The sequence below is a fragment of the Cyclobacterium xiamenense genome (assembly GCF_042140265.1).
Classification (GTDB): Bacteria; Bacteroidota; Bacteroidia; order Cytophagales; family Cyclobacteriaceae; genus Cyclobacterium; species Cyclobacterium xiamenense_A.
In genome coordinates this window covers 4,016,339-4,477,711 of sequence record NZ_CP159481.1, presented here as the reverse complement: position 1 = coordinate 4,477,711, position 461,373 = coordinate 4,016,339, and the positions used below count along the sequence as shown (strand labels likewise).

General features: G+C 48.3%; 380 protein-coding genes, 4 tRNA genes, 1 other RNA gene, 14 pseudogenes and 1 riboswitch (1 of these 400 running past the window's edge). Of the genes and pseudogenes, 261 read left to right on the top strand and 138 right to left on the bottom strand.

Annotated features, from left to right (window positions below; genetic code table 11):
* Positions 1–638 precede the first annotated feature (638 nt).
* The 7 genes from ABWH99_RS18285 (at position 639) to ABWH99_RS18255 (ending at position 9,897) form a co-directional block, all read left to right on the top strand.
* Positions 639–1,763, top strand: a complete 1,125-nt coding sequence (locus ABWH99_RS18285) for a Fic family protein (protein ID WP_375583256.1) — start codon at positions 639–641, stop codon at positions 1,761–1,763.
* A 134-nt stretch (positions 1,764–1,897) separates the two neighbouring features.
* Complete coding sequence (locus ABWH99_RS18280; protein ID WP_375583255.1) at positions 1,898–3,061, top strand: DUF262 domain-containing protein; 1,164 nt, start codon at positions 1,898–1,900, stop codon at positions 3,059–3,061.
* A 4-nt stretch (positions 3,062–3,065) separates the two neighbouring features.
* Entirely contained in the window at positions 3,066–3,587 is a 522-nt protein-coding gene (locus ABWH99_RS18275) for a HEPN domain-containing protein (protein ID WP_375583254.1), read from the top strand.
* A 206-nt stretch (positions 3,588–3,793) separates the two neighbouring features.
* The gene (locus ABWH99_RS18270; protein WP_375582538.1) at positions 3,794–4,090 is read left to right on the top strand and encodes a hypothetical protein; all 297 of its coding nucleotides are present in this window, start codon (positions 3,794–3,796) and stop codon (positions 4,088–4,090) included.
* A 2-nt stretch (positions 4,091–4,092) separates the two neighbouring features.
* Positions 4,093–4,440: an IS66 family insertion sequence element accessory protein TnpB gene (tnpB, locus tag ABWH99_RS18265; protein WP_375582539.1), complete on the top strand. Its 348-nt coding sequence runs from the start codon at positions 4,093–4,095 to the stop codon at positions 4,438–4,440.
* Between the two features lie 74 nt (positions 4,441–4,514).
* Positions 4,515–6,104 (top strand): IS66 family transposase, encoded by a 1,590-nt coding sequence (locus ABWH99_RS18260; protein ID WP_375582808.1) that lies wholly within the window; start codon positions 4,515–4,517, stop codon positions 6,102–6,104.
* Between the two features lie 52 nt (positions 6,105–6,156).
* Positions 6,157–9,897: a PVC-type heme-binding CxxCH protein gene (locus ABWH99_RS18255; protein ID WP_375583253.1), complete on the top strand. Its 3,741-nt coding sequence runs from the start codon at positions 6,157–6,159 to the stop codon at positions 9,895–9,897.
* 309 nt (positions 9,898–10,206) lie between these two features.
* On the opposite strand, the gene ABWH99_RS18250 is transcribed toward ABWH99_RS18255, so the two are convergent.
* The 6 genes from ABWH99_RS18250 to ABWH99_RS18225 form a co-directional block, all read right to left on the bottom strand.
* The gene (locus tag ABWH99_RS18250; protein WP_375583252.1) at positions 10,207–10,593 is read right to left on the bottom strand and encodes a hypothetical protein; all 387 of its coding nucleotides are present in this window, start codon (positions 10,591–10,593) and stop codon (positions 10,207–10,209) included.
* A complete protein-coding gene (locus ABWH99_RS18245) occupies positions 10,590–11,495 on the bottom strand; it encodes a hypothetical protein (RefSeq protein ID WP_375583251.1) in 906 nt (301 codons plus the stop codon). Before ABWH99_RS18245 ends, ABWH99_RS18250 begins: the two co-directional genes overlap by 4 nt.
* An 11-nt stretch (positions 11,496–11,506) precedes the next feature.
* Entirely contained in the window at positions 11,507–20,071 is an 8,565-nt protein-coding gene (locus ABWH99_RS18240) for a LamG-like jellyroll fold domain-containing protein (RefSeq protein ID WP_375583250.1), read from the bottom strand.
* A gap of 8 nt (positions 20,072–20,079) precedes the next feature.
* Positions 20,080–20,955, bottom strand: coding sequence for a phage tail protein (locus ABWH99_RS18235; protein ID WP_375583249.1), 876 nt, complete (start codon positions 20,953–20,955; stop codon positions 20,080–20,082).
* A gap of 114 nt (positions 20,956–21,069) precedes the next feature.
* A complete protein-coding gene (locus ABWH99_RS18230; protein WP_375583248.1) occupies positions 21,070–23,880 on the bottom strand; it encodes a helix-turn-helix domain-containing protein in 2,811 nt (936 codons plus the stop codon).
* Positions 23,881–24,868: 988 nt separating this feature from the next.
* Positions 24,869–25,195, bottom strand: coding sequence for a hypothetical protein (locus tag ABWH99_RS18225; RefSeq protein ID WP_375583247.1), 327 nt, complete (start codon positions 25,193–25,195; stop codon positions 24,869–24,871).
* Positions 25,196–25,305: 110 nt separating this feature from the next.
* On the opposite strand from ABWH99_RS18225, the gene ABWH99_RS18220 reads away from it, so the two are divergent.
* The 7 genes from ABWH99_RS18220 to ABWH99_RS18190 all read left to right on the top strand — a co-directional run bounded on the left by ABWH99_RS18220 (position 25,306) and on the right by ABWH99_RS18190 (position 31,820).
* Positions 25,306–25,857 (top strand): MarR family winged helix-turn-helix transcriptional regulator, encoded by a 552-nt coding sequence (locus ABWH99_RS18220; protein WP_375583246.1) that lies wholly within the window; start codon positions 25,306–25,308, stop codon positions 25,855–25,857.
* A 163-nt stretch (positions 25,858–26,020) separates the two neighbouring features.
* Positions 26,021–26,773 carry a class I SAM-dependent methyltransferase gene (locus tag ABWH99_RS18215; RefSeq protein WP_375583245.1) on the top strand — a complete coding sequence of 251 codons (753 nt, stop codon included), beginning with the start codon at positions 26,021–26,023 and terminating at the stop codon, positions 26,771–26,773.
* A 273-nt stretch (positions 26,774–27,046) separates the two neighbouring features.
* Positions 27,047–27,589 carry a DsrE family protein gene (locus ABWH99_RS18210; protein WP_375583244.1) on the top strand — a complete coding sequence of 181 codons (543 nt, stop codon included), beginning with the start codon at positions 27,047–27,049 and terminating at the stop codon, positions 27,587–27,589.
* A gap of 1,049 nt (positions 27,590–28,638) precedes the next feature.
* Complete coding sequence (locus ABWH99_RS18205; RefSeq protein WP_375583243.1) at positions 28,639–29,391, top strand: DJ-1/PfpI family protein; 753 nt, start codon at positions 28,639–28,641, stop codon at positions 29,389–29,391.
* A 139-nt stretch (positions 29,392–29,530) separates the two neighbouring features.
* Entirely contained in the window at positions 29,531–30,031 is a 501-nt protein-coding gene (locus ABWH99_RS18200; protein ID WP_375583242.1) for a hypothetical protein, read from the top strand.
* Positions 30,028–30,849: an SDR family oxidoreductase gene (locus ABWH99_RS18195; protein ID WP_375583241.1), complete on the top strand. Its 822-nt coding sequence runs from the start codon at positions 30,028–30,030 to the stop codon at positions 30,847–30,849. The genes ABWH99_RS18200 and ABWH99_RS18195 overlap by 4 nt, the downstream gene beginning before the upstream one ends.
* A gap of 59 nt (positions 30,850–30,908) precedes the next feature.
* The gene (locus ABWH99_RS18190) at positions 30,909–31,820 is read left to right on the top strand and encodes a helix-turn-helix domain-containing protein (RefSeq protein ID WP_375583240.1); all 912 of its coding nucleotides are present in this window, start codon (positions 30,909–30,911) and stop codon (positions 31,818–31,820) included.
* 218 nt (positions 31,821–32,038) lie between these two features.
* Here ABWH99_RS18190 and ABWH99_RS18185 read toward each other — a convergent pair whose 3' ends face one another.
* Positions 32,039–32,194 carry a hypothetical protein gene (locus tag ABWH99_RS18185; RefSeq protein WP_375583239.1) on the bottom strand — a complete coding sequence of 52 codons (156 nt, stop codon included), beginning with the start codon at positions 32,192–32,194 and terminating at the stop codon, positions 32,039–32,041.
* 738 nt (positions 32,195–32,932) lie between these two features.
* Between ABWH99_RS18185 and ABWH99_RS18180 the strand changes: the two genes are divergently transcribed.
* The 27 genes and pseudogenes from ABWH99_RS18180 to rsgA all read left to right on the top strand — a co-directional run bounded on the left by ABWH99_RS18180 (position 32,933) and on the right by rsgA (position 54,073).
* Positions 32,933–33,439, top strand: coding sequence for a hypothetical protein (locus tag ABWH99_RS18180; protein ID WP_375583238.1), 507 nt, complete (start codon positions 32,933–32,935; stop codon positions 33,437–33,439).
* Entirely contained in the window at positions 33,384–33,881 is a 498-nt protein-coding gene (locus ABWH99_RS18175; RefSeq protein WP_375583237.1) for a ClbS/DfsB family four-helix bundle protein, read from the top strand. Before ABWH99_RS18180 ends, ABWH99_RS18175 begins: the two co-directional genes overlap by 56 nt.
* 133 nt (positions 33,882–34,014) lie before the next feature.
* Positions 34,015–34,728, top strand: a complete 714-nt coding sequence (locus ABWH99_RS18170) for a hypothetical protein (protein ID WP_375583236.1) — start codon at positions 34,015–34,017, stop codon at positions 34,726–34,728.
* A 325-nt stretch (positions 34,729–35,053) separates the two neighbouring features.
* Positions 35,054–35,707 (top strand): dihydrofolate reductase family protein, encoded by a 654-nt coding sequence (locus tag ABWH99_RS18165; protein ID WP_375583235.1) that lies wholly within the window; start codon positions 35,054–35,056, stop codon positions 35,705–35,707.
* A gap of 163 nt (positions 35,708–35,870) precedes the next feature.
* Positions 35,871–35,966, top strand: a complete 96-nt coding sequence (locus ABWH99_RS18160; protein WP_375583234.1) for a glyoxalase superfamily protein — start codon at positions 35,871–35,873, stop codon at positions 35,964–35,966.
* Positions 35,963–36,238 carry a glyoxalase superfamily protein gene (locus ABWH99_RS18155; protein ID WP_375583233.1) on the top strand — a complete coding sequence of 92 codons (276 nt, stop codon included), beginning with the start codon at positions 35,963–35,965 and terminating at the stop codon, positions 36,236–36,238. The genes ABWH99_RS18160 and ABWH99_RS18155 overlap by 4 nt, the downstream gene beginning before the upstream one ends.
* 328 nt (positions 36,239–36,566) lie before the next feature.
* On the top strand, positions 36,567–36,947 hold the full coding sequence (locus tag ABWH99_RS18150) for a PH domain-containing protein (protein WP_375583232.1): 381 nt from the start codon (positions 36,567–36,569) through the stop codon (positions 36,945–36,947).
* Between the two features lie 44 nt (positions 36,948–36,991).
* Positions 36,992–37,144, top strand: coding sequence for a CorA family divalent cation transporter (locus ABWH99_RS18145; protein ID WP_375583231.1), 153 nt, complete (start codon positions 36,992–36,994; stop codon positions 37,142–37,144).
* A gap of 13 nt (positions 37,145–37,157) precedes the next feature.
* Positions 37,158–37,406, top strand: coding sequence for a hypothetical protein (locus ABWH99_RS18140; protein WP_375583230.1), 249 nt, complete (start codon positions 37,158–37,160; stop codon positions 37,404–37,406).
* 46 nt (positions 37,407–37,452) lie between these two features.
* Positions 37,453–37,905, top strand: coding sequence for a hypothetical protein (locus ABWH99_RS18135; protein WP_375583229.1), 453 nt, complete (start codon positions 37,453–37,455; stop codon positions 37,903–37,905).
* Positions 37,906–38,217: 312 nt separating this feature from the next.
* A pseudogene (locus ABWH99_RS18130) lies at positions 38,218–38,445 on the top strand (hypothetical protein); the annotation flags it as partial.
* Complete coding sequence (locus ABWH99_RS18125; protein WP_375583228.1) at positions 38,442–38,597, top strand: hypothetical protein; 156 nt, start codon at positions 38,442–38,444, stop codon at positions 38,595–38,597. The pseudogene ABWH99_RS18130 and the gene ABWH99_RS18125, both read left to right, overlap by 4 nt.
* A gap of 902 nt (positions 38,598–39,499) precedes the next feature.
* A complete protein-coding gene (locus ABWH99_RS18120) occupies positions 39,500–40,138 on the top strand; it encodes a Crp/Fnr family transcriptional regulator (RefSeq protein ID WP_375583227.1) in 639 nt (212 codons plus the stop codon).
* A gap of 194 nt (positions 40,139–40,332) precedes the next feature.
* A complete protein-coding gene (locus ABWH99_RS18115) occupies positions 40,333–40,839 on the top strand; it encodes a hypothetical protein (protein ID WP_375583226.1) in 507 nt (168 codons plus the stop codon).
* A gap of 49 nt (positions 40,840–40,888) precedes the next feature.
* Positions 40,889–41,281, top strand: coding sequence for a hypothetical protein (locus ABWH99_RS18110; protein ID WP_375583225.1), 393 nt, complete (start codon positions 40,889–40,891; stop codon positions 41,279–41,281).
* A complete protein-coding gene (locus ABWH99_RS18105; protein ID WP_375582538.1) occupies positions 41,278–41,574 on the top strand; it encodes a hypothetical protein in 297 nt (98 codons plus the stop codon). The genes ABWH99_RS18110 and ABWH99_RS18105 overlap by 4 nt, the downstream gene beginning before the upstream one ends.
* Before the next feature lie 2 nt (positions 41,575–41,576).
* Positions 41,577–41,924, top strand: coding sequence for an IS66 family insertion sequence element accessory protein TnpB (gene tnpB, locus ABWH99_RS18100; protein WP_375582539.1), 348 nt, complete (start codon positions 41,577–41,579; stop codon positions 41,922–41,924).
* Between the two features lie 74 nt (positions 41,925–41,998).
* Complete coding sequence (locus ABWH99_RS18095) at positions 41,999–43,588, top strand: IS66 family transposase (protein WP_375582808.1); 1,590 nt, start codon at positions 41,999–42,001, stop codon at positions 43,586–43,588.
* Positions 43,589–44,004: 416 nt separating this feature from the next.
* Positions 44,005–45,144: an FAD-dependent monooxygenase gene (locus tag ABWH99_RS18090; protein ID WP_375583224.1), complete on the top strand. Its 1,140-nt coding sequence runs from the start codon at positions 44,005–44,007 to the stop codon at positions 45,142–45,144.
* A gap of 166 nt (positions 45,145–45,310) precedes the next feature.
* A complete protein-coding gene (locus ABWH99_RS18085; RefSeq protein WP_375582774.1) occupies positions 45,311–46,399 on the top strand; it encodes a nickel-binding protein in 1,089 nt (362 codons plus the stop codon).
* A gap of 124 nt (positions 46,400–46,523) precedes the next feature.
* Positions 46,524–46,970: a group 1 truncated hemoglobin gene (locus tag ABWH99_RS18080; protein ID WP_375582775.1), complete on the top strand. Its 447-nt coding sequence runs from the start codon at positions 46,524–46,526 to the stop codon at positions 46,968–46,970.
* A gap of 19 nt (positions 46,971–46,989) precedes the next feature.
* Positions 46,990–47,376, top strand: a complete 387-nt coding sequence (locus tag ABWH99_RS18075) for a cupin domain-containing protein (protein WP_375583223.1) — start codon at positions 46,990–46,992, stop codon at positions 47,374–47,376.
* 394 nt (positions 47,377–47,770) lie between these two features.
* Positions 47,771–49,093 carry an acyl-CoA thioesterase/BAAT N-terminal domain-containing protein gene (locus ABWH99_RS18070; protein WP_375583222.1) on the top strand — a complete coding sequence of 441 codons (1,323 nt, stop codon included), beginning with the start codon at positions 47,771–47,773 and terminating at the stop codon, positions 49,091–49,093.
* 138 nt (positions 49,094–49,231) lie between these two features.
* On the top strand, positions 49,232–49,576 hold the full coding sequence (locus ABWH99_RS18065; protein WP_375583221.1) for a cupin domain-containing protein: 345 nt from the start codon (positions 49,232–49,234) through the stop codon (positions 49,574–49,576).
* A 935-nt stretch (positions 49,577–50,511) separates the two neighbouring features.
* Positions 50,512–51,723, top strand: a complete 1,212-nt coding sequence (locus tag ABWH99_RS18060) for a cation:proton antiporter (RefSeq protein ID WP_375583220.1) — start codon at positions 50,512–50,514, stop codon at positions 51,721–51,723.
* 193 nt (positions 51,724–51,916) lie between these two features.
* Positions 51,917–52,831, top strand: coding sequence for an amidohydrolase family protein (locus tag ABWH99_RS18055; RefSeq protein WP_375583219.1), 915 nt, complete (start codon positions 51,917–51,919; stop codon positions 52,829–52,831).
* Positions 52,832–52,981: 150 nt separating this feature from the next.
* Positions 52,982–54,073, top strand: coding sequence for a ribosome small subunit-dependent GTPase A (rsgA, locus tag ABWH99_RS18050; protein ID WP_375583218.1), 1,092 nt, complete (start codon positions 52,982–52,984; stop codon positions 54,071–54,073).
* Between the two features lie 325 nt (positions 54,074–54,398).
* Here rsgA and ABWH99_RS18045 read toward each other — a convergent pair whose 3' ends face one another.
* Complete coding sequence (locus ABWH99_RS18045; RefSeq protein ID WP_375583217.1) at positions 54,399–54,902, bottom strand: hypothetical protein; 504 nt, start codon at positions 54,900–54,902, stop codon at positions 54,399–54,401.
* Here ABWH99_RS18045 and ABWH99_RS18040 point away from each other — a divergent pair.
* From ABWH99_RS18040 to ABWH99_RS18030, 3 genes are all read left to right on the top strand, one after another.
* Positions 54,901–55,509, top strand: a complete 609-nt coding sequence (locus ABWH99_RS18040) for a hypothetical protein (protein ID WP_375583216.1) — start codon at positions 54,901–54,903, stop codon at positions 55,507–55,509. The two genes, ABWH99_RS18045 and ABWH99_RS18040, sit on opposite strands and share 2 nt — an antisense overlap.
* Positions 55,510–55,606: 97 nt before the next feature.
* Positions 55,607–55,843, top strand: coding sequence for a hypothetical protein (locus ABWH99_RS18035; RefSeq protein ID WP_375583215.1), 237 nt, complete (start codon positions 55,607–55,609; stop codon positions 55,841–55,843).
* 31 nt (positions 55,844–55,874) lie between these two features.
* Positions 55,875–57,260, top strand: a complete 1,386-nt coding sequence (locus tag ABWH99_RS18030) for a hypothetical protein (RefSeq protein ID WP_375583214.1) — start codon at positions 55,875–55,877, stop codon at positions 57,258–57,260.
* Positions 57,261–57,530: 270 nt separating this feature from the next.
* Here ABWH99_RS18030 and ABWH99_RS18025 read toward each other — a convergent pair whose 3' ends face one another.
* On the bottom strand, positions 57,531–58,154 hold the full coding sequence (locus ABWH99_RS18025) for a TetR family transcriptional regulator (protein WP_375583213.1): 624 nt from the start codon (positions 58,152–58,154) through the stop codon (positions 57,531–57,533).
* A gap of 82 nt (positions 58,155–58,236) precedes the next feature.
* On the opposite strand from ABWH99_RS18025, the gene ABWH99_RS18020 reads away from it, so the two are divergent.
* The 3 genes from ABWH99_RS18020 to ABWH99_RS18010 all read left to right on the top strand — a co-directional run bounded on the left by ABWH99_RS18020 (position 58,237) and on the right by ABWH99_RS18010 (position 60,835).
* Positions 58,237–58,794: a cupin domain-containing protein gene (locus tag ABWH99_RS18020; RefSeq protein ID WP_375583212.1), complete on the top strand. Its 558-nt coding sequence runs from the start codon at positions 58,237–58,239 to the stop codon at positions 58,792–58,794.
* Between the two features lie 1,107 nt (positions 58,795–59,901).
* Entirely contained in the window at positions 59,902–60,414 is a 513-nt protein-coding gene (locus tag ABWH99_RS18015; RefSeq protein WP_375583211.1) for a YceI family protein, read from the top strand.
* Positions 60,389–60,835: a hypothetical protein gene (locus tag ABWH99_RS18010; protein WP_375583210.1), complete on the top strand. Its 447-nt coding sequence runs from the start codon at positions 60,389–60,391 to the stop codon at positions 60,833–60,835. Before ABWH99_RS18015 ends, ABWH99_RS18010 begins: the two co-directional genes overlap by 26 nt.
* Positions 60,836–61,130: 295 nt before the next feature.
* Here the strand turns inward: ABWH99_RS18010 and ABWH99_RS18005 are convergent, their stop codons facing one another.
* Positions 61,131–61,334 carry a hypothetical protein gene (locus ABWH99_RS18005; RefSeq protein WP_375583209.1) on the bottom strand — a complete coding sequence of 68 codons (204 nt, stop codon included), beginning with the start codon at positions 61,332–61,334 and terminating at the stop codon, positions 61,131–61,133.
* A gap of 428 nt (positions 61,335–61,762) precedes the next feature.
* On the opposite strand from ABWH99_RS18005, the gene ABWH99_RS18000 reads away from it, so the two are divergent.
* From ABWH99_RS18000 to ABWH99_RS17920, 17 genes are all read left to right on the top strand, one after another.
* Entirely contained in the window at positions 61,763–62,569 is an 807-nt protein-coding gene (locus ABWH99_RS18000; RefSeq protein WP_375583208.1) for a hypothetical protein, read from the top strand.
* A gap of 174 nt (positions 62,570–62,743) precedes the next feature.
* Positions 62,744–63,619 (top strand): RNA polymerase sigma factor, encoded by an 876-nt coding sequence (locus tag ABWH99_RS17995; RefSeq protein ID WP_375583207.1) that lies wholly within the window; start codon positions 62,744–62,746, stop codon positions 63,617–63,619.
* A gap of 343 nt (positions 63,620–63,962) precedes the next feature.
* Positions 63,963–64,331 (top strand): DUF4345 family protein, encoded by a 369-nt coding sequence (locus tag ABWH99_RS17990; RefSeq protein ID WP_375583206.1) that lies wholly within the window; start codon positions 63,963–63,965, stop codon positions 64,329–64,331.
* A gap of 14 nt (positions 64,332–64,345) precedes the next feature.
* Entirely contained in the window at positions 64,346–65,137 is a 792-nt protein-coding gene (locus ABWH99_RS17985; protein WP_375583205.1) for an SDR family oxidoreductase, read from the top strand.
* Entirely contained in the window at positions 65,134–65,589 is a 456-nt protein-coding gene (locus ABWH99_RS17980; protein WP_375583204.1) for a hypothetical protein, read from the top strand. The genes ABWH99_RS17985 and ABWH99_RS17980 overlap by 4 nt, the downstream gene beginning before the upstream one ends.
* A gap of 482 nt (positions 65,590–66,071) precedes the next feature.
* A complete protein-coding gene (locus ABWH99_RS17975; RefSeq protein ID WP_375583203.1) occupies positions 66,072–66,560 on the top strand; it encodes a hypothetical protein in 489 nt (162 codons plus the stop codon).
* Positions 66,561–67,177: 617 nt separating this feature from the next.
* Positions 67,178–68,626: a sulfatase gene (locus ABWH99_RS17970; RefSeq protein WP_375583202.1), complete on the top strand. Its 1,449-nt coding sequence runs from the start codon at positions 67,178–67,180 to the stop codon at positions 68,624–68,626.
* Between the two features lie 388 nt (positions 68,627–69,014).
* Positions 69,015–69,245: a phage tail protein gene (locus ABWH99_RS17965; RefSeq protein WP_375583201.1), complete on the top strand. Its 231-nt coding sequence runs from the start codon at positions 69,015–69,017 to the stop codon at positions 69,243–69,245.
* The gene (locus ABWH99_RS17960) at positions 69,233–69,724 is read left to right on the top strand and encodes a DUF1801 domain-containing protein (RefSeq protein ID WP_375583200.1); all 492 of its coding nucleotides are present in this window, start codon (positions 69,233–69,235) and stop codon (positions 69,722–69,724) included. The genes ABWH99_RS17965 and ABWH99_RS17960 overlap by 13 nt, the downstream gene beginning before the upstream one ends.
* A gap of 119 nt (positions 69,725–69,843) precedes the next feature.
* Positions 69,844–70,233, top strand: a complete 390-nt coding sequence (locus ABWH99_RS17955; protein WP_375583199.1) for a GNAT family N-acetyltransferase — start codon at positions 69,844–69,846, stop codon at positions 70,231–70,233.
* Between the two features lie 156 nt (positions 70,234–70,389).
* On the top strand, positions 70,390–71,469 hold the full coding sequence (locus tag ABWH99_RS17950) for a serine hydrolase domain-containing protein (protein WP_375583198.1): 1,080 nt from the start codon (positions 70,390–70,392) through the stop codon (positions 71,467–71,469).
* 164 nt (positions 71,470–71,633) lie between these two features.
* Positions 71,634–72,131 (top strand): GNAT family N-acetyltransferase, encoded by a 498-nt coding sequence (locus ABWH99_RS17945; RefSeq protein WP_375583197.1) that lies wholly within the window; start codon positions 71,634–71,636, stop codon positions 72,129–72,131.
* A 521-nt stretch (positions 72,132–72,652) separates the two neighbouring features.
* The gene (locus ABWH99_RS17940; RefSeq protein ID WP_375583196.1) at positions 72,653–73,039 is read left to right on the top strand and encodes a DUF6122 family protein; all 387 of its coding nucleotides are present in this window, start codon (positions 72,653–72,655) and stop codon (positions 73,037–73,039) included.
* A 410-nt stretch (positions 73,040–73,449) separates the two neighbouring features.
* On the top strand, positions 73,450–73,908 hold the full coding sequence (locus ABWH99_RS17935) for a Crp/Fnr family transcriptional regulator (protein ID WP_375583195.1): 459 nt from the start codon (positions 73,450–73,452) through the stop codon (positions 73,906–73,908).
* Between the two features lie 178 nt (positions 73,909–74,086).
* Complete coding sequence (locus ABWH99_RS17930) at positions 74,087–74,269, top strand: hypothetical protein (protein ID WP_375583194.1); 183 nt, start codon at positions 74,087–74,089, stop codon at positions 74,267–74,269.
* Positions 74,270–74,493: 224 nt separating this feature from the next.
* Entirely contained in the window at positions 74,494–75,006 is a 513-nt protein-coding gene (locus ABWH99_RS17925; protein WP_375583193.1) for an OmpH family outer membrane protein, read from the top strand.
* A gap of 660 nt (positions 75,007–75,666) precedes the next feature.
* Complete coding sequence (locus ABWH99_RS17920) at positions 75,667–77,133, top strand: S41 family peptidase (RefSeq protein ID WP_375583192.1); 1,467 nt, start codon at positions 75,667–75,669, stop codon at positions 77,131–77,133.
* A gap of 41 nt (positions 77,134–77,174) precedes the next feature.
* On the opposite strand, the gene ABWH99_RS17915 is transcribed toward ABWH99_RS17920, so the two are convergent.
* Positions 77,175–78,398 (bottom strand): DUF418 domain-containing protein, encoded by a 1,224-nt coding sequence (locus ABWH99_RS17915; protein ID WP_375583191.1) that lies wholly within the window; start codon positions 78,396–78,398, stop codon positions 77,175–77,177.
* A 257-nt stretch (positions 78,399–78,655) separates the two neighbouring features.
* On the opposite strand from ABWH99_RS17915, the gene ABWH99_RS17910 reads away from it, so the two are divergent.
* Entirely contained in the window at positions 78,656–78,805 is a 150-nt protein-coding gene (locus tag ABWH99_RS17910) for a hypothetical protein (protein WP_375583190.1), read from the top strand.
* Between the two features lie 18 nt (positions 78,806–78,823).
* On the opposite strand, the gene ABWH99_RS17905 is transcribed toward ABWH99_RS17910, so the two are convergent.
* From ABWH99_RS17905 to proB, 3 genes are read right to left on the bottom strand one after another with little or no spacing between them, the layout of a single operon-like run.
* On the bottom strand, positions 78,824–79,291 hold the full coding sequence (locus ABWH99_RS17905) for a DUF1905 domain-containing protein (protein ID WP_375583189.1): 468 nt from the start codon (positions 79,289–79,291) through the stop codon (positions 78,824–78,826).
* 11 nt (positions 79,292–79,302) lie between these two features.
* Entirely contained in the window at positions 79,303–80,553 is a 1,251-nt protein-coding gene (locus ABWH99_RS17900) for a glutamate-5-semialdehyde dehydrogenase (RefSeq protein ID WP_375583188.1), read from the bottom strand.
* 24 nt (positions 80,554–80,577) lie between these two features.
* Positions 80,578–81,663: a glutamate 5-kinase gene (gene proB / locus ABWH99_RS17895; RefSeq protein WP_375583187.1), complete on the bottom strand. Its 1,086-nt coding sequence runs from the start codon at positions 81,661–81,663 to the stop codon at positions 80,578–80,580.
* A 160-nt stretch (positions 81,664–81,823) separates the two neighbouring features.
* On the opposite strand from proB, the gene ABWH99_RS17890 reads away from it, so the two are divergent.
* The 4 genes from ABWH99_RS17890 to ABWH99_RS17875 all read left to right on the top strand — a co-directional run bounded on the left by ABWH99_RS17890 (position 81,824) and on the right by ABWH99_RS17875 (position 87,102).
* The gene (locus tag ABWH99_RS17890) at positions 81,824–83,182 is read left to right on the top strand and encodes an alanine/glycine:cation symporter family protein (protein WP_375583186.1); all 1,359 of its coding nucleotides are present in this window, start codon (positions 81,824–81,826) and stop codon (positions 83,180–83,182) included.
* Positions 83,179–84,288 carry a glycerate kinase gene (locus tag ABWH99_RS17885; RefSeq protein WP_375583185.1) on the top strand — a complete coding sequence of 370 codons (1,110 nt, stop codon included), beginning with the start codon at positions 83,179–83,181 and terminating at the stop codon, positions 84,286–84,288. The genes ABWH99_RS17890 and ABWH99_RS17885 overlap by 4 nt, the downstream gene beginning before the upstream one ends.
* Positions 84,289–84,578: 290 nt before the next feature.
* The gene (locus ABWH99_RS17880) at positions 84,579–85,133 is read left to right on the top strand and encodes a hypothetical protein (RefSeq protein ID WP_375583184.1); all 555 of its coding nucleotides are present in this window, start codon (positions 84,579–84,581) and stop codon (positions 85,131–85,133) included.
* A 607-nt stretch (positions 85,134–85,740) separates the two neighbouring features.
* Positions 85,741–87,102: a sulfatase gene (locus tag ABWH99_RS17875; RefSeq protein WP_375583183.1), complete on the top strand. Its 1,362-nt coding sequence runs from the start codon at positions 85,741–85,743 to the stop codon at positions 87,100–87,102.
* 53 nt (positions 87,103–87,155) lie between these two features.
* Here the strand turns inward: ABWH99_RS17875 and ABWH99_RS17870 are convergent.
* The 3 genes from ABWH99_RS17870 to ABWH99_RS17860 all read right to left on the bottom strand — a co-directional run bounded on the left by ABWH99_RS17870 (position 87,156) and on the right by ABWH99_RS17860 (position 88,191).
* Positions 87,156–87,229 (bottom strand) — tRNA-Ala (locus ABWH99_RS17870).
* Positions 87,230–87,271: 42 nt separating this feature from the next.
* Positions 87,272–87,892: a recombination mediator RecR gene (gene recR, locus ABWH99_RS17865; protein ID WP_375583182.1), complete on the bottom strand. Its 621-nt coding sequence runs from the start codon at positions 87,890–87,892 to the stop codon at positions 87,272–87,274.
* An 11-nt stretch (positions 87,893–87,903) separates the two neighbouring features.
* The gene (locus tag ABWH99_RS17860) at positions 87,904–88,191 is read right to left on the bottom strand and encodes an ATP-dependent Clp protease adaptor ClpS (RefSeq protein WP_154858264.1); all 288 of its coding nucleotides are present in this window, start codon (positions 88,189–88,191) and stop codon (positions 87,904–87,906) included.
* A gap of 53 nt (positions 88,192–88,244) precedes the next feature.
* On the opposite strand from ABWH99_RS17860, the gene ABWH99_RS17855 reads away from it, so the two are divergent.
* On the top strand, positions 88,245–89,711 hold the full coding sequence (locus tag ABWH99_RS17855; RefSeq protein WP_375583181.1) for a sodium:solute symporter: 1,467 nt from the start codon (positions 88,245–88,247) through the stop codon (positions 89,709–89,711).
* Positions 89,712–89,724: 13 nt separating this feature from the next.
* Here ABWH99_RS17855 and ABWH99_RS17850 read toward each other — a convergent pair whose 3' ends face one another.
* The 3 genes from ABWH99_RS17850 to ABWH99_RS17840 form a co-directional block, all read right to left on the bottom strand.
* Positions 89,725–90,294 (bottom strand): sugar transferase, encoded by a 570-nt coding sequence (locus ABWH99_RS17850; RefSeq protein ID WP_375583180.1) that lies wholly within the window; start codon positions 90,292–90,294, stop codon positions 89,725–89,727.
* Between the two features lie 420 nt (positions 90,295–90,714).
* Positions 90,715–91,053, bottom strand: a complete 339-nt coding sequence (locus ABWH99_RS17845; protein WP_375583179.1) for an MGMT family protein — start codon at positions 91,051–91,053, stop codon at positions 90,715–90,717.
* On the bottom strand, positions 91,040–91,924 hold the full coding sequence (locus ABWH99_RS17840) for a mechanosensitive ion channel family protein (RefSeq protein ID WP_375583178.1): 885 nt from the start codon (positions 91,922–91,924) through the stop codon (positions 91,040–91,042). The genes ABWH99_RS17845 and ABWH99_RS17840 overlap by 14 nt, the downstream gene beginning before the upstream one ends.
* Before the next feature lie 82 nt (positions 91,925–92,006).
* Between ABWH99_RS17840 and ABWH99_RS17835 the strand changes: the two genes are divergently transcribed.
* The 12 genes from ABWH99_RS17835 to ABWH99_RS17780 all read left to right on the top strand — a co-directional run bounded on the left by ABWH99_RS17835 (position 92,007) and on the right by ABWH99_RS17780 (position 106,183).
* Positions 92,007–92,687 (top strand): SDR family NAD(P)-dependent oxidoreductase, encoded by a 681-nt coding sequence (locus ABWH99_RS17835; protein WP_375583177.1) that lies wholly within the window; start codon positions 92,007–92,009, stop codon positions 92,685–92,687.
* A gap of 11 nt (positions 92,688–92,698) precedes the next feature.
* Positions 92,699–93,388, top strand: coding sequence for a head GIN domain-containing protein (locus ABWH99_RS17830; RefSeq protein ID WP_375583176.1), 690 nt, complete (start codon positions 92,699–92,701; stop codon positions 93,386–93,388).
* Positions 93,389–93,899: 511 nt separating this feature from the next.
* Positions 93,900–96,347 (top strand): bifunctional aspartate kinase/homoserine dehydrogenase I, encoded by a 2,448-nt coding sequence (thrA, locus tag ABWH99_RS17825; RefSeq protein WP_375583175.1) that lies wholly within the window; start codon positions 93,900–93,902, stop codon positions 96,345–96,347.
* 1 nt (position 96,348) lies between these two features.
* A complete protein-coding gene (locus ABWH99_RS17820) occupies positions 96,349–97,293 on the top strand; it encodes a homoserine kinase (protein WP_375583174.1) in 945 nt (314 codons plus the stop codon).
* Positions 97,294–97,320: 27 nt separating this feature from the next.
* Entirely contained in the window at positions 97,321–98,616 is a 1,296-nt protein-coding gene (thrC, locus tag ABWH99_RS17815; RefSeq protein WP_375583173.1) for a threonine synthase, read from the top strand.
* Positions 98,617–98,825: 209 nt separating this feature from the next.
* Positions 98,826–99,800, top strand: a complete 975-nt coding sequence (locus ABWH99_RS17810) for a Kelch repeat-containing protein (protein ID WP_375583172.1) — start codon at positions 98,826–98,828, stop codon at positions 99,798–99,800.
* Positions 99,801–99,851: 51 nt separating this feature from the next.
* Positions 99,852–100,766, top strand: a complete 915-nt coding sequence (locus ABWH99_RS17805) for an aminotransferase class IV (RefSeq protein ID WP_375583171.1) — start codon at positions 99,852–99,854, stop codon at positions 100,764–100,766.
* Complete coding sequence (locus tag ABWH99_RS17800) at positions 100,763–101,494, top strand: sulfotransferase family protein (protein ID WP_375583170.1); 732 nt, start codon at positions 100,763–100,765, stop codon at positions 101,492–101,494. The genes ABWH99_RS17805 and ABWH99_RS17800 overlap by 4 nt, the downstream gene beginning before the upstream one ends.
* Positions 101,495–101,813: 319 nt before the next feature.
* Complete coding sequence (locus ABWH99_RS17795) at positions 101,814–102,860, top strand: hypothetical protein (protein ID WP_375583169.1); 1,047 nt, start codon at positions 101,814–101,816, stop codon at positions 102,858–102,860.
* Positions 102,861–102,897: 37 nt separating this feature from the next.
* Positions 102,898–103,983 carry a metallophosphoesterase gene (locus tag ABWH99_RS17790; RefSeq protein ID WP_375583168.1) on the top strand — a complete coding sequence of 362 codons (1,086 nt, stop codon included), beginning with the start codon at positions 102,898–102,900 and terminating at the stop codon, positions 103,981–103,983.
* 840 nt (positions 103,984–104,823) lie between these two features.
* Positions 104,824–105,573, top strand: a complete 750-nt coding sequence (locus tag ABWH99_RS17785) for a hypothetical protein (RefSeq protein ID WP_375583167.1) — start codon at positions 104,824–104,826, stop codon at positions 105,571–105,573.
* Between the two features lie 49 nt (positions 105,574–105,622).
* Positions 105,623–106,183, top strand: a complete 561-nt coding sequence (locus ABWH99_RS17780) for a DUF1349 domain-containing protein (protein WP_375583166.1) — start codon at positions 105,623–105,625, stop codon at positions 106,181–106,183.
* 1 nt (position 106,184) lies between these two features.
* Here the strand turns inward: ABWH99_RS17780 and ABWH99_RS17775 are convergent, their stop codons facing one another.
* The 5 genes and pseudogenes from ABWH99_RS17775 to ABWH99_RS17755 all read right to left on the bottom strand — a co-directional run bounded on the left by ABWH99_RS17775 (position 106,185) and on the right by ABWH99_RS17755 (position 113,778).
* Positions 106,185–107,549, bottom strand: coding sequence for a flavin monoamine oxidase family protein (locus ABWH99_RS17775; RefSeq protein WP_375583165.1), 1,365 nt, complete (start codon positions 107,547–107,549; stop codon positions 106,185–106,187).
* Between the two features lie 78 nt (positions 107,550–107,627).
* On the bottom strand, positions 107,628–109,007 hold the full coding sequence (locus ABWH99_RS17770) for a vanadium-dependent haloperoxidase (protein WP_375583164.1): 1,380 nt from the start codon (positions 109,005–109,007) through the stop codon (positions 107,628–107,630).
* A 116-nt stretch (positions 109,008–109,123) separates the two neighbouring features.
* On the bottom strand, positions 109,124–110,023 hold the full coding sequence (locus ABWH99_RS17765; protein ID WP_375583163.1) for an ROK family protein: 900 nt from the start codon (positions 110,021–110,023) through the stop codon (positions 109,124–109,126).
* A 162-nt stretch (positions 110,024–110,185) separates the two neighbouring features.
* The gene (locus ABWH99_RS17760; protein ID WP_375583162.1) at positions 110,186–112,513 is read right to left on the bottom strand and encodes a glucosamine-6-phosphate isomerase; all 2,328 of its coding nucleotides are present in this window, start codon (positions 112,511–112,513) and stop codon (positions 110,186–110,188) included.
* 21 nt (positions 112,514–112,534) lie between these two features.
* A pseudogene (locus ABWH99_RS17755) lies at positions 112,535–113,778 on the bottom strand (ROK family protein).
* Between the two features lie 248 nt (positions 113,779–114,026).
* Here ABWH99_RS17755 and ABWH99_RS17750 point away from each other — a divergent pair.
* The 3 genes from ABWH99_RS17750 to ABWH99_RS17740 are packed head-to-tail and all read left to right on the top strand — an operon-like array spanning position 114,027 to position 116,323.
* Positions 114,027–115,034 carry an isoaspartyl peptidase/L-asparaginase family protein gene (locus ABWH99_RS17750; RefSeq protein WP_375583161.1) on the top strand — a complete coding sequence of 336 codons (1,008 nt, stop codon included), beginning with the start codon at positions 114,027–114,029 and terminating at the stop codon, positions 115,032–115,034.
* A 6-nt stretch (positions 115,035–115,040) separates the two neighbouring features.
* The gene (locus tag ABWH99_RS17745) at positions 115,041–115,805 is read left to right on the top strand and encodes a copper homeostasis protein CutC (RefSeq protein WP_375583160.1); all 765 of its coding nucleotides are present in this window, start codon (positions 115,041–115,043) and stop codon (positions 115,803–115,805) included.
* A 59-nt stretch (positions 115,806–115,864) separates the two neighbouring features.
* Positions 115,865–116,323: a CBS domain-containing protein gene (locus ABWH99_RS17740; RefSeq protein ID WP_375583159.1), complete on the top strand. Its 459-nt coding sequence runs from the start codon at positions 115,865–115,867 to the stop codon at positions 116,321–116,323.
* Between the two features lie 26 nt (positions 116,324–116,349).
* On the opposite strand, the gene ABWH99_RS17735 is transcribed toward ABWH99_RS17740, so the two are convergent.
* Positions 116,350–117,126, bottom strand: a complete 777-nt coding sequence (locus ABWH99_RS17735; protein ID WP_375583158.1) for a YdcF family protein — start codon at positions 117,124–117,126, stop codon at positions 116,350–116,352.
* A 160-nt stretch (positions 117,127–117,286) separates the two neighbouring features.
* Between ABWH99_RS17735 and ABWH99_RS17730 the strand changes: the two genes are divergently transcribed.
* From ABWH99_RS17730 to acnA, 7 genes are all read left to right on the top strand, one after another.
* Entirely contained in the window at positions 117,287–120,493 is a 3,207-nt protein-coding gene (locus ABWH99_RS17730) for a UvrD-helicase domain-containing protein (RefSeq protein WP_375583157.1), read from the top strand.
* Positions 120,494–123,367 (top strand): PD-(D/E)XK nuclease family protein, encoded by a 2,874-nt coding sequence (locus tag ABWH99_RS17725; protein ID WP_375583156.1) that lies wholly within the window; start codon positions 120,494–120,496, stop codon positions 123,365–123,367.
* 56 nt (positions 123,368–123,423) lie between these two features.
* Positions 123,424–124,587 carry a response regulator gene (locus ABWH99_RS17720; RefSeq protein WP_375583155.1) on the top strand — a complete coding sequence of 388 codons (1,164 nt, stop codon included), beginning with the start codon at positions 123,424–123,426 and terminating at the stop codon, positions 124,585–124,587.
* 55 nt (positions 124,588–124,642) lie between these two features.
* Positions 124,643–125,440, top strand: a complete 798-nt coding sequence (locus ABWH99_RS17715) for an MlaE family ABC transporter permease (protein WP_375583154.1) — start codon at positions 124,643–124,645, stop codon at positions 125,438–125,440.
* Positions 125,441–125,442: 2 nt separating this feature from the next.
* Positions 125,443–126,195, top strand: a complete 753-nt coding sequence (locus ABWH99_RS17710; RefSeq protein WP_375583153.1) for an ABC transporter ATP-binding protein — start codon at positions 125,443–125,445, stop codon at positions 126,193–126,195.
* Entirely contained in the window at positions 126,192–127,166 is a 975-nt protein-coding gene (locus ABWH99_RS17705; RefSeq protein WP_375583152.1) for an MlaD family protein, read from the top strand. The genes ABWH99_RS17710 and ABWH99_RS17705 overlap by 4 nt, the downstream gene beginning before the upstream one ends.
* 137 nt (positions 127,167–127,303) lie before the next feature.
* Positions 127,304–130,084 carry an aconitate hydratase AcnA gene (gene acnA, locus ABWH99_RS17700; protein ID WP_375583151.1) on the top strand — a complete coding sequence of 927 codons (2,781 nt, stop codon included), beginning with the start codon at positions 127,304–127,306 and terminating at the stop codon, positions 130,082–130,084.
* Between the two features lie 548 nt (positions 130,085–130,632).
* Here acnA and ABWH99_RS17695 read toward each other — a convergent pair.
* Positions 130,633–130,705: transfer RNA gene (locus tag ABWH99_RS17695), tRNA-Lys, on the bottom strand.
* 60 nt (positions 130,706–130,765) lie between these two features.
* Positions 130,766–130,839 (bottom strand) — tRNA-Arg (locus ABWH99_RS17690).
* 504 nt (positions 130,840–131,343) lie between these two features.
* Here ABWH99_RS17690 and ABWH99_RS17685 point away from each other — a divergent pair.
* Both ABWH99_RS17685 and ABWH99_RS17680 read left to right on the top strand, forming a co-directional pair.
* Complete coding sequence (locus tag ABWH99_RS17685) at positions 131,344–132,798, top strand: DUF294 nucleotidyltransferase-like domain-containing protein (protein ID WP_375583150.1); 1,455 nt, start codon at positions 131,344–131,346, stop codon at positions 132,796–132,798.
* Positions 132,799–132,895: 97 nt separating this feature from the next.
* The gene (locus tag ABWH99_RS17680) at positions 132,896–134,227 is read left to right on the top strand and encodes an MATE family efflux transporter (RefSeq protein WP_375583149.1); all 1,332 of its coding nucleotides are present in this window, start codon (positions 132,896–132,898) and stop codon (positions 134,225–134,227) included.
* A gap of 167 nt (positions 134,228–134,394) precedes the next feature.
* Here the strand turns inward: ABWH99_RS17680 and ABWH99_RS17675 are convergent, their stop codons facing one another.
* The 4 genes from ABWH99_RS17675 to ABWH99_RS17660 all read right to left on the bottom strand — a co-directional run bounded on the left by ABWH99_RS17675 (position 134,395) and on the right by ABWH99_RS17660 (position 137,989).
* Entirely contained in the window at positions 134,395–134,844 is a 450-nt protein-coding gene (locus tag ABWH99_RS17675) for an Hsp20/alpha crystallin family protein (protein ID WP_375583148.1), read from the bottom strand.
* A gap of 121 nt (positions 134,845–134,965) precedes the next feature.
* Positions 134,966–135,649, bottom strand: a complete 684-nt coding sequence (locus ABWH99_RS17670; protein WP_375583147.1) for an ABC transporter ATP-binding protein — start codon at positions 135,647–135,649, stop codon at positions 134,966–134,968.
* A 1-nt stretch (position 135,650) separates the two neighbouring features.
* Complete coding sequence (locus ABWH99_RS17665; protein ID WP_375583146.1) at positions 135,651–136,910, bottom strand: ABC transporter permease; 1,260 nt, start codon at positions 136,908–136,910, stop codon at positions 135,651–135,653.
* Complete coding sequence (locus ABWH99_RS17660) at positions 136,907–137,989, bottom strand: efflux RND transporter periplasmic adaptor subunit (protein ID WP_375583145.1); 1,083 nt, start codon at positions 137,987–137,989, stop codon at positions 136,907–136,909. Before ABWH99_RS17660 ends, ABWH99_RS17665 begins: the two co-directional genes overlap by 4 nt.
* A 208-nt stretch (positions 137,990–138,197) precedes the next feature.
* Between ABWH99_RS17660 and ABWH99_RS17655 the strand changes: the two genes are divergently transcribed.
* From ABWH99_RS17655 to ABWH99_RS17640, 4 genes are all read left to right on the top strand, one after another.
* The gene (locus tag ABWH99_RS17655; RefSeq protein ID WP_375583144.1) at positions 138,198–139,154 is read left to right on the top strand and encodes an ATP-binding protein; all 957 of its coding nucleotides are present in this window, start codon (positions 138,198–138,200) and stop codon (positions 139,152–139,154) included.
* Between the two features lie 2 nt (positions 139,155–139,156).
* Entirely contained in the window at positions 139,157–141,145 is a 1,989-nt protein-coding gene (locus ABWH99_RS17650; RefSeq protein WP_375583143.1) for a PAS domain S-box protein, read from the top strand.
* Between the two features lie 173 nt (positions 141,146–141,318).
* Positions 141,319–141,744 (top strand): response regulator, encoded by a 426-nt coding sequence (locus ABWH99_RS17645; RefSeq protein WP_375583142.1) that lies wholly within the window; start codon positions 141,319–141,321, stop codon positions 141,742–141,744.
* 4 nt (positions 141,745–141,748) lie between these two features.
* Complete coding sequence (locus ABWH99_RS17640; protein WP_375583141.1) at positions 141,749–142,765, top strand: PAS domain S-box protein; 1,017 nt, start codon at positions 141,749–141,751, stop codon at positions 142,763–142,765.
* Here the strand turns inward: ABWH99_RS17640 and ABWH99_RS17635 are convergent.
* Positions 142,762–143,268 carry a GNAT family N-acetyltransferase gene (locus ABWH99_RS17635; protein ID WP_375583140.1) on the bottom strand — a complete coding sequence of 169 codons (507 nt, stop codon included), beginning with the start codon at positions 143,266–143,268 and terminating at the stop codon, positions 142,762–142,764. The genes ABWH99_RS17640 and ABWH99_RS17635 overlap by 4 nt on opposite strands.
* A 199-nt stretch (positions 143,269–143,467) precedes the next feature.
* Between ABWH99_RS17635 and ABWH99_RS17630 the strand changes: the two genes are divergently transcribed.
* Entirely contained in the window at positions 143,468–144,448 is a 981-nt protein-coding gene (locus tag ABWH99_RS17630) for an aldo/keto reductase (protein ID WP_375583139.1), read from the top strand.
* Positions 144,449–144,460: 12 nt separating this feature from the next.
* On the opposite strand, the gene ABWH99_RS17625 is transcribed toward ABWH99_RS17630, so the two are convergent.
* Positions 144,461–145,264: an exonuclease domain-containing protein gene (locus ABWH99_RS17625; protein WP_375583138.1), complete on the bottom strand. Its 804-nt coding sequence runs from the start codon at positions 145,262–145,264 to the stop codon at positions 144,461–144,463.
* A 309-nt stretch (positions 145,265–145,573) separates the two neighbouring features.
* Here ABWH99_RS17625 and dnaB point away from each other — a divergent pair.
* A pseudogene (gene dnaB / locus ABWH99_RS17620) lies at positions 145,574–147,155 on the top strand (replicative DNA helicase).
* A gap of 181 nt (positions 147,156–147,336) precedes the next feature.
* Positions 147,337–148,344 (top strand): zinc-binding dehydrogenase, encoded by a 1,008-nt coding sequence (locus ABWH99_RS17615; protein ID WP_375583137.1) that lies wholly within the window; start codon positions 147,337–147,339, stop codon positions 148,342–148,344.
* A 77-nt stretch (positions 148,345–148,421) separates the two neighbouring features.
* On the opposite strand, the gene ABWH99_RS17610 is transcribed toward ABWH99_RS17615, so the two are convergent.
* On the bottom strand, positions 148,422–148,748 hold the full coding sequence (locus ABWH99_RS17610; protein ID WP_375583136.1) for a tetratricopeptide repeat protein: 327 nt from the start codon (positions 148,746–148,748) through the stop codon (positions 148,422–148,424).
* 45 nt (positions 148,749–148,793) lie between these two features.
* On the opposite strand from ABWH99_RS17610, the gene ABWH99_RS17605 reads away from it, so the two are divergent.
* From ABWH99_RS17605 to ABWH99_RS17590, 4 genes and pseudogenes are all read left to right on the top strand, one after another.
* The gene (locus ABWH99_RS17605; RefSeq protein ID WP_375583135.1) at positions 148,794–149,525 is read left to right on the top strand and encodes an electron transfer flavoprotein subunit beta/FixA family protein; all 732 of its coding nucleotides are present in this window, start codon (positions 148,794–148,796) and stop codon (positions 149,523–149,525) included.
* Between the two features lie 13 nt (positions 149,526–149,538).
* Positions 149,539–150,507: an electron transfer flavoprotein subunit alpha/FixB family protein gene (locus ABWH99_RS17600; protein WP_375583134.1), complete on the top strand. Its 969-nt coding sequence runs from the start codon at positions 149,539–149,541 to the stop codon at positions 150,505–150,507.
* A gap of 6 nt (positions 150,508–150,513) precedes the next feature.
* Positions 150,514–151,131: a bifunctional nuclease domain-containing protein gene (locus tag ABWH99_RS17595; RefSeq protein ID WP_375583133.1), complete on the top strand. Its 618-nt coding sequence runs from the start codon at positions 150,514–150,516 to the stop codon at positions 151,129–151,131.
* A 115-nt stretch (positions 151,132–151,246) separates the two neighbouring features.
* A pseudogene (locus ABWH99_RS17590) lies at positions 151,247–152,531 on the top strand (NupC/NupG family nucleoside CNT transporter).
* 17 nt (positions 152,532–152,548) lie between these two features.
* Here ABWH99_RS17590 and ABWH99_RS17585 read toward each other — a convergent pair.
* Positions 152,549–152,983 (bottom strand): peptidylprolyl isomerase, encoded by a 435-nt coding sequence (locus tag ABWH99_RS17585; RefSeq protein ID WP_375583132.1) that lies wholly within the window; start codon positions 152,981–152,983, stop codon positions 152,549–152,551.
* Between the two features lie 114 nt (positions 152,984–153,097).
* On the opposite strand from ABWH99_RS17585, the pseudogene ABWH99_RS17580 reads away from it, so the two are divergent.
* Positions 153,098–154,692, top strand: a pseudogene (locus ABWH99_RS17580) (peptide MFS transporter).
* Positions 154,693–154,728: 36 nt separating this feature from the next.
* Here the strand turns inward: ABWH99_RS17580 and ABWH99_RS17575 are convergent.
* The 4 genes from ABWH99_RS17575 to ABWH99_RS17560 all read right to left on the bottom strand — a co-directional run bounded on the left by ABWH99_RS17575 (position 154,729) and on the right by ABWH99_RS17560 (position 156,222).
* Complete coding sequence (locus tag ABWH99_RS17575) at positions 154,729–154,875, bottom strand: hypothetical protein (protein WP_375583131.1); 147 nt, start codon at positions 154,873–154,875, stop codon at positions 154,729–154,731.
* Between the two features lie 148 nt (positions 154,876–155,023).
* Positions 155,024–155,230 carry a hypothetical protein gene (locus tag ABWH99_RS17570; protein ID WP_375583130.1) on the bottom strand — a complete coding sequence of 69 codons (207 nt, stop codon included), beginning with the start codon at positions 155,228–155,230 and terminating at the stop codon, positions 155,024–155,026.
* 55 nt (positions 155,231–155,285) lie between these two features.
* Entirely contained in the window at positions 155,286–155,771 is a 486-nt protein-coding gene (locus tag ABWH99_RS17565; protein ID WP_375583129.1) for a hypothetical protein, read from the bottom strand.
* Between the two features lie 73 nt (positions 155,772–155,844).
* Complete coding sequence (locus ABWH99_RS17560; RefSeq protein ID WP_375583128.1) at positions 155,845–156,222, bottom strand: response regulator; 378 nt, start codon at positions 156,220–156,222, stop codon at positions 155,845–155,847.
* A gap of 231 nt (positions 156,223–156,453) precedes the next feature.
* Here ABWH99_RS17560 and ABWH99_RS17555 point away from each other — a divergent pair, with 231 nt between their 5' ends.
* Complete coding sequence (locus ABWH99_RS17555; RefSeq protein ID WP_375583127.1) at positions 156,454–156,936, top strand: cytidine/deoxycytidylate deaminase family protein; 483 nt, start codon at positions 156,454–156,456, stop codon at positions 156,934–156,936.
* Positions 156,937–156,964: 28 nt separating this feature from the next.
* On the opposite strand, the gene murB is transcribed toward ABWH99_RS17555, so the two are convergent.
* The gene (murB, locus tag ABWH99_RS17550) at positions 156,965–158,002 is read right to left on the bottom strand and encodes a UDP-N-acetylmuramate dehydrogenase (protein ID WP_375583126.1); all 1,038 of its coding nucleotides are present in this window, start codon (positions 158,000–158,002) and stop codon (positions 156,965–156,967) included.
* A 118-nt stretch (positions 158,003–158,120) separates the two neighbouring features.
* Between murB and ABWH99_RS17545 the strand changes: the two genes are divergently transcribed.
* On the top strand, positions 158,121–159,086 hold the full coding sequence (locus tag ABWH99_RS17545; protein ID WP_375583125.1) for a succinylglutamate desuccinylase/aspartoacylase family protein: 966 nt from the start codon (positions 158,121–158,123) through the stop codon (positions 159,084–159,086).
* Between the two features lie 364 nt (positions 159,087–159,450).
* Here ABWH99_RS17545 and ABWH99_RS17540 read toward each other — a convergent pair whose 3' ends face one another.
* Positions 159,451–160,263: a hypothetical protein gene (locus ABWH99_RS17540; protein ID WP_375583124.1), complete on the bottom strand. Its 813-nt coding sequence runs from the start codon at positions 160,261–160,263 to the stop codon at positions 159,451–159,453.
* 129 nt (positions 160,264–160,392) lie between these two features.
* On the opposite strand from ABWH99_RS17540, the gene ABWH99_RS17535 reads away from it, so the two are divergent.
* The gene (locus tag ABWH99_RS17535; protein WP_375583123.1) at positions 160,393–161,265 is read left to right on the top strand and encodes an SDR family oxidoreductase; all 873 of its coding nucleotides are present in this window, start codon (positions 160,393–160,395) and stop codon (positions 161,263–161,265) included.
* A gap of 27 nt (positions 161,266–161,292) precedes the next feature.
* On the opposite strand, the gene ABWH99_RS17530 is transcribed toward ABWH99_RS17535, so the two are convergent.
* The 6 genes from ABWH99_RS17530 to ffs form a co-directional block, all read right to left on the bottom strand.
* On the bottom strand, positions 161,293–161,817 hold the full coding sequence (locus tag ABWH99_RS17530; RefSeq protein ID WP_375583122.1) for a hypothetical protein: 525 nt from the start codon (positions 161,815–161,817) through the stop codon (positions 161,293–161,295).
* Between the two features lie 70 nt (positions 161,818–161,887).
* Positions 161,888–162,073: a CPXCG motif-containing cysteine-rich protein gene (locus ABWH99_RS17525; RefSeq protein ID WP_375583121.1), complete on the bottom strand. Its 186-nt coding sequence runs from the start codon at positions 162,071–162,073 to the stop codon at positions 161,888–161,890.
* 179 nt (positions 162,074–162,252) lie between these two features.
* Complete coding sequence (locus tag ABWH99_RS17520; protein ID WP_375583120.1) at positions 162,253–162,972, bottom strand: cell division ATP-binding protein FtsE; 720 nt, start codon at positions 162,970–162,972, stop codon at positions 162,253–162,255.
* On the bottom strand, positions 162,969–163,172 hold the full coding sequence (locus ABWH99_RS17515; RefSeq protein WP_375583119.1) for a fructose-6-phosphate aldolase: 204 nt from the start codon (positions 163,170–163,172) through the stop codon (positions 162,969–162,971). Before ABWH99_RS17515 ends, ABWH99_RS17520 begins: the two co-directional genes overlap by 4 nt.
* 69 nt (positions 163,173–163,241) lie before the next feature.
* Positions 163,242–163,898 carry a fructose-6-phosphate aldolase gene (gene fsa / locus ABWH99_RS17510; protein WP_375583118.1) on the bottom strand — a complete coding sequence of 219 codons (657 nt, stop codon included), beginning with the start codon at positions 163,896–163,898 and terminating at the stop codon, positions 163,242–163,244.
* Positions 163,899–163,982: 84 nt separating this feature from the next.
* Positions 163,983–164,073, bottom strand: an RNA gene (gene ffs / locus ABWH99_RS17505) — signal recognition particle sRNA small type.
* A gap of 154 nt (positions 164,074–164,227) precedes the next feature.
* Here ffs and ABWH99_RS17500 point away from each other — a divergent pair.
* The 6 genes from ABWH99_RS17500 (at position 164,228) to ABWH99_RS17475 (ending at position 170,241) form a co-directional block, all read left to right on the top strand.
* Positions 164,228–164,557: a hypothetical protein gene (locus ABWH99_RS17500; protein ID WP_375583117.1), complete on the top strand. Its 330-nt coding sequence runs from the start codon at positions 164,228–164,230 to the stop codon at positions 164,555–164,557.
* A 348-nt stretch (positions 164,558–164,905) separates the two neighbouring features.
* Positions 164,906–166,255: a Gfo/Idh/MocA family protein gene (locus ABWH99_RS17495; protein ID WP_375583116.1), complete on the top strand. Its 1,350-nt coding sequence runs from the start codon at positions 164,906–164,908 to the stop codon at positions 166,253–166,255.
* A gap of 38 nt (positions 166,256–166,293) precedes the next feature.
* The gene (locus ABWH99_RS17490; protein WP_375583115.1) at positions 166,294–166,899 is read left to right on the top strand and encodes a DUF1080 domain-containing protein; all 606 of its coding nucleotides are present in this window, start codon (positions 166,294–166,296) and stop codon (positions 166,897–166,899) included.
* A 167-nt stretch (positions 166,900–167,066) separates the two neighbouring features.
* Positions 167,067–168,206, top strand: a complete 1,140-nt coding sequence (locus tag ABWH99_RS17485; RefSeq protein WP_375583114.1) for a 1-acyl-sn-glycerol-3-phosphate acyltransferase — start codon at positions 167,067–167,069, stop codon at positions 168,204–168,206.
* A 60-nt stretch (positions 168,207–168,266) separates the two neighbouring features.
* The gene (locus tag ABWH99_RS17480) at positions 168,267–169,142 is read left to right on the top strand and encodes a carbon-nitrogen hydrolase (protein WP_375583113.1); all 876 of its coding nucleotides are present in this window, start codon (positions 168,267–168,269) and stop codon (positions 169,140–169,142) included.
* The gene (locus ABWH99_RS17475; protein WP_375583112.1) at positions 169,132–170,241 is read left to right on the top strand and encodes an agmatine/peptidylarginine deiminase; all 1,110 of its coding nucleotides are present in this window, start codon (positions 169,132–169,134) and stop codon (positions 170,239–170,241) included. The genes ABWH99_RS17480 and ABWH99_RS17475 overlap by 11 nt, the downstream gene beginning before the upstream one ends.
* Before the next feature lie 144 nt (positions 170,242–170,385).
* Here the strand turns inward: ABWH99_RS17475 and ABWH99_RS17470 are convergent, their stop codons facing one another.
* The 9 genes from ABWH99_RS17470 to ABWH99_RS17430 form a co-directional block, all read right to left on the bottom strand.
* Complete coding sequence (locus ABWH99_RS17470) at positions 170,386–171,855, bottom strand: TolC family protein (RefSeq protein ID WP_375583111.1); 1,470 nt, start codon at positions 171,853–171,855, stop codon at positions 170,386–170,388.
* A 5-nt stretch (positions 171,856–171,860) separates the two neighbouring features.
* A complete protein-coding gene (locus ABWH99_RS17465) occupies positions 171,861–175,028 on the bottom strand; it encodes an efflux RND transporter permease subunit (RefSeq protein WP_375583110.1) in 3,168 nt (1,055 codons plus the stop codon).
* A 20-nt stretch (positions 175,029–175,048) separates the two neighbouring features.
* Entirely contained in the window at positions 175,049–176,281 is a 1,233-nt protein-coding gene (locus ABWH99_RS17460) for an efflux RND transporter periplasmic adaptor subunit (RefSeq protein WP_375583109.1), read from the bottom strand.
* Between the two features lie 178 nt (positions 176,282–176,459).
* Positions 176,460–176,828 (bottom strand): hypothetical protein, encoded by a 369-nt coding sequence (locus ABWH99_RS17455; RefSeq protein ID WP_375583108.1) that lies wholly within the window; start codon positions 176,826–176,828, stop codon positions 176,460–176,462.
* A gap of 248 nt (positions 176,829–177,076) precedes the next feature.
* Complete coding sequence (locus ABWH99_RS17450; RefSeq protein ID WP_375583107.1) at positions 177,077–178,651, bottom strand: solute:sodium symporter family transporter; 1,575 nt, start codon at positions 178,649–178,651, stop codon at positions 177,077–177,079.
* A gap of 68 nt (positions 178,652–178,719) precedes the next feature.
* Positions 178,720–179,601, bottom strand: a complete 882-nt coding sequence (locus tag ABWH99_RS17445) for an inositol oxygenase family protein (protein WP_375583106.1) — start codon at positions 179,599–179,601, stop codon at positions 178,720–178,722.
* 82 nt (positions 179,602–179,683) lie between these two features.
* On the bottom strand, positions 179,684–181,393 hold the full coding sequence (gene menD / locus ABWH99_RS17440; RefSeq protein ID WP_375583105.1) for a 2-succinyl-5-enolpyruvyl-6-hydroxy-3-cyclohexene-1-carboxylic-acid synthase: 1,710 nt from the start codon (positions 181,391–181,393) through the stop codon (positions 179,684–179,686).
* A complete protein-coding gene (locus ABWH99_RS17435; protein ID WP_375583104.1) occupies positions 181,390–182,595 on the bottom strand; it encodes a chorismate-binding protein in 1,206 nt (401 codons plus the stop codon). Before ABWH99_RS17435 ends, menD begins: the two co-directional genes overlap by 4 nt.
* Before the next feature lie 5 nt (positions 182,596–182,600).
* Complete coding sequence (locus ABWH99_RS17430; protein ID WP_375583103.1) at positions 182,601–183,020, bottom strand: hotdog fold thioesterase; 420 nt, start codon at positions 183,018–183,020, stop codon at positions 182,601–182,603.
* Positions 183,021–183,073: 53 nt separating this feature from the next.
* Between ABWH99_RS17430 and ABWH99_RS17425 the strand changes: the two genes are divergently transcribed.
* Positions 183,074–183,700: a histidine phosphatase family protein gene (locus ABWH99_RS17425; RefSeq protein WP_375583102.1), complete on the top strand. Its 627-nt coding sequence runs from the start codon at positions 183,074–183,076 to the stop codon at positions 183,698–183,700.
* Here ABWH99_RS17425 and ABWH99_RS17420 read toward each other — a convergent pair.
* The 3 genes from ABWH99_RS17420 to ABWH99_RS17410 all read right to left on the bottom strand — a co-directional run bounded on the left by ABWH99_RS17420 (position 183,695) and on the right by ABWH99_RS17410 (position 186,085).
* Positions 183,695–184,108, bottom strand: coding sequence for a hypothetical protein (locus tag ABWH99_RS17420; protein ID WP_375583101.1), 414 nt, complete (start codon positions 184,106–184,108; stop codon positions 183,695–183,697). The genes ABWH99_RS17425 and ABWH99_RS17420 overlap by 6 nt on opposite strands.
* Before the next feature lie 105 nt (positions 184,109–184,213).
* Positions 184,214–184,981: a zinc ribbon domain-containing protein gene (locus ABWH99_RS17415; protein WP_375583100.1), complete on the bottom strand. Its 768-nt coding sequence runs from the start codon at positions 184,979–184,981 to the stop codon at positions 184,214–184,216.
* A 3-nt stretch (positions 184,982–184,984) separates the two neighbouring features.
* Complete coding sequence (locus ABWH99_RS17410; RefSeq protein ID WP_375583099.1) at positions 184,985–186,085, bottom strand: Nif3-like dinuclear metal center hexameric protein; 1,101 nt, start codon at positions 186,083–186,085, stop codon at positions 184,985–184,987.
* A gap of 44 nt (positions 186,086–186,129) precedes the next feature.
* On the opposite strand from ABWH99_RS17410, the gene lpxK reads away from it, so the two are divergent.
* From lpxK to ABWH99_RS17355, 11 genes and pseudogenes are all read left to right on the top strand, one after another.
* Positions 186,130–187,197 (top strand): tetraacyldisaccharide 4'-kinase, encoded by a 1,068-nt coding sequence (lpxK, locus tag ABWH99_RS17405; protein WP_375583098.1) that lies wholly within the window; start codon positions 186,130–186,132, stop codon positions 187,195–187,197.
* The gene (locus tag ABWH99_RS17400; protein WP_375583097.1) at positions 187,187–189,109 is read left to right on the top strand and encodes a putative porin; all 1,923 of its coding nucleotides are present in this window, start codon (positions 187,187–187,189) and stop codon (positions 189,107–189,109) included. The genes lpxK and ABWH99_RS17400 overlap by 11 nt, the downstream gene beginning before the upstream one ends.
* 8 nt (positions 189,110–189,117) lie before the next feature.
* Positions 189,118–189,730 (top strand): annotated as a pseudogene (locus tag ABWH99_RS17395) (tRNA-(ms[2]io[6]A)-hydroxylase).
* A gap of 113 nt (positions 189,731–189,843) precedes the next feature.
* A complete protein-coding gene (locus ABWH99_RS17390; protein WP_375583096.1) occupies positions 189,844–191,088 on the top strand; it encodes an ABC transporter permease in 1,245 nt (414 codons plus the stop codon).
* Between the two features lie 12 nt (positions 191,089–191,100).
* Positions 191,101–192,792 (top strand): GMC oxidoreductase, encoded by a 1,692-nt coding sequence (locus ABWH99_RS17385; protein ID WP_375583095.1) that lies wholly within the window; start codon positions 191,101–191,103, stop codon positions 192,790–192,792.
* Between the two features lie 410 nt (positions 192,793–193,202).
* Positions 193,203–196,262, top strand: coding sequence for a SusC/RagA family TonB-linked outer membrane protein (locus ABWH99_RS17380; RefSeq protein WP_375583094.1), 3,060 nt, complete (start codon positions 193,203–193,205; stop codon positions 196,260–196,262).
* A 2-nt stretch (positions 196,263–196,264) separates the two neighbouring features.
* On the top strand, positions 196,265–197,866 hold the full coding sequence (locus ABWH99_RS17375; protein ID WP_375583093.1) for a SusD/RagB family nutrient-binding outer membrane lipoprotein: 1,602 nt from the start codon (positions 196,265–196,267) through the stop codon (positions 197,864–197,866).
* A gap of 938 nt (positions 197,867–198,804) precedes the next feature.
* Positions 198,805–199,368 (top strand): hypothetical protein, encoded by a 564-nt coding sequence (locus tag ABWH99_RS17370; protein WP_375583092.1) that lies wholly within the window; start codon positions 198,805–198,807, stop codon positions 199,366–199,368.
* Positions 199,369–199,819: 451 nt separating this feature from the next.
* Positions 199,820–200,404 carry a hypothetical protein gene (locus ABWH99_RS17365; RefSeq protein WP_375583091.1) on the top strand — a complete coding sequence of 195 codons (585 nt, stop codon included), beginning with the start codon at positions 199,820–199,822 and terminating at the stop codon, positions 200,402–200,404.
* A gap of 353 nt (positions 200,405–200,757) precedes the next feature.
* Positions 200,758–202,665: a histidine kinase dimerization/phosphoacceptor domain -containing protein gene (locus tag ABWH99_RS17360; protein WP_375583090.1), complete on the top strand. Its 1,908-nt coding sequence runs from the start codon at positions 200,758–200,760 to the stop codon at positions 202,663–202,665.
* A complete protein-coding gene (locus ABWH99_RS17355) occupies positions 202,662–203,462 on the top strand; it encodes a LytR/AlgR family response regulator transcription factor (protein ID WP_375583089.1) in 801 nt (266 codons plus the stop codon). The genes ABWH99_RS17360 and ABWH99_RS17355 overlap by 4 nt, the downstream gene beginning before the upstream one ends.
* Positions 203,463–204,037: 575 nt before the next feature.
* Here ABWH99_RS17355 and ABWH99_RS17350 read toward each other — a convergent pair.
* Positions 204,038–204,217 (bottom strand): hypothetical protein, encoded by a 180-nt coding sequence (locus ABWH99_RS17350; RefSeq protein ID WP_375583088.1) that lies wholly within the window; start codon positions 204,215–204,217, stop codon positions 204,038–204,040.
* Between the two features lie 453 nt (positions 204,218–204,670).
* Here ABWH99_RS17350 and ABWH99_RS17345 point away from each other — a divergent pair, with 453 nt between their 5' ends.
* Positions 204,671–205,693, top strand: coding sequence for a hypothetical protein (locus tag ABWH99_RS17345; RefSeq protein WP_375583087.1), 1,023 nt, complete (start codon positions 204,671–204,673; stop codon positions 205,691–205,693).
* Positions 205,694–205,709: 16 nt separating this feature from the next.
* Here the strand turns inward: ABWH99_RS17345 and ABWH99_RS17340 are convergent, their stop codons facing one another.
* The 3 genes from ABWH99_RS17340 to ABWH99_RS17330 all read right to left on the bottom strand — a co-directional run bounded on the left by ABWH99_RS17340 (position 205,710) and on the right by ABWH99_RS17330 (position 208,023).
* Positions 205,710–207,302, bottom strand: a complete 1,593-nt coding sequence (locus ABWH99_RS17340) for an IS66 family transposase (RefSeq protein WP_375583086.1) — start codon at positions 207,300–207,302, stop codon at positions 205,710–205,712.
* Positions 207,303–207,376: 74 nt separating this feature from the next.
* Entirely contained in the window at positions 207,377–207,724 is a 348-nt protein-coding gene (tnpB, locus tag ABWH99_RS17335) for an IS66 family insertion sequence element accessory protein TnpB (protein ID WP_375582539.1), read from the bottom strand.
* Between the two features lie 2 nt (positions 207,725–207,726).
* Positions 207,727–208,023, bottom strand: a complete 297-nt coding sequence (locus ABWH99_RS17330) for a hypothetical protein (protein WP_375582538.1) — start codon at positions 208,021–208,023, stop codon at positions 207,727–207,729.
* 155 nt (positions 208,024–208,178) lie between these two features.
* Here ABWH99_RS17330 and ABWH99_RS17325 point away from each other — a divergent pair, with 155 nt between their 5' ends.
* The gene (locus ABWH99_RS17325; RefSeq protein ID WP_375583085.1) at positions 208,179–208,619 is read left to right on the top strand and encodes a hypothetical protein; all 441 of its coding nucleotides are present in this window, start codon (positions 208,179–208,181) and stop codon (positions 208,617–208,619) included.
* A gap of 81 nt (positions 208,620–208,700) precedes the next feature.
* On the opposite strand, the gene ABWH99_RS17320 is transcribed toward ABWH99_RS17325, so the two are convergent.
* From ABWH99_RS17320 to ABWH99_RS17310, 3 genes are read right to left on the bottom strand one after another with little or no spacing between them, the layout of a single operon-like run.
* The gene (locus tag ABWH99_RS17320) at positions 208,701–209,459 is read right to left on the bottom strand and encodes a LytR/AlgR family response regulator transcription factor (RefSeq protein ID WP_375583084.1); all 759 of its coding nucleotides are present in this window, start codon (positions 209,457–209,459) and stop codon (positions 208,701–208,703) included.
* 6 nt (positions 209,460–209,465) lie between these two features.
* A complete protein-coding gene (locus tag ABWH99_RS17315; RefSeq protein WP_375583083.1) occupies positions 209,466–210,461 on the bottom strand; it encodes a sensor histidine kinase in 996 nt (331 codons plus the stop codon).
* 48 nt (positions 210,462–210,509) lie between these two features.
* A complete protein-coding gene (locus ABWH99_RS17310) occupies positions 210,510–212,891 on the bottom strand; it encodes a carboxypeptidase regulatory-like domain-containing protein (RefSeq protein ID WP_375583082.1) in 2,382 nt (793 codons plus the stop codon).
* A 178-nt stretch (positions 212,892–213,069) separates the two neighbouring features.
* Here ABWH99_RS17310 and ABWH99_RS17305 point away from each other — a divergent pair, with 178 nt between their 5' ends.
* From ABWH99_RS17305 to rbsK, 3 genes are all read left to right on the top strand, one after another.
* Positions 213,070–213,480, top strand: a complete 411-nt coding sequence (locus ABWH99_RS17305; RefSeq protein ID WP_375583081.1) for a DUF2784 domain-containing protein — start codon at positions 213,070–213,072, stop codon at positions 213,478–213,480.
* Between the two features lie 81 nt (positions 213,481–213,561).
* On the top strand, positions 213,562–214,299 hold the full coding sequence (gene ric / locus ABWH99_RS17300) for an iron-sulfur cluster repair di-iron protein (RefSeq protein WP_375583080.1): 738 nt from the start codon (positions 213,562–213,564) through the stop codon (positions 214,297–214,299).
* Between the two features lie 224 nt (positions 214,300–214,523).
* Positions 214,524–215,441, top strand: coding sequence for a ribokinase (gene rbsK / locus ABWH99_RS17295; RefSeq protein ID WP_375583079.1), 918 nt, complete (start codon positions 214,524–214,526; stop codon positions 215,439–215,441).
* 56 nt (positions 215,442–215,497) lie between these two features.
* Here the strand turns inward: rbsK and ABWH99_RS17290 are convergent, their stop codons facing one another.
* The 9 genes from ABWH99_RS17290 to ABWH99_RS17250 all read right to left on the bottom strand — a co-directional run bounded on the left by ABWH99_RS17290 (position 215,498) and on the right by ABWH99_RS17250 (position 225,629).
* The gene (locus ABWH99_RS17290; protein ID WP_375583078.1) at positions 215,498–216,349 is read right to left on the bottom strand and encodes a serine hydrolase; all 852 of its coding nucleotides are present in this window, start codon (positions 216,347–216,349) and stop codon (positions 215,498–215,500) included.
* Between the two features lie 15 nt (positions 216,350–216,364).
* Positions 216,365–217,912: an AbgT family transporter gene (locus ABWH99_RS17285; RefSeq protein ID WP_375583077.1), complete on the bottom strand. Its 1,548-nt coding sequence runs from the start codon at positions 217,910–217,912 to the stop codon at positions 216,365–216,367.
* A 662-nt stretch (positions 217,913–218,574) separates the two neighbouring features.
* Positions 218,575–218,958 carry a DUF3037 domain-containing protein gene (locus ABWH99_RS17280; RefSeq protein WP_375583076.1) on the bottom strand — a complete coding sequence of 128 codons (384 nt, stop codon included), beginning with the start codon at positions 218,956–218,958 and terminating at the stop codon, positions 218,575–218,577.
* Positions 218,936–219,727, bottom strand: a complete 792-nt coding sequence (locus ABWH99_RS17275; protein WP_375583075.1) for a HipA family kinase — start codon at positions 219,725–219,727, stop codon at positions 218,936–218,938. The genes ABWH99_RS17280 and ABWH99_RS17275 overlap by 23 nt, the downstream gene beginning before the upstream one ends.
* A complete protein-coding gene (locus tag ABWH99_RS17270; RefSeq protein WP_375583074.1) occupies positions 219,724–220,566 on the bottom strand; it encodes a sulfurtransferase in 843 nt (280 codons plus the stop codon). Before ABWH99_RS17270 ends, ABWH99_RS17275 begins: the two co-directional genes overlap by 4 nt.
* Before the next feature lie 556 nt (positions 220,567–221,122).
* A complete protein-coding gene (gene dinB / locus ABWH99_RS17265; RefSeq protein WP_375583073.1) occupies positions 221,123–222,190 on the bottom strand; it encodes a DNA polymerase IV in 1,068 nt (355 codons plus the stop codon).
* An 11-nt stretch (positions 222,191–222,201) separates the two neighbouring features.
* Positions 222,202–223,551, bottom strand: a complete 1,350-nt coding sequence (gene gdhA, locus ABWH99_RS17260) for an NADP-specific glutamate dehydrogenase (protein ID WP_375583072.1) — start codon at positions 223,549–223,551, stop codon at positions 222,202–222,204.
* Positions 223,514–224,830 carry an anthranilate synthase component I family protein gene (locus ABWH99_RS17255; RefSeq protein ID WP_375583071.1) on the bottom strand — a complete coding sequence of 439 codons (1,317 nt, stop codon included), beginning with the start codon at positions 224,828–224,830 and terminating at the stop codon, positions 223,514–223,516. The genes gdhA and ABWH99_RS17255 overlap by 38 nt, the downstream gene beginning before the upstream one ends.
* A 76-nt stretch (positions 224,831–224,906) precedes the next feature.
* Entirely contained in the window at positions 224,907–225,629 is a 723-nt protein-coding gene (locus tag ABWH99_RS17250) for a YceI family protein (protein WP_375583070.1), read from the bottom strand.
* 151 nt (positions 225,630–225,780) lie between these two features.
* On the opposite strand from ABWH99_RS17250, the pseudogene ABWH99_RS17245 reads away from it, so the two are divergent.
* A pseudogene (locus ABWH99_RS17245) lies at positions 225,781–226,300 on the top strand (gamma carbonic anhydrase family protein).
* Here the strand turns inward: ABWH99_RS17245 and aceK are convergent.
* Positions 226,297–228,024, bottom strand: a complete 1,728-nt coding sequence (gene aceK / locus ABWH99_RS17240; RefSeq protein ID WP_375583069.1) for a bifunctional isocitrate dehydrogenase kinase/phosphatase — start codon at positions 228,022–228,024, stop codon at positions 226,297–226,299. The pseudogene ABWH99_RS17245 and the gene aceK sit on opposite strands and share 4 nt — an antisense overlap.
* 229 nt (positions 228,025–228,253) lie before the next feature.
* On the opposite strand from aceK, the gene ABWH99_RS17235 reads away from it, so the two are divergent.
* The 20 genes from ABWH99_RS17235 to ABWH99_RS17140 all read left to right on the top strand — a co-directional run bounded on the left by ABWH99_RS17235 (position 228,254) and on the right by ABWH99_RS17140 (position 251,886).
* Entirely contained in the window at positions 228,254–228,895 is a 642-nt protein-coding gene (locus ABWH99_RS17235; protein ID WP_375583068.1) for an NUDIX hydrolase, read from the top strand.
* On the top strand, positions 228,888–230,138 hold the full coding sequence (locus tag ABWH99_RS17230) for a DUF819 domain-containing protein (RefSeq protein ID WP_375583067.1): 1,251 nt from the start codon (positions 228,888–228,890) through the stop codon (positions 230,136–230,138). Before ABWH99_RS17235 ends, ABWH99_RS17230 begins: the two co-directional genes overlap by 8 nt.
* Positions 230,139–230,151: 13 nt before the next feature.
* Entirely contained in the window at positions 230,152–230,394 is a 243-nt protein-coding gene (locus tag ABWH99_RS17225) for a (2Fe-2S) ferredoxin domain-containing protein (protein WP_375583066.1), read from the top strand.
* Positions 230,395–230,577: 183 nt separating this feature from the next.
* Entirely contained in the window at positions 230,578–234,507 is a 3,930-nt protein-coding gene (locus ABWH99_RS17220) for a PAS domain S-box protein (RefSeq protein WP_375583065.1), read from the top strand.
* Between the two features lie 77 nt (positions 234,508–234,584).
* Entirely contained in the window at positions 234,585–235,895 is a 1,311-nt protein-coding gene (locus ABWH99_RS17215; RefSeq protein WP_375583064.1) for a hypothetical protein, read from the top strand.
* A gap of 95 nt (positions 235,896–235,990) precedes the next feature.
* A riboswitch (SAM riboswitch) is annotated at positions 235,991–236,092 on the top strand.
* Between the two features lie 74 nt (positions 236,093–236,166).
* On the top strand, positions 236,167–237,210 hold the full coding sequence (locus ABWH99_RS17210; RefSeq protein ID WP_375583063.1) for a homocysteine S-methyltransferase family protein: 1,044 nt from the start codon (positions 236,167–236,169) through the stop codon (positions 237,208–237,210).
* Between the two features lie 4 nt (positions 237,211–237,214).
* Positions 237,215–239,926 carry a methionine synthase gene (metH, locus tag ABWH99_RS17205; protein ID WP_375583062.1) on the top strand — a complete coding sequence of 904 codons (2,712 nt, stop codon included), beginning with the start codon at positions 237,215–237,217 and terminating at the stop codon, positions 239,924–239,926.
* A gap of 30 nt (positions 239,927–239,956) precedes the next feature.
* Positions 239,957–240,910: a methylenetetrahydrofolate reductase [NAD(P)H] gene (metF, locus tag ABWH99_RS17200; RefSeq protein WP_375583061.1), complete on the top strand. Its 954-nt coding sequence runs from the start codon at positions 239,957–239,959 to the stop codon at positions 240,908–240,910.
* A 72-nt stretch (positions 240,911–240,982) separates the two neighbouring features.
* A complete protein-coding gene (locus ABWH99_RS17195) occupies positions 240,983–241,432 on the top strand; it encodes a hypothetical protein (RefSeq protein WP_375583060.1) in 450 nt (149 codons plus the stop codon).
* Positions 241,429–242,853, top strand: a complete 1,425-nt coding sequence (locus ABWH99_RS17190; protein WP_375583059.1) for a CCA tRNA nucleotidyltransferase — start codon at positions 241,429–241,431, stop codon at positions 242,851–242,853. The genes ABWH99_RS17195 and ABWH99_RS17190 overlap by 4 nt, the downstream gene beginning before the upstream one ends.
* Before the next feature lie 8 nt (positions 242,854–242,861).
* Positions 242,862–243,578, top strand: a complete 717-nt coding sequence (locus ABWH99_RS17185; protein WP_375583058.1) for a tetratricopeptide repeat protein — start codon at positions 242,862–242,864, stop codon at positions 243,576–243,578.
* Between the two features lie 248 nt (positions 243,579–243,826).
* Positions 243,827–244,402, top strand: a complete 576-nt coding sequence (locus tag ABWH99_RS17180) for a DUF4256 domain-containing protein (protein WP_375583057.1) — start codon at positions 243,827–243,829, stop codon at positions 244,400–244,402.
* A 314-nt stretch (positions 244,403–244,716) separates the two neighbouring features.
* Positions 244,717–245,517 carry an HpcH/HpaI aldolase/citrate lyase family protein gene (locus tag ABWH99_RS17175; protein ID WP_375583056.1) on the top strand — a complete coding sequence of 267 codons (801 nt, stop codon included), beginning with the start codon at positions 244,717–244,719 and terminating at the stop codon, positions 245,515–245,517.
* Positions 245,514–246,464 (top strand): aldo/keto reductase, encoded by a 951-nt coding sequence (locus tag ABWH99_RS17170; RefSeq protein ID WP_375583055.1) that lies wholly within the window; start codon positions 245,514–245,516, stop codon positions 246,462–246,464. The genes ABWH99_RS17175 and ABWH99_RS17170 overlap by 4 nt, the downstream gene beginning before the upstream one ends.
* A 6-nt stretch (positions 246,465–246,470) precedes the next feature.
* Positions 246,471–247,406 (top strand): Gfo/Idh/MocA family protein, encoded by a 936-nt coding sequence (locus ABWH99_RS17165; RefSeq protein ID WP_375583054.1) that lies wholly within the window; start codon positions 246,471–246,473, stop codon positions 247,404–247,406.
* Position 247,407: 1 nt separating this feature from the next.
* Positions 247,408–248,184 carry an SDR family oxidoreductase gene (locus ABWH99_RS17160; protein ID WP_375583053.1) on the top strand — a complete coding sequence of 259 codons (777 nt, stop codon included), beginning with the start codon at positions 247,408–247,410 and terminating at the stop codon, positions 248,182–248,184.
* 18 nt (positions 248,185–248,202) lie between these two features.
* A complete protein-coding gene (locus tag ABWH99_RS17155; RefSeq protein WP_375583052.1) occupies positions 248,203–248,979 on the top strand; it encodes an SDR family oxidoreductase in 777 nt (258 codons plus the stop codon).
* A 34-nt stretch (positions 248,980–249,013) separates the two neighbouring features.
* Positions 249,014–249,403, top strand: a complete 390-nt coding sequence (locus ABWH99_RS17150) for a RidA family protein (protein ID WP_375583051.1) — start codon at positions 249,014–249,016, stop codon at positions 249,401–249,403.
* On the top strand, positions 249,400–250,485 hold the full coding sequence (locus tag ABWH99_RS17145; RefSeq protein WP_375583050.1) for a dipeptidase: 1,086 nt from the start codon (positions 249,400–249,402) through the stop codon (positions 250,483–250,485). The genes ABWH99_RS17150 and ABWH99_RS17145 overlap by 4 nt, the downstream gene beginning before the upstream one ends.
* Before the next feature lie 36 nt (positions 250,486–250,521).
* Positions 250,522–251,886: a hypothetical protein gene (locus tag ABWH99_RS17140; protein WP_375583049.1), complete on the top strand. Its 1,365-nt coding sequence runs from the start codon at positions 250,522–250,524 to the stop codon at positions 251,884–251,886.
* A gap of 53 nt (positions 251,887–251,939) precedes the next feature.
* Here ABWH99_RS17140 and ABWH99_RS17135 read toward each other — a convergent pair whose 3' ends face one another.
* Complete coding sequence (locus ABWH99_RS17135) at positions 251,940–252,275, bottom strand: c-type cytochrome (protein ID WP_375583048.1); 336 nt, start codon at positions 252,273–252,275, stop codon at positions 251,940–251,942.
* 212 nt (positions 252,276–252,487) lie between these two features.
* Between ABWH99_RS17135 and ABWH99_RS17130 the strand changes: the two genes are divergently transcribed.
* Positions 252,488–253,786: an amidohydrolase gene (locus ABWH99_RS17130; RefSeq protein WP_375583047.1), complete on the top strand. Its 1,299-nt coding sequence runs from the start codon at positions 252,488–252,490 to the stop codon at positions 253,784–253,786.
* Positions 253,787–253,904: 118 nt separating this feature from the next.
* Here the strand turns inward: ABWH99_RS17130 and ABWH99_RS17125 are convergent, their stop codons facing one another.
* A complete protein-coding gene (locus tag ABWH99_RS17125) occupies positions 253,905–255,587 on the bottom strand; it encodes a LamG-like jellyroll fold domain-containing protein (protein ID WP_375583046.1) in 1,683 nt (560 codons plus the stop codon).
* A gap of 241 nt (positions 255,588–255,828) precedes the next feature.
* Here ABWH99_RS17125 and ABWH99_RS17120 point away from each other — a divergent pair, with 241 nt between their 5' ends.
* The 13 genes from ABWH99_RS17120 to ABWH99_RS17060 all read left to right on the top strand — a co-directional run bounded on the left by ABWH99_RS17120 (position 255,829) and on the right by ABWH99_RS17060 (position 275,872).
* Entirely contained in the window at positions 255,829–258,999 is a 3,171-nt protein-coding gene (locus ABWH99_RS17120) for a SusC/RagA family TonB-linked outer membrane protein (protein WP_375583045.1), read from the top strand.
* A gap of 13 nt (positions 259,000–259,012) precedes the next feature.
* Positions 259,013–259,375 (top strand): hypothetical protein, encoded by a 363-nt coding sequence (locus ABWH99_RS17115; RefSeq protein ID WP_375583044.1) that lies wholly within the window; start codon positions 259,013–259,015, stop codon positions 259,373–259,375.
* Positions 259,338–260,783, top strand: coding sequence for a RagB/SusD family nutrient uptake outer membrane protein (locus ABWH99_RS17110; RefSeq protein WP_375583043.1), 1,446 nt, complete (start codon positions 259,338–259,340; stop codon positions 260,781–260,783). The genes ABWH99_RS17115 and ABWH99_RS17110 overlap by 38 nt, the downstream gene beginning before the upstream one ends.
* Before the next feature lie 129 nt (positions 260,784–260,912).
* On the top strand, positions 260,913–262,376 hold the full coding sequence (locus ABWH99_RS17105; protein WP_375583042.1) for a hypothetical protein: 1,464 nt from the start codon (positions 260,913–260,915) through the stop codon (positions 262,374–262,376).
* Between the two features lie 52 nt (positions 262,377–262,428).
* Complete coding sequence (locus tag ABWH99_RS17100; protein WP_375583041.1) at positions 262,429–263,829, top strand: neutral/alkaline non-lysosomal ceramidase N-terminal domain-containing protein; 1,401 nt, start codon at positions 262,429–262,431, stop codon at positions 263,827–263,829.
* Positions 263,830–264,096: 267 nt separating this feature from the next.
* Positions 264,097–266,763 carry a hypothetical protein gene (locus ABWH99_RS17095; protein WP_375583040.1) on the top strand — a complete coding sequence of 889 codons (2,667 nt, stop codon included), beginning with the start codon at positions 264,097–264,099 and terminating at the stop codon, positions 266,761–266,763.
* A gap of 86 nt (positions 266,764–266,849) precedes the next feature.
* A complete protein-coding gene (locus ABWH99_RS17090; RefSeq protein ID WP_375583039.1) occupies positions 266,850–268,193 on the top strand; it encodes a DegT/DnrJ/EryC1/StrS family aminotransferase in 1,344 nt (447 codons plus the stop codon).
* A gap of 162 nt (positions 268,194–268,355) precedes the next feature.
* The gene (locus ABWH99_RS17085; RefSeq protein ID WP_375583038.1) at positions 268,356–269,276 is read left to right on the top strand and encodes an amidohydrolase family protein; all 921 of its coding nucleotides are present in this window, start codon (positions 268,356–268,358) and stop codon (positions 269,274–269,276) included.
* Between the two features lie 161 nt (positions 269,277–269,437).
* Positions 269,438–270,052, top strand: coding sequence for an amidohydrolase family protein (locus ABWH99_RS17080; RefSeq protein WP_375583037.1), 615 nt, complete (start codon positions 269,438–269,440; stop codon positions 270,050–270,052).
* Between the two features lie 72 nt (positions 270,053–270,124).
* Positions 270,125–271,528: a neutral/alkaline non-lysosomal ceramidase N-terminal domain-containing protein gene (locus ABWH99_RS17075; RefSeq protein WP_375583036.1), complete on the top strand. Its 1,404-nt coding sequence runs from the start codon at positions 270,125–270,127 to the stop codon at positions 271,526–271,528.
* An 83-nt stretch (positions 271,529–271,611) separates the two neighbouring features.
* Positions 271,612–272,871: a hypothetical protein gene (locus ABWH99_RS17070; RefSeq protein WP_375586594.1), complete on the top strand. Its 1,260-nt coding sequence runs from the start codon at positions 271,612–271,614 to the stop codon at positions 272,869–272,871.
* 934 nt (positions 272,872–273,805) lie between these two features.
* Complete coding sequence (locus ABWH99_RS17065; protein ID WP_375583035.1) at positions 273,806–274,831, top strand: nucleoside hydrolase; 1,026 nt, start codon at positions 273,806–273,808, stop codon at positions 274,829–274,831.
* A gap of 42 nt (positions 274,832–274,873) precedes the next feature.
* Complete coding sequence (locus ABWH99_RS17060) at positions 274,874–275,872, top strand: GRP family sugar transporter (protein WP_375583034.1); 999 nt, start codon at positions 274,874–274,876, stop codon at positions 275,870–275,872.
* A 288-nt stretch (positions 275,873–276,160) separates the two neighbouring features.
* On the opposite strand, the gene ABWH99_RS17055 is transcribed toward ABWH99_RS17060, so the two are convergent.
* Positions 276,161–277,219: a substrate-binding domain-containing protein gene (locus ABWH99_RS17055; protein WP_375583033.1), complete on the bottom strand. Its 1,059-nt coding sequence runs from the start codon at positions 277,217–277,219 to the stop codon at positions 276,161–276,163.
* A gap of 347 nt (positions 277,220–277,566) precedes the next feature.
* On the opposite strand from ABWH99_RS17055, the gene ABWH99_RS17050 reads away from it, so the two are divergent.
* The 3 genes from ABWH99_RS17050 (at position 277,567) to ABWH99_RS17040 (ending at position 279,860) form a co-directional block, all read left to right on the top strand.
* The gene (locus ABWH99_RS17050; RefSeq protein ID WP_375583032.1) at positions 277,567–278,187 is read left to right on the top strand and encodes an RNA polymerase sigma factor; all 621 of its coding nucleotides are present in this window, start codon (positions 277,567–277,569) and stop codon (positions 278,185–278,187) included.
* Positions 278,168–278,956 (top strand): anti-sigma factor family protein, encoded by a 789-nt coding sequence (locus tag ABWH99_RS17045; protein ID WP_375583031.1) that lies wholly within the window; start codon positions 278,168–278,170, stop codon positions 278,954–278,956. Before ABWH99_RS17050 ends, ABWH99_RS17045 begins: the two co-directional genes overlap by 20 nt.
* A 115-nt stretch (positions 278,957–279,071) precedes the next feature.
* The gene (locus ABWH99_RS17040) at positions 279,072–279,860 is read left to right on the top strand and encodes a hypothetical protein (protein WP_375583030.1); all 789 of its coding nucleotides are present in this window, start codon (positions 279,072–279,074) and stop codon (positions 279,858–279,860) included.
* Here the strand turns inward: ABWH99_RS17040 and ABWH99_RS17035 are convergent.
* Together ABWH99_RS17035 and ABWH99_RS17030 are read right to left on the bottom strand one after the other, a co-directional pair.
* Positions 279,800–282,688 carry a CHAT domain-containing protein gene (locus ABWH99_RS17035; RefSeq protein ID WP_375583029.1) on the bottom strand — a complete coding sequence of 963 codons (2,889 nt, stop codon included), beginning with the start codon at positions 282,686–282,688 and terminating at the stop codon, positions 279,800–279,802. The genes ABWH99_RS17040 and ABWH99_RS17035 overlap by 61 nt on opposite strands.
* Positions 282,689–282,707: 19 nt before the next feature.
* Positions 282,708–283,715 carry a hypothetical protein gene (locus ABWH99_RS17030; RefSeq protein WP_375583028.1) on the bottom strand — a complete coding sequence of 336 codons (1,008 nt, stop codon included), beginning with the start codon at positions 283,713–283,715 and terminating at the stop codon, positions 282,708–282,710.
* A 163-nt stretch (positions 283,716–283,878) separates the two neighbouring features.
* On the opposite strand from ABWH99_RS17030, the gene ABWH99_RS17025 reads away from it, so the two are divergent.
* The gene (locus ABWH99_RS17025; RefSeq protein ID WP_375583027.1) at positions 283,879–284,796 is read left to right on the top strand and encodes a mechanosensitive ion channel family protein; all 918 of its coding nucleotides are present in this window, start codon (positions 283,879–283,881) and stop codon (positions 284,794–284,796) included.
* 168 nt (positions 284,797–284,964) lie between these two features.
* On the opposite strand, the gene ABWH99_RS17020 is transcribed toward ABWH99_RS17025, so the two are convergent.
* Positions 284,965–285,162, bottom strand: a complete 198-nt coding sequence (locus ABWH99_RS17020; RefSeq protein ID WP_375583026.1) for a CsbD family protein — start codon at positions 285,160–285,162, stop codon at positions 284,965–284,967.
* Between the two features lie 79 nt (positions 285,163–285,241).
* Between ABWH99_RS17020 and ABWH99_RS17015 the strand changes: the two genes are divergently transcribed.
* Positions 285,242–286,312: an AI-2E family transporter gene (locus tag ABWH99_RS17015; protein ID WP_375583025.1), complete on the top strand. Its 1,071-nt coding sequence runs from the start codon at positions 285,242–285,244 to the stop codon at positions 286,310–286,312.
* A gap of 5 nt (positions 286,313–286,317) precedes the next feature.
* Complete coding sequence (locus ABWH99_RS17010) at positions 286,318–287,244, top strand: tetratricopeptide repeat protein (protein WP_375583024.1); 927 nt, start codon at positions 286,318–286,320, stop codon at positions 287,242–287,244.
* A 185-nt stretch (positions 287,245–287,429) separates the two neighbouring features.
* Here the strand turns inward: ABWH99_RS17010 and ABWH99_RS17005 are convergent, their stop codons facing one another.
* Both ABWH99_RS17005 and ABWH99_RS17000 read right to left on the bottom strand, forming a co-directional pair.
* A complete protein-coding gene (locus tag ABWH99_RS17005) occupies positions 287,430–289,694 on the bottom strand; it encodes an aconitate hydratase (RefSeq protein WP_375583023.1) in 2,265 nt (754 codons plus the stop codon).
* 159 nt (positions 289,695–289,853) lie between these two features.
* Positions 289,854–290,876 (bottom strand): acyl-CoA reductase, encoded by a 1,023-nt coding sequence (locus ABWH99_RS17000; RefSeq protein ID WP_375583022.1) that lies wholly within the window; start codon positions 290,874–290,876, stop codon positions 289,854–289,856.
* 202 nt (positions 290,877–291,078) lie between these two features.
* Here ABWH99_RS17000 and ABWH99_RS16995 point away from each other — a divergent pair, with 202 nt between their 5' ends.
* The 5 genes from ABWH99_RS16995 to cas6 all read left to right on the top strand — a co-directional run bounded on the left by ABWH99_RS16995 (position 291,079) and on the right by cas6 (position 295,281).
* Positions 291,079–291,426 (top strand): 4Fe-4S binding protein, encoded by a 348-nt coding sequence (locus tag ABWH99_RS16995; RefSeq protein ID WP_375583021.1) that lies wholly within the window; start codon positions 291,079–291,081, stop codon positions 291,424–291,426.
* A 174-nt stretch (positions 291,427–291,600) separates the two neighbouring features.
* Complete coding sequence (locus tag ABWH99_RS16990) at positions 291,601–291,951, top strand: DUF3276 family protein (RefSeq protein ID WP_375583020.1); 351 nt, start codon at positions 291,601–291,603, stop codon at positions 291,949–291,951.
* A 131-nt stretch (positions 291,952–292,082) separates the two neighbouring features.
* Complete coding sequence (locus ABWH99_RS16985) at positions 292,083–293,174, top strand: AI-2E family transporter (RefSeq protein ID WP_375583019.1); 1,092 nt, start codon at positions 292,083–292,085, stop codon at positions 293,172–293,174.
* Between the two features lie 5 nt (positions 293,175–293,179).
* Positions 293,180–294,277, top strand: a complete 1,098-nt coding sequence (gene ychF, locus ABWH99_RS16980; RefSeq protein WP_375583018.1) for a redox-regulated ATPase YchF — start codon at positions 293,180–293,182, stop codon at positions 294,275–294,277.
* Positions 294,278–294,387: 110 nt separating this feature from the next.
* On the top strand, positions 294,388–295,281 hold the full coding sequence (gene cas6, locus ABWH99_RS16975; protein WP_375583017.1) for a CRISPR-associated endoribonuclease Cas6: 894 nt from the start codon (positions 294,388–294,390) through the stop codon (positions 295,279–295,281).
* Between the two features lie 45 nt (positions 295,282–295,326).
* Here the strand turns inward: cas6 and ABWH99_RS16970 are convergent, their stop codons facing one another.
* From ABWH99_RS16970 to ABWH99_RS16955, 4 genes are all read right to left on the bottom strand, one after another.
* Positions 295,327–296,604 (bottom strand): DUF5103 domain-containing protein, encoded by a 1,278-nt coding sequence (locus ABWH99_RS16970; RefSeq protein ID WP_375583016.1) that lies wholly within the window; start codon positions 296,602–296,604, stop codon positions 295,327–295,329.
* A gap of 16 nt (positions 296,605–296,620) precedes the next feature.
* Positions 296,621–298,540, bottom strand: coding sequence for an ABC-F family ATP-binding cassette domain-containing protein (locus ABWH99_RS16965; protein WP_375583015.1), 1,920 nt, complete (start codon positions 298,538–298,540; stop codon positions 296,621–296,623).
* 71 nt (positions 298,541–298,611) lie between these two features.
* Complete coding sequence (locus ABWH99_RS16960; protein WP_375583014.1) at positions 298,612–299,535, bottom strand: aldose 1-epimerase family protein; 924 nt, start codon at positions 299,533–299,535, stop codon at positions 298,612–298,614.
* Positions 299,536–299,568: 33 nt separating this feature from the next.
* A tRNA-Leu gene (locus ABWH99_RS16955) sits at positions 299,569–299,650 on the bottom strand.
* 567 nt (positions 299,651–300,217) lie between these two features.
* Here ABWH99_RS16955 and ABWH99_RS16950 point away from each other — a divergent pair.
* The 3 genes from ABWH99_RS16950 (at position 300,218) to ABWH99_RS16940 (ending at position 303,573) form a co-directional block, all read left to right on the top strand.
* The gene (locus ABWH99_RS16950) at positions 300,218–300,613 is read left to right on the top strand and encodes a hypothetical protein (RefSeq protein WP_375583013.1); all 396 of its coding nucleotides are present in this window, start codon (positions 300,218–300,220) and stop codon (positions 300,611–300,613) included.
* A 117-nt stretch (positions 300,614–300,730) separates the two neighbouring features.
* Positions 300,731–303,097 (top strand): TonB-dependent receptor domain-containing protein, encoded by a 2,367-nt coding sequence (locus tag ABWH99_RS16945; RefSeq protein WP_375583012.1) that lies wholly within the window; start codon positions 300,731–300,733, stop codon positions 303,095–303,097.
* Positions 303,097–303,573, top strand: a complete 477-nt coding sequence (locus ABWH99_RS16940) for a thioredoxin family protein (protein WP_375583011.1) — start codon at positions 303,097–303,099, stop codon at positions 303,571–303,573. Before ABWH99_RS16945 ends, ABWH99_RS16940 begins: the two co-directional genes overlap by 1 nt.
* Before the next feature lie 309 nt (positions 303,574–303,882).
* On the opposite strand, the gene ABWH99_RS16935 is transcribed toward ABWH99_RS16940, so the two are convergent.
* The 8 genes from ABWH99_RS16935 to ABWH99_RS16900 all read right to left on the bottom strand — a co-directional run bounded on the left by ABWH99_RS16935 (position 303,883) and on the right by ABWH99_RS16900 (position 312,962).
* The gene (locus tag ABWH99_RS16935) at positions 303,883–304,227 is read right to left on the bottom strand and encodes a hypothetical protein (RefSeq protein WP_375583010.1); all 345 of its coding nucleotides are present in this window, start codon (positions 304,225–304,227) and stop codon (positions 303,883–303,885) included.
* Between the two features lies 1 nt (position 304,228).
* Positions 304,229–304,399, bottom strand: a complete 171-nt coding sequence (locus tag ABWH99_RS16930) for a hypothetical protein (RefSeq protein WP_375583009.1) — start codon at positions 304,397–304,399, stop codon at positions 304,229–304,231.
* A gap of 335 nt (positions 304,400–304,734) precedes the next feature.
* Positions 304,735–305,196, bottom strand: coding sequence for a GNAT family N-acetyltransferase (locus ABWH99_RS16925; RefSeq protein WP_375583008.1), 462 nt, complete (start codon positions 305,194–305,196; stop codon positions 304,735–304,737).
* Positions 305,197–305,249: 53 nt separating this feature from the next.
* Entirely contained in the window at positions 305,250–305,735 is a 486-nt protein-coding gene (locus ABWH99_RS16920) for a methylated-DNA--[protein]-cysteine S-methyltransferase (protein ID WP_375583007.1), read from the bottom strand.
* 963 nt (positions 305,736–306,698) lie between these two features.
* Positions 306,699–308,132 (bottom strand): NADP-dependent isocitrate dehydrogenase, encoded by a 1,434-nt coding sequence (locus ABWH99_RS16915; RefSeq protein WP_375583006.1) that lies wholly within the window; start codon positions 308,130–308,132, stop codon positions 306,699–306,701.
* Positions 308,133–308,291: 159 nt separating this feature from the next.
* The gene (locus tag ABWH99_RS16910; RefSeq protein WP_375583005.1) at positions 308,292–309,344 is read right to left on the bottom strand and encodes a 2-oxoacid:ferredoxin oxidoreductase subunit beta; all 1,053 of its coding nucleotides are present in this window, start codon (positions 309,342–309,344) and stop codon (positions 308,292–308,294) included.
* Entirely contained in the window at positions 309,319–311,184 is a 1,866-nt protein-coding gene (locus tag ABWH99_RS16905; protein WP_375583004.1) for a 2-oxoacid:acceptor oxidoreductase subunit alpha, read from the bottom strand. The genes ABWH99_RS16910 and ABWH99_RS16905 overlap by 26 nt, the downstream gene beginning before the upstream one ends.
* Complete coding sequence (locus tag ABWH99_RS16900) at positions 311,181–312,962, bottom strand: FAD-dependent oxidoreductase (protein ID WP_375583003.1); 1,782 nt, start codon at positions 312,960–312,962, stop codon at positions 311,181–311,183. Before ABWH99_RS16900 ends, ABWH99_RS16905 begins: the two co-directional genes overlap by 4 nt.
* A 346-nt stretch (positions 312,963–313,308) precedes the next feature.
* On the opposite strand from ABWH99_RS16900, the gene ABWH99_RS16895 reads away from it, so the two are divergent.
* Positions 313,309–313,977 (top strand): SprT-like domain-containing protein, encoded by a 669-nt coding sequence (locus ABWH99_RS16895; protein WP_375583002.1) that lies wholly within the window; start codon positions 313,309–313,311, stop codon positions 313,975–313,977.
* On the opposite strand, the gene ABWH99_RS16890 is transcribed toward ABWH99_RS16895, so the two are convergent.
* Genes ABWH99_RS16890 through ABWH99_RS16880 form a run of 3 tightly spaced genes read right to left on the bottom strand, consistent with a single transcriptional unit; the run spans position 313,974 to position 317,215 of the window.
* Positions 313,974–315,215, bottom strand: coding sequence for a DNA recombination protein RmuC (locus ABWH99_RS16890; RefSeq protein WP_375583001.1), 1,242 nt, complete (start codon positions 315,213–315,215; stop codon positions 313,974–313,976). The genes ABWH99_RS16895 and ABWH99_RS16890 overlap by 4 nt on opposite strands.
* Positions 315,216–315,227: 12 nt before the next feature.
* The gene (gene rlmB / locus ABWH99_RS16885) at positions 315,228–316,019 is read right to left on the bottom strand and encodes a 23S rRNA (guanosine(2251)-2'-O)-methyltransferase RlmB (RefSeq protein ID WP_375583000.1); all 792 of its coding nucleotides are present in this window, start codon (positions 316,017–316,019) and stop codon (positions 315,228–315,230) included.
* Positions 315,992–317,215 (bottom strand): GWxTD domain-containing protein, encoded by a 1,224-nt coding sequence (locus tag ABWH99_RS16880; protein WP_375582999.1) that lies wholly within the window; start codon positions 317,213–317,215, stop codon positions 315,992–315,994. The genes rlmB and ABWH99_RS16880 overlap by 28 nt, the downstream gene beginning before the upstream one ends.
* Before the next feature lie 74 nt (positions 317,216–317,289).
* Here ABWH99_RS16880 and ABWH99_RS16875 point away from each other — a divergent pair, with 74 nt between their 5' ends.
* Entirely contained in the window at positions 317,290–318,084 is a 795-nt protein-coding gene (locus tag ABWH99_RS16875) for a class I SAM-dependent methyltransferase (protein ID WP_375582998.1), read from the top strand.
* A gap of 165 nt (positions 318,085–318,249) precedes the next feature.
* On the opposite strand, the gene ABWH99_RS16870 is transcribed toward ABWH99_RS16875, so the two are convergent.
* Positions 318,250–321,222 (bottom strand): DUF2723 domain-containing protein, encoded by a 2,973-nt coding sequence (locus ABWH99_RS16870; RefSeq protein WP_375582997.1) that lies wholly within the window; start codon positions 321,220–321,222, stop codon positions 318,250–318,252.
* Positions 321,223–321,605: 383 nt separating this feature from the next.
* On the opposite strand from ABWH99_RS16870, the gene ABWH99_RS16865 reads away from it, so the two are divergent.
* The 6 genes from ABWH99_RS16865 (at position 321,606) to ABWH99_RS16840 (ending at position 327,750) form a co-directional block, all read left to right on the top strand.
* A complete protein-coding gene (locus ABWH99_RS16865; RefSeq protein ID WP_375582996.1) occupies positions 321,606–322,787 on the top strand; it encodes an NAD(P)-dependent oxidoreductase in 1,182 nt (393 codons plus the stop codon).
* A gap of 374 nt (positions 322,788–323,161) precedes the next feature.
* Positions 323,162–324,316 (top strand): tetratricopeptide repeat protein, encoded by a 1,155-nt coding sequence (locus ABWH99_RS16860; protein WP_375586593.1) that lies wholly within the window; start codon positions 323,162–323,164, stop codon positions 324,314–324,316.
* 210 nt (positions 324,317–324,526) lie between these two features.
* On the top strand, positions 324,527–325,009 hold the full coding sequence (locus ABWH99_RS16855; RefSeq protein WP_375582995.1) for an Lrp/AsnC family transcriptional regulator: 483 nt from the start codon (positions 324,527–324,529) through the stop codon (positions 325,007–325,009).
* A gap of 59 nt (positions 325,010–325,068) precedes the next feature.
* Complete coding sequence (locus ABWH99_RS16850; RefSeq protein ID WP_375582994.1) at positions 325,069–325,611, top strand: NUDIX domain-containing protein; 543 nt, start codon at positions 325,069–325,071, stop codon at positions 325,609–325,611.
* 9 nt (positions 325,612–325,620) lie between these two features.
* A complete protein-coding gene (locus tag ABWH99_RS16845; RefSeq protein WP_375582993.1) occupies positions 325,621–326,991 on the top strand; it encodes an MATE family efflux transporter in 1,371 nt (456 codons plus the stop codon).
* 27 nt (positions 326,992–327,018) lie between these two features.
* The gene (locus ABWH99_RS16840) at positions 327,019–327,750 is read left to right on the top strand and encodes an SDR family NAD(P)-dependent oxidoreductase (protein ID WP_375582992.1); all 732 of its coding nucleotides are present in this window, start codon (positions 327,019–327,021) and stop codon (positions 327,748–327,750) included.
* Here the strand turns inward: ABWH99_RS16840 and ABWH99_RS16835 are convergent.
* Entirely contained in the window at positions 327,737–328,240 is a 504-nt protein-coding gene (locus tag ABWH99_RS16835) for a histidine phosphatase family protein (RefSeq protein ID WP_375582991.1), read from the bottom strand. The two genes, ABWH99_RS16840 and ABWH99_RS16835, sit on opposite strands and share 14 nt — an antisense overlap.
* Before the next feature lie 90 nt (positions 328,241–328,330).
* Here ABWH99_RS16835 and ABWH99_RS16830 point away from each other — a divergent pair, with 90 nt between their 5' ends.
* Together ABWH99_RS16830 and ABWH99_RS16825 are read left to right on the top strand one after the other, a co-directional pair.
* Positions 328,331–329,452 carry a PQQ-binding-like beta-propeller repeat protein gene (locus ABWH99_RS16830; protein ID WP_375582990.1) on the top strand — a complete coding sequence of 374 codons (1,122 nt, stop codon included), beginning with the start codon at positions 328,331–328,333 and terminating at the stop codon, positions 329,450–329,452.
* Between the two features lie 78 nt (positions 329,453–329,530).
* A complete protein-coding gene (locus tag ABWH99_RS16825) occupies positions 329,531–330,466 on the top strand; it encodes a c-type cytochrome (protein WP_375582989.1) in 936 nt (311 codons plus the stop codon).
* Position 330,467: 1 nt separating this feature from the next.
* Here ABWH99_RS16825 and ABWH99_RS16820 read toward each other — a convergent pair whose 3' ends face one another.
* The 5 genes and pseudogenes from ABWH99_RS16820 to sucD form a co-directional block, all read right to left on the bottom strand.
* Positions 330,468–331,934 carry a PhoPQ-activated pathogenicity-related family protein gene (locus ABWH99_RS16820; protein WP_375582988.1) on the bottom strand — a complete coding sequence of 489 codons (1,467 nt, stop codon included), beginning with the start codon at positions 331,932–331,934 and terminating at the stop codon, positions 330,468–330,470.
* A 49-nt stretch (positions 331,935–331,983) separates the two neighbouring features.
* On the bottom strand, positions 331,984–333,483 hold the full coding sequence (locus ABWH99_RS16815; protein ID WP_375582987.1) for a c-type cytochrome domain-containing protein: 1,500 nt from the start codon (positions 333,481–333,483) through the stop codon (positions 331,984–331,986).
* Positions 333,484–333,554: 71 nt separating this feature from the next.
* Positions 333,555–334,943, bottom strand: a complete 1,389-nt coding sequence (locus ABWH99_RS16810) for a DUF1552 domain-containing protein (RefSeq protein ID WP_375582986.1) — start codon at positions 334,941–334,943, stop codon at positions 333,555–333,557.
* 43 nt (positions 334,944–334,986) lie between these two features.
* Positions 334,987–336,828 (bottom strand): annotated as a pseudogene (locus ABWH99_RS16805) (DUF1585 domain-containing protein).
* Between the two features lie 424 nt (positions 336,829–337,252).
* Positions 337,253–338,134, bottom strand: coding sequence for a succinate--CoA ligase subunit alpha (gene sucD / locus ABWH99_RS16800; protein WP_375582985.1), 882 nt, complete (start codon positions 338,132–338,134; stop codon positions 337,253–337,255).
* 130 nt (positions 338,135–338,264) lie between these two features.
* Between sucD and ABWH99_RS16795 the strand changes: the two genes are divergently transcribed.
* The 5 genes from ABWH99_RS16795 to ABWH99_RS16775 are packed head-to-tail and all read left to right on the top strand — an operon-like array spanning position 338,265 to position 345,224.
* Positions 338,265–341,696, top strand: a complete 3,432-nt coding sequence (locus ABWH99_RS16795; RefSeq protein WP_375582984.1) for an ATP-binding protein — start codon at positions 338,265–338,267, stop codon at positions 341,694–341,696.
* 41 nt (positions 341,697–341,737) lie between these two features.
* The gene (locus tag ABWH99_RS16790) at positions 341,738–342,916 is read left to right on the top strand and encodes an ATP-binding protein (RefSeq protein ID WP_375586592.1); all 1,179 of its coding nucleotides are present in this window, start codon (positions 341,738–341,740) and stop codon (positions 342,914–342,916) included.
* Positions 342,917–342,922: 6 nt separating this feature from the next.
* Complete coding sequence (locus ABWH99_RS16785) at positions 342,923–343,561, top strand: ABC transporter ATP-binding protein (RefSeq protein ID WP_375582983.1); 639 nt, start codon at positions 342,923–342,925, stop codon at positions 343,559–343,561.
* The gene (locus ABWH99_RS16780) at positions 343,558–344,784 is read left to right on the top strand and encodes an ABC transporter permease (RefSeq protein WP_375582982.1); all 1,227 of its coding nucleotides are present in this window, start codon (positions 343,558–343,560) and stop codon (positions 344,782–344,784) included. Before ABWH99_RS16785 ends, ABWH99_RS16780 begins: the two co-directional genes overlap by 4 nt.
* Positions 344,785–344,795: 11 nt before the next feature.
* The gene (locus tag ABWH99_RS16775; RefSeq protein WP_375582981.1) at positions 344,796–345,224 is read left to right on the top strand and encodes a hypothetical protein; all 429 of its coding nucleotides are present in this window, start codon (positions 344,796–344,798) and stop codon (positions 345,222–345,224) included.
* 9 nt (positions 345,225–345,233) lie between these two features.
* Here the strand turns inward: ABWH99_RS16775 and ABWH99_RS16770 are convergent, their stop codons facing one another.
* Positions 345,234–346,070, bottom strand: coding sequence for an aminotransferase class IV (locus ABWH99_RS16770; protein ID WP_375582980.1), 837 nt, complete (start codon positions 346,068–346,070; stop codon positions 345,234–345,236).
* A gap of 160 nt (positions 346,071–346,230) precedes the next feature.
* On the opposite strand from ABWH99_RS16770, the gene ABWH99_RS16765 reads away from it, so the two are divergent.
* Positions 346,231–346,662: a hypothetical protein gene (locus ABWH99_RS16765; protein ID WP_375582979.1), complete on the top strand. Its 432-nt coding sequence runs from the start codon at positions 346,231–346,233 to the stop codon at positions 346,660–346,662.
* On the opposite strand, the gene ABWH99_RS16760 is transcribed toward ABWH99_RS16765, so the two are convergent.
* The 3 genes from ABWH99_RS16760 to ABWH99_RS16750 are packed head-to-tail and all read right to left on the bottom strand — an operon-like array spanning position 346,646 to position 348,325.
* Positions 346,646–347,107 (bottom strand): c-type cytochrome, encoded by a 462-nt coding sequence (locus ABWH99_RS16760; protein ID WP_375582978.1) that lies wholly within the window; start codon positions 347,105–347,107, stop codon positions 346,646–346,648. The genes ABWH99_RS16765 and ABWH99_RS16760 overlap by 17 nt on opposite strands.
* On the bottom strand, positions 347,094–347,756 hold the full coding sequence (locus ABWH99_RS16755) for an SCO family protein (RefSeq protein WP_375582977.1): 663 nt from the start codon (positions 347,754–347,756) through the stop codon (positions 347,094–347,096). The genes ABWH99_RS16760 and ABWH99_RS16755 overlap by 14 nt, the downstream gene beginning before the upstream one ends.
* 32 nt (positions 347,757–347,788) lie before the next feature.
* Positions 347,789–348,325 carry a CopD family protein gene (locus ABWH99_RS16750; RefSeq protein WP_375582976.1) on the bottom strand — a complete coding sequence of 179 codons (537 nt, stop codon included), beginning with the start codon at positions 348,323–348,325 and terminating at the stop codon, positions 347,789–347,791.
* 49 nt (positions 348,326–348,374) lie between these two features.
* On the opposite strand from ABWH99_RS16750, the gene ABWH99_RS16745 reads away from it, so the two are divergent.
* A complete protein-coding gene (locus tag ABWH99_RS16745; protein ID WP_375582975.1) occupies positions 348,375–348,818 on the top strand; it encodes a hypothetical protein in 444 nt (147 codons plus the stop codon).
* A gap of 58 nt (positions 348,819–348,876) precedes the next feature.
* Here ABWH99_RS16745 and fabG read toward each other — a convergent pair whose 3' ends face one another.
* Positions 348,877–349,623, bottom strand: coding sequence for a 3-oxoacyl-[acyl-carrier-protein] reductase (gene fabG / locus ABWH99_RS16740; RefSeq protein WP_375582974.1), 747 nt, complete (start codon positions 349,621–349,623; stop codon positions 348,877–348,879).
* 42 nt (positions 349,624–349,665) lie between these two features.
* Positions 349,666–349,794: a hypothetical protein gene (locus ABWH99_RS16735; protein ID WP_375582973.1), complete on the bottom strand. Its 129-nt coding sequence runs from the start codon at positions 349,792–349,794 to the stop codon at positions 349,666–349,668.
* Positions 349,795–349,842: 48 nt separating this feature from the next.
* On the opposite strand from ABWH99_RS16735, the gene lpdA reads away from it, so the two are divergent.
* The 7 genes from lpdA (at position 349,843) to ABWH99_RS16700 (ending at position 356,921) form a co-directional block, all read left to right on the top strand.
* On the top strand, positions 349,843–351,240 hold the full coding sequence (gene lpdA, locus ABWH99_RS16730; protein ID WP_375582972.1) for a dihydrolipoyl dehydrogenase: 1,398 nt from the start codon (positions 349,843–349,845) through the stop codon (positions 351,238–351,240).
* A gap of 62 nt (positions 351,241–351,302) precedes the next feature.
* The gene (locus tag ABWH99_RS16725) at positions 351,303–351,836 is read left to right on the top strand and encodes an RNA polymerase sigma factor (RefSeq protein WP_375582971.1); all 534 of its coding nucleotides are present in this window, start codon (positions 351,303–351,305) and stop codon (positions 351,834–351,836) included.
* Positions 351,836–352,645, top strand: a complete 810-nt coding sequence (locus ABWH99_RS16720; RefSeq protein WP_375582970.1) for an anti-sigma factor domain-containing protein — start codon at positions 351,836–351,838, stop codon at positions 352,643–352,645. The genes ABWH99_RS16725 and ABWH99_RS16720 overlap by 1 nt, the downstream gene beginning before the upstream one ends.
* An 89-nt stretch (positions 352,646–352,734) precedes the next feature.
* Positions 352,735–353,193, top strand: a complete 459-nt coding sequence (locus tag ABWH99_RS16715; protein ID WP_375582969.1) for a DUF2721 domain-containing protein — start codon at positions 352,735–352,737, stop codon at positions 353,191–353,193.
* Positions 353,190–354,230, top strand: a complete 1,041-nt coding sequence (locus tag ABWH99_RS16710) for a threonine aldolase family protein (RefSeq protein WP_375582968.1) — start codon at positions 353,190–353,192, stop codon at positions 354,228–354,230. The genes ABWH99_RS16715 and ABWH99_RS16710 overlap by 4 nt, the downstream gene beginning before the upstream one ends.
* 93 nt (positions 354,231–354,323) lie before the next feature.
* Positions 354,324–355,586: a replication-associated recombination protein A gene (locus tag ABWH99_RS16705; RefSeq protein WP_375582967.1), complete on the top strand. Its 1,263-nt coding sequence runs from the start codon at positions 354,324–354,326 to the stop codon at positions 355,584–355,586.
* A 330-nt stretch (positions 355,587–355,916) separates the two neighbouring features.
* Positions 355,917–356,921 (top strand): N-acetylmuramoyl-L-alanine amidase, encoded by a 1,005-nt coding sequence (locus ABWH99_RS16700; protein WP_375582966.1) that lies wholly within the window; start codon positions 355,917–355,919, stop codon positions 356,919–356,921.
* Here ABWH99_RS16700 and ABWH99_RS16695 read toward each other — a convergent pair whose 3' ends face one another.
* Positions 356,922–357,287: an Hpt domain-containing protein gene (locus tag ABWH99_RS16695; protein ID WP_375582965.1), complete on the bottom strand. Its 366-nt coding sequence runs from the start codon at positions 357,285–357,287 to the stop codon at positions 356,922–356,924.
* Positions 357,288–357,435: 148 nt separating this feature from the next.
* Between ABWH99_RS16695 and ABWH99_RS16690 the strand changes: the two genes are divergently transcribed.
* From ABWH99_RS16690 to ABWH99_RS16670, 5 genes are all read left to right on the top strand, one after another.
* Positions 357,436–359,694 carry a Tex family protein gene (locus tag ABWH99_RS16690; RefSeq protein WP_375582964.1) on the top strand — a complete coding sequence of 753 codons (2,259 nt, stop codon included), beginning with the start codon at positions 357,436–357,438 and terminating at the stop codon, positions 359,692–359,694.
* Between the two features lie 887 nt (positions 359,695–360,581).
* The gene (locus ABWH99_RS16685; protein WP_375582963.1) at positions 360,582–363,746 is read left to right on the top strand and encodes a SusC/RagA family TonB-linked outer membrane protein; all 3,165 of its coding nucleotides are present in this window, start codon (positions 360,582–360,584) and stop codon (positions 363,744–363,746) included.
* 30 nt (positions 363,747–363,776) lie between these two features.
* Complete coding sequence (locus ABWH99_RS16680; protein WP_375582962.1) at positions 363,777–365,237, top strand: SusD/RagB family nutrient-binding outer membrane lipoprotein; 1,461 nt, start codon at positions 363,777–363,779, stop codon at positions 365,235–365,237.
* 61 nt (positions 365,238–365,298) lie between these two features.
* A complete protein-coding gene (locus ABWH99_RS16675) occupies positions 365,299–365,733 on the top strand; it encodes a hypothetical protein (protein ID WP_375582961.1) in 435 nt (144 codons plus the stop codon).
* A gap of 160 nt (positions 365,734–365,893) precedes the next feature.
* Positions 365,894–367,045, top strand: a complete 1,152-nt coding sequence (locus ABWH99_RS16670; RefSeq protein ID WP_375582960.1) for a pyridoxal phosphate-dependent aminotransferase — start codon at positions 365,894–365,896, stop codon at positions 367,043–367,045.
* Positions 367,046–367,438: 393 nt separating this feature from the next.
* Here ABWH99_RS16670 and ABWH99_RS16665 read toward each other — a convergent pair whose 3' ends face one another.
* Positions 367,439–368,557: an AEC family transporter gene (locus tag ABWH99_RS16665; protein WP_375582959.1), complete on the bottom strand. Its 1,119-nt coding sequence runs from the start codon at positions 368,555–368,557 to the stop codon at positions 367,439–367,441.
* Positions 368,558–368,628: 71 nt separating this feature from the next.
* Entirely contained in the window at positions 368,629–369,795 is a 1,167-nt protein-coding gene (locus ABWH99_RS16660; protein ID WP_375582958.1) for a pyridoxal phosphate-dependent aminotransferase, read from the bottom strand.
* A 346-nt stretch (positions 369,796–370,141) separates the two neighbouring features.
* On the opposite strand from ABWH99_RS16660, the gene ABWH99_RS16655 reads away from it, so the two are divergent.
* Positions 370,142–370,399 (top strand): hypothetical protein, encoded by a 258-nt coding sequence (locus ABWH99_RS16655; protein WP_375582957.1) that lies wholly within the window; start codon positions 370,142–370,144, stop codon positions 370,397–370,399.
* The gene (locus ABWH99_RS16650; RefSeq protein ID WP_375582956.1) at positions 370,396–371,166 is read left to right on the top strand and encodes a helix-turn-helix domain-containing protein; all 771 of its coding nucleotides are present in this window, start codon (positions 370,396–370,398) and stop codon (positions 371,164–371,166) included. The genes ABWH99_RS16655 and ABWH99_RS16650 overlap by 4 nt, the downstream gene beginning before the upstream one ends.
* On the opposite strand, the gene ABWH99_RS16645 is transcribed toward ABWH99_RS16650, so the two are convergent.
* Positions 371,163–371,948, bottom strand: coding sequence for a hypothetical protein (locus ABWH99_RS16645; protein WP_375582955.1), 786 nt, complete (start codon positions 371,946–371,948; stop codon positions 371,163–371,165). The two genes, ABWH99_RS16650 and ABWH99_RS16645, sit on opposite strands and share 4 nt — an antisense overlap.
* A 151-nt stretch (positions 371,949–372,099) precedes the next feature.
* Between ABWH99_RS16645 and ABWH99_RS16640 the strand changes: the two genes are divergently transcribed.
* Complete coding sequence (locus ABWH99_RS16640; protein ID WP_375582954.1) at positions 372,100–372,732, top strand: 2OG-Fe(II) oxygenase; 633 nt, start codon at positions 372,100–372,102, stop codon at positions 372,730–372,732.
* A 20-nt stretch (positions 372,733–372,752) separates the two neighbouring features.
* Here ABWH99_RS16640 and ABWH99_RS16635 read toward each other — a convergent pair whose 3' ends face one another.
* The 3 genes from ABWH99_RS16635 to ABWH99_RS16625 form a co-directional block, all read right to left on the bottom strand.
* On the bottom strand, positions 372,753–373,178 hold the full coding sequence (locus ABWH99_RS16635) for a DUF4174 domain-containing protein (protein WP_375582953.1): 426 nt from the start codon (positions 373,176–373,178) through the stop codon (positions 372,753–372,755).
* 109 nt (positions 373,179–373,287) lie between these two features.
* Positions 373,288–375,348, bottom strand: coding sequence for a methionine--tRNA ligase (metG, locus tag ABWH99_RS16630; RefSeq protein ID WP_375582952.1), 2,061 nt, complete (start codon positions 375,346–375,348; stop codon positions 373,288–373,290).
* 181 nt (positions 375,349–375,529) lie between these two features.
* Complete coding sequence (locus ABWH99_RS16625) at positions 375,530–376,348, bottom strand: hypothetical protein (protein ID WP_375582951.1); 819 nt, start codon at positions 376,346–376,348, stop codon at positions 375,530–375,532.
* Between the two features lie 220 nt (positions 376,349–376,568).
* Here ABWH99_RS16625 and ABWH99_RS16620 point away from each other — a divergent pair, with 220 nt between their 5' ends.
* Positions 376,569–378,149 (top strand): beta-N-acetylhexosaminidase, encoded by a 1,581-nt coding sequence (locus ABWH99_RS16620; protein ID WP_375582950.1) that lies wholly within the window; start codon positions 376,569–376,571, stop codon positions 378,147–378,149.
* A gap of 48 nt (positions 378,150–378,197) precedes the next feature.
* Here ABWH99_RS16620 and ABWH99_RS16615 read toward each other — a convergent pair.
* Positions 378,198–379,493 (bottom strand): annotated as a pseudogene (locus ABWH99_RS16615) (serine hydrolase domain-containing protein).
* A 391-nt stretch (positions 379,494–379,884) separates the two neighbouring features.
* On the opposite strand from ABWH99_RS16615, the gene ABWH99_RS16610 reads away from it, so the two are divergent.
* Entirely contained in the window at positions 379,885–380,949 is a 1,065-nt protein-coding gene (locus tag ABWH99_RS16610; protein WP_375586591.1) for a cation diffusion facilitator family transporter, read from the top strand.
* A 364-nt stretch (positions 380,950–381,313) separates the two neighbouring features.
* Here ABWH99_RS16610 and ABWH99_RS16605 read toward each other — a convergent pair whose 3' ends face one another.
* Complete coding sequence (locus tag ABWH99_RS16605; RefSeq protein ID WP_375582949.1) at positions 381,314–383,344, bottom strand: M3 family metallopeptidase; 2,031 nt, start codon at positions 383,342–383,344, stop codon at positions 381,314–381,316.
* 56 nt (positions 383,345–383,400) lie between these two features.
* On the opposite strand from ABWH99_RS16605, the gene ABWH99_RS16600 reads away from it, so the two are divergent.
* Both ABWH99_RS16600 and trxA read left to right on the top strand, forming a co-directional pair.
* On the top strand, positions 383,401–383,943 hold the full coding sequence (locus ABWH99_RS16600; protein ID WP_375582948.1) for a DinB family protein: 543 nt from the start codon (positions 383,401–383,403) through the stop codon (positions 383,941–383,943).
* A gap of 63 nt (positions 383,944–384,006) precedes the next feature.
* Entirely contained in the window at positions 384,007–384,324 is a 318-nt protein-coding gene (gene trxA / locus ABWH99_RS16595) for a thioredoxin (RefSeq protein WP_375582947.1), read from the top strand.
* Between the two features lie 7 nt (positions 384,325–384,331).
* Here the strand turns inward: trxA and ABWH99_RS16590 are convergent, their stop codons facing one another.
* Entirely contained in the window at positions 384,332–384,904 is a 573-nt protein-coding gene (locus ABWH99_RS16590) for a DUF4442 domain-containing protein (protein ID WP_375582946.1), read from the bottom strand.
* A 76-nt stretch (positions 384,905–384,980) separates the two neighbouring features.
* Complete coding sequence (locus ABWH99_RS16585) at positions 384,981–387,314, bottom strand: hypothetical protein (protein WP_375582945.1); 2,334 nt, start codon at positions 387,312–387,314, stop codon at positions 384,981–384,983.
* Between the two features lie 191 nt (positions 387,315–387,505).
* Between ABWH99_RS16585 and ABWH99_RS16580 the strand changes: the two genes are divergently transcribed.
* Complete coding sequence (locus tag ABWH99_RS16580; protein ID WP_375582944.1) at positions 387,506–388,309, top strand: M48 family metallopeptidase; 804 nt, start codon at positions 387,506–387,508, stop codon at positions 388,307–388,309.
* 15 nt (positions 388,310–388,324) lie between these two features.
* Here the strand turns inward: ABWH99_RS16580 and ABWH99_RS16575 are convergent, their stop codons facing one another.
* Together ABWH99_RS16575 and ABWH99_RS16570 are read right to left on the bottom strand one after the other, a co-directional pair.
* Positions 388,325–388,768: a DUF5110 domain-containing protein gene (locus tag ABWH99_RS16575; RefSeq protein ID WP_375586590.1), complete on the bottom strand. Its 444-nt coding sequence runs from the start codon at positions 388,766–388,768 to the stop codon at positions 388,325–388,327.
* 15 nt (positions 388,769–388,783) lie between these two features.
* A pseudogene (locus ABWH99_RS16570) lies at positions 388,784–390,745 on the bottom strand (TIM-barrel domain-containing protein); the annotation flags it as partial.
* 161 nt (positions 390,746–390,906) lie between these two features.
* On the opposite strand from ABWH99_RS16570, the gene ABWH99_RS16565 reads away from it, so the two are divergent.
* Positions 390,907–391,998 carry a DUF6920 family protein gene (locus tag ABWH99_RS16565; protein ID WP_375582943.1) on the top strand — a complete coding sequence of 364 codons (1,092 nt, stop codon included), beginning with the start codon at positions 390,907–390,909 and terminating at the stop codon, positions 391,996–391,998.
* Here the strand turns inward: ABWH99_RS16565 and ABWH99_RS16560 are convergent.
* Entirely contained in the window at positions 391,979–392,350 is a 372-nt protein-coding gene (locus tag ABWH99_RS16560) for a hypothetical protein (RefSeq protein ID WP_375582942.1), read from the bottom strand. The genes ABWH99_RS16565 and ABWH99_RS16560 overlap by 20 nt on opposite strands.
* Positions 392,351–392,594: 244 nt before the next feature.
* Here ABWH99_RS16560 and ABWH99_RS16555 point away from each other — a divergent pair, with 244 nt between their 5' ends.
* The gene (locus ABWH99_RS16555; RefSeq protein WP_375582941.1) at positions 392,595–393,923 is read left to right on the top strand and encodes a hypothetical protein; all 1,329 of its coding nucleotides are present in this window, start codon (positions 392,595–392,597) and stop codon (positions 393,921–393,923) included.
* A 57-nt stretch (positions 393,924–393,980) separates the two neighbouring features.
* Here ABWH99_RS16555 and ABWH99_RS16550 read toward each other — a convergent pair.
* Positions 393,981–395,829 (bottom strand): annotated as a pseudogene (locus ABWH99_RS16550) (M1 family metallopeptidase).
* A 294-nt stretch (positions 395,830–396,123) separates the two neighbouring features.
* Between ABWH99_RS16550 and ABWH99_RS16545 the strand changes: the two are divergent.
* Positions 396,124–398,415, top strand: coding sequence for an RND family transporter (locus ABWH99_RS16545; protein WP_375582940.1), 2,292 nt, complete (start codon positions 396,124–396,126; stop codon positions 398,413–398,415).
* Here ABWH99_RS16545 and ABWH99_RS16540 read toward each other — a convergent pair.
* Positions 398,384–399,421 (bottom strand): endonuclease/exonuclease/phosphatase family protein, encoded by a 1,038-nt coding sequence (locus tag ABWH99_RS16540; protein ID WP_375582939.1) that lies wholly within the window; start codon positions 399,419–399,421, stop codon positions 398,384–398,386. The genes ABWH99_RS16545 and ABWH99_RS16540 overlap by 32 nt on opposite strands.
* 263 nt (positions 399,422–399,684) lie before the next feature.
* Between ABWH99_RS16540 and ABWH99_RS16535 the strand changes: the two genes are divergently transcribed.
* From ABWH99_RS16535 to ABWH99_RS16520, 4 genes and pseudogenes are all read left to right on the top strand, one after another.
* Positions 399,685–400,260: a DUF2911 domain-containing protein gene (locus tag ABWH99_RS16535; RefSeq protein WP_375582938.1), complete on the top strand. Its 576-nt coding sequence runs from the start codon at positions 399,685–399,687 to the stop codon at positions 400,258–400,260.
* Complete coding sequence (locus tag ABWH99_RS16530) at positions 400,257–402,668, top strand: penicillin acylase family protein (RefSeq protein ID WP_375582937.1); 2,412 nt, start codon at positions 400,257–400,259, stop codon at positions 402,666–402,668. The genes ABWH99_RS16535 and ABWH99_RS16530 overlap by 4 nt, the downstream gene beginning before the upstream one ends.
* 1 nt (position 402,669) lies before the next feature.
* Positions 402,670–403,029: a hypothetical protein gene (locus ABWH99_RS16525; RefSeq protein ID WP_375582936.1), complete on the top strand. Its 360-nt coding sequence runs from the start codon at positions 402,670–402,672 to the stop codon at positions 403,027–403,029.
* 285 nt (positions 403,030–403,314) lie between these two features.
* Positions 403,315–405,422 (top strand): annotated as a pseudogene (locus ABWH99_RS16520) (bifunctional alpha,alpha-trehalose-phosphate synthase (UDP-forming)/trehalose-phosphatase); the annotation flags it as partial.
* 91 nt (positions 405,423–405,513) lie between these two features.
* On the opposite strand, the gene ABWH99_RS16515 reads toward ABWH99_RS16520, so the two are convergent.
* Positions 405,514–405,951 (bottom strand): DUF6526 family protein, encoded by a 438-nt coding sequence (locus tag ABWH99_RS16515; protein ID WP_375582935.1) that lies wholly within the window; start codon positions 405,949–405,951, stop codon positions 405,514–405,516.
* 240 nt (positions 405,952–406,191) lie between these two features.
* Between ABWH99_RS16515 and ABWH99_RS16510 the strand changes: the two genes are divergently transcribed.
* Positions 406,192–407,262, top strand: a complete 1,071-nt coding sequence (locus ABWH99_RS16510; RefSeq protein WP_375582227.1) for an IS110 family transposase — start codon at positions 406,192–406,194, stop codon at positions 407,260–407,262.
* A gap of 646 nt (positions 407,263–407,908) precedes the next feature.
* Here ABWH99_RS16510 and ABWH99_RS16505 read toward each other — a convergent pair.
* The 5 genes and pseudogenes from ABWH99_RS16505 to ABWH99_RS16485 all read right to left on the bottom strand — a co-directional run bounded on the left by ABWH99_RS16505 (position 407,909) and on the right by ABWH99_RS16485 (position 413,001).
* Complete coding sequence (locus tag ABWH99_RS16505; RefSeq protein ID WP_375582934.1) at positions 407,909–408,178, bottom strand: YdeI/OmpD-associated family protein; 270 nt, start codon at positions 408,176–408,178, stop codon at positions 407,909–407,911.
* 238 nt (positions 408,179–408,416) lie between these two features.
* A complete protein-coding gene (locus ABWH99_RS16500; RefSeq protein WP_375582933.1) occupies positions 408,417–409,895 on the bottom strand; it encodes an alpha/beta hydrolase in 1,479 nt (492 codons plus the stop codon).
* Positions 409,870–410,582 (bottom strand): annotated as a pseudogene (locus ABWH99_RS16495) (NUDIX domain-containing protein). Before ABWH99_RS16495 ends, ABWH99_RS16500 begins: the two are co-directional and overlap by 26 nt.
* A gap of 532 nt (positions 410,583–411,114) precedes the next feature.
* Positions 411,115–411,243, bottom strand: coding sequence for a hypothetical protein (locus tag ABWH99_RS16490; protein ID WP_375582932.1), 129 nt, complete (start codon positions 411,241–411,243; stop codon positions 411,115–411,117).
* Between the two features lie 1,302 nt (positions 411,244–412,545).
* Positions 412,546–413,001: a hypothetical protein gene (locus tag ABWH99_RS16485; RefSeq protein ID WP_375582931.1), complete on the bottom strand. Its 456-nt coding sequence runs from the start codon at positions 412,999–413,001 to the stop codon at positions 412,546–412,548.
* A 1,039-nt stretch (positions 413,002–414,040) separates the two neighbouring features.
* Here ABWH99_RS16485 and ABWH99_RS16480 point away from each other — a divergent pair.
* Both ABWH99_RS16480 and ABWH99_RS16475 read left to right on the top strand, forming a co-directional pair.
* Positions 414,041–417,304: a SusC/RagA family TonB-linked outer membrane protein gene (locus ABWH99_RS16480; protein ID WP_375582930.1), complete on the top strand. Its 3,264-nt coding sequence runs from the start codon at positions 414,041–414,043 to the stop codon at positions 417,302–417,304.
* Positions 417,305–417,324: 20 nt separating this feature from the next.
* Positions 417,325–419,103 carry a RagB/SusD family nutrient uptake outer membrane protein gene (locus ABWH99_RS16475; RefSeq protein WP_375582929.1) on the top strand — a complete coding sequence of 593 codons (1,779 nt, stop codon included), beginning with the start codon at positions 417,325–417,327 and terminating at the stop codon, positions 419,101–419,103.
* Between the two features lie 1,639 nt (positions 419,104–420,742).
* Here the strand turns inward: ABWH99_RS16475 and ABWH99_RS16470 are convergent.
* The gene (locus ABWH99_RS16470; RefSeq protein WP_375582928.1) at positions 420,743–421,174 is read right to left on the bottom strand and encodes a hypothetical protein; all 432 of its coding nucleotides are present in this window, start codon (positions 421,172–421,174) and stop codon (positions 420,743–420,745) included.
* Positions 421,175–422,672: 1,498 nt separating this feature from the next.
* On the opposite strand from ABWH99_RS16470, the gene ABWH99_RS16465 reads away from it, so the two are divergent.
* From ABWH99_RS16465 to ABWH99_RS16360, 22 genes and pseudogenes are all read left to right on the top strand, one after another.
* Entirely contained in the window at positions 422,673–424,820 is a 2,148-nt protein-coding gene (locus ABWH99_RS16465; protein ID WP_375582927.1) for a SusC/RagA family TonB-linked outer membrane protein, read from the top strand.
* Positions 424,793–425,917: a hypothetical protein gene (locus ABWH99_RS16460; RefSeq protein ID WP_375582926.1), complete on the top strand. Its 1,125-nt coding sequence runs from the start codon at positions 424,793–424,795 to the stop codon at positions 425,915–425,917. Before ABWH99_RS16465 ends, ABWH99_RS16460 begins: the two co-directional genes overlap by 28 nt.
* Before the next feature lie 20 nt (positions 425,918–425,937).
* Positions 425,938–426,912, top strand: a complete 975-nt coding sequence (locus tag ABWH99_RS16455; RefSeq protein ID WP_375582925.1) for a RagB/SusD family nutrient uptake outer membrane protein — start codon at positions 425,938–425,940, stop codon at positions 426,910–426,912.
* Positions 426,830–427,717 (top strand): RagB/SusD family nutrient uptake outer membrane protein, encoded by an 888-nt coding sequence (locus tag ABWH99_RS16450; protein ID WP_375582924.1) that lies wholly within the window; start codon positions 426,830–426,832, stop codon positions 427,715–427,717. The genes ABWH99_RS16455 and ABWH99_RS16450 overlap by 83 nt, the downstream gene beginning before the upstream one ends.
* A 392-nt stretch (positions 427,718–428,109) precedes the next feature.
* Entirely contained in the window at positions 428,110–429,999 is a 1,890-nt protein-coding gene (locus tag ABWH99_RS16445; RefSeq protein ID WP_375582923.1) for a heparinase II/III family protein, read from the top strand.
* 442 nt (positions 430,000–430,441) lie between these two features.
* Complete coding sequence (locus tag ABWH99_RS16440) at positions 430,442–431,176, top strand: polysaccharide biosynthesis/export family protein (RefSeq protein WP_375586589.1); 735 nt, start codon at positions 430,442–430,444, stop codon at positions 431,174–431,176.
* 762 nt (positions 431,177–431,938) lie between these two features.
* Complete coding sequence (locus ABWH99_RS16435; protein ID WP_375582922.1) at positions 431,939–433,249, top strand: nucleotide sugar dehydrogenase; 1,311 nt, start codon at positions 431,939–431,941, stop codon at positions 433,247–433,249.
* Between the two features lie 185 nt (positions 433,250–433,434).
* Positions 433,435–433,785, top strand: coding sequence for a four helix bundle protein (locus ABWH99_RS16430; protein WP_375582921.1), 351 nt, complete (start codon positions 433,435–433,437; stop codon positions 433,783–433,785).
* Positions 433,786–433,976: 191 nt separating this feature from the next.
* Entirely contained in the window at positions 433,977–436,391 is a 2,415-nt protein-coding gene (locus ABWH99_RS16425) for a GumC family protein (protein ID WP_375582920.1), read from the top strand.
* Positions 436,392–436,694: 303 nt separating this feature from the next.
* Entirely contained in the window at positions 436,695–437,699 is a 1,005-nt protein-coding gene (locus ABWH99_RS16420) for a Gfo/Idh/MocA family protein (RefSeq protein WP_375582919.1), read from the top strand.
* The gene (locus ABWH99_RS16415) at positions 437,696–438,148 is read left to right on the top strand and encodes an acyltransferase (protein ID WP_375582918.1); all 453 of its coding nucleotides are present in this window, start codon (positions 437,696–437,698) and stop codon (positions 438,146–438,148) included. Before ABWH99_RS16420 ends, ABWH99_RS16415 begins: the two co-directional genes overlap by 4 nt.
* Positions 438,145–439,247, top strand: a pseudogene (locus tag ABWH99_RS16410) (DegT/DnrJ/EryC1/StrS family aminotransferase). The gene ABWH99_RS16415 and the pseudogene ABWH99_RS16410 overlap by 4 nt, the downstream one beginning before the upstream one ends.
* Positions 439,228–440,385, top strand: a complete 1,158-nt coding sequence (locus tag ABWH99_RS16405; RefSeq protein WP_375582917.1) for a hypothetical protein — start codon at positions 439,228–439,230, stop codon at positions 440,383–440,385. Before ABWH99_RS16410 ends, ABWH99_RS16405 begins: the two are co-directional and overlap by 20 nt.
* Entirely contained in the window at positions 440,378–441,625 is a 1,248-nt protein-coding gene (locus tag ABWH99_RS16400) for a hypothetical protein (RefSeq protein WP_375582916.1), read from the top strand. The genes ABWH99_RS16405 and ABWH99_RS16400 overlap by 8 nt, the downstream gene beginning before the upstream one ends.
* Positions 441,622–442,653 (top strand): hypothetical protein, encoded by a 1,032-nt coding sequence (locus ABWH99_RS16395; protein WP_375582915.1) that lies wholly within the window; start codon positions 441,622–441,624, stop codon positions 442,651–442,653. The genes ABWH99_RS16400 and ABWH99_RS16395 overlap by 4 nt, the downstream gene beginning before the upstream one ends.
* A 421-nt stretch (positions 442,654–443,074) precedes the next feature.
* The gene (locus tag ABWH99_RS16390) at positions 443,075–443,968 is read left to right on the top strand and encodes a sulfotransferase domain-containing protein (protein WP_375582914.1); all 894 of its coding nucleotides are present in this window, start codon (positions 443,075–443,077) and stop codon (positions 443,966–443,968) included.
* A gap of 2 nt (positions 443,969–443,970) precedes the next feature.
* Positions 443,971–444,711, top strand: coding sequence for a glycosyltransferase family 2 protein (locus ABWH99_RS16385; protein WP_375582913.1), 741 nt, complete (start codon positions 443,971–443,973; stop codon positions 444,709–444,711).
* Positions 444,708–445,652 carry an NAD-dependent epimerase/dehydratase family protein gene (locus ABWH99_RS16380; protein WP_375582912.1) on the top strand — a complete coding sequence of 315 codons (945 nt, stop codon included), beginning with the start codon at positions 444,708–444,710 and terminating at the stop codon, positions 445,650–445,652. The genes ABWH99_RS16385 and ABWH99_RS16380 overlap by 4 nt, the downstream gene beginning before the upstream one ends.
* Positions 445,653–446,553: 901 nt before the next feature.
* Positions 446,554–446,799: a hypothetical protein gene (locus tag ABWH99_RS16375; RefSeq protein ID WP_375582911.1), complete on the top strand. Its 246-nt coding sequence runs from the start codon at positions 446,554–446,556 to the stop codon at positions 446,797–446,799.
* On the top strand, positions 446,796–447,197 hold the full coding sequence (locus tag ABWH99_RS16370; protein ID WP_375582910.1) for a putative toxin-antitoxin system toxin component, PIN family: 402 nt from the start codon (positions 446,796–446,798) through the stop codon (positions 447,195–447,197). The genes ABWH99_RS16375 and ABWH99_RS16370 overlap by 4 nt, the downstream gene beginning before the upstream one ends.
* Positions 447,198–448,075: 878 nt before the next feature.
* Positions 448,076–448,297, top strand: coding sequence for a DUF433 domain-containing protein (locus ABWH99_RS16365; protein ID WP_375582909.1), 222 nt, complete (start codon positions 448,076–448,078; stop codon positions 448,295–448,297).
* A complete protein-coding gene (locus ABWH99_RS16360) occupies positions 448,294–448,635 on the top strand; it encodes a DUF5615 family PIN-like protein (protein WP_375582908.1) in 342 nt (113 codons plus the stop codon). The genes ABWH99_RS16365 and ABWH99_RS16360 overlap by 4 nt, the downstream gene beginning before the upstream one ends.
* A gap of 420 nt (positions 448,636–449,055) precedes the next feature.
* Here ABWH99_RS16360 and ABWH99_RS16355 read toward each other — a convergent pair whose 3' ends face one another.
* Positions 449,056–449,250 (bottom strand): hypothetical protein, encoded by a 195-nt coding sequence (locus ABWH99_RS16355; protein WP_375582907.1) that lies wholly within the window; start codon positions 449,248–449,250, stop codon positions 449,056–449,058.
* Between the two features lie 35 nt (positions 449,251–449,285).
* On the opposite strand from ABWH99_RS16355, the gene ABWH99_RS16350 reads away from it, so the two are divergent.
* The 8 genes from ABWH99_RS16350 to ABWH99_RS16315 all read left to right on the top strand — a co-directional run bounded on the left by ABWH99_RS16350 (position 449,286) and on the right by ABWH99_RS16315 (position 456,878).
* Entirely contained in the window at positions 449,286–450,326 is a 1,041-nt protein-coding gene (locus ABWH99_RS16350) for a glycosyltransferase family 4 protein (protein ID WP_375582906.1), read from the top strand.
* Positions 450,327–450,877: 551 nt separating this feature from the next.
* Positions 450,878–452,044 carry a DegT/DnrJ/EryC1/StrS family aminotransferase gene (locus ABWH99_RS16345; protein ID WP_375582905.1) on the top strand — a complete coding sequence of 389 codons (1,167 nt, stop codon included), beginning with the start codon at positions 450,878–450,880 and terminating at the stop codon, positions 452,042–452,044.
* An 11-nt stretch (positions 452,045–452,055) separates the two neighbouring features.
* Positions 452,056–452,688 carry a sugar transferase gene (locus ABWH99_RS16340; protein WP_375582904.1) on the top strand — a complete coding sequence of 211 codons (633 nt, stop codon included), beginning with the start codon at positions 452,056–452,058 and terminating at the stop codon, positions 452,686–452,688.
* 127 nt (positions 452,689–452,815) lie between these two features.
* On the top strand, positions 452,816–454,438 hold the full coding sequence (locus ABWH99_RS16335) for a capsule assembly Wzi family protein (protein WP_375582903.1): 1,623 nt from the start codon (positions 452,816–452,818) through the stop codon (positions 454,436–454,438).
* Positions 454,439–454,946: 508 nt separating this feature from the next.
* Positions 454,947–455,693 (top strand): nucleoside-diphosphate sugar epimerase/dehydratase, encoded by a 747-nt coding sequence (locus tag ABWH99_RS16330; RefSeq protein ID WP_375582902.1) that lies wholly within the window; start codon positions 454,947–454,949, stop codon positions 455,691–455,693.
* The gene (locus ABWH99_RS16325; RefSeq protein ID WP_375582901.1) at positions 455,669–456,367 is read left to right on the top strand and encodes an SDR family NAD(P)-dependent oxidoreductase; all 699 of its coding nucleotides are present in this window, start codon (positions 455,669–455,671) and stop codon (positions 456,365–456,367) included. The genes ABWH99_RS16330 and ABWH99_RS16325 overlap by 25 nt, the downstream gene beginning before the upstream one ends.
* Positions 456,346–456,693, top strand: coding sequence for a polysaccharide biosynthesis protein (locus ABWH99_RS16320; RefSeq protein ID WP_375582900.1), 348 nt, complete (start codon positions 456,346–456,348; stop codon positions 456,691–456,693). The genes ABWH99_RS16325 and ABWH99_RS16320 overlap by 22 nt, the downstream gene beginning before the upstream one ends.
* On the top strand, positions 456,645–456,878 hold the full coding sequence (locus ABWH99_RS16315) for a hypothetical protein (RefSeq protein WP_375586620.1): 234 nt from the start codon (positions 456,645–456,647) through the stop codon (positions 456,876–456,878). The genes ABWH99_RS16320 and ABWH99_RS16315 overlap by 49 nt, the downstream gene beginning before the upstream one ends.
* Before the next feature lie 223 nt (positions 456,879–457,101).
* Here the strand turns inward: ABWH99_RS16315 and dnaA are convergent, their stop codons facing one another.
* On the bottom strand, positions 457,102–458,529 hold the full coding sequence (gene dnaA, locus ABWH99_RS16310) for a chromosomal replication initiator protein DnaA (protein WP_375582899.1): 1,428 nt from the start codon (positions 458,527–458,529) through the stop codon (positions 457,102–457,104).
* Positions 458,530–458,844: 315 nt separating this feature from the next.
* Here dnaA and ABWH99_RS16305 point away from each other — a divergent pair, with 315 nt between their 5' ends.
* The 3 genes from ABWH99_RS16305 to ABWH99_RS16295 all read left to right on the top strand — a co-directional run.
* Positions 458,845–460,719, top strand: coding sequence for a DUF389 domain-containing protein (locus ABWH99_RS16305; protein WP_375582898.1), 1,875 nt, complete (start codon positions 458,845–458,847; stop codon positions 460,717–460,719).
* A 130-nt stretch (positions 460,720–460,849) separates the two neighbouring features.
* Positions 460,850–461,287 (top strand): OsmC family protein, encoded by a 438-nt coding sequence (locus tag ABWH99_RS16300; protein WP_375582897.1) that lies wholly within the window; start codon positions 460,850–460,852, stop codon positions 461,285–461,287.
* 82 nt (positions 461,288–461,369) lie between these two features.
* A protein-coding gene (locus ABWH99_RS16295; RefSeq protein WP_375582896.1) for a CPBP family intramembrane glutamic endopeptidase crosses the window boundary here: on the top strand, positions 461,370–461,373 show its 5' end (the start). Its footprint extends 545 nt past the window's final position; only the first 4 of its 549 coding nucleotides appear in the window; it begins with the start codon at positions 461,370–461,372; the stop codon falls past the right edge of the window.

Here is a 461,373-nt window from a genome sequence, read left to right as displayed (position 1 = left end):
GCTGATCGGTTAGCAGTGGGATTATAGTCGAGCTACGACCGTAGCGGTTGCGGTTGATAGATAGTAGAAATAAGGTTGAAATAGTGGCCCACGGGTTCGGGTTTTATTGGGAACTTAGTATTTATTCGTAGTTACCAGATACTGATAGGTATTTTTGGTCTGTTGGTTACTTTTCGCAATCTTTTGAGCCTACCATTCTGGATATTTAGAGAACTGTTTGGGGCAAAGAATGGATCTTTTCGATAGATGACCTACTTTTTTGAGAGCAGTGGATTTGCAGGGCTGGGATTCAACAGTTTTTTTCCTGAATGCTTGTGCCATCCTGGATTCGATGACCGTTTATGTTTTCTTTACCGGAAAAAGCAGACGCTCTCCGAAAAGGAAGCCTTCGATTTACCGGAAGGTGGCAATCCACTTGATGCAGGATCGATGCATTGCAAGTGGAGATATTAGCGTAGCCTCTGGCAGCATCCCCCGCCCATAAGGGAAGTAGCCGCAAGGGCTGCGGTTGGCCAGTAGTTACCGCCAAGCAGAAAAACGACAATGCGGAGATTAATTGCTGTAATCTGAGCATATTTTGCGGAGAAAGTTTCATTTGCGGAGAATAAAGAGTATATTTGTCGCATAATTTGCGGAGAATGCAAGTCTATATACACGAAAAAGAAAACTGGACTGACTTCACTTGGGACAATAAGAAAGTGTTAATAAAACTTGGTGAGGCTAGAAATCAACAAGGCAGACTTATTGGGAAAATGGAATCGCTAGGCTTTGATTTGCAGAATGAAGCGGTTTTGAACACTCTTACTTTAGATGTTATCAAATCATCTGAAATCGAAGGCGAGTTTTTGGAAATTGAACAAGTACGTTCTTCAATTGCTCGTCGACTAGGAATTGATATAGCCGGAGCAGTGCTATCGGAACGCCATGTTGACGGAATAGTTGAAATGATGCTTGACGCTACACAAAGATATGATTTGCCTTTGACTAAAGACAGATTGTTTGGTTGGCATGCAGCGTTATTCCCGTCAGGTTGGAGTAATCTATATAAAATCACAGTTGCAGACTGGAGAAAAGACACGACTGGTCCAATGCAAGTTGTATCGGGACCTATGGGAAAAGAAAAAGTTCATTATCAAGCTCCAAGTTCAGACAGGATAGAACCAGAAATGAGAAGATTCTTTGACTGGTTTGAAAACGAGCCTGAAACAGATTTGGTTCTTAAAGCGGCTATTGCTCATTTATGGTTCGTGACAATTCATCCATTCGACGATGGAAACGGACGAATTTCGAGAGCAATTACCGATATGACATTGGCACGTTCTGACAAAAGTATCAGGCGGTTCTATAGTATGTCTGCACAAATTAGAGTTGAAAGAAAACAGTATTATGAAAAACTTGAAAAAACACAAAAAGGAAATTCAGATATTACAGAATGGGTTTTGTGGTTTTTGCAATGTTTAATAAATGCTATTGACTCCACAGATGAGACTTTATCGAAAATACTTCATAAAGCAGAATTTTGGAAAATACATTCCACCACAATTCTCAATGATAGACAGCAAAAAATAATAAACAGACTACTTGATGGATTTGAAGGAAAGTTAACAACCTCGAAATGGGGAAAAATTAACAAGTGCTCACAAGATACAGCTCTTCGAGATATTCAAGATTTGATTAGGAAGGATATCTTACAAAAAGAAGCGAGCGGTGGACGAAGCACAAATTATGAATTGAAAGAAATGGCAGGCGGTAACAATGTATAAAAATAATAGCCGAAATAGTAGTAAATTCAAGGCTTGTAGCCCGCATCAACTTTTGTGTAATTTGACAGGAAAGTACCACGCAGTCGGCTACTATTCTTATGCTAACCGTTCTCATCCATTTAAAAAGTAAAAAAATGATAGAAGAAAATTCAAACTGGTACTTAGATGAAACCGACGATGAAGAAATGGATTTTTCATTTACGGAGTACGATTTAACTTCTGCCCCTAATGATTTTAATATCAAGACCATATATGATTTTATCGAATCTGGAGTACTTAAAATTCCAGGATTTCAAAGGAATTATGTTTGGGATATAAAGAGGGCATCTAAACTAATAGAGTCTTTAATTATGGGGCTTCCTGTTCCACAAGTCTTCCTATTTGAAGAAGGAAGAAATGAATTTCTATTAATTGATGGTCAGCAGAGACTTATGACCATTTATTATTTTATAAAAAAGCGTTTTCCACGAAAAGAAAAAAGAACAGAACTTAGAAGAATTTTTTCGGAGAAAGGTCAAATCCCAGAAGAAGTTTTACATGATAAAGAATATTTCTCAGATTTTGCTCTGAAACTCCCTGAAAAACTACCTAATGCCCCAAACAAACTTAAAGATTTAAACTACGCAACTTTAGGTGAATTCAAATTTGCATTTGACTTAAGGACGATTAGGAATGTGATTATTAAACAAAACCTTCCTCCTAATGATAATTCTGCTGTTTATGAAATATTTCATCGCCTAAATTCTGGTGGAGTAGTTCTTAAACCTCAAGAAATCAGATCGAGTATATATCATTCTAAATTTTATGAAATGCTATTTAGGGTTAATCTAAATGATAATTGGCGGAATCTAATTAATAGACCAAATCCTGATTTACACTTAAAAGACGTCGAAATAATTCTGAGAGGTTTTGCAATGTTAATGGATAAGGACAATTACAGTCCTTCAATGACAAAATTTTTAAATAATTTTTCACATAAGGCTAAATCATTTACGGAAGATTCAATTGAATACTTTGAAAACCTATTCTATTCCTTTACAAATGAAGCTATGAATTTTGGGCATGGAGCATTTGTTTCTTCAAGAACGAATAGAATTAATGTATCTGCGTATGAAGCGATTTTTAATAGTTTAACTGAACAGGCCTTTAGTCAAAAGCAATTAAATGTTAAATCAGCTATTCCAGAAAATTTACATGTTCTTTTTGAAGATACTGATTTTTCTGAAGCTACAGAAAAAGACACAGCAGGAACATCCAACGTTAAAATAAGAATTGATAGAGCAAGACAAATCCTGTAATGATATGTCTGAAATAATAAAAAGGATATATGAAAATAATAATGCTTTAATCGAATATCTCGATACAATGCAGCAGCCCTCATTTAGGATTGAAGCAGAACTCAATTTTAAGAAAGGGTTACTGCTTAGTATTGCCAGTTTATTCGAAAAAGAAGTCACGGATATTTTAACTGAATTTGTATCAAAAAAATCAAATACAAACGAATTAGTGGTTTCTTTCTTCAACAATAAAGCGATAAAGCGACAATATCACACATTATTCAGTTGGGATTCTTCAAATGCAAATTCGTTTTTTGGACTGTTTGGTAATGATTTCAAAAACAAAATGAAAGAAAGAGTTCGAAGCGAAGAAAGGTTTGAAAGAGCAATAAAATCGTTTTTGGCATTAGGCAATCTTAGAAACCAACTCGTTCATAAGAACTTTGCCGAATTTCACATTGATAAAACCGCTAAAGAGTTACATGATGAATTCTATGAAGCTTTGTATTTTATAGCTGAATTGAAGAATGAATTAGAAAACGGATGAGAACAATGGCTATGATGTCCATGCCTCCTAAACATCGGCACGGTACATAGCCAAACCGTTCCACAAAGGAACCCGTTAATTGACCCTAGCATGCCAAAAACCAAAGCCTTTTTCGGCAGAAAATTCAACCCCAAACGTAGTCCCACTGTAAGCGAACGCCCACCCCCATCTATTTTTTCTGGCAGGGGTTCGAGACCTTTGCCTGCATGAAAGATTTACAAACTATTTCCCCCAGGGATTATTATCATTCCCTTTATGAAGAGTGGAAGGCCAGTGGTATTTCCGTCGGTCTGTTCTGCAAGCAATCCTCAGTCAAGTACGCCACTTTCCGGTACTGGTCCAAGAAGTTTGGGCAGGAAAAGAATGTGGACACAGGTTTTACCGAGTTGCGTGTTAGCGATCCCGAACCTGAGCCTGTTGCGGTATTGAACTTTCCCAACGGGACCAGGCTTTCCTTTCAGCGCCTTCCGGATACCGCCTGGCTCAGAGCGCTGATATCGTAAGCATGCTTTCCCTTTCCTCTTCGGTACGCTATTTTCTATACCACAAGCCTGCCGACATGCGCTGCGGAATTTACTCCCTTGCCGGCCTTGTCCAAAACAATCTGGGACTTGATCCCCTTTCGGGTGACGTGTTTATTTTTATAGGCAAACGCGGCAACCAAATGCGTTTGCTCCAGTGGGACGGAGACGGCTACGCCATGTACATCAAGCGTCTGGAGTCGGGTACGTTCGAGCGTCCTAAAAACAGCAAAACACTGGTTTCCGCCAGGGAGCTGACCCTGGTTTTGCAGGGCGTGAAGCTTGCTTCCGTACAACTCAGAAAGCGGTACGAAAGGAATATTTTCACTTAAAAAAAAGTGAAAAATATTGTAAAAAAGTGGCCTTTAAATGATTTAAAGTCACTTTTTATATTTATTTTTATACTATGAATACAGCCGTACCGGACTATAAAGCGCTCTACCTGGAAAGCCAAAAACAGTTGGCCGAAAGCAGGCGCATGCTACTGGAAACGGAACTCAAACTTAAGTTAGCCCTACTGGACGCAGCCGAACTGCGGCGCAGGCACTTCTCCTCCTCAAAATCCGACAACCGGGTGAGCGGTTCGGGCAACGGGCAGCTGGGCCTCTTCCCCTTGGGTGCCGGGGAAGCCGATGTTCAAGCCTCCGAGGAGCTTACTGCCGCCGAGGTGGAAAAGGCGAACCTGGAGCAGGACATACAGGCACGCAAGCGTAGGAAAGCCGCAGCCCGAGGTCCCCGCATGGTGTTTCCCGAAAGCCTGGAGCGGGAAATCGATATCATAGACCCCAACCAAAACCTGGAAGGATACAAAATCATCGGAGAAGAAACCAGCGAGGTGTTGGTGATGGTACCCGCCAGTTTTAAAGTGCGCAGGACCGTTCGCAGGAAATGGGCCCTCATTGACCCTTCGCAAACCGGCAAAAAGGGAGTGCTGATCGCCCCAATCCCTTCCAGGACCGTAAACAGGGGACTCTTCGATGAATCGGTTCTGGCCCACCTGCTTACCTCCAAATTCGTGGATCACCTTCCCCTGTACAGGCAGCAGCAGATGTTCAGGCGAATAGGGCTCGAAATCCCCGCCTCCACGCTCATCGACAACACCAATGCAGCCTGTAAAGCAATCACCCCAATCTACAACGCACTCAAGCGCGAAACCCTGGCCAATCTCTATCTACAGGCAGACGAAACCCGGATGCAGGTACTCGAAAACGGAGGCGTGAAGGGTTCCTCCCATAGGGGTTTCGTGTGGGCCTATCATGCCCCCGTGGACGGGTTGGTATTCTTTGACTACCGGACCGCCAGGAACAAATCCGGCCCAGAGGAGATATTGGCCAATTACAAGGGCGTGGTCCAGACAGATGCCTATGAGGTTTACCATAGTCTTTTTGCCCGCAACAAAGGCATAAAGCACTATTATTGTATGGCTCATATCCGCCGCAAGTTCGACGAGGCAGCAGTTTATGACAGAGATAGGGCTTCTTGGGCGGTGGGGACGATTGCCAAACTGTATGCAGTAGAAAAACAGATCAGGGAAGCCGAACCGCCCCTTCCCGAAAACCTCATCGTCAAAAAACGGGTGGAGGAATCCCAACCCATACTGCGGGAAATCCACGACTGGATGCTCGCCGAGTATCCCAAGGTACTCCCTTCCTCACCGATAGGAAGGGCAATCGCCTATGCACTTCCGCTCATGGACAGCATGAAGCTATACACCCTCCACGGACAACTTCAGATTGACAACAACCTTATTGAAAACGCCATCAGACCGATTGCCCTGGGACGGAAAAACTACCTGTTCGCTGGTACCCACGCCACTGCTCAGAACGCCGCAATGATCTACTCCCTGTTCGCGACTTGCAAAAAGCACGAGGTAAATCCCCATGACTGGCTGCTCGACGTGCTGCGAAAACTCAACAACCCCACCTATGACGGCAAGTTCTCCGACCTGCTGCCCCACAGATGGAAAAATCATCAAGGGAATCCCAGAAAATTTTAATAGGGGGTTGGCCGTTTGCTTACGTCCCACTGCCGAATGCGTCAAATTCCGGATGACCGGATCTAGCAGCCTGCACCGGGTAGCGGCCGTATTCGGTTTTCCTTCCTGTAGGCAGTTGACGGGTAAGTGCTTGCTGCTCGTTATTTTCGCATGCTTTATGTGTGCATGTGCTCCCTCCAAAATTCCTGTGGACCTATTTTTTGACGGGCAGTCATTCCGGGGATGGAATGTCCACACCGCATCGGTTTGGCGCATTGAGGATGGAGTCATTACGGGTGGCAGTTTACAGGGGAATCCGCAGAACGAATTCCTGGCGACGGACAAGGTCTACAAAAACTTTCACCTGCGGCTCGAATACCGGCTTGTGGGCTCGGAAGGATTCGTGAATGGGGGCGTGCAGTTTCGCAGCCAACGAACCAGCGATCCGGCAAATGAAATGATCGGATACCAGGCAGATATCGGTGCAGGCTATACGGGCTACCTCTACGACGAATCGCGGCGCAAACGTTTTCTGGCGGAGGCAGACCCTGATTTCATTGCTTCCATTGAGCGACCGGGTCAATGGAATCGATACGAAGTCATTGCTCGGGGCAAGCAGGTGACGATCCTTCTCAACGGTCAACGGACGATTACCTATCGGGAGCAAGAGCAAGGTATTCCGCAGGAAGGACACATCGCCCTGCAGATCCATGGCGACAGCAAAGCAGAAATCTCGTTCCGCAACCTGCATATTGAGGAATTGGAGGATACGGTCACCCCTCCCAATGAGGCTAGCCTGAGTCGTTTTGGAAGCGTACAGACCCGGACGCCGGTTCCCGCCTTCGAAGACGGCACCTTTCGGTTGCAGGAAGAAGATGTTGTCGTATTTGTAGGTCAGGAGAATTTTGTACGTGAGCAACGATCGGGCGAATTGGAGTCGCTGTTGGCGGCAGGTTTTGCCAGACAACGGCCTCGTTTTCGTTCGATGGCTTGGGAAGGGGATGTGGTCTATGAGCAATGGCGTGACCTGAATTTCGGCGATTGGGGCGATCAATTGGATGCGGTGGGCGCTACGGTGATCCTGGCTCAATTCGGCCAGATGGAAGCGCTGGATGGGCCCGACCGACTGGCGGATTTCGAAGCAGCCTACAAGCAGTTGCTGGATGAATTTTCCCGCCGTACCCACAAGTTGGTGCTGGTGTCTCCCATCCGTTTTGAAAAACCGCTTGCTTCCCATGCACCCGATCTTAGGGAAAGGAATGACGATCTACAGCTGTATGTGCAAACGATGAAAACGATCGCGGCCCAACGCAATGCGCTGTTTGTGGATTTGACCAGGATGCGTACCGGGAATCGGCTCACGGAGAATGGAATCCACCTGACACCGGGGGGACTGCGTCGGGTAAGCTCGGAAATTGCCCGGCAGTTGGAGGTGGAGATAGGGGAGCTACCTTCGGAGCAGGTCCGTCAGGCCATTGTTCAAAAAAATCGCCTGTGGTTTGATTTCTGGCGGCCGGCAAACTGGTCCTTTGTCTACGGAGACCGCGTGAATCAGCTGTATGGGCAGGGGGCCGGGGCAGAGCCCTCGCTGCAGGTCGCGTTTGAGCAGCAGCTGCCCCTGGTGGAAAACGCAGATGCGGTCATTTACGACCGGATCGCTGGAAAAGAAGCACCGGGAGTATCGGTCGATCCGGTGGTGTACAGCGAGATGGATGCGTTGACAGCAGAAGAACAACTAGCGGGGTTCACCACCGCCGAAGGGTATTCGGTCAATCTTTTCGCTTCAGAGCTGGAAGGAGTCGTGAATCCCGTACAATTCGCCTGGGACGAGGAGGGAAGACTCTATGTCGCATGTTCACCTTCCTACCCGCAGACCCTGGCCGGGATGCCTGCGCAGGATTACATTCAAGTCCTGGAGGATCGTGACCGTGACGGGGTCGCAGATAGCTCCTGGCGCTTTGCCGAAAGCCTGAAAATGGTACAAGGCGTAGAACCGGGTGGAGACGGAGTCTATGTCTGCGACTTTGATCGAATTCTCTATCTCCGTGACACCGACGGAGACAAAAAGGCCGATGATCGGCAGGTAGTATTCTCCGGTTTCGGTGTGGGCGATACCCACCAACTGGTAAACAGCATTACGCATGGACCGGATGGGACGCTGTGGTTTACCCAGGGTCTCCACGCTATTTCCCGCGTGGAGACTCCGCATGGCGTTGCCCGTCTGGACCGGGCCGGGGTTTGGCGGTATCACCCCCGCCGCTTACAATTGGAGAGTTTCTTCGGAGGAGGAATGGCGGGCGCCAATTGCTGGGGCTTGGCGTTTGACGACTACGGGCAGGTCTTTCACAAGACCGGAGACCGCCCGGAAGGCTATTGGACCGTGCCCGGATTGGTTCCTTTTCCGGAGCAGGACGGTTCCCGCTACCATGAAGATCCGAACAAGGCCTACCAAACGAACAATCCGGAGCAATACCACGACGTAGGCCCCCTATTTGAGACTTCGCCCAAAACGACGTCCCTGGAAATCATTGGAACATCCGCCATGCCCGAAGCGCTGCAGGGCGCGGCACTGATCGGCGGATATTTTGGATCGGTGGTGGAAGTGCACCAATTCGAGGATGCAGGTGCAGGGTTTGCTACCAGACAGCTTCCCCGATTGATCCGATCGGCCGATAATTCCTTTCGCCCGGTGGATGTTTCTGTGGGGCCTGATGGGGCGTTGTATGTGGCGGATTGGTTTAACCCGATCATCGGTCACTACCAGGCGAGCTATGCCGATCCCCGTCGCGACAAGTCACATGGCCGAATCTGGAGGATCACAGCAGATTCCAGGTCGTCCGTTACCTATCCCGATCTGTCTGCGATGAATGAGGGCCAACTGCTGGAACTTTTGGATTCTCGGGAGCGATGGTTGCGCTACCAGGCGAAGCGCCTGCTTTTTTACCAGCCAACGGAAACGGTTGTGGCTGCGGCAGATGCGTTGGATCTTCAAGATCGTAACGACCGGTTTCTCCTCGAATTGATTGGGGTCTATCAGGCCCATGAAACTGTTCGGCCGGCGTTGCTCGATCGCCTGTTGCAGTCGAAGGATTTCCGGATTCGGGCCTATGGTGCCCGTGTGTTGGGAGATTGGGCGTCCCGACTGGACAGTGGGGCGCTTGCTCGGCTACGGAAACTCGTAAACGATGTCCACCCCAGGGTCCGCCTGGAGGCAGTGATAGCCGCCAGCTACCTGCGGGAGACCCCTGCGATCGAAGTGGTAACCGCAGCGCTCGAACACGCGTTGGACCCTTTTCTACAGTACGCGGTGAGGCAAAGTGCGAGGTCCCTTCAACTTCTCTGGGAGACTCCTTTTCAGGAGGGGGAACTTCACCCCGCATCCACGGTTCAGGAAAGCTTTCTGCAGGAACTGCTGGATCAGGGACCTGCGGTCGTTACAGCTGGCGAAGCGTTGTATGAAAAGGCCTGCCTGACCTGTCATCAAGCAGGTGGTAAGGGTCTGCCAGGGGTGTATCCACCCCTGCTGGGTTCAAAGCGGGTCACCGGAGACGAAACGAAGCTTATCAAAATCCTGCTCAATGGACTTACCGGTCCCCTAGACGTAGCGGGAGAACAATACGGAGCCGGAACCCAGTCCATTCCCATGCCTCCCATGGGCGGAATGAGCGATCAGGAGATCGCGGATGTCCTTACCTACGTCCGCAAGGAATTTGGTAACGGATCAACCGCGGTGACTGCGGAAACGGTCGCGAAAACCCGGGAGGAGGTCTCCGGTCGAACCAAAGCCTGGACCATCAGGGAGCTGGACGAGTAAACAGCCTTCCAGGACAAGCACTACAGTCCGGCCTACGGTTCGGCCTACGGTTCGGAATGAGGGGCAGTTGGGGCCTAGTGGACTTTATTTAGGGCGTAGCAAGCGGATTCTGGGTCGCTAGTACCAAGCAAGGGGGTTAGCCGGTACACGGAAACACCATTTTATCAGGTGGGCATACCCTGTTGGAGAGGTATGTGAATCGCATGAGGTAAAAAAATGAGGGCAGGGTCCTGTACAGGATTCATACGGGTTTTAGCAGTGTTCGAGCAATGGGACCGCATCATTTGGGGTAGTAAACGAAAAAATCCATCACTCTACCCGTTCAAATGCTGGAGCAGCATTTTTGACAAGCCGTGCTTCCAGATTCGTTCCCGGAATCCTGGCAATGTTTTCACCCTGTTTCAGGTCCACAGGAATCAGCTTGGTGCCTTCTCCCCGAAAAGTCACGTTATACAGGATATCGTTTACCAAGATATCAAACTCCCTGGGCCTAAGCGTGCCGAAGTTACCCATGGTGGCGTGCACCAGCACTGCAAAATTTTGGTTGGGATCGACGCAATCGCCCTCAAGGATTACTTCGCCGTTTCGATAGCCAAAATCTACTCCCAAGGCCTCTATGATCACCTCCTCATCTCTACTACAGGCGGTGAATAAAAGGGCAAAAAGTATTGTCAGCAGAGTGTTCTTGTTTTTCATGGTTGTTCGATGATTACCAGTTTTTCAAATGCTGTGGTCTGCACCGTATACGTTCCCGGTACCAATCGATCGAAGAGCACTTCACCACCTGTCATGGACCGACTGCTGATTACCTGACCGCTCCGAATCAACGAAACGGATTGCCCGTCGCTACTTCCAGTAACCTTAATGGCGCCCGCTTCGAAACAGGTGGCATTTCGCCGGTATACCAAAAGTTCACTGGCAAACTCAATAGCGACCGTCCATGACCGGATCACCGAACGATCCTCCGAGCGAAGTTGTAAACTGACAGGTTGGGAAAAATCCAGGAGATTCTCTCCGGAAATGACCGGTTGATTATTCCAAAAGAGCCCGGCACCGGCAGTCAACGTAAATAGCAAGGTATGGGCCGATACGGGTGTGTCTTTTTCTACCAGGAAGACCACTTTCTGATCCGCTACCTTTACGTTCAATGGCTCCAATCCCGCAAGGCTGATCTCGGTAATGGAGGCGGCGGCACTTAGTGCAGGTTGTGCGATGCTGAAGGGCTGGAGCAGGTTTCCTTCGTGGGCATTTATTCGAAACACCAGTTGCTGCGCTACGTCGACGACCCGATCGGCAGTGGCATCATATATTTTAAAACTCACGACTTCATTGTTGGTGTTGCCAAACACCGTGAGGTAAGCCAGATGTTCCTGATGGCTGGATACTTCTGTCAAACCGGCTACGCCTCTGCATTCTCCGTTTACAAATGCAGCTACCCGATCCCCGGAGCCGGTAAGTGTTCTTCCGTCCACATTGACAAAGGCTACCAAAGACATGGTATGTTCGAAATTCTGCTCTGATACCTTCCAGTCCGGGCTCTGACCCCATACTGGCAGGAAAATAGAAGCAACCGAAACGAAACAGATGATTTTTTGCATGGATCGTGTCATTATCGTCGAATGATCTTTTTGTGGAGTACTCGGCCATCGACCTGGATACGCAGGATGTACATTCCGCTTGCAATGGCCGGCCGGAATTCTACTTGGTTTTTTCCGATTTTGGCGGCGACAAGCGATTCATCTACTTTTCTGCCGTCCACGGTATATACTTGTACCAAAACGTCTTGCACCTCTTTGGCACCAAATTGAAGCATGAATTTATGGTCGAAGGGATTGGGCATCACGTTGAGTTGGGTTTCAGCCACCTGCAGGACTACGGGTTGCCTGAGTGTGCCCAGGATTGTGTTTCCCGAGAACTCAAAGGTGGTGGAGGTCATTATTTCATCGCTTCCCCGTCCCAAATAGAAAGTCAGCTTCTCTTTTTGATCACCATAAATGGTGAGAAAGCCAAGGGTTTTGCCAGCAATTTCCATGGGGGCTACTTGTCCCTTTATTTCACCGTTCCGGTCATAGACCAGTACCTGTTCGTAGCTCTTTGGCAGTTGCACGATGGCATTCATGGTTTCCGGATACTGAAGCCAGGAAGGCTGCATCCGCCCTCCTTCATCCGGTGCCATTGCCTGGGTGCTTTCATTGGGCTGGGTTCGGAGGTTGGCATGGAAAATGGACGGATAGGCAAAGCGCTGACCCATTGCGGATTTAAGCATGTAGCCTCTTCCCGCCCGCAAAAAGGTCAGGTTACCGCTCCAGCCGTTACGTGCGTCATATATGGCAAATTGGGATTGGGATTTGATCAGGTCACCTTCTGTGGCCTGAAAGCCGGCCAAGGCGTCTCTCACAGGTATATTCTGCCCTATTGGGAAAGGGAGCCAATTCCAGTTGGGTTGCACATCGAAGGTCCACTCGGATAGATCCACGGGTCTACCTCGGAGTTGGAGCGATTGTTCTTCCTGTAAATAGACCTTATACATACGTTCCGCACTCAGCCCGCCACTAGTGCTGATGGTACCTGACCAAGTGCTGTTGCCAGGTTGTAGTTCGTCTCTGAAATAGGTCTCCAAAAGTGCGGGGGAGTGGCTCTGAATACGGTCATCGGTATGCAAATTCATGCCGGCGGTCAGTTGATTAAGGTCGGCAAATAGGGGATCATGTACCCGAGAACTAATCCAGGTCCAACCCTGATTCAGCGGGATCGCTTGTTCCTGTATTTCGGTATTTGCAACTATTCCAGGGTCCTGCAAACTACCTATGACCTTATTGAGTATAAAAGGGGTACTCAGTTGGTTGTTTAGTGTAGCCTCATAAATAGCACCGTTGCTCGCATTCCAGATTTTAAAGGAAAGCGGTTCATCGAAGAGCTCGTTACTGTAAATCGTTAGAAAGATAAAATATTCATCATAGGCAGGTTCGTAGCTGAGATTTCCGACCCCGCGCAGGGCTCCTTGATGGAAAGCTGCCACCTGATCCATCCCGTCCCGGCTAAAGACACCGTGGAGTCTGACTCTACCGATTAGGGTCATGCTGTAGTCAAAAGCAGCAGGGTCAATTTCCCATTCCGGGCTCTCGGGAAGCACCCTAAGATTGATCACCTGGCTTTGGGGGAATCCGAAATCGGTATCCAAGACCAAGTTTTCGGTATAGACCCCAGGCGTAATTTCCGGGGCAATATGTGCCTGAATGGTTACTTGGCTAAGCGGGGGGAGCGTTCCTGAGGTCCTGCTTAGGCTGATCCATCTCGGAACTCCGCTAAAGCTAAAGGACTGTGGTGTGCCGCCCTGGTTTTGAACAACCAGGTTCAGCGTCATATCTTGCTCGGATTCTTTTACCAGGTCCACAGGCGCTGTATGCCCTTCCACGAACCAGTTGACGGCGTTTTTCTGTACATAGGCAGTCCAAGTGACGGGGGATTGTTGTTGGTTATTTGCTCCGTCGAACATTCGGTGTACCGTGATGTCCAATACCTGACCTTCAATTTCAGCCCAACGATTGATAACCGGTTCCAAGATCATCTCATCTTCGTTGATGATTTGGTTTACCTGGAATCTTACCAGGTTTCGAACCGGTTTGATCGGCGGACCATCCGCGCTGTAATTCACCTCGCCTTGGCTAAGTAACGCCGGGGTTGAGATCAGGCTGTTATTGCTAAAGGCGTGGAAGTACCTGGGTCCGCTATTGGTCAGGCGGTCTGGGGCGTTCATCCTGGCATAGAGAAGTAGGCCTATGGAGGTTTCGTCGATTTCAAAGTACCTGTCACGACTGATTTGCTCCTGGTTCCTAAGCGTGTTCCAAAGCCTCAATTCGTCGATTTGCCCCTGAAAGGGACGGTCTACGTTTTCCGCGCCATCTAGCGACGTACTGCCTCTGGCACCGATCCATATCCGGTTTCCTGAAAATCCGCCGATACCCGTGGACGAGTGGGAGGACACCTCCTCGGCGTCCACCAGGGTTCTTAAATTCCCGGAACGATTGAGCAATAGGGTGATATGATGCCAGGTATCGTCTGCAATGGACGTGGTGGTCAAGGGAAGTTCCAAGCCCTCACTGGCAAAGGAAAGGTTACCTTCCGCGTTCAGATTGATGGCCCACTTATTGGCAAATCCGTTGCTTTGCAGGACGTCTGTGCCATCGCCCTTTCCATTGGAAAAGAGGGTTCCCTCGTGACCTTGTGGTGTTTTAACCCAGAATGAAAGGGTTGCATCCATGGTAGAGGTAAGTTGTACAAATCCAACATTGTCCAAGGTCATGTATTGTGTTTGATCAAAATGATAGGCCGTTCCTTTGGGTCTAATGTCCCAGTCCGTTTCTACGCGGGCATGTTTGAATCGGGCGAGGTCATGGGCAATATTCCCCCTGCCTTCGTCAAGTGGCCAATAGCCAATGAGACCTGGTTCATTTCCTTGTAGCTTGTTGTACATATTGGCAAAAGCATCTTGCAGGGAAATGGCTCTTCTCCACATCCTAACGGAGTGGATGTTGCCGATAAAGGTGTTTCCGCCCAGGACAATGGGGTTGTTTGAGGCGATACTCATGTTTGTGCCTCCATTGCCGGAGGCTACCACGGTACCCTCTTCGTATACTTTAACATCCCCATTTCGGTGATCGTATGTGAAGGTATAATGATGAAAGAGACCATCATCTGAGATCAGGCCTTTGATCCGGGTATTTCCTAAGGTGAAGGCCAATTCCCCGTTTTCAAGTGCAATTTCCAATCCTCCAGCCTGCTGTAATAACCTGGCGTTAGGTGCTTCCGTGGCATTGTTCATCCAGAATTCCAGGGTCAAATCCTCGTTCAGAATTTGGGGATTTTCCAGGATCATCACGTTTTCCTGCCCTTGGAATCGAAGAGAAACCGCATGGTTTACCGGGAGTTGGTTGGTTTGTCCTTTTATTTCCACCAACGATACTGCGGAATTAAAGAAAAGGGGCTCATTAAACCTTACTTTTAGATCTGATCCTATCGATAATATGCCGTCGGTAGGAGAGGGGGTTCCAAATCGCAAGGGTGCGTTCAGATCTACCCTTCCCTGTACAACTTCCGAAACGAATTCGGTACCATTGGTACAGGTGCTTCTGGCCCGGATTTCATACCGGCCATCGGCAAGGCCCCTTTCCACAATGTCAAACGGGAATGTCAGATTTGGGGTGGCGATAAGGCTTATCTGCTGCCTGTTGGAGGCTAGCGCATTTTGGTAGCTGGCTTCCAGGTTGTAATACGTGTGCAACCTGCTCCATGTGGGAAAGCCCAGGGGGCGGTATTCCAGATCAATGCGTTCGAAGCCACCGAAATTTCGATTGTAGCCACCCAGGTTTATCAGTAAGGGATTGCTGCTGCCATCCAGGTTAAATGCCGTCTCTCGGTTAAAGGTCCAGTTTTCGAGAGGAGCGCTCAGGGTAACTTGCGAACAGGATGGTACAAATTGGGCGGAAATCACCACCTCGTCAAAGGTGTTTATCGGGTCGCAGAGAGACTGCAAGATTACCTTGATATCCTTGTAATCATAGACATCGGAGATGGATTTTCCGAGTGTTAGCGCGTATTCTACCCTTTCCCCGTAAGGGATAAAGACCACCGTTCCGTTTTGGTTGATATTGAAAATGGCATTGTTTGGATTGCTCGTATTGTCCACGATCAATTGAAAGTACCCGTCTGCTTCCGCGGCGCTGTTATTTTCCAAGATCAGCCTGAACTCTGCGTTTTGGCTTTCCGGGACATTGGCCAGGTCTGCTGTTTCCACACTGATCTGCGGGACTTCTATGCGTTGGGTAGCATTACTTAAGGGGACACGATACTCCTCCGGCACTGGTAAAATAGGGAATGTACTTCCTTGAAATTGAGGGGAATAGAAATAGGAGAGTTCCTCCCCTTCGTACGGACAGGAGGTGCTCCCACCGATCGTACTGAAAACGGGCCCGTTTCCGTCGAACGTGTTCATCACATTGACACTAAAAAGGTTAAACGGGGTAGGGTCTTTCAAGGTATAGGAGATGGTTACGGTTGAGGCACTTTCCTCTGTAAAGGAGGCATTCATATCCTGCTTGGCAAATCCTCCACCTAAAATCAGTAATCCCGCTTTATTCAGGCGAAATCCTGTAGTAAATGCGAACGTTTCGTCAATGGTAAGGTTAAATTCTTTTGTATTTTCATTCACTATTGCCGTTTCTACGGTTCTCGTAATTTCGCCCGCTCCCGCATCAAAGGAAATATTGTTTACCTGGCTTTGATTGATCAATTCCAATAAAGATTCCGAACGGGTCAACCGGTTCCTTAACCTGCCTTCGTAGGAACCCGCCCCATCCCCCTGAAGCTCGGACTCATTGATTAGATTGATTAAATCAGTATTGTATTCCTCTAAAAACAGCCTGGACGCTCTCGAAAAGAAGAATTTGTCCCTTATGGCCAGGTTTTTAGCCCGTTCGTTGTCTTGGATGGTTTTTCGCCATTGATAAATTTGCTCGAGGTACTCGTCTCTGCTCAATACTCCCGGATCGTCTTCTTGGATAAGGCCGTTATCCAAGTTTTCTATGATCTTTTCGAGTTCTGGGATCAATTGATTGATAATGTGATCCTGTGTATAAACAAAGAAAGTTTCCGTAGGCCGTTCATTAAAGAATATGGCTTTCTGAGTACTGATAAAGGCGCTTTCACCATCTTTGTTTTGGAGTTCAAGGAACGGATTGCTCCCAATTCGAGCCTGGGAAGCCTGTACATTGTCAAATTGACCATAGGCAATGTTTTTTGATTGGCCGATATACAGGTCGCCTTTGGCACCCACAAACCTGGGATCGTTGCTGGTCGTCATTCGCTGGGTAAAGGTGTAGGTTTTGGTAAGCGACTCCCCATCCGTTGATCCCGTCACCAGGTTTATTCCGGTTTCGATATTGTTTATGGTTTCAGTTGTAATCAACGGACCAACGATACCACCGCCTGCGGCAACTTCCACGCCGAACATGACCTTTAAGTTCAAGGAAAGCCCACCGGAAAACACATTTCTTACCCTACTGGTAAAACTCACACGTTGTCCCTGGTCTATAGCAGCAAAGCTGTTCGAACCTGGAGGATCTCGCAAAATTATGTCCGGAATATCGGGAGCCTTTGTAATAAAGGTCTGACTGCCATCGGATTCCCCTCCCAGAATAATCCCTTCACTCAGGTAATTTTCCGCTGGGTAATCCACCCCGTTTACACGAAACCGAATGTCCAAACTTCGGGTAAAGGGGGGCGAAACGGCCGGGCTGCCGGCTTTGAAGGTATATCGGATGATGCTTTGGTCTACTTCGTCCCTAAAGAAATTCTCTGAATTATACAAGGCAAGGTTGTTATTGACGATCATTTCCCCATCCAAAATGGGTACCTGGTCTTCTTTTTCTTCACCGCCATCAAAGTTTACATACCTTTCAAAACTGCTCATAGCGATTTCATACTCCCTGAATTGCGTAAAGATGGGGTAGGGCATTCCTTCTGTGCTAATGATTGTAGAATCATTTAGTTGAAGCGTTGGGTCAACGGTTTGGGAATTGATCCTGAGCACTGGCATCGACCGATGAACAAAACTTAGCTCGTATTGAAAGGGATCTCCAACGACCTTACGCTGATCCGGAAGGATAAACTCCGGGCTTATTTCGGGCCTTATCTGCTCAAAATTCAATTCTTCTGTAGCTTCCAACAAAGAAAGCGTGGGGTTTGAAGGAATCCGAAGGCCATTTAATTGATTTATTTCATACTGAAGCGGCAAAACCTTGATCCTAAACTCGCCCGACGCTGGATGCGTATGAAACCTATGCCGGGTTTCCTCAGTCGGATTGTTTCCTCCGGGTAGGTGTTCCAACACCAGTTCTGCCAGTCCTATATTATTGATGGCACTAATTACCTGTTCTTTTTCAACCCCTTCTTCATCCAGGTACCTTTCTATCCGAATACCCTCTCCACCAAATCCAATCGGTTTCTCGGCCTCCACGCTTCCCCCTACCACTTTTCCTACCACTGTTACCCGGGTGGTGTCTATAAAATACACGGTCTCAGTGGCATCTTCAAAAAACTCCTTGAACTCCCCCTCCTCGGCAGGGAATCTGCCGTTGAATAGGAAGTGATGCCCGGTTTTTTCCACCGAAATTGCATGATCACCGATGGGAACCCTGATCTCAAACTCTCCTTGTTGATTGGGCTGCACCGGACGATTATCGGGTCCCATTACGATCTGTCCATCCACGCGAATGCTGATTTCCTGCGGGCTGATGCTCGCATATTGCTCCAGGTAATCGTCGTCGGGGTCTGCTGGTGTTCCGTTATCGTTGTACCAATACTGGCCCTTCGGATACTTCAGCCCCCCTTTTTCGTAATAATTATACCCCTCCTCGATAATCCCTGGGTTTGAAACATACTCTATGCCTTCGCTGAGATTTTCAAACTGCCCTCCATTGGTTTCTACAAACGAGGGGAAAACGCCTCTGGTGTCAAACAACACCCGGCCCCTGAAAATAAAGGAACTGATATCCGTAAAATCTATCCTATTAACCACCTCAGAGCCTCTTCCCAAAAACACCATCTGCTGGCCGGGATCAAATTTGTGCTGACCGAATATTGGGGTAATGTTGAACGATTCCCCGGTGCCGGAATAGGAAATGGCACTGATCTCATAGTTTCCATTGCTATTGGTAATTCCCATCACGCCCAGTTGGTCGCTGTTGGGAATGTTTCCGCCCCCACGCACCCACTTCGGTCTTTGGTCTTCCGGCGTAAGATCTGTGTATAAGCGGATATCGTTTTTATTGTATTCAAAACCCTTTCGTGAGAGATCATAGGCATACCGGCCGGTGCCTTCATTGGCTCTAAAATAGGCGATCAGCGATCGATCGTTGCCTCCGATATAGCGCTTGAAGTCCTGTCGTATGGCGGCAGAGTCCAAGCGGTTTTCGCGGTTGTCCCAAAGCCGGATTTCATCCAGGATCAGCCTTCCTTCTCCTCCCATGCGGAAGTCCTGCCACTTGCCTTGGTTTCCTCCACGGTCGAGTACCAGGGGGTCGCCCTGTGTGCTGATCTCCATTGGGCTTCGGGCATACGTAGGATCCAACAGCCGTTCTGTAGTATTGATCAGGTTCAAATAGTCTTTTCCAATTTTTCGGCCATTCAGGTATAGCTGCGGATGATCGTTATCCTTTAGAACGATGGTGAAATGCGTGAATTGATTGACAAAGTTTGCAATGGGAGAAAGGAGATCGTCGCCACGGGCGTCAATAGTTCCGTTAGGTAGGTAGTTTTTTATCTCGAAGGTAGATTCATCCACTGTGACACGCAAGGTTTGATTGGATGCCTCAAAAGCATAATGCGCATCCAGCGTTTCTTCAAAATATTGCATACGGAAGATCCTGCCCGTCGGATTGTTTTCCTCCTGATCGGGTTTTAGCCAAGCTTGGAACACCACCGATCCCTCGAGTGGGCGGTTGACCAGGTTCAGTGTCAGTTCACCCTCTCTCGGAATCTGGAGTGCACTTCCGGTGTTGATCGGAGTACCGGTTGGTTCCGCGTAAACCGTCACGTCGGCTACCGGATTTCCGCCTTCAAACGAGATATTGCCTGTTACCGTAGCCGTGGGAGAACGGAAGCCAATGCCTGTAATGAAATTCACGAATGGCATTTCTGTCTCTAAAATACCCTCGGCCAACACTTTATATTCATACAAGATGCCTCCCTCCGCAAACTCGTCTTCAAATTCTGTCGTAGTACCTGGTCGGTTGGCCAGCAATTGAAAGGGATCCGGTGAATTATCTCGGTATAGTCTTCTAAATATCTTTACGCTGGTAATGCGGTCTTGATTGTTTAGAAATTCCCAGTTTAGCCGGACCTTATCACCAAAGTATCCTTTCGATATTTCAAAAAACTCGGGAGCAAAGGTTTGGTACTGATAAAAAATGTCCCAAGGAAACCGTATGTCCAGAGGAGCAAACCTTCGTTCCGACACTGCCTTATTGGTGCCCAGTATAGGAACTCCGACCTGAAATGTAAACCCTTGATTACGAATAGCCTGGGAAGCAGTGACATCTTTTACATTGACTCGCTGTGCAAAGACAGCAGCAATGCAAAGGACCAATAGAGGCAATATAAGGACTAGCCGTTTCATTTGTCGGCTCAAAGCTTGATGATGTAATTTACACCCGTGTTGACAGGGCGTGTTTCATTTCCTCCGGTTTCGGCGGTACTTCCTTCTATCGGATGGGTGTGAGCCCCGTCACGCTGTGTAAAGAAATTGGTCATGTCACCGCCGTTGCTACGTATATAGCCTACAACTGAGCGATATAGTCCAGTTACTGCAGGTGTGCCATCTGATCGAATGGAATGCTGATGTTCTCCTCCCACTGCCTCCATATCAGCGCCCGCTTCATGACGATGTGCTCCCAGCATATCCGCTTGTGTCTGCAAAAGGTCCGGCCCTTCTTTTCCAAATTCCTGATTTTGACCGGTACCTCTTAAAAACATCCCCCTCAGATCGGGAACGGTCGCTTTGCCCAGCAGATTTCGCAGTCTTTCCGAACCTGCTATATTTGAGATATCCTGTCCGTGACATAGCACCCAGCCTTGGGGCGCGGTATCTCCAATATAAGGCATAATGGACCCGGTGGGCACTCCATTTCCTGCACTGACAGCGTAGGGAACCTGTTTTAGTTTCTCATCGGAGATACTCGTGGAGCCTTCTTCTATCTTTAGATAGGTTTCGTAATAGGCAATAAGCGGATAATGCTGCTGGCCTACCTCCAATACATAGGAAAAAACCCCAAAAGCATCCGTCTGAAGGTTTTCATTTACGTTTAGAATGGTTTCCTCTGTATTGTTTTCTGTCAGGTAATACAGGGTAAACCGCAAGGTAATATCTTCATTTGATCGGGCGTTGTTATTGGCATCTCTTGCAATGCCTTGTATTCCGATGCCTGCCTCATTGGCGATCATTTGAGAATACGCAACAAAAATCTGCCCCATTAAGCATAAAACGAATAGACCCTTTTTCATAATAAGTGGATTGAAATTCGTTGTAAATCTGGCCTTTTTGGAGGCAAAAAAATGTTGATTTTGGGTCAAAAAATGAAAGATTGGGGACATGAAACGCTGAATAACCCCTTGCGCTTAGGAGTTTTTTCGTTTCAGTAGCGCATTTCTATATTCCTTGGGAGTTTGCCCATAATGCTTTTTATAACAGTTGGTGAAGTAGCTGCTTGAATTAAACCCGACCTTAAAGGTGATTTCAGCAATGTTGAGATCGGAATAGGAAAGCAGCTGCTTGGCGTATGCTAGTCGTTTTTCCTTGATTAGTTCGTTGGGATTTTTTCCGATTAACTGATTGGTTTTACGATAGAGGCTCTTTCTACTCAAACATAAGGCCTCACTGAGTTGGCTAACGCCAAATTCCGGAGAGGACAGGTGCTGATTTACAACTCCCTCAATCTTTTCGGCAAATCCATCCAGCGATTCAGAAAGTGGTTCTACAGGTGGATCGAATGGGGAAGCGAGTCTATCCTGTTTTAGCCTGGAGTGGCGTTTCTCCTTACGGGATTTCTTTTGCCAAAAGAAGGCAAAAACCACTACGGCAAGCAGCGCGCTTCCAATCATGGTGGGCACCAGTAGTTCATGAATGGTATAGCGGTGTTGTATATGTAGGGGCAGATTTAGCATACCGACCACGCTACCCCGGCTATCTAGTGCCCTAATAATTAGTTCATCCTGTCGCTCCGGAAGGTCCACAAGGTGTAGCATGGGATCTTTCGACCTCTGCCAGCCCGCACTGTCAGATTTCCATCTGTATTCGAATGACGCGTATCCTCCCAAATTAAATAGCTTCAGGGAAAGTGTTGTGGGCTCGCCGGTGAGGATGATCGGTTTTTTTAAAAGTACCGCAGAAGTAATATCTTCCGAGAAGCTTCCATCCTGGGCTGTAATTACAGCGGCATTCCATTTAAGTGAATACGTACTATCTGCGTAATTTCTGTAAATGTTGGCCGGGTCGATTAAATTTATGCCTGCTACCCCTCCAAAATAAAGGATTCCTTCCTGATCTTGAAAGTGAGCTATGCGGTTAAACTCATCATCGGTCAGCCCATGTTCCTTTCCGTAGCGAACGGCTCTTTGTTCGGATGGATCAAACATAAAAAGCCCATCTTCGGACGGTATCCATAATCCTCCCTTATGGTCCTCGTAAACAGCGTGTAGTTCGCCACTGCTTATCCCATTGGATGCGTCAAAGCTGGTCAACTGCTTCTTTTCCGGATGCCATTGCAGCAACCCTTTTCCATGACTGGCGATCCAAAAAATGCCTTCCTTGTCTATGTGTAAGTGGTAAATGGGCGTGCCTTTGGTAAGAGTTACCAATGAATCATACACTCCCACTTGCCCACTAAACCCCTGCTTGAAATCAAAATGCTGTATACCTAAGGTGGTAGCCAATAAGAGGCCATCCTGTACAGGATGTATGTGGTTGACCCTTGCTATGGAGTCTGAAGGGATCAATGGGGGGGAAATAAAGCGTATCTGCCCTCCCAAGCTATCCAAAACAGCAAGGCCTACACTGGTCCCGAGCCAAACGGTGTTCTCAGGGTCTTCGTAGATGCTCCATATGTTCAAACTGGTGTAATCAAAGTGAGGTAGGAGAGGAAGTGTATAGATGGTAGGTTTCCCGTTCGCATCGTGAAACCGCATCAGGTAATGACCATCGGATAGCCAAAGGGAGGCTTCGTTTCCGGCATGGGCTGCCAGTGGATGCACGACAGGCGTGTCGTTGTAAAACGGTGATTCTCTTCCTTCATTGAATTGGTAATTAAATCTTCCCGAGTAACTGTTTGCGTACAATTTCCCCCTCCATTGGGCAATGCCCCGGAAGCTAAATGCATTGCCAAACCTATCCCTTCCCGTAAACAGTTTTTGCGCGATGGAAAATGTCGGCTTTATTGCAAAAACCCCGTCGTTTGTGCCCAGCCATAGCTGCCCAAAACGGTCCATAACGGCACATTTAATACCATGGGCTTTCGGGAAATCCTGTAGAAGAAAAGAGAAGTCTCTACTTTCTCTGGTCTTGCGATCCACGTGGGTGATGCGCCTTTTTTTTATATTCCATTGGGAAGAGCTTGTCGGGTCAAGAAAAATGTAGGATGTTTCAGGAAAGGAAGATACCGTAGGCGAGTATAGCAGGCTACGTAACATGGGGAAAAAGTAGGAAAGATCGTTTGATGCCACATTATGGATAGGGTAATAATCACCTTCCAAAGGTATCGTTTTCTCATAGGGAGGTAGTTCGGATTCTTTGATTGAAGTGAAAGTTCCCGTGCGACTTACCCTAAAGATGTCCTTTGACGTCCTAAAAAAGAAATTTTCAGTCGTAGAGAAGGCTGAGATGATAGGCGTTTGCGCGGGCGATTCGAACAATCGTGAGATCCGATCACCATCGGACAAAATGACCTCCTCTTCGGTTGTAATAAATAATAATTCTCCGTTTTTGGCCGGGATCAACGCCCGAATGGGATGGACAGAGACCCAGTCACCGTCTACCACCGTCAGCTCCTCCGTATCACAAAGCAATCGATAAAGATGGTAAGTATTCCACGGGTCAATACCGACTGCATAAACGGTACCTTTTTTATCTGAAGCAACAGAGGTGAAGTTAATAGAATTAGCTTCTTTTCCGATAGGAACAAAGCTTGTAAATTCCGTGCCGTCAAATCGTGTCAATGCACCTAACCCAGCGACCCAGAGATATCCATCCTGACTGATATATAGGTCATTGACCATGGAAGTAGACAGACCACTGTCGGTGGAAAAGTGACGAAAGCTCACGTCAATTAACTGACCAACTACCGACGACGTAGGGTACAACAAGCTGAATCCATACAAACACCATTTGAAAAAGAACCTTCTAATGAACTGAATATAGAAGTATAACCTTGTCATGGCATATACAATATTCTATTAAATACTGCTGGATAAATTTAAATAATTTGATCCTTGATTTCAAAAAGGATTGGCTTAAAATATTGTCACAACTAAAGATCTTCGGATCGAGTTGCTTTCAATCGGGCATAAACAGATTTCCATTTAATAGGCGGAAGGAAAGTGCCATGAAATCCCGTATTTGGATCCAGAAAGGTTTAAAGTGCTGCCGTCCCCGCCAAGGATTCGACACCCTTTTTATCTGGCGTTGGCAAAATACAGATAGGTTTCTGAGCTAATGGAATAAAGATCAGGGAAAAACTGCCAATCAATTGTATATCGGGCTTGGGAAACCGCAGGCTGAGTTACCGATCATTTACCAAGCTGTTGTAGCACACCAACGGTGTCGTAATCCGCCGCTGATTTGAACCTAGTTCGGACAGAAAGTACCACCGGCTGAAAGTCAAGTGGGGAGGATCTAGAAAAATGAGCAGAAGATGAACGGTAAAGGTTTTGATTGTCAACTGATGAGATTTTTTAAAGATTTTTCTTCGGACAATCCCCAAATCTACCCCTCCTGTTTTGGTTGGTATTTTGTACGTTCATAGCTATATGTTTTAGACAACAGAACCTACGTAACGCAGGCCGGTTTACCTAAGGGAAACCGGCTTATTTTGCTGTTAAGAGCACTTTTTTCTTAATTTAACAGGATTGGGTATAGCCCGGCGGTACCTTCCGGGCCAGGCTGTGGGAAAACCTGTGTGAACAGGTGCACGGAGAAGCGATTACTAGCGATTTCAACGCCTGGGGTTCCCTATGGGTGGAACGACTAAGACAAATCGTACTGATAAAGCTAGTTGGGATTCCTACAGATTTTTTTATACGGATGGAAGTTACATCCGCCTCCCAAAAGCCAAGTAGCCGCTTGGCTGCGGTTGGGCAGTCGTTGCGCCTCGTTAAGAAAAAAACAGCGTTCTACCGGGACGAAAGAACGCTGTTGAAATAGAAGTTACTTTTTGGGCAGAAGCCTTCCACTAACTGGTTCAAGGTCGTACATTACGAATGATTCGATAATGCTTTCCATGTCCTCATTTTCACCGTGGTCGTCCTTGCCTTGTTCGGTTTCAAGAAAATTGTAAAGGGTTTCCTTTTTGTCATAAGTTGCCCAGACAACTACGGAGTTTCTCTCGTTATCAACGCTGACTTGATAAGCGATAAGACCATCCGATTTTTTGTCCATTTTCTTCGTTGGAGCGGTAGCCATTCGGATTAAGTCTTCAAATTTCCCTGGTTTAGCAGTGGATACCGATACAAAAGTGTACGTTGGATTATTCATATTCATTGTAAATTTAATCTATAACTATGTTTCTGATGTAAATTTACAGAATTATTTCAATTCCACAATATATTTTGTAAATTTGTTCAGAATCGATGTAAAATATCAGGATGGAATACACATTACTTAAGGAATTAATAACGTATGTAGAGGAATATCAAGAGGGAAACCCTTCCATTAGCATCGAAGATTTCACAATTTGGCTTAACATCAAATTATTTACGAGCAAAGATAATGGGGGCCATTCCACACACGATGAATTGCTAATAGCTTTTAAATTGATGCATTTGAATAAAGCATTGAAAAGGCAAACGAAAAGCGTTTTGTCAGGTTCCCTTGTTTCTTCTATTGATGAGTACAGTTTTCTTTTACACTTAGATTATCAAGAAAGCTTCAGAAAAATGGAATTAGTGGAAATGCATAACCTTGAAGCACCAACAGGAATAGAAATTATTAAAAGACTGATAAAGAATAAGTTGGTAGAAGAGTTTCCAGACGAAGAAGATAAAAGAGCAAAAAGGATAAAGATAACAAAAAATGGAAGTAAAGAACTGAGCTTACTTAAACCAAAAATTGATTTGATTTTTACTAAATTCACAACGCCTTTGAACCTTAATGAAAAAATTAAGATTAGTGGAATTTTAGACAAATTGTCAAGATAAACAATTAACGAGGCATACACGGTGTATACGCAATAGCGGTTTAACGTAAACAACCGAACGAATTCGCTTACTATTTACTACCTGAATAACTAAAAAGTAAGTGAATTTAAATTCGTTACAGCTCCTACACAAAACCGTTGTGCGCAATCTAAATTAACGAAAAATGACAGAATTAGAACTGCTAATTGATTTGCATAAAAATTCGGAAAGACAAGGGCCAGGTAGCGAAAAAGACACCCTAAAAGCTCTTGATTTACTGAATTTGCCGACTGACCGAAAATTGAAAGTGGTGGATATTGGTTGTGGTTCAGGTGGACAGACGATTTTACTTGCTAAAAAAGTAAATGGACAAATAACCGCAGTTGACGTATTTCCGGAGTTTTTGAAGGAACTCAATGAGAAATCTCAAAATTTAGGGTTGACCGACAAAATCGTAACGCTTGAAAAATCAATGGACGATTTACCTTTTGCCGAAGGCGAATTTGACCTCATTTGGTCGGAAGGAGCGATTTATAACATTGGATTTGAACAGGGACTTAAAAAATGGAAGGATTATTTGAAAGTCGGTGGCTATTTGGCTGTAAGTGAAATCACTTGGATAACTCAAACCCGACCAGAAGAAATTGAAGAGTTTTGGAAAGCGGAATACCCAGAGGTCAACACTGCTTCCAACAAAATCAAACAATTGGAAAATAATGGCTATTCGCTTGTCGGATATTTTTATTTAGGTCAAGACAGTTGGATTGAGACCTATTACAAGCCAATGCAAGCAAGATTTGAGCACTTTCTGAAACGCAACAACTACTCAGAACTTGCAAGAAAAGTAGTTGAAGATAATCAAGCTGAAATCGACTTGTACCAAAAATTCAAGGACTACTATAGTTACGGATTTTACATAGCTCGGAAAAATGAATAAAAGGTGGCACACAAGATGGGGTGTGGGCTGTACGTAATGCGGGTTAAAGCGTCGATATAAACGTATTTGCCTGGATTAACTAACTGCTAAACGGAACGGGAAGTGCCCGAAATTGGTCAGCTTCGGGGAGCTACGAATCGCTACGTTGCAGGGCAATGAACCGCTAGTGGGCGTTTCCTGGAATTTTCCTATATTTAGGAGAGTTATGGTGACCGTCGCACGCGAAATAACCGCAAAGGTCCGCCTAGCCATTCGTATAGCCAGTTTCAAACCATGACGAAAACGGACTACAACGACAATTTGTTTTGCAAACAAGTCAATAAAAATAAAAAGGGAAAAAAAATGAAAAATGGACTTATTTTACTAGTAGCAGCAATTCTCATTTCTTCTTGCAACCAAGCGACAACGGACAATAACGGTATTGCACAGGAAGTTGGACCCTCACAAATCGTCGAAGAATCGAGAGACGGTGTCTTCATACATATTACGGAAAGTTACAATGACCCACACAAAGTACTGATGCCAATGAAAATGGCTGTAATGATGGCGGAAGACAAAGATGTTCTTGTTTATATGGATATTAACGCAGTAGAACTGTTAGTCAAGGACGCAAATGATTTGACGCATGAGGATTTTGAGACCTTTCAAACCTACTTAAAAATACTCTTAGAAAACGAAGTAGGAGTTTATGCTTGTCCGACCTGTTTGAAAGTGGCAGGATTCAATCCTGAAGACTTGCTTGAAGGCGTTCAGACCGCTCAAAAAGATAAATTCTTCAATTTCACCAAAGGACGCATCATCACACTGGATTATTAAAATCTAAAGAATTATCAGATGAACTAATACCAATCAACATAGAAAGCCATCACTACTTTTTTTGCAGTGGGATAGGCTTGGGAATTTGACAGGTTCTACCTGTCGGTTTTTGTTTTGACTTTTCCCATACCGATCCGAAATGGGAGTGGGCACTGGTTGAGATCAACCCACCGGGGATAGGAATGGCCGACCGAAACGGTTTTCAGCCTTGTCGAGTGCGCTCCCTTTTGTCTCTCTGCTTTGGGAGATTTTTTCCGAAGGAAAACCTTACGCCGCATTGCCAGGAGGGGGCAATCCGCCTGCTGCAGGATCAAATCAGTGCAAATGGGGATGTTAGCGTAGCCTTTGACCCCATCGCTTGTCTGGATAGCAAGGGGTGTCTGGATAGGTAAAACAGGCATCAATCCACTATAGCAGATAAAGGCAACGGTTCCTCGGGCTTCGCAGCTGCCAGGCATAGGCTGAGGTTCAAATTTACCCGCTCGGTATTTTTTCACCACACAGGAAGTATCGGCCGTTGGATTCGATTCCGCCCGTTTTGCCAGTTGCTTACGAAGTAGGTTACAGGTACGGGGGAGATAAATCCAGCTGGGCGTCAATTTGTACCGCAGCGGCCGTTTTTGGGGAATAAATTAAAACGCACAGGCGAGGGGAAGGCCTGTAGTTTCCCGATGCAAGGCGCCGCATGGCTCTTCGTTTTCGGGAGAGGGGGATATCCGGGCAGGATCACCGGAAAAGGGGGGCTGGTTCGCTGTATGCACCGAATCCAAACGCCGGTGTGCACGAGCCGTAGCCTTGGCTACGTTGCAGGGCACTGAGCCGCTAGTGGGTGTCCCCTGGATTTTTCCCTAGTCCGGGGAGGGATGAATACCGCCGAAATGGGAAGCAACCGCAAAGGATCCGGGTAGCCAGAAATTAGGCAAAACAGGGATCGACAATTTTTAAAAAAAGCCAACTTCCTGGATTTCATTTAGTCTTTCCGTGAAATCATTTAGTAACCTCAAGTGGTTCCGCTGATCTTTGTGGTACAAATAAAAAACGAGGTTCACATGCTTAGAAAGATATTCGGAATTGCGCCCACCAAAGAAAAGAGTGGCGCCGGTTTTATTCCTTCTCCTGTAGGAAGAACGTTTGGTGTTGATAAGGTGAGCGGCTACAAGGCGTCGGACTTTGGTGGCAAAAAATATACCGGGGAGAAGAAAGTATTGGTGCTTTGCACGGAGGAGCGTTATTTCAAAATGACCAACGGCAAGCAGTTTTCTACAGGAAACAACGTGCAAGAAACCATGGTACCCTTGATGCATTTAGTAAATGCCGGGTTTGATTTTGACGTGGTAACTCCAACGGGGAAAGCAGCTGTACTTGAAGAATGGTCGGTACCACAAAAAGATGAAGCGGTACTTGAATTCAGAAGCAAGCATGCGTCCAAATTCAATAAGCCACAGTCCTTAAAAAACCTGGTTGAAAGCAATGAATTAACGGAAGCATCTGATTACGTGGCCCTTTTTTTGCCGGGTGGGCATGGCTCTATGGTAGGTCTTCCTGACGATGAAAATGTAGGCAAACTACTTAGATGGATCAACGTGTCTGACCGATACCTGGTAGCTGTATGCCATGGGCCTGCAGCGATGATAGCTAAAGACAGGAAGAATGAACCCAATCCATACAAAGGCTACAAAATAGTGGCCTTTCCTGATAAATTTGATAAACAGTCGCCTTCGCTCGGCTACCTACCGGGGCAGCTTCCCTGGTTTCAGTGTGAAGCACTTGAAAAAGAAAGGCATTACGGTTATAAACGATAAGATAACCGGTGCTACGCATATAGACCGAAAGCTGATCTCTGGTGACAGTCCAAAAGCCTGTGATGAGCTAGGGAAGATCACGGTTGAAGCGCTTTTCAAAGAGCTACAGGTCAATTGATACCCTTTAAACGAATTCAAGATGGGAGTCCTGAAGCACTTTGAAAGTTACATAGCAGCGCAGAAAGCAACGGGAATGCAGTTCGTCATTTTTGGTGTATTGCTTCTCATCGCAGGTATACTGCTGCATTTTAGCCAGTTGACCCCCATTACCCAGGGTTTAAGAAATGGTTTTTTTGTAACAAGCATGCTCCTTCTAGCCAGCGGGGTAGGTTTTATTGCGAATCAGAACACACTTCTGCAAACAAAAACGGAGACCTATCAAACGAACCAACAGGAGTTCAGGCAGCAGGAAATTGAGCGGATGCAAGGCGTGAATAAACGTGTGCCTGCGATAGTCAAAGGCCTGGCTGTCGCGCTTATACTGGCCCTGCTTGCATTAATTTTGATTGGCATTCAGCCATTGTGGAAGGGAGTACTATTCAGTGTCCTTATCTATCTTCTGGGACTTTTAATTCTTGAGTCCATCTCCTACCTATCCGTCAAAACCTATTTGGAATCTCTCTTAAACGATGCAACATGAACAAAACACTATTGGTGACCGGAGCAAGCTCTGGAATCGGCAAAGCGACTGCTAAACTGTTTCAAGAAAAGGGCTGGAATGTGATCGCTACCATGCGGACTCCTGAAAAGGAAACGGAATTAACAAGCCTTTCGAACGTACGGGTAACCAAACTGGACGTACTGGAACCCGACACCATCGATCGTGCGCTGCGGGAAGGTGTTGAGCAATTTGGTAAAATAGATGTTGTGCTCAACAATGCAGGATATGGCTTGATGGGAACCTTCGAATCTGCCAAACGAGAGCGTATTATCCGTCAATTTGGTGTAAACGTGCAAGGACTTTTTGACGTTACTCAAAAGATTCTACCTCATTTTCGAAAAAATAAGGAGGGCATGTTCATCAATATATCGTCTATTGGTGGGAGAATGACGTTTCCTTTAATGCCGCTTTATCATGCTACCAAATGGGCTGTAGAAGGGTTTTCTGAATCGTTACGATGGGAAATGGCTGCTATTGGAGTAAAAGTAAAGTTGGTCGAACCCGGTGCCGTGGCTACTGATTTTGGCGGTCGTTCCATGGACATGCAACACAATCCTGCACTTACCGAGTACAATGACTTCGTAGAACACTTGATGAAAGCGATGCAGGCCTCCATGGATCCTGCAAACATGAGCAAGCCCGAACAAATTGCAGCGGTCATTTATACGGCTGCTACCGATGGCAAAGACACGTTACGGTACAGAGCAGGAGCAGATGCCTTGCAGGTATTGGATGCACGATCCAACCTGTCGGATGAGGAATTCTTTGCGATGCAGAAGCAACAGCTTGGCTTGTAAAATTTAATCAGCGTATAGGAGGTATAGTCATGCCATACCCCTTATTTTTGGGAAGTACCATGAAATCGTTTGAAATAAACACCATCAGTCAGGCGCATCAAGCTGTAGGGCTTCCTGCACCTAAGCACCCATTGGTTTCAGTAGTGAAGGCAGTAGATTTTAGGCCCACCATAGACTTCAGTGGTTTAAAGGTGATCAATAACCTGTATCAGATTACCCTAAAACAGCCAGGCTGTGGGAATCTGGTATACGGGAAAAACTCCTATGATTACGAGGAAGGTACGTTGGTATTCATTTCTCCCGGTCAGGTTACGACTTTTGAGGGGGAAATGCCAAGGGATGACGATGCGAACAAAGGCTGGACGTTGGCTTTTCATCCGGATTTGATTCGGAAATCGAGTTTGGCCGACAAAATGAGTCAATATTCATTTTTCAACTACGAGGTGAATGAAGCCCTGCATCTTTCGGAAGAAGAGCTCGTCACGATCGAAGATATTTTGGATAAAATCGTAAAGGAATACAGTCAAAACTTAGACAAGCACAGTCAGAACCTTATCGTTTCGAATATTGAATTGTTACTCGACTATTGCACAAGGTTCTACGACAGGCAGTTTTACACCCGGTCGAATATGAATCTGGATTATGTCTCAAAATTTGAGAAGCTTTTAAAAAGGTATTACGACGGGGAAGCGGTGGTTGAAATGGGTATGGCTACCGTTAAATATATTGCGAACGAGCTGAACTTCTCGTCAAGTTACTTAAGCGATTTGTTGAAGAAAGAAACAGGGAAAACTGCTCAAGAACACATACATCTTTTCGTTATTGAAAAAGCAAAAAATAGACTGCTAAATTCCGAAATTTCAATTAGTGAAATTGGCTACTCTCTGGGCTTTGAATACCCGCAACATTTTAGTAACCTGTTCAAGTCAAAAACAGGAATGAGTCCGAGTGAATATCGAAAATTGAATTGAAACACGCTAGCTGTTAACCAAGTTTTCTGATGGCTGGGACAGCCTGGTCTGCCTGCAGCTTTGAGCACGTCGATGAGCTCAGGTTGAACTTCACGATACAACTAACAGGGTGCGGGGTAGTCGTTACATGTATAATGGTTTGGGCCGCTGCTTCTTAAGTGCCGGGAAATATGGGAAGTAGCTGTTTTTTTAGTAAGTCTTTCGTTTGGGCCTCTTTTTTAGTAGAAAAGTACCTGCATGTCCAGGACTTTTGAAATGAATGGTTTGCCATAGATGACCCGCTTTTTGGAAAGCAGTAGTTTTGCCGGTTTCGTATCCAGCAGTTTTTTTTCCCTGAGTGCCGGTACCCTCCTGGCTCTAAAGACGGTGGACATTTTCTTTACCGGAAAAAGCAAACGCCCCCGGAAAGGGAAGCCCTCCATTTACCGGAAGAGACCCATCCACCTGCAGTGTAAGTGGGGTATTCGCTTAATTGCTGGCCCCTGGCTCGTCCCGATAGCAAGGCGTATCGAGGTAGGTAAAACAGGTATCAATCCACCGTAGCCGATAAGAGCAAGGGTTTGTCGCACTTCGTAGGGGCTTGGCATAGGGTGATGTTTAAATTCACCCGCTTGGTATTTTTTTATCACACGGGAAGCATGGACCATTTGATTCCGCCCGTGTTGCGAGTCGCTTGCAAACTGGGTTACATTCGGTACAGGGGAGATGCATCCAGCTGAGGCGGCCATTTTTCGGAACAGAAGTAAAAACGCCCAGCCGAGGGGGAGGCCTGTAGTTTCCCGATGCAGGGCGCCGCATGGCTCTTCGTTTTCGGGAGAGGGGCATATCCGGGCAGGTACCTGTCAGGGTAGGGTCCGTATACGCGGCTAGCAACGAATCCAAAGGTTAGTGGGTAGGAACGGCCCTGCATCTCCAAGATACTGAAGAATATAGTTGTTATTCCTTCGAATTTCTTTATATTTAGGGGACTGATCGTCCCCGCCAAAGCGGGAAATCACCGCAAGGGTTGCCGTTAGCCAGTGGGCACATGCAAGCTAAAAGACAGAAACGGTACCAATGATCCTATTTTTTTATTTACATATAGCCGAGACCGCCAATCTCCGTAAGCAGAAATGACAGACAAAAAGGAACCTTTAAAAGCAACTGTTGAAATTCTGAGGAACGAACTCGAACAGCTTTTTGCCTTTTTCGAGCGAGGGCTTGACTACCATAAAATGGTTTATGAATTATGGAATGCAAAGGACATTCTGGGGCATCTTACGTTTTGGCACGAGAGTTTTGCAAGGAATATTTCGGACGTAGGCAAGGGCATTCAACCAAAGCCGCTAAAAGGAAAACTGTCAGAAGTCAACAGACAAAGTGTTGAAACTACAAAAAACGAATCAATCGAAAACTTAATCAAACGTCTAAAAGATGCTCAGAATACGATTGAAGCATTCGTATTTGAAGACACAATCCACCAGATACCCTATAAAAAGGGCTCACGGGATTACACAAAGACCGAGCATTTGGAAGTCGTTTCAAATCACATTCACAAACATTTAAAAGACATTCAGAGGACGTATGGCAAGACCAACAAGCAAAACGGAATTGCTGGACTTAAGCCGAAGGAATTTTGAACTTCTTATGGATTTCATCGGCAGCTTGACGGAAAAGGAACAGCATTCAGATTTTCCAAAAGGGACCATGAATAGAAATATCCGAGACGTATTGATGCATCTTCATCATTGGCATCTCCTGATGATCGATTGGTATACCATCGGAATGAACGGTGAAAAACCAGACATCCCAGCGAAAGGATACACCTGGAAAACCCTCCCGGAACTAAACAGCTGGATTAGAGAACGATACAAGGACACCTCCCTTGAACAGGCCAGGAAGCAGTTCAAATCAAGCTACCAAGATCTTAGGAGTTTGATTGAGAAACTCAGTGAGGAAGAACTATTTGAAAAGAAACGATACAAATGGACGGGAACTACATCATTGGGAGCTTACTTGATTTCAGCTACTTCGAGCCATTATGACTGGGCTATTAAATTGATTAAAAAAGCAAAGAAGTGAAAAGGATCCCTGGCAGGGTATACGCGATATCGGTTGGTATCCGCTCTAGCAGGCGTTCAATGGCCCTTAGTACACCTTGTAAATTTTGCTTACCTTTGTACGGCTAAAATCAGGCCGTATAAACAATTGACGCATGTTACAGAGGAAATTTGACCAAATAGTAAAAAAGGAATTCCCGAATGCCAGGGATGCGAAGGACACCTCCGTTCATTTTTTGGGAAAAATGCAGATCGAGCATCAACTCGATATTTCAAAAGTGCTGATGGCTACCTCCGTTTGTTCGGACGATATCAACGTGCCGTCAACCACCTTCTTCAACGTCTTGTTTGGACCTTTTGTGATGGGTGGACTGGGCGGCATTCCCTTTGTCGGAAAAACAGGCATGACGGCCTATGCCCACCACATTCCGGATGAAGGAAGTGCGTTTATTTTTTATGGCCCCCATATCGGAATTACCCTGGATGGGGAATTGGGTAAGATGTACCGCCCGAGAATGGAAGCAAAAGGCAATTCCTGCGGGGCCTTGATGCTTGCCCTGGATCGTTTCCGGACGGACGGATACACACCCCTGTTGAACGAGGACGACTACCAGCAAATGAAGTTGGAAGAAAGTTTGCTTCCCTATCGAGCGGAGATACTTGCGAGCGAGAATCCCCCAAAAGCCATTACGGAAGCTACCTACCGTATCATCGACCAGAAGATTCGCCAATACCTGAAAACCTGCAAAGATGAATTTCATGTGAAGAGGGTAACTTTGTTGGGCGGTATCATTATAAACACGGACTATGGATTGGACGATTATTTTGATGCCAGGAATTTTGAGGTGATCGATCTGAAAAGCGTATAAGCCTAGGCTTCAGTCGCAACCAACCGGGGCCTGTTTCTTACCTGCCGGTTCGGATTTCCTGCTACGGGTTTGCAGGGATAAAGAAAGCTTTTGAAGCGTTTTACCATTCTACCCCGGCCCCGAAGGTTGGGGAAATCCTGGCCGAACCTGAGGTAGAACCAATACACCAGATTAACGAAAAAATACGTTTACAGTTGCGTCTCATCCGGAAGCTAAAAATTCAGCCATTGACCCAACTTCATTGCCCGCTTATCAGGCAGTCGCCGAATACCTAATGAAAAAATAATGCAATGGGGTATACCTGATGGGGCAGGTAATGATTACCTTGGCGGCAGGTGCCTATCGCAAACCAATCGATGGTTTGGCAGGAATGAGCAAAAAAATACCCTGCGTTTCCTACACCCCAAGGCTGCGCGTATCTGATATTCTTTTTACAAGAACAATGACTAAAATAAAACTATATATCGCAACGTCGCTTGATGGATTTATCGCAAGAGAAGACGGTTCACTGGACTGGTTAGATGCGTTACCAAATCCCAACCAAATTGATCACGGATATGCTGATTTTTTAAAAACCATCGATACCGTAATCATGGGAAAATCGACTTACGAAAAAATTTTGAGCTTTGGGGTTGACTGGCCCTATGCAACTTGTCACAGCTATATTTTGACCACCGACAAAGACTTCAGAGCCAAAACAGCGAAAACCCAGGTGATTAACCAAATAAATCCCTCCATGATTGAACAGGTGAAGGCTGCTTCCAAAAAGGATATCTGGATCGTTGGTGGGGGAATAACGATCACACATTTCATCAACCTTGGATTGATTGACGAAATGATCCTATGTCTACTACCAACCATCCTCGGCAAGGGTATCCGGCTATTTCCAAATAATCCCAAAGAGACCCTGTTAAGCCCCATCAAATCCGAACTATTTGAAACAGGAGCTGTGATGGTGACCTATGAACGAAAAAAATAACCAAACATCAAAAAATATACAGCATTCGGCACAGAGCAGATTCTGCAGGTGTAGGGCTCTATGCAAGATTTCTCACGGCAGGCAAGTTCGTAGCGCTGACATGCCCTGCCTTTTCTACCCGAGACCCTGTGACCAACGAACAAAACACCTGTAAAAACGGAAGATGAAATTTCAGCAACCCACGACCATTTTACGAATTTTCGACGGGGCAAAAGCAAAGAAGTTTTGTGTTGATGACCTCGGTTTCGATATTGATTGAGAACGTCGTTTGCTGGTACCCTGCCGATGTATGCCCACATTTCGAAGGGTGAATGCATCGTTCATTTGTCTGAACACCATGGAGACGGGATACCTGGGACCAGGATTCGTACCACCTGTGATCAGGTAAAAGCGTGTCACAAGGAGCTGAGGGTAAAAAATTACCGGCTGCTTTTGCATCCGGGAGTCAGCAACCAACCTTGGGAGGCGCAAGAGATCCCCCCACGCATCCATTTGGGAATACGCTTGTATTTTTTGTCAACTAAAAAATAATCCGGTCCCTAAGCACGACCACAGACATACCGGCTGTTTCTGTTTTCGAGGCGGGAAAGTAACCAAATGAAAGGCTGCCGCTTCGGGAATATATCGTCGATACGATTTCGCTTCTAGTCGGAGGATCCGGATGCCAGCCAGGCCGTTAGACACCGGTTCAAACGCCGAACGTGCAGCATCAGCCGGAAAAAGGAAATGCGTTAAATACGTGTACCTAATGGGTGATTACCTGGAATTAACGAGATCTTTACCTATCTTGAAGAGCTAGGTAAAAATGGGGCGTAAGCAAAAAGCCGTTCCGGTAGCAGCACAAGAAAAAAAACGTTTTATGGGACTATTTTCATCACTTATTGGCAATGCAGGTGTCGTTGACAAAGCAAAATTGGAGCAGGAGTATGCGCAACTTTTAACAGAAAATGAGGAAATTGAAATTGGTTTTAAACTGGTAAGGGATACCTTTATTTTTACGAGCAAACGACTCATGCTTGTTGACAAACAAGGTCTTACCGGAAGAAAAACGGAATACATGTCCGTTGCCTACAAGAGTATCTCCAGGTTTAGCATCGAAACTGCCGGGACGTTTGATCTGGATGCTGAGTTAAAGATTTATATATCGAGTGAAGAAAAGCCAAGTATTGCCAAGAAATTCAATAGCCGTGTGAACGTGTACGATGTGCAACGGGTATTGGCAAAATATGTACTAGGCTAACCGTTGGTTTCCCCTTGCCCTCGGCTGGTATAAATCTTGCCTTGGTGGATAGACATACCCTTTTTTCTACCTTCCTCCTGCCGTTGACGCTTATCGCGGGTTTTTACGGGATGAATGTTGAAAATATGCCCGAACTTCACTGGATTATGGATAGTGTCGGACATTTTTGTGGGGTGCAAACGGAAAAAATAATTTGAAACCAAGAAGTTTATGGCAACTGCAATGATCTCCCTGCACGCGATCTATTGCTTCAACGTCCCTAATGTCCGCTCGCTGTTCGCGAATTTTGATGATCTGTTTTTCATTACGTTTGCTCGTTTTCGCAATGGCTGCCTGAGAAATTTACGTTGGTATCGGTTTAAGAAAGCAGGCGAGTACCTGCACACTGCTGCCACGCTGAAACGCCAGGCGCCTTCGGGGGAATTGGTTCTCTTGGAAGCCTCTGGCAAGACTTTTTAATCGGTCCAATCCCAAGGTACAAAGGAGCGGTACAAATCCTCCCGGTTTGATCGGCTTCCAGGCAACTTTTCGTCCAATTAATAAGAAAACCCCGATTGAATTTTTGGCCGATATTCCTATATTTAATGGGACAAGCTTAGTTGGCCCTGAGGGAAATAACCGCGCCGATCGTGGTAACTGGGTAGTTGGCCTCAAGGTTAAGCAAAAACTCATAAAGCAGTGTATTATGGAAAAAAAAGACCTTTACAACTTGACTGACGAAGAACTAATAGTCGAGAAGAAGAAACTAAATAAATCCAAGATCATTTCTGCAGCATATATTGGCTTTCTTGGGGGCATACTCATTTTCGGTGTTGTCTCCTGGAGCCTATCTTCAGAGAAAAATTTTGTGTTTCTTATTCCAATGCTAATACTCCTTGTGGTTATTTACCGGATGGGTAAAGGTCCTGACAAAACTAAGGATTTGGAAGAGGTTTTAAAAGAACGAAACTTAAACTGACGGATTACTGAAAGCAGGTATTGAGGTAAAAAACCATACGAATGCGGGTATTTCTCGGAATTATGGCCGAGAACAGAAAGACGGCTTGTAAAAAGACATAGAGAAAAAACAGGTGCTGCAGCAAACCATAACACTCCCCATTCCTTGGACCAAAAGAGTCAGTTGTTACGTTAGTTAATTTGTTGATGACACTTTTAGTTATACTGCTTTCCCTATGTACATTGTTATCTTTCTTCCGGTTTTTGCATTGTAGTAGGATGGACCTTCCTGGTATAGTATGTCAGGTAGTTTCGCAGTTCCTTTGGCGGAAAAACAGGTATGACGGCCTTTGCCCACCACATACGGGATGAAGGAAGTGCGTTTATCTTTTATGGGCCCCATATCGGAATTACCCTGAATGGGAAATTGGGTGAGATGTACCGCCCGAGAATGGAAGCAAAAGGCAATTCCTGCGGGGCCTTGATGCTTGCCTTGGATCGTTTCCGGAGGGATGGGTACAGTACAGCTCCCAGTTGGACGAGGACGATTACCAGCAAATGAAGTTGGAAGAAAGTTCGCTTCCCTATCGAGCGGAGATACTTGCGAGCGAGAATCCCCCAAAAGCCATTACAGAAGCTACCTACCGTATCATCGACAAGAAAATTCGCCAATACCTGAAAACCTGCAAGGATGAGTTTCATGCGAAGGGGTAACTTGGTGGGAGGTATCATTATAAACACGGACGATGGATGGGACGATTATTTTGATGCCAGGAATTTTGAGGTGATCGATTTGAAAAGCATATATACCTGCGATTCGGTCACAACAAATGCCGGTTTGTTCGTTGTTTGTCGGTTTGATCTCTGGGAAGTGGCACGCAAGAGCCCACGAAAAAATGCGAAAATGCGTTGGAAAGCTCGGAGCAGACCGAAAAGGTTATCGGTTACGAAAACGGACCGATTTGGCTAATAGTTACGCACGGGAAGCACTTATTTATGATTGTATGTTTTGGAATTGGTCTATTCTGGAGGCTTTCGAAACAAGGTTACCAAATACTAGGGGAGAGATTTGTTTGGCGGAAGTTTGGAGATATGTCGTTGGGTGTAACAAATACATTCTTTGGTTACTCATCAGTATCTTTTTCGAATGGCTGCTTTTTTGGTGGGTAGGAAAATCCTGTATCGAAGGCTTTTTAAAACGGTTGAGGCAGTAAATCGGGGGACAACGTGGGAAAGAGATTTAGTCGTATATTGATTTGTTCAGGGTCGACAGGGGTAGGCAACTTATTGAAACGCAAGGCCAGCTTGGAGGTGGTGCGAATAATTGAGTCTCTTTTCCCTGCGCCGACTACGGCGATTCTTGAACGGAATTTATCGTAAAGTTCCAGGAATCCTCCTACATTGGTACAGGATATCTCGATAGGGTTTGCCGTCCTACCTGAGGGCACGTTTTCATGATTGTAAGTGATATTTGATTGAATATAATTCTTACCCAGTATTGAGAAGTTCTGGAAACTATCGTAGATTTAGTGGAATAAGGGATGGGACCAATGTCGAGGATTCGGTGATAAATAGGCGGTTGTTTTCGCTCGAATTGTTCTTTTCAGGGGACAAGAATGGCGACCCCGAACTCCCGCATCGGTTACAGCCCGAGCCGCAAGCTGCAATTACAGATTGCTATGAAAGATCAATTCGAAGCGTTTATCTATAAAAGAGTAAAAACTGCAAAGGACGATGAGGTAAGGGCTATTTTATCCATTTTCAACGAGCAGTATTGCGATAAGGGGACCCTTTTCAAAAAACAAAATACTGTCATCCAAGAATTAGGCTTCCTAATTACAGGTAGTACTCGATCTTACTTCATTAATGAAAAAGGCGAAGAAATAACCGATGAAATTCTCCTATCAAACAATTTTTTATCCGATATCATCAGCGTGAGAACCAACGAAAATTCTCCAATCATCATCGAAATTCTGGAATATTCCAATCTGCTTGTTGCCCCCATGAATAATGTCTGGGAATTGCTTAATTACAATGTAACCTTCAACATACTTTTACGCGAATACATGGGGGATCGAGCCATGCAGTTGGTTAAACATCACCTTTTGTTTTTAAATGGTTCGGCCAAACAACGGTACGAATACTTGGTGGCTACCAACCCATCCTTGCTTAAAAAATTTCCCCTTAAATTCATAGCGTCCATGATTGGCGTCACACCAACGCAGCTGAGCAGAATTAGAAACCAAAAAACTTGAATGCCTGCAGATACTTAACGTATCAAAAAACAAATGAAATTCATTATACAATTTTTCCTTCCAAATAGTGAGCTTTTAAGCCAGTGTTAAAAGACGAACCAGTATTAATGCAAAGATAATACTGGATACCGTTTTTTCAACATATGTAGAGTTCTCATGGATTTCCAGGTAGTACTTTTGAAAAAAAAACTACCATGAAAAATCAATCCAATCAAAAAAGCTCGAAAAAGTCGATAGTGTTTACGCTTACCTTTTTCACAATGATCAGCACGAGTGTAGTAGCGCAAACTGCACAGACCGAGGTAGAAATCATTCAGGAGGCGTTCGGTCTTGAAAAGAAGATCGCAGTGGCAAACTTTATGAATTTGGAAGAATCAGCGCTGAACTTCTGGACTATTTATGATGAATACGAAGGAAAGCGCAAGAAACTTGGTAAAGAGCGAATCCAAATTATTTCAGAGTATGCGGACAGTTATCCCAATATTTCTGACGAAATGATACAGGAGTTATTCAATCGAACCCAATCAATTAAAAAATCATTTGCCAAACTTCAGAAAACCTATTTTACTAAAATGAAAAAAGAGGTTGGAATAAATAAAGCCGCGCAATTTTGGCAATTAGAAGGCTACTTCAACTCCATCATTCAGGCAGATATTTACACGCAAATACCTTTCATTGGCGAGAACCTGAGTGGTCAATAGATATAAAATCTTCTGAATAGTTATAGGTCACACCAAAACCCGTGTAGTCATGAAACTAAGTAAAAATCTAGTTTACAGTCTTTCAACCGCCGCCGCTTTAGTGGTACTGTTCTTCATTTTCTTGAACCCAATTCTTCATTCCTTAGGTTTTCATCCAGACGACCCTGATGGAGAGCAATTTGATTTGAAAGGGAAGAAAGCGCTTATCGTCACCACCAGTCACGGAATTTTGAATAAACCCGGTGAGACTGACGGACGACCTAGTGGCGTATTTGCTTCGGAGATGACTATTCCATACTATGAATTTCTCGATGCGAATATGGAGGTAGATGTTGCGAGCATCAAAGGTGGAAAAATACCTGTCGACCCGCAGTCATACGTAAGCGAACGCCCACCCCCATCTATTTTTTCTGGCAGGGGTTCGAGACCTTTGCCTGCATGAAAGATTTACAAACTATTTCCCCCAGGGATTATTATCATTCCCTTTATGAAGAGTGGAAGGCCAGTGGTATTTCCGTCGGTCTGTTCTGCAAGCAATCCTCAGTCAAGTACGCCACTTTCCGGTACTGGTCCAAGAAGTTTGGGCAGGAAAAGAATGTGGACACAGGTTTTACCGAGTTGCGTGTTAGCGATCCCGAACCTGAGCCTGTTGCGGTATTGAACTTTCCCAACGGGACCAGGCTTTCCTTTCAGCGCCTTCCGGATACCGCCTGGCTCAGAGCGCTGATATCGTAAGCATGCTTTCCCTTTCCTCTTCGGTACGCTATTTTCTATACCACAAGCCTGCCGACATGCGCTGCGGAATTTACTCCCTTGCCGGCCTTGTCCAAAACAATCTGGGACTTGATCCCCTTTCGGGTGACGTGTTTATTTTTATAGGCAAACGCGGCAACCAAATGCGTTTGCTCCAGTGGGACGGAGACGGCTACGCCATGTACATCAAGCGTCTGGAGTCGGGTACGTTCGAGCGTCCTAAAAACAGCAAAACACTGGTTTCCGCCAGGGAGCTGACCCTGGTTTTGCAGGGCGTGAAGCTTGCTTCCGTACAACTCAGAAAGCGGTACGAAAGGAATATTTTCACTTAAAAAAAAGTGAAAAATATTGTAAAAAAGTGGCCTTTAAATGATTTAAAGTCACTTTTTATATTTATTTTTATACTATGAATACAGCCGTACCGGACTATAAAGCGCTCTACCTGGAAAGCCAAAAACAGTTGGCCGAAAGCAGGCGCATGCTACTGGAAACGGAACTCAAACTTAAGTTAGCCCTACTGGACGCAGCCGAACTGCGGCGCAGGCACTTCTCCTCCTCAAAATCCGACAACCGGGTGAGCGGTTCGGGCAACGGGCAGCTGGGCCTCTTCCCCTTGGGTGCCGGGGAAGCCGATGTTCAAGCCTCCGAGGAGCTTACTGCCGCCGAGGTGGAAAAGGCGAACCTGGAGCAGGACATACAGGCACGCAAGCGTAGGAAAGCCGCAGCCCGAGGTCCCCGCATGGTGTTTCCCGAAAGCCTGGAGCGGGAAATCGATATCATAGACCCCAACCAAAACCTGGAAGGATACAAAATCATCGGAGAAGAAACCAGCGAGGTGTTGGTGATGGTACCCGCCAGTTTTAAAGTGCGCAGGACCGTTCGCAGGAAATGGGCCCTCATTGACCCTTCGCAAACCGGCAAAAAGGGAGTGCTGATCGCCCCAATCCCTTCCAGGACCGTAAACAGGGGACTCTTCGATGAATCGGTTCTGGCCCACCTGCTTACCTCCAAATTCGTGGATCACCTTCCCCTGTACAGGCAGCAGCAGATGTTCAGGCGAATAGGGCTCGAAATCCCCGCCTCCACGCTCATCGACAACACCAATGCAGCCTGTAAAGCAATCACCCCAATCTACAACGCACTCAAGCGCGAAACCCTGGCCAATCTCTATCTACAGGCAGACGAAACCCGGATGCAGGTACTCGAAAACGGAGGCGTGAAGGGTTCCTCCCATAGGGGTTTCGTGTGGGCCTATCATGCCCCCGTGGACGGGTTGGTATTCTTTGACTACCGGACCGCCAGGAACAAATCCGGCCCAGAGGAGATATTGGCCAATTACAAGGGCGTGGTCCAGACAGATGCCTATGAGGTTTACCATAGTCTTTTTGCCCGCAACAAAGGCATAAAGCACTATTATTGTATGGCTCATATCCGCCGCAAGTTCGACGAGGCAGCAGTTTATGACAGAGATAGGGCTTCTTGGGCGGTGGGGACGATTGCCAAACTGTATGCAGTAGAAAAACAGATCAGGGAAGCCGAACCGCCCCTTCCCGAAAACCTCATCGTCAAAAAACGGGTGGAGGAATCCCAACCCATACTGCGGGAAATCCACGACTGGATGCTCGCCGAGTATCCCAAGGTACTCCCTTCCTCACCGATAGGAAGGGCAATCGCCTATGCACTTCCGCTCATGGACAGCATGAAGCTATACACCCTCCACGGACAACTTCAGATTGACAACAACCTTATTGAAAACGCCATCAGACCGATTGCCCTGGGACGGAAAAACTACCTGTTCGCTGGTACCCACGCCACTGCTCAGAATGCCGCAATGATCTACTCCCTGTTCGCGACTTGCAAAAAGCACGAGGTAAATCCCCATGACTGGCTGCTCGACGTGCTGCGAAAACTCAACAACCCCACCTATGACGGCAAGTTCTCCGACCTGCTGCCCCACAGATGGAAAAATCATCAAGGGAATCCCAGAAAATTTTAATAGGGGGTTGGCCGTTTGCTTACAAACATTTCGCAGATTGGACTTTAAATGACATGATTGAAGTAGCTCATGAAGTTGGTTGGATTCAACTTGATGTAAAGAAATTTAGTCATGCACTTAGGGACTTTAGAAATATTATACATCCATACCAGCAGCTTGCGTACAGAACTTTTCCGGACGTGGATACATGTAATATTTCATGGCTAGTAGTTCAAGCTGCATGTAATGACATAGCTGATTGGATTAAGAAAAATGAATAAAAACACGACCCGCCAACAATGGGTATAAAACATAGGGCGGACAGTGGTTTCCGCAAGTTTTCGACACTTAGCAAGCTTGGTTTCAGGCGGACAGTTAATTGCTCCGAATCGCCCTACGTTTCATACCCGAGACCGTTGGCATTAATTGTAGAACGTATGAAAATAGGAATTATCGGTGGAGGAATTACAGGGCTTACAGCTGCGTTGGCACTTCGTAAATCAGGAATCACATCAGTTGTTTACGAGCAAGCTGTTGAACTCAATGAAATTGGGGCTGGCATTTGGCTTCAACCGAATGCAATTAAGGTTTTGGATTGGCTTGGTTTAAAAGGGGAGATACAGAAACAGGGAATCGAGCTGAATAAAATGGAAATCACCAATAATCAGCTAATTCCTATTAAAAAAATCAAAAGTGAGGTAGTACAGGATGAGGATGGAAACAGGACAATTGCTATACATCGTGCCAGGTTGCAAAAAATTCTTTACAACGAAGTGCTGAAATCAAATGAGGTTCATCTCAATAAAAAATACATCCACCACAGCTTTAGTTCAGATTCAATAAATCTGCAATTTGAAGATGGCGAAGACTCAGTCGATATATTATTGGGAGCTGACGGAATTGACTCATCAGTTAGAAAAGCACTTTTCCCTAATTCACCATTACGTAATTCAGGGCAAGTTTGCTGGAGAGGTATATCTAAAATGAACCTACCAGATTCTTTAAAAAGCCTGGGACAAGAAGCATGGGGCAAACAAATCCGGTTTGGTTTTTCTCAAATCGCGAAAGAGGAAGTCTATTGGTTTGCAGTCGCAAATGTTGAGCATCTGAAAAAAGTAGATGGACTGGATCGAAAAAAATTTATCACAAAACTTTTTGAGAGCTTCTCTCCCATTATAAATGAACTTATCGCCAATACTGAATCAACGAATATTCATCAGGCAATACTTCATGACTTAAAGAGACTTCCTGATTGGTACCAGTCTAAAATGTGTCTTATAGGTGATGCCGCTCATGCTACTACTCCTAACATGGGACAAGGAGCTTGTCAGGGTATTGAGGATGCTTTTTACATCAGTAAATATTTGTCTAAATCACCACAAAACGTACAAGGAGCATTTGAAGAGTTCCAGCTAAAAAGGAGAGAAAAAGTAGATTACGTTGTCAATACCTCCTGGCAATTTGGAAAAATGGCGCATAGTACAATTGGACAACCAATTATGAAACTACTGATGAAAATGACTCCTGATAGTGTAATAAACTCGCAAATGAACAAACTGTATGCTATTGACAAATGAAAACTAATGCCAACAATCGCTATAAAAACATGCCCTTCGGGACACGTTTCATAGCGGGAACGTTATGGGCAAATCAAGCAACTTATTAAAGAAGTTGTTTATTATAGAGCACGAGATAGATTAAAGATCAATTTATTTATTAAAGAATAATGATATGCCAATATTCATGGATCGTCACGATGTTTCTGAAGCTGTTACTGCCGAAAGTGTTGCCCACCTCCATCAAGCTGATTTAAAAATTCAACACAAATATGGTTGCAGGGGTTTAACCTATTGGTTTGACGATACCCGCAAAACTGCCTTTTGTTTGGTGGAAGCACCCAATAAAAATGCAATTATTCGGATGCATGAGCATGCTCATGGCGATGTACCTCACCAGATTATTGAAGTTGATAAAACTATTGTAGAATCGTTTTTAGGTAGGATAGAAGACCCGGAAAAAGCACAGGATACAACCCTGAATATCATTAACGAGCCCGCATTTAGAACAATAATGATGCTTACAATAGAGAATCACTCCTTTAAAAATTCTGACCCTTTTTCTGTTTTTTCAAATGTGCAGCAAATTTACAAACAGATAAATCCAATTCTGAAATCGTTTAATGGAAATATTGTTCAGCAAAAAGAGGATGGTCTTTTAATTTCATTTCGGAAAGTTACAGAAGCCATTTTATGTGCTTTAAAAATCCATGAAACTTATAGGATTTTCAGAACACAATACCAGATTAATTTTACAGAGTTATCTATCGGAGTGGATGCCGGCATTCCAGTAACCGATAAAAAATCAATTTTTGAAGATACGATTAAAATGGTGCAACGGATGTGCTTTATTTCCAGTTCTGAAATAATTATAACATCTGCAGTAAAGCAGTTGTTTGAAAGCGAGAATTTTGGGGAAATGCTAAGCGGAAACCAAATACACATACTATCACCGGTGGAAGAAATATTCGTAAATAGTTTAATGGAATTCACTGAAAAAGAATGGCAAAATGCCGAAATAAAAGTTGAAGATTTCGAAAAAAATATAGGTGTTAGCAAATCAAAACTCTACCGAGAACTGATTCGGCTGACCGGGAAATCACCACAAGTTTTTTTACTTCATTTCAAGCTGCGGAAAGCATTGCAAATGTTACAAAAGCAAAAGGGCAACATATCAGAAGTAGCTTTCAAAGCAGGTTTTAACAGCCCTTCCTATTTTGCTAAATGCTTCCGCAATAAATACGGAATTATGCCCTCCGAATTAGTGCCTCAATAAAATTTTTGCTTCCTTATCTTTTTTTTTCGCCTTAATCCAAAATTACTTGCATAAGAACCAAATGTGCTATTGAATGCTATTTAGCTGCCGTAGTTTTGCAATCTAACATTTAATAATAAAAATTATGCAAAAGCAACTCACATTCTTAATCGCACTTTTTACCATAACCTTTATGGCTGGTGCACAAACCACATCCACCGAAAAAACACTTTTCGAAAGATTGGGTGGAACAAGTGGCATCACCGCCATTGTTGACGATGTAATTGAAGCGCACATGAACAATCCGGCAATTAGTGCACGTTTTAAACCTTACGAGGATCAACCGGAACGATTTGCAAAAATCAGGCAGCATACCATTGAATTTTTTAGTGCCGGAAGCGGTGGTCCGGTTGAATACAAAGGCAAAGATATGCCGGTCACGCATCAGGGAATGAATATTAGCGCTGCAGAGTATATGCATGTAATTGACGATATTATGGGAGTGTTGGAAAAACATAATATTGACGAAACATCTGAAAAAGATGTGCTTGCTATTCTGTGGTCGTTGAAAGGAATGATAATGTCTAAATAATTAAAAAGAGAAACAAAAAATGAAAATCGCAAAAGAAGACATTGAAGTAAAAATGGAAATTCCAGGAGCTGTTATACGCCAGAAAACAGAATTTGGTGATGCATCCGCGTTAGGTAAGATAAGCGGTGAGTATTTCAGCCTTTCAAAAGGAGTAGATACCACCCCGCTTTTTATAGGACTGGAAGGAAACTTGTGTCAGAGCCCTCACTGGGGTTATGTTCTGAAAGGTGAACTAACGACCACTGATGCGGATGGCTTGCAGGAAACGGTAAGGGCTAATGATATGTTTTACTGGCCGGCTGGACACAATGTAAAGGTCTATGCTGATGCAGAAATAATCATGTTCAGCCCTCAGCATGAACACAGCCATGTAATTAATCATATGATTGAAAAAACCAAGGGTTAGTTTATCACCGAAAAAGAGTGGAGACTATCATTAATTTTATGATAAACATGTTTGCAACATGAGATAGATTAGTTTAGAGCACAAATCCTGAGTTTATCTCAACAAGATTCCATCTTTATTTTACGGTAAAGATGGAATCCTCATTTAAAAAAACTGTTCCTATAGTAGCTTGAGCTATATCAAAATAAATAGAAATATTTATTGTAATCAGAAAAGACTCTGAGTGTAATCAGCCCATAACATTGTATAAAAGCAATAGCGGGTGAAGCGCTAAATTCAAGGTCTATGCATTTAATATACTTTAGTGGTGACGGACAGGTAATCGCCTTGAAATCCGCTACTGCTCTTATACTTGACCGTTGTAGCTCATAATCGCAGACGAAACATTAATTTCATGAAAATGCTTTTAATTTTCTCTTTCATATTCTTTCTGCAAAGTTCTTTTCTAGTTGGCCAGGAGTCGAAAATCTCGTTGTTTGTAAGTCCTGACACATCACTTTATCATAAGCCTCTTAAAATAGAAGTAACAGGGATTGAGCCTAGAGAGCAAATCACAATTCAGGTGAAAGCAATTGATGCAGAAGGCAATAAATGGACATCCCGTGCCGTATTTGTTGCGGATGGGTTTGGAATGGTCAATCCAAAACAATCAGCGTCCATAAGTGGATCGTACACTGGAGTTCACCCTATGGGGTTGTTTTGGTCAATGAAAAGCAAGGATGACCATCAGATCGCAACCGGTAAGGGGTACACTGCTACAATTAATGTTCTTGTCAATGATTCAATGGTTGCCCGTAAAACGGTATATAGAAGAAGTACGAGGGAGCTTGACGCACTTAAAATAACGAGAAAGGAAATAAGGGATAGCCTAATTGCTGATTATTACCTGCCAAAAAGTGAAAAGAAAGTTCCGGCAATCATTTTTCTCGGAGGATCGGGTGGTCAATTTCGACAAGAAAGATCCTCTTTATTTGCCAGTGAAGGGTTTGCTGTACTTAACCTTAAGTATTTCAGATACGATGGTTTACCGGAAGGAATAACAGAAATTCCTCTCGAATACGTAGCCAAAGCGTATGAATGGCTGAAAAATCAAGCGGAAATAGACACCGCCCGAATTGGGATCATGGGATGGTCGATGGCGGCGCAGTTGGCCTTGCTGTATGCAGCGCATTATGATGGTCTGCAGTATGTGGTGGTGGAAGCACCCTCCAATGTGGTCTGGTTTGGTTGGGAAGATGGCAAGTCTTCCTTTACGTATAAAGGAAAAGGATTTCCGTATGCTGAATATTCAGAGGAAGATTCCGAAAGAATAGAATTGGAGATGAAGGAAAAGGGAGTTCAGTATCACGATGGACCTAAATTTCAAAGTGCCTTCAAAAACGAAGAAATGATCAATCAATCGGCTATTGAAGTAGAAAAAATAAAAGCTCCTATCTTGTTCATTTCCGGAAAAGAAGATAACGTATGGCCTTCTTTCATGATGTCTGAGATGATGATGAAAAGGCTTGAGCAGCGGCACTTTCAGTATGAGTATGCACACTATTCCTATGATAAGGCTGGTCATAACTTTGCCGGTGGTGGACAAGGTTGTGGAATTCCTTATTTGCCACCGGAGGATTATTCCAATAGCGCTGCCAGAGGTGGTACGGATGAAGGAAATGCTTTGGCTGCAATAAAATCATTGGAAGAAATCCTTAGATTCATCTCTGAACACTAAAAACGAGCTACAACTAATAATACAATGAATATGCGAACCGAGCCATAGGATGCGACCACGCAAGCCCGAAACTTTGGTGCTTTTGGCAATTGTGTCGCCTGCTCGTTTTACCTGGACGTTGTACCCAATAAAAAAATCATGAAGACCAAACAGTATATAAAAAGCGGAGAAGGGGAGAATTATAATTATTCGCAAGACCATTGCTTCGTTAAGCTTTCATCAAGAGATACGAATGGTGAATTGTGCCTAATCGAGGACACATTGAAACCTGGATTTCATTTAAATCGACATCATCATAAATTGATGACAGAGATATTCTATATGTTGAAAGGCGAAATGAAACTTGTTTTTGACGATGAAACAATCATTCTAAAAGAAGGGGATACCATCACCGTACCCCCGAATGTGTGGCATGAAGCCATCTGTAAGAATGGTGGAAAAATGCTTACGCTATTTAAAAATGGACAATTTGATGTTTTTTAGAAGAACTATCACAAATGACGGAAGAGGATTTCGCCAACAAAGAACTGATGAAATCTGTCTCGAATAAATTTGATATCTACGAAGAATAAAAATTGTGTACAACAACCAAGTATTCGTGCGGTTCGAAAAGCCAAGCGTGAAAATCCCGTTAGGCGAAACCGGAGCAGTCACCAGGGTGATTCGATCAGAATTTTAGGGGCAGTAATCATGTCATTCAATTCAACAAGTTATCCCCTTGCAAACGGACTGCCCAATTCTTTAAAAAACGAATACTTCTAACCCACGTTTCAGGCTTGTTCTCTTGGCTCACAGAAAACGAATCTAAACCAAGATCTCCCTCGGTAAGGTGAACAGAACATCGCTACCTGTGGCAGGCAGGCTTGTGCCTTCCCTCATCACGGCCCCAAGCTCCCGCTTTGTCCTCTGCCGTACCCGTCTGCAGCAGGCAGGTCTGCCATTTCGGTGCTTCCGTCCTTTCGGAAGGTTGGGACTTCGGCCTAGCCTTGATGGTCGGAACAATTCCTGGCACCTTATCCAACCTCATGGCCTCAGGTATATGGTGGGTTCTGCGCTTCCTGCACACTCCCCTGTTCGGGCCTGTTCGTCCATACAGCCACCGCAGTCTGGCTTAAAGTATAACCCGATACGCCAGGGCTTCACTGCAGGCCTTCCGACCAACCACTCCCGCATCGGCGGGACAGGCAATGCGACTTGCTAATGCTTCGGGGCACAGCCTGTCCCGATTTTTATCGGGAATTCCCGTACATAAGGGATGCCGAGAAATCGGCACAGGCGTTTCACCCTCTGGAATAATTTGGTATCTTCGATACAGGATGTCCATGCCGGGCACACACAAGGTATAAAATGCATGCAAATACATTTTATACGAAAACTTGGTGTGCATTTTGTCTCGATCAAATAGTGGATGAAAGATTATGAATGTAATTTTAAGTATTGGAATCTTAATATTTTCAGGATATATAGTAGGAGAACTAGCCCAAAAAATAAAATTGCCAAAAATATCCGGTTATATTTTAGCGGGTATCCTATTAAATCCTGATGTCACAGGAATTATGTCCAGTGTTTTTGTGGATCATACGGATCCATTGCTAACGATATCGCTTTCATTTATAACATTTTCAATAGGAGGATCACTTTCTGCGAATAAATTAAGAAAAACAGGTAGAAAGATAGTATTGCTAACTGTATTTGAATCCCTTTTTGCTTTTGTTTTTGTTTTTTTATTAATGTTTTTATGTCTTTATTATTTTATTCCTATCCTGGATTCTGTATATACAATAACTGCTATTAGTCTTGTTCTTGCTTCACTGGCTGCTCCAACTGACCCCTCTGCAACTTTGGCTGTAATTCATGAATATAAAGCAAAAGGAGAAGTAAGTTCAACAATGCTTGAAATAGCCGCGTTTGATGATATCGTAGGAATAATCATTTATACATTGGTAACTGCATTTGCTGCTTTTTTTCTAGGAAAAACTGAAATACATTTTAGTCAAACGTTAGTGGAACTATTAAAAAGTGTAAGTGGCGCAATTATTATAGGCGGACTAATGGGGTTATTATTCAATTTCATCGTAAGAATAGTTGAAAAGCAAGAAGATGGTACATTGATCGTCTTAACCTTTGGGTTAATACTCGTAAGCTACGGAATTTCCGAATTTATGGGTTTTGAATCACTGCTTTCTACGATAACTCTTGGATCGGTGATTTCAAATTGGAATCCACTGTCCAACAAAATATTTAAACTCATTGAACGCTATACGGATGAATTGATTTTTGTGATATTTTTTACTTTATCCGGATTACATTTACAGCTATCCTCAATAACCGGTAGCTATGTGCTGATATTTATATATATAATAGCCAGAATGCTAGGTAAATTCTCCGGCATCTATTCAGGGGCAGTAATACTGAATACTAGTTCTAAATTAAAACGATACACCGGTGGAGGGCTTATTCCACAAGGTGGTATTGTAATCGGTTTAGCGCTTTTGCTTACAGAAAATGCGATGTATAAAGAATATACTTCCATGATTATGGGAGTGGTAATAGGAGCAGCTTTAATTCATGAGATTATTGGACCTATTTTATCTCGGTTTTCACTAAAACAAGCCGGGGAGATAAAATAATAAAATGACCTGAAGAAATATTTTTCCTAACAATTAAGAAAAGGCACCCTACCAAGCAATAAAAAAGCACTGAGCAGAAAGTGCTACATTTGAACGATCTTACACCTATTAAACGGACCGGTACCTTGAAAGGAAGGAGCTTCGAAATGCCTACCTTTCCTAGCCGAACCGTCACACGTAATATACCCGACCTATGCATAAAGTATACCTAATCGCATTATCGACCCTCTGCAGTACGCATCTGCTAGTCGCCCAATCCAAAATAATCGACATGCATATCCATTCGTATTCAGAGGCGGATATGCAGGAATTGACCAATGCTACTGACTATTACGGAACTCCGGGTGCTGCCTCTGCGGAGGAACTCAGACTTGCAACCTACAAGGAATTCGAAAAATGGAACATTAGTAAAGCTGTGGTGAGCGGAAATCCGGAAAGTGTTGAAGAATGGGCTTCCAAAGATAGTAGTCAACGAATTATCCGGGGGATCTTGATTTTTCACCCGGATGACTACGGGCTGGATTCTGTGGCGTTCGAACAACTAGTTCTGGATAAAAAAATTGAAGTATTCGGCGAAATCGGTGCCTACTACAGTGGTACGACCCTCAGCGACGACATTTGGCAGCCCTATCTCAGAATTTGTGAAAAGTACGACATTCCCGTGGCCGTACATACGGGCGGTGGCGATCCCGGGGGAACGTATTCCTGGTCTCCCAATGCAAGACTGCGGTTGGGAGACCCCTACCTGATGGAGGATGTTTTGGTAAAATACCCGAAATTGAGAATCTACCTGATGCACAATGGAGGAGAAGAATGGCACGAACATGCGTTGCGACTCATGGCCTATTACCCGCAACTTTACACGGACATAGCCGTTATGCTGTGGGTTGAGCCCAACGCCCAGAGAACGGTGACCGACTTTTTAAGAAATGCAAAGCATGCCGGATATTTAGATCGAGTGATGTTTGGATCCGATCAAATGACCTGGCCCTACGCCATCGGAAAGTCCATACATTTCTTGAATAGCCTTGACTTTTTGACGGCACAAGATAAGGAAGACATTTTCTACAACAATGCAGCTAAATTTTTGAAAGTAGTCGAACACTGAGTTTGGCAAACACGAAAATGAATGGCAGAACGGTGTTTTGGGAACGGACCATGCGAAAAAGGCGTTTGAATACACCTGGCAACGGGTGCGGATACTCCTGTTGCTTGCTTGTTGGACTCAATAGAAGACAGGCTGCAAAATGATAATGCCATGACTTTAGAAGATTTAGGGTATAACGACAGGTTCGAAAAACTAAGAAAAGAGCATCATCTGGAGGATTTCGAAATTGGACGGGTACTATCCGAACACAAGGAAAGATATCGTGTAAAGAACGAAAAGGGAGAATTTGACGCTGAAATTACGGGAAACCTTAGGTTCACTGCCACTTGTCGTGAAGACTTTCCGGCGGTTGGAGATTGGGTTGCCTTAGTAAATTGTGAGGGGGATTTTGCGATCATCCATCGTGTGATTCCCCGACTCTCGCTTCTTTCAAGACAAGCCGTAGGAAAGGTTGGTGAAACGCAACTGATTGCCGCAAATATTGACTGTGCACTTTTAGTTCAGGCAGTAGATAGGGATTTGAATACGAATCGCCTCGAACGATACTTGACCATTTGTTACGCTTCGAAAGTAAGACCCGTTATCGTTCTCACGAAAACCGACCTGGTTGAGGCTGAAAAGCTCAATGAACTGGTAGCGCATGTGAAACAGCGGGTAAAAAATACGCCTATTTTTGCGATCAGCAACGAATCAAAGGAGGGGTATGACTCCATCATGGGGTTATTGGAAAAAGGAAAGACCTATTGCTTGCTTGGCTCTTCCGGTGTGGGTAAATCAACATTGATGAACAACCTGGCAGGCAAGCGCCTGATGAAAACAACTACCCTGAGTAAAAGTACCAATAAAGGAAGGCATGCAACCAGCCACCGGGAATTAATTGTTTTAGAAAGTGGGGGAATACTTATTGACAATCCCGGCATGCGGGAAATCGGAATAATTGATTCCGCAGGTGGATTGGAAAATACATTTGATAGAATTATCAGTTTTTCAAAGAAATGTAAATTCACGGATTGTACCCATACCCATGAGACGGGTTGTGCCGTAAGGGAAGCGGTTGAGCAGGGGGAGATTGATAGCAAATCGTATGCGAATTTTTTGAAAATTGAACGGGAGAGGGACCATTTTGACCGTACGGTTGCAGAAAAAAGGAAAAAGGAAAAATCCTTCGGAAAAATGGTAAAGAACGTTAAAAATGATCTGCAGAAAATTAGCAGTAAGCACAACAAAGGATACAAAAAATAGGTGAAGTAGTAGTAAATTCAAAGAGAGTCGCCTATTCAAATTCCCTGAGCGGGTCTACGCGAAACTACCAATGGTTTTTAGTTGGACGCCTGCCACATCAATTGAACGAATCTTTAAAAAGCGGCTGCCATTAACCGATTTTTCCCGCTTTGGCGGGGAGTCTGTGGGGCCGGTAAGGGCGATGTGCCCCCTTGCCCGGCCTGTTCCGATCGTTTGGGGGGAACCGCCAATGTACGTATGGGGCTTAGGTCGGGTTTTTGTAGCGTCTACTTGGCGCTTTTCGGACAAAAGGGTAGGGGCAAGATGCGTCAGCTGTAGGAAAAAATTACTTTTCGTGCGCTTTCACAGCTGAAATCTTCGCATGATTGGTTGGTCCATGAGGACCCGGGTAGATCCCCGACATCAGCATATTGTCAGCAGGTGCATCGGGCATTTGGAAGGAGCTTGCAGTGTTTGTTGTGAATTTGGTTTTCGCATGCATTTTTCGGATAGAAGCAGTACCGGCGCTACTCGCCCTGGCTTGGGCACTACCCAACGCCTTACGGGGCCAGCGGTTGGCCTCGGGCGCTGTTTTGTTGGTGCTGCTCGTTCGGTGGCTGTCTGGAAATCCAATGCGGTTTTTGGCATACCGGTAGCGAATCACTGAAAAAAACAAGGCCTGCCTGTAACCCTGGCTAGCCGGCAGTGGACAAAAGCGGATAAAATAGTATATTTGGCAGGGTGAGTAACGTTTGGTAAAGCCCGGCGGTAAGTCCCCGAAAGCGCCTCCGAATACAGCTTGGCCGGATGGTACGCCTTTACGTAAGTCCAGCATTCCGTTTTCATGCATGAACAGATGGATTTTATATACGTTCCTACTGGGATTGGCAGCCTATTGGGCTTCAAATCTTCTTTTGTGGTTTCCGTGGAGTTACAGCCCTTACCTGGGAATGACATTGATGCTCACAATCGCTCCGATAATTTGGGCGTATGTGGCCTTTTTGGCATTGAGGACGTATCCGAAAGCAGAATTGCTGCGCGCGGCCTCAATGATTGCAGCGATGTTTTTAGTGTTGGCCGTGGTAATGGATTATATCTTCTTTGGAATTATTCGAAATGCAATGGAAGAACTGTACCATCCAACTACCTTCTATGGATATGGTTTTTTAGTGGTATGGCCATTTGTGCTGGTAGTTAGCCTAAAGAGGAAAATTGTCAGAAGGAAAAAAACCAGTACAACTACCGATCTCTTGAGAGCAGGAATAAGCGGATTGATTGGTTTTAGTCTGTTGACGTTGATAATCATGCTGGAAATTGAATTAGCAATAGCAGAGAAATGCCAGGATCGACTATGGCCCCTGGCCGCTAGCAGTTCGATGCATGTGTCCGAGCAACTTGACCACCAAGTATGCGCCGTGAAGGAGGCATCCGCCGATGAGCGGTTCAGGGGCTATTGACTCATGGCGGGCCACCGCCGATTGTTCGGGATGTTGCATGTAAAAGCATTATCTTTGAAGGGGCATGCACCATAGGTGCAGAAAAAGAGCTTCGGTGATGGAAGCTTGGGTGGGTAAAGACCAGCGAATCGAGTCAGGGCTGCGCGCCACGACCTCCTTAATTTTCAGAAAAGCACAAACACGCAGCGGAGACCACTCATTCGGCTCGTTGGTAGGTAATTTAAAAAGAAACGTTGCGAAGACCTTACAAAAGGATGATAAAAAAGAAATTACATCAACCAAGCCAAAACAATCCGATCGTACCTTTTCAGAAACAGGAAGGTACGAAGAATAGGAATTTCCTCTTTTTGTGTTACGGTTGCCTTGTGCTTTTTTCCATTTTTGGATGTTCCTCCAAAGGTAGCGGTAATGTATCTCAATCGGATACCGTCGGAGAAAATGCTACGGATTTTTATTTTGAGACGATCCAGGTAATTGACCACTGGAATTTACGCTACCACAAACGGTACGATATTTTCACTTTGCAAGAACAGGTTTTTCAAATCAAGGCAAACATGGATGTTGCCGCGGAATTGGGATTTACCAGTTATTTGTTGTTTCAGAAAGATGCCTTTCAGGAATTGTTGACCTGGGGAGGTAAACATGAGCCAGATAGGGAGCTAATAAATGCTGTGAAAGAAGTTATTGAGTATGGAAAACAAAAAGGTCTTGACCTGTACCTGCACAGCAACCAGTTTGCATGGCCCGGTGACGTAGGTGTTGATTTTAAAGATTCACAAGAATCGTGGCAGGTATACGAAAATGCCATGAAAGAGCTCATCGAAACCTTTCCCGATGTTGCAGGGTATCAGGTAACCGGAGATGAAACAGAAGGACAGCTTGACACAAGAGAAGGCCTTATGAAGTTTCATAATCTCACGGCAAAAGCCCTGAAATCGGATCAGAAGGAACGAATTGCATTGATGCGGACCTGGCAGCGTTGTGATTTTTTGGGAGTTCCGGACAAAGAATTGGGAGTTGGTGATGAAGAAAACCTAATCTATTCGATAAAACATACGCAAGGTGACTTTTGTATAACCAACGAGTTGGATACCGACTTTATAAGAAAAGGGGTCGATGGCACTCGACTTTTAGTTGAATTCGATGCATGGAGGGAATACGAAACGCACAATATTTTTCCCGTTTATTTGGGCGACTATTGGGCCCCACGGTTTAAAGCAGTAGCAAATGCCGGTATCAAGCATGTTGGTGTACGGTTTAACTGGAATTCAGGCCGTTTCCCTATTATTGATAAAAATCGTCCATGGGCCAACTGGATCAATATTTACACCTTTCACCGATTTGTCCAAGACCCGTATGTCAATCCGGATACGGTGTTGATGGATTTTTGTAAGGAGTATTTTCCGCAAGCACCGGATGCGGCCTTCGACATGTATAAAAATACCTTTGATTTTGTTAAGAGCATTTATTACAACGATGAAGAATTATTCCTCCACCATGGTGGACTGAAAAGGCCAAGAGGGGAACCTATAGAACTGGAAAAGGTAACTCAGGCATACGATAAAATGAAACGATTGATTGATCAATTGCCTGATTCCAATCCCTATAAAAAAGATCTTCAAAAATATTGCCTTATACTATCTTATTTGGGGAGAACAGCTGCAGGCGACAAAAGTGTTCTAGAGCATTGGGAGAGTCTTGACCATGAAAGCTTCGAGGAATTGGAGGCAACGAATGCGGACAAATGGTAGCGATACGCGGAAATAATAGGATTAGTATTGCCCCGACCAAACAACGAAATCTGACCCGGTAAAAAAGCTACCGATGGAATGCGGGCAGACCGGGTTTTCCGGCTATTTCGCCCGCTTCAATCACCGCGAGGCTGTCTGGGACGATTTAAGATTTTACATCAATCGTGCACACTCGTCTGCCTGGCTCGTTGACGGATTTTCGCAGGAAACCGTTTCAACACCCCCGCTCCACTTTCCGGTACCTCTCAAAGCCAATCCAATAGCAGCAGATCAGCTCATACCCCTGCTAAATTCCTCAATTGACTTTTTCCCCTGCTCTGTAGCAAACAAGGAAAGCTGCTTTGCGAGTAGGAACAGGTAATGCCGGATGGTTTTATTTTTATCAGGAAATTTAGTGAACAAAGTGGCTTCCGAAATCCAGAAACGCCCAAATAAGGTGATGTGAGCTACCAAAAAGGCAATGTCCTCCCCGTTGACCCTGAGCTGCCCGGCAGCGTCCAGCCCCTGGAAGATCTTTTGAAAAGTTGACGCTCTCTTTGTTGCGATCGATTGATAGTCAAAACGGTCCTGGCTTTGTAATTCTGTCCGTACGTATTGATTGCCAATATATACCCCCCGGTACTCATACTGGGAGTTAAATATCTTTTCCATTAGCTCCAAAAAATGCGCATTCGTGGGGGAAAGGGTCAAATAATGCTCGTAAAATGAACTGTTTCGGGCAGAAAATTGCTCCAGCAAAGCTATCAAGATATCTTCCTTCTTGCTGAAATGATAGGATAAGTTCCCCGGGCTGATCTCCAGCATGCGGGCCAGTTCCCTGACCCCCACCTCCGAGTAGCCCCGTTCATTAAATTGCTCCAGCGCTTTTTGCAGGATCCACTCTTTTTTGATCATTCAAGATTAATTTTAGCACAATGTACTAAAAAAAGCTTGCAAAAATAGTACATTGTACTATTTTTGCATGAAAACATCTGGTATGAACTATCCCTATACGTATCCGCACACGGTTGAAAACCTGTTTGGAGAAATTCTTATTTTCCAATCCATCGTGGAAGAAAACGGAGAAAAAAAGCTGATGCTTCTTAACAAACTGAGCCCGGGAGCGGGTCCCCCTTTCCATGTTCATTATAAACAAGATGAAGGCCTCACCGTAAACAGCGGGCTGTTGGGCTATCAGGTTGACGGGGAGGAGGAAAAGTTTCTGCATGAAGGCGAACGTGTGGTATTTAAAAGAGGTGAAATGCACCGCTTCTGGAATGCCGGTGAAGACATACTGGAATGTGAAGGGTGGGTCAAACCGGCCAATACCTTGGATTATTTCCTTACCGGCATTTATAATTCCATGAATAAAGCGGGTAAGGCCGAAGGCGATCCTTTTGATAGTGCGTTTCTAATGACCCGTTACAAATCGGAATATGACTTGAAGGATATACCAAATTTTGTCAAGAAGGTGGTATTTCCCATCACGGTCGTCGTTGGTAAATTGCTGGGCAAATACAAACACTTCAAGGATGCTCCAAAACCCATACAATAACCGATACCTCAAAAAGGAAACGGCTTACCCGCTGATTATCCGGCCCGGCTATTTGCAAGTGCTTTCGGCTGTTGTCCGTTTCGATGTTTCTGTCGGAGCTCTCTTGCGGGGTTATGGGGGAGCAGCTTTGCCGGCTTTCTACTCATTTTTTCCAGGGGGGTCTTTGCTGTTTTAGCGGCCCTCTTCGGAATGGCGCAGCGTTGTCGGACGATTCCACCTAGTCGGTCACCCGGGTTTGTCCCAGGGGCCTTCGTGCCTTGGGCGGGAAGCAATAATACGAAAATTCAGTACATCGATTCCTGGTAGGGAAAGCCCGGCGGAAGGCTACGTACGGTAGCGAGATGCACACGACAAACTACCGGGGGGAAAACAAAAGCAGGACCAAAGCCGCTTCCCGGTAGGTAGGTGATGGGAGAAAAAAGGCGATCGCATTGAAAGAAAGACGCTCCATTCGGTCCCATAAATTGGATTGAAAACGACCACCAACGAAGGCTATTTTTAAGCGTTGGCAAAAGCCAGCAAATCACTAGACACGAATCCCGTATGCCCTGAAACCAAGCTCAGCACCTTGAAAAAATGAACGAAAGCGAAGGATGAATTTTTCAACGAAAAGCTGAGGTGAACAATAAGGTGTATCCAGTTGAGGCGGGCTCGTTGCGGAGGTATGCCATCGGTGATAAAGGTTCAGAACCTATCTGTCCGTTTGCATCAGAAGGTTGGGTGGTTGCCGGTAATGTAGCATGCGAAGCTTGCTGCGCCTGGTTTATCGATGCTATTGAAGACCCCATTTTCTGGTAATGAAAAAACCATCACCAGGAACAGCGTGTACCAGAGTTGATACAGCCTGTACCGGTGTTCCAATAACGAGTCATCGTGCTCATGAGCACTTCGGCCTTACCTTGGTAGGAGCATTTCGAGGCAACTGATCCGAAAATCCGCTAGCGTGTGCCTCAAAAATCATAGCAGCCAATTTGGGCACCACATCGGAAGCGCCCTCCATGGTTCGCAGGAAACGAAGCACAAACAATTGAACTACTATTTCTTTCTTAATCTACATTAATGCGCAGGCTTTGCGCTTGCCCTAGTTTTGTGTCCTAAGAAAATAGCATGCGTACGACATCAAAATCATCGACTGTGGACCCCTCAAACTCCGAAGTAGTATTTGAGGTAAAAAAGCTGGGGATAGTAACTATCAACGGTAGCATCAGAGATTTTTCAGGGGAGGTATCGCTACCAAAAGAGCGATTGGCAGCAGCCAATTTTAACGTTTGCCTGCGTCCATCAACGGTAAATACAGGAAATGCGAAACGGGATGAACACCTAAGGAGCAAAGACTTTTTCTTCGTAACCAGGTACCCGAAAATCTGCTTCCAATCTACTTCTGTAGCAGCCGTGACCAATGGGTACGAGGTGATTGGAAACCTCAGCCTGCTCGAAACTACCCGGAAAGTTGCCATTCCTTTCTCATGTAAGAATGGCTTGTTTACAGGTCAGCTCTCACTTAACCGAATGGACTTCAAACTGGGCGAGAAATTCCCGGCGTTTATTGTGGGAAAAATCATTCAACTAACGATCAAATGTAAAGTCAACCAAGATGAAAAGACTACCGATTCTATTTAAAATCAGCGCACTACTTTGGGTTATCTGGGGCTTGGTACACCTACTAGCGGGGGGAATGACCATGAAAGGCGTGCTCACCAATGATATCAGTGCTTCTATTCGTGGTATTGCCGATGCAGTGAATCCCGAAAGTTTAACGATGGATTACCCAGAAGCGGCCGGTGCGGTCATCGGGCAGCACGGTTTCAACCTGCTCTGGATTGGTCTGCTTACCTTTATTTCCGCTTTTTTTATCTGGAAAGGTAACAAACAGGCTATTTTCCTGGCGGCCATTTGTGGGGGTTTTGCCGATTTGGGTTATTTCTTATTCCTTGACCTGGGCGGCTTTGTCAATTTCGTTCCGGGGACCATCATGACCTTGATTTCCAGTGCGGCCATTTTACTTAGTTTCTATGGGCATTTCAAACGCCAGACGAGCTAAGCCGTAACGAACAAGTTGATTCCTTTCTGGGCTACATGGTTTCATTCGGCTCGGGAGGACGAATGCCACCTGCCAAAAAGGCTATCCATCCTGTGGATTTTTACTTCGTTGGCGTTAATCCGAACGAATACGTGTAAATGATGTAGGCGGAGTGGCAATCCGTCAGCGTCCAGAGATAGGAAGTTTTGGAAATGTGGCTGGGCGGTGGACCAAGGCTACGGAAATTATCTGCCAGTTCGGTGATTTAGGGGGTAACTCCTTTGCAGCATTCCCGATTGAACCGGATTGGAGATTTTCAGAAAAAACCAAATTGCGAACCCTGGTTAGACTGAAGTTCGGTATTACCTCGGAGGATAGAGCGCAGGAAGAGGGAAAGGTGTACCGGTGAAATCTCTTTTTTGTAAATCCCGCCAGTCATGATCCAGTTGGGGATAAACGGGCCAGCCAATCCAAGCAGCGTGCATCCCAATGTGACGTTTGGTTGTAACAAAATGCCCATGTTTCATTAATCAGGCCCTCTTTTACAGAACCTCCTGCAATGGTGGTTCGTACATCCTTCGAAGGTTTCGATTCGGAGGGGCACACGAGATGTCAGACCGGAAAATTGGGGGTGCCTTCGGATTACAAATAGGTTGCGATCGTACCCGAAACAACTCGTTCGAACGTAACCCCGGTATTTTATTTCAGTAGATTTTACCTAAGCATCAGGCAACTCTGAAAATATTCTTTATATTGCTCGAACGCCAAATTTCCGATGTTGATAGATCCGGAAAAAAGGAATACCGAAAACGGCATACAACCCCATAAACGGATCGTGCGCGTCACCTGCTTGAATTACGGGCGGAAGAATAATCGCTTCAAAACCCGCGCAACGCTTATTCCTGGCGGTTCAGCAGGTAACGAAATAACCTTTATTCATAAACTAGCGTGAAAAGAAACAAGTACGATTCGGTTTCATTGTCAGTTTTCGTACGGATGCTTTTCGAGTTGGGTTGCAATCAATCCTGCCAGGAAAGCGAAATGGAAATGGGAGATAGAGACAGAACCAGTATACCATTACCCGAGCCGAAATTTGGTGGAAGAATTGGTAAAGCATACCAAGAGTCCCAATCTGAATGGTCTGCATTACCAACTCCACCAGCAGGTGTGCCCAATGTGGTGGGGATCTTATTGGATGATGTAGGTTTTGGGCAAACAAGTACTTGTGGCGGCCCGATTCCCACTCCTGTTTTAGCTGCATTGGCCTCTCAGGGGTTGCGGCATACACGTTTTCATACCACAGCTATTTGGGCCCTTCCAGGGCATCCCTTATTACAGGCCGAAATCAATTGCCCGGATACTGGCGCGGATGGCGTTCTTGTGGCTGAAGGCGGTTCTGCCGGTGGTTTCGTCTGGTATCGGAAAGACGGCAAACTCCTCGATGAATACAACTTCTTTGACGAAGAGAGGTGTATGGTAACATCGACGGATAACATCCCCGTGGGCAAATCCACCCTGCAAATGGACGGTATCTATGAGGGCAAAGAAGGGGATGTGGCAAAAGGAGGAACCAATGTTCTTTGCGCAAATGGGAATAAAATTGCCGAAGGAAAAATGGATAAACCCATTTCGGGACGTTTTGGCATCGATACTTTCGGTTTTGGCGAGGATAGCGGTTCGCCTCTGTCTAAAGACTATCGGCCTCCGTTTAAATTTGCTGGTGACATGGTAAACGTGGACATCGAATGGAAATAAACACCCGTAATACTACCAGAATAGGCAAGCTGGTAACAACCTGTAGAAATGGTAGTCGATTCAGTGATGAATGCAAGCGTCGAAAGCCCGCTTCAACTTCTGGTAATGTGAAAGCAAAAAGCCAGACAGTCGGCTACTATTTTTTTCAAGACCGATAACGAAAAAGAAAAGCAAATGAACCCATTCAAAAATAAGTACCGTTCTGACGAAACGGACCAGGAACTCATCCGACAAATTTTGGACGGGAAGAAATCTGCTATGACAATTCTTGTAGAAAGACACCAACCCATAATTTATAATTTTGCCTGGAAATTGACAGGAAATATTCCGGATGCAGAAGATTTGACGCAAGAAACGTTACTCAAGATCATTTCGAATCTAAGCACCTTCAAACAGGAAAGTTCATTTGCCACCTGGGCTTATCGAATTGCTAAAAATCATTTTTTGAATAATCAAAAAAAGGCATCCACTATTTTTGCTTCGAGTTTTGAAGACCTCGGGAATAGGTTGGATGCAGCACCAAGCCTGGCTATTACTTCCGAAGAACAAGAGCAAAAACGTGAAGAAATTCGTGAAGTAAGATTGCAGTGCCTTTCGGGAATGCTGCTTTGCTTGACCAAAGAGCAACGAATGGTCTATATTATTGGAGAGATATTCGGAGCAGACCATACCGTTGGTTCGGAAATTATGGAAATAAGCAAGGATAACTACCGAATGAAATTGAGTAAGGCCCGGAAAGACTTATACAGTTTTATGCAAAATAAATGCGGATTGGTCAATAAGGCCAACCCTTGCAGGTGCCATAAAAAAGTAACCTTCGCTACCGAAAATGGGATGGTGGATGCCAAAAATCTTTTGTTCAACCGAAAAGAATATTCCACATTCAAAGCGCAACTGCAGCCTGATGCTGATTTTTTGGTGGAGGATTCCGAATTGAAAATTGCAGCATTGCACCAGGACCATAGCTTCAAAACCGCTTTTGAGAAGAAAAACTTCCTTGTAAAAATTCTGGAAGACGCCAATTGGCAAAGCCGTTTGAACCTGAATTAAAAATAATTTCTTTAAAGTCTTTACACATTCCAACCTCTCTTGTCTAACAAAGAAAAGAGACAAAGAATGGCGCTAAAGTTATTGGACAAACGTCTGCCGCGACGGAGTAAAACGGGCATCTGGGCAAGCATCGTATCGGCTGTGATGTTGATTGGTAGTGGCATTTTTTGGGTAGCACACCCTGCTGCCACCGAAGGTTCATTTTCCGTAGTCCCCGACTCGTATACCGCCATACGATTTGCAAAAATCCTCGCCATTATCGAAGCCGTCGCTGATGTTCTTCCATCCATTTTCGTTTTGCGGCCCATTGCTTTCTCAAACCAACCGCTGAATAGTCATAGGTATGCTACTCTTCATTCGTAGTTTCCTGGTGTTATACGGCCTTATTGCTGCGGCTACGGGTTTTATGGGCACCACGGCCAGGTTCAATGCTGCGCAAACAGACGCAATGACCGACAATAATCATCGCTATCTGGCGGCCATTTGGATGGCTACCTCTTTGGCGTTCTTCTATGTAGCCTGGAATCCTTCTGAAACGGCTTTATTCCGATTTTTGATGATTGCCCTTATCATTGGTGGTATCGTCAGAGCGGTTGCATTGATAAATTACCCTGCCACACCCTTTCTTATTTTTCTCATGCTGATTGAGTTGATTCCACCCGCTTTGATGCTTTGGTTTCACACCAAGCTACTCCATGCAGGTTCACTTTAAAAACATTATTTCTAATGAAACCATCCAATAAAAAAGTATTGATCACAGGCGGGAGTTCAGGTATTGGACTTGCACTGGCAAAAAAGTTTTTAGAAAATAACAACACCGTTATTATTACCGGCAGAGATTTAGCCAAACTCGAAAAAGTAAAGGCAGAGCACCCAGAGATTCACATTTTCCAAAGTGATGTAACCGATGACACAGATGTCAGAATGTTGGCAGACGCCATTGACCGACAATTTGGTGGAATCGATGTGCTGATTAACAATGCAGGCATAATGCTTTTGCTAGACACCGGCAATGAAGCAAACGACTTAACGAAACAATTTGCTGAAATCGACATCAATTTCAATTCACCCATTCGTTTGGTGCATTATTTTTTACCTCAATTAAAGAAAAGCAAAGAAGCCGTTATCGTCAATGTTTCTTCGGGTTTGGCTTATGTTCCCTTTGCCCAGGCACCCGTATATTCTGCCACAAAATCCGCTTTGCATTTTTGGACAAGAAGCATACGACTTCAATTAACACCTCATCACATAAAAGTAGTGGAATTATTGCCACCGGTGGTAGATACACCATTGGCTCAGGGAGCAGACATTGCCGAAGACGACAATTTAAAACCCATGCCTCCGGAAAAATTAGCTCAGGAATTTTGGAAAGGTTACACAAAGGGCAAAGAAGAAATTACACCGGGCATTTCTACCCAGCTCAAAATAATGAGCCGGCTTGCACCAAAATTTATATTCAAGCAATTAAATAAACAGCCAATTCCGATAGCTATCGGGACTAAAACGAAAAAGCATTGAAAAAAGCATTTTCTTATCTCGCAATCATTGGCACTGCGGCCTTTATTGGTAACCTATTGGTGATTGGCCTTGGCTTCGGCATCTATTGGCAAACGCTGGAACCAATGGAGTTCATGAGGCAATTTGGTGTACAATTCCCGCTGCTAGTGGCGCCAACCATGGGCATTTTACTCCCGGCTTTGATCGCCACCATAGCAATGGTGGTAAATACGAAAGGTAAACCTGCAGTTCGGAAAGATTGGGCCATTGCCTTAGTTGGGCTGATGATTTCCTGTACCATTACGAGCCTGTATCACTTGCCAACCAACTTCGGCTTTATGGACATGAAATACTCAGCCGAGGTAGCTAGCAGTAAACTTCAATTGTGGCTCATCCTTCATTGGGTTCGAGCGATGTTTGTCCTTATTGCAGCAATTTTTTCTGTAAAGGCTTTTCAAAAACAACAAAGCTAACTTACGATGTTGTCACGTCATTTCGCACCTGCTATACTAGCTCAAGAAAAGCGGCTTCCAAAAGAAGCAGTGCTCTACTTTTTGATCGCCAGCCAATGGCAGGATTTACTTTGCTTGGGGTTTCATTATCCGGGGTTAGAAACCACTTTGCCTTCCGATTCCCCCAATAGCACATTGGAACGCATAGCCCTGGATATGCTGTATCGTCAGGATTTGTACCCGCAAATGGTATGGCTTTTCTTCAATAGGCAAACCAAAATGGGACGCAGCAGAAGCCACAGCGATACACGTCAATCATTGGGGTTTTTGCAGCCGGAGTCCTCTTCACGCTGTTTATCGCTTTCATTACAATTCGTGCCTGGTTTGGTATTCCGGAATTTGCCATTCCGGTCCATACCACCCTACCCCTAGGCCTGCCTACGTATGCGCGCACGATCTTTTATCTCAATCACTTACTATCAAAACACTCAAAAACGTAACACATGGACAATTTTACAATCATCAACTTACAAGCCCTAACTGGCACAATCGCGATTATTCTGGCCTTCAAATGGTGGATTCAACCACGTGTGTCAAAGCTTTCCATCCAAGCTGCTCTTTTACCTTTTGTATTCCTAAATACCTTTCGATATTTGGGTTTGTCCTTTATGGCCAAAGAGCAGTTTTATGATGGATTCCCATCCGAATTTTTAACCACCGTTGGAATTTTGGATTTTACAACGGCAGTTTTAGCCATCGTAACCGCAATTGCATTAAAAAACAATTGGCGTTTTGCTATTCCGCTAGTTTGGATTTTTAATCTTGTAGGGTTTGGCGATTTGGTTACTGCATTTCCACAGTTTTTTGGATTAAGGCTCTATGAGCAAAATCTGGGTTTCATTTGGCTCATGTTTATCACTTATGGTCTGACTACTTTTCTGAGCCATATCTACATTTTTTACAGACTTTTACGGCCTAACCCAAAGACCTGAACTACTTGCTTGGAAAGGGGAGGGAAGAAAAAATGTGGCGAATACTCCCGAGGCTAAATGCGGGTTGAATCGTATAAATCCCGCCTTGTACGTATCCCGACCCTTGCCTGTACCTGCTAAGTCAGGAAGGGCCTCTTGCCAAGGCATCAAGCCTGCGTAATTCCCCATCCTGGGTTGTTCCTGCCTGTTGCTCAGTGCTGCTGCTCCGGTCCAGCGAACTTCTGCGCATCGATGGCTGCAAATCGGTCCCGTTTTGGAAGAAAGGGCTTGGTTACAGGCAGGGCTTCGGGTAAGGCCTCCCCGGCGGAAGGGATTTTTATCCGTTGGAACGGTCAACTTTTTGCCCTATATTCACCAGGTAAAGCAAACAAATAATGGGAAAAAATTGCAGCCGGGTTGGGTTGTGTTCAACAAGATTTGACCGGCGGTAAGCGTGTAACGGTATGAACGGTGTTTTCCATCGAACGGGCTACTGTTCCAATGCAGACGGTTGGCTTGAATTTCCCAAGAAGGTTTCCAAGAAAGAAACAGGCGCCTACCTCACATAGCATAAGCTCCAGATCATCAGGGAAAAATGGAAGGAATGCGCCCTAAGAATAATTCATCAAGTACCTATTATGACGAATAGACCCTGTTTTGTATTTTTATCGATCCTGCTTGCTGGTTTGCTACTCTCCTGTCAATCGGTGCCATCATCCGAAGACCGACCAAATATTATCTTGGTTATGTCAGACGATCAGGGTTGGGGGCAAGTCGGATATTACGGTCATCCAATCTTAAAAACTCCAAATTTAGACGAGATGGCAAAAAATGGATTACGATTGGATAGATTTTATGCCGGGGCACCTGTTTGCTCTCCCACTAGGGCGTCGGTTTTAACCGGTAGAGCAAATGACAGAACAGCGGTATTCTCTCACGGCGAGCCAATGCGGATACAAGAAAAGACAATAGCTCAGGCGCTGAAAGGGATCGGATACACCACCGCTCACTTTGGTAAATGGCATTTGAATGGACTAAAAGGCCCTGGAGTACCGATTCTAGCCGATGATTTACGGAATCCCGGGTATTTCGGGTTTGATGAATGGATTTCGGTCACAAATTTTTTTGATATAGACCCCTTGATGAGCCATAAGGGAGAAATAGAGGAATACACCGGCAGTTCGTCCGATATTATTGTAAGGCAAGCGTTGGAATTTATCGCCAACAATAAAAACAACCCTTTTTTTGTGGTAATTTGGTACGGAAGTCCTCATGACCCATGGAGTGCGTTACCTGGTGATAAAATCGATTTACCGCATCAATTAGAAGAGAAGGATAAAAATTACGTGGGTGAAATTGTGGAGATGGACAGAAGTATCGGTGTTCTGAGGAATGAGTTGAAAAATTGGGGATTGGCCCACAATACGATACTCTGGTTCAATAGTGATAACGGAGGGTTACCTCAAGGCGGCAAAGCGGGTGTTGGGGGCTTAAGAGGTTTTAAAGGGTCTGTGTATGAAGGAGGAATACGTGTTCCCGGGATAATCGAATGGCCAGCACAGATAACTGGCGGACAAATAAGCAGCTATCCTGCTTCCACCATGGATATTTTTCCGACCATAAATTCCATTGTAGGATTGGCTACGAACCCTATGGTGCAACCGATCGATGGAGTTAGTATCAAGTCTATTTTTAATAGGACTACCACTATTCGCCAAAAACCGATTCCGTTTAAGTATAGGAACAAAGGGGCGCTTATTGACAACAATTACAAACTGGTGGTAGAGGATATTGAAAAAAAGCGCTATGCGCTGTATGACTTAAACGTTGATACCAATGAAAATGAAGACATTCTATCAACACAGGCCGAAAAAGGCAGGGAAATGATCGAATATTATGAAACCTGGTTGGAAACGGTAGAAAATAGCATCGCGGGAAATGATTATCAAGGCGGGCTAACTGTTCCGGATCCCGATTCCGAATTTTGGTGGGACACTCCGGAATACAAACCCTATATCGAAAAATGGAGAGACAGACCAGAATACCACGATCGATTAAAAATGGCAAATAAAATCGAAGGCCAATAAAAAATGGAAGCCCGGGTGGGTACCATTTCGTTAAATACCGAATTGTATTTTTTCCTGGTCTTTCCCAAAAGAGAAACCTCAATAGGGGTCAAGTCTCCCCGCTCAGGCCATACAACCGCTGTTGGGTTCTCTATTCAATTCTGGCCTCGCTGCCTTCTGGTAGTATAACGATACGCTTACAACGGGATTTAATCAGCCTTTTCGAAAGCCCAAAATCCTGTTTTAGCCACTGAATAATTCAATAGTTTTCCTAACTTACTAGCATGGACTCGACACTAGACCGTCGCGGTCGTTGTAAAACGACACCGAAGAAGCATTGAACAAGAAGAACCCGGGTAACTACTTAAAAAATGAGCGAAATATATAGCCTGTATCTATTTGCTTCCAATTGTCTTTTTCAGGGGTCCGTGAAAAGGAAGAAGCTTCTTTTATAGAGGTCTCCGGAATAACTATGGAAAAGGGAATAGAGGAGCTTCCAGAAGGTGGCGGTAACGAGAATAAAGATCCTGCGCCCGCCCCGATAAAATTCCCGAATTTGATGCTCGAAAGAGGTTTAGCGTTTAAGACTTCTGTAGGTAGCACCGAAAGATCCATTGTACGAAATCATTGGGAGCTATAAAAGTCAAACTGCCAAGAAAAGAAGTAACGATGAAAATAGAGACAGTTGAGCAATACATTTCGCAACTGAATGACGACAGAAAACTTGCGGTCCGGCGATTGCGTGAAGTCATTACAGAAAACCTGCCGAAAGGATTTTCCGAGACAATGAGTTATGGAATGATTGGTTTTGTGGTTCCCCATTCGATTTATCCCGAGGGGTATCATTGTGACCCGAAGGAGCCATTACCCTTTCTAAGTATTGCTTCAAGGAAAAACTTTATCGCTCTTTATCACATGGGACTTTACGCAGATAACAAGCTGCTCACCTGGTTTGCGGAAGAATATCCCAAGTACAGCAAAACCAAATTGGACATGGGAAAAAGTTGTATTCGTTTCAAAAAGCCTGACAAAATTCCATTTGAACTGATAGGTAAGCTTTGTTCAAAAATGTCAACACATCAATGGATTGAAATTTACGAGGCGAAGGTGAGACGCTAACAGGGGCTCGAAAATTTTTGGCGGGTAAAATAGGCGGAAGCTGTGCTACGTAGAAATAGTAGATGATATGGCAACGATTGGATTAAAAAAGGCAACAAGTATGGACAAGGCCACTGTGATTGCCTTTGATCGCCGGCTTGACAAGAACGAATCTATCAAGCGGAACCGAGAAGAAAAGATTTCAAAGGCTATTTCGAAATCAAGAATGTTTTATCATTTTAGCAGATAAAAAGGAAGTTGGGTTTATGATTTTTGATTACCGCTTTTTTGATCAGGGGTGGATCGAGCTTATGGTCATAGACGAAGAATACAGGGGAAAAGGGATAGCTAGAAGCGCATTTGATTTGATAGCTGAGCACTGTACGTCGGAGAAGCTTTTTACGTCTACAAATCGTTCGAATATTCACATGCAAAAGGCACTTGCTAAGGCTCAGTTCACCTTTGCAGGGGTACTAGAGGGACTAGATGATGGAGATCCAGAGCTTTTTTTTTACAGACGGATATCATAAAAGCTCAACTATCGAAATGAAAATGACGGTAAGAAAGCTAACTAGTGGGGAATCCTATTTCCAGCCAGATAGGTTCTTTGAAACAATTTCTGTTCTAATAGGAAAGGATTTTTCAAAGCCAAACCTTCGCCATTTAAAAAACTACCATCGAATAAGATGACACTATTCCTTTTTACATCAATCAGTCAGTTGCTTTTTTTTATTTTTTGTGAAAAAGAATATACTGAACCGCCTACGTTTTTAAAGAAAATAGAAAAGAAAGTTGTCAAAATTGCCAAAAACAGAAACATACCCTCGTTGGAACTCACCATTCGCACAGAAAATGGCATTGTCGATTTTTACTACAACCACAAAGCAGTAAAAAAGCAATCGACTTACGGAATCGGAAGTACGACCAAATTTCTTTCAGCAGTTGCGATTTTCAAACTCATCGAGGACAAGAAACTGAGAATCAATGACAAAGTTTCGGATTATCTAACACTCACTCGACCCATACCCGGATTTGAAAGCTTAACCATTAAAAATTTATTAAATCATACAAGCGGATTAGCTGACTATACAAAAAATCCAGGCTGGATGGAAAATCTGATGGACGATAACGTACCCAAAACGTTCGAAGAAAAGGTGTCTCTCATTGACGAAACGTTGGAAAATAGGGGCAGTTTTTCCTACAGTAATACCAACTATATATTTCTTCAAAAAATAGTAGAGATCCTAACGGGCCAACCCTACGACGCTTATTTTAACCGCTTTTATGCGAGTAACGGTCTTTCAGCTATAAAAATGGGAATTGACGAAACGGGATTACAGGCTTTTTTTGGACAAACTGATCGGGAGAGTCTGGACGTCTCCAATTGGAGAGAACACTATGGATTTGACGGCGGAGCTTTTACCGACTCAAAAGCGCTCGATCGTTTTTTGACCAAACTATACCGGGACAAGTCACTATTAGAACCAAAAACGATAGAGGAAATGAATGAATGGATAGAAATGGATCTGATGACGATTCCGATTGGCAATGGAATAATCTCGGCATACGGCAACGGAATCATGAGATTAAGTTACGGTGGAGAAGCGTTTATCGGTCATTTTGGTAGTACATTAAAGTATCAATCGATGGTTTTTTTTAATACGAAAAAGAATATCTCGATAAGCATGGTAACAAACTGTAGCGGGAGATATTACAATAATGTGTTTTTCCAAGAGTTGATACCTGCTATTCTCGATGATCTGTAGACAAATGGCTTGCAATGATGTAGATCGTCACTACGCAAAACTCTGGTATAATCAAGGGTTTGGATCCGGATCGACACATGCATTTTACCAAACGGTAGTTATTTGAAAATGCTTATTTCCCGATTGTTACCAAAAATCGTGGCGTATACCTAAAAACGACACAAATGATACACCTGCGAACCGCGACAATAGATGACCTGAAATGGGTAAGGCATTGGGACACGAAACAGCACGTTATTGATTGCGATCCGGACGATGAATGGGATTGGGAGGCTGAGCTCAACCGCAATCCCGAATGGCGGGAGCAGTTGATCGCTGAGTTGGACGGCCTACCGATTGGGTTCATCCAAATCATTGATCCGCACCGGGAGGAAACGCAATATTGGGGAAATGTCCCCCGGAACAAACGAGCCATTGATGTGTGGATTGGAGAAGAAGCACACCTAAATAAGGGATATGGGACCGCCATGATGGAACAGGCGATTCAACGGTGTTTTCAACATCCGGAAGTAGACGGGATACTTGTCGACCCACTGGCATCCAATACACGGGCCCATCGATTCTACGAACGGCTCGGCTTTGTGTTTGTCGAAGAGCGTCAATTTGATGGATCTACGTGTTTTGTGTACGAGTTAACACGGGAAAACGCCGGGAAATACTAACCGCGTACGACCAGGACTGAGCTGTTCGAGAGTTCCCGGGGAACACGGAAATGGAATAATAGGAGCTTTCCCCCGGTGTTTGGTCGGGTCCCGGCAAGCAGGCCCCTACAGTACTTAGCGAAACCTTGGATAGTATACGCGTTGTACGGTAGCTGCCTGCTCGTTGCCAATGAGGGAGGGAGTTTCCATTCGCCAGAAAATCCCGAAAACCCCGGACAGGCGAGCCTGTATCTCAAGGTTGCACCCGGTGTGGTAAACCAACTCGGTACTTTTCGCGGATCGCAAGTATTTTCACCATTGAATTTTTTTTCGTCCCTACAGTAGCGTTATTTGTGGCGGGAGTTCATTGCTCCGGTATAGGGCCCAGGTGAAACAGGAGTGAATAAAAGGCCGTGATCCGCCGGGTCCACTGCAGCCAGTGCGAATATCCTTCGGGTCGGCAATGCGTCGATTTTCCACGGGCATCGATTGAATAGCCACCAAACGATGGGTAACCGGCCCAAAATCAGGAATAAAAAACGATGCAGACAGCTATACATTACTTTTTACATGTTGGATTTCCCTTTTTTATTGCGTTCGGATGCTTTAGAAAAGACTGGAAAAGGGTATATTTCATCCTCATTGCCACCATGTTGGTTGATTTGGACCATTTGCTTGCGGATCCGATTTTCCAGTCGAATCGTTGCAGTATCAATTTCCATCCATTGCATACGTACCCGGCGATGGCGGTCTACGGGATATTGCTCTTTTTTCGTAAACCCATTCGCTTAATCGGTATTGGACTTTTGTTTCACATGCTGACGGATTTTATCGACTGCCTGATGATGTATGTTGCCTGCAAGGACTGTTTATCGGACTCCCCGGCATTGTACCTGTTACAAAAGGTTGCAACGGCTTTGGGTAGGTAGGTTCAGCGGAAGGAAACGAATACCGTTCAATACACAACGAAAAAGATTGAAAAAGGCGGTCGCCGCGGTTCCTGCGAAACACTGGCTGCCCTTCTGCCGCTCGTTTGCGTAGGGATCGGGTACTATTTGGCAGCGCTTGTTCCAGTGCTTTGGAATGCTCTGGAAAGAAGGGAGCGGGAAGTAAATCGAAGGAGCGAAGTTCCTCAGGGCCAATGGTCAGGTACTTCCTTAGGATGGAACCTAGCCTACCCGAGCGGAGGAAACCTTGCCGCGCACGGACCAAGAAAATCTGGGCCCATGAAAAAAATTCGTTAGGGTTGATTCCATCCGGTCAGGGAATTTGTTGTAGTCAAAAGGAAAAGAAGATGCGCAAATCAGACCGCATTTTGCGTAACCTAAAATCGTTCATCTTGAAAAAAATCTACGTACCCAAGGGACAAATCCTTCAAAGAAAAGGAGACTTGAACAGCAAACTTTACCAGGTTGAGTCTGGCTTATTGCGCAGTTATGCGATCAGTGATAAGGGTAAAGAACATATCTACATGTTCGCTCCCGAAGACTGGATCATTGCAGACAGCGTAGCGCCCGATGAACCCTGCGATCTATACATCGACGCCATCGAGCCCTCTGTGGTTTGGCAGGAAGAAAAAAAGCAACACCTGGAGCACGATGTACCAAAGTTGATAAAACGTATCAACGTGCTGCAGAACCGCGTCATTTTGCTGATGTGTGCTTCAGCACTTGAGCGATACGAGGATTTTCTGGCTACCTATCCGGAGATTGTGCAGCGGGTGCCTCAAAAAATGATTGCTTCGTATTTGGGGATCACACCCGAAGCGCTTTCAACCGTCCGGAGGAAACGATCGTAAACCAACTAATTTCCGTCTCCTTTTTGCGCTCCTGATTGTACAGGAAGGTACCGGCGGCAGGTGCACCTTACTTTTTTCGTAACGAAAGGGTATCCTTATGGCAGCCAACTCGTTTACCGCTGACGCGGCAGATTCCCTCCTGTGTCATGTTTTCGGTGCAAAAACTTGGGTTTATACCATGATTGGTAAGATCTACGGTGTTACAGGAGCCGGTTCTTTTTCAATAGAAGCCCTGGCCAATATCCTTTCCGAAATGTGCATTGGCCTATCAGCCATTCATAGAGGCGATCCAAAACGCGACGAACACCTCGGGAGCAGGGCATTTTTCTTTCTCGATAACCGCCCGAACATCGGTTGCTGATCCGCTGCGATACAGGACGGCTACCTGGCTATCGAAAATCAGGAATCTTAGCCCCGCTTTTATCGCTTCCCAGGGCGCTCAAAATAAAATCCGTATATTGTCCGGGTACATGGTTTGGATCAGCTGTGCTGGTACGGAGGTCCGTAGAAGTTTATCTCTATGTAGCCTAAGCCAGGCCTGGCTACGAATTATCCTTCCTGGGTGTAGTAAAAAAATCAAAAGAAATGAAAAACCTGTTGTTCTGCCTGGCCCTTGTTTTGATAGCCGGTTTGCACGAGTTACATGCACAAGGTGCTAAAATCGGAATTGTCAAAGCGGATGAAGTAATTCAACTGTCAAAAAAAGGAAAAAAATTCATGAATGAACGTCTCCTGGAACGGGATAGAGTGGCGGACGAAATCAAGAATTTGTACGAAAAATATCAGCAAATGGAAAAAGATTTTTCGGCGAAATCGCCCGGAATGGATGAACGAGAGCGTATGGAAGCGAGTAGGGAGATGGAGCGATTACAGGTTGAAATTAGAAGCAAAAGTCAAAAAGGAGAGACGGAGTTTAGGGAAACGTTAGACGATGGGTTAGCGCAAATTACAGAAGAGCTGCTCCCACTGATCCGGCAGATTGGGATTGAAAAAGGCTTCGACTTGATAATCAACGATGATGGCAATTCCAACGTGCTGTACTACAGAGATGCGATTGACATAACCAACGATGTAATTGCCCGATACGACGAGCTTTGATAACCGGTCTTGTCAGACAACACTGTACCGGAGGCATCGGGTGTCTTGAAAGCTTTTTTGGATCGATCAGATAGGAGGGCTTTGCAAACCATTCCTGGAATGTTCGTAGGCAATCACGATTGGTTCGCTCTTATTTTTGCCATGAAGAACTCCGGCATTGCAACGATTGCAGATCAAGCCCGGGACAGGTACATTCGGTTGATAACATAGCAGCCCCCTATCGTCCGGCACATCTCTTTGCAGCAGCGTGCCGCCAATTTGGGAATTACCCGCCATGCCTTACCCGGGATCTGGAAAGAAATCTCGCCAGGCACGCACTTTTTTTGCCCTGAAGCAACTTTTTTCACTCGAGTCTCCTGCATTTTTGTACCCCATCCACCAGTCAATCTGGTTTGGAAAAAAAACTATGGAATTCATGTTGCTGTTCAGAAGGTCCCTATTGCTTTTTGCCGAGCTACGTGGTGCCAATCGTTTTCGTGTCGCAGGTAGTACTCAGCGGCCGATCCGTTACCGATGAGTTCTAAAATTTGTTCCCTTGGATTCAAAAAATCCCGCTGAGGAAGGTTTGCAGGAGGCCTTGGAATCGTTATCTTGTTTCATCTAATGGATTCCCGGGCTTGGTTTTTTCGCCCTGCTGCAGGGAGGTACATTCAATCACCCTTGAGGCAGGTACTTGTGAAAAAGTGGACGATCGTTTTTTTTCTGGCAGCGCTACTGGGTGCGGGAAGCTACCTGGCCTTGGAAAGCGGGCGGATGCCCGATGATTCGGTACAACCGGTCAGGATAGACCGCTACCTGACCAAAAGGGAAATGTCCGCGGATGTGGACGCTGTGGTTCATGCATTTGATAAAATACACCCAAACCCCTACCGCTTCATCGAAAGACAGGTCCTCCTGGCAAGCGTAGATTCGATAAAAATGCGGCTTCCAGACAGTTTGACCACGATTAATTTTTGGCGGGTGCTGGATCAACTCATTATCCGTTACACGGACGCACACTCGACAATAGCAGACCGTCAGGTATTGAGGGACTATGTGAAAAAGGGGAGGCGATTTTTTCCGATAGCCGCGCGAGTTGCCAACGAAAAAATTTTGGTTGCTAGCCATGAAAATTCAGAGCAAATCCTACCGGAAGGGACGGAAATTGTGAAAATAAACGGGCAATCCGCCAACCAGGTAATTGAAGACATGCTACAACACGCGACGAAAGAGACCCGAGCGTTGAAACTGCGAGAGATTTCGGACGACTTTGGTTTTTATGTATGGAAGACCTACGCCTGGGATTCGGTTTTTCTTGTTCATTTTAAAAGTGGTGAATCAGCCAAAATAGATTCAATGTTTTTGAAAGGCATTGGCTGGGAAGATCGTGAACATTCAGAAAAGCAGGATGTCGGTCCCTATTCATTCACGCGTATCAAGGACAAGGTGGGACTCATGAAGATCACCGGTTTTACTGGCAGTGCGCGCAGCACGAAGGATTTTTATGCGCATTGCTTTCAATCGCTTGCAGCGAGCAATGCAACCCATTTGGTATTGGATTTTAGAGGACATCGTGGAGGAGTAGACAGCTACGGGGAACAGTTGGCGACTTATTTTGCCAAACAGCCCTTTCGAAAACTCTCGAAGGCCTATTGGAAGGTAACACCCGAGTTTAAAGAGGCATTCGATACACGATTTGTTCCCAAAATCATCCGATGGTTCAAACCTGTTTACTTGCTTGATGAATATGCACGCGTGTTTTATGGATCCCAAGCCAATGAATGCGTGACGGTCAATTACCCACTGAAAAATCCCCTGCCCGAAGAAGAACGATTTCAGGGAGCAGTTTACCTGATTACCGATCACAATACGTTTTCTGCGGGGTCAATCTTTGCCGAGATGTTTAAGTATTACCAGATGGGGACCATTGTTGGACAGCCTACGGGTAATCTGGCATCCTTTAATGGGTTTGCCTTGGCAGAATTTACCCTGCCCCACTCAAACTTATTGTTTAAGGTTTCCTCGGTATACAATATCGCCAACAATGAAGCACTGGGAATGGAACCTGTCGCGCCGGATATTTTCCTGGACCGGACAGAGGATCCCGTTGCTTATGTGATCGAAAATCTGGTACCTGCGGGCGACTAAAAAGCCGACCAATGGATTTTACAGGGGGAGCAGGTTCTCTGCTACGATTTCTTCATCGCCTGTAGTTTCCGATAGGTTAAGGATCGCCAGGTCCATTCCAGGGGGCCAAACCGAAAGGAGTTCAGCCAGGGCTTTGACCAGCTAAATTGAAGCGCCCAAATTCCCAGGGTAATCCCTAGCTGTGTCAGTCGATCCGCCTGCCCGAATAAACCCAAGCCAACACCGTAAAAGATAATCCCCCCAATGATCGATTGGGCAACATAATTGGTCAAAGCCATCTGCCCGACGGCAGCAAACCGGCTTTTTATTTCGGCGGAGGCAGTGGATTTCGACCACAACATGACTGCACAAAGGTAGCCATAGCTCAGCCCCAGGCTTCCCCAATAGTTATAGGCACTGCCTGTAAACATGGAATATTCCATCTGCCATCCAGCCTGGAAATTTTGAAACATCCCATAGACCGTAATCGGAAAACCAATGGAAAAGCCAAGAAGCATTCCTTTTTTATAAAATGAGGCACTGCGTGAAGCCGTGAGTATGCCCCATCCATACAAGGCCATGCCGATTAGCATCAACCCGGATACACGCCATAAAAAAAGAACAAAAAAAACAAACGTATGCATTTCCCATGCAGCGTGCGCGTTGTGCGCGAGTAGCCCGGCAAGCGAACCCCTTACCTCTGCGAGTTCCGCCAGGAGCATTTCCTCGGAAGGATGCCAGTCAAGACGCAATTCCTCCAATACATCTGGCGGCATGAATTGCAAGGAAGCCGAAAAAAACAAGTTGATGAGGGTAGGAATACAGAGAACGATCAGCCCAATGGCTAGTAAGGTACGGGGAGGCTTGTTCCGCAGCCATACCACAAGGAACGAACACAGCGCATAGATAACCAGAATATCACCGTACCAAATCAAATAGGCATGTACGAGTCCGATAATCAGGAGCCAGAAATTTCGGCTAAAATGAAATCCAAGCGGGGATTGTGATTTTCGTTTCGCCCGCTCGCTGACAAGCAAAATACCCGCGCCAAAAAGTATGGAAAAAAGTGTCATAAATTTCTGATCCGCGAAAAGGTGGCTCAGTACCCAAACCCAGTGGTTGACTCCCTCTAAATTCCCATAGGCGGTAGGGTTGAGATAGGCGGCGCCCGGCATGGAAAAGCTTTGAATGTTCATCAGCAAAATACCCAGAACGGCGATTCCACGGAGAAGATCCAACGATTGGATGCGGTCTTGGGCGGAGGTGGGGCTCAGTGGGACGGCCATATAGATTTGATTTTAAGTGGACGAGTACGCAAAAATACGTCCCTTATTTCGTTGAAAAAAATACGTTAGGGAAATTTGATCGGGTATACCTTTATCGGTCCTCCGCTGCTGAAGTACATCCGGGGGTTGAGCGGAGAGGTCTGCACGGAAGATTCACCCGCACTTGATCGGCTGGCAGCAATGCCAACCGATCAAGTGCGGGTCATGTAAGATCTCTTGCCCGCTGTTTTTTTTCAAATGAAGGCTACCCCTGCTGTGTGCGGAAAGAAAAAATCCAACGGGGCTGGCTGAGCGACTGCGACCGGGAGAAGGGATCGACCATGCATGGGAAGCGAGGAGTCATCCGTTACTGGCCCTGGGTGCAAGGCTTTTCTGCCGGAAACTACTTTTTTGAATCGGGCAGGTAGCTGTTGACCGATTTCGCTTCATTTTTCTAAGGAGCGCAGAAGCCTGAGAATGACTGCGGATTGTTTTTCCGGGCTTTTTGCATCCACAATGTCCTCCAAATAAAGGGTTTGCCTTTTCGAAGGAAGGGAGCGAAACCGTTCCAGGCTTCCCGGGCTGTCTCGGAAGCAAGCCAGCAATTCCTCGGGAATTTCGGTCGGTGTCGGGACCTTGTACAGTTTCACCCGGACTTCTTCTCCCGCTTCTTTACCCAGGACCTTGCGGATACGGGCATTGACTGGTAAAAAGAGTTCACACTTGCCTTTGGGCATCAAGCGTACGGTGCCCAGCTCGTACCCGTCCAGGCTGCCACATACGCGTAGCATCCCGAAGGGAAATCGATTTTCATACGGTATTTCTGGCAGGGAGACGTAGGTCCAGCCCCCTTTTCCGGGGAATTTTTCCAGGACTTTACGTTGGTCGACCAACGGCTTGGTATCGGGAGGCATGGGAAGGAATTTTAGGGGCGGATTTGTCCCGTGCCACGAATCAGCCATTTGTAGGAACACATCTCCTCCAGAGCCATGGGCCCCCGGGCGTGCAGTTTTTGGGTACTAATCCCAATCTCAGCCCCCATACCAAACTGGCTGCCATCCGTAAACGCGGTGGAGGCATTGGCATAAACCGCTGCGGCATCCACGGCCTGCAGAAAGTGCGCGATGGTATTTTCATCTTCGGCAATGATGGCCTCGCTGTGTTTGCTGCTGTACCGGGAAATATGTGCCAGAGCGGCTTCCAGTCCGTCTACGGTTTTGATGGACATCTTCAGGGATAGAAATTCTGTTCCAAAATGGGCTTCGGTGGCAACCTGCAGCAGATCCTCGGGATAGGAGCCAGACAAGGCCTCAAAAGCAGCTTTATCAGCAAACAGCGTTACGCCCTTCTCGGCAAGCGGCTGGACAAGGGCCGGAAGATCCGCCAGTCGGCTTTTGTCGAGCAACAGGCAATCCAGCGCATTGCAGACACTTACGCGACGGGTCTTGGCATTGAAGATCACGGCTTTTCCTTTTTCCAGATCTGCGGAGCCGTCAACGTAGGTGTGAACGATCCCTGCACCGGTTTCGATGACGGGTACCTTGGAGTTTTCCCGGACAAAGTGAATCAGTCCCTGACTGCCCCGGGGAATGATCATATCCACGTAGTCAACAGCCTGAAGCAGCGCTTTGGTGGCCTCCCGGTCGGGAGGAAGTAGCGTAACGATGTCGGTACTCAATTTATTTTTTTTCAGAACCGAATGGATGACTTCCAGGATGGCCGTATTGGAAGCATGAGCGTCCGATCCCCCTTTTAGCACCAGGGCGTTGCCGGTCTTTAGGCAAATACTAAATACGTCAAAGGTGACGTTGGGACGGGATTCGTAAATGATTCCGACCACACCGATAGGGACCCGTACTTTTTGGAGCTTCAGGCCATTTGCAAGCGTTTTCTCCGCCAGGATGACACCGAGGGGTGTGTCCAGTTTTGCTACATTGATGAGATCTTCGGCAATGTTTTCGATGCGTTCTTCGCTGAGTTTGAGGCGGTCGTATTTGGGGTCGGCAGGGTCCATCCGGTCCAGGTCTTCCTGATTCGCCTCAAGGATTTCCGGGGTATATTTGATGGCAGCCATGGCGAGGTCATCCAGGACCTTATTGATTTTCATTTCGGATACCAGGGACAGCTGCCGGCTGGCGGCCTGTACGTTTTGAAAGATTTTTTCCAGGTTTTTCATAAAATATGCTTGTCCGGCCAAGACTCAGTTTGATTCAGAAATATAAAGGTAATCATAATGTATGAGGGGTCTTTGTCCGCTCAGGCCAATTTTCTCCCGGGCGGTTTCGGCTCCATATTCGGCCTTCCCCAGTCCGATCCGTTTGCCGCTGCCGTCTAAAATGCGGACGATATCTCCTTTCAGAAATTCCCCATTGATGGATTGAATCCCAACGGGCAAGAGGCTGGTTATTTTATCGGAAAGCAGGGCCCTTTTCGCCCCATCATTAATACGGACTTCTCCTTTGGAGTAGGTATCGCTGTGGGCGATCCATTTTTTATGGTTGTGTTTGGATTTGCCCGGTTCAAAATAGGTACAGCGGAGTTCCTGGCGGTAAAAGTCGATCAAGACGCCATCTTTTTTTCCATTTGCGATCCATACTTCGATGCCCAGATCGGCCGATTTTTTAGCCATACTCATTTTGGTTAGCATCCCACCCCGGCCAAAAGCCGAGGTCTGGGTCGCAATGTACCGGCTAAGGTCAGGCATTTTTTGCCCAACATGGGTAATCAACTCGGCCTCGGGATCGGAGGGGTGTCCTTTGTAAATACCATCCACGTTGGTCAGCAAAATCAGGCTGTCTGCATCAATCATGGCAGCCACCAATCCGGCCAGCTCGTCGTTATCGGTAAACATAAGCTCCGTGACGGCTACCGCGTCGTTTTCATTGATCACCGGAACCACCTGGTTCTTGAGCAGCCCGTCCAGGCAATTTTTCATGTTCAGGTAGTGTGTCCGGTCTCGAAAATCTTCCTTGGTCACCATCAATTGGGCAATAGGATGGCCCTTTTGGGAAAACAACTCCTGGTAGGCGCGAATCAGGGCGATTTGTCCAATGGCCGCCCAGACTTGTTTTCTGGAGACGGCGTCGGTTTTGGTGGCAAGCGCCTGAGACCTTCGGCCAAAGGCAACGGCTCCGGAAGTAACCAGAACCACCCGGAGTCCTTTTTCCAGTAAAAAGGCCATTTGATCCACGAGATTTCGCATGCGTTCCAGGTCCGGACTGCCATCCTCCATGGTCAATACATTGGAGCCTATTTTGATGACAATGGTTTGCGGTTTACGGATCATTGGCGAAAGAGTAGCGGACATTCCCGCAAAAATAGAAAGCTTTCGGCAAATAGGCTACTGTGCGAGCCCTATTTATCCCATCGGGTCGGGTGTATTTTCGGATTTTATCCTTACTTTGGAGGAAAAATAAGCAAATTTTGGCCACTAAAAATAGCGTATCTTGGGAGATTTAATCATTGCCTTCAGTAATTGGATTTGGGGTACACCTTTGTTGATTTTGTTGATGGGAGGTGGTTTTTTTATGCTGCTGTATTCCCGCCTGATTCCCTTTAGGGGATTGCGGCACGCCATGAAAGTGGTCGGTGGCAAATACGACGATCCGAATGCATCCGGAGACATCACTTCCCTGCAGGCCTTGTCTTCGGCAATCGCGGCTACCGTGGGGTTGGGAAATATCAGCGGAGTGGCCCTGGCCATCGGTACGGGAGGTCCCGGTGCTATTTTCTGGATGTGGGTTTCGGCATTTGTGGGCATGGCCACCAAGTTTTTTACCTGTACGCTGGCGATCATGTACCGGGGAAAGGATTCATCCGGACACATTCAGGGAGGTCCCATGTACGTGATCGAAGAAGGAATGGGTAAAAAATGGCGTTTTCTCTCGGTGATTTTCTGTGTGGCAGGAATCATGGGCTTACTGGCCATCTTTCAGGCCAATCAGCTCACAGAGGTGTTGCGGGTGGTGCTCTTACGTCCCTTTGGCCTGGACTGGGGACAGACCTCCCGCTGGATCATTGGCGTCACCGTCATGTTATTGGTGGCCCTGGTCATTTTAGGGGGTATCCAACGCATTGCCAAAGTAGCTTCCCGACTGGTCCCGTTTATGGTGTCCATGTATTTCGTTTGTGTATTCATCATCCTCTTCAAAAACCTGGGAGAGATTCCGTCCATGCTCGTATACATTATTGAAGACGCATTTACCGGGAAGGCTGTTCTCGGTGGGGCCGTGGGGCAGGTGATCATCATCGGTGCCCGAAGGGCTGCGTTTTCTAACGAAGCCGGCATCGGCACCGCCCCCATGGTCCACGGAGCCTCCAAAACCAGCGAACCGGTGCGGGAAGGTCTGATCGCCATGTTGGGTCCCTTCATCGATACCATCGTGGTTTGTACCCTGACCGCCCTCGTTATTCTGGTTACCGGGGTTTGGAAGTCAGGAGAACGGGATGGAGTCTTGTTGACACTCTCGGCTTTCGAACAGGGCTTGCCGGGTGTCGGCAAATACCTGCTCATGGCAGCCGTCTTGATTTTTGCTCTTTCCACCATGTTTACCTATTCCTATTACGGTCACAAGTGCTTCAACTACCTGTTTGGGGCCGATAAGGCAGATTATTACAATTACTTTTACCTGATCACGATCGTCGGGGGAGCGGTCACCTCACTGAGTGTGGTCATGAGCTTTGTAGACGGGATGTATGCCGTGATGGCCTTTCCTACCATGATTTCCGCGCTTTACCTGTCCCCAAAGGTAATCGCGGCTACGAAAGACTATTTCGAACGGATGAAGATTCTTGACGAAAAATGAATTGGTTGATCGCACCAAATGCGTTTAAAGGTACGCTGGAGGCGGATCAGGCCGCAGCCATCCTTGCAGAGGTCCTGGCGGCCCGGCGCCCCGATGATCAGACCGATTGCTGTCCGATCGCGGATGGAGGGGATGGAACTTGTTTTCTACTGAGCCAACAGCTGGGCCTGGAAAAAGTGGAGGCCTGGGTCTGCGGTCCCCTGGGCCGGCCGCAGCCTGGTTTTTTTGGATTCGAACAGGCCACCCGAACGGCTTATTTGGATGTGTCCACCGTTTCTGGAATAAAGGGTCTCAAGGAATACGAAAAAGATCCCCGCACCAGTAGTACCTATGGGACCGGGGAATTGATTCGGTTGGCTCTGGCAAAGGGCGCGGAACATCTGGTACTGGGGCTGGGCGGAAGCGCTACCGTCGATATGGGTACCGGGATCCTTCAGGCATTGGGTCTGCAGTTTTTGGATAAAAATGGGCGGGAACTGATTCCTTTCGCACCCGGTTTTCTGGAAAAAATTGCCCACATACAGTTGCCGGTTCCCCTTCCCCACCTACATGTAACCTGCTTGTGTGACGTAAGCAATACTTTTTTTGGGCCGGAAGGAGCCATTCCGGTCTTTGGTCCCCAAAAGGGCTTGACCGAGAGCGGGCAAGTTTCGTTTTTAGAAGCTGCTCAAAAGGTTTTTGCCTTGATGCAAAAAAAATCCAAGTCACCGCTCAGGGATCGGGCATGCTTCGGTGCTGCCGGAGGGATAGCCTTGGGGTTATGGGCTTTTTTTTCGGTGGACCTGAAACAAGGAGCCCGGTATTTTTTCGAAAAAACGGACGTGGAAAATCGCGTTCGGGAAGCAGATGTGGTCTTGACGGGTGAGGGCCGGTTTGATGCGCAGTCGGCCCAGGGGAAAGGAAGTTATGAATTGCTGCAGTTGGCCAAAAAATACGGTAAAAAGTGCTGGTTGATTACCTCCGGTGAGGCAGGCGCGGAAGCGGGGTTTGACGAAATACTTCGCCTACCGGACCTGGATTTTTCCTCATCGGGGCTGAGCGTTCAGGCCGAATCGAATCTCCGGGAGACCTTACAGAATCAGTTATCCAAAAGTTTTGGCCAATAAACGGTGTAGGGTCCTTGCAAGGGCTGATTTTTTTTAATAAAGCTACTGCTTGCATCCAATAATTTACTTATTTTTATGGGTCTCAGCGAATCGGTAGGCTAGGTGCCGATGGAAGGGCGACTAACATTGGACGCATCAAGAAAGGCCGGTTCGTTCGTTTCGGCGAGGGCAAAGCAGCGTGAATAGCGGGCGAGATTGCCGTGGCGTGTTTTCCAACCGACAGGGTCCGGTGTCTTGATCGTGGGACTGACACAATTGATTTTCTTTTATCCATTATTTTATATAAAACCATGAAAACAGTTGTTTTGATTATCGTTGGATTTTTGGCAGTGCTTCCATTTGCTTTTTCTCAGGACAAAATTCCTCAATTCGATACCCGCCACAAAAATGTGTACGGAGAGTTATTGGGAAGCCATATCCTTGCAGGCGTAAATTTCGACATGCGATTAAAAAAGGGAGTCATGGACGGGATTGGTTTCCGTGCTGGCGTCGGGGGCATTTCCACGACCACCTCGGATCAAACTTCGGATGTATCCTTGGGGATCGTCACCTTTCCGCTGGAATTCAACCATTTGGTTGGGAAAAAGCGCAGTTCTTTTGTAACCGGTGCGGGCCTGCTTCCGGTTTACGCCAGTTTTAGTTCCGAAGGGGGCACGCTTGACGATTACGAGTACATCAGCGGAGAGGGATTTGCCGTGGTAGGTGGTTTTCTATCCATGGGCTACCGGTTTCAACCAAAAAAGTCGGGGGTCATGTTCCAGTTCCACTGGAATCCGTTGATTTTACGAGGATCGGGATTTACAGCGGGTTGGTTTGGTTTGGGTTTAGGTGTTGGATTCAAGTAAGGTTACAAAGTCCTGCTGTTGTGTCGCGGGCATTGGTAAAGCCCCTACGAAGTTTCCCATGGGGTTCCCGGCAAACCAACGGATAATGCTGGTGGTATCATCGGGCAAAGGGTACTGTATCGTTCACCGTTGGTTTAAACACAGTCTCTGCAGCAACCTGCTATCAACCTATCGTGACCTTGGCATCGCATGGCTCCGGTAGTAACTGTATCAGGCAGCTGGAAGCAAACGGGTACTCTGGAGTAGGGTATTTCTACCGATCACTGTACAGTTGGCTGGATGACTATTTCCAACCTTTGCAGGAACGGATTCCGGCCTTTTTGGTACGGCACAATCGTTCCGGACCAGCGAAAAAGTTAGTGGAAACCCATTGGCAGGAAACCGACCTTTATAACCGGTGTAGCGCTTATTACAGTTACGGATTTTATATGGCCAGAAAAGATACCCGTTTGACTTCCGGAGGCCCTGAGGCTTTCTGATGTTTTGCTTCGCGATCGCTCGCCAACGCACCGATTGCCGGCTGAAAAGCGCTGCTGCTTTCACCGGCTTGGTGGAGTCGGGATGCCATCCGGATCGGGCGACTTGTTTACTTTCCTACCCAATAACCATGAAGAAACCGATTCACTACCTATTCCTCCTCATTTGGATACTCGGCTGTCCGTCCGCTCTTGCACAAAGAGCGAATATTGTTTTTTTTCTTGCGGATGACTGCACCAACTGGGACCTGTCTTGCTACGGGAGCCCGGATGCGCAGACACCCTACATCGACCAACTCGCGAAGGAAGGGATGAAATTTAACCGGTGTTACCAGGCAGCACCGATGTGTTCCCCTACACGACACAATCTTTTTACCGGCCTGTACCCGGTAAAAACCGGCGCCTATCCGAACCATACCTTTGCCAGGGAAGGGACCAAAAGTCTGGTACATTACCTGGAACCCCTGGGATACCGGGTAGCGCAGGCGGGCAAACGCCACATTCAGCCAAAAGAAGTTTTTCCCTTCGAATACTTGGGAAACGACAAAAATCCGGATTTCGCTAAAGTAGAGCGGTTTTTTCAGGAGGTGTCCGCTTCAAAGGAACCCTTCGCCCTCTTTCTATGCTCCAACGAGCCGCACAGCCCCTGGGATAAGGGCAATCCGGCTCAGTACGATGCCCGATCGATCCAACTCCCACCGAATTTTGTAGACTCCCCGGAAACGCGGGAAGCGTTTTCGAAGTACCTGGCGGAAATCAGCTACATGGACGGGCAGGTGGGGCAGGCATTGGACCTGCTGGAAAAATACGATTTGGATGAAAATACGCTTTTTGTTTTCGCAAGCGAGCAGGGCAATAGTTTTCCCTTTTCGAAGTGGACACTTTACGAAGCCGGAGTGAAGTCGGCGCTGATCGCACGTCTGCCGGACCGCATACCGGCTGGTTCCGAGTCGGAGGCCATCGTGGACTACACCGATTTGGTACCGACCTTCATCGAGTTGGCCGGTGGCACGGTGCCCGGGCATCTGGATGGGCATAGCCTGCTACCGCTGCTTGAAGGCCGTCGTGAAAAGGGAAAGGAGTATTCGTTTAGTTTGCAGACCACCCGTGGAATCATACAGGGAAGCGAATACTATGGTATCCGTTCGGTTGTGAATGAGGAGTACCGGTACATTTGGAACCTGACGCCCGAGGTACCCTTCCGGAACATCGAGACGAATGGAGACCGGGTGAGTGATTGGTACAAGTCCTGGCTTGCGGCTGCAGAGACCGACGAGCGCGCAGAAAACCTGGTAAGTAACTACAGTCATCGACCAGCCGAAGAGCTGTACCACATCAAAAACGACCGCTGGTGTCTGGTCAACCTGGCGGGAGATCCTGCCTATGCCGGGGTCATTCAGGAATTGCGCGGGGAATTGATGGCCTGGATGGAAGCCTGCGGGGACGAGGGACAGGAAACGGAACTGAAAGCATTGGTTCACCAATACCGCTAGAAAGTAAAAAACCCTGTAACAGGATAGCTACAGGGTTTAGGCGGTGATGCTCGTGGAGGATAACGGATTCGAACCGATGACCTCTACACTGCCAGTGTAGCGCTCTAGCCAACTGAGCTAATCCCCCAAAACGGAGTGCAAATATAAATAGGGAAATTCAATCGCCAAATTATTCCGTGGAATATTTTACGCGGGTCAAAATGCTTCGTCCAAGGGTTACCTCGTCGGTGTATTCCAGTTCTCCGCCTACGGGTATTCCCCGCGCAATCGTGCTTATGTTGATGCCCTTATCTTGTAGCTTACGGGTTAGGTAGAAGGCCGTGGTGTCTCCCTCCATGGTACCTGGAAGGGCTAAAATAATCTCCGTGATGGGTTGTCCGCTTTCTGGATGATCCACCCGATTCATCAGGGAATCAATTTTCAATTCGTCGGGCCCTACGCCCTGAATGGGAGAAATGACCCCGCCCAGTACGTGATACAATCCCGAATACTGGTTCGTATTTTCGATGGCCAGCAGGTCTGGTAGATCTTCTACCACGCAAATGATGCTTTTGTCACGTTTATTGCCCTCGCAGATGCTACATATATCTCCATCGGAGACATTATGGCAACGGGTACAATACCGGATGTTCTTGCGTAGAGAAAGTAGGGATTCTGCCAGCGAGACCGTTACCGGCTCTTTCTGTTTAAGCAGGTGCAAGGTCAACCGAAGCGCCGTTTTCTTGCCGATGCCTGGGAGGCGGCTGATTTCGGCGACCGCATCTTCGATTAATTTGGAAGGGAAATTCACCAAAGGCGGAGTTAAACAATGGTGGCCTGAATGCCGGCATCGAGAATGGACTCACACATGGGTTTTAATTTTCCAATGCTGCCTTTTTTTACGGAACACTTTCCTTTGTAATGAATGATCATGGTACACTGTTCGGCTTGTTCCTGACTGTGCTTGCAAACCTTGATCAAAATTTTGGTGACGTGTTCGAACGTATTGAAATCATCGTTGAAGACGACAAGATCGTGTTCCTCCTTGTCTACCTGCTCATCGAGCAGCAATTCTTCCTCTGTTTCCGCTAAATGTTCTAAAGGTTTCATTTTGCAAAGTTAATAATTAATCACAACTTTATCGGCCTTTAGCCTGAAGCAATATGGATTCAAATTTAGTATTAATTGTCATAACGTCCTACTTTTTATTGTTGTTCCTTATTTCCTGGCTTACTTCGAGAAAACTAACTGCCGACACGTTTTTTACCGGGGACCGGCAGTCTCCCTGGTTTTTGGTGGCATTCGGAATGATCGGTGCTTCGCTTTCGGGGGTCACTTTTATCTCCGTTCCCGGAGAGGTGGGGAACAGCAACTTTTATTATTTCCAATTGGTATTGGGCTATACTGCGGGCTATGCGGTGATCGCCAAGGTGTTACTTCCCCTGTATTACCGGCTTCAACTGGTTTCCATCTACACCTATCTGGAAGAACGGTTTGGCTTCTGGTCGTATAAAACAGGGGCTTTTTTCTTCATTCTCTCGCGCACGCTCGGATCCTCCATCCGCGTATTTCTGGTAGCAGCGGTTTTGCAACTCATTTTATTCGACCGTTGGGGTATTCCCTTTTGGGGTGCTGTGTTGATCACCGTCACCCTCATCTGGCTGTACACGTTTCGAGGAGGTATCAAGACGGTAGTGTGGACGGATACCTTACAGACCTTGTTTATGTTGTTGGCGGTGGGGGTAAGTATGGTGTTGGTTTCGAGGGAGTTGGGTATCCGCGGTGTCGGGGAATTGGTTACCCGTGTAGCGGATCATCCTTATTCCCGAATTTTCGACTGGGACTGGCGTTCCGGGACCAATTTCTTCAAGCAGTTTTTCTCAGGTGCCTTTATTGTCATCGTCATGACGGGCCTGGACCAGGACATGATGCAAAAGAACCTGACCTGCCGAAACCTCAAAGATGCCCAGAAAAACATGTTCTGGTTTACCAACATTCTGGTGGTTGTAAACCTGATTTTTCTGGCCTTGGGGGTTTTGCTCTACCTCTACGCTACAGAAAATCAACTGAACCTTCCCGATCGCTCGGATGATCTGTATCCGCTGCTGGCCACTTCGTATTTTTCTACTTTTGCAGGCGTAGTCTTTGTGCTGGGAATCACCGCAGCCGCATACAGCAGTGCGGATTCCACGCTTACCGCCCTGACCACTTCGTTCTGTTACGATTTCCTGGAGATCAACAAACGTTACGAGGCTTCTGCCGCTGTCCGAATCCGAAAAAGAGTACACCTGGGATTTACGTTGCTGATGTTTTTCGTAATACTTGCCTTCCGATGGATAAATGACCAAAGTGTGATCAATGCAGTGTTTACCATAGCGGGGTATACGTACGGACCGTTGTTGGGTCTGTATTCGTTTGGTCTGTTTACGCGGTTTAAGGTTCGGGACAAGTGGGTGCCTTACCTGGCGCTTCTGGCACCTTTTCTTTCCTTTTTGATTTCGTATCAGTCGGAAGAATGGCTTGGTGGGTATCGCTTTGGTTTTGAGTTGCTTATCCTAAACGGAGCCTTGATGTTCCTGGGCCTACTCCTGCTTCGTCAGGATACGCCGAAGCCTGAGATCCAGGCATAGCGAGAAAGGGAGATCAATAGGCTTGATCTTTGTGAAGCAACAGCGAGAGGATGGTCCAGAAAATGATCTTCAGGTCGAGCAAGGGAGACCAGTTATTGACATAAAAGATATCCAGTTTGCATCGGGAGTAAATGTCGTAAAAGTCCCGGGTTTCCCCGCGAAATCCTTTCGCTTGTGCCAGACCTGTTATTCCAGGTTTGACGGTGTGGCGAAACATGAAGTTATCGATTTCGGCAGAAAATTTGTAATTCATGGGTACGGCATGTGGCCGGGGACCCACAATGGACATGTCTCCTTTGATGACATTAAAAAACTGTGGCAATTCGTCCAAACTGGTTTTTCGCAGAATTTTTCCGATCGGGGTGATCCGCGGGTCGTTTTTTGTGGCTTGCACGGTGTCTGCCTGATCGTTTACGTACATGGTTCGAAACTTGTAACAATAGAAGGGGATGTTGTCCTTTCCGTGGCGGAGTTGCTTGAAGATCAGTGGGCCCTTGGAAGTGAGTTTTATCAGCACTCCGATGATGGGAAAAAGCCAGGAAAAAACGAAAACCACAAGACCGAAACTGATCATCAAATCCATTGTCCGCTTGATGATTTGCTGGGATTCGTCAAAAAATACAACCGGGAAGGACCGAACTTTTCTACCTACTCGGTGGATTCTTCTTGATTTTGGTTTTGTCTCCGTAATAGTAGAGGCCATATGGTAGTAGTTTACTAATTTTTAATTTGAATCTCCCCAACCATTATCATGCCACAAACCCGGTCATGGAATTTTGTGATTCTAAAAATGCATTTCAAAACTAGAATAAAGTGGTTTAATTTCCTAATTTTTAACCAATATTTTTGCTAATGATAACAGGAATCCGTAAAAAATTAACAAAAAGTTAATTTTTAAGGTGATATTTTATACATTCAATAAAACAGTTGGTACCTGACTTACTGTCGAAAATTCTCCTTTTGTAGCAAAAAACTTGCGGGGTGTAAACTTGCCCGGCGGGATTCAGATTTTTAGGTGTTCTGCCGGATCCCAAAACAAACGGGCAAAGTCTTTTATCCGATCCGATTCGACCATAATGCCTTCTTTCTCCAACAGGCGCTGCATGGCTTCCGGGTCTGAAAAATGATTTTTTCCCGTGAGGAGCCCCTCCCGGTTGACCACCCGATGAGCGGGAATACCTGCCTGTTTGTGGGATGCATTCATGGCCCAGCCCACCATGCGCGCGCTTCCCTTTGTTCCAAGGTACGCAGCAATGGCACCGTAGGTACTCACTCGCCCGGGCGGAATCAGCCGGACCACCTGATAGACCAGCTCAAAGAAGTTGGTTTTATTGGTGTCCATGTTCCAGGTCGATGAGCGTTTGGTTGATTTTTCTTCTGATTTTCTTTTCTACTTCCCTGGAGGGCGTATTGAGCTGGATTTGAAGTTTCAGTTTGACCACTTCTTTTCGTATTTCGAGGGCGCGGAGGCTTAATCCGCCCTTTTTTACCTCCTGCGCAAACGGCCGGATGACTTCGGTTAGTTTTTCCTCCATCCGGTCAACATTTAGCCCGGGTCGATTGCCAAGCTCAAATTCGAAGGTCAGCCTCCGCACACTTTGTCGGCTGTGGTTGACGACCTGCGAAGAAAGTATCAGACTGTTTGGGATCAGCACAAGGTCTCCGTCGTCATTCATTAGCACCACATTTAGTAGGGTAATGTCCTGAATCTTGCCCTTTTGGTCGGCGACCTGAATGTAGTCCCCCAGGGTAATCTGATCGGAAAACATGATGATCAGTCCATTGAACATATTCGTGATGTAATCCTTGGATAGAATAGCGATGGCGGCCGCTACCAGCGCTATGCTACCCAGAAATTCGATCGGTTTGATCTGAAAAAAGATCATTACGGCAAATAGAAAAAATACCACATTGAGCAGGTTGGCGATGTGATTGATTCCCAGCACAAAATTGGAATGCAAGGATTCGGATTTTTTTTTCCGCAGGTAAAATCGGACCAGAAATAACCGGCCCAGAGAGATCAGTATGTTCCCTGCAAGTAGAAATACCAAGGCGTCCATCAGGGAAGACAACCGGAGCAACAGGGGTTCTTTTTCCCAATCCAGGCTTTCCCGTATAAAAAACAAACTAATGTATCCGAGGACCTTCACCACAAAGGCAATCCTTCTTCTGCGCTCGTTTGCCTCCAGCTTGCTTTTTCCCAATTCGACCATGTTTGTTAAAAATAAATCTTAATTTTATGTTTTGGCGTTCGCCATGCAAAAGTACCGGATTGTAACCAAACTAAATAATCGCATGAATAGAAATATTATCATTACGGGAAGTGCTGGGAATTTAGGTCGGGCAGTAGTGAGTAAATTCAAAAGAGAGGGGTTTCAAGTAATTGCACTCATTGAGCCCGATAGCGGACATGAAGTGGAGGAGGCCGACGACACCTATCAGGTAGATGTTACGGACGAGGCCGCGGTCGCGGCTTTTGCGAAAGAATATCAGTTGCAGTACGGCGAACTGGAGTGCATTGCCTTGCTCGTCGGCGGGTTTGGCATGGGTGGGATCGAATCCACCGGAACCAAAGACCTGGATAACATGATTCGACTCAATTTCTTCAGTGCCTTTAATATGGTAAAAAGCTTTCTCCCGCTGATGAAGAAAGCCAACAACGGCACCTTCCTGTTTGTTGGCGCCAAACCGGCCTTGCAACCCCAGGAGGGAAAAGACGTTTTAGCCTATGCCCTTAGCAAAGGGCTGGTGATCGACCTTGCGGAATTTATCGCCAACGAAACAGCGGATCTGAAGGTGCGTTCACACGTGTTTGTTCCAAGCATTATCGACACCCCTCCAAATCGGGAGTCCATGCCGGATGCGGATTTCGGACAATGGGTAAAACCCGCTGAAATTGCAGAAGCCATGCACTATGCCGCAACCAATGCAGCCCTCAGAAACATGACCTTTAAATTGTACGGTGGAGTCCATTAAAATCAATAATTATGAATCCCTTACGATTAACCAGTATCCTTGTTTGGCTTTTTGTAGCCAACGTACTTCAAGCCCAAACCGTCACAGAAACGCGCAGTTTGTCGGCATTTGACAAACTTATGGTAAGCAATTCCATTGAAGCGGAGCTTGTCCCCGGAGAGCAATACGAGCTTACCATTACCGCATCCGGTATGGATCCGGAAAACGTGGAAACAAAGGTGAACAAGCGGAAATTGGAAATTTCCATTTCGGGAAGCTATCCAAAATCGAGTTCCGTGAAAGTGGTCCTGACCTATGTTGAGCTGGACGATATTGAAGTTGATAGCGGAGCCAAAGTTATCCTGAAGAATGCCCTGGAGAGCAAAACCATCCGGCTTCAGGTGGCAAGTAATGGCTACCTTGAAGCCGAAGTAAATGCGGATGAGCTGTACCTCAGGGCGCAGACCAATTCCAAATTATACGTGAAAGGCAAGGCCAATAGCTTGGATTACAATGCGTTTACCAATGCAGAGATAGACGGCGAAGGCCTGCAGGTCAACCATGCAGAGGTACGCACCAATACGAACGCATCCGGTTCCTTTGAAGTAAAAGAGTCACTGAAAGGATCTGCTGCTACACGGGGTCGAGTAAGATACAAAGGAACCCCAAATGTCATTGATATCAAGGAAACCGTAGGGGGCACCATCGAAAAATTGGAATAAGTGGGGGTCCCCACAGGGGTTTGCTGCCGGAATACGTCCGCCGGCAGCGAGTCTTTCCGGTTCTGTTTTGCTCCTTCCGCCAATGAACGGGCTTCTGGCCGATGGATCCGGCGGGCAACCGCAGTGTCTCCTGGCGGCGTTTGCCGGTCTCTCAGCTAGCCACTGCCCGGGACCGGAACCTGCACCGCACGAAACGACAGGGTCCGGGAATCCCGTTTTGGAATTCCTCCCATTGTCCCTGCATCGGGGTTTTTCTACACCGAAAAACTTGTGATATATAAAATTTGTCCTTAGAATTGTCCCTTCAAACAAAGAAGCATGGTTTTCGCAGTAACAAGTAGTTTCCAACACATGGCTTCCCGGTCAATCCTGGCAGCTGATTGCCGTATTTTTTCTACCGGTACCACCACGACCATCACGGGGTAATCCCGAGAAACGATGCATCCTTTTCCAACCCCAAAAGGTCCCTCACAACCTTTTTTCGTATCATTTTAACCGATAAAAAGTAGCAATGAAAATAGTAAAATTCGGAGGTTCGTCAATCGCTGATTTGGAAAGCATAAAAAACGTGCTTTCCATCCTGCAAAGAGCATCGCAAGAGGAAGAACTGGCAGTGGTTTTTTCAGCCTTTGGGGGCGTGACGGAAAGCCTGCTGAAGTGTGCACATTTGGCCAGGCAGAACGATGCTACCTACCAATCGCTCTTATTGGGGATGGAGAAACGCCACTTGCAACTGGTGAAGCAACTTATTCCGGTCCAGAAGCAGTCCAGCGTACTTACTTATGTTAAAGTAAGGTTCAACGAATTGGAAGATTTGTTTCACGGGATTTTTCTGATTAAAGAATTTTCCCCCAGGACCTCCGATTACGTGGTGAGTTTTGGAGAACGGATCTCGGCATTTATTCTGGCAGAGGCGTTGAAGGTGGCCGGTCTGAATTCCCGGTTTGTGGATGCCCGAGAGCTAATCCGTACCAACGATCGGTTTGGAAATGCCAAGGTAATTTTTCCAACAACCAACCAGCTGATCTACGACTATTATTCCAAAAACAAGGGATTGTTGGTCATTACAGGATTTGTGGCTTCCACGGACAAAGGAGAGACCACCACCCTGGGAAGGAGTGGCTCCGATTATACGGCTGCGATTTTTGCTGCCGCGCTGAAGGCAGATAGCCTCGAAATATGGACCGATGTTTCCGGTGTGATGACAGCGGATCCAAAATTGGTGTATTCGGCCATCACCATTCCTCAGTTGAGCTACAGTGAGGCCATGGAGCTATCGCATTTTGGCGCGAAGGTAGTTTTTCCGGCCACCATGCAGCCGGCCATGCGGAGAAAGGTGCCGATTTATATAAAGAATACTTTTCAGCCCGAAGCCGAGGGCACGCTGATTTGCGAAACCTCCGAAAACACCAAGTTGATCAAAGGTATTTCCTCTTTGAGCCACATTTCCCTGCTGAACGTGCAGGGCTCCGGATTGGTAGAGGTGGTTGGCGTTAGCAGCCGTGTATTTGGAACCCTGGCCCAGGCTCAGGTAAACGTGGTGCTGATCAGCCAGGCTTCCTCCGAGCACAGCATTTGCATCGCCATAAAAAGTGAGGATGCAGAACTGGCTAGAGAAGTGCTGGAAAAGGAATTTCATTACGAGATCCTTGCCGGAGAAATGGATAAGGTGCAGATCATGCCCAACATGGCCGTGATTGCCGTGGTGGGGGAAAACATGAAGCACCATCCCGGGGCAAGTGGAAGGCTGTTTCAGGCGTTGGGCAGGAATAATATCAACGTTTCTGCCATTGCTCAGGGAAGTTCGGAGCTGAATATATCGGCTGTTATCCAGCAGTCCGACTTGCAAAAAGGACTCAATGCCCTGCATGAAGCCTTTTTCCTCTCGGACAACAAGGTTCTCCACGTGTTTTTGATCGGCGTGGGTCTGATCGGAAAGACGCTGATCAAAATGATTCAAAGTCAACTTGCAAAATTGCAGGAGGAATACATGTTGGATATCAAAATCCACGGCCTGGCCAATTCCCGTTTTATGGCCTTCGATGAAGATGGATTTGACTTGTCTACGCTTCCCGTGCCTGCCGAGAAGGATTTGCCGATGAACCTGCAGGTGTTTTTGAATACCATGAACAGCATGAATTTTTCCAACTCCGTGTTGGTGGATTGTACGGCTAGTCAGGAAGTGGCAGACACCTATCAGCGTGTGCTTGAGTCCAAAGTCGCCATTGTTACTCCAAATAAAAAAGCCAACTCGGGTCCGCTGGAAAAATACAAGGCTCTTAAAAAGCTTTCCGGCCAGCGAAACATTAAGTTTTTTTACGAAACGAATGTGGCGGCAGGATTGCCTGTCATCAACACCCTTCAGGACCTGATTTTAAGTGGGGATAAGGTGATTAAAATTGAAGGCGTGCTGAGTGGATCCATGAATTATATATTTAGCGAGCTCAGCAAAGGAGCGCCATTTAGCGAGGTGGTAGCTCAGGCCAAAGAAAAAGGGTATACCGAGCCCGACCCCAGAGACGATTTGAGTGGAATGGACGTGGCGCGGAAGATTCTAATTCTCGGTAGGGAAGCCGAACAAGAGCTGCATTTTGAAGACGTGTCGGTTCAGAGCATGGTCCCTGAGGATTGTGCCCACCTGGATTCGGTCGATGAGTTTCTGGAAAAGCTAAAAGACCACGACGGTCATTTTAAGCAAATGCTGGAGGAGGCCGACCAAAAAAATGAAAAACTTCGGTTTATGGCGGTGCTGGAAAACGGAAAAGCTACGGTAGGCCTGAAATCCGTGGATAGCAAACATCCCTTTTATTCCCTGGTAGGAAGCGATAACATGATCCTTTTTACCACGGAGCGCTACCACGAATTTCCGATGATTATCAGAGGTCCGGGAGCGGGAGCAGATGTCACCGCCGCGGGTGTATTTGCCGATATTATTCGGTTAGGAAATTATTCTAGGTAGTATGGAAAAGCAAAAAGTGACTGCATTTGCACCGGCTACTGTAGCCAACGTTTCCTGCGGTTTTGATATACTGGGCTTTGCCGTAGAAGACCTGGGAGACAGGGTAAGCGTTTCCCTTTCCGGGCAGCCGGGGATTCGGGTGACCCACATTGAGGGAGACCAGGGAAAACTGCCGTACGAGGTAACGAAAAATACCTGTTCGGTGGCGATTCGAGCCATGGCCGAGGCGCTTAATTTTGAAGGGGGCCTTGAGATCGAGCTCTATAAGGGGCTTCCCCTGGGTAGTGGGATGGGGTCCAGTGCAGCCAGCGCGGTTGCCGCACTCGTGGCGGCCAACACCCTTCTCGGAAATCCATTTGAAAAAAAGGATTTGCTGCCTTTTGCCATTGAATCGGAGCGGATTGCCTGTGGAGCAGGACATGCCGACAATGTGGCTCCGGCGCTGTTGGGAGGATTCGTTTTGATCCGTGAATACCATCCCCTGGACGTCATTCCCCTGCACGTTCCGAGGGGGCTGTACTGTACGCTGGTACATCCTCATTTGGTGCTGAATACTTCCGATTCCCGAAGCGTATTGCGCCGAAGTGTTTCTCTCCAGGACGCTACTACCCAGTCTGGCAACATTGCAGGGCTGGTAGCGGGTCTTTTTCAAGAGGACATGGCCCTGATCAGTCGCTCCCTGAACGACGTTATTGCCGAACCTTCCCGCTCGGTGCTGATCCCCGGTTACGACGAGGTCAAGGAGGGTATCCGGCCTGCAGGAGCATTGGGGTGCGGAATATCCGGTTCCGGCCCCACCATTTTCATACTCTCACCTTCCGAGGAGATAGCCTGGGAAGTTAGCCGACTCGCCCAAAACGTGTTCGATACCATGCAACTCCCCATAGATCTGTATGTTTCGGCCATCAATACCCGGGGCGCCTATATACTTGAAGAGGAGATTTAAACCACCGTTTGCACAGTAGACCTTGCAATGAACTATTTCAGTACCAACAATTTCGATCATAAAGTAGGCTTAAAAGAGGCAGTCATCAAAGGTTTGGCCTCGGATCAGGGACTGTATATGCCCGAAACGATCCCATCCCTTTCCGCTGAGTTTTTTGCTCGTTTGTCTACACTTTCTTTTCGGGAGATCGGCTACGAGATCATCGGTGCACTTTTTTCCGAGGATTTAACCCCCGGGCAAATCCGCGAATTGGTGGACCATACCCTGGAGTTTGATGCGCCCTTGGTTCCTATCCAAGAGGAGATATACAGCCTGGAATTATTTCACGGTCCCACACTGGCTTTCAAAGACTTTGGTGCCCGCTTTTGCTCCAAGCTCATGAGCATGCTTCAGGACAGGGGTGAATTAAAAGTATTGGTAGCTACCTCCGGGGATACCGGCAGTGCGGTTGCCAATGGCTTTTATGGGGTGGATGGCGTGGAAGTAATCATTCTTTATCCTTCTGGAAAAGTAAGTGACCTACAGGAAAGACAGTTTACCACATTGGGCGGCAATATCCGGGCTTTGGAAGTAGACGGGGTATTTGACGATTGCCAGCAGATGGTAAAAAAAGCTTTTTTGGATCCGGATCTGAACCGCAGCATGACGCTTACCTCGGCTAATTCGATCAATATTGCCCGGTGGATTCCGCAGTGCCTGTACTATTTTTATGCCTGGTCCCGCTTGCCCCGATCCGACAAAAAAGTTGTTTTTGCCGTACCTAGCGGAAATTTTGGAAATCTTGCTGCGGGCATTCTTGCCGAGAGAATGGGCCTGCCAATTTCCTGCTTTGTGGCCGCAACGAATATCAATAAGGTGGTGCCGGATTACCTTAATGGAGCACCTTTTGCCGCAAAACCTTCGTTACAAACCATCAGCAATAGTATGGATGTAGGGAACCCGAGTAATTTTTACCGACTGCTGGCCTTGTTTGGTAACGAGGAATCCTTGCTTAGAGACAAGGTAAGGGGTTATTTTTACACCAATGAACAGACCCGGCAGGCCATGCGCGCGGTGAAACGCGAAACCGACTACATCATGGACCCACACGGGGCGGTTGCCTACCTGGGTCTGAAAGATTTCATGCATAAGGCGCCGGGATTGTTTCAGGGGGTCTTTTTGGAGACCGCGCATCCGGGTAAATTCCGAAATGTGGTGGAGGAAACACTCGAACTGGAGTTGGCCCTGCCCGAACGCCTGCAGGCATTTTTGCAGCGGGAAAAAAAATCCGAGAAAATGGCCAACGATTACGAAGCCTTTAAAAACTACTTGCTAAAAAGCTAATGCGATCAGCAGGAGGGGATTCTTCCAAGACGTCGCTCCATTCATAGAGTCGTTTGCAACTGTTTCAGCGCGTAGCGGAAGGTAAAATACCGGGGCCAAAGGATGCCATTAGCGGAAGTACCTGGCTATTTTGATTGCTTCCTTCCCGAAAACCAGCTAATTTCGTAATTTCATCTTTGAATCGTACCCGTAACCGAACCCCAAACGCTATGAAATGGATACCCGCTATTGCTCTGACCGCCCTTCTTTGGCTACCCCTGCTACCCGCCAAGGCGCAGGAATGGCAGACGCTGAACCCGGAAAATACCTGCACGGAACGACACGAGTGTGCCGGAGCAGCGGTAGGAGGAAAGTTCTACCTGATGGGTGGAAGAGGACAAAAGCCCGTGGAAATGTACGATCCCAGCCGCGGAAGTTGGGAATTAAGGGGCGCTGCTCCCTTTGAAATGCATCATTTTCAGGCGGTAGCCTACCGCGATAAAATCTACGTGATGGGGGCTTTTACCGGCGGATATCCCCATGAAACACCCGTAGCTCATGTGTACATCTACGACCCTGCTACCGATACCTGGAGCAAGAGTCATGAAATCCCCGAAGCCCGCAGAAGAGGTGCCGCGGGGGTAGCCGTCTATCGGGACAAATTTTACCTCCTGGGAGGAGCCCAGGATGGGCATTGGGCCGATAACCGGGATTATCTGGACGAGTACGATCCGAAAACGGGAGAGTGGAAGTCGTTGCCTCCCATGCCCCGGGTTCGGGATCACTTCCAAGCCGTGGTCTTGGATGACCGGCTCTACGCAGTCGGTGGACGCAGGTCTTTTGCAAAAGAGGGCCACGGTTTTGAACTGACCTACGAGGAGGTTGATGTATACGATTTTGAATCCGGGGAGTGGACTACGCTGGATGCGCATCCCTTACCCACCGAGCGTGCAGGGAGTTCCACCATTGGCTATAAGGATGGCTTTTTGGTCATCGGTGGTGAAAGCGATTCTCAGGTGGCAGCGCACGATGAGGTAGAATTTTTTCACCCCGAAAAAGGATGGAGTTTACTGAACCGACTTGAGCGCGGCAGGCACGGGTTTCCAGTAGTAGCCATCGACGGTAACCTGTACCTGGCGGCGGGTTGCGGGAACCGGGGAGGAAACCCCGAATTGAATAGTCTGGAAGTGCTTCCGGCAGAATAGGTTGCAGTAGGGTTATCCACAGAATACATCGAACGAAACAGAACAAGGGCAATGGTCAAAGGCACTCACCAGGCGAAAGAAGATCCAAGAAACAAGGACGTTCAGATTTTTATAAACGGTACTTTTTATGCACGGGATGAGGCCCGGATTTCTGTATTCGACAGTGGCTACCTCGTCGGGGATGGGGTTTGGGAAGCCTTCCGGGTACACAAAGGGAAGCTGGTTTTCATTGACGATCACCTGGATCGACTCTGGCAGTCCGCAAAGGTCACCGGAATAATGCTTCCTTTCTCCAGAGAAACCCTGATAGCCCATGTTCAGGAAACCCTCTCCGTCAATGGGATGTGGGATCATATTCACGTTCGGGTCATGGTAACCCGGGGCATTAAAAAAACACCTTCTCAGGATCCCCGTCTTACCATTTCCGGGCCGAACCTGGTAATCATTGCCGAACACAAGCAGGCGGCGGTCGAAAGTAAAAAAGAAGGTATTCGCTTGTTTACAAGTACGTTTCGTCGGGGATCGCCAGATTACCTGGACCCGCGGTTAAATTGTCACAGCAAGCTCCACGAAGTACAAGCCCTGATACAAGCCATTGAAGCCGGGGCGGACGAGGCATTGATGTTGGATACGCATGGATTTGTAGCGACCTGCAACGCAACCAATTTCTTTATGGTAAAAGATGGCGAAGTATGGACTTCTACCGGCCAATATTGCATGAATGGGATAACGCGGGGAAAGGTACTGGCCGTTTGCGCAAAGCAAAACGTGCCTTGTTTCCAAAAGAATTTTTCACTTTTTGATGTGTACGGCGCAGACGAGGCGTTTGTCACCGGCACCTTTGGAGGGCTTACGCCGGTCGTGAAAATTGATGGGAAGCCGATCGGGACCTCCGGTGCCGGGCCCATTACCCGTCAGCTAAGCAATTGGTACGAACAATGGATCGAACGGGAAATACAGGCATGAAGGCTAATTCTGCCATCAAACGGCTTTTCCTATGGTCGGGACCTAGAAACATTTCTACGGCCCTCATGTACAGTTTTTCCCAGCGAGCGGATACCGCCGTGGAAGACGAGCCCCTTTATGCACATTACCTGAGTCGTTCCCTAGCCAGTCCCTACCATCCGGGTGCATCGACGATCCTGGAAAATATGGAAAGGGATGGGAGTAAAGTGGTACATCACATGCTTTCCAAAAGAGAAAAACCCGTCCTGTTTTTTAAGAACATGACCCACCACCTGATCGATTTGGATTGGTCTTTTATGGGAAAGGGTATGAACATCCTCCTCACCCGCGATCCCAAAGCCATGCTTTTGTCATTTTCCAAAATTATCGAAAAACCGGTCATGGAGGACATCGGTTATGCCATGCAATGGAAATTGATTCAATACCTCAAAGATAAGGATTTCCCTTTCGTGGTGCTGGAAGCAAAAAAGTTTCTGCTTGACCCGGAAGGCCAGCTTCGAAAATTGTGCAGCGCTTGCGGTATCGTGTTTGATACCCGTATGATGCGCTGGGAGGCAGGGCCCATTCCCGAGGACGGTGTTTGGGCGAAATATTGGTACGCAAGTGTGCATCGATCCACGGGATTTCAGCCTTACGTGGAGAAAAATGAGCCATTTCCTGCCCATTTGCTTCCTTTGCTAGCGGAATGCGAACCCATTTATCGTAAGTTACAGGAGTATTCACTCTGAGAGTAACGGGCGATTGCCAAGCGTTCTAATCAGCTGAAAAGTACTCAAGCGAGATAATGCCCTATTCCGGGCCGTAGAGGAGGGAAACCAAACGAGGCCTGTCCCTCAGGCAATGGAACGATCCGGGGAGTCTCTTGGGAATCTGAGAATAATTTAATAATGCTTCGGTTACCGGCTTGCTTTGTCATCTTTTAAAACATAATTTTGACCTTTAATCCTTCCGCCCGGAAACGCAGCAAAAGTTTACCTGATCATCCGGGCTTGCTCATCGGAAATGTACACATACTGAGTACATCCTCAAATTTGAAAATACGTACCAATGGAAAACGACCAGCCTGTTGAAGTGAATGTGATGCCCAAAGGATTGATTTACCTACCGGAACCCAAAAAGGGATCAAATCTGGTAACAGAGGGAGACCTCGATGCCTTGTACTACAACCCGGAAAAAAACCCCGATGAAAACCTGAACTATAAGTTTTTGCTTCCCGCTCTTGAAAAAGTCAAAGGATTGGATTACGATTTTGTCGTCGGTTTCGATCATTCCCTGGATCGAACCATCATAGGCTATCCGAACCCGGAAGGAAAGTTTCTGGTGTTCACCGCTCACCAACAGGCGGCTTTGTTCGCGCAAGCGTTTTTGTTCGAGGAAGAATACCCTGACTTTGACCAGGAAAAAACCAAATTGGTGATCAAAGGGATCGTCTTATCCCAGCAAATCGATAAAATCGTTACAAAAAACAACGGAGCGTACAAAGAATCGCACGCCGGGTACGCGGATTTACGCGAACGGGTTCTGGAAACGGCGGATGATTTCACCGATTTTCTGGCCTTTGACGAGCGTAACCACGTTTTGATGGACCTGGACAAGGAAAAGAACGTGGGGAAGCAACTGGCATTGCTTTATTCACTTGCTAAGAAAGCGAAGCAACGCGAAAAAACCCTGTTTGACGTTCATGTGGACTTACAGATTCGTTACAAGCTATACGGAGAAAAAACCTTCAACATCAGCTCCGAAGGAGAGAATAAAAAAATATTCGACCGCTTTCGAACAAAGCCACCGTCCGATGCCATGCACGAGGAACTGGTAAGCATCTCCGATTTCAAAAAGCAACTCTTTTTCAACAAACTTACTGGAAGAAAAAGTGAGCCGGAGCTTCGGCAGATGGACATTGTGCAATTGGAATACAGCAGCGGCCTGAAAATTAGCGTGGAACTGACGGAAGGAGGCGAAAAATTGTTTTTGCATCTGAGTGATTTTACGGACTGTTATAACAAGGAATCCTTTGCTGCCTCCCGGAAAAACATCCACGATCGCTTGTTAAAAATTGTTGTATCTTTAGGAAAAATGGTGATTAATGTAAATTAAGCTTCCACCAGCTTGCTACGTAACCCGTACTTGTACCATGACCATGCCTTTTTTCCGCTTCTTATTGCTGCTCTTTCTGGTCTTCGGCCCTGGGGTAGCCGGGGCGCAGACACCGGAAAAACCCTTTCAAGCCCCTTCCCTTGAAAACGAAAACGCCTGGACGCTCGTGCTTTTTCCCGACACGCAGTCTTACGTAAAATTTCAACGTAACCAACCGATTCTGGACCTGATGGTTCATTGGGTTGTGGATCAGATCGAGGCCTTACAGGTAGCACTGGTTTTGCACGTGGGAGATCTGGTGGAGCACAATGCCCTGCAGGTTCCCGACGGATCGATCGCCGACCAAACCGGAAAGGAACAATGGGAGGCCGTGTCGCGGTCGCTGGGTAAATTTGATCAGCTGGTTCCGTTTATTGCCACCACGGGAAACCATGACTTTGGCATAAAAAACGTTGAAAACCGAGTCAGTTACTACGATCGGTATTTTCCAGTCGAAAAAAACCGCTTTACCCGTGGGATGTTGCGGGACCACGGACTGGACGAACAGGGAATGCCCACCCTGATCAATGCGGGCTACGAGTTTTTGTCACCCGATGGGGAGAAATTTCTAATTCTGGTGATTGAATTTGCCCCCAGGGATGCCAGCCTGGAATGGGCCATCGAGTTGGTGAACCGAGAAGTCTACGCCGATCATCGGGTGATCGTATTGAATCACAGCTATCTGGACCGTGACAGCCAGTTTATCGAAACGGAAGGTTATCCGATTAGCGATAGAAATTATGGTAAAGCAGTCTGGGAGAAATTGATAAAACCTTCCAAAAATATCGAATTGGTATTTTCCGGCCATATCGGAGAACCCGATAACCCCGAGGGCCATGTGGGCTTCCGAACCGACACCAACGCAGCAGGCAGAAAAGTACATCAAATGACCTTCAATGCCCAGGCATTGGGTGGAGGATGGCATGGCAATGGCGGTGACGGATGGCTTCGCCTGCTCGAATTCAATGGGTTGGAAGTAACGGTCAAGACCTATTCTCCGCTCTTTGCCATTTCTCCGGCGACCCGGCATCTGGCCTGGGGTACCGGAGCTTACGAAACCTTTACCTTTCGTTTAGACCCCTGACCGAGAAACGCTTTTTTACTCCCTTTTTTCTCTGGTTACTCCTGATATTGCCCGGAGTATTCCTGTCTTTCTGAAAGGCAGGTACATCCAGCGTCCGTCGCGGCTATTTATCCCGTATCGTTTATCCGTTTTCTATTTTTAAAATTATGGGTAGGCAATCGCTTTTTTTTGCGATTTCCTCGCTTCAGGGCTCTCGATTCCCTGGGTCCTACCTTACGAAATTTGCCCGGGCTATCCGGGCGGCAAGGGAGTAGTTGGATTGATTTTTGCACACGGTGTATGTAGCGTTTCGGTCAATTGGGTTGCAAGAAACCGCAGGACCCTCTTCTCTTTCCTCGGGTCTTTGGCTCCTATAGGCGGATGCGGAATCCGGGACGTTTGAGACGAAAGCTTTATTCCGGTGGAATGAAGCTAGGGAAAAGCGTACGCTCCCTTTGGCCCGATGTTGCTCGCAAGTGTGGACCGATTTACCTGTTAGGGATTTCACGGAACACCCACTCTACCGGTCGTTTCCCTGGCCACTTCCGGATCGGAATTGCTGCCCCTGCCGAATGAAGTCGGGAGTGGAGGGTTTTTGAAAAGACCGTTCCATGTGCTGGAGTTCCTGAGTGATTCCCATTCGTCTGTCGCCTTGACGCTACCTTTGTCTGGGGAACGTGTACCGGCAAACCGAACCCATAACGCTGCTTTTTCGGAACCTTGAATGAAGGAAAAACGGATGTTGGGTAAATGCGTATTCGCTCGTCTTGTTGGAAAGTCTGTAGACAGCGACCCTTGGGGATCTCAAACGAGGACACTTGTGCGGAAATGAAATGGAAATGAGACGAAACCGATGTATCGATGAAAGCAGAAAGAGAACAACTTAATCCAAATTTGTTAACGATCCGATGGGGCGCTATTCTGACATTATTGGCCCTTTTCGGCTGCATGAAGGAAGACCCCGATCCGGGGCTGGAAGAGCGCGTGCTTTCTGATTCTTTCGAATCCGGCATGCAGGGATGGGAGGGAGGCTTTGCGGATTTGCCCGTGGACGGTCTGGATACCTACGAACTGGACGTTTCTCTCGATAATTTACCCCAAGAGACCGGTACCAGGGACCAAGCCCTTCGGATTCAGGGACAAAACCGTAGCGACGATTTATTTATGTTCTTGAAGAAGGAAATATCCGGGTTGGAGGCCGGGGCGCGCTATCGGGTGGTCTTTGAACTCAGCCTGGCATCCAGGTATCCGGAAAATTCGGTGGGAATCGGTGGAAGTCCCGGGGGATCGGTTTTTTTGAAGGCAGGGGCCGTGACGAGGGAACCCAAGCCGGCACTTGTGGAAGAAGCAGGTTCGACGTACTATCGCATGAATATCGATAAAGGGAATCAATCTCAAGAGGGGGCGGACATGCAGGGTTTGGGAACCATCGGTATCGCCGGAGAGGCATTCGTGTACAAAATAATCCGGCGCGATAACTTGAATCGACCCCTGGAGGTCCGGGCCGGTCCGAACGGTCAGTTGTGGCTAATTGTAGGAACGGATTCTGGATTTGAAGGATTGACCGTTTTGTACTATAAGGAAATCAAGGTAACTTTAACCAAGCTTTAAACCGATCCGGTTTGGACCGAACCTATTTCTGAATTCTAGTTACTGGCACATGGCTGAAAACAATTGGAAGGGATTTCAATGGATGAATGAACCCGGGAGTTTTGCTTTGGAGAAACACTCGCTTCGTCTGCAAACCGATAGCGAAACGGATTTCTGGCGTGTCACCGAACACGATTTTATACAAGATAACGGGCATTTTTTTTACCGGGAGATCAGGGGTTCTTTTGAGATGCTGCTGCGGTTTTCCGGAAGCTATCGCGACCTGTACGATCAGGCCGGCTTGATGGTACGCCTGGACGCTTCAAACTGGATCAAAGCGGGAATCGAATGGGTGGAGGGTTTGCCAAAGGCAAGCGTGGTGGTGACCCGCGATTTCTCCGATTGGTCCATACGAGATTTACCCGAAACGCCCACCGATTTCTGGATCAAAGCCAGGCGGGGCAGGGATCATGTGGAGATTTCCTACAGTATCGATTGCCTGAATTATGAAGTTTTACGTGTGGCATATTTTCCTCCTGCAGGATCCATACAGGCCGGGTTGATGGCTGCTTCTCCCAAAGGTAAAGGTTTTGAAGCTAGTTTCGACCCTCCGACTTTTACTAAAGTCTGACTCAGGAAAGTATTTTTTCCACAACCTCTTCTCCGGAATTTATAGCGCCTTCCATGAAGCCCTGCCATTCAGCCAGGTGTTCTCCGGCAAAATGTACTGCCTGAAACCGTTTTTTTAGCACAGGCATGACGTCGAACCATTGACCGACACCGTATTGGGCATAGGCTCCATAGGAGTATTCGTCTTTGCCCCAATAATAACTGGTCTCTCCGGATACGAGGGAGCGAAGGTCGCCAAAAGCTGGACGAAGGGAGTCGAGGATCAATTGAAGGCGGGCAGGTTTTGGCTGCGCGTGCAGGACCTCGGCTTTGTCCCCGATTGCATAGGCCACCAACACGCCTTTTGTACCGGCCTGATCCTTGGTTCCGTGGTAAAAGTAATGGCCCACGCTATCGGTGATGCAGTCAAAATTCTCCCGTCCCCAGAAGCGTTCGGAAAAGACAATTGGAAATTTTCCGATACGGGCGTACTGAAGCGCGTGCAGGGCTTCGGACAGGTCCGGCGGCAAGGCGGGCTGCCAGTCAATTTTCAGTACCATGTAAGTGGGGGCAGTACAGATCAGTTGGTCTGCCTGAAAGACCTCTCCGTTGACACAGCGCACGGTTACTCCCCCATTGGACTGCTCCACGCGGCTGACTTTTCTACCGAGGTGCAGAGATGTCTCTCCGATGGCCTGGGCCATTTTTTTCGCCAGCAGGTCGTTTCCACCTTTAATTTTCAGGTCCATCTCGTTTTTTTCGCTGCTTTCGGCATATTCAGCCAATGCACTGTAGCTGGAGACTTTCCGGATGGACTCCCCAAAATCGGTGCTATCCAGAAGCTCACGCAGGTCGATGTCCCTGTCTGTGAAGCCCTTCCTGGATAAAAATCGCCACCAGTCCATTCGATCCATTTTTTGCTTTTCCCTGGCGCTAAGCTTTTCCCAATACCTTGTTTTTTGAGCCCAAAAAGCTTCCATTTCCGGCGAAAATTGCCAGGTTCCTGCTTTCGCATGGTTTCCCCGGTAAATTAAATCCGTTTCAAAGCGGTTGTCAAAAAGTTCCAGCCCGAACTCCCGGCAAAGTTCAATTACCCGTTCGTGAGAAGCCCCTACCCATTCCGCGCCCAATTCGATGGTTTGGGTTTCCCCCTTTATCGGTTGGTGGGAAAACACCCGTCCACCCACCCGGTTTCTGGCTTCCAAAACAGTCGTTTTTATGCCGGCTTTTTTGAGCTTATAAGCCGCTGCCAGTCCGGAAAATCCGGCGCCAATAACGAGTACGTGTTTGGGCTGCCTACCGGTCAAAAGGGAGGGGTACCCTTTTGTGGGTAGGGTAAGCGCGCCGCCTAATAGGGCAGTGGCCTGCAGGAAATCTCTTCTTTTCATGGAACGAAATGGTTTTTTCCTGAATATAGGAAAAAAACAAATTTCTTTTCCGAAAGCGAATAATAAAAAATAAAAATTTTATTTCTCCATAGATAGGAGCACTTCTTTGGATAAATTCACTTTTTTCAGAATATATTGGGCAATTTGATCGCCTTGTTTTGTGCCTTCTTCAATGGCGTCCCGAAAATGAATCCCCCCATAAAGCCTGGAAATGGCGGCCTCCTCTGAAGCCTGAAGGAAGGAATCAAAGGCGCGTTCGGGCAGTCCAAAAAACACTTCAGAAGTATCGATAAAGTCAAAAGCCTCGCCAAAAAAATCGGTCAGGATTACGGCGCTGGTTCGCGAGATGACGCTGTGCCCGCTCGTGTATTCAGGAAAAGGAGGGGTCTGCAACTGCGGTCGCCAGGTATCGTCAATGTGTTCGTTGATGGCAGTAATGGGCCGGATTCGGTCGCTCCGGTACTTTTCGTCCCAGCAGCTGATAAATGCATCGTGCAGGCTCATGGCGAGCAGGCAATGGATATAAATGCTTTGCTTGAGGTTCAATCCTGCATCCTGACAGGCGATTCCTGTGATACCTATCCAGTGGCCGCCGGGGGTGATTTTTTTCAGTCCAATAGCCATGTGTCCACTGTAGGTGACATTGAAGGGGTTGCAATCCCAGAAATTTGCAATTAATTTCTGTTCCTCGTTCAGTTGGTTTGTGACGCGGTAGACTTCGTGCAATTGTTCGTAAAAACCGCTGCCTTCCTTCAAGGAAAATGGGGCAGGAGGCGGGGGAGCAAACTCGCTGATATCGTCTAGAAAGAAGGGGCGGATCGTTCGCCACTCCGGATCAATCGCAGCCAAATAGGCCGGGGGCGTAGGGTACCATTTTCCTTCATCACCGGAGGGGCTGTAGCGTTTGAGGGTGCTTAGGAAGCGGTAGCCATCCGTGGCCGCATAGTCGATTACCCATTGGGCCACCTGCATCGCATAATCGATTTGAGCAGCCATCTCTCGTTTCCTGAGGTATTTATTATTCAGGTACTGCTTTTTAAGCTTTTCCTGGGCACTTACCAATTTTTTTCCGGAAGGCATGATCTCTTTTCCAACTTCCAGCATGGCAAACAGGGCTGAAAAAGCAGGATTGTTCGTCGCCTTTCCTAGGGGAGGTTGTGGGATGGGTGTAGAAAAGGGGCCTTTCAATTGACGAAGCAAGGGATCCGGTTCCTTATCCTGTCCCTGTTGGAAAACCAAGTGGGCCGCTAGTAAACTGTAGCTGTAAAAACGCGCTGCTCCGGGAGGACTGGCCACGTCGTTGACCATTACCTCCGTGATGGAAAACAGGTGGTCAATCATCCATTCCAGTTCCTGCTTTTCGCGATTTGGATCTCTTAGGGCTGTTCCCGGCGCATCCAATGGGTACAAATACGAAAGGAAGAAAAACAGGAAAGCGGTATGTAGGAATTTTGCCATGCCAGTTGCGCTACGGTATGCACAAATCTATTGAAATATCAGGGAATACCCAAGTGCTCCCTCCTTTCGGTGCAGGCAGGGTGGATGCTGAAAACTGACGATGTGGTTCGGTGGATTCAGGCGATAAAGGTACGGGTATCCACCGGGGTTTCGCCTTTAATCAGAAATTCGTTTTCTTGTACAAGGGAGATAGCGCCCAAAATGGCCGAGTCGTCCAAGTCTGAAACGTAAATACTCAGATTTTCGGAAATCGGCTTGTAAGGAAACTGCTGTATGACCTCCTGAATACCTTTTTCGAAGAAAGGATACGCTTTCCGGATGGATCCGCCGATGACGATCGCCTCCGGTGCGTAGGCCAGTAGGAGTCGGTATATTAACTGTCCGAGGTGGTTGCCGTAGGCCTTAAAAATAGATAACGCTTCTTTTTCTCCTTTTTCTGCACTCTTTGCCAGTTTCTTGGCGCTTTGATTAAACTCCCGTTTAAAAAACTTGCTACTGCAATAATCTTCAAACGTATGTTGGAGGTAAGGAATACCCCCCCATTCCCCGGCACCGCACAACCTTCCTGTGTACAAATGGCCGTTTGCAATAATTCCGGTTCCTATACCGGTGCCCAGCGTGATGCCGATTACATGTCGGTGGGCTTGGGCTGGTCCAAATTTGTATTCACCCAGGGCAAAACAGTTGGCGTCGTTATTAATCACCACCGGAACACTGAATTTTTTTTCCAGGTAGTCCTTTAGATTCACCTTTTGAAAAGACGGGATGTTTGCCAGGTTGTACACGATCCCTTCCACCGGGTCTACTAGCCCTGGGATACCGATGCCGATGGATTTGAATCCGAAAGAGGTATAGTGTTCGATCTGTACGGAAATGGCATCCAATATTTCTTCTTGCGGCGAACTGGCTGGTGTACGGGTTTCTTTTCTCTCCGATAGTTTTCCATTCCGGATCATGCCAGAGCTAATTTTGGTACCCCCGATGTCCAATCCAAGAACCATGTTATTTACTTTCATTGTACGAGTGGTTTTCGGGTGTCACCCGATTTTAATAGTTAGAGAAGCCCGGGGTTCCCGGTTTCTTTCCCAGAAGGCGATGCTGGGTTGACAGCAGCAAATCAGGAAAAAGTGCCGGCAGGTTCTACTCCCACCTGCGGGCAAGCAATACTGCGGCGCGTGTCAAAGCATTCCTTCGGTTGATTTTTCCAGTTCGCGAGCTTCCACCAGAAATTCTTCTACCCCCATTTCCCGGAAAAAAATCAATCCGTGACTGGATCGCACTTTTGCCGTTTGGTGCTGGTAGAAATAATTTTTCCCCAAGAGTAATTGCACATCACTCAATTGATTGACCCAGGTTCTGCGGGCCAAGGTACTGAATTTCCCGTTGTGTGCGTAGCTGGGGAAAGAGGCATTGACCTGGCTCAAATAGCAATTGGCAAACGAATCTTCCATGACCGACATGTCGCCCAGCGACACCGGAACAATCACGTTTGATTCGGCCGCATCAAACTTAAACCATACGTTTCGGTATCCGATGATCTTGAAATTGCTTAAATCCTCTTCCAGGCTCCATTGCCGAACCGCTTCTGCGGTGGCCTGCAGTACTTTGTAATGCGTATCGGGCCCGCTTCCTTCCGGGTCCAGGGTAAGACTAAGCTTGGTGGGCTTTATTTCCCGAAGCATGTTTAAAATCGGCTCCACGTCTCGTTTTTTATCCGGCTGTTCCGTAAAGATATCTCCGGTATAAAAGCCGAGCCTCAGGTGGTGAACGTTCTTCACCTGTACACCAAAATGTGCCCAGACGAGTTCTTCTTCAAACTCACGAATCATTCCCTTGAGTGTCTGAATATTTTTTGGATTTTTCTCTCCGTCGTAGGAATTATTCAGTACGGTGATGATTTCGTTTATCTGCTCTCGGAGCTGCATGGTGTTTTTGATGCCAAAGGTAAATACAATCGCCCGAACGACCCGGTGGCACAGTCCTCGCAGTCTTTCCTCAGAATTTTCCGAAGCCACGTTGGTTAGGTAGTGGTAGACGTCCTTGTCCATTTTAAGCTTGTATCCGGATTCGTAAAAGTCATCGAATTTTACCATCTGTATGCGGCCCTCGTCCAGAAACTTTTTGGTGCTCTTCAGTGTATCAATCACAAAGGAATTGGTCACTGCCGTAAATCCGGATGTAAGCACTGCAAAGTGGGCTTGATTGCTGTTTTCGTGCAGTTGCTTGGTGATTTGGGGCAAAATACCCAGGGATATATCGTCGTGGTGGGGTCCTGTGTGAAGGAATACTTCGTTTTTTTCCTCCTGCATCCCTTTGTCGATTTTACCGCTAATACTTTTAATGACTTCTTTGACGGTGTTTTCGTTCAGGTCAGGTATTTGACTGGTGTATTTGTCGTTTTTTAAATCCTCCAGCGTGATGCGATGTCCGTATTTTTGAAGTTTTTTACACAGGTCCAAAACCGCTCGCTCCGTTTTGGTATCGTTCCATTTTCCAGTAAAATAGTACTGATTGGTACTGTCGGTCAGTTTGGAAGCAGCACCTTTCGTCAGATAAAACCGTCCGTTTTTGAGTTTTTGCAGCACGGTTGCCGGGTAAACATTTGTCAGGGATCGTTCCAGTGACTCCTTTACAATGGGTGCTTTGGCTTCTCCTGCGGCAATGATGATGGCCACCGCCTCCGGATTATGCACGATCGTGTCCAGCCCTATGGTAATCACCAGGCGGTTGGCGGAGATTTCAATACCTCCCAGATCGCCCGCTGCTACGGCCTGGGTCTCGAAATTCGTTTCTGTAAGCCGGGTGGTCGAAAAGATATCCGATCCCCTGGTGTTAAAGGCGATGTGCCCGTCAGGGCCAATGCCCCCAACAAAAAAACCGATACCTCCTTTTTCCCGGATCTGTGCTTCGTAGTTTCCGCACCATTGGTCGATGAGGTAGATGGATTCCTGCTGCAATTTTTCCAGGGGGGAAGTGTATTCCCGAAACCTGAGGGATAGGTCTACCTTGGAATCAGGAAATACCTCCCGGTAGGATTTTCCCTCCGCCAACGGGATTTCGTCGGAATTGATCAGTAGGGCTTTTTTAGGATCCAGGCCAAACCCTTCAATGTAAAATTTGTTAACGTAGTGAAAAAAGCTGTTTTTCTGCTGCGAGGAGATTGGGTAAAACTCGTCAATTTGAACGAATTGAAGGTCCTTTAAAACCGGTTTTTTACATTCTTTAAGTCCGTATTTTTCCCGGATTTCCAATCCTTTCTTTTTGTCCCAGTTTTCCAGTAAAAACTGGGTCCATTTGATAAAATACTCCGGCGTCTTGCCAGTCGGCAGGCTGATGACTCCCTCCGGATTGGTAGAAACCCATTCTAAAAACCTGCATGCAGTAAGTAATCCCAGTTTTGGAAAATTATCAACGGTGAGGTAGGGGATTTTGGTAGAGATGGTTTCCGTTTCAGAATCCTTAAAAAACGCCTCTTCAGTTTTGGAAAGTGGGTAATTTGCTAACATATGCTTTCTGTCTTTGTTTTTCTAATGCGATTGAATGATGTCCTCAAAGATGTGTTCGTTGACGATGGCGATGGCACCACGCAACCCCACTTCTTTCCCTAATTTTGATAACTCAATAGAAGTCTTTTCCCGGAGCTTGGCCATGCTGTAGATGTTTAATGCCTGCTGTATGGGCGTGGTGATGTATTGATTGGCCTCCGCAATGGCTCCTCCCAAAATGATCAGCTCCGGATTTAATAATTGAATCAAAATGGCGATACCCCGGCCCAGGTCCAAGCCCTATCGGACAAGATACTAATGGCTCGCTGATCTCCTGCCATCGCAGCTTCCACCACGATGGAGGGCTCCAGATTTTCTTCCTTTCCTTCGGACAAACGGGCCAGAATGGAGTCTTTGTCCAGGGCTATGGCCTCTTTCGCGAGGCGGACCACTGCTCCTCCCGAAGCCACCGACTCGAGACAGCCACGTTTGCCACAACTGCAGCTGATCTCTTTTGCATCAAAAAGAGGCGAATGGCTGAATTCTCCGGCAAAGCCGGAATAGCCCCTGTAGAGTTTTTCGTCGATGATGATGCCAAGACCGATGCCCCAGTCAACAAATATCCCCAGGACATTTTTGTGCGTGTTGTTGTTGCCAAATTTAAATTCGGCAAGGGTTTTTGCCCGCGCATCGTTTTCTATGAAGACTTTGCGTTCAAATTTGGCTTCCAACTGAGCGGTAAGCGATTTTTTTCCGGATTTTAGGTAGGTATGGTTGATTCCCGCCACACTATCTACCAGGCCCGGCATGCTGATGCCTACCGCTATGACTTTTTCATTCGGTATTCCCGAGGATTGAATGACCTCCATTGCAAAATCATATATCCTGTCCAATGTCTCTGGCTCGTTGTTCAGGGGGAGCTTTACCGTTTTTACCTTCGATACCTTCTCATTTTTGGTATTGTAAACCGCCGCCTTGGCCCCGTACCGGCTCAGGTCCATTCCTAAAATAAAAAACGAGTCAGGCGCCAATCCATACAGATCCGGTTTACGACCTCCCTGAGATTGCCCACGACCCTCTTTTACCACGATGTTTTCCTCCAAAAGATCGCTGAGTAAGAGGTTGACGGTAGGCAAACTGATACCTACCAGCTGGCAAATGTTGCTCGCGGTATTGTTCCCCAACGTATACAGTTCCTTGACGATTTTTAGCTTGTTGATGTAGTTTTTTATCTCTACGACTCCCTCTTTCTTGTCCAGTACGATTTTTGGGTCTATCAGATTCATTGGAATGATTTTACTGCAAATTAACAAAAAATTTTACCAAACTTACACAACTTTATATAAAAAATTCTTTAATATCCACTCAGAGCATTGCTGATTTTATAAGTCGTATATTTTAGTAATTGCGACAGACTTACATGTTTCAACGACCCAATGTAGGTAAATAAAAGTTAAGTTATTTATAAAAATAAATAAAGCAAAGGTATTTTTTGAAAATATTTTATCATGTTTGTTCTGAACGTTTACCATGGATGTCTCAACTACCTGAAAAAATCATGAAAGGCAGAAGAAAATTTATCAAGCAATCGGTCATGTCTACCCTGGCGACGGTTCCACTTGCGGGAATTGCCGGGGGACATTTGCAAGCAGCCACGAAAACAGCAGCCTACAAGCCTCAGCTTTTGTCCACCTGGAACCACGGCATGCCGGCAAACGACAAGGCCTGGGAGGTGTTGGAAAAAGGCGGGTCCATCTTAGATGCGGTGGAAAAAGGGGTAATGGTTACCGAAAACGATTTAAGTAATTTGTCCGTAGGCTTGCAGGGTTTGCCGGATCGGGAAGGAATTGTCACGCTGGACGCCTCTATTATGAAAGGGGACGGTTCCTGTGGTGCAGTGGCCTTTGTCAGGCAGGTCAAACACCCCATTTCTCTGGCACGCAAGGTCATGGAAAAAACACCTCATGTATTGCTTGTAGGAGAAGGAGCCCGGCAGTTTGCCATCGCAGAGGGAATGCCGATGGAGGAGGAGGTGCTTAGCCCCAATGCCGCCAAGGCCTACGAACGATGGAAGGAAAACGCCCGATACCAACCCATTATCAATATTGAAAATCACGATACCATTGGTATGATCGGGCTCGATGCAACGGGGGGCCTCGCCGGATCATGCACCACAAGCGGCCTCGCGTATAAAATGCACGGAAGGGTGGGAGACAGCCCGATTATCGGCGCCGGTCTGTTTGTGGACAACGAAGTTGGCGCCGCCACGGCTACCGGATTGGGTGAGGAGGTGATACGAATTTGCGGGGCCTTTTTGATCGTGGAACTCATGCGGCAGGGAAGAACCCCTCAAGAAGCCTGTGAAGAGGCTGTCAGGCGGGCGGTGGCAAAGAGCAAAAACCTGGATTCCACCCAAATAGGTTTTCTCGCCATGAACAAAGAGGGCAGTTTTGGCGGCTATGCCATTCGACCCGGTTTTAATTTCGCCCAACACCACAAGTACGGCAAGTCGCTGGTCGATGCCGGAAGCTGGTTTAACTAGCAATTGATGCAACCAAGAATTCTTTTCGAAGCCCCGGTGTACACGATGGAGGCTGCCGTGCTGGCAGCAGCCAACGGCGTGGACCGCCTGGAACTATGTGCGGATTATGGAGAGGGGGGGACCAGCCCGAGTGCCGGGCTACTGAAAACCATCAAAGCGAACGTATCTGTTCCCGTGTTTGTCATGATTCGTCCTCGCGGCGGCGATTTTGTGTATTCCGATCCGGAGCTGCAGGCCATGGAGGAGGATATTCGGATCCTGGGTGAGCAGGGAGCCGACGGATTTGTTTTGGGCGTATTGCATCCTTCCGGGCAGGTAAACGAACCTGCCTGTGCTGCGTTACTTGCTGCAGCGGGAGAGAAGCCCTGCACGTTTCATCGGGCCTTTGACCTGATACCCGACAAGTTATCCGCCCTGGAACACATCATTTCCCTGGGCTTTCAACGCATCCTTTCCTCGGGTGGAGGGAATCGCGTCTCCGAAGGCTTGCCTGTCTTACAGCAGGTCATGAGGCAGGCCATGGGACGGATCGTCCTGATGCCGGGCGGAGGATTGACGACGGAAGACCTGAGGCCCCTGTACCAAACCGGTCACCTGAGAGAAGTACACCGCTCCTGTAAAAGGTTGCGGACCTCGAATGGCAGGCAGGTGAATCCCCCGGTCCGGCTATCGCTCTTGGACGAAACCGAAGGAAAAATACTTACCGTAGACCCGGATCTCGTACGCTCATTCCGCAAATCATTGGATGGTCTTCCGGGAGATTTATGCTAAAAAATTTGTGAAATACCGGTACTAGTGGTATATTATGTATTCAATAAACCCTATGACGTATGGTAAAGAGTTTTCAGGGGGTACGTAAAGCCCCGATCAAACCGAGCAATCAGCCCATTTTGGTGAGCGACTACATGTCCACCCATCTGATCACATTTAGTCCCGAAGACTCTATAGATCTGGTGATCCGTGTACTGACTAGAAAACGTATTTCAGGAGCCCCTGTCGTCGACGAGACAGGCAAGTTGGTAGGCATGATTTCCGAAGGGGATTGCCTGAAGGAGATCATCAAAGGGCAATATACCAATACCCCAAAATTTCCCGCCGCCGTGGCCGAACACATGACCAAAGATGTCCACACGTTGCCGCCGGATATCTCGATTTTCGATGCGGCTGACCGTTTTCTCACCCTCAAGATTCGTCGGTTTCCAGTGGTCAAAGATGGAAACCTTGTCGGTCAAATCAGTGTCAGTGACATTGTACGGGCCATGCCCAAATTAAAGTCGTCCACCTGGTAATCGGCTCATCAGCAGTTGCCGGGCAGTCAAATGTAGCCCACCAGTCGGTAAGTCACCAGGCCCACCCATTCTTTCACCAAAATATGCCAAACCATAAGCGAGTTCAGGTTCGGCTGCAGGAGCCTTTTTCCGGTAAGATGGGGAGCGGCGCCGTAGTAGTCCACTGGAAAGGTATCCGGAAATAGGCCCGTCTTCCTGAAACAGGCCTCTGCCCGGGGCATGTGGAAGGCAGAAGTGATGAGCAGCAGGTTGTTTTCCGATGATTCCAGATACCCCATTTCATGCAGGATGCGCTGGCTAAAAACGGCATTTTCTCGCGTATTCCTCGCTTTTGTTTCCAAGATAAGGTCGGATTTTTCCACTCCGGCCCAGACCATGAATTCCGCAAGCGATTCTGCCTCCGTCTTGGGATGGACGGGAGCGAATCCGAATCCGCCCGTGATCAGAATTTTTTTCAGTTTTCCCATTTTATACAACTGGATCGCATGGGTGGCTCGGTCTGCTCCCTTGTTAAAATACGTCCGATCCTTGGGGAGCTTGTCGATGTTTGTCACGCCGGTCAGTACGATTCCCAGGTCGTAGACAGGAAGTTCATCAAATGCTTTTGGTTCGGGTTCCCAGGCATGCATGAGGCGATTGGAAAGGTAGCTATTGGAAAAAAATAGCAGGAGGACAATCCCTCCGAGAACTAGCCGCTTTCCCCATTCTTCGCGTATCCGCACGAAGCCGACCAATAACATGATCAGGCAAATGGAAAGAGGCATGATGATAAAACTGGCTACTTGTGAGATATAAAAAAACATATCGGGATGTGATTATCCGAGATTCACTCGATGATTCGAAGCACTAATTAGTAAAAATATTCCGAAATAATCTGCCGTCGGTTGTTTTTCTTTTTACCTTCAATGCGTGATTCGGCGGTTCCAAAATACCGTCGGTTAAGGCACCATCTTCTGTTTTTTTATGGAAATTCCTACTCCCTTTCAACTATACAAATCGTCAGCAGGTTCTGGAAAGACCTATACACTGACGACCGCCTACCTGAAGCTGGCTCTTGAAAACCCGCTTGCATTTCGGCAAATACTTGCCGTGACATTTACGAACAAAGCCACGCAGGAAATGAAAGAGCGGATCCTTCAGGAACTTCGGCGAATCCGTGGACAGGTGGACGAGACCCAGCAGATGGATCGGGAGCTCATGGAAAAATGGGGCTTGAGTCCGGTCGAATTGTCTGCCCGGGCAGCCGCGACCTTGACCGCCATCCTTCACGATTACGCGGCTTTTTCGGTGAGTACCATCGATAGTTTTTTCCAGCAGGTGATTCGTTCTTTTGCCCGGGAGATTGATTTGCAGGCGAAATACGATGTGGAATTGGACATGGACCGTGTCATGGAAAGAATCGTAGACCGTCTCATGACGCGGGTGGAAGAGGCGTCTGATTTACACCGCTGGCTGGTGGCATTTTCCCTTCACCGAATACAGCAGGGAAAAAGTTGGGATACCAAAACAGCGATTTTTGATCTGGGTAAAAAAATATTTCAGGAAGACTTTAAGAAAGTACAACCGCAGATAAAGAAATTTCTGGAGACACCCGAAAACCTTAAGAAGTTTGGGGAGTACTTGCAAGGCCAAAAACGATTGCTGGTGTCGGAGGCACGAGAAATGAAGGCCAGGGCAGAGCAAATCCGGACCCGCCACGGTTTGGAATGGACGGATTTTTCGGGAGGAAAGCGTTCGTTTGCGAACAAGCTGGAAGGACTGGGTATTCCTTCCAATCCAATACCGGAACTCACCGACTCCCAAAAGGAGAAGATTCCGGATCCCGATACCTGGTATACGAAATCCAGTTCAAAGAAAGCCGCTATTCTGGAAGCGAATCGGGAAGGGCTTGCCGCCATTTTTGCCCGATTTGAACCACTGAAAAGAATCTGGAACAGCCTGGAGGCGATGCATAAAAACCTGTACGTATTCGGGTTGTTTGGCTATCTGTTGAAGGAACTCGATGCCCTGAAGGAGGAAGAAAACATCCTGCTTATCTCAGAGGCTAGCGACTTTCTTCGCACCATTACCGCCGAAAATGACGCTCCGTTTATCTACGAAAAAGTAGGAAACCGCTTTCGGCACTTCTTATTGGATGAGTTTCAGGATACCTCCGCATTTCAGTGGGAAAGTTTTCGTCCGCTCCTTCTCAATGCCCTTTCTATGGGAAAAACCAATTTGGTCGTTGGAGATGTAAAGCAGTCCATCTACCGCTGGCGGGGAGGGGAAATGCGCCTGCTGATGGAACAGGTGGAACGCGATACCGGGCATTTTGGATTGGAGGTGAAGCAGCTGGATACCAATTATCGAAGTCTGCCAAAAGTAGTGGCCTTTAATAATACCCTATTTTCCCACCTTTCAGGATTGCTGGGTACTGCCCTAACGGCGGAGTTTGGGGACCAAATGGGCGAGTTGATAGCAAAGGCCTATTCTGAAATTCGACAGGAGGTCTCTCCGAGACAAAAAGAAAAGGCCATGCCGGGAAAAGTAAAGATGGAGTTTTTACCTTCGGGCGACGAGCAGAACTTTACAGAAGTGGCATTGGAGGCCTTACCCGGAAAGGTAGATGCCTTGTTGGAAAAGGGCTATCGTCTCAAAGACATTGCCCTGCTGGTGCGAAAAAATGAGCAGGCGGCGCAGATTGCGGATATTTTTTCCACCTATGGTCACCAGCATCCTGATAAAAAATACGACGTAATTTCTGACGAGGCCTTGTTTTTGCACAGGTCAGCGGTGGTCAGTTGTTTGTTGGCAGCCCTAAAACTGGTTAGCAATCCCACCGAAGAGCTGGCCAAAACCAACCTTTGGGTCCAATGGGCGCGGGCAAAACAGCAGCCATTGTCTCCCCAATTTTTCCTCAAGGGTACGTTGCCCGAACCCTTCACCGGTCAGGAGGCTGCTTTGTACGCGAAAATTGAGGAATACAAGCGGCTGCCACTGTTGGATTTGTTGGAGGCTTTAGTTGACCTGTTGGGGTTTAATGAATCCCTGGAAGAAAGGGCCTACCTGTCGGGATTAAGGGAATCGGTCTATGATTTCGTCGGCAAGAACAGGGCCGATCTGGGTAATTTTTTGGAATGGTGGGAGCTACATGGACGCAAGCGTACGGTGAAGCTGCCCGATTCCCACGACGCCATCCGTATCCTTACGATTCATAAGTCAAAAGGCCTGCAGTTTAAGGCGGTTATTCTTCCTTTTCTGGATTGGAAGCTTTTTGATACGGCGAAAGATTCGATTGTGTGGACACACCATGTATGGGAGGATGGGCTGCCGCCGGTGGTCATGCCACTGACCATTCGGAAGGATTTAGTGCATTCCGCATTTGAACAGGTTTTCAGGGAGGAATGTTTGTTGAGCCACCTGGATAGCCTAAACATGCTTTACGTGGCATTTACGAGGGCAGAGGAGGTCCTTTGGGGACTTGCCCCTCAGCGAAAGAGGAGCAGCTCCGGCAAGTTCACCACTGTAGCAGACCTGCTCCGGCAGGCAATGGCGCGTCGTACGGGGGAAGACGAAATACATCTACCGGATTATTTTGATGAAGCGAAGGAATCTTTTGAGTTGGGAAGCTGGCCTTCCGGGAAAAAGGTGTCCCCTCCGACAGTGGCAGCGGAAGAAAATCTGGCCTGGAAATACCATCCCTGGGAAGAGCGCCTGCAGGTCCAACAGGTTTTTGGTAGCTTTGATGAATTGGGGCTTTTCAGCCGGCGGAATTTTGGCCAGTTGGTGCACGCATTGATCGAACGATCGAAAACCAAACGCGAATTTTTTCTGGAGTTGGACGTCCTTTATTTCGAAGGCGCGGTGGATGCGAAAGAACGTGAAACCTTGCAAAAGCAGTTTAACGGTCTGTGTCAGGTCTCCGAATTCGATGGTTGGTTTGATGAAAAACACCGGATTTTGACCGAACAGGGAATTTTGCTGCCCGGGGGAGGTAGCAAGCGGCCCGATCGGCTGGTATTTAAGAAGGATCTCGTGGAAATAGTGGATTTCAAAACGGGAAAAGAGGCAGACCGCTACAAGGATCAGGTGCAAGGGTACATGGAGCTGATTCGGCAACTTGAGACGGGCAAAACGGTAGTCGGTTTCATCTGTTACCTGGAGAGTGGATCGATAATCAAATTGACATAAATGAACAGTTTTTTAAAAGAAACCGCCGCCAGTCTGTTGAAAAACAAGGGCGATTTGAAAGGGGTGAAAGTAATTTTACCCAACCGAAGGGCCGGTCTGTTTTTTACCCGGCACCTGAGCCAATTGGTAGATAAGCCCTTGTGGATGCCCGAGATTACCACGATCGAATCCCTGTTTTACCAGTGGGCTGGAAAAAAGCCTGCGGACAAGTTAACGTTGATTTACGAATTGTACCTGCACTTTCGTTCGTTGACGCAGCGAGAAGAGAGTTTTGACCGATTTTATTTTTGGGGAGAAATGATCCTAAAGGACTTCAACGACCTGGATCAGTTTTTAGTCGATCCCAAAAGGCTATTCACCAACCTGAAGGAACAAAAAACTCTTGATAGCGACTGGAGTTTTCTCAGTCCCGAACAGGTAAAGTTGATTCAGGAATTTTGGGCCTCTTTTGAAGGACGAGATCGGTACCATCAGGAAAAGTTTCTGCGATTCTGGGACATACTATACCCTTTGTATACCCGGTTTAATGCCGCTATTGAAAGCCTCGGGCTGGCGTATGGCGGAAAAATCTACCGGGAGGTCGCGTTGGGCCTGGAAAAGCTCTCAGAACCTACCGAACACCTGGTGTTTGTTGGGTTCAATGCGTTTACCGCGGCCGAAGAAAAACTGATCAGGCATTCGGTAAAGCGTTTTGGTGCCGAGATTTTCTGGGATATTGACGCTTACTACCTGGAACGCCCCGAGCAGGAGGCCGGCCTGTTTTTCCGGCAATACCTGAAAGACCCCGTTTTTGGTCCTACATTCCCCAACCCGATCCCCCGCCAGATAGCACAGCAAAAGGCCAGTATCAAGACCTATACCGTTCCCCTGAAGATCAACCAGGCCAATCTGGTTGCCGGTCTGTTGGATCAGCTACCGGAAGCGGAACATTGGGAAGAAACGGTAGTGATTTTGCCCGAAGAACAGTTACTATTTCCGCTTTTGAACGTGCTTCCCGAAAACATTAATCGGGTAAATGTCACCATGGGTTATCCGGTTAAGCAAACGCCGGTATATACTTTTCTGGAAGCAGCCCTGGAATTGCAGCGGTATACGAAAATAGAGGATGGGCTGCTTGTGTTTTACCACAAACCGGTAAAGGAACTTCTCAGCAATGTCTACCTGCGGGAACTTGCCCCCGATTTCACGCAATACCTGATGGACGAGCTGGTACGCACAAACTCCATTTACTACCCCGCCGAAGCGCTTCAAAAGGGAGGGGGGATTTTTGCTCGCGTTTTCCAGCAGCTTCGATCGGACACCATTCTGGAAGTGGTCATGGAGCTCATACGTGAACTGGCCGCTCCAATGGATGAAAGCAGCATGGAGCGTACCTATTTGTTTCAATGCTACAAACAGATGAATCGCCTACGGGAGCTATTCGAAAAAGAAATCCGGGAGGAGGTGACAGTGGAGTTTTTTATCAAACTTTTCCGACAGGTATTTGCCGAAACCCGCCTGCCCTTTCAGGGCGAACCCCTGGAAGGGCTGCAGGTGATGGGGGTCCTGGAGACCCGAAACCTTGATTTCAAGCGGGTCATCATCTGTTCGATGAACGAAGGGAGTTTTCCGCCCTCGAAGGCCATGGATTCACTGATTCCGTTTAATTTGCGGCGGGCTTTCCAAATGCCGGTGCAGGAGCAAAACGATGCTATCTATGCCTACACTTTCTACCGGCTGTTGCATCGGGCAGAGGAAGTCCACCTGATTTATTCCACTGCGGCCGCACAAGGGCAGGTGGGAGAAAAAAGCCGTTACATCCAGCAGTTGCAGATCGAAATGGAAGGACTCGGCGTCCAAAAATCGGATACGTCGGTGCATGTGCCGGTGCGTTTGACACAAATAGGTCCCATCTGTATCGAGAAAGATCCGCGGCTACTGAAAATACTGGACCGGTACACCGATCGTAGCGGGAAAGATCAGGTGGGTACGGCCTTTTCTCCCTCGGCACTTAATATGTACCTGGACTGCCGTCTTAAGTTTTACCTGACCTACATTGCAGGGTTGAATGTTCCAGAGGAGGTTCAGGAAGCGGTGGACCCCGCGATTTTTGGGAATCTGGTGCACCAGTCCCTGGAGAATCTGTATGCGGGATTTATCAGCCGAAAAGGCCGAAATCGAGTAGAAGCATCCGATATTGACTCGTTGAAAAAGTACATCAGTCCGGCGGTAGAAAAGGCCATCCGGTCTCAGTACTTTTTGGAGGACGGCGCCGCGATAAAATTGACGGGTCAATTGACCATTGTGCGGGATGTGCTGCAAAAATACCTATCGGGCGTGCTGGAGCAGGACAAGCGTACCGCTCCCTTTGCCATCATTTCCCTGGAGGGAAACAAGAAATATCAGGCGAAGCTAAGCGTGGACACGCCAACCGGCAGGATGTCGGTCAATCTGGGGGGGATCATTGATCGGGTGGATCGGGTGGGTGCAACCATCCGTCTGATTGATTACAAGTCGGGAGCAGATAAAAAGGAATTTTCCAGTATTGGGAGTCTTTTTGACCGGGAAGATACCTCCAGAAACAAGGCGGTCATGCAAACTTTTTTCTACGGATTGCTTTATGAATCCCGGCATCCAGAGAACCAATTGCCGCTACAACCGGCGCTGTTTAATTTGCGAGAGATTTTTAAGGAGGATTTTTCTCCGTATTTGCTGGAAAAAGTTCGAAATGGACAAAGCCATGAAGTGATCGATTACGGCGATTACCGCGAAGATTTTATCCGTGGGCTAACCGGATTGCTGGAGGAAATCTTTGATCCGGGTCAACCTTTTGATCAGACAGAGGACCGGGCCAAATGTGCGTATTGCCCCTTTGCTAAAATATGTTCCAGGTAAACGGGCACTTTCGATATTGGGTGAAAATGATTACCTTTATCCCTTTGACGTGGAAGATGAAACCAACAATTTATTCGGTTTGGCTAGTTGGGTTGACAGGTGGACTCGCTCTGCTTGCATCTCCCTTTCTGATCCGGAATTTTAAATGGGTTTTCTTTCAGGAAAATACCTGGCAATTCGTACAGGTGTATGGCTTGTTTTCCGGAGGTATGCTGGTGCTGTTTTCATGGATTTTCCTACGCACGAACAGAAAAGACAGTAGCCTGGAAGGCGGACTTTCCTACCAGATTTTCAATAAGCTACCTAATTGCGTTTGGGTTTTTTCGTTGGCAAACCGGAAACTGGAACTTTCGAATGAAATGGCGGATTCTATGTACGGTACGGCAAGCTTTCCGGATCCCTTTCAACATTTTCAATCCCAGTTTTTCACCTCAAAAATAGGAGCGAAGGTGCTGGATGGAGAGAATCATACGTATCGCAACGTTGTCATGATCGATAAGTTTTACGAACCACGTTACGTTGATCTTTTCACTATTCCATTCACAAGCAGGACACATCGGATGGTTCTGGTTATGGCGCTGGACCACTCGGAGGTCCATCGATCGCTGGAGGAAATCCGAAGGTTATCGGAGTCGCTGCAGCAACAAAACCAACAACTGAGGGCGTATTCTTTTCGAAACTCACACAACATCCGGTCGCAATTGGCCAATATATTGGGATTAATTCAGCTGGAAGAGCAGGGAATTTCCGGAGATGCCCTGCGGATGCTGAAGGAAGCAGCTCTTCGTTTGGATACCGAGATTCAAGAGATGAACAGACTACTGATGGATAAAGACCTAAAATCGAAAGAGGTGGAGCAAAAACAGCAAACGATCGTATTTGTTGACGATGACAAAGTGCAGCACATGATCAACAAGCGAATTTTATTAAAGGTCAACGAAAAGCTCAAGTTGGTTTTTTTTGAAAACCCCTACGAAGCCCTGAATTGGCTGGAGAGAAATGTGGCAGACGTGATATTGTTGGATATCAACATGCCGGAAATGGATGGCTGGTATTTTTTGACATTGATGGAGCAGAGAGGTATCAAGGGAGACGTAAAAATGCTAACCTCCTCCCTTGACCCGGAAGATGTGGAAAAAAGTAAGGACTTCAAACAGGTGACGGGATTTATAGTAAAGCCGCTTAAGGATGAAAATATTGCTGAATTTTTGGCCGTTTAGAAGTATAGCTTGATTTTTGCATTCGATTCCTAGTTCCAACTAAAATCACCATGATATGTCGGGAGAGCCCACAAACAAAGACAAAGTAATCAGTAAACGGATCGACAGGTTTTTTCTAGGCCTGGAGCGTGCGTACGATTTTGTCAAAAGGTTTTTTAAAGAAGTATGGTTTCCACCCTACGAGTTTAAGGAGGTGATCCGACAGTGTTACCAAATCGGCTACAACTCCCTTCCACTGATCTCCCTCACGGGGTTTATTGTGGGGGTGGTATTCACCAATCAATCCAGGCCCTCTTTGTCGGAATTTGGCGCCACTTCCTGGTTACCGGCTTTGATTTCCATTGCGGTGGTTCGCGCCATGGGACCCCTGGTCACTGCCCTGATTGCCGCCGGAAAAGTTGGCTCCAGTATCGGGGCAGAAATCGGTTCGATGAAGGTGACCGAGCAAATCGATGCCATGGAGGTCTCGGCGACCAACCCCTTTAAGTTTCTCGTGGTTACACGGGTTTTGGCCAGCACATTTATGATACCGATTCTGGTATTGTACACCGATTTTGTGGCGCTTTTGGGTGCGTTCGTAAACGTTCATTTCAACGAGTTGGTAAGCCTTAGCACGTTTTTTGTTCAGGTATTTGATGCCATCTCCTTCCTCGACATTACTTCTTCCATGCTGAAGTCGCTGGTTTTTGGGTTTACCATCGGGATTGTCGGCTGTTACAAAGGATACAATTCCACCAAGGGGACCGAAGGGGTAGGCAAGGCGGCAAATTCTGCGGTCGTGATGGCCATGTTTTTGATTTTCATCGAGGAGTTACTTTCCTTGCAGGTAACCAATTTCTTTAGACAACTTTAACCATGAGAGAATCAGTAGTTCAGGTGCGAAACCTGGTCAAATCATTTGGAGACCTACACGTGCTGAAGGGCGTGGATTTGGATCTTTATCGAGGAGAAAACCTGGTCGTGCTTGGAAAATCCGGTAGTGGAAAGTCGGTGTTAATCAAGATAATGGTTGGCTTGTTGACCCAGGATGAAGGCTCGGTGCGGGTGCTGGGCCAGGAAGTAAAAGATCTGGATTCACGGAAACTTAACGAACTCCGACTGAAGATCGGCTTCTCGTTTCAGGCTAGTGCCCTGTACGACAGCATGACCGTGCGGGAAAATCTGGAGTTTCCACTCGTGCGGAATGTCAAGAACCTGAGCAGGGAAGAAAAAGACAAACTGGTGGAAGAGGTACTCGATAGCGTGGGGCTGCTACAAACAATCAATCAAATGCCCTCCGAGCTTTCTGGCGGACAGCGGAAGCGAATCGGTATAGCCAGGACGCTTATTTTAAAGCCGGAGATCATGTTGTACGACGAACCCACCGCGGGTTTGGACCCCATTACCTGCATGGACATCAATAATCTGATCAATCAGGTAAACGAGATGTACAAAACGACTTCCATCATCATTACCCATGACCTCACCTGTGCAAAGGTGACAGGGGATCGCATGGCCGTATTATTGGACGGAGTTTTTGGAAAGACTGGACAATTTGACGAAGTCTTTGAGCGGGCCGAAGACGATAGAGTAAAATCATTTTATGACTATAATTTCATCAAACAATGAGAAACGATAACAAAAAATCGGTTACCGTCGGCATATTTGTGCTGATTGGAATAATTATTTTGGTGACCGGGATTCTCACCTTGGGTGCGCAGCAGAAAGCATTCGTGAGAAGCATTCGGGTTTTTTCGGTTTTCGATGATGTGGGAGGCTTGCAGCCGGGAAACAATGTTTGGTTTTCCGGGGTGAAAATCGGAACCGTTAAAAAAATTAATTTTTACGGAGAATCCCAGGTTGAGATAGAAATGAACATTGAATCCTCCGCCAAAGAATACATCAAGAAAAATTCCAAGGCAACAATCAGTTCCGATGGGTTGATTGGAAACAAAATCATCGTGATTTACGGAGGTTCGGGACAAGGCCCATCGATAGAAGAGGGAGACCGGTTGGATGCCGAGATGCCGTTGGATACCGATAAGATGATGGAGACCCTTCAGGTAAACAACAATAATCTGGTATCCATCACCGAGGATCTGAAGGTTCTCACCCATAAAATTGCCAGCGGGGAGGGCATCGTGGGCGCTGTGCTCACCGATAGTGTGCTCGTACAAAACTTCAAGCAGATCATGGCTAATTTGGAACGGACGGCCGCAAATAGTAGCCGGATGACATCGGAATTAGCTAGTTTCTCCAGGGAACTTAATAAAAAGGGGGGACTCGTCGATGAACTGATAAACGACACGACGGTGTTTGCCAGTTTGAAATCCACCGTTATGGAGCTGGAAGCTACGGGTAGGCAGGTCAACGATGTTTCACAAAACGTGAAAAATATGACCGAAAACCTTCAGGATTCTGACAATGCGCTTGGCATGTTGCTGAACGACGAGGAGTTTGCCACTTACCTGAAGCATACCATGATCAACCTGGATACCGGCACCGTGCGTTTGAACGAAACCTTGGAAGCGCTGCGGTACAATTGGCTGTTTCGTGGTTCGTTTCGGAAGATGGAAAAAGCCAAAGAGAAAGCCGAATAGCCCGGTGTGGACCAGGCTTTATGGATACGGATTTGCTTCGAAATTCGCCAAAAATAACCTATATTAGAGGTATTGGAAACCCCAAGCGGTTCCAAGTTTGTAAGAAACTCTTTTTTATCATTTAACCAATACGACGCATGGCTAATGATCCATTTCAAATAAAGAAGAAATTACCATCTCCTAAAGGCGACCTGACTTACTGGAGTCTGGACGCCCTGCAGCAACAGGGATACGCGATCAACAAATTACCTTTCTCCATACGGATTCTTCTCGAAAATGCACTGAGGAATTTCGACGATTTTGCCATTACCAAAGAAAACATTGAAACCCTGCTACACTGGAAGCCGGAAGCATCGGACAAAGACATCCCCTATAAGCCTGCCAGGGTGTTGATGCAGGATTTTACCGGTGTACCTGCCGTGGTTGACATCGCATCGCTTCGGGCGGAAGCGGTACGAAAAGGAAAAAATCCTGAAAAGATCAATCCGTTAATTCCCGTTGATTTGGTGGTGGACCATTCCGTGCAGGTGGATTATTTTGGCACCAATTATTCCTACAAGCGTAACGTCGACGTAGAATACGAGCGCAACGGGGAACGTTACGAATTTCTGAAGTGGGCACAAAAGTCCTTTCACAATTTTTCTGTGGTACCCCCCGGAATGGGGATTTGTCATCAGGTAAATCTCGAATACCTGGCCCAGGGCGTTATCGCGAGAGACGGAAACGTTTTTCCGGACACATTGGTCGGAACAGATTCCCATACGCCCATGGTCAATGGAATCGGCGTGGTTGGATGGGGAGTTGGGGGCATTGAAGCGGAAGCTGCCCTGTTGGGCCAACCCATTTATTTCATCATGCCGGAGGTGGTGGGTCTGCGCCTGACGGGTAAGCTACCCCTGGGTACCACCGCCACAGACATGGTTTTGACCATCACGGAATTACTTAGACGCCAGGGAGTGGTAGGGAAATTTGTGGAGGTATTCGGTCCGGGATTGGATGGTTTGTCCGTACCGGACAGGGCCACCATTGCAAACATGTCTCCCGAATTCGGCTGTACCGTCACCTACTTCCCCATCGATGACCGCACCTTGGATTACATGTCTCGTACCAACCGTTCGCAAGAGCAGATCGAGCTGGTGGAAGCATATACCAAAGCCAACATGCTCTGGCGGGCGAATGAAGATGAGATCAACTATTCAACGGTGGTAGAACTGGACCTTGGTACCGTGGAACCGACGGTATCCGGACCCAAGCGTCCTCAGGATAAGATCCTCATGAGGGAATTCAAGGATCAATTCGGAAAGCTGCTGAAAGAAGTGCATGGCAGGGATTACATTCCGATCGACAAACGAGATGTCGGGCGGTGGTACGGCGAAGGAGGAGGCAATCAGCCGGTGCAAAAACCGACGCCTACAGGCGAGAAGGAAGTAGAAATTGAAACCAAGGTTAAAAACGGCTTAAAGACGGTCGTGGTACAGCTGAATAACGAAGAGTTTGCGCTTCATGACGGATCGGTGGTCATTGCGGCTATCACCTCTTGTACCAATACTTCCAACCCAAGCGTGATGATTGGGGCGGGTCTGGTAGCCCGCAAAGCAAGGGAACGCGGGTTGGACGTTAAGCCATGGGTCAAAACATCCCTGGCTCCCGGTTCTAAAGTTGTAACCGACTACTTGAAACATTCCGAGTTGCTGGACGATTTGGAAGCCTTGCGTTTCCACGTAGTCGGCTACGGCTGTACCAGTTGCATCGGTAATTCCGGTCCCCTGCCGGTACACATTGCCAAGGCAGTTGAAGAAAACGATCTGGTGGTGGCCTCGGTATTATCCGGAAACAGAAATTTTGAGGCCCGGGTGCATCCGCAAGTGAAAATGAACTACCTCATGTCGCCCATGTTGGTCGTTGCGTACGCGCTGGCAGGCAGGGTGGATGTGGACCTGAATAATGAACCCCTTGGCTACGATCCCAATCTGGAACCGGTGTACCTGAAAGACATCTGGCCGTCCAACGAGGAAATATTCGAAGTTTCCAACCGCGTCCTTTCGCCAAACGATTACAAAAAAAATTACGGAGAGATCTTCGAAGGAAACGAACAATGGCGGGCGCTGAAAGCACCGGAAGACAAGGTGTACCAATGGTCCGATCGTTCTACCTACATCAAAGAAGCCCCGTTCTTTAAAGGGATATCAGAGGAGGTGGCCGAGGCAGCGGACATTGTTAACGGCCGCGTTCTTTTGAAATTGGGTGATTCCATTACCACCGACCATATCTCACCCGCAGGATCCTTTTCACCCACCTCTCCTGCCGGTAAGTACCTGATAGCAAAAGGAGTGGAACAAGGTATGTTTAATTCCTACGGGTCCAGAAGAGGAAACGACGAGGTCATGGTAAGGGGGACCTTCGCAAATGTTCGGATCAAGAACCAGCTCACCTCAAAGGAGGGTGGCTACACCGTCCACATGCCTTCCGGTGAAGAAATGACAGTTTTTGATGCCTCAGAGCGGTATCGTAGCGAACAAGTGCCCCTTTTGGTACTAGCGGGGAAAGAATACGGTAGTGGTTCTTCTCGTGACTGGGCAGCGAAAGGCACCTCACTTCTGGGAATCAGAGGGGTCATTGCCGAGAGTTACGAGCGCATACACCGCTCCAACCTCGTGGGAATGGGGGTGCTTCCCATGCAGTTTGCCGATGGACAATCCGCCGAAAAGCTGGGGCTTACCGGCAAAGAGCAAATTTCCATTGAGGGAATTAGCGAAGGGCTCAGTCCGTTAAAAGTCTTGAAAGCTACCGCCATTAAAGAAGATGGAAGTCCAATAAAGTTTGACCTTATAGCCAGACTGGATTCCGCCATCGAAATCGAGTACTACAAAAACGGAGGTATTCTGCATTATGTGTTGCGACAGTTCTTGAAATCCTGACGAGAGCTTGTCCTCGAAAAAGCAGCTGCCAGCACACCGGTAGCTGCTTTTTTTGTTTGACGCCTTTTCAATGGGAATGCCACCGACGACGCGTTCGGTTTTTTTAACCGGGATGAAGCCTATTTCGGGTTTGACGTTTGGCCCCATTTCAGCCGGAGCCCAAGGTTACACGGGCCGCTTTCCAAATACCGCTCCAAGGGAAGCTCCTCCCCTGGGTCGCACTTACGAGGGCCGATACGAAAAAAGCAGAAGTTGTATTCCAAGGATACTTCAGCTGGTTTTTTTGGCCTTTCCATCGGGGCAGAAAGTGCTTCGTGCGTACCGGTATGCGCCACCAGTTGAGCTCAGGAATCGATGGTTTTTCAACGGTAGCGAAAGCGTCCGCTAAAGTCTCAATTACCGCCTACCGTTTGGTGATCGTTTCAAGACTTGAAGCAGCGACCGTCCGCGTCTTTTGCCGGGACGCTTCCTGCACCTTTCCCGGGAAGGATGGATAGGTTGCTAAAATAAAAAATCCTGCGAGTGCTCACAGGATTTTTGCATGGATGTGATCCCGCTGGGGTTCGAACCCAGGACCCTAACATTAAAAGTGTTATGCTCTACCAGCTGAGCTACGGAATCGATTTTTTTCTAAGACAGAGAAAACGTCCGATAACGTTTCGGCCACTGCCTTATAATCGGTGATCCTGTCAGGACTCGAACCTGAAACCTACTGCTTAGAAGGCAGTTGCTCTATCCAGTTGAGCTACAGGACCATATGTTATTTACTGTCTGTTGCTGAACCTGAACCCTTCCCGACCCAAAAGTCGGGATGCTCTTTCGAGTTTAGCCCGAGGCTCCTATTTTTATTTACTGTCTGTTGCTGAACCTGAACCCTTCCCGACCCAAAAGTCGGGATGCTCTTTCGAGTTTAGCCCGAGGCTCCTATTTTATTTGCTGTCTGTTGCTGAACCTGAAACCTTCCCGACCTAAAAAGTCGGGATGCTCTTTCGCGTTTCACACGAGGTCGCTTTTCTGGGTTACACCCCCCTGGCATCTACCCTAGATCAAAACCCACCCAATCAGCAGGAAGTAGTTTGTCGTTTGCAGTAGCAAAAGAACCATTTTCTATAAACAGAAACAGGCTTTTCAGCCTGTCTGGGAGTGCTTTTTTTGAAAGCTTGTGCAAATGTAAGGTGCTTTTCTCTAATTACAAATAGTAATTGGCAATTACTTTTTAATTACTCGAAGGGAATACGGATCTTTGCAAAAAAGCTGTTATGACGCAGGAGCCATTACCTCCCATGGATGACTTTTATGTCAAGACCGTCGGAGATATTCCCCTAAAGAAAATTCTCTACTGCCCGCCTGAAACGTCCGTTTTGGAGGCTGCCAGCATCATGCGTGATGAGAAATCGAGCTGTCTCTTCGTTGGTACCGGGACCGGAGATATTCAGGGGGTGATTACAGACATTACCTTGCGGGACAACGTCTTGGCTTCCGGAGTCTCTGTGGAAAGTCCGGTGTCTCAGATCATGGACCCTGCACTGGTCTCCATCTCCAAAGATGCTTTTGTTTACGAAGCTTTGTTGCTAATGTTTCGAACCAAGAGCCGGTACCTTCTGGTAGAGGAACAGGGTGCTTATCTCGGTGTCACCAGCCGTAACAAAATACTAACAATCCAATCCCAATCACCCTTTGTGTTTATCCAATCGGTAAAGCTCGCAGTGAGCGAGCAGGAGTTACTGGAGAAATGGAAGCAGGTACCTGGAATTGTTGATCAGTTGATTGGACGCGGCGTACGTTCAGAGATCATTAATCAGATAATTTCGGCCATTGCAGACGCTATTACGCTCCGGGTCATTGAGCAGGTAATCAAGGAAAATGGCCCACCGCCCGCAAAATTTGTGTTTTTCGTGCTAGGGAGTGAGGGGAGAAAGGAGCAAACCTTAAAAACAGACCAGGACAATGCCATTATCTATGAGGACAAGGCAAACGAGCAACGGGAGTTGGTACGAACTTATTTTTTGGCGGTTGCGCGAGCAGTTTCTGAGCGACTGAATAAAATTGGTTTCAACTATTGCAAGGGAGGGTTTATGGCCAGCAATCCCAAGTGGACCCACTCCCTTTCGCATTGGAAAGCAAATTATGCCGGGTGGTTTCAGGAATCCTCCATGGAGACGGTGATGAATTACGGGACATTTTTTGATTGCAGACCCATTTACGGTGATTTTTTTCTGCTTGACGCATTAAAGGATTTTATGGAAGAGCAGCTGCGCCATCCATTGGAGCGTTTTTTCTTCAATATGGCGCAAAATACGCTACAGTACGATCCGCAATTGACCTGGCTGAGCAATATTCGCACGTTCAAGATAGAGAAAGAGCAGGTTTTTGACATAAAAAAAGCGATGACCCCGATGGTAGATGCTATCCGCCTGTACGCACTCGCAAACCGGGTATTTGAAACAAATACCGGGAAAAGGCTAAAAATTTTGACGAAAAAGGGGATATTCTCCGAAAAAGAAGCGGAGGAGCTTTATCAGGGCTACTATTACCTCATGGGCCTTCGTCTGGAAAAGCAAGCCGTGGCCCTCGTCCATGAGAAGCAAGATCCGGTAAATTACATCAAGATTAGCTCGTTGACCAAAGTTCAGGCCGCCACCATCAAGGAAATATTCAAGGTGATTCGGGATCTCCAGGTTAAGGTGAAAATCCAATTCACCAAATCTTTTTAGGTGTTCTGCTCGTGGAGGTTCGCCGATTGAGATAAAATCGGTAATTTGCCTGGATAAACCACATCAGGAATTTCGTTTTTTGTGAGATTCTCATCCTATGGAGAAAAACAATCATGCTTTTGGACAGGTGCCCATTGGTAGGTTATTGCTTCAGCAAGCCGTTCCTGCCGCAGTTGGCATTTTGGTGTTGTCAATATATGGAATAGTTGATACGATTTTTGTGGGTCGTTTTGTGGGTTCCATTGGCATTGCGACCATTACCGTCGTTCTTCCGATCACTTTTTTGATTTCAAGTATCGGGATGTCCATCGGTGTAGGGGGAGCCTCGGTTATTTCCAGGGCCTTTGGAGATGGAAATGAAGCGAGGGCATTCTCTACCTTTGGAAATCAGATCGGAATGACCTTGACCTTGGCGGTTTTGTTCGTTGGGCTCGGCTTTTTATTTTCAGATGAGATATTGCAGCTTTTCGGAGGAAAGGGAGAGGTTCTTGAGCCGGCAAAATCCTATTTCAACATCATTTTAATGGGGATTCCCTTTCTTGCATGGGCCATGATGAGTAATAACGTGATCCGCGCGGAAGGATATCCGAAGGTGGCCATGTACACGTTGATCGTGCCGGCAGTATTCAACATTATTCTGGACCCCGTATTTATTGTAGTGCTGGAAATGGGCCTGGAGGGGGCGGCCTGGGCTACCACTCTCTCGTACGTCGCTAGTGCTGCCTATACCTTGTGGTTCTTTTTGTTTGGGAAATCGATCATGAAGGTAAAGGCGTCCTGGTTTACTCCCGATTTTGCCTTGGCCAAAGAAATTGCATCCCTGGGAGCGGTCACCTTGGCCAGACAAGGTATGGTAAGTATCCTCGCCATTGTATTGAATAACGAGCTTTTCAAGTATGGGGGCGAGATGGGACTCTCGGTGTACGGGGTAATTAACCGGGTGATGATGTTCGCGAATTTCCCGGTATTGGGAATCACGCAAGGCTTTGTACCCATCGCCGGCTATAATTACGGGGCGAAACTAAACGAACGTGTGCACAAGGCCATACGGCTGGCACTCCGTACTTCGAGTCTGATCGCGTTGCTTATTTTTGTGCTGATCATGAGCTTTACGGGCCCACTGGTTCAAATTTTCACTTCGGATGAAGGCCTCATCAATGAAACCATTCCAGCCATGCGAAAGTCCTTTTTGGCGACTCCGCTGCTGGCTTTTAGCCTGATTGGTAGTGCCTATTTTCAGGCGATTGGAAAGCCTACGTCTGCCCTTTTGTTGGCATTGAGTAAACAAGGCATCTTTCTTGTACCTCTGGTGATTATATTACCAATTTTTTTCGGTTTGGACGGTATTTGGTACTCCTTCCCTTTGGCAGACAGCGGTGCGGCTGCCATTTCCTATTTTTACCTCAAAAAGGGCACAGATGCACTTTAGCGCTGGACCCTACCGGTCTTTTCCACGCTAAAGGGAATCGTGCCCGTACTCGATACAGGCGGTGGGAAATTTTCTATCCCTAAGAAAGATACTCAACCCAATCCTGCTGCTTCCGGATTAAAAATAAAAAAAGCCCCGATCAAACGATCGGAGCCTTTTTACTAGACCTAACCAACTTTAATAGTCTTTGCAGGCGGTGCTTCCACCGATTTCACCTTTGGAAGCCGAAGGTGCAAGATTCCGTTTTCGTACCTGGCACTTATTTCGTCCTCGTCAATGTTGTCGGGCAGATTGAACGACCGCTTGATGGAGGTATACGAGAACTCCTTTCGCTTCATTTCTCCTTTTTCTTCTGCCTCCTCATTTTTTTCTCTTTCTGCTTGCAGTGTCAGCGTACCATCGCTGAAATCGATTTTGAAATCTTCTTTCTCGAAACCGGGGGCTGCTACTTCCACCTGAAAGTCTTTTTCGTTTTCTTTAACATTTACGGATGGGATTTCAAATTTTTCCTCCCCATCGTAAAACCGCTTGCTCCACTCTGGCAGATTCTCTGATTCGAAGAATTCAGAAAACACGCGTGGCCAGAAATTTTCTCTGAATTTGGCTGGAGTTTTCATCTTTCGCTTTTTTAACTACCAAAAATGAATTTTTTTACACTACTAATGTAGAAAACCATCAACCATTACTCTATGACAAATGTCACAGAAACGGCTGATAATCATCAAAAAATCGAATTATTTATTGGGCGATGATGTGACCGTCCTCCATTTCAATGGTTCGGTCGGTCTTTTCGGCAAATTCCGGGTCGTGCGTGACGATTAGCAGTGTCTGTTTGAACTCGCTAGCCAATTCCTTGAAAATCCCAAAGACGATGTCACTGTTTTTTTTATCGAGATTGCCGGAGGGTTCGTCACCCATAATGATTAAGGGATCGTTGATAAGTGCCCTTGCGATGGCTACGCGTTGTTTTTGTCCTCCGGAGAGTTGATTGGCTTTTTTCAGGGCATGCGTTTCCATACCGAAAATCCGAAGTTTTTCCATGGCATTTTGTTCCAGCTCTTCGCGCTGCAATTTTCCCAACTTGAGTCCTGGGACCAGGACGTTTTCCAAAACCGAAAATTCATTTAACAGGTAGTGGAATTGAAAAACAAATCCAATTTTTTCGTTTCTGATTCGGGAAAGGTATTCCGGCTGTTTGCCAGTGATCAGCTCCTGATCGATCAGAAGCTGACCCTGATAGCTGGTGTCCATGGTGGATAAAATGTAAAGGAGTGTCGATTTGCCACAGCCCGATTTCCCCATCACCGAGACAAATTCTCCCCGATTGATCGAAAAGGTGATATTTTTGAGTACTTGCGTCTTTTGGGGGCTGTAAAAATATTTGTCGATATTTCGGGCCTCCAATACCAATTGTTCTGCCATCCTATTTTCCTCTGATGATTTCTACGGGATCCACGCCACTGGCTTTTCGGGCAGGAAAATACCCGGCCATGTACGTGGTCAATAGACTAAATATTCCTCCAATAATGTAGTACCTTGGATTGAAATCTACTGGAAAGGTTTTGATGGTAGGCAGGGCTTCGGTCTCAAAGGGTAGCCGATCAATTCCCAGCCCCGCCAGGTATCCGAAAACCAATCCAACCGTACCTCCAACCACACCAATAATCAGGGCAATGGTGATAAAAATAATGTTTACATCTTTTCCCGAAAAACCAATTGCCTTCAAGATGGCAATGGTATCCATCTTTTCATATATCATCATGTTCAATATATTGTAAATACCAAATCCAGAGACAATCAGCAAGGTAATTCCTACCGCATAACTGATCAGGTTTCGGATTTCAGTACCGGTTTCAAATTGTGCGTTTACGGTTTGAATATCGTCCGCTGTCAGTCGGAATAGTGCTTCGTAGTCCCTTGCCATGGGAGGCGCTAAATCCAATTCGTGCAGTTTTACCTGTATATCGGTGACATAGGAGGAAGGTTCACCCAGCATTTTCTGGACCGTTTCGAGGGAGGCGTAGCTCTGTACATTGTCCAGGTCGCCAAGACCTGACTGGTAATAGCCTACTACCTTTAGCTGCACCCGATCTCCTCGGGCAGTAGTCGCTTGAATCACGTCTCCAATCGATGCCAGCATGCGGTCGGCTGCACCTTTTCCCAGAATGATGCCATTCGTGGATTGATCCAAATCAATGTAATTTCCTTGAGTGACGTAATCTGAAAAGGCAAAGAGTTGGTTCTCTGCCCGAACATCGATTCCATTGATGGTACCACTGATGTCACTTGTACCGACGTTAAAAAATACCTGAGTGGAAATCTTCGGAGCTATTCCCATTACCCGATCGTCTTTCTTCAGTGTTTCGATGATGGCCGCACTGTTGTAAATGCGCAGACGGTTGCTGTTGGGTTTGATGGACCGGATGGTGTTTCCGTAGTCCCGGAAGTCTTTCGATCGGTCGATGGGTTGATCCGGATTCGGTTTGATTTCATTGTAAAATCGAATATGTGGGGTACGGTTCAGTACCAGTCCGTCCAACATTTCGTTTAGTCCATTCATAAAGCCCAGGAGCGCGATGAACATAGTGATGCTAAACGTGACTCCCACGGCGGCTACCGTGGTTTGCTTGAGTCTGGCCAGCATTAACGAACGGGCGATCTGTATCAGCAAACCGTATTTCATGGCTTGATCAGCTCGGTGGTGTCGTCGATACCCTGGATTATCTCCGTGTGGTTGTAATTCTTTATCCCCGTCTGGACCGTTAGGGTGTCCCCCTCCGAAGTGATCACATGGTTCTCTTTAAAAACGAAAGCACTGGGTACCAACAAAGCGTTTTCCTTTACCTCGATGATGATATTTGCCTCCAGGCTAAGGTTCGGGTACAAAGTGGGTGGCCGATTGATGAAAGTGGCTTCTACCACGAAGCTTTTATTTCCGGAGTCCATCATCGGGTGAATTTTTGAAACCCGGGCATCAAATACCTGTTCCCGGTAGCTGTCCAGGCTTACTTTTACCGGCTGCCCCTCCTGTATCTGGGAAATGTCATACTCGTCTACCAGCAATTCTAGCATGAACTCGTCCTCGTCGCCAAGGACAGCAACGGGCGTCTGGGAAGTAACCAATTCCCCAGTTTCAATAAATAGCGCGTACACTTTTCCGTTTATGTCGCTTTTAACCCGAAGGTCGCTTGCCGCAGCGTCGGCTATTTCAAAGTTCTTTTCCGCGGTAGTTTCGTTATGCGCCAGCTCCCGGACAAGCATTTCTCTTTGCAGCAGTAGTCCCGAGAGCTCGGTTTTGGTCTGTTGGAAGGCCAGCTCGCGCTGCTCTAACTCCAATTCGGTACCGATACCTTGCTTTTTCAGTCTCGTTTGCCGCTCGACCATCAACGAATCGTGGTTCAGCCGGATTCGAGCGAGATCAATGCGGGCGTCGAGGTCCCGGATCTTTTCTACATTATTTTGCCTGTCTGCAAAGGCTTTGGAAAGGGAGGCAATTTCCCGGTTGAGTTCGGCGGTTTCGTTTCGAAGGGAGAATAATACCGAGCCCGCCTCTACCCGATCGCCTTCTTTGACGTAAACTTCCTGAATCGTGCCATTGGCATTGGGTTTGACTTCGTACTGATTTTTACTTAGGACTTTTCCGGAGGCATACACCGATAAGGTAATGTTTTGCCGCACCGGCAGTACCGTTTCCACTGTACGGTTGCAGGATAAACTGGCCAGCAATACAACGAAAAATGTACGTGATGCAGAATAGGACATGGTAAATTGGAAGTAATGAGCTGCTCGAATTTGTGAAGCAAGTTACTGGAATTTTCCATTCGAATAAACCGAGAAAAGAAAAAATACCTGTTACCTTTGGATTAATTCTAGCACATATTTATTTTCTAGTCAATTTAGTTTTGTATTTTCAACTTCAGGTATAAAAGCGGGAGAGAGCAGCGCGGATGGGAGCTAACCGTTCAGGAAAATGACAGCGAGTAAAAAGATTTCCATTACATATGTAGTGGTAGGTATTCTTTGGATTTTTGTTAGTGATAGATTGATGCTTTTGGTGCACGATGGGATGGATACCAAACAGTTGGCAATCTTGCAATCGGTAAAGGGAGTTTTCTTCGTAACACTCACGGGATTGTTGCTGTATTTACTCATCAAAAAACACTACCGGTACCTGGACCGGAAAGTCAATGAGCTGGAATTGGCCAATTCCAAAATGGAAGAGGAACGCGTGAAATCTGAGCACGCCAAAAACCAATTGGACCAGTTTATTTTGGTTGCAGCCAACGACCTGGCTGGCCCCGTTAGGCAAAGCCAGGGATTTTTAGAGCTATTCATTCGTAAAAACGAAGCCAATTTGCCCGAAAAATCCATGTCATTTTTACGGCTCACCCTGGATAACTTTATCCGGATAAAAGGGGTTATTCAAGATTTGGTTTCATTTTCTCAGCTTTCGGAAAAAGAGACCTTGCATGAAGCGGTGGACCTGAATGAAGTCCTTGATAAGGTCATTCACTTGAATTCAAAAAAAATACGAGAACATAACATCCACCTTCGCAAGGAGGTACTTCCGATTGTAACTGGTGATTTTCAGCGATTTACGCAGCTTTTTGATCACTTATTAAATAATTCAGTTAAATTTAGAGATCCGGAGCGCGGGTTGCGCGTATCCGTGAGCGCTTTCAGGGAAGGGGATGCGCATGTACTGGCAGTTAGGGACAATGGGAAAGGTATCGCCCCGGAATACCTCCCACGAATATTTTATGTCTTGCAGCGATTCGACGATGGCAGCATCAAGCGTGGTACCGGCATGGGATTGGCCATATGCAAAAAGATAGTCGAAGATGTGGGTGGCAAAATATGGGCAACATCTGTGCCTGGAGAGGGTAGTACGTTTTTCATTTCGTTTAAAGCGAACGGAGTTTTTTAATCATGAAGGGAATCACTCACTATTCAATTGACCTGTCTTCTGTGTTTGAAAACGCAAAAGTCGGGATCGCCTTTGTGGATGCCGATGGCAATTGGGAAGGGGGGAACGAAAATTTTTTGCGGGTAACGGGTTGCACGGAGGAGGAATTTCTCCGTAAAAATTGGAACGATATTTTTGAGATTAACAGTACCCATCCGGGGTTTTCCACAATCAAGGCTGATTCCTCAAAGCGCCTTTCTCCTTTCGAGTTAAAAGTAATACGGAGGGACGGTGCGCAGGTTTGGTTGAACGTTTTTTTACTACCCCGTCAAGAAGCGCGTTTTGCTTGCATCGCAGAAGACATCACGCGGGAAGTGGTTTTTAAGGAACTGGATCAGTTGGAACGAAACGTCCTGGAAAAGAATGCGCTCTCGTACTACACCCTAAACGATGTTTTGGATCAGTTTATCATCGGGTTGGAGCAAATATTTCCTGATATGATCTGCTCCCTGATGAAAGTGGTTGATCAGCGGGTGTATTGTTGGGCTTCAAGAAGGCTTCCGGACGCTTATCTCAAACAGATAAATGGAGCTCCAATTGGGCCAAAAGCGGGTTCCTGCGGAACTGCTGCCTTTTTGAAAACGGCAGTTCTGGTCGCCGATATTTCCACAGATTTCCGTTGGGAGGAGTACAAATCGGCCGCGCTTCCCTACGGTTTGCAGGCATGCTGGTCCCATCCAATCATCTCAGCTTCGGAACGGGTGTTGGCTACCTTTGCCATTTATTACAAAAAGAAAAAATCACCCGAACCGATGGAACTGGATTTCATTGACAGGTCCAGTAAGATACTCGCCATCATTCTGGAAAATCACGAAAACATTCAATCGCTGAAAGAAAGTGATCAGCGATTTCAGTACGTACGTGAGGCCACTTCCGAAGCTATTTGGGATGCAGACTTGCCAAAAGGCACCGTAGTCTGGAGTCAGGGCTACCATACCCTTTTTGGTCATGCCCATCGTGAAGAAGAAATGCCAGGCAGCTCCTGGTCCGATTTTATCCATCCCGACGATTTCCGGGAAGTCACAGATAGCATTCAAAAAGTCATCAACGGTCGGAAAAAAACCTGGACCATGGAGTACCGCTTTCGCAAATCCGATGGACAGTACCTTCGGGTGGAGGACAAGGGGTTGGTCGTCAGGGATCAGCAAGGGAAACCGCTACGAATGGTAGGTGCCATGCGGGACGTGTCTACCCAGTATGAATACCGAAGATCTCTGGAAGAACTCAACCGAATTTTGGCGGCCAGTACCCGAGACCTGGAAGCCACCAATGCCGAATTGGAACGGTATGCCTACATCGCCTCTCACCACCTGCAGGAACCGCTCCGAATGGTCATCGGGTTTATGGACAAACTGTATCGCTCCCAATACTCGACGTTGGACGAGAAGTCGCGGAAATACCTTTCATTTGCCCGAAATGGGGCCGAGCACATGCGAAAGCAGATTCTTGATTTACTCGAATATTCCACGATCGGAAAGGAAGGCCAAAAATTCCAATCCCAATGGGTGGATAGTTCTTCTTTGGTCAACGAAGTTTTGGCAGAGCACCAGGCCTACCTGGACGAGACCGGCGCCCGGGTCCAAGTCCGGGAACTGCCGCGAATTTGGGGAAATAAAAAACGATTGTTTCAGGTTTTTGAACACCTGATCATAAACGCCATTACCTATCGGCCACCGATGCAAGTTCCGGAAATTGACGTTTCCAGCTACCGTGAAAAGGGAATGGTTATTTTCAGCGTTAAGGATAACGGATTGGGAATTGACAAAGCCTATCACCAAAAAATATTCCTCCTTTTTCAGCGACTCCACAGTAGGGATCAATTCTCTGGAACCGGTACCGGCTTACCCGTCTGCAAAAAAATCGTCGAAAACCACGGGGGAAACATTTGGCTGGAATCCGAACCCGGAAAAGGCAGTACATTTTTTTTCTCGGTACCCGATCAGCCCGATTAGAGGGTTTTCTCCCGCTTGCGGGGGATAGTCTCCGACAAACGCTGCCATCGCTGGTAGCGGTAAAATGCCTACGGTATTAGGTGTATTTAAAAAAAGGAATCGATTTTTTTTCCGTAACTTGCGGATAATATCGAGGACGAGTGAATTGACAGTGGAAATTTTGAACGATAGCCATGTTTAAGCTTTTTTTAATTGAAGACAATGAAGGGGACATTTTGTTGATTTCTGAAGCCCTGGAAGACCTACATGTTCCCCTACAAGTGTCCTTTGTAAAGGACGGGCAAGAGGCAGTTTCCTTTTTTAATTCCTGTATCAATGGGGGCTTGGATTTGCTGCCGGACCTGGTCTTACTGGACATCAATCTACCCAGGAAAAACGGACAGGAGGTATTGCAATTTATTAAATCGTCCACGGACTTAAAGCAAGTACCGGTGATCATGCTGAGTACGTCTTCCAGTCACCAAGACATCCTTGAATCCTATCAAAACCAGGCAAACAGTTTTATAAGTAAGCCGGTGGGAGCGGAAGGCTATCAAGACATATTTCAGAAAATCGAAGATTTCTGGTTTTCCCTCGCTCAGCTTCCGTCAAAAATTTGATTTTATGGCAACCGTGTACGATTACTTAAACCTCCTTGTCATCGAAGATAACGATGGAGATTTTCTGCTGGTTTCGGAGGCGATTGAGGAAGTTTTCCCATCTTGTACCATCGATCGGGCCCAAACGTTCAAATCTGCATCAGAAAAACCCGTATTGGATTACCATCTGATATTGCTAGACTTGACCCTTCCTGATAAAAGCGGTGAGGAATTGGTCAGGGATACACTTCGGCTGGCAGGAAAGGTCCCGGTAGTGGTCTTGACGGGATATTCAGACAGAAATTTCGCCATTAAGTCCATTGCTTTGGGTATGTCAGACTACCTGGTCAAAGACGAGATTCATCCGGATATACTTTCCCGAAGCATCGTTTACAGCAGGGAACGAAAGAAAATTTTTAATCGTCTGGAACAATCCGAACTGCGTTACCGCGAGCTTTTTCACCTCAGTCCGCTACCCATGTGGGTTTTTGATCGGAGTTCTCTCAGGTTTCTGGACGTGAACGAAGCCGCCATTCAATCCTATGGTTATTCCCGCGGCGAATTCCTGTCGATGACCATTGCGGATATCCGTCCGGAAAATGAACAGAAAAAGCTGTACCGGGCATTGGAGGAAGGTAAAACGGATACCGGGTTACGAAGTGCAGGGACCTTTTTGCACAGAAAGAAGAGTGGCGAGTTGATCACCGTGGAAATCACTTCCAATCGGATCAATTTCAAAGATAAACCCGCAAAATTGGTGCTGGCCAATGACATCACCCAGAAAATAACTCATATACAAACCGTTGAGGCACAAAACAAACGGCTACGCGAGATTGCCTGGGTCCAGTCCCATGTGGTGCGTGCCCCACTTGCACGTCTGATGGGGCTGGTGAATTTGCTCGAAATCGAATTGGCTGATTTGACAGCGGAGAAGCGGGAATTGCTGGACCATATCCTGTTTTCTGCGGATGAATTGGACGAAGTGATTAAGGACATCAACCAAAAGTCACAAAACATGGGCTTGCCAGAGAAGAAGAATTAAGGGGTATGGAGTTCTTTTTCTAGGCAATAGTCGTCCATGACATAGCCCTCGCCGATAGGAATCACCTCTTCCCGCACAATTTCGAATCCCATCTTAAAATAAAACTGAATTGCCGATCGATTGTACTTATTGACATTGAGCTCCAAAGCTTTTTGAGACGCTTTATAAGCTCTTCGCTCCAGATCAATCAAAATTTTTTTCCCTGTCCCTTTTCCCTGCGCGGCCGGTAAGAGGTATAATTTATGAATTTTCAGGTGGTCCGTTTCACGGTAGTTGACTTCAAAAGAAGTAAATCCCTGGATTTTTCCCGCCTGATAGGCAATCAAAAAACGGTGCCCGTCTTGCATCTGTTGGCTTAGGGATGCAGTGCTGTACATGCGTTTCATCATGTAGGCCAATTGCTCCCGGCTGAGAATTGCACCAAAGGTGGATGGCCAGGTTTTCTGCGCAATTTCCTGAATGAGAGGTATTTGAGCTGAGCCAGCCGGTGAAAGTCGAATCATGGTCATGAGATAGGGCAGTACCTTAGGGAGCGATATCCCGACAAGGTAATCAGTTTTGCGAGTTGATGCAATACTCCCTGAAACCCAATGGCTCGAATGGAGAACCATCTGCAGGGGCTTTTTTTTGGCGGAAATTTTCGTTTTCTTCGTTTTTGGCTCCGTGCCGGACTACGGAGTCTGCTACTAAAAAAACTGAATCATGAACTACCGAAAATTCGGAAACACCTCACTCAGGTTAAGCGAAGTTGGCTTTGGGGCCTGGGGAATTGGTGGACCCGCAATGGCAGGCGACCTGCCCATAGGCTGGGGAGATGTTGACGACCGAACTTCCCTGGAAGCCATAAAAAGGGCACTGGATGTAGGAATAAATTTTTTTGATACGGCTGATTTTTACGGGTTGGGACACTCCGAACACCTGCTGGGAAAGGTCCTTTCAAAGGAAAAAGAGGCCATAGTTGCGAGCAAAGTGGGACATCGCCTGGATGCAAAGGGTGGTATTTATACGGATTATTCCAAACAGCACATCATTCGTTCCTGCGAGGAGAGTATCGGTCGTCTAAACCGGGACATGATCGACTATTACCAGTTACATACAGCCAAAGTAGCGGATTTGGAGCAGGGAGAATGTGTAGAGGCGATGGAACAGCTTAAAAAGGAAGGAAAAATCCGCTATTGGGGGTTGTCATTGAATACCTTTACACCGGCACCAGAGGCGAGCTACCTGTATGACCATCAATTGGCCGACGGGATGCAACTGGTGCTAAACCTGATGAATCAGGAAGCTGTATCCATCGTGGAAAAGGCCAGGGAGAAGGGCTATGGCATCCTGGCGAGGATGCCTCTACAGTTTGGACTGTTGACGGGTAAATTTTCCAAAGCGACAGTATTTTCAAAGGATGACCATCGGATTTTCCGATTGCCGCCCGACTTGCTGGCCCGGTCTCTTGACCTGCTCGAGCAAAAAGTATGGCCTCTTTGCGCTACCTACGGCCTCACGAAAACCGAACTGGCCATGAGTTTTATTCTGAGTTTTGAGGGGGTATCCTCGGTAATTCCTGGAATAAAGACACCCCGGCAGGCCGTTGAAAATACCCGGGGGTTTCAGCAGTTGGACCCGGAAGACCTACGGTACCTGCGTTCGCTGTACCCATCTCCGTTTGCAGATTTATTGGGACAATAGCCGTTTTCCCACTCAGCTATTAAACCCCCGGAGCTTTACCTGGGTGAGTTTTCGTTTGGTGTCCAGGGGAAAGTCTCCTTTCATCATCCAATCGTAATAGCCAGGCTCTTCTTTTAATACCTGTGCGATGGGCTTGCCCTTTTGTTTGCCAAAATTGAAGCATTCCTCTCCCTTGTCGTTGAACACGAACCTTCCCGCCAGGTCGACCATTTTTTCATTGATCAAGTGGTGGATTTTTTTCATGTCGTTTTCCAAAACTCCCACCCGATTTCCTTGCAGGTCCTCCATTTCCTCCCCGGCATACCGGGCAATTTGGGCTTTAAAAACTTCGTAGGTAGCCAGGGTATCCGCTTCTGCACTGTGCGCATTTTCCAATACCTTTCCACAGTAAAATTTGTAAGCGGATGCCAGATTTCTTTTTTCCATCATGAAAAATATTTTTTGTGCATCCAGCAGATTTCTTTTCTCTACGTCAAAATCAATGCCCGCACGCAAAAACTCCTCTACCAGCAGGGGGATGTCGTATTTCAGCACGTTAAACCCCGCCAAATCGGCGCCCTCAAAAAACCGGAACAATTCACGTGCTACGTCTTTAAACGTCGGTGCGTCGGCCACATCTTTGTCGTAAATACCATGGATCAGTGAAGATTCCGGAGGAATGGGCACCGTTGGATTTAATTTCATGGTCTTGAGTTCTTTTTGCCCCTCAGGAAACAATTTTAAAATAGAAATTTCAACGATTCGATCCGTAGAAATGTTGATGCCGGTGGCTTCGAGGTCGAAAAAAGCAATGGGAGATTTTAAATTTAATTTCATCTGATAATCGTGTCGTGGAATGAGAGGAACTACTGGAATTTGGTAACTAAGCAACTTCGAAATGGCACTTTCTGCCAGAAAAAGACAACGTCGGGTGTAACCCGTACTGCAAAGATAGAAATTTTTATCGCTTTCTGTGCCGCCCGTCTCATTTCGCCTTCCTCAAACGGATCCCTTTCAAAAATAATTGAGCATTGGGGAATAAATTTGGCAAGCAAATGGTTGTGCAGGTAGTGGTTGTCAATGTGTGGATAATAAAGTGTATAAGTTGTTCAAAAACTTTAGCTTGAAAGGGGTACTTTTGTGACTATGGCGGATAAAAACAGTAGCAAATTTGAACGAAGCGCAGGATTGAGGAGGAGGTCGGTGGAGCCACATACCGCCCTTGGAAAATTGCCGCCGCAGGCCATCGATCTGGAAGAAGCCGTATTGGGCGCCCTCATGTTGGAAAAGGATGCCCTCACGGCAGTGGTAGATATTCTTTCGGCCGATAGTTTTTACAAAGACGCGCATAAATTAGTCTACGAGGCTATATTGGATTTATTCAACGCAGGCGAGCCAATCGATCTGCTCACCGTAACGAATCAGCTACGAAAAAATGGCAAGTTGGAGTTGGTAGGAGGCGCCTACTTCATCACCGAACTCACTTCCAGGGTCTCTTCCGCATCGAACATTGAATACCATGCGAGGATCATCACGGAGCAGGCCATGAAGCGGGACATGATCCGGATATCCTCAGAAATACAAAAGGAGGCATTTGAAGACACCACCGATGTCTTTGAGTTGTTGGATAAAATGGAACAATCCCTTTTTGAGATTTCGGAAAACAATATCAAAAAGAACTACATGGACATGCGGTCCATCATGCGGGAGGCCATCGTAGAGTTGGAAAGTAAAAAGGGGCAAAAGGATGGGCTTACCGGTGTACCATCGGGTTTTACCGCCCTGGACCGTGTCACTTCGGGCTGGCAAAAATCCGATTTAGTCATCATTGCCGCCCGACCCGCCATGGGTAAAACTGCTTTTGTCCTTTCGGTTCTTCGAAATGCTGCGGTGGACCACAACCGGCCGGTTGCTATTTTTTCACTGGAAATGTCTTCCTTGCAACTGGTCAATCGATTGATCAGTTCGGAAGCCGAGTTAGATTCTGAAAAAATAAAGAAAGGAAATCTGGCCGACTACGAATGGCAGCAATTGATTCATAAAACCGGAAAACTGACTGCTGCCCCCTTGTTTGTAGACGATACTCCTGCCCTGTCGATCCTAGAATTGCGGGCAAAATGCCGGCGTCTAAAGGCACAGAACGATGTTCAATTGATCGTAGTCGATTATTTGCAACTGATGTCAGGCGACAGTAAAGGAAATCACGGAGGAAATCGGGAGCAGGAAATCTCCAGTATTTCCAGGGCTTTAAAGAAAATTGCCAAAGAACTCAATGTGCCGGTAATTGCCCTGTTCTCAGCTGTCCAGGGCCGTGGAGACCCGCGGAGGTGATAAGCGTCCCCAGCTTTCCGACCTCCGGGAGTCGGGCGCCATCGAACAGGACGCGGATATTGTCATGTTTCTATACCGGCCGGAATATTACGGCATTACCGAAGACGAGGACGGAAACAGTACCTCCGGCGTCGGGGAGGTAATCATTGCCAAACACAGAAACGGGTCCCTTGAAAACGTGAAACTCCGGTTTATCGGAAAATACACCAAGTTTACAGACCTTGACATCAATGTGCCGTACCAGCCACAGGATGCCTTGTATGGAAGCCGTTTTCCCAGCAGTGCCGGGGGACAAGGCTTCGATGAGGCGGGAATGGTGAGAATGGGTAGCAAGGCAAATGGAGACAGTCAAGGTGAAAATCCGTTCCCCGCAGGCGACGACAAGGCACCGTTTTGATCCGTGTCAGGGATCGGCCGCTGCATTCCCGAAAAACGAAACGAACGCAACCACCCGTATTTTTCAATGAAAGATCGGTGGAAGGCCAGCCGCAGGTAGGAAGGACGGAAGTCCGTTTTTGGGGCTGATGTGGACGATAGGAGGGCACAGCGAGTTTCTTTAACCATAACCAAAAAAAAGGATGAATTGTATCGTATTAGACAGTACCCATCGTGATGGCATCAATTATACAGAGCTTAGGGAACCGGTGCCCGGGCCCGAGGAGGTAAAGGTTCGGATAAAGGCAGCTGCCCTGAACCATCGGGATCAATGGTGCCGGGAGCAGAAGTATCCAAATTTGAAAGACGGGGTCATTCTGGGCTCGGACGGTGCTGGAGAGATTGTCGAGGCCGGAAATAAAGTAGACAAGTCCTGGATTGGAAAGCAGGTGCTAATCAATCCTGCGCTTCATTGGGGGGAGAATCAATCCGCACAGCAGTCCGAATTTCGGATCCTCGGAATGCCGGATCACGGCACGTTTGCCGATTACTGTTGCGTGCCGGTAGACCGGGTTCACCAGATTCCCGCGCATTTGGATAGCGTGCATGCAGCCGCCCTCCCCTTGGCTGGATTGACCGCTTACCGGGCGCTGGTCTATCAGGGACAGGTAAAAAAGGGTGATCGGGTTTTGGTTACCGGGTTCGGTGGTGGCGTGGCCCAGTTGGCAGTTCAGTTTGCGCTTGCTTCCGGAGCGGCTGTTTCGGTAAGCAGTGGCTCTGGCTGGAAACTGAAGAAGGCCCTGGAAATGGGCGCTGAGGCAGGGTATCTATACCATTCGGCGTCCTGGGTGGAGGACGCGAAAGCCAGTGGCAGCGGATTTGATCTGATCATTGATAGCGCCATGGGCACGACCGTCAACGAGCTGCTCGAACTGGTTCGGCCCGGAGGAACCATCGTGGTTTACGGAGCTACCCTGGGCAATATGAAGGAAGTGAATGCCCGAAGTCTGTTTTGGAAACAGGCGAGGTTGCAGGGAACCACCATGGGCTCGGATCTGGACTTTGAACGGATGCTGGATTTTGTTGTTCACCACCGCATACAGCCGACCGTAGATCGGATTTTTCCCTTATCGCAGGCAACGTCGGCTTTTGATAAAATGGAAAAGAAGGAACAGTTGGGAAAGCTTGTTTTGCAGCCAACCGGCGGGTAATCGGCCTCGCTCTCGAAGGAATTCGTAGAAAAACGAGGAAACCTTCCCTTCGCTTACGGGAAGCCACTTAGGAAAGTTCAATCGTTTTCAACTTGAAAGTTGAAATAGGCATTTTCCAATTCCCTTTGGGCATGGGCATTTTTTTGTTTTTTGGCAAGCTGTATACCCTCCAAAAAGGTGGATTCCGCCTGCGTTGATTGCCCCAGCTCTGCGAATAACTGAGCGGCATGGTAATAGCAGGGAAGATAGCTTTTATGTTCGCGTAATAGTTTGTTAAAATAAAAAGAAGCCTTTTCTTTGTCTTGATTTTGATATTCCAAAGCCAAAGCGTAAATATTGAAAGGGTTTTCGGGTTCTTCTTCCATGTAGCTTAATAGTTCCCGGACCCGGTCATCTTTTTCCATAATGCTGCGTTTGGTTTTGTTGGTGACAAATTTAATTAAAAATAGATGAAAATATTGGTTTGTATCACGCATGTGCCGGATACCACTTCAAAGATCAGATTTACCGAAGACAATAAACAGCTTGACACAACGGGGGTTCAGTTTATCATTGGACCCTACGACGATTACGCACTAGCGAGAGCAGTGGAGCTAAAAGAGCAGACGGGTGGCTCGATTACGGTGGTCAATGTAGGCGAAAAAGAGACCGAGCCCACCTTGCGTAAAGCCTTGGCGATTGGTGCAGACGAGGCCATTCGGGTAGATGCCTTTCCCAGTGATGCGGTATTCGTCGCCCGGCAAATTGCCCACCTCGCCAGGGAAGGAGCCTACGACCTGATTCTTATGGGTAGGGAATCCATTGATTTCAACGGAGGTATGGTACACGGCATGGTGGGAGAGTTGCTGGGAATTCCTTCGATTTCGCCCGTAATGAAATTGGAAATTGAGGGAAAAGCGGCCAGTATTTCCCGGGAAATCGAAGGTGGAAAAGAAGTGATCACCGTTGATTTGCCCTTGATAGCTGGCTGTCAGGAACCCATCGCCGAATGGAAAATTCCAAACATGCGGGGCATCATGTCGGCCCGAACAAAGCCCCTGACTGCGGTGACCCCCATAGCGGCCAGGGGTGCTACCAGCGTTGAGAAATACAGCGTACCTCCGGCAAAAGAAGCTGTAAAATTGGTGACTACCGTGGAAGAATTGGTGGATCTTTTGAAAAATGACGCCAAAATACTTTAAATAACCAAAGGAAATGTCAATATTAGTGTATATAGAGAAAGACGAGGGGAAAATTAAAACTTCGTCACTGGAAGCCGTTTCCTACGCGGCCGTATTGGGCAAGAAGACCGGGGCGCCTGGCGTACATGCAATTGTTCTGGGTAGTCTGGAAGACGCAGAATGGGATCGCCTGGGAACGGCCGGTGCTTCGTCGGCTTATCAGGTTTCGGACGATCGACTTAATGCCGGCGTGATACAGGCGCATGCTGCCGTGGTGGCTGAGGTCTACCGGAACGTGGGCGCGAACACGCTGCTGCTGGCCAAGTCGTCATTAGGAGATGCGGTGGCAGCTCGGTTGGCTATCAAACTGGACGCCGGGTTGGTAACAAACGTCGTGGATTATCCCGATTTGACGGATGGGTTTGTCGTGAAAAGAAGTATTTTCACAGGAAAAGCGTTTGTCGCCACCCGTATCGATACCGAAAATAAGATTCTTGCAATAAAGAAAAACATTCAACCGGTGCAAACCGACGGAGCACCGGTATCGGTAGAGCAGATGGCAGTAGATCTTCCGGAGGAGGTATTTGCCGCCACGATCACCGGTACCGAAAAGGCCACCGGAGAGGTGTTATTGCCTGAGGCAGACATCGTGGTTTCCGGCGGACGGGGGCTTAATGGACCAGAAAACTGGGGGATCATTGAAGACCTGGCTGCTGCCCTGGGCGCTGCGAAGGGATGTTCCAAGCCGGTATCCGATTCGGGATGGAGGCCCCATCACGAGCACGTGGGGCAGACTGGCGTAAAGGTGGCACCTACCCTTTACCTGGCGGTGGCCATTTCCGGAGCCATACAGCATCTGGCCGGAGTGAATGCTTCCCGGAATATTGTGGTTATCAATAAAGATCCGGAAGCACCATTTTTTAAAGCCGCGGATTACGGCATGGTTGGCGATGCATTTGAGATCGTCCCAAAATTGACAGAAGCGATTAAGGCACTAAAATAATGGACCGTGGACAATACTGTTGAGTTAGAAATTTTAGGTTTATCTTCCAATAGCACCCAATCAGGGTCCTTTACATTGGTATTAGGGGAATCCGAGGGTAGGCGCAAATTACCGATAGTAATCGGTATGTTTGAGGCCCAGGCCATTGCCATAGAAATTGAGAAAATCATTCCTAACCGGCCAATGACGCATGATTTGTTCAAGTCCTTCGCCTCGAATTTTCAGTTTTCGGTGGATCATATTTTGATCTCCGATATGAGGGAAGGGGTGTTTTATGCGAAAATCATGTGTCAGAGCTCTTTTAAGAAAGTAGAAATCGATGCGCGTCCCTCGGATGCAATCGCTATTGCGGTTCGTTTTGATGCGCCGATTTACTGTGCCAGCGCGGTAATGGCAGAGGCAGCGATCGAGTTTACGGAAGAAGACGAAAAGAGAGAGCAAGAAGCAGCTTCCGGAAGTGCCACTGGAAAAGGTAGTCCAAAAGAGAAGAGTAAATCCCGGGAAGAAGCCTCCCTCAAAGACTTTAGCCTGGACAAGTTGAATCAGTTATTGGAAAAAGCCATAACGAATGAAGATTACGAAAAGGCGGCACGTTTGAGAGATGAGATTAACCGGAGGAATTGATCCCAGGTCGTACCAGGTATGGGAGGTGATGTCCTCTTGGTGTTGTGCCGCCGCAAGTCACCGAATAGGGCCACGTCCAAAATGGGCGATTTAAAACCGCTAAAATTCGCCTGAAATGGATTATGTAAGAGGTGCATTGGGAATTGTGGTCCTGGTCGGTATCGCCAGCCTTTTTTCTGCGAATTCACGAAAAATCGACTGGAGGTTGGTTGGCATCGGCATCGGTTTGCAAACCGTTTTCGGTATTTTGATCACGAAGGTCTCTTTTGTAGCCGCCGTTTTTACCAAGGTGAGTTTCGGGCTTTGTTACGTTTCTAAGTTTTTCGGAGCAAGGGGCCACGTTTCTTTTTGGAGAATTAGCCAGCGACTCGTTTGGGTTTATCTTCGCTTTTCAGGTGCTACCTACAATTATTTTCTTTTCCACGGTTTCGGCAGGGTTATATTACCTGGGCATCCTTCAAAAAGTAGTATTTGGTATAGCGTGGGTAATGGCCCGCACCATGCGTTTGTCCGGGCCAGAAAGCCTCTCTGCAGCTGGGAATATTTTTTTAGGGCAAACCGAAGCGCCCTTGTTGGTGCGTCCCTTTATCCCGACCATGTCCCGTTCGGAATTGATGTGCCTGATGACCGGAGGAATGGCCACCATAGCCGGTGGAGTGCTGGCAGGGTACGTGGCATTTTTAGGTGGTGAGGATCCGGTAGAAAAAACCCGTTTCGCAACCTACCTTTTGGGAGCCAGCATCATGAATGCACCGGCGGCCATTGTCATTTCCAAGATCATGATACCCGAGGAAAGCAAGGAAACAATCAATGATCGCTTGCACATCAGCGGGCAGGTTACCGACGTTAACTTGATCGATGCCATGTCCCGAGGCGCATCGGAAGGACTAAAACTCGCACTGAACGTGGGCGCCATGCTCCTGGCATTTATCGCGGTTATTGCCGCGCTGAATTATTTCCTGACGGGTATTATAGGCGATTATTCCGGTCTGAATTCCTTGGTGATCGCTTCCACCAACGGTACATTTTCGGGACTTTCCCTGGAATATTTACTAGGGCAGATTTTCCGGCTGCTTGCCTGGATTATTGGCGTAGAATGGAAAGACACCCTGGCGGTGGGTTCTTTACTGGGTCAAAAAACAGTGATAAACGAGTTTGTGGCTTACCTGGGCTTGGCTGAAATGCAAGCTGCAGGTGCACTATCTCCAAAGTCCATTGTTATCGCCACCTATGCCTTGTGTGGGTTTTCCAATTTCAGCTCCATTGCGATTCAAGTGGGAGGGATTGGAAGCATAGCGCCCGGGCAACAAGGAAACCTCTCCCGACTGGGGATGCGGGCCCTTTTGGCCGCTACCATCGCTTGTCTGATGACGGCCACGGTCGCCGGGGCGCTATTTTAATTCGTGCTGCCGTTTTTTCAGTCAAGAATGACTATTTTGGAGATGGTATCGCCTCCCCGAATCTGATCGATCACCTCCAGTCCTTCGGTCACTTTCCCAAAGCAGGTGTGGTTCCGATCCAGGTGTTGGGTGTTTTTTCGGTTATGGCAGATAAAAAACTGTGAGCCACCGGTATTCCTTCCGGCGTGTGCCATGGACAATACCCCACGGTCATGGTACTGAAGCTCGCCATCCAGCTCGCAATCGATGTGGTAGCCGGGCCCACCGGTACCTGTTCCGTTGGGACATCCTCCCTGAATCATAAAGTCAGGTATGACCCGGTGAAAGGTCAGTCCATCGTAAAAGCCTTTTTTGGCAAGTTCAATAAAATTTGCTACCGTTTTAGGGGCGTCTTCCTCGTAAAAGGTAACTTTCATCGTGCCCTTTTCGGTGTGAATTTCTCCGGTTTTCATGAACGTATCGTTTGTTTTTTTGCAATAATACTGATTTTATGCTAGTATCATGCTATACTTGTAATCCGTGCTTCGCGCTTTTTCGAAAATTCCATCTTATAAAACCATTGCAACTTGAGAGAAGAAGATCAGTTTGTAGGAAAACACAACGCTCCGGAAGAAATTCTGGAATTTGAAGGCCCTCAGTTGTTTGGGCATCCGAAGGGATTATTGACGCTATTTTTTACCGAAATGTGGGAGCGTTTCAGCTACTACGGCATGCGTGCCTTGCTGATCCTGTTTATGACGGCGCCAATTGCCTCCGGTGGCCTGGGATTTGACGATCAGACCTCCGGCGCCATCTATGGCCTCTATTCCATGGCCGTTTACTTGCTGGCGCTTCCGGGTGGCTGGGTGGCAGATCGGCTCATCGGCCTGAAAAAATCCGTTTGGTACGGGGGAATCGTCATCACGCTCGGTCATTTTACCATGGCTCTTCCGGGTGTTTTTTCGCTGCTTTCCGAAACCCCCAGGGCTGCCGGGCAGCTTGCTGCATGGGATCTGCCATCATTCTTTCTGGGGCTGGTATTGATTGTTTTCGGCACCGGCTTGTTGAAGCCAAATATCAGTTCCATCGTAGGTCAGTTGTACCCGAAAATAGCCCCAAGCGGGATGCTGGTTTTTCGATATTCTACATGGGTATCAACCTCGGTGCCTTCCTGGCACCCATCGCCTGTAGCACCCTGGCCGTTTACGACTGGCACCTGGGTTTCGGTCTGGCCGGCTTCGGGATGTTGATGGGGTTGGTCCAATACAAATGGACCGGAGGCTACCTCCGAGGGGTAGGAGAGTCCCTGGCAGCAGAGTCGCCGGCCCAACGGGAAGCCCAAAAGCGCCTGCAAAAACGCGTCTGGTGGGTGCTTGGATTCGTAGCGCTCCTTGTGCTGCTCTTTTTTCTGCAGCTTATTCCACTAGACCCTGTAGCCATAGCCGGAGTGTCCAATACGGTCATCGCACTCGTAGCTTTGTTGTTTTTTGGATATGTATTGCTGTTTGGCGGGCTTGATGCAGGACAGAAAAAGAAGGTACTGGTGATCATGATTCTCTTCGTGTTTTCTGCGGTCTTTTGGTCGGGGTTTGAGCAAGCCGGATCATCACTAAACCTCTTTGCAGAGCGGTTCACCGATAGGATGGTGCTGGGTTGGGAAGTGCCCGCGGGTTATTTTCAATCCGTGAACAGTATTTTTATTATTTTGTTTGCCCCTTTCTTTGGCGCCATGTGGGTAGCTCTGGCACGAAAAAACCTGGAGCCATCCTCTCCCCTGAAATTTGCCATCGGGCTGGTATTTCTTGGAATTGGTTTTTTGGTCATGTACTTTGCCGCGAAAATTGCTGCTGCTGGAAATCTGGCCGCACCGACCTGGCTGGTCATTACATACCTCTTTCATACATTTGGAGAACTTAGTCTGAGTCCCGTCGGCCTTAGTCTCACGACCAAATTGGCACCCAAAAAGTTTGCCGGACAAATGATGGGTATGTGGTTTTTATCCATCGCAATGGGAAATCTCGTTGCCGGACGGATTGCCGGAAGCACCAGTGGAGGAACAGAGGAGGCTCTGGCGAACATGCCACAACAGTATTTACTGATCGTGTATACGGTAGCAGGCGCTGGTCTTTTGCTAATGCTGGTCTCGAAACCTATTCGGAGCCTTATGGGAAAAGTGCATTAGGTAAAAAAAAGCCGGTTTTACGAAACCGGCTTTTTTTTACTCTTCTTTGTGGTCCTTTTTGAAGACGGTACTCCTGAAATCAATGGCGGAAAGACCTGCTCCCAGACCGACTAAAATTGCAACGATTAGCCAAAAGGTTTGTGCTCCTGAGGCAATGGGGGAATTGAATATTTCTAATAACATACGCTAATGGTTATGAAAGCTTTTGAAGCTGCAATTTAGCACCCAAAACCAGGATAACAAAGCATAAAAATAAAAAGGAGTGCATTCAATCCTCTGTTAAACGAGAGGAGAAGCTTTTGACCAGAAGGCTCCGTTGCACCGGGATCACTCAAAAATCATCTTCTTCTTCCTCTTCATCAAAAGAGAAATCGTCGTCTGAAAAATCGTCCCCGGCATCGTCAAAATCATCGTCTTCAAAATCCATGAAGACATCGTCTTCCAATCCGTGATCTTCGTCTTCATCGTAGACCTGATCGTCAAATTCACTGCTAAATTCGTCTTCTTCGTCGAATTCATCTTCAAAATCCTCATTCATAAGCGTCAAATAGATTAAAGGCTGTTTTTTGCGCTAAGTAAGGAAATTTTTATAACTAACTCAATACCTCTGTATGAAATATTTCTTTGCCGCTGGGAGGAAGGCTAGACCTTTGGTTTTCAGCCCATTGATTTTCCAATTGACGAACCCAGTTTTCCAGGTACAGCAAGAGATCTTCTTTCTTGTTTTTTACCAGATTCAGGCGACGTTCCCTGGGGAGCAGGGCGAGAATTTCCGGGTCGGACAGCCGTTCGAGATGCATGAGGTCCTCTCGGGTCAATCCGATTTCCAATAACTCAGAGATCATCAGGTCCATCGGCAATCCGCTGCTTGGACAATAGTCGTTCAGTTGCTCGCTCCAGTCCCCGCTTCGTTGCATGGCAAACCGATGTATGTCCGATTTGCTGATCCGCGTTATTTCCTGTGCCAGGTTGCCACAGTTGCAGGCTCCCATGTGACCCCATTGGTAGGGAGCACCATTTTTTAGTTTCGAAACCGTTTTTCGAAGGGCTAGAATTAATTTAGGATTTGCTGTTGCCATGTACGTTTGGTTTTACTTAATAAACTCAATTTGGCAAAAGTAGTTTCCAAAAAAAAGGATTAATTGGGAAAGATCAGGAAAGGTGTTTTTTGTATTTTCCGAAAATGAGGTTAATGTATTGCTTGATTAACGGCTTGGAAAGGTATTTCTTTACTTGTTGGTATTGATTGGCCTTGATTATGTCCCGCTCATCTACCGAACTGCTTAGGATATAAATTTCCGGGTTGGATTGAGGCGGTTGAAACATCTCCAAAAAATCCCAACCGGTCATTTCGGGCATGTTCAGATCCAGAAAAAGGTAGTGGGGACTAATCTGGTAGATGTCCCGTAACGCATCCACTGCATTGTCAAAGGAAAACACCTTACAGGGCTGCATGATGTTTCTTTGAATCAGTTTTTCGGTTACAAAATTGCTGATGGGATCGTCGTCGATAAGAACTATCTTAATCATTAAAATACATAAACCTGTTTTTGAAAAGCAAAATACAAGTGACAAAAGTAGTTAAATATTTCCATATTGAACTTTAAATTCCTTCCTTTTTTTTTGTTTGTACCTCGGAAATCGGGAATTGAGATGAATAATTACCTAATTTTATGCCGGGTTTATCCTGACGTAAGGAGTGCGGTTGGGCATTTCTGTAAACGAAGGGAAAATGACCTCATGGATAAAAAATAAAACCCTATGAAGCGACCAGATTTTGACGATATTTTCATGGAATTGGCAGTGAGTCTTGCTCAACGTTCTCATTGCATCAAAAAGCATGTAGGGGCAGTTTTGACCAAGGATACCCGGATTATTTCCATTGGCTACAATGGTCCCCCTTCCGGTACCCACAATTGTGACGAGGAATTTCCAACGGAGGGTTGTAGCCGGGATAGCAAGGGTAGCTGTTCCCTCGCCTTGCATGCTGAACAAAATGCCATTCTGTACGCGGTAAAAAACAAAGCATCCGTGGAGGGATCCACGTTGTATGTCACCCTGGCGCCCTGTTTGCCTTGTGCCCGCATCATTTATTCCATGGGCATTCAAAAAGTAGTCTACCTGTATTCCTATGCGGCCTATAAAGGCATTGGAATTGACGAGGGGATTCAGTTTTTAGAAAAATTTGGGGTGCAAGCAGAGCACTACAGCAAAACAATACGAATACCGGACGAACTTATTTAAGAGGAACATTTCCTGCATGTTCAGAAAACTAAGGCCTCGCCACATCGTCGCGGCCGACAAGGTTTACTTCTCGCTCCAGGGAAATTCCAAATTTTTCCCGAATATCTGTTTGTATTTTTTTGCTTAGCGCGACTATCTCGGATCCCTCCGCCTCCCCATAGTTGACCAAAACCAATGGCTGATTTTCATGCACGCCAACCCGGCCGAATCGTTTCCCTTTCCAGCCAGCTTGCTCAATCAACCAGGCCGCGGGTACCTTGACCAGCGGGCCCGAAGGAAAGCCTGGTATCTTTGGATACCTTTCTTTTAATAACGAAAATTGTGCCTGTGGAATGCTGGGGTTTTTGAAGAAACTCCCCGCATTCCCCAATATTTTTGGGTCGGGGAGCTTCTGCTGCCGAATTTTGATCACGGCCTTGCTTATGTTTTCGGGGCTCGGGCTGCTTGCGCCCATTTCTGCCAGGGTTCGTTCAATATCACCGTAGCTGGTAACCGGCCGCTGTTTTTTTGATAGGCGAAAGACCACCCGAGTGATCACATACCGTCCTTTCCATTCGTTTTTAAAGATGCTGTCCCGATAACCAAACGCGCAGGTAGCTTTATCAACGGTCAGGGATTGTTTCGTCGCGATTTCAATGGCTTCCAAGTGATCAAAAACAGACTGCAATTCAACGCCGTAGGCGCCGATGTTTTGCATGGGGGCCGCTCCCACCGTACCGGGTATCAGGGATAAATTTTCCAAACCACTCAAGCCAAGTTGCAGGGAAGTAACCACGAGATCCTGCCAAATCACCCCGGCGCCCACCTTAAGCAACACGCTGTCTGCGTCCTCTTCTATTTGCTCGATGCCTTCAATGCAGATCTTCAGGACCAATGCGTCAAGGTCTTCTACCAATAGCACGTTGCTTCCCCCGCCCAATACGAATAAGGGCTTCCCCAACAGGTTCGCTTGCCTGATTGCCTCCAATACATCCTCCGGTCGATGGGCTTCAAAAAACAGGCTGGCTTTTTTGTCGATGCCAAAGGTATTGTGAGCACGTAAAGAAATATTTTCTCGTATCTTCATTGTCGAAAGTATGCGCGAATTAAAGATTATTTAATCAAATAGAAAAAGATTCCGGTATTTTCCACCTCGTCCTGAGTCCAGAGCAGCTAGTACGGAAACGAGACAAAAACGGCAAACTATGAAAGAAATGGTGATCAATGGTATCCGGATACGTCCGGGTCAAACGTTAAACATCGAGATAGCCATTGCCCGGCTACCCACGCATACGCTGATTGATTTACCTGTTTTCATTCGGAGCTCCAGCAACCCGGGTCCGACCGTACTGATCAGCGGAGGCGTGCATGGGGACGAAATCAATGGTATTGTCACGGTAAAGCGGATGTTGGAAGAAGAAATCTTTGAACCCACGCGAGGGACCCTTATTTTTATCCCTCTGGTAAATGTGTACGGATTTTTGAGTAATTCCCGTACATTTCCAGACGGCCGCGATTTAAACCGGAGTTTTCCCGGTAGTAGCAAGGGGTCACTTGCATCACAGATCGCCTATATTCTCACCCACGAGATCATCCCGCAGATAGATTTCGGTATCGATTTTCATACCGGGGGACGGATGCTTTCCAATTTTCCCCAGGTGCGGGTAGATTTTAAGGACAAGAAAGGGCTGGAACTCGCCCAGGTTTTTGGTGCAAACTTTACAGTAAATTCGCCACACATCGACCGATCCTTCCGAAAAGAGGCCTTCAAACATAACAAGCACATACTCGTTTTTGAGGGAGGAGAATCCATGCGCCTCGATGAGCAGGTTATTCAGGAAGGAATCATGGGCACGGGTAGGTTGCTGAAGTACCTGGACATGATTGAGGGTTCTTTTCCTCCGGTCCGAAGCCTGAAAATTCAGGATAGCAGCTGGGTGAGAGCCAGAATATCAGGTATTTTCAATGCCTCGGTTTCGGCGGGAGACGAAGTGAAGAAAGGGCAGGTGCTGGCGAAAATATCCGACCCCTACGGACAGGTAAAAGTGCCGGTAAAAAGTCCCTCAGCCGGACACGTGATTGGGATCAACAACCAACCCGTAGTGAATGCGGGTGACGCTCTCGTACATGTGGGTAGAAGCCAGACCGGCGCATCGGGGCCGGACTATTGAATCTGACTCCCTTTTCCAGGTCCGGGTTGGGATCCACCTGAGCGCCTACAAGTAGCAACAGGTCCGATGCCTATCCTAACCGACCGGGGTACCCACGGGCTCCTGAAGTCCCGATGCATCGCTTTTCTGCTATCTGAGATTGGAATGCCTGCCCTTGCTTTTCAGCCAATAGAATGTGGTATCCGAGGGCTACCCATCGATGAACGATAGCCCCGCTTTTTCAACCGGTCGAGCTCCCTTCAGGCCCGGATCCGGAGGTGTCCTGCATACCGGGTAGATAGCGGGCAGCGGGCACAAATACCCGCTAACGAAAAAAAGGAGGGGTCATGCATTGCAACGCGCCACCTGGCGTTTGATCCGGTATTTAGGGTGTTTTCTCCATAATAACCCCTTCATCCAGACGAATGGTGGTTTTGGAGTCGCAAGCTGCTGTGACCGCGTATACCAGTTCATGCGTAACGGGATTATCAGCAGCCCGGAATATGGTCCAGGACTCGGTCCCGCTTGCCGCCCGGGGTAGCGGCTCTGACAAACAAGCGATGCTTAGTAATTTCTGCGGGTCCACAACCACTTCAAAATCGTTTCCACTCCAGTTTCTTCCTTGCATTTGTCCCTGACTGGCGATTTGAACCAGTCGATTGGATTGAAGCGAGCCCTGATGCTGGTAGGCTGGTTTCAGCCGCGTAGACGAACCCTGCGGATGGATCAAACGCAGGGAATCCGTCAATTCGGTTAGGGTTATTCGCAGAGGAAGGGCTTCGGTAACTCGGAAAAGTCGCTGGCCGACCAGTTCCGTACCTTCCCTCTTGTAGCCGGCAAATGACAGGCGTAGCGTGTCTCCTACGGTAGTTGATTCGCCCCCGTAATGGATGGAAACGGTCCCTTTTCTCTCTACCGCTATGTCACTGCAACCGGGGCGATCGTAATCCAATGAAACAGAAAAAGTCAGGGGATCTCTGGTTATCTCCGGGCATCCGGGAAGGGTGTCCAGAAAGGGTTCCTGCGCGAAATACTCCCAGGGTTGAAAAATTAGGTACAGGTGTTCGTCCAGACTTTTGGATACCCAATAAGCTTCTTCCCCTTCAAAAGATTGGTTGATCTGCAAGTCCCTGCTGACATCGGGCTGGCAACCAAGCAGAAATGATAGCAACAGGTATGCGACCACTATTTTTCTCATCGTTCCATAAGGTTTTCCCGGTACTCTTCCGTGCCGAAATTACTGAAAGTTTAATTAATTTCCATCCCTGCATTCCAAAGCATGGAAAATTACGTATTTTAAGCTATCTAAAACCTAAACGAAGCTAGGATGCAGAATCAGAAAGGAATGTTGGTCTCCGGAGCACTGCAGGGACAGGTGCTATTGATCACTGGCGGGGGGACCGGATTAGGAGCCGCTATGGCCCGCTACTTTTTGGAGCTGGGTGCAAAATTGGTGATTTGTAGTAGGAAAATAGACATCTTAAAAGCAACCGCTTCGGAATTGGAAAAAGCGACCGGTGGGCAGGTATTGCCCCTGGCCTGTGACATACGGGACTACGCAGCACTTTCTCAAATGTATCAGGAAGCGAAGGCCTATTTTGGCAAAATAGATGGGGTGGTAAACAATGCGGCGGCAAATTTTATTAGCCCCACCCATCGGCTCTCTCCCAATGCCTTCCATACCATTCTGGATATCGTGCTTAAGGGTACCTCCAACATGACCCTGATTGCTGGAAAGGACTGGATCGAGGATGGGAAGCCCGGTGTTTTTTTGAACATCGTGACCACCTATGCATTCACCGGTTCTGCCTATGTGGTCCCCAGTGCTGCAGCAAAAGCCGGAGTGCTGGCGCTGACCCGATCTCTAGCAGTGGAGTGGGCGCCGCATGGAATCCGATCGAATGCCATTGCGCCCGGCCCCTTCCCTACAGAAGGAGCCTGGGAGCGGTTGCTGCCCGGTCATCTGGCGAAATCGTTTGATCCCGTTCATCGAATTCCGTTGGGTAGGGTAGGAGAGCACCAGGAATTAGCCAATTTGGCAGCTTATTTGGTTTCTCCCTATTCGGCCTACATAAATGGAGAAATAATCACGATCGACGGGGGGGAATGGTTACAAGGTGCGGGCCAGTTTAATGGTTTCCGGCAGGTGACACCGGCAGAATGGGACTTACTTGCCGCCAAACGAAAAAAGTGCAACTGACCCAGGTAAGGAACGCCGTTGAGGGATTCAGCGCTTGTCCTCTTTGAACACGGGTGGCTTCTTAAAGGGCAAGGTCAAACGAAAATCCCAATTCGGGAGTACTTTCTGTATGTTATTTTCCTCCAACGATGTAGTTTCTATAAAATACCAGTTCGTTCGGTTTTCGGTACCCACAGCGATCAGGTTGCTATCTGATGTCAGTGTACCGCCCGGAACCTTTGTGACCAGTGTGACGGGTACCAGAGCATGGATTTCATCCGACACTTCTACTAGCTGTATTTCTTCACCGAATGTCATGGAGGCCAATCGTTGCCCCCGCTCCTGCTTGGTTTCCTGTATTTGTTTCAGTATTTTTTTCATGGCCTCCCTACCACCTGCTTTTTCGATCAGGGCAGGGTACGTAAAGTCTAGTAAGATTTCATGATCTCCGTGCAATTGCGCATAGGCATAAATTTGTCCGGCGGTTTTGATCTCTTCCCTAATTTGGTTTTGGGCCTTCAGGGATAGCGATATTGCCCAAAAAACAATCCCAAGCAGCAGTGTTCGTACCATAGCTATACCGTTATTTACGGCCTAAAATAGGCTTTTGAAAAGGATATTCAAGGTAAAAACAGGTAAAATTTTACTGCTCTACACCAGTTGCATTAAACCAACTAAGATCTCCATTTTCTGTTCCATAACTGATCTGAAGGGGGTTGCAGCAAACTTCACAATCCTCTATGTATTCCTGTTCGGATACGCTAGGATCTAGCAATACGGAGATTTCGGAGAAACAGAATGGACACTGAAAAAAATGTTCGATTTCCATAGCGTTAGTTTATTGGACCTGTCTGCTTGGTAAAACATGCGTAGGGACTGTATCGTTCCGCCCCCGTTGTGTCTCCGGACTAGCAGGAAAGCCTCTTGGAAGACTACCGAGTACCGACAGGTCTGTCTTACAGCCTGGAATATTCGTAACAGCGGGACACGAAAAGCAGCGAGCGCCCGTCACAGGCCAGTCGTACCCAAAGAGATTGTGGTAGTTTTGCTATCCAATACCCTCGCGTTTTCGCATTTCAGAATTCGGTAGGGATGCTTTCTGAGCAATTCGTAATTGTGGGTGGCCATCAAAATGGCGGTGCCCTTTTTATTGATTTCCTGAAACAATTTAAAAATACCGTCTGCCACCTCCGGGTCCAGGTTTCCGGTGGGTTCGTCGGCCAGAAGGATAGAGGGTTCGTTTAGCAGGGATCGGGCAATGACCACCCGCTGTTGTTCCCCACCGGAAAGCTGATGGGGCATTTTGGAAGCGGCGCCCCCAAGACCCACACCCATCAGCACTTCTATCATTCGATTTTTCATCTTGATTTTATCCTTCCAGCCGGTAGCTCTCAGGACGAAGTACAGGTTTTCGGACACGGATCGATCGGGGAAAAGCTGAAAGTCCTGGAACACAATTCCCAATTTGCGACGCAAATACGGTATTTCCTTTTTTTTCAGCTTGTCAATCGAATAGCCGGCCACGCTGGCCTGCCCCATGATGAGTGGGAGGTCAGCATATAGCGTTTTCAGGAGAGAACTTTTTCCACTTCCCGTACGACCGATCAGAAACACAAATTCATCCTTTTCGATGGTGAAGGTCACGTCCTTCAATACGGTGTTGATTCCCTGAAAGATACAGGCCTGCTGTACCGAAACCACCGGTTCGTTTCGAAAAGACCATATCAAATACTGAGTTTTTTGAGTTTGCCAAAGGGCAGTTCCCGGATCAATTCTTCCAGTTCTGCCTCTTTTCCCTGGAGCCCAAATTTTTCGATGTTTTTCAGCGGGCGGTCTGCCCTGAAATAGGCTACCAACACAAAGTTTTCGTCCCGGATCTGTATGTAATCCGGGATTTTCGCTTTCCCTTTTACTTTGATAATGTACATATCCGGTAAGTTTTATGCGTGTTGGCTAAGGGTTATTTCTGACCTTTCTTTGGCGAGAAAGTCCTCCCATCAGGCATTCGCTTTGGCATGGTCAGCCAGAAACTGAGCCAATCCTTTGTCGGTAAGCGGGTGATTCAGCAAGCCGGTAATGACCTTGAGCGGGCAAGTAACCACATCGGCTCCCAATTCGGCACACTTGATCAGGTGCATGGTATGCCGGATAGAAGCGGCCAATACCTCCGTTTCGAATCCGTAGTTTTGGTAGATGTGTACGATTTGACCAATGAGATCCAAGCCATCAAAGGATATGTCATCCAACCTGCCGATAAAGGGTGACAGGTAGCTGGCGCCAGCTTTTGCCGCCAATATCGCCTGACCGGCAGAGAACACCAGGGTGCAGTTGGTACGGATACCCTCGCTGGCAAAATACTTAATGGCCTTGATTCCGTCTTTGATCATGGGGACTTTTACGACGATTTTGTCATCGATTTTGGCCAATGCTTTCCCTTCTTTGACCATTCCCTCAAAATCGGTGGCAATCACTTCCGCACTTACCTTATCGTCTACGATATCGCAAATGGCTTTGTAATGGTTTGTAACGTTTTCATCCCCCCGTATACCTTCTTTGGCCATCAGTGAAGGATTGGTGGTCACGCCATCCAATACGCCCAGGTCGTGGGCTTCTTTAATTTCGTTTAGGTTTGCGGTATCGATAAAGAATTTCATGTGCAACAAGTAAGTTTGAGTGTATCTGCTGGTAAATCTACGTCAAAAGTAGTAAAAAGCGGGCGCGCGTAAAATAAAAAGAAAAAAAATAAGCGGCATCGCACCGCTACAACCGCCTACCCTTGCTTCCTTCCGGACCTGGGGGATTTAGCAGGAGCTGGTCGTGCCGCTCGATACAAAGGTAGATAAATTTTCGACCCAAACAAAACTATTTCGCCAGCAAACGGCTAATGGCTTCACTATCAAATCTTAATTTTTTGGCCGAATTATTGCCCTCTGTCGGGTGTTCCTGAAGATAACTAATTATTTTCGCTAAAAACTGTTTTGATATGATGATAAAAGCATTGGGTACCCTGAGCATCGTTTTTCTTTTCGGCGCCTGCGCGGTATTTCAGCCGCGAATCCCTTATCAGTTGGGCATGTCCGAAAGTAAATTTCTTCGGCAAAATCGCGAGGCGGTTATCAGCCAACTGAACGAGCAGAAAAAGGTGTACCGCCTTAGTTCTGACGAACGGTTTTACATACTCGCCACCTTTGAGAACGGGCAATTGGTGAGTCTGGAAGAAAAGGAACTGAGGCCCCAATGGCCCCGGCAGCGAATGATGGAGGAAAATAACATCTACGAAGACAATAGCGAGCAGCGGCAGCCCAATCGGTGATGTACCTATGAATCGTTAGACCAGAACCTGTAGACCCTTCGAGAAAGCACCTGCAAAGATTTTTGTTTGGGATTAATAGGGTTTCTGGAAACGATAATCTAAAATTTTTAGTAAGTTTGGTTGATCTATGCCTGGCATATCTGAAGGATTCCAGCGCTGGATTCGTTTTTTCAAGAGATAACGATCGGTAGGAAGGAGCCTTTTTTTCGATGGCTATCGATCTTTCGATTCGTACCTCGTTCAAGGGGCAGCAACGATCTGCGGGGCTGATTTCCTTTTATTCAAGTTTAGGTCGAAAGCCTATTCTACCGCAGGCATCAAAATTGTTGTTGGATCAATTGTAAACAAATGGAAAATAACCGACGAAAGTTTTTAAAAAGATTAGGAATGGCCGGCGCTGCTTCAGCATTCGCTCCGGCCGCGTTTGCCGGATCGCCAGTCCCAAACCTGGTGCAGATGGATCGATTGTCCAAAGGAAGCGCCGATGACCGGGAGTTGAAAATCGCACTCATCGGTGCAGGCATCATGGGAACGCAGGACCTGAATACAGCGCTGCAGCACGAAAATGTTTCGGTCGTTGGGGTTTGTGACCTTTACGATGGACGCTTGGAATCAGCGAAGGAAAAGTGGGGACAGCACCTATTTCTCACGAAGGACCACAAGGAGATTTTGAAGCGAAGCGATATTGACGCGGTACTTATCGGGACGCCCGACCATTGGCACAAGCAAATCAGCGTGGACGCGCTGAATGCTGGAAAACACGTGTATTGCGAGAAGCCCATGGTTCATTCTGTAAAGGAGGGCAAGGAAGTCATCGATGCCTGGAAGAAATCGGGGAAGGTATTTCTGGTAGGGAGCCAGGGGATTTCCAGCCTTGGCAACGAAAAAGCAAAGGAATTGCTCGCCCAGGGGGCGATTGGCGATATCAATTATGCGGAGGGTTTTTGGGCGCGTCATTCGCCGGAAGGAGCCTGGCAGTATCAGGTTCCCAGCGATGCCTCCGAGAAGACCGTGGATTGGCAGCGTTACGTATCCAATACCAATGAAAGGGAGTTTGATCCACTGCGCTTTTTCCGCTGGAGGAATTACCTGGACTACGGGACAGGAATGTCCGGAGATCTTTTTGTACACTTATTCACCAGCCTGCATTTCATCACCAATTCCCTGGGACCGAATAAGATTTCGGCCATGGGGGGATTGAGGTATTGGAAGGATGGGAGAGAAGTTCCGGACGTCTTGTTGGGCATGTTTCAATATCCCGAAAGCCAGGAACACCCCGGGTTCAATTTATCACTGCGTTGCAATTTTGTTGATGGAACCAGCGGCTCCACCTACCTGAAAATTGTGGGTAGCAAAGGTTCGATGGATGTAAAATGGGACGAAGTAGTGGTGAAAACCAATCAACAGGTCTCCAGTGGCGATCCATTCTTGGAAGCTCAGGCTCAAATGCGGGGAGGAGCTCCCGACCGGAAGCGAATGCTGCCTCCCAACGAAATGGTCTACAAGGTAGAACCAGGATACAAGGGAGCACATTACGATCATTTTGGAAACTTCTTCAGGGCCATTCGTGAAAACGGGACCGTAGCAGAAGATCCTGTCTTTGCATTTCGGGCGGCTGCGCCTGCACTGCTGTGCAATGACAGTTATTTTCAAGATAAATTTATCGCTTGGGACCCTGTTCAGATGAAATTAGCGTAAACCGATTGCTTTTCCAAAAACTAAAAATAAACGAAACAATGAAAAGAGTAACAAAACAGTCCGGCCTTTTAGTGGCCGCGTTGATCGGTTTGGTTTTTACCGCTACCGGTCAAACCTCACTTTTTAATGGAACCGATCTTTCCGGATGGATTGTCTACGGTACCGAAAAGTGGTACGTAGAAGATGGGATTCTGGTATCCGAAAGTGGTCCAGATGCAGAGTACGGCTACCTGGGTACAGAAGATGACTACAAAGATTTTGAACTAACAGCGAAGTTCAAGCAGGATCAGGACGGCAACAGCGGCATTTTTTTCCGATCTACTTTTGAAGGAACCAAGGTGTCCGGCTGGCAGGTAGAAGTCGCCCCTCCGGGTAACGACACCGGGGGTGTCTACGAGTCCTACGGAAGGGGCTGGTTGATCAAACCCGATGCCGAAAAAGACAAGTACCTGAAGTTTGGCGAGTGGAACGACATCAAGGTACGGGTAAAAGGAGACCGGGTAGTCACCTGGCTGAATGGAAAAAAGATGGTGGACTTCAGTGATGAAAAAATTGGTGAAGGAGAAGGGCAAATCGCCCTTCAAATCCACAGTGGTGGAGGCCTGAAAATCTCTTGGAAAGACATTAAAGTAAAGGAACTCTAAGTCCGTGGCCGACCACGGACTTCCCGAATACTCGCGAAGTATCGGTAGAGTAAACCAAAAGAGCCCCGAAACAACGGGGCTTTTTTGGGTAGTAGGCCTATTGTTTGACAAAAGGAAAGAACCTTTGGGGCATTTTTTGTAATTTGCGACCTGATAAAAGATACTATATGTCGAAATTTGATTCCATAAGACCTTTTTATGATAGCGAAGTAAACAAAGCCTTAAAGGAAGTCGCCGCCCATCCAATGATGAAAGCGATCATGAATTTTACGTTTCCGGACCAACCGGACGAGGAATGGACAGAGCAATTGCTAAAAACGCATTCCATTCGTGATTTTCAAATCAACTTTATCTATCACTCCGTACGAAAAGTACTGGATATCAGTTCGGATGGGTTGACTACCTCCGGGTTTGAGCAACTACAACCCAACACGGCATACCTGTTTATTTCCAATCACCGGGATATCATTTTGGACACCTCTCTTTTGAATGCCACCTTGTACGAGCACGGTTTGCTTATGACTACTTCTGCAATTGGTGATAACCTCGTAAAAAAGCCTTTCTTGCGTACGTTGTCGAAATTGACGCGTAATTTTATCGTTCACCGGGGGCTGAGCAACAAGGCCATGTTGGCGTATTCGACGTTGAATTCGGAGTTTATTCGGGAGGCAATTTTTTCGCAAAATCGTTCCGTTTGGATCGCGCAGCGGGAAGGACGCACCAAAGACGGAATGGATCTCACGCAAAAAGGCGTTCTAAAAATGCTTTCCAAAGCCTGCCATTCGATGACGCTGGAGGAATATTTTCTAAAATTGAAAATTGTCCCTGTGTCCATTTCCTACGAAAACGATCCGACGGATGTCTTGAAAATGCCCGAACTGCTGGCAAAGGCCAGGGAGGAAACGTATGTAAAACAAAAAAATGAAGATTTTCGAACACTGGTGAGTGGAATCATGGGACAAAAAAAGCAGATCCATATTTCCGTGGGGAAGGTATTGGACGAGGAAATAACTACTATTTTTGAAAAGGAGACCAGTGTCAACAAACAGTTGCAGGCTTTGGTGGAAGCGTTGGACCGGGTAATCGTTCAGAATTACCGGTTGTGGCCAACCAACTACATTGCCTTGGATTTACTAAACCAGAGCAACGAACATCGGGGACACTATTCCGTAGAAGAAAAGGAAGAGTTTCAGGCTCGTATACGAAAAGGCGTGGAGATGGATAATGAAGTGGCCGTACGAAACTTTCTCTCCATGTATGCCAATCCGGTCATTCACAAAGAAAAAATGCAGCTTCTGGCTCCCTAACCGGGGAATGCGGGAAGCAGCGCTCTGTATAACCGATCCATTAGAAAAAACAGCAATCGTTTGAAAGAAAAGTCAGTAAAAATAGGTTTGGTGCAATTGAGCTGTGGTGCCGAGCCACAGAAAAACCTCGAAAACACAATCGCTGCTATCCGAAAGGCAGCAGGCGCCGGGGCTCAGATCCTCTGTTTGCAGGAGCTTTTCCAATCCCTTTACTTCTGCGATGTGGAAGATTACCGGAATTTTTCCCTTGCCGAGAAAATACCCGGAACGGCCACGGAAGTACTTGGTCGTCTGGCAGAAGAGCTGGGAGTAGTGATCATAGCTTCGCTTTTTGAAAAGCGTGCAGAAGGAATTTACCACAATACCACCGCTGTATTGGATGCCGATGGGAGGTATCTGGGTAAATACCGAAAAATGCACATCCCGGACGACCCGGGGTATTACGAAAAGTTCTATTTCACCCCGGGAGATTTGGGGTACAAGGTATTTTCCACCGCCTACGGAAAATTGGGTATTTTGATCTGTTGGGATCAATGGTATCCTGAAGCAGCACGAATTACCAGCCTGATGGGCGCAGAGATCCTGTTCTATCCCACGGCAATTGGCTGGCATCAATCCCAAGATGGGGCGACGAATGAGGAGCAATACCAGGCTTGGCAAACCATTCAGAAAGCGCATGCGGTAGCGAACGGTGTACCCGTAGTAGCGGTAAATCGCACGGGAGTTGAGGGTGACATGCAGTTTTGGGGCGGCTCCTTCGTTACCAATGCCTTTGGTAAGGTGCTTTACCAGGCACCACACCTGGAAGAGCAGGTAGAAGTGGTAGAAGTAAGCCTGACCCAGTCAGACAGCTACCGAACCCATTGGCCATTCCTTAGGGATCGCCGCATCGATAGTTACCAGCCTCTACTCAAACGGTTTCTCGATGAAGATTGACCCCGGTTTTTTTTTCAAGAATAGTTTGGGTAAGGATCCCCTGCTCCCTGCCGATTTGGGGTATTTCTTTCCAGCGGAATTCCACCGGCACGATGCCACCTGGCTGAGCTGGCCGCACAAACAAGCCTCCTGGCCCGGAAAGATCAACAAAATCTATCCCGCCTATGCGACATTTGTTGCCTACCTATCCAGAAGCGAGCAGGTGAATATCCTGGTCGCGGACGATCGCATGCAGCAATTTGCGCAAGATCATCTCGCAAAGGCTGGTGCAATCGAGCAACGCGTTCGATTTCATCATTTCCCTACCAATGACGCTTGGTGCAGAGACCATGGCCCTGCCTTTCTGATACACCCAAAACCTGGATGGAGCAAAGCGATCGTGGATTGGGGGTACAATGCATGGGGCGATAAATACCCTCCTTACGACCTGGATAATCAGGTTCCGGAAAGGGTAGCCTTGCACCTGGGCCTCCCTTGTTTTCGACCGGGGATTGTCATGGAAGGTGGTTCAGTGGATTTTAACGGGGCGGGAACGCTGCTGACTACCGAAGCCTGCCTGCTGCACCCCAATCGAAATCCTCATTTAAACCGGAAGCAGATAGAAACCTACCTCAAAGCTTATTATGGGGTCCAGCAGATCCTCTGGCTAAAAGACGGTATCCTGGGAGACGATACGGATGGACATGTGGATGACCTGACGCGTTTTGTTAGTAAAAACAAAGTACTGACAGTGCTTGAGTCCAATAGGAAAGACGAAAATTACCAGGTCTTGCAGGAAAATCTGAAACTGTTGGAATCCTTTCGGCTACTGGACGGCAGCTCCCTTGAAATCGTGGAATTGCCCATGCCCGCTCCTGTGGTCTGCCAGGGGGTTCGCCTGCCGGCCAGCTACGCCAATTTCTACATTGCCAATTCCTATGTCATCGTGCCTACCTTTCGGGATGCCCATGACGAGCCAGCATTGGATATTATCAGCAGTTGCTTTCCAGACCGGGAAGTGGTCGGAGTAGACTCCTGGGACCTGATTTGGGGACTGGGTTCCTTTCACTGCCTCAGCCAGCAGGAACCCGCGGCCAGCACCATCCCTGACGTTTCCTGAGAAAATAAGCAACCCCTGCCGGCTCCCGGCCCGGGAGGAGGCTTTGGATGTCCTGCTTAGTTCGCAGCCTGGCAACCAAAAAAGCCTGCTTCGGTTTGCTTCCGAAGCAGGCCTGCGTCCTACCTCAAAACGAGTAGGGAAGGTTTATTGCCAGCCGCCGCCCAGGGCACGATACAGGCTCACCAAACGCTGAAGTTGCAGCATTTTTAATTCGATGTATTCCAGCTCGGAAGCCAGGGAATTGGATTGGCTATTGATTACGTCCAGGTAGTCGGCATAGCCTACCTTAAACATGGTATTGGCGTTGTCTACCGATCGCCGCTGCACCAGGACCTCATCGGTCTTTAATTCCAATTCTTCCCTTAGCGTGCGGTAATCGTTCACCAGCCCAAGCACCTCCAGGTATCCGCTGAGGACGGTTTGTTCGTAATCGTAGAGGGCGATTTTCTGACTGGCTTTTGCGGACTCGTAGCTTGCTTTGATTCGGTTCCTGTTGAATACCGGGGCTACCAGTCCACCGCCCAATTGATAAACGGCAGAGCCTGGATTCAGAAAGAGTTTGCTGAATTCAAAGGCATTGAAGCCGGCCATGCCATACAGGTTAAACGTGGGAAAGAAAGCGGTTCTGGCAATGCCCACTTCCAGGTTATTGGCTCGAAGGTTTTGCTCGGCTGCCCGTATATCGGGGCGCATCCGCAGTAGGTCCGAGGGAAGACCCAGTTCCAATACTTCCGGAAGCATCGTTACCTCTGAAAGCGACTGGCGCTGCACCGGTTCCGGGTAGTCGCCGGTAAGATAGGCCAGGTTAAGCTCGGCCTGCCTCAGTTCCCTTCGTTTGCTGATCAGGATGCCTTTTGAATTGAGCATCAATGCCTCGAATTGATCAATGGACAACTGGCTTTCCTGGCCGGCGTTTTTCAGGCTTTTCCCCAATTCAAAGGCTTGTTCCTGAAAGGCTATATTTGTCAGCAAGGTCTCAATTTCCTCGTCCAAGCCGACAATGGTGTAATAGGTACTGGCAATCTCAGCGATGAGCCAGGTTTTGGTTAGGTTGACCATTTCTTCAGAGGCCAGGTACCGGGCAAGTGCTTGCTTTTTCCGCATCTGAAGGCGCCCCCAGATATCCACTTCCCAGTTGAAAGTAGCTCCCAGAATAAAGTCCTGATAAGGAACGGGGATGCGCCGGTCCTCCGGGACCGTAGGAGAGAGATTCGTGTCATCGTTTCCTACCCCATCCATGGTGTAGTCGCCAAATTTTTGAACTTCCGCTCCTGCCCGCAGGTTGAACTCGGGAAGTTGTCCCATTCGTGCTCTGCTGAGCGAGGCTCGGGCAATCTCTATCTGCGCGAGGGTCCGGGCCACATCCTGGTTTCGCTCCAGTCCTTTTCGGATCAGTCCCTGCAGCTGTGGATCACTGAAAAAGGATTCCCAGCCTACCAGTGCCATGTTGGAACTATCGGCGTTCGCGGTAATGAAGTCGGGGTACTGCTCCGGAGGTTGGTTGTAATCGCTGAGAAGCGGTTGATCTACCTTGCAGGAATAGAGAATACCCAGCCCGACAATTGCGACTAGCAGCAGGCCCGGGTTGAGGGTGGTGTTTTTCGTTCTACGCATCACTATTACGAAGTTTTTAGGCTACTGGAAGTCACTGCCCGATCGGAGGGGATGGGATCGGGTTGTTTTTTTAAGTAAACCGCCAGGGTTTCGAAGGCCACGAATAAACCTGGAATAAGGATAATTCCCACAAACGTACCGATGAACATACCTCCGGCGGCAGCCGTACCGATGGTTCGGTTTCCGACTGCTCCTGCGCCGGTGGCCAGGGCGAGTGGAATCAATCCGCTGATAAAGGCAAAAGAGGTCATGAGAATGGGGCGCAGCCTTTCTACGGCTGCGTGGATGGCCGAATCCAGGATTCCCATGCCTTTTTGCCTGGATTGCACCGCAATTTCAATGATAAGAATTGCATTTTTTCCCAAAAGACCAATAAGCATGATTAGCGAAACCTGCGCATAGATATTGTTTTCCAATCCGGTGAGCTGTAATAACAAAAAGGAGCCAAAAACACCGGCAGGTAGCGACAGGATCACCGATAGGGGTAGGAGATAGCTTTCGTATTGGGCCGCTAGAAGCAAGTAGACAAATACCAGACAAATCAGGAAGATGTATACCGCTTGATTGCCGGATGCAATTTGCTCCCGGGTAATACCGGACCAATCAATAGAGAACCCACGGGGTAGAATCGATACGGCGGTTTCCTCGACTGCACGAATGGCATCCCCACTAGAGTATCCCGGTGCCGCGTCGCCATTGATCATGGCAGAGATAAACATGTTGTAGCGGGTGAGTTGCTCCGGTCCGTAGATTCGTTCCAGGTTGACAAAATTGGAGTAAGGGACCATTTCGCCCTGCTTGTTTTTGGTGTACATTTTTAGCAATGATTCCGGATTGGTCCGAAATTCGGGAGATGCTTGCAGCATTACTTTGTACATCTGTCCAAATTGGATGAAATTGGAACTGTAATAGCTCCCGATAAAGCTCTGCAGGGTCTCCATCGAAGCCCGAATGTCCACACCTAATTTTGCGGCCTTGTCATGGTCTACCCGCAAGATGTATTGTGGAAAGGAGGGATCAAAGTTGGTGAACGCTTCCTGAATTTCCGGTCGCTCCCGAACGGCTGTCAGAAAATCATCAACGGTTTGTGCGGTGAAGGCGAGGTCTCCACCGGTTTTGTCCTGCATTTGCAATTCAAAACCCGATGCATTTCCAAATCCAGGAACAGGCGGCGGAGCAAAAAACTGAATGGAAGCCCCTGTAATGTGTGCGGTCCGGTTCTGGTATTTTTCGATCAACTCGTTAACGTTTTCCTCCCGGTCATCCCAGCCGACCAAATTGATCATTCCCATGCCATAGGAGGCTCCGGCAGTTTCCGTAAGCAGGCTGTATCCGGCCAGGGTAGAGATGGTTTCAACCTCCTCAAAAGGCAGAATTGAAGCCTGCACATCGTCCATGATTTGTTGGGTTCGGTCCATGGTTGATCCGGGGGGAGTCGTTACGTTGACATAAATCATGCCCTGATCCTCGTTCGGGATGAATCCCGTAGGTAGAATGAAGGTGATTCCATAGGTCAGCCCAAAAAACAAGAATAAAATCCCGAAAGTAAGGGTTTTTCTCCCGGCGGTTTTGCCAATCAATCCAGCGTATTTGCCTGCAAAGGCCTCGTATTTTTCATTGAAACCTGTGAAGAAGCGACTCAGCAGGCCCTTTCCTTTTTCGTGATGTACCGGTTTCAATAACAAGCTGCACAGGGCAGGGGAAAGGGTTAGTGCATTGATCCCGGAGATCACAATAGCGATGGCCAAGGTCAGGGAAAACTGTCGGTAAAAAATCCCTACCGGACCGGAAAGAAAACTCACCGGAACAAATACTGCCGACATCACAAGGGTGATGGCAACGATTGCTCCACCAATTTCATGCATGGCCGCAAAGGTGGCCTCTTTTGCATTCATTCCGTTTTGGTGCATTTTCACATGCACGGCCTCCACGACCACAATGGCATTGTCCACAACGATGCCGATGGCCAATACCATGGCAAAAAGGGTAAGCATATTGATGGAGAAACCAAAAAGGCTCATAAAAAAGAACGTTCCCACCAAGGAAACCGGCACCGCAATGGCTGGAATGAGGGTGGAACGCCAGTCTTGAAGAAAGATAAAAACGACCAGAGAAACCAGAAGAAAGGCTTCAATAAGTGTTTTCACTACTTCCGAAATGGAGGCGTCCAGGAAACGGGAAACATCGTAGGAAATGTTGAAGGTCATGCCGGGGGGGAAGGAAGCTTCTTGCAATTCGGCCATTTTATCCTTGATGTTTTGTATCACTTCCCTGGCGTTCGAACCGGGACGTTGTTTGATCATGATGGATGCGGAGGGCTGCCCATCGGTCATTGACACCATGTTGTAATCCTCCGAATCGAAGGCAACTTCTGCCACGTCCCGGATTTTAAGCAGGGATCCGTCCGGTAGGGATTTTAACGTAATGTTTTCGTAATCCTCTTTGGTGTTAAACTTACCGGTGTATTTGAGGACGTATTGCAGGGACTGCGGGTCCCGGTCCGAACTAATTCCGGATTTTCCGGGAGCAGCTTCTACATTTTGGCTTTGAATCGCCTCACTGACATCCTGTGGGGTAAGGTTATAGGCCACCATTCGGTCCGGATTTAGCCAGATTCGCATGGCATAATCGCGATTTCCCATGATTTCCGCACGCCCCACTCCATCTATTCGTTTTAGTTCGGGAAGAATATTGATGTCTGCAAAATTGTAAACAAATTTCTCGTCCTGTGTGCTGTCTGAGGTCATCAGATTGAGGTAGAGCAGCATGGAATTCACCTCTTTTTCTGTCATTACCCCAGCGCGGATAACTTCTTCGGGCAATTCATCCACGACGGTTGCCACGCGGTTTTGCACGTTTACGGCAGCTTGATCCGGATCGGTACCTACACTAAAGAAGACCGTAATCACAGAGACGCCGTCGTTGGTATTCACCGAAGACATGTAGGTCATGCCCGGAACACCGTTAATGGCGCGCTCAAGGGGAGTCGTGACGGCTTTGGTCACCACCTCCGCATTCGCTCCCCGGTACTGAGAGGTTACGGTTACCGAAGGCGGGACGATCTCCGGAAACTGGGTAACGGGTAATCCGAAAAGTGCCAATAGGCCGATTAGGGTAATCAAAATGGAAATTACCGTCGACAGGATGGGTCGTTTTATAAACAAATCAAACATGTGTCAAGGGGTTTAAACGGCTAAAGCGGTAGGTTTAGGGAACGGTAAACTTCTTCTTCTCCGACCGGATTCGGTTTTACCGTGGCCTCGTCTTTGAGTAGCTGAATTCCTTCAAGTACAACTTTATCGTTGGTCGTAAAGTCTTGCGCCACGTAAAAAAGTCCGTGTCTACGCAGGGGCCTGAAGCTTCGGACATTTACTTTATTGTCTTTGTCAACGAGGTACACATAATTGTATTCCTGAATCTCAAAAGTAGATTTTTGCGGGATCAGAAAAACATCTTTCAGTTCATTGCTCATTTGCACTTTGCCGCTGGCTCCGTGTTTGATCAAGCCATCCGGGTTGGGAAACCGGACCCGAAGAGCAATGGACCCCGTACCTTGCTCGAAATCTGCTTCCATCGTTTCCAACCGGCCTTTGTAGGGGTACTCCACCCCATCCGACAAGATGAGGGAAATTTCCTCCTGCTCGTCCAACAGCGTCTCCCGAACCTGTTCGTTCATTTGTTCCGAGTCGGCATCTTTGTCTAGTTCACCCCGCATATACCGCAGGTATTCGTTTTCCGTGATGCGGTAATAGGCGAAGATTTCGCTGATATCCGTGATATTGGTGAGCAAGTCTCCACTTTTCACCAAGCTGCCGGTTTTGTAGGGAATCCGGTCCACTATGCCGTCAAAAGGAGCCTTCACCGTGGTGTACGAAAGGCCTACCTGTGCATTTTTTAGCATGGATTCGGCCTCCAAGATGGCAGATTCTGCCATTTCCTTTCTGGACTGGGCCAGTTCGAGTTCGGAAGAGGAATAGATTTTCTTGTCGACCAGGACTTTCAACCGTTCTACTTCCAGGCTGGCTGCCCTTTCTTCCGCTTTTGCCTGCATGAGTTTGGCTGTCGCAGAATTTACCAACTCGTTGTATTCTGCCGAGGAGAGCTGAAAAAGGGCCTGTCCTTTCCGTACTTCCTGCCCTTCGTCCACATAGATTTGTTCCACAAAACCCTCCACCTTGGAGCGAACTTCCACAAACTGAATCGCTTGCAAATCGCACACGTAGGTTTGGGGTACCTCTATGTCTTTCGGCATCAAGGTAAATACCGGTACTTCCAGGATTTCTGCATTTTTATTGTTTTTGCCACTTCCTTCGTTACAGGAAACCAGGGCACTCCCTATCGCCAGGAAACCAATAACTTTCCACAGGGATTTCAAACGTGCATTTTCGCTACCGGTATACCGGAGCCCAGAATTTTTCTTATTCATTTCAGAAACGAGATTAAACAAACAATAGAACGCAACGATTTCAGCCAACAAATGACAGGGAAGCATGCATGTGAAGCAGACTACCGATAGTTATTTCTTGTAGTTATTTTGGGGATTCTTGAAAATCGGCTTCGAATGAAAACCAATCTTCCGGAGAAGACAAGCGGTAGGCAATCCCTCAAGGCGCGTTGGAACACACCACCATAGACACGATACGCCTGAGTTGGTCCCGGGTGATGAGCGGTAGGATCGGGACCGGCGCTGAGGAGTGAAAAAGCTGCAACAGATGAAAGGGATCGTTACGCAGGTAAAAAACGGGAAGCAGCATGTCCCTTGACGAATGACTGCTTGATTGCGCCCTGCTGAGGGAAGTAGGAAAATCCAGGTAATCAAAATCGGATACGTCCATGTAAATCCCCGCTTTGGGAAACTGGTGGACTGCTTCTTCACCCTCAGCTACGGATAGACCAACTAAAAACAGCGCTAACAGGTTGCTCAGAAGATACCTTGAGAAAAAAGACGCTATTTTCCCTTGTTTGCTTTTCACGATACAAAAATAACGAGAAAATAACCAAGAAGGATACCGTTCACAAAGGAAAATCAACGCTAGTCAAGAAAAAAAAACGAATCAAATCGTAATTTTAAATAAAATAATCACACATATTAACTGAATAAAGGTAAATATTTGATATATTATTCTGAATAAATTAGATTTCTGAATGAAAAGAATGGTAGATATTGGCATCGACGGATTCCTTCATTCGGGGCGGTAAAATGGCCCTGCTACGGTGGGGTTCAACTACCCAGCCAAATATAAATGAGAACGGTTACCAGACACAAGGCGGCGGACACCGGTTTCGCGTATTTCCAGGGTTTCATCTCCAATACCGGCGGTCGACTTATGTAAGTATTGGGCTTCCCTGGGAAGTAATGGCTAATCGTATACATCAGCGCCAGGTTCATGACAAACTCAATCGCCCAAATGTGAATAAAATGGATACCGGAGTCGAACACGAAGCTTGTCAACAGGTAAAAGGTCAGGCCGGTAACCAGGCCTATTTTGGCTCCCCGGGCGGTCACTTTTGGGATGAAAAATCCGGCGATTAAAATCGAGGCGATCGGGATAAAAAATATCCCATTGAGCTGTTGCATCAACTGATAAAGTCCCTCCGGCGCATTGCCTACCAAAGGCGCAATGCCGATCGCAAACAAGGCGAGCACCAGTGAGCTTAGTCTTCCTACCCGAACCAACCGCCGGTCTGAACAGTCTGGATGAATGAGTTTTTTATAGATGTCGAGACTGAATATGGTGGCTGCCGAATTCAAAACACTGTTAAAGGTACTCAATATGGCCCCCAGTACCACGGCCGCAAAGAAACCGAGAAGCCCTACCGGCATCACTCGCATCAGCAATACCGGATAGATGAAGTCCTGGTTGTCGTAGTATTGATCTTTGTAATAATAATAGGCGATGATGCCGGGCAGCACAATGATCAACGGAATCAGTATTTTAAAGATACCGGTAAATAAAAGCCCTTTTTGGGCTTCGGCCATGTTTTTTGCTCCAAATGCCCGTTGAATGATGGTTTGGTTCATGCCCCAGAAATACAGTTGATTGATCATCAATCCTGTAAAGATGGTTCCGAAAGGTAATACGGAATCCGCCTCACCGATGACATTGAATTTTTCGGGAGCAAACGCATAGACCTTACTCATGCCATCGATGATATTCCCATCGCCTATGTCCCAGAGAGCAAAGACAGGGACCATGAGTCCACCGATCACCAGGCCAATTGCATTGATGGAATCGGACAAGGCTACTGCCTTCAAGCCTCCAAAGATGGCATAAACGGAACCGATCACCCCGATGGTCACGACGGTTATCCAGATACCTTCTGACAAACTCACTCCCAATACTTCGGACACACCGAAAATACTCTCCAGATTGATTGCACCGGTATACAGGACGATGGGAAGCAGTGTGACCACAAAAGACACCATCAGCAAGAACGCCACGAGGGTCTTGGTGGAGCTATCGTACCGGTTTTCCAGGTATTGGGGGATGGTGGTTAAGCCCATTTTTAGATAGATCGGCAAAAAATACAAAGCGGCAATTACCAGGGCAATGGCGCTGGTCACTTCCCAGGCAATGATGATCATTCCGTTTTTGTAGGCGGAGCCATTGAGCCCAATCAAGTGCTCGGTGGAAATGTTGGTCAATATCATGGACCCTGCAATCACGCCACCCGTGAGGGAGCGTCCGCCCAGAAAGTATCCGTCCCTGGAGCGAATATCGTCTTTTCTCAATTTGTACCAGGAAAAAAATGCAACAAAAAGGGTAAATCCGATAAAGGTCAGGGCTGTGAGCATCGCATAAAATTAAATTGCTGCCCGGGGTTCCGGGCAGCAAGGAGTTGGTCATCCAGGGTTTGTAGCGCCTAAAATTTCAGTGTATCGGGTAGGTATTTCGCCACCAAATCTTCGTAATAGGGACGAAGGGCTTTGGCATCCGGCGGCACCGGTACTTTGGAGTACAAGTCGTAGGGGTTGAATTTATCAACCCATTTGAACATCTCCCGATCGTGTGCGTTGAGGAGGTGGTCGTAAGCACCTTCCCGGTGCTGGGCATAAAAGGAATGGTACCGGATCATATACAAAGCAGGTTCCGGAAGGTAATCCTTCGTCATTTGGTAGAGGTACTCGTCGTGACCCCAGGACATTTTTACATTGTCCAGACCAGTATTTGGCTCGTATATTCCGTACGTTGTGTTGTACCGCTCGTCTTCAGCATCGGGATTACCCGCAAAAAATTCAGGATAGACAATTTTATCCGAATGCTTGCAGCCCACCGGAAAGGTATCCCCAACTACGGCCCACTGGGGTTCTCCAAATAAACAAAGCACTTTTCCCATGTCATGAATAAAACCGGTAAGCACAAACCAATCCGGATGCCCGTCCGCACGAATGGCCTCCGAGGTTTGCAACAGGTGCTGGAGTTGATCCAGGCTGGTGTCCGGATCGGAATCGTCCACCAAGGTATTCAGGTAATCGATAGCCTCCCAGAAACGCATCTCCTTTTTATCAAACCTGAGAAATTCCTGTTCTTTTTTCGTCACAAAATCATAGGTCTGGTAGTGGTGGTTCAATCGGTAAAAATCCCGAACCGTATCTACCCGTTCCGAGTCGTGGTAATTTCGGTAATCGTCCTTGGCTTTGGCTTGTTCGGACTTTGGTTTTGGATACCTGATCTTTAAATCATCTTCCCATTCTTCAATATTTGCAAGAGGTGCCTTCTCTTGGTCGCTGAATTGCTTGCTCATGTCATCCGGTTTTTTTTTCGCTCTAAATTTAGAAAAAACAAATTGTATTTTCTACAGGTCCATTATTTTTCAAAACAATAGTTTACAAATTAGTTGAATCCAAATGCCTGCGAATGTTTTCCTTCAGCAGCTTCAGGTTTCGGGTGTTGGATTCGCTGCTGGTTTTTATTTCCAAAATCTTAGGCTTGAGGGATTTTTGATAAAACGATTCCAGGCAGTTTTGCAGCGAGGCCAGGTCTGCCACACACCAATAGTCAAAGCCCAATTCCGCCGCCAGGTGCTCGGCGGTCAGTTTTTGTCGGGTCTCGAAATATTCCTCCAACTCCGGTAGGAGCGCAGGTCCGTCTATCATCCGGAAAATGCCGCCGCCCTGGTTATTGAATAGGAGTACCCGAAGGTTGGCCAGTTGGTATTGGTGCCAGAATGCGTTGCGATCGTAAAAGAACGCCATGTCCCCGGTAATCAGGGAGACCGTTTCTTTGGTGGTAAAGGTGCATCCCACCGCCGTGCTGTTGGAGCCGTCAATACCGCTGGTTCCCCGGTTACTGATAATCTCAACATCCCGCAGTGGCCGCCCCAGAAAATTGACATTGCGCACGGCAAGGCTATTGGCCAGGTGGACTTTTCCATGCGCTGGAATTTTTGGTAAAATCTGCTGCAGTGCCTGAAGTTCTCCAAAAACTTTCGATTCTCCCAAAAACCGGTGCAGGTGGTTGCGAACCGCTTCGTTCGTTTGCATCCACCGCTTTTCAAACAGGGGATCCACCGGATTTGCTGCGGCTAAGAAGAAAGGAAGAAACGTTTCTGGCTGCAGCCGAATGATCTGGCTCAGATTTTTATACGGATCCGATACCGGCCCTTCGGGTTGGATGTGCCAATGTGCAGCCGGGTGCTTTCTCAAAAACTGTTTCAAAGCTTTGGATAGAATGGATTTCCCAAAACTGATGACCAGGTCGGGCGCCATTTCCTGCTGCCGGGCCGGGTCACCAATAAAAAAATCGTGGTAGGCAACCGATCCCTCCTGGCTCATGTTGCATATCGTGTCGGTTACCAGTATGGCTTTTTGCTCCCGTACAATGTCCGCCAATACCGCGTATATTTTGGGGTTTGGCCGCTGCTGACCGGGGATGAGCAGTATCCGCCGAAAGGAACTGAGTTGATTTCTCAGCTTGCGTTCGGCATCGGTTCCCAGGATTTGGCTTCCGGCTTGTACTTCCAATACCGGTTCGAGATCCGTGATTTCGAATGCATAGTTTTCGTTGGGTTCCGGATAAAAAGGCTCCCTTACCGGGATGTTGATGTGCACCGGACCCATGGGGAAGCATTTGGCCAGTGCCAGAGCTTCCTTCACCAGTCGCTTTGCATGCCAAAGCTTATCGGGCAGCCCGGCCTCATCGGGGAATGTAAAGCTTCCCTTTACATGTCTTCCGTAGAGATTGTCCTGGCGGATGGTTTGCCCGTCCCACTGATCGATCCATTCGGCCGGCCGGTCTGCGGTGAGAACCAATAAAGGGATTTGCTGATAAAACGCCTCTGCCAGGGCAGGGCCGTAGTTTAGTGCCGCCGATCCGCTGGTACACACCAGGATTACTGGCTTATTTAGTTGTTGAGCCATACCCAGGGCGATGAACGCCGCGGATCGCTCGTCTGGGATGGTCCGGCAGTGCACCAATGGATGGCGTATCAAGGCCAGAGAGATCGGCGCACATCGAGAGCCTGGCGATAAAATGGCCTGCGTGATGCCGCTTTTTGCACAGATTGAGGCCAAATGACTGAGTTGGGGTAGTATCAACGGGACGTTTTGGTTTGGATGAATTTTCCTAAAATTGAGCATTTTAATTCCGTCTCATCCCACTCTTGCCGGGCAACAGAGTCCTCCGTTATGCCGGCGCCGGCAAAAAGGAGTGCCTCGTTGTTTTCCAATCTGGCGCAGCGAAGATTGACAAAGAGATCGGTTTCCCCATCCAGATTGACCGGCCCGATGAATCCGGAGAAATACGCGCGGTCGAATCGCTCTTCGGTCAACAAAAAGTCCAGCGCTTTTTCCTTAGGCATCCCGCATACAGCAGAGGTAGGGTGCAGCAATTTCAACATAACGCTTCCCAACTGCGGGAAGTTGGTGGCCCGCATGTCTACCAAAAATTCGGATTTAAGATGGAGCAGGCTACCTGCAACGGACGTTTTGGGTCCGAGTTCCTGGTATTCGCGGAGGCGGATTTTTTTAAAGCAATTGACGATGTACCGGCTTACGAGTGCCTGTTCCTCGATTTCTTTTTGTGTCCAGGCGGCATTTTTTAGCGGATTATCTCCCCTTGCTTTCTGAGTTCCGGCCAATGCCATGGTGTAAAAACTGTCACCCTTTGTTCGGATCAATGTTTCCGGGCTGGCCCCGACCCAGCACCCACTGTCCTCGCTGAAATAGCAATTAACAAAGGCATTGGGATAGGCCTCACACAGTTCCAAAAAGACGCCGGCTAAATCAAAATCCTCCGGAAGTCGCTTTTTTTTTAGGCGAGCCGGAACCACTTTGTAAAATTCTCCCCGCTCAATGCAGGCAACTGCTTTTTTTACGGTCGCGATAAACTGCGATTTTTTGGAGGAAGGACTGTGATCTCGGGCTGGGAGTGAAGCAATTTTGTCACGGATAAATGTAGCCGGTGCTTGGAGCGTTTTTCCCTCAGCTTCCCATTCCCGAGCCTCCAAGGGGGCATTTTCTCCAAGCGTGAACCTTTCGTACTGTGAAGCTTTGATGTATACCGGTGGATTGGCTTCGGAAGGCTGAAAGGGATGCACCATGAATCCTTCCGGAAGCTCATCCAAATCCAGGTTAGGTGAGACCGTATTTTGGGAATCGTTGTCAGAGATCATTTCCACCACGCCTCGTTTGGGTTTTTTCCAAATGGCGAAAGAATGATTTTTCCTAAACGCCCTGGCGATGAAGGATTCCAGAAAAAGCTTCTGGGAAGTATCACGTGCTACGTTGATCGTTTCCATGCAAGTTACTTTCGTAGGATGGCCATGGTAATACGGCTGATGCAGGACAGGTTGCCCTCGGGATCGGTTATCCGTATTTCCCAAACCTGGGTGGTGCGGCCAAGGTGAATGGGAGTAGCTCTACCACATACTTTGCCTTCCCTGACGCCTCTTAGGTGGTTGGCGTTGATGTCAAGGCCTACCGGATAGGTGCCGTCATCCTCCAGACAGAGCAAGGCTGCCACCGAGCCCAGGCTTTCTGCCAATACCACGTTTGCCCCTCCATGTAACAGACCAAAGGGCTGTTTGGTTTTGGTAGTAACCGGCATTTCGGCCTCCAAATAGTCCTTTCCAAACCCGGTATACCGAATCCCCAGAAAGCCAGTCATGCTGTCCTTTCCCATTTGATTCAAAAAATCCAGATCGGGTTTTTTCTTAAATACCATGTTTTATGGGATAAAATTTTTTTCTTTGGATGGAAATCCAAAAATAGAGAATCTTGAGCAGTAAAAAAATATTTGTAGTAAGGCACGGTCAGACGGATTACAATCTCAAAGGGGTAGTACAGGGAAGTGGAATAAATGCTCCCATTAATGAAACAGGCAAAAAGCAAGCGGAAGCATTCTACCATAGATTCAAGCAGATACCTTTCGATCGGGTGTATTTTTCCTCCCTGATACGAACCAGACAATCCGTTGAGCGCTTCCTCACGCCGGATGTATACCACGAAGAGCTATCGGACCTTAACGAGATTTCCTGGGGGCATTACGAGGGACTACCGATGGACCACGACGAAAATCAATACTACCTCAACATGCTTGCAAAATGGTCGGAGGGGGAATTAACGCATAAAATAGTAGGAGGGGAGTCCCCCATGGAGGTGGCCGTCCGATTGAAACGAGCCATGCGGTACATTTTATCCAAAGGGGGCAATCAGCTGTTGATCTGCATGCATGGAAGAGCAATCCGGATTCTTATGACGGTGTTGCTTGGCTATGACTTGCGGTACATGGACGTCTTCCGGCACGAAAATCTGTGTTGCTACGAGCTGATTCAGGAGGAAGATGGCACCATTTTTCTGGAGGCTTACCATCCCTCTCCGTTGAAAAAAATCAAAGAGTTATAGGGTTAGTTTGATAGTAGCGACTTTCTTGCCGGAGGCTTGCTCCTCCGAATCGGAAAGAAGGGTTTGAAAGTTTTCCTGGCACTCGTTCATGTCAATGATGCGGAAAGCGATGGATTCCAAGGGAACCTCCTTATCTCCCGAAATCTGCACCAGCGAATTTCCCATTTCGCATACCGTCCAGTTCGAAAATGGAACCGTAACGATCAGGGCGTGTTCTGAATTACCCGTATAGGTTCGCGTTTTGAAGGTATCCATAAAACTCAATTCCATCTTTGCGGCACTGGATTGGTATTGCGCCAATTCCTGCCGATCAAACAATATCAAAAAGGTTTTTTGAGGACCTTCCTTCGCCAACGATACCTGAGCAAAGCAAACAAATGAAAGGAGAATGTAAATTACCTTTTTCATAGACCGGAAATATAAAAAATAAACGCATACGAATCAACAAAGTTTTTGGTGAATCCGGAAAAAAGAAAAAAGTGGGCGTTTTTCGGTACTGTAGGATCCGCCAGGCTATGCCTTGCTGCGTTTTCGTTTTGGCGTAGGTTCTTCGACGATTTCATCCTCCACGCCTGCAAGTATGCGTCCGCAGTGCTCGCACACGATGATTTTTTTACGCTCTCGTATTTCGGCTTGTCGCTGGGGAGGGACAATGTTAAAGCAGCCACCGCAGGCACCTCGTTTCACCAAAACCACCGCCAGACCGTTTTTTGCGTTGTTTCTGATTTTATCGTAGGATTTGATGAGACGGTCTTCTACTTTTTTTGCAGCTTTTTCCCGTTCGTTTTTTAATTTCTTTTCTTCCGATTCGCTCTCGGCCACAATGGTATCAAGTTCTCCTTTTTTCTGGTCCAGGTCGTTTTGCCGGTCTTTGAGGATTTCGTTGAGGTCGGCAATGTCCTGCTGCTTTCCTTCGATCCGTACCTGCGCTTCCGTTATTTTCTTCTTGGATACCTGAATTTCCAAATCCTGCAGTTCCAATTCTTTGGTGATCGCATCGTATTCACGGTTGTTCCGCACATTCATTTGCTGATCCTGGTATTTTTTGATCAACTTCTCGGATTCCTTTATGGCGTCTTTGTGGTTTTTGATTTCCGCCTCCATCGCCTCTATATCCGTGTTGAATTTGTTCAGTCGGGTTTCGTAGCCGATTATTTCGTCTTCCAGATCCTGAACTTCCTCAGGGAGCGCTCCCCTGACTTTAAAAATAGCATCTAGGCGGGAATCTATGTTTTGAAGATTAAGAATGGCTTCTAGCTTTTGTGCGACTGGACTTTCCATGTACTAAAGGTAACTTATTGGATTTGTAACGATATTTGTCAAATAGGTTGCAATATTACTAAATTTTTGCGACAATAAATCTTTTAAAAGTTCTTTTGTATAAATTTCACTTTCGTAGTGCCCGATATCCACAAGGGTGATTTGCCCATCCGCGTCGAAAAACTCATGGTATTTAATATCGGCAGTGATAAAGACATCGGCCTTCGCACGGATCGCTGCGCCAAGCAGAAAAACTCCTGCGCCTCCACACAGGGCAATCCGCTGCACTTTTTTGCCGGAAAGTGCGGTATGTTTGAGGATTTGTAGGTCCATCGATTGCTTCAGGTGTAGTAAAAAATCCCGACCGTCCATGGGGTCTGGGAGGAGTCCGATCATGCCAGACCCTACTTCCTGGTGTTCGTTTTCCAGGGGCTGAAGGTAATACGCAACCTCTTCGTAAGGGTGGGCGGTTTTCAGCGTTTGTACCAGGCGGGAGCGCAGGTGATCCGGAAACATCAATTCTACCCGTACCTCTTGCACCCGACTTTCAGTACCCGCCGATCCCAGGTAGGGATTGGCCCCTTGCAAGGGTAAAAAGGTACCGGTTCCCGGGACCTGAAAACTGCAACGAGCGTATTGACCAATGGTGCCGCCTCCTGCCCGATACAGGGCCTGGAGTACTTCTTCGGAATGCTCCGCAGGAACGAAAGTCGTTAGTTTGGTTAACAGGCCTTTCTTCGGTGCCAGAATTCGAGGCTGTTGCAGGCCGATCTTCTGGCTGATTTTCTGATTGACCCCTTGGGTAACGGCATCCAGATTGGTGTGTATGGCATAGATGGCGATATCGTTTTTTATTGCCCGAATGACCGTTCGTTCCACGTAGGTTTTGCCGGTCAGGCTTTTTAGACCTTTGAATAGGATGGGATGGTGTGCGACAATCAGGTTGCAACCCTGTTCTTTCGCCTCTTCCACCACCGCTTCGGTTGCGTCCAGGGCGCACAGTATCCCGGTGACTTCTGCTCGGGGGTTGCCTGTGATCAGTCCGGAGTTGTCGTAATTCTCCTGGTAGGCAGGGGGCGCAACGGATTCCAAATGGGAAATGACATCCTTAATCAAATAAACCATATATTTGCGTTTGTTTTCTAATCAAAATTACAAAAAAATAAACAATGCGCCTTTCTGAATTATTGCTGTTTCCCTTTGCCTGTATGTATGGGGCAGCTACGGCATTCAGAAACAGGATGTTTGATTTGGGAATGAAGAAAAGTCAGGCATTCGATGTTCCCACCCTGGTCGTAGGAAATCTGGCAGTGGGCGGTACCGGAAAAACGCCCTTTATTGAATACCTGTTGCGCCATCTCGCTTCTGACTACCGCCTGGCGGTTTTGAGTAGAGGGTATGGTCGAAAAACGCGTGGGTTTTTATTGGCCGACGACACCAGCGGACCCGCTGAAATAGGGGACGAGTCGTTTCAGATCTACCAAAAATTTAAGGAGAAGGTGAGCGTAGCCGTAGGTGAGGAGCGTGTTCTGGCCGTTCCCATGCTACTTGCTTCCTGCGGACCTATCGATGCCATTTTGTTGGACGATGCCTACCAGCACCGGTACCTGGAGCCCGATCTTCGGGTCTTGCTCACCACCCATTCCCGTCCTTTTTTCTCCGATAAATTACTCCCTCAGGGAAGACTCCGGGAAAGCCGAAAAAATGCAGCCCGGGCAGACATTGTGGTGGTCACCAAATGTACGCTGCCCCTGCCGGCGGAGGAGGAAAAACGGTACCGCCAAAGCATTCAACGTTATGTTCGGGAAGGGGTGCCGATTTATTTTTCAGGACTGTCCTATGGAAAGCCTTATGGCCTTCGGCACGAAAAGGAAACGCTACCCCGGTATTTGATCCTGGTTACCGGTATCGTAGACCATGTACCTTTATTGGATGAACTTTCAAAAAATCATACCGTATTGGAAGTGATGGCCTTTTCAGATCACCACCGATACAGTATGAACGACCTGCGGGCAATCAAGCAGACCTGCGCGAAGCATCAAAAGTACGAGCCGGCCCTTTTGACCACAGAAAAAGATGCTGTAAAATTGAAGGACGAAGCGTTGCTGTCCGTGTTGGCGGACCTACCCGTTTTTGTTCTGCCTGTAGCGGTTACGATGGCTTCCGGGGACAGTCAACAGCTCCTCCAACAGGTAAAGCGAATGATCACCGACAAACGATATACTAGTGAAGCATAAGCAGGGGATTTTTTTGGCGGTATTCTTTTTCACGGTGCTGTGGGGCATCCTTTCCGCAGCGGCACAGCAGAACCGTACGCCGGAAGAATCCAATACCCCCAATCGCGGACTGCTCGATGATTCCACAAAAATGGTGTACGGCCCCAATACCTCGCAGTATTTTTACGAAAAATACGTTCGTAACAATCGCTTTAAAAAGGTAGCGCTCGATACCTCCCTGACGGGTTTTCACAACTACGAGCCGGTGGCCGATACCTGGTATACCTATCAGGATCTCGGAAATTTGGGTACTGCTGCCCGCCCGATTTTTTACGAGGTGCCCCTGCAAATCGGACGTACCTCCGGGTTTCATGCCTACGACCTGTATTACCATTCCCCGGATAGCATTCGGTACTTCGATACCAAATCTCCGCATACACACATTGCGGCATTTTTTGGTGGCGGCAATCGCAACAAACTGGACGTGGAATTTGTACGAAATATTCAACCCAACTGGAACGTTGGCTTTGCCTACCGTACCATTCGGGCCCGAAAGACCCTGAATCCTACGCGTAGGGATGATAATAATGTGGTGAACGATTCCTACGAATTTCACACCAATTATGTGTCTCCAAATGGGAAATACCGGCTGCTGGCGAGTTTTTCACGGATGAAACACAATGTCAACGAACAGGGCGGTATCATCCCCCCCGATGTGGATACTACCTCCCTGTATTTCACCTACGAAGATTCCAAAGTCTGGCTGCGAAACTCAAGAGCCAGAGATTTACGGCAGGGGTACCACCTGTACCAACAATTTGAAATTGTCAAAGGCTGGCAAGTGTATCAGGTTTTCGACAAAAAGAAGCAGGAAGTCACCTTCTTTTCGAACCTTCGGACTACCGACGCAGATTTTTTCAACGAAAACCGGTTTAATTCCTCGGATAGCAGCCTGGTGCACAGCAAACCGGATACCACCAATAATCACAACCATTATTCGGAATGGAAAAACGAATTTGGCTTTAAAGGCGACCTGGGGCCGGTGTACTACAATGCCTACATTAAACTCCGCACCGGACGCATGGCCAGCCGTTTTTTCTCTGAAAACAATTCGTTTACCGAGCTGTTTTTAGGGGGTGCGCTTCGGGGAGAAATCAATGAAAACTGGATCTTTGAGGCGGAAGGAGAATACCTGATTCCTGATGGTTACCGGATATCCGGGTTGTTTATCTCGCCTTACCTGGATGTGCGGTATACCAAGGCGTTGTACAAACCCACACTCGCTCAGGAGCGGTATGCCGGAAACCATTACCGCTGGATCAATGATTTTTCCAATATAGGGGTGGACCAGATCAGGGGAACAATCAAAGTAGACCTGGGTAGGAGTGTTCTTCGCCCCAACCTAACCGTGAACAGAATCAACAATTACGTATTCTACAACGAGGAGCAGGTGCCCGAGCAAGCGGGTTCGGAAGCCTTTATGGTTATTCCTGGATTTTCGGGAGACCTGGTGCTGTCGGGGAAATTTCATTGGGAGTCGGACGTCCGCTACACACTGGTTACCGGAGGGGCTGCGGATGCATTTAGGATTCCGGAATGGTTTATCAATTCGCGGATATATTTTGACGGTCCGCTATTTGATGAAAATGTCTACGTACAAATAGGATTGGAAGGAAGGTACCGTTCGGGCAATTATGCACCTGCATACATGCCTGCTACCCAACAATTTCACCTTCAAAACGAATTTAACGTGTACGCCTACCCGGTTGCCGATGCCTTCTTGAATTTCCGGATTAACCGGACCCGTGTACTCTTTCGTTACAACCACCTCAATGCCGGATTTATGGAAAATGACGGCTACTTCATCACCCCGGGCTATACCGGGTTGAAAAACATGTTGGATTTGGGAATTAGCTGGTATTTCTTTGATTGACAATGGCCATGGATTGGAAAGAATCGACAAAAAACAAAATGTTGCGCTTGCAACTGCCTACCGATCCCCGTTGGGTGGATGTGGCGAAAATGAGCCTGGAAGCCATTTTGGTGGACCATGCCTATTGCGAACAAAAGGCAGCTTCTTCCTGCATTTCGCTGATCGTTAAGTTTCCCGAGTTTCGAAGCCATGGTAGAGCGACTCAGTCCGGTTGTGGCCGAAGAATGGGGGCATTTTGAAGCAGTGATGCAGCAAATACGAAAACGTGGGTACCGTTTTGGGCACCCGCGAAAGGATGCTTACGTGGTGCAATTGCAGTCCTTTGTACGAAAGGGAGGAAGCCGTACCGATCAACTCACGGAACACTTGCTGATGAATGCGCTGATCGAGGCCCGTTCCTGTGAGCGGTTTAAATTGCTTTCAAATAACCTGCCCGATGAAGAGTTGAAAGAATTCTACCACGAACTGATGGTATCCGAGGCCGGGCATTACGTGAATTTCATCCAGTTGGCAAAAAAATACCAGGATCCGGAAAAGGTAGAAAAGCGCTGGAAGGAATGGCTGGATTTTGAGAAAGAAGTCATGAAGCACCTGGAAATCAGAGGAGACCGAATCCACTGAGGGATCGCGCAGGTGTTAAAATTCTTAAAAGGCTTTGCCTCCCCGTATTTTATGTGTAATATTATTGAAATAGTTTGTCCGGAAAACACGTTCCGGACCTTTTTATACGAGACATGAATTTGATCGAAAACATTCGCGAGGCCTTTCGTTCCGTGAAAACCAATCTTTTGCGCACAGTATTGACGGCGATGATTATCGCCATCGGTATTACCTCTCTGGTAGGGATGCTGACGGCCATTGACGCGATGAAGGCACAGATTGAGGAGAGCTTGTCCGGCTTTGGAGCAAACAATTTCGATGTGAGGAGCCGCGGTTTTTCCGGAGGTAGGGCCACTACAGCCGGGGTTACGCAAAAAAATTACTCACCCATTTCTTTTCGAGAGGCCCAAGCCTTCAAAGAGAAATACAATCAGCGGGGGATATCCACCATTACAACCCGGGTCACCGGTTCTGCCGAGGTTTCCAAAGGTTCCAAAAAAACCAATCCCAACAGCCGGATTATTGGCGGAGACGAGAATTATTTTCTAATCAACGGTATAGCCATAGAGGAAGGCAGAAGTTTTAGCAACGTGGAGATTCAGTATGGAACCAATGTTTGTGTCATCGGAACGGAGATCCAAAGTACCCTATTTGCGGACGGTGAAAACCCCGTCAATCAATACCTGACGTTTTTTGGCCAGCGCTACACCATCGTCGGTGTCATGGAACGGCAGGGGGGAGTTGGGGGAGATACCGGGCCGGACAGGGCCATCATCGTCCCCATTCTCAATGCGCGAAATCTGGATCAGCGAGGCACGTTCCGGTACACCATTACTGTAGCCGGTCAGGATCCGCTCAAATTGGATTACGATATGGGGCAGGCGACGGGTATCATGCGGTCCATTCGGGAGGACCGAATTGGGGCGGAAGATTCCTTCGAAGTGGTTAAATCACAAACCATCGGCGAACGGCTGGAAGAAATCGCCGGATTTCTGCGGATTGGAGGTTTTGGAATTGGGTTTATTACACTTCTTGGAGCCGCCATTGGTCTGATGAATATCATGTTGGTTTCGGTAACGGAGCGGACCCGTGAAATTGGTATCCGAAAGGCCATGGGAGCAACTCCCAAATGGATCCGGCAGCAATTCTTGATTGAAGCCATTGTTATATGTGTGATGGGAGGGCTTTTGGGAGTAATGATGGGTATTGGCATTGGAAACCTGGTAGGAAATACCGTTGGGCCCGGTGGGTTCCTGGTTCCCTGGGTATGGATCATTTTCGCCTTTGTTGTGTGCGTGGTCGTTGGACTGGTTTCCGGTCTTTTGCCCGCCTATAAAGCAAGCCGGCTGGATCCTATCGAGTCCTTGCGATACGAATAAAGACGACAACTGATGACGAAGAATACATACGATGCCATCGTTATTGGCTCCGGCATAAGTGGCGGCTGGGCAGCAAAAGAGCTTTGCGAGAAAGGGTTGAAAACGCTCGTTTTGGAAAGAGGGAGGCAGGTCAACCACCGGGAAGACTACCCCACCATGCATACGCCTCCCTGGGAGTTTCCCCTGCGCGGCCAATTGCCCCTGGAAGTCCGGAAAGAAAACCCCGTCGTTTCCCGATGCTATGCGTTCAAGGACGATGCGGATCATTTTTTTGTAAAAGACAAGGAGCATCCCTACATTCAGGAAAAACCTTTCGACTGGATTCGCGGGTACCAGGTAGGAGGGAAGTCCCTGCTTTGGGCCCGACAAGTACAGCGGTGGAGCTCTTTTGATTTTGAAGGCCCGGGAAGGGACGGTTTTGCAGTGGATTGGCCGATTCGCTACGAAGACATCGCTCCCTGGTACAGCTATGTGGAGCGGTTTATCGGTGTCAGCGGCAACAAGGATGGATTGGACACGCTACCGGACGGGGAGTTTTTACCCCCCTGGGAAATGAACAAGGTGGAAAAGCTTGTTCAGGAACGTATTCTCCAAGCCTATCCGGATCGGAAATTTGTGATCGGGCGCTGTGCCCATCTGACCCAGCCGCAGCCTCATCATATCGCGCAAGGCAGGGGGCAATGCATGGCCAGAAGCCTGTGCCAACGGGGTTGTCCCTTTGGTGCCTATTTCAGTTCCAACGCATCCACCCTTCCGGCTGCCGTTGCAACGGGTAATCTGACCCTACGGCCGCATTCCGTGGTCCATTCCCTGATCTTTGACGATGCCAAAGACAAAGTCACGGGCGTTCGCATCGTAGATGCGCTGTCCAAAGAAACCACGGAGTATTTCGCTAAAATCGTTTTTGTGAACGCATCTGCGCTGAATTCGAACCTGATTTTGCTGAACTCCAAATCGAACCGTTTCCCCAATGGCCTGGGCAACGACAACGGTCTGCTGGGAACGCATATTGCCTTTCACAATTACCGGGGTTCCATTTCGGCCCGGATGGAAGGGCACCTGGATTCCTACTATTACGGAAGAAGGCCTACTGCCGTCATGTTGCCGAATTTCAGGAATGTGAAGAAACAGGAAATGGATTTCCTGCGGGGCTATATGAGTTTTTATTCTGCGGGAAGAAGCGGTTGGGGAGGAGCCCGTTCGGAAGATTTCGGTGCGGATTTTAAAGCCGCAAACGCAGAAGCCGGACCCTGGGGCGTTTACATGATGATGCAGGGAGAGACCATTCCGAAACGTACCAACCGGGTCTACCTGGACGACACCCTTACCGACGAGTGGGGAGTGCCGCAACTGCGGGTGGATGTGGGCTACGACGAAAACGACGAGAAATCCCTGCGGGATTTTTTGGATCAGGGCGCCGAAATGCTGGAAAAGGCCGGCTGTACGGAAATTCGCCAAAACGATAGCCGGCAAGCGCCGGGACTGGATATTCACGAAATGGGTGGGGTACGCATGGGAAGAGACCCCCAAACTTCCCTGTTGGGAAAATTTCATCAGATGCATGCCTGCCCGAACGTCTACGTCACCGATGGTGCTTGCATGACTTCCACCGGCACCCAAAACCCCAGCCTCACCTACATGGCCTTTACCGCCCGGGCGGTGGACCATGCGGTAAGCGCATTAAAAAGGGGTGATTTAACCTGACACCTTTCACAGGCATGCATTTTGTTTGGCTTCGAGCCGCATCGATCGAATTTTTTTTACCCAAATTTTACAAATTTCAGCAATAATGAACAGTTTATACCCTGATTTTGCTGAAACTTTCAGTAAAATCACCAACACTTTGTGTATTTTCTTTAAAAAGAGTCGTTTTTTTATAAAAAAAAACGAAGGATTATTTTTTTAAGAGTTTAGGAATTCCCTACCTTTATCCCAACTAAATTCATTGGCAGTTTTTTGAGTTCCAATTTCGTGAACCATATTTTCAGGTATAAAAACGTTGATTCAATACGTAAGTCCCACATGTTTATCTAGTTATGTTTTGCCAACGGATCTCCAGCGGAAGGTCCGGTAAAGCGATTTTAACCATCTATTTCTAACATTATTAATCAGTTATGAGAAAAATTTTATCAATCTCGTACGGGTTGGCTTTACTGCTTCTTTTGAGCATGGAGGGTCAGGCCCAAACACGCACCTTGACAGGTACGGTCGTGTCCGAGGCCGATGGCATGCCGATTCCCGGCGTATCGGTTCTGGACAAGACCAATCAAACCGGAACCGCCACGGATATGGACGGAAACTATTCCATCGGCGTGACCGACAACACGGTTTTGGTTTTTTCATTCATTGGCTTTGCCAGCCAGGAATACACGGTTGGCAACCGTTCGCGCCTGGACGTAGAACTCAGCGAAGACGCCAGCGAATTGAACGAAGTGGTCGTAACTGCCCTGGGTTTGACCAAGGAAAAACGAAAGTTGGGATACGCAGTCTCTACGATCAATAGTGACGTCATGGACAAGGCCCGCGAGCCAAATGTGGCCAACTCACTGATCGGTCAGGTAGCCGGTTTGGTAGTGAAAGGAACCAACGGTGGGCCACAGGGATCCTCCAATATTGTGCTTCGGGGTCTTCCGAGTATCTCCGGAACCGGATCTCCGCTATTCGTTATCAACGGGGTGCCCATGGACAATACCCAGCGGGGTGCAGCCGGACAATGGGGCGGATCGGATAATGGCGACGGTATCGGTAACCTGAGCCCGGATGACATCGAATCCATGACCGTCCTGAAAGGACAGGCGGCTTCCGCACTGTATGGTGCCAGAGCTTCCAATGGTGTCATTCTGGTAACCACCAAGAGCGCAAAAAAGGGACAGGATTGGTCACTTTCCTACAACCTGAATGTGATGACCGATCAGGCGATGGATTTCACCAACTTTCAGAACGAATACGGTCAGGGTAGAGGCGGACGCAGGCCGCAATCTGCCACGGATGCACGCACTACTGGCAGGTTTGCCTGGGGGGAACCCATGGGTGGATCGGCGATCGGGTACGACGGCAACCAGTATCCCTACGAGCCTTCTGACGAAACCTACCTGGATTTTTACGATATCGGTACCAATGTGACCAATACCGTAGCCGTGTCCAAAGGGCTGGGCGAAGACGGTTCCTTCCGACTATCCATCGCCAACCTGAACTCCAATTCCATTGTTCCGAATAGTGGCAACGATCGATTGACCCTCAATTTGAATGTGGATCAGAACATTACGGATAAGCTGAACGTGACCGCGATGATCAATTACATTGATCAGAAAAGTACGAACATTCCAAACTTGAGTGACGGTCCGAAAAATCCGAATAACTTTCTGTTCTTAGCTCCTAATATCGCACCCAGCATTTTTGCGCCGGGCTACGACGAAGAAGGAAGAGAGATCGTATTCAGTGACGATATCTTTGTCACGAACCCCTATTTCATCGCCAATAAGGGAATCAATGATCGGGGTAGAAAGCGTACCATATCCGCATTGTCTGCGAAATACAGCTTTGCACCAAAAATCTATGCGATGCTTCGCGTAGGTAATGACGTGTCAAACGATGACTTCTTTTCGGTAGACCCAACCGGACTTGCCTACTCCTCTGACTTAAAGGGAAACCTGAATGGCAGGGGCTTGTCTACACGGTCCGAATTAAACGTAGATGCCCTGTTTGGCGCAGATGTAATGCTTACCAGTGACATTTCGCTGGATGCCCTTGCCGGAGGGACATTCCGGAACAACCGATTCGAGCAAGTAGGCGTGGGCGGAACCCGCTTTGTCATTCCAGAACTGTATTCTCCATTCAATGTGGAGGTATTCAACCGCTCCTATGGATTCAACGAACGGGAAGTAGTGTCCGGATTCTACTCCATGGGCTTCGGCTACAAGGATTACCTTACATTGACCACCACCGGTCGATACGATGTGTACAGTACCTTGCCTACGGATAATAACAGTATTTTCTCGCCATCGGTCACCGGTGCGTTCCTGTTTGACCAGTTTCTGAATATTCCCGCATTGGATTTCGGAAAGCTCCGGGCTTCCTATGCGGTGACGAGTGGCGAGCCTTTTGCCGCCTATCAGACGCAGTTTTATTACAACTCGGCCAATTCCTTCAATGGCGTTGCCGCAGGATCTTCTCCGCTGGGTTTGCCGAACCTGTTCTTGAAACCATTTACCACGGATGAAATCGAATTTGGGTTTGACTTGAGTTTCTACAACAGTCGTTTGACCTTTGATGTGGCGTATTTCTCGAAAACTACCAATAATGAAATCATGAATGCCAGCTACAGCATCGCCTCTGGCTTCAGCAGCGCGGTAGTGGCTACCGGTTCTACCAATAACAAAGGACTGGAAGTGATGATCACTGGGGTTCCCATTCAGACCAGCGATTTCACCTGGAGGACTTCGTTGAATTTCACCAATGTGAGAAACGAAGTACTGAGTACAAATCTGGACAACAACCCGATCAACCTCGGGCAGAACCGGGCTACCCTGGGAAATGCCGTAACGGCCTACGTTCCCGGTCTTCCCGGTCCGCAGATACGGGCCTACGATTACCAGTACGATGCCAACGGCGATATCGTGGTAAACGATGCCGGCCTGCCGGTAAGAGGAGAGCTTAAAAACTGGGGTTCGGTACTCCCCACCCATTATGGGGGATGGAATAACGAATTCAATTACAAAGGAATTGGTTTTTCGTTTTTGGTTGACTACAGCTTTGGAAACAAGGTCCTGTCCGCAACGGAGTTTTATTCACACTTCCGGGGATTGCATCAAAATACCCTGGTGGGTAGAGAAGAAGGCATAACCACGAACGAAATTACCGCTCCCGCAGAAAACTACTACCAGGCCCTCGTACAAAACGTGACGCGTACCAGTGTGGTGGACGGCGATTTTATTAAACTACGGCAGTTGACCCTGGGCTATACCTTCCCACAGAATTGGTTCAATTCCGTGCCGGTATTTAAAGGATTGACCGCCTCGATTGTCGGAAGAAATCTGGCCATCCTGATGAGAAAGACCGATAACATCGACCCCGAGGCGACATTTGGATCCAACATCAATTACCTCGGTATTGAAGGTACCAGTTTACCTCCTACCCGCTCCATTGGATTCAACTTAAATTTCAAATTGCACTAATCATGAAAAAGTACATAAATCTAATTCTTCTAAGCAGCTTTCTGGTGGTCAGCTCCTGTGACGACCGATTTGCAGAGCTGAATACGGATCCCAACAGGCCCGGTGCAGACGTTTTTGACCCGAACCTGATTTTGCCGGTGGCCACCTACGGCTACGGCAATATGTTAACGGGATATTCCGGACCGATTTTGTTTCAGAGTATGTGGATTCAGTCCCTGGCATCTACGTCTACCGGAGGCGCCAATTACTACTCGAATGCGGACAAATACGTGATTTCGGGAAGCACGAATAACTACATTCAGGGCGTGTGGAACAACGGCTACCAGATCGCTTCAAGGATCAATCAGATGCAGAGCCTGGCTCGAACCAAGGACTTGAGCAATTTGGATGCCGTGGGTGGAATTTTCAAAGCAAGCACGTTGGCCTTTGTATCCGATGTATACGGAGACGTTCCCTACACGGAAGGGCTGCAGGCAGAGGAGGGAATCACCCAGCCCAAATACGACAGCCAATCGGAAGCCTACATGGCCATGTTGATGGATCTGGAGACTTCCCTTGCGAGTTTAAATCCTGCAGGCGATCCCATCCGTAACGATGTGATGTACGGGGGAGACCTGGAAAAATGGAGAAAGTTTGGCTACTCCATGATGTTGAAAATGGCACTGCGCCTCGTGAAGGTGGACCCTGCCGCTGCCCAGGCATGGGTACAAAAAGCGGTAGCAGGTGGGGTATTTACTTCCCCGGATGACGACGCGTTGGTGCCTTCCGATCAGGCGAATGGCTATTCCAACCAAAACGCCAATGCCCTGAACGTAGTGGATGATATTTACGAAGTAAGGTGGTCCGATAAAACGATTGACTTCCTGAAAGCCACCAACGATCCGCGGCTTTCCATTGTGGCCGAGGTACCTCCTGCAGGCCTGGCAGCCAATAGAGACGGTGTGGTAGAAGGAAACAGCGATCCGGCGGTTCAAATTGGCCTGCCCAATGGCTTTGACCTGACAGGCGGCGCTTTTGACATCACCACCCATCCCGAATACCCGGGTCCTACCGGTTCCGGTGCGGATGTGGCCATTATTGGTGCCTATTCCCGACCTACGGCGATTTATCGAGACCGTGATGCGCCCGTGTTCGCGCTGACCTATGCAGAAGTACAACTTCTCCTGGCGGATGCCGCCGTGCGTGGTCTGGCTTCCGGCTCAGCAGCCGACTATTACAAGAATGGCGTGGAAGCGGCCTTTGTATCCATAGGTAAATTCGGAGGCAGAACCGTTGCTGTCGAAGACATCACCAACTACACGGATGCCCATCCCTTGGATGTGTCGACTACAGAAGCTTCGCTGAAAATGATCAACGAACAAATCTGGGTTACCACCAGCCTATTTGCCAACTTCGTGGAGGCCTGGAATAACTGGAAACGAACCGGCTATCCCGAGTTGACCCCCGTTAATTTTCCGGGTAACTTCTCCTCTGGTCAAATTCCTCGCCGACAGCCGTACCCGGCTGGTGAAAGCGGGGTAAATGGAGAGTCCCTCAGTGCTGCCGTTTCCCGAATGGGAGGCGACGATTGGATCACCCGTACCTGGTGGGACGGAGGGAATTAATTCTTTTCCAAATTGGAATTGCCACAAAAAGAAGAGGTTTCGACGCAAGTCGAGACCTCTTTTTTTGCGTTTTGCAATGGAGGTTGCTGCTTACGGCCGAGAAAACAGGGCTTCTGGTAAGTAGCGAATTTGGGGAGTGGAGCCTGCAATGGGTCAGTTGCCAGCGTATCAAGTGCCTGCACTACGATCGATTCCTTCAACCCCGGTTGATCTGCCACTGGTACCTCTGTACAAACACGCGGCGCTGATGCCGGGTTTTGAATGCATTTGACCCCTGGGAGGCATACAAACGTTCCCTTCAATCGCTCCTTTCTGATTTTTTAATCCGGTCTCCGCAGCCGATTTAGCGGAGTGGACGATCCTGCCAAGCTACCGCCCCCTTGTTGAACCTTGCACCTGCTGCCTTTTACTTCGGGAAAGGGGAGTGATTCCGTATCTTATTAGAGATATTTTGCAGCTCATCAATAGATTATTGGGGTTTGCCACAAATAGGCTTATCCCCAGATACAACATCTTTACGGTATTGTGCGGTAGCTTGACGAATTTCATTCGGATGCGTAGGTGTGGATAAGGTAATTTTCGGTAAGAAAAATCCCAGACCCCTGAGGCAGGCAAGCCTAGGAAACATACGGCCCGGTTGTAAGGAGCCGGGGATGAGCCTCCTTTAGGAATGTGAGGGGTTTTTCGCAGGTACAGATGCATCCGTCACCGAATCACCACTTAAGTTACAAAAAAAGCGGATCAATAAAATTAGGCATTGAAAGGATGCCAGCACCCGACTACAAGGTCTGGCAGCTGTCAGTTGAGCGCCCGTTTCAGGCTTATCTATTGGTCCGGACTTGCAGACGATTTCGATAGGTCTATCGATTTGGTCAGAAAGGCAAGAAAAACAACATCCATTTATTAAGAAAAAGTTGCAAAACGTAAACAAAACAATCATGAATCGTTCAAAAACAAGAATTATCTTCGTCTTAGCCTGTATGATCGGCAATTTTGTCAACAGTGGAGCCCTCCTCGCTCAATCGGAGTCGAGCAAATCCTTTTACACAATTGCCGTGGATCCGACTTTCGGTGGCAATAGTAATTTCGTAGCCGTGCCACCGGTAGCGCTTTATGTGGAAAAAGGCTTTGCTGATTTTCTGAGTCTTGGTTTTGCCATTGGTGCCGATATGCGCGAATGGTCATCCACTGAAAACACGGTTGCCCTCGGCTTTACTGGCCGTTTTGTCGGTTATGCCTTGCAGGCAGTAGAGACATTTTCCGGAGGAGACGTTACCGCCGCCGGATTCGAACCCTATTTTGGGCTTACCTATGGCTACTATATGCCTCAGCCTTTTGATGAGGTTGGATCTCTTTTTAGCTTCAGTGGATTTGGGATGGTTTTGGGTACCCGCTGGTATCCCGGAGATTCCCGAAAATTCGGTCTGATGCTCGAGTATTCCTCCCGCGGAAACACCGGCATGGGGACGGGAATCAATGTGGGTGTCACCTTTGGACGGTAAGGTTTTCCGAAAGGCTGCGGAGGTTGTGTCGGGAACGAGTCGGGATTGGCATAAATCTATCTGCCTTCCGGTTATTCGGAACACAACCTCAGCCAGGCACCGACCCCCCCCGTTAGAAAATCACCGAAGCTGTCTGCACTGTTTCCGGCGGGATTGATTGAGCGTAAAACAGGCTCGAGAACTTGTTGACACGGTCTACCGATATCCCCAAAGAAAATGGGTGGGTTACCGATTCAGGCGTTCGGGAGGTTTTACCCGATCCTATTATCGGCCTGCTTGCAACAGTGACTACTTCCGATGCCCAACGGACGTAGTTTGGGCATGATTGGCCCATGTGCCGCGTTTTGAGGGGGCCTGAGTACTTGTAATCAACGGTACCATCCGAAGGTCCTGTCGATGGGTAGTGCCTACCTCAACCATTACTTTCTTTACCACTAAATACGATTTAAACATGAAACCACTATTGATACATTATTTTCTAATTGCTGCTATTTTTATTTCCGGCTGTTCCTCAGATGATGACATGGAGCCCGAGGAGGACCTTGTCGCTGAAATCCCGAGTGAATTTCTGGCCACCACCGAAGGCATGGAAGTATTTACCACCGGGGAACTCAGCGGGAGAATTGGAAACGAATCCTTTACCGCAGAATTGAAATCGGTGATGTATACCGATTTTCAGGGTATCCCCGGTTTAACCTATACAATGGTTAGTTTGGTCGGAATGGTTTTGACACCCGACCGAAATGAAATGATTTTCATAAGCCTTACCTCATTCGGCAATGACATAATTGCCGGGGTTACCTATGGGAATTCTTCCGATCAAACCATGTTAGGCCTATACAGTGTGGGAAGTGACGACGATTACGTCTCCAGACTAGTCGATGAAGTAGAACTAACCTTTCAGAAATTGGATATTGGATCAGGAATTGCCTCGGGTTCAGTAAAAGGGAATTTACTTTCCGCGGAAAGTGGTCAACCCTTGGGTACCGTTGAGCTTTCCTTTGAAAATATTGAGCTTGTGAAAGTGGAGGAGTAAATAGGCAGATAATTCATTCTCCAGATATCCCGGAAGGGTTGGTATCAATTTTGACCGGTTATTTTTAGTGTAAATACGGCCGAACCAAAATCCTTTTTTTATCTAGGCAGTAAAAACAAAAAACAGGTAGAAAATTCGCGAAGCTGGGCTCTCAACTCGTGAACGTACAAAATTGACTCGTGAGATCCGTTACCCCTAACCACCGTAATCAACTAACGATTGCTAAAATTATTTTGATAAACCGAATATATGCCACATTAATTTTTATTTTTTATACAAAAAACCCATCTTTAACTACTTGTTTTCCGAAACGGTATACCTGACTGTGTTTTTTGAATAACCCACTAACCAACATGAAAATACCTGTTCCAAAACATCCCTTTTTCCGGTATTTAGTACTTGCCCTTGCCCTGGTAATTTCTTCTGCCTGGCAGCAGCTACCCGATCGAAGTCAGTTGGATAGTTTGCTGGAGAAGGTTCGCCGGCAAATTGATGTTTACGCCCTGGATTCCGCTTCCCGTACATTGGATCAGGCGCTAGACCAAGCCCTTTACCTCGGCGATTCCAACCGCATTCGACGGATTTATGGCGACCGGGGATACATACTAAATCTCACCGGGGAATACGAGGCCAGTATTGCTGCCTATAAACTTGCCTACGCCTATGCAGAAGGGCTCCGGGATTCCAGCCTGATGGTCGCTTTTTCCAGAAGCATCGGGCTCAATTTCCAGCGAATGGGCCTCCATGCCGTTGCACTCGATCAGTATTTAGCAACCTTGGAGTTGGCAAAGAGTGGTTCGGATAAGAAAGTATTGGCCAATTTGAATAACTCTATCGGTGTGCTGTACCAGCAAAACAATGCGCCCGATGTGTCCATGAACTATCTCCGAGAGGCGCTAGCACTTTACAACGATATTGGTGACGAAACGGGTGTAGCCTATGTGTACAATAATATGGCGATTAATTTTCAACAAAAAAGCGAGTTCGATTCCTGTATTTATTACAATGAACTGGCACTCGAACAAAAGAAAACCTTGGGTGACTTGCGGGATATTTCCTCCACCTTCAATAATTTGGGAGAAATTTTCCTGGATCTAGCACTTTTGGATTCCGCCTATCCGTATTTACAGGAGGCCTATTCCATCCATCGCCAATTAAATGAACCGGAGTCGATGGTAATCAGCTATAACAATTTTGCCGCTTACTGGCTAAAAAAGGGCAACTACTCCCTCAGTGGAGAATATTTGGATTCGGCTGCGCAAATTATCCGGGAGATCCAGACCAAAGAACTGGCGATCAAAAACGCCGCCTTAAAAGTGCAGCTGTACGAAATCACCCATCGTTATGACCGGGCGCTCCAAACCTATAAGATTTGGGACAGCCTGAAAACCGATTTGTTTATGACAGAAAAAATCCAGGTACAGGAGCTTGGAAACCTGTATTTACTACGGGAAAAGGAATTTGAGAAGGAACAAGTCGCCCAACAAGCTAATTTGTTCGAAATCAAGTCCGCCCAGTTTCAAACCACCAGTGTGCTACTCGGCTTGGTGGGGCTATTGCTAACCCTCTTTTCGGTCATTACCTACCGGAACCTCAACACCCAAAAACAGCAATCGAAACTAATACAGGAGCAAAACTCCGTAATTAAGGCACAGCAGGTCGAAATCCGCCACCGCACCAGCAATAGCCTGGCCAAGATTCAAACCGTAATCAATACCATACGAAGGAAAGCCACCGACTCCGGTACCAAATCGGAACTGATACAGGCAGGCCGTATCCTGCAAACGGCGGCCTCCCTGGAACGGTATCTGTACGATGTGGAAGATGAATTTGAGGTATCCCTGGCAGAATACCTCAACGGTCTGCTGGACCATCATCGGGAATTATTCCGATTGGAAAAAAGGGACATACAAATTACCCTGGATTGCCCCAAAGGCATTGTACTTTCGGTCAATCAAATCCTGAGCCTGGCGATCATTCTGGACGAGTGGCTGCGAAATAGTACCAAATATGCCTTTGCGAATACCCAAAATCCCCAGATTTCCATTCAACTCCGGAAAGAAAACGAGGCACTTACCCTGCACTACCGGGACAATGGATCTGGTGTGACGGTAAATCAGCACAGGAGGGGTACCGGAACCGAGTTGATTGAAAAGTTTGCCCGTGACCTTAACGCAGCAGTAACCACCAAAAGCGATGAAGGAATGTACCATTGCCTTCGCTTCAACCTACTGACAAAACCAATCCAAACTCCCGTATGAAAATTCTCATCGTAGAAGACAATCCCTCCATCGGCGAAGAAATAGCGCTTTCCATCAGCGAACACTTTGCTGAGGACCCCCACGAAATCCTCGGGCCCGCCGAAACCTACCAGGCGGGCCTGGACATCGTGCTGTACCAACAACCGGATGTAGCCCTGCTGGACATAGCGCTGGGAACAGATGTGGATGCCGGAATCCGCCTGGCCCAATACCTCAATCGTTCGTACCCCATACCGATCGTCTTCTTGTCCGGTTTGCCGCGCAGCCTGGGATTTAATTTGGCAAAGTACCTGATGCCTTTCGATTTCATCCCTAAACCTATTGAATACCAGAGGCTTATGGATAAGATTGAACTCGCAACGATCTTTCAAAGTCAACGAAGCAAGGTGGAATCCATGGAGCCCAACCAAAATGGCATTCAGAATAAATCCATCTTTGTCGCTACCTCGCACAACGAGGCCACCGCCATTCCGATTAATGAGCTCATCTTGCTGGAAGCCGATGACAAGCTCATCCGCGCCTATACTACCGACAGCACTGCCCCCATTCCGTTTACCAGCCCCGGACTCAAAAACTTTTACCGGGACAACCTGTACCTGCTCAAAGATTTTCACCGTATCAATCGGAAATACGTAATTAATCTTCCCATGGTCACGCAGGTTAAGGACAATCACGTGATCCTTCCTAAAAAAGTGAAAGCCGGAGAAGATCCCTTTTTTAGAATCCCTATCCCCAAAAATGGCGACGCCAGAAAGCTCCTTTATGCGCGTCTGGGCTTTAAACTCAGACCCGATTGACTCGCCGGGAAAGAAAAAGTCTGCCGAAACAAGACCATGTTGTCGGGTACCAGCCAATAAAATTTTCGAAAATTAGTAAAGGTAAACGCAGATTTACAGGAGACAGGGCTTTTCGGTTGAGCAACTATTTCGGAAATTCAGCCAAGTTCTGGCCTGGATTTCAGAATGATTACGACCTCGCTGAATCGCGTGATGAAAAAAAGCGGAACTGGACGAAATAAAAAAACCTAAAAAATAAACGCAGCCTATTCGTGGCCCCCTCCTGTACGTTCTGAGAAAAAGTGGGGGAAATAGTTTAGGGAACAGGCGCTATTCAGTTGAGGATGCCAGCTACCAGTAAAAGAATTCACGAGTTAATTCCGCACCTTCACGAATTTATTGCTCCGCTTCGCGAATTTTAGGCCGGTTATTTATTTTTGTCTGCGTACATTTAATTGATGATCGAGTTCGGTGGGCAGTTTATCAGGTGTTCATTGAAAGGCTGGCGTAAAAAAACCTGCAAGAAGTGTTGCAGGCTTTTTAGCATAGAAAGTAAAACGGTTATCCGGTATTATGGTGTAGGGACTGATTGGTTTTTAGCTCCCGCCACCATTGGCTGGGTCGTCATTCGACTTGCCCCCACCTCCCGAAAATGCTTCGGTATCAGGTTTTTCTTTTGGGAAACCCTCTTTGTCATTAATTCCAACAAAATCACACGAAGCAACTATTAACATAAGTGTAATTATCAACACCTTCCATTTGATTGTAGCCTTCATAACTTTTTAGATTCTAAATTGAAGTTTTGATTCAAATGGACCCGATTGGGTTGACAAGAATTAGGAAGGGTCCGATTCCTATTTCCTGTCATTTCCCACAGCGTCTGCGCCGATACGTATTTACATTGGTTTGTAAATTCTGATCAGTTTTTTCGGCCGACATAGTAATAACCGGATAAGAACTAAATTTGGTTCGTGTAATAAAATGCAGTATAAAAAATTTAAAAAGTGAAAAAATAAAAAATATTATATAGTAAAAATTTGTTTTATTACACTATGTGTGCTTCAAAATAATCATACATAGCGCCGGGGCCAGTAATTTTTTTTCCAGTGGAAAAATTTTTCAACAACAGAATCGGTTTTAAAAAAATAATTCAGTATTTTGAAGTAATTACTGATTTATTCTTCAAAACGAGTAGTCTTGTTATCAAATCGAATCAGCACTACTGATCTATGGCAGCGTTACAATACCTTAATTATGCTAAAAATCACCCATACTTAAAGGAATTGGTCCAAGATGAAAAAGGAAAATACGAGCCTTTTTACAGATTGGGCGAGCGTGTAAAGAATAAAGTCGCGGTACTTCTTCGGACAAGGGGAACCGGAGAAAGTGAGCTATCCGAATACATTCCTTTTTTAAAAAATGATCCAGGAGAGTTCAAACAAAATCATCAGACAAATTTAAGAGAATTGGGGTGGCCGGATGATAAATGGCCTTTTGCAAAAGATAGCACAATACTGCGGTCGTTTTGGTATTGTTACGCTAGATTTAAATATGATGATAAATATCGTTATAATAGCTTTGTAAAGCTGGACATACTTGATCTTTTGAGTCAGTTTGTTGGCTTTAGGGACTTTGGAGAGTTTGTTCATGTGGAGTTTTCCTGTCCCGATGGGTTGGTTTTAACACTTGTGAACAATACAATGATTAAAGGCGATCAGATAAAGGATAATCTTAAATTGTTACTTCTTAACATGATTGAAGATGAAAATTTACAAATTTCGGGTAACTTTAACAGCGCGGTTGGACAGCAAATTCCCAGCGTAAATACTTTTTCGAAAGCAAAGGAAATTGCAATCAAAGACAAAGCAGATTTGGTATTGTTTGTTAACGGAACCGCCGGAGATTTCGTCTCGTTGATATGCCATGCCTTTGATAAAATTTGGGCGCAACATCATGGGAGCTGGATAAGAAAATTCAAGACTGGCGAAATATTAAGTGCGGATTCTGAGGATGGGAAATCCGGTTTACTACAAAAACAAATAAAGCACACCATCTATTGGTGTCTTTCTCACCGGTACTTTTTTAAAAGGAGATTACAAACTAGCTGCGACTACTTGAAGAAAGCAAAAGAACTAAAGTTGGATACAATAGAAGTTCCTTTTCGATTGGGAGTACTACAGGACTTGCTGGGAAATCCTATGAAAGCTCAAATCCAATATTTAAGATTATTAAACCAAATTGGTGTAAAGTAAGCAAACGGCCAACCCCCTATTTAAATTTTCTGGGATTCCCTTGATGATTTTTCCATCTGTGGGGCAGCAGGTCGGAGAACTTGCCGTCATAGGTGGGGTTGTTGAGTTTTCGCAGCACGTCGAGCAGCCAGTCATGGGGATTTACCTCGTGCTTTTTGCAAGTCGCGAACAGGGAGTAGATCATTGCGGCATTCTGAGCAGTGGCGTGGGTACCAGCGAACAGGTAGTTTTTCCGTCCCAGGGCAATCGGTCTGATGGCGTTTTCAATAAGGTTGTTGTCAATCTGAAGTTGTCCGTGGAGGGTGTATAGCTTCATGCTGTCCATGAGCGGAAGTGCATAGGCGATTGCCCTTCCTATCGGTGAGGAAGGGAGTACCTTGGGATACTCGGCGAGCATCCAGTCGTGGATTTCCCGCAGTATGGGTTGGGATTCCTCCACCCGTTTTTTGACGATGAGGTTTTCGGGAAGGGGCGGTTCGGCTTCCCTGATCTGTTTTTCTACTGCATACAGTTTGGCAATCGTCCCCACCGCCCAAGAAGCCCTATCTCTGTCATAAACTGCTGCCTCGTCGAACTTGCGGCGGATATGAGCCATACAATAATAGTGCTTTATGCCTTTGTTGCGGGCAAAAAGACTATGGTAAACCTCATAGGCATCTGTCTGGACCACGCCCTTGTAATTGGCCAATATCTCCTCTGGGCCGGATTTGTTCCTGGCGGTCCGGTAGTCAAAGAATACCAACCCGTCCACGGGGGCATGATAGGCCCACACGAAACCCCTATGGGAGGAACCCTTCACGCCTCCGTTTTCGAGTACCTGCATCCGGGTTTCGTCTGCCTGTAGATAGAGATTGGCCAGGGTTTCGCGCTTGAGTGCGTTGTAGATTGGGGTGATTGCTTTACAGGCTGCATTGGTGTTGTCGATGAGCGTGGAGGCGGGGATTTCGAGCCCTATTCGCCTGAACATCTGCTGCTGCCTGTACAGGGGAAGGTGATCCACGAATTTGGAGGTAAGCAGGTGGGCCAGAACCGATTCATCGAAGAGTCCCCTGTTTACGGTCCTGGAAGGGATTGGGGCGATCAGCACTCCCTTTTTGCCGGTTTGCGAAGGGTCAATGAGGGCCCATTTCCTGCGAACGGTCCTGCGCACTTTAAAACTGGCGGGTACCATCACCAACACCTCGCTGGTTTCTTCTCCGATGATTTTGTATCCTTCCAGGTTTTGGTTGGGGTCTATGATATCGATTTCCCGCTCCAGGCTTTCGGGAAACACCATGCGGGGACCTCGGGCTGCGGCTTTCCTACGCTTGCGTGCCTGTATGTCCTGCTCCAGGTTCGCCTTTTCCACCTCGGCGGCAGTAAGCTCCTCGGAGGCTTGAACATCGGCTTCCCCGGCACCCAAGGGGAAGAGGCCCAGCTGCCCGTTGCCCGAACCGCTCACCCGGTTGTCGGATTTTGAGGAGGAGAAGTGCCTGCGCCGCAGTTCGGCTGCGTCCAGTAGGGCTAACTTAAGTTTGAGTTCCGTTTCCAGTAGCATGCGCCTGCTTTCGGCCAACTGTTTTTGGCTTTCCAGGTAGAGCGCTTTATAGTCCGGTACGGCTGTATTCATAGTATAAAAATAAATATAAAAAGTGACTTTAAATCATTTAAAGGCCACTTTTTTACAATATTTTTCACTTTTTTTTAAGTGAAAATATTCCTTTCGTACCGCTTTCTGAGTTGTACGGAAGCAAGCTTCACGCCCTGCAAAACCAGGGTCAGCTCCCTGGCGGAAACCAGTGTTTTGCTGTTTTTAGGACGCTCGAACGTACCCGACTCCAGACGCTTGATGTACATGGCGTAGCCGTCTCCGTCCCACTGGAGCAAACGCATTTGGTTGCCGCGTTTGCCTATAAAAATAAACACGTCACCCGAAAGGGGATCAAGTCCCAGATTGTTTTGGACAAGGCCGGCAAGGGAGTAAATTCCGCAGCGCATGTCGGCAGGCTTGTGGTATAGAAAATAGCGTACCGAAGAGGAAAGGGAAAGCATGCTTACGATATCAGCGCTCTGAGCCAGGCGGTATCCGGAAGGCGCTGAAAGGAAAGCCTGGTCCCGTTGGGAAAGTTCAATACCGCAACAGGCTCAGGTTCGGGATCGCTAACACGCAACTCGGTAAAACCTGTGTCCACATTCTTTTCCTGCCCAAACTTCTTGGACCAGTACCGGAAAGTGGCGTACTTGACTGAGGATTGCTTGCAGAACAGACCGACGGAAATACCACTGGCCTTCCACTCTTCATAAAGGGAATGATAATAATCCCTGGGGGAAATAGTTTGTAAATCTTTCATGCAGGCAAAGGTCTCGAACCCCTGCCAGAAAAAATAGATGGGGGTGGGCGTTCGCTTACGGTGTAAAGGATGCAGTTATTCAATTAAAACAACTGCTTGAGACAGATCAAGAAAAACCAACCGATAATGGTAGTTTTATCAGAATTGAAGGGAATATGATCAAATTAGATGATATTTTTTTCGAACTGTCTGTCGATCATGTGGAGAAAAATATGATGTATTTTGAAATCGTCAGAATAAAGCTTTTTAGTCTTCTTCGGGAAAAACTACCCCAGGATGCGTATGAAAGAACATTGGAAAAGATTACAAAAAATTCTAAATTAGATTGGTTGGCGGAAGATTATAAACCTATGTTTGGAGAAGCATTTTTTGAGATGGGAATGGTATTGATTAAAAAATTTCAAAACGGAGAAGATGTGGATTTAGATGAAATTTGCAACTGTTTCGAAAAGGCAGTTTCAGTTTGTACCGAGGAGCGTATTCATACGTACTGTTTTGAATTTTTCGGGAAATTCGATTATATCCAAAAAATTAAAAATGTAATTCTAGAAAACCATCAAAACCGATTGAATATTCTTGCTATTTATTCATTATAAATTGCGAGGTAGAAGATAATAAACATCGCTTGGTTAAAGAAATGGGATGGGCAGCGCGAGTATTATCCAGGGAACCGGAACTCACCTCCCCAACCACTCCTTAAACTCCGCTGTTTTTTCCGAGCTGCTGATGCATTCCTTGGCGCAGGGAGGCTGCAGGTCCAGTTTGATCCGGCTGCGGGAATAGGCATGCATCTGCCGGATGGCTGCTACCTGTACCAGGAAACTCCGGTTGACCCGGAAAAATACCTCCGGGTCCAATCCCTCCGATAGCTGATCCAAGGTCTCGTCCAACACGTACTTGCTGCCCGATCGGTCGACCAGGTACACGGCCTTGCTTTCGGCGAAAAAATAGGCTACCTCCCCAATACCAATGGACTTGATCGTGTTTCCATAAGCCAGCAAAAAACGTTTCCGGTAGGGCGTTTCTCCCTTGCGTAGCTGTGCCAGCAGGACATCCAGGGAAGCTACCTGCGTCCCGGAAGCCTGTAGGGATTTTAACTTTTCCAGGCTCGCTGCCAGGGCCTCCTGCCCGATGGGCTTCAGCAGGTAAGCGATGCCATTGACCTGAAAGGCTTGCAGGGCGTATTCGTCGTAGGCCGTCGTGAAAATTACGGGACAAGCCACCCGCACCTGATCAAAAATTTCAAAGCCCGAGCCATCTGCCAGGTGAATGTCCAGAAAAATCAGGTCGGGTTGGTGATTTTTGAGAAATGCTACCGCGGCACGTACCGAATCGACTTTGGCCTGCACCTGTACATCCGGCGCGATCTTTTGCAGCATTCGCTCCAGGCGGTCCGCCGCCAGCTTTTCGTCTTCTACAAGTAGGGTGCTGTACATGGTTGTTCAATCGGTTTCAGGGATCAGGGGTATTTCGGCACAAAAATACCCCGCTTGTTCGTAAAATTTTGCTTCTTTGTTCGCCACCAATTGCAGCCGCTGGGCGATGTTTTTCAGGCCGGTCTCCGTGGAAGGAGCCGGATGGCTGCGTAGCTGCAGGTTGTTCCTGACCAGCAAGCGGTCCTCAATCAGTTCCATCCGGATGGTCAGTGGCCTGCCCTGTAAAATCTGGTTGTGCTTGATGGCATTTTCCACCAGGTTCTGCACGATCAGTGGAGGAATATGGTACCGATCTACCTGCGTATCCAGGCGGTTTTCAACGATCAGGTTGTCCCCAAAGCGGATTTTTTGCAGGTAAATGTAGGAGGCCACAAAGTCCATCTCCTCCCGAAGCCTGACAAGGTTTTTGCCGTTCACTTCCAATACGTAGCGGTAGGTATCGGCAAATTCCTGCACGAATTGTTCCGCTTTTTCCGGATCCACGGGTATCAGGGAAGCCAGGGTGTTCAGGCTGTTGAATAGAAAATGAGGGTTCACCTGGTTTTTCAGGCTTTCAAACTGTAAGCGGACTTCCGTTTTTTTCAGCCGCTCGCTTTCCAGCAGGGATGCCTTCCACAGCTCAAAATAAAACACGGTTTCGTAAACGATGGCAATGATCGCAGTGATAAAGAGGCCCATGCCGAGTATCCGCAAGTGAAAATCCAGTTCGTAAGGTACCCAGCCGATCGCAGCGAGCAGGAAGGTCACCAGGCTGCCGGCAAGTACGGTGTACCCAATCGATAGCAGCGCCTGGGTGAGGATGCGCTGCCGGGTCTGATGGATACGGGGGTACCGTTCCCGAACCCAGCCGACCAGTCGAAAATTGCCTTCCCAAAACGCGAATGTAAAGACACTATTGACCAGCAACTCCGGCCAAAAGGGGGCGATGGGCTGCACCACCGTCAGCAGCAGGGACAATCCCAGCATCAAGAGGTACCGGTCATAAGGGGCATGTATCTTCATTTGTGGGCGATTACAGGTGACAAGATACGCAAAGTGCTTGTTTTATACTTAAAATGTCAACCGGTACTGCGGAATCGGAAAGATGCCGAGCTGGTAACTGTTGACAATGGACTGAGATTGGGGATTGTAGGTCTGCCGGAACAGGTTTTGGTGATTGGTGAGGTTTTGTACGTCCAGCGACCATTCGTGGGTCAGGTTTTTCTTGTTTACCCGGTAGACTATCTTGAGGTCGGTGCGGAAATAGTCCGGGTTTTTGACCGAAAAGGCCCGGTCTTCCTGGAACACCGCCTGGTTTTCAAGGATGCTTCGTTCCAAATCGATGGGAGTGATGTATTGACCACCCGCATAGGTTAGTTTTACATCCAGCGCCAGGGCTCGGTTGGGGCCCCCGATTTCCCATTCTTTTCCGAACAGGCCGTTCAAAACGTACCGACTGTTAAAGGCCGTATTTCTCCAGATGCCATCGCTGCCCCGGTACCGGGAATCAAATAAGGAGGCAGTAGCCAGAAAATAGGATCCCTCGCTAAATTGTTTTTCCAGCGTGAGTTCCAACCCGTAATTCCTGCCCCGTCCCCGATTGGTCAGGCTGTCCACATTCGGCAAACCAAAATCGGCGCCGGCATTGAGCAGGGAGAAGCTACTGGGAGCGGTTTCGACCGGTACATCGTATACGTGTTGGTAGTAGATTTCGGACTTCAGGTGCACATTCGGGCTGAATTGGTGCCGAAAGCCAGCCACCAGGTGGTGGGATTTGCTGAAATCCAGTCCTTTGTTCGTTTGCAGGACTTGCTGGTTTGAGCCTTCGGATTCGAGGAAATAGGTGGGAATGGGCTGCAATTGGCTGTGCAGGCCGTAACCAAAACTGAAGGTATTGCGGTCATTTTGTTCAAAAGATAGCCCCAAGCGCGGTTCCAGCTGCTGCGCATCGTTCAACACAAGATACTGGTAATGGATCCCCACGTTGGCGGTGAGGCGTTCATCCAGCCGGTGCTGCCATTGCAGGTGGGATTGGAACAAACCGGAAGAGCCGGATGCATTGCGAAGGTCCCGGAAGCGGTCCTCCGCTGCCTTATACAGACTGTCCTGCAGGTTGAATCGCAAGTGGTCGAAATTCATGCCGGCGCGAAAATTGTTTCGGCTGTCGACTTTGCGGAAAAGCTCGTACTGTGCCCGGAATTTGGTTAATCCAAAATGGTTGCGAAAAAGGGGACTGGGTTCCCGGTTTTCCAAACTCAGCGAATCCACGCGGTTTCCCGAAAAACTGTGATCGGCAGAAAGGGTCACCACTCCGTAGGTCTGGCTATCGTAATACTGCCGATGGGTCAATCCGACCACACCCATTTTTGCCCGGTTGTAGATATTTTGAGATAGCTCGGAATACAAATCGGTGCTGCTGCTGTCCGTTTCCGATCCGAGCAGGTCGATGTTGCTCGTTCCGCCGATGGCAAATACCGAAAACCGGCCCCAGGAACGGGTAGGTAGGTCTAGTTTCATGGAAAAGTCCTGGTAATAGGGTACTGCGGCTCCGGTGCCGGCCGAAAAACCAATCTCCTGCATCAGGGCGAAGGTAGAATACCGGTAATTCAGCAGGTAAGATGCCCCATGCCTACCGCCCAAAGGCCCCTCGGTACCGAGTTCCAATCCATTGAAGCCCATTTGCACCAGGTGTTCCCGTTGATAGGCATTGCCTTTTCTCAGGTTTAAATCAAAGACACCTGCCGTAGCATTTCCGTAGGCCGCAGGAAAAGCACCCGTGATAAAGTCACTCCGGTCGAGTAGATTACTGTTCAGAATGCTTACCGGACCGCCCGTCGTACCCATGGCCCCAAAATGGTTGGGGTTGGGGATGTCCACCCCTTCCAATCTCCACAAGACGCCGGTGGGGGAATTGCCCCGTATGACGATATCGTTTCGGGAATCGTTGGCACCGCTCACCCCGGCAAAATTCTGGGCCATGCGGGCGGGATCGTTTCGGCTGCCGGCAAATCGCTGGGTGGCCTCCATGTCAAAACCTCTGGCCGATACGGTGGCCATTTCATTTTGCGCCTCCCGCGAATCGCCTCCGGCTTGAACCACCACGGTTTCCATCTGCTCCAGGCTTTCTTCCAATTGGATGGTGAGAACTACTTCTTTGCCGCTGGTAATGGGGATTTCACGAAGTGTGCTGGGTTCGTATCCCAGGTAACTCACCTGGATACTGGCCCTTCCGGCCGGTACCCCGGGTAAGGTAAACCGACCCTCCAGGTCGGTGGCGGTTCCGATCAGGGGATCGGTACCCAAAATGCGCACCGAAGCTCCCGGTAAGGGAGATTGGCTGACCAGATCCCGGACGGTTCCCCGAACGGTTTGCGTGTAGGAGGGGTTGTCTTGTGCGGTCGCCCAACGAGATAGGCCCAGCAGCATCAGGAGGAATAATGTTTTTTGTCGCATGTCGTTTCTCAAATAGGTTCGTTAGTAGGAGAGCAAAACAATACAACCTGCCGGAAAAGTGAAAATCAGGCTGGACGGATCCGAATAGGTTGGGGATGAATCCGTAAATTAGCCGGATGAATTTCCGGCGGTGAATGCAACACCCCGTCCGTTCGCTACCGGTAAACCAAAACCTGCGATGCACCTACTTCTGCTTATTGACTGGCTGGCGCTTGCCGACGATGCCTTTCTGGTCCTGCATACCGGGTTGATCCTTTTCAATCTGGTGGGCTGGCTGAGCGCTTACACCCGAAAAGCACACCTGATTAGTATTTCCCTCACGCTTGCTTCCTGGGTTGTCCTGGGAATCTGGTACGGATGGGGGTACTGTCCCTGCACGGACTGGCATTGGGAGATTCTGCGTCTCCGAGGCGTGGAGGGCTTACCCAATTCCTACATCAGCTATTTGTTGGAACGCATCCTGGGCTGGCGTCCCCCCGCCAAGCTCGTGGACAATGCCACGCTAGGCCTGACACTGGCGGTCTTTTTTATGTCTCTTTGGCTGAACCTCCGGAAATCCTCCGTAACGGTGAACTGCAGAAAAAAATAATAAAAGATAAATTTGTCCTTTACTATTTTTACTCTAGCTTTGTGCTAATAAAAGATAAACAAATCTTAATACCTTTTAATTATGGAGCAGCTAGTAGGTGAACGCGTAGGAGACATTGTCGCAAGGGATTTCAGAACGGCGAAAATTTTCACGGAATACGACATTGACTTTTGTTGCGGTGGCGGCGTAAGTATTGCCGAGGCCTGTCAGAAACGGGGAATCAACGCAGTGGAACTGGCGAAAAAACTTGGGAGACTGGAAAACAGCAGGAAGGACCTGCGGTACGCGCAAATGGATCCCCTTGATTTGATCACACACATTGTGAACAGCCATCACCGGTACGTCGAAGAAAATTTGCCCTCCCTGAAATGCTACCTGGATAAAATTGAGCAGGTACACGGGGAGCGGCACCCGGAGCTGGCAGAAATCAATCGGCTGTTTTCCGCAGCGGCAGATGCCCTGACCGTGCACATGAAGAAAGAAGAATTGATCCTTTTTCCCTACATACAGGCCATGGAAAAAGCCCGAAGCGAAGGGATTGCGCTCCCGAAACCTCATTTTGGGCACATCGAAAATCCCATTCGCATGATGGAAGACGATCATGCGGCCGAAGGAGCCCGTTTTTCGCAAATTTCGGTACTTAGTCAGGGATACAATCCGCCTGCGGATGCTTGTCAGACCTATAAGGTAGCATTTGCCATGTTGGAAGCGTTTGAAAAAGACCTGCACGTACACATCCATTTGGAAAACAACCTGTTGTTTCCCGCTGCACGTGTCCTTCAGGAGGACTTGAAGGAATCATCCGCAGGATCCAGGTAAACTAGCTCCCACCAAGTTACAAACCTTTGCTCACTTTCCGACCCATTTGTTGGTCGCCCGGAATTCTTGTTGGTTTTATCAGGGATTTTTGAAATTTTGTTTTAGTTTTAATTCCGAACCCGTAGTAACAGATAATGTCCCGGGTTGGTTTGAGATTTCAAAAGTCATGGATGGAATAGCACCGGCTGCTACTGTCGGTTACTTGTCCGTCAAATAGCAACCATATGGGTAAACAACAAAAAATTGTGGTCGTAGGAAGTTCAAACACGGACATGGTCGTTCGTGTGAAACGTTTTCCGGTACCGGGTGAAACCATCCATGGGGAAGATTTCAGCATTCATCCGGGTGGGAAAGGTGCCAATCAGGCGATTGCAGCCGCGAGGCTGGGTGGGCAGGTGGCCTTTGTGGCCCGATTGGGAAAGGATGCCTTTGGTTACCAAAGTTTGGAAAACTTCAAAAAAGAAGGATTGGATGTTCAGGCAGTGGTGCTGGACGAGCAGTTGCCTTCGGGGGTGGCCCAAATTATGGTAGACGCTTCGGGTGAAAACGTCATTGTGGTTGCCGGTGGAGCGAATCAGGGGCTCCTGCCCCAACAGCTGGAAGCCCATGCAGGACTCCTGGAGTCTGGGGAATTTATTTTGACCCAGTTAGAGACTCCCTTGGAGACAGTCCTGTACCTGGCAACTACCTACGGGGGGAAAGGCAAAAAGGTAATCCTGAACCCGGCTCCTGCCAGCGAGTTGCCCGAAGCCCTCTACAAGAATTTGTATGCCATTATCCCCAACGAGGAAGAAACCAAATTTCTCACGGGGATACGTATTACGAATGAAGAAACCGCCGTGCATGCCGCTGCCTATTTCCATCAAAAAGGCGTACAAGTGGTGGTGATAACCCTGGGAGCTGCCGGAGCCTTTGTTTCCACTCCCGACTTTACCGGTAGCCTGGCCTCACCGGAGGTGCTCCCGGTAGATAGTACCGCAGCGGGCGATACGTTTATCGGCGCCGTGGCCGCCGGCCTGAGTTCGGGCATGGATTGGGTGGAAGCAGTGGCCTTTGCCAATCGGGCAGCTGCCCTGTCGGTGACAAAAAAAGGAGCCCAGCCCTCCATTCCTTTTTTGCAGCAGGTCCGGGAATTTGGGTAACGGCCTTGCCTTAACCGGTGTGGGCAAAATCAGTGCCCGGACCTTTCAGACAGGCTTTAGTTGCCATAGCTTTCGTAGGCCAGCCGTCCGATTTCAGCAATGATCTTTTCTGCTTCTTCGATTTCCTGAAAATGTTCCACAAAAACGGAAATAACCAGGGGTTGCTTCCCGAAAATAATCCCCGCATCCCCCCGTACGTAGTCCAGCGTTCCGGTCTTATGGGCCACTTCCAGCTGTTGGGGCAAGCGCGCAGGTAGGGTTTGCCGGTCCTCACAGGCAGCCAGTAACTGCCGTGCGGATGCCGCTGTTTCGGCCGACACGGATTTCGAATCCAGCAGCATCAGCAGGATTTGGTTGATTTCCCCGGGGCTGGTATAATTTTGTTTTCCTTGTTCGATGGCGGCAAAATCCATCATTTTTCGGTTTAGCTGGGTGGCGGTAAATCCTCGTCCTTTCAGCCAGTCCTGTATCCGTTCCATCCCTAGTTTATCGATCAGTATGTTGGTTGCGGTATTGTCGCTGATCCGAATCATTTCACTTGCTAATGTGCGGTAGGTAAGCAAGCTTCCATCCGCTTGAAACTGCAAGGCTCCGGCGCCACCCACTTTGTCCTGACTTCGCAACCGGTACCGATCATCCAGGGAAAGTTCGTCTTTTTCCACTGCTTCCAAAAGCGTTAGGAGAATGGGGATTTTAATGATGCTGGCAGAGGGGATCTGTTTGTCTGGGTGATATTCGGCCAGCCTTGTTCCATCCGCGGATTGGATCAGGAAGGAAAGCTCGGTTTCCGGGGCAAGTGTTTCCAGGTATTCCTGAAGGGCCCCCTGCCCATTGGCGAGGGAAACAGGCCACTGGCATACACAAACAACAAGCAGATAGCGGGCAAATGAGGAAAACGATTTTTTCATAGGGTCAGTAGTGGATTAATAGCTCATGTATTCGTAGGAAGATTGTAGCCCCAGTGGGATGCCCAGCGTCCAGTAGATCAGCAGGAAGGCGGTCCAGATTACCAATAGGTAGAGGGTATAGGGCAGCATCAGCGAAACCAACGTTCCGATTCCCGTATGTTTCACGTACCGCTGGCAAAAGATCACCACCAGGGGAAAATACGGAAGCAGGGGTGTGATGATGTTGGATACCGAATCGCCCACCCGGTAGGCAGCCTGCGTCAGGTCGGGAGAAATTCCCAGCTGCATAAGCATGGGAACAAAGATGGGACTGATCAGGGCCCATTTTGCCGAGGCGGAACCAACCAGCAGGTTGACAAACGCACTGAGGAAAACGATCCCGACCACCGTTACCTGTGAAGGCAATTGCAGGCTTTGCAGAAAGGCTGCCCCTTTCAGGGCCGTCATGGATCCAATATTCGACTGGGAGAAGGCATCGATAAAGAGCGCACAGAAGAAGGCCATGACGATGTACTGCGCCATGCTTCCCATGGCTTTGCTCATGGAGGCGATCACGTCGCCGGAGGATGTATAGGTGCCGGCAATGAACCCGTAGAGGATGCCCGGTATCCAAAAGACCAGAAAAATAAGCGGAACGATGGATTGCATCAGTGGAGCGGCAAATGAGGTGATTTCTCCATTGGGGGCCCGAAGGCTGGAATCCAGCGGGTAGGCCCAGGCCACCAAACCCAGTAGTCCCAGTACCAAGACCAGGCTGGCAATTTTGAATCCTTTTTTCTCTTTGGGGCCCAATTCGTCCATTTGGGGTACATCCGCCAGGTTTTCGTCTACGGGATTGGTGCGCAAGAGCCGCGGCTCGATGACCCGGTCGGTTAGGTACCAGGCCACCCCAATTACAACCAGGCTCGAAAGGCCGGTAAAGAAAATATTGTTCAACGGATTCAGCTGCACGCCTGGATCCAGGATTTGCGCAGCAGACTGGGTAAAGGATTGCAAAAGCGGGTCGATGGCAGAGGGAATAAAATTGGCGCTGAATCCACCCGAGACGCCCGCAAAGGTAGCCGCGATGCCCGCCAGGGGGTGACGGCCGGCCGCGTAGAATATCACGCCTCCCAGGGGAATTACCAGTACGTAACCGGCATCCGCAGCCGTGTGGCTAACAATAGCGACCAACACCAAAATGGGGGTGAGCAGGCTTTTTGGTGTAAATCCCAAAAGGTATTTTAGGCCCGCATTGATAAATCCGGAATATTCCGCCACACCCACGCCCAGCATTGCCAGCAGTACCACCCCAAGGGGAGGGAAATTGATGAAGGTAGGTATCATGCGCGATAGAAACGCAGCAATACGTTCACCGGTTAACAGGTTTTGGATGTAGAGTTTCTCGCCCGTTCGGGGGTCCAACTCGTTGAAATCGATGGGCGCGAGCAACGCTGAAAAAAGCCAGGTGAGCAACATTAGCAGCAAAAATAGTACTGCAGGATCCGGTAATTTGTTGCCAGCACGCTCAATGCCGTTTAGAAACCGGTCCAACAGGCTGTTTTTATTCGTGGATTTTTTCATGGGTAGGTTTTTAGAGAGCTAAAAATAACATTCCACTGCTGAATTCCCCGAGTATGGGCTGAAAAAATAACGAGCGGGTTCGATTGGGCAAGTAGTAGGTCGGTTCCCCATCCCAAAGTGGGTGGAACCACCGATTCAAACGGAAGATAGGCTGCTGACGTGGCTTTCCTGTTCCTGATCCAGGTCCGAACGTACGACAGCCTATTCAACCCCATCCGGGGTTGGAGGGGTCGGGAGATGCAGGATCCGTGGGCTGCACCCACGGTTAGTAGTGTTCAGGCCCTTCAGGCCTGCCGTCAGAGAAGGAATTATCAACGGTCTGAAACGGCGTTTTCCAAAAAGCGATCTTCCGTTCTGGTAATCCGTTGTAATGACGTCCCTTATTATTTTCCTAAAAATAAGCTTCCGTTCTACGGCGAGGCCTGAAGGGCTTCACTGACAATCACTCCGGGCGGAAACCGGGGGGTTAGGCACCTGTAAATCCTGTCCCGACTCCGATGTGGCCGGAACCACCTTTTGCAACTCGATACTGCTTTTTGCCATCGTGTCTCTGCTTCCGTTCCAGGTTTCAGCGTACGACAGCCTATTCAACCCCATCCGGGGTTGGAGGGGTCGGGAGATGCAAGATCCGGGGGTTAGTCATCGTTTTCCCCGAGGAAGACCTAGTCTACGTACGCTTTCAGCAGGGCATTCATTGCTTGCTCTAGATTGGGTGAAATCCCGGGATGGGGTCGAGAAGTCTGTATGATGGAACTTCGGACGGCGGTCAGCCAGCGAAAGCGGGAAGCGATCGGTTGTCTGGAAATAGGGCTGTTGGCATTTTTTCCTTCACATACCTGCATGAATGCATCGAGGTGTTTTCGGATCGTGTCCGGGTCGGCTTCCGGGTCCAGCGCTTTCAGTTTTTGTTCGTTCAGAACCGCGGTGCAGCGAAGGTATTGCTGAGGTATGGAGCAGAGGATCGCGCCTACATTGATAAATTCTTCCTTTTCCACCCGGGGTACTACCCGAATGATGGCGTACTCATACAAGTGCTTTTCTGGCATGCTGTGCTTCGTTTAGAAAGATGTCCGAATGCTCGAGTCGGAGCAATAAAAAATCCATGTAGACCTGTTTCCAATCTGCCATTGCTCCGCTTTCTCCCATGGCCTCCAGCCATTCACCTGGCAAGGATTGCACAATTTTCCAGAGTGCTTCCGGGGTAAGTAGCTGTTTGAACTTCTCGTCAGACTTTTCCAATTCCCCGGCCCGAGGCAATAACACATGGTCTTTGATGAGTGGGAAAGCGCTTTTGGCGTATTTTTTCCAGTTTTCCCAGGTATGGTGAAATATAAAGGAGGCACCATGGTCAATGAGCCACAGTTCCCGATGCCACATCAGCATATTGGTGTTACGAAAGGTTCGGTCTACGTTGGTGATGTATGCATCCAGCCATACGATGGCAGACGCCAGTTCGCTTGAAACCGCATCGGCCGCCGGATCAAAATTGACCGCAGCCGATAAGAAATGCAGCCCCAGATTCAATCCCTGGCTGCTTTTTAATAAGTCTTGAATTTCTTCGTCACCCTCCGTCTGCCCAAATGCCGGGTCTAGCCGTGCAAATACCAACTCCGGTACCTTTAATCCCAAAAGTCGGGCAATTTCCCCGCCCAGTAGTTCCGCCAACAAGGCTTTTTCCCGTTGCCCGGCACCTCGGAATTTGATGACGTAATTAAACCCATCGTCTGCCAGCGCCAGGGCAGGGAGGGAGCCGCCCTCACGCAAAGGCATTTTGTATTGCATCACCTGTACCGTTCGGAGTGCCAATGCATTCATAGTTCTTTGGCGATGGGACGACCGTTTCTGGACCATTCACTCCAGGAACCTACGTAAAGTTTGGGAATCTCCAGTCCGGCATGGGCCATTGCCAGCAGGGTGTGGCAGGCGGTGACGCCCGATCCGCAGTGAACGATGCTGTTCTCGGGAGAAGTACCGGCCAGTATGCGCTCGTATTTGGCCTTGAGGGTGCCCGCAGGCAAAAAGAAACCGTCCTCCCCCAGGTTTTCAGAAAAGGGAACATTCAGGGCTCCGGGGATGTGTCCGGCCACCAGATCAATGGGTTCGCTGGCCCCTGAGTACCTGACGGCTTCGCGCACATCGATTACCCGGCCATCTTCTGCACCCGCTTTCCTTCCTACTTCTTCCATTTCTGCCAGCGGTAACCGCCATTGCTGTACCGGGTAGTCGGCCCCCGCAGTAGGTAATTCTTCCCCGGAGGCTGTAGGGAATCCTGCGGCAATAGCCGCCTGTATTCCTCCATCCAGCACCTGTACCCGACTGTGCCCAACGGCTCTCAACATCCACCAGAACCGGGCCGCTGACATGCCTGCCAGTTTGTCATCGTAGACGATTACCTGACTGTCCGGGTTGATTCCGAGTTTACCCAGCGTTTTACCAAAGTCCTCTGGCGAGGGGAGGGGATGCCGGCCGCCGGCAGCAGGGTCTTCTTTGATGTCGGACAAATCCTCGTTGAGAGAGACGTGAATCGCGCCACGGAGGTGTTGCTTTTTATATGCCTCCTTATCAAAACAGGCATCTACCAGCACCACATTGGGCTCCTGCATCCGTGCTGCCAGGGCGGGCGGGGATAGTAAGGGTTGACTTCCGCTGTTCATGTTTCGGGTTGTTAGAGTTGGTACATGTATGAATCCAACAAAGATAACCGCTAAAACTCAGATAGGGGAGCGATCCGACCAAAATAAGGGAATTTAGCCGGTACTGTCGATCAGTTGGACAGGACATTCGCCTGGTAGTGCTGCTAACCGGAGCCAAAAAGTGTTTTTTACCATTTCTCGGATGCTGCCTATGCTATCGGGACCGGAGCTATTTCCGAAGGCCTGTCGGAAATCCAGGAACGATCCGTGGAAAAATGGCAGGGCAGGCGCCCTGCCTCACTACTGGTTTGGCAAAAGAACCACCGAATCCTTTTTTTACTAGAAGACCAGGTGACAGGCGCAGCCGGCTGTTTAGGGTTCGGGGTTTTCCTGTGGCAATACCTCGGCTCGTTTCAGCCGGTACAGGTAGCCTGGCATTTCCTGCCTTTTCCCCAGCCTAAAAAAATGGTGGATCTTCCGGGTCAGCGGCAGGTAGTGTTGCCCCTGTATTTCTCAGATCCGGACCGTGTCGCCGTAGCAATCGGTGAACGGGGCCAGGGTATCACGCCTTGTCGGTTTAATAAGGAAAGCGCAACTGCCGGCCCGGGTCATCCGGCCGGATGAGATTCGATAGGCTGATTCCCAGCAGGCGTACGGGTCCCGAAAGCTCCTCCTGCCTGACCAGTTCCAGCGCGAGAGCTTCCATTCGATTGGAGGGAACGGCTTCCGGAAAGGTTCTGCTGCGGGTATGGACCGTAAAATCGTTGTATTTGATTTTTACCGTCAAGGTTCGACCCGCGGTTTGAGACTGCTGCAGTCTGCGAAAAAACTCAGGAAGGATCTTCTTCTTCAAGGTTTCGGTTACCGAACTGCTGGTCAACAGGTCTTTCTCAAAGGTACGTTCCACACCCAGTGATTTGCGAATCCGGTCGGGTTTTACCTCGCTTTCGTGAATTCCCCGAACGATATCAAAGTAGTGCCGGCCGGACTTGCCGAACCTTCGGGTGAGGAATGCCAGGGAATAGGCTTTTAAGTCCAGTCCGCAATGAATTCCAAGCGCTTTCATTTTCTCTGCGGTGACTTTCCCGATTCCGAAAAACTTTTCAATGGGTAGTTTTTCGAGAAAGGCTTCGGCTTTCTCCGGGGGGATGACTGCCTGACCGTTGGGTTTGTTAAGGTCCGAGGCCACTTTTGCCAGGAATTTGTTGTAGGAAATCCCTGCCGATGCGGTAAGTCCGGTTTTGAGGTAAATACGATGCCGGATGGCTTTGGCGATTTGGGTTGCGTAAGGGAGGCCGAAATGATTGTTGCTGACATCCAGGAAGGCTTCATCCAGGGACAAGGGCTCGACCAGGTCTGTAAACTCCAGAAAGATCGTTCGAATGGCCCGGGATATTTCCTTGTATCGGTCAAATCGGGGCGGTACGAAAATAAGTTGCGGGCATTTTTGAGCCGCTAGTTTAGACGGCATGGCCGACCGCACTCCAAATTTTCGGGCTTCGTAGCTGGCGGCGGCCACCACACCGCGTTCCCGATTTCCACCGACGGCCAGGGGTTTTCCCCGGTATTCCGGATGATCCAACTGTTCGACAGATGCGAAAAATGCATCCATGTCCACGTGTATGATTTTCCGGTAGGAAGTCATGGCACCGCCGATCAGATCGTCCCCTGAGCATTCATGGCCTTGGCTACTTTCTCGAAGGCTCCGATATTTGCGGCGTTCAAGTAGTCCAGATCTGCCAGCCCGTGGGTTGCGATCGTTTCCAGACATTTTTCATGGATTGCTTTCATAATGGTCCGGAGTTCTTTTTCCAGGTCCTGTTTGCTCCAATACCGCCCCATTCGGTTTTGGGTCATTTCCAGGCCCGAAACGGCTACTCCACCAGCATTGGAAGCTTTTCCAGGCCCGTACAACACCTTGGATGCCTGCAGGTAGTCGATGGCCTTGGGCGTACAGGGCATATTGGCTCCTTCGGCCAGCAGGGTCAGCCCATTTTGCTGCAGCGTTTTGGCATCGTTTTCGTCCAGTTCGTTTTGGGTGGCACAGGGAAAAGCACAGTCCGCAGGAATGCTCCAGATGGTTTTTTTGCCTTTGGGTGTAAATTCCGCAGATTTGTAATTGTCAGCGAATACCGAAATGCTTTTTCGCTGTCCGGATTTAATCTTTTTCAGGAAGCGCAATTTGTCTTCCGTCATCCCCTCCGGATCGTGAATGAAGCCGGAGGAATCCGAAAACCCCACCACCTTAGCTCCTTCCTGAAGCAGTTTTTCGATGGCAATTTGCGAGACATTACCTGCGCCGGATACCAGACAAGTTTTGTTTTCCAAGGTAGCATCCACCTCAGTCAGCATGAAATGGGCGAAATGTACCAGCCCGTAGCCGGTGGCCTCGGGGCGGAGGACGGAGCCTCCCCAATCCTGTCCTTTTCCTGTTAAAACTCCCTGAAACTCGTTTCGGATTTTTTTGTAGGCACCGAACAGGTAGCCGATCTCTCGTTCCCCTACACCGATATCTCCTGCCGGTACATCGGTAAACTGACCGATGTGTCGGTAGGCTTCCATCATCCAGGCCTGGCAAAAGCGCATGACCTCTCCGTCGGATTTGCCCTTGGGATCAAAGTCTGCTCCTCCTTTTCCGGCGCCCAAGGGCAATCCGGTGAGTGCGTTTTTAAAAACCTGTTCAAAAGCGAGAAATTTTAGAATACTTTGGTTGACGCTTGGATGAAATCGCAGTCCCCCTTTGTACGGGCCCAATGCGCTGTTCATCTGTACCCGGTATCCGCGGTTGACCTGTACCTTTCCCTGATCGTCTGTCCAACAAACCCGAAAGGAAATGACGCGTTCGGGTTCACAGATGCGCTCGAAAAGCCTCGCCTCTACATAGTCTTTGTGACTTTTCAACACGGGGAGTATGCTTTCATGCACTTCTTTTACCGCTTGATGAAATTCGGGCTCGTTGGGATTTTTCTCACGAATGCTTTTCAACATTTGTTTCAATAGTGCCATTAAACATGGAGTTAGTTGATTGATACAATTTTTTTAGCGTCTGAAGGAGGGGTGCAGCCTTTAGCTGGCATTCTTTGTATTCTTGGGCAGCAATTGCGTCCAAAGTAATCGCGCTGCCCACACCAAAATAGTAGGAATTATCGGATCGATTGATAACGATGCTGCGGATGACCACGCAGAAATCAAAATTTCCCGAGGAATCAATGTATCCCAGAGCACCCGAAAACCAGGATCGCCGGAAGGATTCGTAGTCCTCGATCAATTCCATGGACCGGACTTTTGGGGCTCCCGTCATGCTTCCCATGGGGAAGGTTTTTGACACAATTTCCTCAAACGTTGTTCCTGGTCGAAGCCGGCAACTGACCGTGGAAATCATTTGGGTAATCCGTTGGAAAGAATAAATACCGAACAGTTCGTCCACGGAGACAGAGCCGGTTTCAGCGACGCGCGATAAGTCGTTTCGAACCAAATCTACGATCATGAGATTTTCGGCACGTTCCTTCTCACTTTCGGCAAGCGTTTTTTTCAACCGGGCGTCTTCTTCCGGACTGGCGCCTCTTTTTACGCTACCTTTGATCGGTTGAGAAAGCAAGCGGTTGCCCTCTTTCTTCAAAAATCTTTCCGGAGAAGCTGCACATAGGTACAGCTCTTCGGCTTTAAAAAGGGCACTAAACGGCATGGGAGACTGGGAACATAGTTCCAGATAGATCCGCTCCGGCTCGGCAATTGGTAGCTTCCCATGATAATCCGTACAGAAATTCAGCTCGTAGATATCCCCCTCCAGGATATGGTCTTGTATTTTGGTAAACAGGCGGGTGTAAGATTCCTCGTCATGGCGGGGGCAAATGGTGAGCCTTCCAGAGCCCTCAGCCGATTCGAGGGGAGTGGCTGCGATTGCCGCGGCGATCTGCTCGGGATTTTTGCCGGTAATTTTCACGCCTCCGGACGTGAAGCGTATGGTAAGTTCTGGACTGAAAAAGCAACTATCCGGACAGGCGATCCATGCCTTATTCTGACTGGTTAGCTGTTCGTAGTAATTTTTCTGGTCGTATCCGATTATGCCGATTTTTGGTTTGTCAGCCGGTAAACCGTCAAGGTTCGCTAACGAAACTGACCGATTTCCCGCATAGAACACCTGCTCAAATCCCCCCTGAGGGTAGGCGATGTCATTGGAATGGAAGTAGGCGTAAAACCGAAAATGCTTTCCTCCCCACACCAGCATCTGATGAATCCATGATGGACTGAGAGGTAAACTAAAGCTGGCGTCAATTTCGGGCATGGCTGCAAAATTAACAAAAGGAAACGAAAAAAGGGGACAATGCGTCCCCTTCTTCTATGGATACTATCAATGTATCTTAATTTGCTTTGATATCGAAATTCACGGAAACCGTATTGTATATAAATTGGTCCTTCGCTTTGTCTACTGCGGTAGCTTCGTCACCGTAGGAGAGACCCCAAGCAGTTCGGTCGATATTGAAACCCGCCGCAGCGGTAATTGTACCATTCTCCATGGAAACATTCGCGGGAAACTTGATATTTTTCGTCGTTCCACGCATGGTCAGGTTTCCGCTGATCCAATGGGTAGGCGAGTCAGGAGCAATTTCGGAAGCGCTCATCGGTGTATTTTCGGTTTCAAACTGCTCTTGATCTTCGATTACATCGCCGGAGGCATAAGGGCTGATTTCCGTAATAACAAACGTTGCTTTTGGGTGATTGGCCGCGTCGAAAAAGTCATCCGATTGAAGGTGGTTCCACAATTTTCCGTGGTTTTCACTACCTTCTTCCAGATCGTGTATTTCAAGCCCCGTGATGTCAAAGGAAAACTCACCGGCGGTAATCGCATCGCCTTCTACAGACAAGGTGCCATCTGTAACAGGGATCAAGCCAAAATGCTGGCCCGTAGGCTTGTAGCCTCTCCAGTTTACTTTACTGTTATCCACGTCCAGGCTCAAGGTTTGGCCGGTTGCAGCTGCCGCTTCCTGGGCTTCCGTGGTTTCAACGGTATCCGAACTTTTGCCGCAAGCAAAAGTTAACAGCGAGGCGGCTAGGATAAAACCTGATAATTTAATTGCTTTCATAAATAATACTGGTTTAATTAAGATTGGTTTTGTTGCTTTTAATGTATACACACTTAAACTGTGTTCCTGTAGAAAAGTTCAGCTTTCCCGACAATTAATTTCTTTATTGGCGATTTATTTGAAGTTTATGGTAATTTAATTCTGAAATACGATGGCATTAATAAAAAGTACAGAGGGTAAGACCCCGCAGTTTGGTTCCGAATGCTGGTTGGCAGATACTGCCACGGTCATAGGCGACGTGGTCATGGGTAGGCAGTGTACCGTTTGGTTCAATGCGGTGGTAAGAGGCGACGTACATTCGATTCGTATCGGTGACCGAACCAACGTCCAGGACGGGGCGATTATCCATTGTACCTACCAAAAATTTCCGGTCCAAATTGGTTCGGACGTCTCCATTGCTCACGGTGCGATCGTACATGGCTGCACCCTGGCGGACCGTGTATTGGTGGGCATGGGTGCAATCGTAATGGATGGCGCGCGGGTGGGAGAAGGAGCCGTGATTGCCGCCGGTGCAGTGGTTTTCAGAAGGTACGGTGGTAGAGGAAAACAGCATTTACGCCGGAACTCCCGCCAAAAAGGTAAAGGATACCGGTCCGGAAATGCGGGAAACCATCCGCAGGATTGCTTCCAATTATCCGAAATATGCCTCATGGTATAAGGAAGCGCCTTAGATTTCCTGCTCGGGTCGGAATCGCATGATTTCCGGGTACGGAAAGGCGTGGATGAATTCGCCTTTTTTCAGACGGTTTTGGATTTCTTTCCAGTATTCGGGGTCGAACAGTTTAGGGTTGGATTCGATGAAGTAGTCGCGTACATCCGCTCTCCCGATCATAAACCGCTTGAAATCCTCAGGAAAGACATCCTTTTCGCCGATATCGTACCAGGGCTCGGAGGAATAGATTTGCTCGTAGGTTTCTGCTTTGGGCTTTTGCCGGAACGTCATGCTGTCTAGAAATTCGATCTCGTCGTAATCGTAAAAGATGACACGGTTTTGCCGGGTGACACCAAAGTTTTTGGTCATCATGTCTCCGGGAAATATGTTGGCCTGGGCCATCTGCAGGATGGCTTCTGCGTAATCGTTCACTACGATCCGGGCCAGTTTTAAGCTACAGCTCTCCAGAAAAATGTTTAGGGGAGTCAGGCGTCGTTCGATGTACAAATGGCGAATGATCAAGTTGTCCCCTTCGATGCTTAGCAGGGAATTGACGGTATTTTTCAATTCGTCCATCAAGTCCGGATGCAGCCGGCTCAGGGGCAATTTGAAATTCTCGAATTCGTGGGTGTCTGCCATTCTTCCGACACGGTCATGGAGGCCTACGAGCTTGTATTTTTCCCGAACCTGCTGCCGGGTCATGTTTTTTGGAGGGTCGAAATGATCCTTTATTAATTTGAAAACAATGTTATAGGAGGGTAAGGTAAAGACGGTCATCACCATACCCGGTATGCCCGGTGCCAGGACAAATTCATCCTCGCTTTCTCGCAAATGCCGGGTAAAATCCCTGTAAAAGGAGGTTTTTCCGTGTTTATTGAAACCAATTGCGTTATAAAGTTCGTAGAGTTTTTTGTGTTGGATGACTGAATTAAGAAAAGCTACGGTTTGAGAGGGGATTTCCACGGGTGCCATAAAATAGGAACGGGTATAACTAAAAATTCCACTCATGATATTGGGGTCAAAAATCAAGGTGTCGGCAAAAACCCCATGGCGATTGTGTACAAACGGGATGATGAAAGGCATCCATTTTTTTTCCAAAAAAATCCTTCCGATTAGGTAGGCCGCTTTGTTTCGGTAAAAAACATTGCGTAATACCTGTGCTGTTGTCGCGTCGGTAATCCGGTACCGACTTAAAATTACCTGCTCTGCCTTCTGTACCAACAGCCGAATGTCTTCCTCTTTCTGAAAATAGTTGGTACCAAAATCAAAATCATCCAATATTTTCCGAAAAAGAAGCGAGAGGTCAACGCTGGCGCCATAGGTACGGTAAAGGTTCGGGTCCGGTTGTTCGGGGAATTCGGGAAAAGGGGATTCCACAAACATCAGCTGTTCGTCGACACGGTTTCCGGGGAAGGTCTTCCGAAAAACCGAGTTGAAAAAGGTAGCGGCCAGTTCTTTGTCGTCTTTGTTACCGATTTCTTCTAAATAAGTCGATTTTAGGAGCTTCCAGGCATTGTCGTCGGCAACCTCTAGCCCGAGGAGCTCCCGGCAATGCGCGACGATGTAGACCAGGTGGTCCTTGTACAGCCGTAGGCGCCGTTTGTGATTCTTCTGCAGCTGCTGCCAATCCCGCTTGATGAAGTTTGCCGGAATTTCCCGGGTGATTTGGTTAAAGTCGCTGATGTACCGTTCGTACCCGTTTCGAATGGTGGCAATGACCAGGCGTAAGGAATCTTTTTTCATGCGTTATTTCCGGAATGTGAGAGCGGAACTTTTCCGGACGGATAATAGGGCATTATTTTTAGCCGGCAAAGTTTTAGCCTTTGGATTTGTGGATTAATTCAGTAAATTTCGATGAGTTTATTCATTTTTATGTGAATACAACCCAATAGGTTTAATAGGTTTGATAAGTGGAAAAGGCCTGAATGGTATTCAGGCCTTTTTTCAGCTATAAAGCTTGTCGGTAGTAAACATGGAAGTAAGTGAGCTGGTACACGTGTTGGAGCGCGCCCTGAAGGCGCCTTTGCCCGGCAGGCTGGGGCAGCAGGAGATGGCGCCTTTGCCGTTGGATGAGGAGCGATTTGACTTCAGGCGAAAGCAGCAGGCCCGTAAGGGAGCCGTGTTGGTATTGATTTGTCCCTCTGCCTCCGGAATTCAAATCCCTTTCATCAAACGTGCAACATATAAAGGCGTACACAGTGGTCAGATAGCCCTTCCCGGCGGTAAAATGGACCCCTCAGACCGTGATCTGGGGCATACGGCCCTCCGGGAAACGGAGGAAGAAATAGGGGTGGATCGGCAGAAAATCCAGCTGCTTGGCGCACTCTCCGACTTGTATATTCCACCCAGTAATTTTTGCATTCGACCGTTTATCGGGTTTACGTCAGAGATTCCGCTGTTTAAACCGGATTCCAGGGAAGTAGAACGGTTGATTTGCACCAATTTTGATGTACTTGTGGACGAAGGGATCAAGAAAAAGAAGACTTTCCCCATTCCCTCGGGAGGAAAAATTTTGGCTCCGTATTTTGAGATTGATCGAGAGGTAGTTTGGGGGGCTACGGCGATGATCCTCAGTGAATTTTTACTAATGTGGAAAAACAGATGGAATGGATAATAATGCGTTGATTCAGGACGATGCGGTGGTTTTTGGCCTGATCATGGCCGTTCTTGGCCTGGTATTCTACACGTCGAGCAGTAAACACCCCTTTTTTAAGGTCCTCTACCGCTTTGTTCCCGTCGTATTGCTGTGTTATTTTCTTCCGGCCTTATTCAATACGTTTGGCTTGGTTTCCGGTGCGGACTCCAACTTATACTTTGTGGCTTCTCGCTATTTGTTGCCCACCTCGCTGGTGTTGCTCACCTTGAGCATTGATCTGAAAAGCATTTTACAATTGGGCCCGAAAGCCCTTGTCATGTTTTTGACCGGCACCTTTGGGATTATCCTGGGCGGTCCGGTGGCGTTATTTTTGGTTTCGCTACCCTTTCCGGAGGTACTGGGAGGTCTCGGTGCGGATGAAACCTGGAGAGGCTTGGCTACCATTGCCGGAAGTTGGATCGGGGGTAGTGCCAACCAAACCGCCATGCTGGAGGTATTTGGTGCCAGTCCGGCTCTATTCAGTCAAATGATCGCCGTGGACGTGATCGTGGCAAACCTATGGATGGCCTTTTTACTTTACTGGGCGGCTAAGCCCGAGTTGCCCGATCGCTTGCTAAAAGCAGATACGACTGCGATTTCTAATCTAAAAGAAAAGGTAGAGCAGTACCAAAAAAAGAATACCAAAATACCCCGGTTATCGGATACGATGAGCATCCTGGGTCTAGGATTCTTTGTCACGGGTTTATCGCATTTTTTTGCCGGTCAGCTGGCACCCTCTATCGGTGCTGCCTACCCCTGGCTCAAGCCTTATTCGTTGGACTCCCCGTTTTTCTGGTTGGTGATTCTGGCCACTACGGGCGGGTTGCTTTTGTCCTTCACGCGAATTAGGAAGCTCGAGGGGGTCGGAGCCTCTCGGATGGGCAGCGTACTGTTGTATGTATTGGTCGCCACCATCGGCTTGCAAATGGATTTACGGGCCGTATTGGACAACCCCCTCTTTTTCCTCATCGGTATTGCATGGATGGCCTTTCATATTTTCTTTATGCTTTTGGTCGCCTATTTGATTCGTGCCCCATTTTTTTACGTGGCGATTGGTTCACAGGCAAATGTGGGTGGTGCGGCCTCGGCGCCCATTGTTGCATCGGCCTTCCATCCGGCACTTGCTCCGGTGGGGGTACTGCTTGCGGTATTGGGCTACGCGGTGGGCACCTACGGGGCCTACCTTTGCGGGGTCCTTTTGCAGCTTACGTTTGGAAACTAATCCGGTAAATGAGATGAAAAAACGTAGAAAATTCATTTTTGTTTGTCAGGGTTCGGACTGCAAATCGAACAAAGCAAAACGTTTTGCCGAGGACATCGGAGCAATCCTTCATTCCGGCCCTCATCGGGGAAAGTTCAAATTGGTAAAAACCAAATGCATGGATTGCTGTAAGTCTGGTCCGGTAGCTGTTGTCGCCGACCAATTGATAAAAAAGGGAGATTTGAAGCACTTGGAGCAGGCCTTGGCGACCGAGTAACCGATTTGCTTTTTCCTGGTCTGCGATCAGCGGTGTTTTTCCAACACCCGTATATTAATAGGATAAATTTAGGATACAATTGATATTTGTTAGTAACTTATGGCATCGATCGTAATGCATTTGATTGCTAGGATTCATCTTCGGATTTCCCGATAGCCTTGAATGAAAACACCGATTTTTAAAATGGATAAAGGATTTGAACAAAATCTGTATCAACGTTTCAATAAGGAACGCTATTTATTTTTGGTATGCGACGAAAATCAATTGATTTTTTCTGACGGTGACTGGCCATCCATCAACGAAGAAAATGGAGGCTGGCAGGCTTATTTTGAGCCCTTCGGGGACCTTGGCCGCCAGATTCAGGAATATTTTGATGATCCTCTACGGAAGGATCTTGATTTGGACCTTGTCTTCGATCGTCAGCCGGCAGTAAACTTGAAGGTATCTGGAAAATACGTTCCGGGTAAAGGAAAATTGTGTACGGTTACTGGAAAGTACGAGCCCACTTCCGTGCTAAGTGCTGAAAATGATGCAGACATCCGGCAGGACGTTGCACTTCTCTTGCATCGAAAAGTGGAGTTTGAACGGATGATCAATTGGGTAACAACCCGTTTTTTAAATGCCGGAGATGATGAATGGGATCAGGTGTTTTTAAAAGCACTTTCCATGATTGCCCACGCTCAGGGGGCAGAACGGGCCAATTTTTTTCTGGTGTACGAAGAAATAAAGCTACTGGAATGTGTTTTTGAGTGGTGCAAAAATCCCGATGCCGCTTCTATTAGGAATATCAGTCAATCGATTTCTTTTGCTGGACAGAAAAGTTTTTTGCAAGGACTCGCTGAATCCCGGTTTCGCGCGGTGGCGGACTTGCAGCAGATAAAAGGCACGCATCCGTTTGAAACCCAGATTGCAGACCGGTTTGGAATTCGGGCCTTTATTTTGGTTCCCATTTTCGCCGAAAACAAGCTAATGGGCATGTACACGCTTAGCAGTGCGGCGGTGCAACCGAACTGGACCCAAGACCACGGTGACGAGTACATTCTGAAGCAATTGGGGGATGTTTTGGGAGCCGCCTTTATCAACCGCTCGACAAAATCCCGGCTCTTTCGAAACGAAAAGCTGTTGAGTTCCACCGAAATTCTCGCAAAATCGGGATCCTGGCGCTTCAATAATTCGGACCGAAAGATTTATTTTTCTAAGGGGATCAACCGAATTTTCGAAATGGATTCCGCTTCGGACGCCATGAGCATACGAAATTTTCTAAATCTGATTCGCCTCAAAGATAAGGATCAGGTCAAATCCATGGTCCAGAAAGCAATTACCCGGCGTAAGTCTGTCTCCGGGGAGTTTATATTTACCACGGAGAGCGGCAAGGAAAAGTACATTGCCTACGGCATACAGGTAAATCAGCTGAGTCCTCAAGGCAATCTGGAAGTTTTTGGTTATTGCAACGATATCACCGAAAAGAAAACAGTCGAGCGTAAACTCCTGTTTGAGTCGCAGATACTGGCACAGGTCAACGAACCGATCTATGTCACCGATCTCCAGCTCAACGTGATTTACATGAATCAGGCGGCCATTTTCGAAGGGGAACCCAAGCCCAGCGGTCAGGGAAAGATCAGTGATTTTTTTCAAATAACCAGCGCGCCGTCCAAGTCCTTTCCTGGCCTGATTCGCAAGGCAGAAGACATGGGTATTTGGTTGGAGGAAGTACAGATTCTGGACAATACCAGCAAGGTACAGCCTTACGAGGTTTCGGTAAAACCGATCAATAATATCGAAATCGAAAAAATCGGGTATTCGTTTTTGATTCGTAATCTTACCTCAAAAATTCAGCGGGAAGAGATGGCCAGGAAGGCCAAATTGATTGTCGAAAATAGTCCTGCGATTTTGTTCGAGGTGGCCCCCAGCCAGGGGTTCAAGCTTTCCTTTATCACCGAAAATATCAATCAGTTTGGCTACCGGGCCGAGCAGCTATTGCGACAATCTGCCAGTTTACCGGAAATCATCCACCCGGAAGACCTCTCAATTTTTGAGAAGGAATTGATTGCGCCCGAAAAGACCCAGTATAGTCGGGAGTACCGCTTGCTTTCTGCGGATGGTACGTACCGCTGGGTAGAGGATAAAATTCGTCCCGTTTTCAATCAACAAGGGAAGGTAGTACTGTACGAAGGACTCCTGCACGATGTAACCGAGCGTAAAAAGGATCGGCTGGAAATCGAGAAAATAAAAAACCGCTACCGGGTTCTCGCTTCCAACATCCCCCATACAAACGTTTTCCTCATTGACAAAAACCTGAAATACCTGGTGGCCGAGGGATCCAATTTCAAATATTGGGGGCTTGATAAAACCTATTTTGAGGGAAAAACCATCCAACAGGTGCATACCACCACACTGGAAGAAGTGGAGCCCATGTTCAAAGAGGCGTTCGAAAAACGAAATACCGTCAGCAAGGTCATCCCTTACATGAGCCGTTTTTACGAATTGACAGCCAAACCAATTTTCAACGGCGAGCAATTGGAATACTACCTGGGTATCGTTAGGGACATTTCGGAGGAATACAAAGCGAAAAAAGAGTTAAAAAAGAGCGAAATCAAATACCGAAATTTGGTGGAGGAATCTACCGAAATAATCTTTTCGATCACCGCTCAGATGGAGCTCAGCTACGTGTCTCCAAATATCAAGCAATTTTTAGGGTATGAAACGTACGAGTTTACCAGCGGAGATTTTACGGATTACCTGCATCCGGAAGACGCAAAGGTTTTTTTAGGTGGGAAGTCCAAGCCCATCACCTATTTTGAAGAAAATCCGGAATTCGAATTTCGCCTGCGGCACAAGCGGGGACACTACCGGGTGTTTAGCTCCAGTGGTAAAGTTATCAGAGACGAAAAAGGAGAAGTGCGCTACTATACCGGCATTGCCAGGGACATCACCAAACTCAAGGAAACCCAGAAAGAGCTGTACAAAGCCAAGGATAGAGCGGAGGCCGCGCTCAATGCAAAAAGTCAGTTTTTGTCGGTGATGAGCCACGAAATTCGCACGCCGATGAATGCGGTGATCGGTCTTTCGCACCTCCTGCTTGAAGACAATCCAAGGGAAGATCAGTTGGAAAATTTGAGAACCCTGCAGTTTTCAGCGGAAAACCTCTTGGGACTGATCAACGATATACTTGATTTTAATAAAATTGATTCGGGAAAATTGATTCTGGAAAAAGTACCCTTCGAACCCAAGAACCTGATCAACCGGATCATTCACTCGTACTCCTATCAGATTCGGGATAAATCTTTGGAGATTATTTACGAGCCGGACTTCGAACTGCCCAAATTGCTGATTGGCGATCCGGTCCGGATTGCGCAGATACTGAATAATCTGATCAGCAATGCTATCAAATTCACGGACAGAGGCTACATTAAAATCTCCTTGAAGCGAATCAAGCAGCGAGATAATTGGGTCACCATTCGCTTTACGGTGAAAGACACAGGAATCGGTATCGCCAAAAATAAAATCAAGAGCATTTTTGATGCCTTTACCCAGGCAAGCACTGACACCACAAGAAAATATGGTGGCACCGGCCTGGGCCTGGCGATTGTGAAAAAGCTTACCAAGCTTTTTGGGACCCAGATTCGCCTGGAATCAAAATTAGGAGAGGGCTCTACCTTCTGGTTTGATGTGGAATTCGAAATCCAGAACGAACATAAACAATTGGAAACCAAGGATCAGGTGGATTCCGGGGGAAAATTGGAGCAAAAGAAAATTCTGGTAGCAGAAGACAATCAGGTCAATCAAATTCTGCTGAAGAAGTACCTTTCCAAATGGGGGGTAGGTGAGATTTGTTTTGCCGCCAATGGAAAAATCGCGCTGGATCATTTTTTCAAAACCGATTTTGACCTGGTCTTGCTGGATTTGCAGATGCCGGAAATGGATGGTTTTGAGGTGGCAAAAATCATTCGGAAGTTGGATCTGCTTTCCAAAAGAAATGTCCCGATCATCGCTCTGACGGCTTCTTCGCTGCTCGAAGTTAAGGATCAACTTGAGGCATCGGGAATGGACGACTATATTTCAAAGCCCTTCACGCCGGAAAACCTGTATTCCAAAATCGTAAAATACCTCTGATTGAAACCAGGGGTAATGGGTGGGCGGTATGGTTTTTCAGCACATTTAATCCTACCTTTGCATCTTTCGTCCGTGCTATGAGAGGAATATTAGGTGCATTGCTTTGCTTCTTTTTTGTGTTTGGAAGTCTTCGCGCTCAGGGTAATCTCACAGAGCGCTCCACCCTTTATTTTCTGGTGGGAAGCTCCGGATCAACCGTCCGCGATTTTAACGAAATGCTCGCAGAAAAGGGTATTTCCCCGCTTCGAGGGGGGTACCGCACCTTCGGAATTGGTTATCAATACCGCCTTACGGACTTTATACTGGGTTTCGAACTGCTCCAAAACAACGGCTCCAACTCGTTTTTTCGGGAGTATCGACTGGACCATCGGACCACCCGTTTTTATCTGAATGTGGGGTATTCCCTTACGCAGGAGGGAAGATTTCAGTTGATTCATTACATGTCCCTGGGAGCGGGTTACCTGAATTTTCAGATGCTAAAGGACGAACGCCGGGTCGATGACCTGAATAGCTTTCTGGAACAGCCGGCACAGGGATTTTTGATACGGAAACACGACATTCAGCGGGGCAGCGGAAATTTGGGAGGCTTTCTGACCGAGATTGGTTTTCAGTTTGGGTACGATGTTCCGCTACCAGGCCTGGAGGAAAACCTGGGCCTGATGGGAAAATTCGGCTATTCTTTTTCCCCGTTTGCCGGCGCCTGGAACCTCAATGGAATTACCTTTGATAACCTGCAAAGCGGGGCCTTTCTTCGTCTGGGAGCGGCCCTTTCCATGCCCGATCAAAATCTTTTTTTTCCGGATGCGGGGATTGGGGTACATTTTTTTTACGGAAGGAATTTCCGAAGCCCGGATCGCTTGAATGCCTATTTGGCGGAAAACGGATGGAGACCCCTGGAGGAGGCTCCGTATAACTTGGGTATTAAAATCATGGGCGAAAACAGGAGCCGCATGTACGGAGTGGACGTATTTAATTTGGGTACCTCTGGCATGGCCGGTCCTACACATCGGCATACCCTGAATAGTGTGCGGGTGTATGGAAACTACGGCTATCAATTGTTTAAGCGACGGAACCTGGAGCTGGGGGTAACCGCGGGCTTGGGCTATGGAAACCTTCGTTACAGCCTGGAGCACACCGCCAAACCCGATTTTCCCCTACTTTTTGAGGAGCCGGATTTTGACGGCTACCTGCGAAGCAGTGGGCTCATGAGTAAGTCAGAAGTGGTGGTTTCCTATGCGCTACCCGTATTTAATAATACGTTTCGCCTGGTATATTCTGCGCATGCGGGGTACGAAGTGCCCTTGAGCCGGTATCGATTGGGTGAGCAGGCCATGGCAAATTACTTATCCGGTCCGTATGTGCAACTGGGTTTTGGCTTGCGCCCCTAGCAGATCGGCTAGCGAACCGCTTGGTTCGGCATTCAAGGGCAAAGATTTTTGGAAAAAAGGGGTTTTTTTTCCTGAATTCCTATTACTTTTGGCATTGCTTATCGAGAAAGACGGAGGGTAGGGCCCGATGATGTCTTAGCAACCTGATGTGACAAGGTGCTAATTCCCGTTCCGGATATGCCGGATAAAGATGAGCCGATCAAGTTAGAGAATTCCTTCTAGTTTTAGCCCGGTTCATGCTCGTATAAGTTTTTTGAAAAATTACGACAAAATGCCAAATAGAACCGAACAATTACTTCAGCAGCTACAGAAAAGAATATTGATTTTGGATGGAGCCATGGGCACCATGATTCAGCGGTATGCCTTGCAGGAAGACGATTTTAGAAACGAGGCGCTGTACGGAGTGAAGAAATCCCTGAAAGGAAACAACGACCTGCTCTCGCTCACCCGACCTGAAATCATCAAAGAGATCCATCAAGCCTATTTTGATGCGGGTGCCGATATCGTCGAAACCAATACCTTTAGCAGTACTTCTATCGCCCAGGAAGACTACGGCCTGTCCGATCTGGCGTACCAGCTCAACGTGGAATCGGCCCGACTGGCTCGCGAAGTCGCCGACGCCTGTACCGTAAAAAACTCAAAAAAGCCACGCTTTGTGGCGGGTGCTATCGGTCCGACCAACCGTACCGCTTCGCTTTCGCCCGATGTAAACGACCCCGGATACCGGGCAATAACTTTTGATCAGCTGGTAGAAGCCTATAGCGAGCAGGTTGAAGGCTTGCTGGATGGGGGAGTTGATATACTCTTGATTGAAACAATTTTCGATACCCTAAATGCCAAAGCTGCCCTTTTTGCGATCCAGGAAGTGTACGAAAAAAGAGGGATTCCACTGAATCCCGAAGATGGAGGAATTCCCATCATGGTATCCGGAACCATCACGGACGCCTCTGGTAGAACCCTCTCCGGCCAGACGACCGAAGCCTTTTTGATTTCGCTCTCTCACGTGCCCCTGCTCAGCATCGGATTGAATTGTGCACTGGGAGCCAAAGAGTTGCGCCCCTATCTCAAGGTGCTGGCCGAAAATGCCCCGTATTACGTAAGTGTCTACCCTAACGCCGGACTACCCAACGAGTTTGGAAAATACGACCAGGGGCCCGGGGAAATGAACGAACAATTGACAGAATTTCTTCGGCAAGGCTGGGTCAATATTCTGGGTGGCTGCTGCGGCACCACGCCGGAACACATAGCGGCCATTTCCAATACTGCCTCTACGTTTTCTCCCCGACCATTGAAGGTAGCTACCCAAGAAAGATAACCCCATGAGCGATTTGAAACAAACAACCACCTTGAAACTCTCCGGATTGGAACCACTGGTTTTTGGTCCTACCATTAATTTTGTGAATATTGGGGAAAGGACCAATGTGACCGGTTCCAAAAAATTCGCCCGGCTGATTTTGAATGGGAAATACGATGAAGCCCTGGAGGTTGCCCTGGATCAGGTACGCGGAGGCGCGCAGATTTTGGACGTATGCATGGACGAAGCCATGCTGGACGGAGAGGCCGCTATGGTAAAATTCCTGAACCTGATCGCCTCCGAACCGGAGATTAGCCGGATACCGGTGATGGTCGACAGCTCCAAGTGGAAAATCATTTTGGCTGGTCTCAAATGCATCCAAGGGAAAGGAATCGTGAACTCCATCAGCCTCAAAAACGGGGAGGAGGAATTTATCCATCAGGCCCGGACCATTAAAAAGTTTGGTGCCGCTGTGGTTGTGATGGCATTTGATGAAAAAGGCCAGGCTGACACCTACGAACGCCGGATTCAGATTTGTCGGCGCAGCTACGACTTGCTTACCGGTACGGTAAAATTTAACCCACAGGACATTATTTTTGATCCGAACATATTCCCGGTTGCTACCGGAATGGACGAACATAAAAACAACGCCATCGATTTTTTCAGAGCTACCCGATGGATCAAAGACCACCTTCCTGGAGCGAAAGTCAGCGGAGGTGTGAGTAACGTTTCTTTTTCCTTTCGAGGAAACAATCCGGTAAGGGAGGCCATGCACGCCGTATTCCTGTATCATGCCATTAAAAATGGAATGGACATGGGTATCGTGAACCCCTCCCTTCTGGAAGTGTACGACGATATTCCAAAAGATTTACTCCAACACGTGGAAGACGTTATTTGGAACCGGCGGGACGATGCCACCGAACGGCTGCTTGATTTTGCGGAGACGGTTAAATCCCAGGGAAAAAAGAGCAAGACGGACGAGGTCTGGCGAAGTCAGCCCGTACAAAAGCGCATTCAGCACGCCCTCGTTAAAGGAATATTGGACCATATCATCGAAGATACCGAAGAGGCCCGGCTGGCCTTGCAGGACCCACTTAAAGTGATCGAGGGTCCGCTCATGGACGGTATGAATGTGGTGGGAGACCTTTTCGGTGAAGGGAAAATGTTTCTCCCCCAGGTCGTGAAAAGTGCCCGGGTGATGAAAAAGGCGGTGGCCTACCTGGAGCCTTTCATGCCCCTGCCGGATGAAGCCAAAGAGGGCGAGCCGGAAACCGATAACATCAACCGCATTTTGCTCGCTACAGTAAAGGGAGACGTGCACGATATTGGTAAAAATATCGTGGGAGTGGTCCTTGCATGCAATAGCTACAAGATCATCGATCTGGGGGTAATGGTAGAAACCGAAAAAATTATCGAAGAGGCAATCGCCCAGAAAGTGGATATCATCGGGCTCAGTGGCTTGATCACTCCTTCTCTGGATGAAATGGTCAACGTGGCAGCAGAGATGGAAAGGAGGGGGCTTACCATCCCCTTGCTGATCGGAGGGGCTACTACTTCGCGTATCCATACGGCCGTCAAAATAGATCCGGTGTACAGCGGTACGGTGGTACACGTGGCCGATGCCTCCAAATCCGTTCCGGTGGCGGGAGAGGCCATCAACAAAGAGACGCGGGAAAATTACCGGAAGGAAATGAAGGCACTGTATAGCCGCATGCGTGACGAGCACGAGGCCAAGCAACAGGTGAAACAGCTCGTTACCTACAAGGAAGCCAAAACCAACCCGGTTATTCTTGACTGGACCGATTACCGGCCCGTCGTTCCGAAAAAATTGGGGATTCAGGTACTGGACAAGTTGAATTTGTCGGTCATTCGCGGGTACATCGACTGGACTCCGTTTTTCAGTACCTGGATGCTTGCGGGTAAATTTCCAAAAATTCTCAAAGATCCGGTGGTGGGCAAAGAAGCCCTCAAACTCTACAACGATGCCAACAAGATGCTGGACCGCATTGTAAACGAGGGATGGCTCCAGGCCAAAGCCGTTTTGGGACTTTTTCCAGTACACCGCTCCGGAGATGACTTGATTATTGATCCGGAGTTTACCCCCGGAAAACAATTTGTCTTTCACTTCCTGCGGCAGCAAGGCCGGAAAGGAAAAGGAGTACCCAACCGTAGTTTGGTGGACTACATCCATCCCAAACTCCCGGATTATTTTGGAGGATTTGCGGTGACTGCGGGGCTGGGTATCGAAGAAAAATTAAGCGTTTTTCAGGAAAATGGAGACGATTACAACGATATCATGTTGAAAGCCATGGCCGACCGACTGGCAGAAGCGGCCGCGGAATATTTGCACGAACGGGTACGAAAAGAGTTTTGGGGGTACGACCCGGAAGAGTCTCTGGATAATGAGGGGCTGATCCGTGAGTCGTATCAGGGCATCCGACCCGCACCGGGATACCCGGCTTGTCCCGAGCACTCCGAAAAACGAACCCTTTTTGATCTGTTGGAAGTAGAGGATACGATCGGGATCACACTTACGGATAGCTTTGCGATGTTCCCGACTTCTTCGGTCAGTGGTTTTTATTTTGGACACCCGGAAAGCAAGTATTTTGGTTTGGGAAAAATCGGTGAAGATCAGGTCGAAGACTATGCCAGACGCAAAGGTGTCTCCAAAGCACAGGCCGAACGCTGGTTGTCTCCCAACCTTTCCTATTCTCCTCAGTTATCCTACGAAGGATAGCTGCTCCTAAGCGCTCACCAACTCAAACGGATGAAAGTAACAGAATACATACAAGCGGCAAAGAAGACCTTGTTTTCTTTTGAAATACTTCCGCCATTAAAAGGACAAAGCTTAAGTAATTTACTGGAAGGCATCGCACCCTTGATGGAGTTCAAACCGCCTTTTATTGACGTCACGTACCATCGGGAAGAGTACGTGTACCGAAAACATGCAAACGGACTGTTGGAAAAAGTAAGCACCCGGAAACGTCCCGGCACGGTGGGCATTTGCGCGGCCATCATGAATCGGTTTCATGTCGATGCGGTTCCGCATCTTCTATGTGGTGGGTTTTCCCGTGAGGAAACCGAAAATGCGCTGATTGACCTTTATTTTATCGGGGTGGAAAATGTGCTGGCTTTGCGGGGAGACGCCCCAAAATCCGAAGCCAATTTTCTTCCCAACAAGGACGGGCACCGGTATGCCAGTGAACTGGTCGGGCAGATTATTGGAATGAATCACGGGCGCTACCTGAACGATGAGACCGAAGTGGGGTTCCGTACGGATTTTTGCGTCGGTGTGGCCGGGTATCCGGAAAAACACTTTGAAGCACCTAGCCTGAATTTTGACTTGAAAAAACTCAAGGCCAAGGTGGATGCCGGTGCCAGCTACATTGTAACGCAAATGTTTTTTGACAATAAAAAATATTTTGATTTTGTAGACAAAGTACGGGAAATGGGCATAAACCTGCCCATCATTCCTGGACTCAAACCCATCACCACGCTGTCTCAAATCGTCAACCTGCCCAAAACCTTTTACCTGGACCTTCCGGACGATCTGCTTTCCGGGTTGGAAAAATGCAAAAGCAACGCCGATGTGAAGGAAGTAGGGATCGAATGGGCAATCCAGCAAAGCAAGGAATTGGTCGCATACGGTGTGCCCAGCCTACACTACTACACCATGAGCCGGGCCGATGCGACCTATCGCGTGGCCCGGGAGGTTTTTTGATGGGTCACTCCTGGATCAATCGATTAGTATTCCAGAAATCAGCCGAATGCAGTGGACTACCGAGCAGTAAAGATGCAGTTTATTAATGAAGGAAAGCTTCGTTTTGAGGACCCAAACGGAACCCGTTTTCAATGGGAAAAATTTGATTCAGCGAAGGGGAAAAAAGACGGTGTCTTTCTGATACACGACCTGCAGCAACTGCGCGGATTGGTGGGACCGTTTTCAGAAGTAGCCCTGGACCTGGTGGAGTATTCTCCAGATAAGGTGGTCTTCCATAGTCCCCCGGCCGGTTTTTTATGGAGCGAAACGAATTCCAAAGGATTGATTACATTTGCACTGATTAAATCAGCCTACTGGCGCCGGCTTTTGTTTGATTTGCGGGAAATCGTCTACATGCAATGGGAAGGCCGTGCGGCACAGGGCGAGTGGATGCGGGCAGCGCAGGTTTTTCCCCTGCCCGCAGCGGGACACAAAGCCATTGAAATCCACGCGGACGGTAGGGTGAAAATACGAAACGCATGAATCTAAAAAAATCGCTCGCTGACATACCCATTTTTGAACAGGTAGGGACTATTGCGGATCAGCTGAATATGGAAACCTACCTGGTGGGAGGATTTGTCCGGGATGTATTACTTAACCGTCCCAGTAAGGATATTGATTTCGTATGCATTGGCGACGGTATCCGGCTTGCAAAAGCGGTATCTGCCTCCTTACCGGGACGCCCGCCGGTAACCGTGTTTAAAAATTTTGGGACCGCCATGATCAAGGTAGGCGATTGGGAGGTGGAGTTTGTCGGTGCCCGCAAGGAGTCCTATCAAAGCGATTCCCGGAAGCCCCGTGTAGAGGCAGGAAGCCTGCAGGAGGATCAGGAGCGGCGGGATTTCACCATCAACACCCTGGGCATCGCTGTCAATGGGGACAGGTATGGCGAACTCCTGGATCCATTTGAGGGGGTGAGGGACCTCAAGCGAAAAATCATCCGCACGCCTGCCGACCCGGAAGTCACCTTTTCGGATGACCCGCTCCGAATGATGCGAGCCATCCGTTTTGCTGCTCAATTGCAATTTGATATTGCCCCGGATACCTTCGATGGCATTCGGAAAAATTCGGACCGCCTTGCGATAATATCCGGAGAGCGGATCATCGACGAACTCAATAAAATCATTCTCACAGAAAAGCCATCGTATGGATTTAAGCTTTTGTTTGTCAGTGGTCTGCTCGAATCATTTTTCCCGGAAATGGTCGCCTTGCAGGGAGTTGATTCCGTTGGGGATAAATCACACAAAGATAATTTCTACCATACGCTGCAAGTATTGGATAATGTGGCGAGCAGAAGCGATTCGTTGTGGCTGCGATGGGCGGCCATCATGCACGACATCGCCAAACCGGCCACCAAGCGGTTTAATCAGAAAGTAGGGTGGACCTTCCACGGACACGAAGATAAAGGAGCCCGGATGACGCCCGGAATCTTTCGGCGGCTCAAACTTCCCATGGACGATCGCATGAAATACGTTCAGAAATTGGTAAGATTGCACCTTCGTCCCATTGCTCTTGTCAATGATAAGGTGACGGATGCGGCACTTCGGAGGCTGCTATTCGAAGCGGGAGACGATATTGACGACTTGATGCAACTTTGCCGGGCAGACGTGACGTCAAAAAATGACCACAAAGTCAAACGTTTTCTGGCCAATTTCGATAAAGTAGAAAAGAAGTTGCAGGAGGTAGAAGCAAAAGATCAGGTGAGAAATTTCCAACCTCCCGTATCTGGTGATGAAATCATGGCTATATTTGGATTGAAACCCTCCAGGGTCGTAGGCGACCTGAAAGAAGAAATCAAAGAAGCGATTTTGGAAGGGCAGATACAAAACAATAAATCGGAAGCTTTGGAGTTAATGTACCGGTTAGCCGAGAAAAAAGGAATTGAGAAAAAAACAAACCATTGACGATACCTATGAAATACGCCGTACTGTTTTTGTTATTGTGCCTGGGGGCACAGGGTGCTGCAAACGCACAAGACGAAGCCAAAACCGACTCCATCGCTGCTTCGGTTTCCAGTAGCAACAAGGCAAAAAATGATGTCGATAACCGCATTTATGCGTTGGCCATGCGATACAATGACGTATCGGTGGCGAAAATGAAGCTGTACGAACTGATGGAGCGAAATCCCCGGAACCTTTCCTATCCGGAAACACTCGCCCGGCTTTATTTTGAAATGGAACAATACGGATCCTCTGCTTTGGTGGCATTGGATATCCTTGAACGAAACGACAAAAGTATCACCGGGCTGGAAGTCGCAGCCTTTTCTTTGGAGCAATTGGGGGCACTGGAACGCGCGCTTCCCCATTTCGAATCGCTCCACCTGCTTTCCGGCGACCTCTTTAGCCTGTATAAAACCGGCTACCTGCAGTATACATTGAAAAAGTACGAGGAAGCGCTAAATTCGGTAAACATGCTGATCAAGGATGGGAAATCCACCGAGCAGAAATTGAATTTTCCGATGGAAGACAATAGCATGCAAGAGGTCAGCATGAAGGCTGCCGCTCAAAACCTAAAGGGACTGATTTACAAGGACCAGGGGAGCAACGAAGAAGCCAGGGCGGCCTTCGAGGAAGCCTTGGTGCTAAGTCCTGAATTTCAATTGGCAAAAGAAAATTTGGCAGAATTGTGATAATGGGCGTGCGCCGCTTCATCAAGGTCCGTGCACTTTCAAAGAGCCGGACCTTTTTTGGTGCTACCGACAAGGTCTTTTTTCTCGCCTCGGTAGGAAATTTTGCCCAACCGTCCAATTTGTAAACAATTGAATGCGTTTCCTCCATGTCTAGGCTTAGTATACTCCCGGATGAAACGACGGTGAAGCGTGCGTTTTTGCCACCGAACTTGCCTGGAAAGTAGGTTTTTTATTCAAAGGATTACAAAATGGATTCAGAAAAGGTCGATTTGGAAAGTTGGTTTTTCAGCGAAGGAAAAGCGTTCCTGCAAACGCTAAAAGATCGTTTTGAGGCAAATCTCTCACGTCACGCGACCTGTGACTGGTCCTACGTGCAAACGAGGCTGGAAGAACAGCCTGAAAAACTTTGGTCACTCCAACAAATGGAACTTACCGGGGGAGGCCCGGATGTGCTTGGACAGGATCCCGGCACCGGTGCGGTTTTGTTCGTTGACTGCGCTACGGAGAGCCCGAAGGGACGCAGGAGCCTTTGTTACGATCGAGAGGCCCTGGATTCCAGAAAAAAATTCCCTCCCAAAAATTCCGCACAGGACCTGGCCCTGGAAATGGGGGTTTCGCTGCTGACAGAAGAACAATACCTGGATTTGCAGAAATTTGCACCGGTCGATACCAAAACCTCAAGTTGGTTGGAAACGCCCGAAGCCATTCGAAAACGTGGCGGGGCTTTGTTTGGCGACTACCGCTTTGGCCGTGTTTTTATTTATCACAACGGTGCGGAATCCTATTACGGGGCCAGGGGCTTCCGGGCGTCGCTTCTGATCTAAACTGTTTGTTTTTCAGGAGGTTAATCATCCATGCCCGCCACCGTCCCATGCGGGTAGCAGAGAGGATGGATCAGCCCAGTCCAGGCACATCCCTGTTTCAGCGCGGTTTTTCGCAATCGATCGGGCTCTCCTGTTGGTTTTTTTGGCTGATTGGTTTTTCCAATCCGGTTTTTTTATTTGCTCCAATCCCGTAAATTGGTAGAGAAAGCGTCAGGCTTCCTGAAAGATAATACCACCATTTCAGATAAAAGTAATAGTCTTCGGTGATGCCTTCCCGTACATTTGATACCAAACTTCTACCTATGTCCTTTGCTATGAAACCAAGCCTGGTCCTTAAAAAACTGCGAGCAGGCCAACATGTGGTCTGTTTTAAATCCAACCTGGCGGATGCCCGGGTCGTAGAAATTGCAGCCCTTTCCGGCTTCGATTGCATATGGCTGGATCAGGAACACATTGGCCAGGACTGGTCCATTTTGGCGGCGCAGATTTGGGCGGCACAGGCGCAGAACAAGGACACGCTCGTGCGTGTACCCAGGGGAAGCTATAGCGACTACGTAAAACCCTTGGAATTGAATGCCGCCGGTATCATGGTGCCGCATGTCATGGGTCCCGAAGACGCCCGTAATGTGGTTCGAATGACCCGATTCCATCCCGTAGGTATTCGTGCCATCGATGGAGGCAATGCAGACGGAGCTTACACGGCGGTCGATTTCAAGCAATACCTGCAGGACGCGAACCGGCAGCGGTTTGTCATCCTTCAGATCGAAGATCCGGAACCCCTGGAGCAATTGGAAGAGATCGCCCAAATCGATGGCTTCGACATGCTGTTTTTCGGTCCGGGGGATTTTAGTCAGGCCATCGGTGCTCCCGGAGAGATGGATCATCCCAAGATCAAAGCCGCCCGGCACAGGGTCGTGGAGGTGGCAAGAAAATTCGGAAAATTTGCCGGAACTACCGGAAGCCTGGATAAAATGGAGGATTACCAGAAAATGGGTTACCAATTCCTTAGCCTCGGCGCTGACGTGGTTGGTCTGAGCCGGTATTGCGCCGAATTAATGGCGGGTTTTCACCAACGAAATCAGGACGGAGCCGCATCCGGGTATTACAACTTATGAAAATGCGGCTCCTTGGAAATACCGGCATCACCGTTTCGGAACTGGCCTTTGGCGGCGTGGAAATCGGCATGCCCTACGGGCCGGGGGTCCGCAGTGAAATGGACATGCTGCAGGAAAAAGAGGCCCTTTCCCTGCTTCGGACTGCGCTGGATGCCGGCGTTACCTTTTACGATACTGCCCGCATGTATGGCAGGAGCGAATACCTGATGGGCAAGGCTTTCCGAAACAGGCGGCAGGACGTACAACTTTGCTCCAAGTGCCGGCATCTGCGGGATGCTTCGGGTAAGTTACCGGCTTCGGCAGCGCTGGAAAGCAGGATTCGCAGCTCCGTTGCAGAAAGCCTATCCGCCCTGGGTACGGACTATCTGGATGTACTCCTCCTTCACTTGGCGGACGAAGAAATTTTAGCGCATGAAACGATCTGCCGGGTCTTTCAAGACTTGCACAAGGAAGGGTTGGCACGTGCCATCGGCGCGTCTACCTATTCCCCGGCCGAATCGGAAAGGGCCATCCGTTCGGGCGTTTGGCAGGTCGTCCAGTTGCCCTACAACCTGCTAGACCAGCGGCAGGATGCAGTTTTTGGACTTGCTTCCGAAAAAGGAGTAGGCCTTGTGGTACGTTCGGTGCTGTTGCGGGGGTTACTGACAGAGCGTGGAAAAGATTTGCAGGCACCACTGGCAGCCATCGAAACACATATCCGCGGGTACGCGACATTGGCCGAAGCAAACGGTATTTCGCTTCCGGAGTATGCGATGCGCTTCGCGCTGGCTCGGCCGGAAGTTTCTTCGGTATTGTTAGGCATCGATCGCCAGGAATACCTGAAACAGGCTCTCCAATGTCTGGGGAAGGAGCAGCTGTCTACTAGCCTGATAGCGGGCGGTATCCCATTTCCCGATCCTGAATTTGTAGATATCCCTCATTGGGACCGAATGGGCTGGTTAACGTAAATGAGAATGACAGCAGAAAAAATGCTTAACATTGGTATCATCGGCATGAGCCCGGGCAATGCTCATCCCTATTCCTGGTCTTCCATCATAAACGGTCAATACGACCATCAACGCATGGCGGATGCCGGATACCCTGCTGTGGGCGATTACCTTCGGGCCAATCGCGATACGCTTGGTATTCCGGGAGCCAGGGTTAGTCACGTCTGGACCCAAGACACCCGGATCTCCCGGGACATTGCGCTGCATTCCGGTATACCCGGGGTCGCGGACAGTCTGGAAGAAATGGTCGGGCAGGTGGATGCCGTTATTCTGGGCCGGGATGACCCCGAAAGCCATGTAAAAATGGCTCATCCCTTTCTGGAAGCAGGAATACCCATTTTTATCGATAAACCGCTTGCATTTACCCGAAAAGACCTGGATTATTTTGAACAGCAGCACGCATCGGGAAGATTTGTCATGTCTTGTTCTTCCATGCGCTATTCTGGTGAATGCCGCAGCCTAAAATCAGAGTTGGGTGGTCTTGGTCCGCTTCATCTGGTCACGGCAGTAGGGAAAAAGGATTGGAAAAAATACGGGGTACATTTGGTAGAGGCTCTTTTTAGCAGCCTGGACGATCCCCAACCCCAATGGGTGCAACACCTGGGGGAGCGGCACCAATCGGTCGTGCTGATCGGGTTTGAGGGGGGGCTAAAAGCCACGATACAGGTGTTTCAGGACATTTGTGGTACCTTTCAACTTTCCTTTTTTGGTTCGGAGGGATGGCGACTGGTGGAAATAAAGAATTCCTATGCCATGTTTCGGGAAAACATGAGCGAGTTTATCCGCTCGGTGGAAGAAGGATCCCCACGCCTGGATTTTGCAAAGACCCGTTCCATTATCCAAACGGTTATCGCTGCTCAGGAAAGTTATGAAAAGGACGGAAAAGTAATTTCATTACGGTAAGATGCACATACAGGAATTATTCAATTTGAAGGAAAAAGTAATCGTGGTAACCGGCGGTTCGGGTCTCTACGGGAAATGCCTGGTGGAGGGATTGGCGGAGGCAGGAGGCAGGGTCATCACCACCTCCCGAAATCTGGAATCGGCGGAAAGAACGGCCGCTGAATTTCAGACAAAGGGGCTGGATGTTCAGCCCATGCAAGTGGACCAGGCAGAGCCAGATTCCGTACGAACCTTTACCCAAGCCTTAGAAAAGCACTACGGTCGATTGGATGTATTTGTCAATAACGCGGTAGCTCGGCCCATGAACGGGTACAACGGGTCCCTGGAGCAGTTTGCGGAATCCATGCGGGTGAATGCAACGGGCATGTGGGATCTTCTACGGGCCATGATCGGGCAGATTATCGCCTCCGGTGGAGGTTCGGTAATCAATATTAGTTCCATGATGGGGATGAAAGGACCGGACCTGTCGAATTACGAAGGTACGGATATGGGAGATCTTCCACCGGACTATTTTTTCCACAACGCCGGACTGATCAACCTGACACGATTCCTGGCCAAAATGCATGCCGGGAAAAACATTCGATTCAATTGTATTTCGCCGGGCGGGCTATTCAACCATCAACCGGCGGCATTCGTGCGGAATTATTGCAAGAAAGTTCCTCTGGGACGCATGGCCAATAAAGACGACATCAAAGGTCTTGCGGTTCTATTGGCCTCCGATGCCGGAGCCTATATAAACGGGGAAAACATTCTGATGGATGGGGGGCTCAACGCCTAGGGAATAAAACCAGCTGCAATGAATGATCAATTCGGATTAACGGACAGATGGATTTGGCTTATTGGAGGGGCGGGTTATCTGGGAGCTGCCGTCGCCAGAAGACTGACCGAATTGGGTGCAAAAGTGATCTGCGCTGACCTGGAGAATAAAGCTTTCAAGCTGGCCGAACAACCGGATTTTGCAGGGAAAATGGTTCCAGAATCCCTGGATATCGGCGATGAAAAAGCCCTGATGGAGTTTATTGGCAGAACCATCGAGAAAAATGGGCCGCCGGATGGACTGGTAAACCTGAGCTATGCATCTACCGCCAAGAAGTTGGAGGACCTTTCGGGAAAAGAATTTGACGCGGTAAACCGTACGGGGCTTACAGCCAATTTCCTATTGGGTAGAGCTGTGGGCAAGGCGATGGCTTCCAATGAAGGGGGAAGTGTGGTTTTTTTTGGCAGCATGTACGGAATGGTGGTGCCGGACCCCGGGATGTATGAACCACCCATGAATCCCAATCCCATAGAATATGGAGTGGGAAAGGCGGGCCTCATACAGATGACCAGGTACCTGGCCATGCACTTTGGCCCCCAGAAGGTTCGCTTCAATTGTATTTCCCCGGGACCTTTCCCCAAATTGGAGGTAGGAAAGAAAAATCCCGAATTTATAACAAAGCTCGAAAAGAAAACCTTTCTTCAAAGGACTGGCCATGCCGATGAAATAGCAGGTCCGGTGGCTTTTCTGCTATCCGATGTGTCTGCTTACATTACCGGACATAACCTGGTGGTGGATGGAGGTTGGACGGGCTGATAAAATTTTAGTTTCATACAAATAGAAAAGAATCATGAAAAAAATCGCACATCCCAAACGCGCTCAGGGCTTTGATACCGGTGCCTATTCGGATGCCATCCTCACGGGTGGCATGCTGTATGTCTCCGGTCAGGCTTCGGTAGATTTTGAAACATCTACCTTTAAATTGGGCACCATTGAGGAAGAGACCCGGCAAACGTTGGAAAACATCAAAGCAATTGTGGAAGCCGCCGGCGGAAGCATGGATCGGATCGTAAAGTGCACGGTACATCTGGCCGATATTCGCGATTTTGATCGTTACAATACGGTCTATGCCAGCTATTTTAACGCAATCAAGCCAGCGCGCATCACGGTACAGTCGGTGCTGGCGGAAGGGCTAAAGGTGGAAATTGACTGTATTGCCAGCATACCCGAAGCCTCATGAAAAAAAGATTGATCGTGGATGCCCATTTGGATCTGGCCATGAATGCCATCGAATGGAACCGTGATTTGCGCTTACCCTTGTCCGAAATCAGGAAAGCGGAGATGCACATGTCCGATAAGCCGGACCGGGGACGGGGGACCGTTTGTCTTCCCGAATTGCGAAAAGGCAGAATCGGGGTGGTGGTAGCCACCCAATTGGCTCGGTATTCCCCACCAGACTCCCCGCTGCCTGGTTGGAGATCTCCCCAGCAGGCATGGGCGATGACGCAAGCGCAACTGGCCTGGTACCGGGAAATGGAGCTCTTGGGGGAAATGAAGCAGATTAACACGCGATCCGATTTGCACCAATTGGTATCCCTTTGGCAGGACGAATCGATTCCCGACGAAGACAAACCTATTGGCTACCTGCTCAATCTGGAAGGGGCGGATTCGTTGGTAAGCCTGTCTTACCTGGAGAAAGCGTATGCCTATGGACTGCGGGCACTTGGACTTTCCCATTTTGGTCCGGGTAGGTATGCACCAGGTACCAAAACCGAAGGCCCGCTCACCGCGCTGGGAAAGGAACTCCTGCAGGCCATGGAACGGTATCGCCTGATACTCGACGTGACGCATTTGACCGATACAGGATTTGAACAGGCCATAGATGCCTACGCCGGCCCCATCTGGGCGAGTCACCACAACGTGCGGAAATTTGTACCGAATCAGCGGCAACTTACCGATGCGCAGCTAAAGAAACTGATCAGCAGAGGAGCGGTCATTGGCGGGATGCTGGACTGTTGGGCCCTGGACGTTCGTTTTATCGATACCGTATCGGATCCCTGGCAGTTGGATATCCGTCTCGAAAAACTGGTGGATCACTGGGACCATATTTGCCAGCTGGCCGGCAACTGTCTGCATGTAGGTATCGGTAGCGATCTGGATGGGATTTTCGGTACCGAGCAGTCTCCCTGGGACCTCAATTCCATCGCTGATTTGCAGAAATACGAGGAAATTCTGGATAAGAGAGGCTATAGCTCAGAGGATATAGACAATCTATTTCATGGCAATTGGCTCCGGTTTTTAGGAGAGGCGCTTCCGGAATAAGTCCCAAAACAATTGTTTACGTAAACCCTATTTTCGATGAACCTGACTTTCAATCTTTTGGCTGGGGCAGCTCGTTTGGACATTACCCCTCCCCTCGGAACCATAATCAACGGTGATTTTGTCACACATTATGCCCGATCCATTCACGATCCGCTTTTCGCAAAAGCACTCTGGCTGGAAACGGCCCGCGAGGTACTCGTAATTGTGGTGGTCGATATCTGCGTGATGGGCCAGGAACTGATCGATGAAGCCAAAGGATTGATCCAGGAGGAGCTGTCGGTGCCCCCCGGTGCCATCCTGATTAGCAGCACCCATACCCATGCGGCAGGTTCGGTTGAGGAAGTGCATCTGGTACCTGCAGACCTGAGTTACCGTCAGCGAATACCCCTTAGTATTGCCCGTGCGGTAAAGGAGGCGGCAAAACGAAAACAGCCTGCCAGGCTGGCTTTTGGTTCCGCACAGGCGCCGGAACACCTGCTCTGCCGACGTTTTTGGATGCAGGAGGACTATTACCCACGCAATCCCGTCACCGGAGGAAGAGATGCCCTAAAAACCAATCCTTTTGGGGCCGAAAACCAGATAATTGGTCCGGTTTCCGACCCGGATCCGGAACTGGGCTTCCTGGCTGTGCAGGGCATACAGGGAGAATGGATCGGTCTGCTGGCAAATTATTCCCTGCATTACGTGGGAGACTGGGAAAATGGCACCATCACCGCCGATTATTTCGGTGCATTCAGTGAAGCCCTCCGGCAGCAATTGGGAGCAGAAGAATCCTTTGTGGGCATGCTATCCAATGGTACCAGCGGAGACGTAAATATTTGGGATTTCCGGAACGAAAAACACTATCCGGAAGCACACTTTTCCAAAAGTAAATTCATCGGGGAAGCACTGGCCGCGAAGGTGCTGGCCCAGCTGGATCTTTTGCACTGGGAAACCGATCCGGAGCTCAGCTATCGGTACGAGGAAATTCGGGTAAATCGCCGACTGCCGGATGAAGCAGCCCTTCTGCAGGCAAAGGATCTGGTGGCACGTGCAGATTTTGAGCACTTAATTCCTACCCCGGAAGGGCTTCGGTTTCTGTACGCGAGGGAGCAGATTCTTTTGGCTCAGTTCGCCAAAGTGGCAACCTGCCCGGTCCAGCTCTTCTCGATTGGATCCGGAAGGATTGGAGCCCTGGCAGGGGAGGTATTCGCTGAAACAGGGTTGCAAATCAAGCAAGCCAGCGCTGGCCGACCCTATTTCACCGTGGGTCTGGCAAACGGTAATCTTGGTTATCTGCCGCCGGCGAAGGCATTGGAACTGGGTGGCTACGAAACCTGGCGTTGTCGGATCAGTAACCTGGATGGGGAGGCCGAGGAGATTCTACGGATGAAAATGATAGACTGGCTTTCGAGTCACTAAGCAAAAGCAGGCCGGTGTCGTGTGTTTTGATTTGTTGCGGAGAAAAGAAGCTGTTACTGTAAGGGACGGTATTTCAGGGAAAGAATGTAGTACACCATGGTCTGGGCATCTTCCATACTGACCTCTGGATGCGGACTCATCACGGGATTTCCCCAGGACCCAAAACCCCCGCTAATAATCTTTCTCGCGAGCAGGTCACGGTAAGCAGGTTGTATCGGATACCGTTCTGCAATGTCTGAAAAGGCAGGTCCCTTGGATTTTTTTTCTTCCCGGTGACAATCGTAACAGTCGGAATAGGCGATCAACACCTCACCCCTGGCAACGACCTGTTCCGGGACGGTGTCGTTTTTCCCGGGAATCTTTCGGATATACTCCTTTCTTCGATCCACTGCGCTCGAAAGATCGGCTGGTTCATTTCTCCCGCAGGCAACAAGCCAACACCCGACGACCAACCAAAACAGTATTTTACCCAGATGGACCGACTGCATGCCTAAAATTACCAAAAAAAGATAAAACTATCGGTAATTTTTAAGGAAAATAACTTATGGGAAATCCGGCGGAACGGCTAAAACTTTTTAAATTTGATTCCAAAGGTCAGTCCATGAAAAAACACATCGTACTTAGTCTCAGTATTTGCCTCGGAATAATGCCTGCTTTTGCCCAGGGCGATCTGGATTCCCGAATCAGCAATGAGTCCTCCATGGTCGAAGACAAGGTAATATCCTGGCGACGTGACTTTCATGCCCATCCGGAGCTGGGCAACGAAGAAACCCGCACGGCGGGTATTGTTGCAGATCATCTGAGAAGCCTGGGAATGGAGGTGGAGGAAGGAGTAGCCGTGACAGGCGTGGTCGGTATACTGAAGGGAGGGAAGCCCGGACCTACCGTGGCCTTACGGGCAGATATGGATGCTTTACCGGTCACGGAACGAAACGAGTTGCCCTTTCGCTCGCAGGTGCAAACAACCTATAATGGTCAGGAGACCGGTGTCATGCATGCCTGTGGGCACGACTCCCACGTGGCCATTCTGATGGGGGCAGCTGAGGTACTGGCTTCCATGAAAAAGGATTTGAAAGGGACGATTAAATTTATTTTTCAACCGGCAGAAGAGGGATTGGAGGACAAATCGGTCAGCACCTGGGGAGCCAAGCAAATGGTGGAAGAAGGCGTGATGGAGGATGTGGCAGCGGTATTTGGGCTGCACATCAATTCCCAAACGCCGGTTGGCGTTATTAAATACAAACCCGGTCCTGCAATGGCGGCAGTAGACAACCTGGAAATACTAGTGAAAGGCCGGCAGGCACACGGAGCCTACCCCTGGTCCTCCGTCGATCCCATTGTCACCGCCTCTCAAATCGTCATGGGCCTACAAACGATCGTTAGCCGGAACGTGAAAATTATTGAGATTCCGGCCATTGTCACCATTGGTGCAATCCACGGAGGGGTTCGGCACAACATCATTCCGGAAACGGTGGAGATGATTGGGACCATTCGTACCTACAGCGAGCCGCAACAAACGTTGATTCACCGACGAATCCGGGAAATAGCAGGAAACGTCGCACTGAGTGCCGGAGCAGCCGCGGAGGTCACTATAAAAAAGATGTACCCGGTGACCCATAACGATCCGGTTCTTACCGAAAAAATGCGGCCAACACTGGAGAAAGTGGCGGGTAGTGAAAACGTTTGGCTACACGACCCAGTCACCGGGGCAGAAGACTTCAGCTTCTTTCAAAAGGAAAGACCCGGCTTGTTTATTTTTCTGGGCGGCATGCCCGCCGACGGCGATCCGGAGATCGCCCCTTCCCACCATACCCCCGATTTTTACCTGGATGAAAGTGGTTTTGTATTGGGTGTAAAAGCGTTGAGTCAGTTGGCTGTGGATTACCTGGAAATGAATTGATTGAATGGGCGAAGATGTTTCGTACCTGGTACCGTCCGCTCGATCCGAAATGCTGAAATAGCGCTGCCGACCCGAACTACCCGGTGATGGGTGCGGTTTACCGGGTGAATTCGGGAGCTTACAAGGTACCGGGATCGGATAAAAAGGCAATTTCCCGGGGGTTCAGTGCCCGCCGATACAGGCGCAGGCTGGCCATCTTTCCCTTAAAATAATTATTCGCTCCAAAGCCTATTCGTAAAGGCACACGGGCATTTAGCTCAAAACGCTCGCCATCTTCAAATTCCGAAAGGGCAACCTGTTCGCCGTCCAGGAAGAGAGCGATTTTGTTCTTTGATAGTACCGCTGCCAGGTGGTGCCACCCCTCCTTGAGTGGACCTGGACTGAGTACATTTTTTCCCAGTTCAAAACCGAATATTTTTCCGGAAGGCAGCGTGCTGCAATACAAGGTGCCCTGATTTTCGGCCATGGTCCAGGCCCTGCGGTACCGTACATCGGGCGTACGATCGAGACGCGTAAGTTTTTTCCAGGTGGTGTCCCCGGCGTAAGCGTACACCTCAGCAAGTGGGAGCGTGCCGGCCAACAAGGTGCCATTGTGTACCAACATGCCCATCACTTCGAGTTCGGTTCCCAGCCGGCCCACATCGGTCCAACGATCGATCCCATCAAAGCGGTACACCCTCCCGCTAGGCCAGGTGCCCACATACAGTTCGCCGTAATACACCGCAAACGAATAGGTTTGCGTGTTTTCCCCCAGTTGGCCACAATTGGTCCAGGAATGTCCGTCGTAGCGGTAGACGTTTCCGCTATCGTAGCTGGACGCATAAATGTATCCGTCGTATACCGCCAAAGCAACCACGCGTTTTCCTTCCGGGGTGCCGCAATCTACCCAGTTATGGCCTTCCTCCATTCTGAAAAACCCGGCGGGATGGTAAAGCGAACTTGCATACAGGGCACCTTTATATGCGACCAGACCGCCGATGGCCTCCGTGTCCGGCAATTCTCCCGCGGCGATCCATTTCTTATCTTTTCCATAGCGCATGATTCTGCCTCCCTTGTTCAGGTTGTCGGATTCTGGAAGGGAGGATCCCGCAAATCGGTACTTGCCTGTACCTGCATACAGTTCGTCGTTAAAGACCGCCAATGCCATGACGCTGTTGGATGCATCCGGAGAGCCGCAGTCCACCCAACGATTCAGGGAATCCAGGCGGAACACATTTCCTGACTTGCCCTTTTCAGGGTGGGATAGTCCTGCATACAGCGATCCCTGGAAGCTTGTCAACGAAAATGCTCCGAGGGTACTGTCCGGACTGCCATGGTCCCTCCAGTCCGAAGCTTGATTGGCATTAATACCAAAGTGAACCTGGTTGTAATTGGCAAGACTGGTGGTGACCGCCTGTGTCTTGGTACTCAGGTGAAATCCCGTTTGGTTTACGGAATCAAACTGACTCAGGATGTCGCCGGATAAATCCCCTGCGTTTTCACCCAGATTTACCCAAAGGGCTATGGAGAAATCCTCGGTTCCCAGTTCGGGTGATTGATCCGAGAGAAGCTCAAGCCAGGATTCGGACCCGGTAAATTCCACAGCAGTACCCGGTCGCCCCGTTGGCCCCTGAGCATTAAAATTGACTTCGCCCCGAACGAGGGCGTGCCTTTCCTTTCCTGAGCGATCCCTGGCATCCCCCGCAAATTCCCAGTGTGCAAACAGCCCTTTGTCTACAGAAAGAGCACGCGGCTCGTTGCAGGCATTGATCAGTAAAAGGAGTAATAGAAACGGTAAAATTTGATAAAAATGTCGGCTCATTGCTAGGTTGTTTCAGGCTATTTTTCCTTCTGGAGTTACCAATATAACCAACAAATCGATACTTGGCTAAGATTTTATCTCGAATATTCTCTTGAAACTTACTATTGCTATTTTTCAACAAATAATAGATGTAAAACATTTTGATCTTCTTGAATAAAATTTTATTTTTAAGGTAACGTACACGTAACGAATAGCCTTAAACCTAATTTAACTTTTTGTCCACCCTTTAACACACTACATCATGAAACATCAGTACGCAATGCTTAGCAGTCGGGCGAAACGGTTGCCCGACGGCTTAGAGGGGAAGAAAATTTCGATTCCCCCAAAAATTTTATTTCTCTCCCTGATTGCAACGCTCCTTTGTTGGGGCCCGGCAAATTTTGTCAGCGCGCAGCAAGGGACGCAGATCACCGGGCAGGTTTTCGATAATTCTTCCAGAGAAAGCTTGCCCGGGGTCAACATTCTGATCAAAGGAACTGCTACCGGTACGGTCACCGACATCGACGGTTCCTATTCCATCCGTGTTCCCAACGAGGATGCCGAATTGGTATACTCCTTCGTAGGGTATTTGACCCAGGAAATACGGGTAGGCAACCGTACCACTATCAATGTGGATCTGGTGGCAGACCAGACGCAGTTGGAGGAAGTGGTGGTAGTCGGGTACGGAACGGTGAAGAAAAGTGACCTTACCGGCTCGGTGGTACGCGTAGACCCGGAGAGCTTTAAAAATCAAAGTAACGTACAGCTTACGGACATGTTGGCGGGAACCGTTGCTGGTTTTAATGCCAACCAGGGTACCTCAGCGGCAGGCGGTAGTTCCCTGGAAGTACGGGGGCCCACCTCATTGAGTGCAGGTACGGAGCCGTTGGTTGTTTTAGACGGGGTGATTTTCAATGGAAGTCTTAGGGATATCAATCCCAACGATATTGAATCCGTGGATATACTCAAAGATGCCAGTTCCGCGGCCGTTTTCGGGGCACGGGCGGCATCCGGGGTGATTTTGGTGACTACCACGCGGGGCACCGCTGGCAAACCAACGATTAATTTCACCACCAAGTTGGGAGTCGCAGGACCGACCAGCGACGCTTTCGCCGTCCGTGGTCCGCAGGGTTACCTGGATTTCAGGAGAGACTATTTCCGTACACTGGGGCAGGCCCAGCCTGATTATTTTTGGTTCAGTCCCGAAGAATTGCCCGAGGGTGTTACGCTTGAGCAGTGGCGGGCCTCCAACAACAATCCGAACCCGGATGACACCAGAGAGTGGCTATCGCGTTTGAATTTCTTTCCAGACGAGGTAGAGGCTTACCTGGCAGGGGAGACCATCAATTGGCGAGACGAAGTAATGAAGCCCGGCTTGCGGCAGGAATACGACCTCAGTGTAGGTGGCGGAACGGATAAAGTGAAATACTACTGGTCCCTGGGATACCTTGACAACGAAGGCATCATTGTGGGGGATAAGTTTTCCACGATACGCTCCCGGGTAAACCTGGATTTTGAGCTGACCGATTGGATGAAGGTGGGGCTGAATTCCCAGTTTTCTTCCCGGGACGAAAGTGTGGTGCAAGCCAATCTCACGGGCATGTACCAAACCGGTCCCTATGCACAAATGTACGAAGAAGATGGATCCGTCAAGTGGTTTCCTCATGGCTATATTGGTGGACAAAATCCATTGATCAATTACCTGGGTCAGGATCGTTTCCACAAGCGGAACAGCTTTTTTTCCGCACTCTACACCGAGTTCAAACTTCCGTTTGGGATCACTTTCCGGTCTTCTTACCAGCCAAGGCTTGAAAGCGTAAGGGATTACAATTATTGGTCTCCAGAGACCATTACAGGTGGGCAAACCTTTGCCGGAGGTAGAGCAACCCGCTTTGAGTCCAATACTTACGAGTGGATGGTGGACAACCTGTTGAAATGGAACAGGGAATTCGGTATCCACAGTTTCGACGTTACCTTCCTGTACAACCTGGAGAAAAACAGGATATACAGTTCCAGTATGGCCAACCAAACCTTTCTACCGAGCTCGGTTTTAGGGTTCCACGGGATGCAGTTTGGCGGCGATCCTACGATCAATACGGATGACATCACCTATACCGGTGACGGCTTAATGGGTCGGATCAATTACACCCTCATGGGAAAATACCTATTCACGGGCTCCCTGCGCAGAGACGGTTTCAGCGCATTTGGGCGGGAGAATCCCCGGGCCATATTTCCGGCCCTTGCATTTGCCTGGCAGATTTCAGACGAGGCGTTCTACAACTCCAGCTTGATCGATCAGCTTAAAATGCGCTTATCCTGGGGTGTCAATGGAAACCGTGATATCGGTCCGTACTCTTCCTTTGCCCAAATGGGTAGCAACCAGTATTTCAACGGTTCCCAGGTGCAGATGGGGATTTTTACCTCAACCCTTTCGAATCCGGGACTATCCTGGGAAGAAACCGAATCCTATAACCTGGGTTTTGATATCGGCATTTTGGCGAATCGAATCAACCTGACGCTGGATTATTACGACATGAGCACGGTTAATCTCCTGGTGGACCGTTCGCTTCCACGGGTTACAGGTTTTGAAAACGTGACCACCAATATTGGCGAGCTGGCCAATAGAGGCTTCGAGGCCACGGTGGGAGCGGTAGCCGTCAATCGCCCGAACTTCAGTTGGAGAACCAATGTCAACTATTCCATGAACCGGAATGAAATCATCTCCTTGTTTGGAGATACCGGGGAGTATACCCTTCAGGGACAATCGATCGTCGGTGAGATCCCGGACTTTGAAAACGAATGGTTTATCGGTCAGCCCATCGATGTGGTCTGGGACTACAATATTTTAGGTACCTGGCAGGTGGAGGAGGCCCAGCAAGCGGCCGAGTTTAACCTCAGTCCGGGAGATATCAAAGCAGAGGATGTGGATGGAAACGGATTGTACGAAGCGTTACAAGATAAAAAATTCATAGGGTTCAGCCAGCCGAGGCACAGAATAGGTTTTCGGAATGACATTACCTTTCTCCGAAATTTCACGGCTTCGGTGTTTATCCGGGCCGACCTGGGACACCTCCGGGCCTTTTCACCCTCTGTCGCGGGTTGGTCTACCTTTGATAGAAGAAGCACCGCCAACTACCCCTACTGGACACCCGATAACCGGACCAACGATTATCCCCGGTTAAGTGTAAACGATTCTCCATTTGGTGGGGGCGTCATGCCTTACAAATCCTCCTCTTTTGTAAGGATTCAGGATGTTTCGCTTTCCTATAATCTGCCCACACCGATTTCTCAGCGGTACGGCATGCAAAATTTGCGGATCTTTGGATCGGTTCGAAACCTCGCCACCTTTTCCAGTTGGCCGGGTTGGGATCCGGAGTCCGGACTATTGCCCATGCCACAAATAGTCACCGTTGGTTTTAATTTATCACTGTAAAATTGCCGAAGAGATGAAACGATATATCAATTCATTGTTTATACTCCCGCTGCTGGTTTTGTCGACCGTAGCCTGTAACGAGGATTTTCTCGAGCCACAGCCGCTGTCCTTCTTTACCACAGAAAACGTATTTGTTGACCGGGCGGGTTTTGAAGCGCTTTTGGTAACGATGCGGAAGGATCTTACCAGGGAACAAACCGCCCAAAAGAACTTCATGGCCCACCAATGGGCAGCCTCCGAAGCTGGCGTTCCCTGGCTTCAAATGGACTTTACGGCCCTTACCCCCAATTCCGATCGGTACCAACAGTTTGTCACCCAGATCAACGATATCTTCCGAAATGGTGAAGAACGCCAACGTGGCCATTTCCCGAATTGACGATCTGGAATGGGCAGATCCGGAGGATCGAAACGAAGTATTGGCGGAAGCGTATTGGCACCGATCCTACTGGTATTACCGGTTGATCGGAAACTATGGGGATTTGCCCTTCTTAAAAGAAGAGGTGCGGGGAGTCCGGCTTGATTTTCAGACCCACAGTAGGTGGGCAATTCTGGATCAGATCCAAGCGGATATGGAGTTTGCTGTCCAGCATTTACCAGTTTCGGCCGCCCCCGGTATACCTACCAGGGGAGCGGGGGATCACTTGCTGACCAAGATTTACCTGGCCAACATGGAATTCGATAATGCCATAGCATCCGCCAGTAGAGTCATCAACGGTCCCTATGCGCTCATGACCAGCCGTTTTGGTGTGGAGGCAGATGACCCTGAAAAAAATGTAATCTGGGATCTTCACCGGCACGCCAACAAAAACAGCGGACAAAATACAGAGACGATTTTGGCTTTCGTAGACAGATGGGAAGCACCACCGACCGCACGGACCCCCGGCTTGTTTACCATGCGCGTGTACAACTGCTCCTGGTGGCATTCCTCCATCGGGAAGGACAAAGACGGCAACCGGGGGACCATCGATAGGGGACCGCTGTACGATTCTCTGGGGAGAGGCAATCCAGATGTAGCCTTAAGTGATTGGCACAGTTACGAGATTTGGGAAGAAGCAGGTTTTGACTACACCACTACCCCCGATTTGCGACGCGCCGATATTAACTGGTTTGACCGGGAGGAATTGTATTACAACAACCCCGCTTCTTCCCAATACCTGGAACCCTTCGACCCGGATAATATGGATATCCCCTCCGAGTATTGGGCCAGGGTGTACCCTTCTCCTTTTTACAAAACCTATTCCCCGAATGCGCCCGACCAAACCAGCATTCCCATGGGAAGTAACGGTGACTGGTATATTTTCAGACTCGCCGAAACCTATCTTCTGAGAGCAGAAGCGTACTATTGGAAAGGCGACTTGGCCGGTGCAGCTGCCGATATCAATACAGTGAGGCAACGGGCAAACGCTCCTGCAATTGGTGCGAGCGACGTGACCATTGATTACATCTTTGACGAAAGGGCCAGGGAGTTATTTGCCGAAGAACCCCGACAAAACGAATTGAATCGGGTGTCTTATATCATGGCTGCCAGGAACGAAGGAGGATACAGTCTGGAAACCCTTCACGAGAATAACTGGTATTACGATCGTGTAAGGAACCTGAATTACTTCTACGATCGATCCGACGAAATCATCCTGTTGGGTCAGCGTCCCCGCATCATGCCCTACCATTTTCAGTGGCCCATCGACGACGACATGGTCAATTCCAACACCCTGGGAAGAATCAACCAGAACCTGGGATATACGGGTGCTGCCAACAATGTGCCTCCGCTGGAAGTGATCGAGTAGTAAAAACCAAGTAGCCCAATGGTCATCCCCCACTGCCACGCATCGGTTCGATAGCTGGTAGTGGGGGATTTACCCGGTTTGGCTGACGCGAAAGCCTTGGATCCTTCCGGGCTATTTACCAGATCAATCATGAAAAAAAACCAGACCATCGACCGGCGAAAATTTCTGCAATCCCTCTCTACAGGAACACTGGGCCTGGCTGCGATTCCCGTCTTCTCAGCGGAAAAATCCCCCCCTAATCCGGACATTTATGCTTCAGGGGAACCTGGCAAAGCTGTCGGATCTACCCATGCAGGTTGGCAAATAGGCATCGGAAAATCGGTCATTACGCCGACCAATGGGGTTTGGCTGGCGGGGTATGGCAGAAAGCGGGTGGCATACGGAAAAATACACGATATCTGGGTAAAAGTAATCGCGTTGAAAGACGCAGTGGGACAACGTGTGGTCATGGTTACAACGGATCACATGGGAATGTCCAAAACCGTGTACGAAAGGCTTTTCCAGGCGGCAAACCGAGCATTCGGATTGGAGCGTTCGGAATTCATGCTAACGTTTTCCCATAACCACTGTGGGCCTTGTTTAGAGGACGATTTGGTGGATTATTACCCCAGCGATCAAAGGCAGCGAGCGCGGGTGGCCGAATATACCTCCTGGATGGAAAAAAGAGTGATGGAAGCGGTAGCAGAAGCCCTGAGCAACTGGCAGGATTGCGAGCTCCTATTTGGAGAAGGAACTTGCACATTCGCCGTAAATCGCCGAGACAACAAAGAGGCAGAGGTCCCGGAGATGCTGGCCAAAGGACTGCCGTTAAAAGGGGCAGTGGATCATTATGTACCGGTTTTGGCAGCAAAGGTACCGGGAGGGCATTACCTGGCTGTTTTGTTTGGCTATGCCTGCCATCCCACCACCCTGGATTTTTCAACCTGGTGTGGAGATTATCCGGGATTTGCGCAGATCGATCTGGAAAAAAAATACCCGGGCACCGCAGCCCTGTTTTTCAATGCCTGTGGTGGCGATCAAAACCCCTTACCCAGACGAAAGGTAGAGCTATGCCAAAAATACGGAGAAATGCTTTCTACTGCGGTAGATGAAGTCTTGCGCACGAGGATGCAGTCCATTTCACCGGTTCTATCGCTTGCCTTCAGCTATGTGGATTTGGCCTACGAAGCACTGGTAGATTTGGAGAAATTAAAACCCATCGCCAGCGGTACCCGTCCCTTGCAGGCGCGATGGGCGAACCGAATGATAAAAAAAATTGAAGCCGGAGAAAAGTTTTCCGATCGCTATCCCTTTCCGGTGCAGGCTTGGAAGATGGGAAAAGAGTTGCTGTTTATCGGAATGGGAGGAGAGGCGGTGGTGGATTATTCACTCCGGTTTAAGCAGGAATTTCCCCAACGGACCTGGGTATGCGGCTATGCGAACTACATGGCTGCCTACATCCCCTCCAGACGTGTATGGGAGGAGGGGGGCTACGAGGGCGGTCCGCATCTCGACGAGTACGGGCATCCTGCCTGGAGATGGAGCGGAGATATCGAAGACCGGATTGCCGGAGCTGTCGCGAAAACTGTGAAGCAAACACAGGATACCGGTTGAGGCCGATCCTTTGCAGCGAATGCATTCGAAAACCAACGAAAAACCCAGCACTATGAAATCAACGACTGATCGCTTACCCCTTTACTTTATCTGGGCACTCGGATTTTTCGGGATCTGCCAGCCTGCTTTTTCACAGCAGTCCACTTCCGGTTGGAAGGCCGCGGTGTCTTCCGTGTCCATTACTCCGCAGGAATCCATGTGGATGGCGGGATATGCTGCCCGGGACCACCCTTCGGAGGGTATACGGCACGATATCTGGGCAAAAGCCCTGGTATTGGAAGATCGTTCCGGAAATCTGGCGGTACTTGTCACCACCGATCTGGTAGGTATACGGCAGGAACTGTCCGGTAGAATACGTGATCGGCTAATGGGGGAGTACGGATTGTCCAGGCAACAGGTGATCCTGAATAGTTCCCATACCCATACCGGACCCGAAACCGATTACGCCAGGTATCAATTCCAACTGGATCCGGTGCAACTGGATAAAATCAAAAGGTATGCGGAAGATCTGGAGGAAAAAATCGTTGCCTTGGTAGGCCAGACCCTACAATCGCTGGAACCGGTTCATCTGTACGCCGAAAACGGTGTGACCCGTTTTCAGGTAAATCGGAGAAATAATAAGGAGGCCAGCCTGGTACATCAGGCGGAATTGAATGGTCCAAATGACTACGCCGTACCGGTATTGAAAATAGCGAACCAGAAGGGTGAAATGGTGGGCCTGGTTTTCGGTTATGCCTGTCATCCGACTGTATTAGCGGACTATTACATTTCAGGAGATTATGCCGGCTTTGCCCAGATGGAATTGGAAAAGCAGTATCCTGGAACCACCGCGCTCTTCTTTCAGGGCGCAGGTGCCGACCAAAACCCCCTGCCCCGACGGACCGTTCCCCTGGCCCAACAATACGGTAAGGAATTGGCCGCTGCGGTAGAACGGGTGCTTCACGAAGAAATGAGGCCCTTGGAAAGTGAATTGGCCACGGCTTATACTGAAATTGAGCTGACGTTTGCCAAACCTTCCCCCAGCCGGGAGGAATTGCTGGACATTACGAGTGAAAACTCCGGGTATCCCGAATACCTGAAGCAAAATGCGAAAGTCTTAATCGCCAAACTGGATAAGGGCGAATCGTTGATCACGTCCTATCCCTATCCGGTCCAGGTTTGGAAATTGGGAGACCAGCCCCTTTTCTCTTTTGGCGGGGAATTGTTGGTCGGATACGCCCTGGAATTGAAAAAGCTATTCGGTCAGGAAACTTTCGTTATGGGGTATTCCAACGATGTCATGGCCTACATCCCTACCAAGACCGTGTTAAAGGAAGGGGGCTACGAGGGGACGCGCTCGCCCATCTTTACGACTCCCTGGGCCTTCGATATTGAAGAACGCATCCTGTCGGAGGCAGTAAAGTTGGCAGTAAACATCGGGATAAAGGCGAAGGAGTATCCTTTGATTCAATAGGTGTCCACCCGGCTATGAGGGGGAATTCGATCCTCGCCGGTTCGATTTGTTTTTGGTAGTTCCAATCAATGGCCGCTATCTCTTTCAGGAGATTCTCGGTAAAAGGAGTTTACCAAGACATAGCTACCCAACAGGCTTGTGGATTCGCTTTGCATGAAAATAATCAGTAATACCGCCTATTTCACCGAAATTAACCCTGTAGTGATGGGGATTGAGTAGTCGTCCGACAGGGATCGGATGATCGGATAAATGAATTAGTTGTATCCCATGACAAAAGTGCCCAAAAATCGACGAGAATTTTTAAAGCAGGCTTCGGTATGGAGCATGGGGATGTATCTTGGCGAGCCACTGTTTTCTGAGCGCATGCCCCGGATACCGCATGGCTCCCCTGCCGATCCACTTTTAGATTGGTCCGACTGGAAGAAATACAGGACTTCGGTTCAACACCCCTGTCTGACCATCAAGGAGCAAAATGTCGCCATTGCAAAGGAAAACATCAGCAAGTATGGTTGGGCGAAGGCACACGTTACGAGGATTCAGGATGTCATAGAGAATCACTTAGGCCTGATTACGGATGATTTTTTGGAAATGATGATCGAAGAGACCACACCGGGGGACCCATTGTGGACGCCTTGTCCTTCTTGCAGAGAGAAAGGAATGCCCGTCCATCCCCATGGTTTGTGGCATTGGGATGTGGCCTTGCCCCAACAAATAACCTGTACGGAATGTGGCGAGATTTTTCCAAACAGTCATTATCCCGAAAACATTGTTTTAAAAACCAACTGGGGCAAACCACAAACGATCAAATTCTACGGAGGAGAACCGTTTCCGGTTTTTGGGTATAGAGAAGGCAGACCTGCTTTCAGTGCGAATATACGATCCCGGAAGGTTCAATGGATAGCAGGGTTTAGCAAGACGCTGGCGGAGGGTTTTCAGCTCCTTGGAAATCTGGAATATGCGTTGGCTTGTCGCAGAATTTTGCTTCGCCTTGCTCATTGCTATCCGAATTGGCTGGTTCATGTAGGATACGGTGAATATGCAGACATCGATCCGAAGATAGCGGCTATGACCATCAATAATCTGCCCAGGCCTGAATTGTGTCCTCCCCCGAATAAGCCTGACCATCGTCTTTGGACCGGATATTGGAGTGCCGGAAGGGCGAGCGGTGTAGGTTTGGAATCAGATTTTATAAGAAAAACAGTCGCTGCCTATGATCTTACCTGCAACGCAGGCTATCCGGATGGTCGCCCTGTGTATTCCACCACTGAAAAAATAGCTATTGAAAGGGATTTATTGCTGGAAAGCACGCTGCTGTTGGTCGGGGACAAAGGATTGAATAACAAATCGGTAAGCAACCGGACTGCGGTGGCTTTGGTGGGAAGGTGTTTGGGACATCCGGGCTTGTTCAGGTTTGGACTGGAGGGATTCAAAAAGACGGTAGATGAATGGTTTTTACCTGACGGTGCCACCAGCGAATCGCCTTTCTACGGCCTGATGACCTTGGGGGGAATTTGGGATATGGCCCAGGCTTCCCTTGGCTATTCGGACCCAGCAGGTTTCAGGGATAATGAAGGAACCCGCATGGATGATCTGAACCTTTATCGTGACACCAACTATCACCGTGTTTGGGAGGCTTTTTTCAATGGCTTGCAGGGAGATTTAGCTTTCCCGCCCTATGCTGATTCATTTACCACCACGGGACTTGACGTGGCGTATGTAGAGCTAATGGTAGCCAACTATCCGGAGAAGGCTTCCTACCGATCCCTTTTGAAAGCATTATGTACACCAACGCTCTCTCTCCATAGCGGATCGTCTTTATTCAATAATTCGTTCAATCCCACCACGGTAGATCCTGTTCTTACCTTGCCGTATGATCTTACCAAACCCAACGGATCTTCTTCTTTTTCCCTTTATTACCGTATCCCTGGTCTTGAGCGAAGGGCAGATGAGGCGTTGAATTTACCGGATTGGTGCCCTCCGCACCTTCGGATAGGGCATTTGCGCTCCGGTAAGGACGGCAGAGAAAGTTTATTGTTGCTAAGTGCAAGCCATTGGGGAATTCACCATGAACAAGACAGCCTAAACCTTTACTACTGGAAAAAGGGAAAAGAATTGCTCTCGGACCTCGGGTATTTATGGGACCATCCCAAGAAATCTCAAAACATACGGACCCTGGCACATAACACAGTAGTCCTGAATGAAAAAGACCAGATCAAAGCGGGTAGGGGAGGTGAACCGGTGCATTACAAAGTCTTTGAAAAAATAAAGATAATGGAGATGGCTTCCTCGGCATATGTCGAAGCAAGTACCTACAAGCGTACTTCTGTATTGGTTGATCACGGAAACGGTCATAATTATGCGGTAGATTTTTTCCGGGTAGCGGGTGGGGAAATTCAGGATTACGTGTTTCATGCTACCGGAGAGATTCACGAAATAAATGGCATACCGACAAGCTCCTGGAAAGAATCCTCCATTTACGACTTTTCGGCAGTGAAAACCGCCGAGGGAAATCACGTATGGGTTGCCAAATGGAAAGCTGGGGCCGATTTAACGGCCGCGGCCTGGTCGGTGGGACAGCTCGGAGAAAGGGTATTCCTCGCCTCCGGTTGGGGCCAGAGGGACTGGAAGAATGCAGATATTGGTGCGACCATCCCCTACATTGTCCGAAGGACAAAAGGGAAAGGCCTCAAGACGTTTATGTCAGTTTTTGAGGGCTTTGAAGGAAACCTACCCTTCGTGAAAAATGTAACCTACCTGGAAGGATCGGGCATCATCGCCATCGATACCCTCGACGGCAGGGACTATATCATGTCCTGTGATGATTCCGGTACATTAGCATTTGAGACGGCGAAGGGGATTCAACTCGTCACTGGCCATTTTGCCGCTGCGTCGGTTCGAAATGACCAACTGGTCTGGATGGAATCCATTGACTAAGTGCAGCGTAAACCGAAAATTTGGTCACATTGGGAGGAACACGATGGACTATTTTCGTCAAAAGGATACTAAAACCGATAGAAACTATGAATTGTCACCTAGACCGAAGAAAATTTCTAAGCACCATGACCTTGGCTAGTGCAGGAGTTACCCTCGGAGGACCTGCTTTTGCGTACCTCCCAAGTGAAAATAAGAAGCCGGCTCTGCTGGGCGGGCCCAAGGCACACCCGGATCAGTTTCCGGGTTGGCCTGTTGCGGGAAGGAGTGATGAGCAGGGGCTGGTTGACGTTTTGCGAAGCAAAAAATGGGGTAGATTAAGTGGAAATTCGGTGGCTACTTTTGAAAATAAATTTAAGGAATTGACTGGTGCCAAACACTGCTTAGGGGTTTCCAGCGGGACAAACGCCCTGTACACTTCTTTGGGAGTGTTGGATATTGGTCCAGGGGATGAAGTAATCATTCCGGTATATACCTTCATTGCCACCTATAACGTTGTTGTGTTGAATTACGCGTTACCGCGATTTGTAGACACCGATTTAGAGAGTTTTCAAATTGACGCCACTAAAATCGAGCAGGCAATATCTCGAAATACCAGACTTATTATGCCCGTCCACATCGGAGGATCTCCGGCCGATATGGACACGGTCATGGAAATTGCAGGCAGACACGATATTCCAGTCATCGAGGATGCTTGTCAGGCACATTTGGCTGAGTGGAAGGGACAAAAAGTGGGGACAATTGGAATGGCCGGCGCATTCAGTTTTCAATCGAGTAAAAACCTAAATTCAGGAGAAGGCGGGGCGGTTCTATCCAATGATGATGCGTTCGCAAGAAATGCGTTTAATTTCCAAAATCAGAGCCGCGGAACCGATTCGGATTCAAGTACCTATCGATCCACAAGGGGGTCGAATCTGAGGATGACAGAGTTTCAGGGTAATTTATTGACGACACAGATGGACGTGTTGTCGAGTCAGGCCAGTACACGTTCCCTTAATGCAACGTATCTTACGGAGTTGTTACATGAAATTCCCGGGATTTATCCAGCAAAATTGTATCCGGGTGTAACCCAAAGTGCCTATCATCTCTACATGTTCCGATACGACAAGCGTGAATTTGCCGACATGCCGCGGTCGAGGTTTTTGCAAGCGCTGGCTGCGGAAGGTGTTCCTTGTTCCGGTGGGTATCGAAGTATGAATAAAGAAGATTACGTGCAGCGCTTGGCAAAAAACAGGCACTATTTGAAGCTATATGGTGAAAAAGCCATGCAGGAATGGGTTGAAACCAGTAGCTGTCCCCAGAACGATTTACTTTGCGAACAGGCAATATGGTTTACACAATCCATGTTACTCGGAACCAAAAATGATATGGAGCAAATCGCGGAGGCTCTGGTAAAAATAAGAACCCATGCCGGAGAATTGGTTAAATCCTGATCCGCCGAAAAGAGTGATAGGAAGTGAATGACTACTGTATGAAAGGAAGTTTTCGTTTGGCACGTAAGCGGATGGTGAATCGAAACACAATGTCTGGTTTTGCTTTTGAAAACAACTGTCCGGCAGGATTGAACTCCTTTCTCGCGTTAAATAAAAACGGTTATGTCTAAAAATATTACCCGAAGAAAATTCTTTTCCCACGCTGCGGCCACTGCTTCCGGCCTTGCCTTGGGTAGTGATTTGATTGGTTTTTCAGGTACAGGCAAGACCCTGGATGAAGCCACGGATTTGATGGATGAAGTACTCAAGTACCGAAAAATTGATTCCCACGCCCATGTTTACTTTAGCCCCGACAGCCCTGAAATTCAGATTGATTTTGCAGATCGACTTGGCATCGAAAAGCTGGTTATTTCCAGACCTATGTCTCCGGGAAGCAAGGGATTGCCGGAAGAATTCGTTCGATGCAACAACCTGATACTAGATGCGGTGTCAAAATTTCCTGATCGTTTCATTGGACAGGCCACGCTGAATCCGACCTACCTGCAAGAATCGATGGATGAAATCGATCGGTGTATGGATCATGGGATGGTTGGATTGAAGCTATACAACCACGTTAAATTAAGCGACCCTTTATTTTATCCCATAATTGAGAAGTTCATCGATTTGAAGATGATCATTTTGATGCATATGGGAATCGGCAGATCACGGGTAGTTTTAGATGCCAGAGAGCCTGAAAATGTTTCTACCCCCGAGGATTTTGTTATCGCTGCGGAACGCTTTCCCGAAGCCATGTTTCAACTAGCTCATTTAGGAGGGGGAGGAGATTGGTTGGACGCTTGCAAGGCCGTAAAACCGTATAGCAATGTATACGTGGACCTTTCTGGTAGCAACAATGAGGCAGACATTATTTCTTTTGCATTGGAGCAGTTGGGTGAAGACCGCTTATTATTTGGGTGCGATAACAGTTTTTATCAAGGTGTAGGCCATGTTTTGGCAGCCGAATTAAATGAAAATCAGAGAAAAAAGATATTTTTTGATAATTACAACTCGATTCTAAAAAAATCAGGAAAAAATGTGGATTGATAGCAACGCATACGTAGGTCATTGGCCTTTTCGTCAGGTAACGAATAATTCCTGTAAATCCGCCGTTGAGCGAATGGAAAAGTTTGGGGTGGATATTTCCCTGGTTACCAACATGAATGGTATTTTTTATAAAAACACACAAGCTGCCAACCAGGAACTGCATGCTGAGATCCGTTTCGAACGGACGGTGGAAGGAACGATTACTTCCTTTCGCCGTCATCAATCCGATCTATTCGGGTTGGAAAAGAGATATGGAAGAAAGTATTTCGAAATTAGGAATGAAAGGGATTCGACTATTTCCCAAATACCACCGGTATGAATTGACCAATCCTCGTTGTGTCGAGTTGGTTAAAAGAGCGCGTGATAGGGGGGTGCCTGTCGGTCTCACTTTGCGAATGGTGGACAGCCGACCGAGTTCCTGGTTGGACATCACCGACGAATGGACATTGAAGGATATTTTGCCCATCATCGAAGCGGTTCCGGATGGCCAATTTATGATTTTAAATATTGCCAATAGTACCGCCATGGAACCGGAAGGCTTGTCCTTGATCAAGAGGGCTAACGTTTTCATGGATACCTCCGGGAGGAATATAATCGACCTGGGAGGATTGATCAGCACCTTTGGAAAAGAAAAATTCGGCTTCGGCAGTCATTCGCCCATTCTGGATTACAGAACGGGGGCCTTAAGGATTGCTGCTCTCCGCGAAGAAGAGGCAAGTCCTGGGATCCGGCAGGATCTAATGTCAGGTAATATTATGAGGTTTATGAGACTTTAAAAAAATAGAACCCAATACACCGCTTCAGTCAGGCGTAGAAATAAAGGATAGTAGATTAAACCAAATTAACTCATGAAAACAATAACATCTTTAGTATTGATATTCTCCGTGGCCTTACTCGGTAGGACGGCCGCACATGCCCTTGTAGGAAAAGACCTGGATTCCCTGCAATGGAAGGCAGGTGTGTCTAAAATCGACATCACACCGAAGGATCCGATCTGGCTCGCCGGGTATGGCGGAAGGGATCATCCGTCAGAAAGCGTACTTCATCCCATTTGGATCAAGGCGCTTGCCCTGGAGGATGTTTCCGGAAAGCAAGTAGTCCTGATCACCTCCGATCTTCTCGGCATGCCGAAAAGCCTTTCGGACCGCATTCGATCCGGGTTGAAAGAAAGGTACGGGCTTGAAAAATCCCAGATCATCATCAACAGTTCCCATACCCATTCCGGCCCGGTGCTCGGAAATTCCCTTTCTGATATCTACCCCATGGATGGGGAACAGAAGAAGCGGGTAAGCGAGTATTCCGAGGACCTGGTTGCCGACATGTTGCGCCTGGTGGCGGAAGCGATGGATTCGCTTCAACCGGCCCATTTGTTTGTAGAAAATGGCGTGACCCGTTTTCAGGTTAACCGGAGAAACAATTCAGAGAGCAGCCTGTTACAGCAAACGGAGTTACGGGGGCCCAACGACTATGCGGTACCGGTAATCAAGGTAGCCAATACGGCTGGCGAAATCCTCGCCATTGCATTTGGCTATGCCTGTCACCCGACAGTGCTTGGAGACTACTCGATTTCCGGCGATTATCCGGGCTTTGCCCAACTTGAACTGGAGAAAACTTATCCTGGAGCTGTAGCCCTCTTTTTTCAGGGTGCTGGGGCGGATCAAAACCCCCTTCCGCGCAGAACGGTTTTTCTGGCGCAACAATACGGTAAAAGTCTCGCTGCCGCCGTGGAACGGGTATTGAGCGAAGAGATGAGGCCCATTGCCTCAGGTATCCAAACAGGGTATTCTGAGATCGATTTGGCCCTAAGTCCTCCCCCAAGTATGGAGACGCTTACGGCATTTATTTCCTCTGCTTCAGGTTATCAGAAACGGTGGGCTACCCGGATGAAAGAAGAGCGAGAAAAAGGGTTGCCGGCTTTGACCGAATATCCCTTTCCTGTTCAGATTTGGAAGTTGGGAGATCAGCCCATCATGACCCTGGGAGGGGAAACGGTAGTGGCTTATGCCTTGGAACTCAAAAAAGTATTTGGACCGGATTTGGTGGTAATGGGCTACTCAAATGATGTAATGGGCTACATCCCCTCCACCACCATCCTCCGGGAGGGGGGCTACGAAGGAGCTTCTTCCCAAATGGTCTATGGAATGCCCAGTACCTGGGCGGCTACCCTTGAAATTGAGATTCTGCATGAATTTCTTCGCCTAGCAGAGCAGGTTGGCGTTCCCAAGGTGTCATCCGGTCTGCTACCCAATTAAAACGCTGGAAAAATACCCATTTACACAGATTGGACCCGTTTATTATGGCAATTGACACGACAAATCATCCGGTCCGCCCCTTGGTGGCGAAAAAATATTTCTCAGGTTTTAATCTGGCTCACGATACCTACAACGCCATTTCCTGCGCAAGTAACGGTAGTATATATTACATCCTCTCTTCCGAATCTTTGGAAACGGGGGGTCGGTTCTATGAATACCAACCCGGAGAGGATCGGATCGTGTACATCGGAGATTTGACCGAACTTTGCGGCGAAGGCTCCAGGAATGCTGTCCCTCAGGGAAAAAGCCATGTGTCCTTTTATGAAAAAACGGGAAAATTGTACTTTGGTACACACATTGGCTTTTATGAACTGATTGACGGCATCGAGCGGATGCCGGTCAATCCGCCAGGAGGTGTTGGCGCCTATCCCGGAGGACATCTTTTGTCCTATGATCTGGCCAGCCGGGAGGTGGAGGATTTGCTAGTGTTACCTGGGGGAGAAGGAATATTGTCCATGACCTTGGATCTGGACCGCGGTCAGATTTATGGCCTCACCTGGCCTACGGGGCGTTTCTTCCATTACGATATCGAAGCGAAGACCTTAGAGGACCTGGGGCCGGTTTCCGGCCTTGGAGAGGCGGGAACTCCCGGCAAGGATTTCAGGACCCTATGCCGCTCTTTATTTGTAGATCCCCGATCCGGAAGCGTTTATTTTTCCACTGCCGAAGGAGATATTTTCCGGTACGACCCCGGACAAAAAAAACTACTGCTGGAGTCGGAGGTACACCTGCGTTTGGATTATTTTGGGCAGTATGATCCGACCCGGCCGGGAAGCATGGCGTACAACTGGCGAAAGATCTTTTGGCACGAGTCCGAACAAGTTGCTTATGGTGTGCATGGGAATTCCGGGTATTTGTTTCGGTTTGATCCCATAAAAAAAACCGTAGTACTTGTCGAACGAATCGTTTCTGAACCCTCCCGACAAAGCGGAATGTTTGACCAGTTCAGTTACGGATACCTGGGTTTTGATCACTGTGTAGCCACGGACACCATTTACTACCTGACCGGAGGACCCATCTACAAAAATGGAAAACGGGTCGAAGGTGTTGAATCAATTTCAAAGGGAGCAGCGAAGGGTCTCGAAAACCTGCATTTGGTTACGTTCCGAATACCAGATGGCAACTACATCGATCACGGCCCGATCCTGTATGCGGATGGGAGCATTCCTACCTATGTCAATTCCATCGCCATCGGAAAGGACGGTTACATCTATTCCCTCGCGAGATTTGAAAAGGAAGGCAGAATTCTCCAAGATCTGATCAAAATCAAGGACCCCTTGTAAGCATCCGCTTGAAGAATGGACTCTGGAAGGATTAAAATAGGAAAGCGAAAGGAGGGAAATCGTTCTCGACGCATCGGTTTTTTGTACCGACAGGATGGTACCGGCTGCTGATGCTCCCGTCCAGGGCGGATCGAAAGAGAGGTAGTTGTTTTTGGATCAGGGCGTAAGCGAATACCATCAGGATGCAGTGGTTGCGCTTTCTAAAAATAACCGCGTGTATACCGCGGGGGTGGGTGGGGCCGTTTTTGGTTTTTCAACCCAAAAAATTGACCAGTCCCTGGAATCCTACAAAGAATATTCTAGGGATCCCGGTCATTGTCGCGAAGCAGCGCGGATGGGCTTGACGTTCGTGCTTACGAGCTGTATGACGGTGGAGGTGGTGCGGAAAAGTCTCTACGGGCTCAGAAAAACAGTAGAGAAATGCACTTGGCCAACGAAGTTGGAACCGGTACCGGTCACGTCCCGAAACGTCCCACTACCGCAAACCCCGCAGGACAGACCGGGCGGGTTTCAGGAAAAAAGGTTTTGTGCAGTTTTCCTACGATCCGGGTGCTGTTTGCGCAGCAGCAAAGGCAGGACCTCCGATCGAAGGGCGTAGGTACCACCAAGCCTGGTATCGCTGGTAGCCAGCGAATCCCCGCTGAAAAATGGCCCCTTTTTTTTCAACAAGGAGCAAAGATAGTTATCATCTCGTTTGGATTCCGGGCAAGCTATTTGTATTTAGCAGTAGTCAATGGTATCGTTCTTTCTTCTTTAATCGAGATAGGGGGTCGGCGTTCCGTTGCGCGCGAGAGGTTCACCGGTCCTTAGACGGTAGTTTTTTCCGAAATCTGGCGGTAAAAAAGATCCCCAAAGCGGGAACCCGTTCGTTTCGCAACAAGTCTCAGGTCCCACGCTTTCAGAAACAGAATTATTCCAAAAAAACGTTCAGAAAATGATTCGCAAAAAAACGGTAATCTTAGTAAAATTGTGTTTTTCAATTAGTCTGTTTTTCATGTTTACCCTCTCAAGTAGTTGTCAGCAGTCAGATGAGTCTAAAATACGGGTTCTCCTGGATACGGATGCAAACAACGAATTGGATGACCAACATGCCATGGCGTACCTGTTTTTTAACGGAGACGTGTTTGATGTGGTGGGTGTTACGGTGAATGCTACCCAAAGCGGAGGAGCGATAGACGCGCAGTACCAGGAAGCCAAAAGGGTCATGCAACTGTGTAAGGTATATGGAAAGATCCCCTTGCTCAAAGGAGCGAACGCCTCGTTTGAAGCAATTCTACCCCGTATCAGTGCTTCAGATTTTGATGGGGCGGAGGCGGTCGATTTCATCATCGACCAGGCACATAAGGCAGGCAAGGAAAAGCTAGTATTATTGCCCGTGGGCAAACTTACGAACATCGCTCTGGCTCTGGAAAAAGACCCATCGATCGCCAAAAAAGTGCGGATCGTTTGGTTAGGTTCCAATTACCCGGAACCCGGGGAGTACAATCAGGACAATGATCGGGCCTCCTTGAACTATGTATTGAACATGGATGTGCCATTTGAGATGGTGACTGTCAGGTACGGCAAACCTTCCGGGACGGCTGCGGTCACCGCAAACCGTGCCGAAATCAAGGCCAATATGCCCGGAAAAGGTCCCAAAGCTGATTCTCCTGTGGAAGGACGACACGGGGGTACCTTTGTGTATTTTGGGGACTATTCGGTGAACCTCTACGAACACATCCATACCTCTGATGCAGCGGGGACACGGGCATTGTTTGATATGGCAGCGGTGGCCATTTTAAAAAACCCGGCCTGGGCGGAAAAGAAGACGGTACCCGCACCTGTTTTGGTAGATGGAAAATGGAGGGAAAGGCCTGGCAACGACAGGAAAATAATCGTTTGGGAAAATTTTAGAAAAGATGAAATCATGCAGGACTTCTATTACCGCATGGAGAATTACGTACTCCCGGCTCCTTACTAATCCCCCGGTTCTTCATTTGGTAGCGCCAAAAACCCTTAACCCATGTATATCATTGAATCGTATTTTCTGGCAGTTGTTTTTTGTTTGGTGACCATGTTGTGCTGGGGTTCCTGGGCCAATACCCAGAAACTGGCAGCAGCTAGCTGGCGGTTCGAATTGTTTTATTGGGACTATGTGATCGGGATAGTTCTGTTGGCACTGCTATTTGGTCTCAGTCTGGGAAGTACGGGTACAATGGGGAGGCCATTTATAGAAGACCTGCAGCAGGCGACGGTTGCCAGTTATTTCAAAGCACTGGTCGGTGGTGTAATATTTAACCTGGCCAATATTCTCATCGTGGCGGCTATTGCCATCGCAGGGATGGCGGTAGCTTTTCCGATTGGCATTGGACTGGCTTTGGTTCTGGGTGTGGTTATCAACTACACGTACGAGCAAAAAGGCGATCCGGTATTGCTTTTTTTGGGTGTGTCCCTGGTTGCTGCTGCGATTGTGCTGGATGCGTTGGCTTACCGGCAAATCAACAAGGGAAGCATAACGAATCCGGGGAAAGGGATTCGTCTGGCTTTATTGGGAGGCGTGTTGATGTCGTTGTTTTACTTTTTTGTACAACAGTCCATGTCATTGAATTTCGCACATCCGGCCATTGGAAAGTTCACTCCCTATGCTGCCGTTTTTGTTTTTTCGTTGGGGATCTTACTGAGTAATTTTCTGTTCAATACCGTTTTGATGAAACGACCTATCGAAGGAAATCCCATTGGTTACCGGGAGTATTTCAAAGGCAATTGGTCGATTCATGGTGTTGGCATGTTGGGAGGGATTATTTGGTGTATAGGAATGTCGTTTAGCATCATTGCTTCCGAACAGGCGGGTCCTGCGATTTCCTATGGACTGGGACAGGGAGCGACGATGGTAGCAGCCTTATGGGGAGTTTTCGTATGGAGGGAATTCAAAGGAGCATCCAGGAAAATAAATTTCTGGCTTGCAGCCATGTTCGCCTGTTTTATTTCCGGTCTGCTTCTGATCATTTACGCCGGTACCTAATCGAAGTACCCGGTCCTCCGATCAACCGGTTCGCTGAAATACTTGAAGAGTCCCACCGTTTTTCCGATTTCTAGGAAAAGCATTCTGGAACGTATTTTCCGTACGGCTTACGAAGCGGTAAAATCGTTCTTTCGATCGGTAAAGTTTCTACCGCATTTTGAATGGCAAGGGGCGATCAGTCAAATTGTTCAGGAAGAACAAGTTATCGGGCAAGAAGATAGTTGGCTAGGAATATAACTGTTTCCGAAAGTGCCATTTGAAACGCTAGCACGGGAGCGGCAGCCCCGATCACCGGTAGAAATCCTGATTTTCTTTGGTGACGATGTCGATGGGCATGAAGTACATCGGATCGACCGGTAGATGAAGCGCCAGGTGATGATACAGGCTCATGAGTCCCCGGTATCCTTGTTCTTCCGGCTTGTGACAAATAAGAAAATCTATTAAACCACTCTTCAGGTAGTTTTGGTTTTCTTTTGAAAAATCGTAGCCAACGAGATGAATTTGTTTGTATTTTTTTGTCTCAAGAAACTGAGCTACCGAAAACACCCTGGAATTGGTAACAAAAATAACTTCAATATCCGGGTGCTTTACGAAAGCCTTTTCGAGATTTCTAAACACCGATTCCTTTTCCGTATCGGTGATCGTTAATTTGACCAAATCGTGGTCGACGTTGTTTTCAAAAAAATAATTTTTAAAACCCTCTTCTATTTTGGAGTAGTTGTATCGATTCTTTTCCTTGGAAATGGTGATAAATAAAACCTTTTTGGTTTTTTTCATACCAAAGGTACAGAGCCGGGCTCCCAAAAAGCCGCTTTGAAACAAGGGAGGGCCGATGTAGGAAAGGCTTCCACTTACCTCAATATTGCTATCAATAAATACAAACGGGATCGACTGATCCCGACAGTATCGGATGAAAGACAAGGATTCTTTCACGAAGGAGGGGGCCATAAGTACCCCATCGTAACGTTTTTGTTTCTTTATTTGCTCAGTCGATGCGATAAACGATGTTTTATCGTTCAGATCGAAGAAAAAAGTGGCTACAGAAATTCCGTATTGTTTGATTTCTTCTTCCGCCCGTTTGATTCCTTTGAGGGGGGCATCCCAGAAATCGGTTTTTTCAGAGCCTCTTGGGATCAGCACCGCAAGTCGATACACTTTTCCGGACGCGAGGCGACTGGCCAAAATGTTTGGCTGGTAGTTGAGCTGTTTGATAATCGTCTCAATTTTGGATTTGGTCTTTGCGGACACACCCGAGCGATTGTGGATCACCCGGTCAACGGTACCAATGGAAACATCGGCTAGCCTGGCAATCTCTTTAACCCCGGATAACTTTCTATATTTCTTCATTTCAGCAGATATAAGCCGATTACATACGATACGATTGCAGGTTTCAGTAATTTCGAATCGCTAAAGCCGGCCTAATTTAGGAAAATTAATTCAAAGTCCCTTTTTCTAGCGTTTTAACAGGTTCGTTCTTCGTGTCCGGCACCACTTCCTCAATTTGAGGGCAAGTGGAAGCACTTTTCTGACCCTTTAGGGTACCGATTCCGCTGCTAGCTACCAGAGGGCAGAGGTCCCCAGATTTTCCAGGGGGAGTTTTGTTAGGTTGACATACACTGCCGGGTATGCTTGCATTTTTTTTCCCAATTTTGGTTACAATGGTTACATTTGGTACCACTAAGAAACGGATACTTATGAAAAAAGGTACGGTTTGGACTGATCGGGAAATACTGGAGGCACTTTCCGGATCCCAGCAGGTAAACGAAGCGATTTTGCAGCTGTACAATGGATATTACACGGTCCTGGAGAATTACATTGTTCAGAATAGCGGTTCCGAGGCAGATGCAGCAGATACCATACAGGAAACCATGTTGGTGTTTTTACAGATGGTGCAAACCGGAAAATTCCGGGGCGACTCCAGTATCAATACCGTGCTTTATGGAATCAATCGAAATATTTGGTTGACCACGCTCAGAAAAACCAAGAGCAGGGCCAATCGGCATCAAATCTATAGCAGTGAACAGGAGAAGCAGGCAAAAGATATCAGCGAAATAATGGAAGAAATGGAAGGGCAGCAGTTGGTGATGTCTTTATTCGAACAATTGGGCAAGAAATGTCAGCGCCTTCTTCACTTGTTTTATTACGAAAACCTATCCATGAAAGCAATCGGAGAAGAAGAGGGATATTCGAATGAGCAAGTGGTCAGAAATACCAAATACAAGTGCATGAAGCAATTAATCGACCGCATTGAAGGCAATCCCAGCCTTTACCAAATGGTTAAAAACGTACTGGAATATGGAAAAGAAATACGATGATTCTTACTTGCTGGAATACCTGGACGGTGCCCTGGATTCCGAAGAAAGGCAAAAATTAGAGCAGGAGCTGAAGGCGAATCCCTCGCTTCGGGAGCGGGTCAGCCTGCTGCAGTTTGCCGTGCGTTCCATTAAATCCAAGGGCTACGAGACTGCTGTAAAGGAGATTCAGCACGATTTTTTGAAACAGCGCATCGAAAACAAGAAGTTTACCTCCGTTTCGACGCCCAAGCTGGAAAATAAGGTGCGCCCGCTTCAATTTTGGGCCGGAATCGCAGCCTCCGTAGCACTTTTGGGAACCCTTGCCTACGGAGTGTTTCTTGCGCAGAAGGACGGCAACCAACTGTATGAAGCAAACTACCTTTCCTACGAAATTACCGTTGACAGGGGCGTTGCAGCCAGGGAAAATCAGCTGGAATCCCTTTATTTGAAAGGAGATTTTAAGAACATGTTTCAGGCAATTGAGGGAGAACCGCTGGGCGCATTTAATTCGAAGGAGCTTTTGCTTTTGGGCGCAGCTGCACTGGAATTAGACCAGCCATCGGAGGCATTGCACTATCTTCAAGCCTTGGATACCACCAATGCCCGCAACGAAACCGACAATTTTCAGGACGAGGCCGACTTCTACATCGCGCTTGCTTACTTGAAACAGGAGGCGTATGCCGACGCTCTGCGAAGGATTGAAAAAATAAGCGAGGACGACCGGCACAAATACCGATCCAGCTTTTCCTGGGCGGAGATACTGAGCATTCGACTGAAGACGTTGCGCTAGTCTGTTTTTGGAAGGACCAGGTCCGCAGCTGAAACTTTTTCATTTTTTTTCTTCGAAGAAGGTTACATCCTGCTGCCTTGCTGCAACCAAAGGGAAACTAAACAATCGTAAAAACATGATACGGAAACAAAAAAAATGGATGATATCAGTGGCCTTCTTGCTTTCCTTAGGCTTCACGAGTTGTACTACCGAAGAGGATATGGTACCAGGAACCGGAGACGGAACCATCGGGATGCTTTTTAAACTTCAAGGCAGCTCGACTACGGCGACCAATGCAAGAACAACCGCCACCGGACTTCAGTTTACCGATGGCTTTATTCAGATCAAAGAGCTGGAATTGGAACTTAAAGGTGATTTCAATGCAGAGGGGCTGCCCGCTGCCGGTTCTTTTGATGACGACGATGACGATGATGACGAATCGGAAGAGGAATGGGAATACGAAATCGAATTCAATGAAATCAAGAAAGTCACCTTTGATCAATTCGATAGCGACGCGGATTTATTTGTGCAAATCCCTGAAGGGGTCTATGAGGAAATTGAAATGGAGATCGATTTAATCGATTACCGAAACGAACCTTCGGTGTTAATAAACGGTACCTATACCCATGGAGACAGTGAAGTGGTGTCTGTCAGGTACGAATATTACGGAGATGAAATTGATTTTGAAGTAGAAATTGAGTCGGAAAACGGGACATTTAGGGTCGATAGAATTAACAATCCCTTAATTCTCTTCGAACTGGTTCCGTCCCGTTGGTTTGCTACCGTTACGGAGTCAGAGCTGGAAAATGCGGAAGTGGATGAAACGGGTTTGCTGCTGATCAGCAAAACCAGTAATCCGTCCATTTACAGAAAAATAACGAATAAGATACTGGCAGATGCCGAAATAGAAATCGAAATCGATTGATTTACGATGTATTGGATTGCTCGGTTAAAAAGTTCGGATTTTTCCGGACTTTTTTTTCGAAGCCACCAGCCAACGGCGAGTATCAGGGGTACTACCGAAAGGTACCAAAAGTAAACCCAGATGGGAGAAGAACTTTGTTCGGTCCGGTTGCCGATAAAGACCAAATGAGCCCAGTAGTAGGGATGATGGAATTGCGCCATGGCCGGATCGTTTCGTAGCGCATTCTTGGCCCGCTGCAAGGCAACAGGGAAGCTGTATCCGCGGTCGATCCACCGGTAAAACTCCCGACTGATGTAAGCGGTTGTTTTATCGTTGGCTTTCCAAATACTGCCAACCACATTTGAACAGCCTGCGTAGGAGAAGGCGCGTGACAGACCAATCAATCCTTCGCTTGCAATAAGGGTTCCGGTATGGGTTTGGCAGGCGCTTAAAAACACCAGGGAGGTGTTTTGAAGGTTTAAGTGATACAACTCTTCGGCATAGAGCAGGTGATCGGTTTCGCTCGGCGAAAAAACGATAAAAGGATCAGCGCCCGGTTTGGACGAGGAAAAAGCATGGGTGGCAAGATGAATCAGGGAAGCGCTTTCAGAATTCGCTATAAATTCTGTTTTGGTAGCGGATGCACCGGAGAATACCACCCCTTCCTTCAACGCATCCATTTCCCTGCCGGAATGGGGGAGCGGATCGTAGCCAGTTGCTTCGGGTGAGGAATCCTTTTTGGTAAAGGGGGCAAAGCCCAATACCTGGCGTTTCATGGGTTTTCCTGATTCCGATAGAAGGAATTTTCCGGAATAAAGATAGGAAAGGGCATGATTTTCTACCAGGGATCGTTCCCCCGGATCCTGCATCACCTCAAAGGGAACATGTACCAGAAACTGGTCGGGCAATATGACCCAATCGGTATATTCGTTGATTTCCCGGTAAGCGGCTGCGATCAGCCGGTGAAATGCCTCGCCCGCAGCAAACTCCAGGTCTTTTCGGCTATTCCCTTTGGATTCGAGTAGGGAGGATTGCAAGGCACGCACGGTAGACCGGATACCAGCTACTTCGCCAATTTCAAACAGTTTCAAGCCGTTTGGTGTAAGGGTGAAGCAAAAAACTTCCTCTTTGGAAACAAAGTACGAGACGACTGCCTGACCTACGGTTTTCACCCGGGACTGGAGTGCCGAAAAGTCGATGCGCTCCGCAGCCACTTTTTCGTTGAAATAAGAAGAAAAATCCTTGTACCTTGCATAGAGCCGGCTTAATTCCAGTTTACTTTCCTGAACGGCAGCCTCCAATGCCTCGATATTTTCGATCGCATAATTTTCAACCAATTGCCGATTGGCCCGGGTCAGCTGAAACCTCAGTGCCTTTTCCTGTTGCAGAAGGTCGGCCGGTATACCCGCTTTTTCTTTTAGCCTGGCTTCGTTTCGTGCCAATTCCAATGCAGAGGCTTTGCTTTCTTCTGCCCAAATGAATCCCCGAATTAAATCATCCGGATCGTTTGTTTCTTGGTAACGGTGCACGGCAGCGGACACAGCCGACTCGTAGCCCTTGCGGACAGCCTCACCCAGGAAAAGGCGGGCGTCTTCGTTGTCGTATAGATTATGCATGTAAAAAATAAGGTCGAAGGCGGCTTGGTAGGTTTGAAAGGACAACTGATGCAAGGAATCCTCAGCCAAAACCAGTGCCAGTGAACGGACAGTTTCCGCCTTTAGTAAAAGGGTTTCAAAAAGATCGGTCATTCCCCAGTTTACATTTCCGGGTTTGGGGTTTCGATAAATGTCCGTTTCATGGAAACCTTCATCAAAATTCACCAGGGCAAGGTGGAAGGAACGCAGGGCCTGCTCGTATTCTTCCTTTTGAAACCATGCCCTGCCCAATAGCTGCCATGACTTTCCATTTCGGTAATTTTGGATCGTCTGTTCGCCCGATTCCTCGCGCTGCCCTTTTCCAACGACCTTGCTGAGCAGTTCGATCACTTTATCTGTCTGGTTGGTCAACAGATAAATCTCGGCGCGGATATTTTGGTCAAACTGGCTGGGGTTTTCTTGTTGTTCGATCTGTTGCAGGTAGTACAGGGCCGTATCCGGATCATTTTTTTCTACGTACAAAGAAGCTAACTTTCTCATGATTTCATCCCGATCGATGGCTAATTCCAATGCCTCCATGTACAAGTCGGCCGCTTTGGCAAACTCCTGTAAGTTCGTCCATGCGGCTGCTTCGTTGTTCAGTAAACTAAACAGAAAGTAGTCTACGGGAGGGGAATTTGCGGATGTTTGGCCTTCCAATAAGACCGACTTCGCATTCGCAAAGTAATTGATTGCCTGGTAGTAGTTTCCCGATTCGTAGTAAATAACCCCGAGGGAATTGTACAGCCTTCCTGTTTCGCTTTTATCGGTTTTTGTTTTTAGGGCGGCTTCTGCCCGGTTGAGGTAAAATACACTGCTATCCGCTTGATTCAGTAGAAAGAAATTTTCTCCCAGAAACAAATACGAATGGAAGAGCAAGGAATCTACCAGGCCACCTTTTTCGGCGGCCTTCACCCCTTTTTTAAGGATTTGAATGCTTTGGTCAGGCCGGTTCTGGATAAGAAAGAGCGTGCCCAATTTTTCATGGGCGTCTAGCAGTACCGTATCAGGGACAATCTCGGCTGCCTGTGCTCCGATGATTTCTTGAAATAATTGCCTGGCGATGCTGTCGGACTGTTGGTCTGGTACCTCCTCGTAAAACAGGGCAAGCGCTTCTTTGTATTTTTCCTGCCAGGTGTTACTTCGGCCTGTTACCATCTCAGGCGGAAAGATGAAGAATAATAAAAAAACGAGCAGACCGAGGGTTGTATTCATGGGACCAACAATCAGACACCTACCGCGCAAAGCGCGAAACCACGACCAGGTAGGGGGGTCGGGGTCTTCGCCTTTCCGGCGAAAATCGTCGCGTTGTTCTAGGTGTGTTGAAATTGAAGCGCATGCTCGATGCAGTGGGCTTCTCCGATACGATTTGACCTTGTTTCGCCTGGATTTCATTGATGAGATCCTGTGGCACATCCTCCATGGTTTCAAAATAAAAGAACTTTATTCCCAAGGAGTTTAACGCGCGCATACTACCGTCGTTGAGCCGGTAATACAAGACCACGTCTTTTTCGGTGCCGTTTAGCGGTTGGGGGCCGAAGAAGTTTTTATCGAGGCTTTGCCGCAGGTCGATTACGCCTGTCTGGTTCCCAATGACCAGTCCCTGATCCGCCAGGCGTGTTCCGCCGGGACCGACTTCGTCAAATTCGCAATCGTCATCATCGCTGCTATCGTCGTCATCACTGTCATCATCGCTATCATCGTCGTCGCTGTCGTCATCATCATCTCCGCTACCGTCATCACTATCGTCCTCATCACTGTCGTCGTCCTCGCAGACCGGTAGTGCTGCAGGGGTTCCGTTGAAAACAGGTTCGACGGTCGCCCCCTCCCGATCCACTACGTAGATGCCATCCAGGTAATTGATACCGGCAATTGTGACAAAAAACGTGCAGGAGGTTTCCCCCTGCCTAAAACTAACCTGGTATTTCAATCCGGTTTCGCTGGCATTGATATCAATGGTGCCGGTTTGTGGGTCAATGGCCAATCCCTCGGGAAAAACGGAGTACGTTCCCGAACCTTCGACCCCAATCGGATCAACGAAATTGTCTGGCGTCTCGCTGATAAAGAAAAGCGTGTCCGGATAAGCAAATCCTGTACAATCTTCCACAGTGGGGCCGTTTCGAAGATCGTCCTCGACCTGTTCGGTCGTGCAGGAAAACCAGGTAAAACTGAGGAAGAGAAGAAGAAGAGAACAGACGAAATAGCTATGAGAAACCATGGGCAGTTTTCTTGTATGTCGCATCAAAGTCGAATCATGTAACCAGAAATTTCTTAAAAAAGATCATTTTGGTGTAGTAATTGTAGCATTTTTTTTGATTTCATCAAATTAAATGAAGGGCAGAATGCTTTCTCCTGTTTTTCTTTACTTTTTGAACCATTAGCAACACCTATAACCGATCCATGCAATGAGCACACCTAAATTGTTTGAAACAGTCGCGAATAAGCTGGAAGATTGGCTCACGGCTTTCGTCGCTTATTTACCCAATCTTGTACTGGCAGTTTTTATTTTTGTCGTTTTTCTTTTTGTTGCTCGTTTTATAGAGCGGTTTTCCAAGAAGCAGCTTATCCACATTCATTTGGACGAGACGATCAGCCGGTTCCTGAGTCGCCTGATTTTTCTGGGAATCCTCACCGGAGGATTGATGCTGTCGTTGTCCATTCTTAACCTCACCGGTACTGTTACTTCCATTCTTGCCGGCCTCGGAATCATTGGATTGGCACTGGGTTTTGCATTTCAGGATACGGCAGCAAATTTTATGTCGGGCATTTACATAACATTTCAGCAACCCTACGCGATCGGAGATGTGATCGAAACCCACGACGGGATCATGGGCAATGTGGTGGATGTGAATCTCAGGGTAACCAAGGTAAAAACGTTTGATGGTCCCATGGTGTATGTGCCCAACCGGTTTCTTTTTCAGGAAAATTTCACCAATTACACGGAAGAAGGTAGACGTAGGATACGTATAGACTGTGGGGTAAGTTATGGTGAAAATTTGGAATTGGTTGAAAAAGTAGCCCTTGAGGCCGTTAGCGAGGTTCCGGGAAAAATCAGAGGGGAGGATGTTTCGTTGTTTTGGAAAGGATTTGGCGACAGTTCCATCGACTTTTCGGTGAATATTTGGCTGGAATACAGCCGAGAAAACCGAACGTATATACTTGCGAAAAACCAGGCAATCAAGAACATCAAAAAAGCATTTGATGAACACGGAATCACTATCCCATTCCCCATTCGGACCTTGGATTTTGGCATCAAAGGGGGAGAGAAATTTTCAGAACAGCTAGACAAATCCCAACTTTCTATTCGCAACACGAAAGATTGATGACATTTATTCCAGGCGCGCACCGGCTGAGCCCGGCGATGGCAGCTGCCCCGACTGGAACGTGGGAAAGGAGGCAAAGATGGGTTAGTTTTTGCTGAAAAGGATAAAAAAAAACGGGCACCAATCTTTGGTGAACCCGTTTTTTACGTTTCTCAAGAAATAGGAGCCTTATTTGTTCTCCTCCTCAAAGATCATTTCCTTCAGCTCTTCTTTCGCAGCCCCTGTCTTTTGCTGGAGCTTTCCGATCAGCTGGTCTTCCTGGCCTTCGGAATACCTGAGGTCATCTTCAGTAAGCTCCCCGTATTTGGCTTTTATCTTTCCTTTTAATTCGTTCCAATTTCCCTTAAGTTTCAGTTGATTTGACATGTTACTATTGGTTTTAATGAAAAATTATATACTAATTTGTATACGATTAGTACAATAACTGTTCCAAACATCTTCCTGCATGACAAAACTAAGATTACCCGGCCATTTAAAGGCGCTGACCATCCTGTTATTGTTGATTGTGATTATCTACATCCTGATCATCGGGAGAAGCTTGCTGATACCCATCATGCTTGGCGGCTACATCGCCATGCTCTTGATTCCTGCCTGCAATTGGATGGAGGGCAAACGGTTTCCCCGTCCGGTAGCTGCGGTGGTTGCATTGTTGACTTCTCTTGCGTCGATTATCGGGCTGATCGTCTTAGTCATTCTTCAGGTTAGAAGTTTTTCCCGGGATTTTGAGGATGTGTCGGGACGATTGAATCAGTACCTTGCCGATTTGGACCAGATGGCCACGGACATTTTTGGAGCCAATCTGGGTATCGAAAACGGCTTGGATAAGACCCAGCTGTTCGACCTACTGGAATCGAACAGTGAGACCGTTTCCAATTTCCTACTGTCCACCATAGGGTCTCTTTCAGGCGTTGTCCTTTTGCCGGTTTTTATATTTTTTATGCTCCTATACCGGGATCATTTGGCGAATTTTATAGCCAAATTTTTCGTTTCCCAGGAAGAGGAGCAAGTCAAATCAAAAATACGCGACCTGCGAAAGGTCGTTCAGTACTACATCATCGGTATGGTCAAGGTGATGGGGATTTTGGCTGTTCTAAACACGGTTGCGCTGTACAGCATCGGAGTGGAACACGCGCTGTTTTTTGGGTTATTTGCTGCCTTGCTCAACATTATCCCTTACCTGGGACCCTTCCTTGGAGCCATACTTCCCTTTGTCTTTGCCTTTTTGACAATGGATGGGTTGATTTATCCCATGATGGTGCTCATCGCATTTACCGTGATTCAATTGATCGAAAGTAATTTTCTCACCCCAAAAATTGTCGGGGGAAACGTAAATTTGAATGCCTTGGTGACATTCTTAGGCCTGTTGATCGGGGGGGCCATATGGGGTGTCATTGGAATGATTTTGATCATTCCGACACTTGCGATACTCAAGCGAATTTTTGAATTGAAAAACAGCACCAAACCGTTTGCGTATTTGTTTGGAGAGGAAGAGATCAAACCGATGTTAAAAAAGTGAAGAATATGAACATAAAATGGCCGGTTGTTCTGCTGCTACTGGGAATGATTGCCTTCTCCTGTGCCTCGGATGAGGATAAAAAGGGCAGGTTTTTGTTGAAGGGAAACAACGAATTAGCAGAAGGAAATACCAAGGGCGCGATCGGCTATTACGACGAGGCACTGGCCATCGATCCTGCATTCAAGGAGGCCTATTACAATCGGGGACTTGCCAGACACCGGCAATTGCGCTACCCGGAAGCCATTGCTGATTTTGATAAGGCGATCGAGCTGGATGAAACCTACCGCGATGCCCGGCTTCAACGCATCATGGCTTATCTGGATTTTGGAGAGTACTACAAGGCCTTGGAAAACAGCAACGCGTTGGTGGCAAGTGACGAAGCAGACGAGCAAGCCCATTTCGTTCGCGGCCTCACGCTCTCGGCCCTGAAAGAGTATCCGGAGGCGAAACAAGCCTTCTTGCAAGCGCTCGCCCTGAATCCCGAAAACGTAGAGCTACATATCAACCTGGCTACGGTACATTACCACCTCGACGACTGGGAGACTGCTCTGCAAGATTTAACTCGCGCCAGGAAACTGGATTCCCGGCACAGCATGATCTATAACCTTCAGTCGCTGATACAATTTGAGTTGGGTGACTATCAAAAGGCCCTGGATAGTGTAGAGGAAGCCATCGACCTGGAGAAAGATCAGCCGTTTTATTATAATAACCGGGGCTTATACCGGCTGTACCTGGGCGAACTGGAGGAAGGCCTGAAAGACATCAACTTCAGCCTGAAGCAGGATAACCGCAACCTGTATGCGTTGCGCAACAAAGGAATCTACTATTTCAAAAAGGGGGAAATGGAAATGGCGGAACGTTTTCTTCGTGAAGTGTACGAGAAAGACCCCTCCATGGCGTTGGTGGAGGAATACTTACAGTCGGCAAGATAGCGGTTGGAAAGCCGTTGCAGATTGACTCAGGTCCAGTGTCCTGGCGCAAAAAAAAAGCAGGACAGGCCCCTTCAAACCTTGCTCCTTAAAAATGATGCCGCACCTTTAAAATACGTGGTTTTCAACGAAAAAAGGCCATGAAGCGTATTCATGGCCTTTGGTCCTCGATGAAAGCTTATCAGGAATCAGATCGCATTTTCCTTGACCAGGTTTAGTGCAGATCCTGCCTGGAACCACTTGATTTGGCCCTCGTTATACGTATGGTTTACCTTGATTTCATCCGTACTTCCGTCGCTGTGGTGCAGCACCACAGTCAAGGGTTTACCGGGAGAAAAGGTATCAAGGCCTACAATATCGATGGTATCGTCCTCCTGTACCAACGCGTAGTCGGCCGGGTTGTCAAAGGTCAGCGCAAGCATGCCCTGTTTTTTGAGATTGGTCTCATGGATACGGGCGAAGGATTTGACCAAAATGGCTCGTACACCCAAAAATCGTGGTTCCATGGCCGCATGTTCCCGGGAGGAACCCTCTCCGTAGTTTTCATCTCCTACGACTACCGAACCGATGTTATGCAGCTTGTACTGGCGTTGAACCGCCGGTACTTCTCCGTAGGTCCCGTCAAGTTGATTTTTCACTTTATTGGTTTCCTCGGAAAAGAAATTAACGGCACCGATTAGCAGGTTATTGGAGATATTGTCCAGGTGGCCGCGGAACCGCAGCCAGGGGCCTGCCATGGAAATATGATCGGTCGTACATTTCCCCTTTGCCTTTATCAGCAGTTTTAAGCCTTTCAAATCGGTGCCTTCCCAGGGAAGGAAAGGTTCAAGCAGCTGAAGCCGATCGGAGTCCGGGGCTACTTTGACTTCCACGGAAGCCCCATCTGCCGCAGGAGCCTGGTATCCGGCATCTTCCACCGCAAAGCCTTTGGTTGGCAATTCCAGTCCGGCGGGCTCTTCCAGGCGTACCTGCATCCCTTCTTCGTTGGTAAGTGTGTCCGTTTGCGGGTTAAACGTCAGATCACCTGCGATGGCCATTGCAGTCACAATTTCCGGTGAAGCGACAAACGAGTGCGTGTTTGGATTGCCATCTGCTCGTTTGGCAAAGTTACGGTTGAACGAGGTGATGATCGAATTTTTTTCCTGCTTTTCGGCTCCGTGTCTGGCCCATTGGCCGATACACGGACCGCAGGCATTTGCCAGGACCACTCCTCCCATGTTTTCAAATACCCCTAAAAAGCCGTCTCGCTCTACCGTATACCTGACTTGCTCCGATCCGGGAGTGATGGTGTATTCTGATTTTGCCTTGAGTTTTTTATCGACCGCCTGCTGGGCAAGGGATGCGGCCCTGGAAATGTCCTCGTAGGAGGAATTGGTACAAGACCCGATCAATCCCACTTCCAGCTTCTGAGGCCAGTTGTTTTCCCGTACGGCTGCGGCAAACTTGGATAGTGGCCAGGCCAGGTCAGGAGTGAACGGACCGTTGATATGCGGCTCGAGCTCGGACAGGTTGATTTCGATGACTTCATCAAAGTAATCTGAAGGAGAAGCATATACTTCTGGGTCTCCGGTAAGGTGTTCTTTGATTTCATTGGCCAGATCGGCGATAGCGGACCGGTCGGTTCCCCTCAGGTACGCTTCTGACTTTTCATCGTAGCCGAAAATGGAGGTGGTGGCCCCGATTTCCGCGCCCATGTTGCAAATGGTGCCCTTGCCTGTGGCGGAAAGCGAGCGAGCGCCCTCACCAAAATATTCCACAATGCAGCCCGTACCACCTTTTACCGTGAGTATACCGGCCACTTTGAGAATGACGTCCTTCGCAGCCGTCCATCCGGAAAGTTTACCCGTCAATTTTACGCCGATAAGCTTGGGGAATTTGAGCTCCCAGGGGAGGCCCGCCATGACATCACAGGCATCGGCTCCACCTACCCCTATGGCTACCATCCCCAGACCACCGGCATTGGGAGTATGGGAATCGGTTCCTATCATCATTCCTCCCGGGAAGGCATAATTCTCCAACACTACCTGGTGAATAATACCCGCTCCAGGCTTCCAGAAACCAAGCCCGTATTTATTGGAAACGGAGGACAAAAAATCGTATACCTCGCGGTTTTTATCTTTGGCTTTGGCCAGGTCTTTGGTCGCTCCTACTTCTGCCTGGATCAGGTGATCGCAGTGAACCGTTGAAGGAACGGCCACCTGAGACCTGCCCGCCTGCATGAATTGAAGCAACGCCATTTGAGCGGTCGCATCCTGCATCGCTACACGATCCGGTTTAAAGTCTACGTAGGAAACCCCTCGCTCGTACCCCTTGGTCGCCTCGCCTTCCGACAAGTGAGCATAAAGAATTTTTTCAGTTAACGTGAGCGGCTTGCCCACCGCTTTTCTGGCTGCGGCTATACGCTTCGGAAACGCTGCGTAAACCGACTTGATCATGTCTATATCAAAAACCATGGATGATGAAGTTATACGAAAGTTTATATGTGTAGAAAATTCTATGAAGCTGCAAAGATACGAAAATCACCTGTTAATTGGCTAAAATAGCGCTTTAATCTGTTAATTTATACGGGTTTTAAAAAAACCAAACCAGGGCTGCCCGATGATTTGATCGTCTCATCGGAGTTCCAGCAAAAATTGAAAGGTATCCACCCCATCGGCGTAGTCATCCGGATCGGGGGTCTGGGCCGTTCCCAATGGGATGCTGCCCTGCCACCAGCCATTCCTGGATACGATGCACTGTATTTTGTCTTCTACCGCGGCAATTCGGGAGCGTAGTTCGGCTTCATCGGTGTATGTTTCGTAGTAAACAACAGCTATAGGAGAGACCCATGCGTCACTTTCTACCAAAAGTAAATGGCCATTGTCGAAATGGGGCGTACGATTGACCAGGTATTTTGATTTATTATACTCGTAATTGTTGAGGTATTTGTGGTGGTTGATCACTTGATTGGCCGGGTCCATGCCCTGCATAAAAGCTTGGATCTGATCGGGGTCTCGAAAAAATACCTTGGACACGTTTCTGCAGCCAAGCCCGAAATAGCGAAAAATATCTTCGGAAAGCAGGCGCCAGTCTTCCGGGCGTTCCTCACCACTCAGTATGGCGATGGAAGTCCTGTTTTTACGAATGATGTGTGGGTATTTGCCGAAATAATACGAAAAGTAGCGGGCTGAATTATCGCTACCTGTCGCGATGTAGGCATCCATCCCCTTCAATTGCTCGGCAAAGGTAACCGCTTGTGCCAGTTCCGGGGCCACCTCCTCTGCCTGTTGTACCAGCCATGGGATCAATACCTGATCCGAAGAGGCTAGCTTGGCCCAAGCCCTGTGTCCGGAGAGCCAGACACAAAGCAAGTCGTGAAAGCCGACCCCTGGAATGTTTCCCGCAAGGATCAGCCCGATGTTTTTTACAGAAAAGCAACCGCTCGCAGGAAACGTATAGTGCTGCACCCATCTCTTCAGTTTTTCCGGCGATAAATACCGAATCATTCCTTCAAATGCATGCCGGGATTGTTCAGGAGTAAACCAGCTGTTTTGGTGTTGCATCCGATCAAACAAGGCACGCCTGCTCGCTTCGGGAAGGTTTTGGAGGTGGTCATGCAGGTCGAAAAGAGCGGTTAGGCGGCGGCTTGGATCCATGGGAACATTTGTTAAATGGGGCAGGGGATAGGCAGTAGCGGTTAAAAGCCAGACAAAGGTAGCGAACATTGAACAAAGAGAAAAGTGTGTACTTAGTACACTAATTAATGTTGGTGATTTAAAATTACACAAAAGGGAATCTTTTTGCTTGTGAGATTGTATTTTGGGTAGTAGTTTTGCGAACAAACAAAATTGAAGAGAGATGGCAATAATGATAACGGACGAATGCATCAATTGTGGCGCATGCGAGCCAGAATGCCCCAATACCGCCATTTATGAGGGAGGTATTGAGTGGACATGGGGTGGAGGTACCGAGCTTAAAGAGTTGACTCTTGAGGACGGAACGGTCGTCAGTGGCGACGAAAAGCAAACACCGGTTTCCGATGAGTTTTACTACATCGTAACAGAAAAATGTACGGAATGTACCGGGTTTCATGAGGAACCTCAGTGTGCAGCGGTATGTCCGGTAGATTGCTGCGTAGATGATCCGGACCACAGAGAATCTGAAGAAGAGCTACTCGCTAAAAAGCAATTTCTCCATGGAGAATAGCAGAATCGCAAGAAAAAGCTATCTTTTGTAGTCATAAAATTGTCTTTTCCAACCGGTAATTTGAAGATTATCCCGTATTTTGGAAAAAAAAAGAGGGAATAACTTGAATTTGATAAGCGAATTGATTTAACTTGGCATTAAATTAATTTTTAAAAAAAATTAAATGTTTGGATAGTGGAAAATAATAAAGATTACGAAAGAGATGAGATTTTCACCAAAAGGGTAAAGGCTGGTAAGAGGACCTATTTTTTTGATGTGAAATCAACCCGGTCAAATGACTACTACTTGACCATTACCGAGAGCAAGAGGAAAATCAAGGACGATAATTTTTTCTACGAAAAGCATAAAATTTTCTTATACAAGGAGGATTTCGCCAAGTTTGTGGAGGCACTGCAGGATGCTGTGGACCACGTAAAAAATGATTTGATGGCGGATTTTGATTTCTCCCAGTTCGATGTAGAGCCGGAAGCAACAGAAAGTAACAACGAAAACAATAAATTTGGAGAGGACTTGAAGTGGGAATAAAGGACCGATGTGCCTTTATTGCCTGAGTCAATGGCCAAACTCCGGGAACGGTCGAAAAACGAATTTTGGGATCCTTTGCCTTCGATGGGCAAAATCATCCTGAAGTTCGTTTTTTTTGTTATTTTTGATACATGGTCCGAGTAATCCTAACGGCAACCGCTGTTACTGCGCTTGTTTTTTTATTGGGTTGGTATTTTTCTGATATCAGTTTGTATTTTGTTTTTTCTCTGGTTCTGGCGGCTGCCCTTCGCCCATTGACCAACAAAATCAACAACCTGTATGTCATGGGGCAACACGTTCCTCGGGCGCTATCCATTATCTTATCCTTTTCTGCAGTACTTTCGGTGGCTTTCTTTTTGGTATTGTTGTTTATCCCTTTGTTTCGCTCGCAGGTTGCTTTGTTGCAGGACCTGGACATCAATTACTTGTACGACCAGATACAGCGGCCAATAGACAATTTGGAACGCATACTGATCCAGTTGAACCTGATTGATAACCAACCGGGCTACCTCATCGGATTGGTCAAAGAAAACCTGATCAATAGCTTTAATGAGGTAAATATCCAGGGGTTTATCAACCAGGTGATTTCCACCACCAGCAGTTTTTTTATCAGCATTTTGGCTGTGGGATTCATTACCTTTTTTCTTTTGCTGGAAAATGGACTACTTCGGAGGAACCTGCTCAATTTTATTCCCAACAAATATTTCGAACTATCCGTGGCAACCTTTCACAAGGTGGAGCGCCTACTTTCGAACTACTTGCTGGGATTGTTGATTCAGATGTCAGTGATTTTTTCTATCGCCTCTGTAGGCCTTACCCTTGCCAATGTGGAGTATGCGATGACCATTGCTGTTTTCGCTGCCGTCGCAAATTTGATTCCCTACGCCGGGCCTCTGTTGGGAACAATTTTTGGCGTTTTGGTGGGCCTTTCCACCGGTGAGTTTGGCGCTGCCAGCGAGGTTTATTTTTTCTTGTTTAAAGTATTGGCCGTTTTTTCGGTCGTACAGCTAAGTGATAATGTTATTTTGCAACCATTTATTTTCTCTAAATCCGTAAAAGCCCATCCCCTTGAGATTTTTGTTATTATCTTTGCCGGGGCAAAAATTGCCGGGATACTCGGAATGATTTTTGCGATACCTGTATATACCATTTTCAGGGTTTCCATACAGGAGTTTTACAAAGGATACAAAGAGTACAAAATATTTAAAATAGATAAGATTTAACGTTCATGGGATTAAAATGTGGGATTGTTGGCCTGCCTAACGTGGGAAAATCAACTTTATTCAATGCTTTGTCAAGTGCAAAAGCAGAAGCTGCAAACTTTCCTTTTTGCACCATTGAGCCGAACGTAGGGGTGGTGACGGTTCCGGATCGCCGACTGCAGGTGCTGGAAGGGCTGGTTCACCCGCAAAAAGTCATTCCGACTGTAATTGAATTTGTGGACATTGCGGGCCTGGTAAAAGGGGCAAGTAAAGGAGAGGGGCTGGGCAACAAGTTTTTAGCCAATATTCGCGAGGTGGATGCAATCATTCATGTGGTGAGGTGTTTTGAAGATCCCAATGTGGTGCATGTAGCCGGTTCCGTCGACCCGATTTTTGATAAAGAAGTCATCGATACCGAATTACAGCTAAAAGACCTGGAATCGGTGGAGAAGAAAATGCTTCGCATAGAAAAAGTTGCAAAAAGCGGTGAGGCGAAGGCTAAAAAGCAAATGGAGAGCCTGTTAAAATTCAAAGATGCCTTGAAGGAGGGAAAGAACGCCCGGGCCGTGGAAGCTGACGAAGACGATCTCGAAGCTTTGCAAGACATCCATTTGTTGACGATCAAACCCGTTTTGTACGTTGCGAACGTGGACGAAAACAGCATTCAGGAGGGGAATGCACACGTAGCCCGACTGAAGGAAGAAGTCTCTCGGGAAAATGCCGAGGTGATCGTTCTCTGCGCAGCGCTGGAATCCCAGATTGCAGAATTTGACGATGTAGAAGAAAAAAATCTTTTCCTGGCAGAATACGGATTGGAAGAAAGCGGACTGAACCGCTTGATCGCCGCCGCCTACAGATTGTTAAATCTAATAACCTACTTCACGGCTGGCGTTCAGGAAGTAAGAGCCTGGACCATAAAAAAAGGATGGAAGGCTCCCGCAGCAGCCGGTGTGATCCACACCGATTTTGAGAAGGGCTTTATCAAAGCGGAAGTCATCAAACTAAAGGATTATGAGCAATACAAAACCGAGGCGGTCTGCCGTGAACACGGGAAAATTGCAGTTGAAGGTAAAGAATATGTAGTTTGTGACGGAGATATCATGCATTTTCGATTCAATGTGTAAATAAATTGAAATATTATTGTTATGTTTGCTGCAACTTATTTACCCATAAATTAGTTTATTCTGTAGTAATGTTGTAATAACTTATTGTTTAACTTTTCATTTTTAATGTCGTGAGAATTAGATTAATATTTTCCTTGAAGAACAAAGGGGCTTACTTACCCTTTCACCACCAGTACATCCTGGCACAGTTTCTCAAAGGTCTGATCGTTAAGGGAGGACAAGAAACGTTTTTTAACTACAATTACTTCAACTTTTCTGGTTTGAAAGGTCAGACCAAAGTGAGTAGAAGTGGTTTGCATTACTATTCCAGCTTAGTTACCCTGGTCGTATCTGCTCCGGATGAAGCGTTTATCGATTATTTGTTGGAGCAGGTATTTAAAACCCCAAAAATTGAGTTGGGAAACCTTATTTTATCTCCTGAGTACACAGAAAAGGAGATCGAACCACCTTTGGAGACGTCCAACAAGTTTGTTTGTATTTCTCCCCTCGTCCTCCTAATGCCCACCTTTGATGATGAATCCGGTAAACGGTTTATCAATCCCGATACGGATGAGTTTTCTGATTTGCTTTACGAATCCACGCTTACCCGTATGGAAAAATCCGGCTGGTACAACCAGGAGCAAATGGAGTCTTTTTACAAGTTTCAAGTCGTGCCGGACATGAATTACGTAAACAAACTGCGCGAACAGCAGAAGAAATTTGCCAGAATCTATTCGGTCTATGACATGGATGTAAAGTACGAAGTGAGAGGATACACCCTTCCCTTTACCTTATACGCTGCCGAGGAAGTGCAGGATTTTGTGTTTAAGTGTGGTTTGGGCGCTTTCACACACAAAGGGTTTGGCATGTTGGATTTGGCGAATAATATGCCCAGTCAGCGGACTGAACCTTATAAGTTTAAGCGAGAGGGCTTTGTTCCCTATCGTTCCCAAAGCCATGAGCCCAGAAGAAATGACGAACGGGCAAGTGGTGATAAAGAAGAATCATCGGAATCAGACGATTAATAAAAGAAAAAACCCGGGCTTTCCCGGGTTTTTTTTCGTCCTTTCTTAAAACCGTCTTTTATTGGGGTTGACGATCCCATACCCAATTAGTTCATCGTATCGCGACCCCATGTCACGGTAATAAAAGAACACCTCGTATTCGTTTTCTGTCTGAAAATGATTCCCTTCAAAAGGCTCTGTCTCCCAACCCTGTTCTCCGATGACTCCGTATGCGTAATCGTACCAGCCCTGCTTTAGAAACAGTGAGGCCTGGTACCTGCCTCCTTTCGGATCGTACACCATTTTTGACTCTGGTTTTTTTCCCCACTGACTCAAGGCCCCCAGTACAAAAGGGGGATCGGTAAGTTTCTCGGATTCCAGGTTAAACGTGAGTAATACGTATTCACTCTCGAGGTGGTGGTTTTGCCGCTCCACATTGAATATGCCAAATTGACCATTGATATCGAGGTATTCCAGGTAGCCCTGTCCCTTTCTCGAGGCATCCGGGCTTGCTTCTGCAAATACCACATCTTTTTCCATTTTAATTGCGGCGATGTTCCTTCCACGGGCACGAACGTAGCGTAAGTCGACAAAACGAAATTCATTTCCGGCAGGAAACGTGTTGCTCCCGTCAAAAAGGTGGTACTGCAACTGTTTTCGATCTTCCCGGATTTGGGTGTATCTCAATCCATAAATGGCATTGTCCCAGCGTTGGTTCTGGCGGATCACCAATCGGGTTTGGTTCATCGGGTCTACCAATTCTCGATTGCCATAGCCCACGGTGACATTTAGTTGCTGTCGTTGCATTCGGTCTTCGTTTCGGCTTGGCGGCACAATTTCTGCGCCGACGGCTACTTGGTTTTCGTATACCATGAATCGTTTTGTGAACACTATCGCCGATTTATCCCGGCCACGATACACTTGAATGACGTAATTGCCACTTCGGGTCACCCGTGGAATTCGAAAGGTATAATGGATGTAGGGAATTCGCGTATTGATACTGTACTCGTAGGAATTGACGTTGTATTCGTTGTACTGTTGAAGAAAATCTGGGTCTCGTAGGCCGGATTGGGTCCAGTCTGCATTGCAGTGAACCAACCTGGCCGAGTACCGGTCTGCTTCGTACGCGATATCGTCAAATGTCAAGACCAGTGGCACGGGACCGTTTAGTGCAATCACCGGAGAGCTCATCTGTGCCTCGAATTCCCCGGTTTCCGGATACACCTGTACGGTATGAATGTTTGGATCCAGCACCTCATCTTCGTATACCTGCCGGGCCTCCATCGGTCCTGAGGCTGCCATAAGTCCGGAAATAAAAAGTAATATCGATGCGAGCTGTTTCATGGCGAAGGAATCAATCTTAGTCCTGCAGGTTATCGATCTCTTCGGCCAGGTCCTCCCATTTTTTGTTGAGGCTGGCTTCCGTTTTTAAAAGGGCCGCATAGTTTGCCTGCAATTCCTGCATGCGTGCCTCGTCCTCATAGGCAGTAGGGTCGGCCATGAGGTTTTCCAACGTAGATTTTTTATTCTCCAAATCGGTGATTTCTTCTTCCAGTTTTTCCAAAGCGAGGGCGTTTTCGCGCCGCCGTTTTTTCAATTCGGGATCCGCCGGGCTCCCGTTGCTTTTCGTCGGCCGGGTATCTTTTTTTGGAGGAGGGCTCGCGGCAGCTTTTTCCTCTTTGGCTGTTTGCTGAGAACGCCAGTATACGTACTCATCGTAGGTTCCTGGATATTCCTTGATGGCATGGTCTTCGATGTACCAGATCTTATTGGCAACTCCCTGGATAAATAGCCGGTCGTGGGAAACCGTGACAAAAGTTCCCTCGTACTGTTGCAAGGCCTGTATCAGGATATTGACCGATTGGATGTCCAAGTGGTTGGTGGGTTCATCCAGCAACAGGAAATTTGCCTCAGAGATCAGTGTTTTGGCTAACGCTACCCGGGATTTTTCGCCACCGGAGAGTACTTTTATTTTCTTGAAGACATCGTCATTGGTAAATAGAAAGCATCCCAATACGTTACGCAACTCTGTCTCGGTTTTTTTACTACCTGCCTGGGAAAGCTCCTGGAGGATTTCGTTTTGTATACCCAAGGCTTCGAGCTGGTGCTGTGCGAAGAAGGATTTGATCACGTTGTAGCCTTCTTCCCTGTACCCCTCGATCGGCTCGGACCCATCGATAATACGCAATAAGGTGGACTTTCCTTTTCCATTCGCACCGATGAGGGCGATCTTATCTCCCCTTTCGATGCGAGCATGGGTGTTTTCTAGGATTTTGAGGCTGCCAAATGATTTGGAAACCCCATTCAATACGACCACGTCTCTTCCCGATTTTTGGGAGAATTTGAATTTAAAATTTACAGAGACCTCATCCCGAACTACCTCAGAGACCCGATCCAGCCGGTCCAATGCCTTGACACGGGATTGGACCTGATTGGATTTCGTCGCCTTCGCACGGAAGCGCTCAATAAAGCGTTCCGTCTGTTTGATCATTTGCTGTTGGTTTTCGTAAGCATTTTGCTGGATCTCTTCCCGTGCTACCTTTTCTTTTTTGTAGAAGGCATAGTTGCCGGCATAGCTGGTGAGGTTTCCCTGGGAAACCTCTACGGTGGTCTCGGTGCAGTTATTTAAAAATGTTTGATCGTGTGATACGACCACCACCGCGCCTTCGTAGGCCTTTAGGTAATTTTCTACCCACTGAATAGAGGGAAGGTCCAGGTGGTTGGTAGGTTCATCCAGCATCAGCAGGGAAGGCTTTTCCAAGAGTAGTTTGGATAGCATTACCCGCATTCTCCAGCCCCCGGAAAAAGTGCGTAGCGGTCGTTCCAGGTCTTTTGTCTGAAACCCGATCCCTTCCAGGACTTCTTCCGCTTTGGCTTTGATGGTGTAACCTTCGTTGGCTTCAAACCGATCCTGTAAATTCGCCAACTTTTGAAGGATCTGGTCCGAGTAGTCGGTCTCCATCTGTTTCAGCACCTGGTCAATTTCCTCCTGCAGGGCCAGGGTCTCTTTAAATGCCTCCAATGCCACATCCAAAATACTGTCCTCCGACTGGTAGGAGAGTAGATCCTGATTTAGAAACCCGATGCTACAGTCTTTGGCTTTTTGAATTTCACCGCCGCTAGGCTGTATATCCCCGTGAATGATTTTCAAAAGGGTGGATTTGCCGGTTCCGTTCAAGCCTACCAATCCGATTTTGTCTTTGGGCTTGATATGCAAGGAGGCATTTTCATACAGGGGACGTCCCCCAATATAATAGGATAGGTTGTTGATGGATAACATGCCGCAAAATTAAGAAATCTACGCGGTTTATGGCAGCCAATGCACAAAAAGGATTCCTTCGGATGGAGAAATTAGTCGAACAGGGTCAGGCTGAACCCTACTTCTCGTTGCTCCCCGGGAGATAGCACGTCGACCCCTCTTTTATTTTGAAGCAGTCCATCGTGATCGTATGCGTCGGCAATACCGTTCCACGGCTCAAGGCACAGGAATCCCGCATCCTGTTGTTTGGTCCAAATGCCCAGCCAGCGAAATTCTCCGAAATCCATGGCATAGCCTTTTCCGGTTTTTTGGCTACGGACGGAAACCGAGGTCGTGGGACCTACATCGAAAATCAGTGCATCATTTTGAAAAAGCTCCCAACGTAAGTCCAGTTTCCCCTCCTGTAGCGAAAGCACCTCTCTTTTTGATCCGATCAATCCATTTTTCAGGGTATATACAGAAAGCGAATCCAAGGCGGAGGAACCGAAATCCAGCCCATAGTCCTCGAAGCCTTCGATTTCAGGCTCAAGCGGACAGTTGAATCCTGGATGTGCGCCAATGCTGTACCATAGGTCCCGATTGGGGTCCGGATTGCTGACGCGGTATGCGACCCGCATACCGGTATCGGTCAGCTGATAGACGATTTGCAATGCGAAGGCAAACGGATAGATCGATAAACTTTTGTCGTCGGATTCAAGCAAGAATACCAGGCGGTCCTTCGATTGCTCTATTACCGAAAACTCCCGATCGCGAGCAAAACCGTGCTGAGAAAGGGGATAGGTCTTTCCCTGATACCGGTACCGATCTTCGCGAAGACGCCCAACAATGGGGAACAAGATCGGTGCATGCCGTCCCCAAATGGAAGGGTTTGCCTGCCAGAGGTATTCCAGCCCCCGGACACGTAGGCCGGTACACTCGGCGCCCAGGCTGGAAAAGCGCGCTTCAATGGGGCCTTTTTTAAGGAGTAAGGATTGAGTAGCGGTCATGCTGCAAGACAATTCGTATCGTTTTTTCAAAAAAAACCTTTCCAGAGGAAGGAAAGGTTGGTGTGCGCACGAGAAGATTCGAACTTCCACACCCGAAGGCACCACCCCCTCAAGATGGCGTGTCTACCAGTTTCACCACGTGCGCGAAATAGAGATGCAAAAGTAGCAAGATATCGCTACCCGTGCAAACAATTTACCCGACAAATATTTCTTAAAAAATGGAAAAAACGCAAGCTAGGGTAGGATTCTCTCCCTCCCCCAAAGAAAAGGGGCTTCCTTACCGCAGGACTACCCAGCGCACCTGCAAACCCAAGAAATGCCGACCGTTGACCCCGGTGTAATTCGCTAAGTAGCGATACTACCTGTATCGATTCCCCTGAGTTCGGGTGTAATTATTAGATTAGACTAACAAAAATATTTAACAAACACTAAATATATATTAGGTGAATATAAAAATAATTTTTTACCTTTGACCCGAGATAAATAATGTAAAAAAAGTGGTTGTAGGGCCGGTAACGATCCAGGTTTTGGGATTGTTTGCCTGCATTTCCGGTGCACCTACCGGCCCCTGATAGGGGAGTCCTTCCCGGATTGGGCCAAAGTAGATTAAGACATTGGCAAAGCGGGTAATCAAAGAAAATGAATCTGTAGAGGCAACTGGCCGCCCTTGGCCCTGCGAATGACCTTCAAATGAGATTGTAATCTGATGAAAATGGCGTCTACATACCGTAGAGATCGAGCCGTCCGGGCGGTCTTGTTGGCCTATTTTTTTAGCCTAAGTTGTCATGTGGTTTTTGTGCATTCTCATTGGAAGGAGGGCCGGCTTGTAGCACTCCACGCCCATCCTTATGATTTTGGCAGTGACGGAGGCGAACGCAAAAAGAAAGACACCCATTCCGACAAAGAGTACGAATTGTACAAGTTAATTTTCACAAGTCCGCTCTTGGAACTGGGGCTTGAAGAGGTCATCATTGCATGGTCTACCCAAACAATGCCGTTGCTTCCAGCCGTGCTCTCTGACGTTTTTAACGATTGGTTCCCTGCTTCCTGTTCGGTAAGAGGCCCACCATCGTTCGCTTCCGTTTTTTCCATGCCTTTGTTCCGCTGATGCCACCGGTACAAACCGGTTAGCGACCCACTTTGAGCAATGGCGTTTTTCCTACGTATTACCAGCAGGTGGGGTAAACTGTGGCAACAGTCCTTCACCCATTTCCAAAAGAAAACGATGAATGTTAAGCGAATAATCCAATTTTACCTGGTTTTTTTGATTAGTTTTTCTGCCCTGGCACAGCAATCCGGGTCGATCCAAGGGCTTGTCACTGGTCCGGAAGGGCCGGTGGTCCAGGCGACGGTCTTGGTGACGGAAACCGACTACGGTGCAATTACTGATTTTGAGGGTAAATTTACCATTTCAAATCTACCTGAAGGCAGCTATCGACTGAAGATTCGAGCGGTTGGATATGCTACTACCCAGGCCGATGTGGCCGTAGAAGCAGGTAAAATCACTCGTGTTGATCGGGTAATCAACGAAGACCGCTTCGGACTCAATGAGGTGGTGGTGAGCAGTAGTCGGTACGAGCTAAGCAAAGAAGATGCTCCTAGCCTCGTATCCGTCGTGGGTTCGAAACTGTTGCAAGCCACACAGTCGCAGTCGATGGTGGAGGGACTGAGCTATCAGCCGGGAGTGCGGGTTGAGGCAAATTGCCAGAATTGCGGCTTTACACAGTTGCGTATGAACGGACTAGAGGGTCCCTATTCGCAAATTCTCGTAAATAGCCGGCCCATATTCAGCACGCTTACCGGAGTATATGGATTGGAGATGATTCCTGCTAACGTGATTGAGCGCGTGGAAGTCGTCCGTAGTGGTGGCTCTGCATTGTATGGGTCGAATGCGATTGCAGGTACCGTAAATGTCATTACAAAAGATCCGGTGGAGAACAATTGGCAAATCGGATCGAACGCGGCCCTGCTCCGCGGAGCGGTACCGGACGTTTCGACCAATTTTAATGCCTCCGTGGTGAGTGAAGACCTGAACAGTGGGGTGACATTTTATGGCATGCGGAGAGATCGGGAAGGGTTTGATGCAGACCGGGATGGGTTTACCGAACTGGTTTCCCTCAACAACCTGACATTTGGTGCCAAGGCCTTTTACAAGGTATCCGAGTACAGCAAACTAACACTCGACATTAATGCGATTGAGGAGTTTCGCCGTGGGGGAGATCAGCTGGATTTGGCGCCTCACCTCGCCGATATTGCCGAGCAACTGGATCACAGCATCCTCAATGCGGGGTTGACCTACGATCGGTTCAGTAAAGACAAGCGATCAAAACTATCCACGTACGGTAGCATGCTTACCGGTACCCGGAGAAGCTATTACGGTGGACTGGGTGGAGAACGTACGCTGGCGGATAGCCTGGCAGCGACCAATGCCTACGGCCTGACCGACGATTTTGCCGGGGTAATCGGTTCGCAGATTACACACAATTTCAGCGGTAGCGATGTTTTTGTAGCAGGTGTGGAGTACCAGGGTAACGCCGTGAAGGACGAAATTTCCGGGTACGAAAAAATGATTGACCAGCGTGTGAACACCGTGGGGTTTTATGGACAATACGAATGGAAAACGAGCGATAAGCTGACTCTGTTTATGGGAACCCGCTACGATCGTGTTGGGGTCAATGGTACCTATGAAATCGGACCGGTCTCCCGACAGGTGGACTTTACCCGAGGCGTTTTCAGCCCCAGATTTACCCTGCTTTACGATTTGCTTCCAGGCGCACAGCTCCGAGCGGGCTATGCCAGGGGATTTCGGGCACCCCAAGCCTTTGACGAAGACTTGCACATCTCTTCGGTAGATGGGGAACAAAAGTTTGTCGTTTTGGCAGAAGATCTGGACATGGAAACATCGGATGCCTACACACTTTCCCTGAACGTGGGTAAAAATACCGGACTTGTGCAAAGCAATCTTCTGCTAGAGGGCTTTTATACCAACTTGTACAATCAATTTCAACGGGTAAATGTGGGGCAGATGGAGAATGGAGCCTTTTTGGAAGAAACCAGGAATGGAAGCGGTGCCACGGTGTCGGGTGTAAACATGGAATATGCCATTTCACCCTCAGCCCGCTATTCCTTTCAGGTAGGAGGTACCCTCCAACGGGCCCTTTACAGTCAGGACGAGGTACTTTTCGAACCGGAGGAAGGCTCGACGGAATTTCCGGCAGTTACGGTCTCGGAATTTATACGGACTCCCGATGTCTATGGATTTTTGAATGCCAGTTGGACTCCAAGTAAGATTTTCGGCCTTGATGTCACCGGTCTCTATACCGGCCCCATGACCGTTCCCTTATTGGTAAACGAGGAGGAATTTATAGAACTGATTGAATCTCCTGCCTTTATTGATGTGAACCTGAGACTTTCCTATCGTTGGGTGTTGACAAACCGGCTGAACCTGGAATTGAGTGGTGGAGTGCAAAACATTTTTGACAGTTATCAGCGGGAGTTTGATACCGGCCCCACGCGGGATGCAGACTTTGTATACGGTCCTTTGCGACCAAGGACCTTTTTTTTAGGTATAAAAATTGGTAATTTCCGTTGATGAAACGTTTCTTATTTTTGGTAATCTTTTCCCTCCTGAGTAGTATACTTACTGCTCAGGAGGAACCAAATTCGTATTGGCTGGATTTTGCGCAGCTGCAGGACTCCCTGGAACAGCATCCAAAGCCGGTATTGCTGTATTTTCAGACGGACTGGTGTACCTATTGCCGAAAAATGGAGGCCGAAGTTTTTAGCAAACCGAAAATCTCCACACTGCTTTCAGAAAACTACTACGCCGTAAAATTCAATGCCGAATATCCCGATGAGGTAATTTTGGGCGGCCAGGTTTTTACAAACGATCAATTGCACACCTCCAGAACGCCACTTCACGAACTGACAAGGTTGTTTAATGGAGGGGATTCCACCTTTGCTCCTCCCTTGATTTTGGTCTTTGATGATGCTTTCGTGTTGAAAAGCCGAGTCAACGCTTACATGGACTCCGCCAACCTGGAAGAAATGCTAAGGGAAGCCCTGTGACGGCTGCCACCAAAAAAAAGGCGGGTAGGGTAGGTTTCACGATTGATCCACCAAGTCACTCCTGAACCGATGATGCCAGAGTGGTTGTCATCACAGGCTCACCCGATCGCAGGCATGGTTGTACCGCTAGTGAGGCTCGGTAATCAACGGCCCTGAAGTGGTTGGTGTCCATCAGAGGAATAGTCGCCGGTTGGTTGGCGAGGATGATTGGCAAGTATTCTTCCGGAATATCGGAATTGATTAATTTTACCTAAGTAGTGCCGCAAACCATCCCTACCATTTATTCTGCGCAAATTTCGAGTTCAAGGGTCAAGAGTTCTTCTTCTTCTTCTTTTTGGGGGATTTTTTCTTTCCCCCGGCCTTTTTCGGAGGCTCGTTGGCCGAGCTATCAAAGTGTACACCGTCGCTATGCATATCGGAAATGGTCCGGGTGATGGTACGTTTTAACTTTTCTTTGTCTTTTTGTGGGGTTTCATTTTCCTCAAACAGATCGCTCAACGCGTTAAACAACGCCGCTCGTGTGGGGCCGGTCGCTTTTTCGTATTCGTAAGGTTCTTCCTCCATTCGGTTGAATTCCTTCAGCGATGTGACGATAAACACCACAAACGATGCGACAACCGCGATTGTTAATAAAATTACGTCTATATTTTCCATATTATCGTTTTCTATTGAATAAAATCAGAAAGCCGAGGATGGTAGGACACCACAAACCAATGAAGATTGCTTTCAAAGGTTCGTTGGCAATAAGAAAGTAGTATTCGGATACACCTATGAGAACGATGACCAGAATCATTAATACGATTTCTGATTTTTTAAATTTTTTCATGATTTTTTGTATTTCGAAGTGCGAATTCCCGATTGGAAGTAGATTGGTACGGGAGGCTCGGTATGCCTGTGCGCCAAGAAGCGGTTTGATTTGCGCTGTCCTTCCAGGATACTGTTGCGACGGAACATACATACAACCCAAAAAACGAAAGTAAGTTTTGATTTTTTTCGATTTCTGCGGCCGGAGATCGGATTAAAAGGACGGTAAACCCGGGAAAAATGAAAGAACGAGTGGGTTAGCGGTGGGGTTGGTTCGCCTGCTCCAGCGATTGTCCCTGGGCGGGTTCCTCTGGAAAAAGTAGCAAACATCTTTTGGAGAAGAATGAACCCGTGCAGTTAAAAAACGAATTCCATTTTTATATCGCAACGCTGGTAGGTGCCCGGCTCCATGGGTATTTCACGGAAGCCCAGTTTTCGGTAAAGCGCCAGTGCCGGTGCCAGGATGGAGTTGCTGTACAGGAGTACTCTGCTTGCCCCGTGTCGTTTCGCCCAGCCCAATGCGGCCTGGCCCAATAACCGGCCTATCCCTTTTCCCTGCGCTTTGGGTAACACACCCATTTTGATTAATTCGTACTGCCCGTCTCCCATATTTTTCAAGCCGACCGTACCTACAATGAGGCCTTCCCATTCCGCGAACAACACTTCCCCCCCCTGATGAATGAGTGTTTCCCGTGGTGTTTGAAGTTGGGCTACATCGAATGGTTCCATACTGAAATGAGCTTCTATCCATTCCCGGTTGATCTTGAGAAAATGGGGAGCCAAGGCATCGCTGTACGGGTGAATTCTAACGGTGTCCATAACCAAAAATAAGCAACTCGACCGGTATAGTAAAGAAAATAAAGGACAGCAGCTTAAAAACCCAGGTCAAATTGGTTACCCGGTTTGTCTTTTGATTCCAATTGCAGCAACTTCAGTTTCCTCCAAAGTCCGCCTGCATAGCCGGTAAGTTCTCCGGTGCTGGCGATAATACGGTGGCAAGGGATCACTACCAGCAGCGGGTTGGCGCCAATCGCGGCCCCGACCGCCCGAACAGCGGTGGGTTTCGCCAGGGCTTTCGCAATGTCGTGATACGAAACGGTGTGTCCAAAGGGAATCTTATTCACCTCCATCCAAACCTTTTTTTGAAAAGTGGTGCCTCCGATACCTACCGGAATATCGAAAACGGTCAGTTCACCCTTGAAATAGGCCTGCAGTTGCTTCGTGATGTCTTGAAAAAAAGGGGATTTGGCTTTTTTTGATTCTTTTTCATCGGTGAAGCTAGAAGATAATAGAAACCCATCTTCTGCGACCAGACGAATATTACCTAAGGGAGATGCCATTACCACTGTTTCTTTCATATCCTCTACAACTTTAAAACTAAAACCAAGGTTTCACCTCGACTGAATCAGCGAACTGCTGCGGCTATTTCCTGTTGAAATGACTCATTTACCCAGCCCTTGTAGGCTAAAAAATACCGGCGTTTGGTGGCACACCAAGGGAATGCCTTAGGCAAATGGGGCCATCACGTAAACAGGTTTCGGCGGAAAATGTTGCCGAAAATGGATGTGCCGGTAGGTAATTGAGCGCCCAAAGGTAAGCTTTATTTTTAGGTCTACCAAAGAATCAACCATTATGGCATCGGAAGAAGCAGGCTCCCCACTACTTGTCGGCGATTCGCAGCCGTGTAGGGTTGTTCGCTCGAGTTGCCGAAGCAGCGTACAAGTAGCCTTTTTTCGCAGGCATATCGGTTTGGATGAACCCTTTGCGCGTGTAGAACATTGGATCGATCCTTTGCAGGATGGAATCCTGAAAAATAACGTCCTGCTCGAATCGAGCGGCCGAGCCGCACGAATCGGTACACGTGAAAAATCGGTGGCGTTGATGCTATCTCCGTAAAGCCATTGTTAGCCACCGGTTGGTTGCTTCCGAAAACACCATTGAAAGTGACAGCATTTATCTAAGCTAACCGGAGGCTACGAGGCAGGACCCTCCGGGCCTCGCTTACCGGTAGGTCAAAAGGGTTAGGATTAGCGTCGCTACTTGCATGATGCAAGACCGGGATTTTTTTGGCGGATCCCTACCCTGCACGGAAAAAGCTGACCGGGGCATGGGAACCCGCTTCATCGGACGTTCCTGGAAATACGGCATTCTGGCAAGTAAGGAGTTGCGGCCGTACCCGTTGAGGTGGAGAGGGTACAGCGATGCCAGGTATTCTGCCAGTCGGGTGACGAAACACGTTCGACCACTTCAGGCAGGCATCGCACCTGTAAACCAAGGGCCGCCGTCTCCGGTTAATAAGGGACGGCGGACCGGGTTGCCTGCTATTGCCCTTGCCCCAGGGAGTAGCCTTTTTCTCCGTCAAAGGCGTAAAGGTTTTCGGTTTTGATTACCTCTACTCCGTTTTCGACAGCATGCCCCAGTAGCTCGGCTATCCCCATACCCGTTTTGGCTGCTCCCGGCAGGAGTTCAAACCGACATCTCCAATGATCCGTGCAAAAAGTCTCTTCGAATCCCTCAGGCCAAACCTTGACGCCACGATTGGTGATCATGGTCAGTTGGAAGTCCTGGTGAAGTTTACGTATTTTTGAAGCCAGCTCGTCTGAGTCGCTTCCTTTCCAATCGATAAAAACATCGACTCCCTGTAATGTTTTTTCACGCGGTTTCTTTCGCTGGTAAGGTGGAATGTGAATTTTTACCTCTTTTGCGTAGGATACCGGCTTTATCTGAGTGGGCGTTTTTCCGAGTCGCTCCACTACGGCCTTGGCAAAGTCCTGGGTACCTACTTTTTGTTTGCTAAGTCCGGTCCGGAAAATGTCCTCTGTATGAATGCCTTCTTCCAAAGTACAAGACCATGCGTTTTTTATTGTTTCAGCTGTTTCCGATTGGCCAATATGGTTTAGCATCATGATGCTGGCGCGCAGTAAACCCGAGGGATTGGCAAGATCCTTACCGGCAAGTGGAGGAGCGGATCCGTGTATGGCTTCAAAGAGCGCACACTTTTCTCCAATATTAGCCGATCCTGCCAGTCCTACAGATCCGGAAAGTTGGGCCGTGATGTCCGATACCACGTCACCGTACAGGTTGGGCATTACCAGTACGTCAAACATCTCCGGTGTATCAGCGAGGCGAGCAGCTCCGATATCGATGATCCAGTTTTCGGACTCAATGTCGGGATACTCTGCAGCAATTTCTTTAAACACCCGATGGAATAAACCGTCGGTTAACTTCATGATATTGTCCTTGGTGAAGCAGCTGATTTTTTTCCGATGGTAAAGACGTGCATATTCAAATGCATAGCGAATAATGCGCTCGCATCCAGGCCGGGTAATCAGCTTCAAGCATTGAACCACTTCGTCGGTTTGTTGGTGCTCGATTCCAGCATATAGATCCTCTTCGTTTTCGCGGATCACCACCAGGTCCATTTCCGGATGCTTTGTGGGAACAAAGGGGTGAAAGCTCTTGCAGGGTCTGACATTGGCGAAAAGACCCAGGCTTTTTCGAAGGGTGACATTCAAACTCTTGTACCCACCCCCCTGTGGTGTGGTCATGGGAGCTTTCAACAATACCTTGTTTCTACGGATGCTGTCCCAGGCATTTTTGCCGATCCCGCTGCTATTTCCTGCCAGGTATTCTTTTTCCCCCATCTCTACAGGGTCCCACTTTACTTTTACTCCGGCCGCCGTCAAAATTTGCAAGGTGGCTTCCATGATTTCCGGTCCAATTCCATCTCCGTGGGCTACACTAATTGATTGCATATTTGTCTTACTTTTGATCCATTGCAAAAGTAAAAAACAAAATTTATTAATTTTTATTTATGTTTATAATAAAAAACATAAAAATAATTAATATCGATTCGGTTCACATCGGTGGATATATTGGCATGCAGCTTATCGCCTGTTCGCACCCTTATTGGATTAGCGGAGACTTTCGTTGATAGCGTCCAAAACGGCCGGTCCTGGGCACAGTTCCGCTTCCTCCAGGGAATTCAGTGCGGTATCCGTGGTATTCAGGATCCCGTGCAAATCCTGGTATCCCGTGTGAATGTACAATAAACCGGTTAGGATTCGGTCGCTCGCACGCGCCTCCTGAATCGCATTGACGGCAGATATTCGATCTTCGGGATCCCAGTCGCTGGCTAGTTTTTGCAAGTTCATCACCGAACCATCGTGCAGCGTTACTTCTGTCTCCGACCCTTCCGGGTAGCTTGCATGGACGGGTTTTCGTTTGGGGACAAGGTCCATTTTTCCTGTGGCTTGCATGTGTTCCCGGACATAATCGTAGGACTTTGTAGATCCGGGATTGTTATTAAAGGTGACGCAGGGCGACATGACGTTAATGAACGCCAGGCCTTTGTGCTGGACGGCTGCCTTGATAAGCGGGACCAGTTGTTGTTTGTCTCCACTGAAGCTTTGTGCAACAAAGGTCGCTCCGAGTTCCACAGCGAGGCTAGCCAGGTCCACGGGTTGGAAAGGGTTGATGTGGCCGGATTTGCTGGTGGATCCTCGATCTGCGGTGGCCGAATCCTGCCCTTTTGTGAGGCCATAGCAGCCGTTGTTCATCACAATGTATACCATATCGAGGTTACGTCGGACGGCATGCACGAACTGTCCCATGCCGATGGAAGCGGTGTCGCCATCTCCGGAAACTCCAAAGTAGACCATGTTTTTATTGGCCATGTTTGCGCCCGTCGCAACAGAGGGCATCCTTCCGTGTACGGAGTTAAATCCGTGGGAATTGCCCAGGAAGTAGGCGGGTGTCTTGGAAGAACAGCCGATTCCGGAAATTTTTGCGACGAGATGGGGCTCGATTGATAACTCGAAACAGGCTTGTACAATGGTGGCACTGATGCTGTCGTGCCCACACCCGGCACAGAGCGTTGATAGGCTTCCCTCGTATTCTTTGAGCGTGTAGCCCAGTTTATTTTTTGGCAAACGGGGGTGTCTAAATAGAGGTTTCAGGTAGCTCATGGGACTGGGCGTTAGTTTGTTTGAAATAAGCGGCGATTTGTAGGGCGATCTGATCGGCTGTGATGGGCATGCCATCGTAATTCAAAACCGAGACCAGTTTTTGGGGAGATAATTGCATTTCCTGAATGAGTAGGTCGCGCATCTGCCCGTCCCGATTTTGCTCGATGACGAAAATCCGCTGATGCGCATGAATAAAAGCTTCGATTTCTGCTCCGAAGGGGAAGGCCTTGATCCGCAGGGCATCCAGCTGTATCTCCTGCTCTGCCAGGAGGTCGCGTGCTTCTTCCGATGAAAAGGTGGAGGTACCAAAGAAAACCATGCCCCAGTCGCAGTGATTTTGTTTCTGATAAACCTGAGGTTTGGGCACGAGCTTTTTGGCAGTTTCCCATTTCACGATCAAGCGATCCATGTTGCGTTTGTAGGCCGCACTGTCCTCGGTGTACACTGCATATTCATCCCGAGATGTTCCACGGGTGGTAAAAGCCCCTTTCGTCGGATGCGTTCCCGGGTAGGTTCGGTAAGGGATTCCATCACCTTCCACATCCAGGTACCTGCCGTACCGACCCATGGCCTCCAACGCTTCCTTGGAAAGTACTTTACCCCGGTCGAATCGCTGGTTTTCCGGCCAATGAAAGGGCTCGCTGAGGTGGTCGTTCATGCCCAGGTCCAGGTCGGTCATCAGGATCACCGGTGTCTGCAGCCGATCGGCCAGGTCAAAACAGGCAGCCGTCATTTCAAAACATTCCTTTGGAGTAGCGGGGAAAAGCAGGGGATGCTTGCTGTCACCGTGTGAGGCATAAGCGGCTAGGGTAATGTCCGACTGCTGGGTACGGGTGGGCATGCCGGTACTGGGGCCCGCCCGCTGCACATCGATCAATACAGCAGGTACTTCGGCAAAATAGGCCAGACCAATAAATTCATTCATCAGAGACACCCCCGGTCCGCTGGTAGCCGTTAGCGCCCGCGCACCGTTCCAGTTGGCCCCGATAACCATTCCCATGGCGGCGAGTTCGTCTTCGGCTTGAATCACAGCGTAGCGGTTTTTTCCGGTTTCTGGATCTACCCGATAGAGCGAAGCGTACTTTTCGAAAGCCTCGGCTACGGAGGTAGAAGGGGTAATGGGATACCAGGCCATCACCGTCGCGCCTCCAAAGACCGCTCCCAAGCCACAGGCGGAATTCCCGTCAACAAGTATTTTGTCCCCGATAAGATTTCGGCGTTCCAAAAAGAAATCAAGCGGGTAATCAAAATGCTCCCGTACATAGTCCATGCCCAGTTGCAGCGCTTTGAGATTTGGGCCGATGAGCTTTTCTTTGCCGGCGAATTGTTCGTGGAGCAATGTTTCCAACACCTCATATTCGATCTGCAGCAATACTGCCAATGCCCCTACGTAAATGATGTTTTTAAACAACTGCCGCTGCCTGGGATTACTAAAATGTTCATTTGAAAGATCCATCATCGGAACCCCCAAGTAGTGAATGTCTTCTCGAATCAGGTCAGGAGCAAGTTTCTTGGTACTATCGTACATGAGGTATCCACCTTCCCTTACGCTGGCGATGTCTTGCTTCAGGCTTTGGGCGTTGACGGCTACCAGTAGATCGATTCCTTCCCTTCGCCCCAGATAGCCTTTTTCACTCACCCGTACCTCGTACCAGGTGGGCAGTCCCTGTATGTTGGAGGGAAAAATGTTTTTGGGGGTCACGGGAATGCCCATCCGAAAGATGGCCTTGGCAAACAGAAAATTTGCGCTGGCTGATCCGGTTCCGTTGACATTGGCAAACCGGGCAACAAAATCGTTGACTCCTGCCTGGGGGCGCCGGAGGGTAGTGGGGATGGTCATAGGTTTTCTGCTTTCGTAACACTGTAGAGAAACTGCTGCATGTCCCAGGCGGAAGTAGGACAGCGCTCTGCGCAAAGCCCGCAGTGCAGGCAAACGTCCTCGTCTTTTACCATCACCCGACCGGTTTTTAGCGGTTTGGAGACCAGGAGGTCCTGAGATTTATTTTCTGCAGGAACAAGCAGTTTTTCCCGCAGCCGATCTTCCTCTGCCTCGTTGGTTGTAAAGGTGATGCAGGAGGTGGGACAGATGTCCATGCAGGCGTCGCATTCAATGCAACGATCCGCAGTAAAATCGGTCTGCACATCGCAATTTAGGCAGCGTTGAGCTTCTTTGTACCCCGTAGGCGGGTCAAAGCCCAATTCCACTTCCTTTCGCCGGTCCAGGAGCGTGAGGGATTTCTCTGCCTGGGGAACCAGGTAACGTTGGTCATTGGTGACCGGGCTATCGTAACTCCATTCGTGAATGCCCATCTTCGTGCTGAACAATTTGGTGAAAGGAGCAGGACGTTGGTGTGGGTCTTTTCCCTGGCAATACAGGTGCATCGATACGGCTGCCTGGTGGCCGTGGGCCACAGCAGTGATCACGTTTTCCGGGCCGAAAGCTGCATCTCCACCAAAAAAGACTTTGGGATGGGTGGATTGGAAGGTGGTCTGGTCCACTACCGGCATTCCCCATTCATCAAAATCAAGCCCAATATCCCGCTCAATCCAGGGAAAGCTGTTTTCCTGCCCTATCGCAATCAATACCTCGTCTGCCGGAATGAATACGTCGGGTTCTCCCGTGGGAACGAGTTTACGTTTGCCATTTTGGTCGTAGTGGGCATTTACTTTTTGGAATTTCATTCCCTTCAATACCCCATTTTCTACCTCGAAGCTTTGTGGGACGTGGTTGTCCAATATGGTTACGTCCTCATGTTGTGCATCCTCTTTTTCCCAGGGGGACGCCTTCATGTCCTTGAAAGGACTTCGCACGACCACCTTTACTTCTTCCCCGCCGAGTCTTCGGGAGGTGCGGCAGCAATCCATAGCGGTATTACCCCCACCTAAAACGATTACTTTCCTGCCTATTTTATTTACGTGCTCAAAAGCCACGCTGGCAAGCCATTCAATGCCAATGTGAATTTGTGCATCTCCTTCTTTTCTGCCGGGTAATTTCGGTAAATCTCTGCCTTTGGGAGCACCGGTGCCAATAAACACCGCGTCATAGTCTGCATCCAGCACTTTTTTCAGGCTTGCTACATAGGTTAAAAATTGCGTGTGAATACCCATATTCAGGATATAACCCACCTCTTCATTCAGCACCTCCTCCGGAAGTCGAAATGCGGGAATCTGGCTGCGCATCATACCTCCACCGGCTATTTGTTCATCAAACAAATGAATTTCGTAGCCCAAAGGCGCCAGGTCTCTGGCTACCGTGAGGGAAGCCGGCCCTCCGCCGATCAACGCGATTTTCTTTCCGTTGGGTGGAAAGGGAGCCTGGGGCATCAGCGACTGCACGTCCCCTTTTTGGTCGGCCGCTACCCGCTTCAGACGGCAGATGGCTACCGGTTCCTCTTCAACGCGACCCCGACGGCAGGCGGGTTCGCAGGGACGGTCGCAGGTGCGCCCAAGAATTCCGGGAAACACATTGGACTCCCAATTGATCATGTAGGCTTCTGTGTATTTCTCTGCAGCAATTTTGCGGATGTATTCCGGCACAGGGGTGTGAGCAGGACAGGCATACTGACAGTCCACAACTTTATGGTAATACTCCGGGTTCCGGGTATCGGTTGGTTTCATGGCATGCTGGGTTTATGCTAATTGGTTCGTAAAGCAAAATAATTTTGTAAAATTTAACCACCAAAGCAAATGAATTAGTAATTTTTTTCTCCTTTTTCTTCACAAACCTTTTGTGGGCAAGTTTGGGCTGATTCCATCTAATGGGGATCAGGGCATCGAAAGCGGGGCAGTGGCTGCCAGCCGGCAGGGGAATCATGGGCACAAAAAATATTTTGCAGGCAACTTGGTGATTCTAAGGGTTGGGAAGATCTCAGGAGCCAGTCTTTTTTTTAATTTCGTTTTTTCCCGGTGCCGACCTTCATTAACAGTCGCTATTTTTGCAAGCCTTCCCGGAAAAAGTCTATTTTTGAACAGTAGAAAAATTGGTGCAATGACCCAGGAACAATGGAGACGGAAATTAGCGGGCAAATTACCCGATCGTGCGCTGGCCTATTGCTATGCCTTGTGGAAGGAAGACCCTTTTGAATTGTTGATTGCCCGTTCGCGTTCGACTAAATTCGGGGATTTTCGGTACCGCCCTGATCAGAAGGTACAAAGGATTAGTATCAATCATGACTTGAACCCCTATCAGTTTTTAATTACGCTTATTCACGAGATTGCGCATCATCGTGTGTTTCGCGATTACGAGCAATGGGGGATTCGGCCGCATGGTCCGGAATGGAAGCGATCTTTTCGCGAATTAATGGCACCTCTGTTGGATTCCTCGGTGTTTCCCCATGATATTTTGATACCCCTTCGCCTACACATGGTCAACCCTAAAGCCAGTACAGGAGGGGATTATTTTTTGTTCAAGGAACTGAAGAAATACGATATCATTCGGAAAGAAGCGGGCGGAGTGCTTCTGGGTGACCTGAAGCAGGGGAGTTTTTTCGGCCTTAAACGTAGGGTTTTTGAGAAGTTGGAGACCAGACGGAGCCGGGTTTTGTGCCGGGAACGTGCTACGGGCAGAAAATACTTGATTTCCCGGCATGCCGAAGTGGTCCTTGTCGACGGGGCTGAAGACCTTCCTTTTTAATCCTGCTGGCCACCTGGAAGTTGGCGGCGGGCGTTTACACCCAGGCTTTTTAGTTTTTCTGCCTGAGAGATCAAATTGCCTTTTCCAGTTTTCAGTTGCCTCACGGCCGTCTGGTAACTTTCCTGGGACCTATCCAGATGCCTGCCGATGTCCTCCAGGTTTTTAAGAAATGCAGCAAACTTGTCGTACATCCTGCCACCTTTTTCGGCAATTTCCAGGGCATTGCGCGTTTGGTCATCACGGATCCACAAATCTTTGATTAACTTAAGGGCAGCAATCAGGTTACTGCTGCTGATTAGCAATACCCGTTTTTTGTAGGCATATTCCCAAAGCCGCTCGTCGGCCTGTACTGCTACCATGTAGGCGGCTTCCAGGGGCACAAACATGATGACAAAATCCAGTGCTTTGGCATAGGCTTCGTATTGCTTGCCGGCCAATTCATCAACGTGTGTTTTGACCGCCTTCAGGTGTTGCTGCAGAAAGACTTGTTGGTCCCCCTCGTCCGGGCAATTGCAGTAGTTTTCGTAGGCAAGCAGGGATACTTTGCTATCGATGATGACGTTCTTATTATCGGGATAGTGAATGATGACGTCCGGTTGCATCTTTTTACCGTCGACTCCTAAAAGCGGATTTCCGGTTTCGTCTCGCAGAAATTCCTGAAGGCTGTAGTGACGGTTTCTCTCCAACCCGGAATTTTGAAGAATGGTTTCCAGGATAGCCTCTCCCCAATTTCCCCGATGTTTTGCATTGCCTTTAAGTGCATTGGTAAGGTTCTGGGCTTCCTGGCTGATTTTTTGATTCAACTGGGCCAGTTCCCGCACCTTATTTTCCAGGGAAAACCGCTCTTTGGATTCCTGACTGTAGGAATCCTGTACCTGCTTTCGAAAAGCGTCCAGGTCCTTGATCAGGGGTTCCAGAATACGGCTCAGGTTCTCCTGGTTCTGAAAGGTAAATTTCCTGGATTTTTCTTCTAGAATTCTATTGGACAACAACTCGAATTCCTGTTGGAAGCGCTTGCCCATGCGCTCCATCTCCGATTCTTGGAACCGCAGTTTCTCCTGCAGGAGCTGTACCTGGTTTTTCTCGATTTTTTTTTCCAATTCCAGTTCCAGTAGCTGCCGCTCCAGGGATCTCTCCTGCTTTCGAAGCAACTCATTCCTGTTGGAAGCCCGAAACAGCATCCAGGACAGCAGCCCGCATGCAAGCAGGCTAAGGAAAAATCCGTACGCAAGTTCCATCACCGGGGATCGTTATGCCTGAGGCTCCGCCAGGGTTCGTTGACGAATGGCTTCGTAAATAGCCACGCCTGCCGCTACGGAGACATTGAGGCTAGCCACCTGGCCCAGCACGGGAATTTTAACAAATTCATCACAGAGTCCCAATAGTTCGTCCGAAATCCCATCTTCTTCGGAGCCCATGATCAGGACCGTGGGTGCAGAAAAATCAGCCTCGTATACGTTTCTGTGCGTTTTTTCGGTGACACCCACCACATTGAGTCCCATTTTTTTTAGGTCCTTTAGGGTATAGTACAGATTTCTTACCCGGCTTACCGGGATAAAATTCAACGCGCCGGCAGAGGTTTTTACCGCGTCCGAACTTATCTGAGCGCTGCTTTTTTCAGGAACGATGATGCCGTGTACCCCGGCCACTTCGGCGGTGCGGGCGATGGCTCCAAAATTTCTGACATCCGTTATCCGATCCAGTAAGAGGAGCAAGGGGGCTTGTCCTTTCGTGTAGCAGGCATCTACCACGTTTTCCCAGGAGGCATAGGCGATGGCACCCATGTATGCAATCACTCCCTGATGGTTTTTGCGGGTGATCCGGTTGAGCTTGTTTTCAGGCACTTTGGTGACCGGGATGTTTTTTTCTTTGGCCTGGGCGATCAGTTCCTTTAGCAGGTCTCCTTTCAATTCTTTGTTTACAAGCAACTTGTCGATTTCCTGACCGGCCTGAAAAGCCTCCATGATGGGTCTGATCCCAAAAATATAATCTTTAGGGTTTTCGTCTCGATTGATCAGAAAACCATCCTTCCGTTTCTCCATGCTGTAATGGTTTTGAACCAAATCGGCTGATACGCTCTCGATCGGTTCAATGTGTAATAATTGGGGGTTAAAATGGTTTTTACCCGAGCAAAGGTAAAGGTTATTTTGGAATTTGAATCCTGTGCCAGGTATACCCATGTTTCTTTGTCCAGGTCGAAGTATACTTCCTGCGGGGGTCCCATGATAATGTATACCATTCCCCTGTCCGTCATCCAGCCTTCCTTGAAATCGGTGAATAGAATATTGGCAAATTCAATCTGCCTGAAATACTCCTTGATCAGGGTTTTTGCGGTTTCCTCATCGCGGGTCATGCGAATCCAGTACTCGTCCAAAGCTGTTTTTTTATTTTCTGCTGCCAGCAAGGTTTCGTGTTCTTTCCGGGTGGATATATAGGCCACCATTTCGATCATTTCCTCCCAGGTGGCTACCCTGGGAAACGTTTTACCGGCCGTCCGAAGGAGAAGACCGGCTCCCGAACTGGTATCTGACTGAACAAAATAGTACCCCTGCTTGTCAAAAGGAACCGGAACGTTTACCAAAAAATTACCCTCATCCACCACTTCGGTTTGTCTGGGGACTTCCGGAGATTTGGTTTCCATGGGAGGTAGTGGTAAGGGGAATTCCTGGGGATAATAGTAGCGATGAAGGCTTACCCCCCGGGGTCTTTTGAAGAGTAGCGATTCGTTCACGTTAAGAAAATTCTGGTCGAAGGGAATGTCGTTTCCAAAATAGGCGCCAAAGTCGGGTTGTTCCGGGACGAAGGGGCTGATCAGATCGCTGTGATACAGGTAGAGATCGTCTTGCCGGGTATCTCTGGCTTGAAAAACCACGTATGCCTGCTCCTGAGATTCAGGGATATCTACGGTCTCTTCAAAATAAAAATGTTTGTCTGTGTCCGCCTTTACTACCTCTCGATCCAGTGCGACCAGTAAGTCGTCGGTTATTTCCTGCTCAAAATCCGAAACGATGGCATAGGAAAAAAGGTAGTCATCGAAGTCCGGGTCTTCTTCGATTTTTTCGACAACCAGTTGTAGGGTAAAGCTGCGTTCCGACGTTTTGATGGGAATGACTTTCAATGAGATTCGCGAATACCTGGAATACCGCAGGCTTTGGTTGAGGCTTTTTAAATTGGTTTGGGCCTGGCTGAAAAGGGAAAAGAAGCAACACAGGGCCAGGCATCCAATAATGTTTTTCATGAGCAATGACTTTGATATTTCCATAGTTGGTTTAAAAATTAACCTTAATTTTGTTCAAAATAAAGAAATTTTAAATGGCTATCTATACAACGGAAATAACTTCCGATAAGTTGATCAGCGACAACCCCATTCATCAACGTCTGTACAAGGCGTACATTGTGGCCAGGAGTTACGTATTCGGTGATTTGCTGGAAATTGGGTGTGGAGAGGGCAGGGGAGTCGCCGCTTTGGGGCCTTTGGTCAATCGGTATCATGGAATTGACAAGATAGGGGAAATTTTGGAGAGGTTAAAACAGAAATATCCCGGGCATACGTTTGAGCAGGCCCACCTGCCCCCGCTTGCCACCATTCCGTCGAATAGCTTCGATAGCGTGGTCAGTTTTCAGGTGATCGAACACATTCAGCAGGATCAACTGTTTTTGGAAGAAATCTACCGGGTCCTGAAACCCGGCGGTGTTGCCATGATTTCCACCCCGAATATCCGGTTTTCCCTGACAAGGAACCCCTGGCATGTAAGGGAATATGCCCCGGAGCAGTTGTTGCAACGCTGTGAGCAATTTTTCGATCGGGTGGAAACGAAAGGAATTGGCGGTAACGAAAAGGTATGGGACTACTATCGGGCCAATAAGAAGTCCGTGGAAAAATTCACCCGATGGGACGTTTTGAAACTGCAATACCGACTCCCTGCTTTCCTACTGAAATTCCCTTACGAAGTTGCCAATCGAATGAACCGAAACAGCCTGCATCGGATGCAGGGCGCGTCGGTACAAGAAATAAGCCATGAGGATTACCTACTGGTAGACGAGCCTGCCGAGGCACTGGATTTATTTTTTATCCTTCATAAAAATCCAGCACAGGGCTCCAAATAGTCCGATTAACCCGGATAATCAGCCACCTCTTCGGAATGGTCAGTGTAGGTGCTCTGGCAGCATACGTTCGTAGGTGCTTCGGGCAAGTGTGCAGCATTTGCCCGAAGCACCCGCGCTGGTGAAGCTTCTAAAACGCCGCCCGTCAGTTGCAGCAGGGGGTAGCCTTTACCTCCTGGGTAGACGTCTGCCACCCATTTCCCCGAAAAGCCGTTCGAATTCTTGCTGTAGCTGGGCTGCCCTTTCTTCGTATCCCTGCTCCCGCAGCAGCGGGATAAAATACCGCAGCATTTCCATGGAAATGGAGGCTTCCCGGTCCATGGTTCGGCCCGTTTCAGCATAGAAATCGAGCATTTCTATGGATCGATGGGATATTTCATCGACTACATGCAGGGCTTCGTCGTCCATGCCCAATTCAAAAAACAGGGGTACCGATTGTCCACTGGCCAGGTCGTAGGGGATGGCTTCGTGCGGAAATTTTTCCAGGCTCAAGCGCAGTACGTCCTCTGCCCGTTGCAGGTCTTTTTCCTCCAATAAGGCGATGGCGACGCTGTTCAATACGCTACGGTGATTGGATGTAAATCGACGAAACTCGTCGTCAAAATAATTATCGGAATTATCCATACCTCGGTAGGCAAAGTTTTCCATCACATTTTCGTAGGCCAGATCGGTATTTACCAGTTCCTCCTGATTGTCCGGTTTTTGGATCGGTAGCAGCCGGTAAGTCAATCCTTCCATCACCACATGTTGGCTCATATCAAACCCAATGGTCGCCAATGAAGTGTTGTTGAAGTAAATGGGTCGTTCCCAGTTATTGGTAGCGATCAAATCCAGCAGCATAAGGGTACCTTTGGTGACGTAATTGCCCCGCAGGCGGATGGTTAGCTGCGGAATCTGCAGGTTCCGAAAGGCTTCTGGTAAAATTCCCAGGGAGTCGACGCGCTGCTGATCAACCGGCAGCGTGAGGTTCCTGGAAGGCACCGTATTGATATTGCTTGCACGGCTGCTCGAAAGCTTCAGCAGTTCGCTGTTGTTTTTTAGTAATTTTAGATAATCAAGCAGGGGCAGACTTTCCAGGCGGTCAGTGATGTACAAAACATCGTTGGTACCTTTTTTATAGTTTTCATATTGAAGGGTAAAATCCAGGGCAGGTGATTCGTTCACAGGTCGGGCCATCTGTTTTACGTACCAGTCGGTGTCAAAATAACTTAGTACGATGACCCGTACATCCGTGCGAAATCCCTCTACTTCTTGAACGTACCACAGCGGAAAGGTATCGTTGTCTCCACCGGTAAAAAGGATGGCGTTGGGTTCACAAGATGCCAGAAAGTTCCGGGCTGCATCCACGGAGAAAAATCTTCCGGACCGGTCGTGGTCATTCCAGTTTTCACCGGCCATTAAGAGGGGTATCGGTAGGCACATCAATGCAGCGTACAAGCCTGTCAGCGCCATTCCCTTCCTTAGCTTTAATAGTTGGTGGCGGATGGCGAGAACCCCAAACCCTATCCATATGGCAAAGGCGTAGAACGAGCCTACGTATATATAGTCTCTTTCCCTAGGTTCCACTGGCGGAGAATTGAGGTAGAGTACGAGGACCACCCCCATCATAAGAAAGAGCATAAGTGTCAACCAGAACGACTTGGGATCGGCTTTGGCTTGGAAAAACATACCGATCAGGCCAAGTAGCAATGGCAGCATGAAATAATTATTATGTCCTTTATTCTCTTTGATAAATTCGGGAAAATCCGTTTGCAGGGAACTAAGCAGCGTAAGGAAAGGCGCGTCGCTAAAATCACTTTCCCGCCCGCTGAAGTTCCACATAAAATAACGAAAGTACATGTGGCCCAACTGGTGGTCCAGCATAAAATAGATATTATCAAAGAATGTGGGATCTTCCCCTTCCCGCAGACCCAGTTTGCTCCGGTAGATCTGCTTGTGGCGTTCCTGCGTAGAATAGATCCTTGGCAGGAAGGTGGTTTTTTCCGGGTCGTAGGTATTTTCCAGCTGATAGTCGACCACCTCGTATTTTTCGTCCCCCTTGGCGTATACCGGCGCCCCTTCGGTCTGATCAACCACTTCGGCGGTGAAATATTGGCCGTGGAGTAGGGGCCGGTAGCCGTACTGTTCACGCTTTAAGTAACTCACAAAACTGATAATGTCCCTGGGGTCGTTTTCGTTGATGACCGGGTCTGCATTTGCCCGAATGACAATCAGCGCATAGGATCCGTAGCCGATCAAGATGAAGGTAAGGGAAATGAGAATGGTGTTTAGGAGTACCTTTTTGTTCCGGTAGGAGTACATCACCGCATAGGTTAATCCTCCGAGAAACAGGACCGCAAAGAAAATTATCCCGGAGCCGAAGGGCAGGCCCAGGCTGTTGACGAAAAATATTTCCAGCGAACCAGCGATACTGGGGAGTCCCGGTATAATGAAGTTATTAATGATTACCAGGGCGACTCCGCCCAGTAAGAAGGCAATAATTCCACCTTTGACCGTATGGTTTGTGTATTTCTTAAAGTATACGACCAATGCAAGCGCGGGCAGGGTAACGAGATTTAATAAGTGTACACCAATGGATAAGCCTACCAAATATGCGATAAAAATCATGTATTGATTTTCGGCCCGTGGATCCCGGATAACATCCCATTTTAAAAATGCCCAGATAACAATGGCCGTAAAAAAGGAGGACATGGCGTACACCTCTGCCTCTACGGCGGAAAACCAAAAGCTATCCGAAAAGGTATAGGCAAGGGCTCCGATCAATCCGGCACCCATCAGTGCCAGCGTTTGTTCTTTGGAGGGGTCTTCATCGGTCCCGATGCCGTACAGTTTTCTTCCCAGCAACGTTATGGTCCAAAAAAGGAACAGGATGGTAAATGCGGAAAACAGTGCGCTACCCACGTTCATCCAGTAAGCGACTTCTAGCCCTTCCCCCAAGGCCAGAAATCCAAACATACGGTATATCAACAGGAAAAACGGAGCGCCCGGGGGATGTGGAACCTGCAGTTTGTAGGCTACCGCAATGAATTCTCCGGGATCCCAGAAACTCGCTGTCTCCTCAATTGTAAACAGGTAAGTTATAAATGCAATCAGAAAGGCCGCCCAACCCGTAAGGTTGTTTAGCCTGGTGTACGTTGGCATGTGCTCGGTTTATAATTGAAAAGCGAAAATAAAAAATTTATCAGGAATAACGGATGATTTAACGTTTTTTAAAAATTCGTACGGGCCGACAGTCCCATTTCCGGGCTACTCGTTCCTTGCGCAAATGTTTTTTTATTTTTTTTTACCCGAATCCGTTCCAAATGTTATTTTATATAATGGAAGTAATGAATACTTTTATAGCCTAAAAATACGAAAAATCCAATTAATGAAAGGAAAAAAGGAAATCGACTTTTATTCGGGCCGGCCCCTAAAAATCTATTTTTAAAATATTTTTTATGTATTTTAAATACAATAAAATGATTTTTAAATTTTTTTATCTATCTTTACACCATCATAAAAAAACAGCAAACAATTTTTATTTTATGAAAACATCTGTCAGCAAAAAACTAAAAGTAGGTATCGTGGGTACCGGAGGAATTGGTCGAGGATTGGCCAAACTCCTCGTGAAACGAGAGGACATGGTACTCTCGGGAATTGTTACACGCCGAAAGGGTAGAATTGATGATCTGGGGGTCAGTCAGGATTTTCTGACGACGGATCCGGAACGGGTATTCGCTGCTTCCGATCTCATTGTGGTTAGCACGGGAGATCCGATTTATTCCACCGAAGTGATTGCGAAAGCATTTGAGTACAAACTACCGGTGGTGACCATGGACGCGGACACCCAGGTAGTAACCGGATCCTGGCTTTCTAAACGCGGGGTGATTACCGAAGCAAATGGCGACCAGCCCGGGTGTCTGGCTGCATTGAACAAAGAAGTGATCCAGATGGGCTTTGACCCATTGGTTTACGGAAATATCAAGGGGTTCCTAAACCAGACCCCTTCCTTGGAGGACATGTTGTTTTGGGCACAAAAGCAAGGGTATAGCCTTAGTTCGGTGACCTCCTTTACGGACGGTACAAAATTGCAAATCGAGCAGGCACTCGTTGCGAACGGGTTGGGTTTGGAGATTGTGCAGCAGGGTTTGGTAGGGTACGAAACCTCGGATTTTGAGAAGGGGGCATTCGCACTGGGCGAGATTGCCGAAAAAGAAAACAAAGTCATCAGTGATTACATCATTTCGAGAGAATCGCCTCCGGGGGTGTTTATCACGGCGAAGCATCAGGAAGATTTGGCAGCAGAGCTAAAAACGTACAAGATGGGCAATGGTCCGTTCTATCTGTTGTACAAACCGATGCACCTTTGTTTTTTTGAGATCCCGAATACCATTTTAAATTTTATAAACCAAGGAGAGATATTGCTGGACAATGGGGCAAGTCCTACCGTTAGCGTGGGAGCAATTGCAAAAAAAGCTTTGTCGGCAGGTTCAGTAATAGACAAAGGGATTGGGGGCATGGAAGTGAGAGGTGAGGCGTTGAAAATCAACGAGAACCCGGAGCATGTACCCATCGGCTTACTAAGCAAGGTTCAATTGAAGCGTAACATTGAACCCGGAGAATTAATCACTTTTGACGATATCAATATACCGGACTCCCTGGCGCTGACTGCCTGGAAAAGTATCCTGGCAGAGAAGGGTGCAAAAAAGGAATCCGTTCAAAGGTAAGCTGTTAATTTTTTTATCTTATTGCTGTTTACAGATCCATTGGCCGGGATTGCATTACATGTGGTTTTGGTCTGATGGGTCTGTTTTTTTATTTAAAGGAGAACAGTACACGACATCTTTCTTTCCGATCCGGTTGGTTGCAACCAGGGAGATGGCAGGAAGGTAGATACCAGCGACAGAAGTCAAGTTAAAGCAAGTATCCCCGGTTTTGTGTACTTTCGTGCGCTTTGCATGTGATTGGAAGATCGCAGCGATGAATTTTCCAGTAATTTCGAAATTAATTAAAGATAAACGTTGTTTACTGGATAACTTAAACCTGTGTCGATTTGAACCGATATCGTTTGTATTTTATTTTGCTCCCGGCGATTTTTGCACTGCCTCTATCTCAAGCACCCGCACAAATGGAGGCGGTCACGCAGATTGGCGAGCCAGAGAGTAGCTATTTGTTGTTGGACAAAGGACTTCAATTTCGAATCACCGATGCCGTCAACAGCATGTATAATTTTGATTTTGAGCAGGCAGAGAGAGGATTTCAGGTCATGCGGTACACGTATCCCGAGCATCCCCTTCCGTATTTTCTGATGGGGCTTAGTCAGTGGTGGAAAATCACCGTGGCTACCGAAAATGAAAGTTATGACGCGCTATTTTTGCGGTACATGGATGAGACGATAGAAAAGGCCGCCAACCTGTTGGAAGAAGATCCGGAAAACAAGGAGGCTGCTTTTTTTCTTGCAGGTGCTTACGGTTTTCAGGGTCGCCTGCATAGCGAACGTAAGAACTGGACCAGTGCCACCATTGCGGGAAAAAATGCGCTGAAATACCTGGAATTGAGTAGGGGTGAAGAGGAACTGAACCCCGAACTCCTGCTCGGAGATGCCTTGTTCAACTATTTTTCGGTATGGATACCAGAAAATTACCCCTTGCTTCGACCGGTCATGCTGCTTTTTCCAAAAGGGGATCAACAATTGGGGTTGCAACAGTTGGAAGAAGTGGCAGAAAATGCCTTCTATGCGCGGGTGGAGGCCCAGTACTTCTTGTTTCGCCTGTATGCCTCCGAAGAGAAACAACCCTTTAAAGCATTGGAGATTACGGCTTATCTGCACGAAAAATATCCCAATAACCCCTATTTTCATCGGTTTTTTGCGAGGCAATTGTATGCGGTAGGTCGGGGCAAGGAGGCCATGGAGGTATCTTTGGAAATTCTCAATCGTATAGACGCTGGCTGGACGGGTTACGAGGCCAACAGCGGAAGGTACGCTTCCTTTTTTGCCGCGCAATATTTTGACCGTATGGGTCAGCAAGCGCTGGCAAGAAAGCATTACTTGCAAACGGTGAGGTTTGGTGATGAACTTAATTCGCAGGACAGTGGGTATTACTTGTTTGCGTTACTGCAGCTGGGCAAATTAGCCATTGATCAGGGAGATGATTCGGAGGCCAGACGCTTTTTAGAAGCGGTGAAAGCAAATGCGAAAAGAAGGCATCCGGCCCACAAAGAAGCCCGGGCTATATTGAAAGAGAATAAACTTTGACATACACTAAACCGTTCTTTAAAAGCTTATTCGAGAGGAACGCTACCTTTTTTTAGAAATCACAAAACAGTAGGAGTAATAATTTTAATAAAATCGACAAATTAATAACAATATTTCGTCCCTACTTGCGTTTTTTCCGTAAATGTCTTTAAAATAAACATAAATTGGATTACCTTTGTACCACATATAATTCGGTAAATTCTTTACAATATGGATAATAGCATAAAAGTCAAATTTGACAAAATCGACCGTAAAATTTTAGAGATTCTTCAGGCGAATGCAAAGATTACCAATGCACAGCTTTCTAAAGATATAGGTTTATCTCCTGCGCCTACCCTGGAACGGGTGAAAAAGCTGGAGCAGTCCGGTATTATCAAAAGCTATCATGCAAAATTGGATCCTGAAAAAATCGGGTTGGGAGTGAGTACCTTCGTTTTGGTCGGCCTCATTGGTCATAACAAAACGAATATTGACGCGTTTATGAAGGAAATTAATCATATACCGGAGGTGATCGAGTGTCACCACATAACAGGAACCGGGGATTTTATTCTGAAAATTATTTCCAAGGACATCAATTCCTATCAAAAATTAATGTTGGAGCAGGTCAGTGAAATCAGGGAAGTAGATTCCATGCAATCCATGGTGATTCTTTCTACGTTCAAGGACAGCAAAGTACTGCCCATCCCTGCGTAAATCAGTAGCGTACCAAAAACATATGGAGGGTGGCTGTTGGTCACCCTTTTTTTATTACCATGAAAAATCCCTGGACCACCGTCTCTGCCAGAGAGATATACGACAATCCCTGGATACGCGTAGAAGAGCATCAAGTGATTACGCCGACCCAAATTCCGGGAATTTATGGCACCGTCCAATTCAAAAACCGGGCAGTTGCAATTGTACCGCTCGACCAGGAGCTTCACACCTGGCTGGTCGGGCAATACCGCTACACCCTGAATGAGTATTCCTGGGAGATTCCCATGGGAGGAGGTCCCCTGGACGAGGATGTCCTGGAAAGTGCCAAACGAGAGCTGAAAGAAGAAACGGGGCTAACGGCGGGGAAATGGACTGAACTGATGAAAATTCATACGTCAAATTCTGTAACCGACGAAGTCGGGTTCGTTTATATTGCTGAGGACCTGCATGCCGGTGAAACGGCCTTCGACCCGACCGAGGACTTGCAGGTACGCCGCCTTCCTTTTGCCGAGGTGCTGCAAATGGTCATGCAGGGGCAGATTACAGATGGTATCAGTGTCGCTGCTGTTTTGAAAACTGCGATTCGATTAAAGATGAGTTAAGGACAGGTCATGGGATTTTCAGCGTATAAAGAGGATTTCAAGACTACTTTTTCACTGGCTTATCCAGTCATGCTCAGCCAACTCGGGCAGGTGATGGTGGGGGTGGCTGATAACGTGATGGTTGGAAGGCTCGGCGCTATTCCACTTGCTGCGGCTTCGCTTGCCAATAGTATATTTTTTCTAATCCTGATGTTTGGAATCGGTATTTCCATGGCGGTGACGCCCATGGTTGCCGCCGCAGACGGCGAAGGTAAAATTGGAAAAATCGGTCGGTATCTGAGCCATGGGTTCGTAATCAACGGCTTTGCTTCCCTGGTACTTTTTTTGGTGATCCTGGGACTTTCGCCTGGATTGAAGTGGCTGGGTCAACCGGAAGAAGTGGTCGTATTGGCGATTCCCTACTTACTGATCGTGACCTTTTCGCTGGTTCCCTTCATGTTTTTTCAGACCTACAAGCAATTCATTGAGGGACTTTCCCAGACCAAGCAGGCCATGTACATCACCGTACTTTTCAATCTGGTCAACGTAGGACTCAACTGGTTACTCATCTACGGAAATTGGGGATTTCCCGAACTGGGATTAAACGGGGCCGGCTGGGCGACACTGATAGCACGCATCCTGATGGCATTCGCCATCTACCTGTACGTCACGCGTTCCGCCAGGTACCGTCAGATACTTCGAAACTTTCGGTTAAGAAATATTCAACTCCCGATTCTAAAAAAGATGTTGCGTATTGGCATCCCCACCGGGCTACAGTTCATCTTTGAAGTAGGTGCGTTTAGCACGGCTGCCATTATGATGGGATGGATTGGGGTCAATGCGCTTGCTGCCCATCAAATTGCGATAAACCTGGCATCCGTTAGCTACATGATGGCCTCCGGTTTATCGGCAGCAGCCACGGTGAGGGTAGGAAACCAATTGGGAAAGAACGACATTGCCAAATTACGTCAGGTGGGCTTCACGATTTTTGGGATGGTGGCATTATTCATGGCCGTATTTGCGTTATTCTTTTTGCTTTTCAGGAATTACCTTCCCCTTCTGTACATTGACGAGCGACCGGTAATCGAGATGGCATCCACCCTGCTGATTATCGCCGGCTTTTTTCAATTATCCGATGGACTGCAGGTAGTGGGACTGGGAGCGCTCCGGGGCCTCTCCGATGTCCGGGTGCCCACATTGGTTACGTTGGTGGCGTATTGGGTGATTGGATTGCCCTTGGGGTACTTGCTTGCTTTTTACCTGAAATGGAACGAACTGGGGATTTGGATTGGCTTATTGACCGGACTCACGCTTACGGCGGTGATGCTGATTTATCGGTTTCATTCCTTAAGTTTACGGCTGTACCGACAGTCCCTGCGCAAGCAGTCCAGTCCGGCATAAGACGTTGAACCAATAAATACTTATTCCATGCAAGCTACCCATTGCTACATTGTCACCGGGGCAAGTAAGGGCCTCGGCAAAGCCCTCGTCGAACGATTGACGGAAAATACCAAAAACCTGGTAATCGGAATCGCCCGGTCTCCCATGGAGGCAAGGCCACAATTCATTGGTCTGGAACTAGACCTTGCTGATTACGAGGCTATTCTGATGAACCGGGCAGCGATTTTCCCGAAGGGCCCTTTTGATCGGGTCTGTTTGATAAACAATGCGGGTTGGATCGGTGACATCGCCCATAACGGGTACATTGACCCCGAGGCGATCAGCCGGATTCATCGAGTCAATGTGATCGCGCCTGCCCTGCTTATGAACGAATTTATGAACCAATACGACCGCCTTCGGGGGGAAAAGCTGGTCATCAATATTAGTTCCGGAGCGGCCGGAAAAGTAATGGACGGTTGGTCCGGCTACGGTGCTTCCAAAGCAGCCCTGAACCAAATGACCCGGATAGCCCAATACGAATCAGACCTGAAAAACAGGGGGTTTGCGCTGTACGCTCTTTCCCCCGGAATCATCGATACGCCCATGCAGGAAACGATCCGTTCGGCCTCGGAGGATAGTTTTACAAATCTGGAAAAATTTAAATCTTTTAAATCCGACGGGAGCTTGCGTTCCCCGGATGACATCGCCGAAAAGGTGATGTATTTGGTAGAGCATTTCCGGGATTTTCCGGAAGTACTCCAAGATGTCAGAAAGTTTTAGCTGACTCGTTTTTCGGGAAATCGTACAGCCAGAAGGACGCATTTTTTCTACCGATTTCTTTCCAATGGCTTGTGGCGAACCGAAATCCAAAAACCCCTGCGGTCGGCAGGTTGTCCAGCCTTTCTCCCAGGGAGTTTACCAAATCGGTCAGTCCCGGATTGTGGCCGAAAACAAACAAGCAATCAATTCGGTCGGGTGTTTGCCGAACATGCTGCAGGATACTTCCGGAAGATGCGTGGTACAAATCGGCTGTTTTTTCGATTTCAGGATCCTGTTTTGCGTACACTGCCAGGAAGTGTTCAGCGGTCTGAAGGGTACGTATCGCATCGGAGCAAAGTATTTTTTCCGGGAAAATGCGGTTTGCATGCATTCGCCTGGCCATGCGTGGAGCATCCCGTTCCCCCCTTGCCGCCAGCGGGCGTTCCCGGTCAGGCAGGGACGGATTTCCCCAGTAGGATTTGGCGTGACGGACCAATAGCAGCTTTTTCATGTTTTCTTACGTGTAATGATTCGCAAAAATTTCGCAAGGCAGGTTGGATCAAATTTGATATATTTGTTTGAAACCAGTAGTCTAATTTAGATGAATAATTTGAAAATACGAATCTTTCGGTATTTGGCCGTATTACCGGGTCTGCTTCAAAGCTGCCAGACATCCCCGGGAGTAAATCAAGGGGCGGATGAAGACTGGCCTGTATACCTGGGAAGCAAAGGAAGTGCCCAGTATTCCTCTCTGGACCAGATCAATAAGACGAATGTAGCGGAACTTCAATTGGCCTGGGAATTCCGGACCGGAGACCTGGAACAGAAGGGAAATACACAGATCCAATGCAATCCCCTGATCATCGATGGTGTTTTGTATGGGACCAGTCCCCAATTAAAAGCCTTTGCCATTGACGCGGCAACCGGAAATTTGTTTTGGGAATATGACCCGCATAGAACCTTGGAGATCGGTGGGAGTGTCAACCGGGGCCTGGTGTTTTGGAAGTCGGGGGAGGACGCCCGTTTGTTTTATTCTGCAGGTCCCTATTTATTTGCCCTGGACCCCAAAACCGGAGAATTGGTTCCTGAATTTGGAGATGGGGGAAAAGTATCCTTAACGGAAGGACTGGGCGATTGGGCGCTGGATCGTTATGTCATTTCCTCAACTCCGGGTGTCATCTACCAAGATAAATTGATTCTGGGTACACGCGTCTCGGAAAACTCCGATGCGGCCCCTGGGTACATCCGGGCATTTGACGTGCGTACCGGTAAGATTGACTGGGTATTTCATACCATTCCCAAACCTGGGGAGTTTGGCTACGATACCTGGCCCGAAGGAGCCTATGCATCCGCGGGCGGTGCCAATAGTTGGGCGGGGATGAGTCTGGATGAAGCATCTGGGATTGTCTACATCCCTACCGGGTCGGCGGCCTTTGATTTCTGGGGTGGAAATCGACTCGGGGAAAACCTTTTTGCCAATTCCCTGATCGCACTAAACGCGGAGACCGGTGAGCGTGTCTGGCATTACCAAACGGTCCGGCACGATGTATGGGACCGAGATTTGCCTGCCCCACCCAATCTGGTCACCATCAAAAAAGGCAATCGGAACATCCCGGCGGTGGCCCAAATTACCAAAACGGGTAGGGTATTCGTTTTTGAACGCAGCACTGGGAAGCCCGTCTATCCCATCGAAGAGGTACCCGTACCTCCCTCCAGCCTGTAGGGAGAGGAGGTTTGGACCAGTCAGCCGCTACCCTCCGTGCCGCCTCCATTTTCCAGACAAGTATTTACGGAAGATGAGGTGACAAACATCTCGCCGGAAGCCGAAGCTTACATACGGGAAAGGATTCAAGGGCTCAAATTCGGGCATACGTTCATGCCACCAAGTAGCGAAGGCACGGTTATTTTCCCCGGATTTGATGGCGGCGGTGAATGGGGCGGTGCCGCCTACGACGAGGAATCTGGATTGCTGTATGTGAATGCCAACGAAATGCCCTGGATACTTACCATGGTGCCAACTCAGGGGGCAAATGTATCCTTGGGAAAATCGGCATATTTTACCAATTGTGTCATGTGTCACGGACCTGAGCGGGCGGGAGACCCCTCGGGTGCTTTTCCGTCGCTTGTGGACGTAGGGGATCGTTTGACCGAGAAAGAGATTGGCAGCATCATTGCGAAAGGAAAGGGCCGAATGCCGGGCTTTCAATACCTGAAGGCTGAAACGCGCGAAGCTCTGGTTGATTATTTGTTGCAACCAGAAAAAAAACAGGACAGCCACGAGCTCGGCTCCGAATCCAACTTGTCCGCGGTACCCTATACCACGACGGGTTACAACCGCTTTTTTGATCAAGAGGGATACCCGGCGGTGAAGCCTCCCTGGGGAACGCTGAACGCCATTGATCTTAACGAAGGGCGCATTGCCTGGTCGGTTCCGCTCGGCGAATTTCCAGAATTGACTGCAAGAGGAATCCCCCAAACGGGAACGGAGAATTACGGTGGGCCAGTCGTTACCGCCGGAGGATTGGTCTTCATAGCCGCTTCCAAGGACGAATATTTCCGAGCCTTTGACAAGGATTCTGGACAGGAGCTCTGGAAGTACAAGTTACCGGCTGGCGGCTATGCAACCCCCGCCGTGTACGCAGTAAATGGCAAGCAATACGTAGTCATAGCTGCCGGTGGTGGCAAAATGGGCACCCCGTCCGGAGATTACTACCTTGCTTTTAGCCTCAGCGAGTAGTTCAGGGTAGAGGCGTGCCTTTTGGCGATTTCGGAACGAATGGCTCGTGTGCATACGTTTCCGGAAGGACTTTTACACCTGTGGTAAATTTTAGCGGTGCGTCTCCCGCATAGGTCAATTCTGCAAATTGGCCAGTCCAGCCATTTTCAGGACTGGTTAGCGGTATGCGATACTTACCGTTTTCCGTGAGGGGAATGGTCGTGGATTTCCATTCGGGACCCAACTCATCAATTCGGAAATCTCTTTTATCGGGATTAGTGGCCTTCCATAGTTTGATCGATGCCGGTGGATTTTCCGGATCCGTTTGCAAGAGTATGGCATCCTCCGTTACCTCCCAATCGTACTGTGGCCGTTGCCGATTGGCCAGTATGTGGGCATAAAAACCAAGCATCACTTGAATGGCATCCGATCCATCCAGGGAGTGGCCCGCATTGGGGATGTATGCCAGGTGTTTTTCTCCCGGAAGGTCGTCCCAATAGAATTTCCAACTGTCCGGTAAGAAAAACTGGTCACCGCTGGCATTGATCAGCAGTTTAGGAATCTCGCTGTATTCGTCGAGAAACTGGTAGGGTTCGACGATTTCCTGCAATCGTGCAAACTCCTGGCTATTCATCCAGTTAAAGATTCCCTCACGGGTGTAATCATCTACCGCAGGAGCCCAAGATCCGTAGCTGCGCCAATGGTGCAGGAACGATGGTTGTAAGTTTAGCATATCGATCACAATAGGAATCATCCCGACCACCCGGTCATCTACTGCTGCTGTAGTCCAGGTCGTCCACCCTCTTTTGGAGGCTCCGGCGACCACATAGGTTTCCAGATGTAAATCGAGATTTTTGCGGCCGAAGTCGGCGACGGCATCCATCGCGGAAACCACCGCTTCTGTCATTGGAAATCGTGCCAACCAGATTGCAGCCTCATCCGTAGCTCCGCGTTCCATAAATTCCCTCCAACCGTAGGCGATCAGACCGTCTTCGGTTCGCTTTTCCCCCAGGCTATCTCCAACGTATTGTACCGGTTGGAAGGGGATGTTGTGCACCTTGATTACCGGAGAACCGGTGAGCAAGGCTGCTTCCAGAATCAATTCATCGGGGGTTTCGGGTAATTTACTCCCACTGCTTCCCCCGCTGATTATCATCAGGGAGGTCTCGTGCTTCAACTCCTTTGGAATAACAAATGAAACGTAATGCCACCAGGTGGTCGGAGTGACCTCTAATTTGCCCAACCAGTTTTGGGAAGTCATTTTCAACACGTAGTAGGAATGGGCTTCCTGCTGCTGTTCGTGCACCAGTTCGTAAGTGAATTCTTCCTGGTTTTGAGCTACATAGGACTTAAGCAGGTCAATGCCTTTGGTGGTGGCAACTGCGGTTTCCTGGTTGGAACCCGGTTGGCATTGAACCGCCAGCGCGGCGAAAAGAAGTAATGCCAACAAGCGTGATGTTTTTTCCAAAAGGTTTACTATACGGTGCATAAGAAGTTGATTTAATTAGTTAAGTACCTTCAAAACAGAAAAAGGGCTATTAATAAAAGGGACCTTCTTCCAAAATGATTTCAAGTTCGGGGCGGTTTTGGCGCAGGGCTTCGATTACGGCCATACTGACCGGAGTGCCGAAGAGGTATACTTTCTTTAAACTTTTAAAGGAAAGCAGGTGCAGCAAGTGCCCATCTTCCAGGGAAGTAAACGATAGATTAAGTTCTTCTAAAACGGGCAGATCCCTCAGGTAAGGAAAACCCTCCCCTGTAATGGCTGTTTTTTGAAGGACCAGGCGTCGAAGTTGCGTCATTTTTCCGATGAAAAACAATGCGTCGTCGCTCACCTCAGTCGAAGCCAGCGAAACCCTGGAAAAATACGGAAAGTACCCCGAGAATTGCTGCAATTCCTCGCTCCCAAAGGGTGCCGGTGGGAATTTCATTTTCATTCCAAAAAACTTGTTATTGGTCAATTCATCCGGGAGGATTTCGATTCCCATATTGGCTGCCATGTCTTGTAATTCTTTTTGGGCTGTTTCAAAAGCCTCGTTTTCTTCTAAAATTTTGTATTGCGCCCGCCGAATATTGGGCATGAGTTGTTCCAATCGTGCCAAAATGGTATCGTTCGTTATTTCACCTACCTGCAACTCCGCCGACGCACCCGAGGCAATCCAGAATTGAAGCAAATCTATCTCCGTTTCTGTCAGGCCCGGCTTCCCCTCAGGAGGCATGCGCTCGTCGTCTTCTACGGGTAAAAGGACCCGTTGCAGTAGCTCACTGCTACCCGCATCCCCGGGCACTACCGCCTTTTTTTTACTTTTACCGGCCTGAAGTAAGGCCGAATGGCTGGTGAGGAGCAGGTCGCCTTTGGATTTGTTTTCGTTGTGGCAATTCGCACAGCGGGTTTCCAAAATGGTGGCCAGCACGTCTCCGTACACGTACATTTCCTCTGGGCTTTTCAGGCTATTTTCAGCGGGTAAAAGCGCTGCCAGCGGTTCGGATAAATAGCTTTCTCCATGTGTCAACGAACCTCCGATATGACTGGTGTAGGCCAGGGAGGCGTTGGATAGGAGCAGGAAAACGTACGTAAGAGCAGACGAGATCTTTCCCGCATGCACTTGTCGTTCGTAGAGGATAGCCGTAATGGACAGAAAGGTTCCGGTAAGCAATGCGCCATAGTAATGGTTGCTCACCAGGGGGCCGGAGTAGGCTTCGGAGACCGATAAAAGGTATCCGGCCAGGATGGACAGGAAGGAAAATAGCACCGACGCAGCCAGCAGGCTGCGGAGGAGCAGGGGGTTGATAAAACCCTGCTTCAGAAAGTCTAGCAGAAAAAGTACCGTAACCAACAAAATCAATACAATCGGGAAATGCAGCACCAGGGGATGAAACCTACCCAACAGCAGCCAAAGGGGATTTTGTGGATCCAGGGAGAAAGGGATCAGATAGAGGGAGGCATATATGGCCAAGGTCACTAGTGAAATCCCTACGGGAATCCGTGAGGCAAGGAATGCTACCGGGGATAACAATGGCGGTTTTTGTTTGTCCATAAATAATCTTGCAAACAGAAGGGGTATTTCCTGTTCCTTGTATAGCGAGCGTTAGATGAATGGAAAAAATCTTAGGCCAGAATGGAAGGCAGCGTCCCGGTGCTGTCTGCAAAGGTTTCTTTTTCGACGCCTACCGCCTGCATCCAACTGGTGTACAAATTGGCCAGGGGAGTGTTTTCCTCGTAAATTAGGTTTTGGCCGGAGTTTATTCTCTTGCCCCCATGGCCACCTACGATTATAGGCAAATCCCGGGGAGAATGACGGTTTCCGTCCCGCAAGCCCGAGGCAAACATGATTAGTGAATTATCCAGCAAGGTACCATTACCTTCTTTGATGGACTTTAACTTATCCAGGAAGTAGGCATACTGTTCCAGGTGCCAGCGGGTAATACGGTCGTACTGTTCTAATTTTTCCGGGTGATTCATGTGGTGGGAAAGGGAGTGATGGGCACCGCTTACACCCTCCAAAAAGGAAAAGTTTCGGTTGCTTACGGAATTACCAAACATAAAGGTAGATACGCGTGTGGCATCGCTCCAAAACGCCAGTGCCATGATGTCAAACATCAGCCGTGTTTTTTCGGTGATATCTACCCCTCCGTATACCTCCACGTATTCATCGATATTTTGATTTACCCGAATCAGCTCTTTTTTTATATCGGGCGTGATGTTACTCGCAAAATCCTTCAGATGCGAAGGATTGTTGAGTCGTTTTTCGATCGACCGGATGGATTCCAGGTACTCTTCCAGTTTGTCCTGATCGGACCGCCCCAAATTATTTTTCAGCGATTTGGCGTCCTCCAGGACCGCGTCGAGAATGCTGCTTTTAAAGGGGTTTTCTTTTGCATTGTTGCCCGGCACAAAGGATTTGAATAGCCGGTCAAAGGCCAATCTCGGATCAATTTCCTTTGATAATGGGGTCGTGGCATTTTTCCAGGAAATGCTGCTGGCATAAAGCCGGGTAAATCCGACGTTGATATCCACACCGGTTTGAATCCGGTCCAGGCCATACTCCAGGGAAGGAAAGAGCGTCTGACCGTTAAAGTGTTGGGCAAGAACCTGATCGATCGATATTCCCCCACTATTGATATTGTCTCCAGCGGTTTTTTGGATGGGCAGGCAGGTGAGTAAGTTGGCGGTCTTGGCATAATGACCGTCGGCGCCCTGGAATATGGAATGCTTGTTCATCAGCTGACCTAGCACCAGAATATCCTCCTTTAAGTGCGCCAGCGGACTGAGTGTGGGAGAAAGGGTGAAGTTTCTACCGGTGCCTTCGGGCGTCCACCTACCCGGGTGTACCCCATTGGGCATGAATAGAAAGGAAGACCGAACCGGGAATCCATCGTTGCTGTACCTTGCGCCCAAGCCAAGCGGAGATGCCATGGCCTCCATAAAGGGCAAGGCAATGGCAGCGCCGACTCCTTTGAGCATTCTTCTACGGGAAATGTGCCACTTTTTAGTCATTGTGAGAAAGTTACGTATTTTACACCCATTAAGTCAATGGTTTTCAATCAATTTCGTTTACCTTTTTCTGAAAATCTTTGATTTTCATCCGAAAAGGATAGCTCTGTACCAATTCGCTAAGGAATACATCGGGATTGAAGCTATTTTCCACGAGCGTAGCGGTTAAATCCCGGATAGCGGTTTCGTCCGTAAAGGTCATTCCCCGGCCAATTGCAAAGGAAAGGGTCTTTTTCGATAGGTTTCTGGCAAATTTTTCCTTTTCCTGCAGAAGCAGTCGTTTCAATTCTGCCGGGCCATCGAAGGTTTCTCCACTGGCCAGTACTCCGGATGGGTCGATGGGGGTATTGCCATAGCTTTCCCGCCATTTTCCGTCGGCTCCGAAATTTTCAAGGCCCAGGCCCAGGGGATCCATTTTCTCGTGACAGCTTTGACAGGCAGGGTCCGAGCGGTGTTTTTCCAAAAGCGCCTTTAAGCCAAGATCTTCGTGTAAACCCTCGTCTTCCGGAAGTTCCGCCACATCCGGTGGAGGGGGGGAGGAGACGTGCCCAATATTTCTTCCAAAACCCATTTCCCCCTAAGGACCGGACTGGTTCGGGTGGGCAGGGAAGTAACGGCCTGCACGCTTCCCATGCCCAAAAATCCTCCGCGGTTTCCATCGGTAAGCTGTACCTTTTGGAAATCATTTCCGGAAACACCCCCTATTCCATAATACCGGGCAAGGGGTTCGTTTAGAAAGGAATAATCACTGTTGATCAGGTGTAGGAAATTTTTTTCTTCGGTAAGCACGTGGTGGAAAAAAGCTGTGGTTTCCCGAAACATGGCTTCTCGTATCGGAGCGGTGAAAGCGGGAAATTTAACCTGATCGGCCAGCGGTGCATTCGGGTCTTTTAACTTGGTAATTCCCAGCCATTGGCTGACGAAGGATTCGGCGAAGCGGATGGATTTTGGGTCCTGTAACATGCGCTTTACCTGGCTATCCACTACCTGAGGGTCCTGCAGTCTCCCTGCCACCGCGAGTTGGAATAAGGTATCATCGGGCATGCTGGACCATAAGAAATAAGACAGCCGGCTGGCCAATTCGAAATCACCCAGCGGTACGGGTTCGTTGCCAACGGGTTCCTCCTCCATTTTGTATAAAAACGAAGGGGAAATCAAGATTGCCTTAAAAACTTCAGATACCGATTGATCGAAGCGAAGAGGGTTGGACTTCTCCGGCATGGAAGCGTATATCTTTCCGAAAAGATCCAGGAATTTTTCTTTTTCCTCCACTTTGATCAAGCGCCGAAAGGCTTTGCTCGCAAATGGGAAAATGACCTTTGCTGCGGCTGTCTCCGGTGGATTCAGGGGTTTGAAATCCGAGATAAACTTGGGTGCAAGCCAGTTTACAAAACGTTGCCAAAGGTTTTGTCGGTAGCGAATCGGAACCAATTCGCCCCATTTTGAAGGGTCTTCTAATGCTTTCGTTATAATTTCTTCCGCGGCATCGTAATACCGTTCCATTTTCAGGGGGGTAAAAAACAGCGAACCCCCTTGATTGTCAAAGCCTCCACCACCGGACCCATCCGCAGGAAACCGATTTACTGCATCGTAGGGTATCCCCGTCAGATCCAACACGGTGTACTGGTATTCGGTGTGGCTCAGTCGGCGAATCACCACTTTGCCGGGCGTCTTTTTTTCAAGGGATTTGATCAAAATACCGTTAATACCTTCCACCAAAACATGGTACTCTTCTTCGTTGAGTGCGGGTTTGGTAGAAGGAGGCATTTCCTTGGTTCGTACTTGATCGACCACCTTTAGCCACAGTTGACCGTCTTTGATGATCCGCCCTTCCTCTTCGTAGCGTTCCAGGTTCACCCCTCCCTTGGGGTTCCCCACGTTGTGGCAGGAATAACAGTTTTTGCGAAGCACCGGGATGATTTCTGTCGCATAGTCCAGGTTTTCCTGCGAAAAGGCCGCAGAAATACTAAGAAATGACAAAAATAGCCAGGTAAACGCTTTCATCGGAGAATTAGCTTTTCTTTGGTCATGAAACTGTTTTGCAAAGGAAAGTAACCAAAAATATCCAATATTTCCAATTCCAATTTTATAGATGGTAAGTGGGGACAGTCGTACGCGGCCGCCTGGAGACCTGTCGGATACCGGCCAACTGGCCGGGACAGCCCTTCATCGATAAATCGATCGGAAATGCAGCCGCTCTCACCAGGCTGCTCTAAGGGTAAAAAATGATCCTTTTTAGCAAAGAATAGGCATAAAAAAAGGGAACTCCCTAAGAGTTCCCTGGCGTTTCCATGCGGTGGGTTGGGCTCGCCTCAGGCGTCCACACCCAATGCTTTGGCCATTACTTCTCCGATTTCAGCCGGCGATTCGGCCACGTATATTCCATTTTCCTTCATGATTCGCATTTTCGCGGCCGCGGTATCGTCTTTTCCACCAATGATAGCCCCCGCATGCCCCATTCTACGGCCGGGAGGCGCGGTTTGACCTGCGATAAAGCCAACGACAGGTTTTTTATTACCATTTTCTTTGATCCATTTGGCAGCTTCGGCTTCGTAATTTCCACCGATTTCTCCGATCATGACGATGGCATCGGTTTCCGGGTCTTCCATCAGTAATTGCACGGCTTCCTTAGTGGATGTACCAATGATCGGATCTCCACCAATGCCGATGGCCGTAGACACTCCCAGGCCGGCTTTGGTAATCTGATCGGCTGCTTCATAGGTAAGGGTTCCGGATTTGGATACCACGCCTACCCGTCCCGGCTTAAAGACAAAACCGGGCATGATTCCCACTTTGGCTTCTCCTGGAGTGATGACGCCGGGACAATTTGGACCAATCAATGTGGCTCCTTTCCTTTTCACGTAAGGTTTGACTTTCATCATGTCCTTTACCGGAATACCTTCGGTGATGGCAATGATTACTTTAATGCCCGCGTCGGCCGCTTCCATAATGGCGTCTGCGGCAAAAGCCGGAGGGACAAAAATAATGGTGGTATCGGCTCCTTTTGCCTTAACCGCTTCTTCAACGGTATTAAACACGGGTTTGCCCAGGTGGGTGCTATTCCCTTTCCCAGGAGTGACGCCACCCACCAGGTTGGTTCCGTACTCGATCATTTGTTGGGCATGAAAAGACCCTTCAGTCCCTGTGAATCCCTGTACGATTACTTTGGAATGTTTATTTACCAATACGCTCATGTGTCTGCTTTTGATTAATTCGCTACAAAAATAGAAGATAAAGGGCGATCACAAAAAGAAATGGCAAACAATATCAATTTAATTTAGAGTATAGATAAGTTTTTATATTTTTAGGAACAGTTTGACAGCTATGACTAAATTCTTTCCCCTGGTTTTTTTTCTCTTTTGTCCACTTTTGGTTTTTGGTCAAACATTCAAGTTTAATAAGCAAATCAAGGGACTGGGGGAAACACCCAACATTTTTTATTCCGTTGTTCAGGATCAGAAAGGAAGCATCTGGGTAGCTACCAACCGGGGGATCAAGTATTCCGATGGAATTCGTTCCGAATACCTGCCCGACAGTCTCCGCCAAACCTTTACTTCAACTCGGAACGTATTTGTTGATGAGGACGGTCAGGTATGGGTGTACCAGCAGGAGGGAAAAGCGTTGATTTATCAAAAAACCGGTGGTTCCTGGCGTGAGGCGACGGATTTGCTCGTGGATAGCCTTGCTGCCGGGGATCACGATTCTATGGTTTTCTTCACCCTTGGGAAAGGACCCGCAACGGAGTCTTTTCTGGTTCTCCCCGATCGCACGATATACCAGAAAACGAACGCAGGTTCGCCCAGAGCGATTTCCACGGAAGGGTTTGGGGACTACTACTCACATTTCGTCTCGGAAAACGATACCCTGTTTCTTTTTGAGCGGGGTGTCTACCGGTTTTCGGCCGGGAGTTTTGAGGTGGATGCAGGGATGGATTATTGGCCCGAGGACGAACCGCTGGTGAAAATGGCCTACATGCCCGAAAGGCAATCCTACTATTTCCTCACCCGAGACCGCCTGTATACGGGAAAGGATCCCTACCATTTGAGCGATACGCTTTACCGGATTACCCGGGACGAACCGACGGGGCCTAAAGATCGCTTTGATCTTTTTGTAAAACACGAGAAGGTCTACTTCTTTTACAATTCCCACCTGTATCAATTCAATACAAAAACAAAGCGCCATTTTGTACTTTCCGTGTACAATGAATTGAGGGTCCGTCAGATAAACACCGCGATGGTCGATAGGGAGGGGATGATCTGGGTCGGCACCTTTCGGGGATTGGCCAACCTGGCCAGTACCAGGTTCCAGAATTTTGACGAACAATCTGGCGCTCCCGCTCCGGATATTTCGGCGGTGATTCGGTATGGCCCTCAGCAATACCTGGTAGGTTTTGAAAATGGCATTCAGGCATGGCGGGGCGCTTCCCCTGTGGCCACGCACTTTTTCTCATCGGAAACCGTACCGGACCGGCGCGACCGGGTGTTGAATTTTAGTTTAGACAGTCGGGGAAATGTGTGGTTCTCTGCTTACGACCATGGACTGGGCTTTTTTAATGCGCAAACCAGGGAAATGCGCCTGTTTCCCCTTCCGGAAAATCAACTGGCTTCCTACGTATGGGTCGATGGAGAGGACCTCTGGGTAGCTGGGGACGAACAAATATACCTGGCAAAACTGCCGGCAGTTGGATTCTCCCCCAAACTCGCCAGGTACGATATTGGGCTTCCGAAGGACAAGCCCTTAGGCTTTATCCGAAAGATCGGCCGGCTCAGAAATGGCAAATGGATCGTATTGGTTGCGGGAGGCACAGTTTCCTCAAATGAACTTCACGTAAGTCCGGAAGTAATCAAATTGCAGGGATACGACTTTTTGGAACGAAATGACTCCCTTTTTGTAGGTACAGAAAAGGGGTATTTCAGTTTGAAGGACTCGCTGCTACAGCCCGCACGCATCCATGGACAAACGGTCGACCACCCGGTGTATACCTTATTGGAGGATGAAAACGGTCAGGTATGGTTAGGTACCGATTCAGGGCTATTGCTGCAGGAACCGGACCGATTGCGGATTTTTACTGAAAAAACGGGGCTGATTGGAAACGATGTGGGGAGGGGAGCACTGGCACAGGCGGATAAGGGGAGGATTCTTATCGGTACACAAAACGGCGTTTCGGTCTACTATCCGGAAGAGGATCGGGAGTATTTAAAAAGTCCACCGGTCTTTTTAGAAAAAGTGGCCGTAGTAGACGCTGATCCCATAGAAACCGATTTTCTGAAGATACCATTTCGATTGAATAACATTGTCTGTACGTTCACAGCCGTAAGTTTCCGAAATTCCCCGGCGCTAACGATTTATTATCGGATGGAGGGCCTGCACAACGAATGGCAGCAACTGGAGAATCCCCGTACCAATGAATTGTATTTCAATAATCTGCCACCTGGAGATTACCGTCTGGCCTTACAAGCGGGCCTCACGGGTTTTCCTCCTTCCGAGGTTGTTTATTCCGAACGTTTTCAGATTGCGTTTCCTTTTTACCTGCAGTTTTGGTTTCTACTTTTGGTCACTGCCTTTTTGATTTCATTGGGTTATGGTATCAACGTGTTGTACCGACAGGCGAAAAACCAGGGCATCATGCAAGACACCTTGAATGAGAAAACGCTGGAAATTGCCAATCGGGAGGATCGCTTTCGAAACGTTTGGAACAGTTCCCAGGACGGATTATTGCTTTCTGTGAGGGGAGGAAAAGTAATCGCTGCCAATCCCGCGCTGTGTGAAATGGCATCCGTCTCGGAAACGGACCTGCAGACTCATGGAGTCGGGTACTTGTTTTCCGATCCGGCTTTTTACCCCTCCATCCGGGATGAAATCAGTGAGGACCTCTCTAAAATTGATACCAGCGGCTTTACCAGGGAGTTGAAAATGCCCTTTCGAAACATTACCAGGGAAATCGAACTATTCATTTCCCGCATGAAGGAGGATTTTGAAGGGAAACCCCTGTACCTTAATGTGTTTCGGGATATTTCTACAAAGAAAGCATTTGAGGAAGGACTAAAACATGCAAAGGAAAAGGCCGAAGAGGTAAGTCAGCTGAAGAGTAGTATCATCTCCAACATGAGCCATGAGCTACGAACGCCATTGAACGGTATTTTAGGGAGTACGGAACACTTGATCCAGCGAAGAGGAGAGGACCGGGATTTAGTGGATCATCTGGAGATTATCAGGGAAAGTGGCGAACGCCTCCTTCAAACAATGACCAATATACTCGACCTCTCTCAAATCGAAGCCGATCGGGTGGATTTGGTACTGGAAAAAACCAATATCAACGATTTTATTTCAAAAATTTTGGTAAAACATAAATCTGCAGGAATAAAAAAAGGTATCTTAGTCACTTCAAAGTTCCCCACCAAACCTTTTTTCGCGAGCGTGGAACGGAAATGCCTGGAAATAATCGTCAACAATATTGTGGGTAACTCGATTAAATATTCGGAAAAGGGCGTGGTGCAGGTACAGGCGGAAAAAATAAAACGGCAACTGGCCCTGCAGGTTCGCGATGAGGGGGTAGGGATTAGCAAAGACTACCTTGTCAAATTGTTTTATCCGTTTGAACAGGAAAGTAAGGGTTTTAACCGTAAATTTGAAGGGTCCGGAATCGGTCTTGCCATTTCAAAGCACCTGGTCGAACGATTGAACGGAACCATACACCTGGAAAGTGAAAAGGGAAAGGGTACCCTGGTGAGAATTTTCATACCCTTGGACAGCTAAATCGAATCATGGAAATGCGTGACTTTACGAATTCTGAACGTGTGTTTTCCCTTAAAATATTGATCACGGAAGACGATACCGTCTCGGCACTTTTACTTAAAAAAGCGCTGGAAAAAAACCACCACCAAATCATCGGAATGGCCGATTCCGGTGAGATGGCACTGGAAATTCTGGAAAATAACCGGGCGGACATTGTGATGATGGACATCAATCTTTCCGGCAAACTCGACGGGATTAAAACCACGGAAATAATCAATGAAAAATACAATATTCCCGTAGTATACCTTACGGCGAGTTCCGACTCCGAAACCTTGCAGAAGGTGGCGGTAACCAACCCAAGCGCTTACGTGATCAAACCGTTCAACATACGGGAATTGAACATGGTGATCGAGTTAGCCATATTCAAAGACAAGAAGGAAAAGGAACTGCAAAGTCTGAATAACGAGCTGGAGGAAAAGGTTAAAAAGCGTACCGCAGACCTTAACGAAGCCAATAAAGAGTTGCAAAAAGCACTGGAGAAGGAGCGGGAGTTGAGTGAACTGAAGTCACGTATCGTGCAAAACGTTTCCCACGGATTCAAAACTCCTCTGACGTCCATTTTGAGTTCGGCTCAATTGCTCAAGCTTTATGCAGAAAAAGACCATCCCTTCAAGGTTAAAATCGTAAAGCATGCCACAAAAATTGAAAATTCCGTACGTAACCTGAACAGTTTGCTTACCAGCGTGCTGTTCTTTGGCAAAGCGGATGCCGATAAAATGAACTACAAGCCGGTTCGGATTTACACCTCTGCTTTTTTAAATGAAGTGGTGGACATGGTCAAAGCGGGTATCGAAAACGACGTAAAAATCATCACTGATTTCGATAAATTGCCCAAGATGATCACTTCTGATATGGACTTGCTGTACCAAATTTTAGAAAACCTGCTTTCTAACGCGGTGAAATATTCCAAAGATGGCGGAACAGTCCATTTCAGCGTACGTCATGAAAATGATCTGCTCAAACTATCCATTAAAGATCACGGAATTGGTATTTCCGATGGCGAACAATCGCAGCTGTTTGATCGTTTCTTCAGAGCGAAGAACGTGGGGCTGCGCGAGGGCTCCGGTCTGGGCTTGTCCATCGTTAAGAAATGCATTGAAGTCATCGGAGGAGAGATTTCTTTTACCAGTAAGATCAATAAGGGAACGGAATTCAAACTTGAGATTCCGGCGAAAAAATAACACTTGATGATTGCCGTTACATCCATTCAATTTGCCTACAGCGGAGAAAAACCATTTTTTATCCCGGATTTCGAAATCAGAAGCGGAGAGGCCTTACTCGTACTTGGAAAATCCGGTAGTGGGAAAACCACCCTTCTGAATATCATGGGGGGACTACTGGCTCCTCAAACGGGCGAAGTGAGCATCGATGGAATCTCCCTGTACTCCATGAAGGGAAACGCCTTGGATAAATTTCGGGGAAAAAATATTGGAATCGTTTTTCAAAAGCCCCATATCCTGGCACCACTTACCGTGGAAGAAAATATTTCCCTTCCCCGATTTTTTGTAAACAAGCCTTCGGGAGAAAAAGTACATCAGATCCTGAGTGAATTGGGGATTTTAGAAAAAAAAGCGGCACGCGTTCATACGCTCAGCGAGGGAGAGGCCCAGCGGGTTTCCATTGCCCGGGCGCTGGCCAATGAGCCCAAGATCATCCTGGCCGACGAACCTACGGCAAGCCTGGATGACGAAAACGCCTCCATTGTAGTCAATCTGCTGAAAGAGCAGGCAAAAAAACTACACGCTTCCCTGCTCATCGTTACCCACGATCAGCGAATCAAAGACGAAATAGAAACAAGTATCACCATTACGCGCGAAGGGCCATGAACATGATCAAGCTTAGCTGGAGTTACTTGATGTCAAAGCCCTGGAACACGGGATTGAATATTTTGCTCCTTGCATTGGGATTGTCCATCATAACGGTATTGATCTTGATTCAGGATCAATTCGAAAACAAAATGAACCGGGATGCTTCCGGCATAGATTTGGTCATTGGAGCCAAAGGAAGCCCGCTGCAATTAGTGCTCTCTTCTGTGTACCATATTGACTTTCCTACCGGAAACATTCCCCTGGACGAGGCGGTACGTTTGTCTAAAAACCGTTTAATAAAAAATACAATTCCACTCGGATTGGGAGACAATTACCAGGGATACCGGATCGTGGGCACCAACCACGATTATCTTGCGCTTTACGGGGCCGAGTTCGAACGAGGCCAGGCTTGGCGGCGTCCGTTTGAGGTGGTACTGGGGCAGGTTGCCGCTCAAAAGTTGGGATTGACTGTGGGGGATACCTTTGTAGGCTCACATGGCATTGCCGCTGCCAGTCACGAGCACGACGAGCATCCCTACGTGGTGGTCGGCGTGCTGGAAGCAAAGGGGAGCGTAGTGGATCAATTGATCCTCACAAGTGTTGAGTCCGTTTGGCTGTCGCACGACGAGGAGCATGACCATGAAAAAATGGAGCAGGAGGTCAGTAGCACGGGGCTTCCGGAAGCCGGCGCGGAGGAGGAACGTGAGTTGACCACCTTGCTGGTGCAGTACCGCAACCCCATTGCAGCAGTACAATTGCCCCGGTTTGTCAACAGCCGTACCGCCTTGCAGGCAGCCTCGCCGTCCTTCGAAATTTCCCGACTTTTTGAGTTGTTGGGAGTGGGTATATCCTTAATTCAGGGATTGGCACTGGTCATCGTTTTCATAGCGGCCTTGGGTATTTTCATTGCCTTGTACAACTCCCTGAAGGAAAGAAGGTACGATTTAGCTGTGATGCGGACCATTGGGGCTTCTCGGGTACAGGTATTTCTTCTGATCGTATTGGAAGGACTACTGCTTACCTTCATGGGCGCAGTATCCGGCATCCTCATTGGACACTTTTTTCTCCTGATATTGGTTATGGTAAACGAACAGGGTTTGATGTCTGGACTGAGCGCCTTCGTATTTCTGCCAAAGGAATGGTGGATTCTGGTGTATGCCCTCGCCGTAGGGGTAGTTGCCTCGTTGATTCCTGCATGGAATGCGTATCGGTCAGATATTGCCACACAACTAACCAAGTAAACGATTAGCAAATGATGAAGTACCTGATTATTCTACTGACGTTTTTCGCTTTCCCCGCACTGGCACAGCAAACCAGTGTTTGGAAAGACCTTTCCAAGGTGACGTATGAAATTGGGGAGGATGAATTCGGCGAATTATACCTTCCGGTTTTTGACGAGAAAGTCAAGGGAATGGAAGGAAAAGAAGTCACCGCCGATGGATACATTATTCCCTTCGAAGGCATGTTTAAGCCTGAGCACATCATTCTTTCCTCTCTGCCATTGGCCGAATGCTTTTTTTGTGGTTCGGGAGGTCCGGAGACCGTCATGGAGGTGATGCTTCAAGAGCCTATCAAATACACCTCCAAAAAGGTGCAGGTGAAGGGGACCCTGGTTTTGAACGCCAAGGACCCCGAGAAATTGATGTATATCTTAACGGATGCCGAACTTATTGCTCCGTGATTTTGACGGCTAGCGGGATGTCGCGGTAGCCGCTGTTTCCTGCTCCATGCGCAAGAAATCGGCCATGAGTTTTTTCGTTACGGGACCCGGCTTACCGGTACCGATGCGCACCTCATCGATTTGTGTGATGGGCAGGATACGTTTCGTAGTGGAGCTGATGAAAACCTCCTCCGCATGAAAAAGTTCCTCCAGTCCGAAGTCTGCAAAACTGACCTCACCGGCCAGTTGAATCACCTTATCCCGGGTGATTCCCCATAAAATATCCCGGTTGGGTGTATACAGCTGGCCCTGCCTGACCATGAAAATATTGCTTCTGGAACTTTCCGAAACCCTCCCCGCGTGGTGGTAGACCACGTCCTCCGCCTGCTGCTTGCTCCAGTCCAGGCTCAACCAGCAGGGATAGGTATAGTTGGTGGTCTTGATGGCGGCCAGCGGACGTACATAGTCCACACTTAGGAGTTTTACCCCATTCCGGTACTTCTCCTCGGCGGGCAATTGCAAGGGTTCGCAGAAAATAAAGAGCTGTCCTTTGGCCGGTAGAAAGTGGTTGGCGGAAAGTCCACCGGTAAGTATCATGCGTATGCCGCCGTCCGAATGGGCGTTTTTTTCAATTAATTCGGTAATGATTTCCCGCAATTCCGACTGGGTGTAGTCCAATGCAAGTCCGGCTTTTTTCGCCGATGTCGTGAAGCGATTCAGGTATGCCTCCAAAAACAAAGGATGCCTGCCTACGGTACGGAAAAAGTCAAAAATGGCATATCCTCTGATCAATCCGATGTCCAGGGGATGCAGGCTCGCTTCCTGGCTATCGATGATTCGGTCAGCGGCAAAACAAAATGGTTTCATATTGAATCTATTTTACAATTAATTTTACTATACGGTGTATAAATCATTTTTACAATAAAAAAATGGTACTTTCCATTTTTTTTTAAGGTTAATTTTAGCATTTTTACTACACAAGCGAATAGCGCTCGTGGAACCCAGTTAGCCCTGTAAACAAACAAGTATGAAAGTAAGACCTTTTCCTTTATTTGTGCTATTTTTTGTACTGCAATTTTCTTGTACGGCAGAAAAAGATGAAAATGTGATTTTGAAAGAGCAGGTAATTGCCATCCATGACGAAGTAATGCCTGAAATAGGTACGCTCAGGAGCCGTCAAAAAAAGCTCGAAGAAAAAGCAGATTCCTTGATGCAGGAGGCAGGAACGCAAGAATCGGACGGGCAGGTGCAAGAACTACTGGCAGCAGCCCAATCCTGTGAAGCTGCCTATGACGGTATGTTTGTATGGATGCGGCAATTTGAAAGCGAATACGAGGACATGACCGAAGAGGAAGTCCGAATGTACTTGGAGGATCAAATGCAAAAAGTAGAGCGGGTAAAGCAGGACATCCAATCTGCCCTGACGCGTTCCGACGCGCTGCTCAACGCGAATCCCTGACTTCCTCGATTACCTGATTTACCTGCTTGGTAGAAATAATGCCCTTATCGTGTCCCCATACGTTGTAGATATAGGTGGATAGTTGGGCTATTTCCAGCGGCGTCAGTCCGGGATTACCCGGCATGGGTTGATTGTATGCCTGTCCATTTACTGTGATTTCACCCCGTATTCCGTATTTTATCAGCCGGATCGTTCGCCCGATATCCGATAGCATGTAATCGGAATTACGTAAGGGTGGAATGAGTCGGGCGAGGCCACTTCCATCGTCCTGGTGGCAGTTACTGCAGTACTTTTGATAGAGTTGTTGGCCTTCTATCGCGTACTGCTTGGTTTTCAGGTCGGCAATGTCTCGAATGCCTTTTTCCCGCCGGTCTGGCGAGGTGCCGCATGAACAAAAAAGCCCCAGCAGCAGTATCCAAACAGCCGCTGGTTTACCCCTCCTCATCCGATTCATTCAGTAGTTTGGGAATAGCCTTTATCAGCCGGTTTACCTGGGTTTCTTTGGTACCGTCGTAAACACCTCGTATCCGTCCCATCCGGTCGATCAACACGAAAGCCCCGCTATGCAGGTAGCCACCCGGTTCGTTTTTGTCCGACATGGCCGTAGTCAGGTAGGAGGTCTGTCCAATTTCAAAAATTTTTTCCTGCTCACCGGTTAAAAAATTCCAGGTGTCGGCATTTTCCACACCCAATCTGGCGGCGTAGTCTTTTAGTAGCGCCACCGTGTCGTATTCGGGATCGATGGTGTGGCTCAGAATTCTAAAATCAGATTCGTCCTTGAATGCTTCGTACACGCGCAACATTTCTTTTTTCATGATCGGACAAATGGTGGGGCAGCTGGTAAAAAAGAAATCCGCTACATATACTTTTCCCCGCACATCCTTGTTTGATACCGAGTCCCCTTCCTGGTTGACAAAGGTAAAATCAGCAATCGTATGATAGATCGTATCGGTTCGGGTAACGCCATCTACGGTAATTTCCTCGGTATACCGGTTTCCCAGAATGGGCAGGGAATCGGAGGAGGAAGGGCTCTGGCAAGCGACCAATCCAGTCAGTAGCAAAGCCGGTATGGCCGGAAAAAACGGTGCATTCATTTTTTTGATTAAAGGACACCGTACAAAGGGAATTAGTTCCTTTCGCGGCGCTTTTTGTACCACTTTGTTGCCAACATGAGGAGTACCCCCAAGCCGACCAAACCGAGCATGCCCCAAACCATATCGACCAGGTTTTTGAGTACGATAAGAAAGACAATGGCAAACAGCAGCAAGGTGGCCACTTCGTTCCAAAGGCGCAGGTGCATGCTACTCCAAACCGGCTTGCCCCGCTGTAACGAACGATAGATATGGTGACAGCCAAGTTGGTAGGCGTATAGCAGGAATACAAAGCCAAGTTTTGCGTGCATAAATGGCATTTGCAGGTACCCCGGACGGTAGGTCAAGATGGCAACGCCCAGAATCAGGGTAAGGATTGCGGAGGGCCAGGTGATAATGTTCCAGAGCCTTCGCGTCATCAGATCGAGCTGGGGTTTGAGGATAGCGCGTTCCGCTTCGGGGCGCTCCAGTGTTTCGGTCTGGTAAATAAACAAGCGTACCACATAGAAAAGCCCGGCAAACCAGGTGACTACAAAAATGATGTGAAGTGCTTTGATGTATTCGAATGCCATTGTTGCAATTTTGTGCTAAATTAAGGGTTCACATTGGTTTTTTGACAGAATGAAAACAAAATATTGGAAGTACCTGATCGGAGGCGTCGTTGCCGTGCTGTTACTGGTGATGGTGTATGCGAGTCTTAGCCAGCCGGGTGTTCAGGATCTGAAAGGAGATTACCGCGAACTGGCGCGTTACAGAAACGAAAATAACACCGGCCCGGTCATTCGCGTTTTTGCCGTAGCCACCACAGGGAGACGATGGGAGGAAATGCGGGCCTACGGGGATTTCATGCCGCATACCAAATACGGAACTACCCGGGTGTTCTTTTTTGATCGGGAACTGGAGGGAATTCACCTGTACCCGGAGCCGCCGTTTTTTGATGCAAAATGGGACCGGTACTGCATTGCGAGCTATGAAAAAACCGCCATGGGGCAGGTAAAGTGGCAGCAACTTGAGGCCTCCAACCTCCCTGAAAGCGAAAAAACCAAACCAGCCCTAATCGAATAAATAAGCCTCCCAGAGATAGTCCGGGAGGCCTTTCGGTAATGATGGAAAGAAGAGGGATTTAGGTAAGCATGGCCCCGTTTACCTGGAGCGTTTGTCCGGAAATATAGCTGCTCAAGTCCGATCCCAAAAAGACACAGGCGTCGGCCACCTCCTCAGGCTTTCCACCCCGCTTCATGGGAATTCCCTCCCGCCAGCCTTGAACCGTTTTTTCGTCGAGAACAGCCGTCATCTCGGTCTCGATAAATCCGGGCGCAATGGCATTGCATCTTATATTCCGCGATCCCAACTCCAGGGCCACCGATTTGGTAAAACCAATGATTCCGGCTTTCGAAGCTGCGTAATTGGCCTGCCCGGCGTTGCCTTTGATCCCGACCACCGAGGTAATGTTGATAATGGACCCCGCTTTTGCTTTCATCATGGTTCGGGTAACGGCTTTTACGGTGTTGAAGCAGGATTTAAGGTTGGTAGTGATGACCTCGTCCCAGTTTTCTTCGCTCATGCGCATCAGCAGGTTGTCCCGTGTGATGCCGGCGTTATTCACTAGAATGTCCAATCCGCCAAATTCACTCACCACCTCGGCAATGAGTTGTTCCGCTGCCTGGAAATTGGAGGCGTCGGAGCGAAAGCCCTTTGCTTTGATACCGAAGGTTGCCAATTCCTTTTCGAGTTGTTGGCCTTTCTCTACGCTGGACAAAAAAGTAAAGGCTACGTCCGCGCCTTCCTCTGCGAAGCGAATCGCAATGGCTCTTCCGATACCTTTGGAAGCTCCGGTTACCAGGGCTTTTTTTCCTGTCAATAATCCCATAGTCAAAATTTTTAGTGTTTTTTCTTTTCCAAAAATAGGTATTTATTCCAAAACATCGGAAAGGGGATTGGAATTAATGCTTTTGTCTTCTTTGGAGATTTGCGTTCGATTGATGCTTTCATTGGGTTTCTGCAAGCTTTGATTATCAAAACCAAATTTTTTTCTGAACATTATTCTTTTAAATTTGCATAGCAAAAAACGAAAACAAAATTGAATCATATGTCTTCAACAAAATTTGATGTCATTGTGCTGGGCACAGGCCCAGGAGGTTATGTAGCAGCGATCCGCGCTTCGCAGCTCGGGCTAAAAGTTGCCGTGGTGGAAGCAGAAGAATTGGGGGGTATTTGTCTCAATTGGGGATGCATCCCTACCAAGGCCTTGATTAAAAGTGCACAGGTATTTGAATACATCAACCATGCGGCCGATTACGGGATTTCCGTGGACAAGGCAAGCGTCAACTTTGAAGACATGATCAAAAGAAGCCGTGACGTGGCCGGCGGCATGAGCAAGGGCGTGCAGTTTCTAATGAAGAAAAATAAAATCGAACAATTGCTAGGTTGGGGAAAAGTCAAACCGGGCAAGAAGGTAGAAGTCGAAGACAAAGACGGCAAGAAAACCGAGTACAGCGCCGATCACATCATCATCGCTACCGGGGGCAGGTCCAAGGAATTGCCTGCACTAAAAATCGATAACAAGAAAATCGTTGGCTACCGAAAGGCGATGACCTTGGAGAAAATGCCTAAAAAGATGGTGGTGGTAGGTTCCGGGGCAATCGGCGTTGAGTTTGCCTACGTGTACCGTTCCATCGGTGTGGAGGTGACCATCGTGGAGTTCCTGGACCGTATCGTACCCAACGAAGACGAGGAAGTATCAAAGGCCCTGGAAAAAATATATAAGAAAAAAGGCATAGAGATCATGACCAGTGCGGAGGTCACTCAGGTGGACACCAAGGGCTCCGGTTGTAAAGTAACGGTCAAAACCAAAGGAGGAGAGGAAGTAATCGATTGCGACCTGGTGCTGTCCGCAGTGGGCGTGGTATCCAACGTAGAAAACTGCGGCCTGGAAGACGTGGGTATTTTAGTGGACAAGGGCAAAATAAAGGTAGACGAATACTATAAAACCAACATGCCGGGCTATTATGCGATCGGAGACGTGGTGGCAGGACCGGCACTTGCCCATGTGGCTTCCGCAGAAGGCATCATCTGTGTGGAGAAGATTGCCGGTCAACATCCGGATCCGCTGGACTATAACAACATTCCGGGCTGTACCTACTGCATCCCCGAAATCGCATCGGTGGGCTATACCGAAGCAAAGGCCAGGGAAGCCGGGTTCGAATTGAAAGTAGGTAAATTTCCGTTTTCAGCCTCGGGTAAAGCTTCTGCGGCAGGCGCCAAAGATGGCTTCGTGAAGTTGGTATTTGACGCCAAATACGGGGAATTGCTAGGGGCTCACATGATTGGGTATAACGTGACAGAAATGATTGCCGAAATCGTTGCCATCCGTAAACTGGAAACCACGGGCCACGAACTAATAAAAACGGTACACCCGCATCCAACCATGTCGGAAGCCGTAATGGAAGCGGCTGCCGCAGCCTACGGGGAGGTAATTCACCTGTAAAAACCGGTTGACGAAAGCCGACCTGTAAAGGATTGTAGGTAGTACCGACTGAAAAAGTTTTTTTGGAAGAGCATGATTTGATACGAGGGCTGCGTGCCAGAGACCGGCAGGCCCAGGAGTATTTGTACGAAAAATATTCCCGGGCATTGTATGGGATCATACGAAGGATCCTATTCGATGAGGAAATGGCAGAGGAGGTGTTTCACGATGCGTTTCTGAAGATCGCAAAAAAGATCGATTCCTACGATGAAGCCCATGGTCGCCTGTATACCTGGATGGCTGCCATTTGCAGAAATTCCGCCATTGATAAAACGCGATCCAAGGAATATTCCGTTAACAGTAAGACCAATACTATCGATGCTTACGTATATGGATTGGAGAGTGAAAACGATACCGCTTCAGCGGTGGATGGAATAGGTGTTCGGGAACTAATGGACGACCTGAACGAAGAGCAGCGGCTGGTGATGGAATGCATCTACTTTAAAGGATATACCCATTCGGAAGTGGCGGAAATACACTCCCTGCCGCTTGGAACGGTGAAATCACGGGTCAGAGCAGCCTTACAGGTGTTAAAAAAGAAATTGGGTACTAGTTAGTGGACATACAGGCCTACATATCGTCTGGTAAGTTGGAGCTCTTTGTTTTGGGAGACTTGAACGAAACGGAGCGGAGAGAAGTGCTTTCCCTGGCCAAAGAATATCCCGAAATCCAACGGGAGATTGAGGCCATTGAGGCCTTGCAGGTTGAGTTCGATCAACGGTCCGGTGGGGACCCTTCCAAACGTGTAAAGGCCAAAATTTTTGACAGCCTGGAAGCCGATAGAGAGGCAACCTCCGCCAGGAAAAACCAAAGGGAGCGGCCAATAGCCGCTACTCCCTGGAAAAGTTTCGCGGTGGCAGCTTCGGTTACTGCCCTTCTGGCAATTGGGCTCGCAGGCTATTTTGCCTACCGCTATTTCGAGGCGGAAGGGAGGGTAACCCAGGCGCTGGCACAAAATGCCCGTTTGGCCGAAAACCTTCAAAACAATCAGGCGCGGTTTGAGCAACTGGATGCCCGGACCAAACAATTGTTAGCTGGAGATTTTACGCGTATCCCCTTGAACGGATCCGGCCTTCCCATGCAGGAAGCGGCCCGGGTGGACGTTTTCTGGGATCCTGAGAGTCAGGCGGTGTTTTTGTCCGTGAACCAATTGGCCGAATTGGACGAAGACAGCGATTACCAGCTTTGGGCCATCGGTGCCGATGGACCCGAAGGAATTGGCTTGGTGAATCCCGGGGAAAAATTACACCTGCAAATCATGGAGGCTACCTCTGATGCCCAGGCCTTTGCCATTACCATCGAACCCAAGGGAGGCAGTGCCAAACCTACGCTGGAGAACTTGGTGGTGCTCGGAGAAGTATCCTGAAGCCTTCGCAAAAAACCATTTTTCAGAGACCCCCGGGTATTGATGCGGCTAGGAATTTGTTTTAACTTGCACGCATACCCTTTCCCAACATGGAACTACAACTTTCAACCCCCGGTTTGCTTTTTTCCGCCATTACGTTGTTGATGCTGGCGTACACCAACCGATTTTTGGCCATGGCCAATCTCATCCGGGGACTCCATAAAAAATACCTGGAGAGCAGTAGTCAGGAAAAAGCCATCATCGGTCAGATCAAGAACCTGCGAAAGCGGCTGAACATGATTAAAAACATGCAGATATTCGGTGTATTGAGTTTTTTGTTATGCGTGATTTGTATGTTTTTGCTTTACCAGGAATTCATTACTGCCGCAAATTGGGTGTTTATGGGGAGCATGCTTTGCCTGTTGATTTCCCTGGCCATTTCCTTGCGTGAACTACAAATCTCAACCAATGCCCTGAATCTGGAGCTTATGGACATGGAAGACGTGCTCAATCGGCAAAGTAGCAGTAGTTTGAACCAGTTGTTTACCAAAAAAGACGAAAACGAATGAGTGAAACCGTTGGTGCGATCGACCTGCGTAGTGATACGCTGACCCAGCCCAGCCGGGAAATGAAAGAAGCCATGATGCTGGCCGGTTTGGGGGACGATGTGTTTGGAGAAGACCCTACCGTCCGGCAGCTGGAAAGCAAACTGGCGGGGATATTTGGCATGGAGGCAGGGCTCTTCTGTCCCTCAGGAACCATGAGTAACCAGATTGCGATACGACTTCATACCGGACCGCAAACCGAATTGATTTGCCACAAACATTCCCACATCTACCTCTACGAAGGCGGCGGGATCATGTCCAACAGTCAGGCTTCCGTAAAGCTATTGGACGGTGAGTTGGGGAAACTACGGGCAGAAGCCATCCGCGAGGCGATCAATCCGGATGACGATCATGCCCCGGAAACGACGCTGGTTTCTCTCGAAAACACCATGAATAAAGGTGGCGGAAGTGTGTATACCCTGGATGAAGTTCGCCCTATCCGTCAATTGTGCAAAGAAACGGGCTTGAAACTGCACGTAGATGGAGCCCGGCTATTTAACGCCCTGGTGCATTCCGGAGAGCGGCCGTATGACTGGGGTAAAATGTGTGACACCCTCTCCATTTGCCTTAGCAAAGGCTTGGGCTGTCCGGTGGGTTCGGTGTTGTTGGGAGATCAGGCAACCCTGCGAAAAGCCAGGAAGGTACGCAAGGCATTTGGGGGAGGAATGCGTCAGGCCGGCATGCTGGCAGCTGCCGGTATTTACGCTCTGGATCACCACGTGGCCCGGTTGGAAGACGATCACGAACGTGCCCGGTGGGTCGGGCAATTGCTGGCCAACGTCCCCGGGGTAATCGAAGTGCTTCCCGTAGTGACCAATATTGTGATTGCCCGTTTGGATAAAATTAGTCCCAAATCTTTCTTGGATCAATTGGCGGATAAGCAGATTCGGGCGGTAAAATTCGGTAAGGATCTGGTTCGGATGGTCACCCACCTGGACATTGAAGACCGACACCTGGAAGCTATGGAACAGCGACTCGCTCAGTGGAAGGTGCGATTTTAACCGACCGCCAGACCCGGTTTTCCGGAAGTAGCTGTTGGAATAAGCAGATGCGTCCAACCGCCAGTTGATACGCCACACCCAAATGCAAGAGACATGGATCAAATCCCTTTGGCTGAACGAATGCGGCCGGTAAAACTCGAAGACCTGATTGGACAAGAGCACTTGTCCCGGCCCGGTACATTCCTTTACCAGGCGATTCGATCGGGCTCGGTTCCTTCGTTGATTCTATGGGGACCTCCCGGCGTGGGAAAGACCACCATCGCCAACATCATTGCCAATGAGGTAAAAGCGCCCTTTTACACCTTAAGTGCAATTAGCTCCGGTGTAAAGGATATTCGCGAGGTGATCCAGAAGGCGCGTTTCCAGCAGGGAGTGGTCCTGTTTATCGACGAAATCCACCGGTTCAATAAGTCCCAGCAGGATGCGTTATTAGGGGCCGTGGAGAAGGGTACGATCCGGCTGATCGGCGCAACTACCGAGAACCCTTCGTTTGAAGTGAATGCAGCGCTGTTGTCCCGCTGTCAGATTTTTACCCTGAATTCCCTCGGAAAACCCGAGTTGGAAGCCATGCTGCAGCAGGCATTGGAAAAGGATTCAAGCCTTAAAAAACGAGATATTCAGTTAAAGGAAACCGATGCCTTGTTACGCATTTCCGGTGGTGACGGGCGAAAACTCCTGAATTTACTCGAAATCGTCGTCGACAGCCTGCCGGAGGAGCCCGTGGTGATTGAAAACGACCGGGTCATGCAGGTAGCCCAGCAAAAAGTGGCGCTATATGACAAATCCGGGGAGCAACATTACGATATTATTTCGGCATTTATCAAATCCATTCGGGGTTCGGATCCCAATGCGGCCGTGTATTGGCTGGCCCGGATGATCGAAGGAGGAGAGGACGTGAAATTCATCGCAAGACGCCTACTTATCCTGGCTTCAGAAGACATTGGAAATGCCAATCCCAATGCCTTGCTTCTGGCCACCAATTGTTTTCAGGCGGTCAGTGTGATTGGCTATCCGGAGTCGCGCATTATTTTGTCCCAGTGTGTAACGTACCTGGCGTCCTCGCCGAAAAGCAATGCCAGCTATACGGCCATTAACCGGGCACAGGCGCTGGTGCGGCAGGAAGGGGATTTGCCCGTTCCGCTTCACCTGCGCAACGCGCCTACGAAGCTCATGAAAGACCTGAATTACGGGAAGGCCTACCAATACGCCCACGATTTTGAGCAGAATTTTGTAGCCCAGGAATTCCTTCCGGACAAACTGGTCCGAACGAAGCTGTACGATCCCGGTCGCAACCCACGGGAAAACGAGCTCAGAAAGCATTTGCAAAAATTGTGGGGAGACAAATACGGCTACTAGCGGACCGCCCGCTTCGGGTAACTGGTGGAATCATCGGGTCGAAACAAAGGGAGCAAACCTTTCCGGCCCGAGGGGTACGGGTCAGGAAGCGCTGGTCGAGCGATTGGGCCGATCGCCCAAGGTACCACGGAGCTTAGATCAAAGTAGATGCGCCCGTCTCCAACTAATAGTTATTACGGTAATCCTACCGTTCGGAAAGATACTCGTACTGTTCGTTGGTTTCTACCCGAAAATTTCTCATTTTTGCACATTATTTCCATAGCGATTGCTACGGTCCTTACGCTTTTTTTCCGTGAGGTCTCGACCTCCGACTCACCGAACTTTCTTCCTATGAAAAACAATTCTGTTTTACGGCTAGTGGTATTATTTGGCTCATTATTTCTTACCCAGCAGACCCTTGCCAGTGGACCTTCACGTACAGCCGATCCGCTGGATGGAAAGGTTATTATTCTCGACCCTGGTCATGGCGGAACAGCGGCTACCGACTCCTACCGTGTTGGACCGTCGGGGGAACGGGAAGAATGGGTGAATTTACGGGTAGCCCTTGTGCTCAAAGACCTACTGGAAGCGGAGGGCGCAAAAGTGGTCCTTACCCGGGATAGCGACACCTTCGTGCCACTGGAAGACCGAAGTCGCTTGGCGCTGGAAAGCAACGGCGACCTCTTTCTCTCCATCCACCATAACGCGACGGCCGACCCTTCGGTCAACTTCCCCATAATTTACTTCCATGGGGCAGCATCGGAAAATCAGGCCAGTGTGCTTTTGGGAAAAAAGATTGCGCTTTCCTTGCGCAAACATTTGTTTGCGGGAAAGGGACCCTTCAGTCTTGTTTCGGATTACACCATCTTTTCCAAGTCGGGAGCCAGCGTCCTGAGGGGTACTTACGGCATGCCTGCCGTGATTGGTGAAGCCACGTTTTTTACGCATCCAAAGGAGGAGAAGCGGCTAAAAAAGCAAGGCTACAACCGCAAAGAGGCGAGGGCCTATCTGGAAGCAATACGGGCATTTTTTTCGGAAAACAGACTCCCGGTTTTAGAGAAATCGATTCCGCTTCGTTTGGAGCCTTTTGACGTGTTTCAGGAAGCGGAACGCATGCGTCCGGAAGCTTTGCGATGGAAAGAAAATTTTGAAGAGGCGAGACGCCTGGTCCAGACCGGCGATGCCGCTTCCAGACAACAGGCACTTTCCTTGTTAAATCTAAGTGTCCGGGCGTTTCCGGATTCTTACCTGGCGCGGCAGTGCCACGAACTTCGCGTGGCCATCCTGGAAGCACAGGGAAAAACGGAGGAAGCAGCCATGGAAACAAAACGTATCCAGGCGTTTTACCCGAGATAATCAGGAGGTCCTGTTTTTCAGTTCCTGGTCCAGCTGTTCCAGCACCGCCTCCAAAACGGTATTCGTCTCCATGATCAACGGCGACAGTTGCGCCAATGCGCCTCCTTCCTCTGCCAGTTGCTCTACCTCCCGGATCACCGGACTGAGAACATCGATGCGCAGGTTGTCAATACTTGGTTTGATCTGGTGTGCAAGGTTACGGATTTCGTTTAAATCTTGTTGATCGAAAGCACGGTTTAAGCCAGAGATGGTGTTTTTTGCCTGGGTGACAAATAGTTTGATCATTTCCCGGATGAAGTCATCACTTCCTCCGCTTATTTCCTCTAAATTTATCAAGTTGTAGAGTTTTTCCTGGCTGTTTTTCATCGTCGGATAGGTCGGTTTTTTCCACAAATATATTAAATGTATTGCGTTTTACCGAATGATTGAAAATCCTGTTCTTTTTCGGGCAGGAACAGAAATTTGGTTTAAATTGCGGCGGTTAAAGAAAATACGCATTTGTTAATTTTTGTTCATGTCAGAATTGAACCATTACGTAAAGATTGCCAGTGAGTTAGGCATTCGGGACAAGCAGGTGGCGAGCACGGTTGCCTTATTGGAAGAGGGAGCAACTGTCCCGTTTATTTCCCGGTATAGAAAAGAAGTAACCGGTAGTTTGGACGAAGTGCAGGTGGCAGCGGTTCGGGACCGGTTGCAGCAGTTAAAGGATTTGGAAAAACGGAAGGAAGCCGTCGTCAAATCCATCGAAGAGCAGGGCAAACTGACGGAGGAATTGAAGCACAAGATTCAGGCGGCAGAGACCATGTCACTTCTGGAAGATATTTACCTGCCTTACAAGCCCAAGCGACGGACCAAAGGAACAGTGGCCCGGGAGAAAGGGCTTGAGCCACTGGCTTCCTGGGTATATGCGCAGGAAAGCGGCGATCCGGAAAAAGCGGCTCATGCCTACCTGGATCCGGAAAAAGGGGTACAAACCGTGGAAGAAGCCTTGCAGGGAGCTCGGGATATCATTGCCGAGTGGATCAACGAAGATGCAGAAGTCCGCAAGCAATTGCGGGACTTATTTATCGAAGAAGGGAAATTCATTTCACGTGTCATTCCCGGAAAAGAGCAGGAAGCCATCAAATATACCGACTATTTTGATTGGGAAGAACCGATTAAAACAGCTCCATCGCACCGCGTATTGGCAATGAGACGAGGAGAAAAAGAATTGTTTTTGATGCTGGATACTGGTCCGGAAGAAACAGACGCGCTGCGCTTGATTGAAAAAAGGGTGGTAAAGGGACAAAGCGCCTGTGCCGAGCAGGTGCGCATGACAGTAAAGGATGGGTACAAACGTCTGCTAAAGCCATCAATGGAAACCGAAGTCAGAGTATATGCAAAAAAGAAGGCAGACGAGGCTGCCATCAAGGTATTTACAGAAAACCTTCGGCAACTCCTGCTTGCGTCTCCCTTGGGAGAAAAGGCGGTGCTGGCCATTGATCCCGGGTTTCGGACGGGATGTAAGGTCGTTTGTCTGGGACCGCAGGGGCAGTTTCTTCACAACGAGACCATCTACCCTAATGAACCGCAGAAAAAGGCCATGGAATCCGGCGCACTGGTAAAATACCTGGTGGAACGGTACGAAATCGAAGCGATTGCCATTGGTAATGGAACCGCAAGTAGGGAGACGGAGGCATTCATCAAGGGCCTTGGATTGCCCAAGCACGTGTTGCTGGTCATGGTGAATGAAAGTGGCGCATCCATTTATTCCGCCTCCGACGTTGCCAGAGAAGAATTTCCCGACCAGGATCTTACCGTTCGTGGTGCGGTTTCGATTGGGCGCAGACTCATGGACCCTCTGGCCGAATTGGTAAAAATTGATGCCAAGTCCATAGGCGTAGGGCAGTATCAGCACGATGTGGACCAAACGGCCCTGAAAAACTCGTTGGACGATACCGTCATGAGTTGCGTGAATGGGGTGGGAGTGGAAGTAAACACCGCCTCCAAGCAGTTGCTCACCTATGTGTCGGGGTTGGGCCCTTCACTGGCGCAGCACATTGTGGCATACCGCAACGAACACGGCCCATTTAAAAGCAGGGAAGAAATAAAAAAAGTGCCCCGACTCGGAGAGAAAGCATTTGAACAGGCAGCCGGGTTTTTGCGAATCAGAAATGGAGAAAACCCGCTGGATGGCAGCGCGGTTCATCCGGAACGCTATGCATTGATTCAGCAAATGGCGGCCGACATGGGCGTATCGGTGGCCGATTTGCTGAGGGACGAACAGCTCGTTCAAAAGATACCGCTTGAAAAGTACGTCGGAGAGGAAGTGGGCCTGCCTACCCTGCGTGACATCCTTGAAGAGTTGGGCAAACCGGGCAGGGATCCCCGTGATCGGTTTGAGGCGTTTCAATTTCAGGAGGGAATCAATGAAATCAAAGACCTGAAGGTCGGTATGGAGCTTCCGGGAATCGTGACAAACATTACGCAATTTGGCGCCTTCGTTGATATCGGCGTACACCAGGATGGACTGGTACATTTGAGCCAGTTGGCCGACCGTTTTGTAAAAGATCCCAAGGAAGTGGTGTCGGTCAATCAAAAGGTAAAAGTGACCGTAATGGAGGTGGATGCCGCCCGCAAGCGCATCGGCCTAAGTATGAAATCCGACCCGTTTGCCAAAAATCCCCCGCAGGGGAGACGTGAAAAGCCCGACCGGCAGCGTAGAAAAAGACCCGAGCAAGAAGAAAGTATGGAAGACAAACTGGCTTTGCTCCGCGAAAAATTTGGAAAATAGGTAGGCGAAGGCGTTTATTTACCGAATCCGGTAGCAATTTCCTTTCCAATTTTACCACCCATGAATCCCAAGCGGATCATGGTTTTTTTTTTGTAGCGATCAGACATTGCCCCAGCCCTGCTTTTCATCCGCGGGTACAGCCAATTGGCGTTTTTCCTCAGGCAACAATCGGTTTACAGGCGTATGGATTTACCTTGGTTGGCGGTGGAATTCATCGGCTTTTCCGGAATCTCTGTCGTTGCTGCCAGGCATTTGGCAGAGGCGATCACAAGCCTTGCTTTCGCCGGCTTGATTTGTACGATGCATACCTTCTAAATGATAAAATAAAATTTTTCAGGATTGATCAAATAAGGAATAAAATATAAAATAAGCGTTCATTTTTACCTACTGGATAAAAAATAAACCAAAAAAATAAATTTAAACAAAAAATAGGTGAATCAAAGGTAATTTTAATTCCTTCAAAAAGCTATAAATAGTATAAATTGGAAAATTAAGGTGTATTAAAAACCAATAAATGCGCTAAAAGCATTTTTTGGGTAAAAATAATTAAAACACAAAAAAATAACCTTTCAAATAATTGTACTAGTAGATAACTTAATAATTTAAAAAAAATAGATTTTTAGTAATAAAAAATTTAAATAAACAAATACTATTTAATTATTCGGTTTAGTTACGATTTTTAAAAATAAATTCGGTAAATTTTTCTTATTCAAATTCCTGTTTTATATTACTCCCGAATTCAAAGATACTGGTAAAAAAAATACCCTCAAAACCATCTTTCAGTTCAAAATCCCCAAAGTAACCTTTTTAGAAACACCCAAAAATCAACCACTTGGGAAAATCGGAAGAAAACCGATTAAAATCTTCACTTATTAACCATTAACAACATGATTAAAAAATTTACTCAGGTAAAGGAATGGAGTATGGCTACTACCCAACTCCTCCTTGGATTGACGATCCTTCTGGGATCGGTGCTCATGAATCCGCTCTTTGCGCAGGAGCGGTCGGTATCTGGAACGGTAATCGATGAAAACAAACAGCCTATTCCAGGAGCAAGCGTCCTTGTAAAGGGAACCACGAAAGGCGCCGCCACAGACATCAATGGAGAGTTTTCGCTTTTTTTGTCCGGTGCAGAAGACATTTTGGAGGTTTCCTTTATTGGCTACGATAAAAAAGAAGTAAAGGTAGGAAATCAAAGCCAGCTTTCCATTGCTTTAATGCCCGATGAGACGGCGCTTTCTGAGGTGGTGGTGACTGCCTTTGGAATGGAACGTGAAAAGAAGGCGTTAGGCTACACTACGCAGGCGGTCGAGGGTAGCCAGATAGCGGATGCCCGCCAGGCAAACATTGCTAACAACCTTTCCGGTCGCGTGGCCGGTGTACAGATCAATAGTAATTCCATGCCCGGTAGCGGTTCGCATATCGTGATCCGGGGCTCTTCTTCCGTGGCAGGAAACAACCAGCCCCTGGTTGTTTTGGACGGTGTTCCCCTGGAGCAGTCCTCGGATCGGCGATACGGTGGAGGATTGTCGGAGATCAACCCGGACAATATCAAGGAAATCAACGTATTGAAAGGTGCTACTGCTGCGGCCCTCTACGGATCGCGAGCAGCCAATGGCGTTATCATGGTAACCACCAAAGACGGTTCCGGGACCAAAGGAATTGGCGTGGAGCTCAACAGCAACATGACATTTGACCGTCCCCTGGTAGAGCCAGGCCTGCAGAATATCTACGGCGGTGGTATTGGTTACCGAACCTGGTACGTGGACGGAAGAAATGGATTCGATGCAGACGGAATCCGCGGCACTGCCGGTGTGGACGAAAGTTGGGGACAGCCCATGGATGGTTCGCTTGTTCCATTGTGGTACAGCGCACCGGACCGCGTGCCATTATTGCCTCAACCCAATAACTTCCAGGATTTTTGGGAGACTGGAAGAAGCATGACCAATAATATTGCCGTCTCCGGAGCCAATGAAAACGGTAATTTCCGCTTGTCCATGGGGCGCCTTGATCAAAGTGCGATCATGTACAACAACAATTACTACAGAAATAATTTCAAATTGAACGCCGGATACAATTTTACAGATAAATTGAGTTTTACGGTTAGTGCCGAGTACGTAAAGTCCGGTTCGGATAACCGTCGGTATACCGCGAGTTCAGACTTTATCTGGGCACACCGGCACACCGAATACGACAAGCTCAGAAATTGGGATCAGTACTATGACATTCAGCGTGCGACCTTCCGTCCGGGTGACGACTACCCGTATGCCAACTGGCAGCACGAATACTTTACCAACCCTTATTTCTTACAGGATCGGTATACCAATGCCAACGAAAAGGACCGATTGGTGGGCAACATTGCCGCCAACTACAAATTTTCTGACGACCTAAGCATCATGGTGCGCTCGGGTACAGACTTTTGGACCGATAGCCGTACCAACGTGACGAGTGTGGAACGAACCAAGAACTTTGTACGGATTTTGGGAGCCTATACCGATACCCAGATGACTAGCCAGGAAACGAACAGCGATGTGATCCTGACCTATAACAAAACACTGGACAATAGTCTTTCGCTAAATATTCAGGCAGGAGCCATCAACCGCACCAATAACTACAGAATGTCTGCAGTGAACGTTCGGGAGCTAACCATCGATGGATTGTACAACCTGGGCAACTATGCCAGCCCGGTAGTTCCTTCCAGTGAGATCAGAAAGCAGGTGGTAAACAGTGTGTTTGGTTCGGCTCAGTTCGGGTATGCCAACTCCATCTTTCTGGACGTAACGGGAAGAAACGATTGGTCCAGTACGCTGCCTACCAATGCCAACTCGTTCTTTTACCCCTCCGTTGCGCTAAGTGCTGTTTTGACAGACATGTTTAACGTACAGAGCAATTTTCTTTCGTTCGCCAAGGTACGGGCTAGTTTGGCTCAGGTCGGGAACGATGCGGACCCCTACTTGCTCAACCAGGTGTTTGCTTCCCAAGGCCTATGGGCAGGAACGACTCCTACCTATGCAGCATCTTCTGAAATCGCCAACCGAAACCTGAAGCCGGAAATCACCACCGGCCAGGAAATTGGACTGGATCTGCGATTTCTGCAGGGAAGAATTGGCCTTGATTTCACCTATTACCATCAGTCTACCACCAATCAGATCCTGGCAGTGGCCATCTCCCGGGCCTCCGGGTACGAAAGTCAGATCCTGAATGCCGGTAAAATTACCAACCAGGGCGTAGAGTTGATGCTTACGGGTGCGGTTCTTCAAAATTCCGGAGGATTGAATTGGGATGTAGCGCTGAACTTTGCAAGAAACCGAAACCTGGTGGTAGAATTGGCAGAGGGTCTTGAAAACTATACGTTGGGAAGTCAAAACAGCCTGACTTCCGAGGCAAGGGTAGGGGAGCCTTATGGTACGCTTTACGGAAGAAGGTACCTTCGATCTCCTGAAGGCGAGATCGTCTATAACAACGGATTGCCCCAACTCGAGGCAGGAACGTTCCAGCTGGGAAATATACAACCGGACTGGATCGGCGGTCTCTCAAATACTTTTAGCTATCGAGGATTTACCTTCGGTTCATTGATAGACGTACGCATGGGCGGCGACCTGTTTGATGTGGGTACCGGTTTGGCAAGGAAAACCGGGCAGTACGTGGAAACAGCCATCGGTAGGGAAGAAGGCGTCATCGGACAGGGCGTGATGAACGTAGGTACATCCGAAAGTCCGGCATATGTTCCCAATGACGTGATTGTAGGGGCACAGCCGTTCTGGAATGCACAGAATCCACGAAACGCTCACGAGGCAGGTATTTTTGACGGGTCGTTTATTAAACTTAGGGAACTGTCTCTGGGATATAGCCTCCCACAAAGCCTGCTGGCCAATACCTTTTTGCAAAGTGTGCGGGTTTCACTGGTCGGCCGAAACATGGCGATCCTCTTTAAAAACCATCCGCATCTCGATCCGGAGTTTGACCGTCAGGGTGGAAATGCCCAGGGTTTTGGGTACGGCGAAATGCCTTCCACGCGAAATATTGGATTTAACCTGAATGTTAGCTTTTAAGTAACTTCCAACTTGCTAAAGAATTAGACAATGAAAAAATTTAAATTACTATCCCATACCTTATTGCTCGGGCTCTTCCTTTTGGCAGGCTCTTGTACCGAGGAATTTGCCGAAATAAACACCGATCCGAATAATCCGGTAACGATCTCCCCCTCTCTGTTGTTGCCAAATGCAATTCAGGTATCGGTTGACCGGTATTGGGGACACAGTACCCGATTTGAACGATTAAACATCGATGCGGCCATGTGTTGGATTCAGCATCTGGCCCGAAACATCTACATCAATTCCGAAGGGGATACCTATGAGATTCCGATCACGGTGTCGATTGGTACCTGGGAAAACCTGTACAACAGTTCCCTGGTCAACCTGGAGCAGGTAATCGAACTGGCGGGCCCCGGTGGACGTTACGAAAACCGAAATTACGAGGGAATTGCCATGGTCATGCGGGCATTTACTTTCGCTTACCTGGCCGATGCGTTTGGTCCCATTCCCTACTCTGAAGCACTAAAAGGCGCTGCCGAAGAAGCCATCAACTCTCCCAAATACGATTCCGTAGAGGAGGTCTATGCGGGAGCGCTGGAGGATCTCAAGTTAGCCAATGAAAAACTATCCGTAAATGGACCACGAGTAGACGGAGATATCATGTTTAACGGCGATGTGTTGCGCTGGAAGAAATTTGCCAATTCCTTGCGTATCAAATTAGCCAACCGGCAGGCGGCCAAAAAGCCGGCCGAATCCCGGGCAATCATGCAGGAAATCCTGTCGTCTCCCGCTACCTACCCGATTTTTACTGGTAACGATGACTATGCAGAATTGGATCATGCCAATGTAATTGGCAGCCGAAACAAAATGTTTGACGTGTTTTCTACCCGTTCGGACTGGAACATCAGCAAGACACTGGTTGACAAGTTGCTGGAATTGGATGACGATCGCATCTCGGTATATGCCCTGCCGCTGAGTGACGGATCATTTTTGGGCCTGCCCAATGGTCTCACCGATGTGGCAGCGTCTACCATCTCCGCATCCACCATCGGACAGAAGTTTCTCGAGCCGGATGCGCCAAGCATCTTGATGACCTATTCGGAATTGATGTTCATCCTTGCCGAAGCAGCGATGGACGGAGATATCACTGGGGACTATATGGACTATTTCGAAAAAGCCGTGAGCGGTTCCTTCGAGCAGCACGGATTGAGCATGCCTGCCGATTATATCAGTCGCTTGGGCGATATCGATAAAGAAACGCTGATGACGCAAAAATGGATTGCCTTGTTTGGTCAGGGAATCGAGGCCTGGACCGAGTACCGACGGACCGGCTTTCCACAAATGCCTACTCCGGATCCTCGTGCGATATTTGTAAACGATGGTGTGCTTCCCACACGAATCGAATATCCGCCTTCCGAGTATTCCCTGAACATGTCCAATCTGGAGCAAGGCATCCAAATGCTGGGCGGTGCAGACAATATGCGTAGTAAGTTATGGTGGGCCGAATAAGCAGCCTTCGAACGATTCAATCACGCCTAGATTATTCTCAAATACAATTGAAATTGATACCATGAAAAATATACTAAATAAAATAGCTGTTCTGGGGATTTTGCTCGCTGCGTTTTCTTGTGTAGAAGCTGAGGACCTGGTAACCCCCAATGTAGCTGCTCCGGTACTGGTAGTTCTGGAAGGGACAGAATTTGACGCCGCTGCGGGTGTGGCGGTAGCCGGTTCTTTTTACGAGCTGGATAAATCCGGTATTCTGGATAGAAATGTGGGCATTGATTCCATCCCGGTGTCTGGACTGGAGATAAAGGTATTTATCAACCAGACCGACGAAATAAGCACACTTACCACGGATACACAGGGGAGGATTCTCTTCCAAAATCCCTGGTCTTCGCTTGGCATCGCCCAGCCGACTTCTGGAACACAGATTCGGCTGGAATTTGCGGGAACGTATAACGATATTGCTTTTCGCAGGTATCATAACGTCCGCGTAAGGTAAGCGTATTGATTGAGCACAAAGGTAGGGGATGTTTTGTTTGGCAATGTTTTTTTTACTCTTAAGGGGTCAGGTTTGACCGGGAGTAGAGAACTGCCAAAACAAAGCATCCCTTTTATTGCATGCAATTTAACCATTTACAACCCAAACTAAGAGTAACACAATGACACATGTAAACAGAAGAAACTGGCTTAAATCCAGTCTCACAATGACCGCAGGCCTGATGACCATGGGATATGCAGGCGCAAGTACCAAATCCGAGGCCGAACCGCTGATGGAATCCATCCTTCCAAAAAAGGACCGATATGCCCGATTAACCTCCAACGAAAACCCCTTCGGTCCATCGGCTTCAGCAAAGAAGGCCTTGAAAGCCGCCATCGACGATTCGTTTTTGTATCCCCGGGAATACCGGCAAACCTTACTAAGCCTTATCGCCAAAGAAGAAGGCGTGACGGAAGATCATATTTTGCTCGGTGCCGGTTCCAGCGAATTGCTGCATGCTGCGGCTCGTGTATACGGTGGTGCGAACGGCAAGGTGCTTTCGGCAGACCCTACCTATACCTCATTGGTTCGTTCGGCTGAAATGATGGGTTCGGAATGGGTTAAAATACCCCTGGACAAGCATTTTGACCACGACCTCTCCACCATGGAATACAAGGTAAAGCCGGATATTTCCCTGGTTTACCTGGTCAATCCAAACAATCCCACCGGTAAGATAATGACCGGGGATGAGATCATTGGTTTTTGTGATACCGTTTCGCAGAAAGTACCGGTATTTGTAGACGAAGCGTACTGGGATTACATGGAAAACCCCAAAGGGTCAACCACAACGGCCTGCATTAAAAAGGGAGCAAATGTAATTGTTGCGAGGACCTTTTCCAAAGTGCATGCTTTTGCCGGATTACGGGTGGGGTATTGCATAGCGCAACCCGAGGTGATCAAGAAACTAGCCAAAGAAGGCCCCAGAAATACGTTAAGTGGCCCCTCCATGAGTGCTGCTACTGCCAGTTTGGTGGACTATGATTTTATCAAGTATTCAGTAAAAATGAATAATGAAGGAAAGAAATTTGTGTACGATGTATTGGAAAAGACAGGGCACGACTATTTCCCTTCCCATACCAATTTTATCTTGTTTCCGATTGCCATGGAAAGCGAAGATTTTAGAACGAAAATGCTCGCCAAGGGAGTAGGAATCAAGAGTATGAATGTTGCCGGACAAGATTATTGTCGGGTAAGTATGGGGAAAATGGAAGACCTCGAGATGTTTGCCGATGCTTTTAAGCAAGTTATTTCCACGAAAATCAACAAGTCGTAATTCAAGCAAGCTACCGCATTTTTTGATTCCTTGATTTCAAAAGCCAAGCGAGCTCCTTACCGGGCGATGCTTGGTTTTTTTTTGACCTGGAAACACCTCTTGCCCTCGTTTCCATCCGGGCGAATCCGCCCAGGCTCTACCCATAGTCGATTGCTAACAGTAGGGGATATGGGCTCGTTGGAGAAGCTATATTACTAGCTTTCCCATTTGTTGGAAGAAAAAAAACTGCCATCGCAGGCGGTATTGCGCATTGCCCGGCAGAGAAACAGAAAGCCTTAGCAGCCACAGGTATACAAAAAAAAGCAGCTATTCACGCGAAAAGCTGCTTTTTGAAGTTGACAGAGGTTAATCTGATCACAACATTTTAAAATTAACTGTTAGTGGTTTGTATTGTTACGATGAATGCGTCTCTTTTTTCAATGCAGGTTCATAGTCGATCAGGTTAAACAGCTTGAGTATCGGCTTGATAATGCCCAACCCCACCAGTGAGAAGCCCACGGTAAGCAGTGTAGTCGGTGAGGTGAACAATTCACCGAAAGAAAACACGGTCAACATGATTACCGTTGTAAATGGCAGGGAACAAGCCAGGATATTTACAGCCAATTCCATGTCAAAGGTCTTGGTCGTTTTTTTGTCTGTATCTTGCTCCAGCGCAGTGATCGAGGCCATGTGCGCAAAGGGCCAGAAACTAATGGCACTTTGCGGAAAGACCACCAATACCAGAATGGCAGCATAGGACAACTGAGGAGCAAAGATCAGCACCATTCCGCTCAACAAAAACGTCAAGCCGGATCGAACCATCAGCAAACCCGCTATTTTTCGGATTTGTTTCCAATTAAATACCACTGCTATCCCAATAAAGATCAGCACAAGAGGGGTCATCAGGTTACTCAAGGTGCTGATTGCGGTTGACACAAATACTGGCAGATTCTCCAGATGGATGCCTACGCTTATTAGCACCAGGGCCAAAATGATGACCATGTTGATCGGTTCATTGATAAGGCTTAGTAAAAGGGATTTTATTTTTTCCCCGTTACCGCTTTTGATGTCCTTGTTGATCTTAAAGTACCAACTCATGGCAATCATGTAGGCAATGATCAAAACGAACACTTTGTTTCCGATATCCGACAGGGCACCCCAGGCCAATGCGTCGTCCCCCAGGTACTCGATAAGAAAAGGGAAACAGGAAAGGCCTGGTGCCAGTGATGGGAAAAGAAGCAAATACGTGCGGTATTGGGAAGTATCTTTCTCGATCCCAAACAAAGGCAGCGTGTACTTAAGAATGAAAAACAGGATAAAATTAAACGAAATGGCCAGTAGGGGTAAGGCCAATAAGTCCCATTCTACCTCCGCCTTGAGCAGCGCAACAAAGATAATCGCTGGAAGCGCTACGGTAAGGATGAGCGTTTTGAGCCCTTTCTGCTGGGCTGGATCTTTTAGCTTTTTTCTCAGTAAAAACCCAATAACCAATAGCAATAGCAGAGAAAGCGTCTTTTGGACCGCTATGTTCATATAAATTAATGATCAGGATGTTAGTGATTGTGAAGTAAGTGGTTATTCGGGGATCATTGGTAATTGACAAATCAGGTTGTCACTTTTTTCAGTGCGGTGGTGAACATTTTCATCTCGTCCATGGTACCCATACTTACCCTGCACCAAGGTTGGTCAGCGATAGAGTATACCCGGATACCAACGCCTTCTTCCATCATTTTTCCCGCAAAGGCTTTGCCTTCTTGCTGAATCGGGAAAATCATAAAGCTAGTATAGGAAGGAATCGGATCAAATCCCATGGAAGTCACCTGATCCAGTGTGTAAGCTTTGGATTCGGCATTCCATTTTCTGCAGGACGCAAGGAATTTCTCGTCCTTGATACTTGCAATGGCACCTTTCAGGGAAGTCACGCAAAGACCCATCGTGCCACGCACCATGCTGGTGATAGACTTGATGCGCTCTTCGGTAGCGACCAGGTATCCCACACGCAAACCAGCCATTCCATGAATCTTGGAAAACGTTCGCGCTACCATGACATCGTGTCCTTCGGCCACCAAGCCTACCATGGTATGGTCTTCTGGTTTTTCCATAAACTCCAGGTACGCTTCGTCTACGAAGATCGGACGTTTTTTGGAGGCGCTTTTACAAAATGCTTTTAATTCGGTAGGATCGGTGATCGCGCCCATGGGGTTGTTTGGATTACACACATAGAGCAACTTGGTATCGGAATCAATTGCCTGCTCCATACCTTTCAAGTCGTGGGAATAGTCGGACTTCAAGGGCACGGCCTTCCAGTCTCCTCCCATAGCTCTGGCTGTATTTACCAGGGACATGTACGATGGATCCGCTGATACTACGTTTCCGCCGTGCTGACAAAGCACAATCGCGGTTTTTTCCAACATGTCCGTAGATCCGGGGCCTAACATGATATTTGCTGGCTTTACACCTTCTTTTTCCGCCAGCATATCGATCAGATAGGCGGCATCTGCATGTCCGTATCGATTCCCCATGCTGATGGACTCGGCAATCGCTTTTTGTACACCCGGAGATGGACCGAAGGGGTTTTCATTGGCCAGTAGCCTGGCTTTCATTTTTACCTCTTTGTAAATGGGATTCATTTCCCATAGCATGCTTTCGCTGCTCCAGTTTTTACCGGTAGTAGCCGCTGGCTTCGCTTGCAGGTTTCCCGTGATCAATGGCAGGGAACCCAAACCCAATACGCTGGTTTTTAGCCAATCCCTTCTGTTGAAATTTTTCATACGTTTTTTTTGTGAAGTGGTTAATATTCTGGTATAAATTTAAACCAAATTTGAATGAAAAAAAACATCAATTCAAAAAATAGGTGTAAAAAAAAGCCGAGAATATGATTATGTGTATAAAAATCTAAAATGAAAGGAAAAAAATTACCTTGGTAACTAATTAGAGTATAGTTTCAAACGCTTCCCTGCCTCTACCGTTCTCGTTTGCATGAGTAGCGCCTTTTTTTCGCAGGGCATCGGCAAAGCGCAAGCAAGGAAGGGTGCACCGGCGCAAAAAAAATCGAAACCCATTGGTTTATAAAAATAACATAGCTATTTTTAAGATGTTAATAAAACCAACGTTTACATGAGCAAAAACATTGACATTCGCTTTACAGCCAAGCCGCTTTCTTCAGGTAACCTTCAGGTCAAATTTTACATCCGAAACGGTAGAAAATCCAGTTACGGCTACCTATTGACCCGCTCCGAATGTACAGAGGAAGAAATTCTGGAAGAAATCAAACAACGATTGGCCCGACGGACCGAATCCAGGATGGATTTACTCCGGTTTACCTTCAAGAACCGGTGGAAAGACGATCATCAGTTTTTTCTGTATTCCGCATGAAGTTTCTTTCCTCCAATATACGAATTTTGCGGAAAAAAGCCGGGCTGACCCAGGGACAACTTGCCGAAAAAATTGGCGTGCAACGGAGCATGATTTCCGCGTACGAAGATGGAAGATCGGATCCGAAACTCGCGTCCCTTGAAATCATCTCCAGGCTTTTCGATGTTGGTGCCGATGAACTCCTTTTCTGGGACATTGAAACCAACGGGCGAAAATATTTGCAGGCGGACGCACCGAAAGTCCTGGCGGTGACCCTGGATCAACAGGGGGATGAATGGATCAGCATGGTCGGTGAAAAAGCCGCGGCGGGTTATCTGAACGGCTATGCTGATCCCGAATACATGGAGAATCTCCCCAATTTCAGGCTGCCCAACCTTTCCAAAAACGGTACGTACCGGGCATTTGAGCTAAGCGGCGACAGCATGCTTCCCCTGCAGCCTGGAACCCTCATTATCGGAGCCTACCTGGAGCACGGGATGCAGATCAAAAACGGCAAAACCTATGTGCTGGTAACGAAAAATGAAGGAATCGTTTACAAACGTATTTTCAATTACATTGCCGAACACGGTAAATTATTTGCCGTATCCGATAACGATCGGTACAAGCCATACGATATACCGATACAGGAAGTACTGGAAATTTGGGAAGCCCGTGCTTTTGTCAGCACCCATTTTCCAGATCCTACCCCCGAACCGCTAAGTCTTGATGACCTGGGAACCCTGATACGGGAGTTAAAAGCAGATATCCGAAAGATATCGGGAAATTAGTCGTTCGACTCCTCCTGCCGTTCTGCCAGTCCGCGGAACGCCGCTATTACTCTACCTTTGGCGTCAAATGCCGGATCCAGGTTGATTATTCCCTGATCAAAGTTATGCCAATAGCCGTCCCCACAATCCAGGTAGCTACCGGGTTTTGTTGGATGTTCCTCGGATGCAGCAGCGTAATCGTAGTCCGGAATAAAAATCAGGGAGGCCAGTTCCCGAGCTTCTTCCCATTCCAGCACACGGTGCTGATCGTTTACCAGCAGTTCCACCTTGCGAATTGAAAACCGGAAGAGTAGCTGGACCAGCATTTCCCCCTCGGATTGGATTTCCTTGAAACGAATCTGTAAGGGAGCTTCCTTCTTGCTTATTTCATAAATTGCCTGTATGTAATCCTGGCAAGCCAGGTACCAGTCATTTTGATTCAGGGGTATGTCCCGGGTTATCTTTCCGTGAATGTCTTTCGCAAGGAGTTTGATTCCCCCTTTTTCCCCAAGGCTTTTTTGATTTGACCATTTGGATGCGGCATAAAGTTTCTTAAACACGTTTTCCCATAGCTTTGGCAATTCGCCTGTGTAACGGTAGTCATCCGCCAGGGTAAATCCTTCGTCCGTGATTTCCTCCGGACTTAATTCCTCTCGCTCCGTGTAGTGAATATCAAATTGTGTGTTAACAAAATTCTTGCTGAACGACAATTTAAGCTTGAACACATGGCTGAACGGTGGCGGGATATCGCCGGTGAGGTAATCAATTTCCAATCGGGTGATGTCGTCGGATTTTAAATGCATCGTATTTTTTTTGAGACAAGAAACAAAAATAGGGCTAATTCCTTACATGCACGAAGGAAAGTGACAATTCCCTTATTGAAAGTAGGATACCCTCGGTTTTCTACCCGTTTTGTTTTTCAAACTATACGTATTTTTGACGAACTTTGTACCCATGAAGGCAAAACTAACCGAGGATTGGCAACAAAAGAACGAGCGCATTGCGGCCGATCTGTATGAGAAGGGATGGTCCCTGACCGATCAGTATATTTCCGAAACATTTCGTAAAGAGCTGCTGAAAGAACAGCGGGATTTGTTGCACCACGGGCAGTTTCGCCACGCAGGCGTTGGGAGCGGGGAGTCCTTTGCCATTCTGCCGGAAATTCGAAGCGACAAAGTACTCTGGATGGATGAACACCAGCTGACACCTCTTCAACAAACCTATTGGGGCCTGATGGCAGCGCTACAAACGGCAATCAATCAGCGCTGTTACCTGGGATTGCGTTCGTTTGAAGCGCATTTTGCCATGTATCCGCCGGGCTCCTTTTATCTCCGGCACCTCGATCAGTTTCAATCGGTTTTTTACCGCAAAGTTTCGGTAATACTGTACCTCAACGACGCGTGGGAAGCCCATGACGAAGGTGCCCTGCGGATGTATTTTACTTCGGAAAACGGGCTAGAGGAGCACCGCGACGTGCTGCCCCTGGGAGCTCGATTGGTCGTTTTTTTGAGTGGGGAAGTGCCCCATGAAGTGTTGCCTACGAATAAGGAGCGTATCAGCATTACCGGTTGGTTCAAAGATTCCTAAGCGATGCGCATCAGGCTATCTTATCGTAGGTTCCCGTCCTCGCGCATTTCCCGCCTGCGCATGGGCATGGCATCTATGGTCCCAAAAAGCTCCTCCCAATTGATTTGCTCCTGTTCCCGCCGCAATTTGCTGCCCCCGTCTTTGCCAAGCAGCACGTAACAGCCGTTTTTTGCGTTCTTTGCGTACCGTTCATGCAATTGCTCCGTGTACGCTGCTTTGAAGGTGTAGTCGCTGTTGCTTATCAGGGAGTCTCCGAAAATAAAATAAATCATGTCTCGTTCTTCTATTTCCGCGATCAATTGCTCGTTCATCGGTTCGAGTGGCTGTGAAGTCGCCGCGGGAAAAACCAATAGGATTCGGTTTTTCCATCTCAGCTCATCCAGTGTTATTTCCGAAAAAAAGCCTGTCACACACATAAGTAAGCAGGAAGAGAAAAGCGTTTTCATGTGGGATGTACGTTGGGTCAAAATCAAACAACAACAGAACCGACGATGCAGGGAAATTGTTTGCCCAAATTACCCGGATAGCCTGTTTTTATGACCGCCTTTTTTTGGATCAGCTGATAGAAGATCCTGGTGCCGTCGGTTCGTGAGGAACCAGCAGGCGGTAGCTTCCCTCTCCATCGGATGCCATTAGAATCATTCCTTCCGAAGCGATGCCCGCCATTTTTTTTGGAGCGAGGTTGATCAGCATGGTCACTTGCTTCCCGACCAGATCCTCGGGAGCAAATTGTTCGGCTACACCACTCAAGACCGTTTTTTTGCCGAGTCCCGTGTCTACCTCCAGCTGAAGCAATTTTTTCGATTTTTTCACTTTTTTGGCCTCCAGTACGGTTACCACACGCAGATCCATCTTGACAAAATCCTCGAAGGAAATCAATGGCTTCATGGAGTCGGCCTGATGCACAGCGGCTTCTTTTTCTTTTTTACTGGCTTGTAATTTCTGAACCTGCGCTTCTACTGTGGAGTCCTCGATTTTCTGAAATAAAAGCTCGGGTTTTCCGATCGGGTTTCCACCCGTCAATAGGTCCATCCGCCCGGCATCTGACCAATGCAAGCCCTTTATTCCGAGCATAGTCTTAATTTTTTCTGAGGTAAACGGCAAGAATGGGGCAGAGAGAATGGAAAGATTTGCTGCGATATTCAGCGCAACAGAGAGTATAGTGCCTGTGCGTTCCCGGTCCTCTTTGATGGTTTTCCAGGGTTCGGTGTCGGCAAGGTACTTGTTTCCGGTCCTGGCAAAATCCATCATTAGCGCCAATCCTTCCCGAAAACGGAATTTTTCCAGGGAAACAGCGATTTTTTCCGGGTAGGTTTTCAATAACTCCAGCGTTTCCTGGTCCACGGCCTCTAGTTGGCCCCTGTCCGGTACCTTTCCATCAAAATACTTGTGCGTAAGCACTACGGCACGATTGATAAAATTTCCGTAAATCGCGACCAATTCGTTGTTGTTTCGCGCCTGAAAATCCTTCCAGGTGAAATCATTGTCTTTGGTTTCCGGAGCATTTGCAGTAAGTACGTAGCGAAGTACGTCTTCCTGGCCAGGAAATTCTTCCAAATATTCGTGCAACCACACGGCCCAATTTCTGGAGGTAGAAATCTTTTGTCCTTCCAGGTTAAGAAACTCGTTTGCTGGAACGTTGTCAGGCAGGATAAAATCTCCATGGGTTTTCAAAATCGCGGGAAAAGTGATGCAGTGGAAAACAATATTGTCTTTGCCAATAAAATGCACCAGCTTGGTCTCCGAATCCTTCCAGTAGGGCTCCCAGTCCAGGCCCTTTTCCGTAGCCCACTCCTTGGTGGAAGAAATGTAGCCAATGGGCGCATCAAACCAGACATACAGTACCTTTCCTTTGGCTTCTGGCAGGGGTACCGGAATTCCCCAGTCCATGTCCCGGGTCATGGAGCGCGCCTGTAGCCCGTCTCCCGCTTCCAGCCAGCTTCTGCATTGTCCCAGCACGTTGTTTTTCCAGTCCTGTGCGTGGGTTTCCAATATCCATTTTTTCAAAAACGGTGTATATTTTCCCAGGTCGAGGAACCAGTGCCGTGTTTTTCGAAGCACGGGTGTATTGCCGCTAAGCTTGGATTTTGGATCGATCAGGTCGGTAGGACTGAGGGAGGAACCGCATTTTTCGCATTGATCACCGTAGGCCTCCGAATGGCCACAATTCGGACAGGTGCCTTCAATGTAGCGGTCGGCGAGAAATTGAGCTGCCTCTTCGTCGTAGTATTGTTCGGTTTCTTTTTCTAAAAATTCGCCTTTGTCGTACAGGTCTTTGAAAAGCTGCCCGGCGGTCTCGTGGTGGACGGGTGAACTGGTTCTGGAGTAATGATCGAAACTAATCCCGAATTTCCTGAAGCTATCCTTCATGATCTCGTGGTAACGGTCTACCACCTGCTGCGGGCTGATGCCTTCGTTTTTTGCTTTGATGGTGATGGCTACTCCATGTTCGTCGGAGCCGCAAACATACACCACGTCTCGCTGCTGTAACCTCAGGTAGCGCACGTAGATGTCGGAGGGAATGTAACAGCCTGCCAAATGCCCGATGTGCAGCGGACCATTGGCGTATGGCAACGCCGAAGTAACCGTATACCGTTTGAATTTTTTCTCGCTCATAGCCCGCAAAGATAGGTATTTTAGATTTTGGGTGAAATCCAACCACACAATAATCGGGCAGTTCGAAACCTCTTGCCGTATTTTTCAGGTTTATTTTTTTCCAAAAGGAACCGTGAGGCCCAGCCAGGGGATCGCTACCCAAAAACCTTGCGCAGCCACCAAGGGTAAGAATAATCCGAAATCAATGCTGAGAACGTCCGACCATGCGTCGTCCTCCAGCGGATAGTATGCCCAAGGATTCCCCACCCGCGCCAATCAGGTAGTTTTCCGTTAAGAGATAGCCCCTGGGCCCCGTTCGGATCATTCCGGCCAGCGATACGGTGGGGCGGTTGGCAATGCCTCCGTTGGCATAGGCCCAGCCAAGCCCGAGGGTAAGGTTTCTATCCTTGGATCCAACTGTAGAAAGCCCATACAACAATCCGAAACCACCATCGTCTACCCCGATAATCGTTCCCGCCAGTACGCCAGCTCCCAAATTTAATTTTTCTGGCACAACGGGAAAAGAGACCTTCGGTGTCACCCAAACGGGTGTAGGGCTTCCGGCAAAAAGGAACAGGGGCACCATGCCCGCTCCAATGGAGAAATGGTCGGTAATACCGGTGGACACTTGATTGAAAAAAATCCATACATTTTGGTAATACGATTCGTTCTTTTTTAAACCGTATCCGTTGGGGATCCAAAAATGGCGGGTAGCCTGTGGGTTTGCAAACCAATACGTCCCGCGTTTCCGATGTAGGCGGTCCAGCTTCGTGATCTGAAGGATGTCAGACCGGAATAGCCGGATTTCGCCCAGGTTTTCCGTTTTGAGGTGGATCCGCACGGCATCTTCGGCGATGATGGTACCCAGGTACTCGTTTCCGTCCCTGGTGGTAATCCGGTAAATTTCCGTCGTGTCGGACTCCGCAGCAGTCGCCTGCTGTGCAACACCGATCAGTGGACTTCCCATTATCAAGAGGAATGCCACCCAACGAATTCCCATGTTGCACCAATTAACCCGCATGTGTCTCACTTGTTTGTAGGAAAGGTAAGGGTATCTGTTCAATAAAAAAAACCGGTCTTGCCTTGCCCTCGGGCCCTTCCGAAAACCCGGCAGGCCGCGGATCGTCCGGGAAGATGGGGGGTAGGCGCGAGAACCGAATAAAATGCCCGGATCAGCGACAGTAAAGGGTGATGGGTGGGTGTTTTTTGGTAGTTTTACATTCCATTCAAAATGAACGCAAATGGCTCGTCTTTTTATTGTTGTTGCTTGTTGGTGGATCGTTTCTTACCACACGGCGTATGGGCGGCAGGTAAGCCCTGAGATTATTCCCATCCCCTCGGGTTATTCGCTGATGGAGGGAACCTTTGCCTGGGATGGGTCGGTGGTGCTGGAAAAAGGAGATTTTCCAAATCAGGCGTCCTTTCTGCAAAGCGAACTCTTGCGGATGACTGGAATTTCCCTTTCTGAAGGCCGGGTGACCGGAAAAAGGATTTCGCTTCAACTTGTTCCCGGCCTGGGTACCGGCTACCGGCTGAAGATCGGGGAATCCGCTATTCTGCTCAGTGCTACTCAGGAGAAAGGAGCGTTCTATGCGGTCGTCTCGCTTTTGCAGTTAATTCGTGCGTCGATTCCCGGGACTGAGGGCACCCTTCAATTGCCCAACTGGCACATCACCGACCGGCCTGTGTACGAATGGAGGGGCCTGATGCTGGACGAATCCCGGTATTTCTTTGGCATGGAGAAGGTGAAGCAACTACTCGATTACATGGCGTATTACAAATTGAACACCTTTCATTGGCACCTGACCGATGCACCGGGCTGGAGAATCGATATCCAGGCCTATCCGCGATTGGCATTGGTAGGAGGGATTGGCAACCACTCGGATCCCAATGCCCCTGCACGCTATTATCGTCAGGAGGAAATAAGGGAAATCGTCCGCTACGCTGCGGAGCGGATGGTAGAGGTGATTCCCGAGATCGACATGCCAGGGCATGCAACGGCCGCCAATCGGGCCTACCCCGAATTTAGTGGGGGAGGGTCCGATCGCTACCCGGATTTTACCTTTCATCCGGCCAGAGAAGGTACCTATACCTACCTGAGTCGGATATTAAAAGAAGTAGACATGCTTTTTCCCGGTAATAAGATCCATTTAGGAGGAGATGAGGTCAGTTTTGGCAATCAGATGTGGCCCGAAGATCCGCAGGTGCAGCAATTGATGCAAAAGGAAGGCCTGACCGGATTGAAAGGGGTGGAGGATTATTTTTTTAAACGCATGGCAGATACCTTGTTTCGCTGGAACAACCAGGTACTCGCCTGGGATGAAATGGCCGAAGCCGGACTGCCCAGGGATCAGACCATCATTTTCTGGTGGCGTCACGACAAAAAAGAACAGCTTTTTGCTGCGCTAAATGGGGGATATGCCACGGTGCTGTGCCCCCGTATCCCCTTTTACTTTGACTTTGTGCAAAAAGCGTCGCATCGGTACGGAAGAAAATGGGCGGGGGCCTTTGCGCCGCTACAGGCAGTGTACGATTTTTCGGCCGAAAACCTTGGGCTTGATGCTACCCAGCAGAAAAAGGTACTGGGAATCCAGGCCAATCTCTGGACGGAGACCGTGGACCGGGAGCAGCGGTTGGATTTTCTACTGTTCCCACGAATAGCGGCCCTCTCGGAAAGCGCCTGGTCTGCCCCGGATACACGTAACTTTGACGATTTTATGCGCAGGCTACCTCTTCATCTGAAGCAATACCAGGATAACAAACTTTATTTTTACCATCCAGGCATGCCAGATCGGCATCCGGAACCGGTCTATCAACCCTAAGACTACCGGAACCATTGCGCCGTTAGTCACTCATTATCGGTATTTCGGTCAATCATCGACGGCGGCGCCGACCATCTGCTTGAATTTCCAGGCCGTTTGATCGCCTGTGGGGCCTTGGGTTTGTTTGAGAAGAATGCCCACGATCTTTTCCTGCGGATCAGCGAAATATTGGGTATTGAAGTACCCACCCCAGACGAACGTTCCCGGGCTGCCGAGCCCCCCTTTTGCCTGACCCCGCTCGGTCAGGACACCAAAGGCCAGTCCGTAGTGTTGCTCGGCACCACCGTACAGCTCCTGCGTTTGGTCGGCCATCATACTGGCGATGGTGGTCCTGCTCAGAAACCGCTTGCCGTTCCATTCACCCCCATTCAGGTACATCTGAAGGAAGGTTGCGTAATCCTTTGCCGTGCTGGAAAGGCCCGCACCACCGGAGAAAAAGGAGGATCCATTGATCGGGTAATCCACATCGTAAAACGTATCCGGATAGTTTTCCCATTGGCCGTTTACCTTGTGTTGAATGGCTACCAGGCGGTCTGCTTTGGACCGGGGAAGGTAAAAACCTGTATCTTCCATACCCAGCGGCCCGAAGAGGCGTTCGTTAAGGAACTGCTCAAAGGTCATCCCGGAGATGATTTCAATGAAATACCCCAATACGTCCAATCCCATGCTGTAGGTATATTTTGTACCGGGATCGTGGTGCAAAGGCAATTTGGCTAACTTGCGCACGACCTCTTTTATCGTGACGTTTTCAGTGGTAAACAGATCCGTGGTGCCTGCCTTTTGGTAAAGCATTTTCATTCGCTCGTCTCCGTCGATTACACCGTAACCCAAGCCGGAGGTATGGGTGAGCAAGTGACGTATGGTTATTTCCCTGCTGGCCGGACGGGCCGTATAGCTCGTGTCGGCGTACCGGAAGTTAACGAGTACTTGAGGATTTTTAAATTCTGGAATGTATTTGGAAATGGGATCGTCCAATTGAAATTTTCCTTCCTCCCAAAGCATCATCACAGCGGTGGAGGTGATGGCCTTTGTTTGGGAAGCGATGCGAAAAATGGCATCTTTTTGCAAGGGCGTACCCGAGGCATTGGCTTGCCCGTATGCTTCGTGAAAGACGATTTTTCCGTGGCGGGCAATCAACGCTACCGCGCCCGGTATGCTGTTTTCATTCACCGCATCTTGCAGCATCGCGTCGATACGGTCCAGCCGTTCCGCTGATTAGCCCACGGCTTCGGGCGACCCGGTCTGTAAAGGTTGACTTTTTTGCTGGGAACGGGTTTGTCCGTTCAGATCAAGCAAGCTCGTACATGCGAGGATCAGGAGAATGGGTATTGTTTTTCGAACCATTGTAACTAAGGAAAGGTAAACAAAGCAAGGTTAGCCCTAAAGTAACCAATTCCTCGATTAAATCTTCATTATTTCCTGCGAGTTTCCTACAAATGCTGAAGAAAACAGGCAATTTTGCTAGGTTTGAGTACCGGCTGGACGCAGGACGAGTGTCCAGGGTACATTCGGTTGCCTGGTTTCAATCAAGCTTAGCGCTTGGAAAAGGGCATGACTCCCCTTGCCCGGCCAGGCGGAGGACAAATGGTTTCATCTACACCTGTTTTCAGGTGCCTGAAAACTCGAACCGGCGTGAATAGTAAAATAGGGCCAGGCAAGGATTATTTTGTACGGGTTTATTTTTTCAAGCCCCCGAATAAGCTTAATTTTGACACCACACCAGGGCAAGAACATTGTGGATCAGGAAAAAACACGTCTTATTGTAGGGTCAGTAATCGTTAGTTTGCTGTTGTTGGCAATCAAGTTCTATTCTTATTTTTTGACGGGTTCCAATGCGATTTTGACCGATGCCCTGGAAAGCATTGTCAACGTGGTCGCCTCTGTTTTTGCGCTTTACAGCATTTACCTGAGCTCCTTGCCGAAGGATAGCAACCATCCCTACGGCCATGGGAAAATTGAGTTTTTTAGCGCTGGGATCGAAGGGACGCTGATCATCCTGGCGGGCGTTTTTATCGTTTACCAGTCGGTTCGGGCCATGATTTTTCCACAGGTACTGGCGGAGCTACCCCTGGGCATGGCACTGGTAGGCTTTTCTGGGCTGGTCAACGGAGTACTGGGGTATGTGCTGCAAAAAAAAGGAAAATCCCTTCACAGCATTACCCTGGAAGCGGACGGCCGGCACCTATCCACCGATGCCATTTCCAGTTTTGTATTGATCGCTGGAATTGGTGTGATTTATTTTACCGGATGGGTACTGTTGGACAGTCTACTATCTCTGGCTTTTGCGGGTTATATCGTATTTAATGGATACGTATTGGTCAGGCAGTCTGTAGCCGGGCTCATGGACGAGTCCAATCCAAAGATTGTCAACCTGGCAGTGCGGATTCTAAACCGGCACCGGAAGGCCAACTGGATTGACATTCACAACATGCGGGTGCAGCAGTATGGGGGGGACAGTCACATTGATTTGCACCTGACCTTGCCCTATTACTTTGACTTGGTCCGGGTTCACGACGAGGTGGAGGAGGTGGAAGAAGTGCTCGAAAAAAACATGCCGGGCTACATCGAGGTGTTTGTCCATGCCGACCCCTGTCTGCCCGAATCCTGCTGCCATTACTGCCAGGTAAGCGATTGCGCGGTTAGGAAATATCCCAAACGAAAGAGGATTCGTTGGACTGCCGAAAACATGTCCAAAAATCAAAAACATTACCACGAGTTGAGCCACTTGTCTCTCGCGACCACCCGGGCTAGCCCGGCTTCAGAAAAATTTCAAAACGCAGGGAAAAAAGGAAAAAAATAAAAAATTTTTAAAATAAATAAGATTATTTGTCGTTCGTGCTCCCTTAACTGCTGAATAATTGATTTTTTTACATGTGATTACTTGATTTTTGTTAGGCGTTAAATTTATTTACACGTATAAAATTTTGTTTTGTAGGCTGAATTTTGTATCTTAATTCCGTGATTGATACTTAAAATTTCAGAGCTATGAAAGACAAACAATTTACGGTACTTATAATGGTGTCTGCTATCATATGGTTGTTGATAATCGGATTTATCATCATTTAACTCGAAACCCTGTTATTTTTTTGCTTTTTTAGCATACAGCACGTCAGGTTTTTCTGCTATGCCTTTTCAAAAGGGGTCGCTCACGCGCCCCTTTTTCTTTAAAGAAGCAATCCGGCCCGCTTGAGTAGCGCGGTTGTTTCCGGTCCCCTTCCCCGAAATCGTTTGTAAAGTATTTCCGGATGCTCCTGTCCACCCATCGAAAGGATGTTTTCCTTGAAGGAGCGAGCCGTTTCCGGATCAAATATTCCCTTTTCGAGGAATAGCTCAAATGCATCTGCATCCAGTACCTCCGCCCATTTGTAGCTGTAGTACCCTGCGGCATATCCACCCTGGAAAATATGCGAGAAGGAGGTGCTCATCAAGCTGCCCGGTACAGGCTCCAGCAGTTCCGTTGGCTTCATTACGTCTCGCTCAAAGGCGAAAATATCTGTTATTGCTTTCGGGTCCGCGGTATAGTAAGCCATATCTAGCAGCCCGAGACTGATCTGCCGAACGGTTTGGTATCCCTGATGGAAATTGGCAGCTTTTTTGATTTTCTCGATCAGCTGTTGTGGTATGGGCTCTCCACTTTCGTAATGCCGGGCAAACAAATCCAGGCAGTCTTTCTCGTAGCACCAGTTTTCAAAGATTTGCGAGGGAAGTTCAACGAAATCCCAGTAAACATTGGTTCCGGATAAGGATTCAAAGGTGCCGTTTGCCAACATGCCGTGTAGGGCATGACCAAATTCGTGAAACAGTGTTGTCACTTCGTTAAATGTCAGCAATGAGGGTTTGGTTTTGGTGGGCTTGGTAAAGTTACATACGATGGAAACATGGGGCCGTTGTTCCTTGCCCTGAACCCGTTTTTGGCCGCGGTACACCGTCATCCAGGCACCGTTTCGCTTTCCAGCCCGCGGAAAAAAATCTGCATAGAATACCGCCAGGTGCGCTCCTTTCTCGTCTTTCACTTCGTAGGCCGTTACATCGGAATGGTATACCGGGATGGAGGAATTTTCTTCGAACCGAAGCCCGTACAATTTTTCGGCGGTTTGGAAGACTCCACCGATCGTACGTTTTAGCTCAAAATAGGGCTTTAACAATTCGTCGTCCACCTCGTATTTCTTCATTTTTAGCTTTTCCGCATAAAAATTAACGTCCCATTTTTGGATTTTTTCCAGGCCATCCCGGTCCTGGGCGAAGGCCTCCAGTTCCTTCATTTCGGCAACTGCCTTGGGCCGGGCTTTTTCGAGCAAGTCGTGGAGAAAGTCCAGTACCTGCTTACCGTCTCCAGCCATCCGTTCTTCCAGTACGAAGGCTGCATAATTCGGGTAGCCCAACAATCGGGCCCGCTCGTCCTTCAACCGAACGATTTCTTTGATGATTTCCCGGTTATCCAGTGCATCGCCTTTTGCTGCTTTGCTGGTGTAGGCCATAAACAGTTGCCTCCGCAATTCCCGGTTGCTGGCATAGGTCATGAAGGGGACGTAGCTGGGAAAGGCCAGGGTAAAGATCCAGCTGCCTGGCTTGCCTTTTTCCTCCGCTGTCTGCGCAGCAGCCTCAATGATCCCCTCCGGAAGTCCGTCGAGGTCATTTTCGTCGGTTATGATAAGCTCGAAGGCATTGGTTTCTTTTAATACATTTTCGCCAAACCGCAGCCCCAATTGGGAGAGTTGCTGGTCGATTTCCCGCAGCCTTTCCTTGTCTTCACCGGTAAGGAGGGCTCCGTTGCGGAGAAAAGATTTGTACGTTTTTTCCAACAGCCGACTTTCTTCGGTGGTGAGTTGAAGCCCTTCTTTTTGCAGGTATACCTGACGAATCCGGTCAAACAATTGCTCGTCCAGCAATACATCGTTGCCATGTGCCGAAAGCAGTGGAGAGATCTCCCGGGCAAGTTTCTGGATCTCATCGTTTGTTTCGGCCGCGTTCAAGTTGAAAAAAATAGAAGCCACCCGGGATAGTTTTTCCCCAGAATTTTCCAGCGCTACCACGGTGTTGGAAAAATCCGGAAGGCGTTCCTCCTTTATCCGGTCGATTTCTTCTTTGGCCCCCTGGATTGCTGCCTTCACGGCCGGTAAAAAATGCTCGTTCTTGATGCGATCAAAGGGAGCGGTTTCAAATGGGGTATCGAATTTTTCCAATAATGGATTCATAGCGTATTTTCTTTTTTATCTTGTCCTGCAAAATTAACAAAATAATGGAGACTACTATGGAACTGCAAGCACCAATGGCAGGAACCTATCCCGCCTTTTATAAAAGCTATATCGACCGGGTTTCAGGCAAGGCGTTGAAACCGCTAGCCAAACAGCAGGAGGATTTTATTCGGTCGATGTATACGGGTCTGTCCCCTGCCACAGCGAGGAAGGGCTATCAAAAGGATAAGTGGTCCCTTAATCAACTTCTGGGACACATTCTGGATACCGAGAAAATCATGCATTTCAGGGCCTTGTGTATCAGCAGGGGAGAACAGGCCGGGTTTCCCGACTTTGATCAGGATGCCTATGTGCAAACAGCGGATTTTAATGCGCTCTCCCCACAGCAGCTCCTGCGCTCCTTTCTGCTTCACCGGGAATTACTCAAGGATTTCCTGGAGCAGGTTCCGGCTGGGATAGGGACACGCCAGGGAACGGTGAGCGGTCGCCCCATGTCCGTGTCTGCATTGATTCACATTATCTATGGGCACACGGAGCATCACATCCATGGCATTCGGACATCCTACAGGGCTGTGCTTCCTCCCGACCTCACTTTGTGATTTTTATTACTGATTTTTACCAAGGCTAGCTCTACTTTTGTTGATAAATAAACAATACTTTATATGTCTAGTGGAAAAAGTTTCTCGGAAATAATTAGTGGGGAGCAGCCCGTTTTGGTGGATTTCTATGCCACCTGGTGTGGACCCTGCCAAATGATGCAGCCAATCCTTCAGGAAACGGCAGCGAAAGTAGGGCCAAAGGCAAAGATTATTAAAATTGATGTGGATAAAAACCCTCTGGCCGCAAGTAAATTTCAGGTGAGGGGAGTACCCACACTGATTTTGTTTCAACATGGAAAACCCGTCTGGCGGCAATCCGGAGTGGTTCCTGCTCATCAGTTGGTACAGGTGATCGACCGGCATGCCGTGGAGACCGCATGAAATGGCGCTAGGAATGCTTACGCTTAAACGACCAGGTGATGCTAAAGTGTGCCAGCGTTTCTCCATCGGGATGGCGTCCGCATACCGTCATGCGAAGCAGACACGTATCGCCCGGATGCTCTAATGCCTGAAGCGCTTCCTGTATTCGGTGTCCGTCCAGACATTCCATGGTGACGGTCTGCGTGGCTTTTTTTACGAATTCCGCTTCAAATGCGGTGACCAGCATGGAATAAGAACCCGCGCCGCTCGTATGAAGCAGACAAAGTGCTCCACTGGCCAGTTCGGCTGCGCCGCAGAGGGCTGAAAAGTAAATGGACCGAAATGGATTTTTCGTTCGCCAGGTGAAAGGAAGTCGGGTCCGACACTGGTTGACATTCAACTGAACCACTCGAATCCCCCAAAAGAGGACAGAGGGTAATTTCCGTGCCATGTACCAGATAAAACCGGGTGGCCAAAGAAGTGCGCGTTGCACGCGTTGTTGCTGGTTATTCATGCCTTTGGTGACTGAGGGAGATTTGATTTTGACAGCCTTTTGCTTGTCTTGCGCACAAGATAAAAAAACCGTAGCCAATATGGCCACGGTTTTTTCGAATATAAACCCATACTAAAGAGAAGCAAGTCCGGCTGCCTGTCTGAGGCAGTCTGGATGTTGTATCTTATGCTGGAACTGCAGTAGCGTTGCTTCCGACGTTTCCTTGAGCTACGATCACTCCCAGCTGGTCGGCCGAAAGGTGTACATTCACGTACCCATCAATGCTCAACAGGTCCTGGTACGTGAGTGCGGCGCCGCTATCAAAGGCTCGGATGGTGGTATGGCTCATGCCGGTGGTACCGTTTACAGGTACGAACGAGACCAGAATTCCTCCGCCCTCTTCGGCTGAATTGGCGTGGATATGGGCCGGGTGAATGCCGCCCTCCGGCGTGTTGGAAAGCATAATCGTTGCCAGTGTGAATCCGTTTTTCCTTTCATTAAACGTGACTGTTCCACTGATTCCGGGTACCGCCAGCTCGCCCAGAGCGTAGGTGCTGCTGGTCCCGGTCAGCTCATTGCCCCCGATGTCCCCTTGCGCCACAATGACCGCCAATTGATCCGGCGCCAGGTGTACGTTGACGTATCCGTCCATGTCCAGGATTTCCGCATAAGTAAGTGTCCCTCCCGCATCCAGCGTACGGATCGTGGTTTTGCTCATGCCGGTTGTGCCGTCAACTGGATTGAAGGAGACCAGTATGCCTCCGCCTTCTGCAGCCGAATTGGCGTGAATGTGTGCGGGATGAATCCCCCCGTCGGGTGTGTTGTCAAGTTCAATCGTTGCCAGAGAAAATCCACTTTTTCGCTCTTCGAACGTGATGGATCCGGAGATTCCCGGTACGGCTGATTCGTTGAGTGCATACATTTTCATTTCGCCCGTCAACTCATTTTCTCCGATATCTCCCTGAGCCACGATCACGTTCAGCTGCGTCATGGATAGGTGTACATTTACGTAACCATTTATATCCATAATTTCGGAATAAGTCAGCGGTCCACCCGCATCCAGGGAGCGGATCGTGGTTTTGCTCATGCCGGTGCTTCCGTCTACCGGATTGAAGGAGACCAGTATGCCTCCGCCTTCAGCGGCCGAGTTGGCGTGAATATGTGCCGGATGGACGCCGCCCTCCGGTGTATTGGCGAGTTCGATGGTTGCCAGAGAGAATCCATTTTTCCGTTCTTCAAAAGTAATGGATCCGGAGATGCCGGGAACCGCCAGTTCGTTGAGCGGATACATTTTGCTCATGCCGGTCAATTCGTTTCCTCCGATGTCACCTTGTGCAACGATGGTAGCCAATTGGTTCATGGACAAATGTACGTTGACGTATCCATCCATATCCAGGATTTGGTTGTAGGTCAAAGGTTGTCCGTTATCCAGCTGGCGGATGGTGGTTTCGCTGGTACCGGTAGTGCCATTGACAGGATTGAAACTGACAAGAATACCTCCTCCTTCAGCTGCCGAATTTGCATGAATATGCGCCGGGTGCATGCCTCCCTCCGGCGTATTGTCCAGTTGAATGCTGGCCAATGTAAATCCGTTCAGACGCTCTTTGAAGATGATGGATCCGGAAATACCGGGCACTGCCAGTTCATTGAGCGGGTATTCTTTAAAATTTTGCGTCAATTCGTTGCTGCCAATATCTCCCTGTGCCACAATGGTTCCTAGCTGATTGGCAGCCAGGTGCACATTCACATAGGCATCCATGTTGAGTATGTCTTCGAAACTAACCGGATTCCCGGCATCGTCGGTTCGGATGATCGTGCGGCTCCTACCAGTGGCTCCGTCTACCGGATTGAAGGAGATGAGAATTCCCCCGCCTTCGGCTGCGGAATTAGCATGAATGTGCGCCGGGTGAGATCCTCCCGCGGGCGTTCCGTTTAGGTCAATGGTTGCCACAGTAAATCCTGCCACACTTTTCTCAAACAGTACCGTGCCGCTGATACCTGCCACGTCCTTGGTAAGCAGGTTGTATTGTTTGGAAGTACCGTCCAGCGCGTTGCCACCGATGTCGCCCTGGGCGACGATGGTTTCCAATTGCCCATAAGCCAAATGAACATTGACATGGCCTTCGAAGCGGATCAACCCTTCATAATCAATAAAGGTGCCGTCGTCCAGCTTATTTACCAGCGTTATGCTGCTACCGGTGGTACCGTCCACTGGCTGAAGGGAAATGGCAATGCCTCCTCCATCGGCAGCCGAGTTCACGTGAATGTGGGCAGGATGTGCGCCGCCATTGGGCGTACCACTCAGATTGATGGTCACCTTGGTGTAGCCACCCTCTCCTTCTTCAAAGACTACATTTCCACTAATCCCGGATCCGTCTACAGCATTTAACGGATAGGTTCGGCTGTTTCCGGAAAGATTCAGCGCATCCGCTGGGCTCAACTCGTCCACGCAGGACTGCAACAACAGCGTGCCTGCCATTCCGAGCATAAGAAGCAAAACGTGATAATACTTTTTCATAATTGACAAACTTACGGATTTGGTTAAAATTCGGATTCGTACTCGGAGGAGTAACAGGATTAGTGGTGTTTATGTTTTACATTTGTGATAGTTTCTGGTTGATTTACATTTTGCGAACATTTATTTTTTAATTTTTTATTTTGTTCTGGCATATTTTTTGAGCCCTGGAAGCTGTTTATATTTACAGAATCATGTACAAGAAAATAATCGCTTTCCTGGTATTCGGGCTTTTTGCTTACAGCTGCGCAACCGTTCCCTTGAGTGGAAGAAGACAATTGAGCATAGTCAGCAATGCGGAAGTACTTCCCCTCTCGTATGATCAGTACGGGGAGGTACTCAAAGAGAGTAAAATCCTGACCGACACCCCTGAGGGCAGGCAGGTAGTCACCGTGGGGCGACGGATCGCTTCCGCCGTAGAAAAATACCTGGAGGAAAACGACCTTTCCGACATTACGAAAGGCTTTGCCTGGGAGTTCAATTTGATTGAAAGCGAGCAAGTTAATGCCTGGTGCATGCCGGGCGGTAAAGTCGCCTTTTATACCGGGATCCTTCCCATTTGCCAGGACGACACGGGCATTGCGGTGGTGATGGGCCACGAAGTAGCGCATGCAATCGCCAATCATGCCCGGGAACGCATGTCGCAGGGGATGGTTGCCAATGGCCTGTTGGGAGGACTTCAGGCGGCTATGGGTGAAAATCCCAGCCTCACACAGACCATATTTTTACAAGCCGTTGGGTTTGGCGGACAGGTAGGAATGCTGAAATTTTCCCGCGACCAAGAGCTGGAGGCCGATCAATTGGGCTTGATTTTTATGGCCATTGCCGGTTACGATCCCAGAGAAGCGCCCATTTTTTGGGAACGCATGAATGCGCAGTCTTCGGGACAGCGACCACCGGAATTCCTTTCCACCCACCCGGGCCCGGAGCGGAGAATCGACCAGCTAAACGAGCAAATGGGAAAAGCGCTGGAGTACTACGAAGCTAGCGGTCGCTGATAGCCCAGCGGTCTTTCAGGCGATGCCCTTCAATTGAACGGTTTGCGGGGATGCATCCAAATCCAATGTAAGATTGGGGACGGAAGCACAGAGCTGAAACGGGTGGTCGCCCATGGGCAATGGATCATACTCGGCGATTTCGTCCAGAAATGCAATGTTCCCCACATCCATTTTTACCCGTCTCCCGCCAACTTCCACCACCTGGTCCGGAAATCCGTGGAAATATATCTTTGCCTGGGTGTAGCTGCTCGGGAAATTTCCTTGCAAAGCCCCTATTTCGAGCAAGCCGTGGTCGTGGTCCATTTGGATAGATCGCATGCTCCATTCTCCTTTCTGATAGGCATGGCTGTTGCCGTCGTCTTCGTAGATCAGTTGCTGACGCGTACCGGATCCCTTAAATACGTGCAGTTTTATCCGCCCATCGTGCGCATCCGACGCATGCTGCGTCGCCGACTGCATGGGCAAAATGGCTCCTGCTGCCACGAATACGGGTAGGTAGTTCAGTGGGCATTCCCAGAAAATTTCTGCAGGTCCGGTTCGTTTTTCCCCTGTAAAAAGGTGGTACCAGTCGCCTTCCGGGAGATAGAGTTTGGTAATGGTCTGCTGGCTTTCCACCGGTACGATCAACAGATGCTCGCAGAATAGGTACTGGCTATCGTACGCTCCGTGGTAGACCCGGTCATCAAAGGGGTAGGCCAGCGCCAGGCTTTTTGCCACCGGCAATCCGCTTTTGTGGCTGGCGTAAAACGCTGCGTAGATGGCCGGCATGAGTTTGTATCGCAAGCGGATGTAGTTTCTGGCAATGGCTTCCACCTCTTCTCCAAAGGACCAGGGCTCGGAAGCATGGCTATTGATCATGGTGTGGGCTCGAAACAGCGGGCAAAATGCCGCTATGCTAATCCATCGCGCAAACAGTTCCGGTGTACAGTTGCCGACAAATCCACCGATATCGTACCCGGAAAACGGTACCCCACTCAATCCCAGGCTGTTCACCAGACGGACGCCGGCCATCATGTGCGCATCGCTGGATACATTGTCTCCGGTCCATAGCGCTGCGTACCGCTGCACCCCTGCAAATCCCGCACGTGTCAGGACAAAGGGACGGACCCCCGCTCGCTGTGTTTCCTGCCCCTCTCGGGTACTTCGGGCCATTTGCATGCCGTACACGTTTCTGGCTTTTCGGTGACTGGCCCCTTTGCCTTCGTAGTCAAACTGAACCAGGTTCGGAACGGTTTGTCCCTAGGTCGCCGGTTCGTTCATATCGGTCCAAAAACCATCGACACCCAGCTCAGTGTAAAACGCCAGGGCCGCTGCCCACCAGGAGCGGGCCTTTGGTAGGGTGAAGTCCGGGAAGGTGCACCAACCCGGCCACACCTGCCCCTGGTAGGGCTTTCCGTTCGGATAGCAAACAAACAATCCTTTTGCGCTACCCTCAACGTAAGGTTCGTAGTCTTCGTCGGCTTTTATTCCCGGATCCAGAATGACCACTACCCGGAACCCCAGTTCTTTCAATTGCCGGATCATTCCCGCTGGATTGGGAAAGGTTTCTTTGTCAAAGGTGAAGACCTTGAACCGACTCATATGGTGAATATCCAGGTAAATCACATCTCCGGGAATGGCTTTGTCCCGGAAGGTTTGCGCCAGACGCAGTACTTCTTTTTCCGGATAGTAAGAATACCGGCATTGCTGGTACCCCAGGGCCCACCGGGGTGGAAGGGGAGGTGGTCCAGTCAAAGCGTTATACGCCAACAGTATGGACGTAACGGAGACATCGTGGAAAAAATAGTAATCCAGATCGCCATCCTCCGCCGCAAAGTAAGCATACCGGTTGTTTCCGGCGCCAAAATTAAAGGTGGTCTTGTGGGTATTGTCAAAAAATATCCCGTACGCGATCCCGTGATGAAGCCCCATGTAAAAGGGAATGGAGCAATACAAGGGGTCGTCATCGGTGTCGTAAGCAAAATGGTCGGTATTCCAATGCGTGTAGGACTGCCCGTACCGGTTCAATCCCCCGTTTTTTTCACCCAGTCCGATGAATTTTTCCCATTCCTGGAGCAATTTGTAACTGCTCACTTCCGTGCCTAGCCAATTGATCCCGAAATCAGGATCGTCCTCGTTGATAACCTGGCCGGTAGGCGTTTTGAAAACCATGGACAGATTTTTCTTTCGAATCCATAGTTGAAGTTTACTGGTTTTTAAAACCAAAAACTCCTTGTCTTCTTCGAATTCAAAACAGTTTTCCTGCGGATCGGCCACCACCGAATAGGGATTCTCCTGCCATTCCGAGCGATTAGTTACCCGCACCCGGAAAGTAGTCTCCCGAAATACCTGGATTTCAAACCGTGCGTTCTCAGCGATTCCGCTGATTCCCGTGGGGTGCAGGTGGTGGCTTTGTACCTTGCCGGGCACGAGCGGAAGCGCGGAAGATTTATTCATGGTCGGAGGGGCTGCTGCTATGGGTCAATGTAAGCAAGATATTCAGCTTTGAAAAGTACTTTTCGATTCAATTGTATCTTTATTCCACGTAGCTGCGGTTGGCCAGCACACCGATCGGTGTTTTTTTTGCGAGAAAAATGAAAAAAAGCTACCTTTTGTTTATGAAAACGACCTTTATTGTTCTCTTGATACTGCATGCCCTGATTCACTTGCTGGGCTTTTTGAAGGCCTTCCAATGGTTGGAACTAAAAGAGCTTCCCCTTCAGCTTTCCAAAAGCATGGGACTCGTATGGCTACTGGCCGCAGTCGGAATGGTGTGGGTAGTGCTTGCCTTCGCATGGTCAGGAAAGTACTGGTGGTACCTCGCCCTCGCCGTCGGGATGTTGTCTCAGGTGCTGATTCTTGCGTATTGGACGGAAGCAAAATTCGGTACAATACCCAATGTATTGCTCTTGCTCGTAGCGTTGCATGCCTGGTCGATCGATCGGTTTGAACGACAAATTGCGGCCGAGGTGACAGACTTGTACCGACCCGAAGCGGCTGCTGAGGGGAAAGAACCGATGCAGGCGCTGTCAGCGCTTCCCGAACCGGTGCAGCGCTGGCTGCGACGATCCGGAGCAACTACGCTCCCGATTCCCGCCGAGGTGCGGATCATGCAGGATTTCGAATTGAAGCTGAAGCCGGAGCAAAAGAACTGGTACCGGGGATCCGCCAGCCAATACTTCAATCCCTTGCAACCTGGCTTTGTCTGGTCATTGGACCTTCCCATCTTGCCCCTGGTCACCGTCAAAGGACGGGATTTACTTTATCAGGGAAAGGGGGAAATGCTAATCAAGCTCTGGTCGCTGATCCCAATGGTCGATGAAAAAGACAATCCCAAAATCGATGAAGGCTCCCTGCAACGGTTTCTTGGAGAGCTCGTTTGGTTTCCTTCGGCTGCAAGAAGCAGCTACATCGATTGGCAGCCCTTGGGGCCAAACGAAGCGAAAGCCACGTTATCCTATTGGGGACAAGCGGCCACCGGTACGTTTACCTTTGACGATTCCGGAAGATTTTTGAGCTTTCGAACAGAAAGGTACATGGGAGGGGAGGAAGGTGCCACACGGAAAACCTGGATCGTGGCGGCGAAAGGCTACGAGAGGATGGAAGGGGTAGAAATCCCGGTACATTGCGAAGCCACCTGGCTTCTGGACGAGGATCCCTGGACCTGGGCACAAATTCACATTCGGAACCTTACTTATCTCCGGGACTAGGGCGTATTTCCCGCTTGACGAGGTATTCCCGGACCGACTTTCCCCCGGATTCTTTTCCGTTCATCAATGGATTACCCAGTGCTGTAGGAAGCGTGATTTTTATTAAGTTGAAATCCCGGTAATTTCCGAGCGGCGGTGCGGGAGTAGGCGAAGCATGGTATTCCAGGTCCTTTGCCTGAAAAGTGACCGTAGACACCTCATCCGGATGGCTGGCCTCAAACTGAAGGGCTTCAAATTCCTGAAAATGGTAGGTTTTTCCAGTGGTTTTTCGCTCGAGTTCCAAGTCGTCCTGGGCCCGGACCTGTACGAAAAGGAAAAGAAAAAGGCAGGTAAGGAAAAGGATTGGCTTCATAATCTCTTGGGTTTGTTAGCCTAAAGTAGGAAATCTCATTTGTAAAACCCAAAAAACGAACAGAAAAAAGACAAATAAATTGCTGTTCACCGGTCAAATGAACGTACAACTGGCGATTTTCGTGGTACGAGAGGTCAATGTGCACCTGTACAGTATCCCTGACCGGAAATAAAACCCCATAACCTTTGACTTCGTCTGATCGAAGTGCTTATTTTATGGTAATTTACTGAGCTAACCGGGTTACATGATTTTTCCACATGCGCGTTTTATGGACAAAAGCTCCTATCGGGTTCTCGGGGGCTTTTTTTTCTTGCTTCCCCTCTTGTGTTGTCTGGTCAAACCGAGTCAGGCCCAACGACTGCCTCTGCGCTTTTACCTGGAAAATGACAGCAGTTCGTATGCCGGCCTTCGGCTGAGCGGACAGGTATGGATGCGGTACAACCAAAACAATCCCGGCACGTTGATCAATGGCGAACGTTCGCCCGGATTTTTTGATATTTCCGTTCGCAGGCTGCGACTGCAGACCTACGCCCGAATCCGTCAGAAAACCAACATGACCCTGACACTGGGGCAGAACAATATCAATTACCTCACCGCACGATCGGGAGAAATTCGTTTATTGGACTTTTATGTGGATCACCGACTTCATCCGAACCTCACCCTGGGTGGGGGGCAATCCGGCTGGAACGGCACCTCCCGGTTTGCAGCGCCACTGACCAGCAAACTACTGACCTTGGATGTCTCCCCCTTCCTGATTCCTACGGTCAACCAAACGGACAATATTCTACGAAAGCTAAGTGCATTCCTGGCAGGTCAGGCCGGACCCTGGGATTACCGGCTGGTGTTCAGCCGGCCCTATGCACCGGTAGAGAATACCCCGCCGGTACCCGACTCCCAATTTGCAGGCGTCAAGCCCGGCATGCAAACCTCGGCCTATGTGAAATATCAGTTTTTTGAACACGAGAACCTCGGTCCCTTTCATCCCGGTACCTACGACGGTGAAAGAAAAGTGTTGGCCTTGGGCCTGGGGATCGAACAGCAAAACAGGGCCATGTGGCACCTAAACACCGCTTCCGATACGGTGACATCTTCCATTACCCTCCTTGCTGCGGATGTCTACGGCGAACTGCCGGGATACAACGAGAAGGCATGGACCTTTTATCTGGGCTACTATTACTACGATTTTGGACCCAATTACCTGCGGGTCATTGGCTTCAACAACGTGGGGAGCGGTACGAATCAACAGGGCACCTTCAGTGGTGCCGGCAATGCCTGGCCGGCCATTGGAACCGGGCATACGGGGTATTTCCAATTGGCCCATACCTGGAAGGTTCCACGCAGAACTGAAAAAATCCAGCCCTTTATCTCCGGGCAGTATTCCGTGTACGAAAAATTGCAGGACCCGGTTCGCTACCTGGAAGGCGGGGTCAATCTTCTTTTTGACGGGCAGCGGTCAAAAGTCAGTCTGGCCTTTCAAAACCGCCCGGTATTCGATTCCGACCCCTCCGGTAGCCTGGTGCAGTACCAACGTAGAACGGCGTTTGTCCTGCAGTACCAACTGCGTTTGGAATAAGGTTCCCTCCGGAGAGACCGAAGGCGTCGATCTGCGGCGGAGGGAACCCTTTGCGCGCTATTCGTTCACCCATTCGTTGTTTTCCCGGTTGACATCCGCCATCCGTAGGGAAGGGTCGATGGAAACTTTCTCAATAGCCGATACCGGCCGATCCAGTTGCACGTCCAGGTTGCGATGGGTCCAGGGCCATTTTTTCACCTGTGTGACTGTCGGGTTGCCGGGCTCCGGGTTTTTTTCGCCCCGCATCATTTCCAAGGGCAGGTAGATTGTTTCTTGCTGCCCATCCCGGTAAGTTACCACCAGATCGATGGGCATGGGCATCTGTCCTATTCGTTGCAACAGAATTTTTGCTTTCCCATTTTCATTGCTCACAGAACCCAGGCTGTAATCGATGGTTTTGGTGGTATATACCCAGTACTCTTTAAACCAATCGAGTTCCAGTCCGCTGGCTTTTTCCATCACCCGTGTGATGTCGTTGGCGTTTGGATGGCGGAATTTCCATTGCTCCCAATACTGCAACATGGCACGGTCCCGCACCTCTTCACCGATGATATAGCCCAGCTGGGCCAGGAAAAGCGCACCTTTGGAATACGCAGCTACTCCATAAGCCGTGTTCGTATGGTAATGATCGGCGTGGGTGGACATGGGTTCTTCCAGGCCTGATTGGACCAGTCGTTCGTACCCCCACGTAGGCTCCTCGCTGGGGAAAGTCGGAAGGTTCTTCCGAGAAGATGGCTGCCATGCATCGGTTGCTGGCAAAGGTGGTAAACCCTTCGTCCATCCAGGGGTAAAGCGACTCGTTGGAACCCAAAACCCCTTGAAACCAGCTATGCGCCAATTCGTGCACCATCACGCCGACCAGGCTTCCGAGGCTGCGATGCCCGGTAATCAAAGTGGACATGGGGTATTCCATTCCACCGTCTCCCCCCTGTACCACTGAAAACTGCCGGTACGGATAGGCGCCATAGTGTTCGCTGAAATAGGCCATGGCTTTTTCCGTATATTCCTGCAAAGCAGCCCAGTTTTTTTCTGTCTTGGAATTCTTTTCGTAGAAAAAATGCAAGGTGATCCCATTGTCCATCTCCCGGGTATCGTGGGTAAATTCGGGATCCGCCGCCCACATAAAATCGTGTACCTGTGGTGCATAAAAATGCCAGGTAAGCGTGGAGGAATCGGTGTCAGGTACCTTTTGCTCGGTTTGCTGGTACCCGTGCCCGATTTCGGAGGCATTTTGCAGGTAACCGGTGCCTCCCAGTACATACGACTTATCGATGGTGATTTTTACATCAAAATTGCCCCAGGTACCGTAAAATTCTCGACCGATGTAGGGATGCGCATGCCAGCCTTGTTCGTCGTAATTGGCCAACTTGGGGTACCACTGCGCCATGCTGTACCGTATTCCCTCGGCATTGTCCCGGCCCGCCCTTCGCACCTGCAGGGGCACCTGCGCCTCAAACTCGGTATCAAACACGACCGTGCTGTTTGGAAGGATCGGTTCGGGAAGGTCCACCTCCAGAACAGTCCCCACCTCCTCCATGGACACGGGCTGTCCATTCATGTGCAGGCGTCTCACGCGCATGTATCCGATTTCTTCCGGCCTCAGATTGAAAATCCGCTCGCCAACTCTACGGTCGGGGTCGGCAATGCTGCGGGACCGTTCGTCCATCATGCTGTTGGGTTGAAAGGCATTGTAATACAAATGAAAAAATACCCGACGCAGTGTATCCGGAGAATGGTTGGAATAGGCGATGGTCTGCCTGCCCGTATACCGATTGGTGGAAACATCCATTTCCACTTCCATTTGATAGTTGATGGATTGCTGCCAGCGTCCGGACTGCCCGTTCACCGATGACCCGAAAAAGGCCAGGCAAAGGGCTAAAAGTGAAAAAGACGAGAATTTTTTCATGTGTCGTTTAGTTTTTGTCCCAAAATAAAGCAAATTATGGCAGCGGCCAAACCCTTTGTTTAATTCCAGGGTTGTTCTTACAAACGTTTGCTTGCCGACGCTATGGAAAGGCTGCGGTCAGGACTGCGGCGCTTTCTTGGGAAAGGGCGAAAAATATGTGCAGGTGGAGCCGGGGCGTGGTTTTTTGAGTATTTTCCCGACCAATCTGCCCTTCTGGCGGGCAGAATGTGTAGGTTTGCCCTGAGGGGAAAGGCAGTGATCGAATCAATACACGGAAATGAGCGCAAACGCACGATGACGAGAAACATAGCTTTTTGGAGGCTGCTAGGGGCCCTGGCTTTGACCGTTTTTTTCGCAGTGATTTGGGAAGGCTTGCGGTTTAACTACGACTTCGAAAACTTTTTCCAACAGGACGATCCGGAGCTGGCATTCTACCAGGAATACCGGTCCAGCTTCGAAAATGACAACGACTACCTATTGCTGGCCCTGGGCAATGCACCCGACATTTACGACAGCCTTTTTCTGGAAAAGGCGCTGGCGCTTGAGAAGGAACTCGCGGGGCTTTCCAAGGTGGCATCGGTTGTTTCCTTGCTGCAGCAGGAAGAGCCACTGATCGGTCCCTTTGGTGTTCGCCTTCGGCCTGTTTTGGATTGGTCCTCCCAGGAAGCCCTGGAAACGTCCGCGCAGCGCCTTTCGGAAGACAGTCAATGGAAGGGAAACCTGCTCAGCGAATCGGAAAAGTACCTTTTGCTGTTTATAAAAAACCAGCAAATGATTGGTAAAGAAGCCGGTGATTCCTTGTATGTTGCCATTGAATCAGCCGTTCGTTCTTCCGGTATTCCGGATTACCGAATGGCGGGAAAAATCAAGGCCCAGGGCGTGTTTGTGGATTTGCTGCAACAGGAGTTTTCCCTGTTCATGGGCCTGGCAGGCCTGTGGGTGTTGGTGTTGTTATGGGTTCTGTATCGAAGTTGGTGGGCAGTTCTTCTCCCATTTACCATCATCTCCCTGGGGATTTTTTGGGCCGGGTCTTTTTTACTATCCACGGGAGGGGAGTTGGACGTGATGCTGGTCATGCAACCCCCCATTTTGATGGTAATCGGGTTGAGCGGTTTGGTGCATTTCCTGAATCATTACCAAAACTCGTTGCGCAAGGGCATGCCCAAGGAAGCCGCTGTGGCTTCCATGTGTAAGGAATTGACCCTTCCCGTCTTTTTGACCGCCCTGACCACCTCACTGGGCTTTGTTTCCTTGTATTTTACTCAGATTATCAGCTTGCGCTGGTTTGGGCTTTATACCGGCCTGGGAGTGCTTTTTCTTTTTTTGGCATTGATCACGATCCTTCCCTGGGCGCTGTATACCTTCCCCCCGTTGGCTTCCTCTGCCAATCTCCGATGGGCCCGGCGCTGGGAACGAACACTCCAATGGATCTTTGGCCGGATGCAGGAGCACAAAACCGCGATTAGTCTTGGGTTTATCGGGACCAGTCTGCTGGCGGGTGTGTGCATGGCTCAAATAAAAACCAATGGATACATTGTTGACAGCTTGCCGGAGGGACATCCGCTGAAGGAAGATTTCACGTTTTTCGACCGGGTTTTTGATGGGTCCAAACCCCTTGAAGTCTCCCTCCGCGTCAACGATCCCTCCCGGAATCTTTTTGACTACGCCGTGCTGCTGGAAATCCAAAAGCTGGAGGACTTCCTCCGGGAGAACTACAAAACGGGGAACCTGCTTTCTCCGCTCACCCTGGTCAAGGGTATCCACAAAGCCCAAAACGGTGGAAACCCCAAGGCATTTTCCCTGCCCACGGAAGCCCGCTACGAACGAATGACTCCCATGCTGGACCGATGGATTCGTGAAAACGAATGGGGTTTGTGGACGGATAGCCTTGAGGCCGGACGGATTTCCGCCCGCAGTCCCGACAATGGGAGCTTTCTCGGACACCGGCAACACCAGCGATTGGCGCAGTTTGTAGCAGAGGAACTGGACAAGGACTTGCTACAGGTAAGGCTTACCGGAACTTCTTACCTGATTGACAAGAGCCACGAACAGGTGACGCGGAAAGTGTTCGCCGGATTGGGCGTTGCCTTTTTCCTGGTGGCATTGATTGTGGGATTGCTCTACCGGTCCTGGAGGATGGCACTGATTGCCATGGTCCCCAATGTGGTTCCGCTCATCTGTGTAGGCGGGGTTATGTATGCGCTGGGCGTCGATTTTAAACTTTCTACCTCCATTGTGTTCGCGATCGCCTTCGGGATTGCGGTCGACGACAGCATTCATTTCATGACCAACCTGCGCATGTTGTTGGAAAAGGGTATGGGGTTGGAAGAAGGCATCCGGCGCACCTTTCTGACCACCGGAAAAGCAATTATACTCACCACGCTGATTCTTTCTTCGGGTTTTTTGGTGCTTGCCTTTAGCGAGTTGGAAATTCCCTGGTTCACAGGGGTGCTGGTAAGTTTATCGCTGGTGGTTGCCTTGCTGGCCGACCTGCTTTGGCTGCCGCTTTTGTTGCGACCGCTAAAAAAGCACCTCGAAAATCACGTTGACCCAATCAATCCGGATAGGCAAAAGTTGCCGAAATAGGGTAATGGTCTGAATAATCTACCTCCCGGTGGGTGCGAAACTGAAGTACTTGTAAGGGCGAACTAAAAAAGATATTGTCGATTCGCAAAAAGAACAGCACCTTATTGTAGGTAAACCCGAAGCCCCGTCCCATCTCTTCAAATGCGTTACTCAGCAGCTCTTTAAAACTGAAATAGGTATAGCTGTAGGGGACATCGTTGAAATCTCCGGCCAGAATTACCGGGTGGGGGCTGTTCTCGATGTGCTCCAGCAGGATGCGTGCCTGCGATGCACGGGTATGAATCCCCTCTTTCAATTTTTTGATGGTGCTGCGGTATTGGCTTTTGATGCCCTGCAGGTTATCCAAATCTGCCGCGCGGATGTTCATCGATTCCAGGTGGGTGTTGTAAACCCGAATGGTATCCTTCTGGATTTTGATGTCGGCAAACATGGCCCCATTGTTTCGTCGGTTGTCAAAAACCTTCCCGCTGTTGACGATGGGGAATTTACTGAAAATCGCTATCCCGAAGGATTTTTTCTTTGCGTTTCCATCGACGGGCAGAAACGCATGCTCGTAGGCGCCCTCTTTGCCGAGAATTTTGAGGGCATTTTTGGACGGAGTGGTATAATCCTGGTAGAATTCCTGAAAACACTTGATATCGGCGGGATTGTCTCTGGCCCATTGTACCGAATTCAAGATCAGTTCTTCATTGGTATGCCCCCAGTTATTGTTAAAAAGCATGGCATTGTAGCTCAGGATTGAAAAACCCTCGGTGCGCGTATCCGGCTGGTTCCATTGAAAGGTGACCGATAGAAATTTCCAGCCGATGATCAGGGCAAGAATGGGGAAAATCATCAACCGACCTCTTCCAAAAAGCAGCAAAACCACCAGAAAAAGATTGAATAGAATAAAAACCGGGATCAGCAAGGAGAACAACCCGGAATAGCCCCAGTTTTCGGGAGAAACGTTGACGCTGAAAAATAGCAGCAGGGAAACTAAAAAGAGTATGCCAATAATAAGCCGCATAAGATTGCTGTTAATTCGTCACAAATTGGGAAAAAAAACCTACACCGAACAAAAGAAATTCGTTTTTTTCCCGGCAATGGTAAAAAAAAGTCAAGGCAGGAGCGCTGGTTTTTTCCCCGGAAACAACAACTCGGTCCGGTGTTGCAGGAGGCCGGGGATGGCTTGCGCAGGGAAGCAAGGATTATTCATTGTATTAAAATCCCGGGAGGTGGCAGGGTAGAAAAAAAATACATAAATTAGAGTGAATTTAACAACTTGTTCACATGCGCATAGAAAACAACAGCCTGTATTACTCCTTTAGCTTCCTATTGGCGCTGCTTCTCTTTTCCTGTTCCGGTCCTGCCACCAACAATTCGGCGTCGGAAGAATCAATGGAAGCCGCCAATAGTACGGGAGAAGAAAGAGCCAGTCCCTTAAAAACCGTTTCGGGAACAATTGGAGACAAAACCGTTGCGGTGCAATACGGTTCACCCGGAATCAAGGGGCGCGATATTTGGGGAGACCTGGTGCCTTACGGAGAAGTATGGCGGACGGGTGCCAACGAAGCTACCTACATCAGTCTGGAAGAGGACGTTCTTTTCGAGGGGCAGCCGCTTCCCGCGGGAAAGTATTCCCTGTTTACCATCCCGATGGAAAACGAACCCTGGACGGTAATTCTGAATTCCGAATGGGATCTGGAACACGGACACTTTCAATACAAGGAAGAGCACGATGTGTTGCGCGTACCGGTCACACCCTCCTGGGTCGACGAAAGTCAGGAATGGCTGTCCATTGAACTCGTTTCGGACGGATTGCAAGTGAAATGGGAAAAGCTCGTCTTGCCGATCAACATTGAATGAAATACATAGGATTCTTTTTTTCCCTGATTCTCACCCTGTTGGTGGCAGTTGGCCTATCGATTAATCTGGTCGGGCTTCCGCCGTTGGTGGGGATTTTTGATCCTTTCCGCGGGTTTTGGCAAAATACCTACAGCGAAGATAGAAATCCCCCGACAGTCCTTAGATTGGAAGGCCTGACTGCTCCTGTAGAGGTCAGCTACGACAGGCATCTGGTGCCGCACCTCTTTGCAGAAAACGAAGCTGACCTGTATCGGGCGCAGGGCTACGTCACGGCATCTCATCGGCTGTGGCAGATGGAGTTTCAGGTACGTGCCGCCGAGGGCAGGCTCTCCGAGGTGGTCGGAGAAGTTGCCCTGCCTTATGATCGGGAAATGCGGCGAAAGGGTCTGGTATTTGGTGCGGAAACGAAACTGGCATTTCTCGAGCGTTCCGATCCGCAACTAGTCGAACTGATGCAGGCCTACGCCGATGGGGTAAATGCCTACATCCGGCAGACGAAACCCGGGGAGCTTCCGATCGAATACAAATTACTCGATTACCGACCCGAGCCCTGGAGTCCGTACAAATCACTGGTGTTTCTGATGAACATGGCAGAAACCCTTTCGGGTGACAGCGATTTTGCGTATACCAATTTCAGAAACCTCTTCGGCGAATCCTGGATGCAAAAGCTATTTCCCGAGTATCCGGAGGGAGTGGTTCCGGTAATTTCCAAAGAACGGTGGGGTTTTCGGGCAGGGAGTCCGCGGCCGCCCCGGCTTACCTATCCGGACTCCGGGCTGATCGCAAAGGCCCTTCCGGGAAAAGAACCGGGCTATGGGTCCAACAATTGGGCAGTTTCAGGGAGCAAAACTGCCTCCGGAAACCCCATCCTTGCGAACGATCCGCACCTGGCACTCAACCTTCCATCGCTCTGGTACGCCATCCAACTCAGTACCCCTGATTTCTCGGTGAAGGGGGGAAGTTTGCCAGGTGCACTGGGGGTGGTCATTGGCTTTAACGAGCACATCGCCTGGGGGCTGACAAATGCGGACCGGGACGTGAAGGATTGGTACAAGATCAGTTTCAAAGACAGCTCCCGGAAGGAATACCTGTACAACGGACAGTGGATACAAAGCACCACGCGGCTTGAAACCATTCGAATAAAAGGGCAAAACGACTACATCGACACGGTGATATACACCCATTATGGACCCGTGGTGTACGACCGGAATTTCATGATGGAGCGAAAGCCGGTAGATTTTGCCTTAAAATGGACGGCTTTTGAAGCCTCCAACGAACAGCGGACCTTTTTACAGCTGAATAAAGGAAGGGATCATGCCGACTACCTGGAGGCCATCTCCACCTATGCTGCACCCGCGCAGAATATCGCATTCGCCGCCAAAAATGGAGACATCGCCATGTCGGTGCAGGGAAAATTCCCCATCAAATGGAAAGGGCAGGGAAAATACCTGATGGATGGGAGCAATCCCGTTTTTGAGTGGCAGGGTTGGATACCCGATGCCCACCAGCTGAGAGAGATAAACCCGGAAAGGGGATTTGTACAATCTGCCAACCAGCACAGCGCCTCCGAAAATTACCCCTATTACGTTTTTGCTGACAGCTACGAGTACCATCGAAACCGACGCATTTACCAACGATTGTCCGAAATGGAGAACATCACGGTAGAAAGCACGATGGCACTGCAGCTGGATAATTTTGATATGCATGCCTCGGAAACCCTTCCCTTCTTGCTGGCGTCTCTGGACAGCAGTTATTTCACCGCTCCAAATTTGAAGTGGATCGAAAAATTAGCCAACTGGGAATACCATGCCGACCCTGGTCTGGCCGCGCCCGCGCTCTTTACTTCCTGGTGGCACCACCTGGAGCAACGGCTGTTTTCTACCTGGGACGGTAGGGGGCTGCCCCTGGTATATCCGGCCAAATACGTACTTTCCTCTCAGCTGCAGCAGGAACCGGCCGCTCCCTGGTTTGATGACCCGGCTACAGCGGAACAGGAGACGGCCAGGTATTGGGTCAATCTGGGCTTTGAAGGCATGGTGGAAGAGATGGAGGCCCGGCAGATCTTGCCGGATTCGCTCCATTGGGCGGCTTACAAAGGTACCGCCGTTGCACACTTGATTCCAAATTTCGATGCTTTTAGCAGAAAAGACCTACCGGTAGGCGGGGGGCGCAACATCGTCAATGCCACCAGCGATGACTGGGGGCCTGGCTGGCGCATGGTGGTAGAGATGGGCGAGCCGATTCAGGCCTACGGCGTGTATCCGGGAGGGCAGTCCGGAAATCCGGGAAGCCGGTTTTACGACGATCTGCTTGATACATGGGCTTCGGGCAAGTACCTGCGTATCGATCTGAGAAACGCATCGGATACGGAAGGAATCCTTTTCAAGACAACCTTCAAACCGGACTAAGATGCGTGTACTTGTTCAATTTCTACTGAGTGGATCGATTGCCTATTTCCTGGGGGGAACGCTGCCCTATTGGTTCATCATGATGGTAATCGCAGGCCTGGCGGTCTGGATGAGAGGTCCCACGTCTCAGGCTTTTATCGCCGGTGCGCTGGGCGTAGGCCTGGTATGGCTGTTGGTTCCGCTCCTCACCTGGTCCGCCTCTGGATCGGACTTGCCCGACCAGGTCGCCAAAATCATGGGTCTGCCCAACGGAACGGTGCTGGTTGGGATTACTGCAGTAATGGGCTTTCTGATTGGCGGAACCAGCGCACTGACTGGTAATCTCCTGGGAAAGCTGGTCCGGCGAAATAAGTTTTACTAAACCCCTTCCCGGTGCGGACCTTCCTGCTTGCTCTGATGCCGGTCGATCCACCCGGGCCAGCGCAGGCGACCAGCGAAGGATGGATTCACTCCTGGAGTGCGAGCACCCGCCGATCGTATACCGGGGAAGGAAGAAGCGCTGCATGGTTTTTCACCCGCTTCCGATTCAGCCGGATTCGCTTTCCGGTTTTTTTTTAAGCCATTTTTTAGTAATTTAGTCCATAATTTCATCGTTTTTAGCGAATCCCAAACGAACCCTTCTTATACCAACAAGCAACCGTAAGACATGTCAAAAACCATCATCGTTTCCAATCGATTACCCATTAGCCTGCAACATAAAAATGGAAAGTTTGAGTTCAAACCCAGTGCAGGGGGATTGGCAACCGGATTGGGGTCGATATACAAGGAAGGAGAAAACATCTGGATCGGCTGGCCGGGAAACGACGTGGAGGACGAAGAACAACGGCAGGAAGTAGTAGACGAACTGCGAAAGCTGAAAATGGCACCGGTTTTTCTCACCAAAAAGGACGTGGAACTGTACTACGAGGGATTTAGCAACGAGACCATCTGGCCGGCCTTTCATTACTTCACCCAATACATCAATTACGAAGACGCTTACTGGGAGGCCTATTGCCGGGTCAACCAGAAGTTTTGCGATGCCATATTGGCCAAAGCAGATGCCGAGGATACCATCTGGGTACACGATTACCAATTGCTGCTTCTTCCCATGATGCTCCGAAAACATCTGCCAAAAGCCACCATTGCTTTTTTCAACACATTCCCTTTCCTTCCTACGAGATCATTCGCATGCTTCCATGGAGGAAACAATTGCTGGAGGGAATGGTGGGTTCCGACCTGATCGGCTTTCATACCTACGACGACATGCGGCACTTTCTGAGCGCGGTGGGGCGGATACTTGGGCTTTCCAACGAAAGCGGCTTCATCCAGGCAGACAACAGGCTGGTCAACGTGGATTCCTTTCCAATGGGTATCGATTACGACAAATTTGCCAAAGCGGCTGTCAGCAAAAAAACACAGCGCACGGTCAGCAAATTCATGGAGATGCTGGGTGATCAGAAATTGCTGATCACCATCGACCGCCTGGACTATTCCAAAGGTATTCCCCAACGAATCAAAGCCTTTGACTTGCTGCTGGAAGACCATCCGGAGTACCATGGTAAGGTTTCCATGATCATGGTGGTGGTGCCTTCCCGGGATCGGGTAAAATCGTACCAGGAGCTGAAGGAGGAAATTGACACGCTGGTTGGTAGCATCAATAGCAAGTATTCCACACTAAATTGGGTGCCGGTGCATTATTTTTACCGGAGTTTCCCGTTCAATGAGTTGAGTGCTTTTTATACCATGTCGGACATCGCTCTGGTTACACCGCTCAGGGACGGGATGAATCTGGTGTGCAAGGAATTTGTGGCCAGCAAAACCGACAAGCAGGGAGTACTCATCCTATCCGAAATGGCAGGAGCCAGTAAAGAACTGGTAGATGCAATTCTGGTAAATCCAAACGATCAGGAAGGTGTAAAGAACGCGATCGTGGAGGCCTTGACCATGGAGCCTGAGGAGCAGGAGTTGCGGATCAGTTCCATGCAAAGCAGCTTAAAAAAATACGATATCTTTCAGTGGGTCAAGGTGTTTATGGACCGCCTGAAGCACGTGAAAGAAAGGCAGCAGGACCTGGAATCCAAGGCCATGGATCAGAAAATCACCAGGCAGATGATCGCTGCCTTTAAGTCCGCCAAACGACCCATTCTCTTTCTGGATTACGACGGTACCCTTGTAGGCTTTAAAAGCCGCCCGCAGGATACTTTTCCCGACGCAGAGCTGCTCCGCCTGATTAGCACTTTGTCGCAGATTTGCCAGGTAGTGATCATCAGTGGACGCGACAAGGAGACCCTGGGGAAATGGTTTCTCGGACAAGAGGTAGACATGATCGCCGAACACGGCGTGTGGCTGAAAAAGAAGGATCAGGAAGAGGACTGGACCTTGTATGCCGATGTGGACGATAGCTGGAAGGAAGATATCCGGCAGGTGATGGAGTACTACGTGCTGCGTACGCCAGGAGCCTTTATCGAAGAAAAACACCATTCCCTGGTATGGCACTACCGCAAAGTGGAAAGTGGTCTGGGAGATTTGCGGATGCGGGAGCTCTTTAGTCACCTGAAGTACATGGCTCGGGGACACAACCTGCAGGTTTTGGAAGGAAACATGGTATTGGAAATCAAGCGTCCGGATATCAACAAAGGACGCGCCGCCCTCGCCATGATGCGGGGTGAGGAATACGATTTTGTGATGGCTCTGGGAGACGATTGGACGGACGAAGATACCTTCAAAGCGATGCCCAAAGCGGCCTATACCATTCGCGTAGGCTATGCGTATACCCAGGCCAATTACAACATTAAAAACCCCACAGAAGTGCGTAATCTATTAAAAAACCTGATCGACTGATGCCGGCAGAAATTTTGAGCCCGGCTTATACCCGCAAGTAATCGCTCTGCCAGTCCATGATCGCTTTTTTGATTTGTCCCGGGCTAAGCTTCTCACCGATGGCGCGGTCTATCAGCGGTATCAGTTCTCTGCTTCCGGCAAATCGAAGGGCGATGATTTGTCCCATCGTTAGTCTTTTTTCCTGGTGGGTAAAGGGTTTGCCGGTGAGCTGAAAGTATCGCAGCCGCATTTCCAGTCGAATGATACGGTTTTGGTTTTTCAAGGCGTAAATCCGGGAAATGACCGGCATCAAAAAGAGGATCGCTGCGGCCACGACCAGGTAAAGTTCCCGCAGCCAATCTCCTCCCGAGGCAAATACCTCTGCCAGGTTCCATAACGACCAGGAGAGGAAAATCAAGGTGAGCGGTGTGACCACGTAGTGGTGCAAGGGGTAATACCGCCTGTGATTGGCATAGTTTTGCATGAGTGAAAAATCTGGCAATACATGAAAAGAAGATCATCTGGCTTTAGAAAAAAACCAGTCTACAGGCGAAAATAAGAAATGTAGCCGAAGAAACGTCTCCTTTTTGGATTAAAATTGATAGCCCATAACCTTTGCCGTCTTCCAGACCTCGAAGGCCATATGTTTGCAAGAGCAATAGCATAAGTTTCAGGAAATCATTAGATTAAGTTTTCTAGAACCATGCTATAACCTCCGAAACTTATGCAAACACAAGTTAACAAAAACGATTTTTCCGGCCAAAACATTTATGTGGGTATTGATGCCCACCTCAAAAGCTGGAAAGTTACAGTGATGATGGATAATCTTCATAAACGCACGTTTTCACAGGATCCCTGTGCAGAGACTTTGTACAATTATCTTGTCCGGAACTATCCGGGTGCTACCTACTTCAGTGCCTATGAGGCTGGATTCTCGGGATACTGGACTCATTACAAGCTTTGCGCTCTTGGGTTCAATTCCATTGTGGTCAATCCTGCTGATATTCCGACAACCGGCAAGGAAAAAGTACAGAAAGAGGATGCCAGGGACAGCCAAAAAATTGCCCGGTCCCTAAGAAACGGGGAACTGGTCCCTATCTACATACCCTCTTTGGCCTCTCTTGGTGACAGGGGGCTTATGAGGTTAAGAAAAACTGTCGTCAATGATACCACCAGGATCAAAAACAGGATCAAGGCCAGCCTCCATTTTAACGGCATAAGTATTCCCGGGGAAATAAACAGCCCAAAATGGAACAAAAAGCTTCTTAGATGGCTGGATGGACTTGAACTCGGTATGGTGGAAAAACAAATAATGGACAGTCATCTGTCCATTTTGTACCATATGCGGAAAACCACCCTAAATGTCACCAACCAAATACGAACCCTTTCCAAAACAGAAAAGTATGAGCAGGAAATCAAGTTATTGATGACCATTCCAGGAATCGGGCTCTTGACGGCAATGACCCTATTGACCGAGCTGGAAAGGCTGGACAGGTTCAACTCCCTCGACAAACTATGCTCTTTTATCGGCCTTGTACCGTCAACCAACTCATCCGGGGATACCGAAAGAACGGGTAATATCACCCCCAGGGGGCATAAGGTGCTGAGAGCTGCTCTAATAGAATGTGCCTGGGTCGCTGCAAGGACTGATCCGGCATTGGCAAAAAGCTATAACCAATATTGCAAAAGGATGAAAGCCAATCAAGCCATAACCAGAATAGCAAAGAAACTTTTAAGCAGGATCAGATACGTATTGAAAAACAAACAGCCCTATGTGCTTGGAGTCGTCAAATAAAACCGCACAAACATATTATTCTGTAAAACAATCCCCAACCTTTATTGGGACCGTTAAAAAACCTTGCAGCAACTAAGTTGACTGTTATCTCGAAGGCTACGGCCCAATATCCAATAAATTAAAATGTGGCAATGCAGCTCATTGAGTCTGTTAATAGAAGGTTGTTTTATGGAGTAAGTTGCTGTTTTTGATAGTAGTAAAACGAGTTTTTTAAGCTATCAAAAGACAAAGAATTCAAAGATAAAAAAAGCCCCTAACTAAAGGGGCCTGGGAGTATATTCTCCGTCATGAACCCTATTGCTGGTGGGTTGCTCTCCAGCAGAGCCCACTTCCTCTTCAGATTCATGTTTTAAAGATAAAATGTATCTTTCTCAAGAAAAAATATCCCCGCAAATTAGGAAAGCAACATAGAAGGTTTTGTTAGAATCCTGCGACTACAAATAGGTTGGTTTTTGACGGGGGATGATTCTTTTTCGATTAAAGTTGGTATTTCGCGCCTTCAGCGCCAGGCGTTCACGCTTCCTTTATTTCCATCTATATCTTATACGATTTAAAAAAAATGGATGGAACCCTGTAGCGCATCGAAGCTTATTTTCATGTCTGCCTCGCTCATGATCTACAGAGCCCAGTTATCCGAGCGGTATTTTTAGTGATCGGTGAAATACGTGATTTTATCGTTGAGTTGGTTGAAATCGAGCTTGCCTCTTCTTTCTTTTAAGTGGCTCATGATGGGCAATGCCCGGTTGAGCTGGTTGTTCGGATGCTTCAGCGAACCGGTCAAGTAGATCAGACTACGCCGCCTGCCTTTGGTCAGGGCATGAAATTGCCGGTCAAATTCCTCGTCCTGTTCCAGAAAAACCTTCAGCGGTTCCGGCACCGGATACCGGTATTCGGAATCACCCCAGACCAATCTCACGTTTACCGGCACGCTGGTTTTTTATGTCCGGGGACGTTCTTGTTTTCTCATTCACCTAAACGTACCCATACGCCTTGCCTTTCATCAACGCGGCGGGAAAATCAACTGCACCATTGGGTACACCGCAGGCGCTTCCTTCCACTATTGGTTAGCGGTTGTACGACTTCTTCCGATATCGGTAGGTGAAAGTGCCAGCGGTTCGAATCAAAAGGGCAGAGGGCCGCGGTAAATTCCCGGGTCAAGGCCCCGGGCTGGTTTGTCGGTTGATCCAATCGGCCAAATTTTCCATGACCGGCTCGTGAAACGTTTCCTCCAGGCTACCGTATTCGGAGACAGCCCCGGTAGGGGCCTTTTGGAACAAATGATTCAGGCCTTCAAAGTGGTGGATTTCAACCCCTTTTAGCTGCATCTCTTCCAGGGCCTCTCCGTTAAGGGATGCGTTTACCTGCCGGTCCTTTTCGCCAAATGCGACCCATGTGGGAATCCCGATTTTTTCGATGTACCGCTGCGGTTCCATTTTGATGAACTGAAAAAACCAGCCAGAAGTCATGGGGGCGTATTGCTGCCACAGCCGCTCCTTTTCTTTTTCCCGGGCGCTGCTGTCGGCGGCGGAGACAAAATGTTTTTCGATCAGCGGAAGTAGCGCCTCCCTGGCTGCATCCGGGTCGGGGGCTTCTTTGATGGCTCGGTAGAGTTGCCGATTGATTTTTGTTTGTTCCCGTGCCAGCTCCTCGGAAGCTCCACTGCCGCGCACCAGGTCGTAGGTCTGCTGGGCCATGAGTGTGTCGATGGAAACAACCGGCGGCGCCAGTGCGGCGATAAACGCCAGGTCTTTTCGCTGTTCGGCAGCCATCATCCATGCGATCAATCCTCCTTCACTGTGTCCAACCACCCCCAAATGAAGTGTATCAATCTTTTCAAGTCGCTTGATTCTTTCGAGGCCGGCCCAGGCATCGCCGGCAAAATCCGCTGTTGTGGCCTGCTCAAAATCACCTTCTGACGCTCCCACACCCCGGTCGTCGTAGCGCAGCACGATGATTCCCTTTCGGGTCAGGTAATCGGCCAGCACCCAAAAGGGTTGATGCGAAAAAACCTCCCCGTTCCGGTTTTGGGGTCCGGAACCGCTTACCAGCACCAGCCCCGGAAAAGGGCCGGGACCCGGGGGGATGGTCAGGGTACCCTGTAACAGGATTCCTGCGTCTTCGTTGACAAATCCGGTGTGAAAAATTTCGTAGGGAAAGGGGCCCGTCGGTGTTTGCGGGCGAGAGAGGGTGGCCGCTTCTTCTCCCTCGAAGGGAGTCAGGATCAGGGGAAACTCCATGCCGGCCTGCCGGAAGGTTCCTTGTATGGAGGTACCCAGCAGTACCCCTTCGTAGCTGCCTCGGATGGCTTCAATCTCCAGGTAGAGTAGGGGGCCATTTACCTGCACTTCGGAGAGGGGAATGCCTCTGGCGTTTTGCTGTGGACTGTCCATGCTCCCTTGCCAGAGCGAATCGGCTTGTTGAAAGTGAAAGTGCAACGGCAGCTTTTGCAGGCCCACATCCAGTTCGCCCCGCCAGGAACCGCTGATATCGGGACTTTGGGCATATGCAGCCGTGCAGGCACCGCTGAGCACCAGAAACACTTGCAGGAACATACCGTAACCGGCCCCAAAGGCTCGAAAAAACAGGACAAACCGCACAAAGGCAAGGTTATTCCGTGGCTGCTGGGATTTCATTTTTTGGGATCAGGTTGAGAAGGGGTTGCCCGTTTTCTTTGTAAATGGCCGCATTCACTGAGTAAAAATAGGCTCCTTTTTTAGAGGAGGACTTATCTTTTTCGGATTTTTTGGTGAGTAGTTTACTGGATAGCAGTTTTCGGGTAAAGTTACGTTTGTCGATTTTGGTATCAAACAATCCCTCGTACAAGGCTTGTAGCTGGGGCAGGGTAAATTTTCCGGAAGCAGTTCGAAGAGAATGGGATGAAGTGCTGCCTTGTAACGCAGACGATTCAACGCCATTTGGACCATTTCTTCGTGGTCAAAGATCAATTGCGGCAATTCTTTTATCGAAAACCAACGGGCACGAAAATCGTCGTTGATTTGTCGTTCGTATTTTTCAATATCGATCAAGGCCATGTACACCACGCCAATCACCCGTTCCACCGGGTCCCGATTGGGAGAACTAAAAGTGTGCATTTGTTCCATGTACACGTCTTCCAGCCCGGTTAGCTGTTTCAGGATGCGCACAGCGGCTTCGTCCAGGGATTCCCGAGGCTGCAGGAACCCTCCCATCAGGCTCCATTTTTCCTTCTCCGGAGCAAAACCCCGGTGGACCAATAGTAATTTGTAGTCTTTGCCATCAAACCCCACGATGATGCAATCTACCGCTACCAATATCCGGGTTTGATTGGAGTATTTTATCATTTCTTCCCTGTATTAATTTCGTCTACACCTTTCGACGTTTTTTGCTTGCAAATAGCCCGAAGCTCTCAGGATTCATTCTATACAGTCCTACTCAAAACTACCGCATTCCTACTACCTCAGCCGAAGTTTAGCTATTTTTTTTTCGATTGTCAATTTCCTGTAGCCAAAAGCCAGAAAATTACCCGGTGGGAATGAATGATTACCTGGGGGTGGGAGGGGCACCCCCTGTCAACCAGGTATTGGCGAACCGGTACAGGGAGCATCTTTTGCAAGGTGCCTGTGGGCGTATTTTTTTAAATCCGCTATCGCCATTGAATAAAGCCTTGGAACGGGTTGAATAGGGATTTGCTAATTCGGTGCGCCATCGATAGGGTCATTTCGATTGTCGACCAGGGGAGGGTATTCTTACAGGAATACTTCTTGCGTCGCCCGTACACGATAGGTTCAACCCCTTTCGGGGTTGGAGGTACCTGCTTGTTTTATCCGTGGGTTGCACCCACGGTTAGGATTGTTCAGGCCCTTCAGGCCTGCATCATCGGTACTTCATAAAGAAATTGATTCGGTTCAGGAAATGGGTTTTATTCGTTTTTTTCACTTCAGGACGGGATACCTTGACCACCGCCCAGCCCACTTCATAAACGAGTTGGGGGAGGTGCTGCATGAATAGGTATTTTATTTAAATCCGCTATCGCCACTGAATAAAGCCCTGGAACGGGTTGGACACGACCTTGCTAATTCGGTGCGCCATCGATAGGGTCATTTCGATTGCCGACCAGGGAAGGATGTCCTTGCAGGAATGCCTCTTGCATTTCCCGTAGACGTTAGGTTCAACCCCTTTCGGGGTTGGAGGTACCTGCTTGCTTTATCCGTGGGTTGCACCCACGGGTAGGATTGTTCAGGCCCTTTAGGCCTGGACCAAAGGAGCAGCTTACTACCGAAGCAGGCTTTCCGCTCCTGCGCGGGATGGCTTGAGGCAGGTGTAATTTCCCGGATTTTGGTCCCATTACCGTTTGTTCCAGAATCTACCTAACCACTAAACAATTAAACCCTTAACCACCATGATCCTACCTAATTAAAGACCAATTGCCAAAGATGGCCTCCCTACCAACGAACCACCTACCGAACCCTATTAACCCTTAACCACCACGGCTGACTCCAAGGCATGCGATCCTACCTCCTCGCCCATAAACACAACCCAGCCCCTCCTTAAACACGTAGGGGAGGTGCTGCGTGAATAGGTATTTTATTTAAATCCGCTAATGCCACTGAATCCGGTGCTCCACATGCTGAATGTTTGCGCACAGCGAAAACCGGATCGATTCCAAGCCCCGAAGCGGGCGTAATACCGATAGCCCCGGGTAAGCCGACAGCGAAGGCGCAGCCCGGGGTCGTTCCGTATTTTTTGTTTTCTGCATTGGCTAAGGAACAGCTTGCCACCGAAGCAGGCTTTCCGCCAATGCCCAGGCCCGTAAGGGACCTCCCACCGGCTACCTGCTGCAAAACGACAGGTGCCTGGTTTAAACCGATCAGCAGCGTTGAATCCAGCTTTGGGATGAATAGGGGCTTGCTAATTCGGTGCGCCATCGATAGGGTCATTTCGATTGCCGACCAGGGGAGGATACCCTAGCAGGAATACTTTTTTTGTTGCCTGTACACGGTAGGTTCAACCCCTTTCGGGGTTGGAGGTACCTGCTTGCTTTATCCGTGGGTTGCACCCACGGGTAGGATTGTTCAGGCCCTTCAGGCCTGGACCAAAGGAGCAGCTTACTACCGAAGCAGGCTTTCCGCTCCTGCGCGGGATGGCTTGAGGCAGGTGTAATTTCCCGGATTTTGGTCCCATTACCGTTTGTTCCAGAATCTACCTAACCACTAAACAATTAAACCCTTAACCACCATGAGCCTACCTATTTAAATGCCAATTGCCAAAGTGGCCTCCCTACCAACAAACCACCTACCGAACCCATTAACCCTTAACCACCACGGCTGACTCCAAGGCATGCGATCCTACCTCCTCTCCCATAAACACAACCCAGCCCCTCCTTAAACACGTAGGGGAGGTGCTGCGTGAATAGGTATTTTTTTTAAATCTGCTATTCCCACTGAATCCGGTGCTCCACATGCTGACTGTTTGCCCATAGCGAAAACAGGATCGATTCCAAGCCCCGAAGCGGGCGAAATACCGATAGCCCCGGGTAAGCCGACAGGGGAGGCGCAGCCCGGGGTCGTTCCGTATTTTTTTGTTTTCTGCATTGGCTAAGGAACAGCTTGCCACCGAAGCAGGCTTTCCGCCAATGCCCAGGCCCGTAAGGGACCTCCCACCGGCTACCTGCTGCAAAACGACAGGTGCCTGGTTTAAACCGATCAGCAGCGTTGAATCCAGCTTTGGGATGAATAGGGGCTTGCTAATTCGGTGCGCCATCGATAGGGTCATTTCGATTGCCGACCAGGGGAGGATACCCTAGCAGGAATACTTTTTTTGTTGCCTGTACACGGTAGGTTCAACCCCTTTCGGGGTTGGAGGTACCTGCTTGTTTTATCCGTGGGTTGCACCCACGGTTAGGATTGTTCAGGCCCTTCAGGCCTGGACCAAAGGAGCAGCTTACTACCGAAGCAGGCTTTCCGCTCCTGCGCGGGATGGCTTGAGGCAGGTGTAATTTCCCGGATTTTGGTCCCATTACCGTTTGTTCCAGAATCTACCTAACCACTAAACAATTAAACCCTTAACCACCATGATCCTACATCATTAAAGACCAATTGCCAAAAATGGCCTCGCTACCAACAAGCCACCTAACGACCCCATTCACCCTTAATCACCACGGCTGAATAGAATTCCACCTTTCCTGCCTCCTAGCCCATAAACACGACCCAGCCCGTCCCAAGCCACATTTACCCCTGGCCAACCCTCGTTAACGCCAATTCCACGCGGTTTTTCAATTCACCCACATCTACCGCTCAGTCGGGTAAAATAGCGTCTTAACCCTTTTCCACCGCGCCGGAATTCAAGCCTTTTTTTCCTTCCAAGCGTTTCGCCACTGCTGCACCGCCCGCTCCAAGCCATTTTGCAACCCGTTCTTTTTCCGACCCTTGTGATTTTTAAAGAAAAATTATTCAGATTAGGGAAAAATTTTTCCCCTGAATATTTTTTTTTGAAAAGAAAAGCAGTAGTATTCGGGAAAAAAAAACTAAAAATCATTGAACGTACAATCGAAGGGTCAGCCAATGGGTAAACTCCTTGTCTGTTCTTGGCGAAACTAAACCTGATTTATACCGATGGTAGCGTATAAAAAAGGACGGTACGTTCGCATATATCTAGTATATCGTTCACTCATCAATCTATTTTACCGCCTATGAGAAACTAACTCCATGCATTGTAGTACCAGTGATCCGGATATTTTTTTCCGGACTTTTCAAATTAACAACAATCCAATATGAAAAAAAATCTACGAATTTGCTTCCCAATGAAATGGATTTCATTGATGGTAGCAACCCTGCTTTTGCTCGTTTCCGGTGGTCTGATGGCGCAGGGACAGCGACTGGACAGGAACCTGAAAAATCTTGCCGTTCCTGACCGGGCTTCTATCGGGAAAATCGAAAAGAGCGAGCCGGCTGCAGCATTCGACGTGACCGTTTCCGGTACCGTTACCGATGCAAACGGCGAACCCATCCCCGGTGCCACCGTCTCGGTGCCCGGCACCTCCATTGGTACGGCCACCGATCTGGACGGCAAGTACTCGCTAACCGTTCCTGACGGTGCTTCCCTGGTATTCTCCTTTATCGGGTTTGAAAGCCAGACCGTAGAAGTAGGAAACCGACAGACCATCAATATCTCCCTGGCAGAAAGCACCGCTAACCTGGACGAGGTGGTCGTGGTGGGCTACGGTACCCAGCAAAAGGTCAACCTGACCGGTGCCGTGGGTGTGGCTACCAGCGAACGCCTGGAAGGGCGGCCCATCGCCAACGTGGCGGAAGGACTTCAAGGGGTGATCCCCAACCTGAACATCGCCCCCCGAAACGGTGATCCCTCCCAAAGTCCCGCGTTCAATATCCGTGGATTCCAGTCCATCAACGGCGGATCTCCATTGGTGCTGGTGGATAACGTTCCCATGGACCTGAACCGGGTGAATCCCAACGACATCGAAAGCGTTTCGGTACTGAAAGATGCCGCGGCAGCGGCCGTATACGGTGCCCGTGCGGCCTTTGGCGTGATCCTGGTGACCACCAAAAGTGGAAAAGCGGGCAAAGTAAACGTATCGATCAACAGCCAGTTTTCCCTGGCCAAGCCCATCTTTAACATGGATCCGGTGAACGATCCGCACGATTTTGTCAACGCCCGGAACATTGCCAATATCCGAACCAATGGCGTTCCCAGTTTTGACGACGACATGGTGGAAGGTACCCGCCGCTGGTCCGAAAACCCCATCCCCGAAAACGAATGGGGCGTGGTAGACGGCAACCTGCGGTTTTACGGGTTCAACAATTACCAAAACGACATCATGACCACCTTTGCGCCCACGCAACAGCATGACGTGACGATTTCCGGTGGTTCGGAGACCTCCAATTACTTCGTATCCTTTGGCCACCTGAACAAGGACGGCTACCTGGACTCCGACCGGAACGAAAACTTCAAGCGCTACAATGTGCTGATGAAAGGGGAGTTCAAGGTAAACGATTGGCTGACCCTGGACGAGAAAATCGTGGTGAACACCCAGAAAAGTGACAAGCCGTATTTCTACAACTGGGACGTCAACATCAACTCCCTGGCGCGTGTGAACCCGATCATGCCCATACAGTTTCCGGACCTGCCGTTTTACCTGCAGCAAGGAGATCGCGAACAATACGAGCAGTACATCGGCATGTACTTTGGCGGCACCAACTTCTTTCCCTACCTGGAGGACGGCGGTCGTTCCACCTGGACACGCAACGATATCTGGTTGACGCAGGGCGCTACCCTGACGCCCGTTAAAGGCCTGACCATCAAAGGAAACTTCTCCTACAATTACAATTACCGAAATTCACAAGACGTAGCCAGCAAGATAGAGATTGTGTCTAACAACCTGCTGGAAGCTAATCCGATCAGCAACGGATTCAGTGGAAACGATTTCATCAACGAGGTCAACGACATCAATCAGTACTACGTATTCAACGCCTATGCCGATTACGAATTCTCCCTTCCCGAAAAACACAGCCTGACCGCCATGGTGGGTTTCAACCAGGAATGGGGACAGAACAAGCGGGTGCGCGCACAGGCCAATACGCTGATCACTCCTTTGATTACCGATCTGAACGCCACCATCGGCATGCAGCAGACCTTTGGTAGTTCCAACCACAATTCCCTTCGGGGCGGATTTTTCCGGGTCAACTACATCTTCGACGAGCGTTACCTGATCGAATCCAATGGACGCTACGACGGCACCAGCCGTTTTCCAACTTCGGATCGCTTCGGTTTCTTCCCCTCCTTGTCGGTGGGCTGGAGAATATCGAACGAAAACTTCATGGCCAATACATCCAGCTGGCTGGACGAGTTGAAGATCCGGGCCTCCTACGGTACGCTGGGTAACCAATTGTTGGGGAATAATTTCTACCCCTACATCCCTACCATGGGCATCGGGCAATCCGGCTTTATGATGACTGCCGGTCAGCGCACGCCGTTTGTTTCCCCTGCCGGCCTGGTGAGCCCCACGCTGACCTGGGAAACGGTGATTTCCCAAAACCTGGGTGTAGACTTTACCATGTTTGGTGGCAAAATTGATGCTTCCTTCGATGTGTTTACCCGGGATACCAAGGACATGCTGATGCGTCAGGAGTATCCGGCGATCCTGGGTACGGCGGCACCTGCTTCCAATGCGGCCGACTCCCGTACCACCGGTTGGGAACTGGCACTGACCTGGAAAGACCGTCCGCGCAACGACCTGAGCTACGACGTGACGCTGGCCCTGTCGGATTGGACGGCCAAGATCACCAAGTTTGACAACCCTGCCGGAGCCATTCCTTCGGGTACCTCTTCGACGAATCAGTACTACGAAGGACAGGCCCTGAATGAGATCTGGGGTTACCGCACCGTAGGTATCTTCCAAACGCAGGAAGAAGTGGACAATGCGGCCGATCAGTCGGCCCTGGGTGCCAACTGGCGACCCGGTGACATCCAATACGAAGACCTGGACGGAGACGGTAGAATCACTCCGGGAAACAACACCCTGGAAAATCCCGGCGACCGAACCATCATCGGAAACAGCACGCCTCGTCTGAGCTTCGGTATCAACAACAACCTGCAGTGGAAGAATTTTACCCTGAACGTGTTCTTCCAGGGCATCTGGAGAAGGGACCACTGGCCGACTTCCGGTAACTGGACCTGGTTTTTCCCCTTCAATGCGGGTCACGTAGAGAAGTACTTCATTACCGACTCCTGGTCGGAGGACAACCGGGATGCGTATTTCCCCCATCCCCATATCTCTACCAACGACAAGAAGAACATTCAGCCGCAGTCCCGCTTTTTGCAAAATGCCGGCTACATCCGTTTGAAAAACCTGCAGTTGGGTTACAACATACCGGTCTTCCTGACCGACAAGTTGGGCTTGCAAACCGCCAATGTGTATTTCGCGGGGATGAACCTGTGGGAGTATTCGCCTATTCGAGACCCTTTGGATCCTGAAACCATCTATTCCGGTGCGATCGAATACCCCATGCAACGAATTTACACATTGGGTGTACGGCTGTCATTTTAAACTCAAAAGCACTGAAGATTATGAAAAATTATAAATTGATTGCCGGCTCCCTGCTTCTGGCCACGGTCCTGCTGGGCGCCTGCAACGACGAATTCCTGGAGCGATTTCCTCTGGATGAAGTTTCGAACGAAACGTATTGGAATACCGAAAACGATCTGGCCACGTACAACAATACCTTTTACCACATGGCCTTGAATGACGTGCAGGTTCCGATTTTGCACGGACATCAGGACGGATTTAATAGCCATTTTGGGAGCTATTGGTACCTGGACGGTCTGGCGGATAACCTGGCACCGAATCATCCCCGGCATACCTTCTACCAGCGCATTCGCTCGGGCAGGGAAATCACCCCTACCGGACCCCAATGGTTTGGCTGGAACGGCTGGAATTTTGTGCGGGCCATCAATATCGGCCTGGAAAACTACCCCAAAGCGGATATTGCTGAGGCGGCCCGCAACAAATACGTGGGCGAAGCCCGGCTGATGCGGGGATGGTTTTATGCCCAAAAGGTGATGATGTTTGGCGATGTGCCCTGGGTAGATAGGGAACTGAACATCGACTCCGAAGAACTGTTTGCGGCGCGTACCCCTCGGGAAGAAGTGATGGCCAACGTATTGGAGGACCTGACCTTCGCCACGCAGCACATTCCCAACGATTGGGGCGATGGTAACGCTCCCGGCCGGGTCAACCGCTGGGCAGCACTGGCCATCAAAGCCAGGGTTTGCCTGAACGAGGGCACCTGGAGAAAATACCACGGAGGCTCCAATGCCGAGATGTGGTTGCGTGAAGCAGCCGAAGCGGCGCAGGAAGTGATGGAAAACGGGCCGTATTCCCTGTATTCCACCGGCGATCCGGAAAACGATTTCAATGCCTATCAACGTGTATTGGATTTAAGTGGCAATCCGGAGGTGATGATCTGGAGAAGGTACCAGCTGGGTATTTACACCAACCACGTACAGAATTACTATTCTTACACCGGGGGTGCCACCCGTAGCTTTGTGGAAGACATCCTCTGCGAAGACGGACTGCCCATTACCCTTTCTCCCTTATACCAGGGCGATGAGACCATCGAAGACGTGTTTGTGAACCGGGATCCCCGCCTGCGGCAAACCGTGCTGCATCCGGATGATACCGAGAAATACAAGTACCACGTAGCGGACGGCCGGGACTATCCCCGGATTCAGGGACAGCCGGGAGGCAGAACTTCCGCTACCGGTTACCACGTGATCAAGCACTACAATGCCGACGACATGATCGGAAAGGCCTTCAACACGGCCGAGTTTCCTGCCATTATCCTGCGCTTTGGCGAAGTGTTGCTGATCTATGCCGAGGCGAAGGCCGAATTGGGTGAAGCCACCCAGGCAGACCTGGACAGAAGCATCAACCTGCTGCGCGACCGGGTAGGCATGCCGCACCTGGACATCAACCCGCCCATGGATCCTCGCTATGCGGACGACGGAATCTCTCCTCTATTGGTAGAAATTCGCCGGGAGCGACGCGTGGAGTTGTTTCAGGAAGGCTTCCGCTACGACGATATCCGTCGCTGGAAGCAGGGCAAGAAGCTGGAGAAGCCCGATATGGGCATTCGCTGGACACCGGAAGCCCAAGCGCGTTATGCCGGTGCCATCATTCAGACCAGCGTGGATCCGGACAATGGCCATACCTACATCGATGTGTATAAGAATACCGACTGGGCGGATCCGGTTTTTGACGAGTCCAAAAACTACTTCTGGCCCATCCCACTGAGTATCATCTCGCAAAACCCGAACATTACCCAAAACCCGGGTTACGATGGCTAATGGGATGCACGGAATCAAGCAATGAATGGGAATACATAAAAAAAACCTGCCAATCTTTTGGCAGGTTTTTTTGGTTTTTGCAGGTTACCATTCGTCTGTTGTTCAGAAAGGGGGAGGCTGCTGGCATTAACCAAGGGGTAAAAACCAAGAACCTATGCTAATCCAGCGAGGGTAACGAGCTGCTTGCTGATGGCGTAGCGTTGTCGCCCTTTTCGACCTGCAGTATAAGACCACCCCCCGGCCAACTTCATAAACGGGTTGCGAGAGCTGCCTGAGGACTCATTTTATTTAAATCCGCTATCGCCACTGAATAAAGCCCTGGAACGGGTTGGACACGACCTTGCTAATTCGGTGCGCCATCGATAGGGTCATTTCGATTGCCGACGAGGGAAGGATATCCTTGCAGGAATGCCTCTTGCATTTCCCGTACACGTTAGGTTCAACCCCTTTCGGGGTTGGAGGTACCTGCTTGTTTTATCCGTGGGTTGCACCCACGGTTAGGATTGTTCAGGCCCTTCAGGCCTGCATCGTCGGTACTTCTTAAAGAAATTGATTCGGTTCAGCAAATGGGTTTTATTCATTTTTTTTCACTTCAGGACGGGATACCTTGACCACCGCCCAGCCCACTTCATAAACGAGTTGGGGGAGGTGCTGCATGAATAGGTATTTTATTTAAATCCGCTATCGCCACTGAATAAAGCCCTGGAACGGGTTGGACACGACCTTGCTAATTCGGTGCGCCATCAATAGGGTTATTTTGATTGCCGACCAGGGAAGGATATCCTTACAGGAATACTTTTTTGTTGCCTGTACACGTTAGGTTCAACCCCTTTCGGGGTTGGAGGTACCTGCTTGGTTTATCCGTGGGTTGCACCCACGGTTAGGATTGTTCAGGCCCTTCAGGCCTGCATCATCGGTGCTTCTTAAAGAAATTGATTCGGTTCAGGAAATGGGTTTTATTCGTTTTTTTCACTTCAGAACGGGATACCTTGACCACCACCCCCAGCCCCCTCCTTAAACACGTAGGGGGGAGGTGCTGCGTGAATAGGTATTTTTTTAAATCCGCTAATGCCACTGAATCCGGTGCTCCTCATGCTGACTGTTTGCCCATAGCGAAAACCGGATCGATTCCAAGCCCCGAAGCGGGCGTAATACCGATAGCCCCGGGTAAGCCGACAGGGGAGGCGCAGCCCCGGGGTCGTTCCGTATTTTTTTGTTTTCTGCATTGGCTAAGGAGCAGCTTACCACCGAAGCAGGCGTTCCGCCAATGCCCAGCCAGGTGTGAGACCTCCCCTCGGCTACCTGTTGCTTTAGTAGGGGGGGAAAGGACAGGTACCTGGTTTAAACCGATCAGCAGCGTTGAATCCAGCTTTGGGATGAATAGGGGCTTGCTAATTCGGTGCGCCATCGATAGGGTCATTTCGATTGCCGACCAGGGAAGGATATCCTTACAGGAATACTTCTTGCATTTCCCGTACACGTTAGGTTCAACCCCTTTCGGGGTTGGAGGTACCTGCTTGTTTTATCCGTGGGTTGCACCCACGGTTAGGATTGTTCAGGCCCTTCAGGCCTGCATCATCGGTACTTCTTAAAGAAATTGATTCGGTTCAGGAAATGGGTTTTATTCGTTTTTTTCACTTCAGAACGGGATACCTTGACCACCACCCCCAGCCCCCTCCTTAAACACGTAGGGGGGAGGTGCTGCGTGAATAGGTATTTTTTTAAATCCGCTAATGCCACTGAATCCGGTGCTCCTCATGCTGACTGTTTGCCCATAGCGAAAACCGGATCGATTCCAAGCCCCGAAGCGGGCGAAATACCGATAGCCCCGGGTAAGCCGACAGGGGAGGCGCAGCCCGGGGTCGTTCCGTATTTTTTTGTTTTCTGCATTGGCTAAGGAGCAGCTTACCACCGAAGCAGGCGTTCCGCCAATGCCCAGCCAGGTGTGAGACCTCCCCTCGGCTACCTGTTGCTTTAGTAGGGGGGAAACGACAGGTACCTGGTTTAAACCGATCAGCAGCGTTGAATCCAGCTTTGGGATGAATAGGGGCTTGCTAATTCGGTGCGCCATCGATAGGGTCATTTCGATTGCCGACCAGGGGAGGACATCCTAGCAGGAATACTTCTTGCATTTCCCGTAGACGTTAGGTCATCCGTGGGTTGCACCCACGGTTAGGATTGTTCAGGCCCTTCAGGCCTGCATCATCGGTACTTCTTAAAGAAATTGATTCGGTTCAGGAAATGGGTTTTATTCGTTTTTTTCACTTCAGGGTGTAATGAAATTTTAGGCAAAGGGTATCCGAAGGGACAGGTCATGGCTGCTTCGGGATGCTGGGAAGATTTCAGGACGGGATACCTTGACCACCGCCCAGACCACTTCATAAACGAGTTGCTGGAGCTGCCTTAGGACGTATTTTTTTAAATCCGCTATCGCCACTGAATAAAGCCCTGGAACGGGTTGAATAGGGTCTTGCTAATTCGGTACGCTATCGATAGGGTCATTTCGATTGCCGACCAGGGAAGGATATCCTTACAGGAATACTTCTTGCGTCGCCCGTACACGTTAGGTTCAACCCCTTTCGGGGTTGGAGGTACCTGCTTGGTTTATCCGTGGGTTGCACCCACGGGTAGGATTGTTCAGGCCCTTCAGGCCTGGACCAAAGGAGCAGCTTACTACCTAAGCAGGCTTTCCGTCATGCACGCGATGGTTTGAGGCAGGTGTAATTTTCCGGATTTTGGTCCCATTACCGTTTGTTCCAGAATCTATCTGACAAATAAACAACTAACCAATTAAACGATTAAACAATTAAGCCCTTAACCACCATGATCCTACATCATTAAAGACCAATTGCCAAAAATGGCCTCCCCACCAACAAACCAGCTGACGACCCCACTAACCCTTAACCACCACGGCTGAATAGAGTTCCACTTTTGCTGCCTCCTTGCCCATAAACACAACCCAGCCCGTATCGAACCCCATTAACCCTTAACCACCATGATCCTACCTAATTAATGACCAATTGCCAAAAATGACCTCCCTACCAACGAATCACCTACCGAACCCTATTAACCCTTAACCACCACCTCCGAATCCGAAACGTTCGAACCTGCCTAACTGCCCATTTTAAATTCCTTCTAAGCTTCGAGCCACCTTACTCATTTTCCATTGCCTTTGTTTCGTAATATTTAGGTCAAAAAAAAATCCAAAAAAGGGCAATTTTCTAGGCGGATTTTTTTTCTTTTACATAAAATCCATATTATTCGAAACAAAGTAGAATAAAATACACTCACAAATGGTTTCCAACCCTTTAAAAATGAGGTTTTTTTCGTATAAAAGAAATTTAATTTTCTCTACAATAATAATAGGCTTTAAAAACAATCTGATGTTTTGTTTTTCATCAATAATTTTAACCGTTCATCCATAAATTTAACTGCCTATGAAAAATTGATTTTCAAAAATTCAGTACAAATGATCCGGAAAGCTGTTTTTTCCGGGCAATCTTAATTAACAACAATCCATTATGAAAAAAAATCTACAAAATTGCTACTCAGTGAAACCGATCTCATTGATGGTAGCAATCCTGTTTTTCGTCCTTTCCGGCGGCCTGATGGCGCAGGGACAGCGACTGGACAGGAACCTGAAAAATCTTACGGTTCCCGAGCAGGCTTCTATCGAGAAAATCGAAAAGAGCGAGCCGGCTGCAGCATTCGACGTGACCGTTTCCGGTACCGTTACCGATGCAAACGGCGAACCCATCCCCGGTGCCACCGTCTCGGTGCCCGGCACCTCCATTGGTACGGCCACCGATCTGGACGGCAAGTACTCGCTAACCGTTCCTGACGGTGCTTCCCTGGTATTCTCCTTTATCGGGTTTGAAAGCCAGACCGTAGAAGTAGGAAACCGACAGACCATCAATATCTCCCTGGCAGAAAGCACCGCTAACCTGGACGAGGTGGTCGTGGTGGGCTACGGTACCCAGCAAAAGGTCAACCTGACCGGTGCCGTGGGTGTGGCTACCAGCGAACGCCTGGAAGGGCGGCCCATCGCCAACGTGGCGGAAGGACTTCAAGGGGTGATCCCCAACCTGAACATCGCCCCCCGAAACGGTGATCCCTCCCAAAGTCCCGCGTTCAATATCCGTGGATTCCAGTCCATCAACGGCGGATCTCCATTGGTGCTGGTGGATAACGTTCCCATGGACCTGAACCGGGTGAATCCCAACGACATCGAAAGCGTTTCGGTACTGAAAGATGCCGCGGCAGCGGCCGTATACGGTGCCCGTGCGGCCTTTGGCGTGATCCTGGTGACCACCAAAAGTGGAAAAGCGGGCAAAGTAAACGTATCGATCAACAGCCAGTTTTCCCTGGCCAAGCCCATCTTTAACATGGATCCGGTGACGGACCCGCACGATTTTGTCAACGCCCGGAACATTGCCAATATCCGAACCAATGGCGTTCCCAGTTATGACGACGATATGGTGGAAGGTACCCGCCGCTGGTCCGAAAACCCCATCCCCGAAAACGAATGGGGCGTGGTAGACGGCAACCTGCGGTTTTACGGGTTCAACAACTACCAAAACGACATCATGACCACCTTTGCGCCCACGCAACAGCATGACGTGACGATTTCCGGTGGTTCGGAGACCTCCAATTACTTCGTATCCTTTGGCCACCTGAACAAGGACGGCTACCTGGACTCCGACCGGAACGAAAACTTCAAGCGCTACAATGTGCTGATGAAAGGGGAGTTCAAGGTAAACGATTGGCTGACCCTGGACGAGAAAATCGTGGTGAACACCCAGAAAAGTGACAAGCCGTATTTCTACAACTGGGACGTCAACATCAACTCCCTGGCGCGTGTGAACCCGATCATGCCCATACAGTTTCCGGACCTGCCGTTTTACCTGCAGCAAGGAGATCGCGAACAATACGAGCAGTACATCGGCATGTACTTTGGCGGCACCAACTTCTTTCCCTACCTGGAGGACGGCGGTCGTTCCACCTGGACACGCAACGATATCTGGTTGACGCAGGGCGCTACCCTGACGCCCGTTAAAGGCCTGACCATCAAAGGAAACTTCTCCTACAATTACAATTACCGAAATTCACAAGACGTAGCCAGCAAGATAGAAATTGTGTCTAACAACCTGCTGGAAGCCAATCCTATCAGCAACGGATTCAGTGGAAACGATTTCATCAACGAGGTCAACGACATCAATCAGTACTACGTATTCAACGCCTATGCCGATTACGAATTCTCCCTTCCCGAAAAACACAGCCTGACCGCCATGGTGGGTTTCAACCAGGAGTGGGGACAGAACAAGCGGGTGCGCGCACAGGCCAACACGCTGATCACTCCCTTGATTACCGATCTGAACGCCACCATCGGCATGCAGCAGACCTTTGGTAGTTCCAACCACAATTCCCTTCGGGGCGGATTTTTCCGGGTCAACTACATCTTCGACGAGCGTTACCTGATCGAATCCAATGGACGCTACGACGGCACCAGCCGTTTTCCAACTTCGGATCGCTTCGGTTTCTTCCCCTCCTTGTCGGTGGGCTGGAGAATATCGAACGAAAACTTCATGGCCAATACATCCAGCTGGCTGGACGAGTTGAGATCCGGGCCTCCTACGGTACGCTGGGTAACCAATTGTTGGGGAATAATTTCTACCCCTACATCCCTACCATGGGCATCGGGCAATCCGGCTTTATGATGACTGCCGGTCAGCGCACGCCGTTTGTTTCCCCTGCCGGCCTGGTGAGCCCCACGCTGACCTGGGAAACGGTGATTTCCCAAAACCTGGGTGTAGACTTTACCATGTTTGGTGGCAAAATTGATGCTTCCTTCGATGTGTTTACCCGGGATACCAAGGACATGCTGATGCGTCAGGAGTATCCGGCGATCCTGGGTACGGCGGCGCCTGCTTCCAATGCGGCCGACTCCCGCACCACCGGTTGGGAATTGGCACTGACCTGGAGGGACCGTCCACGCAACGACCTGAGCTACGACGTGACACTGGCCCTGTCGGATTGGACGGCTAAAATTACTCGATTCGATAATCCGAATGGCGCGATTCCTTCGGGTACCTCTTCAACGAATCAGTACTACGAAGGACAGGCCCTGAATGAGATCTGGGGTTACCGCACCGTAGGTATCTTCCAAACGCAGGAAGAAGTGGACAATGCGGCGAACCAGGATTTTCTTGGTGCCAACTGGCGTCCTGGCGATATCCAGTATGAAGATTTGAATGGAGACGGCGTAATTACTCCGGGAAACAACACCCTGGAAAATCCCGGCGACCGAACCATCATCGGAAACAGCACGCCTCGTCTGAGCTTCGGTCTCAACAACAACCTGCAGTGGAAGAATTTTACCCTGAACGTGTTCTTCCAGGGCATCTGGAGAAGGGACCACTGGCCGACTTCCGGTAACTGGACCTGGTTTTTCCCCTTCAATGCGGGTCACGTAGAGAAGTACTTCATTACCGACTCCTGGTCGGAGGACAACCGGGATGCGTATTTTGCCCATCCCCATATCTCTACCAACGACAAGAAGAACATTCAGCCGCAGTCCCGCTTTTTGCAAAACGCCGGCTACATCCGTTTGAAAAACCTGCAGTTGGGTTACAACATACCGGTCTTCCTGACCGACAAGTTGGGCTTGCAAACCGCCAATGTGTATTTCGCGGGGATGAACCTGTGGGAGTATTCGCCTATTCGAGACCCTTTGGATCCTGAAACCATCTATTCCGGTGCGATCGAATACCCCATGCAACGAATTTACACATTGGGTGTACGGCTGTCATTTTAAACTCAAAAGCACTGAAGATTATGAAAAATTATAAATTGATTGCCGGCTCCCTGCTTCTGGCCACGGTCCTGCTGGGCGCCTGTAACGACGAATTCCTGGAGCGATTTCCTCTGGATGAAGTTTCGAACGAAACGTATTGGAATACCGAAAACGATCTGGCCACGTACAACAATACCTTTTACCACATGGCCTTGAACGATGAGAATATTCCCATAATGCACGGGCATAATAATGGGTTTGCGAGCCACCGGCACAGCTATTGGTTCCTGGACGGCCTGGCAGATAACCTGGCACCGAATCATCCCCGGCATACCTTCTACCAGCGCATTCGCTCGGGCAGGGAAATCACCCCTACCGGACCCCAATGGTTTGGCTGGAGAGGTTGGGATTTTGTGCGGGCCATCAATATCGGCCTGGAAAACTACCCCAATGCGGATATCTCAGAGGCCGCCCGCAACAAGTACGTGGGCGAAGCCCGGCTGATGCGGGGATGGTTTTATGCCCAAAAGGTGATGATGTTTGGCGATGTGCCCTGGGTAGATAAAGAACTGAACATCGACTCCGAAGAACTGTTTGCGGCGCGTACCCCTCGGGAAGAAGTGATGGCCAACGTGTTGGAGGACCTGACCTTCGCTGCAGAGCACATTCCCAACGATTGGGGCGATGGTAACGCTCCCGGCCGGGTCAACCGCTGGGCAGCACTGGCCATCAAAGCCAGAGTTTGCCTGAACGAGGGCACCTGGAGAAAATACCACGGAGGCTCCAATGCCGAGATGTGGTTGCGTGAAGCAGCCGAAGCGGCACAGGAAGTGATGGAAAACGGGCCGTATTCCCTGTATTCCACCGGCGATCCGGAAAACGATTTCAACGCTTACCAACGCATTCTTCGACCTGAGTGGGAATCCAGAGGTGATGATCTGGAGAAGGTACCAGCTGGGTATCTACACCAACCACGTGCAGAGTTACTATTCCTATACCGGGGGTGCCACCCGTAGCTTTGTGGAAGACATCCTCTGCGAAGACGGACTGCCCATTACCCTTTCTCCCTTATACCAGGGCGATGAGACCATCGAAGACGTGTTTGTGAACCGGGATCCCCGCCTGCGGCAAACCGTGCTGCATCCGGATGATACCGAGAAATACAAGTACCACGTAGCGGACGGCCGGGACTATCCCCGGATTCAGGGACAGCCAGGAGGCAGAACTTCCGCTACCGGTTACCACGTGATCAAGCACTACAATGCCGACGACATGATCGGAAAGGCCTTTAACACGGCCGAGTCGCCGGCCATTATCCTGCGCTTTGGCGAAGTGTTGCTGATCTATGCCGAGGCGAAGGCCGAATTGGGTGAAGCCACCCAGGCAGACCTGGACAGAAGCATCAACCTGCTGCGCGACCGGGTAGGCATGCCGCACCTGGACATCAACCCGCCCATGGATCCTCGCTATGCGGACGACGGAATCTCTCCTCTATTGGTAGAAATTCGCCGGGAGCGACGCGTGGAGTTGTTCCAGGAAGGCTTCCGCTATGACGATATCCGTCGCTGGAAGCAGGGCAAGAAGCTGGAGAAGCCCGATATGGGCATTCGCTGGACACCGGAAGCCGAAGCACGATACGCCGGTGCCATCATTCAGACCAGCGTGGACCCGGACAATGGCCATACCTACATCGATGTGTATAAGAATACCGACTGGGCGGATCCGGTTTTTGACGAGTCCAAAAACTACTTCTGGCCCATTCCGTTGAATGTCATCTCGCAAAACCCGAACATTACCCAAAACCCGGGTTACGATGGCTAATGGGATGCTCGGAATCAAGCAATGAAGTGGAATAAATAAAAAAAAACCTGCCGATCTTTTGGCAGGTTTTTTTGATCAACGGAAGGCGAGAAACCTACGCTTTTTCCTACCTTGTTTTGGAAAAAACGGCTCGCATAGCAACCGGAAGAGGAGTTCCCGCTGGACCCGGCAATCAACCGGGAAAACGCAGCCAGGAACACTTCTGATCGGAAATTGAGGCAACTATTGTCAGCCCTTTGTGCGGATTATCCGCTCCGGCTGACGATCTTTGTGACAACAGACAAAGCTCGAAAAACGAGTGGAATCGCAGGTACGACCGGGAAAAAGATTGACCGGCGAGTCGAATCTACCGGGCGCGCCCAGAACAGGAACCTTAAAAAAAATATACAGCGATGAAAAACCCAAAATTTCTTTTAACACTAGGCCTTTGTGCCGGATTGCTGACGGGCGCTCTGCAAGAAGCACGATCAGAACATCTGTTCCCAGCCAGATACCAGCAAGATCCCCCCGCGCTCGAAAATCCCATCACCGTGCGTTACCTCAAACGCAACCTGAGGAAATCCAGTCCCAAACTGGCCCTGACTCCCGCCTGGGAGCGGAACCTGAAACAAAAAATCCGCACGGAACCCATGGTAGCCAATTATTACGCCGCTGTCAAAGCCAATGCAGATGCATTGCTCGACACGCCACCGCTTCGTCGGGAAATGGTGGGACGCCGACTTTTGGGAACTTCCCGTGACATGCTGCACCGCATGAACGTACTGGGCATTGCCTACCGTATTGAAGGAGAGGACCGGTACCTCGATAAGATCAATGAGGAATTGCTGGCGGTGTCCAACTTTTCCGATTGGAATCCCTCCCATTTTTTGGACGTGGCCGAAATGGCTACTGCGGTAGCCCTGGCGGTCGATTGGGTGGGGAAGGACCTGCCAAAGGCCACCGTTCGCCAGGCAAAACAAGCCCTGATCGAAAAAGGTATTCAGCCCAGTTGGGAAGGAAATCACGGCTGGATCAATGGAACCAATAACTGGAATCAGGTCTGCAACGGGGGTATGATAGCAGCATCGATCGTGATCGCCGATGAAGATCCCGAGTTGGCAGCCAAAACGATCTCCCGCTCCCTCGATGGCATGCCCCATGCCCTGGCCGAATACGGTCCGGATGGCGTGTACCCCGAAGGTTCTACGTATTGGGGCTACGGAACGGCTTTTTCCGTGCTGACCTCCTCCATGTTGCAATCGGCTTTTGGGACCGATTTTGGCCTGGCAGCGTACCCGGCTTTTAAAGCCAGTGCCGACTTTCGAAAGCTCAGCATCGCTCCTTCGGGCTGGTACTATAATTACGCGGATTGCGGCGACCGGCACAGTCAGGCGGGAGACATTGTCCTCGCCTGGTTTGGTACCGAAACGGGAAATCCCTTGTACCTGGAAAAGGAAAAATTCCTGCAGCCCGTTGCCGATATGGGCAAATTACACCGCATTGCCGGTGCCGGCCTGGTTTGGCTGGCGCAGTTTGAACCCAGCGAATCCGAGGGTTTACCCACCGCCTGGAAGGGAGACGGAGCAAATCCCCTGGTCCTTTTCCGGGACGATTCGGACAGCCCAAACGCCTATTACTTTGGCGGTAAGGGAGGCAAAGCCACCATCAGCCACGGCAACATGGATGCCGGCTCTTTTATCTGGGAAATCAACGGGGTGCGCTGGGTAATCGACCCGGGAAACCAGCCCTACAACGAACTCGAAATCACCGGCTTTGACCTCTGGGGCAGGTGCCAGGACTGCGAGCGCTGGACCCTCCTTACCAAAAACAATTACGGGCACAGCACGCTAACGGTAAACGGCGAACTGCACGTCAACGAAGGATTTGCCAGCCTGGAACAGTTCCGCGAGGGTCCCCAACCGGAGGCCTTGTTTGACCTAACGCCGGTTTTCGGAGACAACCTGGAGCTGGCGCATCGGAAGTTTTCCCGACCGGACGAAAACTCCCTGATGATCGAGGACCGGCTGGTAACCAACGAAAATACCAAGATGATTACCTGGCAGCTGATGACGCAGGCCGAGGTGGAACTTGTACCCGGTGGTGCCATTTTGCGGCAGGACGGGAAACAGGTACGCTTGGAAAACCTTTCCCATCCGGAGTTAAAAGTATCGCTGGTATCCCTGGACCCCGCCCCTTTGGCCCTGGACCGGCAGATTGAGGGATTGAAGCGCCTGGAAATCCGCATTCCCGCCTGGGTGCTGGACAAAGAGACCCGGCTACAGGTGAAGTTGCAAGCCTTTTAATCTACCCCCCCCCACCTACGCTATCTTCCGGATAGCGAAGGTTTTACGACCCTCAACCTTTGCCGTCTTCCAGACCTCGGAGGTTTTTTGTGTGCACGCGTAGGATTAGACCTTCGAGGTTTTGGAAACGGCAAAGGTCGGGGGTAGCCTCCTGCACCGGACTCAGGCTTTTTTTCCCCCATTGTTCTTAGAAAAATAAACACATTTTTCCTTTGAAATATCGTAGATACCGCGCAAACCAAAAGTTTAAAATATATATTTTCCTCCTTGACGTGAAAAAATACAACAACCGTTTTTTTGCTGCCATCCTTTTAAATATATTTGCCCCGAATAGATCGATTTTCTTTAGTACCCTAGAATGAAAGCCCTACAACTCCTATTTTTTGCCAGCTCGCTTGTGCTTCTGGCAGCTTCTTGTGTATCCAATAAACGCATCATTTACCTGCAGGAAACCGACGAAGAAATCCCCCTCTACACCGAGAGCGAATTGGTGCCCAACTTTACCGAAGACTATTACCTGCAATACAACGACGTGGTGGATATCAACGTCCAAACCACCTCCGAAGAACTCAACGAGATTTTCGGCATTGCTGCAGGCGATCAGCGGCTCCAAATGAACATGGCCCAGGGGGCCCAGAATGGAGGCGATATCTTTTTTATCAATGGCTACACCCTGGATGAAAACGGCATGGTGGAAATCCCCTTGCTTGGAGAAATCGAGCTGCTGGGCCTGACCACCAAACAAGCCCAGACCAAAATCGAAGAAAAACTCAAAGCCTACGTCAACGAGGAAGATTTTTTCGTGCGCGTGCGGCTGGGAGGCATCCGTTTCTCCGCCCTGGGAGAATTTAACAGAAACGGAAATTTCACCATTTTGCAAAACCGCATCAGCATCTTTCAGGCCATTGCCCATGCGGGCGACATGACCCCTGTGGCCAAACGGGACGAGGTGGTGCTGATTCGCCAATACCCCGAGGGGACCAAGTCTTTTCGCGTCAACCTAAACGACCGACGCATCGTGGAATCCGAATTCTACTTTATCCGACCCAACGACATGCTCTATGCCGAACCGATGAAAATACGGGAACTCGGTACCGGAGTAAACTTTGTTCAGACCTTTCAACTGGCCGTCACCACCCTTTCAGCCGTACTGCTGGTGCTGAATGCCGTCCGCTAACCAATAGACCCAAGAAATTGAAAAAGGGGTTGCCAATCCCATTTTCAATCTATTTTTTTGTACTCCGAATCATTCCTTTCCGCTGGGTGCCTAATGGGACTCAGGAGGCGAAGCTGTGCCCGGGCTAGTGGTGCTGATCAGGCTGAGTGGTGAAATAGCGATGTTTGGCAGTTGCGCTTATTGGTAGTCGAACCGTGGATGGTAAGGGTTAATAGGATGCGGAAGGGCTGAGATGTTGAGACGAGTTGTTTTGCAGTTGAGCTGTTTAGAAGTGGAATCGTGTTTGTTAAGGGTTAAACAATGGTATCTCCAAAAATCCAGAGGATTTTTGCACAACCGCTTAACCGGTAACAAAGCTAGGGGGCTGAACTTTTAATTTCAGATCAATCGACCGCATACGACTCCCCCTTACCAAGGGGGCCGGGGGGATTTACTTACGCAATCATTTAATTTCCGTATAGTCTAAACTTACAAATGCACAAAAAAATCCCCCTTGCCCCCTTAAAAAGGGGGATTTGATTGCGAATAGTTTACTATCCTGAGAAAAGCTTCCTTGTACATGCAACCAATTAACCGGTTAAAACAGTCAACCCCTTCAAAAACCCTTAACAAAGCTGGGAAGCTGCCCGACTACAACTCATCCGGACAACATACCACTACCACGACAACAACCAGAAACAAGCCTCTTAACCCTTAACTCTTCCTATACATCTACTACTTTTAAAATAAATTTTTCATTCACAGACCATCACTATTTTATCCATGACAGCTTCCTTAACACCTCTTGCCGACGTAAAAATTGCCATCGTAGGATTGGGCTATGTGGGATTGCCCCTGGCCGTTGAATTTGCCCGGAAATTTCCCGTTATCGGATTCGATATTTCCGAAAAACGCGTGGCCGAACTCAATGCCGGAAGGGACCTGACCCTGGAAGTGGCCGACGAAGACCTGCAGTCGGTCCTGCTGCCCGATTCCAGCGCGGGCAAAATTGGGCTAGTCCCTACCTGCAACGCCGACCAGCTGGCGGCCTGTCAGATTTTTGTGGTCACCGTACCCACCCCCACGGACCGGCACCACCGTCCGGTGCTCACTCCCATGCTGAAGGCCTCGGAAACCATCGGAAAGTATCTCAAAAAAGGGGACCTGGTGATTTACGAATCGACGGTCTACCCGGGGGTGACGGAAGAGGAATGCGTGCCCCTGCTGGAAAAAGTCAGCGGGCTGCGCTATAACGAAGACTTTTATGCCGGCTACTCCCCGGAACGGATCAACCCGGGGGATAAGGAACATACCGTAGCCAAAATCCTGAAGGTGACCTCCGGTTCTACCCCCGAGGTGGCCGAGTACGTGGACCGATTGTACCGGGAAGTGATCAGGGCCGGTACCCACAAAGCCAGCAGCATCAAGGTGGCCGAGGCCGCCAAGGTGATCGAAAACTCCCAACGGGACATCAACATCGCCTTTGTGAACGAACTTTCCAAAATCTTTAACCTGCTGCAGATCGATACGCAAGAGGTATTGGCGGCTGCCGGCACCAAATGGAATTTTCTACCCTTCAAACCCGGACTGGTCGGCGGACACTGCATCAGCGTGGATCCCTACTACCTGGCCCAAAAAGCCCAGGAGGTGGGCTACCATCCGGAAATCATCCTGGCCGGACGCCGGCTCAACGACTCCATGGGCAAGCACGTGGCCACGGAAGTGATCAAGCACATGATGCGTAAGGACCTGAAAGTGATCGACTCCAAGGTGCTGATCCTGGGTTTTACCTTCAAGGAAGATTGCCCCGACGTGCGCAATACCCGGGTGATCGATATTTACCAGGAGTTGCGGGCCTTCGACATGGACGTGGACGTCTACGACCCCTGGGCCAGCAAGGAAGAGGTTGCTCATGAATACGGATTGGAAATCATCGACGGTGATACCTGCCCCGATATGAGCGCCTATTCCGCCATCGTTTTGGCCGTGGCCCATAAAAAATTCAAAGACCTGCCCATCCAAAAAAACAACCACTTGGTCGTCTTCGACGTCAAAGCCGTCCTGGAGAAGGACAAGGTGGATGCACGGTTGTAGCGCTGTAGGCGGGGATATTTGGCCTTTAGCATTGGCATTTGGCCTTTGGCCTTTGGCTTTTGGCTTTTAGCCTTTGGCCTTTGGCCTTTGGCATTTGGCTTTTGGCCTTTAGCTAACAGCCAATCGCCAACAGCCAACAGCCAACAGCCAATCGCCACCGGCCACCAGCCAATCGCCACAATAAAATGAGAAACTTTAGAAACTGGGATGTTTGGCAAAATAGCCGGATTTTGGTGAAGGAAATTTATTTGGTTACAAATGGATTCCCCAATGAAGAGAAATTTGGTATGATATCCCAACTTAGGAGGGCTGCGGTTTCAATCCCCACAAATATTGCCGAAGGGGCTGGAAGAAACACCCAAAAGGATTTCCGACATTTTTTAAATGTTGCTATAGGATCTGCTTTTGAGGTTGAGACCTTATTGATCCTATCAGCTGACGTAGAATTAATATCCATAACGCAGTTTGAAGAACTATTGAGTTCATTGACAGTCATACAAAAGCAATTAAATGCTTTCATAACGAAATTGAACTAGCAGTTGGCCATTGGACTTTAGCAGTTGGCATTTGGCCTTTAGCCTTTGGCCTTTAGCATTTGGCCTTTAGCCTTTGGCCTTTAGCCAACAGCCAATCGCCAACAGCCAACAGCCAACCGCCAACAGCCAATCGCCAACAGCCAATCGCCAACCGCCAAAAACAGCAATAACAACCTAATTTCATCTCACGAATGAATCAACCCGACCCCCAACGGCCCCCGGTAGCAGTACCCGAGGAGGAACTGATCGATGTAAAAGACCTGCTGCTGCAAGTCTGGCGTATCCGGTATTACATCCTGCTATCCCTGGCCATCACGCTGAGCCTGGCCTACCTGATCATCCGCTACTCCGTACCGGTGTACCAGGTCTCCTCCAAGTTTTTTGTCAAGGAAAAAGAAAGCCCCCTCACCGGGATCTTTGAAACGGCCGGCCTGGGTGCGATGGGTGGGGACGAAATGGTGCTGGCCAACCAGATCATTATCCTCAAATCCCGCCCCATAGCCGAAGCCGCCCTGGACCGCCTGGACTTCGACGTGGAATACGTATTGGAAGGCGTGTTCAAGCAAAGCGAATTGTACCGCAACACCCCCCTTGCCGTGGAAGTGGACTGGACGCATCCCCAACTTAGCAACGGCTTCCTACGCATTACCTGGACCGACCGGCAAACCTTTCGGCTCAGCTACGTAGATGCGGAATACACCCAGGTATTTCCGGACAACGAGGGCCGAGACAGCCTGGAAGACCCTGCTTCCCCTTCCCAGACCTTTCGTTTTGGGGACTGGGTGGAGTTGCCGATGAACCGCTTTCGGGTGGCCCTGACCGGGGCAGACGAAGAAGGAGAGCTGCTGATCCGTTTGCGGGACATGCGTTCGCTGCTCGATCACTATACCGGGGAGGATTTAAGTATTTCCCCCATGGACAAGCAGTCCACTATTTTGGATCTCACCCTGAAAACGGTCACTCCTGCCAAGGGCCGGGATTACCTGAATACCCTGCAGGAGGTCTACCTGGAAAACGAGTTGCAGGAAAAAAACGCCATGGCCAGCAATACCATTGACTTTATCGATGCCCAGCTGGTGGTGCTTTCCGACTCCCTGCTGTACATCGAAAACCGCCTGGAAAATTTCCGCTCCAATAACGCCACCTACGATATCAGCTCGGAAGGTTCCGCCATTTTTGAGCAACTCAAGGAACTGGAAACCGAACTGGCCCAGCAGCGCTTCAAGCGCTCCTATTACCAGCAGCTGCGGCGCTACCTGGAGCGGGAGGATTACAACCAGATCGCGGTGCCCTCCGGGCTGGGCATCGAAGACCCCATCCTGAACACGCTGATCCAAAACCTACTGGAGCTGCAGGCGGAAAAATCCATGCACGCCTCCGTACTCACGGAGATCTCTCCGCCCGTCCGTGAAGTCAACCGCAAGATCGCGGACATGAACCGCTCCATTCTGGAGCTGTTGGAGAATGTGGACCAAAATGCCGAATTGCTGATCCAGGACCTGGAGGAGCGGATTGCCCGTATCGAAACCGCCTTTGGCAGTTTGCCCCAGACGGAGCAAAACCTGTTGCGTATCCGGCGGGAGTTTGCGCTCAACGAGGAGCTGTATACCTTTCTGCTGCAAAAGCGAGCGGAGGCTGCCATCACCCGGGCCTCCAATACCCCCAGCAATAAAATCATCGAAACGGCTCTTGTAGATCCGGAGCCTATCAGTCCTAAACGATTCAGAATTTTTCTATTATGTTTAATACTTGGCACTATTTTACCCGTGGGAATCAGTATTGGTCGCAATTATTTCAATACCAAAATCAAGGATGCCAAGGAGCTGGAAAAGAAATCCCAGCTGTCTTTGCTGTGCAGCATCAACCAAAGCAAGGAAAAGGACAACCTGGTGGTGCTGCGGCAGCCCCGCTCCGGGGTCACGGAGGCCTTTCGCTCTCTGCGGGCCAACCTGAACTTTATCCTACCCCGGGAGCAACCCGTGGTGGTCATGATCACCTCCAGCATTTCCGGAGAGGGCAAGACCTTTAGCAGCATCAACCTGGCCTCTGTCTATGCGCTGAGCGGCAAAAAGACCCTGCTGATCGGCTGCGACCTGCGCAAGCCCAAGATTTTTGAAGACTTTGGCTTAAAAAACAAGCGGGGCCTGTCCACCTACCTCAGCGGGCAGGAACCCGATACCGAAGCCATCCTGCAGACCACCGCCTACGAAAACCTGCACATTATCGCCTCCGGCCCCATCCCCCCCAATCCGGCCGAGTTGTTGATCACGGATCGCTTCGCTCAGCTCCTGCAGCAAATGCGGGAGCGCTACGAGGTGATTATCCTGGATACCCCCCCGGTAGGCTTGGTTTCCGAATCCCTGGACTTATTGCACCTGGCCGATGCCTGCCTCTTTGTGGTACGCTACAATTACAGCCAAAAGCTCTTTATCGAGCATATCAATGCGCTTAAAAAGCAGCAATCGCTGAACAAGGCCTACCTGATCTTTAACGGGGTAGAGAAAAAAGCCTATCGGTACGGGTATGGCTATGGGTATGGGTATGGCTATTATGCCGAAGATGTAGAGGACCGAAATTCATGGACAGACAGGTTGGGCTTAAAGTAGCCCTTGTGCTTAAAAAAATACATCTGTGATGAAAAGTTTCTATTTTTGAATAATCATTTGGAATCTGTAAATTCTTATGGGAACCAGATGCCAAAAATTGTAAACTGTTTTTAATGCAAATACACTAAAATAGAAACTTTTTCCATTGATTTCGTTTGAATTAAAGTCCTATCTGATCTTTTAAAAACATTGGTATATATAAAATTTAATTTCCATAATTTGCATTTATTAACGGACGTCTTGATTGTGACAACTTCGGTTTGAGAATTAATAAATATTTTAAAAATAAATTATTTTTAAGTAATGAATAGAGTAAAAGTAGCTTTGATTGGGTGTGGAAGAATCGGGGGCAGGCATGCCGATCACATCGTGAATTACGCAGAACTTGTTGCGGTATGTGATATCGATAAAAATAAAGCAAGTATATTTGCTTCGAAATATGGTTGCCCAGGGTTTAATGCCATCTCCGAGATGTTGAAGTCGGGTATTGATATTGACGTTGTGGCAATTTGTACTCCTAACGGATTACACGGGAAGCACGCAATTGAATCACTAAACTCTGGCTACAATGTTTTGTGTGAAAAGCCGATGGGAATAAGTGTTTCAGAATGTGGGGAAATGATCAAGGCATCCGAGAAAAATAATAAAAGGCTTTTTGCAATCAAACAAAATAGATTCAATCCCCCGGTTGCGGCAGTGAAGGCCGCTATCGACGAGGGTAAGCTAGGAAAGATTTTAAGTTTTCAATTAAGCTGTTTCTGGAACAGGAACGAAGATTATTATAAAAACTCTTGGAAAGGGACTATGGCCCTGGATGGTGGAACACTTTACACCCAATTTAGTCATTTTATAGATTTGGTATATTGGATGATTGGTGATGTGAAAAAAGTAAAAGGTTTTAGTTGTAATTCAAACCACGAGGGAATAATTGAATTCGAGGATAGTGGAGTAGTGGCTTTGGAATTCTATAACGGAACCATTGGAACAATTAATTACACCGTAAATAGCTATGGGAAAAATATGGAAGGTTCTTTGACAATCTTTGGTACGAAGGGTACAGTTAAAATTGGAGGACAGTACTTGAATGAGTTAGAGTACCAGAATATTGATCAATTTGAAATTAAAGACTTACCGACAGGTAATACCGCGAATAATTATGGAAATTACCAGGGATCGATGAGCAATCATGATAAAATTTATCAAAACCTGGTAGATGTATTTCATAATAATGCTTCCATTTCGACTTCAGCATTCGAAGGATTAAAGACAGTAGAAATCATTGATAAAATTTATTCAGCAATAAGATGATTAAGGAACATTATTCAGGAATAAAGGACGTAGAACTTGGAAAGGGTGTAAAAGTGGTTCACCCTGTTAATCTTTATGGATGTAGTCTGGGAGACGATAGCTTTGTAGGTCCTTTTGTTGAAATTCAAAAGGGCGTGAAAATCGGAAACCGCACAAAAATTCAATCTCATTCATTTATTTGTGAACTCGTCACAATCGGAGAAGATTGTTTTGTTGGTCATGGCGTAATGTTTATAAATGATTTATTTTCTACAGGAGCACCTGCGCAAGGAGATAAATCGCTTTGGAAGTCTACTCAAATTGGAAATCGTGTTTCAATCGGGTCAAATGCAACTATTCTGCCTGTTATAGTGTGCGATAATGTGGTAATTGGAGCTGGCGCAGTAGTCACCAAAAATATTAGCGAACCCGGAATTTATTATGGTAACCCAGCAAAAAAAAGAAAATGAATATACCTTTTGTTGATTTAAAAGCCCAATATCTTAAAATTAAGGATGAAATTGATGAGGCTGTCAATAGGACAATCCAGAATACATCCTTTATAGGTGGCGAGGAGGTTTTAAATTTCTCATCTTCGTTTGCTAAGATTTATGGTGTTAAACACTGTGTTCCTCTCGCTAACGGGACCGATGCGCTTTATGTGGCGATGAAGATGCTAGGAATCGGGCCCGGAGATGAGGTCATTACTACTGCATCCTCTTGGATCAGTACTTCTGAAACCATAACCCAAACTGGGGCGAGGCCAGTATTTGTTGATATTGATGACTATTATACTATTAACCCGTCGGTAATTGAGAAATTCATTTCGGATCGGACCCGGGCGATTATTCCTGTTCATTTGTATGGACAGATGTGTGACATGCGTGCTATAAATCAGTTGGCGAAGTCTTATAACTTAAAGGTGATTGAGGATTGCGCTCAGTCTCATTTTTCCGAATTAGAAGGGATCGCGCTGGGTTGTGGGGAGATGTCGGTACATTCAGTTTTTATCCAGGTAAAAATTTAGGTGCTTATGGAGATGCAGGTTGTATTATAACAAATAATAGTGAACTTGCAGACTTGTGTAGAATATACGCTAACCATGGGGCTCTAAAGAAACACCATCATATAATGGAGGGAATAAATAGCAGGATGGACGGTATTCAAGCTTCAATTCTTAATGTTAAACTAAATTATATCCTAGAATGGACCGATAGACGAAATTATTTGGCTATGCGATATATTGATTTGCTGAAATCTTGTAAGCATATATGTACGCCGCTTATTCGTGAAAATTCCAAACATAGTTTCCATGTGTTTGCCGTTTTAACCGATCGAAGAGATGAGTTGAAAGCGTACTTAGGAGAAAACGGAATTAGTTGTCAGATACATTACCCAAAAGCCTTGCCGCTTATGCCTGCTTATGACTACTTAGGATACAATAGATTTGATATACCTAATTCTTCAAGTTTACAAGCAAGGGAATTGAGTCTACCGATTTATCCTGAATTATCTGAGGATTCCCTTAGATATATCGTACTCAAAATTAATGAATTTTTTGGCAACTGATCGATTTAAACGCTCTAGAACAACATTCTTTTTATACTTAAGCTTATTTGTTGCATCAATTTCTAATGTATTTTTAGGTGAGGTAATAGTTAGGTGTAATTACGATTGGTTACCAATTACAGACTATGTTCTAGGAAAACGAACTGGTAGCTTTATCGTTTTAGCTGTATTTAGCGGGATTTCACTAAATATGGTTAAACTAAATATTGGTTTACATACGAAAGTTTCTGTTCTGAATGTTGTGACATCGTTGTTAGTACCTATTTTTTTGGTAACAACTATTCTATTTGCTTCATTTGTTTATGGATTGTTTTATGAATCGATTGGTATTACGATTGGATACGTTATTTTGGTATTAAGCTTTCAAAAGGTACTTGATACAGTTTATAGATCAAATTTAGAATATATAAGTTTGGCATTGCTAGTTTCTATATCATCTGCTATGTTTTGGTTTTTGATAGTACCATATGTACCAGAATTTTTTTTATTTTTCTATATTAGTTGTTTTGTTGTTTTGATTTTTTATCCAGATTTGAAACATAGAATCAGGCTTTTAAAAGAAAATTTTATCTTAAAGGATCAAAAAGTTATAAGATCAATTGCTGAGACTATTTATAATTTTTCAGTCGTTTTACCTTTATGGGTTGTAGATGAAGATCTGGCAGAACAACTAGCGATTATTATTCTGTTCATTGGGTTGATTATGGCGGTTTACCGACCAGCCCAACTATTTTTTTTTGATAGTCTTTTGAAAAATGCTGATAATTCAAAATACTTTAAGAGTAGGATGCTAATAACTATCCTGCTTATTAGTTTTGCAATCTCTGCTATTTCATTTTTTTTTCTTAAACTCTTAAAGCTAAATGAAGTTCTTGCCTTATTTGATCTCTTGACCGTCAGGGATTTGTTTGCTTTATCAGTATACATTGGAATATTAATTATATATAACTACTTAAGGAGTATTGCAGATGTTATTTTCGATGTTGACCAAGTCGGAATTATTTTAATTTTTTCCTCAATTATTGTTTGCTTATTTGCTGTTTTAGCAAGGTCGCTTTGGGTTATTGAATTTAGCTTAGCTTTAGGATTGGTAATATCGTGTTTGATGTTCTATAGAAAGTTAGTCAGAAATGCTTAGGATTTGGCTTTTTATTATTTTTTCAATTTATCAATTAGTACTTCTAGTCGTTCTAGAAAAGTATGTTTTAAAGTATTTTGGTTATTTAACTCGTCTAAACTTAGATATTTTAGAACTAAGTGTACTTCAGATATTTTTAGTATCATTTATATTGCTTGTTAGTTTTTTTAAAAATACTTCTTTCACACAAATTTCTGCTTTTTTAGTCATTTCTTTTTTTATCACATTACCAATGAGTCTAGTTGTTTTTAGTCTTAAAGATCTAGATATTGTTTTTTTCCTACTAATAATCATTGCTGGAAATTTAATAGTAACATATCCCCTTAGAAAGATCTACCTTACTATTAATATTAAGGAAGATGTTTTTATATGGTTTTCTATTGTTTGTGTCATATTTAGTTCTATTTATTACTTTAGAGGCTTTAATAATGTCTTTGTGTCTGAAATCTACACTGAACGTGCAATTAGTAAAGTCATCGCGAGAGACATGCTGTTAGGTAATTATTTGATTGTATTTAGTAGCTATTTTTTTGTTCCATATTTAGCTATTCATGCAATACTTAGAAAGCAATACTCATTATTGGTTCCACTTTCGCTTGCTCAACTAATCTTTTTTAACTTTGGTGGGAATAAGTCTTACGTTGTAGCATTGATTGTCACTTTGTTGATAACTCTTAATTTTGAACGTTTATTTCTAGCAAGAGATTCCTTTATATATCGCTTTTGTTTGCTTGTAACAGGTAGTCTCGTAGTAGTTGCGTTAATTCCATCTACTAGTACATATAGCGTGCCTCTAGCGTTATTGGCTTTTCGTCTGTTTTGGATTAGTGGTCATATGTTTCATGATTATAGTAACTTTTTCATTATATCTGACAATTTACCAACGTTTTTGAGTCATGTCAATTTTATCTCTTTTTTTATTGATTATCCATATGATGATACATTGGGTTATACCGTAAGTGGAGCAATGAATGATGATTTTATAACAAATGCAAATGCTTCATTCGTCATAACTGATGGTGTTGCAGCTTTTGGTTCAATCTTTGGGGTTCTCGTTGCGTTTATTCTTCTTAGATTTTTTTTGACTCTTATACACAATAATTTTTACTTTAATAATAGATTTACCTTGATTTTGGTTTTTCCTTTTTTTATGAATTTATTAAACACATCTGTTTTTACTAGTTTTCTAACAGGTTGTGGTTTTTTAATTTTCCTCCAGTCTCTTTTCAGAAAAAAATGAAGAAAATTGCTATTGTCTCTAGGGATATTTTCTCTAAAACTAATCAGCGTATTAGGCAACAAGTTTATAGTTTGCTTAAATCGAATACCTTTGACGTTACCTATTTTAATTTGACTGCCTTTTCTGATAAAGTTAACGATGATTCGATGGGTAGATTTTTTTCCTATCAAATTAATTGCCTTCCTGTAATTGAGTATTTTGTCAATAGTCGATTTAAAAATAGGTCGTTTATTTTGGATGACTTTGACGTAATTATTACTAATGTTTTTGAATTCACTTGGCGAGATAAAAGAAAGATTATTTTTTTGTATCATGATGATTTTATTGAACAGTCCAAATTTTTGACTCGTCCATTTGTAAAAAAGAGATTGTTTAAGTTTCTTAAAGGTTTAAAAGAATATCAGATACTTTCGCAAAGTCCTTGTTTTAGTTTCTTGAAGGAAATTGAATTTACACTTTTTAGTCCATGGACAGAATATTCCTTTGTCGAGCCTAAGTATCCTCGATCGCAAGATAGCCGTCGGTTGTTGTATTTTGGATTTATGGATAATCGAATTGATTTTAAGTTAATTGTTTTTTTAGCTACTCAAGGATATAAGATTGATTTTGTTGGAAGGATAGTGAAGAATCGCTCTTGGTACTTAGAGTTTTTTAGTCGGTTTGATAATGTAGATTATCTTGGTGAACTTCCTATTGCAGAGTTAGATTCGTCAAAATATTATGCTTCCTTATCTTGCTATAAGCCTTCTGATAGTGGAGTTCATAAGATGTTTATAGGGAATAGGACTTTGAAGTTATTTTCAAAATTCATTCCAGTAATTCATGTTAAACTGCCCTGTTTATTTGAATTCGATGTTGAATTTTTTAAGCTATATAACACGAAATATGAATGTGTTAATTTAATTGAGTCTTTTAAAGTTCTGCGATTTAAGAAGGAAGATTTTTATCGAGTTTTGGAGGAACATAGTGAGCGGACTAGACTATCGGTTTTGCTATCTTCTATAGAGAAAATCGATGAAATCAAATGATTTTTTCTTAGTTCGTTATAAAATAGTTTGAACAGTTTGTTTTTTTGTTTTGAGCAATAATTTATTTCCCTCTAAATCTTTTGGTAAAATTTAATTGATTATATGTTAATTAGCTATGAATTTTTTAATTATATTTCTAAGAGTGTGGTCTTATAGAAAATTTAATTAGGTGGGTAAAAAATGTTTGATTTTTTTCTTTTCGGCCTAAAAGTTGTTTTTGTTTATGGGATTTCTTAAAGCTTTGAAACCATTATTATTATTATTCAATGAATTAAATTCTATAGGATTCTGATTTATAGATTATTAATACTTGTTCAATATATTTTTAATTTGATTATTTCTATGGTTAGTGATTTATTTAACTTCCATAGGCTTACATTTACTTATTATGTTTCTAAAATTAATGTTCGCAAATCAAAAAATGAATAAAGAAAGGATATCTTCTATCTGTTTGACACCATTTTTGTCTGGCGTTATTAAAAAGTTTATTGCTTTTCCGAGGTATAAACTTCAACTTAGAGTTTGTAGAAAAGGTTATAGCTCTTACGAGGCGCTCTATCGGCAAAAAATATTATTTGTAGCCGGTCTCCCCAAGAGTGGTACGACATGGTTAGAAAAAATGCTGTTTTCGCTTCCTGGTTTTCATGAGATAATGATTCCTGAGGCAGTTTATTACGAACAAAAAAACGGTGGCAGTCATGATTTCAATATTCCAGAAAATACTATAAGTAGGCTGAATCGTTCTCTTGCTGTTTTAAAGCTTCATGTTCACGGATCCATAAATAATGTTCTAGTTCTTGAAAAAGCGAAAATTAATTATGTAGTTATTTTTAGGGATTTAAGGGACGTTGCCGTTAGTTATTTTTACTATGTGAGAAATACACCTTGGCATCCGGAACACAAACGATATATGAGGCTTCCAACAGTTCAAGATGGACTGATGGAGTTTGGAAAGGTCCTTCTGCCCGCGTATAAAGAGTGGGTTGATTCTTGGCAGCTCAACGGAACCGGAAGGTGTATGATAGTTCGGTATGAAGACATGAGGGCTGATACATTTAATGTGTTTTCTAGAATTTTGGGACATTTTCAAATCGATTTGTCAGAGGACGAAATCAAATCAATAATTGAGGAAAATTCTTTCAAAGCTTTAACGAAGGGACGCAAGGAAGGTCAAGATGATTCTAGTAGTTTTTTTAGAAAAGGTGTGACTGGAGATTGGAAAAATCACTTTAACGATGATTTAAAAGACTTGTATAAGGCGGAAATCGGTGATTTTTTAATAAAAAATGGGTACGAGAAGGATTTAAACTGGTAATCATGCGTGTATCAATCGTAACGGTAGTATATAATAACCGTGATCTGGTTCAGGATGCCATAGATTCGGTTGCTGCTCAAGACTATGGTGATATGGAGCATATTCTTATAGATGGAGGTTCTACGGATGGGACGATGAACATCGTAAAGAGTTATCGGCATCTTAAATGGATTTCGGAAATGGATGATGGTCTTTACGATGCAATGAATAAGGGTGTGATGATGGCATCTGGCGATATAATTGGTTTATTGAATTCTGATGACCTCTTTAAAGATCAATATGTTGTGTCCCGTGTAGTTGATTTTTTTAAGAATTCGACGAATGTAGATATCGTTTTTGGGAATCTTGAATACGTAAAGCGAGAAAATCCAAAGGATATCGTTAGGGTGTGGAGAACAGGGGATTTTTATCCTTCTTTTTTTGAAGATGGCCTGGTCCCACCGCATCCGGCGGTGTATCTTAAAAGGAAAGTTTATGATAAACACCTTTTTGATTTAGACTTTAAGTTAGCTGCTGATTATGAATTTATGCTGCGGATTTTTAAGGATCCGGAATTCAAAGTCGGTTACCTAGACAGTATTTGCGTTAGTATGCGATTGGGTGGGGTGACAAATAATAGCCTTAGAAACATTATTAATGGGAATATAGAAATTAAGAATGCATGGCATAAAAACGGTTTTTCATTGCCTCACTTTTTTTGGATGAAACGAATAATCTTTAAGTTAAAACAATTTCTTAAATGAAACCTTCTGAGGTGGAAAAACCAAGAATGGAGAACTCCACGGTCCTTATGACCGGCGGGAATGGATTTTTAGGCACCGTATTACGAAAACCCTTGCAACGACAAGGGTTTTCCGTTTTGACACTGGGCAGAAGTGCAGGGAATGCCTTGTGCGTGGACCTTTCACAGGAAATCCCGGAATTACCTGCTGCGGACTGGGTCCTTCATGCGGCTGGTAAAGCCCATACGGTGCCTGGAAATGCCGCAGAGGAACAGGCTTTTTTTCAGGTAAACCTCGAAGGGACCAAAAACTTGTGCGCAGCCCTGGAGCGGAGTACCTCCCTGCCCAAGGCGCTTATTTTTATCAGTACCGTGGCGGTGTACGGCCGGTCGGAAGGCCTATTGTTGGACGAGCATACAGCGCTGCAAGGAGCTACCCCCTATGCCCAAAGCAAACGGGAAGCCGAGGACTGGCTGCTGCAATGGGCGAGAGAGAAAGGGGTGACGTTGGGTATTTTGCGCCTGCCGCTGGTGGTTGGCCCCCATCCCCCCGGTAATCTGGGTGCCATGATTCAGGGGATCAGGAACGGCAACTACCTGCGGATAGGAAAAGCAACTGCCCGGAAAAGTATGGTGCTGGCAGAGGATATCGCCGACATCCTGCCCCGCATAGCGGACGTAGGAGGGACCTATAACCTCACCGACGGATACCATCCTTCGTTTGGTGAATTGGAGGAATCCATTTGCAAGGTGCTGAATAAGCCGCTTCCCAGGGAAATACCTCTCTGGCTGGCCAAAGGCCTGGGCCGGGTAGGGGATTGGTTCGGACCCAATTTTAAAATTACCTCCGATAAAGTTGCCAAAATTACGTCTGACCTGACCTTTGATGATACCCGAGCGCGTGAAAAACTGGGTTGGAATCCCAGGCGGGTACTGGAGGTTTTGCCGGAATATTTGAAATAGTTTAACTGGCTCGAATCAGACTGAAGTGTAGGGATCGGCTTTGTGGCAGGTTCTTTGTTCTTGGGTTCGGTGGTGGTGGGTAAGGGTTAATGGGTTCGGTAGGTGGATTGGTGGGAGGGGGGCTATCTTTGGCAATTAAGCTTTAATGATATAGGGTCCTGGTCGGTAAGGGTTAATTGGGTTCGATACGGGCTGGGCTTTAGGGTCTGGCCTTTTTGCATTGGAAGGTATGATTATTTAACCTAGGAACCGAGTTTCGAAGCATCCACTAGTTTTGATTGAACCTAGACGATTGAAAGAAGCGGGTGGGCCGGCACAAAACCGGGGTGTGCGGTAGGTTAGCGGGGGGAAGGATTTTTTTGTCTTGATTTCCTGCCTGCCGGCAGGCAGGTTTGGTACTTTTTGGCTTAGACCCAAAAAGTACGAGATCAATTGGCGGTAACAAGAGAAAACCAGGAGTGTCCTGCCATGCCCTGTGTCTTAGGCCAGGTCACTCGTTTGGATCGGGACCTGTCGCATTTAGGCCTTTTTGGGATTCAGCGGCAGCGGCAAAAATGGTCCATAGGCGAATCCTTCACCACAGCTGGCCACAGATTCGCAGGGATTTTTTTGATCCGATTCAGTCTCTCAATAACATGTACGAAATGGAAAGAATGACCTCCCATCGATATCATTTTGAGATGTAAATTTCGTTTACGTTACTGGTTACTTGATTAATCGCTCAATTGGTGAATTATCGGATTTTTGTTTTTAAAGACCAAAGGAAATGACCGACAGTGGATTCGTAAAAAGTAAATCGAAGGGTTACTCTTCAGTTAAGCAGTTAAGCAATTAATACTTGCTGGAACTTGTCATTGCCTCCGCTTGTTTTTACCAAAATTGCTGCTAAAATTAAACCCGCATGGAAACACAGCACACAAAACCTTCTTCTTTGAGCAATTTGCAACGGGAAATGCTGAAGCTTTTTGCCCAAGATGTACCAGAAAAGGATCTGATAGCCATTCGACAGTTGATTGGCCAATATTTTGCAGAAAAAGCCATGGACCTGGCCGACGAATCTTGGCAAAAAAAAGGGTGGACAAATGAGGACGTTGATAAGTTGTTGAAATCAAAAATGCGAACACCCTACAAAAGTGACAACGCGTGAAGGTGGTTTTAGATACCAATGTTTTTCTTGTTTCCATATCAAGGCGCTCACCGTATCATTGGATATTCCAAAAACTCATCAAAGGTGCCTATCAAATTAGCGTAACAACCGAGATTCTTTCTGAGTATGCCGAGAAGATGGAGGAACATATGGGAAAAGAGGTAGCAGAGGCGGCAATGCAAGCCCTAATGGAACTGCCAAACGTAGAAAAAATTGAAATCTACTTCAAGTGGAATCTCATTAAAGACAAGGACGATAACAAATTTAGTGACTGCGCAGTAGCTGCTGGCGCAGACTACCTGGTAACCCAAGACAAAGATTTTAATATTCTGGGAAAAATCGAATTCCCAAAAATAAAATTGATTTCAATTAGGGGGTTTAAGTCAAGATTGTTGTAAGCAATTATCCTTCTTGGACTTTAGATCTTCAATAGTTCGTTTTGAAGACTACAGGCTAGACGCAATGTCATTTCCCTGGTTGCTTACTATTCACGTAAATGGTTAATCGATCAACTTTCGGGTGCTCGCCTTTGTTTTTTGTTCGTTAACTCCGAGAACGGAGCCATACCAGGAAGGCATGCCCATGGTCACTATTCCATGAAACCGTCAATCCATGCCTTTTACGCTGAGTCTGCCGAACCGTTTAGGTTGATTTTTTCAGTCCGAAATGCTTGAGATAATGCCATCCTTTGCCTTAGGCCAGGTCACTCGTTTGGATCGGGATCTTTTGCATTTAGGCCTTTTTGGGATTCAGCGGCAGCGGCAAAAATGGTTAATAGGCGAATCATTCACCACAGATGGCCACAGATCCGCACGGGACTTTTTGATCCGATTCAGTCTTTCAATAGCATGTACGAAATGGAAAGAATGAACGATTACCTTCAATTAACCAGTTGAATCAAACCATCGCCTCCTCACCCTATTACCCCATCAAGACATCTCCGAGCCCTGAAGGGGCGGAATACTCCAGCGATGGGTGCAGCCCATCGTAGAAAGTTTCCATCATTTATTCCAGCCCTGAAGGGGCGTACTATTTTTTTGTCTCCGGTTGATGAATCAAAAAATATATTTTGCCCCTTCAGGGCTTTCGTTAGTAATACCGGCTGGTTTTCACAGGTCTTCACCCTGTGTTTTGGTATTTTGCCCCTTCAGGGCTTAGATATCGATCTTTTTTACAGCCCATCCCAAACCTGTTTATTGGTTGATCCGTCTATGAAGTTCAATCACCAGCCAAAAGTCAACTAGGCAAAATAGACGGATTTACTTATATTTGAAACATGAATTATCAGGAATATATAGAAATAAGAGCTGACAAGAGATTTGGTAAACCCTGCCTTATAGGGACAAGAATCTCCGTTTATGATGTGTTAAATTGGCTATCAAACGGAATGAGCAAACCGGAGATCATGCAAGATTTTGAAGAGATTAGCGAAGATATGATTAATGCTTGTCTGGCTTTTGCAGCAGATAAGGAGCATAAATTGCAAATTGCCTCTTGAAGCTTTTGTTTGACCAGAATATCTCCCCAAAAATTGTCTGGCAAATTGAATCCGATTTTCCAGGTTCATATCAGGTTCGACATGTGGGCTTGGAAGATGCATCAGATCACCCTATTTTTGATTATGCAAAGGCGCATGGGTATGCTATAGTAACGTTTGACGCTGATTTCATTGATTTAAATATGATTAGAGGAATTTCACCGAAAATAATCTGGTTAAAAACGGGTAATTTAACCACCAGATCTATTTCCAGTCTTTTGCAGAAAAACAGAACTGCTTTGATTGAATTTTTAGCGTCTGAGGAACAAGGAATTTTAGAAATAATAGGTAAGGATTAATAGGCTCGGAATAGGCTTAAGGAGTCAAAGCAGCTTCCTGGCATCAGGGTTGATTTTAAGTGAAAGCCTGGTTGTTACGTGTTAATAGGCATTAGAATGGCTGGATTTTAGGGGCTGGCCATTTTGCGTTTGGGGCGGTAGTTAACGTGGCTCGGCCCGGGCAGAGCAGTAGTTTCGGACAAATAGGCAGGAGAGGTGGTATGGGAGTCAACAGTGCTGGTTAAGGGTTAATGGGCTCGGTAGGTGGTTTGGTGGAAGGGGGGCTATCTTTGGCAATTTTGCTTTAATGATGTAAGGTCCTGGTGGTTAAAGGTTTAATTGGTTAATTGGTTAGTGGTTAGGTAGACTCTGGAACAAACGGTAATGGGACCAAAAGCCGGAAAATTACACCTGCGTCAAGCCATCCCGCGCATCATCAACTTATTCCAGCAAATCATCCCCCTTAGGAGCAGGTTCAAGTAGCAATACCCCATGCAGCCCTACCGGTCGGGCCTTTCGTCCGGAACGGTCGATTCCGCTGCAAACCCGCTCCTTGCTGCCCAACCCTTTGTAAACCAGTCGTTTGTAGCAGGTAGCAGCTAATAATCGAATAAAAATCGTCGAGATACCCTGCATTTTTACCAATCATCCACGAAATTGCCGGTGCGTTTTTGTCAATCGCAGCAAAATCAATCCTCCGAAAGAAATGCTCCTTTTTCGTCAAACCATCAGCCAATCCAACCCCGGCAGCCTCCTGCTTACCTACCTTATTTTTTTTTCTGCTCCTTTTTGCAGCCCAACTGGCCTACCTGCAACTGGCCCGGCGATACGGGATCGTGGACAATCCCACGGCCCGTTCATCCCATTCGCAGCAAACCATCCGGGGAGGGGGGCTGGTATTCGTGCTGGCGGTGATCCTTTCCTGGATGGCCGGTTACCTATCGATCTGGGTTGGTTCGGGCATCCTGCTGGTCGGGGCGGTCAGTCTGGTCGACGATATCCGCGGACTGCCCCAATGGCCCCGCCTCGCTGCACACCTGGTAGCGAGCCTGGCGCTGGTGCTGGAATGGCAGCAACAGGCCTCCTTTTCTTTTGCCTGGATTCCCCTGATCCTGTTTTTGGTGATCGGATGGATCAACCTGTTCAATTTCATGGACGGTATCAATGGCATTACCGTGGCCTACGCCCTGGTCGCGTTGGCTGCCTTTTATTGGGTGCCCGAATTGCAGGAGGACAGGAATTGGATCCTCCTGGTTGGGCTGTCCTGCCTGGTGTTTGCCTGGTTTAATTTCCGGAAAAAAGCCCGGGTATTCGCCGGAGACGTGGGCTCGGTGAGCATGGCCCTGATCCTGGGCTACCTGATGGTAAAAGTCATCCTGCTGACCGGCAATCCCTGGTACCTGTTCTTTTTCAGCCTTTACGGTGTGGATTCTGTGCTCACCCTGTGGATCCGCTGGAGGCGGGGGGAAAACCTGTTTGAGCCGCACCGCAGCCACCTGTACCAGTTGCTGGCCAACGAAAAAAAACTGCCTCACCGCGGCGTAGCCCTGGCCTATGCCGGCCTGCAACTGGGCATCAACTGGCTATGGCTGGAAGGTATCGGGTTGGAAACTTTCTCCTGGCTACCGGGTCTGCTTTTTGCAGCGGTATTGGTGGGAACCTATCTGCTGCTACGTGCCTGGGTGACCGGATCGGCTTCTGCCGAAAAGTAGTCTTTGCCTCCCGGACCGGAGCTAGTCCCGAATCCCGAGGGTTTTTTACCGACCCGGGAGGTCTCCTAGGTACACACAACGACCTTCCCGTTCGGAAGCCTCCCGATTCTTGCCGGGCGCTTTCCCGCCGGGGACGTCCCTCCCTTTGGCCCCCCTTACAGCTACCGCAGGCACCGTCACGAGTTCCGCCCCCCGACATGCCCAGGCAATAACGGCAGCCGGTTCCCCCTACCGAGCCTGTGGATGCTCGGGTACGGGAAGGGTTCCCTTGGATCGAGCCTGCCGATGCGGCAACTCACCGACCCGGTAGCACCTCTGGCAGAATTTTTTTTAATTTTTTTTGCCGGTCGGAATTCCCTCATCCTTTGTATTTTTTTCGTTTATTATATCAAAAACGTACCTTCCATCAGAAAAAATGTACTTAAATCTTTTGCCCAAAATACCCCGCCCGGATCGGCCTAAATGGCTCATTTCGTTTGCTTTGGTATTCTTGACAAATCGGTTAGTTTTGTGTGACACAGCGTCGAGGAATGGAGCATTAAAACGAGTAGATGGCAAAAGAAAATCAGATGACCCCGCTTTCTTCCCCGCATTTCTCAGGAAACGAAATTGGATTTATCCAAGCAGCGATTGCCTCGGGGGAAATCGCCACCAACGGTCAGTTTATTCGACAGTTTGAAGCACAACTCGAACGTCAGTTTGGTGCTCCGCACGTCATTGCCCTCAATTCCGGCACCTCGGCCATTCACCTGGCGCTCCACTTGCTGGGGGTGGGATCCGGAGACGAGGTACTCTGCCAATCCTTTACCTTTGTTGCTTCGTGTAACCCCATCCGGTACCTGGGAGGGACGCCGGTGTTGGTGGACAGCGAAGAGGCTACCTGGAACATGTGTCCGGAGAAGCTGGAAGAAACCATTTTGCACAGACTGGCTCATGGAAAAAAACCCAAGGTAATCCTGGCGGTTAACCTGTTTGGAATGCCGGCCAACTGGTCCCGTATCTGTCAGATAGGGGAGAAATACGACATTCCCGTGCTGGAAGATGCGGCGGAATCACTGGGATCGCATATTTGCGGGCGGTACGCCGGTACCTTTGGAGATCTGGGGGTGTATTCCTTTAACGGCAACAAAATCATTACCACCGGGGCGGGTGGAGCCTTGCTTACCAAAAACCGCTTTCTGGAAAAGAAATCCCGGTACCTGGCCACTCAGGCGAAACTGAATTTTCCCCATTACGAACACAACGAACTTGGTTACAATTACAAAATGACCAATCTGGCCGCCGGCATTGGTTTGGCTCAATTGGAGGTCGTCGCCGATCGCATCCGCAAAAGGCGACAGATTTTTTCCCAATACAGAGCTTTGCTGGAAGGGATTCCGGGCTTGTATTTTCTGGAGGAACCTCCGGGATATTTTTCCAATCGCTGGCTCACGACCTTGCTGATCCATCCGGAGCAAGCAGGGTTCACTGCCGTAGAATTGCGCAATTCCCTGTCCTTGGAAGGGGTGGAATCCCGCTTTTTGTGGAAACCCATGCACCTGCAGCCCCTGTACAAAGAAGCCACCTTCCTGGGGGGAGCGGTGGCGGAAAAATTGTTTCGAACGGGGTTGTGCCTGCCCAGCAGCAGCCTGCTGGAGACGCAGGATCTGGAACGAATCGTCGAGGTGGTCGCCCGGCTGCATGCCGGCGCGTATTACAATGCAGGCAAAACCGTCTGAAGTACCGGCACATGAAAAAACGCCTTTCCGATATCCTGCTTTCGCTGGCCTTGCTGCTGATCCTGGCGCCCGTGTTTTTGCTCCTGGTGGTACTGCAGTTCCTGAGCTATCGGGGCAGGGTCTTTTTTTTGCAAGCCCGCGCGGGGAAAAACGGAGAAATCTTTACCTTGATAAAATTTCGCACCATGACGGAGGCCCGGGACGTGCAGGGAGAATTGTTGCCCGATCATTTGCGCCTCAGTCGGCTGGGCAGCTGGATGCGGAAAAGCTCCCTGGACGAATTGCCCCAGTTGCTGAACGTACTGAGGGGCGAGATGAGTCTGGTGGGACCCCGGCCCTTGCTGCCGGAATACCTTCCTTTGTACAACGACGAACAACGCAGGCGCCACGAGGTGCTGCCCGGCATAACGGGCTGGGCGCAGGTACACGGCAGAAATACGGTCGATTGGACGAGAAAATTTGAATACGACCTTTGGTACGTGGACAATCGCAGCCTGCGGCTGGATCTGTCCATCCTGCTTAAAACCCTAAAGCCGGTGCTTTCCCGTAGCCATATCTACCCGGTGGACAGCCTGACGGTAGAAAAATTTCGAGGCCAGTCCTCCGCGAATCGGCCCTTCCTTCCCCAAAAAAGCCAGCCCTGATTTTCATCCCGGAATTGGCCTGTCCGCGGACCATCCCCGGGGCAGCGCTACCCCTGCCCAGCTCCTCCGCAAATACTGAACAAAACCCATCCGAATTTTACCCGAAAATAGGTACCTTGCCAGCCAAATGCGCCAACTGCTACGTGTCTTAGTTTATTTGGTAGGGATGCTCCCTTTGCTTACCACCGGCCTGCATCCTGCGGCTGCCCAGGTGATTGCCGGCGAACCCATGTTGGAGGAGATGAGCCGTCGGAAACAGCTATTGGGAGCCGGTGATGAACGACCCAGCTACCTGCTGCGGCCCATTCCGGGCACCCTTGCAGAACTGGTGGAAGCCGATAGTTTTCCGCAGATTCGGGGCCTGGGTACCGACTGGACGTTGCTTCCCATGCGGGCTTCTCTGGACCATACCGGCCGCAGGCCCTATGGCGCCTATCCCTACCTTACCGTCCCCGCCCGGGGGCCGCAACTCTGGATCAGTCCCGGGCTGCAGCACCGGCGTTCCTGGCTCACCGTTCGCTTTCAGCCGGAACTGGTAGTTGCAGGAAACACGGCTTTTGACGGGTATCCGGATTCTTTTTCCCGGCAGGTCAATCAACGGTATTTTCGGTATCCCAATACACTCAATTACCCCGAGCGCTTCGGGGAGGGGGCACTGTTTCGATTGGGCCTGGGTCAGTCCAGCCTTGCCGCCCATTGGAGAAATTGGGAAGTCAGCCTGAGCACGCAATCGCTCTGGTGGGGTCCCGGGCAGTTTCAGTCCCTGATACTCAGTCATCATGCTCCCGGGTTTCCGCACCTGAGGCTGGGCACCCGAGCCCCCCTGTCTACCTTTCTGGGATCGTTTGAAGGGCAGTTGCTCGTCGGTATGCTGGAAAGCACCGCACTCGCGCCGGTACAAGCGGAGCAACTCAATCAGCAGTTTTACCGGCCCCACCGCACGGATCCCCGCTACCTCAACGGGTTGATCCTTACCTATTCACCCAAATGGCTGAGGGGTTTATCATTGGGGGTTTCCCGCACCTTTCAAATTCACAACCGGGACCGGCCTTCCGGCTTTCGTTCCCTGCTGCCCGTGGTACTCCCCCTGATCAAGGAAAACTACGGATTTACAAACGCCGACGGCAACTGGGACCAACAGGTGGCGGTATTTGGGCGCTGGCGATTGCCGGAAACGAAGGCTGAGCTGTATTTTGAATACGGTCGACGCGATCATGCCCTGAATTGGCGGGAGTTTGCCCTAAATCCCGAGCATGCACGTGCGTATTTGGTCGGCTTTACCAAATTATGGTCCCTGGGAGCGGGACACGTACAGGTACGGGGCGAAATGACCCAACAGCAGGAATCCATCAACCGCCTGGTGCGCTATGCGAGCAATGCAGGCATGACCTGGCACGCCCATGCGCAGGTGCGGGGCTTCACCCACCGGGGAGAACCGCTGGGAGTCGGGTTGGGATCGGGCAGCAACTTGCAAACCCTGGAATTTTCCTACGTGGAGGGCTGGAAGAAAACGGGGATCCGGCTGGACCGGGTGGCCAGAAACAACGACTTCTTTTACGCGGCGAGCAGCCTTGGGGACATGGAGCCCTGGACCGATTTGGCATTGGCACTTCTCTGGGAACGAAAAATCCAAGCAATCCAGGTGTCGCTTACCGGGACCTACATTCAGTCCCACCATTACCAATGGCAGGCGGATGCCTCCGCAAGCGGCAACTTCCGGGTACAGACAGCTTTGGTCTACTACTGGTAAGTCTGCAGGGAATCGGTCCGGACGAACCCACAAAACCCGTATGCGACCGATGTTTGGATCAACGCTCCGGTAGCGGGCATTGCCCCGCCGAACCAGGCACCGAAGGGCAAGTCCTGGCTGCTTGAACAAAACGGAAGGCGGCGCGCCTTGTTGGTGGAATTTTTTTGCCGACAGCAACCGCACAGCAACCGGCAGGAACGCCCATAAGGTGTTGATTGCAAGCAGCTAAACTTGCTTTTTCCCTCGCTTTCCTCCGGGGGAGACCCGAAAGGTTCGTAAAAAATTAGCTGGAATGTATTGGTAGGATTCAGGCTTTTAATTATCTTTAAACGTTATTCGGAGTGAAAATAGTAGGTAAAACGAACCCGGTTGGCGTAACAAATGTGTAGTTGCTTCGAATTGCGTTATTCGTTACGATTTATTGTAGAAAATACTTTTTGTTTCGAAAGAAAAACAGATAAATTTGACCCAGCAGAAGCCACCTAACAGCATGACCAACCCTATTTTTATGATCAATTTCAACAAGAAAATCAACATCATACCCCGGTGGATAATCGCTTTATTAGACGGGATCATCTTATTTCAATGTGTACTTTTTGCTTTTTGGCTCCGCGCCAACTTTGACCTATCCCAAATGGAGCGGTTCGATGTGCTCCGAGCCGCCCTGGTGTATGCATTGGTGGGGTTTCTCGCCATGTTTTTTACCAAGAGTTACGTGGGCATTGTCCGGCACACCTCCCTTCGTGATGGCATCACGCTCTTATGGACCATCGCCATTACGGCTGCGGGCATTACGGCCATCAACCTGTTTATGGCGAACGTTGCCGAAGTCAATAGCCACCTGCTGCCGTTCTCGGTACTGGTGATCGGTTCCCTGCTGTCCCTGTTCTTTATGATGGTGTACCGTTTGCTTGTCAAAGATGCTTTCCGGCTGATCAAGGCCAGCGCCGAGCCAAACCTGCCCGAGCGGAAAGTGATAATTTTTGGAGCGGGGGAAGCGGGTATTCTGACCCATCAGGCCCTGGCCAAAGACAGCCAATTCAAATTTGTAACGGTTGGATTTCTGGACGACGATCCCTCCAAAAAAGGAAAGAAAATTCAGGGAAAACCGGTTTTCGGTGGTCTGGAAATGCTCGAAAGCCTGGTGGAAAGCCGGGGCATCAACGAACTAATCATCTCCGTATTGCTGGACCTTCTCCCTCCCGCAAGCGGGAAATTATCGATCGCTGTTTGGCGCTTGGGGTGCATGCGATGACCATTACGCCGGTAAACCAATGGGTAAGCGGCGGAGAAAAGCCGGGGAGCCTGCGCGAAGTAAACATCGAGGACTTGCTGGGCAGGGATTCCATCAAGTTGGAAAATCAGGCCGTGATAGATTACCTGAGTGGAAAAACCATCCTGGTTACCGGCGCCGCGGGGTCCATTGGAAGTGAAATTTGCCGGCAAATAGCCCGGGCCAAGCCGGGTTTCCTGATCATGTTGGACAAAGCCGAATCCCCCCTGCACGACCAGGAAGTGTTTTTGGAAAGCCGGTTCAACGAATTGCCCCTGGTGTCTGTACTGGCGGACGTGACGGACCCGCAGGCATTGGAGAAGGTGATGAAAACCTACCGCCCGGAAGTAATTTTCCACGCGGCGGCCTACAAGCACGTGCCCATGATGGAAAAATACCCCACCGAGTCGGTGCGCTGCAACGTGCAGGGAACCAAACTAGTGGCAGACCTGGCCGTGAAATACGAGGTGGAAAAATTTGTGCTTGTGAGTACCGATAAAGCAGTAAATCCGACCAATGTGATGGGAGCCAGCAAGCGGATTGCCGAAATGTACGTGCAATCCCTCAATAGGCACGCCTGCGCGAAAACGGAGCGGGTCCCACCCGATTTATCACTACCCGCTTCGGCAACGTATTGGGTTCCAATGGATCGGTGATACCGCTGTTTCGACGCCAAATCCAGGAAGGCGGCCCGGTAACGGTCACCGACCCTGACATCATCCGGTATTTCATGACCATACCCGAAGCTTGCGAGTTGGTGCTTGAAGCAGGCGTCATGGGCAACGGAGGAGAGATTTACGTGTTCGACATGGGCGAACCGGTAAAAATCCTGGACCTGGCGAAAAAGATGATATACCTGAGCGGAAAGATTCCTGACGTGGATATCCCCATACGGATTACCGGTTTGCGACCCGGGAAAAACTCTACGAGGAAGTGCTCAACGATACCGAAAAATCCCTGTCGACGCATCACGAAAAAATAAAGATCGCTCAGGTTTGCCCGGGTTCCTACGAAAAAGTGAGTCAGGACCTCGAAAAGCTGATGCAGCGACTTACGGTGGGAGGAGAAATGGAATTGGTGGCCCAAATGAAATACATGGTACCGGAATACATCAGCCGAAAGTCCAGATTTGAAGCATTGGACCGTAAAAAGGTAGAAAAATTATAGATTCGACTGAAAGTCACAGCAGACACAAGCCCCTCTCTGTAGCAAACGGAAAGGGGCTTTTTTTGATCAGCCGGCAGCCTCTCCGAGGAAAGCGCGGAACGAACCCAGGGATCGGCGCTCCTCCCTTGCCTGCGCAAACGAGCGGGCATGCGCGAGGCCTCCCGGGTCACGCGGACCGGGCATCGGTGGTACAACCGGGCGGATTCGAGGGGTTTGGGTTGGGTCAGTAGGACCTGATTTTGAACTGCTTTTTTTGCTCCTGTACGGCATTTCGAAAGGAGGTATCCGTTTCCATCAGGTCATTGACCGACTGCACCGCATGAATCACGGTACTGTGGTCCCGGCCCCCAAAATGGTATCCGATGGATTTTAGGGAATGGTTGGTAAACTCCTTGCTGAAGTACATGGCCACCTGCCGGGCGATGACAATTTCTTTTTTCCGGGTTTTGGCCTTCAGGTCTTCTACTTTGATGCCGTAATATTCCGCGCAGGATTTTTGGATGTATTCAATGCTGACCTCGGTTTCAATGTCCTTCACGATGTTTTTCATGATGGTTTTGGCCAGGTCCAGGCTGATTTCCACCCGATTCAGGGAGGCATGGGCAATGAGCGAAATCATGACGCCCTCCAGTTCCCGTACGTTTGTATCCACGGTATAAGCCAGGTACTCGATCACGTTATTGGGAATGTCGATGCCCTCGGATTGCATTTTCTTTCGGATAATGGCAATGCGCGTCTCGAAATCCGGCATCTGCAAATCCGCGGTCAGTCCCCATTTAAACCGGGACAACAAGCGTTCTTCCAGCCCCATCAGGTCTTTGGGTGCGCAATCGGAGGTCATGATGATCTGCCGCTTGTTTTGGTGCAGGTGATTGAAGATATGAAAGAACATTTCCTGCGTTCGGCCCTTCCCTGCAAAAAACTGAATGTCATCAATAATCAACACATCTACCTGCATGTAGAAATTGGTGAAGGATTTGATGTTTCCATCTTTGATGGCATCCATGAATTGGTTGACAAACTTTTCCGAAGAGACATAGAGTACGAATTTATCTTCCGGTCCGTTTTTGATTTCGTTTCCGATGGCCTGCACCAGGTGGGTTTTTCCCAGACCCACACCTCCGTACACCATGAGCGGATTGAAAGAGGTAATGCCGGGTTTGTTGGCTACCGCAAAACCTGCCGATCGGGCCAGCCGGTTGCAGTCCCCTTCTATAAAGGAATTAAAGGTGTAGGTGGAACTCAGATTTGATTGCAGGGTAGTTTGCTCGTCCAGACTGGAGAGGTCAAACGGAGAATGTGCCGCGGCGGCCATGGCCTCCTTCTTCTTTTTGGTAGCAGGGTGGCTCACTCCCTGAGGGTAACTCACCATGTACGGTTGGTTGTTTGAGTTGCCCTTGTCGACCACCACGGCGTACTCCAGTCGGCCATTGGACCCCAGCACGGTCTTGATGGCCAATTTCAGTACGTCTACGTAGTTGTCTTCCAGCCATTCGTAAAAAAATTGACTCGGCACTTGAATGGTGAGGACCGATCCGTCGATCCTTGCCGGTTGTATGGGTGTAAACCAGGTGGAAAAACTCTGTTCATTGACGTGTTTTTCGATGATCCGCATACATTCAGTCCATATTGCTATCGCCTCTGAATTCATTGGTTTTCTTTAACTGAAAGTGGAAAAAAAGCTCTACTCCTTTCTATAGGGGGAAGTAAAAATGTGGAAAAATATCTTAAATAAAAAATGCAAATTTGCTTGACTTTTTTACTTTATTGGAATACAGTTTATTCAGGCGGTTTTTATTTTCAAATTCGTTGAAAAATGAAATAACTCCTTGGTATCTGTACGGTTAGCGATTTTGGTTTGGAACCGATTAAAGGTTACTTTTAAACCTTCGGATGCAGTTGGTCCCGATTTGCCGGCTGTACCACCGGAGGAGAAGCACGCTTCGGTTTCCCTTATCCCTTTGCCATGAAAAGCATCATTCTATTGTACGATCCATTGAGCGAGGAATTGGTGGAAAAAACACTGCTTCCCCGCTTTGGCGCTGACCTGAAACTCAAGTTGCCCTTTACCGGCAAACTCCCGGTGGAATTGGGCCGGGAGGATTTCGTGGTGACTTACCTTTCCGATGCCCAATTGATGGAATTGTTTCCGCTGGTCCTGGAGCAGGATTGGAAAATCGCCTTGCTTCCCCATCCGGAATTGATTCACGGGCGACAGGGCTTTGGAGTGGATTCCGACCTGGAGGCCTGTCTGGACCAGGTCATGGAATCGGAAAAGGCCGTACGGGTAGACGTCTTGATGCTAAACGACCGGCCGGTTTTCAATACGGTGATCATTGGTGAATCGTTGAGTTTGATGACCGCTTCGGTAGCCAAAAACGGCTGGCAGCGTTTTTGGCAGACCCTTGGTTATTTTTTCAAAGTATTTCGGCTGGCAACCGCCCAACGCTACCAACTGCAGGCCTTGGATAAGGAAACGCTGGACACTGCCGCCATTGGCATGGTGATCGTGCAGCACGGCAAGAGCAGCCTGTTGAGCCATAAAGTACTGGAGGATGCTTACATCAACGACGGCAAACTGCATGCGATGATTCTTGCGCCAAAAAGCATCACCGGTCTGGTGTGGTTTGGGCTGGACAGCTTTTTTCGAAAAAAGGGAAGAACCCGACTGCCGCCCTTTGCTGCCCACATCAAGACCGCCAGCCTCTGCATCTCCAGCGAAGCGCCGATCAGTTATTCCCAGGACGGAAGCCTGTTGCATGCGAAGCAGCTGCAGCTGGAGGTACGGCCCAAAGCCCTGAACATGGTTCCGGGAAAACACCTGGACATGGAGGCAAGCGGTTCGGAGGACGATATTTTCAAGGTGCAGGTGCTTCCCAGGGGCGAAGTGCGGGACGAATTACTAAAGCGGACATTGCCGCTGATCAACCACGCATCCACGGAGGAATTCAAGGAGCTGTTTTCCAGCCTGCGGGCAAGCGCCCGAACCAGCAACAGTTACCTGGTGCTGATGGTATTGTCCACCTGCATTGCCACCCTCGGCCTGTTTGGAAATTCCTCCCCGGTGATCATTGGCGCGATGATTCTTGCTCCACTGATGGCTCCCATTATTTCCCTTTCCATGGGCGTGTTGCGGCAGGACAAGGGGCTGATTCTTGATAGTTCCAAAGCCATCGGCTGGGGCATGCTGCTGGGTTACCTGTGTGCCATGGGGATCACCTGGCTTACGCCCCTGAACCTGTCGAACGATGAAATCATGGCCCGGGTCCGCCCGAATCTCCTGGACCTGGGCATCGCCGTTGGTTCCGGTATAGCGGGGGCCTATGCCAGTGCCAAGGAAGAAATCGCCAAAACCCTGGCAGGAGTGGCGATCGCGGTGGCGCTGGTCCCTCCGTTGGCGGTTTCCGGAATCGGCCTGGGCTGGATGGAGTGGACGATTTTTCAGGGAGCCCTGCTGCTGTTGATGACCAACCTGGCGGGCATGGTGATGGCGGCCGCGCTGACGTTTTTGTTTTTAGGCTTTAGTCCCTTCCGGCTGGCCAGAAAGGGGATCGCCTATTCGCTGGTCGTGGTGGGCCTGGTAAGCCTGCCCCTGTTTTTTGGTTTTATGGACATGGTTCGTGAAAAGGACGTGATCTCAAAACTGGATGGGTACCGTGTGAACGGAACGGTTTTGCGCGACATTACCGTGCGTAGCGTAAAACCGGTCCGCCTGGCGGTAAAGATTGTGGCTGATGGCAGCCTGGACGAGCAGCAAATGCAGCGTGTCAAGCAGGAAATTGAGCGGGTACTGGGCGAGGAGGTAGAATTGGAGGTAACCCTTGGCGTCACGGTGTTTTAGCTCCGGGACCGGGCAAGGGGGCCGCAGGCCCGGAGTCGCCACCGCAGAAGGATTGGCGGGTACAGAATTGGTAATTTTGCCAGATTATTGATACCTTGAACAGGTAAACACTAAAAAAAAGAATCAACGTATGAAAAGAAAAGCAACAGCAGTTTGGAAAGGTACAGGACTGGAAGGCAGCGGTACCTTGTCTGCCCCCAGTGGTTTTTTTGACAACTCTCCCTACAGCTTCAAAACCAGGTTTGAAAACGAAGACGGTACCCAGGGCACCAACCCGGAAGAAATGATTGCAGCGGCGCATGCCGGTTGTTTCAACATGGCCCTGAGTTTTCAGATTGCCGGGAAGGAGTTTGCCGCAGAGGAGCTACACACGACCGCAACCGTTAGCCTGGATAAGGACGGAGAGGGGTTTTCCATTACCGGAATCGTTTTGGATTTGAAAGGAAAAGTTCCCGGTATGGACGAAGCCTTGTTTACAGAGTTGGCCGAGGTGGCAAAGAAAAACTGCCCCATCAGCAAAGCCCTTAGTTCTGTTCCCATCGAGTTGAAGATCAGTTTCTCCTCCTGATTTTCTGCCGTTACAGCAACGAATCGTGCCGGAGAGTTCTCTTCGGCATTTTTTTTTCCACGATACCTGCCTTTCTCTTTCTATGA

What these genes read in the sequence shown, in the direction of transcription:
- ABWH99_RS18285 (WP_375583256.1), top strand. Translation starts at nt 639, where the DNA reads ATGCAAGTCTATATACACGAAAAAGAAAACTGGACTGACTTCACTTGG.
- ABWH99_RS18280 (WP_375583255.1), top strand. Translation starts at nt 1,898, where the DNA reads ATGATAGAAGAAAATTCAAACTGGTACTTAGATGAAACCGACGATGAA.
- ABWH99_RS18275 (WP_375583254.1), top strand. Translation starts at nt 3,066, where the DNA reads ATGTCTGAAATAATAAAAAGGATATATGAAAATAATAATGCTTTAATC.
- ABWH99_RS18270 (WP_375582538.1), top strand. Translation starts at nt 3,794, where the DNA reads ATGAAAGATTTACAAACTATTTCCCCCAGGGATTATTATCATTCCCTT.
- tnpB (WP_375582539.1), top strand. Translation starts at nt 4,093, where the DNA reads ATGCTTTCCCTTTCCTCTTCGGTACGCTATTTTCTATACCACAAGCCT.
- ABWH99_RS18260 (WP_375582808.1), top strand. Translation starts at nt 4,515, where the DNA reads ATGAATACAGCCGTACCGGACTATAAAGCGCTCTACCTGGAAAGCCAA.
- ABWH99_RS18255 (WP_375583253.1), top strand. Translation starts at nt 6,157, where the DNA reads ATGACCGGATCTAGCAGCCTGCACCGGGTAGCGGCCGTATTCGGTTTT.
- ABWH99_RS18250 (WP_375583252.1), bottom strand. Translation starts at nt 10,593, where the DNA reads ATGAAAAACAAGAACACTCTGCTGACAATACTTTTTGCCCTTTTATTC.
- ABWH99_RS18245 (WP_375583251.1), bottom strand. Translation starts at nt 11,495, where the DNA reads ATGCAAAAAATCATCTGTTTCGTTTCGGTTGCTTCTATTTTCCTGCCA.
- ABWH99_RS18240 (WP_375583250.1), bottom strand. Translation starts at nt 20,071, where the DNA reads ATGAAACGGCTAGTCCTTATATTGCCTCTATTGGTCCTTTGCATTGCT.
- ABWH99_RS18235 (WP_375583249.1), bottom strand. Translation starts at nt 20,955, where the DNA reads ATGAAAAAGGGTCTATTCGTTTTATGCTTAATGGGGCAGATTTTTGTT.
- ABWH99_RS18230 (WP_375583248.1), bottom strand. Translation starts at nt 23,880, where the DNA reads ATGACAAGGTTATACTTCTATATTCAGTTCATTAGAAGGTTCTTTTTC.
- ABWH99_RS18225 (WP_375583247.1), bottom strand. Translation starts at nt 25,195, where the DNA reads ATGAATAATCCAACGTACACTTTTGTATCGGTATCCACTGCTAAACCA.
- ABWH99_RS18220 (WP_375583246.1), top strand. Translation starts at nt 25,306, where the DNA reads ATGGAATACACATTACTTAAGGAATTAATAACGTATGTAGAGGAATAT.
- ABWH99_RS18215 (WP_375583245.1), top strand. Translation starts at nt 26,021, where the DNA reads ATGACAGAATTAGAACTGCTAATTGATTTGCATAAAAATTCGGAAAGA.
- ABWH99_RS18210 (WP_375583244.1), top strand. Translation starts at nt 27,047, where the DNA reads ATGACGAAAACGGACTACAACGACAATTTGTTTTGCAAACAAGTCAAT.
- ABWH99_RS18205 (WP_375583243.1), top strand. Translation starts at nt 28,639, where the DNA reads ATGCTTAGAAAGATATTCGGAATTGCGCCCACCAAAGAAAAGAGTGGC.
- ABWH99_RS18200 (WP_375583242.1), top strand. Translation starts at nt 29,531, where the DNA reads ATGGGAGTCCTGAAGCACTTTGAAAGTTACATAGCAGCGCAGAAAGCA.
- ABWH99_RS18195 (WP_375583241.1), top strand. Translation starts at nt 30,028, where the DNA reads ATGAACAAAACACTATTGGTGACCGGAGCAAGCTCTGGAATCGGCAAA.
- ABWH99_RS18190 (WP_375583240.1), top strand. Translation starts at nt 30,909, where the DNA reads ATGAAATCGTTTGAAATAAACACCATCAGTCAGGCGCATCAAGCTGTA.
- ABWH99_RS18185 (WP_375583239.1), bottom strand. Translation starts at nt 32,194, where the DNA reads ATGTCCACCGTCTTTAGAGCCAGGAGGGTACCGGCACTCAGGGAAAAA.
- ABWH99_RS18180 (WP_375583238.1), top strand. Translation starts at nt 32,933, where the DNA reads ATGACAGACAAAAAGGAACCTTTAAAAGCAACTGTTGAAATTCTGAGG.
- ABWH99_RS18175 (WP_375583237.1), top strand. Translation starts at nt 33,384, where the DNA reads ATGGCAAGACCAACAAGCAAAACGGAATTGCTGGACTTAAGCCGAAGG.
- ABWH99_RS18170 (WP_375583236.1), top strand. Translation starts at nt 34,015, where the DNA reads ATGTTACAGAGGAAATTTGACCAAATAGTAAAAAAGGAATTCCCGAAT.
- ABWH99_RS18160 (WP_375583234.1), top strand. Translation starts at nt 35,871, where the DNA reads ATGAAATTTCAGCAACCCACGACCATTTTACGAATTTTCGACGGGGCA.
- ABWH99_RS18150 (WP_375583232.1), top strand. Translation starts at nt 36,567, where the DNA reads ATGGGACTATTTTCATCACTTATTGGCAATGCAGGTGTCGTTGACAAA.
- ABWH99_RS18140 (WP_375583230.1), top strand. Translation starts at nt 37,158, where the DNA reads ATGGCAACTGCAATGATCTCCCTGCACGCGATCTATTGCTTCAACGTC.
- ABWH99_RS18125 (WP_375583228.1), top strand. Translation starts at nt 38,442, where the DNA reads ATGAAGTTGGAAGAAAGTTCGCTTCCCTATCGAGCGGAGATACTTGCG.
- ABWH99_RS18120 (WP_375583227.1), top strand. Translation starts at nt 39,500, where the DNA reads ATGGCGACCCCGAACTCCCGCATCGGTTACAGCCCGAGCCGCAAGCTG.
- ABWH99_RS18115 (WP_375583226.1), top strand. Translation starts at nt 40,333, where the DNA reads ATGAAAAATCAATCCAATCAAAAAAGCTCGAAAAAGTCGATAGTGTTT.
- ABWH99_RS18110 (WP_375583225.1), top strand. Translation starts at nt 40,889, where the DNA reads ATGAAACTAAGTAAAAATCTAGTTTACAGTCTTTCAACCGCCGCCGCT.
- ABWH99_RS18105 (WP_375582538.1), top strand. Translation starts at nt 41,278, where the DNA reads ATGAAAGATTTACAAACTATTTCCCCCAGGGATTATTATCATTCCCTT.
- tnpB (WP_375582539.1), top strand. Translation starts at nt 41,577, where the DNA reads ATGCTTTCCCTTTCCTCTTCGGTACGCTATTTTCTATACCACAAGCCT.
- ABWH99_RS18095 (WP_375582808.1), top strand. Translation starts at nt 41,999, where the DNA reads ATGAATACAGCCGTACCGGACTATAAAGCGCTCTACCTGGAAAGCCAA.
- ABWH99_RS18090 (WP_375583224.1), top strand. Translation starts at nt 44,005, where the DNA reads ATGAAAATAGGAATTATCGGTGGAGGAATTACAGGGCTTACAGCTGCG.
- ABWH99_RS18085 (WP_375582774.1), top strand. Translation starts at nt 45,311, where the DNA reads ATGGATCGTCACGATGTTTCTGAAGCTGTTACTGCCGAAAGTGTTGCC.
- ABWH99_RS18080 (WP_375582775.1), top strand. Translation starts at nt 46,524, where the DNA reads ATGCAAAAGCAACTCACATTCTTAATCGCACTTTTTACCATAACCTTT.
- ABWH99_RS18075 (WP_375583223.1), top strand. Translation starts at nt 46,990, where the DNA reads ATGAAAATCGCAAAAGAAGACATTGAAGTAAAAATGGAAATTCCAGGA.
- ABWH99_RS18070 (WP_375583222.1), top strand. Translation starts at nt 47,771, where the DNA reads ATGAAAATGCTTTTAATTTTCTCTTTCATATTCTTTCTGCAAAGTTCT.
- ABWH99_RS18065 (WP_375583221.1), top strand. Translation starts at nt 49,232, where the DNA reads ATGAAGACCAAACAGTATATAAAAAGCGGAGAAGGGGAGAATTATAAT.
- ABWH99_RS18060 (WP_375583220.1), top strand. Translation starts at nt 50,512, where the DNA reads ATGAATGTAATTTTAAGTATTGGAATCTTAATATTTTCAGGATATATA.
- ABWH99_RS18055 (WP_375583219.1), top strand. Translation starts at nt 51,917, where the DNA reads ATGCATAAAGTATACCTAATCGCATTATCGACCCTCTGCAGTACGCAT.
- rsgA (WP_375583218.1), top strand. Translation starts at nt 52,982, where the DNA reads ATGACTTTAGAAGATTTAGGGTATAACGACAGGTTCGAAAAACTAAGA.
- ABWH99_RS18040 (WP_375583216.1), top strand. Translation starts at nt 54,901, where the DNA reads ATGAACAGATGGATTTTATATACGTTCCTACTGGGATTGGCAGCCTAT.
- ABWH99_RS18045 (WP_375583217.1), bottom strand. Translation starts at nt 54,902, where the DNA reads ATGCATGAAAACGGAATGCTGGACTTACGTAAAGGCGTACCATCCGGC.
- ABWH99_RS18035 (WP_375583215.1), top strand. Translation starts at nt 55,607, where the DNA reads ATGGAAGCTTGGGTGGGTAAAGACCAGCGAATCGAGTCAGGGCTGCGC.
- ABWH99_RS18025 (WP_375583213.1), bottom strand. Translation starts at nt 58,154, where the DNA reads ATGATCAAAAAAGAGTGGATCCTGCAAAAAGCGCTGGAGCAATTTAAT.
- ABWH99_RS18020 (WP_375583212.1), top strand. Translation starts at nt 58,237, where the DNA reads ATGAACTATCCCTATACGTATCCGCACACGGTTGAAAACCTGTTTGGA.
- ABWH99_RS18015 (WP_375583211.1), top strand. Translation starts at nt 59,902, where the DNA reads ATGCGTACGACATCAAAATCATCGACTGTGGACCCCTCAAACTCCGAA.
- ABWH99_RS18010 (WP_375583210.1), top strand. Translation starts at nt 60,389, where the DNA reads ATGAAAAGACTACCGATTCTATTTAAAATCAGCGCACTACTTTGGGTT.
- ABWH99_RS18005 (WP_375583209.1), bottom strand. Translation starts at nt 61,334, where the DNA reads ATGGGCATTTTGTTACAACCAAACGTCACATTGGGATGCACGCTGCTT.
- ABWH99_RS17995 (WP_375583207.1), top strand. Translation starts at nt 62,744, where the DNA reads ATGAACCCATTCAAAAATAAGTACCGTTCTGACGAAACGGACCAGGAA.
- ABWH99_RS17990 (WP_375583206.1), top strand. Translation starts at nt 63,963, where the DNA reads ATGCTACTCTTCATTCGTAGTTTCCTGGTGTTATACGGCCTTATTGCT.
- ABWH99_RS17985 (WP_375583205.1), top strand. Translation starts at nt 64,346, where the DNA reads ATGAAACCATCCAATAAAAAAGTATTGATCACAGGCGGGAGTTCAGGT.
- ABWH99_RS17975 (WP_375583203.1), top strand. Translation starts at nt 66,072, where the DNA reads ATGGACAATTTTACAATCATCAACTTACAAGCCCTAACTGGCACAATC.
- ABWH99_RS17970 (WP_375583202.1), top strand. Translation starts at nt 67,178, where the DNA reads ATGACGAATAGACCCTGTTTTGTATTTTTATCGATCCTGCTTGCTGGT.
- ABWH99_RS17950 (WP_375583198.1), top strand. Translation starts at nt 70,390, where the DNA reads ATGACACTATTCCTTTTTACATCAATCAGTCAGTTGCTTTTTTTTATT.
- ABWH99_RS17945 (WP_375583197.1), top strand. Translation starts at nt 71,634, where the DNA reads ATGATACACCTGCGAACCGCGACAATAGATGACCTGAAATGGGTAAGG.
- ABWH99_RS17940 (WP_375583196.1), top strand. Translation starts at nt 72,653, where the DNA reads ATGCAGACAGCTATACATTACTTTTTACATGTTGGATTTCCCTTTTTT.
- ABWH99_RS17930 (WP_375583194.1), top strand. Translation starts at nt 74,087, where the DNA reads ATGATTGGTAAGATCTACGGTGTTACAGGAGCCGGTTCTTTTTCAATA.
- ABWH99_RS17925 (WP_375583193.1), top strand. Translation starts at nt 74,494, where the DNA reads ATGAAAAACCTGTTGTTCTGCCTGGCCCTTGTTTTGATAGCCGGTTTG.
- ABWH99_RS17915 (WP_375583191.1), bottom strand. Translation starts at nt 78,398, where the DNA reads ATGGCCGTCCCACTGAGCCCCACCTCCGCCCAAGACCGCATCCAATCG.
- ABWH99_RS17905 (WP_375583189.1), bottom strand. Translation starts at nt 79,291, where the DNA reads ATGCCTCCCGATACCAAGCCGTTGGTCGACCAACGTAAAGTCCTGGAA.
- ABWH99_RS17900 (WP_375583188.1), bottom strand. Translation starts at nt 80,553, where the DNA reads ATGAAAAACCTGGAAAAAATCTTTCAAAACGTACAGGCCGCCAGCCGG.
- proB (WP_375583187.1), bottom strand. Translation starts at nt 81,663, where the DNA reads ATGATCCGTAAACCGCAAACCATTGTCATCAAAATAGGCTCCAATGTA.
- ABWH99_RS17885 (WP_375583185.1), top strand. Translation starts at nt 83,179, where the DNA reads ATGAATTGGTTGATCGCACCAAATGCGTTTAAAGGTACGCTGGAGGCG.
- ABWH99_RS17880 (WP_375583184.1), top strand. Translation starts at nt 84,579, where the DNA reads ATGAAAACAGTTGTTTTGATTATCGTTGGATTTTTGGCAGTGCTTCCA.
- ABWH99_RS17875 (WP_375583183.1), top strand. Translation starts at nt 85,741, where the DNA reads ATGAAGAAACCGATTCACTACCTATTCCTCCTCATTTGGATACTCGGC.
- ABWH99_RS17860 (WP_154858264.1), bottom strand. Translation starts at nt 88,191, where the DNA reads ATGAAACCTTTAGAACATTTAGCGGAAACAGAGGAAGAATTGCTGCTC.
- ABWH99_RS17855 (WP_375583181.1), top strand. Translation starts at nt 88,245, where the DNA reads ATGGATTCAAATTTAGTATTAATTGTCATAACGTCCTACTTTTTATTG.
- ABWH99_RS17850 (WP_375583180.1), bottom strand. Translation starts at nt 90,294, where the DNA reads ATGGATTTGATGATCAGTTTCGGTCTTGTGGTTTTCGTTTTTTCCTGG.
- ABWH99_RS17845 (WP_375583179.1), bottom strand. Translation starts at nt 91,053, where the DNA reads ATGGACACCAATAAAACCAACTTCTTTGAGCTGGTCTATCAGGTGGTC.
- ABWH99_RS17840 (WP_375583178.1), bottom strand. Translation starts at nt 91,924, where the DNA reads ATGGTCGAATTGGGAAAAAGCAAGCTGGAGGCAAACGAGCGCAGAAGA.
- ABWH99_RS17835 (WP_375583177.1), top strand. Translation starts at nt 92,007, where the DNA reads ATGAATAGAAATATTATCATTACGGGAAGTGCTGGGAATTTAGGTCGG.
- ABWH99_RS17830 (WP_375583176.1), top strand. Translation starts at nt 92,699, where the DNA reads ATGAATCCCTTACGATTAACCAGTATCCTTGTTTGGCTTTTTGTAGCC.
- thrA (WP_375583175.1), top strand. Translation starts at nt 93,900, where the DNA reads ATGAAAATAGTAAAATTCGGAGGTTCGTCAATCGCTGATTTGGAAAGC.
- ABWH99_RS17820 (WP_375583174.1), top strand. Translation starts at nt 96,349, where the DNA reads ATGGAAAAGCAAAAAGTGACTGCATTTGCACCGGCTACTGTAGCCAAC.
- thrC (WP_375583173.1), top strand. Translation starts at nt 97,321, where the DNA reads ATGAACTATTTCAGTACCAACAATTTCGATCATAAAGTAGGCTTAAAA.
- ABWH99_RS17810 (WP_375583172.1), top strand. Translation starts at nt 98,826, where the DNA reads ATGAAATGGATACCCGCTATTGCTCTGACCGCCCTTCTTTGGCTACCC.
- ABWH99_RS17805 (WP_375583171.1), top strand. Translation starts at nt 99,852, where the DNA reads ATGGTCAAAGGCACTCACCAGGCGAAAGAAGATCCAAGAAACAAGGAC.
- ABWH99_RS17800 (WP_375583170.1), top strand. Translation starts at nt 100,763, where the DNA reads ATGAAGGCTAATTCTGCCATCAAACGGCTTTTCCTATGGTCGGGACCT.
- ABWH99_RS17795 (WP_375583169.1), top strand. Translation starts at nt 101,814, where the DNA reads ATGGAAAACGACCAGCCTGTTGAAGTGAATGTGATGCCCAAAGGATTG.
- ABWH99_RS17790 (WP_375583168.1), top strand. Translation starts at nt 102,898, where the DNA reads ATGACCATGCCTTTTTTCCGCTTCTTATTGCTGCTCTTTCTGGTCTTC.
- ABWH99_RS17785 (WP_375583167.1), top strand. Translation starts at nt 104,824, where the DNA reads ATGAAAGCAGAAAGAGAACAACTTAATCCAAATTTGTTAACGATCCGA.
- ABWH99_RS17780 (WP_375583166.1), top strand. Translation starts at nt 105,623, where the DNA reads ATGGCTGAAAACAATTGGAAGGGATTTCAATGGATGAATGAACCCGGG.
- ABWH99_RS17775 (WP_375583165.1), bottom strand. Translation starts at nt 107,549, where the DNA reads ATGAAAAGAAGAGATTTCCTGCAGGCCACTGCCCTATTAGGCGGCGCG.
- ABWH99_RS17770 (WP_375583164.1), bottom strand. Translation starts at nt 109,007, where the DNA reads ATGGCAAAATTCCTACATACCGCTTTCCTGTTTTTCTTCCTTTCGTAT.
- ABWH99_RS17765 (WP_375583163.1), bottom strand. Translation starts at nt 110,023, where the DNA reads ATGAAAGTAAATAACATGGTTCTTGGATTGGACATCGGGGGTACCAAA.
- ABWH99_RS17760 (WP_375583162.1), bottom strand. Translation starts at nt 112,513, where the DNA reads ATGTTAGCAAATTACCCACTTTCCAAAACTGAAGAGGCGTTTTTTAAG.
- ABWH99_RS17750 (WP_375583161.1), top strand. Translation starts at nt 114,027, where the DNA reads ATGTCTCAACTACCTGAAAAAATCATGAAAGGCAGAAGAAAATTTATC.
- ABWH99_RS17745 (WP_375583160.1), top strand. Translation starts at nt 115,041, where the DNA reads ATGCAACCAAGAATTCTTTTCGAAGCCCCGGTGTACACGATGGAGGCT.
- ABWH99_RS17740 (WP_375583159.1), top strand. Translation starts at nt 115,865, where the DNA reads ATGGTAAAGAGTTTTCAGGGGGTACGTAAAGCCCCGATCAAACCGAGC.
- ABWH99_RS17735 (WP_375583158.1), bottom strand. Translation starts at nt 117,126, where the DNA reads ATGTTTTTTTATATCTCACAAGTAGCCAGTTTTATCATCATGCCTCTT.
- ABWH99_RS17730 (WP_375583157.1), top strand. Translation starts at nt 117,287, where the DNA reads ATGGAAATTCCTACTCCCTTTCAACTATACAAATCGTCAGCAGGTTCT.
- ABWH99_RS17725 (WP_375583156.1), top strand. Translation starts at nt 120,494, where the DNA reads ATGAACAGTTTTTTAAAAGAAACCGCCGCCAGTCTGTTGAAAAACAAG.
- ABWH99_RS17720 (WP_375583155.1), top strand. Translation starts at nt 123,424, where the DNA reads ATGAAACCAACAATTTATTCGGTTTGGCTAGTTGGGTTGACAGGTGGA.
- ABWH99_RS17715 (WP_375583154.1), top strand. Translation starts at nt 124,643, where the DNA reads ATGTCGGGAGAGCCCACAAACAAAGACAAAGTAATCAGTAAACGGATC.
- ABWH99_RS17710 (WP_375583153.1), top strand. Translation starts at nt 125,443, where the DNA reads ATGAGAGAATCAGTAGTTCAGGTGCGAAACCTGGTCAAATCATTTGGA.
- ABWH99_RS17705 (WP_375583152.1), top strand. Translation starts at nt 126,192, where the DNA reads ATGAGAAACGATAACAAAAAATCGGTTACCGTCGGCATATTTGTGCTG.
- acnA (WP_375583151.1), top strand. Translation starts at nt 127,304, where the DNA reads ATGGCTAATGATCCATTTCAAATAAAGAAGAAATTACCATCTCCTAAA.
- ABWH99_RS17685 (WP_375583150.1), top strand. Translation starts at nt 131,344, where the DNA reads ATGACGCAGGAGCCATTACCTCCCATGGATGACTTTTATGTCAAGACC.
- ABWH99_RS17680 (WP_375583149.1), top strand. Translation starts at nt 132,896, where the DNA reads ATGGAGAAAAACAATCATGCTTTTGGACAGGTGCCCATTGGTAGGTTA.
- ABWH99_RS17675 (WP_375583148.1), bottom strand. Translation starts at nt 134,844, where the DNA reads ATGAAAACTCCAGCCAAATTCAGAGAAAATTTCTGGCCACGCGTGTTT.
- ABWH99_RS17670 (WP_375583147.1), bottom strand. Translation starts at nt 135,649, where the DNA reads ATGGCAGAACAATTGGTATTGGAGGCCCGAAATATCGACAAATATTTT.
- ABWH99_RS17665 (WP_375583146.1), bottom strand. Translation starts at nt 136,910, where the DNA reads ATGAAATACGGTTTGCTGATACAGATCGCCCGTTCGTTAATGCTGGCC.
- ABWH99_RS17660 (WP_375583145.1), bottom strand. Translation starts at nt 137,989, where the DNA reads ATGTCCTATTCTGCATCACGTACATTTTTCGTTGTATTGCTGGCCAGT.
- ABWH99_RS17655 (WP_375583144.1), top strand. Translation starts at nt 138,198, where the DNA reads ATGACAGCGAGTAAAAAGATTTCCATTACATATGTAGTGGTAGGTATT.
- ABWH99_RS17650 (WP_375583143.1), top strand. Translation starts at nt 139,157, where the DNA reads ATGAAGGGAATCACTCACTATTCAATTGACCTGTCTTCTGTGTTTGAA.
- ABWH99_RS17645 (WP_375583142.1), top strand. Translation starts at nt 141,319, where the DNA reads ATGTTTAAGCTTTTTTTAATTGAAGACAATGAAGGGGACATTTTGTTG.
- ABWH99_RS17640 (WP_375583141.1), top strand. Translation starts at nt 141,749, where the DNA reads ATGGCAACCGTGTACGATTACTTAAACCTCCTTGTCATCGAAGATAAC.
- ABWH99_RS17635 (WP_375583140.1), bottom strand. Translation starts at nt 143,268, where the DNA reads ATGATTCGACTTTCACCGGCTGGCTCAGCTCAAATACCTCTCATTCAG.
- ABWH99_RS17630 (WP_375583139.1), top strand. Translation starts at nt 143,468, where the DNA reads ATGAACTACCGAAAATTCGGAAACACCTCACTCAGGTTAAGCGAAGTT.
- ABWH99_RS17625 (WP_375583138.1), bottom strand. Translation starts at nt 145,264, where the DNA reads ATGAAATTAAATTTAAAATCTCCCATTGCTTTTTTCGACCTCGAAGCC.
- ABWH99_RS17615 (WP_375583137.1), top strand. Translation starts at nt 147,337, where the DNA reads ATGAATTGTATCGTATTAGACAGTACCCATCGTGATGGCATCAATTAT.
- ABWH99_RS17610 (WP_375583136.1), bottom strand. Translation starts at nt 148,748, where the DNA reads ATGGAAAAAGATGACCGGGTCCGGGAACTATTAAGCTACATGGAAGAA.
- ABWH99_RS17605 (WP_375583135.1), top strand. Translation starts at nt 148,794, where the DNA reads ATGAAAATATTGGTTTGTATCACGCATGTGCCGGATACCACTTCAAAG.
- ABWH99_RS17600 (WP_375583134.1), top strand. Translation starts at nt 149,539, where the DNA reads ATGTCAATATTAGTGTATATAGAGAAAGACGAGGGGAAAATTAAAACT.
- ABWH99_RS17585 (WP_375583132.1), bottom strand. Translation starts at nt 152,983, where the DNA reads ATGAAAACCGGAGAAATTCACACCGAAAAGGGCACGATGAAAGTTACC.
- ABWH99_RS17575 (WP_375583131.1), bottom strand. Translation starts at nt 154,875, where the DNA reads ATGTTATTAGAAATATTCAATTCCCCCATTGCCTCAGGAGCACAAACC.
- ABWH99_RS17570 (WP_375583130.1), bottom strand. Translation starts at nt 155,230, where the DNA reads ATGAATGAGGATTTTGAAGATGAATTCGACGAAGAAGACGAATTTAGC.
- ABWH99_RS17565 (WP_375583129.1), bottom strand. Translation starts at nt 155,771, where the DNA reads ATGGCAACAGCAAATCCTAAATTAATTCTAGCCCTTCGAAAAACGGTT.
- ABWH99_RS17560 (WP_375583128.1), bottom strand. Translation starts at nt 156,222, where the DNA reads ATGATTAAGATAGTTCTTATCGACGACGATCCCATCAGCAATTTTGTA.
- ABWH99_RS17555 (WP_375583127.1), top strand. Translation starts at nt 156,454, where the DNA reads ATGAAGCGACCAGATTTTGACGATATTTTCATGGAATTGGCAGTGAGT.
- murB (WP_375583126.1), bottom strand. Translation starts at nt 158,002, where the DNA reads ATGAAGATACGAGAAAATATTTCTTTACGTGCTCACAATACCTTTGGC.
- ABWH99_RS17545 (WP_375583125.1), top strand. Translation starts at nt 158,121, where the DNA reads ATGAAAGAAATGGTGATCAATGGTATCCGGATACGTCCGGGTCAAACG.
- ABWH99_RS17540 (WP_375583124.1), bottom strand. Translation starts at nt 160,263, where the DNA reads ATGAGAAAAATAGTGGTCGCATACCTGTTGCTATCATTTCTGCTTGGT.
- ABWH99_RS17535 (WP_375583123.1), top strand. Translation starts at nt 160,393, where the DNA reads ATGCAGAATCAGAAAGGAATGTTGGTCTCCGGAGCACTGCAGGGACAG.
- ABWH99_RS17530 (WP_375583122.1), bottom strand. Translation starts at nt 161,817, where the DNA reads ATGGTACGAACACTGCTGCTTGGGATTGTTTTTTGGGCAATATCGCTA.
- ABWH99_RS17525 (WP_375583121.1), bottom strand. Translation starts at nt 162,073, where the DNA reads ATGGAAATCGAACATTTTTTTCAGTGTCCATTCTGTTTCTCCGAAATC.
- ABWH99_RS17515 (WP_375583119.1), bottom strand. Translation starts at nt 163,172, where the DNA reads ATGTACATTATCAAAGTAAAAGGGAAAGCGAAAATCCCGGATTACATA.
- fsa (WP_375583118.1), bottom strand. Translation starts at nt 163,898, where the DNA reads ATGAAATTCTTTATCGATACCGCAAACCTAAACGAAATTAAAGAAGCC.
- ABWH99_RS17500 (WP_375583117.1), top strand. Translation starts at nt 164,228, where the DNA reads ATGATGATAAAAGCATTGGGTACCCTGAGCATCGTTTTTCTTTTCGGC.
- ABWH99_RS17495 (WP_375583116.1), top strand. Translation starts at nt 164,906, where the DNA reads ATGGAAAATAACCGACGAAAGTTTTTAAAAAGATTAGGAATGGCCGGC.
- ABWH99_RS17490 (WP_375583115.1), top strand. Translation starts at nt 166,294, where the DNA reads ATGAAAAGAGTAACAAAACAGTCCGGCCTTTTAGTGGCCGCGTTGATC.
- ABWH99_RS17485 (WP_375583114.1), top strand. Translation starts at nt 167,067, where the DNA reads ATGTCGAAATTTGATTCCATAAGACCTTTTTATGATAGCGAAGTAAAC.
- ABWH99_RS17475 (WP_375583112.1), top strand. Translation starts at nt 169,132, where the DNA reads ATGAAGATTGACCCCGGTTTTTTTTTCAAGAATAGTTTGGGTAAGGAT.
- ABWH99_RS17470 (WP_375583111.1), bottom strand. Translation starts at nt 171,855, where the DNA reads ATGCGTAGAACGAAAAACACCACCCTCAACCCGGGCCTGCTGCTAGTC.
- ABWH99_RS17465 (WP_375583110.1), bottom strand. Translation starts at nt 175,028, where the DNA reads ATGTTTGATTTGTTTATAAAACGACCCATCCTGTCGACGGTAATTTCC.
- ABWH99_RS17460 (WP_375583109.1), bottom strand. Translation starts at nt 176,281, where the DNA reads ATGAATAAGAAAAATTCTGGGCTCCGGTATACCGGTAGCGAAAATGCA.
- ABWH99_RS17450 (WP_375583107.1), bottom strand. Translation starts at nt 178,651, where the DNA reads ATGCTCACAGCCCTGACCTTTATCGGATTTACCCTTTTTGTTGCATTT.
- ABWH99_RS17445 (WP_375583106.1), bottom strand. Translation starts at nt 179,601, where the DNA reads ATGAGCAAGCAATTCAGCGACCAAGAGAAGGCACCTCTTGCAAATATT.
- ABWH99_RS17435 (WP_375583104.1), bottom strand. Translation starts at nt 182,595, where the DNA reads ATGGAAACGATCAACGTAGCACGTGATACTTCCCAGAAGCTTTTTCTG.
- ABWH99_RS17430 (WP_375583103.1), bottom strand. Translation starts at nt 183,020, where the DNA reads ATGGTATTTAAGAAAAAACCCGATCTGGATTTTTTGAATCAAATGGGA.
- ABWH99_RS17420 (WP_375583101.1), bottom strand. Translation starts at nt 184,108, where the DNA reads ATGAAAAAGGTAATTTACATTCTCCTTTCATTTGTTTGCTTTGCTCAG.
- ABWH99_RS17415 (WP_375583100.1), bottom strand. Translation starts at nt 184,981, where the DNA reads ATGGAAAGTCCAGTCGCACAAAAGCTAGAAGCCATTCTTAATCTTCAA.
- ABWH99_RS17410 (WP_375583099.1), bottom strand. Translation starts at nt 186,085, where the DNA reads ATGGTTTATTTGATTAAGGATGTCATTTCCCATTTGGAATCCGTTGCG.
- lpxK (WP_375583098.1), top strand. Translation starts at nt 186,130, where the DNA reads ATGCGCCTTTCTGAATTATTGCTGTTTCCCTTTGCCTGTATGTATGGG.
- ABWH99_RS17390 (WP_375583096.1), top strand. Translation starts at nt 189,844, where the DNA reads ATGAATTTGATCGAAAACATTCGCGAGGCCTTTCGTTCCGTGAAAACC.
- ABWH99_RS17385 (WP_375583095.1), top strand. Translation starts at nt 191,101, where the DNA reads ATGACGAAGAATACATACGATGCCATCGTTATTGGCTCCGGCATAAGT.
- ABWH99_RS17380 (WP_375583094.1), top strand. Translation starts at nt 193,203, where the DNA reads ATGAGAAAAATTTTATCAATCTCGTACGGGTTGGCTTTACTGCTTCTT.
- ABWH99_RS17375 (WP_375583093.1), top strand. Translation starts at nt 196,265, where the DNA reads ATGAAAAAGTACATAAATCTAATTCTTCTAAGCAGCTTTCTGGTGGTC.
- ABWH99_RS17370 (WP_375583092.1), top strand. Translation starts at nt 198,805, where the DNA reads ATGAATCGTTCAAAAACAAGAATTATCTTCGTCTTAGCCTGTATGATC.
- ABWH99_RS17365 (WP_375583091.1), top strand. Translation starts at nt 199,820, where the DNA reads ATGAAACCACTATTGATACATTATTTTCTAATTGCTGCTATTTTTATT.
- ABWH99_RS17360 (WP_375583090.1), top strand. Translation starts at nt 200,758, where the DNA reads ATGAAAATACCTGTTCCAAAACATCCCTTTTTCCGGTATTTAGTACTT.
- ABWH99_RS17355 (WP_375583089.1), top strand. Translation starts at nt 202,662, where the DNA reads ATGAAAATTCTCATCGTAGAAGACAATCCCTCCATCGGCGAAGAAATA.
- ABWH99_RS17350 (WP_375583088.1), bottom strand. Translation starts at nt 204,217, where the DNA reads ATGAAGGCTACAATCAAATGGAAGGTGTTGATAATTACACTTATGTTA.
- ABWH99_RS17345 (WP_375583087.1), top strand. Translation starts at nt 204,671, where the DNA reads ATGGCAGCGTTACAATACCTTAATTATGCTAAAAATCACCCATACTTA.
- ABWH99_RS17340 (WP_375583086.1), bottom strand. Translation starts at nt 207,302, where the DNA reads ATGAATACAGCCGTACCGGACTATAAAGCGCTCTACCTGGAAAGCCAA.
- tnpB (WP_375582539.1), bottom strand. Translation starts at nt 207,724, where the DNA reads ATGCTTTCCCTTTCCTCTTCGGTACGCTATTTTCTATACCACAAGCCT.
- ABWH99_RS17330 (WP_375582538.1), bottom strand. Translation starts at nt 208,023, where the DNA reads ATGAAAGATTTACAAACTATTTCCCCCAGGGATTATTATCATTCCCTT.
- ABWH99_RS17325 (WP_375583085.1), top strand. Translation starts at nt 208,179, where the DNA reads ATGATCAAATTAGATGATATTTTTTTCGAACTGTCTGTCGATCATGTG.
- ABWH99_RS17320 (WP_375583084.1), bottom strand. Translation starts at nt 209,459, where the DNA reads ATGTACAGCACCCTACTTGTAGAAGACGAAAAGCTGGCGGCGGACCGC.
- ABWH99_RS17315 (WP_375583083.1), bottom strand. Translation starts at nt 210,461, where the DNA reads ATGAAGATACATGCCCCTTATGACCGGTACCTCTTGATGCTGGGATTG.
- ABWH99_RS17310 (WP_375583082.1), bottom strand. Translation starts at nt 212,891, where the DNA reads ATGCGACAAAAAACATTATTCCTCCTGATGCTGCTGGGCCTATCTCGT.
- ABWH99_RS17305 (WP_375583081.1), top strand. Translation starts at nt 213,070, where the DNA reads ATGCACCTACTTCTGCTTATTGACTGGCTGGCGCTTGCCGACGATGCC.
- ric (WP_375583080.1), top strand. Translation starts at nt 213,562, where the DNA reads ATGGAGCAGCTAGTAGGTGAACGCGTAGGAGACATTGTCGCAAGGGAT.
- rbsK (WP_375583079.1), top strand. Translation starts at nt 214,524, where the DNA reads ATGGGTAAACAACAAAAAATTGTGGTCGTAGGAAGTTCAAACACGGAC.
- ABWH99_RS17290 (WP_375583078.1), bottom strand. Translation starts at nt 216,349, where the DNA reads ATGAAAAAATCGTTTTCCTCATTTGCCCGCTATCTGCTTGTTGTTTGT.
- ABWH99_RS17285 (WP_375583077.1), bottom strand. Translation starts at nt 217,912, where the DNA reads ATGAAAAAATCCACGAATAAAAACAGCCTGTTGGACCGGTTTCTAAAC.
- ABWH99_RS17280 (WP_375583076.1), bottom strand. Translation starts at nt 218,958, where the DNA reads ATGCCAGAAAAGCACTTGTATGAGTACGCCATCATTCGGGTAGTACCC.
- ABWH99_RS17275 (WP_375583075.1), bottom strand. Translation starts at nt 219,727, where the DNA reads ATGAATGCATTGGCACTCCGAACGGTACAGGTGATGCAATACAAAATG.
- ABWH99_RS17270 (WP_375583074.1), bottom strand. Translation starts at nt 220,566, where the DNA reads ATGAACAGCGGAAGTCAACCCTTACTATCCCCGCCCGCCCTGGCAGCA.
- dinB (WP_375583073.1), bottom strand. Translation starts at nt 222,190, where the DNA reads ATGACTTCCTACCGGAAAATCATACACGTGGACATGGATGCATTTTTC.
- gdhA (WP_375583072.1), bottom strand. Translation starts at nt 223,551, where the DNA reads ATGGCACTATTGAAACAAATGTTGAAAAGCATTCGTGAGAAAAATCCC.
- ABWH99_RS17255 (WP_375583071.1), bottom strand. Translation starts at nt 224,830, where the DNA reads ATGCCCGAAATTGACGCCAGCTTTAGTTTACCTCTCAGTCCATCATGG.
- ABWH99_RS17250 (WP_375583070.1), bottom strand. Translation starts at nt 225,629, where the DNA reads ATGAAAGCAATTAAATTATCAGGTTTTATCCTAGCCGCCTCGCTGTTA.
- aceK (WP_375583069.1), bottom strand. Translation starts at nt 228,024, where the DNA reads ATGAAAAAAGATTCCTTACGCCTGGTCATTGCCACCATTCGAAACGGG.
- ABWH99_RS17235 (WP_375583068.1), top strand. Translation starts at nt 228,254, where the DNA reads ATGGAAGTAAGTGAGCTGGTACACGTGTTGGAGCGCGCCCTGAAGGCG.
- ABWH99_RS17230 (WP_375583067.1), top strand. Translation starts at nt 228,888, where the DNA reads ATGGATAATAATGCGTTGATTCAGGACGATGCGGTGGTTTTTGGCCTG.
- ABWH99_RS17225 (WP_375583066.1), top strand. Translation starts at nt 230,152, where the DNA reads ATGAAAAAACGTAGAAAATTCATTTTTGTTTGTCAGGGTTCGGACTGC.
- ABWH99_RS17220 (WP_375583065.1), top strand. Translation starts at nt 230,578, where the DNA reads ATGGATAAAGGATTTGAACAAAATCTGTATCAACGTTTCAATAAGGAA.
- ABWH99_RS17215 (WP_375583064.1), top strand. Translation starts at nt 234,585, where the DNA reads ATGAGAGGAATATTAGGTGCATTGCTTTGCTTCTTTTTTGTGTTTGGA.
- ABWH99_RS17210 (WP_375583063.1), top strand. Translation starts at nt 236,167, where the DNA reads ATGCCAAATAGAACCGAACAATTACTTCAGCAGCTACAGAAAAGAATA.
- metH (WP_375583062.1), top strand. Translation starts at nt 237,215, where the DNA reads ATGAGCGATTTGAAACAAACAACCACCTTGAAACTCTCCGGATTGGAA.
- metF (WP_375583061.1), top strand. Translation starts at nt 239,957, where the DNA reads ATGAAAGTAACAGAATACATACAAGCGGCAAAGAAGACCTTGTTTTCT.
- ABWH99_RS17195 (WP_375583060.1), top strand. Translation starts at nt 240,983, where the DNA reads ATGCAGTTTATTAATGAAGGAAAGCTTCGTTTTGAGGACCCAAACGGA.
- ABWH99_RS17190 (WP_375583059.1), top strand. Translation starts at nt 241,429, where the DNA reads ATGAATCTAAAAAAATCGCTCGCTGACATACCCATTTTTGAACAGGTA.
- ABWH99_RS17185 (WP_375583058.1), top strand. Translation starts at nt 242,862, where the DNA reads ATGAAATACGCCGTACTGTTTTTGTTATTGTGCCTGGGGGCACAGGGT.
- ABWH99_RS17180 (WP_375583057.1), top strand. Translation starts at nt 243,827, where the DNA reads ATGGATTCAGAAAAGGTCGATTTGGAAAGTTGGTTTTTCAGCGAAGGA.
- ABWH99_RS17175 (WP_375583056.1), top strand. Translation starts at nt 244,717, where the DNA reads ATGAAACCAAGCCTGGTCCTTAAAAAACTGCGAGCAGGCCAACATGTG.
- ABWH99_RS17170 (WP_375583055.1), top strand. Translation starts at nt 245,514, where the DNA reads ATGAAAATGCGGCTCCTTGGAAATACCGGCATCACCGTTTCGGAACTG.
- ABWH99_RS17165 (WP_375583054.1), top strand. Translation starts at nt 246,471, where the DNA reads ATGACAGCAGAAAAAATGCTTAACATTGGTATCATCGGCATGAGCCCG.
- ABWH99_RS17160 (WP_375583053.1), top strand. Translation starts at nt 247,408, where the DNA reads ATGCACATACAGGAATTATTCAATTTGAAGGAAAAAGTAATCGTGGTA.
- ABWH99_RS17155 (WP_375583052.1), top strand. Translation starts at nt 248,203, where the DNA reads ATGAATGATCAATTCGGATTAACGGACAGATGGATTTGGCTTATTGGA.
- ABWH99_RS17150 (WP_375583051.1), top strand. Translation starts at nt 249,014, where the DNA reads ATGAAAAAAATCGCACATCCCAAACGCGCTCAGGGCTTTGATACCGGT.
- ABWH99_RS17145 (WP_375583050.1), top strand. Translation starts at nt 249,400, where the DNA reads ATGAAAAAAAGATTGATCGTGGATGCCCATTTGGATCTGGCCATGAAT.
- ABWH99_RS17140 (WP_375583049.1), top strand. Translation starts at nt 250,522, where the DNA reads ATGAACCTGACTTTCAATCTTTTGGCTGGGGCAGCTCGTTTGGACATT.
- ABWH99_RS17130 (WP_375583047.1), top strand. Translation starts at nt 252,488, where the DNA reads ATGAAAAAACACATCGTACTTAGTCTCAGTATTTGCCTCGGAATAATG.
- ABWH99_RS17125 (WP_375583046.1), bottom strand. Translation starts at nt 255,587, where the DNA reads ATGAGCCGACATTTTTATCAAATTTTACCGTTTCTATTACTCCTTTTA.
- ABWH99_RS17120 (WP_375583045.1), top strand. Translation starts at nt 255,829, where the DNA reads ATGAAACATCAGTACGCAATGCTTAGCAGTCGGGCGAAACGGTTGCCC.
- ABWH99_RS17115 (WP_375583044.1), top strand. Translation starts at nt 259,013, where the DNA reads ATGAAACGATATATCAATTCATTGTTTATACTCCCGCTGCTGGTTTTG.
- ABWH99_RS17110 (WP_375583043.1), top strand. Translation starts at nt 259,338, where the DNA reads ATGGTGAAGAACGCCAACGTGGCCATTTCCCGAATTGACGATCTGGAA.
- ABWH99_RS17105 (WP_375583042.1), top strand. Translation starts at nt 260,913, where the DNA reads ATGAAAAAAAACCAGACCATCGACCGGCGAAAATTTCTGCAATCCCTC.
- ABWH99_RS17100 (WP_375583041.1), top strand. Translation starts at nt 262,429, where the DNA reads ATGAAATCAACGACTGATCGCTTACCCCTTTACTTTATCTGGGCACTC.
- ABWH99_RS17095 (WP_375583040.1), top strand. Translation starts at nt 264,097, where the DNA reads ATGACAAAAGTGCCCAAAAATCGACGAGAATTTTTAAAGCAGGCTTCG.
- ABWH99_RS17090 (WP_375583039.1), top strand. Translation starts at nt 266,850, where the DNA reads ATGAATTGTCACCTAGACCGAAGAAAATTTCTAAGCACCATGACCTTG.
- ABWH99_RS17085 (WP_375583038.1), top strand. Translation starts at nt 268,356, where the DNA reads ATGTCTAAAAATATTACCCGAAGAAAATTCTTTTCCCACGCTGCGGCC.
- ABWH99_RS17080 (WP_375583037.1), top strand. Translation starts at nt 269,438, where the DNA reads ATGCTGAGATCCGTTTCGAACGGACGGTGGAAGGAACGATTACTTCCT.
- ABWH99_RS17075 (WP_375583036.1), top strand. Translation starts at nt 270,125, where the DNA reads ATGAAAACAATAACATCTTTAGTATTGATATTCTCCGTGGCCTTACTC.
- ABWH99_RS17065 (WP_375583035.1), top strand. Translation starts at nt 273,806, where the DNA reads ATGATTCGCAAAAAAACGGTAATCTTAGTAAAATTGTGTTTTTCAATT.
- ABWH99_RS17060 (WP_375583034.1), top strand. Translation starts at nt 274,874, where the DNA reads ATGTATATCATTGAATCGTATTTTCTGGCAGTTGTTTTTTGTTTGGTG.
- ABWH99_RS17055 (WP_375583033.1), bottom strand. Translation starts at nt 277,219, where the DNA reads ATGAAGAAATATAGAAAGTTATCCGGGGTTAAAGAGATTGCCAGGCTA.
- ABWH99_RS17050 (WP_375583032.1), top strand. Translation starts at nt 277,567, where the DNA reads ATGAAAAAAGGTACGGTTTGGACTGATCGGGAAATACTGGAGGCACTT.
- ABWH99_RS17045 (WP_375583031.1), top strand. Translation starts at nt 278,168, where the DNA reads ATGGAAAAGAAATACGATGATTCTTACTTGCTGGAATACCTGGACGGT.
- ABWH99_RS17040 (WP_375583030.1), top strand. Translation starts at nt 279,072, where the DNA reads ATGATACGGAAACAAAAAAAATGGATGATATCAGTGGCCTTCTTGCTT.
- ABWH99_RS17035 (WP_375583029.1), bottom strand. Translation starts at nt 282,688, where the DNA reads ATGAATACAACCCTCGGTCTGCTCGTTTTTTTATTATTCTTCATCTTT.
- ABWH99_RS17030 (WP_375583028.1), bottom strand. Translation starts at nt 283,715, where the DNA reads ATGCGACATACAAGAAAACTGCCCATGGTTTCTCATAGCTATTTCGTC.
- ABWH99_RS17025 (WP_375583027.1), top strand. Translation starts at nt 283,879, where the DNA reads ATGAGCACACCTAAATTGTTTGAAACAGTCGCGAATAAGCTGGAAGAT.
- ABWH99_RS17020 (WP_375583026.1), bottom strand. Translation starts at nt 285,162, where the DNA reads ATGTCAAATCAACTGAAACTTAAGGGAAATTGGAACGAATTAAAAGGA.
- ABWH99_RS17015 (WP_375583025.1), top strand. Translation starts at nt 285,242, where the DNA reads ATGACAAAACTAAGATTACCCGGCCATTTAAAGGCGCTGACCATCCTG.
- ABWH99_RS17010 (WP_375583024.1), top strand. Translation starts at nt 286,318, where the DNA reads ATGAACATAAAATGGCCGGTTGTTCTGCTGCTACTGGGAATGATTGCC.
- ABWH99_RS17005 (WP_375583023.1), bottom strand. Translation starts at nt 289,694, where the DNA reads ATGGTTTTTGATATAGACATGATCAAGTCGGTTTACGCAGCGTTTCCG.
- ABWH99_RS17000 (WP_375583022.1), bottom strand. Translation starts at nt 290,876, where the DNA reads ATGGATCCAAGCCGCCGCCTAACCGCTCTTTTCGACCTGCATGACCAC.
- ABWH99_RS16995 (WP_375583021.1), top strand. Translation starts at nt 291,079, where the DNA reads ATGGCAATAATGATAACGGACGAATGCATCAATTGTGGCGCATGCGAG.
- ABWH99_RS16985 (WP_375583019.1), top strand. Translation starts at nt 292,083, where the DNA reads ATGGTCCGAGTAATCCTAACGGCAACCGCTGTTACTGCGCTTGTTTTT.
- ychF (WP_375583018.1), top strand. Translation starts at nt 293,180, where the DNA reads ATGGGATTAAAATGTGGGATTGTTGGCCTGCCTAACGTGGGAAAATCA.
- ABWH99_RS16970 (WP_375583016.1), bottom strand. Translation starts at nt 296,604, where the DNA reads ATGAAACAGCTCGCATCGATATTACTTTTTATTTCCGGACTTATGGCA.
- ABWH99_RS16965 (WP_375583015.1), bottom strand. Translation starts at nt 298,540, where the DNA reads ATGTTATCCATCAACAACCTATCCTATTATATTGGGGGACGTCCCCTG.
- ABWH99_RS16950 (WP_375583013.1), top strand. Translation starts at nt 300,218, where the DNA reads ATGGCGTCTACATACCGTAGAGATCGAGCCGTCCGGGCGGTCTTGTTG.
- ABWH99_RS16945 (WP_375583012.1), top strand. Translation starts at nt 300,731, where the DNA reads ATGAATGTTAAGCGAATAATCCAATTTTACCTGGTTTTTTTGATTAGT.
- ABWH99_RS16940 (WP_375583011.1), top strand. Translation starts at nt 303,097, where the DNA reads ATGAAACGTTTCTTATTTTTGGTAATCTTTTCCCTCCTGAGTAGTATA.
- ABWH99_RS16935 (WP_375583010.1), bottom strand. Translation starts at nt 304,227, where the DNA reads ATGGAAAATATAGACGTAATTTTATTAACAATCGCGGTTGTCGCATCG.
- ABWH99_RS16930 (WP_375583009.1), bottom strand. Translation starts at nt 304,399, where the DNA reads ATGAAAAAATTTAAAAAATCAGAAATCGTATTAATGATTCTGGTCATC.
- ABWH99_RS16925 (WP_375583008.1), bottom strand. Translation starts at nt 305,196, where the DNA reads ATGGACACCGTTAGAATTCACCCGTACAGCGATGCCTTGGCTCCCCAT.
- ABWH99_RS16920 (WP_375583007.1), bottom strand. Translation starts at nt 305,735, where the DNA reads ATGAAAGAAACAGTGGTAATGGCATCTCCCTTAGGTAATATTCGTCTG.
- ABWH99_RS16915 (WP_375583006.1), bottom strand. Translation starts at nt 308,132, where the DNA reads ATGCAATCAATTAGTGTAGCCCACGGAGATGGAATTGGACCGGAAATC.
- ABWH99_RS16910 (WP_375583005.1), bottom strand. Translation starts at nt 309,344, where the DNA reads ATGAGCTACCTGAAACCTCTATTTAGACACCCCCGTTTGCCAAAAAAT.
- ABWH99_RS16905 (WP_375583004.1), bottom strand. Translation starts at nt 311,184, where the DNA reads ATGACCATCCCCACTACCCTCCGGCGCCCCCAGGCAGGAGTCAACGAT.
- ABWH99_RS16900 (WP_375583003.1), bottom strand. Translation starts at nt 312,962, where the DNA reads ATGAAACCAACCGATACCCGGAACCCGGAGTATTACCATAAAGTTGTG.
- ABWH99_RS16890 (WP_375583001.1), bottom strand. Translation starts at nt 315,215, where the DNA reads ATGGAACTTGCGTACGGATTTTTCCTTAGCCTGCTTGCATGCGGGCTG.
- rlmB (WP_375583000.1), bottom strand. Translation starts at nt 316,019, where the DNA reads ATGGAGAAACGGAAGGATGGTTTTCTGATCAATCGAGACGAAAACCCT.
- ABWH99_RS16880 (WP_375582999.1), bottom strand. Translation starts at nt 317,215, where the DNA reads ATGAAAAACATTATTGGATGCCTGGCCCTGTGTTGCTTCTTTTCCCTT.
- ABWH99_RS16875 (WP_375582998.1), top strand. Translation starts at nt 317,290, where the DNA reads ATGGCTATCTATACAACGGAAATAACTTCCGATAAGTTGATCAGCGAC.
- ABWH99_RS16870 (WP_375582997.1), bottom strand. Translation starts at nt 321,222, where the DNA reads ATGCCAACGTACACCAGGCTAAACAACCTTACGGGTTGGGCGGCCTTT.
- ABWH99_RS16865 (WP_375582996.1), top strand. Translation starts at nt 321,606, where the DNA reads ATGAAAACATCTGTCAGCAAAAAACTAAAAGTAGGTATCGTGGGTACC.
- ABWH99_RS16855 (WP_375582995.1), top strand. Translation starts at nt 324,527, where the DNA reads ATGGATAATAGCATAAAAGTCAAATTTGACAAAATCGACCGTAAAATT.
- ABWH99_RS16850 (WP_375582994.1), top strand. Translation starts at nt 325,069, where the DNA reads ATGAAAAATCCCTGGACCACCGTCTCTGCCAGAGAGATATACGACAAT.
- ABWH99_RS16845 (WP_375582993.1), top strand. Translation starts at nt 325,621, where the DNA reads ATGGGATTTTCAGCGTATAAAGAGGATTTCAAGACTACTTTTTCACTG.
- ABWH99_RS16840 (WP_375582992.1), top strand. Translation starts at nt 327,019, where the DNA reads ATGCAAGCTACCCATTGCTACATTGTCACCGGGGCAAGTAAGGGCCTC.
- ABWH99_RS16835 (WP_375582991.1), bottom strand. Translation starts at nt 328,240, where the DNA reads ATGAAAAAGCTGCTATTGGTCCGTCACGCCAAATCCTACTGGGGAAAT.
- ABWH99_RS16830 (WP_375582990.1), top strand. Translation starts at nt 328,331, where the DNA reads ATGAATAATTTGAAAATACGAATCTTTCGGTATTTGGCCGTATTACCG.
- ABWH99_RS16820 (WP_375582988.1), bottom strand. Translation starts at nt 331,934, where the DNA reads ATGCACCGTATAGTAAACCTTTTGGAAAAAACATCACGCTTGTTGGCA.
- ABWH99_RS16815 (WP_375582987.1), bottom strand. Translation starts at nt 333,483, where the DNA reads ATGGACAAACAAAAACCGCCATTGTTATCCCCGGTAGCATTCCTTGCC.
- ABWH99_RS16810 (WP_375582986.1), bottom strand. Translation starts at nt 334,943, where the DNA reads ATGACTAAAAAGTGGCACATTTCCCGTAGAAGAATGCTCAAAGGAGTC.
- sucD (WP_375582985.1), bottom strand. Translation starts at nt 338,134, where the DNA reads ATGAGCGTATTGGTAAATAAACATTCCAAAGTAATCGTACAGGGATTC.
- ABWH99_RS16795 (WP_375582984.1), top strand. Translation starts at nt 338,265, where the DNA reads ATGACTAAATTCTTTCCCCTGGTTTTTTTTCTCTTTTGTCCACTTTTG.
- ABWH99_RS16785 (WP_375582983.1), top strand. Translation starts at nt 342,923, where the DNA reads ATGATTGCCGTTACATCCATTCAATTTGCCTACAGCGGAGAAAAACCA.
- ABWH99_RS16780 (WP_375582982.1), top strand. Translation starts at nt 343,558, where the DNA reads ATGAACATGATCAAGCTTAGCTGGAGTTACTTGATGTCAAAGCCCTGG.
- ABWH99_RS16775 (WP_375582981.1), top strand. Translation starts at nt 344,796, where the DNA reads ATGATGAAGTACCTGATTATTCTACTGACGTTTTTCGCTTTCCCCGCA.
- ABWH99_RS16770 (WP_375582980.1), bottom strand. Translation starts at nt 346,070, where the DNA reads ATGAAACCATTTTGTTTTGCCGCTGACCGAATCATCGATAGCCAGGAA.
- ABWH99_RS16765 (WP_375582979.1), top strand. Translation starts at nt 346,231, where the DNA reads ATGAAAGTAAGACCTTTTCCTTTATTTGTGCTATTTTTTGTACTGCAA.
- ABWH99_RS16760 (WP_375582978.1), bottom strand. Translation starts at nt 347,107, where the DNA reads ATGAGGAGGGGTAAACCAGCGGCTGTTTGGATACTGCTGCTGGGGCTT.
- ABWH99_RS16755 (WP_375582977.1), bottom strand. Translation starts at nt 347,756, where the DNA reads ATGAATGCACCGTTTTTTCCGGCCATACCGGCTTTGCTACTGACTGGA.
- ABWH99_RS16750 (WP_375582976.1), bottom strand. Translation starts at nt 348,325, where the DNA reads ATGGCATTCGAATACATCAAAGCACTTCACATCATTTTTGTAGTCACC.
- ABWH99_RS16745 (WP_375582975.1), top strand. Translation starts at nt 348,375, where the DNA reads ATGAAAACAAAATATTGGAAGTACCTGATCGGAGGCGTCGTTGCCGTG.
- fabG (WP_375582974.1), bottom strand. Translation starts at nt 349,623, where the DNA reads ATGGGATTATTGACAGGAAAAAAAGCCCTGGTAACCGGAGCTTCCAAA.
- ABWH99_RS16735 (WP_375582973.1), bottom strand. Translation starts at nt 349,794, where the DNA reads ATGTTCAGAAAAAAATTTGGTTTTGATAATCAAAGCTTGCAGAAACCC.
- lpdA (WP_375582972.1), top strand. Translation starts at nt 349,843, where the DNA reads ATGTCTTCAACAAAATTTGATGTCATTGTGCTGGGCACAGGCCCAGGA.
- ABWH99_RS16715 (WP_375582969.1), top strand. Translation starts at nt 352,735, where the DNA reads ATGGAACTACAACTTTCAACCCCCGGTTTGCTTTTTTCCGCCATTACG.
- ABWH99_RS16710 (WP_375582968.1), top strand. Translation starts at nt 353,190, where the DNA reads ATGAGTGAAACCGTTGGTGCGATCGACCTGCGTAGTGATACGCTGACC.
- ABWH99_RS16705 (WP_375582967.1), top strand. Translation starts at nt 354,324, where the DNA reads ATGGATCAAATCCCTTTGGCTGAACGAATGCGGCCGGTAAAACTCGAA.
- ABWH99_RS16700 (WP_375582966.1), top strand. Translation starts at nt 355,917, where the DNA reads ATGAAAAACAATTCTGTTTTACGGCTAGTGGTATTATTTGGCTCATTA.
- ABWH99_RS16695 (WP_375582965.1), bottom strand. Translation starts at nt 357,287, where the DNA reads ATGAAAAACAGCCAGGAAAAACTCTACAACTTGATAAATTTAGAGGAA.
- ABWH99_RS16690 (WP_375582964.1), top strand. Translation starts at nt 357,436, where the DNA reads ATGTCAGAATTGAACCATTACGTAAAGATTGCCAGTGAGTTAGGCATT.
- ABWH99_RS16685 (WP_375582963.1), top strand. Translation starts at nt 360,582, where the DNA reads ATGATTAAAAAATTTACTCAGGTAAAGGAATGGAGTATGGCTACTACC.
- ABWH99_RS16680 (WP_375582962.1), top strand. Translation starts at nt 363,777, where the DNA reads ATGAAAAAATTTAAATTACTATCCCATACCTTATTGCTCGGGCTCTTC.
- ABWH99_RS16675 (WP_375582961.1), top strand. Translation starts at nt 365,299, where the DNA reads ATGAAAAATATACTAAATAAAATAGCTGTTCTGGGGATTTTGCTCGCT.
- ABWH99_RS16670 (WP_375582960.1), top strand. Translation starts at nt 365,894, where the DNA reads ATGACACATGTAAACAGAAGAAACTGGCTTAAATCCAGTCTCACAATG.
- ABWH99_RS16665 (WP_375582959.1), bottom strand. Translation starts at nt 368,557, where the DNA reads ATGAACATAGCGGTCCAAAAGACGCTTTCTCTGCTATTGCTATTGGTT.
- ABWH99_RS16660 (WP_375582958.1), bottom strand. Translation starts at nt 369,795, where the DNA reads ATGAAAAATTTCAACAGAAGGGATTGGCTAAAAACCAGCGTATTGGGT.
- ABWH99_RS16655 (WP_375582957.1), top strand. Translation starts at nt 370,142, where the DNA reads ATGAGCAAAAACATTGACATTCGCTTTACAGCCAAGCCGCTTTCTTCA.
- ABWH99_RS16650 (WP_375582956.1), top strand. Translation starts at nt 370,396, where the DNA reads ATGAAGTTTCTTTCCTCCAATATACGAATTTTGCGGAAAAAAGCCGGG.
- ABWH99_RS16645 (WP_375582955.1), bottom strand. Translation starts at nt 371,948, where the DNA reads ATGCATTTAAAATCCGACGACATCACCCGATTGGAAATTGATTACCTC.
- ABWH99_RS16640 (WP_375582954.1), top strand. Translation starts at nt 372,100, where the DNA reads ATGAAGGCAAAACTAACCGAGGATTGGCAACAAAAGAACGAGCGCATT.
- ABWH99_RS16635 (WP_375582953.1), bottom strand. Translation starts at nt 373,178, where the DNA reads ATGAAAACGCTTTTCTCTTCCTGCTTACTTATGTGTGTGACAGGCTTT.
- metG (WP_375582952.1), bottom strand. Translation starts at nt 375,348, where the DNA reads ATGAGCGAGAAAAAATTCAAACGGTATACGGTTACTTCGGCGTTGCCA.
- ABWH99_RS16625 (WP_375582951.1), bottom strand. Translation starts at nt 376,348, where the DNA reads ATGCGGGTTAATTGGTGCAACATGGGAATTCGTTGGGTGGCATTCCTC.
- ABWH99_RS16620 (WP_375582950.1), top strand. Translation starts at nt 376,569, where the DNA reads ATGGCTCGTCTTTTTATTGTTGTTGCTTGTTGGTGGATCGTTTCTTAC.
- ABWH99_RS16605 (WP_375582949.1), bottom strand. Translation starts at nt 383,344, where the DNA reads ATGAATCCATTATTGGAAAAATTCGATACCCCATTTGAAACCGCTCCC.
- ABWH99_RS16600 (WP_375582948.1), top strand. Translation starts at nt 383,401, where the DNA reads ATGGAACTGCAAGCACCAATGGCAGGAACCTATCCCGCCTTTTATAAA.
- trxA (WP_375582947.1), top strand. Translation starts at nt 384,007, where the DNA reads ATGTCTAGTGGAAAAAGTTTCTCGGAAATAATTAGTGGGGAGCAGCCC.
- ABWH99_RS16585 (WP_375582945.1), bottom strand. Translation starts at nt 387,314, where the DNA reads ATGAAAAAGTATTATCACGTTTTGCTTCTTATGCTCGGAATGGCAGGC.
- ABWH99_RS16580 (WP_375582944.1), top strand. Translation starts at nt 387,506, where the DNA reads ATGTACAAGAAAATAATCGCTTTCCTGGTATTCGGGCTTTTTGCTTAC.
- ABWH99_RS16575 (WP_375586590.1), bottom strand. Translation starts at nt 388,768, where the DNA reads ATGCAGTCGGCGACGCAGCATGCGTCGGATGCGCACGATGGGCGGATA.
- ABWH99_RS16565 (WP_375582943.1), top strand. Translation starts at nt 390,907, where the DNA reads ATGAAAACGACCTTTATTGTTCTCTTGATACTGCATGCCCTGATTCAC.
- ABWH99_RS16560 (WP_375582942.1), bottom strand. Translation starts at nt 392,350, where the DNA reads ATGAAGCCAATCCTTTTCCTTACCTGCCTTTTTCTTTTCCTTTTCGTA.
- ABWH99_RS16555 (WP_375582941.1), top strand. Translation starts at nt 392,595, where the DNA reads ATGATTTTTCCACATGCGCGTTTTATGGACAAAAGCTCCTATCGGGTT.
- ABWH99_RS16545 (WP_375582940.1), top strand. Translation starts at nt 396,124, where the DNA reads ATGACGAGAAACATAGCTTTTTGGAGGCTGCTAGGGGCCCTGGCTTTG.
- ABWH99_RS16540 (WP_375582939.1), bottom strand. Translation starts at nt 399,421, where the DNA reads ATGCGGCTTATTATTGGCATACTCTTTTTAGTTTCCCTGCTGCTATTT.
- ABWH99_RS16535 (WP_375582938.1), top strand. Translation starts at nt 399,685, where the DNA reads ATGCGCATAGAAAACAACAGCCTGTATTACTCCTTTAGCTTCCTATTG.
- ABWH99_RS16530 (WP_375582937.1), top strand. Translation starts at nt 400,257, where the DNA reads ATGAAATACATAGGATTCTTTTTTTCCCTGATTCTCACCCTGTTGGTG.
- ABWH99_RS16525 (WP_375582936.1), top strand. Translation starts at nt 402,670, where the DNA reads ATGCGTGTACTTGTTCAATTTCTACTGAGTGGATCGATTGCCTATTTC.
- ABWH99_RS16515 (WP_375582935.1), bottom strand. Translation starts at nt 405,951, where the DNA reads ATGCAAAACTATGCCAATCACAGGCGGTATTACCCCTTGCACCACTAC.
- ABWH99_RS16510 (WP_375582227.1), top strand. Translation starts at nt 406,192, where the DNA reads ATGCAAACACAAGTTAACAAAAACGATTTTTCCGGCCAAAACATTTAT.
- ABWH99_RS16500 (WP_375582933.1), bottom strand. Translation starts at nt 409,895, where the DNA reads ATGAAATCCCAGCAGCCACGGAATAACCTTGCCTTTGTGCGGTTTGTC.
- ABWH99_RS16490 (WP_375582932.1), bottom strand. Translation starts at nt 411,243, where the DNA reads ATGCAGCACCTCCCCCAACTCGTTTATGAAGTGGGCTGGGCGGTGGTC.
- ABWH99_RS16485 (WP_375582931.1), bottom strand. Translation starts at nt 413,001, where the DNA reads ATGGCGCACCGAATTAGCAAGCCCCTATTCATCCCAAAGCTGGATTCA.
- ABWH99_RS16480 (WP_375582930.1), top strand. Translation starts at nt 414,041, where the DNA reads ATGAAATGGATTTCATTGATGGTAGCAACCCTGCTTTTGCTCGTTTCC.
- ABWH99_RS16475 (WP_375582929.1), top strand. Translation starts at nt 417,325, where the DNA reads ATGAAAAATTATAAATTGATTGCCGGCTCCCTGCTTCTGGCCACGGTC.
- ABWH99_RS16470 (WP_375582928.1), bottom strand. Translation starts at nt 421,174, where the DNA reads ATGGCGCACCGAATTAGCAAGCCCCTATTCATCCCAAAGCTGGATTCA.
- ABWH99_RS16465 (WP_375582927.1), top strand. Translation starts at nt 422,673, where the DNA reads ATGGTAGCAATCCTGTTTTTCGTCCTTTCCGGCGGCCTGATGGCGCAG.
- ABWH99_RS16460 (WP_375582926.1), top strand. Translation starts at nt 424,793, where the DNA reads ATGGGCATCGGGCAATCCGGCTTTATGATGACTGCCGGTCAGCGCACG.
- ABWH99_RS16455 (WP_375582925.1), top strand. Translation starts at nt 425,938, where the DNA reads ATGAAAAATTATAAATTGATTGCCGGCTCCCTGCTTCTGGCCACGGTC.
- ABWH99_RS16450 (WP_375582924.1), top strand. Translation starts at nt 426,830, where the DNA reads ATGATCTGGAGAAGGTACCAGCTGGGTATCTACACCAACCACGTGCAG.
- ABWH99_RS16445 (WP_375582923.1), top strand. Translation starts at nt 428,110, where the DNA reads ATGAAAAACCCAAAATTTCTTTTAACACTAGGCCTTTGTGCCGGATTG.
- ABWH99_RS16435 (WP_375582922.1), top strand. Translation starts at nt 431,939, where the DNA reads ATGACAGCTTCCTTAACACCTCTTGCCGACGTAAAAATTGCCATCGTA.
- ABWH99_RS16430 (WP_375582921.1), top strand. Translation starts at nt 433,435, where the DNA reads ATGAGAAACTTTAGAAACTGGGATGTTTGGCAAAATAGCCGGATTTTG.
- ABWH99_RS16425 (WP_375582920.1), top strand. Translation starts at nt 433,977, where the DNA reads ATGAATCAACCCGACCCCCAACGGCCCCCGGTAGCAGTACCCGAGGAG.
- ABWH99_RS16420 (WP_375582919.1), top strand. Translation starts at nt 436,695, where the DNA reads ATGAATAGAGTAAAAGTAGCTTTGATTGGGTGTGGAAGAATCGGGGGC.
- ABWH99_RS16415 (WP_375582918.1), top strand. Translation starts at nt 437,696, where the DNA reads ATGATTAAGGAACATTATTCAGGAATAAAGGACGTAGAACTTGGAAAG.
- ABWH99_RS16405 (WP_375582917.1), top strand. Translation starts at nt 439,228, where the DNA reads ATGAATTTTTTGGCAACTGATCGATTTAAACGCTCTAGAACAACATTC.
- ABWH99_RS16400 (WP_375582916.1), top strand. Translation starts at nt 440,378, where the DNA reads ATGCTTAGGATTTGGCTTTTTATTATTTTTTCAATTTATCAATTAGTA.
- ABWH99_RS16395 (WP_375582915.1), top strand. Translation starts at nt 441,622, where the DNA reads ATGAAGAAAATTGCTATTGTCTCTAGGGATATTTTCTCTAAAACTAAT.
- ABWH99_RS16390 (WP_375582914.1), top strand. Translation starts at nt 443,075, where the DNA reads ATGAATAAAGAAAGGATATCTTCTATCTGTTTGACACCATTTTTGTCT.
- ABWH99_RS16385 (WP_375582913.1), top strand. Translation starts at nt 443,971, where the DNA reads ATGCGTGTATCAATCGTAACGGTAGTATATAATAACCGTGATCTGGTT.
- ABWH99_RS16380 (WP_375582912.1), top strand. Translation starts at nt 444,708, where the DNA reads ATGAAACCTTCTGAGGTGGAAAAACCAAGAATGGAGAACTCCACGGTC.
- ABWH99_RS16375 (WP_375582911.1), top strand. Translation starts at nt 446,554, where the DNA reads ATGGAAACACAGCACACAAAACCTTCTTCTTTGAGCAATTTGCAACGG.
- ABWH99_RS16365 (WP_375582909.1), top strand. Translation starts at nt 448,076, where the DNA reads ATGAATTATCAGGAATATATAGAAATAAGAGCTGACAAGAGATTTGGT.
- ABWH99_RS16355 (WP_375582907.1), bottom strand. Translation starts at nt 449,250, where the DNA reads ATGCAGGGTATCTCGACGATTTTTATTCGATTATTAGCTGCTACCTGC.
- ABWH99_RS16345 (WP_375582905.1), top strand. Translation starts at nt 450,878, where the DNA reads ATGGCAAAAGAAAATCAGATGACCCCGCTTTCTTCCCCGCATTTCTCA.
- ABWH99_RS16340 (WP_375582904.1), top strand. Translation starts at nt 452,056, where the DNA reads ATGAAAAAACGCCTTTCCGATATCCTGCTTTCGCTGGCCTTGCTGCTG.
- ABWH99_RS16335 (WP_375582903.1), top strand. Translation starts at nt 452,816, where the DNA reads ATGCGCCAACTGCTACGTGTCTTAGTTTATTTGGTAGGGATGCTCCCT.
- ABWH99_RS16330 (WP_375582902.1), top strand. Translation starts at nt 454,947, where the DNA reads ATGATCAATTTCAACAAGAAAATCAACATCATACCCCGGTGGATAATC.
- dnaA (WP_375582899.1), bottom strand. Translation starts at nt 458,529, where the DNA reads ATGAATTCAGAGGCGATAGCAATATGGACTGAATGTATGCGGATCATC.
- ABWH99_RS16305 (WP_375582898.1), top strand. Translation starts at nt 458,845, where the DNA reads ATGAAAAGCATCATTCTATTGTACGATCCATTGAGCGAGGAATTGGTG.
- ABWH99_RS16300 (WP_375582897.1), top strand. Translation starts at nt 460,850, where the DNA reads ATGAAAAGAAAAGCAACAGCAGTTTGGAAAGGTACAGGACTGGAAGGC.